The 438,293-nt window shown below is 61.4% G+C and carries 463 protein-coding genes, 2 tRNA genes, 4 pseudogenes and 1 riboswitch (2 of these 470 running past the window's edge); of the genes and pseudogenes, 262 read left to right on the top strand and 207 right to left on the bottom strand.

The window, feature by feature from the left end:
• The 11 genes from ACZ9IU_RS14100 to ACZ9IU_RS14150 form a co-directional block, all read right to left on the bottom strand.
• Nucleotides 1-176, bottom strand: the beginning of a protein-coding gene (locus ACZ9IU_RS14100; protein ID WP_038543937.1) for an L-aspartate oxidase. It extends 1,366 nt beyond the left edge of the window; only the first 176 of its 1,542 coding nucleotides appear in the window; its start codon is at nt 174-176; the stop codon falls past the left edge of the window.
• Complete coding sequence (gene nadA / locus ACZ9IU_RS14105) at nt 173-1,144, bottom strand: quinolinate synthase NadA (RefSeq protein ID WP_038543939.1); 972 nt, start codon at nt 1,142-1,144, stop codon at nt 173-175. The genes ACZ9IU_RS14100 and nadA overlap by 4 nt, the downstream gene beginning before the upstream one ends.
• A gap of 68 nt (nt 1,145-1,212) precedes the next feature.
• Nucleotides 1,213-2,115, bottom strand: a complete 903-nt coding sequence (locus ACZ9IU_RS14110) for an NUDIX hydrolase (RefSeq protein ID WP_038543940.1) — start codon at nt 2,113-2,115, stop codon at nt 1,213-1,215.
• A 97-nt stretch (nt 2,116-2,212) separates the two neighbouring features.
• Nucleotides 2,213-3,157 (bottom strand): ABC transporter substrate-binding protein, encoded by a 945-nt coding sequence (locus tag ACZ9IU_RS14115; RefSeq protein ID WP_038543942.1) that lies wholly within the window; start codon nt 3,155-3,157, stop codon nt 2,213-2,215.
• Complete coding sequence (locus ACZ9IU_RS14120) at nt 3,154-3,936, bottom strand: ABC transporter permease (protein ID WP_038543944.1); 783 nt, start codon at nt 3,934-3,936, stop codon at nt 3,154-3,156. Before ACZ9IU_RS14120 ends, ACZ9IU_RS14115 begins: the two co-directional genes overlap by 4 nt.
• A gap of 135 nt (nt 3,937-4,071) precedes the next feature.
• Nucleotides 4,072-4,175: riboswitch (TPP riboswitch) on the bottom strand.
• Nucleotides 4,176-4,338: 163 nt separating this feature from the next.
• Nucleotides 4,339-4,599, bottom strand: a complete 261-nt coding sequence (gene minE, locus ACZ9IU_RS14125) for a cell division topological specificity factor MinE (protein WP_038543946.1) — start codon at nt 4,597-4,599, stop codon at nt 4,339-4,341.
• Entirely contained in the window at nt 4,596-5,411 is an 816-nt protein-coding gene (minD, locus tag ACZ9IU_RS14130) for a septum site-determining protein MinD (protein WP_038543948.1), read from the bottom strand. Before minD ends, minE begins: the two co-directional genes overlap by 4 nt.
• A gap of 31 nt (nt 5,412-5,442) precedes the next feature.
• Nucleotides 5,443-6,171, bottom strand: coding sequence for a septum site-determining protein MinC (gene minC, locus ACZ9IU_RS14135; protein WP_038543950.1), 729 nt, complete (start codon nt 6,169-6,171; stop codon nt 5,443-5,445).
• A gap of 788 nt (nt 6,172-6,959) precedes the next feature.
• Nucleotides 6,960-7,106: a DUF1127 domain-containing protein gene (locus tag ACZ9IU_RS14140; protein WP_065814776.1), complete on the bottom strand. Its 147-nt coding sequence runs from the start codon at nt 7,104-7,106 to the stop codon at nt 6,960-6,962.
• Between the two features lie 157 nt (nt 7,107-7,263).
• On the bottom strand, nt 7,264-7,653 hold the full coding sequence (locus tag ACZ9IU_RS14145; RefSeq protein WP_038543952.1) for a RidA family protein: 390 nt from the start codon (nt 7,651-7,653) through the stop codon (nt 7,264-7,266).
• Between the two features lie 109 nt (nt 7,654-7,762).
• The gene (locus tag ACZ9IU_RS14150) at nt 7,763-8,281 is read right to left on the bottom strand and encodes a Dps family protein (RefSeq protein ID WP_038543954.1); all 519 of its coding nucleotides are present in this window, start codon (nt 8,279-8,281) and stop codon (nt 7,763-7,765) included.
• Nucleotides 8,282-8,644: 363 nt separating this feature from the next.
• On the opposite strand from ACZ9IU_RS14150, the gene ACZ9IU_RS14155 reads away from it, so the two are divergent.
• A complete protein-coding gene (locus ACZ9IU_RS14155) occupies nt 8,645-8,881 on the top strand; it encodes a BrnA antitoxin family protein (protein WP_038543956.1) in 237 nt (78 codons plus the stop codon).
• Nucleotides 8,882-8,891: 10 nt separating this feature from the next.
• Entirely contained in the window at nt 8,892-9,035 is a 144-nt protein-coding gene (locus ACZ9IU_RS14160; protein WP_157885146.1) for a hypothetical protein, read from the top strand.
• Nucleotides 9,036-9,063: 28 nt separating this feature from the next.
• Here the strand turns inward: ACZ9IU_RS14160 and ACZ9IU_RS14165 are convergent, their stop codons facing one another.
• Nucleotides 9,064-9,318, bottom strand: a complete 255-nt coding sequence (locus tag ACZ9IU_RS14165; protein ID WP_038543958.1) for a DUF982 domain-containing protein — start codon at nt 9,316-9,318, stop codon at nt 9,064-9,066.
• A gap of 255 nt (nt 9,319-9,573) precedes the next feature.
• Between ACZ9IU_RS14165 and ACZ9IU_RS14170 the strand changes: the two genes are divergently transcribed.
• The 6 genes from ACZ9IU_RS14170 (at nt 9,574) to rfbA (ending at nt 15,940) form a co-directional block, all read left to right on the top strand.
• Entirely contained in the window at nt 9,574-11,862 is a 2,289-nt protein-coding gene (locus tag ACZ9IU_RS14170) for a PBP1A family penicillin-binding protein (protein ID WP_437179023.1), read from the top strand.
• 170 nt (nt 11,863-12,032) lie between these two features.
• Nucleotides 12,033-12,106: transfer RNA gene (locus tag ACZ9IU_RS14175), tRNA-Gln, on the top strand.
• Between the two features lie 312 nt (nt 12,107-12,418).
• A complete protein-coding gene (gene rfbC, locus ACZ9IU_RS14180; RefSeq protein ID WP_038543959.1) occupies nt 12,419-13,015 on the top strand; it encodes a dTDP-4-dehydrorhamnose 3,5-epimerase in 597 nt (198 codons plus the stop codon).
• A 27-nt stretch (nt 13,016-13,042) separates the two neighbouring features.
• Complete coding sequence (gene rfbB / locus ACZ9IU_RS14185; RefSeq protein ID WP_038543961.1) at nt 13,043-14,101, top strand: dTDP-glucose 4,6-dehydratase; 1,059 nt, start codon at nt 13,043-13,045, stop codon at nt 14,099-14,101.
• Nucleotides 14,098-15,027 carry a dTDP-4-dehydrorhamnose reductase gene (gene rfbD, locus ACZ9IU_RS14190; protein WP_038543963.1) on the top strand — a complete coding sequence of 310 codons (930 nt, stop codon included), beginning with the start codon at nt 14,098-14,100 and terminating at the stop codon, nt 15,025-15,027. Before rfbB ends, rfbD begins: the two co-directional genes overlap by 4 nt.
• A 4-nt stretch (nt 15,028-15,031) precedes the next feature.
• The gene (gene rfbA, locus ACZ9IU_RS14195) at nt 15,032-15,940 is read left to right on the top strand and encodes a glucose-1-phosphate thymidylyltransferase RfbA (RefSeq protein WP_051900130.1); all 909 of its coding nucleotides are present in this window, start codon (nt 15,032-15,034) and stop codon (nt 15,938-15,940) included.
• A gap of 21 nt (nt 15,941-15,961) precedes the next feature.
• Here rfbA and ACZ9IU_RS14200 read toward each other — a convergent pair whose 3' ends face one another.
• The 5 genes and pseudogenes from ACZ9IU_RS14200 to coxB form a co-directional block, all read right to left on the bottom strand.
• Nucleotides 15,962-18,049 (bottom strand): response regulator, encoded by a 2,088-nt coding sequence (locus ACZ9IU_RS14200; protein WP_244447418.1) that lies wholly within the window; start codon nt 18,047-18,049, stop codon nt 15,962-15,964.
• Between the two features lie 274 nt (nt 18,050-18,323).
• Nucleotides 18,324-18,950 carry a cytochrome c oxidase assembly protein gene (locus ACZ9IU_RS14205; protein ID WP_038543967.1) on the bottom strand — a complete coding sequence of 209 codons (627 nt, stop codon included), beginning with the start codon at nt 18,948-18,950 and terminating at the stop codon, nt 18,324-18,326.
• The gene (locus tag ACZ9IU_RS14210; protein ID WP_038543969.1) at nt 18,947-19,330 is read right to left on the bottom strand and encodes a hypothetical protein; all 384 of its coding nucleotides are present in this window, start codon (nt 19,328-19,330) and stop codon (nt 18,947-18,949) included. The genes ACZ9IU_RS14205 and ACZ9IU_RS14210 overlap by 4 nt, the downstream gene beginning before the upstream one ends.
• A pseudogene (gene ctaD, locus ACZ9IU_RS14215) lies at nt 19,327-21,844 on the bottom strand (cytochrome c oxidase subunit I). The gene ACZ9IU_RS14210 and the pseudogene ctaD overlap by 4 nt, the downstream one beginning before the upstream one ends.
• On the bottom strand, nt 21,841-22,908 hold the full coding sequence (gene coxB, locus ACZ9IU_RS14220) for a cytochrome c oxidase subunit II (RefSeq protein ID WP_080719178.1): 1,068 nt from the start codon (nt 22,906-22,908) through the stop codon (nt 21,841-21,843). The pseudogene ctaD and the gene coxB overlap by 4 nt, the downstream one beginning before the upstream one ends.
• 328 nt (nt 22,909-23,236) lie before the next feature.
• On the opposite strand from coxB, the gene ACZ9IU_RS14225 reads away from it, so the two are divergent.
• Nucleotides 23,237-23,455 carry a hypothetical protein gene (locus ACZ9IU_RS14225; protein WP_309493821.1) on the top strand — a complete coding sequence of 73 codons (219 nt, stop codon included), beginning with the start codon at nt 23,237-23,239 and terminating at the stop codon, nt 23,453-23,455.
• A 165-nt stretch (nt 23,456-23,620) separates the two neighbouring features.
• On the opposite strand, the gene ACZ9IU_RS14230 is transcribed toward ACZ9IU_RS14225, so the two are convergent.
• The 7 genes from ACZ9IU_RS14230 to ACZ9IU_RS14260 are packed head-to-tail and all read right to left on the bottom strand — an operon-like array spanning nt 23,621 to nt 31,075.
• Nucleotides 23,621-24,154, bottom strand: a complete 534-nt coding sequence (locus ACZ9IU_RS14230; RefSeq protein WP_038543972.1) for an NADH-quinone oxidoreductase subunit B family protein — start codon at nt 24,152-24,154, stop codon at nt 23,621-23,623.
• A gap of 15 nt (nt 24,155-24,169) precedes the next feature.
• Nucleotides 24,170-25,681 (bottom strand): hydrogenase large subunit, encoded by a 1,512-nt coding sequence (locus tag ACZ9IU_RS14235; RefSeq protein WP_051899756.1) that lies wholly within the window; start codon nt 25,679-25,681, stop codon nt 24,170-24,172.
• Between the two features lie 13 nt (nt 25,682-25,694).
• Nucleotides 25,695-27,155 (bottom strand): hydrogenase 4 subunit F, encoded by a 1,461-nt coding sequence (locus ACZ9IU_RS14240; RefSeq protein WP_038543975.1) that lies wholly within the window; start codon nt 27,153-27,155, stop codon nt 25,695-25,697.
• Nucleotides 27,152-27,820, bottom strand: coding sequence for a hydrogenase-4 component E (locus ACZ9IU_RS14245; RefSeq protein ID WP_038543976.1), 669 nt, complete (start codon nt 27,818-27,820; stop codon nt 27,152-27,154). The genes ACZ9IU_RS14240 and ACZ9IU_RS14245 overlap by 4 nt, the downstream gene beginning before the upstream one ends.
• A complete protein-coding gene (locus ACZ9IU_RS14250; RefSeq protein WP_038543978.1) occupies nt 27,820-28,776 on the bottom strand; it encodes a respiratory chain complex I subunit 1 family protein in 957 nt (318 codons plus the stop codon). The genes ACZ9IU_RS14245 and ACZ9IU_RS14250 overlap by 1 nt, the downstream gene beginning before the upstream one ends.
• The gene (gene hyfB / locus ACZ9IU_RS14255; protein ID WP_038549392.1) at nt 28,767-30,782 is read right to left on the bottom strand and encodes a hydrogenase 4 subunit B; all 2,016 of its coding nucleotides are present in this window, start codon (nt 30,780-30,782) and stop codon (nt 28,767-28,769) included. The genes ACZ9IU_RS14250 and hyfB overlap by 10 nt, the downstream gene beginning before the upstream one ends.
• Entirely contained in the window at nt 30,779-31,075 is a 297-nt protein-coding gene (locus tag ACZ9IU_RS14260; RefSeq protein WP_498957796.1) for a helix-turn-helix domain-containing protein, read from the bottom strand. Before ACZ9IU_RS14260 ends, hyfB begins: the two co-directional genes overlap by 4 nt.
• Before the next feature lie 196 nt (nt 31,076-31,271).
• On the opposite strand from ACZ9IU_RS14260, the gene ACZ9IU_RS14265 reads away from it, so the two are divergent.
• From ACZ9IU_RS14265 to ACZ9IU_RS14285, 5 genes are all read left to right on the top strand, one after another.
• Complete coding sequence (locus tag ACZ9IU_RS14265) at nt 31,272-32,189, top strand: DNA adenine methylase (RefSeq protein ID WP_244447419.1); 918 nt, start codon at nt 31,272-31,274, stop codon at nt 32,187-32,189.
• 46 nt (nt 32,190-32,235) lie between these two features.
• A complete protein-coding gene (locus ACZ9IU_RS14270) occupies nt 32,236-33,060 on the top strand; it encodes a DUF5131 family protein (protein ID WP_038543980.1) in 825 nt (274 codons plus the stop codon).
• Nucleotides 33,061-33,090: 30 nt separating this feature from the next.
• Entirely contained in the window at nt 33,091-33,960 is an 870-nt protein-coding gene (gene tcmP / locus ACZ9IU_RS14275) for a three-Cys-motif partner protein TcmP (protein ID WP_038543982.1), read from the top strand.
• A gap of 406 nt (nt 33,961-34,366) precedes the next feature.
• Nucleotides 34,367-35,128 carry a helix-turn-helix domain-containing protein gene (locus ACZ9IU_RS14280; protein WP_038543983.1) on the top strand — a complete coding sequence of 254 codons (762 nt, stop codon included), beginning with the start codon at nt 34,367-34,369 and terminating at the stop codon, nt 35,126-35,128.
• Complete coding sequence (locus ACZ9IU_RS14285) at nt 35,125-35,607, top strand: MobC family plasmid mobilization relaxosome protein (protein WP_244447420.1); 483 nt, start codon at nt 35,125-35,127, stop codon at nt 35,605-35,607. Before ACZ9IU_RS14280 ends, ACZ9IU_RS14285 begins: the two co-directional genes overlap by 4 nt.
• Here the strand turns inward: ACZ9IU_RS14285 and ACZ9IU_RS14290 are convergent.
• A complete protein-coding gene (locus ACZ9IU_RS14290; protein WP_437179024.1) occupies nt 35,490-36,224 on the bottom strand; it encodes a hypothetical protein in 735 nt (244 codons plus the stop codon). The genes ACZ9IU_RS14285 and ACZ9IU_RS14290 overlap by 118 nt on opposite strands.
• A 127-nt stretch (nt 36,225-36,351) precedes the next feature.
• Between ACZ9IU_RS14290 and ACZ9IU_RS14295 the strand changes: the two genes are divergently transcribed.
• From ACZ9IU_RS14295 to ACZ9IU_RS14330, 8 genes are all read left to right on the top strand, one after another.
• Entirely contained in the window at nt 36,352-36,852 is a 501-nt protein-coding gene (locus ACZ9IU_RS14295; protein WP_244447551.1) for a hypothetical protein, read from the top strand.
• Between the two features lie 3 nt (nt 36,853-36,855).
• Nucleotides 36,856-37,188, top strand: a complete 333-nt coding sequence (locus ACZ9IU_RS14300) for a hypothetical protein (RefSeq protein ID WP_244447552.1) — start codon at nt 36,856-36,858, stop codon at nt 37,186-37,188.
• 66 nt (nt 37,189-37,254) lie between these two features.
• Nucleotides 37,255-39,105: a type IV secretory system conjugative DNA transfer family protein gene (locus tag ACZ9IU_RS14305; RefSeq protein WP_038543991.1), complete on the top strand. Its 1,851-nt coding sequence runs from the start codon at nt 37,255-37,257 to the stop codon at nt 39,103-39,105.
• A 185-nt stretch (nt 39,106-39,290) separates the two neighbouring features.
• A complete protein-coding gene (locus ACZ9IU_RS14310; RefSeq protein ID WP_080719180.1) occupies nt 39,291-39,521 on the top strand; it encodes a type II toxin-antitoxin system Y4mF family antitoxin in 231 nt (76 codons plus the stop codon).
• Nucleotides 39,522-39,806: 285 nt separating this feature from the next.
• Nucleotides 39,807-43,094 carry a helicase-related protein gene (locus tag ACZ9IU_RS14315; RefSeq protein ID WP_038543992.1) on the top strand — a complete coding sequence of 1,096 codons (3,288 nt, stop codon included), beginning with the start codon at nt 39,807-39,809 and terminating at the stop codon, nt 43,092-43,094.
• The gene (locus ACZ9IU_RS14320; protein WP_080719181.1) at nt 43,091-47,266 is read left to right on the top strand and encodes an Eco57I restriction-modification methylase domain-containing protein; all 4,176 of its coding nucleotides are present in this window, start codon (nt 43,091-43,093) and stop codon (nt 47,264-47,266) included. Before ACZ9IU_RS14315 ends, ACZ9IU_RS14320 begins: the two co-directional genes overlap by 4 nt.
• Nucleotides 47,263-48,834 (top strand): AAA family ATPase, encoded by a 1,572-nt coding sequence (locus ACZ9IU_RS14325; protein ID WP_038543994.1) that lies wholly within the window; start codon nt 47,263-47,265, stop codon nt 48,832-48,834. The genes ACZ9IU_RS14320 and ACZ9IU_RS14325 overlap by 4 nt, the downstream gene beginning before the upstream one ends.
• A gap of 4 nt (nt 48,835-48,838) precedes the next feature.
• Nucleotides 48,839-52,459, top strand: coding sequence for an ATP-dependent DNA helicase (locus ACZ9IU_RS14330; RefSeq protein ID WP_038543995.1), 3,621 nt, complete (start codon nt 48,839-48,841; stop codon nt 52,457-52,459).
• Between the two features lie 73 nt (nt 52,460-52,532).
• Here ACZ9IU_RS14330 and ACZ9IU_RS14335 read toward each other — a convergent pair whose 3' ends face one another.
• The 4 genes from ACZ9IU_RS14335 to ACZ9IU_RS14350 all read right to left on the bottom strand — a co-directional run bounded on the left by ACZ9IU_RS14335 (nt 52,533) and on the right by ACZ9IU_RS14350 (nt 54,984).
• Nucleotides 52,533-52,820: a helix-turn-helix transcriptional regulator gene (locus tag ACZ9IU_RS14335; protein WP_038543996.1), complete on the bottom strand. Its 288-nt coding sequence runs from the start codon at nt 52,818-52,820 to the stop codon at nt 52,533-52,535.
• Between the two features lie 17 nt (nt 52,821-52,837).
• Entirely contained in the window at nt 52,838-54,160 is a 1,323-nt protein-coding gene (locus ACZ9IU_RS14340; protein WP_038543997.1) for a type II toxin-antitoxin system HipA family toxin, read from the bottom strand.
• 78 nt (nt 54,161-54,238) lie between these two features.
• Entirely contained in the window at nt 54,239-54,592 is a 354-nt protein-coding gene (locus ACZ9IU_RS14345; RefSeq protein ID WP_038543998.1) for a hypothetical protein, read from the bottom strand.
• The gene (locus ACZ9IU_RS14350) at nt 54,589-54,984 is read right to left on the bottom strand and encodes a helix-turn-helix domain-containing protein (RefSeq protein WP_244447422.1); all 396 of its coding nucleotides are present in this window, start codon (nt 54,982-54,984) and stop codon (nt 54,589-54,591) included. Before ACZ9IU_RS14350 ends, ACZ9IU_RS14345 begins: the two co-directional genes overlap by 4 nt.
• 110 nt (nt 54,985-55,094) lie before the next feature.
• Between ACZ9IU_RS14350 and ACZ9IU_RS14355 the strand changes: the two genes are divergently transcribed.
• Genes ACZ9IU_RS14355 through ACZ9IU_RS14365 form a run of 3 tightly spaced genes read left to right on the top strand, consistent with a single transcriptional unit; the run spans nt 55,095 to nt 56,731 of the window.
• Entirely contained in the window at nt 55,095-55,313 is a 219-nt protein-coding gene (locus ACZ9IU_RS14355; RefSeq protein ID WP_038544001.1) for a helix-turn-helix domain-containing protein, read from the top strand.
• A gap of 10 nt (nt 55,314-55,323) precedes the next feature.
• Entirely contained in the window at nt 55,324-55,590 is a 267-nt protein-coding gene (locus tag ACZ9IU_RS14360) for a helix-turn-helix transcriptional regulator (protein ID WP_038544003.1), read from the top strand.
• Nucleotides 55,556-56,731: a site-specific integrase gene (locus ACZ9IU_RS14365; RefSeq protein WP_065814777.1), complete on the top strand. Its 1,176-nt coding sequence runs from the start codon at nt 55,556-55,558 to the stop codon at nt 56,729-56,731. The genes ACZ9IU_RS14360 and ACZ9IU_RS14365 overlap by 35 nt, the downstream gene beginning before the upstream one ends.
• 411 nt (nt 56,732-57,142) lie before the next feature.
• Here ACZ9IU_RS14365 and ACZ9IU_RS14370 read toward each other — a convergent pair whose 3' ends face one another.
• From ACZ9IU_RS14370 to ACZ9IU_RS14385, 4 genes are all read right to left on the bottom strand, one after another.
• The gene (locus ACZ9IU_RS14370) at nt 57,143-58,036 is read right to left on the bottom strand and encodes an anti-phage nucleotidyltransferase (protein ID WP_038544006.1); all 894 of its coding nucleotides are present in this window, start codon (nt 58,034-58,036) and stop codon (nt 57,143-57,145) included.
• A gap of 11 nt (nt 58,037-58,047) precedes the next feature.
• Nucleotides 58,048-58,974: an anti-phage phospholipase gene (locus tag ACZ9IU_RS14375; protein WP_038544008.1), complete on the bottom strand. Its 927-nt coding sequence runs from the start codon at nt 58,972-58,974 to the stop codon at nt 58,048-58,050.
• Between the two features lie 517 nt (nt 58,975-59,491).
• The gene (locus ACZ9IU_RS14380) at nt 59,492-59,728 is read right to left on the bottom strand and encodes a hypothetical protein (protein WP_038544012.1); all 237 of its coding nucleotides are present in this window, start codon (nt 59,726-59,728) and stop codon (nt 59,492-59,494) included.
• 162 nt (nt 59,729-59,890) lie between these two features.
• Nucleotides 59,891-60,520, bottom strand: coding sequence for an XRE family transcriptional regulator (locus tag ACZ9IU_RS14385; RefSeq protein WP_157885148.1), 630 nt, complete (start codon nt 60,518-60,520; stop codon nt 59,891-59,893).
• A gap of 182 nt (nt 60,521-60,702) precedes the next feature.
• On the opposite strand from ACZ9IU_RS14385, the gene ACZ9IU_RS14390 reads away from it, so the two are divergent.
• The 12 genes and pseudogenes from ACZ9IU_RS14390 (at nt 60,703) to ACZ9IU_RS14445 (ending at nt 67,444) form a co-directional block, all read left to right on the top strand.
• On the top strand, nt 60,703-61,035 hold the full coding sequence (locus tag ACZ9IU_RS14390; protein WP_038544013.1) for a helix-turn-helix domain-containing protein: 333 nt from the start codon (nt 60,703-60,705) through the stop codon (nt 61,033-61,035).
• 2 nt (nt 61,036-61,037) lie between these two features.
• Nucleotides 61,038-61,166, top strand: coding sequence for a hypothetical protein (locus tag ACZ9IU_RS14395; RefSeq protein ID WP_275452090.1), 129 nt, complete (start codon nt 61,038-61,040; stop codon nt 61,164-61,166).
• Nucleotides 61,163-61,525: a hypothetical protein gene (locus tag ACZ9IU_RS14400; RefSeq protein ID WP_038544015.1), complete on the top strand. Its 363-nt coding sequence runs from the start codon at nt 61,163-61,165 to the stop codon at nt 61,523-61,525. The genes ACZ9IU_RS14395 and ACZ9IU_RS14400 overlap by 4 nt, the downstream gene beginning before the upstream one ends.
• Nucleotides 61,525-61,752 (top strand): annotated as a pseudogene (locus ACZ9IU_RS14405) (ParB N-terminal domain-containing protein); the annotation flags it as partial. The gene ACZ9IU_RS14400 and the pseudogene ACZ9IU_RS14405, both read left to right, overlap by 1 nt.
• A gap of 301 nt (nt 61,753-62,053) precedes the next feature.
• Nucleotides 62,054-62,377, top strand: coding sequence for a hypothetical protein (locus ACZ9IU_RS14410; RefSeq protein WP_498957800.1), 324 nt, complete (start codon nt 62,054-62,056; stop codon nt 62,375-62,377).
• Nucleotides 62,370-62,828 carry a hypothetical protein gene (locus ACZ9IU_RS14415; RefSeq protein ID WP_038544019.1) on the top strand — a complete coding sequence of 153 codons (459 nt, stop codon included), beginning with the start codon at nt 62,370-62,372 and terminating at the stop codon, nt 62,826-62,828. Before ACZ9IU_RS14410 ends, ACZ9IU_RS14415 begins: the two co-directional genes overlap by 8 nt.
• A 3-nt stretch (nt 62,829-62,831) precedes the next feature.
• Nucleotides 62,832-64,787: a transposase domain-containing protein gene (locus ACZ9IU_RS14420; protein WP_038544021.1), complete on the top strand. Its 1,956-nt coding sequence runs from the start codon at nt 62,832-62,834 to the stop codon at nt 64,785-64,787.
• A 121-nt stretch (nt 64,788-64,908) separates the two neighbouring features.
• Nucleotides 64,909-65,928 (top strand): AAA family ATPase, encoded by a 1,020-nt coding sequence (locus ACZ9IU_RS14425; RefSeq protein ID WP_038544023.1) that lies wholly within the window; start codon nt 64,909-64,911, stop codon nt 65,926-65,928.
• Nucleotides 65,925-66,236, top strand: a complete 312-nt coding sequence (locus tag ACZ9IU_RS14430) for a hypothetical protein (protein WP_038544025.1) — start codon at nt 65,925-65,927, stop codon at nt 66,234-66,236. The genes ACZ9IU_RS14425 and ACZ9IU_RS14430 overlap by 4 nt, the downstream gene beginning before the upstream one ends.
• Complete coding sequence (locus ACZ9IU_RS14435; protein ID WP_038544027.1) at nt 66,236-66,511, top strand: hypothetical protein; 276 nt, start codon at nt 66,236-66,238, stop codon at nt 66,509-66,511. Before ACZ9IU_RS14430 ends, ACZ9IU_RS14435 begins: the two co-directional genes overlap by 1 nt.
• A complete protein-coding gene (locus tag ACZ9IU_RS14440) occupies nt 66,508-66,792 on the top strand; it encodes a hypothetical protein (RefSeq protein WP_038544028.1) in 285 nt (94 codons plus the stop codon). Before ACZ9IU_RS14435 ends, ACZ9IU_RS14440 begins: the two co-directional genes overlap by 4 nt.
• A gap of 1 nt (nt 66,793) precedes the next feature.
• Nucleotides 66,794-67,444: a DUF3164 family protein gene (locus tag ACZ9IU_RS14445; RefSeq protein WP_038544031.1), complete on the top strand. Its 651-nt coding sequence runs from the start codon at nt 66,794-66,796 to the stop codon at nt 67,442-67,444.
• Between the two features lie 710 nt (nt 67,445-68,154).
• Here the strand turns inward: ACZ9IU_RS14445 and ACZ9IU_RS14450 are convergent.
• Entirely contained in the window at nt 68,155-68,436 is a 282-nt protein-coding gene (locus ACZ9IU_RS14450; protein WP_157885149.1) for a DUF6894 family protein, read from the bottom strand.
• 110 nt (nt 68,437-68,546) lie between these two features.
• On the opposite strand from ACZ9IU_RS14450, the gene ACZ9IU_RS14455 reads away from it, so the two are divergent.
• The 14 genes from ACZ9IU_RS14455 to ACZ9IU_RS14520 all read left to right on the top strand — a co-directional run bounded on the left by ACZ9IU_RS14455 (nt 68,547) and on the right by ACZ9IU_RS14520 (nt 77,854).
• Complete coding sequence (locus tag ACZ9IU_RS14455; protein WP_038544035.1) at nt 68,547-69,206, top strand: gp16 family protein; 660 nt, start codon at nt 68,547-68,549, stop codon at nt 69,204-69,206.
• Entirely contained in the window at nt 69,206-69,475 is a 270-nt protein-coding gene (locus ACZ9IU_RS14460) for a hypothetical protein (RefSeq protein WP_038544038.1), read from the top strand. Before ACZ9IU_RS14455 ends, ACZ9IU_RS14460 begins: the two co-directional genes overlap by 1 nt.
• On the top strand, nt 69,475-69,681 hold the full coding sequence (locus ACZ9IU_RS14465) for a hypothetical protein (RefSeq protein WP_038544040.1): 207 nt from the start codon (nt 69,475-69,477) through the stop codon (nt 69,679-69,681). Before ACZ9IU_RS14460 ends, ACZ9IU_RS14465 begins: the two co-directional genes overlap by 1 nt.
• Complete coding sequence (locus ACZ9IU_RS14470; RefSeq protein ID WP_038544041.1) at nt 69,678-70,070, top strand: hypothetical protein; 393 nt, start codon at nt 69,678-69,680, stop codon at nt 70,068-70,070. The genes ACZ9IU_RS14465 and ACZ9IU_RS14470 overlap by 4 nt, the downstream gene beginning before the upstream one ends.
• A gap of 77 nt (nt 70,071-70,147) precedes the next feature.
• On the top strand, nt 70,148-70,876 hold the full coding sequence (locus ACZ9IU_RS14475; protein ID WP_051899760.1) for a TIGR02594 family protein: 729 nt from the start codon (nt 70,148-70,150) through the stop codon (nt 70,874-70,876).
• 1 nt (nt 70,877) lies between these two features.
• A complete protein-coding gene (locus ACZ9IU_RS14480) occupies nt 70,878-71,000 on the top strand; it encodes a hypothetical protein (protein WP_275452091.1) in 123 nt (40 codons plus the stop codon).
• Between the two features lie 292 nt (nt 71,001-71,292).
• Nucleotides 71,293-71,658 (top strand): hypothetical protein, encoded by a 366-nt coding sequence (locus ACZ9IU_RS14485; RefSeq protein ID WP_038544043.1) that lies wholly within the window; start codon nt 71,293-71,295, stop codon nt 71,656-71,658.
• A 216-nt stretch (nt 71,659-71,874) separates the two neighbouring features.
• Complete coding sequence (locus tag ACZ9IU_RS14490) at nt 71,875-72,096, top strand: TraR/DksA C4-type zinc finger protein (protein ID WP_038544045.1); 222 nt, start codon at nt 71,875-71,877, stop codon at nt 72,094-72,096.
• The gene (locus ACZ9IU_RS14495) at nt 72,093-72,467 is read left to right on the top strand and encodes a DUF2730 family protein (protein ID WP_038544047.1); all 375 of its coding nucleotides are present in this window, start codon (nt 72,093-72,095) and stop codon (nt 72,465-72,467) included. Before ACZ9IU_RS14490 ends, ACZ9IU_RS14495 begins: the two co-directional genes overlap by 4 nt.
• A complete protein-coding gene (locus ACZ9IU_RS14500; protein ID WP_038544050.1) occupies nt 72,464-72,781 on the top strand; it encodes a VpaChn25_0724 family phage protein in 318 nt (105 codons plus the stop codon). The genes ACZ9IU_RS14495 and ACZ9IU_RS14500 overlap by 4 nt, the downstream gene beginning before the upstream one ends.
• A 1-nt stretch (nt 72,782) precedes the next feature.
• Entirely contained in the window at nt 72,783-73,370 is a 588-nt protein-coding gene (locus ACZ9IU_RS14505; protein WP_038544052.1) for a DUF3486 family protein, read from the top strand.
• Nucleotides 73,367-74,986 (top strand): hypothetical protein, encoded by a 1,620-nt coding sequence (locus ACZ9IU_RS14510; protein ID WP_038544054.1) that lies wholly within the window; start codon nt 73,367-73,369, stop codon nt 74,984-74,986. The genes ACZ9IU_RS14505 and ACZ9IU_RS14510 overlap by 4 nt, the downstream gene beginning before the upstream one ends.
• The gene (locus tag ACZ9IU_RS14515) at nt 74,980-76,632 is read left to right on the top strand and encodes a DUF935 domain-containing protein (protein ID WP_038544056.1); all 1,653 of its coding nucleotides are present in this window, start codon (nt 74,980-74,982) and stop codon (nt 76,630-76,632) included. The genes ACZ9IU_RS14510 and ACZ9IU_RS14515 overlap by 7 nt, the downstream gene beginning before the upstream one ends.
• A 1-nt stretch (nt 76,633) precedes the next feature.
• A complete protein-coding gene (locus ACZ9IU_RS14520) occupies nt 76,634-77,854 on the top strand; it encodes a phage head morphogenesis protein (RefSeq protein WP_038544058.1) in 1,221 nt (406 codons plus the stop codon).
• 118 nt (nt 77,855-77,972) lie between these two features.
• Here ACZ9IU_RS14520 and ACZ9IU_RS14525 read toward each other — a convergent pair whose 3' ends face one another.
• Nucleotides 77,973-78,428 carry a hypothetical protein gene (locus ACZ9IU_RS14525; protein ID WP_157885150.1) on the bottom strand — a complete coding sequence of 152 codons (456 nt, stop codon included), beginning with the start codon at nt 78,426-78,428 and terminating at the stop codon, nt 77,973-77,975.
• Between the two features lie 247 nt (nt 78,429-78,675).
• On the opposite strand from ACZ9IU_RS14525, the gene ACZ9IU_RS14530 reads away from it, so the two are divergent.
• The 26 genes from ACZ9IU_RS14530 to ACZ9IU_RS14655 all read left to right on the top strand — a co-directional run bounded on the left by ACZ9IU_RS14530 (nt 78,676) and on the right by ACZ9IU_RS14655 (nt 101,266).
• Nucleotides 78,676-79,677, top strand: a complete 1,002-nt coding sequence (locus tag ACZ9IU_RS14530) for a phage protease (RefSeq protein WP_051899762.1) — start codon at nt 78,676-78,678, stop codon at nt 79,675-79,677.
• A gap of 31 nt (nt 79,678-79,708) precedes the next feature.
• Nucleotides 79,709-80,113, top strand: coding sequence for a hypothetical protein (locus tag ACZ9IU_RS14535; RefSeq protein WP_038544060.1), 405 nt, complete (start codon nt 79,709-79,711; stop codon nt 80,111-80,113).
• Between the two features lie 20 nt (nt 80,114-80,133).
• On the top strand, nt 80,134-81,030 hold the full coding sequence (locus ACZ9IU_RS14540) for a Mu-like prophage major head subunit gpT family protein (protein ID WP_038544062.1): 897 nt from the start codon (nt 80,134-80,136) through the stop codon (nt 81,028-81,030).
• A 117-nt stretch (nt 81,031-81,147) separates the two neighbouring features.
• Nucleotides 81,148-81,438, top strand: coding sequence for a hypothetical protein (locus ACZ9IU_RS14545; RefSeq protein WP_038544064.1), 291 nt, complete (start codon nt 81,148-81,150; stop codon nt 81,436-81,438).
• A 134-nt stretch (nt 81,439-81,572) separates the two neighbouring features.
• The gene (locus ACZ9IU_RS14550; RefSeq protein ID WP_038544067.1) at nt 81,573-82,034 is read left to right on the top strand and encodes a gp436 family protein; all 462 of its coding nucleotides are present in this window, start codon (nt 81,573-81,575) and stop codon (nt 82,032-82,034) included.
• Nucleotides 82,031-82,507: a phage virion morphogenesis protein gene (locus ACZ9IU_RS14555; RefSeq protein WP_038544069.1), complete on the top strand. Its 477-nt coding sequence runs from the start codon at nt 82,031-82,033 to the stop codon at nt 82,505-82,507. The genes ACZ9IU_RS14550 and ACZ9IU_RS14555 overlap by 4 nt, the downstream gene beginning before the upstream one ends.
• Nucleotides 82,504-83,127, top strand: coding sequence for a hypothetical protein (locus tag ACZ9IU_RS14560; RefSeq protein WP_051899763.1), 624 nt, complete (start codon nt 82,504-82,506; stop codon nt 83,125-83,127). The genes ACZ9IU_RS14555 and ACZ9IU_RS14560 overlap by 4 nt, the downstream gene beginning before the upstream one ends.
• Nucleotides 83,120-83,662, top strand: a complete 543-nt coding sequence (locus ACZ9IU_RS14565; RefSeq protein ID WP_038544071.1) for a phage baseplate assembly protein V — start codon at nt 83,120-83,122, stop codon at nt 83,660-83,662. The genes ACZ9IU_RS14560 and ACZ9IU_RS14565 overlap by 8 nt, the downstream gene beginning before the upstream one ends.
• 7 nt (nt 83,663-83,669) lie before the next feature.
• The gene (locus ACZ9IU_RS14570; RefSeq protein WP_038544073.1) at nt 83,670-83,873 is read left to right on the top strand and encodes a hypothetical protein; all 204 of its coding nucleotides are present in this window, start codon (nt 83,670-83,672) and stop codon (nt 83,871-83,873) included.
• Nucleotides 83,874-83,902: 29 nt separating this feature from the next.
• Nucleotides 83,903-84,307, top strand: coding sequence for a GPW/gp25 family protein (locus tag ACZ9IU_RS14575; RefSeq protein ID WP_038544075.1), 405 nt, complete (start codon nt 83,903-83,905; stop codon nt 84,305-84,307).
• Nucleotides 84,304-85,182, top strand: coding sequence for a baseplate assembly protein (locus ACZ9IU_RS14580; protein WP_038544077.1), 879 nt, complete (start codon nt 84,304-84,306; stop codon nt 85,180-85,182). Before ACZ9IU_RS14575 ends, ACZ9IU_RS14580 begins: the two co-directional genes overlap by 4 nt.
• Nucleotides 85,182-86,303: a phage tail protein gene (locus tag ACZ9IU_RS14585; protein ID WP_038544079.1), complete on the top strand. Its 1,122-nt coding sequence runs from the start codon at nt 85,182-85,184 to the stop codon at nt 86,301-86,303. Before ACZ9IU_RS14580 ends, ACZ9IU_RS14585 begins: the two co-directional genes overlap by 1 nt.
• The gene (locus ACZ9IU_RS14590) at nt 86,303-89,524 is read left to right on the top strand and encodes a DUF4815 domain-containing protein (protein WP_038544081.1); all 3,222 of its coding nucleotides are present in this window, start codon (nt 86,303-86,305) and stop codon (nt 89,522-89,524) included. Before ACZ9IU_RS14585 ends, ACZ9IU_RS14590 begins: the two co-directional genes overlap by 1 nt.
• Before the next feature lie 8 nt (nt 89,525-89,532).
• Complete coding sequence (locus tag ACZ9IU_RS14595) at nt 89,533-90,990, top strand: phage tail fiber repeat family protein (protein WP_051899764.1); 1,458 nt, start codon at nt 89,533-89,535, stop codon at nt 90,988-90,990.
• Entirely contained in the window at nt 90,987-91,526 is a 540-nt protein-coding gene (locus ACZ9IU_RS14600) for a DUF4376 domain-containing protein (protein WP_038544083.1), read from the top strand. The genes ACZ9IU_RS14595 and ACZ9IU_RS14600 overlap by 4 nt, the downstream gene beginning before the upstream one ends.
• A gap of 111 nt (nt 91,527-91,637) precedes the next feature.
• The gene (locus ACZ9IU_RS14605; protein WP_038544085.1) at nt 91,638-92,894 is read left to right on the top strand and encodes a phage tail sheath protein; all 1,257 of its coding nucleotides are present in this window, start codon (nt 91,638-91,640) and stop codon (nt 92,892-92,894) included.
• Nucleotides 92,895-92,904: 10 nt separating this feature from the next.
• Nucleotides 92,905-93,450: a phage major tail tube protein gene (locus ACZ9IU_RS14610; protein ID WP_038544086.1), complete on the top strand. Its 546-nt coding sequence runs from the start codon at nt 92,905-92,907 to the stop codon at nt 93,448-93,450.
• 74 nt (nt 93,451-93,524) lie between these two features.
• On the top strand, nt 93,525-94,058 hold the full coding sequence (locus ACZ9IU_RS14615) for a phage tail assembly protein (RefSeq protein WP_038544088.1): 534 nt from the start codon (nt 93,525-93,527) through the stop codon (nt 94,056-94,058).
• Between the two features lie 100 nt (nt 94,059-94,158).
• Entirely contained in the window at nt 94,159-96,258 is a 2,100-nt protein-coding gene (locus tag ACZ9IU_RS14620) for a phage tail tape measure protein (RefSeq protein WP_038544090.1), read from the top strand.
• Complete coding sequence (locus ACZ9IU_RS14625) at nt 96,255-96,719, top strand: phage tail protein (RefSeq protein ID WP_051899765.1); 465 nt, start codon at nt 96,255-96,257, stop codon at nt 96,717-96,719. Before ACZ9IU_RS14620 ends, ACZ9IU_RS14625 begins: the two co-directional genes overlap by 4 nt.
• Nucleotides 96,716-96,937, top strand: a complete 222-nt coding sequence (locus ACZ9IU_RS14630; RefSeq protein WP_038544092.1) for a tail protein X — start codon at nt 96,716-96,718, stop codon at nt 96,935-96,937. Before ACZ9IU_RS14625 ends, ACZ9IU_RS14630 begins: the two co-directional genes overlap by 4 nt.
• Nucleotides 96,938-96,941: 4 nt before the next feature.
• Entirely contained in the window at nt 96,942-97,961 is a 1,020-nt protein-coding gene (locus ACZ9IU_RS14635) for a phage late control D family protein (RefSeq protein WP_038544095.1), read from the top strand.
• A 156-nt stretch (nt 97,962-98,117) separates the two neighbouring features.
• On the top strand, nt 98,118-98,918 hold the full coding sequence (locus tag ACZ9IU_RS14640) for a DNA adenine methylase (RefSeq protein WP_038544096.1): 801 nt from the start codon (nt 98,118-98,120) through the stop codon (nt 98,916-98,918).
• A 76-nt stretch (nt 98,919-98,994) separates the two neighbouring features.
• Nucleotides 98,995-99,831, top strand: coding sequence for a DUF5131 family protein (locus ACZ9IU_RS14645; RefSeq protein ID WP_051899766.1), 837 nt, complete (start codon nt 98,995-98,997; stop codon nt 99,829-99,831).
• Between the two features lie 30 nt (nt 99,832-99,861).
• On the top strand, nt 99,862-100,746 hold the full coding sequence (tcmP, locus tag ACZ9IU_RS14650) for a three-Cys-motif partner protein TcmP (RefSeq protein WP_051899767.1): 885 nt from the start codon (nt 99,862-99,864) through the stop codon (nt 100,744-100,746).
• 64 nt (nt 100,747-100,810) lie between these two features.
• Entirely contained in the window at nt 100,811-101,266 is a 456-nt protein-coding gene (locus tag ACZ9IU_RS14655; RefSeq protein ID WP_162182335.1) for a hypothetical protein, read from the top strand.
• 154 nt (nt 101,267-101,420) lie between these two features.
• On the opposite strand, the gene ACZ9IU_RS14660 is transcribed toward ACZ9IU_RS14655, so the two are convergent.
• Nucleotides 101,421-101,496: transfer RNA gene (locus ACZ9IU_RS14660), tRNA-Ile, on the bottom strand.
• A 242-nt stretch (nt 101,497-101,738) separates the two neighbouring features.
• Between ACZ9IU_RS14660 and ACZ9IU_RS14665 the strand changes: the two genes are divergently transcribed.
• Complete coding sequence (locus tag ACZ9IU_RS14665) at nt 101,739-102,488, top strand: SIMPL domain-containing protein (protein WP_038544100.1); 750 nt, start codon at nt 101,739-101,741, stop codon at nt 102,486-102,488.
• Nucleotides 102,489-102,652: 164 nt separating this feature from the next.
• Here ACZ9IU_RS14665 and ACZ9IU_RS14670 read toward each other — a convergent pair whose 3' ends face one another.
• The 6 genes from ACZ9IU_RS14670 to ACZ9IU_RS14695 all read right to left on the bottom strand — a co-directional run bounded on the left by ACZ9IU_RS14670 (nt 102,653) and on the right by ACZ9IU_RS14695 (nt 106,977).
• On the bottom strand, nt 102,653-103,009 hold the full coding sequence (locus ACZ9IU_RS14670; RefSeq protein ID WP_038544102.1) for a hypothetical protein: 357 nt from the start codon (nt 103,007-103,009) through the stop codon (nt 102,653-102,655).
• Nucleotides 103,010-103,162: 153 nt separating this feature from the next.
• Nucleotides 103,163-103,585 (bottom strand): secondary thiamine-phosphate synthase enzyme YjbQ, encoded by a 423-nt coding sequence (locus ACZ9IU_RS14675; protein ID WP_038544104.1) that lies wholly within the window; start codon nt 103,583-103,585, stop codon nt 103,163-103,165.
• 81 nt (nt 103,586-103,666) lie between these two features.
• The gene (locus tag ACZ9IU_RS14680) at nt 103,667-104,020 is read right to left on the bottom strand and encodes a DUF1428 domain-containing protein (protein WP_038544106.1); all 354 of its coding nucleotides are present in this window, start codon (nt 104,018-104,020) and stop codon (nt 103,667-103,669) included.
• 148 nt (nt 104,021-104,168) lie between these two features.
• Nucleotides 104,169-104,567, bottom strand: coding sequence for a DUF427 domain-containing protein (locus ACZ9IU_RS14685; RefSeq protein ID WP_038544107.1), 399 nt, complete (start codon nt 104,565-104,567; stop codon nt 104,169-104,171).
• A gap of 116 nt (nt 104,568-104,683) precedes the next feature.
• On the bottom strand, nt 104,684-105,724 hold the full coding sequence (locus ACZ9IU_RS14690; protein ID WP_038544109.1) for a zinc-dependent alcohol dehydrogenase family protein: 1,041 nt from the start codon (nt 105,722-105,724) through the stop codon (nt 104,684-104,686).
• 125 nt (nt 105,725-105,849) lie between these two features.
• Nucleotides 105,850-106,977: a DUF930 domain-containing protein gene (locus tag ACZ9IU_RS14695; RefSeq protein WP_038544111.1), complete on the bottom strand. Its 1,128-nt coding sequence runs from the start codon at nt 106,975-106,977 to the stop codon at nt 105,850-105,852.
• Nucleotides 106,978-107,182: 205 nt separating this feature from the next.
• Here ACZ9IU_RS14695 and ACZ9IU_RS14700 point away from each other — a divergent pair, with 205 nt between their 5' ends.
• The 4 genes from ACZ9IU_RS14700 to ACZ9IU_RS14715 are packed head-to-tail and all read left to right on the top strand — an operon-like array spanning nt 107,183 to nt 108,777.
• Nucleotides 107,183-107,707 carry a TetR/AcrR family transcriptional regulator gene (locus ACZ9IU_RS14700; protein WP_244447423.1) on the top strand — a complete coding sequence of 175 codons (525 nt, stop codon included), beginning with the start codon at nt 107,183-107,185 and terminating at the stop codon, nt 107,705-107,707.
• 18 nt (nt 107,708-107,725) lie between these two features.
• On the top strand, nt 107,726-108,058 hold the full coding sequence (locus ACZ9IU_RS14705; protein ID WP_437179056.1) for a DMT family transporter: 333 nt from the start codon (nt 107,726-107,728) through the stop codon (nt 108,056-108,058).
• A gap of 54 nt (nt 108,059-108,112) precedes the next feature.
• On the top strand, nt 108,113-108,355 hold the full coding sequence (locus ACZ9IU_RS14710) for a type II toxin-antitoxin system Phd/YefM family antitoxin (RefSeq protein ID WP_038544116.1): 243 nt from the start codon (nt 108,113-108,115) through the stop codon (nt 108,353-108,355).
• Complete coding sequence (locus tag ACZ9IU_RS14715; protein WP_038544119.1) at nt 108,355-108,777, top strand: type II toxin-antitoxin system VapC family toxin; 423 nt, start codon at nt 108,355-108,357, stop codon at nt 108,775-108,777. Before ACZ9IU_RS14710 ends, ACZ9IU_RS14715 begins: the two co-directional genes overlap by 1 nt.
• 60 nt (nt 108,778-108,837) lie before the next feature.
• Here the strand turns inward: ACZ9IU_RS14715 and rpoD are convergent, their stop codons facing one another.
• The 4 genes from rpoD to ACZ9IU_RS14735 form a co-directional block, all read right to left on the bottom strand.
• Nucleotides 108,838-110,901 carry an RNA polymerase sigma factor RpoD gene (rpoD, locus tag ACZ9IU_RS14720; RefSeq protein ID WP_038544121.1) on the bottom strand — a complete coding sequence of 688 codons (2,064 nt, stop codon included), beginning with the start codon at nt 110,899-110,901 and terminating at the stop codon, nt 108,838-108,840.
• A gap of 415 nt (nt 110,902-111,316) precedes the next feature.
• Nucleotides 111,317-111,664, bottom strand: a complete 348-nt coding sequence (locus ACZ9IU_RS14725; RefSeq protein WP_038544123.1) for a GFA family protein — start codon at nt 111,662-111,664, stop codon at nt 111,317-111,319.
• 89 nt (nt 111,665-111,753) lie between these two features.
• A complete protein-coding gene (gene dnaG / locus ACZ9IU_RS14730) occupies nt 111,754-113,760 on the bottom strand; it encodes a DNA primase (protein WP_038544125.1) in 2,007 nt (668 codons plus the stop codon).
• Nucleotides 113,761-114,179: 419 nt separating this feature from the next.
• Nucleotides 114,180-114,632 carry a GatB/YqeY domain-containing protein gene (locus tag ACZ9IU_RS14735; RefSeq protein ID WP_038544126.1) on the bottom strand — a complete coding sequence of 151 codons (453 nt, stop codon included), beginning with the start codon at nt 114,630-114,632 and terminating at the stop codon, nt 114,180-114,182.
• 324 nt (nt 114,633-114,956) lie between these two features.
• Here ACZ9IU_RS14735 and carA point away from each other — a divergent pair, with 324 nt between their 5' ends.
• Together carA and ACZ9IU_RS14745 are read left to right on the top strand one after the other, a co-directional pair.
• The gene (carA, locus tag ACZ9IU_RS14740; protein WP_038544128.1) at nt 114,957-116,162 is read left to right on the top strand and encodes a glutamine-hydrolyzing carbamoyl-phosphate synthase small subunit; all 1,206 of its coding nucleotides are present in this window, start codon (nt 114,957-114,959) and stop codon (nt 116,160-116,162) included.
• A 99-nt stretch (nt 116,163-116,261) separates the two neighbouring features.
• Nucleotides 116,262-116,612, top strand: a complete 351-nt coding sequence (locus ACZ9IU_RS14745; protein WP_038544130.1) for a hypothetical protein — start codon at nt 116,262-116,264, stop codon at nt 116,610-116,612.
• 25 nt (nt 116,613-116,637) lie between these two features.
• Here the strand turns inward: ACZ9IU_RS14745 and ACZ9IU_RS14750 are convergent, their stop codons facing one another.
• On the bottom strand, nt 116,638-118,035 hold the full coding sequence (locus ACZ9IU_RS14750; RefSeq protein ID WP_051899768.1) for an MATE family efflux transporter: 1,398 nt from the start codon (nt 118,033-118,035) through the stop codon (nt 116,638-116,640).
• Between the two features lie 128 nt (nt 118,036-118,163).
• On the bottom strand, nt 118,164-119,423 hold the full coding sequence (locus tag ACZ9IU_RS14755) for a TCR/Tet family MFS transporter (protein ID WP_038544132.1): 1,260 nt from the start codon (nt 119,421-119,423) through the stop codon (nt 118,164-118,166).
• A 282-nt stretch (nt 119,424-119,705) separates the two neighbouring features.
• Between ACZ9IU_RS14755 and ACZ9IU_RS14760 the strand changes: the two genes are divergently transcribed.
• The gene (locus ACZ9IU_RS14760) at nt 119,706-120,077 is read left to right on the top strand and encodes a YbhB/YbcL family Raf kinase inhibitor-like protein (protein ID WP_038544134.1); all 372 of its coding nucleotides are present in this window, start codon (nt 119,706-119,708) and stop codon (nt 120,075-120,077) included.
• A gap of 83 nt (nt 120,078-120,160) precedes the next feature.
• Nucleotides 120,161-120,640, top strand: coding sequence for a DUF2938 domain-containing protein (locus ACZ9IU_RS14765; RefSeq protein ID WP_038544136.1), 480 nt, complete (start codon nt 120,161-120,163; stop codon nt 120,638-120,640).
• On the opposite strand, the gene ACZ9IU_RS14770 is transcribed toward ACZ9IU_RS14765, so the two are convergent.
• Nucleotides 120,637-120,960, bottom strand: coding sequence for an ArsR/SmtB family transcription factor (locus tag ACZ9IU_RS14770; protein WP_038544137.1), 324 nt, complete (start codon nt 120,958-120,960; stop codon nt 120,637-120,639). The two genes, ACZ9IU_RS14765 and ACZ9IU_RS14770, sit on opposite strands and share 4 nt — an antisense overlap.
• A gap of 47 nt (nt 120,961-121,007) precedes the next feature.
• On the opposite strand from ACZ9IU_RS14770, the gene ACZ9IU_RS14775 reads away from it, so the two are divergent.
• Nucleotides 121,008-121,490 (top strand): SRPBCC family protein, encoded by a 483-nt coding sequence (locus tag ACZ9IU_RS14775; protein WP_038544139.1) that lies wholly within the window; start codon nt 121,008-121,010, stop codon nt 121,488-121,490.
• Nucleotides 121,491-121,622: 132 nt separating this feature from the next.
• Here ACZ9IU_RS14775 and ypfJ read toward each other — a convergent pair whose 3' ends face one another.
• From ypfJ to ACZ9IU_RS14790, 3 genes are all read right to left on the bottom strand, one after another.
• Nucleotides 121,623-122,531, bottom strand: coding sequence for a KPN_02809 family neutral zinc metallopeptidase (gene ypfJ, locus ACZ9IU_RS14780; protein ID WP_038544141.1), 909 nt, complete (start codon nt 122,529-122,531; stop codon nt 121,623-121,625).
• Nucleotides 122,532-122,625: 94 nt separating this feature from the next.
• On the bottom strand, nt 122,626-123,837 hold the full coding sequence (locus ACZ9IU_RS14785) for an MFS transporter (RefSeq protein ID WP_038544143.1): 1,212 nt from the start codon (nt 123,835-123,837) through the stop codon (nt 122,626-122,628).
• A 145-nt stretch (nt 123,838-123,982) separates the two neighbouring features.
• Nucleotides 123,983-124,462: a DUF2306 domain-containing protein gene (locus ACZ9IU_RS14790; protein WP_038544145.1), complete on the bottom strand. Its 480-nt coding sequence runs from the start codon at nt 124,460-124,462 to the stop codon at nt 123,983-123,985.
• 111 nt (nt 124,463-124,573) lie between these two features.
• On the opposite strand from ACZ9IU_RS14790, the gene ACZ9IU_RS14795 reads away from it, so the two are divergent.
• Nucleotides 124,574-125,374 (top strand): LytTR family DNA-binding domain-containing protein, encoded by an 801-nt coding sequence (locus ACZ9IU_RS14795; protein WP_038544147.1) that lies wholly within the window; start codon nt 124,574-124,576, stop codon nt 125,372-125,374.
• A gap of 15 nt (nt 125,375-125,389) precedes the next feature.
• Here ACZ9IU_RS14795 and ACZ9IU_RS14800 read toward each other — a convergent pair whose 3' ends face one another.
• On the bottom strand, nt 125,390-126,463 hold the full coding sequence (locus ACZ9IU_RS14800) for a phosphatase PAP2 family protein (protein WP_157885151.1): 1,074 nt from the start codon (nt 126,461-126,463) through the stop codon (nt 125,390-125,392).
• Between the two features lie 280 nt (nt 126,464-126,743).
• On the opposite strand from ACZ9IU_RS14800, the gene carB reads away from it, so the two are divergent.
• Entirely contained in the window at nt 126,744-130,229 is a 3,486-nt protein-coding gene (gene carB / locus ACZ9IU_RS14805; protein WP_038544148.1) for a carbamoyl-phosphate synthase large subunit, read from the top strand.
• Nucleotides 130,230-130,235: 6 nt separating this feature from the next.
• Here the strand turns inward: carB and ACZ9IU_RS14810 are convergent, their stop codons facing one another.
• Both ACZ9IU_RS14810 and ACZ9IU_RS14815 read right to left on the bottom strand, forming a co-directional pair.
• Entirely contained in the window at nt 130,236-131,270 is a 1,035-nt protein-coding gene (locus ACZ9IU_RS14810; RefSeq protein ID WP_038544150.1) for an alpha/beta hydrolase, read from the bottom strand.
• A 150-nt stretch (nt 131,271-131,420) separates the two neighbouring features.
• Nucleotides 131,421-131,546, bottom strand: coding sequence for a hypothetical protein (locus ACZ9IU_RS14815; RefSeq protein WP_275452109.1), 126 nt, complete (start codon nt 131,544-131,546; stop codon nt 131,421-131,423).
• A gap of 318 nt (nt 131,547-131,864) precedes the next feature.
• Here ACZ9IU_RS14815 and greA point away from each other — a divergent pair, with 318 nt between their 5' ends.
• Together greA and ACZ9IU_RS14825 are read left to right on the top strand one after the other, a co-directional pair.
• On the top strand, nt 131,865-132,341 hold the full coding sequence (gene greA, locus ACZ9IU_RS14820; RefSeq protein WP_038544152.1) for a transcription elongation factor GreA: 477 nt from the start codon (nt 131,865-131,867) through the stop codon (nt 132,339-132,341).
• Nucleotides 132,342-132,372: 31 nt separating this feature from the next.
• Entirely contained in the window at nt 132,373-133,431 is a 1,059-nt protein-coding gene (locus ACZ9IU_RS14825; protein WP_038549429.1) for a glycosyltransferase family 4 protein, read from the top strand.
• Here the strand turns inward: ACZ9IU_RS14825 and ACZ9IU_RS14830 are convergent.
• Nucleotides 133,415-134,440, bottom strand: a complete 1,026-nt coding sequence (locus ACZ9IU_RS14830) for a glycosyltransferase (RefSeq protein WP_038544154.1) — start codon at nt 134,438-134,440, stop codon at nt 133,415-133,417. The genes ACZ9IU_RS14825 and ACZ9IU_RS14830 overlap by 17 nt on opposite strands.
• Before the next feature lie 345 nt (nt 134,441-134,785).
• Between ACZ9IU_RS14830 and ACZ9IU_RS14835 the strand changes: the two genes are divergently transcribed.
• Nucleotides 134,786-135,565: a glycosyltransferase family 25 protein gene (locus ACZ9IU_RS14835; RefSeq protein WP_051899770.1), complete on the top strand. Its 780-nt coding sequence runs from the start codon at nt 134,786-134,788 to the stop codon at nt 135,563-135,565.
• A gap of 27 nt (nt 135,566-135,592) precedes the next feature.
• On the opposite strand, the gene ACZ9IU_RS14840 is transcribed toward ACZ9IU_RS14835, so the two are convergent.
• Nucleotides 135,593-136,060 (bottom strand): Lrp/AsnC family transcriptional regulator, encoded by a 468-nt coding sequence (locus tag ACZ9IU_RS14840; RefSeq protein WP_038544156.1) that lies wholly within the window; start codon nt 136,058-136,060, stop codon nt 135,593-135,595.
• A gap of 235 nt (nt 136,061-136,295) precedes the next feature.
• Here ACZ9IU_RS14840 and trxB point away from each other — a divergent pair, with 235 nt between their 5' ends.
• The 4 genes from trxB (at nt 136,296) to ACZ9IU_RS14860 (ending at nt 140,257) form a co-directional block, all read left to right on the top strand.
• Entirely contained in the window at nt 136,296-137,270 is a 975-nt protein-coding gene (gene trxB, locus ACZ9IU_RS14845) for a thioredoxin-disulfide reductase (protein ID WP_038544158.1), read from the top strand.
• A 15-nt stretch (nt 137,271-137,285) separates the two neighbouring features.
• The gene (locus ACZ9IU_RS14850; protein ID WP_038549439.1) at nt 137,286-138,182 is read left to right on the top strand and encodes a LysR family transcriptional regulator VtlR; all 897 of its coding nucleotides are present in this window, start codon (nt 137,286-137,288) and stop codon (nt 138,180-138,182) included.
• Between the two features lie 617 nt (nt 138,183-138,799).
• Complete coding sequence (locus ACZ9IU_RS14855) at nt 138,800-139,096, top strand: ArsR/SmtB family transcription factor (protein ID WP_038544160.1); 297 nt, start codon at nt 138,800-138,802, stop codon at nt 139,094-139,096.
• A gap of 39 nt (nt 139,097-139,135) precedes the next feature.
• Nucleotides 139,136-140,257: an alkene reductase gene (locus tag ACZ9IU_RS14860; protein ID WP_038544162.1), complete on the top strand. Its 1,122-nt coding sequence runs from the start codon at nt 139,136-139,138 to the stop codon at nt 140,255-140,257.
• Nucleotides 140,258-140,311: 54 nt separating this feature from the next.
• Here ACZ9IU_RS14860 and ACZ9IU_RS14865 read toward each other — a convergent pair whose 3' ends face one another.
• Nucleotides 140,312-141,331, bottom strand: a complete 1,020-nt coding sequence (locus tag ACZ9IU_RS14865) for an SDR family oxidoreductase (RefSeq protein WP_038544164.1) — start codon at nt 141,329-141,331, stop codon at nt 140,312-140,314.
• 99 nt (nt 141,332-141,430) lie between these two features.
• Between ACZ9IU_RS14865 and ACZ9IU_RS14870 the strand changes: the two genes are divergently transcribed.
• Nucleotides 141,431-142,339, top strand: a complete 909-nt coding sequence (locus tag ACZ9IU_RS14870; protein ID WP_038544165.1) for a LysR family transcriptional regulator — start codon at nt 141,431-141,433, stop codon at nt 142,337-142,339.
• Nucleotides 142,340-142,344: 5 nt separating this feature from the next.
• Here the strand turns inward: ACZ9IU_RS14870 and ACZ9IU_RS14875 are convergent, their stop codons facing one another.
• Nucleotides 142,345-142,608 (bottom strand): DUF2188 domain-containing protein, encoded by a 264-nt coding sequence (locus tag ACZ9IU_RS14875; RefSeq protein ID WP_038544166.1) that lies wholly within the window; start codon nt 142,606-142,608, stop codon nt 142,345-142,347.
• 232 nt (nt 142,609-142,840) lie between these two features.
• Between ACZ9IU_RS14875 and ACZ9IU_RS14880 the strand changes: the two genes are divergently transcribed.
• The 4 genes from ACZ9IU_RS14880 to ACZ9IU_RS14895 all read left to right on the top strand — a co-directional run bounded on the left by ACZ9IU_RS14880 (nt 142,841) and on the right by ACZ9IU_RS14895 (nt 147,207).
• Entirely contained in the window at nt 142,841-143,947 is a 1,107-nt protein-coding gene (locus ACZ9IU_RS14880) for a calcium:cation antiporter (RefSeq protein WP_038544169.1), read from the top strand.
• Nucleotides 143,948-144,116: 169 nt separating this feature from the next.
• Nucleotides 144,117-145,235, top strand: a complete 1,119-nt coding sequence (locus ACZ9IU_RS14885) for a 5-methyltetrahydropteroyltriglutamate--homocysteine S-methyltransferase (RefSeq protein WP_038544171.1) — start codon at nt 144,117-144,119, stop codon at nt 145,233-145,235.
• A 105-nt stretch (nt 145,236-145,340) separates the two neighbouring features.
• The gene (locus tag ACZ9IU_RS14890) at nt 145,341-145,775 is read left to right on the top strand and encodes a DUF3597 domain-containing protein (protein ID WP_038544173.1); all 435 of its coding nucleotides are present in this window, start codon (nt 145,341-145,343) and stop codon (nt 145,773-145,775) included.
• A gap of 205 nt (nt 145,776-145,980) precedes the next feature.
• Entirely contained in the window at nt 145,981-147,207 is a 1,227-nt protein-coding gene (locus tag ACZ9IU_RS14895) for a PQQ-dependent sugar dehydrogenase (protein ID WP_038544174.1), read from the top strand.
• Nucleotides 147,208-147,246: 39 nt separating this feature from the next.
• Here the strand turns inward: ACZ9IU_RS14895 and ACZ9IU_RS14900 are convergent, their stop codons facing one another.
• The 3 genes from ACZ9IU_RS14900 to ACZ9IU_RS14910 form a co-directional block, all read right to left on the bottom strand.
• Entirely contained in the window at nt 147,247-147,633 is a 387-nt protein-coding gene (locus ACZ9IU_RS14900) for a type II toxin-antitoxin system VapC family toxin (RefSeq protein WP_038544176.1), read from the bottom strand.
• 2 nt (nt 147,634-147,635) lie between these two features.
• Complete coding sequence (locus tag ACZ9IU_RS14905) at nt 147,636-147,914, bottom strand: type II toxin-antitoxin system Phd/YefM family antitoxin (protein WP_038544178.1); 279 nt, start codon at nt 147,912-147,914, stop codon at nt 147,636-147,638.
• A gap of 98 nt (nt 147,915-148,012) precedes the next feature.
• On the bottom strand, nt 148,013-149,215 hold the full coding sequence (locus ACZ9IU_RS14910; protein ID WP_038544180.1) for a pyridoxal phosphate-dependent aminotransferase: 1,203 nt from the start codon (nt 149,213-149,215) through the stop codon (nt 148,013-148,015).
• Nucleotides 149,216-149,432: 217 nt separating this feature from the next.
• Here ACZ9IU_RS14910 and ACZ9IU_RS14915 point away from each other — a divergent pair, with 217 nt between their 5' ends.
• Nucleotides 149,433-150,383 carry an EAL domain-containing protein gene (locus tag ACZ9IU_RS14915; RefSeq protein WP_038544182.1) on the top strand — a complete coding sequence of 317 codons (951 nt, stop codon included), beginning with the start codon at nt 149,433-149,435 and terminating at the stop codon, nt 150,381-150,383.
• Nucleotides 150,384-150,912: 529 nt separating this feature from the next.
• Complete coding sequence (locus ACZ9IU_RS14920; RefSeq protein ID WP_003494703.1) at nt 150,913-151,128, top strand: cold-shock protein; 216 nt, start codon at nt 150,913-150,915, stop codon at nt 151,126-151,128.
• A gap of 56 nt (nt 151,129-151,184) precedes the next feature.
• Here ACZ9IU_RS14920 and ACZ9IU_RS14925 read toward each other — a convergent pair whose 3' ends face one another.
• A complete protein-coding gene (locus ACZ9IU_RS14925; protein WP_038544184.1) occupies nt 151,185-151,862 on the bottom strand; it encodes an MBL fold metallo-hydrolase in 678 nt (225 codons plus the stop codon).
• A gap of 71 nt (nt 151,863-151,933) precedes the next feature.
• Nucleotides 151,934-152,140, bottom strand: a complete 207-nt coding sequence (locus ACZ9IU_RS14930; protein WP_038544186.1) for a hypothetical protein — start codon at nt 152,138-152,140, stop codon at nt 151,934-151,936.
• Nucleotides 152,141-152,309: 169 nt separating this feature from the next.
• Here ACZ9IU_RS14930 and ACZ9IU_RS14935 point away from each other — a divergent pair, with 169 nt between their 5' ends.
• The 5 genes from ACZ9IU_RS14935 (at nt 152,310) to ACZ9IU_RS14955 (ending at nt 156,403) form a co-directional block, all read left to right on the top strand.
• Nucleotides 152,310-152,957, top strand: a complete 648-nt coding sequence (locus ACZ9IU_RS14935; protein ID WP_051899771.1) for a DUF1236 domain-containing protein — start codon at nt 152,310-152,312, stop codon at nt 152,955-152,957.
• Between the two features lie 255 nt (nt 152,958-153,212).
• Nucleotides 153,213-153,680, top strand: coding sequence for a MarR family winged helix-turn-helix transcriptional regulator (locus tag ACZ9IU_RS14940; protein ID WP_157885245.1), 468 nt, complete (start codon nt 153,213-153,215; stop codon nt 153,678-153,680).
• 14 nt (nt 153,681-153,694) lie between these two features.
• Nucleotides 153,695-154,393, top strand: a complete 699-nt coding sequence (locus tag ACZ9IU_RS14945; RefSeq protein WP_038544190.1) for a response regulator — start codon at nt 153,695-153,697, stop codon at nt 154,391-154,393.
• Nucleotides 154,394-154,424: 31 nt separating this feature from the next.
• On the top strand, nt 154,425-155,804 hold the full coding sequence (locus ACZ9IU_RS14950; RefSeq protein ID WP_038544192.1) for an ATP-binding protein: 1,380 nt from the start codon (nt 154,425-154,427) through the stop codon (nt 155,802-155,804).
• A gap of 17 nt (nt 155,805-155,821) precedes the next feature.
• Nucleotides 155,822-156,403 (top strand): DUF1349 domain-containing protein, encoded by a 582-nt coding sequence (locus ACZ9IU_RS14955; protein WP_038544194.1) that lies wholly within the window; start codon nt 155,822-155,824, stop codon nt 156,401-156,403.
• Nucleotides 156,404-156,430: 27 nt separating this feature from the next.
• Here ACZ9IU_RS14955 and ACZ9IU_RS14960 read toward each other — a convergent pair whose 3' ends face one another.
• The 4 genes from ACZ9IU_RS14960 to ACZ9IU_RS14975 form a co-directional block, all read right to left on the bottom strand.
• A complete protein-coding gene (locus ACZ9IU_RS14960; protein WP_038544196.1) occupies nt 156,431-156,796 on the bottom strand; it encodes a tRNA-binding protein in 366 nt (121 codons plus the stop codon).
• Between the two features lie 10 nt (nt 156,797-156,806).
• Nucleotides 156,807-157,625, bottom strand: coding sequence for a pyrroline-5-carboxylate reductase (gene proC, locus ACZ9IU_RS14965; protein WP_038544197.1), 819 nt, complete (start codon nt 157,623-157,625; stop codon nt 156,807-156,809).
• Nucleotides 157,625-158,125: a type III secretion system chaperone family protein gene (locus tag ACZ9IU_RS14970; protein ID WP_038544200.1), complete on the bottom strand. Its 501-nt coding sequence runs from the start codon at nt 158,123-158,125 to the stop codon at nt 157,625-157,627. The genes proC and ACZ9IU_RS14970 overlap by 1 nt, the downstream gene beginning before the upstream one ends.
• A gap of 865 nt (nt 158,126-158,990) precedes the next feature.
• Nucleotides 158,991-159,245 (bottom strand): accessory factor UbiK family protein, encoded by a 255-nt coding sequence (locus ACZ9IU_RS14975; protein ID WP_007758074.1) that lies wholly within the window; start codon nt 159,243-159,245, stop codon nt 158,991-158,993.
• A gap of 220 nt (nt 159,246-159,465) precedes the next feature.
• Between ACZ9IU_RS14975 and lgt the strand changes: the two genes are divergently transcribed.
• From lgt to ACZ9IU_RS15015, 8 genes are all read left to right on the top strand, one after another.
• Nucleotides 159,466-160,290: a prolipoprotein diacylglyceryl transferase gene (lgt, locus tag ACZ9IU_RS14980; protein WP_038549444.1), complete on the top strand. Its 825-nt coding sequence runs from the start codon at nt 159,466-159,468 to the stop codon at nt 160,288-160,290.
• Nucleotides 160,291-160,304: 14 nt separating this feature from the next.
• A complete protein-coding gene (locus ACZ9IU_RS14985; RefSeq protein ID WP_038544202.1) occupies nt 160,305-161,405 on the top strand; it encodes a class I SAM-dependent methyltransferase in 1,101 nt (366 codons plus the stop codon).
• 132 nt (nt 161,406-161,537) lie between these two features.
• A complete protein-coding gene (gene pgeF / locus ACZ9IU_RS14990; protein ID WP_038544204.1) occupies nt 161,538-162,332 on the top strand; it encodes a peptidoglycan editing factor PgeF in 795 nt (264 codons plus the stop codon).
• Between the two features lies 1 nt (nt 162,333).
• Nucleotides 162,334-163,485, top strand: coding sequence for a M24 family metallopeptidase (locus ACZ9IU_RS14995; RefSeq protein ID WP_038544206.1), 1,152 nt, complete (start codon nt 162,334-162,336; stop codon nt 163,483-163,485).
• A gap of 81 nt (nt 163,486-163,566) precedes the next feature.
• Nucleotides 163,567-164,346, top strand: a complete 780-nt coding sequence (locus tag ACZ9IU_RS15000) for a hypothetical protein (protein WP_038544207.1) — start codon at nt 163,567-163,569, stop codon at nt 164,344-164,346.
• Nucleotides 164,347-164,520: 174 nt separating this feature from the next.
• On the top strand, nt 164,521-165,453 hold the full coding sequence (locus tag ACZ9IU_RS15005) for a ribose-phosphate pyrophosphokinase (protein WP_038544209.1): 933 nt from the start codon (nt 164,521-164,523) through the stop codon (nt 165,451-165,453).
• Nucleotides 165,454-165,516: 63 nt separating this feature from the next.
• On the top strand, nt 165,517-165,945 hold the full coding sequence (locus tag ACZ9IU_RS15010; RefSeq protein ID WP_080719184.1) for a Kazal-type serine protease inhibitor family protein: 429 nt from the start codon (nt 165,517-165,519) through the stop codon (nt 165,943-165,945).
• Between the two features lie 115 nt (nt 165,946-166,060).
• Nucleotides 166,061-166,318: a hypothetical protein gene (locus tag ACZ9IU_RS15015; RefSeq protein ID WP_038544211.1), complete on the top strand. Its 258-nt coding sequence runs from the start codon at nt 166,061-166,063 to the stop codon at nt 166,316-166,318.
• Between the two features lie 6 nt (nt 166,319-166,324).
• Here the strand turns inward: ACZ9IU_RS15015 and ACZ9IU_RS15020 are convergent.
• A pseudogene (locus ACZ9IU_RS15020) lies at nt 166,325-168,390 on the bottom strand (putative bifunctional diguanylate cyclase/phosphodiesterase).
• Nucleotides 168,391-168,528: 138 nt separating this feature from the next.
• Nucleotides 168,529-169,977, bottom strand: coding sequence for a hypothetical protein (locus tag ACZ9IU_RS15025; RefSeq protein WP_498957396.1), 1,449 nt, complete (start codon nt 169,975-169,977; stop codon nt 168,529-168,531).
• Between the two features lie 246 nt (nt 169,978-170,223).
• On the opposite strand from ACZ9IU_RS15025, the gene ACZ9IU_RS15030 reads away from it, so the two are divergent.
• From ACZ9IU_RS15030 to prmB, 6 genes are all read left to right on the top strand, one after another.
• Nucleotides 170,224-170,829, top strand: coding sequence for a 50S ribosomal protein L25/general stress protein Ctc (locus tag ACZ9IU_RS15030; RefSeq protein WP_038544217.1), 606 nt, complete (start codon nt 170,224-170,226; stop codon nt 170,827-170,829).
• A 214-nt stretch (nt 170,830-171,043) separates the two neighbouring features.
• The gene (locus ACZ9IU_RS15035) at nt 171,044-173,422 is read left to right on the top strand and encodes an EAL domain-containing protein (RefSeq protein WP_038549446.1); all 2,379 of its coding nucleotides are present in this window, start codon (nt 171,044-171,046) and stop codon (nt 173,420-173,422) included.
• 67 nt (nt 173,423-173,489) lie between these two features.
• Nucleotides 173,490-174,215 carry a substrate-binding periplasmic protein gene (locus tag ACZ9IU_RS15040; RefSeq protein ID WP_038544219.1) on the top strand — a complete coding sequence of 242 codons (726 nt, stop codon included), beginning with the start codon at nt 173,490-173,492 and terminating at the stop codon, nt 174,213-174,215.
• A gap of 79 nt (nt 174,216-174,294) precedes the next feature.
• Nucleotides 174,295-175,023: an aminoacyl-tRNA hydrolase gene (gene pth / locus ACZ9IU_RS15045; RefSeq protein WP_038549449.1), complete on the top strand. Its 729-nt coding sequence runs from the start codon at nt 174,295-174,297 to the stop codon at nt 175,021-175,023.
• A 5-nt stretch (nt 175,024-175,028) separates the two neighbouring features.
• On the top strand, nt 175,029-175,478 hold the full coding sequence (locus tag ACZ9IU_RS15050) for a GNAT family N-acetyltransferase (protein ID WP_038549451.1): 450 nt from the start codon (nt 175,029-175,031) through the stop codon (nt 175,476-175,478).
• A gap of 81 nt (nt 175,479-175,559) precedes the next feature.
• Complete coding sequence (gene prmB, locus ACZ9IU_RS15055) at nt 175,560-176,504, top strand: 50S ribosomal protein L3 N(5)-glutamine methyltransferase (protein WP_038544221.1); 945 nt, start codon at nt 175,560-175,562, stop codon at nt 176,502-176,504.
• 6 nt (nt 176,505-176,510) lie between these two features.
• Here prmB and clpS read toward each other — a convergent pair whose 3' ends face one another.
• The 3 genes from clpS to ACZ9IU_RS15070 all read right to left on the bottom strand — a co-directional run bounded on the left by clpS (nt 176,511) and on the right by ACZ9IU_RS15070 (nt 177,661).
• A complete protein-coding gene (clpS, locus tag ACZ9IU_RS15060) occupies nt 176,511-176,819 on the bottom strand; it encodes an ATP-dependent Clp protease adapter ClpS (protein ID WP_038544222.1) in 309 nt (102 codons plus the stop codon).
• A 96-nt stretch (nt 176,820-176,915) separates the two neighbouring features.
• On the bottom strand, nt 176,916-177,317 hold the full coding sequence (locus ACZ9IU_RS15065; protein WP_051899772.1) for a type II toxin-antitoxin system VapC family toxin: 402 nt from the start codon (nt 177,315-177,317) through the stop codon (nt 176,916-176,918).
• Entirely contained in the window at nt 177,314-177,661 is a 348-nt protein-coding gene (locus tag ACZ9IU_RS15070) for an AbrB/MazE/SpoVT family DNA-binding domain-containing protein (protein WP_244447521.1), read from the bottom strand. The genes ACZ9IU_RS15065 and ACZ9IU_RS15070 overlap by 4 nt, the downstream gene beginning before the upstream one ends.
• A 42-nt stretch (nt 177,662-177,703) precedes the next feature.
• Between ACZ9IU_RS15070 and ychF the strand changes: the two genes are divergently transcribed.
• The gene (gene ychF, locus ACZ9IU_RS15075) at nt 177,704-178,807 is read left to right on the top strand and encodes a redox-regulated ATPase YchF (RefSeq protein WP_038544226.1); all 1,104 of its coding nucleotides are present in this window, start codon (nt 177,704-177,706) and stop codon (nt 178,805-178,807) included.
• Between the two features lie 37 nt (nt 178,808-178,844).
• Here the strand turns inward: ychF and ACZ9IU_RS15080 are convergent, their stop codons facing one another.
• The gene (locus tag ACZ9IU_RS15080) at nt 178,845-179,936 is read right to left on the bottom strand and encodes a hypothetical protein (RefSeq protein ID WP_038544228.1); all 1,092 of its coding nucleotides are present in this window, start codon (nt 179,934-179,936) and stop codon (nt 178,845-178,847) included.
• 173 nt (nt 179,937-180,109) lie between these two features.
• On the opposite strand from ACZ9IU_RS15080, the gene ACZ9IU_RS15085 reads away from it, so the two are divergent.
• The gene (locus tag ACZ9IU_RS15085) at nt 180,110-180,568 is read left to right on the top strand and encodes a MaoC family dehydratase (RefSeq protein WP_038544230.1); all 459 of its coding nucleotides are present in this window, start codon (nt 180,110-180,112) and stop codon (nt 180,566-180,568) included.
• Entirely contained in the window at nt 180,565-181,032 is a 468-nt protein-coding gene (locus tag ACZ9IU_RS15090; protein ID WP_038544232.1) for a MaoC family dehydratase, read from the top strand. Before ACZ9IU_RS15085 ends, ACZ9IU_RS15090 begins: the two co-directional genes overlap by 4 nt.
• 44 nt (nt 181,033-181,076) lie before the next feature.
• Here ACZ9IU_RS15090 and ACZ9IU_RS15095 read toward each other — a convergent pair whose 3' ends face one another.
• The 4 genes from ACZ9IU_RS15095 to petA all read right to left on the bottom strand — a co-directional run bounded on the left by ACZ9IU_RS15095 (nt 181,077) and on the right by petA (nt 184,496).
• Nucleotides 181,077-181,616: an adenine phosphoribosyltransferase gene (locus ACZ9IU_RS15095; protein WP_038544234.1), complete on the bottom strand. Its 540-nt coding sequence runs from the start codon at nt 181,614-181,616 to the stop codon at nt 181,077-181,079.
• A 112-nt stretch (nt 181,617-181,728) separates the two neighbouring features.
• Nucleotides 181,729-182,604, bottom strand: coding sequence for a cytochrome c1 (locus ACZ9IU_RS15100; protein WP_038544236.1), 876 nt, complete (start codon nt 182,602-182,604; stop codon nt 181,729-181,731).
• 27 nt (nt 182,605-182,631) lie between these two features.
• Complete coding sequence (locus tag ACZ9IU_RS15105) at nt 182,632-183,903, bottom strand: cytochrome b (RefSeq protein ID WP_038544238.1); 1,272 nt, start codon at nt 183,901-183,903, stop codon at nt 182,632-182,634.
• Between the two features lie 14 nt (nt 183,904-183,917).
• Complete coding sequence (gene petA, locus ACZ9IU_RS15110; protein WP_038544239.1) at nt 183,918-184,496, bottom strand: ubiquinol-cytochrome c reductase iron-sulfur subunit; 579 nt, start codon at nt 184,494-184,496, stop codon at nt 183,918-183,920.
• Nucleotides 184,497-184,887: 391 nt separating this feature from the next.
• Here petA and ACZ9IU_RS15115 point away from each other — a divergent pair, with 391 nt between their 5' ends.
• On the top strand, nt 184,888-185,826 hold the full coding sequence (locus ACZ9IU_RS15115) for an endonuclease/exonuclease/phosphatase family protein (protein WP_038544243.1): 939 nt from the start codon (nt 184,888-184,890) through the stop codon (nt 185,824-185,826).
• Between the two features lie 5 nt (nt 185,827-185,831).
• Here the strand turns inward: ACZ9IU_RS15115 and ACZ9IU_RS15120 are convergent, their stop codons facing one another.
• Complete coding sequence (locus ACZ9IU_RS15120) at nt 185,832-187,694, bottom strand: ABC transporter ATP-binding protein (RefSeq protein ID WP_038544244.1); 1,863 nt, start codon at nt 187,692-187,694, stop codon at nt 185,832-185,834.
• A 154-nt stretch (nt 187,695-187,848) separates the two neighbouring features.
• Here ACZ9IU_RS15120 and ACZ9IU_RS15125 point away from each other — a divergent pair, with 154 nt between their 5' ends.
• Together ACZ9IU_RS15125 and ACZ9IU_RS15130 are read left to right on the top strand one after the other, a co-directional pair.
• Nucleotides 187,849-188,109 (top strand): CopG family ribbon-helix-helix protein, encoded by a 261-nt coding sequence (locus ACZ9IU_RS15125; RefSeq protein WP_038544246.1) that lies wholly within the window; start codon nt 187,849-187,851, stop codon nt 188,107-188,109.
• Entirely contained in the window at nt 188,109-188,387 is a 279-nt protein-coding gene (locus ACZ9IU_RS15130; RefSeq protein WP_038544248.1) for a type II toxin-antitoxin system RelE/ParE family toxin, read from the top strand. The genes ACZ9IU_RS15125 and ACZ9IU_RS15130 overlap by 1 nt, the downstream gene beginning before the upstream one ends.
• 59 nt (nt 188,388-188,446) lie before the next feature.
• Here ACZ9IU_RS15130 and ACZ9IU_RS15135 read toward each other — a convergent pair whose 3' ends face one another.
• Nucleotides 188,447-190,303, bottom strand: a complete 1,857-nt coding sequence (locus ACZ9IU_RS15135; RefSeq protein WP_038544249.1) for an ABC transporter ATP-binding protein — start codon at nt 190,301-190,303, stop codon at nt 188,447-188,449.
• Between the two features lie 387 nt (nt 190,304-190,690).
• Between ACZ9IU_RS15135 and ACZ9IU_RS15140 the strand changes: the two genes are divergently transcribed.
• The 4 genes from ACZ9IU_RS15140 (at nt 190,691) to ACZ9IU_RS15155 (ending at nt 192,687) form a co-directional block, all read left to right on the top strand.
• The gene (locus ACZ9IU_RS15140) at nt 190,691-191,176 is read left to right on the top strand and encodes a tRNA (cytidine(34)-2'-O)-methyltransferase (RefSeq protein WP_038544251.1); all 486 of its coding nucleotides are present in this window, start codon (nt 190,691-190,693) and stop codon (nt 191,174-191,176) included.
• 66 nt (nt 191,177-191,242) lie between these two features.
• Nucleotides 191,243-191,722, top strand: coding sequence for a redox-sensitive transcriptional activator SoxR (gene soxR, locus ACZ9IU_RS15145; RefSeq protein ID WP_038549454.1), 480 nt, complete (start codon nt 191,243-191,245; stop codon nt 191,720-191,722).
• A 75-nt stretch (nt 191,723-191,797) separates the two neighbouring features.
• Nucleotides 191,798-192,100, top strand: coding sequence for an addiction module antidote protein (locus ACZ9IU_RS15150; protein ID WP_038544253.1), 303 nt, complete (start codon nt 191,798-191,800; stop codon nt 192,098-192,100).
• Nucleotides 192,101-192,258: 158 nt separating this feature from the next.
• The gene (locus ACZ9IU_RS15155) at nt 192,259-192,687 is read left to right on the top strand and encodes a hypothetical protein (protein ID WP_038544255.1); all 429 of its coding nucleotides are present in this window, start codon (nt 192,259-192,261) and stop codon (nt 192,685-192,687) included.
• Nucleotides 192,688-192,696: 9 nt separating this feature from the next.
• Here ACZ9IU_RS15155 and ACZ9IU_RS15160 read toward each other — a convergent pair whose 3' ends face one another.
• On the bottom strand, nt 192,697-192,954 hold the full coding sequence (locus ACZ9IU_RS15160; RefSeq protein ID WP_037076370.1) for a hypothetical protein: 258 nt from the start codon (nt 192,952-192,954) through the stop codon (nt 192,697-192,699).
• Nucleotides 192,955-193,129: 175 nt separating this feature from the next.
• On the opposite strand from ACZ9IU_RS15160, the gene hemF reads away from it, so the two are divergent.
• The 3 genes from hemF (at nt 193,130) to ACZ9IU_RS15175 (ending at nt 194,734) form a co-directional block, all read left to right on the top strand.
• Entirely contained in the window at nt 193,130-194,044 is a 915-nt protein-coding gene (gene hemF / locus ACZ9IU_RS15165) for an oxygen-dependent coproporphyrinogen oxidase (protein ID WP_038544257.1), read from the top strand.
• Nucleotides 194,045-194,171: 127 nt separating this feature from the next.
• Nucleotides 194,172-194,438 (top strand): hypothetical protein, encoded by a 267-nt coding sequence (locus ACZ9IU_RS15170; protein ID WP_038544260.1) that lies wholly within the window; start codon nt 194,172-194,174, stop codon nt 194,436-194,438.
• A gap of 104 nt (nt 194,439-194,542) precedes the next feature.
• A complete protein-coding gene (locus tag ACZ9IU_RS15175) occupies nt 194,543-194,734 on the top strand; it encodes a DUF1059 domain-containing protein (protein WP_037076377.1) in 192 nt (63 codons plus the stop codon).
• Nucleotides 194,735-194,824: 90 nt separating this feature from the next.
• Here the strand turns inward: ACZ9IU_RS15175 and ACZ9IU_RS15180 are convergent, their stop codons facing one another.
• Genes ACZ9IU_RS15180 through ACZ9IU_RS15190 form a run of 3 tightly spaced genes read right to left on the bottom strand, consistent with a single transcriptional unit; the run spans nt 194,825 to nt 197,339 of the window.
• Entirely contained in the window at nt 194,825-196,087 is a 1,263-nt protein-coding gene (locus ACZ9IU_RS15180) for a CCA tRNA nucleotidyltransferase (protein WP_038544262.1), read from the bottom strand.
• Nucleotides 196,084-196,719: a CoA pyrophosphatase gene (locus tag ACZ9IU_RS15185; protein ID WP_038544263.1), complete on the bottom strand. Its 636-nt coding sequence runs from the start codon at nt 196,717-196,719 to the stop codon at nt 196,084-196,086. Before ACZ9IU_RS15185 ends, ACZ9IU_RS15180 begins: the two co-directional genes overlap by 4 nt.
• Nucleotides 196,716-197,339, bottom strand: a complete 624-nt coding sequence (locus ACZ9IU_RS15190; protein ID WP_038544265.1) for a DUF1285 domain-containing protein — start codon at nt 197,337-197,339, stop codon at nt 196,716-196,718. Before ACZ9IU_RS15190 ends, ACZ9IU_RS15185 begins: the two co-directional genes overlap by 4 nt.
• Nucleotides 197,340-197,589: 250 nt before the next feature.
• On the opposite strand from ACZ9IU_RS15190, the gene ACZ9IU_RS15195 reads away from it, so the two are divergent.
• The 6 genes from ACZ9IU_RS15195 to ACZ9IU_RS15220 all read left to right on the top strand — a co-directional run bounded on the left by ACZ9IU_RS15195 (nt 197,590) and on the right by ACZ9IU_RS15220 (nt 205,653).
• Nucleotides 197,590-198,603 (top strand): AAA family ATPase, encoded by a 1,014-nt coding sequence (locus ACZ9IU_RS15195; RefSeq protein ID WP_038544267.1) that lies wholly within the window; start codon nt 197,590-197,592, stop codon nt 198,601-198,603.
• A 25-nt stretch (nt 198,604-198,628) separates the two neighbouring features.
• A complete protein-coding gene (locus ACZ9IU_RS15200; protein ID WP_038544269.1) occupies nt 198,629-199,552 on the top strand; it encodes a DUF58 domain-containing protein in 924 nt (307 codons plus the stop codon).
• Nucleotides 199,549-202,389, top strand: a complete 2,841-nt coding sequence (locus tag ACZ9IU_RS15205) for a DUF4159 domain-containing protein (protein WP_038544271.1) — start codon at nt 199,549-199,551, stop codon at nt 202,387-202,389. Before ACZ9IU_RS15200 ends, ACZ9IU_RS15205 begins: the two co-directional genes overlap by 4 nt.
• Nucleotides 202,390-202,704: 315 nt before the next feature.
• The gene (locus tag ACZ9IU_RS15210) at nt 202,705-204,771 is read left to right on the top strand and encodes a membrane protein (RefSeq protein WP_038544273.1); all 2,067 of its coding nucleotides are present in this window, start codon (nt 202,705-202,707) and stop codon (nt 204,769-204,771) included.
• 3 nt (nt 204,772-204,774) lie between these two features.
• The gene (locus tag ACZ9IU_RS15215) at nt 204,775-205,191 is read left to right on the top strand and encodes a GNAT family N-acetyltransferase (RefSeq protein ID WP_038544275.1); all 417 of its coding nucleotides are present in this window, start codon (nt 204,775-204,777) and stop codon (nt 205,189-205,191) included.
• Nucleotides 205,192-205,233: 42 nt separating this feature from the next.
• Nucleotides 205,234-205,653, top strand: coding sequence for a GNAT family N-acetyltransferase (locus ACZ9IU_RS15220; RefSeq protein ID WP_080719186.1), 420 nt, complete (start codon nt 205,234-205,236; stop codon nt 205,651-205,653).
• Nucleotides 205,654-205,665: 12 nt separating this feature from the next.
• On the opposite strand, the gene ACZ9IU_RS15225 is transcribed toward ACZ9IU_RS15220, so the two are convergent.
• Together ACZ9IU_RS15225 and ACZ9IU_RS15230 are read right to left on the bottom strand one after the other, a co-directional pair.
• Nucleotides 205,666-206,979 (bottom strand): MFS transporter, encoded by a 1,314-nt coding sequence (locus ACZ9IU_RS15225; RefSeq protein ID WP_038544277.1) that lies wholly within the window; start codon nt 206,977-206,979, stop codon nt 205,666-205,668.
• Between the two features lie 76 nt (nt 206,980-207,055).
• Nucleotides 207,056-207,574 carry a GNAT family N-acetyltransferase gene (locus ACZ9IU_RS15230; RefSeq protein WP_038544279.1) on the bottom strand — a complete coding sequence of 173 codons (519 nt, stop codon included), beginning with the start codon at nt 207,572-207,574 and terminating at the stop codon, nt 207,056-207,058.
• Between the two features lie 262 nt (nt 207,575-207,836).
• Between ACZ9IU_RS15230 and ACZ9IU_RS15235 the strand changes: the two genes are divergently transcribed.
• Nucleotides 207,837-208,826, top strand: coding sequence for a glutathione S-transferase family protein (locus ACZ9IU_RS15235; RefSeq protein ID WP_038544281.1), 990 nt, complete (start codon nt 207,837-207,839; stop codon nt 208,824-208,826).
• 195 nt (nt 208,827-209,021) lie between these two features.
• Here ACZ9IU_RS15235 and ACZ9IU_RS15240 read toward each other — a convergent pair whose 3' ends face one another.
• Nucleotides 209,022-209,510, bottom strand: a complete 489-nt coding sequence (locus tag ACZ9IU_RS15240) for an NUDIX domain-containing protein (protein WP_038544283.1) — start codon at nt 209,508-209,510, stop codon at nt 209,022-209,024.
• A gap of 65 nt (nt 209,511-209,575) precedes the next feature.
• Between ACZ9IU_RS15240 and ACZ9IU_RS15245 the strand changes: the two genes are divergently transcribed.
• The 4 genes from ACZ9IU_RS15245 to ACZ9IU_RS15260 all read left to right on the top strand — a co-directional run bounded on the left by ACZ9IU_RS15245 (nt 209,576) and on the right by ACZ9IU_RS15260 (nt 212,204).
• A complete protein-coding gene (locus ACZ9IU_RS15245; protein WP_038549459.1) occupies nt 209,576-210,529 on the top strand; it encodes a metallophosphoesterase family protein in 954 nt (317 codons plus the stop codon).
• A 98-nt stretch (nt 210,530-210,627) separates the two neighbouring features.
• Nucleotides 210,628-211,107, top strand: coding sequence for an RNA polymerase sigma factor (locus ACZ9IU_RS15250; protein ID WP_038544285.1), 480 nt, complete (start codon nt 210,628-210,630; stop codon nt 211,105-211,107).
• A gap of 2 nt (nt 211,108-211,109) precedes the next feature.
• On the top strand, nt 211,110-211,955 hold the full coding sequence (locus ACZ9IU_RS15255; RefSeq protein WP_038544288.1) for an anti-sigma factor family protein: 846 nt from the start codon (nt 211,110-211,112) through the stop codon (nt 211,953-211,955).
• 111 nt (nt 211,956-212,066) lie between these two features.
• Nucleotides 212,067-212,204 (top strand): hypothetical protein, encoded by a 138-nt coding sequence (locus ACZ9IU_RS15260; protein ID WP_157885153.1) that lies wholly within the window; start codon nt 212,067-212,069, stop codon nt 212,202-212,204.
• A 149-nt stretch (nt 212,205-212,353) separates the two neighbouring features.
• Here ACZ9IU_RS15260 and leuA read toward each other — a convergent pair whose 3' ends face one another.
• The 4 genes from leuA to ACZ9IU_RS15280 form a co-directional block, all read right to left on the bottom strand.
• A complete protein-coding gene (gene leuA, locus ACZ9IU_RS15265) occupies nt 212,354-214,075 on the bottom strand; it encodes a 2-isopropylmalate synthase (protein ID WP_038544291.1) in 1,722 nt (573 codons plus the stop codon).
• 326 nt (nt 214,076-214,401) lie between these two features.
• Nucleotides 214,402-214,644, bottom strand: a complete 243-nt coding sequence (gene brnA / locus ACZ9IU_RS15270; protein ID WP_197569336.1) for a type II toxin-antitoxin system BrnA family antitoxin — start codon at nt 214,642-214,644, stop codon at nt 214,402-214,404.
• Nucleotides 214,625-214,894: a BrnT family toxin gene (locus ACZ9IU_RS15275; protein ID WP_038549463.1), complete on the bottom strand. Its 270-nt coding sequence runs from the start codon at nt 214,892-214,894 to the stop codon at nt 214,625-214,627. Before ACZ9IU_RS15275 ends, brnA begins: the two co-directional genes overlap by 20 nt.
• Before the next feature lie 38 nt (nt 214,895-214,932).
• The gene (locus ACZ9IU_RS15280) at nt 214,933-216,111 is read right to left on the bottom strand and encodes a benzoate/H(+) symporter BenE family transporter (protein WP_038544293.1); all 1,179 of its coding nucleotides are present in this window, start codon (nt 216,109-216,111) and stop codon (nt 214,933-214,935) included.
• Between the two features lie 287 nt (nt 216,112-216,398).
• On the opposite strand from ACZ9IU_RS15280, the gene ACZ9IU_RS15285 reads away from it, so the two are divergent.
• The 3 genes from ACZ9IU_RS15285 (at nt 216,399) to ACZ9IU_RS15295 (ending at nt 221,317) form a co-directional block, all read left to right on the top strand.
• Nucleotides 216,399-217,343 (top strand): GGDEF domain-containing protein, encoded by a 945-nt coding sequence (locus tag ACZ9IU_RS15285; protein ID WP_051899774.1) that lies wholly within the window; start codon nt 216,399-216,401, stop codon nt 217,341-217,343.
• A gap of 136 nt (nt 217,344-217,479) precedes the next feature.
• On the top strand, nt 217,480-220,176 hold the full coding sequence (locus ACZ9IU_RS15290; protein ID WP_051899775.1) for a bifunctional diguanylate cyclase/phosphodiesterase: 2,697 nt from the start codon (nt 217,480-217,482) through the stop codon (nt 220,174-220,176).
• 106 nt (nt 220,177-220,282) lie between these two features.
• Nucleotides 220,283-221,317 carry a MerR family transcriptional regulator gene (locus ACZ9IU_RS15295; protein ID WP_038544295.1) on the top strand — a complete coding sequence of 345 codons (1,035 nt, stop codon included), beginning with the start codon at nt 220,283-220,285 and terminating at the stop codon, nt 221,315-221,317.
• A gap of 126 nt (nt 221,318-221,443) precedes the next feature.
• Here ACZ9IU_RS15295 and ACZ9IU_RS15300 read toward each other — a convergent pair whose 3' ends face one another.
• Nucleotides 221,444-222,034 (bottom strand): ATP-dependent Clp protease proteolytic subunit, encoded by a 591-nt coding sequence (locus ACZ9IU_RS15300; RefSeq protein WP_244446555.1) that lies wholly within the window; start codon nt 222,032-222,034, stop codon nt 221,444-221,446.
• Between the two features lie 214 nt (nt 222,035-222,248).
• On the opposite strand from ACZ9IU_RS15300, the gene ACZ9IU_RS15305 reads away from it, so the two are divergent.
• Together ACZ9IU_RS15305 and ACZ9IU_RS15310 are read left to right on the top strand one after the other, a co-directional pair.
• A complete protein-coding gene (locus ACZ9IU_RS15305) occupies nt 222,249-222,833 on the top strand; it encodes a HupE/UreJ family protein (protein ID WP_038544297.1) in 585 nt (194 codons plus the stop codon).
• A gap of 107 nt (nt 222,834-222,940) precedes the next feature.
• Complete coding sequence (locus ACZ9IU_RS15310; protein ID WP_038544299.1) at nt 222,941-223,819, top strand: DUF2076 domain-containing protein; 879 nt, start codon at nt 222,941-222,943, stop codon at nt 223,817-223,819.
• Nucleotides 223,820-224,222: 403 nt separating this feature from the next.
• Here ACZ9IU_RS15310 and queF read toward each other — a convergent pair whose 3' ends face one another.
• The 3 genes from queF to ACZ9IU_RS15325 form a co-directional block, all read right to left on the bottom strand.
• Nucleotides 224,223-224,687 carry a preQ(1) synthase gene (queF, locus tag ACZ9IU_RS15315; protein ID WP_038544303.1) on the bottom strand — a complete coding sequence of 155 codons (465 nt, stop codon included), beginning with the start codon at nt 224,685-224,687 and terminating at the stop codon, nt 224,223-224,225.
• Nucleotides 224,684-225,601: a cation diffusion facilitator family transporter gene (locus ACZ9IU_RS15320; RefSeq protein ID WP_038549471.1), complete on the bottom strand. Its 918-nt coding sequence runs from the start codon at nt 225,599-225,601 to the stop codon at nt 224,684-224,686. The genes queF and ACZ9IU_RS15320 overlap by 4 nt, the downstream gene beginning before the upstream one ends.
• 141 nt (nt 225,602-225,742) lie before the next feature.
• Nucleotides 225,743-227,323: an MFS transporter gene (locus ACZ9IU_RS15325; RefSeq protein ID WP_051899776.1), complete on the bottom strand. Its 1,581-nt coding sequence runs from the start codon at nt 227,321-227,323 to the stop codon at nt 225,743-225,745.
• Between the two features lie 183 nt (nt 227,324-227,506).
• Here ACZ9IU_RS15325 and ACZ9IU_RS15330 point away from each other — a divergent pair, with 183 nt between their 5' ends.
• Nucleotides 227,507-228,451 carry a LysR family transcriptional regulator gene (locus tag ACZ9IU_RS15330; protein ID WP_038544305.1) on the top strand — a complete coding sequence of 315 codons (945 nt, stop codon included), beginning with the start codon at nt 227,507-227,509 and terminating at the stop codon, nt 228,449-228,451.
• Between the two features lie 37 nt (nt 228,452-228,488).
• Here ACZ9IU_RS15330 and ACZ9IU_RS15335 read toward each other — a convergent pair whose 3' ends face one another.
• Nucleotides 228,489-228,992: a GNAT family N-acetyltransferase gene (locus ACZ9IU_RS15335; protein WP_038544307.1), complete on the bottom strand. Its 504-nt coding sequence runs from the start codon at nt 228,990-228,992 to the stop codon at nt 228,489-228,491.
• Between the two features lies 1 nt (nt 228,993).
• Complete coding sequence (locus ACZ9IU_RS15340) at nt 228,994-231,183, bottom strand: anthranilate synthase (protein WP_038544309.1); 2,190 nt, start codon at nt 231,181-231,183, stop codon at nt 228,994-228,996.
• On the opposite strand from ACZ9IU_RS15340, the gene ACZ9IU_RS15345 reads away from it, so the two are divergent.
• Together ACZ9IU_RS15345 and ACZ9IU_RS15350 are read left to right on the top strand one after the other, a co-directional pair.
• Nucleotides 231,183-231,536 carry a hypothetical protein gene (locus ACZ9IU_RS15345; protein WP_157885154.1) on the top strand — a complete coding sequence of 118 codons (354 nt, stop codon included), beginning with the start codon at nt 231,183-231,185 and terminating at the stop codon, nt 231,534-231,536. The two genes, ACZ9IU_RS15340 and ACZ9IU_RS15345, sit on opposite strands and share 1 nt — an antisense overlap.
• Nucleotides 231,494-232,693 carry an extensin family protein gene (locus ACZ9IU_RS15350; RefSeq protein WP_051899777.1) on the top strand — a complete coding sequence of 400 codons (1,200 nt, stop codon included), beginning with the start codon at nt 231,494-231,496 and terminating at the stop codon, nt 232,691-232,693. The genes ACZ9IU_RS15345 and ACZ9IU_RS15350 overlap by 43 nt, the downstream gene beginning before the upstream one ends.
• A gap of 257 nt (nt 232,694-232,950) precedes the next feature.
• On the opposite strand, the gene ACZ9IU_RS15355 is transcribed toward ACZ9IU_RS15350, so the two are convergent.
• The 4 genes from ACZ9IU_RS15355 to putA all read right to left on the bottom strand — a co-directional run bounded on the left by ACZ9IU_RS15355 (nt 232,951) and on the right by putA (nt 241,294).
• Nucleotides 232,951-233,328 (bottom strand): VOC family protein, encoded by a 378-nt coding sequence (locus ACZ9IU_RS15355; RefSeq protein WP_038544311.1) that lies wholly within the window; start codon nt 233,326-233,328, stop codon nt 232,951-232,953.
• 216 nt (nt 233,329-233,544) lie between these two features.
• Nucleotides 233,545-235,224 (bottom strand): formate--tetrahydrofolate ligase, encoded by a 1,680-nt coding sequence (locus ACZ9IU_RS15360; RefSeq protein WP_038544313.1) that lies wholly within the window; start codon nt 235,222-235,224, stop codon nt 233,545-233,547.
• Nucleotides 235,225-235,396: 172 nt separating this feature from the next.
• Nucleotides 235,397-237,685, bottom strand: coding sequence for a TonB-dependent hemoglobin/transferrin/lactoferrin family receptor (locus tag ACZ9IU_RS15365; protein ID WP_038544315.1), 2,289 nt, complete (start codon nt 237,683-237,685; stop codon nt 235,397-235,399).
• 486 nt (nt 237,686-238,171) lie between these two features.
• Nucleotides 238,172-241,294 (bottom strand): bifunctional proline dehydrogenase/L-glutamate gamma-semialdehyde dehydrogenase PutA, encoded by a 3,123-nt coding sequence (putA, locus tag ACZ9IU_RS15370; RefSeq protein WP_038549477.1) that lies wholly within the window; start codon nt 241,292-241,294, stop codon nt 238,172-238,174.
• A gap of 110 nt (nt 241,295-241,404) precedes the next feature.
• On the opposite strand from putA, the gene ACZ9IU_RS15375 reads away from it, so the two are divergent.
• From ACZ9IU_RS15375 to ACZ9IU_RS15385, 3 genes are all read left to right on the top strand, one after another.
• The gene (locus ACZ9IU_RS15375) at nt 241,405-241,866 is read left to right on the top strand and encodes an Lrp/AsnC ligand binding domain-containing protein (protein ID WP_038544317.1); all 462 of its coding nucleotides are present in this window, start codon (nt 241,405-241,407) and stop codon (nt 241,864-241,866) included.
• 157 nt (nt 241,867-242,023) lie between these two features.
• On the top strand, nt 242,024-242,749 hold the full coding sequence (locus ACZ9IU_RS15380; protein WP_038544319.1) for a helix-turn-helix transcriptional regulator: 726 nt from the start codon (nt 242,024-242,026) through the stop codon (nt 242,747-242,749).
• 38 nt (nt 242,750-242,787) lie between these two features.
• A complete protein-coding gene (locus tag ACZ9IU_RS15385; protein ID WP_038544321.1) occupies nt 242,788-243,258 on the top strand; it encodes a PAS domain-containing protein in 471 nt (156 codons plus the stop codon).
• Nucleotides 243,259-243,289: 31 nt separating this feature from the next.
• On the opposite strand, the gene ACZ9IU_RS15390 is transcribed toward ACZ9IU_RS15385, so the two are convergent.
• From ACZ9IU_RS15390 to ACZ9IU_RS15405, 4 genes are all read right to left on the bottom strand, one after another.
• Nucleotides 243,290-244,438, bottom strand: a complete 1,149-nt coding sequence (locus ACZ9IU_RS15390) for a DUF2333 family protein (protein WP_038544323.1) — start codon at nt 244,436-244,438, stop codon at nt 243,290-243,292.
• Nucleotides 244,439-244,575: 137 nt separating this feature from the next.
• On the bottom strand, nt 244,576-245,514 hold the full coding sequence (locus tag ACZ9IU_RS15395; RefSeq protein WP_038544325.1) for a hypothetical protein: 939 nt from the start codon (nt 245,512-245,514) through the stop codon (nt 244,576-244,578).
• 111 nt (nt 245,515-245,625) lie between these two features.
• The gene (locus tag ACZ9IU_RS15400) at nt 245,626-245,985 is read right to left on the bottom strand and encodes a pseudoazurin (protein ID WP_498957797.1); all 360 of its coding nucleotides are present in this window, start codon (nt 245,983-245,985) and stop codon (nt 245,626-245,628) included.
• A gap of 248 nt (nt 245,986-246,233) precedes the next feature.
• Nucleotides 246,234-246,815 (bottom strand): thymidine kinase, encoded by a 582-nt coding sequence (locus ACZ9IU_RS15405; RefSeq protein WP_038544328.1) that lies wholly within the window; start codon nt 246,813-246,815, stop codon nt 246,234-246,236.
• Between the two features lie 197 nt (nt 246,816-247,012).
• Here ACZ9IU_RS15405 and choX point away from each other — a divergent pair, with 197 nt between their 5' ends.
• The 5 genes from choX (at nt 247,013) to ACZ9IU_RS15430 (ending at nt 251,259) form a co-directional block, all read left to right on the top strand.
• Complete coding sequence (gene choX, locus ACZ9IU_RS15410; RefSeq protein ID WP_038544330.1) at nt 247,013-247,969, top strand: choline ABC transporter substrate-binding protein; 957 nt, start codon at nt 247,013-247,015, stop codon at nt 247,967-247,969.
• A gap of 81 nt (nt 247,970-248,050) precedes the next feature.
• On the top strand, nt 248,051-248,893 hold the full coding sequence (gene choW, locus ACZ9IU_RS15415) for a choline ABC transporter permease subunit (RefSeq protein ID WP_038549479.1): 843 nt from the start codon (nt 248,051-248,053) through the stop codon (nt 248,891-248,893).
• A complete protein-coding gene (gene choV, locus ACZ9IU_RS15420) occupies nt 248,890-249,954 on the top strand; it encodes a choline ABC transporter ATP-binding protein (RefSeq protein WP_038544332.1) in 1,065 nt (354 codons plus the stop codon). The genes choW and choV overlap by 4 nt, the downstream gene beginning before the upstream one ends.
• 102 nt (nt 249,955-250,056) lie before the next feature.
• Complete coding sequence (locus ACZ9IU_RS15425; RefSeq protein ID WP_038544334.1) at nt 250,057-250,815, top strand: HugZ family pyridoxamine 5'-phosphate oxidase; 759 nt, start codon at nt 250,057-250,059, stop codon at nt 250,813-250,815.
• Nucleotides 250,816-250,938: 123 nt separating this feature from the next.
• A complete protein-coding gene (locus ACZ9IU_RS15430) occupies nt 250,939-251,259 on the top strand; it encodes an ArsR/SmtB family transcription factor (protein ID WP_038544336.1) in 321 nt (106 codons plus the stop codon).
• 124 nt (nt 251,260-251,383) lie between these two features.
• Here the strand turns inward: ACZ9IU_RS15430 and ACZ9IU_RS15435 are convergent, their stop codons facing one another.
• Together ACZ9IU_RS15435 and ACZ9IU_RS15440 are read right to left on the bottom strand one after the other, a co-directional pair.
• Nucleotides 251,384-251,764, bottom strand: coding sequence for a response regulator (locus ACZ9IU_RS15435; RefSeq protein ID WP_038588450.1), 381 nt, complete (start codon nt 251,762-251,764; stop codon nt 251,384-251,386).
• A 4-nt stretch (nt 251,765-251,768) separates the two neighbouring features.
• The gene (locus ACZ9IU_RS15440) at nt 251,769-253,772 is read right to left on the bottom strand and encodes a GAF domain-containing protein (RefSeq protein ID WP_051899779.1); all 2,004 of its coding nucleotides are present in this window, start codon (nt 253,770-253,772) and stop codon (nt 251,769-251,771) included.
• A 318-nt stretch (nt 253,773-254,090) separates the two neighbouring features.
• Here ACZ9IU_RS15440 and aptA point away from each other — a divergent pair, with 318 nt between their 5' ends.
• Both aptA and ACZ9IU_RS15450 read left to right on the top strand, forming a co-directional pair.
• The gene (gene aptA, locus ACZ9IU_RS15445; RefSeq protein WP_038549485.1) at nt 254,091-255,419 is read left to right on the top strand and encodes an omega-aminotransferase AptA; all 1,329 of its coding nucleotides are present in this window, start codon (nt 254,091-254,093) and stop codon (nt 255,417-255,419) included.
• A 272-nt stretch (nt 255,420-255,691) separates the two neighbouring features.
• Entirely contained in the window at nt 255,692-257,062 is a 1,371-nt protein-coding gene (locus ACZ9IU_RS15450; protein WP_498957419.1) for an IS1182 family transposase, read from the top strand.
• Nucleotides 257,063-257,212: 150 nt separating this feature from the next.
• Here ACZ9IU_RS15450 and ACZ9IU_RS15455 read toward each other — a convergent pair whose 3' ends face one another.
• The gene (locus tag ACZ9IU_RS15455) at nt 257,213-258,052 is read right to left on the bottom strand and encodes an alpha/beta fold hydrolase (protein WP_038544340.1); all 840 of its coding nucleotides are present in this window, start codon (nt 258,050-258,052) and stop codon (nt 257,213-257,215) included.
• Nucleotides 258,053-258,326: 274 nt separating this feature from the next.
• Here ACZ9IU_RS15455 and ACZ9IU_RS15460 point away from each other — a divergent pair, with 274 nt between their 5' ends.
• On the top strand, nt 258,327-258,767 hold the full coding sequence (locus tag ACZ9IU_RS15460; RefSeq protein WP_038549487.1) for a MarR family winged helix-turn-helix transcriptional regulator: 441 nt from the start codon (nt 258,327-258,329) through the stop codon (nt 258,765-258,767).
• Nucleotides 258,768-258,779: 12 nt separating this feature from the next.
• Here the strand turns inward: ACZ9IU_RS15460 and ACZ9IU_RS15465 are convergent, their stop codons facing one another.
• Nucleotides 258,780-259,031 carry a hypothetical protein gene (locus ACZ9IU_RS15465; RefSeq protein WP_038544341.1) on the bottom strand — a complete coding sequence of 84 codons (252 nt, stop codon included), beginning with the start codon at nt 259,029-259,031 and terminating at the stop codon, nt 258,780-258,782.
• A gap of 14 nt (nt 259,032-259,045) precedes the next feature.
• On the opposite strand from ACZ9IU_RS15465, the gene ACZ9IU_RS15470 reads away from it, so the two are divergent.
• Nucleotides 259,046-260,152, top strand: coding sequence for a branched-chain amino acid ABC transporter substrate-binding protein (locus ACZ9IU_RS15470; RefSeq protein WP_038544344.1), 1,107 nt, complete (start codon nt 259,046-259,048; stop codon nt 260,150-260,152).
• Nucleotides 260,153-260,211: 59 nt separating this feature from the next.
• Here the strand turns inward: ACZ9IU_RS15470 and ACZ9IU_RS15475 are convergent, their stop codons facing one another.
• Entirely contained in the window at nt 260,212-260,673 is a 462-nt protein-coding gene (locus ACZ9IU_RS15475) for an Lrp/AsnC family transcriptional regulator (protein WP_038544345.1), read from the bottom strand.
• A 99-nt stretch (nt 260,674-260,772) separates the two neighbouring features.
• Between ACZ9IU_RS15475 and ACZ9IU_RS15480 the strand changes: the two genes are divergently transcribed.
• The 5 genes from ACZ9IU_RS15480 (at nt 260,773) to ACZ9IU_RS15500 (ending at nt 264,281) form a co-directional block, all read left to right on the top strand.
• On the top strand, nt 260,773-261,732 hold the full coding sequence (locus ACZ9IU_RS15480) for a threonine ammonia-lyase (protein ID WP_051899780.1): 960 nt from the start codon (nt 260,773-260,775) through the stop codon (nt 261,730-261,732).
• An 81-nt stretch (nt 261,733-261,813) separates the two neighbouring features.
• Nucleotides 261,814-263,511 carry an adenine deaminase gene (gene ade, locus ACZ9IU_RS15485; RefSeq protein WP_038544346.1) on the top strand — a complete coding sequence of 566 codons (1,698 nt, stop codon included), beginning with the start codon at nt 261,814-261,816 and terminating at the stop codon, nt 263,509-263,511.
• A gap of 79 nt (nt 263,512-263,590) precedes the next feature.
• Nucleotides 263,591-263,836, top strand: a complete 246-nt coding sequence (locus ACZ9IU_RS15490) for a DUF4160 domain-containing protein (RefSeq protein WP_038544349.1) — start codon at nt 263,591-263,593, stop codon at nt 263,834-263,836.
• Nucleotides 263,817-264,062, top strand: a complete 246-nt coding sequence (locus tag ACZ9IU_RS15495) for a DUF2442 domain-containing protein (RefSeq protein WP_038544351.1) — start codon at nt 263,817-263,819, stop codon at nt 264,060-264,062. The genes ACZ9IU_RS15490 and ACZ9IU_RS15495 overlap by 20 nt, the downstream gene beginning before the upstream one ends.
• Before the next feature lie 18 nt (nt 264,063-264,080).
• Nucleotides 264,081-264,281, top strand: a complete 201-nt coding sequence (locus ACZ9IU_RS15500) for a hypothetical protein (RefSeq protein WP_038544353.1) — start codon at nt 264,081-264,083, stop codon at nt 264,279-264,281.
• A 16-nt stretch (nt 264,282-264,297) separates the two neighbouring features.
• Here the strand turns inward: ACZ9IU_RS15500 and ACZ9IU_RS15505 are convergent, their stop codons facing one another.
• Both ACZ9IU_RS15505 and ACZ9IU_RS15510 read right to left on the bottom strand, forming a co-directional pair.
• On the bottom strand, nt 264,298-264,666 hold the full coding sequence (locus ACZ9IU_RS15505; protein WP_038544355.1) for an Atu4866 domain-containing protein: 369 nt from the start codon (nt 264,664-264,666) through the stop codon (nt 264,298-264,300).
• Nucleotides 264,659-264,796, bottom strand: coding sequence for a hypothetical protein (locus tag ACZ9IU_RS15510; protein WP_157885155.1), 138 nt, complete (start codon nt 264,794-264,796; stop codon nt 264,659-264,661). The genes ACZ9IU_RS15505 and ACZ9IU_RS15510 overlap by 8 nt, the downstream gene beginning before the upstream one ends.
• Nucleotides 264,797-265,005: 209 nt before the next feature.
• Between ACZ9IU_RS15510 and ACZ9IU_RS15515 the strand changes: the two genes are divergently transcribed.
• The 4 genes from ACZ9IU_RS15515 to ACZ9IU_RS15530 all read left to right on the top strand — a co-directional run bounded on the left by ACZ9IU_RS15515 (nt 265,006) and on the right by ACZ9IU_RS15530 (nt 267,465).
• Entirely contained in the window at nt 265,006-265,908 is a 903-nt protein-coding gene (locus ACZ9IU_RS15515; protein ID WP_038544357.1) for an AraC family transcriptional regulator, read from the top strand.
• Nucleotides 265,909-265,986: 78 nt separating this feature from the next.
• Nucleotides 265,987-266,412, top strand: coding sequence for an ArsR/SmtB family transcription factor (locus tag ACZ9IU_RS15520; protein ID WP_038544358.1), 426 nt, complete (start codon nt 265,987-265,989; stop codon nt 266,410-266,412).
• The gene (locus tag ACZ9IU_RS15525) at nt 266,409-266,942 is read left to right on the top strand and encodes an SRPBCC family protein (protein ID WP_038544360.1); all 534 of its coding nucleotides are present in this window, start codon (nt 266,409-266,411) and stop codon (nt 266,940-266,942) included. Before ACZ9IU_RS15520 ends, ACZ9IU_RS15525 begins: the two co-directional genes overlap by 4 nt.
• A gap of 109 nt (nt 266,943-267,051) precedes the next feature.
• Nucleotides 267,052-267,465, top strand: coding sequence for a GFA family protein (locus tag ACZ9IU_RS15530; RefSeq protein WP_038544362.1), 414 nt, complete (start codon nt 267,052-267,054; stop codon nt 267,463-267,465).
• A 6-nt stretch (nt 267,466-267,471) separates the two neighbouring features.
• On the opposite strand, the gene bglA is transcribed toward ACZ9IU_RS15530, so the two are convergent.
• On the bottom strand, nt 267,472-269,121 hold the full coding sequence (bglA, locus tag ACZ9IU_RS15535; RefSeq protein ID WP_038544365.1) for a beta-galactosidase BglA: 1,650 nt from the start codon (nt 269,119-269,121) through the stop codon (nt 267,472-267,474).
• 155 nt (nt 269,122-269,276) lie between these two features.
• Between bglA and ACZ9IU_RS15540 the strand changes: the two genes are divergently transcribed.
• Nucleotides 269,277-270,191, top strand: a complete 915-nt coding sequence (locus tag ACZ9IU_RS15540) for a sugar kinase (protein ID WP_038544367.1) — start codon at nt 269,277-269,279, stop codon at nt 270,189-270,191.
• 154 nt (nt 270,192-270,345) lie between these two features.
• Nucleotides 270,346-270,864 carry a hypothetical protein gene (locus tag ACZ9IU_RS15545; RefSeq protein WP_038544368.1) on the top strand — a complete coding sequence of 173 codons (519 nt, stop codon included), beginning with the start codon at nt 270,346-270,348 and terminating at the stop codon, nt 270,862-270,864.
• Nucleotides 270,865-271,462: 598 nt separating this feature from the next.
• Here ACZ9IU_RS15545 and ACZ9IU_RS15550 read toward each other — a convergent pair.
• The gene (locus ACZ9IU_RS15550) at nt 271,463-271,870 is read right to left on the bottom strand and encodes an OsmC family protein (RefSeq protein ID WP_038544372.1); all 408 of its coding nucleotides are present in this window, start codon (nt 271,868-271,870) and stop codon (nt 271,463-271,465) included.
• A gap of 167 nt (nt 271,871-272,037) precedes the next feature.
• On the opposite strand from ACZ9IU_RS15550, the gene ACZ9IU_RS15555 reads away from it, so the two are divergent.
• Entirely contained in the window at nt 272,038-273,099 is a 1,062-nt protein-coding gene (locus ACZ9IU_RS15555) for a glycosyltransferase family 4 protein (RefSeq protein ID WP_038544374.1), read from the top strand.
• 321 nt (nt 273,100-273,420) lie between these two features.
• Here the strand turns inward: ACZ9IU_RS15555 and der are convergent, their stop codons facing one another.
• The gene (der, locus tag ACZ9IU_RS15560) at nt 273,421-274,848 is read right to left on the bottom strand and encodes a ribosome biogenesis GTPase Der (RefSeq protein ID WP_038544376.1); all 1,428 of its coding nucleotides are present in this window, start codon (nt 274,846-274,848) and stop codon (nt 273,421-273,423) included.
• Nucleotides 274,849-274,879: 31 nt separating this feature from the next.
• Complete coding sequence (locus tag ACZ9IU_RS15565) at nt 274,880-275,551, bottom strand: tetratricopeptide repeat protein (RefSeq protein ID WP_038544378.1); 672 nt, start codon at nt 275,549-275,551, stop codon at nt 274,880-274,882.
• Nucleotides 275,552-275,820: 269 nt separating this feature from the next.
• On the opposite strand from ACZ9IU_RS15565, the gene ACZ9IU_RS15570 reads away from it, so the two are divergent.
• Entirely contained in the window at nt 275,821-276,819 is a 999-nt protein-coding gene (locus tag ACZ9IU_RS15570; protein WP_038544380.1) for a polysaccharide deacetylase family protein, read from the top strand.
• A 377-nt stretch (nt 276,820-277,196) separates the two neighbouring features.
• Here ACZ9IU_RS15570 and sbmA read toward each other — a convergent pair whose 3' ends face one another.
• The gene (gene sbmA, locus ACZ9IU_RS15575) at nt 277,197-278,468 is read right to left on the bottom strand and encodes a peptide antibiotic transporter SbmA (RefSeq protein WP_038544382.1); all 1,272 of its coding nucleotides are present in this window, start codon (nt 278,466-278,468) and stop codon (nt 277,197-277,199) included.
• Nucleotides 278,469-278,597: 129 nt separating this feature from the next.
• Complete coding sequence (locus ACZ9IU_RS15580; RefSeq protein ID WP_051900139.1) at nt 278,598-279,773, bottom strand: YbfB/YjiJ family MFS transporter; 1,176 nt, start codon at nt 279,771-279,773, stop codon at nt 278,598-278,600.
• A 202-nt stretch (nt 279,774-279,975) separates the two neighbouring features.
• Here ACZ9IU_RS15580 and ACZ9IU_RS15585 point away from each other — a divergent pair, with 202 nt between their 5' ends.
• Nucleotides 279,976-280,191 carry a hypothetical protein gene (locus ACZ9IU_RS15585; RefSeq protein ID WP_038544383.1) on the top strand — a complete coding sequence of 72 codons (216 nt, stop codon included), beginning with the start codon at nt 279,976-279,978 and terminating at the stop codon, nt 280,189-280,191.
• A gap of 28 nt (nt 280,192-280,219) precedes the next feature.
• Here ACZ9IU_RS15585 and map read toward each other — a convergent pair whose 3' ends face one another.
• Together map and ACZ9IU_RS15595 are read right to left on the bottom strand one after the other, a co-directional pair.
• Nucleotides 280,220-280,975, bottom strand: a complete 756-nt coding sequence (gene map, locus ACZ9IU_RS15590) for a type I methionyl aminopeptidase (protein WP_038544385.1) — start codon at nt 280,973-280,975, stop codon at nt 280,220-280,222.
• A 69-nt stretch (nt 280,976-281,044) separates the two neighbouring features.
• Entirely contained in the window at nt 281,045-282,088 is a 1,044-nt protein-coding gene (locus tag ACZ9IU_RS15595) for an LLM class flavin-dependent oxidoreductase (protein ID WP_038549494.1), read from the bottom strand.
• Nucleotides 282,089-282,341: 253 nt separating this feature from the next.
• On the opposite strand from ACZ9IU_RS15595, the gene ACZ9IU_RS15600 reads away from it, so the two are divergent.
• Nucleotides 282,342-283,715, top strand: a complete 1,374-nt coding sequence (locus ACZ9IU_RS15600; protein WP_051899782.1) for a GGDEF domain-containing response regulator — start codon at nt 282,342-282,344, stop codon at nt 283,713-283,715.
• Nucleotides 283,716-283,835: 120 nt separating this feature from the next.
• Here the strand turns inward: ACZ9IU_RS15600 and ACZ9IU_RS15605 are convergent, their stop codons facing one another.
• Nucleotides 283,836-284,306 (bottom strand): SRPBCC family protein, encoded by a 471-nt coding sequence (locus ACZ9IU_RS15605; RefSeq protein WP_038544387.1) that lies wholly within the window; start codon nt 284,304-284,306, stop codon nt 283,836-283,838.
• 149 nt (nt 284,307-284,455) lie between these two features.
• Between ACZ9IU_RS15605 and ACZ9IU_RS15610 the strand changes: the two genes are divergently transcribed.
• A complete protein-coding gene (locus ACZ9IU_RS15610) occupies nt 284,456-284,755 on the top strand; it encodes a DUF1905 domain-containing protein (protein ID WP_173426752.1) in 300 nt (99 codons plus the stop codon).
• A 29-nt stretch (nt 284,756-284,784) separates the two neighbouring features.
• On the opposite strand, the gene ACZ9IU_RS15615 is transcribed toward ACZ9IU_RS15610, so the two are convergent.
• From ACZ9IU_RS15615 to ACZ9IU_RS15625, 3 genes are all read right to left on the bottom strand, one after another.
• Nucleotides 284,785-286,038, bottom strand: a complete 1,254-nt coding sequence (locus tag ACZ9IU_RS15615) for an RNA polymerase sigma factor (protein ID WP_038544389.1) — start codon at nt 286,036-286,038, stop codon at nt 284,785-284,787.
• Nucleotides 286,035-286,424, bottom strand: coding sequence for a YciI family protein (locus ACZ9IU_RS15620; protein WP_038544391.1), 390 nt, complete (start codon nt 286,422-286,424; stop codon nt 286,035-286,037). Before ACZ9IU_RS15620 ends, ACZ9IU_RS15615 begins: the two co-directional genes overlap by 4 nt.
• Before the next feature lie 73 nt (nt 286,425-286,497).
• A complete protein-coding gene (locus ACZ9IU_RS15625; protein WP_038544393.1) occupies nt 286,498-287,361 on the bottom strand; it encodes an AraC family transcriptional regulator in 864 nt (287 codons plus the stop codon).
• 134 nt (nt 287,362-287,495) lie between these two features.
• On the opposite strand from ACZ9IU_RS15625, the gene ACZ9IU_RS15630 reads away from it, so the two are divergent.
• The 6 genes from ACZ9IU_RS15630 to ACZ9IU_RS15655 all read left to right on the top strand — a co-directional run bounded on the left by ACZ9IU_RS15630 (nt 287,496) and on the right by ACZ9IU_RS15655 (nt 290,817).
• Nucleotides 287,496-288,356, top strand: coding sequence for an N-acyl homoserine lactonase family protein (locus ACZ9IU_RS15630; protein WP_051899783.1), 861 nt, complete (start codon nt 287,496-287,498; stop codon nt 288,354-288,356).
• 85 nt (nt 288,357-288,441) lie between these two features.
• Entirely contained in the window at nt 288,442-289,149 is a 708-nt protein-coding gene (locus ACZ9IU_RS15635; RefSeq protein WP_038544394.1) for a glutathione S-transferase N-terminal domain-containing protein, read from the top strand.
• A gap of 46 nt (nt 289,150-289,195) precedes the next feature.
• Nucleotides 289,196-289,651, top strand: a complete 456-nt coding sequence (locus ACZ9IU_RS15640) for a GFA family protein (protein WP_038544396.1) — start codon at nt 289,196-289,198, stop codon at nt 289,649-289,651.
• A gap of 61 nt (nt 289,652-289,712) precedes the next feature.
• The gene (locus tag ACZ9IU_RS15645) at nt 289,713-289,967 is read left to right on the top strand and encodes a type II toxin-antitoxin system ParD family antitoxin (RefSeq protein WP_038544398.1); all 255 of its coding nucleotides are present in this window, start codon (nt 289,713-289,715) and stop codon (nt 289,965-289,967) included.
• 3 nt (nt 289,968-289,970) lie between these two features.
• A complete protein-coding gene (locus ACZ9IU_RS15650) occupies nt 289,971-290,273 on the top strand; it encodes a type II toxin-antitoxin system RelE/ParE family toxin (protein WP_038544399.1) in 303 nt (100 codons plus the stop codon).
• 115 nt (nt 290,274-290,388) lie between these two features.
• Nucleotides 290,389-290,817, top strand: a complete 429-nt coding sequence (locus ACZ9IU_RS15655) for a VOC family protein (protein ID WP_038544402.1) — start codon at nt 290,389-290,391, stop codon at nt 290,815-290,817.
• Between the two features lie 54 nt (nt 290,818-290,871).
• Here the strand turns inward: ACZ9IU_RS15655 and ACZ9IU_RS15660 are convergent, their stop codons facing one another.
• The 4 genes from ACZ9IU_RS15660 to ACZ9IU_RS15675 form a co-directional block, all read right to left on the bottom strand.
• Nucleotides 290,872-292,155: a D-alanyl-D-alanine carboxypeptidase gene (locus ACZ9IU_RS15660; protein ID WP_051899784.1), complete on the bottom strand. Its 1,284-nt coding sequence runs from the start codon at nt 292,153-292,155 to the stop codon at nt 290,872-290,874.
• 111 nt (nt 292,156-292,266) lie between these two features.
• A complete protein-coding gene (gene glpK / locus ACZ9IU_RS15665; protein ID WP_038544404.1) occupies nt 292,267-293,760 on the bottom strand; it encodes a glycerol kinase GlpK in 1,494 nt (497 codons plus the stop codon).
• A gap of 115 nt (nt 293,761-293,875) precedes the next feature.
• Nucleotides 293,876-294,331, bottom strand: a complete 456-nt coding sequence (locus ACZ9IU_RS15670) for a hypothetical protein (RefSeq protein WP_038544406.1) — start codon at nt 294,329-294,331, stop codon at nt 293,876-293,878.
• Nucleotides 294,332-294,379: 48 nt separating this feature from the next.
• Nucleotides 294,380-294,727 carry a YidB family protein gene (locus ACZ9IU_RS15675; RefSeq protein WP_038544407.1) on the bottom strand — a complete coding sequence of 116 codons (348 nt, stop codon included), beginning with the start codon at nt 294,725-294,727 and terminating at the stop codon, nt 294,380-294,382.
• A 268-nt stretch (nt 294,728-294,995) separates the two neighbouring features.
• Between ACZ9IU_RS15675 and ACZ9IU_RS15680 the strand changes: the two genes are divergently transcribed.
• The 5 genes from ACZ9IU_RS15680 to xdhC all read left to right on the top strand — a co-directional run bounded on the left by ACZ9IU_RS15680 (nt 294,996) and on the right by xdhC (nt 301,314).
• Entirely contained in the window at nt 294,996-295,772 is a 777-nt protein-coding gene (locus ACZ9IU_RS15680) for a 3-hydroxybutyrate dehydrogenase (protein ID WP_038544409.1), read from the top strand.
• A 71-nt stretch (nt 295,773-295,843) separates the two neighbouring features.
• Entirely contained in the window at nt 295,844-297,316 is a 1,473-nt protein-coding gene (gene xdhA, locus ACZ9IU_RS15685) for a xanthine dehydrogenase small subunit (protein WP_038544411.1), read from the top strand.
• Nucleotides 297,317-297,569: 253 nt separating this feature from the next.
• Nucleotides 297,570-299,906, top strand: coding sequence for a xanthine dehydrogenase molybdopterin binding subunit (gene xdhB / locus ACZ9IU_RS15690; protein WP_038544415.1), 2,337 nt, complete (start codon nt 297,570-297,572; stop codon nt 299,904-299,906).
• A gap of 10 nt (nt 299,907-299,916) precedes the next feature.
• Nucleotides 299,917-300,288: an endonuclease domain-containing protein gene (locus tag ACZ9IU_RS15695; protein ID WP_038544417.1), complete on the top strand. Its 372-nt coding sequence runs from the start codon at nt 299,917-299,919 to the stop codon at nt 300,286-300,288.
• 192 nt (nt 300,289-300,480) lie between these two features.
• Nucleotides 300,481-301,314, top strand: coding sequence for a xanthine dehydrogenase accessory protein XdhC (gene xdhC / locus ACZ9IU_RS15700; protein WP_038544420.1), 834 nt, complete (start codon nt 300,481-300,483; stop codon nt 301,312-301,314).
• Here xdhC and ACZ9IU_RS15705 read toward each other — a convergent pair.
• A complete protein-coding gene (locus tag ACZ9IU_RS15705; protein ID WP_038544422.1) occupies nt 301,288-301,521 on the bottom strand; it encodes a hypothetical protein in 234 nt (77 codons plus the stop codon). The two genes, xdhC and ACZ9IU_RS15705, sit on opposite strands and share 27 nt — an antisense overlap.
• 110 nt (nt 301,522-301,631) lie before the next feature.
• Between ACZ9IU_RS15705 and ACZ9IU_RS15710 the strand changes: the two genes are divergently transcribed.
• Entirely contained in the window at nt 301,632-302,564 is a 933-nt protein-coding gene (locus ACZ9IU_RS15710) for a LysR substrate-binding domain-containing protein (RefSeq protein WP_038544424.1), read from the top strand.
• Nucleotides 302,565-302,607: 43 nt separating this feature from the next.
• Here ACZ9IU_RS15710 and ACZ9IU_RS15715 read toward each other — a convergent pair whose 3' ends face one another.
• Nucleotides 302,608-302,835: a hypothetical protein gene (locus ACZ9IU_RS15715; protein ID WP_038544426.1), complete on the bottom strand. Its 228-nt coding sequence runs from the start codon at nt 302,833-302,835 to the stop codon at nt 302,608-302,610.
• 116 nt (nt 302,836-302,951) lie between these two features.
• Here ACZ9IU_RS15715 and ACZ9IU_RS15720 point away from each other — a divergent pair, with 116 nt between their 5' ends.
• Nucleotides 302,952-303,848, top strand: a complete 897-nt coding sequence (locus ACZ9IU_RS15720; protein ID WP_038544428.1) for a LysR substrate-binding domain-containing protein — start codon at nt 302,952-302,954, stop codon at nt 303,846-303,848.
• A gap of 87 nt (nt 303,849-303,935) precedes the next feature.
• Here ACZ9IU_RS15720 and ACZ9IU_RS15725 read toward each other — a convergent pair whose 3' ends face one another.
• On the bottom strand, nt 303,936-304,295 hold the full coding sequence (locus ACZ9IU_RS15725; protein ID WP_038544430.1) for a hypothetical protein: 360 nt from the start codon (nt 304,293-304,295) through the stop codon (nt 303,936-303,938).
• Nucleotides 304,296-304,599: 304 nt separating this feature from the next.
• On the opposite strand from ACZ9IU_RS15725, the gene puuD reads away from it, so the two are divergent.
• Both puuD and guaD read left to right on the top strand, forming a co-directional pair.
• Nucleotides 304,600-305,826 carry a urate hydroxylase PuuD gene (puuD, locus tag ACZ9IU_RS15730; RefSeq protein WP_038544432.1) on the top strand — a complete coding sequence of 409 codons (1,227 nt, stop codon included), beginning with the start codon at nt 304,600-304,602 and terminating at the stop codon, nt 305,824-305,826.
• Nucleotides 305,823-307,151 (top strand): guanine deaminase, encoded by a 1,329-nt coding sequence (gene guaD / locus ACZ9IU_RS15735; RefSeq protein WP_038544434.1) that lies wholly within the window; start codon nt 305,823-305,825, stop codon nt 307,149-307,151. The genes puuD and guaD overlap by 4 nt, the downstream gene beginning before the upstream one ends.
• On the opposite strand, the gene ACZ9IU_RS15740 is transcribed toward guaD, so the two are convergent.
• Entirely contained in the window at nt 307,148-308,005 is an 858-nt protein-coding gene (locus ACZ9IU_RS15740) for a LysR family transcriptional regulator (RefSeq protein WP_173426753.1), read from the bottom strand. The genes guaD and ACZ9IU_RS15740 overlap by 4 nt on opposite strands.
• 95 nt (nt 308,006-308,100) lie before the next feature.
• Between ACZ9IU_RS15740 and ACZ9IU_RS15745 the strand changes: the two genes are divergently transcribed.
• Together ACZ9IU_RS15745 and ACZ9IU_RS15750 are read left to right on the top strand one after the other, a co-directional pair.
• Nucleotides 308,101-309,075, top strand: a complete 975-nt coding sequence (locus tag ACZ9IU_RS15745; RefSeq protein ID WP_038544437.1) for a quinone oxidoreductase family protein — start codon at nt 308,101-308,103, stop codon at nt 309,073-309,075.
• 137 nt (nt 309,076-309,212) lie between these two features.
• Nucleotides 309,213-310,358 (top strand): alpha-hydroxy acid oxidase, encoded by a 1,146-nt coding sequence (locus tag ACZ9IU_RS15750; protein WP_038544439.1) that lies wholly within the window; start codon nt 309,213-309,215, stop codon nt 310,356-310,358.
• Between the two features lie 30 nt (nt 310,359-310,388).
• Here the strand turns inward: ACZ9IU_RS15750 and ACZ9IU_RS15755 are convergent, their stop codons facing one another.
• The 15 genes from ACZ9IU_RS15755 to ACZ9IU_RS15825 all read right to left on the bottom strand — a co-directional run bounded on the left by ACZ9IU_RS15755 (nt 310,389) and on the right by ACZ9IU_RS15825 (nt 319,830).
• Nucleotides 310,389-311,132, bottom strand: a complete 744-nt coding sequence (locus ACZ9IU_RS15755; RefSeq protein WP_038544441.1) for a hypothetical protein — start codon at nt 311,130-311,132, stop codon at nt 310,389-310,391.
• 70 nt (nt 311,133-311,202) lie between these two features.
• Nucleotides 311,203-311,487, bottom strand: a complete 285-nt coding sequence (locus tag ACZ9IU_RS15760) for a Txe/YoeB family addiction module toxin (protein ID WP_038544443.1) — start codon at nt 311,485-311,487, stop codon at nt 311,203-311,205.
• Entirely contained in the window at nt 311,487-311,774 is a 288-nt protein-coding gene (locus tag ACZ9IU_RS15765) for a type II toxin-antitoxin system Phd/YefM family antitoxin (protein WP_038544445.1), read from the bottom strand. Before ACZ9IU_RS15765 ends, ACZ9IU_RS15760 begins: the two co-directional genes overlap by 1 nt.
• Nucleotides 311,775-311,834: 60 nt before the next feature.
• Nucleotides 311,835-312,584 carry a metallophosphoesterase family protein gene (locus ACZ9IU_RS15770; RefSeq protein WP_038544447.1) on the bottom strand — a complete coding sequence of 250 codons (750 nt, stop codon included), beginning with the start codon at nt 312,582-312,584 and terminating at the stop codon, nt 311,835-311,837.
• Nucleotides 312,584-312,940 carry a hydroxyisourate hydrolase gene (gene uraH / locus ACZ9IU_RS15775; RefSeq protein ID WP_038544449.1) on the bottom strand — a complete coding sequence of 119 codons (357 nt, stop codon included), beginning with the start codon at nt 312,938-312,940 and terminating at the stop codon, nt 312,584-312,586. The genes ACZ9IU_RS15770 and uraH overlap by 1 nt, the downstream gene beginning before the upstream one ends.
• Complete coding sequence (locus ACZ9IU_RS15780) at nt 312,937-313,437, bottom strand: ureidoglycolate lyase (RefSeq protein ID WP_038544451.1); 501 nt, start codon at nt 313,435-313,437, stop codon at nt 312,937-312,939. Before ACZ9IU_RS15780 ends, uraH begins: the two co-directional genes overlap by 4 nt.
• Before the next feature lie 29 nt (nt 313,438-313,466).
• Nucleotides 313,467-313,829, bottom strand: a complete 363-nt coding sequence (locus ACZ9IU_RS15785; RefSeq protein ID WP_038544453.1) for a HepT-like ribonuclease domain-containing protein — start codon at nt 313,827-313,829, stop codon at nt 313,467-313,469.
• Nucleotides 313,826-314,116 carry a nucleotidyltransferase family protein gene (locus ACZ9IU_RS15790; RefSeq protein WP_038544454.1) on the bottom strand — a complete coding sequence of 97 codons (291 nt, stop codon included), beginning with the start codon at nt 314,114-314,116 and terminating at the stop codon, nt 313,826-313,828. The genes ACZ9IU_RS15785 and ACZ9IU_RS15790 overlap by 4 nt, the downstream gene beginning before the upstream one ends.
• Nucleotides 314,117-314,181: 65 nt before the next feature.
• The gene (gene uraD, locus ACZ9IU_RS15795) at nt 314,182-314,679 is read right to left on the bottom strand and encodes a 2-oxo-4-hydroxy-4-carboxy-5-ureidoimidazoline decarboxylase (protein ID WP_038544456.1); all 498 of its coding nucleotides are present in this window, start codon (nt 314,677-314,679) and stop codon (nt 314,182-314,184) included.
• Complete coding sequence (gene puuE, locus ACZ9IU_RS15800) at nt 314,676-315,602, bottom strand: allantoinase PuuE (protein WP_038544458.1); 927 nt, start codon at nt 315,600-315,602, stop codon at nt 314,676-314,678. The genes uraD and puuE overlap by 4 nt, the downstream gene beginning before the upstream one ends.
• A gap of 70 nt (nt 315,603-315,672) precedes the next feature.
• A complete protein-coding gene (locus tag ACZ9IU_RS15805) occupies nt 315,673-315,975 on the bottom strand; it encodes an AzlD family protein (RefSeq protein WP_038544459.1) in 303 nt (100 codons plus the stop codon).
• Entirely contained in the window at nt 315,972-316,679 is a 708-nt protein-coding gene (locus ACZ9IU_RS15810) for an AzlC family ABC transporter permease (protein ID WP_038544461.1), read from the bottom strand. Before ACZ9IU_RS15810 ends, ACZ9IU_RS15805 begins: the two co-directional genes overlap by 4 nt.
• A gap of 198 nt (nt 316,680-316,877) precedes the next feature.
• The gene (locus ACZ9IU_RS15815) at nt 316,878-317,735 is read right to left on the bottom strand and encodes an AraC family transcriptional regulator (RefSeq protein WP_038544463.1); all 858 of its coding nucleotides are present in this window, start codon (nt 317,733-317,735) and stop codon (nt 316,878-316,880) included.
• A 73-nt stretch (nt 317,736-317,808) separates the two neighbouring features.
• Nucleotides 317,809-318,516 (bottom strand): DUF1045 domain-containing protein, encoded by a 708-nt coding sequence (locus tag ACZ9IU_RS15820; RefSeq protein ID WP_038544465.1) that lies wholly within the window; start codon nt 318,514-318,516, stop codon nt 317,809-317,811.
• A gap of 123 nt (nt 318,517-318,639) precedes the next feature.
• Complete coding sequence (locus tag ACZ9IU_RS15825; RefSeq protein WP_038544467.1) at nt 318,640-319,830, bottom strand: NAD(P)/FAD-dependent oxidoreductase; 1,191 nt, start codon at nt 319,828-319,830, stop codon at nt 318,640-318,642.
• Between ACZ9IU_RS15825 and mnmC2 the strand changes: the two genes are divergently transcribed.
• Complete coding sequence (mnmC2, locus tag ACZ9IU_RS15830) at nt 319,829-320,569, top strand: tRNA (5-methylaminomethyl-2-thiouridine)(34)-methyltransferase MnmC2 (RefSeq protein ID WP_038544469.1); 741 nt, start codon at nt 319,829-319,831, stop codon at nt 320,567-320,569. The genes ACZ9IU_RS15825 and mnmC2 overlap by 2 nt on opposite strands.
• Nucleotides 320,570-320,647: 78 nt before the next feature.
• On the opposite strand, the gene ACZ9IU_RS15835 is transcribed toward mnmC2, so the two are convergent.
• Nucleotides 320,648-321,010, bottom strand: coding sequence for a hypothetical protein (locus ACZ9IU_RS15835; protein ID WP_038544470.1), 363 nt, complete (start codon nt 321,008-321,010; stop codon nt 320,648-320,650).
• Nucleotides 321,011-321,258: 248 nt separating this feature from the next.
• Between ACZ9IU_RS15835 and ACZ9IU_RS15840 the strand changes: the two genes are divergently transcribed.
• Complete coding sequence (locus tag ACZ9IU_RS15840) at nt 321,259-321,786, top strand: chemotaxis protein CheD (RefSeq protein WP_038544472.1); 528 nt, start codon at nt 321,259-321,261, stop codon at nt 321,784-321,786.
• Between the two features lie 107 nt (nt 321,787-321,893).
• On the opposite strand, the gene ACZ9IU_RS15845 is transcribed toward ACZ9IU_RS15840, so the two are convergent.
• Nucleotides 321,894-325,658 (bottom strand): response regulator, encoded by a 3,765-nt coding sequence (locus ACZ9IU_RS15845; protein WP_038544474.1) that lies wholly within the window; start codon nt 325,656-325,658, stop codon nt 321,894-321,896.
• Nucleotides 325,659-326,126: 468 nt separating this feature from the next.
• On the opposite strand from ACZ9IU_RS15845, the gene ACZ9IU_RS15850 reads away from it, so the two are divergent.
• The 3 genes from ACZ9IU_RS15850 to ACZ9IU_RS15860 all read left to right on the top strand — a co-directional run bounded on the left by ACZ9IU_RS15850 (nt 326,127) and on the right by ACZ9IU_RS15860 (nt 330,096).
• Nucleotides 326,127-326,480, top strand: coding sequence for a hypothetical protein (locus ACZ9IU_RS15850; RefSeq protein WP_038549508.1), 354 nt, complete (start codon nt 326,127-326,129; stop codon nt 326,478-326,480).
• Nucleotides 326,481-326,884: 404 nt separating this feature from the next.
• Complete coding sequence (locus tag ACZ9IU_RS15855; RefSeq protein ID WP_038544475.1) at nt 326,885-328,621, top strand: DEAD/DEAH box helicase; 1,737 nt, start codon at nt 326,885-326,887, stop codon at nt 328,619-328,621.
• Between the two features lie 103 nt (nt 328,622-328,724).
• A protein-coding gene (locus tag ACZ9IU_RS15860) for an IS1182 family transposase (protein WP_038544477.1) occupies nt 328,725-330,096 on the top strand; the annotation gives its coding sequence in 2 pieces (ribosomal slippage) (nt 328,725-329,021 and nt 329,023-330,096; 1,371 coding nt in all).
• A gap of 132 nt (nt 330,097-330,228) precedes the next feature.
• Here the strand turns inward: ACZ9IU_RS15860 and ACZ9IU_RS15865 are convergent.
• From ACZ9IU_RS15865 to ACZ9IU_RS15875, 3 genes are all read right to left on the bottom strand, one after another.
• Entirely contained in the window at nt 330,229-330,972 is a 744-nt protein-coding gene (locus ACZ9IU_RS15865) for an SDR family oxidoreductase (RefSeq protein WP_038544479.1), read from the bottom strand.
• Nucleotides 330,973-331,057: 85 nt separating this feature from the next.
• Nucleotides 331,058-331,933 (bottom strand): DMT family transporter, encoded by an 876-nt coding sequence (locus ACZ9IU_RS15870; protein WP_038549510.1) that lies wholly within the window; start codon nt 331,931-331,933, stop codon nt 331,058-331,060.
• Between the two features lie 130 nt (nt 331,934-332,063).
• Complete coding sequence (locus ACZ9IU_RS15875; protein WP_038544481.1) at nt 332,064-333,287, bottom strand: FAD-dependent oxidoreductase; 1,224 nt, start codon at nt 333,285-333,287, stop codon at nt 332,064-332,066.
• A 455-nt stretch (nt 333,288-333,742) separates the two neighbouring features.
• Here ACZ9IU_RS15875 and ACZ9IU_RS15880 point away from each other — a divergent pair, with 455 nt between their 5' ends.
• From ACZ9IU_RS15880 to ACZ9IU_RS15900, 5 genes are all read left to right on the top strand, one after another.
• Entirely contained in the window at nt 333,743-335,152 is a 1,410-nt protein-coding gene (locus ACZ9IU_RS15880) for a circularly permuted type 2 ATP-grasp protein (protein ID WP_038544483.1), read from the top strand.
• Between the two features lie 12 nt (nt 335,153-335,164).
• The gene (locus ACZ9IU_RS15885) at nt 335,165-336,106 is read left to right on the top strand and encodes an alpha-E domain-containing protein (RefSeq protein WP_038544485.1); all 942 of its coding nucleotides are present in this window, start codon (nt 335,165-335,167) and stop codon (nt 336,104-336,106) included.
• A 27-nt stretch (nt 336,107-336,133) separates the two neighbouring features.
• Nucleotides 336,134-336,970, top strand: a complete 837-nt coding sequence (locus ACZ9IU_RS15890) for a transglutaminase family protein (protein ID WP_038544487.1) — start codon at nt 336,134-336,136, stop codon at nt 336,968-336,970.
• A gap of 260 nt (nt 336,971-337,230) precedes the next feature.
• A complete protein-coding gene (locus ACZ9IU_RS15895) occupies nt 337,231-338,196 on the top strand; it encodes a hypothetical protein (protein ID WP_038544489.1) in 966 nt (321 codons plus the stop codon).
• A gap of 116 nt (nt 338,197-338,312) precedes the next feature.
• Nucleotides 338,313-338,795: a hypothetical protein gene (locus ACZ9IU_RS15900; RefSeq protein WP_038544492.1), complete on the top strand. Its 483-nt coding sequence runs from the start codon at nt 338,313-338,315 to the stop codon at nt 338,793-338,795.
• A 9-nt stretch (nt 338,796-338,804) separates the two neighbouring features.
• Here the strand turns inward: ACZ9IU_RS15900 and ACZ9IU_RS15905 are convergent, their stop codons facing one another.
• Nucleotides 338,805-339,017, bottom strand: a complete 213-nt coding sequence (locus ACZ9IU_RS15905; RefSeq protein ID WP_038544494.1) for a hypothetical protein — start codon at nt 339,015-339,017, stop codon at nt 338,805-338,807.
• 48 nt (nt 339,018-339,065) lie between these two features.
• On the bottom strand, nt 339,066-340,292 hold the full coding sequence (locus tag ACZ9IU_RS15910) for an ROK family transcriptional regulator (RefSeq protein WP_038544495.1): 1,227 nt from the start codon (nt 340,290-340,292) through the stop codon (nt 339,066-339,068).
• Between the two features lie 201 nt (nt 340,293-340,493).
• Between ACZ9IU_RS15910 and xylF the strand changes: the two genes are divergently transcribed.
• From xylF to ACZ9IU_RS15940, 6 genes are all read left to right on the top strand, one after another.
• A complete protein-coding gene (gene xylF / locus ACZ9IU_RS15915) occupies nt 340,494-341,534 on the top strand; it encodes a D-xylose ABC transporter substrate-binding protein (protein ID WP_038544498.1) in 1,041 nt (346 codons plus the stop codon).
• A gap of 183 nt (nt 341,535-341,717) precedes the next feature.
• Nucleotides 341,718-343,043: a sugar ABC transporter permease gene (locus tag ACZ9IU_RS15920; protein WP_038544499.1), complete on the top strand. Its 1,326-nt coding sequence runs from the start codon at nt 341,718-341,720 to the stop codon at nt 343,041-343,043.
• 14 nt (nt 343,044-343,057) lie between these two features.
• On the top strand, nt 343,058-343,843 hold the full coding sequence (locus ACZ9IU_RS15925; protein WP_038544501.1) for an ATP-binding cassette domain-containing protein: 786 nt from the start codon (nt 343,058-343,060) through the stop codon (nt 343,841-343,843).
• 210 nt (nt 343,844-344,053) lie between these two features.
• The gene (locus ACZ9IU_RS15930) at nt 344,054-344,233 is read left to right on the top strand and encodes a hypothetical protein (RefSeq protein WP_038544503.1); all 180 of its coding nucleotides are present in this window, start codon (nt 344,054-344,056) and stop codon (nt 344,231-344,233) included.
• A 145-nt stretch (nt 344,234-344,378) separates the two neighbouring features.
• A complete protein-coding gene (locus ACZ9IU_RS15935; protein ID WP_038544505.1) occupies nt 344,379-344,768 on the top strand; it encodes a group II truncated hemoglobin in 390 nt (129 codons plus the stop codon).
• A gap of 55 nt (nt 344,769-344,823) precedes the next feature.
• Complete coding sequence (locus tag ACZ9IU_RS15940; RefSeq protein ID WP_051900141.1) at nt 344,824-345,144, top strand: DUF423 domain-containing protein; 321 nt, start codon at nt 344,824-344,826, stop codon at nt 345,142-345,144.
• A 215-nt stretch (nt 345,145-345,359) separates the two neighbouring features.
• On the opposite strand, the gene ACZ9IU_RS15945 is transcribed toward ACZ9IU_RS15940, so the two are convergent.
• Nucleotides 345,360-345,581, bottom strand: a complete 222-nt coding sequence (locus ACZ9IU_RS15945; RefSeq protein ID WP_038544508.1) for a hypothetical protein — start codon at nt 345,579-345,581, stop codon at nt 345,360-345,362.
• A complete protein-coding gene (locus tag ACZ9IU_RS15950) occupies nt 345,562-345,966 on the bottom strand; it encodes a DUF2325 domain-containing protein (RefSeq protein WP_038549512.1) in 405 nt (134 codons plus the stop codon). The genes ACZ9IU_RS15945 and ACZ9IU_RS15950 overlap by 20 nt, the downstream gene beginning before the upstream one ends.
• Nucleotides 345,967-346,191: 225 nt before the next feature.
• On the opposite strand from ACZ9IU_RS15950, the pseudogene ACZ9IU_RS15955 reads away from it, so the two are divergent.
• Nucleotides 346,192-347,566: pseudogene (locus ACZ9IU_RS15955) on the top strand (NAD(P)-dependent oxidoreductase).
• 13 nt (nt 347,567-347,579) lie between these two features.
• Nucleotides 347,580-348,893, top strand: coding sequence for an NAD-dependent dihydropyrimidine dehydrogenase subunit PreA (gene preA, locus ACZ9IU_RS15960; RefSeq protein WP_038544512.1), 1,314 nt, complete (start codon nt 347,580-347,582; stop codon nt 348,891-348,893).
• Between the two features lie 41 nt (nt 348,894-348,934).
• Here the strand turns inward: preA and ACZ9IU_RS15965 are convergent, their stop codons facing one another.
• The gene (locus ACZ9IU_RS15965; RefSeq protein ID WP_038544514.1) at nt 348,935-349,282 is read right to left on the bottom strand and encodes a carboxymuconolactone decarboxylase family protein; all 348 of its coding nucleotides are present in this window, start codon (nt 349,280-349,282) and stop codon (nt 348,935-348,937) included.
• A gap of 71 nt (nt 349,283-349,353) precedes the next feature.
• Between ACZ9IU_RS15965 and ACZ9IU_RS15970 the strand changes: the two genes are divergently transcribed.
• Both ACZ9IU_RS15970 and ACZ9IU_RS15975 read left to right on the top strand, forming a co-directional pair.
• Nucleotides 349,354-349,656, top strand: a complete 303-nt coding sequence (locus ACZ9IU_RS15970) for an ArsR/SmtB family transcription factor (protein WP_038544516.1) — start codon at nt 349,354-349,356, stop codon at nt 349,654-349,656.
• Nucleotide 349,657: 1 nt separating this feature from the next.
• Nucleotides 349,658-350,203 (top strand): rhodanese-like domain-containing protein, encoded by a 546-nt coding sequence (locus ACZ9IU_RS15975; protein ID WP_038544517.1) that lies wholly within the window; start codon nt 349,658-349,660, stop codon nt 350,201-350,203.
• Here the strand turns inward: ACZ9IU_RS15975 and ACZ9IU_RS15980 are convergent.
• The 4 genes from ACZ9IU_RS15980 to ACZ9IU_RS15995 form a co-directional block, all read right to left on the bottom strand.
• Complete coding sequence (locus ACZ9IU_RS15980) at nt 350,200-350,703, bottom strand: hypothetical protein (protein ID WP_038544519.1); 504 nt, start codon at nt 350,701-350,703, stop codon at nt 350,200-350,202. The genes ACZ9IU_RS15975 and ACZ9IU_RS15980 overlap by 4 nt on opposite strands.
• A 153-nt stretch (nt 350,704-350,856) precedes the next feature.
• A complete protein-coding gene (locus ACZ9IU_RS15985) occupies nt 350,857-351,084 on the bottom strand; it encodes a hypothetical protein (protein WP_038544522.1) in 228 nt (75 codons plus the stop codon).
• Nucleotides 351,085-351,173: 89 nt separating this feature from the next.
• Nucleotides 351,174-351,398: a DUF680 domain-containing protein gene (locus tag ACZ9IU_RS15990; RefSeq protein ID WP_038544524.1), complete on the bottom strand. Its 225-nt coding sequence runs from the start codon at nt 351,396-351,398 to the stop codon at nt 351,174-351,176.
• Between the two features lie 222 nt (nt 351,399-351,620).
• Nucleotides 351,621-352,520, bottom strand: coding sequence for a LysR substrate-binding domain-containing protein (locus ACZ9IU_RS15995; protein WP_038549515.1), 900 nt, complete (start codon nt 352,518-352,520; stop codon nt 351,621-351,623).
• 113 nt (nt 352,521-352,633) lie between these two features.
• Between ACZ9IU_RS15995 and ACZ9IU_RS16000 the strand changes: the two genes are divergently transcribed.
• On the top strand, nt 352,634-353,674 hold the full coding sequence (locus ACZ9IU_RS16000; protein WP_038544526.1) for a YeiH family protein: 1,041 nt from the start codon (nt 352,634-352,636) through the stop codon (nt 353,672-353,674).
• 65 nt (nt 353,675-353,739) lie between these two features.
• Here the strand turns inward: ACZ9IU_RS16000 and ACZ9IU_RS16005 are convergent, their stop codons facing one another.
• Complete coding sequence (locus ACZ9IU_RS16005; protein ID WP_038549518.1) at nt 353,740-353,937, bottom strand: DUF2735 domain-containing protein; 198 nt, start codon at nt 353,935-353,937, stop codon at nt 353,740-353,742.
• A gap of 447 nt (nt 353,938-354,384) precedes the next feature.
• On the opposite strand from ACZ9IU_RS16005, the gene ACZ9IU_RS16010 reads away from it, so the two are divergent.
• Complete coding sequence (locus ACZ9IU_RS16010; RefSeq protein WP_038544528.1) at nt 354,385-355,422, top strand: glutamine synthetase beta-grasp domain-containing protein; 1,038 nt, start codon at nt 354,385-354,387, stop codon at nt 355,420-355,422.
• A 79-nt stretch (nt 355,423-355,501) separates the two neighbouring features.
• On the opposite strand, the gene rutR is transcribed toward ACZ9IU_RS16010, so the two are convergent.
• A complete protein-coding gene (gene rutR / locus ACZ9IU_RS16015) occupies nt 355,502-356,143 on the bottom strand; it encodes an HTH-type transcriptional regulator RutR (protein ID WP_038544530.1) in 642 nt (213 codons plus the stop codon).
• Nucleotides 356,144-356,382: 239 nt separating this feature from the next.
• Here rutR and ACZ9IU_RS16020 point away from each other — a divergent pair, with 239 nt between their 5' ends.
• Genes ACZ9IU_RS16020 through hydA form a run of 4 tightly spaced genes read left to right on the top strand, consistent with a single transcriptional unit; the run spans nt 356,383 to nt 359,713 of the window.
• The gene (locus tag ACZ9IU_RS16020; protein ID WP_038544531.1) at nt 356,383-357,636 is read left to right on the top strand and encodes a Zn-dependent hydrolase; all 1,254 of its coding nucleotides are present in this window, start codon (nt 356,383-356,385) and stop codon (nt 357,634-357,636) included.
• Nucleotides 357,637-357,672: 36 nt separating this feature from the next.
• Nucleotides 357,673-357,885, top strand: a complete 213-nt coding sequence (locus ACZ9IU_RS16025; RefSeq protein WP_038544534.1) for an antitoxin MazE-like protein — start codon at nt 357,673-357,675, stop codon at nt 357,883-357,885.
• The gene (locus ACZ9IU_RS16030) at nt 357,882-358,262 is read left to right on the top strand and encodes a type II toxin-antitoxin system PemK/MazF family toxin (protein ID WP_244447425.1); all 381 of its coding nucleotides are present in this window, start codon (nt 357,882-357,884) and stop codon (nt 358,260-358,262) included. The genes ACZ9IU_RS16025 and ACZ9IU_RS16030 overlap by 4 nt, the downstream gene beginning before the upstream one ends.
• A complete protein-coding gene (gene hydA, locus ACZ9IU_RS16035; RefSeq protein WP_038544536.1) occupies nt 358,259-359,713 on the top strand; it encodes a dihydropyrimidinase in 1,455 nt (484 codons plus the stop codon). The genes ACZ9IU_RS16030 and hydA overlap by 4 nt, the downstream gene beginning before the upstream one ends.
• 28 nt (nt 359,714-359,741) lie before the next feature.
• Here hydA and ACZ9IU_RS16040 read toward each other — a convergent pair whose 3' ends face one another.
• Nucleotides 359,742-360,155 carry a cupin domain-containing protein gene (locus ACZ9IU_RS16040; protein WP_038544538.1) on the bottom strand — a complete coding sequence of 138 codons (414 nt, stop codon included), beginning with the start codon at nt 360,153-360,155 and terminating at the stop codon, nt 359,742-359,744.
• Between the two features lie 168 nt (nt 360,156-360,323).
• Here ACZ9IU_RS16040 and ACZ9IU_RS16045 point away from each other — a divergent pair, with 168 nt between their 5' ends.
• The 8 genes from ACZ9IU_RS16045 (at nt 360,324) to ACZ9IU_RS16080 (ending at nt 370,526) form a co-directional block, all read left to right on the top strand.
• Complete coding sequence (locus ACZ9IU_RS16045) at nt 360,324-360,704, top strand: hypothetical protein (protein ID WP_038544540.1); 381 nt, start codon at nt 360,324-360,326, stop codon at nt 360,702-360,704.
• On the top strand, nt 360,701-361,492 hold the full coding sequence (locus ACZ9IU_RS16050) for an ABC transporter ATP-binding protein (protein ID WP_038544541.1): 792 nt from the start codon (nt 360,701-360,703) through the stop codon (nt 361,490-361,492). The genes ACZ9IU_RS16045 and ACZ9IU_RS16050 overlap by 4 nt, the downstream gene beginning before the upstream one ends.
• 231 nt (nt 361,493-361,723) lie before the next feature.
• Nucleotides 361,724-362,608 carry an ABC transporter permease gene (locus ACZ9IU_RS16055; RefSeq protein ID WP_038544543.1) on the top strand — a complete coding sequence of 295 codons (885 nt, stop codon included), beginning with the start codon at nt 361,724-361,726 and terminating at the stop codon, nt 362,606-362,608.
• On the top strand, nt 362,605-363,732 hold the full coding sequence (locus ACZ9IU_RS16060; protein WP_038544545.1) for an ABC transporter permease: 1,128 nt from the start codon (nt 362,605-362,607) through the stop codon (nt 363,730-363,732). Before ACZ9IU_RS16055 ends, ACZ9IU_RS16060 begins: the two co-directional genes overlap by 4 nt.
• Nucleotides 363,733-363,792: 60 nt before the next feature.
• Nucleotides 363,793-364,767 (top strand): ABC transporter substrate-binding protein, encoded by a 975-nt coding sequence (locus tag ACZ9IU_RS16065; RefSeq protein ID WP_038544547.1) that lies wholly within the window; start codon nt 363,793-363,795, stop codon nt 364,765-364,767.
• A gap of 293 nt (nt 364,768-365,060) precedes the next feature.
• Nucleotides 365,061-366,299, top strand: a complete 1,239-nt coding sequence (locus tag ACZ9IU_RS16070; protein ID WP_162182337.1) for an efflux RND transporter periplasmic adaptor subunit — start codon at nt 365,061-365,063, stop codon at nt 366,297-366,299.
• 11 nt (nt 366,300-366,310) lie between these two features.
• Nucleotides 366,311-369,646: an efflux RND transporter permease subunit gene (locus ACZ9IU_RS16075; protein ID WP_038549524.1), complete on the top strand. Its 3,336-nt coding sequence runs from the start codon at nt 366,311-366,313 to the stop codon at nt 369,644-369,646.
• Nucleotides 369,647-369,842: 196 nt separating this feature from the next.
• The gene (locus ACZ9IU_RS16080) at nt 369,843-370,526 is read left to right on the top strand and encodes a Crp/Fnr family transcriptional regulator (protein WP_038549526.1); all 684 of its coding nucleotides are present in this window, start codon (nt 369,843-369,845) and stop codon (nt 370,524-370,526) included.
• A 126-nt stretch (nt 370,527-370,652) separates the two neighbouring features.
• Here ACZ9IU_RS16080 and ureG read toward each other — a convergent pair whose 3' ends face one another.
• From ureG to urtA, 18 genes are all read right to left on the bottom strand, one after another.
• Nucleotides 370,653-371,264: an urease accessory protein UreG gene (ureG, locus tag ACZ9IU_RS16085; protein ID WP_038544550.1), complete on the bottom strand. Its 612-nt coding sequence runs from the start codon at nt 371,262-371,264 to the stop codon at nt 370,653-370,655.
• Nucleotides 371,265-371,307: 43 nt separating this feature from the next.
• Nucleotides 371,308-371,940 carry an urease accessory protein UreF gene (locus ACZ9IU_RS16090; protein WP_051900144.1) on the bottom strand — a complete coding sequence of 211 codons (633 nt, stop codon included), beginning with the start codon at nt 371,938-371,940 and terminating at the stop codon, nt 371,308-371,310.
• A gap of 42 nt (nt 371,941-371,982) precedes the next feature.
• Nucleotides 371,983-372,447 carry an urease accessory protein UreE gene (gene ureE, locus ACZ9IU_RS16095; protein ID WP_038544554.1) on the bottom strand — a complete coding sequence of 155 codons (465 nt, stop codon included), beginning with the start codon at nt 372,445-372,447 and terminating at the stop codon, nt 371,983-371,985.
• 14 nt (nt 372,448-372,461) lie between these two features.
• The gene (locus ACZ9IU_RS16100) at nt 372,462-373,133 is read right to left on the bottom strand and encodes a TIGR02117 family protein (protein WP_038544556.1); all 672 of its coding nucleotides are present in this window, start codon (nt 373,131-373,133) and stop codon (nt 372,462-372,464) included.
• 25 nt (nt 373,134-373,158) lie between these two features.
• Entirely contained in the window at nt 373,159-374,868 is a 1,710-nt protein-coding gene (gene ureC, locus ACZ9IU_RS16105) for an urease subunit alpha (RefSeq protein ID WP_038544559.1), read from the bottom strand.
• A gap of 7 nt (nt 374,869-374,875) precedes the next feature.
• On the bottom strand, nt 374,876-375,286 hold the full coding sequence (locus ACZ9IU_RS16110; RefSeq protein WP_038544561.1) for a type II toxin-antitoxin system VapC family toxin: 411 nt from the start codon (nt 375,284-375,286) through the stop codon (nt 374,876-374,878).
• Nucleotides 375,283-375,543: an AbrB/MazE/SpoVT family DNA-binding domain-containing protein gene (locus ACZ9IU_RS16115; protein WP_007773816.1), complete on the bottom strand. Its 261-nt coding sequence runs from the start codon at nt 375,541-375,543 to the stop codon at nt 375,283-375,285. Before ACZ9IU_RS16115 ends, ACZ9IU_RS16110 begins: the two co-directional genes overlap by 4 nt.
• Before the next feature lie 47 nt (nt 375,544-375,590).
• A complete protein-coding gene (locus ACZ9IU_RS16120; RefSeq protein ID WP_038549528.1) occupies nt 375,591-375,971 on the bottom strand; it encodes a lysozyme inhibitor LprI family protein in 381 nt (126 codons plus the stop codon).
• Between the two features lie 29 nt (nt 375,972-376,000).
• Nucleotides 376,001-376,306, bottom strand: coding sequence for an urease subunit beta (locus ACZ9IU_RS16125; protein WP_038544563.1), 306 nt, complete (start codon nt 376,304-376,306; stop codon nt 376,001-376,003).
• A gap of 11 nt (nt 376,307-376,317) precedes the next feature.
• Complete coding sequence (locus tag ACZ9IU_RS16130) at nt 376,318-376,569, bottom strand: DUF1272 domain-containing protein (protein ID WP_038544565.1); 252 nt, start codon at nt 376,567-376,569, stop codon at nt 376,318-376,320.
• 12 nt (nt 376,570-376,581) lie between these two features.
• Nucleotides 376,582-376,884, bottom strand: a complete 303-nt coding sequence (locus ACZ9IU_RS16135) for an urease subunit gamma (RefSeq protein WP_038544567.1) — start codon at nt 376,882-376,884, stop codon at nt 376,582-376,584.
• An 18-nt stretch (nt 376,885-376,902) separates the two neighbouring features.
• Entirely contained in the window at nt 376,903-377,748 is an 846-nt protein-coding gene (locus ACZ9IU_RS16140) for an urease accessory protein UreD (protein ID WP_038544569.1), read from the bottom strand.
• Nucleotides 377,685-378,842 (bottom strand): CE1 family esterase, encoded by a 1,158-nt coding sequence (locus ACZ9IU_RS16145; RefSeq protein WP_244447426.1) that lies wholly within the window; start codon nt 378,840-378,842, stop codon nt 377,685-377,687. The genes ACZ9IU_RS16140 and ACZ9IU_RS16145 overlap by 64 nt, the downstream gene beginning before the upstream one ends.
• A 220-nt stretch (nt 378,843-379,062) precedes the next feature.
• Entirely contained in the window at nt 379,063-379,758 is a 696-nt protein-coding gene (gene urtE, locus ACZ9IU_RS16150; RefSeq protein WP_007762131.1) for an urea ABC transporter ATP-binding subunit UrtE, read from the bottom strand.
• Nucleotide 379,759: 1 nt separating this feature from the next.
• Nucleotides 379,760-380,521, bottom strand: coding sequence for an urea ABC transporter ATP-binding protein UrtD (gene urtD, locus ACZ9IU_RS16155; RefSeq protein WP_157885157.1), 762 nt, complete (start codon nt 380,519-380,521; stop codon nt 379,760-379,762).
• Between the two features lie 12 nt (nt 380,522-380,533).
• A complete protein-coding gene (gene urtC, locus ACZ9IU_RS16160; protein WP_038544572.1) occupies nt 380,534-381,703 on the bottom strand; it encodes an urea ABC transporter permease subunit UrtC in 1,170 nt (389 codons plus the stop codon).
• A complete protein-coding gene (gene urtB / locus ACZ9IU_RS16165) occupies nt 381,700-383,331 on the bottom strand; it encodes an urea ABC transporter permease subunit UrtB (RefSeq protein ID WP_051899788.1) in 1,632 nt (543 codons plus the stop codon). The genes urtC and urtB overlap by 4 nt, the downstream gene beginning before the upstream one ends.
• A gap of 77 nt (nt 383,332-383,408) precedes the next feature.
• A complete protein-coding gene (urtA, locus tag ACZ9IU_RS16170) occupies nt 383,409-384,713 on the bottom strand; it encodes an urea ABC transporter substrate-binding protein (protein WP_038544573.1) in 1,305 nt (434 codons plus the stop codon).
• Between the two features lie 284 nt (nt 384,714-384,997).
• Here urtA and ACZ9IU_RS16175 point away from each other — a divergent pair, with 284 nt between their 5' ends.
• From ACZ9IU_RS16175 to ACZ9IU_RS16185, 3 genes are all read left to right on the top strand, one after another.
• Nucleotides 384,998-386,305 (top strand): flagellin N-terminal helical domain-containing protein, encoded by a 1,308-nt coding sequence (locus ACZ9IU_RS16175; protein WP_038544575.1) that lies wholly within the window; start codon nt 384,998-385,000, stop codon nt 386,303-386,305.
• 126 nt (nt 386,306-386,431) lie between these two features.
• Nucleotides 386,432-386,740, top strand: coding sequence for a putative quinol monooxygenase (locus tag ACZ9IU_RS16180; protein WP_038544577.1), 309 nt, complete (start codon nt 386,432-386,434; stop codon nt 386,738-386,740).
• Nucleotides 386,741-386,832: 92 nt separating this feature from the next.
• Nucleotides 386,833-388,494: an alpha-amylase family protein gene (locus tag ACZ9IU_RS16185; RefSeq protein WP_038544579.1), complete on the top strand. Its 1,662-nt coding sequence runs from the start codon at nt 386,833-386,835 to the stop codon at nt 388,492-388,494.
• A gap of 1 nt (nt 388,495) precedes the next feature.
• On the opposite strand, the gene ACZ9IU_RS16190 is transcribed toward ACZ9IU_RS16185, so the two are convergent.
• Nucleotides 388,496-389,458 (bottom strand): GlxA family transcriptional regulator, encoded by a 963-nt coding sequence (locus ACZ9IU_RS16190; protein ID WP_038544581.1) that lies wholly within the window; start codon nt 389,456-389,458, stop codon nt 388,496-388,498.
• A gap of 115 nt (nt 389,459-389,573) precedes the next feature.
• Here ACZ9IU_RS16190 and ACZ9IU_RS16195 point away from each other — a divergent pair, with 115 nt between their 5' ends.
• The 5 genes from ACZ9IU_RS16195 (at nt 389,574) to ACZ9IU_RS16215 (ending at nt 396,000) form a co-directional block, all read left to right on the top strand.
• Complete coding sequence (locus tag ACZ9IU_RS16195) at nt 389,574-390,017, top strand: DUF488 domain-containing protein (protein ID WP_437179025.1); 444 nt, start codon at nt 389,574-389,576, stop codon at nt 390,015-390,017.
• 87 nt (nt 390,018-390,104) lie between these two features.
• Nucleotides 390,105-390,701, top strand: coding sequence for a LysE family translocator (locus tag ACZ9IU_RS16200; protein WP_038544583.1), 597 nt, complete (start codon nt 390,105-390,107; stop codon nt 390,699-390,701).
• Between the two features lie 131 nt (nt 390,702-390,832).
• Nucleotides 390,833-391,564: an SDR family oxidoreductase gene (locus ACZ9IU_RS16205; protein ID WP_038544585.1), complete on the top strand. Its 732-nt coding sequence runs from the start codon at nt 390,833-390,835 to the stop codon at nt 391,562-391,564.
• A 121-nt stretch (nt 391,565-391,685) separates the two neighbouring features.
• Nucleotides 391,686-395,072, top strand: coding sequence for a hybrid sensor histidine kinase/response regulator (locus ACZ9IU_RS16210; protein WP_038544587.1), 3,387 nt, complete (start codon nt 391,686-391,688; stop codon nt 395,070-395,072).
• On the top strand, nt 395,065-396,000 hold the full coding sequence (locus ACZ9IU_RS16215; RefSeq protein WP_038544590.1) for a response regulator transcription factor: 936 nt from the start codon (nt 395,065-395,067) through the stop codon (nt 395,998-396,000). Before ACZ9IU_RS16210 ends, ACZ9IU_RS16215 begins: the two co-directional genes overlap by 8 nt.
• Nucleotides 396,001-396,076: 76 nt before the next feature.
• Here ACZ9IU_RS16215 and ACZ9IU_RS16220 read toward each other — a convergent pair whose 3' ends face one another.
• The 11 genes from ACZ9IU_RS16220 to ACZ9IU_RS16270 form a co-directional block, all read right to left on the bottom strand.
• Nucleotides 396,077-396,370 (bottom strand): hypothetical protein, encoded by a 294-nt coding sequence (locus ACZ9IU_RS16220; RefSeq protein ID WP_038544591.1) that lies wholly within the window; start codon nt 396,368-396,370, stop codon nt 396,077-396,079.
• Nucleotides 396,371-396,715: 345 nt separating this feature from the next.
• The gene (locus ACZ9IU_RS16225) at nt 396,716-397,840 is read right to left on the bottom strand and encodes a branched-chain amino acid ABC transporter substrate-binding protein (protein ID WP_038544593.1); all 1,125 of its coding nucleotides are present in this window, start codon (nt 397,838-397,840) and stop codon (nt 396,716-396,718) included.
• 139 nt (nt 397,841-397,979) lie between these two features.
• Nucleotides 397,980-398,333 carry a DUF6867 family protein gene (locus tag ACZ9IU_RS16230; protein ID WP_038544595.1) on the bottom strand — a complete coding sequence of 118 codons (354 nt, stop codon included), beginning with the start codon at nt 398,331-398,333 and terminating at the stop codon, nt 397,980-397,982.
• A gap of 39 nt (nt 398,334-398,372) precedes the next feature.
• Complete coding sequence (locus tag ACZ9IU_RS16235; protein WP_038544597.1) at nt 398,373-399,101, bottom strand: ABC transporter ATP-binding protein; 729 nt, start codon at nt 399,099-399,101, stop codon at nt 398,373-398,375.
• A complete protein-coding gene (locus ACZ9IU_RS16240; RefSeq protein ID WP_038544599.1) occupies nt 399,101-399,979 on the bottom strand; it encodes an ABC transporter ATP-binding protein in 879 nt (292 codons plus the stop codon). Before ACZ9IU_RS16240 ends, ACZ9IU_RS16235 begins: the two co-directional genes overlap by 1 nt.
• Entirely contained in the window at nt 399,979-401,367 is a 1,389-nt protein-coding gene (gene livM / locus ACZ9IU_RS16245; protein WP_038544602.1) for a high-affinity branched-chain amino acid ABC transporter permease LivM, read from the bottom strand. Before livM ends, ACZ9IU_RS16240 begins: the two co-directional genes overlap by 1 nt.
• A 1-nt stretch (nt 401,368) precedes the next feature.
• Nucleotides 401,369-402,271, bottom strand: a complete 903-nt coding sequence (locus ACZ9IU_RS16250; protein WP_038544603.1) for a branched-chain amino acid ABC transporter permease — start codon at nt 402,269-402,271, stop codon at nt 401,369-401,371.
• A gap of 297 nt (nt 402,272-402,568) precedes the next feature.
• A complete protein-coding gene (locus ACZ9IU_RS16255) occupies nt 402,569-403,117 on the bottom strand; it encodes a sarcosine oxidase subunit gamma (RefSeq protein ID WP_038544605.1) in 549 nt (182 codons plus the stop codon).
• A 10-nt stretch (nt 403,118-403,127) separates the two neighbouring features.
• Nucleotides 403,128-406,085, bottom strand: a complete 2,958-nt coding sequence (locus ACZ9IU_RS16260) for a sarcosine oxidase subunit alpha family protein (RefSeq protein WP_038544606.1) — start codon at nt 406,083-406,085, stop codon at nt 403,128-403,130.
• Nucleotides 406,082-406,363 carry a sarcosine oxidase subunit delta gene (locus tag ACZ9IU_RS16265; protein WP_038544608.1) on the bottom strand — a complete coding sequence of 94 codons (282 nt, stop codon included), beginning with the start codon at nt 406,361-406,363 and terminating at the stop codon, nt 406,082-406,084. The genes ACZ9IU_RS16260 and ACZ9IU_RS16265 overlap by 4 nt, the downstream gene beginning before the upstream one ends.
• 12 nt (nt 406,364-406,375) lie before the next feature.
• Nucleotides 406,376-407,626 carry a sarcosine oxidase subunit beta family protein gene (locus tag ACZ9IU_RS16270; RefSeq protein ID WP_038544610.1) on the bottom strand — a complete coding sequence of 417 codons (1,251 nt, stop codon included), beginning with the start codon at nt 407,624-407,626 and terminating at the stop codon, nt 406,376-406,378.
• Nucleotides 407,627-407,864: 238 nt separating this feature from the next.
• Between ACZ9IU_RS16270 and ACZ9IU_RS16275 the strand changes: the two genes are divergently transcribed.
• The 3 genes from ACZ9IU_RS16275 to sciP all read left to right on the top strand — a co-directional run bounded on the left by ACZ9IU_RS16275 (nt 407,865) and on the right by sciP (nt 410,258).
• The gene (locus ACZ9IU_RS16275) at nt 407,865-408,896 is read left to right on the top strand and encodes a DUF2793 domain-containing protein (protein WP_038544612.1); all 1,032 of its coding nucleotides are present in this window, start codon (nt 407,865-407,867) and stop codon (nt 408,894-408,896) included.
• Nucleotides 408,897-409,124: 228 nt separating this feature from the next.
• Nucleotides 409,125-409,787 carry a sugar transferase gene (locus ACZ9IU_RS16280; RefSeq protein ID WP_437179057.1) on the top strand — a complete coding sequence of 221 codons (663 nt, stop codon included), beginning with the start codon at nt 409,125-409,127 and terminating at the stop codon, nt 409,785-409,787.
• 195 nt (nt 409,788-409,982) lie between these two features.
• Entirely contained in the window at nt 409,983-410,258 is a 276-nt protein-coding gene (sciP, locus tag ACZ9IU_RS16285; protein ID WP_018327815.1) for a CtrA inhibitor SciP, read from the top strand.
• A 90-nt stretch (nt 410,259-410,348) separates the two neighbouring features.
• On the opposite strand, the gene ACZ9IU_RS16290 is transcribed toward sciP, so the two are convergent.
• The gene (locus ACZ9IU_RS16290; protein ID WP_038544618.1) at nt 410,349-410,801 is read right to left on the bottom strand and encodes a paraquat-inducible protein A; all 453 of its coding nucleotides are present in this window, start codon (nt 410,799-410,801) and stop codon (nt 410,349-410,351) included.
• Between the two features lie 106 nt (nt 410,802-410,907).
• Here ACZ9IU_RS16290 and ACZ9IU_RS16295 point away from each other — a divergent pair, with 106 nt between their 5' ends.
• Entirely contained in the window at nt 410,908-411,186 is a 279-nt protein-coding gene (locus tag ACZ9IU_RS16295) for a GNAT family N-acetyltransferase (protein WP_038544619.1), read from the top strand.
• Between the two features lie 119 nt (nt 411,187-411,305).
• On the opposite strand, the gene ACZ9IU_RS16300 is transcribed toward ACZ9IU_RS16295, so the two are convergent.
• Entirely contained in the window at nt 411,306-411,656 is a 351-nt protein-coding gene (locus ACZ9IU_RS16300) for a hypothetical protein (protein ID WP_007769465.1), read from the bottom strand.
• 423 nt (nt 411,657-412,079) lie between these two features.
• Between ACZ9IU_RS16300 and ctrA the strand changes: the two genes are divergently transcribed.
• The gene (gene ctrA / locus ACZ9IU_RS16305) at nt 412,080-412,778 is read left to right on the top strand and encodes a response regulator transcription factor CtrA (RefSeq protein ID WP_038544621.1); all 699 of its coding nucleotides are present in this window, start codon (nt 412,080-412,082) and stop codon (nt 412,776-412,778) included.
• A 146-nt stretch (nt 412,779-412,924) separates the two neighbouring features.
• Here ctrA and ACZ9IU_RS16310 read toward each other — a convergent pair whose 3' ends face one another.
• Both ACZ9IU_RS16310 and chpT read right to left on the bottom strand, forming a co-directional pair.
• Nucleotides 412,925-413,287, bottom strand: a complete 363-nt coding sequence (locus ACZ9IU_RS16310) for a response regulator (protein ID WP_038544623.1) — start codon at nt 413,285-413,287, stop codon at nt 412,925-412,927.
• A 104-nt stretch (nt 413,288-413,391) separates the two neighbouring features.
• Complete coding sequence (chpT, locus tag ACZ9IU_RS16315; protein WP_038544625.1) at nt 413,392-414,039, bottom strand: histidine phosphotransferase ChpT; 648 nt, start codon at nt 414,037-414,039, stop codon at nt 413,392-413,394.
• Nucleotides 414,040-414,224: 185 nt separating this feature from the next.
• On the opposite strand from chpT, the gene ACZ9IU_RS16320 reads away from it, so the two are divergent.
• Both ACZ9IU_RS16320 and ACZ9IU_RS16325 read left to right on the top strand, forming a co-directional pair.
• Nucleotides 414,225-414,818 (top strand): DUF1134 domain-containing protein, encoded by a 594-nt coding sequence (locus ACZ9IU_RS16320; protein ID WP_157885158.1) that lies wholly within the window; start codon nt 414,225-414,227, stop codon nt 414,816-414,818.
• Between the two features lie 158 nt (nt 414,819-414,976).
• Nucleotides 414,977-416,182 carry a coiled-coil domain-containing protein gene (locus ACZ9IU_RS16325; protein ID WP_038544627.1) on the top strand — a complete coding sequence of 402 codons (1,206 nt, stop codon included), beginning with the start codon at nt 414,977-414,979 and terminating at the stop codon, nt 416,180-416,182.
• Between the two features lie 5 nt (nt 416,183-416,187).
• On the opposite strand, the gene ACZ9IU_RS16330 is transcribed toward ACZ9IU_RS16325, so the two are convergent.
• Both ACZ9IU_RS16330 and ACZ9IU_RS16335 read right to left on the bottom strand, forming a co-directional pair.
• Nucleotides 416,188-417,009: a TrmH family RNA methyltransferase gene (locus tag ACZ9IU_RS16330; protein WP_038544629.1), complete on the bottom strand. Its 822-nt coding sequence runs from the start codon at nt 417,007-417,009 to the stop codon at nt 416,188-416,190.
• The gene (locus ACZ9IU_RS16335; RefSeq protein ID WP_038544630.1) at nt 417,009-417,395 is read right to left on the bottom strand and encodes a hypothetical protein; all 387 of its coding nucleotides are present in this window, start codon (nt 417,393-417,395) and stop codon (nt 417,009-417,011) included. The genes ACZ9IU_RS16330 and ACZ9IU_RS16335 overlap by 1 nt, the downstream gene beginning before the upstream one ends.
• A gap of 41 nt (nt 417,396-417,436) precedes the next feature.
• Between ACZ9IU_RS16335 and ACZ9IU_RS16340 the strand changes: the two genes are divergently transcribed.
• The 6 genes from ACZ9IU_RS16340 (at nt 417,437) to ACZ9IU_RS16365 (ending at nt 421,657) form a co-directional block, all read left to right on the top strand.
• Nucleotides 417,437-418,459: an RluA family pseudouridine synthase gene (locus tag ACZ9IU_RS16340; protein WP_038544631.1), complete on the top strand. Its 1,023-nt coding sequence runs from the start codon at nt 417,437-417,439 to the stop codon at nt 418,457-418,459.
• 70 nt (nt 418,460-418,529) lie between these two features.
• A complete protein-coding gene (locus ACZ9IU_RS16345) occupies nt 418,530-419,363 on the top strand; it encodes a helix-turn-helix domain-containing protein (RefSeq protein ID WP_038544633.1) in 834 nt (277 codons plus the stop codon).
• Between the two features lie 93 nt (nt 419,364-419,456).
• Complete coding sequence (locus tag ACZ9IU_RS16350) at nt 419,457-419,618, top strand: hypothetical protein (protein WP_173426754.1); 162 nt, start codon at nt 419,457-419,459, stop codon at nt 419,616-419,618.
• 106 nt (nt 419,619-419,724) lie between these two features.
• A complete protein-coding gene (locus tag ACZ9IU_RS16355; RefSeq protein ID WP_038544635.1) occupies nt 419,725-420,030 on the top strand; it encodes a DUF1127 domain-containing protein in 306 nt (101 codons plus the stop codon).
• Between the two features lie 248 nt (nt 420,031-420,278).
• Nucleotides 420,279-421,181 carry an RNA polymerase sigma factor RpoH gene (gene rpoH, locus ACZ9IU_RS16360; protein ID WP_038544637.1) on the top strand — a complete coding sequence of 301 codons (903 nt, stop codon included), beginning with the start codon at nt 420,279-420,281 and terminating at the stop codon, nt 421,179-421,181.
• Between the two features lie 92 nt (nt 421,182-421,273).
• Complete coding sequence (locus tag ACZ9IU_RS16365; RefSeq protein WP_038544639.1) at nt 421,274-421,657, top strand: ACT domain-containing protein; 384 nt, start codon at nt 421,274-421,276, stop codon at nt 421,655-421,657.
• 57 nt (nt 421,658-421,714) lie between these two features.
• Here ACZ9IU_RS16365 and ACZ9IU_RS16370 read toward each other — a convergent pair whose 3' ends face one another.
• From ACZ9IU_RS16370 to ACZ9IU_RS16385, 4 genes are all read right to left on the bottom strand, one after another.
• Nucleotides 421,715-421,999: a HigA family addiction module antitoxin gene (locus ACZ9IU_RS16370; protein ID WP_038588996.1), complete on the bottom strand. Its 285-nt coding sequence runs from the start codon at nt 421,997-421,999 to the stop codon at nt 421,715-421,717.
• Between the two features lie 13 nt (nt 422,000-422,012).
• Nucleotides 422,013-422,291 (bottom strand): type II toxin-antitoxin system RelE/ParE family toxin, encoded by a 279-nt coding sequence (locus ACZ9IU_RS16375; RefSeq protein ID WP_038544643.1) that lies wholly within the window; start codon nt 422,289-422,291, stop codon nt 422,013-422,015.
• A gap of 73 nt (nt 422,292-422,364) precedes the next feature.
• The gene (locus ACZ9IU_RS16380) at nt 422,365-425,058 is read right to left on the bottom strand and encodes a hypothetical protein (protein WP_038544644.1); all 2,694 of its coding nucleotides are present in this window, start codon (nt 425,056-425,058) and stop codon (nt 422,365-422,367) included.
• A 59-nt stretch (nt 425,059-425,117) separates the two neighbouring features.
• A complete protein-coding gene (locus ACZ9IU_RS16385; RefSeq protein WP_038544646.1) occupies nt 425,118-426,416 on the bottom strand; it encodes an adenylosuccinate synthase in 1,299 nt (432 codons plus the stop codon).
• Between the two features lie 289 nt (nt 426,417-426,705).
• Here ACZ9IU_RS16385 and ACZ9IU_RS16390 point away from each other — a divergent pair, with 289 nt between their 5' ends.
• A complete protein-coding gene (locus ACZ9IU_RS16390) occupies nt 426,706-427,596 on the top strand; it encodes a DMT family transporter (protein WP_038544648.1) in 891 nt (296 codons plus the stop codon).
• Nucleotides 427,597-427,716: 120 nt separating this feature from the next.
• Here the strand turns inward: ACZ9IU_RS16390 and ACZ9IU_RS16395 are convergent, their stop codons facing one another.
• Together ACZ9IU_RS16395 and ACZ9IU_RS16400 are read right to left on the bottom strand one after the other, a co-directional pair.
• Nucleotides 427,717-429,891 (bottom strand): methyl-accepting chemotaxis protein, encoded by a 2,175-nt coding sequence (locus tag ACZ9IU_RS16395; RefSeq protein ID WP_244447429.1) that lies wholly within the window; start codon nt 429,889-429,891, stop codon nt 427,717-427,719.
• Between the two features lie 338 nt (nt 429,892-430,229).
• A complete protein-coding gene (locus tag ACZ9IU_RS16400) occupies nt 430,230-430,451 on the bottom strand; it encodes a hypothetical protein (protein WP_038544650.1) in 222 nt (73 codons plus the stop codon).
• 249 nt (nt 430,452-430,700) lie between these two features.
• On the opposite strand from ACZ9IU_RS16400, the gene ACZ9IU_RS16405 reads away from it, so the two are divergent.
• Nucleotides 430,701-431,489, top strand: coding sequence for a creatininase family protein (locus ACZ9IU_RS16405; RefSeq protein ID WP_038544652.1), 789 nt, complete (start codon nt 430,701-430,703; stop codon nt 431,487-431,489).
• Here the strand turns inward: ACZ9IU_RS16405 and ACZ9IU_RS16410 are convergent.
• Nucleotides 431,486-432,457, bottom strand: a complete 972-nt coding sequence (locus ACZ9IU_RS16410) for a LysR family transcriptional regulator (protein WP_038544654.1) — start codon at nt 432,455-432,457, stop codon at nt 431,486-431,488. The two genes, ACZ9IU_RS16405 and ACZ9IU_RS16410, sit on opposite strands and share 4 nt — an antisense overlap.
• A 191-nt stretch (nt 432,458-432,648) precedes the next feature.
• Here ACZ9IU_RS16410 and ACZ9IU_RS16415 point away from each other — a divergent pair, with 191 nt between their 5' ends.
• The 6 genes from ACZ9IU_RS16415 to ACZ9IU_RS16440 all read left to right on the top strand — a co-directional run.
• Nucleotides 432,649-433,665, top strand: coding sequence for an ABC transporter substrate-binding protein (locus tag ACZ9IU_RS16415; protein ID WP_038544656.1), 1,017 nt, complete (start codon nt 432,649-432,651; stop codon nt 433,663-433,665).
• Nucleotides 433,666-433,760: 95 nt separating this feature from the next.
• Nucleotides 433,761-434,585, top strand: a complete 825-nt coding sequence (locus ACZ9IU_RS16420) for an ABC transporter ATP-binding protein (RefSeq protein ID WP_038544658.1) — start codon at nt 433,761-433,763, stop codon at nt 434,583-434,585.
• Nucleotides 434,585-435,424 carry an ABC transporter permease gene (locus ACZ9IU_RS16425; protein WP_038544660.1) on the top strand — a complete coding sequence of 280 codons (840 nt, stop codon included), beginning with the start codon at nt 434,585-434,587 and terminating at the stop codon, nt 435,422-435,424. Before ACZ9IU_RS16420 ends, ACZ9IU_RS16425 begins: the two co-directional genes overlap by 1 nt.
• Nucleotides 435,424-436,734 (top strand): cytosine deaminase, encoded by a 1,311-nt coding sequence (locus tag ACZ9IU_RS16430; RefSeq protein WP_038544662.1) that lies wholly within the window; start codon nt 435,424-435,426, stop codon nt 436,732-436,734. The genes ACZ9IU_RS16425 and ACZ9IU_RS16430 overlap by 1 nt, the downstream gene beginning before the upstream one ends.
• Before the next feature lie 2 nt (nt 436,735-436,736).
• Nucleotides 436,737-438,143 carry an FAD-binding oxidoreductase gene (locus ACZ9IU_RS16435; RefSeq protein ID WP_038544664.1) on the top strand — a complete coding sequence of 469 codons (1,407 nt, stop codon included), beginning with the start codon at nt 436,737-436,739 and terminating at the stop codon, nt 438,141-438,143.
• A protein-coding gene (locus ACZ9IU_RS16440; RefSeq protein WP_038544666.1) for an NAD(P)H-dependent oxidoreductase crosses the window boundary here: on the top strand, nt 438,143-438,293 show its start. The gene runs 428 nt beyond the window's last position; 151 of the gene's 579 nt are visible here — the first part of the coding sequence; the start codon lies at nt 438,143-438,145; the stop codon falls past the right edge of the window. The genes ACZ9IU_RS16435 and ACZ9IU_RS16440 overlap by 1 nt, the downstream gene beginning before the upstream one ends.

A 438,293-nucleotide genomic window follows, 5' to 3' on the forward strand; every position in this document is an offset into this window, starting at 1 on the left:
CCGAGGCTCGCGGCAATGCCGCCCTGCGCCCAGGCGCTCGACGTTTCCGCACCCAAGGCGGCGCGGGTGATCAGCACGACGGGCTGCGGCGCCAAGGTCAGCGCCGTCACCAGCCCCGCCAGACCGCTGCCGACGATCGCGATGCGGTCGGCGAGATGGTCGAGTATCTCGGTCATATGGCGAGCATCCTCTCGACCGCGCGGCGGGCGGCAACCGCGATCGACGGATCGACGGTCACCTCGTGCCGGTTTTCCTCCAGCGCCTTGCGGATGTTGGCGAGAGTGATCCGCTTCATGTGCGGGCAGAGGTTGCAGGGCCGCACGAATTCCACGTCCGGATGATGCACGGCGACATTGTCGCTCATCGAGCACTCGGTCAGGAGCACGACACGGGCCGGCTTCTTTTGGCCGACATAGTCCGACATGACGGCAGTCGATCCCGCAAAGTCGGCCTCGGCCACCACTTCCGGCGGGCATTCCGGATGCGCCAGCACCACCACGCCCGGATGCGCCTCGCGCAGATCGCGGACGTCCTGCGCATTGAACAGCTCGTGCACTTCGCAATGGCCGTGCCAGGCGATAATCTCCACATTGGTTTCCCGCGCCACGTTCTGCGCCAGGTACTCATCCGGGATCATCAGCACTTTCGGAACGCCGAGCGATTCCACCACCTGCTTGGCATTGCCGGAGGTGCAGCAGATATCGGACGCCGCCTTCACCGCTGCAGAGGTGTTCACATAGGTGATGATCGGCACGCCCGGATGCGCCTGCCGCAGCAGCGCGATGTCCTCGGGCGTGATCGAATCCGCCAGCGAACAGCCCGCCGCCATGTCCGGGATCAGTACCGTCTTCCCCGGGTTCAAGAGCTTTGCCGTCTCCGCCATGAAATGCACGCCGGCGAGCACGATCACATCCGCATCCACGTCGATCGCCTTGCGGGCGAGCGCCAGACTGTCGCCGACGATATCCGCGACGCCATGGAAGATTTCCGGCGCCTGATAGTTGTGAGCGAGGATGACGGCGTTGCGGGTGCGCTTGAGCTCCAGGATCGCGGCGACATCCGCCTCGTAGCTCATCCACTCGGCCTTCGGGATGACGCGGCTGACACGATCGTAAAGCTGGGAAACCGAAACCGGGGAATTCATGAGCGACTCCTTTTATACTCGAAGTGAGTATATCCGGCGCAGAGACATATTCTCGTTTAGAGTTTATGTCAATTGCGTGAAAGCGGAAGTTTCGAACCGGAAAGCGCGCGCTCTTCGAGGACCGCATGACGGTAGCGGAAGAGCTTGGCCGGCCGGCCGCCAGTCTCGCTGGTCGCCTCCCCGGTTTCCTCGATCAGCTCCTGCTGGTCGATCAGCCTGCGGAAGTTCGGCTTATGCAGCGTCAAGCCGGCCAGCGCTTCGACGGTGCGCTGCAATTGCGACAGCGTAAAACTCTCGGGCATCAATTCGAAGACTACCGGGCGATATTTGATCTTGGCGCGCAGCCGCGCGATCCCGGTCGCCAGGATACGGCGGTGATCGGCAAACATCGATCGACCGAAATTTTTGGCCGGCGGACAACCGGCCTCGGTCACAAGGCCTGCCTCATACATCAACTCGTAACGCTGCAGGCCGAGATCCTCGTTCCAGGCGGCACCGTCTAGCCCGAAGGCAAAATCGACGCGGCGCTGGCGGTGTTCGCGGCGCGCCGTTTCCGAAGTGACCCAATCCTGCAGGCGGTCGGTGATGGCCGCCTGTATCTCCGGCCTCCCCCCGCGATGGTCCTCCCAGGGGAAGTATTCGTACCAGCCGTGCCAGCCGGGTTTTCCGGCGCCGGGTGCGGCCTGTTCGCGGACGAGGCCGAGATAGCTGATCGAGATCGTCCGCCCCTCGGCATCCTCATGGGTCCGGTCGCGGTCGGCGAAGGTATAGAGCTGTTCGAGATAACCGAGCGGATGGCCCGTCTGGTCCCCCACCCATTCGCGAAGCCCGGCCTGCAGGCTGCGATGGCCGAGCTCGAAAGGGCCGGACGGCAGCGCATCTCCCGAGCGTACCGTCATCACGCGCGGCTCGTCGCCGGTGACGGCGGACAGAACCGCGATCAGTTCCGCATGGGCAAGTCCGATGGTCAAGCAAACTCCGGGTCACGTAACGTGGAAAGCCTGTCTGGCATGAAAATCACGTTACGCGAACCCCGGAGCTCAAATCAAACGATAACAGCAACTTGGCCTATTTGATTTCGACAGCAACGTCGGAGACCGGAGGCACTGCCTTGATCAGCCCGGTTTCCTTCATGAAGGTGGCGAAGCGCTGGTAACGGCCCTGGTCGAGTGCGGCCGGACGCTTGGCAAAACGCGGCAGCGTGTCGAAGAACGCGGTGCGGTTCAACTCGTCGTCGAGGCTCGGATAGGCCTTGATGAAAAGCTGCCAGGCCTCCTGCGGATGATTTGTGATGTAGATCGAGGCCTGTTCGACCGCATGCAGGAAACGCGGCAGCCGGTTGTCGCCAGTAGAATCGCGGCGGGTGACGAAGATCAGCTCGTCATAGGCCGGAACCCCATGCTCTTCCGGGAAAAACGCCCGCCCCGCATGGCCTTCCAGCTTCATCTGGGTCAGCTCGAAGTTGCGGAAACCGCCAAGCGTCGCATCCACCTTGCCCCCGATCAGCGACGGCGACAGCGAAAAGTTGACGTTGATCAGCTCCACGTCATCGTTGGAAAGCCCTTCCGAAGCCAGCATGCGCTTCAGCATCGCATCCTCGAAACCGGTCACGGAAAAGCCGACCTTTTTGCCCTTCAGGTCCTTGAGGCTCTTGATCGGACCGTCCGCCAGCACCGTGACGGTGTTGAGCGGCGTTTCGACCAGGGTACCGAACCGCACGAGCGGCAGACCCGCTTCGTGGTCGAGATAGAGGTTTGGCTGGTAGTGGATGCCGATATCCGCCTCGCCCGCCGAAACCAGCCGCGGCACCGCGGAGGCATCGGACGGCGGGATGAGCTCGACGTCGAGATTGGCATCGCCAAACAGCCCGCGCTCTTTGGCGATGACCATTGGCGCGTGGTCCGGATTGACGAACCATTCGAGCAGCACGCTGAGCTTGTCGGCCGCCTGCGCAGAAATCGGAGTGGCAAGGCTTGCCAGCACGATGAGGGACGCGGTGAGGATACGGATCATGATCGGACGGAACTCCTTGATGCGGATGAGGATTCAGGGTCGGCTTCGCTGGCCCAGGGGGCGAGACCGGATGTCAGCCGGTCGATGAGAAGCCGCAAAATGAGGGTGAGAATGGCGAGTATGACCATTGCTGCAAACACCGTGTCGGTCTGCATGCGGGCATTGGCCTGGACCATCACGAAGCCGAGCCCGCCGGATGCCCCGACCCACTCGCCGACGACCGCCCCGAGCGGCGCCAGGGGTGCCGCGACCCGAAGGCCGGAAACGAGGCTCGGGATCGCCAGCGGCACGCGCATCGACACCAGCGTCTGCCAATGGCTGCCGCCCTCCAGCGAGACGGCGTCGAGGATTTCCTGATCGGTGCGGCGAAGGCCGTCGGCAAAGGCGGAGGCGACCGGAAAGAAGATGATGATCGTCGTCATCGCCACTTTCGAGGCGAGGCCGAAGCCCAGCCAGAGAACCAGGATCGGCGCCAGTACGAAGACGGGAAAGGCCTGCAGGATCAGCACCATCGGCCAGACGAGACGGCCAAGCCGCGGCAGCGCCGCAACGCCGAAGGCCGTGGCAATGCCGAGGCCTGCGCCGATCGCAAGGCCTAGCGCGATTTCGATCAGCGTGACGGCGCTGTTCTGCAGCAGGAAACCAGGCTGCCGCAGGAAGGCGGACGCGACGGCTACAGGCGACGGCAGAATATAGTGGGGCGGAGCAAACAGCCAGACGCCCGCTTGCCAGAGCGTGACAAGCAGGACGAGGCCGATGACCGCATGGGACGCGCGCATGATGCTACGCGTCGAACCTGCACGCCAGGACCGGATATCCTCGCGGAACCACGGAAAGAATGGATGTCATCGGTCGATCTCCAGATCAGTCAATCACGGAGACCCAGGTGAAGCGGAGAAGAGAAAGTGCCGTCGGTCGACGCCTATTTCCGTTCCTACGCCGGCATAACCCGGATCAGGTTCAAGGGTCCGGCTCACCGCCATCTCAGCATCGTCAAGATGCCCCCCTCGGAATTACGACGATAACTGTCGGTTTTCAGCAATCCTGTCAAGCGGGCCGGATTGGCGGCCGTTTCCACTCAGCGCGTCGCCAGTCTTCCTTCGCGCGAGAAAGCGAAATACGAAACGCGGACAACCAGGTTGTCCGCGTTTCAAAATTCGAGTTTGCCGAATGCTGCCGGCTCAGGCAGCCTGGCTGACGGCATCCAGTGGGATCTCGACGTCGATCTCGAGGATCGTGACGTTCTCGTCGCGGTCCATCTTGACCTGCACCTTGTCGCTGTCGACCTGCACGTGCTTGGCGATCACCGCAAGGATTTCTTCGCGAAGCAAGGATACGAGGTCCGAGCCGTTCGATGAGCGTTCGTGGGCGAGAAGCACCTGCAGGCGTTCGCGGGCCGTGGGTGCGGAGCGCTGTTTGCGGAAAAGGTTGAATATGGTCATGCGGCCCTCCGTGCGAAGATCTTGCCGAATATCCCCCGCTTTTCCCCGGGGATCGTGATCGGCAGAACTTCTCCTGCAAGCCGGCGTGCGGCATCGAAATAGGCCATGGCCGGTGCGCTGCGTGCGTCCGCCAGGGTGACCGGCGCACCGATATTCGAGGCGCGCAGGACATCCATGCTTTCGGGGATGATGCCGATGAGCGGGATGGAGAGGATCTCCAGCACGTCCTCGACCTTCAGCATGTCCCCCCGTTCCGCACGGTTGGCGTCGTAACGCGTCAAAAGCAGGTGCTTTTCCATCCGCTCGCCGCGCTCGGCCTTCATCGTCTTCGAATCCAGCAGACCGATGATGCGGTCCGAGTCGCGGACGGACGAGACTTCCGGATTGGTGACCACCACAGCCATGTCGGCGTGGCGCATGGCGAGCGTGGCGCCGCTCTCGATACCGGCAGGGCTATCGCAGATGACCCAGTCGAAGACCCGCTTCAATTCGGTAATGACCCGCTCCACGCCCTCGGGCGTCAGGTTGTCCTTGTCGCGCGTCTGCGATGCCGGCAGCAGGAACAGCGTCTCCAGGCGCTTGTCGCGGATCAGTGCCTGCGAGAGCTTCGCCTCGCCCTGGATGACGTTGATCAGATCGTAAACGACCCGACGTTCGGCGCCCATCACGAGGTCGAGGTTGCGCAGCCCGACGTCAAAATCGACGACGACAACCCGTTCGTTTCGCTGGGCCAGAGCCGCTCCGAGTGCGGCAGTCGAGGTCGTCTTGCCAACCCCGCCCTTGCCTGAAGTGACTACGATGACTTTCCCCATCTTGCTCTCCTGTTTGCTGGCCGGTTGCGGCTCAAATAAGTTTCTCTGCCATGATCGAATCCCCTTCGAGCCAAAGCTGGACTGAATGTCCGCGAAGGCCTGGGGCCATGTCGTCCGCCATCTTGTAGATGCCGTCGATTGCCAAAAGCTCGGCTTCGAGCTTGCGGCAGAAAATGCGTGCCGATGCGTTTCCGAGCGATCCTGCCATGGCCCTGCCACGCAGGGTCCCGTAAATGTGGATCGAGCCACCAGCGATGATTTCAGCTCCCGAGGCGACCGATCCGATAATCGTCACGTCACCTTCGGGGAAGATCACCGACTGCCCCGACCGCACGGGATCGCGAATGACGATGGACTGCAAGGTCGGACGCATCTCCGGCACCGACGGTTTCGGCTCGCTGTTGTGCAGTTCGATGATCGGCTCCTTGGCGACGGCTTCGTCGGAGACCGGCCGACCACCCTTGAGTGCCGGAGGCATGCCTGGCCCAAGGATCGAAGGACGGCCGCCTTCGATGCCCATGATATTGACGCTGCGCCCGGCAAGCTCGGCGATGAGCTCTTTCAACTGAGCGCGATCGATCGGCAGATCGGTGACGTCGAGCACGACCGGCCGACCCAGAAAGAACCCGGCGGAACGCGCCGCGAGATCATCCAGCCTGACAAGCCAGTCGTCGAAGGGAAGGTCGGGAGCAAGCACGACCGCCAGAAAAGAACGGCCCTTGATACGGATAGCGCGAGCGTCTGTTAGCATTTTGGTCATCTGCGTAAAGAAATCGTGACCGTTTTTTAGCCCCGATATGGTTAACAATTGGTAAACAAGAGCCCCTTGGAAGGCCTGGTTTTAACCGATCGTTACGATCTTCCCTTGCACCAGGTCCACCTCGGCAACATAGGCTTCGCGACGAAGAGAAGACCGGGAGCGAGGAAGGGAAAAGCAGATCGACAGGGCGATGCGCCGGACGCGAATCATCTCCTCCGGCGCTTCGATGATGGCTGCGATTCTGGCTGTTATGGAGATTCGGTTGCCGTGAGAATCCGTAGAAGACCGTTTTCCGGCGAGTGCCCCTTCTCCGCGATGCGGCAACGGATCGCCTCGCCGCGTCTTCGACTTTCAGGCACGAATCGACATCGCCGGATGCCACCTGAGCGACCTCGGTTAAACGCGCGATTTTGAATTCTGAAAAACCCTCAGCCCCAAAACGAAAAAGCCTGCCGCGGGAGGAGGTGCGGCAGGCTTTCCGTAAAGAACCGAACAGCGGCTGGGAGGAGGAGTGCCGCCGTTCCTACAGACGTCCCTGGGAGGAGGAGTGGGCCGTCTGATAACACGAAGCTCTGCGGGAGGAGGTGCATCGCTTCGATAAGTATGACTATACAACGATCCTGCTCGATTGATAGTCATTATGTTGCAGTGCAGCTATACGAAAAATGCATACCGAAAAACGGGTAGTGAAAGTCTCAAAGAGGTCTGGCGCGCAGAACATCTTCTGACGCAGAAACGCCCGCGGCAATGGCGGGCGTCGTGCATGGTCCAGGCGGGCTATATCGCGATTAGCGACCGATGGCTGCGCGGGCGACGTTGCGGATGTCGGAGCGGTCGATGCCGAGGTCCTGCAGTTCTCGGCTGGTCATGCGGCCGAGTTCGGTGACGGTCTGACGATACTTGCGCCAGTTGTTGAAAGAGCGTGCTACGTTCATGATCGGGTCCCTTTCCTGAGACTGTCTGACGTCAGCAACCGTTCTTGGCTCCGGCGTCGTTCGATGACAGGGATATAATCCTTCCCACCTGCCTGTAAAAGCAACAAAGCCTCAGGGCACCCATGCAAAACCTGCATTGGTCTTGCGGGAACGCCTGCTATGCCGCCTTGGTCGATGCCGCAGCGCACACCATGATCATCTCCACCTTCAGATTGGGATTGGCAAGCCGCGCCTCGAAACAGGCCCGGGCGGGCGGAGCCATGCCCGAAACCCAGGCGTCCCAGACCTCGTTCATTTCGGCATAACCGTCCATGTCGGCCAATATGATCGCGCAGAAGATCAAGCCCTGCTTGGCACTGCCGATCTCGGCAAGCCGCGCTTCGGCTTTGGCGAGCAGTTGCCGGGTCTGTTCGGCGGTGCTCAAATCACCGTCATAGGGGGATTGAGGCGTCACGGCGAAATAGCCGGTGCCCTGATGCACGACAGCCGAGCTTCCGCGGCTGCCGATACCGAAGCGGTCGATGATGGAGGAGAAGTCTTGAATCATGAAATGCCTGTACTGGTTCTGAACGGTGGATGAGATGTCATCGCGACGATCGGCGGCAGCGATGCCGTTGCCGCTGGGGGTTCTTTATAGATTTCAATTGGTGACCGATTTATTCGGCGCCGCGTGTCGTCTCGAACAGGAACCAGGCGCGGCGTTCCGTCTCGTCGATCCAGACTTCCAGCAGGCTCGTTGTGGCTACGTCGTTATGTTCGGCGCAGACTTCGTGGGCCTGGCGCAGGAACGACACGAGTTGCTGGTTGTCGTCCTTCAGTTCTGCGAGCATGTCCCGCGGGGTGACGAAATCGGCGTCGTTGTCGAGAAGGCGCTGCAGCCGGCCGATATGGCCGATCGAGCGGATCGTCGTGCCGCCGATCTTGCGGGCACGTTCGGCGATCGCGTCGGTCATGGCAAAAATCTGCTCGCCTTGTTCGTCGAGCATCACGTGGTAATCGCGAAAATGCGGGCCGCTCATATGCCAGTGAAAATTCTTGGTCTTGAGATAGAGCGCGAACGTGTCCGCAAGCAGCGCCGCAAGCGCACCGGCAATATCGGCGGTGGCGTTGGAGGGCAGATCGGAGGGAGTGTTCAACGATGCCTTGCGGCGGTTTTCAACGGCGGTACGATCCATGGTCGTTCTCCTTGGGTGAGCCAGATGGGCTCCGGGACTTCGAAGGACTGACCGGAGGCCAGTCGAACGGGACTGATCCGAGGACGATCGGCGGAGACAGCGTGCGTCAACAGAAGTGCTCGGGAGAGCGTTCTCAGGATCGAGGACGGTTATACGACCAAGAGCAGAAATCCCATAGTGGGTTTCCGAGGTTTGCGGATGCCGGTACGGCCCACATGCCGGTTGGCAATGCCTCTTCCCGCTGACCGCCCTGCTCCGTGATTGCTATTTTGCAAAGCTTGCTGATAGTTCGGGAAAAGAGCCGCGTCTGCAGGCCAGAACTGCGACGGCGAATACCCTCCCCTTTTGACTACGGAGATCATCATGACACGTCCCCCGCGCCGGCCCGTCAATCCGCTCGAAGCTGCCGAGGCACTGTTCTCGCCGACCAAGAAGGCCGCCCCGGCTCCCGCCGTCGAGCGGCGGGCGCCACCCAATGTCAAGGAACTCGTGTCGCTGAAGCTCGACAGCGACGTGCTCGCCTATTTTCAGGAAGATGGCCCCGGCTGGCAGGATCGCATCAACGATACGCTCCGTGCGGCCATGAACGACAGGGATTGAACGACATGGCATGGTCACCACGCTATGGCAGGTGATCTTCGGCCTCGCTTCCGGCCGTACAAGCAGCGCCCAACCGACGCTGCTCGACAGCCACCGTCTTGCGGCCCGGGATTTTTCGGCGCTTCGCTATATCCATCCGCGAACAGGTCCATGAAGATTGGCTGTGTCGCAAAAGATCAGGCTTATTGGAGCATTCCCGCTTCGAGTGCGGCGGACAGAAACGTCTCACGTGCAGATGCGGCGTCTACCTGTCTGCGCAGCGCAGCCGAGCAGAACTCGGTTGCTGTTCTGTAGCGCTCGTTGCGCGCGCCAGGCCATTTGTTGGTAAGGTAGATCAAGGCCTCTGCGGGAGTTCGAATAATTTCCGGAGACCTTCGCCCGACCGTTACGATCACCGGCTCGGGCCAGTTCGGATCGCTCATCACCCGTTTTTTCATGCATTACCTCCGCTTGCAGATCAAACTTGCAGATCCGATAGTGACACGGCTTCCGCCGTCTATCTATTTGACCGCGCTTACTTCATTGGGAGTAGAGCATCACGGCTTCTGATCACCGATAGGCGCGGCAGCACCTTCCTTTTGTGCTGTCACGCACTATTTCATTTACGAGACCCAACCGCACCACAGTGAATGACCAGCCCTGAGGACAGCTCGAAGAAACCGGATGAACGTGCCCTCAGCGAGCCCGCGCGGATGACTGACACAGAGGCGGCACCAAAAAGCGTGCCGGAAACGGGCGAGCTTCACGAAGAAGGCTTGCATCCGGGCGAACCGGCAGATGAGCAGAAAGCCAGCGGCAATTCTGCCCCCGTCTTTGGGCAAAGCGGGCGTGCCGTCCGCGAATTGCTGACCGCGCTCCGCCAGGATCTCGGTACGTCGTGGCGATCTGGCTCTCTCTGGATAAGCAACGCCGCCGCCACGCTTCGGAAGAAATACGCAAGGCTGAAAAAGCGGGAACCCGACCCGACATCTAGGCCGGCAGCGGAACGCCTTTCAGGCCTCCGCAGCAAAGCCCTCTCCGCAATGGTCGCCTTGCGGCATTGGCGGCCAATTTCAAGGCAGAACCGGCCATCAACACGGTTGTCCTGGATAACCATAGCTGCACTCGCATCATTCGCCTGCGTCCTCGTCATGGCAGGCGTTCTAGCATGGGCCTTGAAGGACGTGCCGTGGCGGGAGATCGCCGCAGGCACGCTGAAGCCTGTTATCGTGCTTGAAACGGCGGATGGCGGGCCGCTTGTGCGGCAAGGCCCGTATCAGGGGCCATATACGACCTACAATCAGTTTCCGCAGTCCCTCGTCGACGCTGTCCTGTCGATCGAGGACAGGCGGTTCATGACCCATTACGGTGTCGATCCGCAGGGAATCGGCCGCGCATTCATCAGGAATTTTCAGGCAGGCTCGGTGGTCCAGGGCGGCAGCACGATCACCCAGCAATTGATCAAGCTGCAATATCTGCAAAGCGACCGGACGCTGAAGCGGAAGATCCAGGAAGTGGTCATTGCGTTCTGGCTGGAATGGAAACTGGGCAAGCAGGAAATCCTGACCCGCTATCTGAATGCCGCCTATCTCGGTTCGGGTGCGACCGGAATGCCGGCCGCCGCACGGATTTACTTCAACAAAGACATCCGAGACCTCAACGTCTCGGAATCAGCGCTACTCGCGGGCCTCTTGAAGGCGCCGAGCCAGTTGAACCCGATCGACAATATCGAGGGCGCCCGTCAACGGACAGCGACGGTGCTCGCCGCCATGGTTGACAACGCCAAGCTGACGCCAGACGAAGCAGCCGCCGCCAGGGCGGAATTTGGCAAGCTCCGCCCGACGACGCCGACACCCCGCTCGGGAAGCTGGTTCGCCGACTGGATTTCGCCACAGGCAAGCGAGATCGCAGGCGCCACCCCAGGCTCGACCACGGTACGCACGACCCTGGTTCCGCGTCTTCAGCGCATTGCCGAAAAGGTGGTAACGCAGGCTCTCGACGAAGAAGGAAAGTCGCTTGGCGCAAGCCAGGCGGCGCTTGTGGCGATGACGCCGGAGGGCGCCGTCGTCGCCATGGTCGGCGGGCACGACTACAAGACGAGCCAGTTCAACCGCGCCGTCACGGCGATGCGGCAGCCCGGCTCCACGTTCAAACTTTTCGTCTATTACGCCGCCCTGAAGAGAGGACTGACCCTTTTCGACCGCGTCCTCGACGCACCGATCGAAATCGACGGGTGGTCGCCTGAAAATTCCGGCGGTGCTTACCGCGGCTGGGTCACATTGGCGGAAGCTTTCGCCCGTTCACTGAACGCTGCAACGGTCGCCCTCGCCCAGGATGTCGGGCTAGACAACGTCGTCGCCGCCGCAAAGGAACTCGGCATCGACACGCCCCTGGCGCCGACCCCATCTCTGGCGCTCGGAACATCGGAGGTGAACCTGCTCGACCTCACCAGCGCCTATGCGTCGGTTCGCCTCGGCAAGGCGCCGGTCGAGCCATGGGGTATTGTTGATTTTCGAGCATCGGGGCAATCCCAGACTTTCAGGGTGGGCGAAAAGACGACGCCCTCCATCGATCTGTCGCCCTACGAGTCCGACCTGCTTGGCCTGCTGCAGCTCGTTATCGAACGCGGTACCGGCCGTGACGCAGACCCCGGCACATTCGCGGCCGGCAAGACGGGCACCAGCCAGAACAATCGCGATGCCTGGTTCGTCGGGTTCACCGAGCCCCTGGTCGTCGGCGTCTGGGTCGGGAATGATGACGACACGCCGATGAAAGGCGTGACGGGCGGCTCGCTTCCAGCCCGGATCTGGCGGGACTTCATCCGCGCGGCAATGGCCGAGCCCGCTCCCGATTTCGATCTGAACAAGGGTCTGGCAACCGGCGAGCCGGGCGCGGCGCCCTCCTGCAATATCACTGCCTGCTCCCGCAGCTACCGCTCTTTCCGGGCTTCCGACTGCACCTATCAACCTTTTCAGGGTGAGCGCAGGCTTTGCGAAAGGTGAACGCTGGCACTCGAAGCACGGAGTGGCCGCGCACCAGTTCCGAGCAAATTTCCCAAGCCGAATGAAAGTATGAGATTTAACAAAAAACGACCGCTCTGTGATTGCTCGCCGAATGAAGCTTTGCTAGAGCAAGCCGCATTGCCTGGGCGGTATCATCACCGCCGTCATGGTGGGGCGTCGCCAAGCGGTAAGGCAACGGTTTTTGGTACCGTCATCCCTGGTTCGAATCCAGGCGCCCCAGCCAGCTATTCCCGGGTCCGTTCTGGACACATGGGTTACGTTTTATTCCTGAGACATAGGACATAGGTAACACTTTCGTCCCGAACGGGTGATCTCGGTCGAGCACCCAGACGACGATTTACCGCGGCGTCGATCTGCCCGTATTCGTTCCCCCAACACTTTTGCCGTCGGAACGACGGAAGATAGCGGGCGTAGGCTTCACTACCGCTATTGGACGATCCATGGCCGATCTGATGAGCCGCGTCTGAATTGCGCTGCGAATATCCATGTGGCCTTATCACTAGACATTCCGCAGTTTCAGGATCATGGGGGCCCTGTGCGCTTCGATAAAACGATCATTGAGGGCGTTTTATTACTGGTTCCGAAGAAATTCGGAGATTCCCGGGGTTATTTCCTGGAGACATTTCGGAAAAGCCTTTTTGAATCCGAAGTCGGTCCTTTCACGTTCGTTCAGGACAACCGGTCTTATTCGGCAGAAGCAGGAACTGTCCGCGGTCTTCACTTTCAAACCAATCCTCGTGCACAAGGCAAGCTGGTCTCGTGTTCGAGCGGCGCATTCCTGGATGTGGCGGTTGATATCCGTACCGGATCGCCGACCTATGGCAAGTTCGTCTCGGTGGAACTATCGGCCGAAAATGCCCTTCAGCTTTGGCTGCCGCCGGGTTTCGCACATGGGTTCTGCACCCTGACGGCAGATACGGTCATCACCTACAAAGTGACTGACTATTACAGCGCGGAACACGAGCGTGGCCTGCTCTGGAACGATCCCGAGCTTGGGATCGAATGGCCTGTCGCGGCAGACAAGGCGATTCTCTCGGAAAAGGATCGGGGGCAGCCGACGCTCGCCGAGCTTCAGTCCAACTTCAGTTATGCCGTCAACGATCAATTCGGCAGACTCAGCCGCAGCGGTTGACGAGAGCTTTTGGGGGTAATCCAAGGCATGCGCGTGCTTGTGACCGGTGGGGCGGGGTTCATTGGATCGGCGGTCATCCGCTACCTCGTGCTCGAAAAGGGGTACGAGGTCCTGAACATCGATAAATTGACCTATGCCGGCACGCTGACATCGCTGAGGTCGGTTGAAGGCAAGCCGTCTTATCGGTTCTTCAAGATAGACATATGCGATGCTGCGGCGGTGAGTTCCGCGATTTCGACATTCGGGCCAGACCGCGTGATGCATCTGGCCGCCGAAAGCCATGTCGACCGTTCCATCCTCGGCGCACGTCAATTCGTCGAAACCAATATTCTCGGCTCCTTCACCATGCTCGAATGTGCCCGGGAGTACTGGGCATCGCTTGAGCATCGGAAAAAGGAGGTTTTCCGCTTCCTGCACGTTTCGACGGATGAGGTCTACGGCTCGCTGGGGCGAGATGGGCTGTTCTCGGAAACCACACCCTACGATCCGAGTTCACCCTATTCTGCATCGAAGGCCGCATCGGACCATCTCGCCAAGGCATGGGCACGCACCTACGAGATGCCGGTCATCGTCTCCAACTGCTCGAACAATTACGGCCCCTTCCACTTTCCGGAAAAGCTGATCCCGCTGACGATCCTCAATGCGCTCGAAGGCAAATCTCTGCCAGTCTATGGGAGCGGCGCGAATATTCGCGACTGGCTTTACGTCGAGGATCATGCCCGGGCGCTGGATCTCATCGCCGAGCGCGGCAGGGTCGGCGAAACCTACAACGTCGGAGGCCGCAATGAGCGCAGCAATATCGACGTAGTAAAGCACATCTGCGCGATCCTCGACGATTTGCGGCCGGGCGGAGGCCGCCATGAAAATCTGGTCCGGTTCGTGACCGACAGGCCGGGGCATGATGCACGTTACGCGATCGACGCGAGCAAACTGGAAACGGAACTGGGCTGGAAGGCGCAGGAGAGTTTCGAGACCGGGATCGAAAAGACGGTGCGCTGGTATCTCGACAATGAATGGTGGTGGGCGCCGCTTCGCCAGGGATATGACGGCAGTCGCCTCGGGCTTCTCAAGGCCGGGGCTGGATGATGGGCAATCCCAAGCGATACGTGGTCACCGGGCTCAAGGGACAGGTCGTTCAGTCTCTCCTCGAAAACACGAAGAAGCGAACCGATGTCGAGATCATTGCGCTCGGCCGCCCTGAACTCGATCTGGCGATGCCGGAGACGATCGCTGCAGCCGTCGAAGCCGCGCGTCCCGACCTGATCGTCTCCGCAGCCGCCTTCACCGGGGTGGATCAGGCCGAAATCGACAGGGAAGTGGCCTTCACCGTCAACGCAACAGGTCCTGCGGAACTGGCGCGCGTAGCGGCAGCACTCCAAGTGCCGATCGTCCACCTGTCCACAGACTATGTCTTCGACGGCAGCAAGTCCTCCCCCTATGTCGAATCCGATCCGGTCGCACCGCTTGGCGTCTATGGCCGCGACAAATTGGTAGGCGAGCGGAACGTGGCGGCCGCAACCGAAAACCATGCCATCCTCCGCACCGCCTGGGTCTACAGCCCGTTCAGCCGGAATTTCTTGCGCACCATGCTGAGGGTCGCCGAGGCAAGGGAAGAGGTGCAGGTCGTCGAGGATCAGATCGGAAACCCGACTTCGGCGATCGATATTGCCGATGCCATCATCGCCGTCGGGCAAAATCTGCTGGCTTCAAACGACCGTGCACTGCGCGGCATCTTTCATATGGCCGGAACGGGCGCGGCGAGCTGGGCAGACTTCGCAGACGAGATTTTCAAAATTTCGGCGGCAAATGGCGGGCCTTCCGCAAGGGTCGTCCGCATCCCCACCAGCGCCTACCCGACACCCGCCCGGCGACCCGCCAATTCGCAACTGGACTGTTCAAGACTCTACAGGCGCCACGGCATCGTCATGCCCGATTGGCGGGGTTCGACGGGATATGTCGTCAGGCGCCTGCTGGAGCCGGCCGATCTTGAAAACAGAAAGTTCGGGAGATGAAATGATGAAGGGGATTATTCTCGCCGGAGGCAGCGGTACGCGGCTACACCCGATGACCCAGGTGCTGTCCAAACAGTTGATGCCGATCTATGACAAGCCGATGATCTATTATCCCCTGTCGACGCTGATGCTGGCGGGGATCCGCGACATCCTGATCATATCGACGCCCAAGGATCTCCCGAATTTCCAGCTGCTGCTCGGCGACGGTTCCAAATGGGGTCTCTCGTTGTCCTATGCGGAACAGCCCTCTCCTGACGGCCTTGCGCAGGCCTATATCATCGGGGCGGACTTCATTGGCTCCAGCTCGTCCTGCCTCGTCCTCGGCGACAACATCTTTTTCGGCCATGGCATTACCGACCTCTTCAAAAGCGCCATGGCGCGGGAAAGCGGCGCCACGGTTTTTGCCTACCATGTCAACGATCCGCAGCGTTACGGCGTGGTCGAGTTCGACAAGCAGATGAAAGCGGCTTCGATTGAAGAAAAGCCGGAACGCCCTCGTTCGAACTGGGCCGTTACCGGCCTCTATTTCTATGACAAGGACGTCGTCGACATTGCTGCCAACCTGAGACCTTCCGCCCGAGGCGAGCTGGAGATCACCGACGTCAATCGGGCCTATCTCGATCGCGGCACGCTCCATGTCGAGATGATGGGACGCGGGTATGCCTGGCTCGACACAGGAACACCGGACAGCCTGTTGGAAGCGTCGGAATTCGTGTCGACGCTGGAACGCCGGCAGGGCGTCAAGATTTCCTGCCCCGAGGAGATTGCCTACCGCCTGAACTTTATCGACGCCGTTCAGCTCGAATGCCTCGCCAGGCAATATGGGAAGAGCGCCTATGGACGCTATCTGACGGGGCTTCTGGAGGTTCCCGAACCGCTGCAGGTCCACAAACCGCTTAGCCTGGTCGGGTAATTTGAAGCGCTCTCGAGCCGATCAGCTTTTCGCCGGGATCTCCAGGCGCACGACGTTTGTTGATTTCTCTGTCGAAATCTGGGCCGCCTCCAGTGAAGCAGTCAGGTCTTCGATCTTGAACGGCTTGGCCACAACCGGGCACCCGACCTCCGTGCCGGCCTCAAGCTTGTCGCTGTAGCCGGTCATCAGAACAACTGGCAGGCGCGAGTTCTTCCGACGTATTTCTTCGGCAAGCTCGATGCCGGACATGCCCGGCATCATGATGTCGCTGATCACGGCCTCGATCTCCGGGTGACGTTCGAGAACCTCGATTGCCTCGCTGCCGCTTGTCGCCACGAAAATCGTGGAAACCAGTCCTTCCAAAGCCAGGCGCACCGATTCCAGCGAAGACGGCGTGTCGTCCACTATCAACAGCTGGCCAGGAAGATCTACCCCTGGCTTTGCGGGTTCGCGTGGAATGCGCTGTTCGTTTGAGCGAGGAAGCAGCAACGTGAAGGCACTGCCGTGGCCAACCACGCTCGACACCTTGACGGCACCGCCGCTCCCCTTCGCAAAGCTATGAACCTGGGTCAGGCCGAGACCTGGGCCGCCGTTCTTCTTCGTGGAGAAAAACGGCTCGAACACCCGCCCCAGATGCTCGGATGCGACGCCTGTTCCGGTGTCTGCGATCGTCAAGGCAACAAATTGCCCTTGGAGGGTCGGATCTTCCACAGCGCCATCGAGGACGTTCCTTGCCGAAATCGTTACCTGACCACCGCTGCCCATCGCCTCGCGCGCATTGGTCAGGAAATTGATCAGCGCGATCTCGAGGCCCGCGGGATCCACGTGAACGGGCCAGATGTCATCCGGAACGTTGATGTCCATGACAATCGTGTCGTCGACGGCTTGTCGCAGCAGCGGTCTCAATTCGGCAAGCTTGATGTCCAGCTCCACATGTCCGGCACCTTGGTTGGAGCGCCTGGAGAAAGACAGCAGTCGTTGGGTGATCGTCTTTCCCCTCGTCACTCCGTCACTCATGTGCGAAAGGAGCTGCGTCACCCGCTGCTCATCGTTCCGCCTCCTCCTGATGCCCTCGACGCCCGACTGAAACACCATGAGCAGGTTGTTGAAATCATGCGCTGCCTGGCCCGTCAGCTTTCCAAGCGCATCCATTCGCTGCCAGTTTGCCATGCTTTCGCGTTCGCGGTTCCTGGCCCTAATCTCCCTGTGAAAGAGAAATGCAGCCGAACCTGAGAGCAGCAGCGTAAAGCAGCTGGCTGCGGCGAGCAGCAATGTCGCCTTGCGTGCCAGCCTGTCGTATTCGGCAACCGGCAGACCTACCCTCACCCGCCATGGGGTTTCCCCCAGCGCAACTTCGGCGACCCGCAACTCCTGCCCGTTTTTGAGCGTTGCCAGACCAAAATCCGTTCCGGAAAAGCTTGCGAACTCGCTTGCCGCGTTGCCGGCGAGAGCAGGAGCGCCGGTGGAAGCGACAAGGCGATCCTGACCGTCGACGATCCAGGCCGCCCAGTTTTCCGGCAGCCCATTGGCGTAGAGGAGGTTTGTCACGATCGTCGGACGGATGACGACCGACAGAATGGCTCGCAGCTTGTCATTCCTCTGGATCGGAACCCTTACGGCAAAGGCCGCCTGCCCCCGGGGCCCGATCGAAACATTGCCGATCACAGCGCCGCCCGTGCGAACCACGGCCTGGTGGCTCTCGATGTCGACGACCTGTTTTTCAACCGAACCCTCCAGCGGCGGCAGCGACAGCACCACCTCGCCCTTTTCGTCCGATATCCGGATCTGCTCCCATTCAGGCACTCGCTCCCGCAGGCGTCGAGCGGTCTCGGCGAAGGCGGAACGGGGAATCGGCGGATCGAGACGGGGCGAATCTGCAACGACGGTCAGAAGCTGAATCTGGCTTTTAAGCTCGCGCTGAAGCGTGGCGGCCATGGCCGTCGCTTTGCTGCGAATGTCGGCGTCGAGCGCGTTCTGCTGCTCCTGAATGAAGAACCTGCCCATCACTGCGGCGAGAATGATGAGCGGGATGAGCGACGCAGTAACGAGAAGCAGCGCTGGCCGGGTTTGATTCAACTGATACTCCGATATCCGTTGTTCACGTTCCATCAAATAAGCCAGAGCCTGAAACTTGCAACGCCAATTTGGGCAGGAAGGTCAGCGCCGCGCCGGATGGCTGGAGAGATTGCATCGATCAGCGTCATGCAAATGACGATGTCAACGGTCGACCGTTCTTTCCTCCGCCTTTTCCACGCCACAACGACACGTTCTCCGTAAGATCGGATTCTCCAATGACCGGAGGCGAGCTGTCCCGCAACCGCAGGCTTGTGGACCTGCTCTTCCAACCAACCGGAGCGGAGCATATCCACTTCTCCGCCGCGACTCAGCGATCCGGCACCGGCGCGTTCAGCGTACGGGCCAATAGCGCCACGCCGCCGGCCAAATAGACCGCAGCCCCGACCAGCAGCATGACAACGCCGCCGACCTGCTGATCCGCGGCCGCGCCGAGCGTAACGCCGAGGCAGGTCACATCTCCTTCTCCGTAAAGCGGACGCGGCGAAAGTGCCAGCAGCGCGCCAAGCAGGGTCATATGCATGGATGTGAAAAACAGCCCGAACGTGCCGGCAAGGCGCCGCTCCTCCCTTCCGGCCAGGCCGCTGCCGAGGCAAGCGAGCCAAAGCGCCAGCCCTGCCCCGAAAAAGATTGCCTGCTCGAGTGCCGCGAAAGCAATCGAGCTTTCGGAAAACGCTCGAAGTGCCGGGATATGCCAAATCCAGACCGCGAAAAGGTCGATGACAGAGGCAAGCAGCGGAGTGAACCACGCTCGGCCGGCGGTAAAGTCCCGCTCCGTCCCCGATATTCCGACAGCAACCAGCGGCGCGGCTCCCGCCACCACTCCCATATGCGCAATCATGTGGACGGAAAAGGAATTGCGGTCGGCAAAGGGCAGAAACATGCCCCATAACAACAGCAGCAGGACGAAGCCGGTTGTGAGCGCCGCCTTTGTCATGGCTGACACTCGGCGATGAAGATCAGCGGGATGGACGCGAAAACCACGGCGACGAAGCTGAGGCCAGACAGCAGCAGTGTCGCAAAGCCTTGGAACAGGGTACGGGCATCGCGGGTCGGCTCGTCATGCGGCGGATCGGCCGCTCCGAAACCCCATTGCCGCCAGGCGAGATACCCCGACAGCACGATCATCGCCAGCGCCAGCGCAGTCACGATGACAAGCGCGATCCGCACGCCGTCGAAAGTGAACGAGGATGGCAGCCGCTTGGCGCAGAACACCGCAACCGTGACGTAACAGGCGATGAAATGCAGCGCCCAGACGGTCGGCGCCGTAAATAGGGTCCAAAGCGTTTCGACTTCGCGCGGAATGATGCTTTTCATGACGCCACCAGCGGGAAAAGGCCGATGACCGCGAAAGTGACGACGGCGGTGAAGGCCATGAAATGCCAGTAGAGTGCGACGTTGCGGATATCCTGGTCATATTCCGCGGTCATCCTGCCGGCGACGCTGCGGGCGAGGCAATAGGCCTGCATGATCGCGCCGACCACGCCGTGCGTCACCGTCCAGATTGCGACGATCCAGACGATGGCCGGATAGACATTCGCGGTCGGATCCATGCCATGTAGATAGGGACCGGCAAGGCCCGCAAGCGAGGCGGCGACCGAAACGGCGAAGGCTGCGGTGAGCGCCAACCGCGCATCCGGCCGGCCCTTGTCGTTGAGTTGGCGCGCCAGCAGCGTCAGAGCCCAGGCGATGACGTAGAGCACCAGCGCCGCCATCGGCCACAGGACGCCTGGCCCATTGGCGATCGTGGTGAAGTTGTCATGGATGGTCCAGTAGAAGAAATAACCGAAAATCAGGCTCGCGAACGCCGTGCCGTCGCCGACCATGGTGATGAACATCGCCCACCAGCCGACGGAAGCCGGCCCGGAGACATAGATCGGCAATTTAAGGCCAAGCCCGACATCGATTTCCGGCGCTTCGGGGATTGGCGCAGTCCCCTTCCACAGTCAGTGAATGATGGCGATGAAGGTGATGATCGCGAAGACGATCGTGGTGATCCACAATTTGAAGGTCAGCGCGATGAACACGCCGCCGAGCGCGATCGCCGCGATGATCGTCACGTAGGAGACGCCGCCGACCCGCAGGCACTGGATCGGCTTCGCATCCAGGACAGAGGTCACCAGCGTCTCGCGCTTGCCGGACTTCGCATCCGGCAGATAGAAGCGCCCGGCCTCGATATCCGCCTGCAGGTTTGGCTGATCCCAGAGCGGATAACGGCTGTTGATGATCGGCACCGACCGCATGCCCCAGCTTTCCGATGGATCGTTGGTCCATTCGAGCGTCCCGGAATTCCAAGGGTTGAGATCGCGCCCTGCCGGTTGTTGCTTCGGGCGAAAAATGTCGATGACGAAGGTCGCAACACCGGCGGCGAAGACGAAGGCACCGATGGTCGAGATGAGGTTGAACCAGTCCCAGCCGATATCTTCCGGATAGGTGAAGACTCGCCGCGGCATGCCGCGCAGGCCGGAGAAGTGCATGGGGAAGAAGGCGACGTTGAACCCGGCAAACATCAGCCAGAAAGCGGCCCTGCCCCAGGCATCGCTGAGCTTCTTACCCGTCACGAACGGAAAATAATAATAGATGCCGGCGACGACCGGAAACAGCATGCCGCCGATCAGCACGTAGTGCAGGTGCGCGACGACGAAATACGTGTCATGCGCCTGCCAGTCGAACGGCACGAGCGCCACCATGACACCCGTCAGTCCGCCGATCACGAAGATCATCAGCCCGCCTGCCCCGAACAGCATCGGCACCGAAAAGATCACCCGGCCGGCGAGCATGGTGGCGATGAACACGAAGATCTGCACGCCGGTCGGGATCGCCACCGCCTCCGATGCCGCCGAGAAAAAGGCAAGCGAGATCTGCGGCAGGCCAGTCGCGAACATATGGTGCACCCAGAGCCCGAAACTTAGGAAACCCGTGCCGACGGCAGCCAGCACGATCCACGAATAACCAACGATCGGCCGCTGCGAGAAGGTCGGCACGATCATCGCCATCAAAGCGATTGCGGGCAGGAAGATGATGTAGACTTCCGGGTGGCCGAAGATCCAGAACAGGTGCTGCCAAAGCAGCGGATCGCCGCCTCGCCTCGCGTCGAAGAACGGCCAGTCGAACATCCGCTCCATCTCGAACAGAATGTCGCCCGCGATCAACGGCGGAAAGGCAAAAAGGATCATGCCCGCGACGATCAGCAGATACCAGGCGAACATCGGCATGATGTTGATACGCATGCCGGGCGCCCGGCATTTCATGATGCCGACGATGATCTCGACGGCTGCGGCAATCGACGCCACTTCGATGAAGGACGGGCCGAGCAGCCAGATATCCGCGCCGATGCCGGCATATTCGTCGTCGGTCGCAAGCGGCGGATACATGAACCAGCCGGCGTTCGGGGCGGCGTTGAAGAAGATCGAGCCACAGACGAAGACGCCGCCGATGAGAAAACTCCAGAAGCCGAAGGCGGACAGCCTCGGGAACGGCAATTCGCGGGCGCCGAGCATCGACGGGCAGCAGGAAGATCGCGACGGCTTCGAAGATCGGCACCGCGAACAGGAACATCATCACCGTCCCATGCAGCGTGAAGGCCTGGTTGAAGAGTTCGGCGGAGATGAGGTCGTTCTGCGGCACCGCCAGTTGCAGGCGCATCAGGAGCCCGAGCAGGCCTGCAAACAGCATGAAGGCAAAGGCGGTGACGCCATACCACAACCCGATCTCGCTGTTGTTGACAGACGTCCAGTAGCGGATACCCTTCGGCGTCTCCCATACTTTGCGGAGCCGTTCCTCTTGCGCCGCCCTCTCCTCCGGCGAAAAATTGCCGAGCTCCATGGTCATCTGAGCCCCTTCAGGTAGGCGGCGATCCGATCGATCTCGGCCTCCGGCAGCATGCTGAAATGAGGCATGCGGGCCTCCGGCTTCACGGCATCGGGATCGCGCAGAAATCGTGCAATTTGATCCTTCTCGTTGGCCAGGGTTCCGGCTCCGACCGAGCCACGCTCGCCGAAGGCAGTAAGGTCGGGGCCTATCGCTCCCCGTGCCTCCGTGCCGGAAATGCCATGGCAGGCACCACAGCCATGTCTGAGGAACAGCTCCAACCCCTGTGCGTCACGGGTGGCGGAGGATGCCTGCCTCGCCTTGTACCAGTCCTCGTACGCCTCCGGTTCCATCGCATGGACGGTGAAAGCCATCAGCGCGTGACTGGCGCCGCAGAACTCTGCGCAGACGCCCCGATAGGTACCGGGCTTTTCCGCCTCCAGTGTCAGGCGGTTCTCACGGCCGGGTATCATGTCCATCTTGCCGCCGAGCACGGGTATCCAGAAGGAATGGATAACGTCGGGCGATTTCAGCAGAAAGACGACGCGCTCTCCGGTCGGTACGCGCACTTCATTGGCCGTTTCGAAAACGACCGCGCCACCGTCATCGAGATAACGCACCCGCCACCAGAACTGCTCGCCCGTCACCTCGACGCGCCGCAGGCCGCGATCTTCTGCCAGGAACCAGGGCCGGACATTGGGCATCAGGCAGACGGCATAGGAAAGGAGGGCCGCAAGGATGATCGACGGCAAAACAGCCCCGCCCCAGAGGATGAGCTGCCCCGCGCCTTTTTCCGAATAGGTTCGACGCTTGCGCGCGGCATGGAACAGCAGCCCGACGACACCCGCCCAGATCACCGCGCCGCCGATCAGCATGACGAAAAAGAGGGTTGCGACCGCGCTTGCCTCGCTGCCTGCCGGATCGAGTGCCGACTGGACGCCGGAACATGACGCCAAAAGCGGAAACAGAAGAAGGATGACCGTGCCCCGGATTGCCGGCCGATGGCTGCCCGAAATGCCGTCCCGGCCGATGTCTCGTCCTGATCGAATTGGCCGGCCAACGCCGGTCAAGCGGTCATCATCCATTCGACAAGCACCCATCGTGCCATTCGGCCGTCAGCCGGACATGGAGCCGCAACGCACGACCTGAGGCTTTGTTCCAGGAAAGAAGACCGGACCAAGATGTTTAAAAACAGGTCGGCCTCCGAAGGGAAATCAGCACGAGCGAAGTAGTGACCGGTCGCCGCGCATCCGATCCCGTGAGCACTCGAAAATAGTGCCCGGATTGATCTCGATCACTGATGACGCTGCTGATGCGCGTAATTTCACCTTTTAACCCAAAAGGGAGGTTACCATGCCGCTGAAATTGAAGTCAGGATTCTTGACATCCTCCGGACAGGAGGGTCGCCTGTTGATGGATACAGGGATCGGCGACCAGGTCGTCGTGGTTACCCACAATGCGCTTGAGGCCATCGCCGATCCCCCACGCGCCGACGAATTCAGGCTGCAGGAACATATCGAAGTCTTCAGCCGGATTGCGAGCGACAAGTTCGACGGAAAACAATTCGATCCGACCGGCCATATTCGCGTGACGTCCGAGGACGTCCGCACGTGGCGCAATATCGGCCGATAGATGTCGGATACTCCAGGCCAATATAGCACCTGAAGACGTGGAGGCTGCTCAGGCCACAGCAGGTTCCGGACGCCGGCGAACCTGCAAGACAGCGCCGCGACCGGCCCCTTCCGGATACCTGTCATTCGCCCTGTGGTCTGAAGACGTCGAGCCATTGGAGTAGCCTCACGAAGCGCGGGCTCCCTTGTCCGCCTGATCGAGCAATGCAAGCAGGCCCTTCAGGATCTCCGTCGGGGGCGGCGGGCAGCCTGGAATATGAAGGTCCACCGGCACGACCTTCGAAACCCCGCCGATGACCGCATAGCTATCTGCGAAGCAGCCGCCGTCGCGGGCGCAACTGCCGAGCGCCACGACCCATTTGGGACCGGGCGTAGCGTTGTAGGTCCGTTCCAGCGCCTCGGCCATGTTCCGCGTCACCGGACCGGTGACCATCAGCACGTCGGCATGCCGCGGCGAGGCGACGAAGCGGATGCCGAAACGCTCGATGTCGTAGAAGACGTTGCTCAGCGCGTGCATTTCCAATTCGCAGCCGTTGCAGGAGCCTGCGTCGACGGCGCGGATCGACAGGCTGCGGCCAAGCCGGCGACGGGCCGACCTGTCGACGGCCGTGGCAAGCTCCTCTATCGCCGCATCGGATTGTCGCGGGGCCGCTTCTGTGAGCGGCGGCCGGATCAGACTTTCGAAAAGGAGCCTGCGCATGGCTATCTGCCTCCGTTAGAGATCGTGGCCGGAATAGGAGCAGTTGAAGGATTTGTTGCAGAGCGGGAAATCGGCAACGATGTTCCCTTCGATGGCGGCTTCCAGCAACGGCCACTGGAACCACGAAGGATCGCGCAGATGGCAGCGATCCACCCGGTTGCCGGCAAGCCTGAGCCAGACAAGGATGTCGCCGCGAAAACCTTCCACGACGGCCATGCCTTCGCGCACCTCCCCGTTGTCGGCTACGTCATGCCGTGTGGGGCCGGGCGGCAACTGGTCGAGAATCTGTTCGATGAGCGAGAGGCTCTGCTCGACCTCACGGATGCGGATCCAGATGCGCGCGTTGACGTCTCCTTGGTCGAGTACCGGCACATCGAAGCGGAGAACATCGTAGGGCGGATAGGGCAAAGCGCGCCGGACATCGAAGGCGCGCCCGGACGCACGCCCGACATAGCCCCCGGCGCCGTAAAGACGGGCGAGATCCGGCACGAGGATGCCTGTGCCCACCATCCGGTCCTGCAAAGACGCGGTATTGTCATAGAGATCCACCAATGCCGGAAACTTTCTGCGGATCTCGGCAAGCAGCGTGCGCAGGCCCGCCGCACCGGCCTCGTCGAGATCGGCGGCGACGCCGCCGGGCACGATGCAGTCGCGCATCAGGCGATGGCCGAAAGCGGCATCGGCAACCCTCAGCACACGCTCACGCAGCGCGCCGCAATGGGCAAGCATCAGCGGGAAGGCGGCGTCGTTGCAGATGGCGCCGATATCGCCGAGATGATTGGCGAGCCGTTCCAACTCCGCCATCAGCGCCCGGAGCCAGACTGCGCGCGGCGGGATGTCGAGCCCGAGCGCTGCCTCGGCCGCCCGCGAGAAGGCATAGGCATAGGCGACAGTGCTGTCGCCGGAGGTCCGGCCGGCAAGCTGGAGTGCCCTGCCGAGATCGGCCCCCGCCATCAGGCCTTCGATGCCCTTATGGACATAACCGAGGCGCTCTTCGAGGCGGACGACCGTCTCGCCATTGGCCGTGAAGCGGAAATGTCCCGGCTCGATGATGCCCGCATGCACCGGACCGACCGGGATCCGGTGCAGGCTTTCGCCTTCCGCCGGCAGGAATTCGTAAGGTGCAGCTTCCGCAAGCCCGATGGCCTTCTCACCCAGCGGGAAGCGCAGGTTCCAGCGGCCATGGTCGAGCCACGGCCGGCTGTCGGGCAGGCCCTCCGGTTCGAGACCGGTCAGGTCCCGGAGCGCTCGCTCCAGCCGAAGAGCGGGAGGATGACGGCGAGCCACCGAAGGATAGTAGCCTTCAAGCCCTTCCAGGCTGATGACGCCGACGGTGCCGTCGGCCTCGTCGAACACCGCCATGTGCACGGCATCCGCTTCTCCCCAGAGCCCGAGCAATGTCCTTTGCCTGTCTGCAAGGGTCTCGGTTACCGCAATCCAGCCCGCAGCATTGGCGACCGCGCGCGGCCATGGACGATGGTGCCCGACCAGACGGCTCTCCGGGGCGGTGGCGATCAAGGCCGGCATGACAAACAGTCCTTCATCGGAGCAGGTTGGCGATATGCTGGAACCAGGCGACCAGCGGCGGCGGCAGATAGATGCCGGCGATCAGGACCAGCACGAGATGCGAATACATCGGCAGATAAGAGGCATCGGCTGGTTTCCGGCTGCCGCGCGGCTGGCCAAAGGCGACGCCCGTCAGCCGCAGCAACAAGGCCCCGAACGCCACCAGCAGCCCGAACACCAACGGCACGGCCAGCAGGGGATGTCGCGCGAAGGTGGAGCTGACAAGCAGAAACTCGCTCATGAAGACGCCCATGGGTGGCAGGCCGGCAATGGCTGCAACGCTGATCACCAGACCCCAGCCGAGGACCGGATGGGTTTCGGTGAGGCCGCGGATCGCCGAAAGCCGCTGGGTTCCCTTGATCTGGGAGATGTGGCCGACGGCGAAGAAGATCGCCGACTTGGTCAGCGAATGCATGACCATATGCAGCAGCCCGGCGAAATTGGCGAGCGGGCCGCCGAGGCCGAAGGCGAAAACGATGATGCCCATATGCTCGATCGAGGAATAGGCGAACATACGCTTTATATCGCGGCGCCGGTAAAGCATGAACGCCGCGAAGATCAGCGACGCCAGCCCCATCGTCATCATCAGCGGCCCGGGGCTGATCGCTTCCGGACTGGCGGCGAGCAGGATCTTGAAGCGCAGTACGGCATAAAGCGCGACATTCAGGAGCAGTCCCGAGAGCACGGCGGAAATTGGCGTCGGCCCCTCGGCATGCGCATCCGGCAGCCAGGCGTGCAGCGGCGCGAGGCCGACCTTGGTGCCGTAACCGAGCAGCAGGAAGATGAAGGCGACGTTGAGCAGCGCCGGGTCGAAGTCAGCGACCCGCTCGACGAGAAGGGTCCAGACCATGGCGTCGTACCCTTCTCCGACCACCGGCTGTGCCGCCAGATAGACAAGAATGGTGCCGAACAGCGCGAAGGCGATACCGACGCTGCCCAGAATGAAGTATTTCCAAGCCGCTTCCAGCGCCTCATGGGTGCGATAGATTCCGACCATCAGCACGGTGGTCAGCGTCGCCAGTTCCACCGCCACCCACATCAGGCCGATATTGTTTGAGACGAACGCCAGGTTCATGCCGAACATCATGATCTGATACATGGCGTGGTAGAAACGCAGGTTCGCCGGCGTCAGCCGGCCGGTCTCCAGTTCGTGGGCGATATAGCTGGCGCTGAACAGGCTGGTCGTGAAGCCGACGAAGGTGTTGAGAACGATAAACACGATGTTGAGGTCGTCGACCAGCAGGTACCGGCCCGGCTCCGGCCGCTCGGTCACGAACAGGCAAAGGGCGGCGACGAGCGTCAGCAGACTGGCCGCCACGTTGACGCGCGCCGTCACCTTGTAGCCAGGCATGAGAGCGAGCAGCGTCGCAGCGACGACCGGGATCGCCAAAATAGCCGCGACCGCATCGAAGGCGAAGAGGGAGGATGCGTTCATTTCCGACGCCTTCCCCTGACGTCGTCGAGCGCCCTGACGTCGACGGTGTCGAACCGCTCGCGGATGCGGAACAGGAAGACGCCGATGACGATGAAGGCGATCAGGATCGAGAAGGCGACACTGATCTCGACCACCAGCGGCATGCCCTTGGCGCCGGTCGCGGCGAGCACCAGTCCGTTTTCGAGCGACATGAAGCCGACGACCTGGCTGACGGCATTGCGCCGCGTCACCATGATCAGCAGCCCGAGCAGCAGGACGGAGAGCGCGAAGGCGAGGTCCTCGCGGGTCAGCGGGTCGGCTTCGGGCGTCACCCGCAGCATCACCACGATCGACAGCGCCACGAGGCCGATGCCGGCCAGCATGGTGAGGCCTATGCCGACCACTGTCTCGATCTCCCGGTGGATGCCGAGCTTGCGGATCATATGATGGAGCGCGACCGGGATGACGACGACCTTAAAGACGAGCGCGATCGCCGCCGTGACATAGAGATGCGGGGCGCCCTGGATGAAGGCCTGCCAGGCGACCGAAAGGGTGAGCAGCAGCGAATGCAGGGCGAACACGTTGAGCAGCGCATAGAGCCGGTCCTGGTAGAGCATCATCATGCTGACCAGGACGAGGCCGCCAGCGAGCATGTGGGCGATGTCGAAATAGACCGGTCCCTGCATCACAGGCTCCTCGATACGAATCTGAGCAGCGTGGCAAGCAGGCCGAGCATCAGCGCTGCGCCGAGGAACTGCGGCACCCGGAAGACTCGCATCTTGGCCGTCGCAGTCTCAAACAGCGCAAGCATCGCGCCGCCGGCCGCAAGCTTGACGACGTAGGATGCAAAGCCGACGAGGTAGGCCGGATACCCCGCCTCCGGGCCCTTGATGTTCCAGGGCACGAAGATGCAGACGATCATGGAGAGATAGAGCAGCAGCTTGAGCATGGCCGCGAGCTCGATCATCGCCAGATGCCGGCCGGAATATTCGAGCACCATGGCCTCGTGCACCATGGTGAGTTCGAGGTGGGTCGCCGGATTGTCAATCGGGATGCGCGCGTTCTCGGCGATCGCGACCATGATGATGGCGATCAGCGCCACGGCCAGCGAAACGCGCAATCCCACTTGCGGGGACGTCATGAAGGCGGCGATCGTCGAAAGCTGGGTGGAACCGGCAATGAGTGCCACCGCGAAGATGATCAGCAACATCGCCGGTTCGGCGAGCGTGGCGATCAGCATTTCGCGGCTCGATCCTATCCCGCCGAAACTGGTGCCGACATCCATGCCCGCGAGCGCCAGGAAAAAACGGGCGCTGCCGAGCAGGCCAATGATGGCTATCAGATCGACCGTCCAGCTGAAGATGAGGCCTGTCGCGAAGGTGGGAATGACCGCGGCGGCAACCCAGGTCGCCGCGAAGATAAGGTAGGGCGCCATCCTGAACAGCCAGGATGCGTTTTCCGCCACCACAGCCTCCTTGCGCAGAAGTCTCGACAGGTCGCGATAGGGCTGAATGACCGATGCTCCCCGCCGGCGCAGGAGCCGCGCCTTCGCCTTGCGGACGAAGCCGGTCAGCAGCGGCGCAAGCGCCACGACGAACGCCATCTGGACGATCTGGACGAGAAGGTCGTGGATCAGGACCATAACGCCAGCACCAGAAGCAGGAGGACGAGCGCGAGGAAGACGAGGCTCAGATAGCGCCGGATGGTGAGGAATTGCAGATAGTTGAGCTTCTCGGCCACGTAACCCACGGCGCCGGCGATCGGCAGATAGAGACCTTCCCAGACGAGATCATGGGTCTCCAATGCAAAGCGTGCCGGGCTCAGCGTACCGGGCGGCGGCATGTCGACCCGCTCGCGGGCGCGGAAGACCAGCGTCCCGAAAACCCGCCGGACCGGCTGGGCGAAGCTGCCGGCCGAATATTGCATCGTGGCATCGATCTGCGCAAAGCCGCAGTCCCAGGCCGGCGCCCGGCGAAGGGCGCGCGAAGCGAAACGGTGGACGAGACCGGCGGCGAGCCAGGCCGAGAACCCGATGAACAGGAAGACGAGCAGGCCGTTATAGGAACTGCGGCTTTCCGTGACCGGCACGATCGACAGCCACGGCATGTCCGTTTGGACCGGCATCCGGCCGCCGACGAGAAGCTGCGTCACCGGCGCGAGGGCGTCGATGACGATCCCGGGCAGGATGCCGGCCAGCAGGCACAGAGCCGCCAGAATGGACATGGCCGCCAGCGAGAAGCGGTCCGCTTCCGAGGCATTCGCGGCCGGGTCGGTTCTCGGCCGACCGAGGAAGGCGATGCCGAACGCCCTGACGAAACAGGCCGCCGCCAGCGCCGCCGACAGGGCCAGCAATCCGCCGACGGCCGGCACGAGAATGGTCAGCGCCCATTGGGGCAGGTCGGGGCTTTGCAGGATCGCCTGGAAGGCCAGCCATTCCGACGCAAAGCCGTTGAACGGCGGCAGCGCCGAAATCGCCATGCAGCCGACCAGGAAAGTAAAGGCGGTCACCGGCATGCGATGGATCAGGCCGCCGAGCTTTTCCATGTCGCGTTCGCCCGTCCGGGTCAGGACGGCACCGGCGCCGAAGAAGAGGAGGCTCTTGAAGAAGGAATGGTTGAGGACGTGGAAAAGCGCGGCGGTCACGGCAAGCGCCGCCGCCAGTTCCATGCCGGCGTCCTTGAACGCGAGCGCCAGTCCGAGGCCGACAAAGACCACGCCGATATTCTCGATCGTGCTGTAGGCGAGCATGCGCTTGAGATCCCGCTCCATCAAGGCATGCAGGATGCCGAGCACGGCGGTGCCGCTGCCGATCAGCAGGACGAGGAGGCCCGACCACCAGGCCGGCGCGCCGACGAGATCGAAGAGGACGCGGATGAAGCAGTAGACGGCAACCTTGGTCATGACGCCGCTCATCAAGGCCGAGACATGGCTGGGTGCGGCCGGATGTGCCAGCGGCAACCAGACATGCAGCGGCACAAGACCGGCCTTCGAACCGGCGCCGACCAGCAGCAGGACAAGGACGAGGCCGGTCGCGAGTGGAGTGTGGTCCATGCCCCGCATGGCGGCGAAGCCATAGGCGCCGTCAGGCCCGGCCATGAGGCCGAAGGCGAGCAGCAGGGCGAGTGTACCGAAGCTCGCCATGACGATGTAGAGATAGCCCGCCCGGCGGTTCTCGGCGTCGCGGTGATGCGCCATCACCAGCGCCCACGAGGCCAGCGACATGAATTCCCAGGACAGCAGGAAAGTGAATGCGTCGTCCGCCAGGATCACAAGGTTCATGCCGGCAAGGAACGCGGGGAAGAAAGGCAGGACCCTGTGGGGCGCATGTTCGTGACGTCCGTAGCCGAGGCCATAGAGACTGGCGAAGGCACCGCCCAGATCGACGACGAGAAGAAAGAAGGCGGCCAGCGGGTCGAGCCTGAAATGCGCCCCGAGCCAGGGCAGGCTGAAGGGAAGCATGAGGATCGGAACCTCGGCGGGCGGCGAGACGAGCTGCACCAACCCGGTTGCAAAGGCGACAGCCGCAATGGAAAGGCTCAGTCCGTAGATGACAGCCGTTGCCTGCTTCGATCGAGCCATGAAAACCGCGAGCGCCGCTGTCGCCAGAAACGCGGCAACGCATAGCAGCATGACAAGTACCGACGTCATGGGCGCCTCCTCGCTCCATGCGTGCGTCCGGATGGTTCCGGCTTCTCGTTTCCGGAAGGTCCCGCTCCGGCCTTCAGTCGGACCCCCCGCCCCCCATTTTCGCTGGCCGCCCCCTCGCCGATCAGCTCGATCCCGGCCCTGTCGAGCGCCGCCAGCAGGCGCATCAGGGAATCGACGTTTCCCCGCACCACGTCGGCGCTCGCTTCCATGCGCTGGATCGTCGGCACCGAAATCCCCGCGAGCTCCGCCAGCTTCCGCTGGTCGATGCCGAGAAGAGCCCTCGCGGCGCGCATCTGAGCAGCAGTAATCACGATTCAACCATCGCTTTTATTATGCAGACCCGCATATTCGATGTTTATAATATACCTACTGATGTTTCAGATCAATATTTCGATGGGTGACGACGCATCTTTGAGGGCTGGCGGGTTATGTGCTCGTCAGGCAGACCGACGACATGATCTGGGATAAATCGACCTGGAGCAGTGGACATTGCAAACCATCCCTGCCAGCCCTGCGGAAGGCACTCGCTATCAGCTGTTCTACGGCTGGGAAGGCGGGTCGCTGCGAAACGGTGGGGAGTTCACCTATCAAAGCGACAACCTCACAGGTGATGCAGAGAGCGGCTATCTGATGAAGGTTGTCGCCCGATCGGCGGATTTCGTCGACGCGGACAAAGCCTCAGATACCGAACATTTCGAGAAGACCACGGTCGGCGAGATCGTCAACCAGATCGCGTCGAAGATGGAAGTGATCAACGACATCAACGGCGATGTTGCCAATCTCTTCCGGATCCTGCAACGGCACTATCCACAGTTCCTGGACACGCTCCGTTTCCAGATAACGTCCAGGCGTGAGTTCGATCGGCTAGCCCGCACCGACCCGTCAACGCTGACCGACTTGGAGCGCGCAGCGCGTTTCCTTTACCTCCAGCGCCTGGCCTTTGGCGGGAAGGTTTCGGGCCAGAATTTCGGCGTATCGATGCAGGGCGGCCGCTTCAATCTCATGAAGATGGCGCCGCAACTCGAAGAGATCCACGAGAGGATGGCCGGCGTGGTTATCGAGAACCTGCCGTGGCGAACCTTCATCGAGCGGTACGACCGTCCGGGCACCCTGTTCTATCTCGATCCGCCCTATTGGGGCAGCGAAGACGATTATGGGAAAGCGGCTTTCAGCCGGGCAGATTTCGCGGAGATAGCTGATGTCCTCGGTCAGCTAAAAGGTCGCTTCATATTGTCTTTGAACGCGGTTCAAGGGGTCTTCGAGACATTTTCAAAGTTCCAGATCGAAGAGGTCGACTGCACTTATTCGGTCGGCGGGGGCGCCAGCGCAAGACGCGTCAAAGAGGTGATCATCAGTAACCGCACCTCAGGCAGAGCCGCCGCATCTGAGGCGATCACGGTTGTTTAACTAAGGGGCAACTACAAATATACTCTCGAATAAGAGGTGATTTGCGATGGCCGAACTGACCAAGATCGAGTGGACCGACCGTACATTCAATCCCTGGACGGGTTGCACAAAGATTAGTCCCGGCTGCGACAATTGCTATGCCGAGGGATGGTCCAAGCGCTCCGGCCACGTGAAATGGGGAAACAATCCTCGAAAGCGGACCACGGATGCCTATTGGAAGGCGCCGTTGACGTGGCAATCGCAGGCCTCGGCATTCTTCCATGAGCATGGCCGCCGCCAGCGTGTGTTCTGCGCTTCACTCGCCGATGTGTTCGACAACCAAGTCGATGCACAATGGAGGCGCGATCTCTTCGACCTCATCCGTGAAACGCCGGATCTCGATTGGCAATTGCTAACCAAGCGCCCGCAGCAAATCAGAAAGATGCTGCCGGCAGATTGGGGGTCGGAGGGCTATGCCAACGTATGGCTGGGGTTTACGGCTGAGGACCAGCTGCGATTTGATCAGCGGAAGTCCTTCATAGCTTCTATTCCAGCCAAAGTATGGTTCGTCAGTTATGAGCCGGCGATCGGACCACTCCGAATCGCTGCCGACGACCCCAAGCCCAACTGGCTGATCATCGGTGGTGAAAGTGGTGGAGGAGCCAGACCAATGGACGCTCGTTGGGTTGATAATGCTCTTGAGGATTGTGAGGCCTACAAAATCGCGGCCTTCTTCAAGCAATGGGGGAACTACGCCAATAACCCTTTGACAGGCAGCCCTTCAATGAGCCGAGTGGAGCAGAAGCAGGCCGATCCTTTCGGCAAAGGCGGGGGTCTTGTCGATGGCGCTCTCGTGAGAGACTTCCCCTTGGGATTGCGCCGGTCCGGTTGACAACCAAGGGCATTGGGCGTGGCATAAGCCATGACCAATGATTCTCTCTTCCAAGATCTGCCAGACCAAATGGCGCCCGTCTCAATCATGCAGGCGGGCGTCGATCCGGTTTGGACGGAGCATAAAGCGAAGCTCATCGCGCGGTATCTCCGCTACTTTGTGTTTATCACAAAGCATGGCTGTTATGTCGACGGGTTCGCCGGACCGAAGAATCGAGAGTTACCCGACAGTTGGGCGGCCGAGTTAGTCGTAAACTCAGAACCACGGTTCCTAAAGCAGTTTTTTCTGTGTGATCAGGATGCCGAACAGGTCCGTGCGCTTCAATCACTAGTTTCCGGCCAACCTGTCTCGCCGAAGCGACACTTTCAAGTTCTGCATGGCGACTTCAACGCGACCGTAGACGAGGTGCTTAATAGCGGCGTCATTGGAGAAAAGACTGCCACTTTTTGTTTGCTGGACCAGTTTAGTTGCGAATGTCATTGGGAAACTGTCAGGAAGCTCGCTCGGCACAAAGGGGATAATGCGAACAAGATCGAGCAGTTCTACTTCCTCGCGACAGGATGGCTCGGAAGAGCGCTCTCAGGTTTCAAATCTGACAATCCTATGCCTGACAACTGGTGGGGAAGCAGTGATTGGTTGAAGCTGAAGGGCCTGGGCGGCGATCTGATTGCCATAAAGATGGCTGAACGTTTTCGGGATGAACTTGGCTATCGGTTCGTTCGACCCTGGCCAATCTACAAACGTGAAAAGGGAAAAGGTCGGGTCATGTTTCATATGATCCACGCGAGCGACCATCCAGAAGCACATAAGCTCATGAAGCGGGCTTATAAGCACGTGCTCGACGTCCCTGAGAGCGAAGAGCAGTTGAAGCTAGAACTTGCCGATCATCTGTCGACTTAATTGACGACCGCTCGGAAAAAGAAAAATTCCGGAACCTCGTGTCAAAATTCCGGAAATTCGCGTCCGACTACACCCAAGTCCGCTCCGGGATGTTTTAGGTCGGCGACGAATCTGGAGTTTGCAAAACCTAGTGTCAAAAATGCAGAACGTCGCGTCCGGCTACATTCGGCACGAGGTTGTCAACCATGTCTTAGGTACGTTTTGTTACCTATGTCTCCGGTCAGACAGACAGAGAAATGGTGGGCCCGGAGGGCCTGCCGAATTCCAAGAAAATCAGCAGCTTAACCCTGTGTGGGACGAAGACCCCATCTTATAAAAATCAATGGCTTAGTAAAGCCGCCGTCCCACTTTTTCCGGCCGTTTTCGGCCATTCTTTTCCGCTGGTGTTGCGCCCAGGGAGGCGCGCATGAGCGGGGCGCGGCCATTCCGGGACGTGAAGCTGCAATGGCTTCAGCAGTTGAGCTGCGACAAGGATGTGAGCGACAGCGCGCGGTCCGTGGCGCTTTACATCGTCACCACGCATTTGAACGGCCACACCGAAAAGGCGTGGCCGTCCTATCAAACGATTGCCGACGCGACCGGCAAGAGCGTCAAGACCATTCAGCGCGCCGTCCGTGAACTTGAGGTCAAAGGATGGTTCGAAGTCCAGCGCGGAAATGGCGTCGGGCACAACACAGAATATCGTCCCTCAGCGGCGTCGATTTTACGCGCATCGGATGCCCGCGAAAAGACGGACAAAGTTGTCACCCTTTACCCCAATGAAGGCGGTCAAAATCGTCCGGAAAGGCGGTCAGATCTGTCCAGCGAAGGGGGACAAATATGTCCACCAAACTTAGAGAAAGAAAAAATATATAAACCTAACCCGCGCGAGGACGCCCCGCCGCGCGTCGAGACGCGGCGAGCCGTCCCGCTCGTTTTCGTCGCCGAAACCAAAGCGGATCAGGTCGAGCAATGGCGCAATTGGTTGCGACGTCACGGCTTTCCTTCGATCGACGCCTTGGGCATGCGGACGGTGAAAACCGGAAAGCCCGGCTATGCCTTGCCCAGCTATTGGCCACCGGACGAGACGAGCCCGAGTGCGCTGGATTGGATTACTTTCTTCAGCCGACGCCGTGACCACATTGCCGATGAAACCGCCCGACAAACCGACCTTCGGAGGGCGTCATGACGGCTGGCGATTTGAAGGGAGCAAGGCGACCCCTGTCATACGGCGAGCCGTCCGACAGGGAGCCTTGTGAGGGGAGGCAAGCCTCCCCTTCAAACCCCACCAAGAGCACGCGGCGATCGCCCAAGGGCGACCTCAACGCCGTCGTGGTTTTCCGCTGCACGGCATCGGAAAAGCAGGCGCTGACCGCCCGCGCGGCGCGGGCCGGTCTGCCCTTCGCCACGCTGATGCGGGAAGCGCTTGGCCTCACCGAAGCGCGCCGCCGCCGTCCCGTCCCCAAAGTGGACCCGGAGCTGGTGCGCGCCGTCGCGCAGATCGGCGGCAACCTCAACCAGATCGCCCGATGGCTGAACACGGCCCAGGCTCAGGGCCAGGTGTCCGCCATCGACGCAATCACGGTTGCCGCGCGATTGGTCGCCATCGAGCGGGCGCTATCGGCAACACTTGAGCAGTTCACGGCCAAGGATGGCGCGCCGTGCTGATCAAGTTTTTCCGCAACGGCCAGGGCGGCGGGTCGGGACCGGTTGACTATCTGGTCGAGCGCGACGTCGTCGCTTACGACCAGAACCGCAACGCGATCCGCGACGAGCGTGGCGAGGTCATGCTGTTTGCCCGCGAGCCCCTGCCGGAGGTGCTGCGCAGTGATGCCGACAGAATGCGCTCGCTGATTGACGTCTGCCCGCACCAGTGGACCTATCGCGCCGGCGTCATCGCCTTCACGGCGGAAGACGCGCCAAGCCATGCCCTGCAACGGCAGGTGATGGACGCCTTCGAAAACCTTGCCTTTGCCGGCCTCGAAGCCGACCAGCGCGATATGCTTTGGGTGCGACACACCCATGAGGGCCGCGTCGAGCTTCATTTCGTGACACCGCGCATGGAGCTGGCGAGCGGGCGTAGCCTCAACATCGCGCCGCCCGGCTACCAGAAGCACTACGACGCCCTGCGGGATGTTCTGAACAAGGAACACGGCTGGAATGATCCGATGGCGCCGGAGCGCGCCCGCGAGACCGTCAGCCTTATCGAGAGCGTGCGGCGCGGCGATGCCCGCGAGCTGATCCATGACTGGATCGTCCAGCGCATCGAGACCGGCGAAATCCATGACCGCCCGAGCATGACCGAGGCTTTGGCGGCGGCAGGTTTCGACCTGCCGCGCGCCGGCAAAAACTACATCACCGTGCGCGACCCAGAGACGGACGAGCGCTGGCGCCTGAAAGGAGGCCTGTTCCGTGAAGACTGGACCCGAGAGAATACCCTTGAGCGAGCGCTTGAAAGATCGGCTGGCGAGCCCAGCCGCTCCGGAAGCCGGCTCGACGCCATCGCCCTCGACGAGCTTCGAGACAGATTGGAGAGAAGCCTTGAAGCGCGCGCAAGCTACAATCGAGACCGATATCCGCAACTTCACGGACGCGAACCGCCAGCACTTGAACGAGGCCCTGGCGATGACCGAGGCGGACGTGAGCCGGCTCCGGTCGATGGTACAGCCGTTCTTCCTGACCATGGGCGCGGTGACGTTGCTGATCGTCCTGTTGAGCTTCACGGCGAGCTGGTTTTGGGCCGGGCTGATGATCGACCGCGCCCAGAACGCCAGTCTCTGGCAGATGGGTTTGCAGATCAACCGGACCAGCAGCGGCAAAGTCCTGACCTGGGACGTCAACCGCCTTCGGCTGATCACCTGCCAGGCCGGGACCGACAAACCGCCATGCCTGAAGATCGTCCAGGGAGATTGACCGATGACCACACCCGCCAGACCACCGATGCCCGAGACCCTGTCGCCGCTGGAGCGCGAATTGCTGGGCTACGTCGAGACGTTGATGAACACCTTGCAGAGCGGAACCGCGCAATTCGAGGCGCTGGAGAAACGCTCGACCGACATGATCGAAAGCCGGCAAGCGGCTTTGGAAGGATCGCTGAAATCGCTCATCGCGTCACAGGCTACCTTCATGAACGCCTGGCTCGCCTCCGGCAATCATTCCAGCGGCACGGCCTCGACCGAGCTGGCGGAAGCGTTCGCCCTGCTGGAGCAAGCCGAAGCGATGCTGGGGGCGGTCGCGCCGCAGACGTGACAGGCCGACCGACCGAGCCCGATCGCGGCCGCAACTGATTTTCATTTCCGTCTGGAGTTTCGATTCATGAATTTCATCATTCAGCCCTATCGCTATGCCCTTTCCATTGCCGTCATTGCGGCGGGCTTCCTGCTGATGGAAACCGCGCCGTTGTTCTGGCCACCCATCTACCAAAATTCGCGCGCCGCGATCATGGTGACGTTTTGCGGGTTCGCGCTGCTGACCTTGGCGGGAGACACCCAGGGCCGCATCCGCAGCGCGTCGGGCTTAGCTGTGAGGGCTGCCCTCCTTGCCGCGTCTGCTCTCGCCCTTACCGACCCAACCATTGCGGCAGGCGTCCTGCTCGACAGCTTCAAGGCTTGGCGAGACGCCGGCTATTCCGGAATCGAGAGCATCCGAGGAATGGTGTCGACATGGGACCGGTTCACAGAGGCGCAGCGGCTCGGTGTGCAAACCAGCCTTGCCATCGGGCTTCCCGCGCCGCTGTTTTTCATTCTGCGGGCGATCTCGATTGCAGCGCCTGCATCATCCAGCCGGATTTCGAAACAAGGGCCGTGGCGCGCCCGATGGATGAATCGCCAGGAACTGCGCCAGCTCCAGCACAACGATAACGGCTTGCCGCTCGGCCTCTCCGGCGGCGTAATGCTGCGCTATCGCCCCAACCCGAAGACCGGATGGCGCGCCGGCCACCATGTCGCCATCGCCGGCACCCGCGCCGGGAAAGGCGTGTCCGTCGTCATTCCCGCCATCATCGACCATGACGGCCCGGTCGCGGTTCTCGACATCAAAGGCGAGAACTTCGCCGTCACCCGCCGCTATCGCCGATCGCTTGGGCGCCAGGTTGTGGTTCTCAATCCCTTCGGTGTCCTCGAGCCGTCGAAAGACCGCTTCAATCCGCTCGACTATATCCGGCAAGCTCATCTCGTCCGTGACATCGAGGTCATTGCCGAGGGACTTGTTCGATCGGAGAGTGGAAACGGTGCGCATTTCGCCGAGATAGCAAAATCCATGATTGCCGCCGTGATCGAGGTCATCATGACCAAGCGCGCCGACGCCGATCGCAACCTGGTCACCGTCATGGATCTGCTATTTTCCGCTGGCTTTGACAAGACGCTGGCGGAATGGGCAGGCGCGCCGGAGACATTCGGCACCCGCCCGGCCGCCGCCGCCGCGACTTTCCTCGCAGCCGGCGAGAATGAGCGCGGCGCAATCAAGACGACGATCAAGAAGGCTTTCGATTGGGCTCGTTCCGATGAACTGCGCGCCTTTCTCAGCACCTCCACATGCTCGCTCGAAAACCTGTTCGAGGGTCGTGCCGACTTCTTCATGGTCGTACCGCTCGACCAGGTGGACGGCCAGGCTGTCTTTCTCCGGCTGCTGACGAACATCATTCTCGGCATGGCCGTAAGGCTGGAAGGCGCGAAAAAGCCAAAAAAGAACGTGCTTTTGGTGCTGGACGAATTTGTTCGTCTCGGTCGCATGGAGAAGCTGATCAACATAGCCAACGTCGCCGCCGGCTGCGGCATTGAGGCGCTATTCATCACTCAAGACAAAGGCCAGATCGAAAGCGTCTATGGGAAGGGCGACACCGCCAGCATTCTCGGCTCCTGCGTCACCACCCGCATTTTCGGTCTTGGCCGCGCCGAATTCGAAACCGCCAATTGGGCCGCGAACGCCCTTGGCGACAAGACGGTGTTGACCCGTACGAAACAATCGTCCGCAAAGTTCGGCGAAAGCCGCAAGACCTCCACCGCCGAGCAGCGACAAAAACTCATGACCGCAGATCAGATCCTGGAAATGAAGACAGGTAAGATGTTGCTGCTGGCGGGGTCGAAACCTCCAGCGCTTGTCGATGCGATCGTGTCGCACCGGCATCCCGTGTATCGGGGGAAGCTGGATCGGAATCCGATGGTGTGAGCCGGGTGCGCAAAGGTTCTCGATTGGGATATGAACTGCTGCCATTGCCAATCAGCGGGCAGTCCGCTCCCACTCAGCCGCTCGGCGGGTGTCACGATAAGGGCGGCGTTAAATTTACCGATCGGGAAAATTGTGTTCAACATCGTGTCAATTAAGCTGTTACTTTCCCGAGCGGGAAAGTAACAATGTCTAAACAAGTCCGAACGTCAGCCGATATCGGCGCCCTGGTCCGAAGCACGCGTAAGGAGCAACGCCTGCGGCAGGACGAGCTCGCGGGCGTCTGTGGCGTCGGCGTCAGGTTCATTGTGGATCTCGAGGCAGGGAAGCCAACGGCTCAGGTTGGAAAAGTCCTGCAGGTTCTTCAAATGCTCGGCTGCTCGGTCGATATACTGCCCCCTGGCGAGCGTAAGCGGTGATAGTAAATGCTTTCAATCTCTGGTGGGATATTCGCGCTGTTGATCAAACTACCGAACGGGCGGGGCGATATCAGCGCCGCGAAAGCCCAGGCTTGACGTGAGCACGAAACCAGTTCTCCACTTCGGGTTTCACCACGAAACCGATCGGGATTCGGACGGTTTCTCATCGTTCGTTGCGCTCAGCGTAAGTGCCTCAATAAAATGAATTAATATTGAATCACCGTCGCTCAATTGGGAAACGTAATCTATGATTGATTCGATAGTGCGGTATTTTGGATTGCGGAAATGACGGTATCTGGTCTTAGGGACAACTACATTCGAAGCACAGCTTCAGAATTTCTTCAGCATAGATTGAGGAAGGGCAGCTCTCTTCGCGCCGTTTCGGCTTATTTTTCAATGTATGCATACTATTCCCTCCGGGAGAAGTTAGCTGATCTGCATGAAATGCGCTTTCTGTTCGGCGAGCCGCATTTGTCTCCGGAGAGCCTGGGCGGCGAAGGTGCTGCCTTCGCAATAACGACGGCGAATGAAAAACACACCCTGCAGTTGGGCCTCAAAAACCGGTTTGTTGCGCGGGATTGTGCAAATTGGCTCGACAGCACTGCGGAGATACGGTCTGTCCGTGAACGACTCGTTCATGGAAAACTCTACCATATTGATGATGGTTCGCGTGACCATGCAATGCTCGGCAGTTCTAACTTCACGCTCAGCGGCCTCGGAATATTCGGAAAATCGAACATCGAGCTAAATCTGGTCGTGGATAGTGATCGCGATCGTGACGATTTAAGAGCATGGTTTGATGAGCTATGGTCAGACCAACAGCTCACATACGACGTCAAACAGCAAGTAATATCAGCACTTAACGCGATTTTCCAGAATCATAGTCCTGAAGAGATCTACTTCAAGACACTATCGGAGATCTTTAACCACCTCGATGCCGACGATGACGTCGCCAGACTTCTAGACGACGCTGCAGTTACAACCAGTCAGATCTGGACAACGCTGTTTGATTTTCAAAAAGACGGCGCGAAGGCAGCAGTCCAAAAGTTGGATCGATATGGTGGTTGCATTGTCGCAGACAGTGTCGGCCTCGGGAAGACATTCACCGCTTTGGCTGTAATTAAGTACTACGAGTCAAAAAACAAATCCGTTTTGGTTCTGTGCCCAAAGAAATTACGCGACAACTGGACAGTATACAGGTCAGACAACAACAGCGACCTCAATCCGTTTCTGAGAGACAAGTTCGGTTATACTGTACTTTCTCACACCGATTTATCTCGGGAGAGTGGACATGTTGGTAACATTGATCTCTCTCGCATCAACTGGGGAAACTACGACCTCGTCGTGATCGATGAATCCCACAATTTCCGAAACAATTCTAAAGGTAAACGTGACGAAGACGGCAAACTGATCAGGAAGTCGCGATATGAGCGATTGATGACCGATATCATACAAGCGGGGGCAAAGACGCGCGTACTTCTGCTTTCAGCAACACCGGTCAACAACGACCTCAAGGATTTGCGAAGCCAGCTTTACTTCATTACAGAAAATCGAGACGGCGCGTTCTCGGAAACGCTCGGCATCGGCAATCTCAAAGATCTGCTCGCTAGCTCGCAAAAGGTGTTTGCCGACTGGGCAAGTCGCTCTAAAGAACGCGATGTCGCACGTCTGATGGAGCGCTTGCCGTCCGGGCTTTTTAAACTACTGGACGGTCTCTCAATCGCGCGCTCGCGTAAGCACATTCAGCGCTACTACAGCGCTTCACTGGAGCAGATCGGCCAGTTTCCCAAGCGAGCAAAGCCAATATCAGTCTTCCCGCAGATTGATACCAAGGACCAGTTCCTCTCCTATGACAGGTTGAACGAGCAGATCAGCAAGTACCAACTGGCTGTCTTCAACCCGGCCCGATTCCTCAAGCAGGAATTTGCACATCATTATGATGACGGCGTTGTCCGCAACTTCACTCAGGCGGATCGCGAAACATTCCTAATTGGAATGATGAAGGTCAATTTTCTGAAGCGCCTAGAGAGCTCTATCCATTCCTTTACAATCACCATGGATCGGACGATCGAACGAATTGAGGCGCTCGAACGCCGACTGCTGGACTACAAGCAGGCGCACAAAAATGCCGAGGTGGACGTCACGGAGTTTCAGGAAACACTCGACCTTTTCGAAGACGACGATCCCAATCCCTCGGAAGTCGGCGGAGCAAAGCGGTTCAGTCTTGACCATCTTAAGGTTGACGACTGGTTGAAGATGCTGAAAGAAGATCGTGTCAAGCTCAACGATATCCGGTTGCATGCAAAGGATGTCGGATCAGATCGCGATGCGAAGCTCTTGAAGCTTAAAGAGCTGATTTCCGAGAAGATGCGTAATCCGTCCATCAATCATGATGGAAATCCTATCCGAAAAGTCATCATTTTCACGGCCTTTGCCGACACCGCAGCTTACCTTTATACCCAGATCGAGAGATGGGCCCAGGAGGAATTCGGCACGAATTCCGGTCTCGTCACTGGTAGCGCAAGCGGCTGCAAGGCAACCTTTGGAAGGGCACGCTTCGACGAAATCCTCGTGAATTTCTCTCCCAAATCGAAAAAACGCGAAGGCATGCGCGGCATGCCCAAAGACCGCGAAATCGATATTCTGATTGCCACGGACTGCATTTCGGAAGGCCAGAACCTTCAGGATTGCGATCTGTTGATCAACTACGACATCCACTGGAATCCGGTCAGAATAATTCAACGCTTCGGCAGGATCGACCGTATTGGTAGTCGCAACAAAGAAATTCAGCTTGTCAACTTCTGGCCCACCGAGGACCTAAATAAGTACATCAACCTGAAGAGCCGCGTCGAAGCACGCATGGCTTTGGTCGATCTCTCTGCAACCAGCGATGATAATATCCTTGATGTGGCGGGCCTTGAGGAACTGATCAGCGAGGACATGCGATATCGAGACAAGCAGCTGCTGCGTTTGAAGGATGAAGTGGTCGATCTTGAGGACTTCACAGAAAGCGTCGCTCTAAGCAACTTCACCCTTGAGGATTTCAGGCGCGAACTCAGCAATTTCCACAAACAGCGGCGTGAACCGGAGCTGCCGAATGGCGTCTTCGGCATGGTGCCACCGCACCCCGGATATGCATCTGTCACACCGGGGGTCATCTATTGCTTGCGCGATCGCCGCGATCAGCAAAATGGTGCCTCGGTAAATCCTTTGCAGCCGTTCTATCTGGTGTACGTGCGGGATAACGGCGAAGTCGCATATGGCTTCGCGCAGGCCAAGCAGGTTCTGGACATTTATCGTGCGCTTTGCCTTGGGCAGAAAGATGCTTATCACGACCTGTACGCCATGTTCGATCGGCAGACGGAGGGCGGACAGAATATGGCTGTCTACGAAGCGCTTCTCGGAAAAGCTATTGATGGTATCACGTCCCAATTTTCATCGCGTAACATCGGAAACATGTTGTTAGACCGGGGTGGAAGATTGGTCGTTGAGCCAAACGCGAATAAAGCCGATACCGAGTTCGAGCTGATCACCTGGCTGGTCATCAAAGAAGGCGAAGCATATCGAAAATGATTGATCGGGCTGGGCAAAGGCAAACAGTCAAACAGGCTCTAGGCAGCTTCCAACACGCCGCACCACGGGAGGGCGCGCGCGCGCTTCTGAGTGCGCTTGGCTATACCAGTGGAAAGACCATCCGTCTGGACGGTAGCGTGTCGCAATTTTTGTCGATGGTTGACCGTGATGAAAAGCTGGCGGCAAGCGAGCACGCGCAGACACATCGCTGGAAGGGTGCGGATTTCGTTTTCCAGCTGACGAATGACGAACTTCCCATGCTCGCCGAGGGGCAAAAGGATCTGTTTCACGGTGAGAGCGATTATCATCGCAGCATTATCGAGTCATTCGTCTTCCTGACCATAAATCTAGAAGACCGGGATTGGACGCGCATAGAGCTTGCCGAGATTACCCGTGCGGTGAACCGCCTCTTCCCGATGCCTGCGATCATCTTCTTCCAATATGGCGGAAAGCTCACGCTCTCGGTAGTTCCACGACGTCCGAACAAAAAAGACAATTCGCGGGACGTAATTGAGCCGACGCGAAAAGTGGCGCTGATCAAGGATGTCAATCTCGAACACCCACATCGTGCCCATCTCGACATCCTGACGGACCTGCATATTCAGGCTGGTGTCACCGCCACGAAAGCGCCGAACAATTTCGACGACCTCTACAAGGCTTGGACGGAGATCCTCTCTGCCGAGGAGCTCAACAAGCGGTTTTATCGCCGTCTGTCCGATTGGTATCTATGGGCGGTCGGCACCAAGGACCATCCGCAGATAATGTTCCCGGTCGCACGGGAGGTGGAAGAAAAGGTTGGCGCCGATGAACGGCATAAGCTCAACCAGATTTCGGTCATCCGCCTGCTGACCCGTCTAATCTTTGTGTGGTTCATCAAGGAAAAGGAGCTGGTTCCAGACGCTCTATTCAACGCCGTTCATTTGCGGGAGATGCTGGTGCAGGACCCGGACAAAAACCGCGAGGACAGCACCTACTACAAGGCGATCCTGCAGAACCTTTTCTTCGCAACCCTCAATACACAGATGGAAGGTGATGATCGCAGATGGCGATCCGAAACGGCGGAGACCGGGCGGACGCCGGATTACCTGATCTCGACCCTTTATCGCTACAAGCAGGCCTTCCGTCACCCCGATCAAGCGCTGGAAATTTTCCGCAAGGTGCCCTTCCTCAACGGTGGTCTGTTCGAATGTCTGGACCGGGAAGTGTCAGATGCCGAGTTGGACCGAAATGATGATCTCAAAAAGTGGATCAGCATAGAAGGCAGTCAGAAGGTAATCCGCGCCGATGGCTTCTCAGAGCGAAAGTCCAATCCGCTCTACGTGCCAAACAAGATCTTTTTCGCGGTTGCCGAACAGGGCGGCGACGTTGACGCACCTTTGAACGAGGCCAACGGCACCAATAAAACTGGTCAGAAGGTCGACGGCCTCATCCGCATCTTTGAGAGCTACAAGTTCACCGTCGAGGAGAATACGCCCTTTGACGAGGAAGTCGCACTTGATCCCGAACTGCTCGGTAGGGTCTTCGAAAACCTAATTGCCAGCTACAACGAAGACACCTCAACCAATGCGCGCAAGAAGTCGGGCTCCTTTTACACGCCACGCGTTGTCGTGGATTACATGGTGGACGAGGCACTTGTTGGCTATCTGCAACCAGCTCTCGAAAAGTCAAAAAAGCTCCCGAACCTTGGCCTGCAAAGCCATAAGAATATCAACGAGGCTTTCGATCTGGGGCCAGTGCCCGGCGAGTTTGATCTCCAGCGGACCAATGACGTTAGGACTACGAATAACGAAACGCTGGACGGGCCAGCAACCGAAGTGCGGCTTCGCGCTCTGCTGAGCTATGAGGACACGGACTATGATTTTTCCGAGTCGGAAAAAGACCGGCTGATTGCGCGGATCGAAAGCGTCCGCGCCATTGACCCGGCTTGTGGTTCGGGCGCCTTCCCCATGGGTCTTTTGCAAAAACTGATCCATATTTTGAAGCGGCTCGATCCACACAATAGGCGCTGGAAGGCCGCGCTCCGCGAACCGCTGGTAAAACAGCTTACGCTTGCTGAAGCGAGCCGAGACATCGGTGCCAAGAGCGAACAGATCGAAGCTCTGAGGGATCAGCTCGAAAAGCTCGACAGAGATTTCTCCGAGACTAGCAACTTCCCAGACTACGCCCGCAAGCTTTATGTCATCGACAAATGCATTCACGGCGTCGATATCCAGCCGATCGCCGTCCAGATTGCCAAGCTGCGTTTTTTCATCTCGCTAGTGGTTAGCCAGAAGATCGACGAAAAGGCGGACAACCTCAACATCACGCCGCTGCCGAACCTGGAAACCCGGCTGGTGGCGGCCAATGCCTTGCGACCTATCGAACGTGCTAGGCAGCACGAACTCTTCCGCAACGAGGAGATCGAAGCGACGGAGAAAGCGCTTGCCGAAGCCAATGAGCGCTATTTTGGTGCGCGCAATCGCCGGACGAAAAACAAGGCGAGGGTTCAGATCGGTCAGTTGCGCGAGCAACTTTCAGACCTGCTGCAGGAATCCAATGACCTGCCAAAGGACACGGCGAGGCTAATCGCCCGTTGGGACCCGTTTGATCAGAATGCATCGGCGAAGTTCTTCGATCCGGAATGGATGTTTGGCCTCACTGAGAAATTCAACATTGTCATCGCCAATCCACCCTATGTCCGGCAGGAGAAGATCGGTGCCGACAAGGCTTGGCTGAAGGAGCGCCATGACGCGCTGAAGAAGAAGCAATCGAGGAGCGCAAAATTCTTGCCTGAGGGACTTTACCAGAGCTTTGCCGGCACGGCGGACTATCTGGTCTATTTCATGGAGCGCGGACTTGACCTCCTGGAGCCCGGCGGCTCCTTCGTCTTCATCACCTCGAACAAGTGGTACCGTGCCGCCTATGGCGAGAATACCCGCCGCTGGTTGGGGCGTGCGGCAAAGATTCGCTCGATCATCGATTTCGGCGATGCTGATGTCTTCGATGCCGTAGCCTATCCGACCATCATCGTGGCGCAACGCCGAGTCCAGGTGCTCGAACAGCCGCACGCGGACGATGTGTTGCTCGCCTGGAACTGGCCATCGGACATGGGCCGCAAGGACATTCCGGAATTTCCCGAGCTCTTTCGCAGCCATGCGTATCAGGTACCACAAAAGGCGCTGGACGATGCCAAAGGCTGGCAATTGGAACCGCAGGTCAAGCGCAACTTGTTGGATCGCATCCGCCGCGCTGGCTCACCATTGAAGGATTTTATTGGGAACCGTGTCTATCGCGGTATCACTACAGGTTTCAACAAAGCATTTGTCATTGATGGGGAGACGAAGGCGAAGTTGAACAACGGAAAACATGAAAATGAACTGATCAGGCCGTATCTGACCGGTGATGATATTGAGAAGTGGAAGGCTGAAAAACCTGATCGTTGGATCATCTTCACGCGTAGGGGTGTGGAAATAGCGAAGTATCCACTAATCCTTGAGCATCTATCCCGCTTTAGGGAGTCACTCGAACCCAAGCCGAGTGAGTGGGACGACGAGAATGACGGCAAATGGCCAGGTCGAAAAACGGGTTCGTATCAATGGTACGAAATACAGGATTCGGTTGCTTACTTCGGTGAATTCGAAAAGACAAAAGTAATTTCAACGAAAGTATCGGCGCGTCCATCTTTTGCCATCGATACCACCGGATCATACATTTCGAATACCGCATACTGCTTTTCGAAAGAGGGATTTAATGAATATCTATGTTTAATTTTGAATTCTCCGATATCTAACTTCTATTCGATGCAAGTATTTTCCACGAAGCAAGGCGGATTTTACGAGGTTCAGCCCGATGGATTGGAAGATTTCTCAATACCGACCTTGCCGATAGCCACGTGGCTCTACCAAATCTCTTTCTCAAGTCTGGCCTTGATTTCACCACGCTTCGAGCAACTTCTCAATGGACTGGTCTACGAACTGTTCTTTCCTAATGATCTCCACGAGAGCGATATCCGGTTGTTGGATGCCTGCGAGCGTGCAGGGTTCGACAACCTCTGCAGTCTTGAAGACGAAGCGCTGAGGGAGGCGGCGGAAGTACTCGCCGGCGAGATTTTCGTTCCGTCGCACGAGATAGCAAGCATGCTGAATGCGCTACGTTCCATTGATGTGGTGCGCATTATTGAGGGTGAGGAATGAGTTCGCCGGTAAAGCCCGTTCGGATTAACGAACTAACCATCTGCGACTTTCGCGGATTTCCCGGACCTGCGCCTTTCAAGCTTGAGCTAAAAGGTAAGAACTTGCTGATCTACGGCGAGAACGGAGCGGGCAAATCATCGATCTATCATGCATTTAACGAGTTCTTCTCGTTGGAGGACAACACGACCGCTGGAAAACGTGATCGGCTGTCTGACCTCAAAAACCGATTTTCCAAGGAGCCGTTCGGCAACTGTTTTGTAGAAGTGAAATTCGACGAAGGCTCGGAAGCTAAATGGACCGAAGTAAGCCATCCGGCTGTCTCACCCAACACCCAGGGCGATAAGCAGGTTGTTCAGGGCGCATTGCGCAAGGCGATGCTGGACTATCGCTCTTTGCTTGACACAAACTATAAGCATGGGAGTGGGGAAGTAAACCTGTTCGATGTCTTCATAGAGACGCTGCTACGCGATTATCCCGCAACGAAAGCTGGATCGTCGACCCAAACGGTCCACGAGATCTGGCAAGAGATCGAAGCGATTATGGCTCTGGATCGCATATCACCCGGAAAAGGCAAAGAGCGGGACAGCGCAATCGACGCGATAAACGACGCGATTTTAAGCGCTATAGATGAGCTTCTTCCTGCGCCGCCATCGACCGATGTTGGCCCCATCAACCAGATCCTTCAAGACCTCGGCTGGAAAGACGTCAAAGTGACCCTGCTGGCGTTTAGCAAATTTCGGTTCAACGGCAAAAATCCAAAGGACCTGCGCGGCTTTATTGGCAATGTTATCACCCCCAGTATCGAGCGTTTTGATGAAAAATTCGAAAGACCGCAGAATTATCTGAACGAAGCTCGCCTATCCGCCCTAGGGCTTGCGATTTACCTCGCGGCACGAAAAGTAAACACGCGATTCATGCCAGCGGATGCGCCAAGGCTACTGGTCTTGGACGATGTGTTGATCGGTTTAGATCAATCGAACCGGCTACCGGTCTTAGAGCTAATCTTCTCCAAATTCTCAGATTGGCAGGTTGTTCTCCTTACCCATGACCGCGTCTGGTACGATATGGCTAGAGCCTCCATAAAAGAAAAGGAGGCGACAAAAATACTCGCGTCCAATTCGTGGGAGTTTGTTGAGATTCGAAGTCCTGACGATGACCCGCGCGCAATGCCGCAGTCAATCACCCATGGGGATGGCGCGGCGACGCTAGCTTTGGCGCATTCGAAGGCCTTCCTCGCTCAAGGTCATCTTTCCGCCGCAGCAAACTATGCAAGGACGGCATTGGAAATCGCCTTGCACTATCTATGTGACAAGAAGAGCGTCAAAGTTCGATATAAGCAGGATAGACGGAAGCAAACGTCGGAAGAACTTCTTTCGGCTGCAAAAGAATGGGCAAAAAACGGAGGCAGTAACTCCAAATTTTTTGCAGCGCTTGAGAACGTAGAAATGTTCAAGTCGATAGTCCTAAACCCGAATTCCCACGCAGGCGCGCCAAACATAACTAAACACGAAATTGCAGGTGCAATCGCAGCAGTCGATGCCATTGTTCTCGCAACAAAAGTGACTTGAGAGCATGACCACTCATCTCACCGCGCGCATTGCCTGGCACGATGACGGATGGAATGGCCGCATCTGTTCGAAACCGGAGCAGAACACCTACTGTGTCGGCATGAAGTCCTTTCCCGGTGATTTGATCCACCGCGAGCGCAATCTGAAACGGGAGCAAGCCTGTTCCGGACAGGCGCTTTGCAATGTCAAAAGCGTTGATCTCCCGCCGTGTATATACAGCATCAACGCTTTCGGCCCCGATGCCATTCGAGGATACTCCAACCCGCCCGATTTTTTCTACGGCGGCGCTGAACGGGAAGAATGGGATATGCCCCCGTCAACTGTCTGCGTCTGGCCGTACGAAGCCATGTATGGCGATGAGGTCTATACCGATGGCCGCCTCGACAATGACAAGCGCCGGGCGGGGGCGGACGAGTTCTTTGCTGAGTTGGAGGAGGACGAGAGCCTTATCTTTTACTACGCCAACCATTCCAACCCGTTTACCGACGAGAACGATCCGAGGTATGTGATCGTCGGCGTCTCGCGCGTGAAGCAGATCGGAAAGCCGCTGTTTTATTCCAATCCCTCTGACTATGTTCGTCAGAATTATGCAAATGGGATGATATGGGCGCGAAACATTGCGTCCCATTATCCTGACGAAGGCTTCCGTATACCCTATCATGCTTATCGCGAGCGGCCGGAAATTCTCGACAGGCTTCTGGTCACGCCCGAAAATCCTGCCACCTGCAAATACGGCGCACGTCATCTCACCGACGATGTGACCATCGGCATGCTAGAGCAAATGCTCGACGTTATCGCGCGGTTGAAGGAGATCGGCGACACGAATGAGGATTGGGATGCCCGCGCCACATGGGTACAGGCGCAGATTGCCAAACTCTGGAAGCGTCGCGGTCTGTATCCCGGACTTTTGACCGTGATGGATTTCCTAGATGCAGGGGGCTCGATTAAAAACGGCAAGTGGTATTGTGACCGTGGTGAGGAGAAGAAGGCCTTTGAGCTATTCTTCGATGCCCTGGAAGCGGGCAAGAACTGCCCCGAACTGGAGCTTACCGGCCTTACCCTGAAGCGGGTGTCGCGTTCCTGGCAGTTGCTTGAGTATGATGTGCAGGCTTTTCTCAAGACGATTGCGGTTCGGATTGATCTCTACCTTGATCAGTTGGAAAGCGTCGTCGGGCAGAAACGCATCGCACATGGCCTTCCGGAGAGTTTGGAAGCGATCGTCGAGGACCCCTATCTGTTAAGCGAGTTTTTCGTTGGTGACGGGCCTGACGACATTATTCCCTGGAGCACGATTGATCGTGGGGTCTTTCCATCGCCGGAGTTGGGCGGCGAGGTGCTCTGCGATATGTTGAACGACGACCCCCGAAGACTGCGATCCCTTTGTGTTGAGCAGTTAAAGCGCGAGCCGAACCAGACTTTCCGCCCGGCAGACATTATCCTCAAAGAAATCAACGCGCGTATGGATCGTTTGCCGGAATGGAAACGGCACAATTTCAGCCTGCGCTATTTCGAAGTTGACAGGGAGCCGCTCGAAAAGGCCCTGGTGCTGAAAAAGGAAGACGATCGGCTTTACCTCTATCTGAAGCACGTTTTCCTGGACGAAAGGACTGTAGACAGGACGTTGACCGAACTTTTCGATCGACCGGCGATCACGCTTCCGCGCCCGGTTCCGGAAGGATTTTGGCTTCGAGCGGTATCCGACGATGAATCGACTTTGGCCAAGAAGGGCGGCGACGAATACCGGCTGGCAGTGGAAGCGCAGGCGAGCCAGTGCGCTCAGATTTTCAGGTTGCCGTTATCGGTCGTTTCCGGCCGCGCCGGAACCGGCAAGACCACCATCATCCGCGCCATCGTGAAAGCCATTCGGCAGGCCGAAGGGACCGGAGCACCGATCAATGTAATGACGCCGACCGGCAAGGCGACGGATCGTGTGCGCGCAGTGTTCGAGCGATATAATATTGGCGGGGTCAACGTCTCGACGATGCATTCATTCCTGGCATCAAATGGATGGCTCAACGACAACCTTACATTCAAACGATGGGGAGGAAAATGCGCTGATCTCGAAGGCACGATTGTTATCGACGAGACGTCCATGCTCGATCTGGCTCTCGCAGCGACTTTTTTCCGGTCTATCGAATGGCAGAATGTAAAACGACTGATCCTGGTAGGCGACCATAATCAGCTCCCACCCATCGGCCGAGGGCGCGTCTTTTCGGACATCATCGAATGGCTGCGAAAGGTCGGAGCACCCAACCTGGCGGTGCTGCAAACCAATATGCGCCAGATGGAGAATCGGCTCGATGCAAAAGGTCAGGGCATACTCGCTCTGGCCGAACTATTCCTGGTGGATTCTGCCGTTTACGGCGAGCAGACCTCGCCTGCGGCTGAACAACTCCTTCAGAAAGTGCATCAGGGCGGTAAGATCGATGAAGACTTGGACGTTGTCTATTGGAATTCAGCCGATGAGCTAATTGCGAGCTTGGTTGCTGATCTAGTCTCTGTTCTTCCGAGAGATGCCGAAGAAGAACAAATATACAAGCTTTGGCGAAATGAAGTCATGCAAAACAAGCCAGAAAGACTTCAAGTCTTGACGCCACATCGCGGGGAGCTCCACGGCGTCGACGCATTGAACATCGAGCTGCAATCAATCCTTACGAATGATCTGATTGATAGAGTGGGGGCTGTTGATGGGATTACCTTGAACGACAAGGTGATTCAGATCCAGAACAGGACATCCCGTCGGGGAATTTGGGCTTACGATTTTGCTCTAGGAAAATCTCGTCAAGTTGAGTTATTTAACGGCGAGATCGGGTATGTTGAGCCGCACAACTTCGATCGAGCCGATCTGAAGAAGGTCTTTTCCGGTTACAGCAAAAAGCGACTGAAGCGATTTCAGGTGAAATTTGCGCGGAAAGACAAGATCTGCGTTAATTACGGACGCGAGATTCCTACCTCGACGAGGGGAAAGTCTACCTCAGAGAGCGTCGAAAATAACCTCGAACTCGCTTACGCGATTTCGATACACAAATCGCAAGGAAGCGAGTTCTCTCATACATTCGTGATACTACCGGCTTCACGCAGGTCGCTTTCAGCAGAGTTGCTCTATACAGCATTAACGCGTGCGCAAGGACATTGTCAGCTTTATATACAGGGCAATCTCTCGCCATTGCTTGAAGCGCGAAGGAAGGAAAACGCACAAAGCTTGTTGGTTTCGTCTTCGCTATTCGGGCACTTTAGGACAGTCGACGACCGCCTTTTGGCAAGAAGTGATTGGTATCAAAGCGGAAAGGTCCATGAGGCGTTGAGCGGCGACATGGTTCGTTCGAAATCCGAGGTCATCATCGCAAATCTACTCCACCAGGCTGGAGTGCCTTTCACCTACGAGGAGCCGCTTTACGCCGAAGACGGAACGTTCTTCTTGCCTGATTTCACGCTTCGAATTGGTGGAGAAAAATACTACTGGGAGCATTGGGGCATGTTGTCCGACAAGGGCTACGCGGCGCATCGCGACCTTAAGAAACAGTGGTACACGACACATTTTCCAGGCCGCTTGATCGAGACGTTGGAAAGTGGGCAATTGAGCTCAGAAGCGAAAAGTCAGATCGACGAAATTCGGCTTAAATAATTGGTTGTTACCTCCTTGGAGTTCAATCAAGGTATCAGACTTTCTCGCAATCTGGTCCGCTATTCTGCTCGCGCTATCGAGGTTCCCTGATCCGCGGAACAAAGCCAACCCCGAAACCGAATAGCCGCCCGATTTTATCCAACGTTTCAAGCGTCGGATTTGCCGTGCCGGCTTCGATCTCCGCAACTTGGCGCCGAGTAAGTGCCAGCGTTTTGGCAAACTCTTCCTGGGTCATGCCGAAACCCTTTCGGATTTCTGCCACAGCACTAGGCAGCCTTAGATCACCGGTTCGAGCGAGCTCCGCCAGTGTTCGCCGGTTTTCAAGAATCTCTTCTTTCGTCGGTTTCTTCCAGCGAGCCATTTAGCTGTCCTCCTGCATCATTGGCACGCCACCAGAACGCTGTCCGCAATCTCGATGCAGCGACCCATCGCACGTTCCAGAATCTCAGGAGACGCCCCCATATCTTTCGCCATGGCCGGTGCCTGCCGCAAGCGTTCGGCAAACGCGGAAAGCGCAGCCGCGAGCGCTTTCTGCTCGTCAGGATCCGGCATCAGTTCGCCACAAATGCGCTTCCAATCGGGAAGATGATCGCGACCACCGTCACGCATCATCGCCCATCGGGTGGAGCGAACGATTCCCTCTTTGGCGAGCCGCATTGGTGCGAAATCAAAGAGCGGAGACAGCCGGATCGTGCCGTCCTGGTGCTTGCTGAGAGCGGAATTTCTGCCGTGATTGTCGGGATTGCCAAGCGCCAAGTTGGCGATGTCCCGCTTGAGATATTCAACAACGTCCGAGAACGGATCGGCCGAATATTGGCGCAGAACTTCGATATAGGCCTCGTGCGTGCCGACATGGCCGAAATCGGCAACGCCGATCGCGGATACGAGGCTTTCTTGGCCCAGCCGGACAGTTCCGCCGCCTTCTTTCTTTTTCCGATCGAAACGGGGAATTATCAGCACGCCTTCGGCATAGGTCGATGGTTCGCTGACATTCAGACCGATCTCGTGAGCTATCCGTGAATAGAGTGCTTCGCCTTCGAGAATCAGGCGGTCCACAGGCTCGTTGCTTCGCACCAGCTTGACGATGACGTGGCGCACAGCCTCATCATCGGTCACGAAGCTGTCAGGATAATAGAGCCCGTTGTTCGCCTGGGTCATCGAGACCTTCGGCCATTCGCCTTGCAAGCCGCTTGAGCCAGAGGCGAGCATTCCAAAGCGATCGGCGACTTCCATGAAGCGATCCGACCGCTCAAGGATTTCAACTTCTGTTACGCCTTGGCGCTGTACCCCATGCAGCCGTTCCGTTTCGGCCTCTGCTGCTTCCTTGATCCGAATATTGCCTATGCCGCCCGTTGCCGATCGCAGAAGCAGCGGGAGATCAGAAGCGCGCGAGCTTTCAGCAAGGCTGAGATGCTCGGCAAGCTTTCGCCTTGCATGTCCCTGCGGCATGAGATCCAAGAGGAACGGCGGCCAACTGCGGCTATATCGATTTTCAAGATCAACGGGATAGCGGACTGACAAGGCCCGATGGTCACGGACCGTCTTTCCGGCAGCAAACTCCGCCGAAGCCAAAGAGACGAAATAGTCGATATCGTAATCGACGATGGACGCGCCCTGGAAGCCGGCCGCGTCGTCCTTGAGTTCTAGCGTCGCGGCGTGATGCCACTGGCCGTCAAAATGGGTTTGGAGCGTTAGGCGCATTAATTGACCCTTTCAATGGTTCAAATAATGCATTTTTTCAATTTATTCAACCCATCAAAGTGGGTTGAATAACTGCCGTTAGAACTGCCAGCTACCGAAGCGGTCGTGGAAGCTTCTGATCCGGCTGACCATCTTCCGGCCACGCAACGCACTACCGCAAGCGAACAGCATGAGGGACAGGCTCAGCACAGGTGTCAACCAAGCATCGGAGTCGCTTCTCCCATCAAACACAATGAGCAAGACAGCTCCGATTGCTGCGAAGAAGACCATCCCGAAATCGTATTGCTTTGAAAGGCTCGTGAGGCGGGCCGAATGCTGGGCATAGCGCAACTGTCTTGCCAACTTTCGTTTTTCGAATGCCAGTTGATCGCGCTGGCGACCAAGCACGTATACGCCCTGCATTATCTGCTCTTCGAAGCTCGATTTACTCATATCGCTGACCTCAGATATTTTTCTGCAATTTCCTCTGTGAATTCGCCGTGTTGCTCGGCGTAGTCGATCAGGAACCGGATGAGCTTCAAGCGCTTGTCCGGTTCCACCTGACAGTTTTCCCTGGCGATGAAAGCGTCAACCGCCCCCGTGACCTGGTGATACAGATCGACGGTATCCCGATTGTAAGGGCTTCCTTCCCCCGTGAGCATCCACACGGGGTTCACATTGAATTTCACATGCAGAAGCCGGAGAAGTTTTGCCGGGATCTCGCGATTTCCCCGCTCGTAGGTGTTGTAAGCGCTTTGCGACACCTCAAGCGCTTCGGAAAAGGGCACCTGCTTTAACCCGGAATCCTTCCGGATTTTCCCCAGCCGCTGCCCCATCGCCTCCATGAATCCATCTTGCATAGAAATATCTCAAATGCGATAAAAGTGTTGTGTCCAGCGCGATTATATGATTCGTTCTGTCTCGTGTCGAATTATCTCTAAGGAGTTGAGCAGTTATGCAATCTCAGCTTTTATCACCGAAGCAATTGGCCGATCGCTCCGGATGGCCGGTTGCTCGCATCCGAAACCTGATCGCCAAGCAGGAAATCCGTCATGTCCGGATTGGCGGAAGCCTCTTCCTGCCAGAAAACGCCGTGGATGAGTATCTGGCGGCGAATATGGTCGAGCCCAAGCAGAAGGCTTTGGTGCTTGTTGATAGCGCCTCCAGAGTGTGAGGAGCGGCACATGAAGCAGCAAGATGAAGCGCTGGCCCCACGCCCCATTTACAAGGTCGCGGTCAGCCGCGTCCGTGCGGCGGAACTTCTCGACGTCTCGACGGGCACCTTTGACGACTGGGTTCGTCGTGGCCTTATGCCGAAAGGCGTGAAGATCGGTGCGTTGCGCCGTTGGGATGCCGAGGAAATCCGCGCGTCCTGGTACGACATCAAAGAACAGGGCTTGAGCGGAGACGAAGACGATGGCGAAAACCCGTTTGATTACGCGGTCGGGTAATCAGCGCGTTCCCTTCAAATATTGCTCACGGGATGTCGATCGGCACGGCAACGAGCGGTTCTATCTCCGCCTGCCAGGCATGCCGAAATATCGTATGACGTCTACCTATCTGGACCAGGCGGGCAGCGTCACCCAGGCGTTCACCGAGGAATATCATCGCGTGCTGGCTGGCGATCGTGGTGAAAAGACGGTCCCGATTTCAAGACTGGAGCCCGGCTCGGTTCGCTGGCTGGTCGAGACCTATTATCGCTCCAAGGCGTTTCAAAGTCAGTCGCCGGCCACGCAGAAAGACAAGAAGAGCGTCCTCAATCGCTACTGCAGCAATGTGGGCGAGCTCCCCTTCAAGAAGATCCGCAAATCAGACATTGAAGCCAGCCAGATGAAGCGCAGCGGCACGCCCGGCGCGGCTGACAAGCTGGTGAAATATCTGAAGGCGCTGTTCAATTGGGCTATCAGTGCCGAGTTGGCGACATTCAACCCCGCGAATGGCGTCACCAAAATTCATAAGTCGCCCGGCTTCCACACCTGGAGCGAAGCGGAGTTGGCGCGCTATCGCGCCGCCTATCCTTTCGGCTCGATGGCCCGGCTTGCAATGGAATTGATGCTAAATTTGGGCGTGAGGCGCTCCGATCTCGTCAAGCTCGGCTGGCGGAACCTGGTCGGCGACCGTATCGAATTCATGCCGGAGAAGGGTTCCGGCAAATATGCGCAGTCCCTCAGCCTGCCTGTCACAGACGAGCTGCGGGAGGCGCTGGACGCGATCACACATGATCAGCCGACCTTCCTTATCACCGAATACGGCAAGGCGTTCAGCGGGAACGGCTTCGGCAACAAGATGCGCCAGTGGTGCAACGATGCCGATTTGCCGGAATGCTCGTCGCACGGCCTCAGAAAGGCGTCCGCGACGATCCTCGCCGAGGCAGGTGCTACCGAACATCAGTTGATGGCGATCTTTGGCTGGTCTGATTCCAAGATGGCGCAGCACTACACCAAAGCCGCCCAATCCAAGCGCATCATTGATGCCGGTTTCGAGCGCCGCAAAACCTACGTGGCTCGCAAAAATGTCCCACTTTCATCGAACCGGAATTCCGGTTGTTGTCTGACACCGAGTTCTGACAAATGTGGGATTCTCCGGGATTAACAGGGAAGTGGCGGGAAGCCCTGACCTATAAGGGTTTCAGCGGACCGGATGGCGATTTCTTCGAATGGGGTTTGACACGAGAGGCGCCGAAAACCGGCACAAACGCTGTCCCGCTAGAGAAAACGCCCTCCCCTTCATGAACCCTTCGAAAAAGCTCGAACGGCCTTCAAGGCATCTTCAAAACCTTGAAAACTCGGCAATTTCAAACTTGCGCGCTTTGGCGAATAAGGGGGTCCGTATCCGTGTGCGGCCACCAATGCCAAATTAGATTTCCACATTAACGTGGAAATCCTGATGACTGCAATAAAGCTCGGAAATCGGGGTAAGGACCGCTGTCGCGGCCGGAAGAGATTTCCACGTCGCTGACCGCTTACCACTTGCCTATAGCGGAGCTCGCAGAGACGCTTCTACTCACCAGTTGTTCCAGTAGTCGATGGTGGCGTCCAAGAACGCCTTGCACTTCTCCTCTTGCCAGCACACCGGCGAGTTGGGCCTCAGCAAGTAGTATTGTTCATTGGCACACACCAGCTTGGTGCGGTCGGTTTTTACGAGCCAGTTCATGGAGTTGATGAAGGTTTGAGAGTACGAGGTGCCAAAGGAATTGTTCGGCACGTTATACATAAGGCCTTCGAGGTAATACGACGGCGCTAGGCCTTCTTCGAGCAGTCCCTCTTCGACCATGCGGTTGCGCATGTTCTTGATGATCCGAACCATCGCCTTAAAATAGCTGTTCGTCGCCTGGTGCTTTACCGTGCAGTTGTCTTTGTGAAGGATCGGATAGTTGATGATCTTCGTGCCGTCCGAGGCAAAGAAGCAAATGCCTTCAGCGTAGCTTTGTTCGCTGGCGCTCTTGAAATTGTAGTACCGTCGAAAGCGAATGCAGGGGAGCACGTCCGCATCTCGCCGATTGTTACGCCCCTTTATGCGTATCGCCTTCGTGCCAGGCTCAACGTCAACACCGAATTTCTGAAACATCCAGGCAGTAACATCGCGCTTGAAGTCGTCGTAGCCGTAATCGACGTTCGGAAACGCTTGGTGAAATGCGGTCGAGCCGGGCTCCCCAACCGCTTCCAGATCGTAGAGGAAGCGGTTGTCCAAGCGCATCACGACATCCACGTCGCTATCTCGGCCACGGACGTTAGTGTCGTTCCCGTATGAGCCCTGCAGGAACGAGCTGTGCTCGTGAGTTGCGTACGGCGCGTTGGCGTCTTCCAACGCCGCTTTTATGGTCGCATAAGTATCACGAGACTGCTGTGCAGCTCCTTGCGCCGACCAGGTATTAAGTTGCGCCTCTGGAATGCCCATTGCATGTCTCCCTACAGCAAATATTTTTTGAGTGTGGCCTCTCGCGACGCGAAGGATTCCATTCCTCGCAGGCGGAGAAGGTTCAGTTTCTTCATATCGTGTTCAAATATGTCGGTAGCCATCTCAGGCTTCTGGAACGTGTCGCTGATCCGCACTGTCTCGATCTGATTGAAGAGAATCTCCCTAAGCTGGTCCATCGACTCTGTATTGATGCCGAGCGTTTTCTGCAGAAGCCGCACGCTCAGAAGGCGATTTGCCCACCAGCCGACCTGCCACATCTTCGGCTTTGGCTCAGGGTAGCTTCCGACGCCCAGGCTCACTACGCGGAGCTTGTCCGCAGGCACCTTCATGGCGGCCATTGCGTCGGCTATAGCGTAAAGCGTTGGATTGTTTGCGCAGTATCCTCCATCGATGAGCTCAATCTCGACGCCCGCGCTTACAGTGACGGTCTTAGTTTCAAAGAAGGGAAAGGCCGAGCACGAAGCTTGCACAGCGTCGCTGATTTTCACGCCAAACCCAGGCGCCCAAGTCCCCTGTCGACCGTGCGCCTGGTTGATGTTCCCCTTGAAGATCATTGGCTTCTCGGTGGCCCACTTCGTGGTGACGATACCGACGTTAGTCTTCACGTCGGCGAACACTTTGTCGGTGAAGACCTCGTCGGCGAGCTTGGCCAGCGCCAGGGATTTCTCTGAAGCCTTCTTCTTCTCCATGATGGTGACCACGTGCGTCTTATAGAGCTCGTGTATCTCATCGACGCTGTGGCCAAGCGCGAGGAGCGCTGCAATTATCGAGCCAGTGCTCGTGCCAAATATCAGGTCGAACCGCTCGTGCAGGCGGCAACCGATCAGTCCCTCAATTTCATGGAGTATTCCGAGGGTGTAGAAGCCCTTCGCTCCCCCACCATCAAGGCTCAATACGCGGAAGTAGTCCTCGGGCATGTGACGCTTTCAAGGTGAGTCTTTCGTCTATTGTCACAGAGGGACGCCGCTACTTCCATCCTGGCCAAACTTATCCACATATCCAATCGGCTATCCCCACGGCGGAAATGCTTGGTTGGTGGTACAATTCGGGGATGTCCAAGACATCAAACCAAGTTGGATTTTCGACAGCGGGCAGCAGCGCCTTCCCACTGCCGGCAATAAACTAACCGAGTGGCTTGCTTTCGATCAGATCGTCGACAGGACCGCCAGTCCCCTTCCGGCCCCATAACTGACGTCCGCCCTATATTAGAAGCGGCTCAACCAACCGCAGCCTGTTGTTCTCGATCCGCCCGATGAACCGCTCATGCTCAAGCGAGAGCAAGAGAGCCAAAATTTCGTCCTGCGTATACCCTTGGTCTACCAGCGGGACGCCTATTTCATATAAATCGACGGGCTTCTCCGGACTTGCCTGAAGTGTCCGGAGAAGGTTGATGAGGGCCTGCCGCAGAGGGTCGAATTCTGCCACGACGACTGCCTACGCTGCCAGCTCCCCCACCTCGCCAAACTTGCACAGCTCGCGTGGCGAGGACATGTCTCCGCTTTCCAAATCTACCATCACCGAGTAGGCAGCTACACCAATAAACCTTCCCGCCATCGCTTCGGCAATCCTCTCTGCGGAGGCCGAGCTAGACGCCTGCCGCATCTCCCCGGGTGCCAGATTGCCACGAATTTTCTTGAATGGCATGACAATGAATTTCTCAGACAGCGACAATGGTAGCTCCTTGGGTTCAAATCGATGTTCTTATTTTGTTCCAGGCAGCTAAGGAGTCAATCGGTATTCGCTTCGCGCCGGTCACACATGTGGATGCGACCGCTGAGTGAGCATATGCTTTAGAGGGTGCGCGACGTATTCAGGTTGTGGATAACCTGTGGATTACCGCACTGGCATCGGAGCGTGGCCGGTAAACATTATGCGCCCGCCAACTCGAAGCTCGTCGATCCGATCGGCAGTGAATTCTTCTGGCGGGTAACCGGCCGCGACGTTGTCGGACGTTAAGAATAGCTTCCCGTCCATCGACCATCGCGCCCTTTTTACCAAGGCTCTGTCTACCACGTTGAAATGATAAATGCGGCCATCATCGACCTCGGTTTTAGAGGCATCAGCGATCAAAAGGGCGCCATCCGGAATGGTTGGCCACATTGAGTCGCCGCGAGCTTCCAGGATGTAACAGTAGTCGGGATTTGCTCCGAGGTTTCGCAAGAAGTCTTTTGCAAACGCCACTTCGCCAACTGGCATCTCGTTCACCGGAATTAAACCTCGTCCCGCCGATGCACGCGCATCAAAACGTGGGAGCCGAACGACCTGGTCGTTTGCAAGTGAACGAGAGTCGGATGTAGGCGAACCGTCACCCGACATCAGCCACGCTACCGATACCCCGGTGGCATCGGCAATCTCGATCACAGTCGAGGCCTTTGGTTCGCTTTTCTCAGCAACATAGTCCGAGAGCGTTCGCCGACTCACCCCTGTGAGTTTTGCCTCAAGCTTGTCCAAACCACCGATCAAGGCAGATGCCTCGCGGATCCGAGAGCCCAATGATGCCATCGCAAAAAGCAGATTTCTGCCGCAACTAGCAGATTACTGCTTGCGACGTGGCAGAAAATTGCTATCCTCTCCATAAATACGGACCAAATCACCAATGAAAAGGGAGACCGGCCAAGGCCTCCCTCATCACACGAGGATCCACTATGCACCGGCCCCAGCAGGCGGACAAGAAGACCCGTAAGCCAATCGACAAGATTGCAGAGATCGCGACGATCAAGAGCAAGTTGCTCGTCGCCGGTCTTTCCCTTCTTGATGTCGATCGGACCTATCAGCTGCCGCGCGGGACAGCCGGAACGACGCTCCGGGAGCCCAACGCGGCTGGGGAAAGGGCGATCGCTGCAGCTCTCGGTACAAAGCCACATCTTCTGTGGCGCTCGCGTTACCACGGCTCCGGTCTGCGGAAATCTCCTCAACCCCGCGAGAACTATGAGCGTCCGGCCACCATGGCACAACGCCAAAACGGAGCGGCTGCTTAGACATGCGCAATCCGTTCATCCCCTCTCGTTCCCGCATCTGCAGACTGGCCGATACGGTCCTGATCTTCGCCGTCTCCGCTGCCGGCCTTTCCGCTGCTGTCGTGTCGCTCCTCTTGCAGGTGACGCGATGACGATGAACCCGTTCGATCAAAATTCGCTCTACGAAGCGCACCTCCATGCCTGCTTTGCCGCTGTTCGTGAGGGCTTCCCCCACCTGACTGTCGGCGAGATCGTCGATCCGCCACATGAATGGTTTGATGCCGCGCTCGCCCGCCAGGTCGTCATGCACCTGATGATCGCCGAGTTGAAGTGGCCGAAGCGTCGGGTGGTCCAGATCGAAGACCGCTCGCGGGAGGCGATCAATCGTGCTTTGCGCACCATCGACGGCCGGCTGGAGAGCCTCCGGTTCGCAAGCCACTACCGCCTGATGGCTCAGCGCGCCCACTCTCTCATCTCCCTTCAGACCACCGCAGAAGAAGCAGTCGCATAATGGCCGAGTTCAAACGCATCCTGATTTCCGAAATCGTTATTCCCGAGCGCCTGCGCGCCGTAGAGGAAGAACATGCCTTGGCGATCGCCCAGAGCATCGTTGAGCACGGGCTGATCAACCCCATCACGGTCCGCAGCACGCCTGCTGCGAAGGGCGGGAAGTACACGCTGGTCGCTGGCGCTCACCGCATCCGTGCTGAGCAGATCAACGAGGAGCCCGAGATCGACGCCATGATCGTTCAAGGCGACAAGGTTGAAGCCCAGCTCATCGAGATCACCGAGAACTTATTTCGCAACGATCTATCCGTTATGGACCGCGCAATCTTCGTGCAGACCTATCGCGACGTCTGGGAGAAAGAGCACGGGACGATCAGCGCAGGCCGGCCGGGAAATCGCGCCAACTTGTCGCAATTATTCGCTGACGAAGCTGAGGCAGGTAGCTTCTCGCTCCATGTAGCCGACCGCATGGGCCTTTCCCGCCGGGCAGTAGAGCGCCCTGAACAAGATCGCGCAAAGCCTTCACCCAGACGTGCGCGCTGCCGTACGCGGCACTCCGGTCGCCGACAACCAGTCCGCCCTCCTCAAGATCGCCAAGATGGAGCCGCTGAAGCAGCGCCAGGCGGCTCTCGCCTTCCGCGCCGAGCCGGATCTGAAAAAGGCTCTCGCCTTGGTCGATCCTCCGCCGCAGCTGACAAAGGCGCAGGTCGAGCAGGCAACTTTGCTGTCACGCCTGGTCACCGCCTGGGAGGACGCCAGCGAGGAAACCCGCAGCCAGTTCCTCGATCATATTGGCTTGGGCGATACGCCCGACCAGCTGATGGCCGAGATCCGCAGCGAGGCCGGTGATGAGTAAGCACCCCGGCCAGCTGGACTTCTTCCTGGAGCCACTCTTTCCGGTTCGCCAGCGCGCGACCACAATCGATATTGAACGGTTCCGCGGAAAGCTTAAACGCGCAATGTCGCAAGCGGTTCGGGAGTGCCCCTATGGCCGCGAGGTCATTGCGGCCCGCATGGCGCAATATCTCGGTCTGCCCAACCTCTCAAAGACGACGCTGGACGCCTACACGGCCGAGAGCAAGACAACCCACGACATCAGCCTTGTCCGCTTCAAGGCCTTTGTTCGCGCGACCAATGCGCTCTGGCTTTGGGATCTGATCGTCTCCGAGGACGGGCTGACCATGCTCGAAGGCGATGAGGCCAGATTGGCGGAGATCGCTCGGCTCCAACAAGAGCAACGAGCGCTCGCCCAGGAGCTGAAATCGCTCCGCTCCATTCCGATCAACATCAAGAGACGGGGACGGTAAGACGTGAAGCAGTTCTACTCCATCGCAGAGCTGGTCGCCGCCAACCTCCCGGATCTGCCACGCACCGAAAAGAGCCTGGATAACCTCGCTCGCGCAAAATGGCGCGGCAATGATGCCACTGCTCGACGGGTGCCGGGTAAGACCAAGCCTGTCTGGGAGTATCACATTTCCCTGTTGCCGCAGGCCGCGCAGACACGGCTCCTTATCGTTCACTCAGCGCCTGCAAACGATGACCGCAACCTCAAGGCCGAAAAGAAGGCTGCACTTTGGAGGAGGTTTGAAGCTCTTTCGAAAGACCACAAAGCGGCTTGCGAGGGGCGTCTGAAGCTCCTCCTGGAAATCATCCGGCTGACCTCCGCAGGCATTCAGGTCGTGGCTGCAATCTCCATGGCTGCAAAGGGCCGGGCCGTCAGCCAGCGGACCTATTACAACTGGCTCAGCATGGTGGAAGGCATCGATCGCCAGGATTGGCTGGCGGCGCTTGCACCTAGCTTCTCGACCGAGCGCCCTAGGTCGGACTGCGACCCACGCGCCTGGGAATATCTCACCTCCGACTATCTACGGGCAGAGGCGCCCAAATTTTCCAGCTGCTACCGCCGAATGATGAAGGCCGCTGAGAAGGAGGGCTGGAAGCCGATCCCCCACGAGCGATCGCTTCGCCGCCGGCTCGATGCCGAGGTTTCGGAAGCGGTCCAGAAGCTGGCCCGCAACGGGAAAGAAAAGGCAAAGGGTCTCTACCCTGCGCAACGCCGCACCCGCTCGCACCTGCACGCAATGCAGATGGTCAATATGGACGGGCACAAACTCGATGTTTTCGTGCGCGTGCCCTGGTCGCTGCAACCGGTTCGCATGTTCCTGGTCGGCATCCAAGATCTATATTCCGGCAAGATCCTCGCGTGGCGCCTCTCAGACAGCGAAAACAAGGAAACGGTGCGCCTCGTGATCGGCGACATGGTTGAGCAGTTCGGCATCCCCGACCGCATCTACCTCGACAACGGCCGGTCATTCGCTTCGAAATGGATATCCGGCGGCGCTGCCACGCGCTACCGCTTCAAGGTGCGCGAGGAAGATCCGGAAGGCCTGCTGGTCACGCTCGGCATCGAGCCGCGCTGGACCAATCCCTACTCGGGCCAATCCAAGCCGATCGAGCGCGCCTGGGGCGATCTCGCCGAGAACATCTCGAAGCACCCTTTCTGCGCCGGCGCCTATACCGGCAACAAGCCAGACGCCAAGCCGGAAAACTACGGCAACCGCGCTGTACCGCTCGAAGATTTCCGAGCTCATGTGGGGCGCGAGATCGTCGAGCACAACGCTCGGACCGGCCGCAAGGCACAGACCTGCAAGGGCCGAAGCTTCGACGAAACTTTCCAGGCCAGCATCGACGCCGGCGCTATCGTTCGCTGGCCCACGGCTGCACAGCGTTCGCTCTGGCTTCTCGCGTCTGAAGTCATCCGTGCACAGAAGGGCAGCGGCGAGATCCACTACCATGGCAACCGCTACTGGAGCCGCGAACTTAACCAGTACGCGGGCCAGAAGGTCACAATCCGCTTCGACCCTGACAACCTGCACGGCTCGATCAAAGTCTATGACTTGAAGAACTCGCTGATCTGCGACGCGGCTTGCATCGCTGACGCTGGCTTCGACGACCAGGAAGCCGCTCGGCAGCATGCCCGCAAGCGGCGCGATTACCAGAAGGCAATCGCTGCGGAGAAAGCCGCTCAGACCGCCCTCTCCGCGTCCCAGCTCGCCGACATCCTCACAAGGGGCGAGACCGGGCGCGCCAAGCAGGATCCCATCCAGCCGAAAGTCACCCGCCTCGTCAGAGGCAATCTGGCGCTCCAGCAGCAGCCGGTCGCGGACGATGGAGCATTCGAAGACAGCTTTTCACGCGCCTTGTCCCGAGTGGCTGGAGAGAGCGCGGTCATCCAATTCCCGCAGGGGGATCGGTCGGGAAAGTAGTGCGTCCGACCGCAATAGCAGAGCCGAAATGTAATGCGTCCGGTTCCAACAAAAAAATTGGGCGAGGTCAAAACCTCGCCCGCCAAATCACCCCTTACGGGGACACAAAAGGAACCTTAGAATGAACAAGCATGTCGACACAAGTAGGCTAACCGGCTGGGAACAGCTCGAGCCCAATATCGACTTCCTGAACAAGCACGTCGACGACATCGACGATTGGCGCTCGATCCGTGAGCAGGTCGCGGAACTGGCGATCGCCAATTCCTGGAGCAAGGCAGAAGTCACCCGCCGCAGCGCCATGAAGGACGGCACCTTCAGCCAGTGGTTTTCCGGCACCTATCTGGGGCGCCTCGATAACCAGAACCGGCAGATGAAACAGTGGGTTGAGGCGGTAAAGGAAGCCGCAGCGATGCCGGCAATCCCAATGTCGCCGACTTTCGTCAAGACCCGCATCGCATCCGAGATCACCCAGACACTGCAGTGGGCACAGATGACGGCCGACCTGGTCATGATTACGGTCGGCGCGGGCTTCGGCAAGACGGCAACCTGCCGGCATTATCGGGCAACCCATCCGCACGTCTATCACGCCACCGTCAGCCCCCACACCAGGACCGTGCATGGCATGCTGGTCGAGCTTGCCGCCGAGCTTGAGGTTCACGAGAACAATCCCGCCAAGCTCACCCGCGCCATCGGCGCAAGGCTCCAGCGCATCGGCGGCGGTTCCCTTCTTATCATCGACGAGGCTCAGAACCTGGTCGACGACGCGATCAACCAGCTTCGGCACTTCTCCGACATCTATCAATGCGGGATCGCACTGGTTGGCAACGAGGAGGTCTATTCCCGCTTTGCCAAGCAGGCGAGCGGCAAATCCTACGCGCAGCTCAAGCGCCGGATCGGCAAGCACCTTAAGCGCCAGAAGCCATATGCCGAGGATATCTCGGCGTACATTGCAGCCTGGGGCGTCACTGACCACGACAGCGCAAAACTCCTGACCGGTATCGGTTTGAAGGGTGGTGCGCTCGGTCAGATCGACAAGACGATGAAGCTCGCCAGCATGGTCGCCCTGGCTGATGAGCGGTCTGTCACTGTCAGAGACATCCAGGATGCCTGGAGAAACCGCGACGTGGAGGATCTGGGATGAGCAGAGCCCTTCCAAGACTGAGCGACAATCTTGGCGCCCTCCTCCGTCAACTCTCGCCTTTCGAGCAGATGGGCGAAGGAGAGGTCGCAGAGATCGGTGCTGACAGCATCAAGGTTATCACCCGAAACCTGCGTCTGATGCGGACGATCGCGACCAACATGGAGACGGAACTGAACGTCTACCGCCTGATGGACGCCGGCCGGGTTTACACCGCAACGGTCGAGCAGCTCGCGCAGGATGCAGCCGTCGGTCTGGTTCTTGAAACCACCGGCAACGTCATCACGCCAAACTTCGGAAGGAAGCGCTGATGGGCCCTCAGCTTCCGTCCGAATATCTGTTCGAGATCTGCGAGGATCTGAAGCCGGCGGTGCATGGCGGCAGATTCATCTCCAGCGAGGACGTCACAAGCCTCGTCGAACGTCTCAACACCGCGATCGCTCTGGCCGTAGAGGTCGAAGAGGAAAAGCGCATCCTTGAGCGGCAGCAGCGGCTCCTGGGTGGCCGGCAGGTCGGGTTGGCGCTGGTTGGCAGCAATGTCGTCGCGTTCCCTTCACACGCTCCTCCGGGAGGCGGAAGGGCATGAACAATTCAGTCTTGATCAACGCCACGATCCAATTCCCGCTCGACCAGCTCGTCGAAGCGGTTGGGCCGGAAGTCAGCCGGGCGCTGGTCCACGGGTTCGTGAAGCCGGTGAAGAACCGGCCGCCGGACAAAGCTCTCGATGTTGCTGTCGCTCGCGTCGTCGACGCGCTCGATCACTGGGAAAGAACCACTCACACGGTCGGGGAAGCCAATGCCCGCGAGCAGCTGATCAGGGCTGTCCGGACACTTCGAGCCACCGTCATCAGAAATCGGAGAAAGTAGAATGGAAGCTGTCATCCTTGAAGAACGCGCCGATGGCGTCACGCTCATCAATGGCAAAGAATACATGACCGATGCGAAGGGCGGTTTCGTGCCGCTCTCACTGGTCAAGCCGCAGCATAAGCTGGAAGACGAGACTGTTCGCAAAATCATCGATTACGCGATCAACCTCAACGCCCAGATCGCCCGTTTCCGAGGTCACACGATGACCGATCTCGGGGGCCTCGATGCTCTGATCGCGCAGGAGTATGGCGCCAAGATCGGCGGCGCCAAGGGTAACCGCACTTATCAGACGATCGACGGACTGATGAAAGTCCAGGTCCAGGTTGCCGACCAAATCGACTTCGGCGCGGAACTCCAGGTGGCGAAATCGATCATCGACGAGTGCCTGACGGAATGGTCAGCGGATAGCCGCGCGGAGATCCAGTCCATTATCACCCGTGCCTTCAACACCGACCAGGAAGGCAAGATCAACCGCGCCGAGATCTTCATGCTGATGCGGCATCAGATCGACGACCCTCGCTGGCAGCGCGCCATGGATGCGATCCGTGACGCGATGCGGGTGACCGGCTCGAAGGAATACGTTCGGTTCTACACCAGGGCCGAGATCACCGACGCGTGGCAGGCGGTCACCATCGATCTGGCGAAAGCGTGAGGGGCGATATGAGCACCGAAAACGCAATCAAGCATCTGGATGCGGCGATCAAAGCCCTATGCCTCGAAGCATATCGGGCCGATGATCTGGCGGACCTAAGCGCGCTGGAGCATTTCACGATCGCTGAGGATCTGAAGCGGATCGACAGCGCAATCGGTCCGAAGGGTGCGAGCATCTTCGCCCGCATCGCCGACAGCATTCAGGAGGCCTACGTCGAGATCCTCGTCGCACGTGAGGCTTTGGCTAAGGCACCACCGCCCCAAACGCAAGTGCATGGAGCGCACGCGGGTCCGCCTTCGCGTGCGCTCCATGGCCTAAACAAAACATCCGGCTCCAACGGTTTGGGCGCCTCGGGGTATATTAGCAATTCACGAATGATATCCGGTGATGGCCACACGCCGCCCGAGATGTCTCAGCCTGCGTCTGGGACGGAAACTCTCGATCGGAATGCCCAGACCACCGTCGCTGAGACCAATACGAAGCAAATTATCAAAAGCAGTAAATATGTACCCATAATTGGCACCCCTAACGACGTACAACCAGCGGCTGGCCGAAAGGTTCCGCGGGTACATGATCAGGCATCAAGGGCTGGCCTTCCTGAGACATGCCAGCCCCTAGGCTCTGACAGGGAGCCCGCCCCATCAGTATCACAAGAATTGATTCCACCAGCCTCACATCTACAGATGGCGGGGGGCGAGCATCTGACAGTCTTAGAGGGTGCTCACGGTCGAGGCGGAAGGCACGGCAATCACCGGGATGATGCCCTCAAGCGCTTCTTGCACGAAAACCTCGTCCAGCATGTCACCGTCTGCATTGCAAACACGCACACTCCAAAGCTTGAACTCCTCTCCGCGACGGAGGCAGTCGGCCGCGAGGTCGCGGGTTCCTTGGAGTGCCTCGAACCTGGCGGTTTGAAGATCAGGATACTCGGAACCATCCGGGTCCGCGACGAAGTCGTGAAGGTAGTTCAGGTGAAGGTAGAACCTTTGCATGAGCCGCTCCTTTCCGAAGGCGCGAAAACAATTAGCACGGTTCTTTGTTCCTGTACGCCAGCGGACCAAAGTTCGGGCGCAACCCCAGCGCCCCAGATGAGGGACGCGCTATGAGTTCGTCGATCGCAGCCATCCATGTCGCTAAGACCCAGCTCGGCCTCGATGACGACACCTATCGGGCCAAGCTCAGCAACATCACCGGAAAAACCTCGGCAAAGGCAATGTCGGAGAGTGAGCGCCAAAGAGTGCTCACCGTCTTCCGCAATGAAGGGTTCGCGCCGATTGGCACCAGCAAGCGCACTGGAGCCCGTGCCAAACTATCGGGAAAATTCGCGAAGAAGCTCCAGGCGCTCTGGATCGCCGGCTACAACCTCGGCACCGTCCGCGATCGCGATGACGCCGCGCTTGAAGCCTTTGTCAGGCGACAGACCGGCATTGACCGGGAGCGCTGGCTTCACCACGCCGACGACGCCGAACGGGTAATAGAGGCCCTTAAGGGTTGGATAGCCCGCGAGGCCGGCGTCACCTGGTCGAATGCCGGCCTGCATCCTGACAGCTACATGCGCCATTTCGGCTACAAGATCGCCCACGCCCAATGGGCAATTGTCGCTCCTGACGCCGCGAAGGATTTCTGGCCGGTGGTCATCGACCTGGTGAACCACGACGTTCTGGATCGCCACCTCAGTGACCAGGAATGGATCACGGTCATGAACTATCTCGGCGACCGCATCCGAAAAGACCAGCCCAATATAATCGGAACGGAAAGCTGATGGCCCGCAGAAAAAAGCTTCGAACCAACTACAAGCTGCCGCTCGAAATGGACCTGCTGACCCGTCTCGCACCGCTGCTCGTTCATCCGGGTCTGATGACTATGGTCGGCGACGGCTACCAGCTGCGGCCGTCCTCGGGGATTTGGCGCAAGCTGGATGGCACCTTGACCGCCCGGTTCGTCTACCGCGCTCCGGATCATCATCGTGACAGCCTTGTGCTCTCGGTCCGCAACATCGACGGCGGCCTCCTCATCAGGGATCACGGCTGATGTCCGCACAGCTCCCACTTCTCGACGGGCCGAGACAGGCGGAGCACCTCCGGCTTCAGGAAAAGCGTGAGCAACTCCTGACCCGGATCGCGAAACTCCGGCCCCATGCGCACAAGCGCCTGGAGCTGGAAATCGAAGTACGGCAGATCACCCGCCGACAGATCGAGCTTGAGAACGAATTGTTCGGCAAAGGGAGACGGCAGTGACGGCTCTTCCTGGCATTCTTGCCGATATCGCCGATATCGCTGGCGTCGAACCAGCTCTGAAGATTGCTCAAAGCCACGGCGGCACACGGGTTGATTTACCGCCCCAGGCAAGACCCGGCCATTGGCTTGTTGAGCTGCTGGGCTTTGATGTAGCGGACAAGATCTGCCGTGGCCTAGCTGTCATTGACGCCGATGGCCGTCATCTCGGACTGCAGCGTTGCGTTATCCCACGGGGGGCTGCGTCCCTCTTGAAGACAGCTCGCAGAAAGGCCGCCGAGGCTCTTGACGCGGGACGGAGCGTGCGAGAGGCTGCGCGGATATCGGGCTTGCATGAGCGCACGATATTTCGCATGAAGGCGGAAGACCCCCGGCAGGGCCGGCTCTTCTAATCAGGGCTGACACCTGTCAGCCCCTCCCCCAAGCTAAGCCATCGCATATTCGCCCCTGACGGAATTGGGGGCAAATCATGACGTTTGAAGAGTGGCTTATCAGCCGGCTGCGCGCCCACGGGGCGTATGCTGGCGTCATGGATGGCGTGTATGGCCGGTCCCTGATCGATGCTCTCGCACGGTTCCAGCGGGCCGAGGGCCTGAAGATCAACGGCAAGGCCGATGAAGAGACCGTGAAGGCGTTGCGCCGGGCGGCAAACTCACTCGACGACAGCGCCGACACTGAAACGGTCCCGAGCATTCCGGCCGAACCGGTCTGGATGCGGGAGGCTCGCCGCTTTGTCGGACTTCGTGAAATTCCAGGTCCACAGTCAAACTCGACGATCCTCGGCTGGGCGAGCGCGCTCGGCGGCTGGGTCGCCGGATTTTACAAGAACGATGACACCGCCTGGTGCGGCCTCTTCATCGGGCACGTCATAGCAGCCACCCTTCCCCGTGAGCCCCTGCCAAAGAATCCGCTCGGCGCGCTTGAGTGGAACAAGCTTGGCCGTCGCCTCACCATTCCGGTCCTCGGCGCGATCCTGACCTTCACGAGGTCCGGCGGTGGGCACGTCGGGATCTATGTCGGCGAAGACGCCACCCACTATCATGTCCTTGGCGGCAATCAGTCCAACAGCGTCAGCATCACTCGGATCGAGAAGTCGCGCCTTTCCGCTGTTCGTTGGCCGGCCACGGGCGATGAGCCGCGCGGCGGAAAAGTTATTCTGACGGCGGCCGGCGTCCCTGCCTCGAAAAACGAGGCGTGAGATGCGAACGCCCGGCCTCGTCATCGACTTCACGATCTGCATCCTCTTGGCACTGATCAAGCAGGTCCACGTCAACAGTCGACCGCTTCCGGTGGCGGCGATTGCCGCGATTGGGGGCCGATGATGCAACGTCCCTCCTATGGAACATCAAAGCGGGCGCTTTGGGTTTCTTCAGCCCTCGCCTGGACAGTTGTCTTCCTGCTCATCATCGGCGGGCTGCGCGGCTCCGCTGAGGCCGTCGCGCTGGCTCCGACGGTGATCCCGTCGATGCTCCTATTGATCGCGGCCATGCTCGGCATCCACCGCTTTTCGGGTTCGATGGACTTTCGGACAGCGCAAGATCGAAGCCTCATTCCGCCTTCGACGTCCCCTTATCTTTCCAGGGACCAGCCGACCGATGACACGGGAGAGGTCCGATGATCGTGGCGTGGTTTCAGAAGGCGGCCACGCCGTTCATCGTCGCGGCGTTGATGCTGCTCGCTGCCTCCCTGCTTGGATGGCTGGCGCTGAGGACAGTCGACGGCCTGGTCGAGGAGGCAAGGTCTACCGCCATCGCCGAGCGCAACGCCTTCTGGGAAGGCAAGATCGACAAGGCAAATGCCGCCGCCAACAAGCAGATCGCCGATCAGGCTTCCGCCGCCCTGAAAATTCAATCGGACGCTACCGATCAGGTGCGCTCGGCCGAACAACTCCTTGCAGAACTGAAGGTGAAGAATGCGCAGCTTCCGCGCCGTGACGATTGCGGCCTTAGCGTTGAGCGGGGCCGGTTGCTCCCTGACTGAGCCGAGGCCCGCCCCGGTCGTGATCGTCAAGCATGCCCCGGTGGAGGTTCCGCCTGAAGCGCGAAAACCCTGTCCGGAGCTAACTCCGAAACCAACAGCCGACCTTCCGGACGAACAGGTGCTGGAAGATTGGGCGAGCGACCGAACCGCCCGCAATGTCTGCGAGACACGTCGCGCTGCGGCGGTTGCTGCTGCAGATGCTGCCGGAGTGGCGCGATGATCGGGGACGAACTCGCCTTCTATCTCGCGGACCTGCGGTCCTCGCAGGAACGCGACGCAGCGATCGCCAGCGCTTCCGCGAGCGTCTCCCGAGAGGGCACCGACGCCTGCATCGAGTGCAGCGGCCCAATCCCGGCGGAACGACGATCGGCAGCGCCCTTTGCCCGACGCTGCGTCGACTGCCAAACCTTTCATGAGGAAGTGAAGTACCACCGATGACACTCGATCTCACCGCCGTGGCCGCCGTCGTCGGTCTGCTTCTTGGCTTCATCAATCTGTTTACCGCCGTTCGCACCATGCTGTCTGCTGGTGAGAAGAAGCTCGATGAGCGCGTGACGAAGGGCGAAACAAAGCTGATCGACCACGACCGCCGTATCCAGGCGATCGAGAGCGACATGAAACATCTTCCCGACCGGGAAACCACCCACCGCATCGAGATGACAATGTCCGAGATCATGCGGCGCCTTGAGGTCCAGGACGCCACGCTGAGCGGTCGGTTCGAAGCGATGGATGAACGTCTCAAGCCCATTCAGGCAATCGGGGAGCGCCTTCAGGACGCGCTTATTGAGCAGGCGAGGAATGCAGCATGAACTTGGGAATTGACTACGCAAACCTCCAGCGCGAGGAAGCTCGGCTGATCATCCTGAAGGAGCTGGCAATCCAACCGAACGAGAGCCTGTCCTCCAGTATGATGGAACCGGCGCTCAATCGTTTCGCCATTTATCAGGAGCGCCCGTGGATCCACCAGCAGCTCGACTGGATGGCGAACATGGGTGCGGTCATCATCTTGGAAGCCGGGACGGTGAAGATCGCCAGCTTGACGCCCGCCGGATGGAGGCATTTGCGGCGCCAGCAGTTCATCGACGGGATCAAGCGCCCTTCCGCAACGCAGCCGGGGGTTTGATATGGCCAAGGGTCGCGGGCGGAAGTCCAACATCGAACTCCTTCCGCAGGAGTGCAGCCACATTGTCATCTGGGCTGCGGAGCAGCTGCAGGCGAACGACAGAACGCAGCTCGACATCTATCAGGAGTTTGTCGCGAAACTTGAGGAGATACTCCGGGATAGCCGTGGTGAGCTGGAGTTCGCTATTCCAAGCTTCTCGGCCTTCAACCGGCATTCGATCAAGCTGGATGCCTATACTCGCGACATGAACGAAACCCGGCAAATGGCTTCGGCGATTGCTGGCACCTACGACGCCGAGGAGTCGGACGATCTTACCCTGATCGCAGCCGAGGCGATCAAGGCCCTGATCTTCCAGATGATGACGGCCGGCAAGAAGCAGATCGATCCGAAGGCCGTCAACGAGCTGTCCAGCGCGCTGCATAAGGCGACCCAAGCCCAGAACGTATCGACGGCTCGGCGCCAGAAGGTCGAGAAAGAGTTTAGCGCCAAGGCCTCGGAGGCCGTTAAAACCGTCGCCAAGGCCAAGGGCCTCTCCGCAGATACCGCGCAGGAGATCCTGTCGCAGATCCTCGGGGTTAAAACCGGATGAGCGCCCCAATCACAGAGGCACAATGGGCCGAGGCCCGGCGGACCGCAACGGAGGTTCTGCCGGGCCTCGTCGACAAGGTCGGCCTGCCGAAGGCGCTGATCTCCTATCAGGCCCGCACGCTTGAGCTGCTCGAAGACACGGCTTGCCGCGTCCTGTTCATCGAGAAATCGCGCCGTATCGGCCTGACCTTCGGTTTCGCATCCTATGCCGCGTTGCGGGCCGGCCGCGCCAAGGAAGCCGGCGGCATGGACGTGATGTACATCTCCTACAGCCAGGAGATGACGCGCGAGTTCATCGACGCCTGCGCCATGTGGGCTCGGGCATTCTCCAATGCCGCCCTGGCGGTCAGCGAGTTCCTGTTCGACGACAGCGACAAGGAAGGCGAGCGGTCTATCCAGGCGTTCCGCATCCGCTTCGCGTCGGGCTTCGAGATCCTCGCGCTTTCATCGGCGCCACGCACCCTTCGCGGCAAGCAGGGCGTCGTCATGATCGACGAGGCCGCGTTCGTCGACAGCCTGCCGGAGCTGCTGAAAGCCGCGCTCGCGTTTCTGATGTGGGGCGGCCAGGTCGTCGTCTGCTCGACCCACAACGGCACCGAAAACGAGTTCAACAAGCAGATCCAGAACATCCTGGCCGGCAGGTCGAAATACAGCCATATCAGGATCGACTTCGACCAGGCGCTGAAGGAAGGGCTTTACGAGCGCATCTGCCTCGTCAACGGAAACAGGTGGACGGCCGAGGGCGAAGCCAAATGGCGCCAGGAGATCATCGACTTCTACGGCGACGGCGCCGACGAGGAACTGTTTTGCATTCCGACCGCCGGCACCGGCGCCTGGTTGCCGGCGCCGCTGATCGAAGCCCGGATGACGATCGAAGCGCCGATCATCCGCATCGAGCTACCGCGCGACTTCCTCCACCGCACCCGCCTGGAGCGCGCCATGCTGATCGCGCCGACGATCCGCGAACTGGCGGCCGCCATTGCCCGCCTCGATCGAGACCGCACCCATGCATTCGGTTTCGACTTTGCCCGCGTGGCCGACCTTTCGGTTGGCACCCTGCTTGCCACCTCGCGGCTCCTGAAGCGCGAGGAGGCGTTGACGCTGGAAATGCGCAACGTTCCGGGTGACGAGCAGAAGCTGTTCACCCGCATGATCCTGAAGGGTGCGCCGCGCCTGGTCGGCGCTGCCTTCGACGCGACCGGCATGGGCTGGACCGTCGCCGAAGACATGGGCCGCGAGTTCGGCTTCCGTGATGCCGACCATCCCGGCGGCCTGATCGAGGCCATCAAGTTCTCGACCGACTGGTATCGCTTCAACATGCCGCCGTTAAAGGCGGCATTCGAGGACGATGCGATCGCACTGGCCAAGGACGACGAACACCTTGCCGATCTGCGCCTCGTCCGCGTCGTTGCCGGTGTCCCCAAGGTTCCGGATGTCCGCACGGGCGAAGCGTCGAAGAAGCGCCACGGCGACTTTGCAGTTGCCCTCGCGCTTGCCCACTACGCCAGCCGCCAGCGATGGCACGAATATGATTATCAGTCCGTCCGTGACCTGGCCGCCGCTGCTGCGGCCGGGGACGATGACGACGACAGCGACTTCGGGAGACGACATTGGTAACCCGCACTTCCTCGATCCTCGGGCCGGACGGCAGGCCGATCGTCATCCAGACGCTCTCGGAAGAGATCGCCACGCCGACCGTGGCCGGCGTTCGTCGCACCCACGAAGAGCGCGTCGCTTCCGGCCTGACGCCTGAGCGCCTCGGCACGATCCTGCGTGACGCCGCGATCGGCGAGGCCAGATCCTACCTGACCCTCGCCGAGGAGATGGAAGAGCGATACCTGCATTATGCTTCCCAGCTGCAGACGCGCCGGCTGGCGATCGAGGGCATCGAGGTCACCGTCGAAGCCGGCAAGGCTAAGACCAACATCGTCGACGCGGTGACTGAGTTGGTCAACGATACCGAATTCGGCGAGGCGCTCGGCAATCTGACCGATGGCATTTCGAAGGGTTATGCCGCTGTCGAGATGATGTGGGAATATGAGCGTAAGACGCTGCGGCCGGTGAACTTCATCGCCCGTGACCCGCGTTTCTTCCAGGTCGATCGGCTGACGCTTTCGGAGATGCGGCTGGCCGTGGACGGCTCGATCGAGGGCGTGGAGCTGCCGCAGGCTAAGTTCCTACGCCACATGCCGCGCACCAAGATGGGCCTGCCGCTGCGCCGAGGCATGGCGCGGCCGGCCGCCTGGGGTTATCTGATCCAGCAGTTCACCCTGCAGGATTGGGCGGCCTTCTCCGAGGTCTACGGCATGCCGCTGCGGGTCGGCAAATACAATGCCGCCGCCAGCCCGGCAGACAAGCGCACGCTCCTGAAGGCGGTCGCCTCGATCGCCAATGATGCGGCGGCGATCATCCCAGCCGGCATGGATATCGAGTTTCATGAGGTCAACGGCGCCAATGGCGCGGCCGTCTTCGGCGGGCTCCTGGAGTATGTCGACAAGCAGATTTCCAAGCTTGTCGTCGGCCAGACGATGACCAGCGACGACGGTTCCTCGCTTGGCCAGGCCAAGATCCACAACGAGGTGCGGCTCGATATCCTGCGGGCCGACTGCAAGCAGCTCGCCCGCACCGCCAACCGCGACCTCGTTCACCCGTTCGTGGATCTCAACTTCGGCCCGCAGGATCATTATCCGCAGGTCCAGCTGCTGGTTGCCGATCCCGAAGATATCGACGCGCTGACAAACGCCGTCGCCCGCATGGTGCCGTTCGGCCTTCGGGTGAAGCAGACCGAGATCCGCGAAAAGATTGGCCTTTCGGATCCCGGTGACGAAGATGAGCTGCTGATGCCGACTGCCGCAGCTGCGGGGCCAGCGCCAGAGCAGCCCGCAGCCAAAACGCCGAAGCCCGCGAACGACAGCAAGAAACCCGCCGAAGACGTCAAGGCGAAGGTCGCGGCGCTGTCGGCGATCGTCCTCGACCATCGTCGCGCCTGCCGGTGCGGCGCCTGCGTTTCGCTGCTCGCGGCCGAGGCCGGCGAGCCGGACGCCCTCGACCAGGTCGAAGCACTCTTTGCCGTCGCGATGGACGATTGGGAGGAGATGGCAAAGCCGATCGTGCAGCCGATCGCCGACATCATCACCAGCGCGGCAAGCTTCGAAGAGGCTTTGAAGCTGATTGAAACGGCCGGCCCGGACGCTTCAAAGATGGCCGAGCGTCTCGGCCGGCTGACGGCGATCGCGCGTGGCGTCGGCGACATCGCGGACTGACATGGCAAAGATCGAGAAGAATTTCGCGGTCCCGCCCGAGGTCACGTCCTACTTCGACGGCAAGTCGGCTGCGCCGGCCTTCTCCTATCTCGACGTCTGGGCGGAGGAGCATGCCTACAAATTCACGGTTGCCAAGGCGACCGAGCTGGACGTGCTCAATTCCTTCCGCTCGACGATCTCGCAGGCGATCGCCGAGGGCAAAGGTTTCGATGCCTGGAAGCCGCTGATCGGGAAGGAGCTTTCCAAGCTCGGCTGGTGGGGACCACGCATGGTCTCCGATCCGACCGGCGAGCAGCCCGATCGCATGGTCAACTTCGCCAGCGATCGGCGCCTGAAAACCATCTTCTGGTCGAATGCCAATAGCGCCCGATCGGCAGGCCAGTGGGAACGGGTGCAGCGGTCCAAGAAGGCGCTTCCGTATATCCTCTATATCCGCACCACGTCGGGCGATCCGCGTCCGGAGCATCTCACATGGGTCGGGATCATCCTTCCAGTCGATCATCCGTTCTGGCAGACACATTGGCCGCCGAACGGCTGGCTGTGCAAATGCCAGGTGCGCCAGATCTCCAGTCGCGAGGCCGAGCAGCTCCTCGGCCGCGAGCCGAAGGAAGGCGGCGTGCTCTATCGTGACACCGTCCCCGATCTCGGGCCCGACATCCAGCATCGCAATCGCCGCACCGGTGAAATCACGATGGTCCCTCAGGGGATCGATGCCGGCTGGCAGACCAACCCCGGCTTGGCTCGGGCCTCGACGCTGATCCGCAATCTTGAGACCAAGCTGGAAGCGGCGGCGCCCCAGGACGCACAAAAGGTTCTCGGCGAGCTTTGGGAAGATCCTTATCTGCGGCTCGCGCCGCGCCTGCCTCAGAAGGTCTGGTTGCCTGCCGGACACAACCAGGCGCTCGCCGACGAGTTGGGCGCAAAGTCGCCGGTGATCTCGGTCACCAGCGAGACGATCGCCGAGCGCATGGAGAAGCACAAGCTGCCGGTGGGAGATTTCGCAGTGCTGCCGCAGATCCTCAGTGAAGGCCTGGTGCTGCCTGATCCACGCGGGAAAGGAAACGTCCGATCGCTCCTGGCGAAGATCGGCAAGGCATTCTGGAGGAGCTTTGTGACCGTTTCAGACAACGGGTACCTGCGGGCCACGTCGCTGCATCAGCGCAACGAAAAGGAGATGCGCAACGAAGTGCAGCGGTCAGATGGGAAATGGCCTTGGGAATGAAGCGCGGCAGGGAGGGGCCGCGTCCCGGTCTAACCGGGCTCCCTCCATGGGCAATCGAGGCCAACGGACTTCGCTGCCGCGCAATGCCAATTATAGCCCCGAAGCCGACGGATGGCAATTATTGAGTGGCGAGGAACCTGATGAGCCGTTGAGCTTGTGCCGTGGCAGCGTCTTTCTCGATCGAAGTCTTTAGCGCACCGCAGTAGGTTCGCTCGCGCTGAAAATCTTCTTCCACGATTTCGGAATGCCCAGCGAGCAGTACGAGCCGGGACCAACCACAGGCGAGGACGGGATTCGTTTTCACCTCTCCGTCGCAACCTTCGAAGAGGCAGATCGCCACGTTGCGCTGTCCGACATAAAGGCTCTTCCAATGCGGGTCAGTGGCCCACATAAAGTCACGTCTCCAGAGATCCAGAACCTTAATGCACGCGTCGACGTCGGGTGCTATCCCACATGCAGGTGTCTTCAAAAACTGGCGATACACGGACCACTCTTTTGCCCACGTCTCGCTATCGACCGCTGCGGCCGCTGTTGCTCCGATCATTGCGACGAAGGCCGCGACCATCATTCTCATGTTGGCTTTCCCTAGCTCACCTGAGCTAGACCATAAAGGCCCCACAGACGCGCGCAAGAGCCCTCGGACGCCCCGATACTCGTGCCATCTATAGAAAACGCGCCTACGGGCTTCAAAACCCCTTCAATTTTGAAGCAGGTGCGGTATGTTCGGGCGCATGTGAGGAACGCGGCGGAGCTGAGCTAAACTTCTGGGGCTGACAGCTGTCAGCCCCAGTTGCCGCAAGTGATCTGGCAAACATTGCCGCATGATCAAGCGCCTCGCAACCACCGCCCTGATTTCCTGCCTTGCTGCCTCGGCTGAAGCCGAAGCGCTGGCCATGACGACCGTCACCGCGATCGACGTTTTCGCTGCTGAGCCGACCGCTTCTGGCGCAGCTACCGCTCCTGCCTGGATCAAGCTGGCGCCGCGAGGCACGTTCGTTTCCCGCGACGGCCGGCCCTTCGAGATCTCCCCTGAATTGCTCGTCGAGCGTTTCAATGCCGACAAGGTTTCCGTTCCGCTCGATCTCGATCATGCCACGGTCAAAAAGGCCATGTTCGGCGATGCCGCGCCAGCAGTCGCCTGGATCGAGGAGCTGGCCGCACGCCCCGATGGCCTTTATGGGCGTGTTGAATGGCTTCAACCAGGCATCGACACGCTCGCCGCCCGATCCCACCGCTACATTTCCCCCGCGCTGAAGACTGATGACGCCGGCCGCGCCACCTGGCTGCACTCGGCTGCGCTCGTCGCTGCGCCTGGAATTTCCATGCCGGCCGTTGCGTCGGCCGATCCCACTCACAAGGAGACGAACATGCTGAAGGCAATCGCCAAGGCTCTCAATCTGCAGGATGACGCTTCGGAGGCATCCTGCCTGTCGGCTATCGCCAACCTGGGCAACCGGATCGATCCGACAACTCACCAGAGGACGCTCGAAACTCTGTCGGCAACACAGACCGAACTGAACACCCTGAAGGCCGAGGGCCGCAAGGCGAAGATCGATGCGCTGCTGGAAGGCGCGCTTACGGCCAAGAAGATCAGCCCGGCCCAGCGTGCGTCCTACGAGGCGCTTTGCGCGACCGACGAAGGCTTGGCGCAGGTGACCGCTCTGATCGAAACCTTCGGCGCCGGCCTGCAGGCGACTGGCCTCGATAAGATCCCGAACCCCGGCAACCTTGCAACGCTGTCCGCCGAAGACCGCGCCGTCATGAAGATGATGGGCCTCTCCGAAGAGGACTATCGCAAGGCCAATGGCCTCACCGCCGCCTGATCAACCTTTTTCGCCATCGGAGAGCTTCCACATGACCGCAATGACCCAGGCCCGCCAGCCGGTGGAGATGGAGGGGATTTATTCCTCCGCTCCGGTTAAGGGCGCTACCACCATCCTTCAGGGCGCCCTGACCGTCATGGAGGCGGGTCTCGCCATTCCCGGCAAGACGGGCTTGAACCTGATCGTCCTCGGTATCTCCGATCGCACGGTGAAGAACGCCGGTGCCGATGGCGCCGAGAAGGTGCTGGCCAAGCGGACGGTTGCCAAGCTCTTCAATCTTGGCGCGGACGCGATCCTGCCCGGCGACGTCGGCAAGGATTGCTACATCGTCGACGATCAGACCGTCGCCAAGACGAACGGCACAAACACCCGCTCCGTGGCGGGGAAGATCATCCAGGTCGACAGCGACGGCGTCTTCGTCCGCGTCGGCTACTGACAACAACAGGGGACACTTTCATGACGCGCGTTATCACGCCTGACCTGCTCGCCGCCGCACAGCGCGGCTTCAAGACCGCTTTTCAGCTCGGTCTCGCCAGCACCGCCACCCTCTACAATTCGGTCGCTACTGTCATCACCTCGTCGGCTTCGGAAGAAACCTACGGCTGGCTCGGTGATGTGCCCAAACTTCGGGAATGGATTGGCGATCGCCATATCAAAGGCCTCGAAAGCAAGGGCTACCAGATCAAGAACCGCAAGTTCGAATCGACGATCGGCGTTGAGCGCGACGACATCGAGGACGACAAGCTCGGCCTTTACGCCCCTCGTTTCCAGATGATGGGCAATTCCGCCGCCATGCATCCCGACGAAATCACCTTCGAGCTGATGAGCGCCGGTGCCACTTCCCCCTGCTACGACGGCCAGAACTTCTTCGACGTGGACCATCCGGTCGGCAAACCCGGCGCCGTCACCTCGGTCGCCAATTTCGCGGCCGGCTCGTCCGATCTCTGGATCCTCGCTGATCTGTCGAAGCCCCTGAAGCCTTGGATCTTCCAGAAACGCCGGGACTACAATTTCACCACCAAGGAAGACGGCAAGACCTCCGACCTGGTCTTCATGCGCGACAAGTACTTCTACGGCGTCGATGCGCGGGTCGCGGCTGGCTACGGCTTCTGGCAGATGGCGTTCGGCTCGACCGACACCCTCGACGCGGCGAACCTCAAGGAAGCCTACGAGGCAATGGCGAAGTTCACCGATGACGAAGGTCGCAAGCTCAATATCCGGCCGACCCACCTGATTGTCGGCAGCACCAACCTGTTCGCGGCTCGCGAAATCCTGCTGGCCGAGCAGATTGGCGGCACCACGAACACAATCCGCAATCTTGTCCAGGTCATGGAAGCTCCGCTTCTCAACTAACCCGGGAGGGGCCGCGTTGGCCCCCTGCCGCCGGCCGCGCTCCTCCTCCCAGCGGCCGGCGGTTTTCCGAAAAGCGGCGGTGGCGCCGTTTTCCCGAAAACCGCCCAGGAGACAGCAATGCCCCCCAGAACCAAAGCGACTGCCAAGCCGATCGACGAAGAAGACTTCAGCAAGATGATCGCCGCGCGCCAGGTGCTGATTGTCAGCGCCCCGGCTGGCCCGCGCCGCCGCGCCAATCTCGCCTTCGGGCCAGAGCCTCGCGAACTGACCGAAGAGGATCTCGGTCCTGATCCGGAAGCAATCATCAACGCCTTGCGCGCCGACCCGATGCTGAAGATCGACGGTCGCCGGGAGGAGATCGAGCTTCCGGATGAACCGCAGGCCGGCGAAGGCGCCGGGCAGGAATAACCTGAATACCTGAGGGGAGCGCTGCGAGGATCGGGCCCGGCAACTTTAGCCGGCGCACCGGCCCGAAGCCCACCGGCCGGATGAAGGGCGTGAATGCCCCGGCGGAAACAGCAGCATCAACTTGAGGGGAGAGCATGACCGTTTACGCCACTATCGCCGATCTGGAAGCCCGCTTCCCCAACGAGCTGGCGCTGGTGGCGGCCGACGAGACCACCGGCCTTCGCGACGACACCCGCATCGAGCGTGGCATTCTCGACGCCTCGATCGAGGTGCGCGGCATTCTGGCCGGTCGTTATTCGCCGGCCGAGCTGGCCGGCCTCGACCAGGACAGCCTCGATCTCCTGCGCGTCTATACGACCGACATCGCCTTCTACCGGATCGCGCTGTCCTTCACGCGCTCAACCGAAAACATCAAGGAACGTTACGACCAGGCCATCAAGCGCCTGGAAGCGATCGCATCCGGCAAGGGCGCCCTGACCGGCGGCAACACCGGTGGCGGCGGCCCGACCGATCCAACCGAGGACGTCGGCCAGAATGAAGTCGTCCTTCAGGCGCCCGAGCGCGTCTTCACCCGCGAGAGGCTCAGCCGGATATGAGCGTTTCACTCACCCTCGATGTCAGCGATCTCGATGCCGCTCTCAAGCGGCTTCGTCCGCTCTTCGACTTCGACGCTTCGGAGCTGATGACCACGCTCGGCGCGCTTGGCGAAAGCCAGACCCGTCGCCGTATCAGCGAGGAAAAGACGGCGCCGGACGGCACGCCCTGGAAACCTAACGTCGCCGGCACCTCGATCCTGGTCGATAGCGGCCAGCACCTGCTTTATTCGATCGCCTGGACTGCCTCGGCCGAGGAAGCCGAGTGGGGCGCCACCTGGGAACATGCTCACGTCCACCAGGACGGCATGACGATCGTGCCGAAGGAGTCCGACCGGCTGGTCTTTCAGCTCGGCGGCCGAACCGTCTTCGCCAAGGAAGTCACCATTCCGGCGCGTCCGTTCGTCGGTCTTTCGGAAGATAACCGCCGCGAGATCCTCGACGTCATCACCGACCATTTCGGGATAATGCAATGATCCAGCCAGCCACTCTCGATCAGTTGCTGGCGCGTGATCCGCTGGCGCCGACCCAGATCGCCATCGTCAACACGCTCTCTTCGCAGATGCCGGGCGTGACGATCGTTCGCCATCCTGGCAAGGTCGATCTCTCAGAGCTGGTCGCTAACACGATCGTCAAGTCCCCGGGCGTTGGGATCGGCTGGAGCCGTATCCGCGAGACCTTCATCACCGATGGTGCGACCTGCTTCGTGGTCGAATGGGTCGCATACGTCGTCGCCGAGGCAAAGGCCGTTGCCAATCGCCGCGTGGAAAAGGAAGAGATCGGGCTGGCGATCGGCTCCCGCATCCTTGCAATCCTCGCCGACCCGATCCTTTCGCTATGGAACCGCACTGGCGTCATGCCTGTCGAAGACAAGCCGCAGGCGGAGCTGAAGCCGTTCTTCACCCTGAAGGATGCCAAGCAGGGTACCGCTTATTACGTGGTGACCTGGTCGCAGATCATCGCTGATATCGGCCCCTCGGTATTCCCGCAGCCGGAAGGCCATGTCGATATCGACGCCGGGCTTATCCAGTTCCAGGACGGCGCTGCCGTTTCCTCGATCGAGCCTTGGGCTCCGGTGGAGGAAGAGGATGCGTGACACGGCACCTTTCGAGTTTCGCCGGCTTTACACGCGCATCGAGCGCGCCGAGCGCCGCATCGCCATGACGACGCTGTCGGGTAAGGTTGCGGTGGTCGATCCCGAGCAGCGCCTCCTGCGGCTGAAGCTTGGCACGAGCAGCGATGGACGTGATGTCCTCTCGCCGTGGGTGCGGTGGCAGGAAGCCGGCGCCGGCGGCCTCAAGATCCATTCGGAACCGGCGGTAAACGAGCAGATGAACATCATCTCGTCTTCCGGGACGGTCGGCGCCGGCTCGATCGCGGTTCCGGCAACCTATGACCGGGACCATCAGGCCCCGTCGCAGTCGTCCGACACTGCCGTCTTCGAACGCGGTACCGGCCGCATCGAGGTCGGGCCGAACGGTCTCAAATTCATCGGCGACACGATCGAGCTGGTCGGAAACGTCCGCGCCCGCGACGGCGTCTTTGAACACGAGGACGTCGATGTCGGCGTCAACCACAAACACACCAAGGTCGTAAGGGGCGAACAACTGACCGGCCCCCCAGAGGAATAAGAGCACCATGACCAAAGCCACGACCGTCAAAACCCGCATCGAAGCCCCAGACGGCAAGAACGCTTATGTCGTCACAGACAAGGCACCGCCGCGCGTTGCCGGCCGCCGCGTCGAGGCTGGCGACCAAATCCGCCTGAGCGAGACGGAAGCGCTCTCGGAAGAGATGGCCGGGCACATCCTGCCGGCGACCGACGCGCCTTCGAAAGACTGACGAACCTCCTTTAAAGAGCCTTTGAAACCATGGTGGGACAGATCCGATATCGCAGCGGCCTCGACGCCAGGAGCGGCAAACCCCTGGCGGGGGCGCAGCACCTGATGCAGTCGCTTGGCAAGATCTGGGGAACCCGGATCGATACCCGCGTCATGCTGCTCGACTTCGGCTCGAACCTCCGATCGCTGCTTTCGGAGGATCTGTCGCCGTCGATCGCGCTGCTGATCTACAACGAGCTGGTCGCCTCGGCCGCCCGGTGGGAGCCCGAATACGCGATTACTCAGATCCAGCTCGTGACCCTCACCGAACATGGCCGGCTCGGCCTGCGGCACGGCGGGCTCTATTATCCCGAAGGCCGGTTCGGCAATTTCGAGATGGCCATCCCGCTCACCCTGCAGGCGACCCCGCTGAACCGCCTGGGGAACGCCGCATGACGATCAACCTGACTGCGCTCCCGAAGCCCCAGATCATCGACGAGCCCAACTATGATGTGATCCTGGCGCGGGTCGTTTCGGAGTTTGTCACTCTCTGGGAAACGCTGCGGACAGACAATCCGTCGCTGAACCTGCCGCCCTACGACGTCACGATGCTGGAGACCGATCCGGCCGTGATCGGCATGGAAGCGGAGAGCTTCCGCGAATCGCTGCTTCGTGCCCGCATCAACGATGCGATCCGCGCCAACCTCCTGGCATTCGCTAGGGGCAGCGACCTCGACCATCTCGCCGCCTTCTATGACGTCTCGCGGATGATCGGCGAGCTTGACGATCGGCTGGTCACCCGCGTCATTCTCGCCATCCAGGGCCGATCGACCGGCGGTACCGAGCCGCGCTACAAGTTCATCGCCATGTCGGCCGACCTGCGCGTCCAGGACGCCATTGTCTACACGGTCGGCCGCAGCCCGCTCATCCACGTCGCAGTCTTCTCGACCGCTCCGGACGGCGTGGCCCCCGCGGATCTCCTGGCGATCGTCAACGCGGCTCTGCAGAACCCTGCAGTCCGAATGGTCAACGATACGATTGAGGTAGCCTCGGCCGTTCAGCAAGTCGTCAATCTTGCCGCCGATCTCTGGCTGTTGCCTGACGCTGATGTGGCGACGGTTGCCCGCGCTGAAGCGAACCTGCGCACTGCCTGGGCCTTGGCCCGCGCGCTCGGCCGGGATCTGACGGCGAGCTGGTGGACGGCGCAGCTGATGATTTCAGGCGTCCACAAGGTGGTGCCCACCGCGCCGATCGGCGACATCATCGCGCCGCCGGCCTCCGCAGTTTCGCTCGGCACCATCACGCTGACGAACAGAGGGCGGGCCTTCTAATGGCGTCACTTCTGCCGGACAAGTCGGACCACTTCGAAAAGGCCTTGGAAGCTTCGCTCGCCAGCCGCTGGAACGCCCTCGGCGTGGCGGCCGAGGCCATTCGCACCGCGAAGCTTGTCGCACCGCCCCCGTCTTTCCTGCCGTTCCTGGTCTACGAATACGGGCTCGGCGAGCTGACGCCCTACGTGCCGAACCTGTACACGCTTGTCGTCGATCGCGAGGGCGTCAACTGGCAGCGCATTCGCGGCACGCCAGCTGCAGTCAGCAAAGGCCTCGGCTGGCTCGGCTATTCCGCCACCATGGAAGATGCCTGGCACGGCAGGGCCTACTGGAACAGCACGCAACTGCGGTTTCCGGACCTGCCGGCGAACGACAATCCCGATCTGGAGCGGATCGAAGGCGTCACCCGCCTTTCTATGCCGCTGCGCTCCCGCCTTCGCCGTGGCGTCCACCAGTATGACGTTGGCGCGCTCGAGGCGGACGGAAGCCGGCTCGACGACAGCATGCTCGACCGCGAAAGCGGCGTTGCCGTTACCGCCGCCGGCACGCTCTGGTCGTTCGGTCGCGCCACGGAGATCGACCATCTGTTAACCGAGGCCGAGGGTACCGCGATCGGCAACTGGATCGCGGTACCGGGCAACGGCGGGCTCAAATGGATCGACATGCAATATCCGTGGGTGACCGCAAACTTCCCGTGGGCCGACAATCCGGCGGCACAGCGTCGGACACTGATGGCAGCATGGTTTGCCGCTCGGGTCCATCACGTCACGTTTCGGGACCAGGACGGCGTTGTCATCGGTCATCGCCGCTGCAGAGCCGACCAGGCGGTCCGTCCCGAAGTCGACGGCGTCTATGAGATCGGCGGCGTCCGCTACCAACCGCGACCAGGTGCGACCCGTGTCTATCTCGAAGCGATGACCGATTTCGCAGATGCCGTCGATGTCGAGGCGAAGTCGGTCGAGCTGACGGTTGGCGCCACCCTTGCTCCCGATATCAAGCCCGGCCGGCTCTGGCTGCGGCCCGGCGAACTCATTGGCGGTCATCCGATCGCCGTCACATCCGTTTCCCTGCCGCTGCGCAAGACCGTGCGCGAGCAGATCAAAATCCTGATGAGGTTCTGATGTACGAACACGAAAGCGGCCTGCCGTTCGCCTATGATCGAGCATCCGGTAAACCGGAGCAGCAGGGTGTCGTCTTCTATGGCGAGCGTCCGCTCATTCAGGGCGCCGAGCTGAACGAACTTCAGACGATCATCCGTGGGCGTCATGATCGTCTTGGTCAGCTGGTCGCCCGCGAGGGCAACCGCATCGAGCGCGCCGACGCCATCGTCGATCTCGAAGTCGGAACTGTCCTGCTCGCGTCCGGTAGCATCTATGTTTCCGGTGATGTGTTCCCGGTGGGTGAGGCGGTGCTGGAAGACGTGCCGATGTCCGGCCGCGTCGAGATCGGCGTACGGCTGGTGCGTTCCTACCTGACGCACGAGGACGATCCTGCTCTTCTGGGGATAAGCCCCGGTTCTCTGGCCGAAGGTGAGCCAGGTGCTGCCCGTGAGACCGCAAGCATTTCCTGGGCGCTTGAAGGGGATGGCGGAGAAGGCGCCTTTTATTCCGTCTATACCCTGCTCGACGGAACCATTCTCGACCAGACCGGCCCATCCATTCTGGAGCCCGCCCTTCAGGCGATCGCCGCCTATGACCGGCCGAACGGAAACTATATCGTCTCGGGCTGCCGCGTAACGGCAATCAGTGTCACCGGCGGCTTCCAGAATTTCTCGATCGAGCAAGGCGAAGCCAACATCAATGGCTACAAGCGCACCCGTCTTGCCGCTCTCAGGCATGCGCAATCCGTAGCCTGGGAAGAACTCGCCATCCCCGGTGAAACCCACACCTATACCGGCGGGGCCTCCTTCACTTTCCCGGTCGACCAGGCGCCGATCGGCGTCATCAACTCGATCCTGTTGACCAAGGAAAAGACGGTCACCCTGACGCGTGGAGCTATTGCCAATGGCTCCGATGGTCTGCCGGATAGCAGCGTGATTTCGGTTTCGGCTGTCGTCCAGGGCGGAACCACGTATGTTGCCGCGACCAGCTATAACCTGGTTGCGAATGCGATCGATTGGGCGCCGGCTGGCGCCGAACCGGCCGCCGGCTCCACTTACAACGTGACCTATCGTTACCGGGCTGCGGTGGCCGCGACCGCCAATACCGATACAACGGTCACCGTCTCGGGCGGCGTGGCAGGCGGTGACATCATCATCTCCTATACGCAGAAGCTGCCGCGCATCGACCGCCTTTGCCTCGGCCAGGATGGTTCGCCGATCTACATCAAAGGCCTGCCGGCGCTCCGTAACCCGTTGCCGCCGGGCGTGCCGAGCGATGTCCTGAAGCTTTGCCAGATCTCCAATGATTGGATGTCCCCGCCCGTCGTCATCAATGACGGCGTCCGGTCGATGACCTTTGAGGAGCAGTGGCGTTACAATAACCGGATCATCGATTTTGAGCGCCTCCTCCAGCTGGAGCGCCTCAAAAACAATATCGACTTCCGGGAGCCGGTCGCCAAGAAAGGTATCTTTGTCGATCCGTTCATCGACGACAGCTATCGCGATGCCGGCGAGGCGCAGACAGGCGCCATCGGCAATGGCATGCTGCAGCTCGCCATCACGCCGACCTTCTTCACGGCAACGCTCACCGCGCCGGTCATGCTGGATTGGATTGAGGAAGTCCTGGTCACTCAGGACCTGAAGACGGGCTGCGAAAAGATCAACCCGTATCAGAATTTCAATCCCCTGCCAGGGACGCTGCGCCTGACGCCGGCCGCCGACTTCTGGACCGAGGATCGTACCGACTGGCTTTCGGCGCAGACCATCGAGTTCAATCGTGGCACCCGCACCGATGGTGGGCCGCTTCAGACGGTCAATTCCGAAAATCAACTGGTCGACCATCGCGTCGAGCAGCTGGAATTCCTTCGGCAGATTCCCGTCGCCTTCACCATCAGCGGCTTTGGCGTCGGAGAGATCCTGCAGACCCTAACCTTTGATGGCACCAGCGTGAAACCCGGCGGCATACAGACGGCCAACGCACAGGGGCAGATCACCGGCACGTCCAATATTCCCGTGAACGTGACGGCCGGCACCAAAATCGTCACCGCAAAAGGCGTCGGCGGAACTGACGCCAACGCCATGTTCACCGGCCAGGGTACCATCGAGATCGATACGATGCGGCGGGTGACCACGGTCCAGAACTGGTCCGCGCCCCAGCTCGTCCAGTGGGTGCAGGATCGGGGAAACCCGGGCTGGGAAAACAGCACGTCCGATGGCGTTGGCGGCTCTTCCGATCCGCAGGCACAGATGTTTGCGGTACCGGAGATGCGGCAGCTCGTCGGTGTCGATTTCCACATCTGCCATGTCGGCAACCAAGCCAACCACTTGCTGGTCGACCAGGTCTCGATCAGCAACGGTTATCCGACCAGCAATGTCGCTGCGGAGGTGGTCGTGCCGATGGCCGGGGCTGTCGTCGGCTGGAAGTCGGCTCGCTACAATCTGCCCCTGACGACGCCGGCCGACCGGGCGCACGCGTTCGTCATCAAGACGGATGACGCCGATCATTCGGTTTCGTTTGCAAAGCTTGGCGGGTTCGACGCCACGCTGCAGAAGTTCGTCACCTCGCACCCTTACGTGACGGGTCCGCGCTTCTCGTCGGTAAACGCCCGCACCTGGACGGCTCACCAGGACGAGGCGCTTGCCTTCCGGATCGTCGCCGCCCGATATCCCGTTACCACTAAGACGGTGGAGCTGGGCAGCTTTGATCTGGTGGAGACATCCGACCTGCAGGTCCGTGCGGCGGTGGAACTTCCCGGACCTGGTTGCTCGGTTGTCTTCGAGATCGAGCGTACCAACGGCACGATCTATCGCCTCCTGCCGTACCAGGTGCTGCAGCTCACCGAGTTCATCACCGAAACGGTGGAGCTGCGCGCCATCCTGACCGGCACTGAAAAGCTCTCGCCGATCCTGTTCGCGCCAGTTCAGCTGGTTGCGGGCAAGATCGGTACGACGCTGACCTACATCACCCGTGCCTTCACGCTTGGCGCGGCCGTCCGGCTCACAAGCTACTTCAAGGCTTTCCTCCCAGGCGGAGCGTCGGTCGCGATGCACTATCGCAAGGATGGCGGCGCCTGGACGAGCCTTCCCTTCGTCAACGCCGAGGCCTTGGCCTTCCCACTCTGGACCGAGCGGAAACATGAGGTCGCCGGTCAGACCGGGACGCTTGTGCAGCTCCGCATCACCGGAACCGGAGGGCCAGCGGCGCGGCTCATCATCGGCGATCTTGGCGCCGGCATCTTCTGAGGATCAACATGGTTGCGACCTTTACAGAGAACTACCAGATCCCGCTTCCAGACCCGGAAGCCGAAGTCGACGATGAATTCTACCGCCTGCAGCAGGCGTGGACCATCGTCGACACGGTGATCTGGCTTTTGGCGGAAGCGGTCGCCCAGAAGGCGAACGTCAGCCACACACACGCCATGTCCGCGATCGGCGGCCTGGTGGAGGCGCTCGCTGCCAAGATGCCGGCCGACCGGACGTTTTCGCTCGATGATCTGACGGACGTGAGCGGTGCTGACGGCGCGGCGAACAATTACGTCCTGGTCAAGAACGCCAGCGGTCAATGGGTGCCGTCCTCGGCGATCGCCGCGCTTGGACCGCATCAGCATGCCACCGGCGACATCGTCGGCCTGGCGGCTGTAGTCAACGCGGCAGTCGCGGCAGTGGTCGGCGCGGCTCCAACGACGCTCGATACCGTTGCCGAGGTGGCCACCGCTCTCGGCAATGATCCGAACTTCGCCACTACTATCATGACCCTTCTGGGTCAGAAGGCGGCAAAGACCGACGTCTACACAAAAGCGGAAGTCGACGCGCTCACCGCTATCCCGATCGGCACGGTCATCGACGTCTATGGCAATGGTACAACGGCCATTCCGGGCTTTCTGAAAGTCGTGGCGGGTCTCGAAGTGACCAACGCCTATCCTCAATTGCGCGCCTTTGGCCTTGCCAACGGCTGGGCCGTGAACGGCTCCGGCAACCCTGTCATGCCGAGCGGTGATGCGCTTTTCAAGCGCGGATGGACAGCGGGGCAGACGCGCGATCCAGGGCGAACCTTTGGCTCTGTGCAGACGGACGCCTTTCAAGGGCACAACTTCGGTGATCCGACAGCCCCGAGCACCGCTAAGCTCGGTACTTTCTTGCTGAACGTTACCGGTGGCGCCGTGTCTGTCGCAGGCCTTCGCGCAGACACCTCACCAAGAGCGATCCCGGTTGATGACGGGACGAATGGTGCGCCGCGCACGGCATCTGAAACCCGCGTGGCCAACATGACGGTCACCTACTACATCAAGGCCTATGGCGCGTCCGTTGATGCGGGGACACTAGCGGCAGCGCAGGTGCTCAACGATCTCACCGACGCGCGGGCGAGGATTGCGGCACTTGAGCGGAAGTTCTCAAGTACCCCACTCACTCCTACGCTCGGCGGGCTTATTCAAGCTCCTCATAATCTTGGTGTGAAGCCAACGTACTACGAAGCTTACGCCGTGTGCACGTCCCAAGAGTTCAACTTCCAAGTTGATAATGAGATCCGCGTCACGACAAACCACATCGGCTCCACTGCCGGGTATGGCGTGATGGTATGGGCAGATGCCACGAACATATATGGCAGGATCGGCAATACTGCGATCGGATTGACGTTCAACCTCAGTACCGGTGCGGCAATAACGTTGACACTGACAAGCTGGAAGATCGTGCTGAGGGCTAAGCCATGAGCGAGAAATTCTACGTAACGTTTGACGGCGAGTGGATTGGAGCTTTTGAGGGACCTGCGCCAGGGAATGCTATCGCAGTTCCGGTTGCTCCGCTTTCCGCTTCGCAGCGGTGGAGCTTCGACCAGGCGCGGTTCCTCGACCCCTCTCCAGCCAGCGCAGACGTCGACGCCGAGCGCGACCGGCGTATCACCGCCGGTTTCGTCTTCGACGGTGTTCTGTACCAGTCCGACAAAGAGGCACGCGAAAACATCATGGGCGCGCACAAGGCCGCGTCGGATGCGATGATGTTGTTTGGCGCTCAGGCCGGAAATTTCGCTTGGCGGAAGCTTCTCGATCCCGCTGGGCCGGAAGTATTCGAATGGATCGCGTCGGACAATTCCCGCGTTCCGATGGATGCCCAGACCGTGCTTCGTTTCGGCTACGCGGCCTTGGCTCACAAAGCGAGCCATATCTTCGCTACCAGCGATCTGAAGAGCATGGACCCTATCCCTGCCGACTTCGCCACCAATCCGGTTTACTGGCCAGCCGCCACCTGATACCGTGATGGCAGATCAAAAGCCGGGGCTGACAGCTGTCAGCCCCGGCTTTTTTGCGCGCGCATGTAGCTTGACCCCGGAATATGCACTTGCCCAGGGGATGGCTCTTTCATGGCTGGCACTACTGATTTCGTCGGCGTTCGCGTCTTCTCGGATCTGCGATCGACCGTCGCCAAAATCGATACGCGCGACAGCACCGTCATCGGCATGGTGCTTCCTGCGCCGCTTGCCGACAATACCGCGTTTCCGCTCAACGAGCCGGTCCGGCTTTCGACCGAGGACACCGACCAGCTGACGAAGCTCGGTGCCGGTCTCGCCCTCGACACGGTCTCGCAGATCAAATCCGAAGGCATCGTTGCTGATCTCGCCTTCGTCCGCGTGGCGCATTCGGCGGCCTCCGTGCCGGCCGACAAGCTGGCGGCCGAGATCAACAATATCGTCGGCTCGGCCGGCGCCAAGACGGGCATTTACGCGCTCCTGGAATCGAAAGCGCATATCGGCCTTGAACTCGGCAGCATCATCGCACCTGGCTATATGGCCGACCGCACGGGCAACGTCGCGAATGCCGTCGCCACGGCCGCTTCTGTCGTCGCCGGCAAGCTGATCGACTGCATTGTCTTTGCCGACACTCCCGTCACCAACCGGGAAGCCGCTGCGACCTGGGCGGATGACTTCGCGACCGCGCTAAACGTCGTCGCCTGCTATCCGCAAGCAGTTGTCAACCTCGGCGCTGGCAATGTCACGCGGCCGATCTCGGCTCACTTCGCCGCAGCCATGGTCCGCCGCGACAAGGAAGTCGGCAACCCTTACAAGGCGTTCTGGAACCGTCCCCTGCAGGGCATTCTCGGACCCTCGGTTCCGGTCGGCTATACCGATGGCGAGATCACGTCCGACGCCAACTTCCTCAACCAGGCAGGCGTCGGCACCGTCATTGAAGGCAAGCTGCTCTGGGCGCCGTTCACCACGGCGACCGACCCGACCGTTGCCAGCTGGCGGTCGATCAAGAAGATCCGCACCCGCCGCGCCATCGAAAAGGCCATGCTTCGCCCGTTGCGCCAGTATCTCTCCGAGGACATCCATCCGGACGTCGTCTCGCTGATTTATCGCGCCTGCGACCAGTTCCTCTCGGATCTGAAGACACTGAAGGCTTTGATCGATTACGAGCTGGTGTGGTCGAAGTCGATGAACCCGGCCTCGATCCTCGAAGCCGGCGCCCTGCGGGTGAAAGCCCGCTTCGCCGAAACCCCGGATCTCGTCGATCTGCAGATCTACGACGAGCCAATGCCGGAAGCCTTCGACGTCCTTGCTGCGGCGATCGCCGCTTCGCTTTCCCAGCTCGGCCTCAACGGCGTCCGTGTAACGGCCTAAGGAGAACAACATGGACCGCATCATTCGAGGTGCCAACTGGTACTGCCAGCAGACCAACCAGCGCCAGCGCGTCGACGAAACCACGCTGCCGGCGCTTTCCCGCGAAATGATCTCCATGGTCATGGGCGGCGGCTACTTCGGCATCGAGCTGCCGGCTGAGATCCAGCCTCTGACGGCCGAGATGACCGTCAACGGTGTGCATGAGGATCTGAAGAGCCGGTTCGGCCGCGAGCCGGGCGACTGGACCGAACTGCGCTACTACGAGAGCCTGCTCAACGTCTTCCCGGCAAGCACCACCGGCGAAGTTGCGGCGGCCGGCGCGCCGCAGCTGACGGGCCGCATCGTCTTCATTAAGGGCCTGCTCAACGGCTTCGAACAGGGCGGCGTCAAGGGCATGAAAAGCTCCGGCGCAACCCGCCTGCGCTGGTCCTCGATCGTCCTCTACCACGACCTGTTCAACGGCCGGACGGTCCACAAGTTCGACGTCCAGAACAACGAGCTGATCATCGACGGCGTGAACTACACCGCCGAACATAATCGCATCATCGCGGCCTGATCCGCATCCAGGAGCGCGGCGAAGGCCGGTCGTCACGAGGGCGGCCGGCCATTTCTTTGAGGAGGCTTTGAAGCATGATTACTGCCCAGGTTAAGACACCGATGTCCAAGGACGATCCAACCGACATGAAGGTCGAGGTGATCCCGCTGCCCCCGCCTGAATTGTGGGGCGAGCTGAACAATGCGCCGGCAGTCCCGGCAGTTGCCCCGGCTGCAGCGCCAGAAGTGGAAGCAAAAGCTGGACGGCCAGAACAGGTACTCCAGTTTTCGGCGGAGACGCGGGAAAAGATCGTTCCCCTGCAGTTTTCATTTCATCTCGACGGTGCCGAGGTCGAGCGGGTTCGCGTTCGTCGCCTGACGCTTGGGGACGTCGACCGCGTGTTCGCATCGGCAGATTTCACGCTGTTCGACATCTACGGAATGATGACCGGCCTTTCGCCGGCCGTCCTTAGAGGCATGGACGATGACGACGCGGTGGCCGTGACGGGAGCCTGCTACGATTTTTTGCCCCGCAGGCTGAAGGTGGTTCCCGCATCAGGGGAGACCTCCGCAGGTGGCGAAGCTACGTCGCCAACATCAAGGCCTACCTCCACTACCGACCAGAGATGAGCATGTGGTGGGACGAGCTTCTGCTTGAGAACGAAGAAGCGCGCCGCATCCATGCTGAAACCTACGGCATGCTGTATGCCGGCCTGACCAGGGGCGCTAAATGAGCAATTTCGATGTCGGCCTCCGGCTCCGCCTGGACTACCAGAAGCGCAATGCCGAACAGGCCGAACGCGACCTGAAGGACATCAAGAAAGCCGCTGACCAGCTTGGCCACACCAACGCCGGCAGCCTCGACCGGAAGCTCGCGGACGTCCGGCGCGAGGCAGGCCGCGGCGAACAGGCGATCAGCCGGCTGGGCCGGGAGGCGCGGCAGCTCAATTCCGCCAGCACGGGCCATCTCGATCGGGAGATCAAGCAGCTCGGCGCCACAAGCAGAACCGCCCATCGAGATCTGTCTGCGCTTCGCCGTGAAGCCTCCAACCTTAGCCGTCTCAAAACGTCGCCTCTGAAAGAGATGGAGAGGCCGGCGGGTGCCCTCAACGCGACGATGGGGCTGCTCCAATCGAGCGCGGCGGGCGCATTCGGGGCGCTTGTCGCTTTCGCATCCGTCGACAATATCGTGCGCGGCCTGGAGCGCGCGAGCGACAAGTTCCGCGAGCTGAACCGAGCGGCAACTGACGTCGCGATCACCTTGGAGATGGCAAGTCCCGAAACTGTTGCCAAGATCTCGGAGTCGAACGAACGGCTCGGCATCCGCTATGGAAAGCCACAAGCCGAGGTCAATTCAGCCCGACAGCGTTACGCCGCCTCCGGTATCGGCCTGCAGAGCCAGGAGGCGATCCTCGATCCGACGATGAAAGCGGCGATGACCTACCGCACCGAGGGTGAAACCATCGCAGACGCGATGATTGCGGCGAAACAGAACCTGAAGATCCGTGACAACGAGGTTCCGGCGGCACTCGACATGATGGCGAAGGGCGCCAAGTTGGGAAGCTTCGAAGTCGGCGCAATGGCCAAGAACTTTCCCTCACTCGGCGCATATATGGCCGGTGCTGGGCGAACGGGCTTGAACGGCTGGGCCGAATTGATCGCCATGAGCCAGGTGGCTCGGACTACTTCCGGGAGCGAGGATGAGGCCGCGACCAACCTCAGAAACTGGCTTTCGAAGCTCTCTGCACGGGAGACCGTTCAGAACTTCGACAAAAAAGGCATCGATCTGGAGAAGGTTAAAAAGCAGGCCGAAAAGGAGGGCAAGTCTTACCCCATGGCTGTCCTCGACGAGGTGATGAAATCGACCAAGGGAGACGAGTTCCGGATCAATGAGCTGTTTGGCGATCAGCAGGCATTCCAAGCATTGAAGCCACTCCTGGATAACCGGCCGATGTTCGAGGAGTTCCTGTCTAAGATCCTTCACGAAAGCGCGGGCGGCGTCGACGCGGACGCAAAGAATGCGGCGAAGACGCCATATGAGCAGGCCGCCCGGCGAGGTGCCGCATTGGAGGCAACCGGCGTCAAGGCCGGCGAGGTATACGATCGCGTAACGTCGCCCTACGCCGACCGTGCGGTCCGGCTGATCAGCCCTGAATTCGATCGGCAACGGACGATCGAGGAGGAGCCCGAGCGCCTGAGGGAAGCGGCCGCACAGCGCCTGCAGATGGAAAATGAGGTTCTGCGCCTGCAGGGTAGCCAGAAGGACTCTGCCGATGGTGGGGCCGCTCTCGGTCCGGCGATTGCACGTCTGAAAGCCGAGATCCAAACGCTCCTGGAGGAGGAGGCGGCAATCATCGAGAACGCCCGCGCCGCCCGGGCCAAAGACGTCCAGCCCGAGACCGACAGCGGTGACCTGGGCAAAAGTACGGGCAAGATACCCATTCCGACTTCACGGCCGATCGAGCAGCAGCTCGGCAAGGACATGTCCGGAGCGGCCGCCACATCAATGGACGGTTATATCGAACAGCTGAAGGTCGAAGGTGGGAAGGCTGAAGCGGAGGCACAGGGCATCGCTGAGCGCATCAAGGCCTGGCTCGGCTTCACGGTCAGCCCGACGATATCGCCCAATTTCGTGCCGCCGTCCGCCACGCCAACAGCCGGGGGCGAAAAGCAATCGTCGATCGCGCCGGTCTCCAACAGCAAAGTGACCCAATACATCAGCTCGCCGAACTCGAAGATGGCGGCCATCAGGGCACGGCGCGAACAGGGCCGAGCAATCCGCCTCGCTATGGCCGGCGCCTACGACGATCTGGGGAGCAGGCCAGCATGAGCGTCTTTCAGCCCAATGGCGCCTTGCTGTCGATCGGCGGCGCCATTCTCTACACGATCGGCCTTAACCCGCAGCGGCTTTCCTATTCGAGCGAAGTCCGTTTCCCCGCTCACCCGATTGCCGCCGGCATGACCTACCAGAAGACCGGCGCCGGCGCCGAGACGGTGACGATTGAGGCGAAGACCCTGCCACATGTGTTCGGCGGCCTGGACGCTTACGCGATCCTGAAGGCTCACCATCGATCGCAGGCGGCCGTTCCCTTCATCCGGTTGCGTGGAAACTACCTCGGCGAAGCCAGCGGGCTTTGCGTCATCGAGAGCCTCGAAAGTGACGAGGAGCGCCTGCATCCGTTCGACGGCGTCGGCCGCGAGGTCGAGGTCACGATCGGGCTGATCATGCTGCCCGCGTCCCTGGGCGGCTTTGCCCGAAACCTGATCACCGGCATTGGAGGGCTGCTTTGACCGCCTATACCGTCTCCTATGGCGGCGAGCGCCTCGATCGCATCGCCCGCAAGACACTCCAGACAGAGCAGCAGGGCGCGGTTGATGCCATCCTGCAAGCAAACCCCGGTCTGGCGGCGATCGCTTTCTCCGGTGTGGTGGAAGCTGACACCGTGATCCAGATCCCCGAGGATTTCGCACCGGCGCCGGCCGAGACGTTCACGCTGGCTTGGGAGTGACATCGTGAAGAAGCCGGCCGTCCGCATCATCGGGCAAGGTGGAACCGACCTTATTCCAGGTTGGCTTCAATCCTTGACCCAAGTCTCTTTCACCGACAACGACGGCGGTGACGCTGATGATCTCGAAATTGAGTTCGCGGTGTCCGCTCCGTTCCCTGCCAGCCCTGCAGAAGGCACTCGCTATCAGCTGTTCTATGGCTGGGAGGGCGGGCCGCTGCGAAACGGCGGGCAGTTCACCTATCAAAGCGACAGCCTCACAGGTGATGCAGAGAGCGGCTATCTGATGAAGATCATCGCCCGATCGGCGGACTTTGTCGATGCGGACAAGGCCTCCGATACCGAACATTTCGAGAAGACGACGGTCGGTGAGATCGTCAACCAGGTCGCGTCGAAGACGGGAAAGACCGCGATCGTAGACCCGGAGATCGCGTCGATCGAGATCCCGTACCGGCTTCGGTACAATCAATCGGCCGTCGGCTTCGTCAAAGAGATGGCCGAGGAGTTTGGCGGAACGCTCAAGCTGGCGGGCGGAAAGATGCTGATGCCCAAGCGGAGCGGCGGAAAGAGCGCTTCTGGTCTGGAACTGCCGGCGATCGCTGTCACCTTCGACCAGGTCATCTCGTTCGAGATCTCGTCGGAAGGTCGCGGCAAGTTCAAGGATGTCGAGGCACCGTATTTCGATCCGATGGATGGCGTTCAGAAGCTCTCAAAGGCGGCCAGCATTGGCGACCTGTCTCGCTTCCTCGGGTTACATCCAGCACGCTCGGCCGAGGAAGCCGGTCACGCCAGCAAAGCCCAGGCCGGCGAACTCGGACGAGGCACGATCTCGGGCAGCGTCACGATGGAGGGCAGCGACGGGGCGATGGCAGGAGCGCCTGTGAACCTGTCAGGGTTTGGCGCCAGCCGGGACGGCCTCGACCTGGTCGCGTCGTCGATCCAGCACGAATGGAGCTTCGACGAGGCAGGCGGCTGGTTGATGACGATCGAACTGGCGAACAAGAAGCAGGGGTCCAATAGCATGTAATTCCCGCCCGGTTAAACCGGGCGGCCAGGGTGCAGAAACACCCAAGCGACGGGCCTCAGTTTGGCGACCAGACCCGTCCGACAGCAAGTTTGCACAACCGTCGCACCCGTACCCTGCAGGGCCGGGCTTGTGTGACTGAGTCGTGAGCTTTTTGACATGGTGAATTTCCGGCCGATCGAGCCGACCAATCCCGCCGCGCCATACATAGGCGGCAAACGCATCCTCTCTAAGAAGGTCATCCGGCGGATCAATCAGATCCCGCACGACGCCTACGCAGAACCCTTTGTCGGCATGGGCGGCGTTTTCCTGCGCCGTGACCAGCAGCCGAGGATGGAAGTGATCAACGACATCAACGGCGATGTCGCCAACCTCTTCCGCATCCTGCAGCGGCACTATCCGCAGTTCCTGGACACGCTCCGTTTCCAGATCACCTCCAGACGCGAGTTCGATCGGCTGGCACGCACTGATGCCTCAACGCTCACCGACCTGGAGCGCGCCGCGCGCTTCCTCTACCTTCAGCGTCTGACCTTCGGAGGTAAGGTGCGAGGTCAGACCTTCGGCGTTTCGATGCTCGGCGGACGCTTCAATCTGATGAAACTTGCACCGCAGCTCGAAGAGATCCACGAGCGCATGGCAGGTGTCGTCATTGAGAACCTGCCGTGGCGAGCCTTCATCGAGCGCTACGATCGGCCGAGCACGCTCTTCTACCTCGATCCACCCTACTGGGGCAGCGAGGACGACTATGGAAAAGCGGTATTCAGCCAGGCAGACTTCGCTGAGATGGCTGAGGTGCTCCGCCGGATCAAAGGTCGTTTCATCCTGTCTTTGAACGCCGTCCAGGGTGTCTTCGAAACCTTCTCAGGGTTTGAGATCGAGGAGGTCGACTGCACCTATTCTATTGCCGGCGGCGGCCATGGCAAAGAAGTGAAGGAGGTAATTATCTGCGGTTCCTTTTGAGCGAAAGGTTTACCGTTTGGTGAGAACAAAGGATGATTGTACCTTACGAGCAGGTGATTTGCGGAGGCAGCAACCAATGGCAATGAATTCCGCGATCGAGTGGACAGACCACACTTTCAACCCTTGGACAGGTTGCACGAACATCAGTCCCGGCTGCGACAATTGTTACGCTGAAGCATGGTCCAAGCGATCGGGACACGTTAAATGGGGCAACTCGCCACGAAAGAGGACGACCGAGAGTTATTGGAAGGCTCCTCATATCTGGCAAGCGAAAGCCGCTCAGTTCGCTGCTCTGAATGGCAGACGCCAGCGGGTGTTCTGCGCTTCACTCGCTGATGTTTTCGACAACCAGGCCGATCCCGCGTGGCGAACAGATCTCTTCGACGTGATACGGCAGACGCCCGCTTTGGATTGGCAACTCCTCACAAAGAGACCTCAGAACATCCGAAAAATGCTTCCCCCGGATTGGGGGAACCAAGGATACCATAATGTCTGGCTGGGTTTCACAGCAGAGGATCAGGTTCGCTTCGATCAGCGCAAGCGGTTCATCAGAGAGATCCCAGCTACCGTCTGGTTTGTTTCATATGAGCCTGCAATTGGACCGCTTCGTCTCAGCGAAGCGGACCCAAAGCCAAACTGGTTGATCAGCGGCGGCGAGAGCGGGCATGGTTCACGGCCGATGATCAGCCAGTGGGCCAGGGACATTATCACCGACTGCAGACGTCATGGCATTCCAATTCTGCACAAGCAGTGGGGAGCGTATGGAAACAACCCGCTCGTCCAGGAGCTTGGCCTGGACATCGCTTCAGCCAAAGTACAGGATCCTTACGGCAAGGGCGGTGGTTTGGTAGACGGCGAACTTATCCGGGAATTCCCGGTTAACCGCTCCGTTTCCGCATCCAATGCCGCTTGACGAATCGGTCCCTATGCCATGCCATGAAGCATGGCCAAACATCCCGAACTATTCTCGAACCTAGGCGAGCAACGTTCCCCTCTGAAGATGAGGCGGGACGCCGAACATAAAGTCTGGACCGAGAATAAGGCCCAGCTAATAGCAAGATATCTCCGGTATTTCGTTTTTATTACCAAACACGGCGCATACATCGACGGGTTCGCAGCCCCAAAAGATCCCGACAACCCTGATAGCTGGGCTGCCAAACTTGTTGTTGAGAGCGAGCCCAAATTCCTCCGACAGTTTTTCTGGTGCGAATTGGAGGTAGATCGCGCCAAGTATCTCACAGACCTCCAGAGTCAGCAGCCTCCTTCCAAACCGGCCCGAAAATATCAGGTGCTGATCGGTGACTTCAATCAAAGCATCGATGGTATTTTATCGAGCGGGATCATCACAGATAAGACTGCCACCTTCTGTCTTGTTGACCAGTACATGTGTGAATGTGAATGGGCGACGCTTCAGAAGCTCGCTCGGCACAAAGGTCCAGGGCACAACAAAATCGAGATCTTTTACTTCCTTGGAGTTGGCTGGCTAGCTCGTGGGCTCTCAGGTTTCACTCGTAACACCGACATTCCGGAGAAATGGTGGGGCCGGAAGGACTGGACGAAGCTGCAGAAGCTCGGCGCAACTCCGCTTCAAATGGCTTTCGAAGACCGTTTCAAGAATGAACTTGGGTATCGGAACGTTTACTCATTTCCCATCTACGAGCATGAGGGCCAGAGCGGCAAACATATGTTCACAATGATCCACGCATCTGATCATGACGAAGCGCCTCGGTTGATGCAGAGAGCCTACCGGAACGTTATGAAGCCGCTGGAACCGGAGGAGCAGCTAGAAATGGAACTAGCGCACCAACTCGACAACGGGGCGCGATAGCGTGGCGCAGGTCGACTACGATTCTCTAGCGGGCATCCTACGGCTTGCGGAGGCAGGAAACGCGTTGAACACCTTCGCGGTCGAGGTGCTCACCTATCACGCCGCTCTGGAGTTGGAAGTAGATGCGGTGCTGAAGAAGCTACTTCCGTTTGCCGAAAAAATCACTGAGGGCAGAGGGCGACTGGGCTTCCAGCATAAGGTTTCTGTGCTGGGCGCCGCATGGCTAGGCAAGCCCGCAAGTGCTGATAAGCTCACGGTAGCACTCATCCGCTTTAATGATCTCAGGAACGCCGTCGCCCACAATGATGGCAAACAAGTGCGCGCCTGTATGGAGGGCCTGCGGAAGGCATGTCGATCGATTGATAAGGACCTACCGGCTGACGCATCAATATTAGCCCTGTCTCAAGCCATTTGCGCCTACATGGGAGACGAAAATCTGGCGAAGATGCTGAAGCTCTTAGAGATCTTGGACGAGATTGTGAATGTCAGAATGCCAAAGGCTCTAGGCGGTAAAAAATAAATCCACTGAAGCGTGAGGTCGGCAAACAACCGTCGCGCCCGGCTACAGCGATTTTGCAAAACCAAGTGTCAAAACTGCAGAATCTCGCGTCCGGCTACACCGGTGAGACAAATCGAGGAAAAAACGATGGAAAAACAACGTCCGAAGACAAAAATGGTGGGCCCGGAGGGACTCGAACCCCCAACCAAGCGGTTATGAGCCGCCGGCTCTAACCATTGAGCTACAGGCCCGCCGATCCGGCAGAAGTGGGGCGCAATGGTCCGCCCTCACCCGGAGGTTCGCTCTAACGTAATTCATCGGAAGCCACAAGCCGTTGCCGCAATAGCTTCACAATCAACCGGCAGGTAGGCTCGTCTGGCGCGAATATGCCGAGCCGATTCCCGGTTGGATCTGTTCGCGGGGTAGATGCAACATGACGGGCGGGTCGAGGGAGAAACGTCCCTTCCGCCCGGACAGATCGGGGAGAACATCCATGCGCGCTGCGCTTTCGTCGTCACGTATCGTCCTTGCAGCCACATTTGCCGGTGCGATCGCCATTTCTTCTGCGGGTCAGGGTTTTGCCCAGGATGTCCGTCCCCGCGAACCGGTCATCAATGTGCTCGGCGAAGGTCAGGCCTCCGTGGCGCCCGACATGGCCATCCTGACGCTTGCGGTGGTTCGCAACGGCCAGACGGCGCAAGCCGCGCTTTCGGCCAGCAGCGGCGCCATGAAGGATGTGCTGTCGGCCCTCAAGAGCGACGGCATCGCCGATCGCGATATCCAGACCAGCAATTTCTCGATCTACCCGCAATACCGCCAGCCCGAGGCGAAGAACGGCGTCATGCAGCCGCCGCAGGTCATCGGTTACGAGGTTTCCAACACTTTGACCCTCAAGGTCCGCGATCTCGAGAAGCTCGGCGGCCTGATCGACCGTTCGGTGAAGCTCGGCGTCAACCAGGGCGGTCAGATCACCTTCACCAACGACAAGCCGGACGACACGATGACGGAGGCCCGCAAGAAGGCGGTCGCTGAGGCGCTTGCCAAGGCAAAGACGCTGACGGAAGCGGCCGGCGTCAAGCTCGGGCGGATCCTGGAAATTAGCGAGAATTCCATGCGCCCCGCACCCCAGCCGATGATGCGCATGGCGATGGCCAAGGACATGGCCGCCGAGGCAGTTCCGGTCGCCGGCGGCGAAAACACCTATACGGTGACCGTCAACGTCACCTTTGCCCTCGAGCAATAATGACGGGTTGTCGAACAGAGCCGGACGCCCTTCCCAATGGCGCCCGCCCCCGTCCGGCAGATAAGGCGAAAAATAAAACGCCCCCACCAGATCGTCAGACCTGGTGGGGGCGCTTGTCCTCCGTCAACGGGCGATGGAGACGGAAGGGCTCTTTGGGTTAAAGCCTAGCGGCGGATGACCGGGCAGCCGCGCTCGTTGGCGAACAGAATGCGCTCCGGACCCCGATAACCGAAGCCGGCGACGACCACGACGCGGCGGCCGGCATCCACGACGCGGGCGCGGCGCAGGCCCATGCGGCTTGCCTTTTCTTCTGCCAGCCCCGGAGCGCAACCGCGCGGACCGCGATCCGGACGCCAGTCGCGATCACCGCCGCGATCCTGACGCCAATCGCGGTCACGGTCGCGATACTGCACCCGGATGGCGAAGTCCGGGCCGGCGGCAGCAGCCACCGGGGCCGTTGCGGAAAGGCCGGTGAAGGCGATGAGAGCGGCCGCGCCGGCTTTGACAATCATGCTGGTCATAAAATGGTTCTCCGAAATCCGGGCCGGGTTTCGCGGCCCCCAAGGTAATTGTTCTCGCCTTCCCCAGCGATTGGCGCGACCCTAGCCCAAGGGATCTGAACAACATCCTAACCGGTCATTCAGCCGGTATTCATATCCTGCTTAAAGCCGGAATCATGGTGAAAGATGCAGCACGACCTGGCGGACATGCGGCTGGTCGCGATGCTCGAAGAGGTAGATGCCCTGCCAGGTACCGAGCATCAACCGGCCGTCCTGGACGGGAACGCCGAGCGAGGTGGCGGTCAACGCCGCCTTGATATGCGCCGGCATGTCGTCCGGCCCTTCGGTCGTGTGGGTGACCCAGCGCATTTGGGGATCGGTGGTCGGCGGCACCAGACGGGAGAAGAAGGTCTTCAGGTCTCGTCGGACATCCGGGTCGGCATTTTCCTGAATGATCAGGGAGCAGGACGTATGACGCACGAACACCGTAAGCAACCCCTCGCCCACTTGCGTGCGGCGCAAGAAATCCTGCGCCGTATCGGTGAATTCGTAGAGCCCCTGGCCGCTTGTGGAGATCGAAATCATGGTCTGGGACATGGAGGGATCCTTTATCGGCGAAGGCGCCAGCAGCAGAAATAGAAGCGCCGACAGTGAGACGGCACTCCTATCACCGGCGGTCTACAATGTCAGGAAGGGCTCGAAGCCGCCGAAGATCATCCGTTTGCCGTCGAAGACCTGCGTCCACTCGTTTCCGGAGAACCGCTCGTCCTTCATCACCCTGGCATTGATCTCGTCCCGGCGGGCCCGGCTTTCATAGGTGATCCAGGAGAAGATGACCGTCTCGTCCTCCTTGGCCTGCACGGCCCGCGGAAACGAGGTGAGTTCCCCATAAGGCACGTCGTCGGCTAAGCATTCCACATAGGACAACGCGCCGTTTTCCATCCACACGGCGCCGGCTACGCGCGCCATGTCCTTGTAGCGTTCGAGATTGGCCTTGGGCACGGCAAGAATAAACCCGTCGACATAAGGCATGGTTTTCCTCCTTGGTTGGGTCACACCCCAAGGACGTGGGAATAACAGCGTAGTCGACAAGGGCAGAGGATTTTTCTTCACCCTTCAGGTTTTCTCCCGCACAAGCTCCGAAGGGCGGCAAGCGCGCGCTCGACCGCCCATCCGCCTGTCAGAACTGACCTGCTTCAGGCGCGCCAAGCTCCTCGAGGGAATCGACCCGGTCCGGATAGAAGGCGACATGTTCCTTGATCCCGGAGACGGCTTCGTAAGGGTTCTCATAGGACCAGATGGCATTCTTCGAACGTTCGCCGCCAGCCGGAATGCTGAAATAGGAAGCCTCTCCCTTATACGGGCAATAACTCTGGTGGTCGGTCCGCTCAAGGAGCGACATATCCACATCTTTCCGCGGGATATAGTGGACCGGCGGATAGGAGGACTCGCGCAAGGTCAGCGAATTGACGCTGTCGGCGATCACCCTGCCGCCGAGCTTCACGACCACCCGCGAGGGGTTATGCTCGACGGTGATCGGATGATCCGGCCCTGGAATTTTCTGTGCCCTGACATTCATGGTTCGTCCTTTCGGGTTCGACGCATGTGTTCGATATAGGGCGCCCCAAACCGTCACCCAAGCGGCCGAAGCGGAATGCTCCGGCCATCGACGGCGAACAATCGCCGCGTCGCCCGTCAGAACGTGGTGATCACGCTGATGCCCGGCGTTTCGGATCTGTCCAACGTCATCAGGCCGGGCACTGCCTCTTCCAGGCTGATCCGCTTGGCGATCAGCTGCTGCGGCTTCATCTTGCCGGCCTTCAGCATGGCAAGCATCGCGTCGTAACGCCAGGCCTGCATGCCGTGGCTGCCATAGATTTCCAACTCGTGGCCGATCACCTGTGCCATCGGGATCGAGGGTGCGGCGTGCTCGCCGAGCATCAGCCCGACCTGCACATGCCGGCCGCGGCGGCGGAGATTCTTGATCGAATTGAAGCAGGTGACCGGATGGCCGAGCGCGTCGATCGACACATGCGCGCCACCCCCGGTGATCTCGCGAACCGCCTCAACGACATCGGCGACCGTGCTCGCATTGATGGTTGCGACCGCACCGCATTGGCGGGCGAACGCCAGCTTGTCTTCGGAAAGATCGATGCCGATCGCGTTCGCTCCAAGCGCCGTGGCGATCATGATCGCCGACAGGCCGACGCCGCCGCAGCCATGCACCGCGACCCAGTCGCCAGGCCCGGTGCGGGCCTGGTCGGCAACCGCTCGAAAAGAGGTCGCGAACCGGCAGCCGAGGCTCGCCGCCGTCGCATCGTCGATTTCTTCGGGCAGGTGCACGAGATTGGTGTCGGCATAGTCGATCGCCACATATTCGGCGAACGAGCCCCAATGGGTAAAGCCCGGCTGGAACTGGTTGGGGCAAACCTGCTGGTTGCCGGAATGGCATTCAGAACAATGGCCGCAGCCCGACACAAACGGCACCGTCACCCGATCGCCGATCTTGAAGCGCATGACGCCCTTGCCGGTCGCCATCACCTTGCCGGCCAGCTCATGGCCCGGCACGTGCGGCAGCTTTATATCCGGATCGTGCCCCATCCAGCCATGCCAGTCGCTGCGGCAGAGCCCGCTCGCGCCGACCTTGACCACGACACCGTCAAATGTCGGCTCCGGATCGGGAACATTGCGGATTTCCGGCGCCTTTTCAAAGGCATCGTAGAACATGGCTTTCATGGCAGGCCTCATCTTGAATGTGGCCGCAGCATAGTCGACGCGGATCGAGGGTCAATCAACCCAAGCGGAGCCTTTTGTGATACCTGCGTCGGCTATATCACGATTAGGCGGTGCCGGGACGTTCCTCACAATTCCGGAAAACCGCGCTTGCGCCACTCGCTTTGCGGCACCGGCGCGCCGATGTCGAATGCAAAGGACACGATCTTGGTTGCGTTGTCGTCGACCTCGCAGCGGAAACTCAGGTCGTACCACTGCGCATTGGCCCGGAACGCACCCCGCCTGACTTCGAGAACAGTGCCGCTCGGCAGACGATAGGCCGGCAGCATTTCCGGTCTGTAGGATTGAGCGGAATGTCGCAGCTGCTCGCGAAGTTCCGTCGCGCAGAGCTGGCCGGCGCGCACCCCTCGCGGCACATCGCCCATCGCCGTCGTGGCAATAGCATCGCCCGTTTCGCTCTGCGAAAACAGCGTCTTCGCCTCGGTCAGTTCGACCGGCTTGCCGGGGGTCGGCGTCTTGGACGGGTCGCTCTTGGGCGACGCGGTTGGCGGCGCCGTCACGATCTCGGTCTTGGTCGCATCCGGCGAGGTGCCGGCAATGGGACCGTTCTGCAATCCGTTGGCTGCCGCAATGCCGACCTCAGGCAGATGGATATCGTCCGGCACCGGATTGGCCGGTGGTGCCTCCACGACGGTAGGCGTTTCCTTCGCCTGCTTTACCGGTTCGACGGATTTCGCTTCCGCCTTGCTCTCGGCAGGTGGGTTGGTCGTTTCCTTCGATGCATTACCGGTCAGAGACTTCTTCGGCCCGGCATCCTTCTCACCGAATTCAACGACGGGGCGCAGAACCGGCAAAGGCTGCTTCTTGGCCTCCTCGGCGGGCTTTTCCTCAGGCGTCGGCGGAGGCGGCGGTGGCTCCTGCTTTTTCGCCTCCTCCTGCTTTGGCGGCGGGGGCGGCGGGGGTGGAGGCTCCGCCTTCTTAGCCTCTTCCTGTTTTGCAGGTTCCGGAGGTTTCTTCTCCTCCGGTTTCGCCTCCTCGGCCTTCTTTTCCTCGGGCTTCTTCTTCTCTTCCGGTTTCTTCTCGGGCTCTTCCGGCGGAGGCACGATTTCGACCTGGACGGTCTCCTCCTTCTGCGGCTCGGAGGAATCGGCCGGCAGGTGCAAGAACAGGGCCGCCACGAAAACGACATGCACTAGGATGGAGGCAGGAATGCCCCATCTTATGTCGCCGCGCGGCTTTCCAGATAAATCCGTCATGGCAGCGGATGTAAGATGGAAAGCCGGCCGGATCGAGTCCCCGAATGATCAAAACAACGCAAAATCCAGCTTTCCGGGAGCGAGTTGCGCTGCCGCCCCTCTCCGCCATGGGATTTGGAAGGAATTTGCCGTTGCAAACAAACCGACCATACGGTATGTTTAATTCATGTCGAAAGCTCACAGACGCGAAAAACAACCCGAACAAGTGCGGCGATCCCTCCTGGATCATGCGGCGCGATGCGCCGTTTCCGAAGGTCTCGCCAGCCTCACCCTGCAGGCGGTCGCCGATGCGGCCTCCATCACCAAGGGCGGGTTGCTGCATCATTTTCCGAGCAAGCAGGCTTTGATCGAAGCCGTCTTCGAAGACCTCCTCGGCAAGCTCGATATGGAAATCGACCGGCTGATGAGCGAGGACGAAACCGATCGGGGCCGGTTCACGCGCGCCTATGTCGACGCCTTTTTCCAGGTGACCCGCGACGGACCTGAAAGCCCCTGGGCGGCGCTGTCGATCTCCTGCATGACCGATCCGCGGCTCAGGCAAATCTGGTCGGAATGGATGCGCGATCGGCTCGCGCAACATGCGCAGACCGACAGTCATCCGACCTTCAAGCTCGCGCGTTACGCCGCCGACGGCATCTGGCTTGCCAATCTCATGGAGGCGGACGGTTTACCGGCAAAAGAACTCGCCGAACTCCGCGACCAGTTGCATAACCTCACGAAACAAGAGTAACGAAAAATGAACCCGGCAATCCTCACCTACGGCTCGCTTGCCGGTGCAATCGTGCTGGAAGTCATCGGCACGACCTTCCTGCAGCAGAGCCAGCAGTTCACCCGCGCATTGCCGACCATCCTGATGGGGCTGTGCTACGGGACCGCCTTCTATCTCCTGTCGATCGCATTGCGCACCCTGCCGGTCGGCATCGCCTACGCGATCTGGAGCGGCCTCGGCATCGTGCTGATCTCGGCCGTCGGCCTGATCCTGTTCCGCCAGACCCTGGATACTGCCGCCATGATCGGCCTCGGCCTGATCATCTCCGGCGTCGTGGTGGTCAACGTGTTTTCGAGCTCGGTCGGGCATTGATTGCGGAAACGACGCTTCGGACGTATATTTGCAGGGATTGATCAGGAGATCACCATGACTGCGATCACTCTGGCGGAAGCAAAAGAAAAACTCGGCGAATTGATTGACCGCGTCGCCCAAGGCGAAACGGTTGAGATTACACGCGACGGACTGGCAGTCGCGCAGCTTGCGCCTCCGCGGTTGAGAAAGCAGCCGATCGACTTCGAGATGCTCAAGGCGATCCGAGAGAAAATGCCTCCGCAAAGTGAAGACGCCGGAACATTCATGCGACGTTTCAGGGACGACGAGCGCTACTGATGTTCTACATCGATACATCAGCCCTGATTGCTTTGCTGGTGGGAGAGACATCCGTCGAAAGAGTGCTCGACTGGTTTGCGAAGAACGGAGACCGGCGAACTCTCGTCAGCGAGTGGACAATCACCGAGTTTTCGTCCGCACTCTCGGTGAAAGCGAGACACGAACGAATGCCCCAGGAACTGCGGCAACTGGCACTGGCGGGATTCAATCGCATGGCCTCTCAATCCCTCGAAATACTCCCGATATTCTCTCGCCATTTCGTCGCGGCCGCGCGGCTCGCCGACGATATCGACGTTGGCCTCCGCTCGGGCGACGCACTGCATCTCGCCGTCGCAATGGAAGCCGGCGCGGAAATCATTACGCTGGACAAGCGGTTCGCTTCCGCGGCAAACGCCCTCGGCGGGCGCAGCATCCTCCTGTAACGGAAAAACCCAGCCTGCTCTCGCAAACCGGGTCTCTGATTTTCCAACCGCTGAAACCGCTCAGCTATCCAGGAAGCTCCGCAGCTTGCGGCTGCGGCTCGGATGCTTGAGCTTGCGCAGCGCCTTGGCTTCGATCTGACGGATACGTTCGCGGGTAACCGAGAACTGCTGGCCGACTTCTTCGAGCGTGTGGTCGGTGTTCATGCCGATGCCGAAGCGCATGCGCAGCACGCGTTCTTCACGCGGGGTGAGCGAGGCGAGAACACGGGTCGTGGTTTCGCGCAGGTTCGCCTGGATGGCGGCGTCGATCGGCAGAAGGGCGTTCTTGTCCTCGATGAAATCGCCGAGATGGCTATCCTCTTCGTCACCCACCGGGGTTTCGAGCGAGATCGGCTCCTTGGCGATCTTCAGGACCTTGCGGACCTTTTCGAGCGGCATGGCGAGCTTTTCGGCCAGTTCTTCCGGGGTCGGCTCGCGGCCGATCTCGTGCAGCATCTGGCGCGATGTGCGGACGATCTTGTTGATCGTCTCGATCATGTGCACCGGAATACGGATCGTGCGGGCCTGGTCGGCGATCGAACGGGTGATCGCCTGACGAATCCACCACGTCGCATAGGTCGAGAACTTGTAACCGCGACGGTATTCGAACTTGTCGACCGCCTTCATCAGGCCGATATTGCCTTCCTGAATGAGGTCGAGGAACTGCAGACCGCGGTTCGTGTACTTCTTGGCGATCGAGATGACGAGGCGAAGGTTCGCTTCGACCATTTCCTTCTTGGCGATACGCGCTTCACGCTCGCCCTTCTGCACCATCGAGACGATCCGGCGGAATTCGGCGATCGAGATGCCGGTTTCCGTCGCAAGGTTCTGGATCTCCTGGCGGATATCGCGGATCGTCGTGTTCTCGGCGCGCGCGAACTCCTTCCAGCCGCGGGCGGCCAGATTGGCGATCGACTTCATCCAGTTCGGATCGAGTTCCGCACCCTGGTACTGTTCGAGGAAACTATCACGCTTGACGCCGTAGGATTCGGCGAGACGCAACAGGCGGCCCTCGTTCTGCATCAGGCGCTTGGAGATGTCGTAGAGTTGCTCGACCAGAGAATCGACGCGGTTCTGGTTGAGCGACAGCGACTTCACCGCGGTGATCAGCTCGTCCTTGAGTTCCTTGTAACGGCGCTCCTGGGCGGACGACAGCGTACCGGTTGCCGCCAGACGCTGCTCGACCTGCTGGTCCTGCAGCTTGCGCAGCTTCTTGTAGGTGTCGGCGATCGTGTCGAGCGTCTCCATGACCTGCGGACGCAGCTCGGCTTCCATCGCGGCAAGAGAAAGGCTCGACTCGTCGTCGTCCTCTTCCTCTTCCTCGAGGTTCATGCCTTCGCCGCCGACGGCGGTGATGTCGTCGTCATTGGCCGCGGAGAACCGAGCCTTGCGGGTCTTTTCCTTTTCTTCGGCAGCCTTGCGGTCGGCCTCGATCTTTTCCGGGCTCTGGAACTGCGGCGCAGCCTTGGCTTCGGGACCAGAATAGGTCGTTTCGAGATCGATGATCTCGCGAAGCAGCGTCGTGCCTTCGTTCAGTTCGTCACGCCAGATGATCAACGCCTGGAAGGTCAGCGGGCTCTCACAGAGCCCCGCGATCATCGTTTCGCGGCCGGCCTCGATGCGCTTGGCGATCGCAATTTCGCCTTCGCGCGACAGAAGCTCGACGGAGCCCATTTCGCGCAGATACATGCGCACCGGGTCGTCGGTACGGTCGGTCGGCTCTTTCTTCTTCGCAGTCGCGAGCGCGGTGCTGGAGGTGGTGGCGATTTCGCCGCCTTCGCTCTCGTTATCGTCGCTGTCGCCGTCAGCATCATCGTCGCTGGCGGTGGCTTCTTCTGCCTCTTCGTCTTCGACGACGTTGATGCCCATGTCCGACAGCATCGCCATCGTGTCTTCGATCTGCTCGGAGGTGACTTCCTCCGACGGAAGGACCGAATTCAGCTCGTCCATGGTCACATAGCCGCGCTTCTTGGCGGCTTTGATCATCTTCTTGACGGCGTCGTCAGAAAGGTCGAGAAGCGGACCGTCGTGCGAGCCTTCGCGTTCGTTCTCAGCTTCTTCGTTTTCTTTGACTTTTGTTGCCATGTATTTAGTCACTTTCCCTGAACGCCACTTTCGCCGCGCTTCGTGGCCACCGGCTGAAGACGGGTTTGACCGCCTTTGCCGCGAATCACTGTCCAACACGTAACGGAATGACCTTTAATTCCCGATTACCATTCGGCGGCCGTTTTTGACTCAGGACCGTCCTACTAGAGGATCACCGGTCATGTTCGGTGCTATTGACCCACTCCGCCTATTTTGCCTGAAATGGTGATTCCCACAAATTAACGTTCCGTCAAGCTTTTCCATAGGTCATACCCAGGAAAAGTCGAAAATATGCCCTTTGAGGGGGTCTAATAGGGGTACGCTCACCAGATTTAACCGATATGTAGGCGGCAGGCCCTGAAAGACAAGGGTTTGCCTAGACATAAAGGTTTATGCTTTTGGTCCGGCATATTCCTTAGCGGGAAGCGCCGTCATACTGGGTTACCGTCAGTGTAGCAATGTCGATTTCCGGCACGCATCTCAGATTGATCGCCGCCATCTCCGTACCATTCGGCATCGTCGCCTCACTGAACGGCGCGATGCCGCAATAGGCGCAGAAGTAATGCGTGATCACATGCTTGTTGAACTGGTAGGAAGATAGTTTCTCCTGCGAGGTAGCGAGCTGGAACTGACTGCGCGGAACGAAAGCCAGCAACACCCCTTTGCGCCGGCAGAAAGAACAGTTGCACTCCATCGCCGTATCGAACTCGCCCTCCGCGTCGAAGGCGATATTGCCGCAATGACAGCTTCCGGTAATCCGCATCAAGCTCCCCGCTCAAGCGACTCGATGCCGCATAGGATAGAGCCACGTCATCATTCGGCAAGGGCAGGATTTCACCAGCCGCAGGTCCCTCAGCCGTGGCTAACGGCCGCCCCCTTTACCCGGCCGGAAAGCACGCCGAACCCGTCGATGATCGCTTCCTGGTTTTCCATGCGGAGAATTTCGAGCTGGACTTCCGACAGCGCACGTAGCAGCGGCTCGATCTCGCCGGCATCGCCCGCTTCCGTCGTTTCGGCGATTTCTCGCTCCAGATCGATCTTCTGGAGCCTGAGCGCCTTGGTGCGTTTGTGCAGCGACAGCGCCTGGCGATACCCCTCGCGGGCATCCTCCAGCGCGGCGATCTCGGTCGCAGTCCAGAGCCGCGCGTTGCGCACCTGCTGGTCCAGCGACTTCAGGATGACATCAAACCCCTCGCCGGCAAGCCGCTGCATCAGGTATTCGCGCGACAGGTTGGCGCCCGCAGTCGCGGCTGCCGGCAACATCGCCGACCAGAAGCGCTGCAGGTCGCGGTTCTCGAAATCGATCGCGGCGATCTCGTCATATTCCTCCAGCAGCAACTGGGGATGATTGACGATGGTCAGCGCCAGCACGCTTTCCCGCAGCGCTGGCAGGTCGCGGTAACCACGCACGAGACCAGAGCGCGCAAGCCGGTCGGAAACGCCGGCGGCCCTTCCCGCAGCACGCGGCCCCTGCGGCGGGCCACCCTGCCCCGGCCTGCCACCAGCACCGCCGCCGCGCTGAAAATTCTGGCGCCGATCATTGCCGCCGCGCTGAGCCGGCGCGAAGAAGCTGTTCAGCCGGTCGCGGATGGCCTGTTGGTAATGCCGGCGCACATTTTCGTCGGCGATGACGGAAACGATCTGCTTCAGCCGCGCTTCGAGTTCGGCACGCTTTTCCGGCGTATCGAAACTTGCCGATGCCGCTTCGCGCTGCCAGATCATCTCCACCAGCGGCTTTGCTTCGTTGAGCACCTTGTCGAAGGGCGCGCGGCCTTCATGGCGAACGAGATCGTCCGGATCCTTGCCATCGGGAAGCAGGGCGAAACGCACAGATTTTCCCGGTTTCAGGAACGGTAGCGCCAGATCCGCGGCACGGCTTGCTGCCCTGAGGCCGGCGCCGTCGCCGTCAAAGCAGAGCACCGGCTGGGGGGTCATCCGCCAGAGAAGCTCGAGCTGGTTTTCGGTAAGCGCCGTGCCGAGCGGCGCCACGGCATTTTCGACGCCCGCCTGGTGCAGCGCGATCACGTCCATATAACCTTCGACGGCGATGATCGTGCCTTCGCCCTGTCCGGGTTTGCCGACACCCTGAGCCCGTCGTGCCCGTGAAAAATTGTAGAGCACCTGCCCCTTGTGGAAGAGTTCGGTCTCGTTGGAATTCAGATATTTCGCCGGCGCATCCGGCGCCATGGCACGGCCGCCGAACGCGATCACCTTTTCCCGCGACGACAGGATCGGGAACATTATACGATCGCGAAAGCGGTCGTAGGAGACGGCGATCCCCTCCCCATGCACGACAAGGCCGCAAGCCTCGATCTGGTCCTTCGGCACGCCTTTGCCGGCCAGATGTTCTTTGAGCGCATTGCGGCTTTCCGGCGCATAGCCGAGGCGGAAGGTCTCGATGGTGCGGCCGGTCAGCCCGCGGTCGCGCAAATAGGCGCGCGCTTTCGCCCCGACGGCGCTCTGGAGCTGATCCTGGAAAAATTGCGTCGCCAGCTCCATGACGTCGAGCAGCGTCGTGCGTTCCTTCTCGCGCTTTTCGGCCTGGGGGTCCGGCTGCGGCATGGCGATGCCGGCCATGTCTGCGACAGTCTGCACCGCTTCGGGAAAACTCTGCCCTTCGAGATCGGTCAGGAACCGGAAATGGTCGCCTGTGACACCGCAGCCGAAGCAGTGGTATCGGCCCTTGCGGTCCTCGCAATGGAAGCTGGGGCTCTTCTCGCCATGGAAGGGGCAGCAGGCCCAGTAGTCGCCGCGCGAGACGTTGGTTTTCTTGCGATCCCACGTCACCCGCCGGCCGATCACGCCAGATATCGGCACGCGGTCGCGAATCTCGTCGAGAAAACTGTTGGAAAAGCGCATTTCTACCTCTTGGGGCCAGTTTCCATATAAGCGCAGGCTTTCAGGAAAGCCACCAACAAGGAAATTGCTGCCCGCTATTCACAGGCTGCTCCCGGACAGAGTCGCCACATCTTTCAGCGCCGACATTCGGCAAATTTTAGGCAAATCGCGAGCACGCAAAATTATCTTTTTGTAATTTGCAAGACAGCCGCGGCGGGACTTAGCTCTCCTTGAATTCGCAAGTGTCGGCGGTGTGTCCGGGGCGCTGCGAATCCAGCTCCTTCGCTCTTCGGACGGGGGTGTCGCAGTGTATCGCCGCGCCCCGGACCATCTCGCCGGCGGCAAGTCCGCAGTCGGCCGGCAAGATCCGAAAGAGCAAAAAGGCGGGAATCCGGTGACCGGATTCCCGCCTTTCGTTTACCGGCCTTAAAAAGGGCCGCCTACTTCAAAAGCTCTTTCACCACGCCGGAAGCCTTGGCGAAATCCATCTGGCCCGGATGCTTTTCCTTCAGCACCGCCATGACCTTGCCCATGTCGCGCAGGCCTTGGGCGCCGGACTCGGCAATCGCCGCCTTGATCAATTCCTGCACCGTCTCGTCCGAAAGCTGCTCGGGCATGAAACCCTTGATGACGTCGATTTCCTCGCGCTCCTGCGTTGCAAGTTCGGCACGGCCGGCGTCTTCGTAGATCTTCGCCGATTCCTCGCGCTGCTTCACCATCTTCTGCAGAATCTGCAGGATATCGTCGTCGCTGACCGGGTCCTTGCCGAGACCGCGATTGGCGATATCGCGATCCTTGATCGCAGTCTGGATCAGCCGCACGGTCGAAAGCCGGCGGGTTTCCCTGGCCCTCATGGCGTCCTTGAGCGCATCCGAAAGCTTGTCGCGCAACATCATTTTTCTCCTTGGGAAAAGCCTGGGCGCAGGCGTCGTGAATTGTGGCTTTTCCTTGGCATTCACACCGCTGTCATAGACGACGGGCCGGAGGCGATCAAATCAATTCGCCCAAATCCTTGAATCCGATGGCTTATAATCCCCATGGAATTCTTCGGCGCCGAGATTGACCACCTCGCCTGCTTTGTCTATTTTCCGGCACCTGCACGAGATTTAGAGGTTAGGGCTTGCGCCGGGATTCCGCGCGCCCGTCTCTCACGACCATAAATGGCCCTCGCAGCCTGTCTCTTCAAGGGACCGGACCGGTGAGGCAGAAGGATGGATATGACCGCGACCGCTCCCTGGACCACCAAGAAACCCACCGCATTGCTCGTTCTGGCCGATGGCACCGTGATCGAAGGAACCGGGATCGGCGCAACCGGCAAGGTGCCGGCCGAAGTGGTGTTCAACACCGCGCTGACCGGTTACCAGGAGATCCTGACTGACCCTTCCTATCTCGGCCAGATCGTCACCTTCACCTTCCCGCATATCGGCAATATCGGCACCAACGAAGAAGACGTCGAGGACCTGACGCCGGCAGCTCGCCGTGGCGCGGTCGGCACGATCTTCAAGGCCGACATCACCGAGCCTTCCAACTACCGCGCCTCTAAGGATCTCGACGGCTGGCTGAAAGCCCGCGGCATCATCGGCCTTTCGGGCATCGACACCCGCGCGCTCACCGCCTGGATCCGCCAGAACGGCGCACCGAACGCCGTCATCGCCCATGACCCCAACGGCGTCTTCGATATCGAGGCTCTGAAGGCCGAAGCCAGGGCATGGAGCGGGCTCGAAGGCCTCGACCTCGCCAAGGAAGCCACCTCCGGCCAGTCCTCGCAATGGAACCAGAAGCCCTGGGTCTGGAACGAAGGGTATGAAGACCTGAAGCCGGAAGACGCGAAATACCATATCGTCTGCGTCGACTACGGCGTAAAGCGCAACATCCTGCGCCTTTTCGCTGGCCTCGACTGCAAGGTGACGGTGGTGCCCGCCCAGACCTCTGCGGAAGACATCATGGCTCTGAAGCCGGATGGCATCTTCCTGTCGAACGGCCCGGGCGACCCGGCCGCGACCGGCGAATACGCCGTGCCGGTCATCAGGGACGTCATCAAGACGGATATCCCGACCTTCGGCATCTGCCTCGGCCACCAGATGCTCGGCCTGGCGCTCGGCGCCAAGACCGAAAAGATGCATCAGGGCCATCACGGCGCCAACCATCCGGTCAAGGACCACACCACCGGCAAGGTCGAGATCGTCTCGATGAATCACGGCTTCGCGGTGGATTCGAAGTCTCTGCCGCAAGGCGTTGAGGAGACTCACATTTCCCTCTTCGACGGCAGCAATTGCGGCCTGCGCGTCACTGGCAAGCAGGTGTTCTCGGTCCAGCACCATCCGGAAGCCTCGCCCGGCCCGCAGGACAGCCACTATCTCTTCCGTCGCTTCATCAACATGGTGCGCGAGAAGAAGGGCGAACCTGCCCTCGCCGAGCGCTGAATTCCGGCGCGCTTAAAAAATCCGCAGCCGCCTATTGACCTCAACATTGGTTGAGGTCCCATAAACGCCCCTGTTCAAGATCGAGCAGGGGTTTTTCATATGAGCGAAATACAGAATCGACGCATTTTTCGCGTCAACAGGTTTGCGGTCCCGGTCGAAGGGCGCGAAGAATTCATGGCGTTGGTTCACAGGACGCATAAGGTTATCCGCGCCCAGCCGGGCTTCGTCGACGACCTGATCCTGGAACAGGCTTCCAGCGCCGGACCGTTCAACGTCATCACCATCCTCCAGTTCGAAGGCGAGCACGCTCTTCAGCCGGTCATTGCCGCAGTCGCAAAATCCGATGAGGAGGCAGGCATCGATAGGCAGGCGTTGAGCCGACGCCTCGGCGTAGAGACCAATGTCGGCTTCTACCACAGGGCGGTTTTACAAGAGCTCCAACCGGCCTGACCAACAAAGACGGTCCGCTGGCTCTTCAGCGGGTCGTTCTGGCCTGGCGTCTCACCAGCAGCCAGAAGCGGCCGCAAAGCAGAACCGCGGCCGCTGCGAGGCCGGTGACGAAGCCAAACCAGACGCCCTCGCCGCGAAACCCGAGCGGGAACGCGAAGACCCAGGCGCAGGCGAAACCGATCGGCCAATAAGCGATCAGCGCCAGCACCATCGGCACCCTGGTGTCCTTGAGGCCACGCAGCAGGCTGGCCCCGACCACCTGCAGCCCGTCGACCAGCTGGAAAGCCCCGGCGATGACGATCAGCGGCACCGCCAATTTCAGCACGGTCGCGGCGTCCTCCTTGCGTGTATCCAGGAAGAGATTGCCGAAGAAGTGCGGGATCGTCGCATACAGCACGCTGCCGATTGTGGTGAACAGGACGCTGACCGCAAGCACGGCAAGCGCCGCCCGCTTGACGCCGAGAAGATCACCGCGGCCATTGGCCAGCCCGACGCGCACCGTCGCCACCTGCGACAGGCCGAGCGGGATCATGAAGGCGATCGCTGCGAGCTGCAGCGCGATGCCGTGGGCTGCGAGTTCCAGCTTGCCGATGATGCCCATCAGCAGGGAGGCAGCCGAAAACAGGCTGGTTTCCGCCAGAATGGTGAAGCTGATCGGCAGGCCGAGCACGACAATCTCGCGCACCATGCTCCAGTCCGGCCGCCAGAAGCGCACGAAGATCTCGTAAGCGCGCATCTTCGGCTGGCTTTCCACATAAAGGAGAGCGGCCACGAAACCGAACAGGTTGGCGGCGACGGAAGCGATTGCCGCCCCGTGCAGGCCCATTTCCGGTGCACCGAAATGACCGAAGATCAGCAGATAGGCAAGGCTGGCATTGATGAGGAACATCACGATCGTGACGTAAAGCACGATGCCGCCCTTCTCGAGCCCGGTGACGAAGCTTCGAAGCGCCATCAGCCCCAGCGCCGGGAAAATGCCCCATTGGGCGATGCGCAAATAGCTCTGTGCATTTGCCGCGACATCCGGCTGCTGCCCGAGCGCCAGAAGGATGGGTGCCGAGAACCACAGAATCGGCGCCGTCAGCACCCCGAACGCAAGCACGATCCACAGCCCCATGCGAACCGACCGACGCACCGAGCGGCTATCGCCATGCCCGAGCGCCTGCGCCACCATCGGCACCACGGCGCTGGTGAACCCGGTGCCGAAGATGAAGACCAGGAAGAACATCTGCGTGGCGAGCACCACGGAAGCGAGCTCGGTGGTGCCGAGCCAGCCGACCAGGATGACGTCGGTTGTATTGATCGCCATCTGCGCCAGCTGCGCCCCGACCAGCGGCACGCCGAGCGCAAGGGTCGCGCGCATATGTGCGGACCAGGAATTGTCCGTCACCGTCACAGCCATGGTGGTGGAAAGGCTCGACATGACACTCCTCCGCAGACGAAAAAAGCCGCTTCCAGAAACTGGCGAGCGGCGGATGACACAGCCTATAGAGGAGCATCATCCGTGCGGCAACACTTACAGGCGATCCAGCAGTATTTTTGGACGTTTCTTCAAGAAATCTGATGCGTGAGCTCGGTTTCGCGCCCAACCACCTGTGTTTTCCGTGAAATCCGGCTCAGGAACACCAAAATGGCACAAGCCATGAAAATCGCCGCCATCATGTATGGCGCACCCGCGAACTCCATTTTCGCATGCTCCCCCGTGAACGCGCTGAACAGCTGCGTGAAGATCGCCGGACCGACGATCGTCGTCAGGCTGGTGAGGCTCGTCATCGCGCCCTGCAGCTCCCCTTGGGCCGACGGCGGCACCTTGGCCGAAGCAATGCTGCGCAGCGCCGGATCGGCGACGTTCTCGATCGTCGTCACAAGGATGACGGCATAGACCATCCACCCCTGCCACGCGAAGGCATAACCGCTAAGGCCGAGGCAGCAGAAACAAAGCCCGAGCACCGCAGTCTTCCATTCGCCGAGCACAGGTACCAGTTTCGGCAGGATGAAGCCCATGACAAACGCGGCGCAGATACCGAACAGACCGAGCGACAGGCCGATCTGCCCCTCGCTCCAGCCGTAACGATAGGTGGACACAAAGGACCAGACGGACGGATAGACCGCGTGTGCCAACCAATAGAGGAACATCACCAGCATGATCCAGCCGATGCCCGGATAGTGGCGCATCTGGCGCAGCGCACCGAGCGGATTGGCGCGCTTCAACTCGAACTTGCGGCGGTTCGCCTTGTCGAGCGTCTCCGGCAGCAGGAACCAGGAAGCGACGAAATTGGCAAGCGACAAGAGCCCGGCGCCAAGGAACGGCACACGCGGCCCGAGTTCGCCGAGCAGCCCTCCGATCACCGGCCCGACCGTGAAACCGACGCCGAAGGCGATCCCGATCAGGCCAAAGTTCTTGGCGCGATTTTTCTCATTGCTGATATCGGCAATATAGGCCGAGCAGGTGGCAAAACTGCCGCCGGAAATACCGGCCAACACACGACCGACGAACAGCATCCAGAAACTGGTGGCGGCCGCGCAGATCAGGTTGTCGAGGGCGAAGGTGAGGACCGAGGCGAGCAGGATTGGCCGCCGGCCGAAACGGTCGCTGAGGTTGCCGAGCAGCGGCGCAAACAGGAACTGCATGCCGGAATAGATAAGCAGCAGCCAGCCGCCGTCCACGGCCGCCGCACTCATGTCGTCGCCGGTCAGCTCGCGCAGGAAGGTCGGCAGCACCGGCATGATGATTGCGATCCCGATGATATCCAGAAACAGGATCATGAAGACGAGGAAAAGGCCTCGGCGGACAAATTTCGGGTCGAGCATTAAATGTCTCTCTAGCAATGGTGTTTTCTTGAAAGACGATCAATTCGCCGGGCTGCCTACATAGCGGCAAAGGAAAACCGAAACAATACGTGAACATTTCAAAGTTTTTGATGAAAGGCACAACCGCAACGCTTGGTCATGCAACCCGGCGCTCTTCTGCTTCCAGAACGTTAGTTCCTCAGCCCGGCCATCCACCATTTATGCGCGACCTCCGTTGACAGATGCACGCGAAAGCCTAGTCTGCCTCCTGTTGCTTCGACCGTGATCGATTGGGGGATTGTCATGCGCGGATTGATGGTGATCGCATTTCTCTTGGCATCGTGTACCGCCGCGATGGCGGATATGAAGGTCTCCTTCGACTGGGGACCGACGAAGAAATGTTTCGATTCGAAATCGCCGCCGATCTCGCTGTCGGGCGTGCCGGCCGGCACCAAGGCGCTCGATATCCGCATGAAGGATATGAACGTGCCGGAGTATAACCACGGCGGCGGCAAGGTGGATTTTTCCGGCCAGAAATCGCTCGCCTACGGCGCCTTCAGCTATACCGGACCCTGCCCGCCGTCCGGTAAGCACAAATACCGATTCACGGTGAATGCTCTGGACGCCGGAGGCAAGACGCTCGCGACCGCCACCGCCGACAAGATGTTTCCCTAGTCTGGAAGCCTGCAGGATCTCGACAGCCCAAACCGGACCTCATAGAGATTGGAATTGAACTTCCCTCTCTCCGGCGGCCTCTCATGATCGAACTTCTCTGGCGCGGCATTCTCATCGGGCTCGGCGCCACCATCCTGATGGACCTCTGGGCGATCGTGCTGAACAGGGTCTTCGGCCAGCCCAAGGCCAACTGGGCTCCGGCCGGGCGCTGGTTCTGGCACCTGCACCGCGGAAAGCTGTTTCACGACAGCATCGCGGCAGCCGAACCCTACGAACATGAACTGGCTCTCGGCTGGGCCGGCCATTATGCCATCGGTGTTCTCTACGGTCTGATCCTCGCCCTGGTCATGGGGCAGAACTGGTTCGCCGCCCCCACCTTCATTCCCGCCTGGATCCTCGGCATCGTCACCATCGGCGCCGGCTGGTTCCTGATGCAGCCGGGCCTCGGCCTCGGCTGGGCCGCCTCGAAGACGCCGAGGCCGAACAAGGTTCGCTTTCTCAACTTCGCCGCCCACACCGTTTTCGCGCTCGGGCTTTACGGCACTGCACTGCTGATCCGCTAGTCTTCCAGATCCCGCTTCATCTGGTCGAGCATATCCACGGCATGCGCCGCATAGGCGCCGATCCAGCGGTCGTGGATCGCCTTGATCGGCAGCGGGTTCAAATGGTTCCAGCGCTCCCGGCCCTCGCGCTTCACCAGCACCAGGTCGGCCCCCTCCAGAACTTTCAGATGCTGCATGACGGTGCAGCGGTCGAGCTTCGGAAACCGGGCACAGAGATCGCCCGTCGTCTGTGGCCGGTCCTTCAGCTCGTCCAGAATCTCCCTGCGAACCGGAGCTGCTAGAGCCTTGAAAATACGGTCGTTTTTTTCACTGCTTGACATGTTATATTTTTATAACATAATGCAGGGAGAAACAAGGGAGAAAGATCATGGAACTGAAATTCAAGGTATCCGGCCGGATTTCAAAACCGGTCGAGGAAGTGTTCGAGGCCGTCGCCGATCCCAAGAAGCTTTCGGGTTATTTCACCACTGGCGGTGCCAAGGGGCGGCTGGAGACCGGCACCATCGTCACGTGGGATTTCGCCGATTTTCCCGGGGCGTTTCCGGTGGAGGTCGTCGAGGTGGAGAAGAACAGCAAGATCGTGCTGCGCTGGGACGCGACGGAGGGCAATGCGGCCGAACAGGGACCGGAAAACGTCACCCCCGCCCACTACAAGACGACGGTCACCATGACCTTCGAGCCACTGGAGGATGATCGCACACTGGTGACGATCGCCGAGGAAGGCTGGCGCGAAACACCCGGCGGACTTTCTGCCTCCTACGGCAACTGCCAGGGCTGGTCGCAGATGCTCTGCGCCTTGAAGGCCTATGTGGAATACGGCATCAACCTGCGTGACGGCATGTATAAGTGATTTGGCTCTTGAGGGTGCCGCTTATTTGGAAGCGGGGATCGTGCCTGTTGTGATCTCCCCACCTGTGGGGGAGATGCCCGGCAGGGCAGAGGGGGGGCGATCTGGCTCCGCCCTCTCCTACAGGTCTGGAAGCTAAACATTCCCCGAGAACGTATCGCAGGCCTTCATGTCGCCCGTATCAAAGCCGCGCTTGAACCAGCGCGCGCGCTGCGCCGAAGTGCCGTGGTTGAAACTTTCCGGCACGACATAGCCCTGGCTGCGCTTCTGCAGCGTATCGTCGCCAATCTGCTGGGCGGCGTTCAGCGCCTCTTCGAGATCGCCGGTATCGAGAATGCCCTTCTGCTGGGTGAACTTGCCCCAGACGCCGGCAAAGCAGTCGGCCTGCAGCTCGACGCGCACCGACATGCGGTTGGCATCGGCCTCGCTCATCCGCTGGCGGGCCTGGTTGAATTTCGGCAGGATGCCGAGAAGGTTCTGTACGTGATGGCCGACCTCGTGGGCAATCACATAGGCTTCGGCAAAATCACCGGCAGCATCGAAGCGCTGTTCAAGCTCCTTGAAGAAATTGGTGTCGAGATAAAGCTTATGGTCGCCGGGGCAATAGAAGGGTCCCGTTGCGGAAGACGCAAATCCGCAGGCGGAGTTCACCTTGCCGGAAAACAGCACCAATGTCGGCTCCTGATACTGCTGACCGTTGGCCTGGAAAATGCCGTTCCAGGTATCTTCCGTCTCCGCCAGCACGGTGCGCACGAACGCGGTCGTCTCGTCATTGGCCGGCGTGCGGTTGCCGGTCGTCTGCTGCTGTTCGAAACCCGAACCGTCCATGCCGAGCTCGCCTGACAGCAGCGAGAGCGGGTTGATGCCGGTAATCCAGCAGATGATCAGGATGACGATGATCCCGCCGATGCCGAGCCCTCCGCCACGGCGGCCACCGCCACCGATCGGGATGCGCAGGCCGCCGCGACCCAGCGGACTGCCGTCCATGGAAGCGCCGCGCTGGTCCTCGACATTGTCCGATTGCCGGCGCCCTCTCCATTCCATGTCGTGCTCTCCTGTTCGACCGAATCCTGGCCGATATAACGCTGGCGGCCGCAAAAGCGATCCGTCCCCGCATCACATAGCCGAAGATTCGTCTTCAGGCGACCCGCAGCGCCTTTTTGCCCGGCAGGAAAACCGTCAGCAATCCAAATACCGGCAGGAAGGCGCAGACATTGTAGACGAAGGTGATGCCGTAACGGTCGGCAAAGATGCCGAGCACCGCCGCGGCGATGCCGCCGATCCCGAAGGCGATCCCGAAAAAGATGCCGGCGATCATCCCCACCCGGCCTGGCACCAGTTCCTGCGCCATCACCACGATCGCCGGGAAGGACGATGCCATGATGAAACCGATGATCGCCGAAAGCGCGATCGTCACCGGCAGGTTGGCAAATGGCATGGCGAGCGTGAACGGCAGCACGCCGAGGATCGAGAACCAGATCACCACCTTGGAGCCGAACTTGTCGCCGACCAGCCCGCCGATGACCGTGCCGAGCGCGACGGCGCCGAGGAAGATGAACAGCATGATCTGCGACTGCTGCACCGTCACCTGGAAGCGCTCGATGACGAAGAATGTATAATAACTGCTGATCGACGCCATGTATGCGTTCTTGGAGAAGGTCAGGATGGTCAGCACGATGAGCGAGATGGTCACCGTCCGCTTTGAAAGGTTATGGGCCTTCAGCACCCGCTTGCGGCCCTGGTTGGCGAGCATATGCGCCTTGTACCAGCGCGCCACCCACGACAGGACGACAATGCCGAGCAGCGCGATTCCCGAGAACCAGGCAACGCTGCCCTGACCGTTCGGCACGATGATGAAGGCTGCGAGCAGCGGGCCGATCGACTGGCCGAAATTGCCGCCGACCTGGAAGACCGACTGCGCCATCCCGTAACGGCCGCCGGAAGCGAGCCGCGCCACACGCGAGGATTCCGGATGGAAGACGGCCGAGCCGATGCCGATCAGCGAGGCGGAGATCACCAGCACCCCATAGGAATGCGCGTTCGCCAGCATGAACAGGCCGATGAAGGTCGAGCCCATGCCGACCGGCAGCGAATAGGGGAACGGCTTCTTGTCGGTGATGATGCCTATCACCGGTTGTAGCAGCGAGGCCGTGCACTGGAAGGCAAGCGTCAATATGCCGATCTGCCAGAAATCGAGCGCATAATCCGTTTTGAGCATCGGATAGATCGCCGAGATCATCGACTGCATGATGTCGTTGATCATATGGCAGAAGCTGACCGCCAGGATGATCGGCAGGATCGTCACTTCGGCGGCAGTTGCGGAAACGGGTTTGGATGTTGCATCGGCCATTGAATTTCCTCCGCGCAAGCGGTCGTCATCGCGGATGGCCGTTGCTGCAAGTGTCTTGGTTGCAGCTCTAATCCCGCAAGCCGGGCCTGTCCATGACAGGAAGGCGCCGAACGGTACGCTTCGAGGAAATTCTTGATACAAGCTCCTAAATTCGCCGCGACGCCAGCCTCTGCTGAAGAAGAATCCCGGCGATCGCGATGAGCGTCAGAAGCAAAATCCAGCTCGGTCCGCCGGAAAACACCACGGTGTTCATGATCCGGCCCGGGATCAGCGTGAACAGGCCGGCGATGACGATGCCGCCGAAATACATGCCGATAACGGTCGCCTTGTGCGCTCTCATATTATGAGCGCGCGCCGCACTGATTGACCGCCACGCCCCGACGAGCACGAAGACCGACAGGAGATGGATCGGGCTGAAGCCGTAGACGAGGTTGATCTGGTGGATGAAGAAGCTGGAGAGCGAGGTGATGACCATCAGCGCCATCCAGATCTTGCCGAGCAGGCGGTGGACCGGCGTGCCCTTGCGATTGAGAAGGATATAGGCGCCGAGCACCGACGCCGGCAGAACGGCCCCGACATGGACCTGCACGGCAAGCGGGGCGTCAAGAAGCGGTTGAAGGTTCATGGGAAGTCCCTGTCGAAATCAGCGAGAACGGGAGGCGATTGAATTGATCGCCTGTTTCCGCCATGACTGGCTTGCCCTCAATCGGAATGGCGCAAACGACGGACAAACTTCGTGAATCACCCGTTTTTGAGCTCCACGCTTCGTGAATTGCAGATCTTCACCCGCTCCTGGCGCTTCTGGACGACCTTTACGCTCGTCATCCTGATCTTCGTCGTCACCGGCCCCTACGGCACGCTGGAGCGGATGACGCTCGGCGTCCGGCTCGGTTACTGGCTGATCGTCCATGCCGTCACCTGGACGATCGCCATCTGTCTGTCGATCATCGCGGAAATCCTGTTGCGCAACCGCGTCAACCATGCGCTCGCCCGCATGATGATCGGTTCGCTGGTTGCAGCCCTGCCGATCGGCTTTGCACTCGGCGCCATCGATTTCGCCTTCTTCGGCCACTGGACCGGGATGAGTGATGGTTTGCACCGGGCGCTGTTCGCGCTGCCGCTCTGCGCCCTCTTCTGTCTTCTGACCTATACGGCGATGCACCGGCAGATCGCCGAAGCTTCCGCCCCGCCCACGCTTGTACCGGCGCCGGCGGCCTCCTCCGCATCGGAACCTGAAATCCTCGCTCGCTTGAAACCCCAGAACCGCGGCGCGCTCCTGCGACTTTCCGTCGAAGACCATTATACCGACGTGGTCACCAGCCGCGGCCACGAACTGATCCTGCTGCGTTTTGCCGACGCCCTGAAGGAACTTGGGGTCACGCCTGGCCTGCAGGTGCACCGCTCGCACTGGGTGGCGGATGCCCATGTCGAGACATTGAAACGCGACGGCGGCAAGCTCGTGCTGATCATGAAGGACGGCACGGAAATCCCCGTGAGCCGCACCTATATGGACGCGGTGCGGTCGCGGTTCGACTAGATTACCACCCGTTGGCTATGACGCTGCGGCTGCGTCCGAACGCCGGATGAACACGAAAGGCGCTCGCCAGAACACCGATGCGAAGAAATAGGCCAGCGTCACGATCATGAACGAGACATATCCGTCGATGGCATAGTGCCAGCCGAGATAGACGGAGCTCAGTTGGACAAAGCCTACATAGGTAAAGCCTAGGATGCCGAGGCTGCGGGAACGTTCGGCCATAAAGTAGGCATTGAGGGTGATCAGGCCGACATGGACGCTCGGAAAGGCGGAAATACCGCTTGCCAAACCAGGGGTGCCCTGTTCGTAGAGACTCCAGAGATAGGACTGGTAATGCGCCGCGGAATTCGCCCACTGGCTCGAAGCAAGAAACGCCGTCAGCGCAGCAAACCGGGCGTGGTCGCCGGTCACGGCACCGTAAAAGGCCGGACCAGCCGACAGGAACATACCCGCAAGCACATTGCCGCATATGACCCAGACAAACAGAAAAAGCAGCATGTAACGTTGGCGAATACCATCGGCGGCTGGTGACGTCAGGACGAAGAAGAGCGCGCCGAAGCAGATGATGAACCACGCCACGCTGTAGTTGAATTCGACGATGGCAAGAACCACGTCGTAACCGGCCACCGCATGCAGCAGCCGCCAAGGATCCAAGCCGAAATATATCCAGGCGTCGATATCCGCCTGTATCTTGTCGTAACGGAAACCACCTTCCAGCGTCGGCAAGGCGTTTTTGATCGAGGTGAACGTGCCCTGGAAAACCATCAGGCCCATCATCAACAGCACGCCGGAGACCAGAGAGGCGACACGCCGGGCGGAAAAAACGCGGCGATAGGCAAGCGGCCGCCGCCTGTCGAAACGCAGTATCAGCATGGACAGATCGATAATGACCGCCATCAGCGGCAGAAAAACAGCAAACACTGCTGGCCATTTATCGAAGTAAAATTGATAGGAAATCATCTCCGTCGTGCTGGTAAGGCCGAGGAATATCAGGCCTCCGAGCGAATAGAAGCCGATAAGTGCGTAAAGCAGCGCATCCTTGCGCAGGCGAACCCGGCATTCGCGGGCGACACATATCAAAAATCGCACCGCCTGCTCTGTGCATGCCACGCGCTGCTGCATCTGTTCACGTCTCGATAGGAAGCCCCCGATTTCTTGACACTATGCAAATCTGATTAAGGTTTCGCTATCTGAACACCTCAAGACCGGACCTCGATTTCTGTCGATTTGGCGATTTATGGGGTTCCGTTCGCTAGAACATTTGCCTATAAGCCGCGTCTAGCCTGAAAAGACATGCTCGCGCGACCCGACCGGTGGTATTCCACGCCGTGCCGGTTTTCTGCGCAGGCAAAAAGCGGAAAGATACCCCATGCCCAAGCGCCAAGATTTGAAATCGATCCTCATCATCGGCGCGGGTCCGATCGTCATCGGCCAGGCATGCGAGTTCGACTATTCCGGCACCCAGGCCTGCAAGGCGCTGAAGGAAGAAGGTTACCGGGTCATTCTGGTCAATTCCAATCCGGCGACGATCATGACCGATCCGGGCCTTGCCGACGCGACCTATGTCGAACCGATCACCCCGGAAGTTGTCGCCAAGATCATTGCCAAGGAACGTCCAGACGCGCTGCTGCCGACCATGGGCGGCCAGACCGCGCTGAATACCGCGCTCTCCCTGAAGCGGATGGGCGTGCTCGACCGCTACAATGTCGAGATGATCGGCGCCAAGCCGGCCGCCATCGACATGGCCGAGGACCGTGCCCTCTTCCGGGAAGCCATGTCCCGCATCGGGCTCGAAACCCCGAAGTCGATGCTGGCCAATGCCACCGACATCAAGGATGCCGACCGCAAGACCCATGAGATCGAGCGCAATCGGGTCAAGGAAAGCCTGACGGGTGCCGAACTCGACACGGCACTCGACGAGCTCGAAAACCAGTGGAACCTCGGCGAGACCGACCGCAAGCAGCGTTATATCAGCCACGCCATGGCGATCGCCGCCCAGGCGATCGACGTGGTCGGCTTGCCCGCCATCATCCGTCCCTCCTTCACCATGGGCGGCACCGGCGGCGGCATCGCCTATAACCGCTCGGAATTTTTCGAGATCGTCTCCGGCGGCCTCGATGCCTCGCCGACCACGGAAGTGCTGATCGAAGAGTCGGTGCTCGGCTGGAAGGAATACGAGATGGAGGTGATCCGCGACAAGGCGGACAACTGCATCATCATCTGCTCGATCGAGAACATCGACCCGATGGGCGTCCACACGGGCGATTCGATCACCGTCGCGCCGGCGCTGACGCTGACCGACAAGGAATACCAGATGATGCGCAACGCCTCGATCGCGGTTCTGCGCGAGATCGGCGTCGAGACCGGCGGCTCGAACGTGCAGTTCGCCGTCAACCCCAAGGACGGCCGCCTCGTCGTCATCGAAATGAACCCGCGCGTCTCGCGCTCGTCCGCTCTGGCTTCGAAGGCCACCGGCTTTCCGATCGCCAAGGTCGCCGCCAAGCTCGCGATCGGCTACACGCTCGACGAACTCGACAACGACATCACCGGCGGCGCCACCCCTGCCTCGTTCGAACCGTCGATCGACTACGTCGTGACGAAAATCCCGCGTTTCGCCTTCGAAAAATTCCCGGGCGCCTCGCCGGTCCTGACGACTGCGATGAAATCGGTCGGCGAAGTCATGGCGATCGGCCGCACATTCGCGGAATCGCTGCAGAAGGCGTTGCGCGGCCTTGAAACCGGCCTGACCGGCCTCGACGAGATCGAAATCCCCGGCTTCGAGGACGGTGAGAACTCCAGGAACGCCATCCGCGCCGCGATCGGTACGCCGACCCCGGACCGCCTGCGCATGGTTGCCCAGGCGCTGCGCCTCGGCCTCACCGAAGGCGAAGTCCATGAGGCCTGCAAGATCGACCCGTGGTTCATCGCCCAGCTCAAGGGCATCACCGACATGGAAGCCCGCGTCCGCGAGCACGGCTTGCCGGAGGATGCCGAGAACCTGCGCATGCTGAAGGCCATGGGCTTCTCCGATGCTCGCCTCGCAAGCCTTACCAAAAAGCGGCCGAAGGAAGTGGCGGAACTGCGCAACAGCCTGAATGTCCGCCCCGTCTTCAAGCGCATCGACACCTGCGCCGCCGAATTCGCCTCGCCGACCGCCTACATGTATTCGACCTACGAGACGCCCTTCGTCGGCAGCCTGCGCTCAGAAGCGGAAGTCTCAGCCGCCAAAAAGGTCGTCATCCTCGGCGGCGGTCCGAACCGCATCGGCCAGGGCATCGAGTTCGACTACTGCTGCTGCCACGCCGCCTTCGCACTGAAGGATGCCGGTTATGAAGCGATCATGATCAACTGCAACCCGGAAACCGTATCGACGGACTACGACACGTCGGACCGCCTCTATTTCGAGCCGCTGACCGCTGAAGACGTCATCGAAATCCTGCGCGCCGAGCAGGAAAAGGGCGAAGTGGTCGGCGTCATCGTTCAGTTCGGCGGCCAGACGCCGCTGAAGCTTGCCGAGGCGCTCGAAAAGAACGGCATCCCAATCCTCGGCACCGCGCCCGACATGATCGACCTTGCCGAAGACCGCGACCGTTTCCAGAAGCTTCTGATGAAGCTCGATTTGAACCAGCCGAACAACGGCATCGCCTATTCCGTCGAACAGGCCCGCCTCGTCGCCGCCGAAATCGGCTTCCCGCTGGTCGTGCGTCCGTCTTACGTTCTCGGCGGCCGCGCCATGCAGATCATCCATTCGGAATCGATGCTGCAGACCTACCTGCTCGACACCGTGCCGGGCCTGGTGCCGGAAGACATCAAGCAGCGTTACCCGAACGACAAGACCGGCCAAATCAACACCCTGCTCGGCAAGAACCCGCTTCTGTTCGACAGCTACCTGAGCAACGCCATCGAAGTCGACGTCGATTGTGTCTGCGACGGCACCGACGTTTATGTCGCCGGCATCATGGAGCATATCGAGGAAGCCGGCATCCATTCGGGTGATAGCGCCTGCTCGCTGCCGCCGCGCACGCTTTCCAACGAGATGATCGACGAGTTGGAACGCCAGGCGAAAGCCATGGCCAAGGCGCTGCATGTCGTCGGCCTGATGAACGTCCAGTTCGCCATCAAGGACGGCACGGTCTACGTTCTCGAAGTCAACCCCCGCGCCTCGCGCACGGTGCCGTTCGTGGCCAAGACCATCGGCGCGCCGATCGCCAAGATCGCTGCCCGCGTCATGGCCGGCGAAAAGCTCGACGCGACCTTTGCTGCCTACGGTACCAAGCCGGATCCGCGCGCGCTGAAGCATATCGCCGTCAAGGAAGCAGTCTTCCCGTTCGCCCGCTTCCCCGGCGTCGACACGCTGCTTGGCCCGGAAATGCGCTCGACCGGCGAGGTCATCGGCCTCGACACGGATTTCGCACTGGCCTTCGCCAAGTCGCAGCTCGGCGCCAGCGTCGAACTGCCGCGCGACGGCACGGTATTCGTCTCCGTGCGCGACGAGGACAAGGCCCGCGTGCTCCCGGCGATCCGCATCCTGACCGACATCGGCTTCAAGGTGCTTGCAACCGGCGGCACCGCCCGCTTCCTTGCCGAACAGGGCATTGCCTCCACCCGCATCAACAAGGTGCTCGAAGGCCGTCCCCATATCGAGGACGCGATCCGCAACCGCCAGGTCCAGCTTGTCATCAACACCACGGACGGCAACAAGGCGATCTCGGATTCCAAATCGCTGCGCCGCGCGACGCTGATGCAAAAGGTGCCTTACTACACCACCATGGCCGGCGCCGAAGCCGCGGCACTCGCGATCAAGGCGCTGAAAGCCGGCAATCTGGAAGTCCGGCCGCTGCAGAGCTATTTCTGAGCCATATCAGGCGATGCGAGCGGACGCCGTCTTCGCATCGTCCTTGATATGCCAGTCGCCCTGGAACTTTGGCCGTGTTCCCTCTTGAAGGGTCAAGCGGCCATTTTTCATTTTCCGGGTTGGAATGGCCTGGCGGTCAATTGCACCTTCTAGTGTCATGGAGAGGTCTCGGGCAAACAGCCGATTGCCAATATGCCAGGAATGCGTCCAGGAGCCGAGACTCGGCTGCGACTTCGGATCGACACCCTCGAAATAATCACCACAATCGACGTCCACCGCTTTCGAATTGACGACGGCCGGCAAGCCAACACGCCCCGCGCGCGGAGCAACGCCGAGTCTCTTCGCATTGGAGACAGCGAGCACTGAATCAAACGGATTGGAATAATTAGTAAAGCGCATGATCCGCTTAAACATGGGCTGGCTCCAATCGCTTGACAGAGCAAGACTATCGCTGGAGACGTCACCCGCGATAAAAGCTACCTGGCCCATGCGCCAATCGCTCTTGAAGAGCTCACCTTTCTTCTCGGCCTGCGCAAAAGCCTCAAGGGTGACATAGCACCCTGCGGAATGGGCTATCAGGTGCACGTTAGTCTGACAGCCGGCCTTCTGTGCCTGGCTGAGCAAAAGGATGCCCTTGGTCACAAGCTCGGCAGCGACGGCCGCACCATCCCATCGGTCCTCAAGATAGTTCAGTGTCTGATTGTCGCTAGGCCAGTCGAACGCGACGATTTCACCGCGCCAACCTTCAGCCTTCATATCTTCCTTTAGCTGCCTGACACGCTCGATCACATTGGGAATGGCGTTGTTATAGCCATGAATGAATATGAGCACGTCGCCACTCGGGCCAATCGAATTTGGATTCTCGTCTCCATCCGCAAGCCCCTGTACTTCGGAGACCCAATCCTTGCTGCTGGAAATGACATGCCTGGCATCGTAATGATTGACGCCGCTCGGAACCTTGAGAAACCTTATCGGCCCTGGCTCTTCGGTGAAGTTGGTGCCCTCACGCTTTCTCGCAGAAATTATATATGTGCTGGTCATTGTCGCCCCCGGAACCACCCCTCACATCGCAGTTAAGTTAGAACAACATCCACAAAAGGCACAACCTTTAATTTAATATTTCCAAAAACACCCGCACGGATCCAAGCCTCGATTGTACAGCAGAATTCCCGCCTGAATCAGTCTCTCCGTTCACGCCGCCAAGCGCTTGATCCCGCTCATGTCCTGCCTGAATCGGGCAAGCTCCTCCGCCTTCCTGCCCTCGTCGGGAATGCGCAGCAGATAGGACGGATGCACCGTAACGAAGATCCGAACCATCTCCTCCATCGTGTGGTCGGAAGAGCGGATGATGCCAGAGGAAAGGAAAAGACCTTCGTTCTTTCAGCGACTTCTTCATTGGAGCGTTCGCCAAATGTTCCTTTTTCGCCCGTCAAGTCATTGACAAATGGTGCCGCTTGTACCCACATGCGGAGGTAGGGGCACACGGACAAGGTTTCGAAATTCCTAGCGCTCGCTGTCGAAATCCTGTTATAGTGACCTACATTCTGATTTTACGATGGTTCCGAAGTTTCGCTCCGGAACCTGTTTCTTTTTGTGTCCGCGGCATCCGCGGGCATACGCCTGAAGGACAAGGAAATGGTTGAAAAGGTACCGATGACGCAGAGTGGCTTTTCCAAGCTGCAGGAGGAGCTGCGCTGGCGCCAGCAGGAGGAGCGCCCCCGTATCATCGAGGCAATCGCGGAAGCGCGCGCCCATGGCGACCTTTCGGAAAATGCAGAATACCATGCCGCCAAGGAGGCCCAGAGCCATAACGAAGGCCGCGTCACCGAGCTTGAAGACCTGACCGCGCGTGCGGAAGTCATCGACCTGTCGAAAATGTCCGGCTCGAAGATCAAGTTCGGCGCCACCGTCAAGCTGGTCGACGAGGACACCGACGAGGAAAAGATCTACCAGATCGTCGGCGACCAGGAAGCCGACGTGAAGGCCGGCCGCATCTCCATCTCTTCGCCGATTGCGCGCGCGCTGATCGGCAAGGAAAAGGGTGATTCCATCGAAGTGGTCGCTCCCGGCGGCTCCAAGGCCTACGCCATCCTCGCCATTTCCTGGGGCTGATACGCCCGTGGGCAAAAACGGCGATCCCGCCATCATCGATATCCGTGACGTCGAAGTCATCGCGCCGAATTTCAAGCGGCGCCTCTCCGGCGTCACGTCGACGATCATCCAGCTCGTCCCCGTCCAGAGATCGCTTGGCCAGAAGGTCGCAGCGCTTGGCCCCGGCCTGCCCGCTGATCTGCCGCATATCCGCTACCGCGACCTCTTCCGCCTCTGGTCGCCGCCGCGCGGCAGGCGGTGCCGGATCTGGCATGCACGCCGTAATATCGAGATGCTGCCGGCAATTTTCATGCGTGACGTGTTGCGCATGCCGATGAAGATCGTCTTCACCTCAGCCTCGCAGCGCCGCCATACCGGCTGGACGAAATGGCTGGTCTCGAAAATGGACGGCGTGATCGCCACCAGCGGCAAGACGGCCGATTATCTGACGGTCAGGAACACCGTCGTGCTGCACGGCATCGACACCAACCGCTTCTCACCACCATCGGACAAGGCCGAGGCCAAGCGCGCCCGCGGTCTCGATCCCGCACAGAAGATTGTCGGCTGTTTCGGCCGCGTGCGCCGCCAGAAGGGCACCGATCTTTTCGTCGATTCGATGATCAAGGTGCTTGCCGAGCGCAAGGACTGGTCGGCGATCGTCGCCGGCCGCGCCACCGGCCCGCATGTGGATTTCGAGGATGGGTTGAAGAAGAAGGTCGCCGCCGCCGGCCTCGCCGACCGCATCCTGTTTGTCGGCGAGCATACCGATATCAACGAATGGTATCGCGCCCTCGACCTCTTCATCGCGCCGCAGCGCTGGGAAGGTTTCGGGCTGACGCCACTGGAAGCCATGGCGACCGCGGTCCCGGTGATCGCCACCGATGTCGGCGCATTCCCGGAACTGCTGGTGACCGGCGAGGAAGAAACCGGCCTGATCATCGCCCGCGACAGCGTCGATGCGATGGCCGAAGCGGCCGCCGCCCTCATGGACGACGAGCACCGCCGCAAGGCTGCCTCGATCCGCTCCCGCGCCCACGCGCTTGAAAATTTCAGCATCGAGGGCGAAGCAAAGCTGCTCGGCAATATCTACCGGATCACGGCTTCCGCTTGAAAAGCTCGATATAGGCGTTCGCCACAGCCTCTTCCGAAAACTGCCCGACCAGCGTCGCCCTGCCCTGTTCGCCAAGGCTCGCGGCCAACTGCGGGTCGGCGATCACCTGGTTGATGGCGCGCGAATACCCGGCCACGTCATCGATATCGACGAGCAGGCCGTTTTCACCATCGCGCACGAACCAGGACGGACCTTCCGAGCGCGACGAAATCACCGGCTTGCTCTGCGCCCATGCCTCGAAAATGACATTGCCGAGCGGCTCATGGCTGGATGGCATGATAAAGATGTCGGCGGCGGCCAGATACGGCCGCGTATCCTTGTGCCAGCCGAGGAACCGCACCCGGTTCTCCATCTTGTGCTCGCGCATGACCGCTTCCAGAGCTTCCCGCTCCTCGCCGTCGCCGGCGATCCACAGATAGGCGTCCGGCACCGCCGTCATCGCCTCGATCAGCAGGTGGAAACGCTTGCGTTTGACGAAACGGCCCATCGTCATGATCAGCGGCACACCGTCCGGCGTATCGGCAACCGACCTCGCGATCGGCGCCACGACCGACGTGTCCGTGAAGTTCGAAATCACCTCGACGCCGCGGGTCCAGCCGAGATTGTTGCGCACATGGTCGGCAATGCCCGGCGTATTGCAGACGAGAATGTCGGAATTCTTGAAATAGCCGAGATGGGTGGGGTAGTCGCCGAGACGAGAGAGCTTGATACCGCCCTTATAGTCCGGCATCAGGCGAGCACCGCGGGTGGACCAGGAAATAATCGCGTCGGCCTTGTCCCGCTTTGCCATGGAGAGCACCTTCATCGGCAGCAGGATGCGATCGATCGACAGGTTGCGGAAATTGCTCTCGATGACACGTGCATGGGCCTCGACATCCGGCTTCCAGCGGCGGTTCCAGCGCATCACGGCCGTCTGCTCCACGCCACGCCGCGCAAGCGCGCCGACCAGATGCACGAAGAACTTCTCCGCTCCGCCGTCCTTGCCGAAAATATACTGGTGAACCCGCATCGATGTCGCCTCGCCTGTCCGTTTTCCGCCGCTTTGTACCGGAAACCAGCATCTATAGGCAGCGCCGCCTATATGTTACGGTTGAAAAACCTGCGCAAGGGGTAGGCGAATGGTTGTCCCTGAAATGTTGGGCCTGCTGCGTATGCGCTGCCGAAGAACTTCAGCCCGCAAGTCGACGATGTTATCAGGCATAAACGCGCCGCTGTTCCAAAAACGAGACGGCCACGATATAGCAACGTCTGAACAGTTTCGACCACATCGTTACATCATCACAAGTCTACCGGCGACGGAAGCGGAAGTGGCGGACCCAAAAGTCGCTGCGCCTCCTTGGCGGAAAAGGGAAAAATGCAATCGCTTGAGACCTATGTCATCAATCTGGATGGCAGCAATGACCGCCTGCAGACCATCAGCGACCGTCTTTCAACCTTCGGCATCGCCTTCGAGCGGATCTCCGCCGTCGACGGCCGCAAGTTCGATCTGGCGACGATCCCGGATTATGACGCGGAACGCGCTGAGAGCTATATGGGCCGCACCCTCGTCGGCGGCGAGATCGGCTGCTACCGCAGCCACCTGAAGGTTGCCGAACATTTCCTGAAATCGGACGCCCGTTATGCGCTGGTGCTGGAAGACGATGCGCTGCCGCTCTGCAACCCGGTCGAACTGCTCGAAGCGGCGCTCCCGGATCTTGAAAAGGTCGATCCCGACTGGCGGCTGATCAATATCGGCAACAACAAGCTGAAGATCGCCACTCCCCTTTCCCGCTACGGCATCGGGGGCCACGACTGCGAACTGGTGGCGGCGCATTACTTCCCGATGACGACGAGTGCAATCGTCTGGTCGCGCGAAGGCGCCCGGCTCTTCATCGAGGAACACAGCAAGATGTTCGCGCCTGTCGACAATTATTTCCGCCACTGGCTGACCCGCACCGGCCACGGTTATTCCTTCTGGCCCTCGCCCGTCACCACGACGGATGCCGCAAGCGAAATCCTGGCGAGCTCCGGCCGGGCCAGGAAAACCAACAAGCGGAAATGGTTCTACGCGTTTGCCAAGCAGCGGCGCTTGATGGAAGACAAGCTGATTGCCTTCATCCACAAGAAGCGGTTTCGGTCAGCCGGGTGCAAGTGACGAAGCGATTCGCCGTGCCGGTGCGCCTCAGATCTCGACCAGCCCCAGATGCTTCACCTGCCGAATGGTCAGCATGGTGCGCACCGTGTCGACATGCTGGTCGGCGGTCAGCACCTCGATGACGAAGTCCTGGAAGACGGTGAGGTTCTGGGCCGCGCAGCGCAGCAGAAAGTCGCTGTCGCCATTGACCATCCAGGCCTCGCGCACCATCGGCCATTGCTGCACCTTCGCGGCGAAGGCCTTCAAGTCCGCGTCCGACTGCCGTTTCAGCCCGACCATGCAGAAGGCAACGAGATCCACGCCCAGTTTCGGTGCGTTGAGAAGCGCGTGATAGCCTTCGATGATACCCGCTTCCTCGAGCTTGCGCACGCGGCGCAGGCAGGGCGGCGCGGAAATGCCGACGCGCTCGGCGAGCTCGACATTGGTCATACGCCCGTCGCGTTGCAATTCCCGCAGGATTTTTATGTCGATGGCATCAAGATCGGCGCGAAGCACAGAAGTCCCCTTCGTTCTGCAGTGCTTTTATCGCAAGACGAATTTTACGCAAGAATATGTCTCGAGGCGCCTGGCATTCGTGTTCCATGCCAACTGATCTGTTGTTAGTGCAAGGCTGCCCTTGCATTGCTGCATGGATCGATCTTACATGGCGCTTCTACAGCGGCAGACCGGACATCGACCACCTATATGAGGGGCAAAGAAACGTCGACCGGTCTTTGAAAGGAAATAATCCATGTCCTCCCGTCATACCGAGGTCCTGATCATCGGCTCCGGCCCGGCTGGCTATACGGCCGCCATCTATGCAGCGCGCGCCATGCTGAAACCGGTTCTGATCGCCGGCATGGAACAGGGCGGCCAGCTGATGATCACCACGGATGTCGAAAACTATCCCGGTTTCGGCGATCCGATCCAGGGCCCCTGGCTGATGGAGCAGATGCTAAAGCAGGCGACCCATGTGGGCGCCGAGATCGTCAACGACCTCGTCACCGAAGTCGAGCTCAACCATCGCCCATTCACGGTGCGCACCGATTCCGGCCAGGTCTGGACCGCCGAGACGATCATCATCTCGACCGGCGCCAAGGCAAAATGGCTCGGCATCGAAACCGAACAGCAGTTCCAGGGTTTCGGCGTCTCCGCCTGCGCCACCTGCGACGGCTTCTTCTATCGCAACAAGGACGTGATCGTGGTCGGCGGCGGCAATTCTGCCGTCGAGGAAGCGCTCTACCTGTCGAATATCGCCAAGTCGGTGACGGTGGTGCATCGCCGCGACAGTTTCCGTTCGGAAAAGATTCTGACCGAACGCCTGTCCCAGCGCGTCAATGTCAATGTGCTGTGGAACACCGAAATTGCCGAAATCACCGGCAAGCCGGCCAAGGCGCCGATGCCGCCCTCCGTCGAGGGCGTCAAGCTGCGCAATACCCAGACGGGTGCCGTCACGGACTTCCCGATCCACGGCGTCTTTGTGGCGATCGGCCATGCGCCGGCAACCGAACTCTTCAAGGGCAAGCTGAAGATGAAGCCGAACGGCTATCTCTGGACGGCTCCCGATTCGACCGCCACCGATGTGCCCGGCGTATTTGCCGCCGGCGACGTGACGGACGACACTTTCCGCCAGGCGATCACCGCCGCCGGCATGGGCTGCATGGCAGCGCTCGAGGCCGAACGCTACCTCTCCGGCATCCAGCCGGTTGCCATAGCCGCGGAGTGACGTTGAACGATGGGTGTGCCGCTCGACTGGGATAAACTGCGCATTTTCCACGCGGCGGCGGAGGCGGGATCCTTCACCCATGCGGCCGACAAGCTGCATCTTTCCCAGTCGGCGATCAGCCGTCAGGTCAGCGCACTGGAACAGGATGTCGGCGTAAAGCTCTTCCACCGCCATGCGCGCGGCCTGATTCTCACCGAGCAGGGCGAACTGCTCTACCGCACCGCCCACGACGTGCTGCTGAAGCTCGAAACCGTGAAGATGCAGCTCACCGAGACGACGGAAAAGCCGTCCGGCAAGCTGCGCGTGACAACGACCGTCGGTCTCGGCCAAGGCTGGCTCACCGACAAGGTGCAGGAATTCCTGCAGCTCTATCCGGAAATGTCGATCCAGTTGATCCTCGACAACGAGGAAGTGGACGTCAACATGCGCCATGCGGATTGCGCCATCCGGCTTCGCCAGCCGGTGCAGTCCGACCTGATCCAGCGAAAGCTCTTCACCGTGCACATGCACGTCTATGCGGCGCCCTCCTACATCAACCGTTATGGCGAGCCGCAATCGGTCGAGGATCTCGACCACCATCGCATCATCACCTTCGGGGAACCGGCGCCAAACTACCTGCTCGACGTCAACTGGCTGGAATATGCCGGCCGGTCGTCGGACAATACCCGCACCCCGCACCTGCAGATCAACAGTCAGACGTCGATCAAGCGCGCCTGCCTGTTGGGGATAGGAATCGCCTGCCTGCCGGATTATATCGTCGGCCGCGACCCGGGCCTTATTCAGCTGGCGATCAATGCCGACATCCCGTCCTTCGATACCTATTTCTGCTATCCGGATGAAATGAAGAACGCCGCGAAGCTGAAAGTCTTCCGCGACTTCGTGGTCGGCAAGGCTCGCAACTGGAATTTCTGAGGCTCGCGCGTGGGCTGCGTTCGGCGAAAAAATCCCTAAAATCCAGAGAGTTTCACGCTTCTGCGGCCGCCTGATATGTAACCATTGAGCGCGTGAAATAAAAGCATTGCAGCTTGCGCATGGCTGGCCTGCACAAAAGACTATTGTTCACTGCACAAAAAACCACCATATCGCACATAGCTGATGCATATGGCGGCTTTTCCTCCCAGTTCCGCCGCAGCAGCTGTTCCCCTCTGGAGGTTTTTTTTGACCTTCACACTTATAGGGCCCTGGAGCGATCCAGTGGCCCTCTTTTTTTGCCCAAAATCCTGAATTGGCTCATCCCGCTGGTTACTCATAACCATCCTTGCCAAAAACTTCTGTTCAATATCCCATCCGCACCCTTGTCGAGCGAAACTCGGCTCCCCATATTGAGTTGAGCCGGCGCGCTCTGACGACCTCCTGGTTGTCTGTGCTGGCTGTTCCCCTCTGGAGGTTTTGACCTTCACAATTATTGGGCCTCGGAGCGATCCGGCGGCCCATTTTTTTTACAATCCTTCGCTTCTCCGCAAATCGCTTCCTTTAAATCGGCTCAAGACGATCTATATATCGGAAAACTCCGATGTTGGATCCTGACGATGGACAAGACGGAAATTCTGAAAGCGCTGGCGCATCCGACCCGGGTCGAATTCCTGGAATGGATGAAGGAGCCGGAACGTCATTTTTGCGATCAGGCGCATCCGCTCGAAATGGGCATCTGCGCCAGCCAGTTCGAAAAACGCTGCGGCCTCTCCCAATCCACGGTCTCGGCGCATCTTTCGACGCTCGAAAAGGCCGGTCTGGTCAAAATCGACCGTGTCGGCCAATGGGCATTCTACCACCGCGACGAGAACACCATCGCGGCCTTCCTCGACGATCTCAGATCGACCCTCTGATCCCTCCGCCCTTCCTCCCAACCGCATAAGGAATTTCCGATGACAAGCATTTTTGATCCGACCAGGTTCGGCGATATCGAACTCGCCAATCGCGTCGTCATGGCTCCCCTGACGCGCAACCGTTCGCCGAAAGCGATCCCCAACAACCTCAACGTCACCTATTACGAACAGCGCGCCAGCGCGGGTCTGATCGTCACCGAAGGCACTCCGGTCAGCCAGCAGGGCCAGGGTTATGCGGACGTGCCGGGCCTTTATCTGCCGCAGGCGATCGAAGGCTGGAAGAAGGTGACCGATGCCGTCCACCGCAGGGGCGGCAAGATCGTCACCCAGATCTGGCATGTCGGCCGTGTCTCGCACACCTCCCTGCAGCCCAACGGCGGCGCACCAGTTGCACCTTCGGCCATTCCCGCCGGCGGCAAGACCTACATCATCAATCCGGATGGCAACGGCGCCTTTGTCGATACCTCCGCTCCCCGCGCGCTGGAACATGCGGAAATCGCCGGCATCGTCGCTGATTTCGCCAAGGGCGCCCGCGCCGCGATCGACGCCGGCTTCGACGGCATCGAAATCCACGGCGCCAACGGCTACCTGATCGACCAGTTCCTGAGGTCGGGCGCCAACCAGCGCACGGACGAATACGGCGGCTCGATCGAGAACCGCGCCCGCTTCCTGCTCGAAGTCGTCGACGCGGTCACCAAGGAAATCGGCGCCGGTCGCGTCGGCATCCGCCTGTCGCCGGTGACACCCGCCAATGGCGTCAGCGACCCCGATCCGCAAGCCGTCTTCAACTATGTCGTCAAGCAGCTCGGTCCTCGCGGCCTCTCCTTCATTCACGTGATCGAAGGGGCGACCGGCGGCGACCGCGCCTTCTTCCAGGGCGACAAGCCCTTCGATTACCAGGAACTCAAGGATATCTACCGCAAGGCCGGCGGCAAGGGCGGCTGGCTGGTCAACAACGGTTATGACGGCGAAAGCGCCTCCAAGGCCGTCGAAAGCGGTTATGCGGACGCGGTCGCCTTCGGCAAGCTCTTCCTCGCCAACCCGGATCTCGTCCAGCGTCTCAAGGATAATGCGCCGCTCAACGAGGCAGACAAGTCCACCTTCTACGGCGGCGGCGCCAAGGGCTATACCGACTACCCGGTGCTCGAAGCGGTCGCGTGATCTGACTGAGAAGGCGCCGCCCAAAAGCGGCGCCTTTCCTTTTGAGAATACCGCTCAGGCTAAAAGCGCCACCGGCTTTGCAGCCTTGGTCGGCTTGGACTCGATACAGCCGAGATCGACAAGCGTCGTCCGAACGGCCTCGTCGATCGGCGTCGAAGGCTCCTCGCCGAGGAAAGCCCGCAGCTTGTCGTTGCCCATCCGCACCGGCGTCTTCCAGAGGTAACGCATCTCACCCAGCTCGCGGAAGATCGGCACGAAGGGCGAGCCGAGCTTCAACAACCACCACGGGAACGCCCTCACCTTAATCGGATGCCCGACGACCCGGCCGATCGCCGCGATCATCTCGCGCCCATCCCGGTCCCAGAAGCCGCGCATCTGGAAACGCGCGAAACGCGGTAGTTCACCCTCCCGGTCGATCAGCCGCAGCATGGTTTCGGCGACATCCGGCAAATAGGCCCATTGATGCCCGATGCCCTGGGCATTCGGCCGGCTGACCGAGGTCACCGGCTTGCCGGGTTTCACCAGGCCTTGGGCGAACCAGCTGTTTGCTGCACCGGGGCCGAAATAATCACCAGCCCGCACGATCAGCACCGGCACACCCTCGCTCGACGCAACCTCCAGCCGGCGTTCCAGCTCGACCCGGATCGCGCCCTTGCGCGTTACCGGGTTCTGCGGGCTCTCCTCGGTGATCTCAGGAAAGGCATCCTGCCCGTAATTATAGACCGTGCCGGGCAGCAGGATGCGGGCGCCGACGGCGCGGGCCGCTGCGATCGTGTTGTCTAGCATCGGCAGGACCAGCTTTTCCCAATCCTTGTAGCCGGGCGGATTGACCGCGTGGACGATCAGCTTGGCATCCTGGGCGGCGCGGCGGACATCGGCGGCATTCATCGCGTCGCCCTGGAGCCAGTGAAAGCGAGGTTCGCGCTTCGCCGCTCCCCCGGCCTTGCGGTTAAGGGCGCGGACGGTCCAGCCACGCGCGGCAAGGCCGCGCGCCATATGGCCGCCGATCCCGCCGGTGGCACCGAGAACCAGTGCGATAGGCTTTACGGGGTTTGAGTTCGATAGTTCCGACATGGCGGCAATCCTTCCAGCTGCATGCGTTTCGTTGGCTGGACTATCGCGCCATTCGCCCCTATACGGAATTGGCAGAATTTCTTTGGCATCCATACAAAAATGAATGACATCAGCTGGGACTTTTACCGCACCTTCCTCGCCGTCCTGCGGCTCGGCTCGCTGTCTGCCGCCGCGCGCGAACTCGGCCTGACCCAGCCGACTGTCGGTCGCCATATCGATGCGCTGGAAGAGGCGGTGGGCTACCAACTCTTCACCCGTTCGCAGCGGGGCCTGCTGCCAACCGAACCGGCGCTGGCGATGAAACCCTATGCGGAAAACCTCGCCATCACGGCCGCTGCCATGCAGCGGCTGGCCTCGGGCGAGATCGGAACCGTCAGGGGAACGGTGAGGATCAGCGCCAGCGAAGTGATCGGCGTTGAGGTTCTCCCGCCAATCCTGGCGGCTCTCCAGGACGAATATCCCGGGCTGGAGCTGGAACTGTCATTGTCGGACGAGCTGGAAGACCTTTTAAGGCGCGAGTCGGATATTGCCGTGCGTATGACCAGCCCGGCCCAGGACGCGCTCGTCACCCGCCATATCGGCGAAATCCCTCTCGGACTTTTTGCTCATCGCCGTTATCTGGACCGACATGGCGTTCCGCAAAGCCCTGAAGACCTGGCCACCCACCGGCTGGTCGGCTTCGATCGCCCCACCGCCTTCGTTCGCGCCGCTGCGGACCGTATCCGCATGACCTCCCCGGCCTTTCCCGATATAGAAAATATCCGCTGGAGCTACCGGGCGGACAACAATCTCGCGCAACTGGCGGCGATCCGCGGCGGTGTCGGCATCGGCATCTGTCAGGTCGGCATCGCCCGGCGTGACCCGGATCTGATCCGGGTGTTGCCCGGCGTCTTCGAACTGCCGCTCGATACCTGGGTCGCCATGCACGAAAACCTGAAATCGTCGCCCCGCTGGCGCGTCACCTTCGACGCGCTGACCAAAGGCTTGCTAGACTATGTCCGCGGCTGACGTTTTCAGTGGGTGGTCGGCGCCTCGTCGCCATCCATGACCTCGGCCTCGGGCCGGTCGCCACCCTCGCTGTATTCGGTGTGCCAGATGCCCTTTTCGTCCTGCCAGCTGATTTCTTCCGGCTCTCCGCCGACCTGCTGTTCGGCCGCTACGATGCGGGCCGCCTGCAAAGCGTCTGAATGGCTAGGAAAGGTTTCCGAATAGACGTCGCCTTGCCGATAGGCCCAGCCGCCATCATGCGGCACGACTTTATAGGTAACCTTGGTCATACTCCCTCCTGTCTTTCATGGCTGCCTTGATCCATTCGGATCCTTGTCCTGTCGCGGCATCGGCGTGAAAAATTGAAAAGGTGCCACGAAGTTCCAAGCCACATCGCAAATCACGTCATAAATTATGGCATCAAAGACCGCCGACCGCAAATCTTCGAGGCGAAAGCGGAACCGTGCTTGATGCCGCAGGTTGCCGCATTAGATTGTCATCGGCCAAGGTCAGGAGCGGAACGTGGGTTTGTTGTCCCTGCTGAAGCAGGAAAGGTTTCTCATCGTCGCGCTGGCGGCTGGTTTCGTCGCTTATTCCATTGAGCATTCCGTGCTCGAGGCCGGCAAAACGGCGTCGTTGATCACCGCAGCCGTCCTGATCGGCATCATCATCCTCGCCTCCACCCGCGTCGCCCACCATGCCGAAATACTCGCCCACAAGGTCGGCGATCCCTATGGCACGATGATCCTGACGCTGTCGGCGGTAGCGGTCGAGGTGCTGATCCTCGCCATCATGATGGGAAACACCAGTTCCCCTACCCTGGTGCGCGACACGATCTATGCGGCCGTCATGCTCGACATCAACGGCATCCTCGGCCTCGCCGCCCTGCTCGGCGGCCTACGCCATGGCGAGCAGCCCTATAACGACGATTCCAGCCGCACCTACAGCGTGATGATCCTGACGGCCATGGGCATTTCCATGATCGTTCCGGAATTCATCCCCGGCGACCGCTGGCACTATTATTCCGCCTTCACGATCTGCGCGATGATCGCACTCTATGCGGTCTTCCTGAAGATGCAGGTCGGGCCGCACAGCTATTTCTTCAGCTACACCTATCCGCGCGCTGCGAAGCCGGCAACCAGCACCCGGACGCCGCGGGCGGAAACCGAGCATGAATCCGCGGCGATCTCCATCGGCGTCATTCTTGTCGGCGTCCTGATCATCGGCTTCCTTGCCGAATTCATGTCCACGCTCATGAATGCCGGGCTGGAGGGCAGCGGCGCGCCGCTGACATTGATGGCTGTCGTGGTTGCGGCGATTTCCGCAGCGCCCGAAATTCTGACCGCACTGCGCGCAGCGCTTCGCAACCGCATGCAGTCGGTCGTCAACATCGCCATGGGCGCGTCGCTGTCGACCGTCATCCTCACCGTGCCTGTCATGGAGAGCATCGCGCTCTACAGTGGCCAGCCGTTCGTCATGGCGATGACGCCGGTCCAGACCGTCATGGTCACCGTCACCCTGATCGCCGCCGCGATCAACCTCAACGACGGGCAGACGAACGCCATCGAGGGCATGACCCACTTCGTTCTCTTTGCGACATTCGTGATGCTGACGGCACTGGGCCTCTAAGCGAAAAAGATTCCGCATCAAAGGCTTGCGCGCGGGAACGGAATCGGGTCGTGAAGAGGTTGAATCAATGTCTGAAATATGGTCGTGTCCGCCGCGGCGAAGGCCGGCTTCACAGCCGGCCGTCCAGCAATGGGCGCGATCACCATGTTGCGCATGAAGGAGATTTCAAATGTCTACACCTCCCTACAGAGCCGATCATGTCGGTTCGCTGCTGCGTCCCGCGTCCGTCAAGGACGCCCGCAAGAAGTTCTATGAAGACAAGAGCATTTCCGCGGACGAGTTGAAGGCCGTCGAAGACGACGGCATCCGGGAACTCGTCAAGCTGCAGGAAAGCGTCGGCCTGAAGGTCGTGACCGACGGCGAAGCCCGTCGCCACTTCTGGCACTACGACTTCCTCGGCCTGCTCGACGGCATGGAATTCGTCACCCGCGAAGCCCACAAGGGCGTCACCTTCCACGGCGTCAAACTGCCGCCGACCTTCCCGACCATCAACGGCAAGCTCGACTTTCCGGACGATCACCCGCATCTGGAACACTTCAAGTTCCTCGCCGCCAACACCAAGGTGACGCCGAAAATCTCCATCCCCGGCCCGAGCGTCGCCCATTACCGCACCGCTCGTGCTGACGTCACCTATCCGGAATACCAGGATCAGGAAGCGCTGTTCGCAGCTCTCGCCCGCACCTATGCCAAGGCCGTGCAGAAGTTCTACGACGCCGGCTGCCGTTATCTGCAGATGGACGACATCTACTTCGCCTATCTCGGCGACGAGAAGCAGCGCGCCATGAAGCGTGAGGAAGGCTACGATCCGGACTGGCTGATCGAGAAATACGCATTGACCATGCATGAGGCGATCAAGGACCGTCCGAAGGACATGCTGATCGGCATGCATATGTGCCGCGGCAACTTCCGCTCCACCTGGGCTGCCGAAGGCGGCTATGATGCGGCGGCCGACGCGATCTTCAACAAGACCGGCGTCGACATGTTCTTCATGGAATACGACACCGAGCGCGCCGGCGGCCTACAGCCGCTGAGCCTTCTCCAGAAGGGTTCGAAGCAGCGCGTCTATCCGGGCTTCATCACCACCAAAACCGGTGAACTGGAAACGCTCGACTCGCTGCGCCGCCACTTCGACGAAGCCTCCAAGTTCGTTGACATCGACCAGCTCGGCATTGCGCCGCAATGCGGTTTCGCCTCGACCGAAGAAGGCAATTCGATCACCGAGGACGACCAGAAGCGCAAGCTGGAACTCGTCGTCCAGACCGCCGAAGCCATCTGGGGCACGGCCTGATCCACTCCTCCGGCCGCAGGTATCGATTTAACTGCGGCCGGCTCTTGAGAATTCGCGTCACCGCCCGACGTTCTCCTGACAAATAAACTCAGGGAGACTTTTAAAATGGGTATATTCGACAAGATCAAGAACGCGATTTGGGGCGGTCATGCCGAAGCGGCGCAGTCCGCCACGCCCGCCGAACCTCTGAAACCCGCCGCTCCGGTTTCCGCATCCGCTGCACCGATGGCCAATCCGACGCCGATCCCATCGGCAGCGCCCGCAGCCCCCTCCTCGTCGGCTCCGGTCGACATCACGCCCATACTCGACGCCGCCGTCAAGAAGAGCGGCCAGAAGCTCGATTGGCGCAAGTCGATCGTCGACCTGATGAAGGCGCTCGATCTCGATTCCAGCCTTACGGCCCGCAAGGAACTGGCCGCCGAGCTGCACTATACCGGCGACACCAACGACTCCGCGACAATGAACGTCTGGCTCCACAAGGCGCTGATGAAAAAACTCGCCGAAAACGGTGGCAAGGTCCCGGCTGAACTCGCCGACTGATCCTCGACCTCCCCCGAACGCATCGAGCCCGCTTTCACCGGCGGGCTTTTGTTCACGGCACGTCAATAAAATAATCTTGAACGAACTGTGTTCGGCGCTTGCCGATGAACGCCCTAGATGAAGGCCATTGCCGATGCTCCTTCGCCGCGTGCGGGGTGTCATTGCAGGCCTCGGCGGTAATCCGCCCATTGAAAGGGAGTCTATAATGAAACGCCTCAGTCTTCTCCTGACCGGTTCGGCCCTCTCGCTTGCCTTGGTCGCCGGCCCCGTTTTTGCTCAAAACGCCGGCCAGCCCGCGGAAACCAAAGCGCCAAACGCTCGCGACCAGAAACCCGCCTTCGCCAACCAGACGCGTGCTCCGCAGCCGGCCCGGATGCCGAAGATCACCCAGGAAGTGATCGCCGACGGCCTGCCGCATCTCTGGGCGATGGAATTCCTGCCCGACGGCCGCATGCTGGTAACCGCCAAGCAGGGTGCCATGCACATCATCTCGGAGGAAGGCGAAGCGGGACCGAAGATCGAAGGTGTGCCGAAAGTGCTTTCCGGCGGCCAGGGCGGCCTGCTCGACGTGGCGCTTGTCCCGGATTTTGCGACCTCGGGCATGATCTTCTTCTCCTTCTCCGAACAGCGCGACGACGGCAACGGCACGTCGGTCGCCTCGGCCAAGCTCGTTCCTGACGATCGCGGCGGCGGCAGGCTGGAAAATCTCAAAGTCATCTTCCGCCAGATGCCGAGCTACGACGGCAACAAGCATTTCGGCTCACGCCTCGTCTTCGGGCCCAAGAACGAGCTCTACGTGACGGTCGGCGAGCGTTCCGATCCGCAACCGCGCGTACAGGCCCAGGATATCGCGAGCGGCCTCGGCAAGATCTTTCGCATCGACATGAACGGCAAGGCGCTGCCCGACAATCCGTTCGTCGACCGCCAGGGCGCCCGGCCGGAAATCTGGTCGCTCGGGCACCGCAACCTGCAGTCCGCCACCCTCGACGGCCAGGGCCGTCTCTGGACAGTAGAACACGGTCCACGCGGCGGCGACGAACTGAACCGCCCGGAAGCCGGCAAGAATTACGGCTGGCCGGAAGTCACCTACGGCATCGACTATAGCGGCAGGCCGATCGGCAAGGGCATCACCGCCATGAAGGAGACGGAACAGCCGGTCTATTTCTGGGACCCGGTGATCGCTCCGTCCGGCATGGCCTATTATGACGGCGACGCTATCCCCGAATGGAAAAATTCCTTCCTGATCGGCGGCCTCGTCGCCCAGGGCATCGTGGTCGTCCACATGGACGGCGACAAGGTGGCCTATGAGGAACGCGTACCGCTCGGCGCCCGTATCCGCGACGTCAAGGTCGGCTCCGACGGCGCCGTTTATGCGGTGACCGAACAGCGCGGCGGCGGGGAATCGACGATCGTGAAGCTGACCAAGAGCTGATGAGCATTCGGCAGGCGGCGCCCTCGGATGCCGCCTCACCTAGAATTTGAATGCCAGACGATGCCCGACAAGCGCCCGGTGGATCGTCACGAGCTGCAGCCCTTCGACCTGGCATTGCGCCAACAGAAGCCGGTCGAAGGGATCGCGCGTATCAGGCTCCGGCTCGGCGGCGGTGATAACATGCGGGATGTCGATGGGCAGGATGGTGAGGCCCGTATCATTCACGGCTCCCGGCATGGCATCCAACTCCATTCCGGGATCCAGCTTTCCCAATCGGGATTTAATTGCGATTTCCCAAAGGCTGGCGACGCTGACGAATCCGGAAAAGCCTTGCGAAATAACCAGACTGCCCGCTTCAGGAAAACGTTGATGGATGTCGTTCCGCAGAACGGCAATGACCATATGTGTGTCGAGCAGACATCGCATCACTAAGGCAGCGGCCTCAGCAGGAAATCTTCCGGCAGCGGATCGTCGAAGTCGTCGGCGATATACGGGAAGGGATTGGTAATACCCCTGGCGCGCAGATAGGCTTGCGCCGCCTCAAGATTGATGCCGCCCTTCTTTTCCGGTTCCACTGCCTCGATATGCGGCACGATATCGAACACCGGCTTGCCGTCCCGCGTCACCGTCACGGTCTCGCCCTGCTCCACATCCTGGGCAAGTTCGTCGAGGCGGTCCTGAGCTTCGCGAAGAGAAACGGTTTTCATAACCGAAATGTATGTCCGGTCGCCCCCGTGGTCAACGGACGCCTGAAAGCGACGAAGCCCGCCGTCGCCGGCGGGCTTCTTAATTGAATGAGGCCAGCTTACTTGCAGTTTGCGCAGAAGCGCTGGATCCGCTTGCAGGCTTCTTCGAGCTGTTCTTCCGAAGCCGCATAGGAAATGCGGAAATTGGGGCCGAGGCCGAAGGCCGAACCGTGGACGACGGCCACGCCTTCGGTTTCCAGAAGCTCGGTGACGAAATCCTCGTCGGTCTCCATGACCTTGCCCGACGGCGAAGTCTTGCCGATCAGACCGGCACAGGACGGGTAGACGTAGAAGGCGCCTTCCGGAGACGGGCAGACGATGCCCTTCGCCTGGTTCAGCATCGATACCACTAGGTCGCGGCGGCCTTCGAAGATCTTCTTGTTCTGCGGGATGAAATCCTGCGGACCGTTGAGCGCCTCGACGGAAGCCCACTGGGCGATCGTGCAGGCGCCTGATGTCTGCTGGCCTTGGATCATATCCATCGCCTTGATCAGTTCGAGCGGGCCGGCCGCATAACCGATACGCCAGCCGGTCATCGCATAGGCCTTGGAAACGCCGTTCATCGTCAGCGTGCGGTTGTAGAGCTTCGGCTCCACTTCCGCCGGCGAGACGAACTTGAAGTCGCCGTAGGTCAGGTGCTCGTACATGTCGTCGGTCAGCACCCAGACATGCTCGTGCTTGAGGAGCACGTCGGTCAACGCCTTGAGTTCGTCATGGCTATAGGCCGCGCCCGACGGGTTGGACGGCGAATTGAACAGGAACCACTTGGTCTTCGGCGTGATCGCCTTTTCAAGATCGGCGGCTGTCACCTTGAAGTTGTTTTCCTGGCTCGCCTTGATGATCACCGAGGTACCACCGCAGATGGCAACCATCTCCGGATAGGAAACCCAGTAGGGTGCGGTGATGATGACTTCATCGCCAGGGTTCAAGGTCGCCATGAAGGCGTTGAAAAGAATCTGCTTTCCGCCAGTGCCGACGATCGTCTGGGCCGGCGTGTAGTCGAGATTGTTTTCGCGCTTGAACTTCTTGGCGATCGCCTCGCGAAGCTGCGGAATGCCGGAGACCGGCGGATATTTGGTCTCGCCGCGATTGATCGCGTCGATGGCGGCTCTCTTGATGTTTTCCGGCGTATCGAAATCCGGCTCGCCGGCGCCAAGCCCGATTACGTCGCGGCCCTTTGCTTTGAGGTCACGGGCTTTCTGGGAAACGGCGATGGTGGCAGAGGGCTTTACGCGGGAAAGTGCGTCGGCAAGAAAGGCCATAATCTTCGTCCTGAAGAGCTGTTGGAACAAGGCGGCATCGCGCGCCGAAAACCGCCCGTACGCTCTATGTCTAAACTATGACGCCGTTTCAAGCACAAAGCTTGAATGAGAACCATGAAAGAAGCTGATTAAAACCTTCGAAACCTTGTTTACAGCCGCGTAACCCTTGGCTGCTACAATCAGAAGGGATGGATAACGGAAATCGACGGGCACGGGCATGACGCCGAGAAGCATCTTCGCCAATCTGGTTCGCAGCGACAACGGGTCGTTTTCCACCGTCTACGGCCCTTTCCTGCTGCAATCCGCGCTGCAGCCGATCCTTCGCTCCGGTCCGGAAACCGGCCTTGAAATCGAAGCTTTCGAGGGTCTGCTGCGCGCCTCCCGCGACAACGAACCGGTGTCGCCGGCCGAGTTCTTTCCGCTCGTGTCCCCGGTCGACATGGCCGATGTCGACAGCATCCTGCGCACCATTCACATCTTGAACACCGGCCGGCTGAACCGGTCCCGCGCCGGGATCTTCGTCAAGTTCCATCCCGGCCTCTTCCGCACGTCCCAGGAAATGCGCCAGGAAGTCGATCGCATCAAGGTCGCCAGCCACGAGGCTGGCCTGGCGCCCGATCGGATCGTCTGCGAGATCTCCGAAAGATCCGGTGCGTCGGATGACATTGTCGTCGCCTTCACCGAGCACATGCAGGCGGTCGGCTTTCGCATCGCCATCGACGACTACGGCGCCCGCGATTCCGATCTCGACCGTCTGAAGCGCATCAAGCCGGACTACGTGAAATTCGAGGCCGCCTGGGTGCGCGACTTCCTCGACAATTCTGCCGGTTACGCGTTGCTGCGCGTCATCGTCCGGCAGATGCTCGACGATGGTATCGACCCCATCTTCGAAGGGCTCGAAGAGCTCTGGCAGGTGGATCTGTGCGAGGAACTCGGCGTGCCGCTGATGCAGGGTTATGCCCTTGCCCGGCCCGAACTGGCACCGACGACATTCAACGAGAACTTTCCGGAAAGTTTTGCCGACTTCGCGCCGCCCCAGGCAGGCGGCAACGACATCACACTCGGCATCGGCCGGGCCGCAGTCGTTGCCCCTCCTCCGGTTCTCGCAAAGCCGGTATTCGCAAGACCTGCCCGCGCCTTCGGCCGCCGGCAATCCAGCGGCGAATGATGCGGCAAACGGCAATTTTCACGCCCTGGACGGCTGCCGCCGTGGCGGCGATCATCGATACCTAAGCAGCCTTCGCGCCGCCTGAAACCTTTGAATGGCGAAATTTTTTCTTTTCGCGCCCTTAGCGCCAAAATGGCACAGAACAGGGTTAAGGAAGCATTGCCGGCGATGGATTTGCGTTCCCGGGGCGCAAAGAAACGCGCAAAGCCCGCATTTTCAGGGGTTCTGGCGATCTGCAATTTCTCATTGTGGCAACAGTTCAAAAAACTTTTTCTTGCCAATTTTCGATAAACACAGCACTCTGTGCAAGTTCGGGCAATTTACGAGCATGGGAAGACCTATAATGACGCGCTCCGAAGGCGCTAAGACTTCGGGCGGTAGACCGGGGGCGGAGATTTCAAAGCAATTCCTTCCGGTCATCGCGGTAAAGACAGGGACCCTTTCTTAAAGCTGCCTGCCGCCGCCCTTCGGGGCTACACTGTGATGCTGTCCGCCGCTGAACACGGACAGAGAGAAAAGGACCTGCTGCATGGCCGAGACTGGCACTGTAAAATTCTTCAATACCGACAAAGGCTTCGGCTTTATCAAGCCTGACAATGGTGGCGCCGATATCTTTGTTCATATCTCTGCCGTACAGGCTTCCGGCCTGTCCGGATTGTCGGAAAACCAGAAAGTAAGCTTCGACACGGAACCGGATCGTCGCGGCAAAGGCCCCAAGGCCGTCAATCTGCAGATCGCCGGCTAAGCCTTCCGAGGCTTGCCATTTCGAGTTGAAGCCCGGCAGAAGATGCCGGGTTTTTTTTAAACCGACGTGTGTTGCGGCTTCGGTCCACCGAGGCCGCGCAGGAATGGATTGGTGCGCCGTTCGTCGCCGATCCTGCTGCCCGGCCCGTGGCCGCAGATGAATCCGACCTCGTCGCCGAGCGGTAGAACCTTGTCGCGGATCGAGGCGAGTAGCGTATCGTGGTCTCCGCCCGGCAGATCCGTGCGCCCGATCGAGCCGTTGAACAACACGTCGCCGAGATGTGCAAAACCCTGGGCCCGGTTGTAGTAGATCACGTGCCCGGGCGCATGTCCGGGGCAATGGAAGATCTCGAACACATGCTCGCCGAACGAAACCTTGTCTCCTTCGTTCAGCCAGCGGTCCGGCACGACGTTGCGCACCGCCATCTTCACCCCGAATTTTTCCGCCTGCGTCTCAAGGCGCTGCAGCAACGGCAGGTCCGCCTCGTGGGGACCGATCACCTGGATGCCGAGCGCTTCGCGCAATTCGTCCGCGCCGCCCGCATGGTCGATATGCCCGTGCGTCAACCAGATCTCCTTGAGGGTGACGCCGTTTTCCTCGATGACCTGAAGGATGGTCGGTACATCGCCGCCCGGATCGACGACCACGCCCTCTTTAGTCTCGTCGTCGAAGAGGATCGTGCAGTTCTGCTGGAATGGCGTAACCGGAATGATACCGGCCTGTAACTTGCCCATGGTGCCTCGGCCTAAACGATGATGCTCGCCGGGGGTATACCGATAAACGCAGGGCATTTCAGCCGAAAAGATCAATTCGAGGCAAGGGTCGTGTAATGCGCGTCAGGGGAAACCGGCGGCGCGAGCGATACGGTGGCGATCAGGAAAGCCGCAACCAAGATCTTCAGCACGAAAACAGTCATCAGCAAGCTCTTGAGCGGATGGGAGGGGCTCGATGTTTCCATGCGGATCGGGGGCAGCGCGGCAAAGGTCTGGGCGGTCATCGTCTGGGTCGTCATGAGGTCTCTCCGGTGTTTATGGCGGGATCAATGGACTGGCGGCATAAAGGTTCCGTGCCTCTTTATAGCTGTGGCACCCCCGCCACAGCTTGCAGAATCCACCCGCATTCGGCGGAACCACCGGGACACGCGGGGTGTTACCCTGCCAGTCAACATGAGGAGAAAATCCATGACGACTTGGTTGAAATGCCCGGAATTGAAGTGGCGGGACCTGACATGGCTGGGCCTCGGCGCGGTCCTTTCGGCGCTCGCCCTGCCCGCCCAGGCGCAGATGACCGCCACGACCGCCTCGGACATCATCGTCCGCTCCGGTCCCGGCCAGAACTATCCCGAAATCGGGATGGCCACCCGCGGCAGCCCGGCGATGATGGACGGTTGCCTCAAGGGTAGCAAATGGTGCCGCATCGACGTCAACGGCATGCGCGGCTGGGTCTACGCGGAATATCTGACAATCCGCCACAACGGCTCGGCGGTTGCTGTCGAGGAATACCGCACCCAGTACGAAGTGCCGTCCGTCACCTATGAGACGACCGCAAGCGTCGCTCCGCCGGCCCCCGTCCCCGGTCCGGGCGATATCCTGCTCGGCCCGGTCGGCGCCGTCGAACCTGTCGACCCGCCGGAAACCGTGATCAGCTATATAGAAGAGCACCCGGCCGAGCCGGTCTATGTCCGCAACGAAGTGGCGATCGGCGCGACGTTGCCGCCCGGCGTCGTGGTCCGGCAAGTGCCCGATTACGACTATGATTATGTCGTGGTCAACGACCGCCCGGTTCTTGTCGATCCCGGCACCCGCCGCATCGTCCACATCTACGAGTGAGCTTTATCGCAAGGGGCGCTGTCTGGCAGCGCCCTTGTCCCATGGCCCGCGGCCACTCGCCTTCCCCAACAAATGCTGTTGATTGTTCAGCCTGTTCGCGCTTTATGACATGCGTCAGGTTACACTGTGAAATCAGCAAATAAGAGCTTCGGCTCCACGGGCATCTGAGCGTGGGGCACAAGAGCCATAAAGGGAAAGGAAACGCGAGTGTCGCGCGCATCGACGGGAAAAGCCGTCAAGAAGGTCCTGCCGACAATGCCGGCAGTCGACGAAGCCCAGATCGACTTCGAGACCATCGAACTGCTTTTCTTCGCCTACCGTGATTTCGTGTCCGATCCGGATGCGATCCTCGCCAAGATCGGCATGGGCCGCGCCCACCACCGCGTCGTCTATTTCGTATCCCGCCAACCGGGCATGATGGTCACCGACCTTCTCGATACGCTGCAGATCACCAAGCAGAGCCTCGCGCGCGTCCTCAAGCAATTGATCGAATCGGGTTATATTCGCCAGATGGCCGGCGCCAAGGATCGCCGCCAGCGCAGGCTCTACCCGACCCTTGCAGGCCGTGAACTGGCGCTCGCCCTTTCCGAGCCGCAATCGCGCCGTATCGCTCGCGCCATGGAGGAACTGACCCCGGACACGCGGGCCTCGGTCAAGGAATTCCTGCGCCGCATGCGCGGCCGCGACGAAAGCCTCGAGCCTGTCGACAGCGATATGGATTAAGTGGGACCTTTGAGATGACGAAACTGCAGCCTTCCGACGATGCGCCTCATCTTCTCGTGGTCGACGACGACACGCGTATCCGCGATCTCCTGAACCGCTACCTGATGGAACAGGGGTTTCGCATCACCGTCGCCGGCGATGCAGCCGAGGCTCGCCGCAAGCTCGAAGGCCTGCATTTCGATCTGATCATCCTCGACGTGATGATGCCCGGCGAATCCGGCATTTCCCTCACCCAATCGCTCTACCAGAAGAAGACGGTGCCGGTGATCCTGCTGACGGCCCGCGCCGAATCGGAATCCCGCATCGCCGGTCTCGAAGCGGGCGCCGACGATTATCTGTCGAAACCCTTCGATCCGCGCGAACTGGTCCTGCGCATCAACAATATCCTGCGCCGCAGCACTTTGCCCGATACGCCGAAGATCGAGCAGATCATGTTCGGCCCCTTCACCTTCTCGATCCCGCGCAAGGAATTGCGCAGGGCCGCCGAAACCATCCGGCTGACCGATCGCGAACAGGAGATCATGCTTCTTTTCGCGCTGCGCGCCGGCGATACCATTCCCCGCCACGAGCTGATCGGAGATGACGCGGAGGTCGGCGAGCGCACGATCGACGTGCAGATCAATCGTTTGCGGCGTAAGATCGAGGAGGATCCGGCCAACCCCGTCTATCTCCAGACGGTGCGCGGCATCGGATACAGGCTGAGTATCGATTAGCCGAAGAGACCCGGCACAGGCTGAAGGCAGGATGGCATTTTTCGACTCTCTGAAGCGCGACATGGACCGGCTCACTTTGCCGGGCTGGCGGCCGATGACCCGCTGGCTGCGCCGCCGCCTGCCGACCGGGCTCTACACCCGCTCGCTTTTGATCGTCATCCTGCCGATGCTGCTTCTGCAGGGCGTCGTCGCCTCCGTCTTCATGGAACGGCACTGGCGCATGGTCACCGAACGCCTGTCGGAAAGCACCGTCCGCGATATCGCCGGCATTATCGAGGTGATCCAGGCCTATCCCCAGGATAGCAACTATGATGCCATCAGCCGCATCGCCAGCGACGCGCTGAACCTCACCATTGCGGTCGAGGAAAACGGCCAGCTGCCGCCGCCCCGCTCCCGCCCCTTCTTCGCCATCCTCGACGACATCCTCGCCGAGCAGATCACCCGCCAGATACAGATGCCCTTCTGGATCGATACGGTGGGCGACAGCCGACTCGTCGAAATCCGCATCAAGTTCGACACCAGGGTGCTGCGCGTTTTCGTCCGCCGCGGCTCAACCTATGCCTCGAACACACATATCTTCCTCGTCTGGATGATCGGCGCCGCTTTCGTACTGGTCATCATCTCTATCCTTTTCCTGCGCGGCCAGATCCGGCCGATCCTGACGCTTGCGAGCGCTGCCGAAAGCTTCGGCAAGGGGCAGAAGACCGATGGCTTTTCGCCGCGCGGCGCCGAAGAAATCCGCCGCGCCGGCCTTGCCTTCATCCAGATGCGCGAACGCATCGAGCGGCAGATGGAACAGCGCACCGCCATGCTCGCCGGCATCAGCCACGATTTGAGGACCATCCTCACCCGCTTCAAGCTGCAGCTGGCGCTCGCCGGCAACAAGCCGGAACTCGCCGGCATGGGCCAGGACGTCGACGATATGCAGTCGATGCTGGAAGGCTATCTCGCCTTCGCCAAGGGCGAAGCTGAAGAGGACTTCGGCGAGTTGCGCCTGAGCGAGCTGCTGCAAAAGCTGTGCCTGGAATTTACCCTGCATGGCAAGACCATGACCTACGAGATCGACGGCGAAGACGAGATCGCCGTGCGCCCCAACGCCTTCACCCGGCTGGTCGCCAACCTCGTGTCCAACAGCGAGCGTTACGCCCAATCGCTGCATGTGGACGCGCGGCACAGCGCCAAATGGCTGACGCTGACACTCGACGACGACGGCCCCGGTATTCCGGCAGGGTCGCGCGAGGACGTCTTCAAGCCGTTCTACCGCCTCGACGAAGCCCGCAACCTCAACGCGTCCGGCACCGGCCTTGGCCTGGCGATCGCCCGCGACATCGCCCGCGCCCATGGCGGCAACGTCACCCTAGCCGACAGCCCCCGCGGCGGCTTGCGCGCCGTCGTGCGTGTCCCCGCCTGATCGTTGACGAGGAACCGATGCCGATCGACCTTTCCGAGATGTCCTGGCTGAACCCGCCGCCCCAAAGCCGCAAGCAGGATGGCCGATTGATTACCCGCTCCGGCCTGGAAACCGATTTCTGGCAGGGCACCTATTACGGCTTTCATCGCGACAGCGGTCACTTCCTTCACCGGAGCCGAAAGGGCGACTTCACCGCCGAAACCTCCTTCGTCGGGAGGTACGAGGCGCTCTACGACCAGGCCGGGCTGATGATCCGTCATGACGAAAAACACTGGATGAAATGCGGCATCGAATTCACCGATGACGCCCGCCATTTCAGCGTCGTGGTAACCAATGGCCACTCCGACTGGTCCGCCTTCCGGCTCACCGGCGATTTCGAGGAGATCTTCGTCCGGGTCACCCGCATGGGCGACGCCCTCTTCGTCCAGTACCGAACCGACACACAGCCGGACTGGCGCATGGCGCGGCTTGCTTATTTCCCGCCTGCATTCACCGAACTCTCTGTCGGCATGACCTTCTGCTCGCCGCAACGCGAAGGTTTCGAAGTGGAGTTCCGGTCGTTCAGCCTCGGCGACGTCGAGAGCCGCGATATCCACTGACGATATGCCCTGCGCATCAGCGCTCGGTTACATCAGCTTGCGCCCGTTCGGCACCGGCTGCCCGACGGCGGCAAGCACGATCGCGCCGTTCTCGTCCTCGAAGCCGAGGGTCAGCACTTCCGAGCGGAACGGCCCGATCTGCCGCGGCGGGAAGTTGACGACGCCGAGCACCTGTCGGCCGACGAGCGTTTCCGGGGTATAATGCACGGTGATCTGCGCCGACGATTTCTTGATGCCGATCTCCGGGCCGAAATCGATCTTCAGCTTGAAGGCCGGCTTGCGGGCTTCCGGAAAAGCCTCGACCTCGACGATCGTGCCAACCCGGATATCGACTTTTTCGAAGTCACTGAAAGTGATCTTCTCGAAGTCGCCATAGGTGATGTCCTCAGCCATTCGAACTCACTCACGCGCCGAGTTCTTCGGCTCTGTCGCGGGCAGCCGCGATCGCCTTGTCGAACAGCGGCTGCATGCCGTCGTCCGCCATCAGCACGGCAAGTGCCGCGGCCGTCGTGCCGTTCGGCGAGGTGACGTTCTGGCGAAGTCTGGAAGCGTCGTCCGGGGACTGGTGGAGGAGCTCGCCAGCCCCCGAGACAGTTTCCCGCGCAAGCCGCATGGCGAGGTCCGCCGGCAGGCCTGCTTTCCGGCCCGCTTCCGCCATGCACTCCACGAGATAGAACACATAGGCCGGGCCGCTGCCTGAAACGGCGGTCACCGCATCGATATCCGCTTCGCTTGAAACCCATTCCACCGGCCCGCTGACCTTGAGCAGCGATTGCACCGCTTCGCGCTGGGCTTCAGTGACCTTGGGATTGGCATAGGCGCCGGTGACGCCGCGGCCGATCATGGCTGGCGTATTCGGCATGGCACGCACCATGGCGGCTTCGCCGAGATGCTTTTCGAGATAAGCGAGCGTCTTGCCGGCCGCAACCGAAACGACGACGGTGTCGGAACCGACAACTGGCTTCAAGGGCGGCAGAACGGCATCCATCAACTGCGGTTTGACCGCGAGAAACAGGATATCCGCGGACGCACCGTCGGGCAGCGCGGTAAAGTGATGCGCACCGGCCTCGGACATCATCGTTTTCATCGCATCGGAAGGCGATGGGTCGATGACCGTCACGGACGCGCCGGGCACGCCCTTTTTCAGCCAGCCGGACAGCATGGCGCCGCCCATATTGCCGGCGCCGACCAGAATGATGGATCCCAACTGACCAGAGGCCATCAGCACTCGCCCACGGTTTCGAACAGAACGGCTTCCATGGCGGCCTTCGCCTCCATGCCCGACCATACGACAAACTGGAACGCCTGATAATAGGATTCGCAGGCATCGAGCGCACTCGAAAGCAGCACTTCGACCTGCTGGTTGTTGGGTTCGGCGCCGCCGGCCAACAGCAGCGACTGCCGGAAGATGACCACGTCTTCCTGACGCCATACGTCGAAATGGCCCATCAGCACCTGGCCGTTGACGTGGCTCAGCAGGCGGATGACCTCGTTGACCCGGGCGTCGGGAATCTTGATGTCGAAAGCGCAGGCGAGATGCAGCGCTTCGAACTCCTCCATCCAGGAGAAGGAAACATGGTAGTCCGTCCAGCGGCCTTCCACGGTCATGGCGATCTCGTCTTCACCCGACCGTTCGAACGTCCAGTCGTTCGAGGCAGCAACGAATTCGATCATATCGACCGGATTCGACTGGCGTTCGATTTCCATTTCCATAAGCGTCATGCGGCACCTTCTTGACCGGAATGAATGCGAATTCGTGCGGTAAAACGCCAAAAACACGCGAACACTAACCGGGAACAACACTGTCGATGATCGTCCGACGCTTCCAGAATAACGCAGTCACCCTGTCTGGAGCTTACCAAGCCGTTTCGAATCATCCTTTAAAATCAGTGTACCTAGACGGAGTCCGGCTGCCAGCCCCTTCATCGGTTTTTACATGGGCAAAACTCGAAACATGTTCGCAGCGGAGATCAGAACGGAGTCATAAGCGACTCTGGACACTGGCTTTTTTCAATGTGTCCACAGGGCGTCATTTTTTCGCTTCAACACCTGCGCCCGCGCCGAAAATCTGTTCGGCACGGTTCGATCGGAGAGCCCACGCGAATGCGGAACCTCGAATGATTTATGAATAGTGGCTCCGCATTCGCGTGGCCTTCGGCGTTCTTTCGAGGCTTCCGGCCCCTACAGGTGATCATCTCGCCTCGCTGCGTGGCTTCATTCGCGCCCATCCTTTCGGGACAGGCTTGCCACTTGCACGGCTCAACCGAACCGGACATGGCTGTCCGGGGGAGGCTTGATAGGAATGGTCGTCTTGCAACGAGCACTCCATGGCTTTCACCTCTTCCACCATCGCCGCACGTTACGGTTCTGATGAAAGCGCCGGCCCCCGCCTGCCCGCGAACGTCTCGCGAAACACTCCGGCGACGGAAGCGAGCGGATTGTAGGCGTGGGTTGGGAGGGCGGGGAAGGTATTGGGTACGCCCTTTTTCTCTCCCCATGGGAGGAGAAAAGAAAAACAGCATCTTAGCTGACGAGCTAAGTGCTAGATTTTACGCAAGAGAGGCAGATCGTCCCCGGGAAACGCAGATCACTGCCCCGAAAGCTTGGCTTCCAGCGCCTCGATCCGCGCCTTCAGCGCTTCGTTTTCGTCGCGGGCGCGGGCTGCCATTTCGCGGACGGCCTCGAATTCCTCGCGCTTGACGATATCCATGCTGTTGAGGAACCGCTCGGCCTGGGCGTGAAATGCGGTTTCGACCTCCTTGCGCACCCCTTGGGCGGCACCGGCGGCATCGGTCATCAGCCGCGCGAAATCGTCGAGAATGCGGTTCGTACCGGTTGCCATGGTTCTGAACTCCCATATCGTCTGGCCGGCAATCCGGGCCGGCGAATGTCCATAGGGTTCAAGTAGGGCCTGTGCGGGCCGCTTGCAAGCATCATCCACCGTTCGCATGAGCACTCGCTTAGATTCACCTTGACCGTCGATGGCCGCAACGCCATGTTCCGCGCAATGCCGTTAGGTTGGACCCTGTAATTTGTACGAAGCGCTTCATCTTTTCGCTCTGATGCCGTTCCCGAACATCGATCCGGTGGCCTTCTCCATCGGCCCGCTCGCCATCCATTGGTATGGGCTCGCCTATGTCGCCGGCATCATGCTCGGCTGGTTTTATGCGCGTCGGCTGGCTGCCAACGCTTCCCTGTGGAGAGACGGCCAGTCGCCGATTACGGCTGCCCAGCTCGACGACTTTCTCGTCTGGGTCGCGGCCGGCATCGTGCTTGGCGGCCGCATCGGTTATATCCTCTTCTACGACATGGCGGCGGTGGCCGCGAATCCCATCCGCGCGATCGAGATCTGGAACGGCGGCATGTCCTTCCATGGCGGCTTCATCGGCGCAACGATCGCGATGATCATCTTCGCCCGCCGCAATACCATTCCGGTCTGGAGCATGTTCGACACGGTCGCAGCCGTCGTACCCTTCGGCCTGTTCTTCGGCCGCATCGCCAATTTCATCAACGGCGAACTCTGGGGACGTCTCAGCAGCGCGCCCTGGGCAGTCGTCTTCCCGACCGGCGGCCCGTTCGCGCGCCATCCGAGCCAGCTCTATGAAGCAGGCCTCGAAGGCATCGTGCTGGTACTCGTCCTCGCTCTGCTGATCTTCCGTTTCAAGGCGCTGAAAGTCCCTGGCACCATCGCCGGCACCTTCGTCGTCGGTTACGCGCTCTGCCGCATTTTTGTGGAATTTTTCCGCGAGCCGGATGCGCAGCTCGGTTATCTGCTCGGCACCAATTGGCTGACCATGGGCATGGTGTTGTCGCTGCCGATGATCGCAGCAGGCCTGTGGGCCATTGTTCGGGCCCGCGCGGCGGCGACGTCCGCGGCGAAAGCTTGAGGGAGGCACACCCGGTGAGCACTCCCCTCACAGAGAAGATCAAGACCCTGATCCGCACCAACGGCCCGATCAGCGTCACCGACTATTTCGCGCTGTGCCTCGCCGATCCGGAATACGGCTATTATCGCACCCGCGAGCCTTTCGGCCGCCATGGTGATTTCATCACAGCGCCGGAGATCAGCCAGTTGTTCGGCGAGATGATCGGCGTCTTCATGGTGCACGCCTGGCAACAGCACGGAACGCCCACGGGCGTCCGGCTGGTGGAGATCGGCCCCGGCCGCGGCACGATGATGACCGACATGCTGCGGGTGATCAAACGCATCGCGCCGCGCTTTTTCGAAGACCTGCACGTGCATCTGGTCGAGACCAGCGAGCGTTTGCGCGGCGTCCAGCGCATCACGCTCGAGGCTTTCTCGACCAAGATTTCCTGGCATGACAGTTTCGAGGAAGTCCCCGAAGGTTTCACGCTGATCGCCGCCAACGAATTGTTCGACGCGATCCCGATCCGCCAGTTCGTCAAGACGCCGACCGGTTTTCGCGAACGTCTCGTCGGCCTCAACGCCGAAGATGAACTCGGCTTTGCCGCCGGCGTCGCGACGCTCGACCCGCAGCTCCTTCCCTCGCCCCTCGCCGGCATTCCCGACGGCACGATCTTCGAACTGTCTCCGGCCCGCCAGGCGGTGATGCTGACGCTGTGCGAACGCTTGAGGACCTTCGGTGGCACGGCCCTGATCATCGACTACGGCCATCTGGTCACCGGTTTCGGCGATACGCTGCAAGCCATCCGCCACCATGACTACGATCCGCCGCTCGAAAATCCCGGCGAAGCGGATCTCACCAGCCATGTCGACTTCGAGGACCTCGCACGCATTGCCGTTTCCACGGGCGTGCACTTGAACGGCGGCTTGCACCAGGGTGATTTCCTGTTCGGCCTCGGCCTTGCCGAGCGGGCGACCGCGCTTGCCAAGGACAAGGAGCCGACCGAACAGCGCCTGATCGCCGCCGCCGTCGATCGGCTTGCCGGCGAAGGTGCCGGCAAGATGGGCGAACTCTTCAAAGTCATCGCGGTATCGAGCCCGGCATTGAAGCTGATGCCGTTCCGCGCGGTGGAGTGAACAGCGACCGTCAATTCATCAACCGATTGACATCCGCCCTTTTCTTGCGCCACTCTCGCCCTAAATCGAAGCAGCGGGCATGCCTTGAGAGAAGCCCAAAACCTCTTCAAATCAACGGGATAGATAACACCGATGCGGGACAGACCCTTGCCGGAGCCGATCGAGAGCCCCCTGTTGAACGACAGGGCCGGCGCTCGTGTTCGTCACGGTTTCTTCACCCGCAAGGGCGGCGTTTCGCAAGGACTTTATGCCGGCCTCAACGTCGGCATCGGCTCGGACGACGACCGCGAAAAAGTGATCGAGAACCGCACCCGCGTCGCTGCCTGGTTCGGCCTGCCCGTCGAAAAGCTGGCGACCGTCCACCAGGTCCATTCGCCAGACGTCTTCGTCGTCGACGAGACCTATGCCGGCGAACGGCCGAAGGTCGACGCGATGGTGACGAGTGTGCCGGGCGTGGCACTCGGCGTGCTTGCTGCCGACTGCGGCCCGATCCTGTTTGCCGACGGCGCGAACGGCGTGATCGGTGCCGCCCATGCCGGCTGGAAGGGTGCGCTGACCGGCGTGCTCGAAAACACCATCGAGGCAATGATCTCGCTGGGCGCCGCGCGGGAAAACATCACCGCGGTCCTCGGCCCCTCGATCGGCCCGGCAAGCTACGAGGTCGGCCCGGAATTTGTCGAGCGGTTCCTGGGCTACGACCCGTCCTATGAGGCCTTCTTCACATCGTCATCGAATACGGGGCATTCTATGTTCGACCTGCCCTCGCTGACCATAAGGCGGCTGAGGGCTGCCGGGGTGCGGGCAGAAAGCCTCGGCCTCGATACCTATCCGGATGCGGAACGGTTCTATTCCTACCGCCGCACCACCCACGCCAAAGAGCCGGATTACGGCCGTCAGATTTCAGCAATCGCACTTCAGGAGAATTGATATGGCCCTGCATTTCGAGAGGAGCGAATACGCCGACCGGCTGACGCGGCTGACGGAGAAGATGCGCGCCGACAAGCTGGATGCGCTTTTGATCTTCGCCCAGGAAAGCATGTACTGGCTAACCGGCTACGACACGTTCGGCTACTGCTTTTTCCAGACCCTGATCGTCAAGGCGGACGGCAGCATGACGTTGCTCACCCGCTCCGCCGACCTGCGCCAGGCCCGCCACACCTCGATCGTCGAGAACATCGTCGTCTGGGTCGACCGGGTGAATGCCGATCCGACCCTCGACCTCAAGAACCTGTTGAGCGACATGGACCTGCTCGGCGCCAGGATCGGCGTCGAATACGATACCCACGGCATGACCGGCCGCATCGCCCGCCTCCTCGATAACCAACTCGCCACCTTCGGCCAGATCAGCGACGCCTCCTACTTGGTCAGCGCTCTGCGCCTGGTCAAAAGCCCGGCGGAAATCGCCTTTGCACGCCGCGCTGCCGAACTTGCCGACGACGCGCTCGATGCGGCGCTGCCGCTGATCAGGGCCGGCGGCGACGAGGCGGAAATCCTCGCGGCCATGCAGGGCGCCGTCTTTCTCGGCGGCGGTGACTACCCCGCCAACGAGTTCATCATCGGCTCCGGCGCCGACGCCCTGCTCTGCCGCTACAAGGCCGGGCGCCGCAAGCTCGACGCGACCGACCAGCTGACGCTCGAATGGGCGGGAACAGCTGCGCATTACCATGCGGCGATGATGCGCACGGTCATCGTCGGCGAACCGTCGCCTCGCCACCGCGAGCTCTACAAGGCCTGCCTCGAAACCATCAAGGCGATCGAGGAAGTGCTGCGCCCAGGTCAGACATTCGGCGACGTCTTCGACACCCATGCCCGCATCCTCGACGAACGCGGCCTGTCGCGCCACCGCCTCAACGCCTGCGGTTATTCGCTCGGCGCGCGCTTCTCGCCCTCCTGGATGGAGCACCAGATGTTCCATTTCGGCAATCCTCAGGAGATTTTGCCGGACATGACGCTGTTCGTGCACATGATCATCATGGATTCCGACAGCGGCGCGGCGATGACCCTCGGCCACACCTACCTGACGACCGAAGGCGATCCGCAGCCACTTTCCCGCCATGCTTTGGAGCTCATTCAACGCTGAATGCTCAAAAAATCAGGCAATTGACAGTTTGGGAAAGCAAACCCTAAGCTCCTGCCGAGGAATCTGTGGCGGGAGACGGGTATGCGGCCTTTCGGAACACTGCTGTCCGCTGCCCTGCTGGCGGTTGCGCTTGCCTCCTGCAACACCACGGAAGCGCTGACGCCACAGACGAATGTCGGCGGCGGGGGAGCCCGAACCTCCTCGCCCGTCACCCAGGCCGAAACCGACCGCATGGCCCGCTCGGCACAGCCGGAAACCTATAACAGCAGCGGCGGCTATCAATCCGGCCCCCAGAGCACGCTTGAAGCGCAGGCCCGGGCGCTGGAATCCGGCAGCGCCGTCTCGCCCTCCTCCTCCGGCCAGCCGCCGCAATGGGAGGGCCAGGGGAGCCAGGGCCAGCAGCAGACCATGCAGCAGCCTCAGGCGCAGCAGCCGACCGCGGCACCCCAGCAACAACAATCCCGTCAGCAGCAGAGCGCCTCATTGCCGCCCGCATCCGGTCCGACGGTCCGCTTCCTGCCGATTATCGGCGCTCCGGTCCAGGCGGTCACCCCGCTGTCCCGCCAGCTCGGCGCTCAGGCCCGCGCCAACGGACTGACGATCCGGCCGTCGAGCGACAACAGTACCGAGCATATCCTGAAAGGTTATTTCTCCGCCTTTTCCGACAGCGGCAAGGTCACCATCGTTTATGTCTGGGACATCCTTGACAGTTCCGGCGCCCGGCTGCACCGCATGCAGGGCCAGGAGAGCGTGCCCGGCAGCGGCCAGGATCCCTGGGCCGCGGTTCCGGCTTCGACCATGGAGACCATCGCCGCCAAGACGATCCAGGACTATGTGGCCTGGCGCCAATCCCAAGGCTGATCGATCCGGCTTTGGCTATCTTGGGGCAATCGCGGCGGCCGATTCTTACTGAACCTCAAAAGCCACTGGTCACAGTTTCTTCATAAAAAAGGGTGAGCGGGCGCGAAACGCACTTGCATTCGAAGGCGGCGGCGGTAAAAGGCCCGCATCCAGCTTCAAAACAGGCGGACCGCAATGAAGGTTTTCGCAGGCAATTCGAACCGGCATCTCGCCGACGCGATCTGCAGCTATCTTAATGTTCCAGTCGGAAAAGCCAGCGTAAGGCGATTTGCAGACCAGGAAATCTTCGTTGAAATTCAGGAAAACGTGCGTGGCGAAGATGTCTTCATCATCCAGTCCACGTCCTTCCCGACCAACGATCACCTGATGGAACTGCTGATCATGATCGATGCGTTCCGCCGGTCGTCGGCCAAGCGCATCACGGCGGTCCTGCCGTATTTCGGTTACGCCCGTCAGGACCGCAAGGCCGGCCCGCGCACCCCGATCTCGGCAAAGCTGGTCGCCAACCTGATCACCGAGGCCGGCGCCGACCGTGTCCTGACGCTCGACCTGCATGCCGGGCAGATCCAGGGCTTTTTCGACATCCCGACCGACAATCTCTTCGCGGTGCCGGTGCTCGCACGCGACGTCAAGGAACATTACGACCTCAACAACGTCATGGTCGTCTCGCCCGATGTCGGCGGCGTTGTTCGCGCCCGGGCGCTCGCCAAGCGCATCGACTGTCAGCTGGCAATCGTCGACAAGCGCCGCGAACGGGCTGGCGAATCCGAGGTGATGAACGTCATCGGCGAAGTCGACGGCAAGGACTGCCTGCTGATCGACGATATCGTCGATTCCGGCGGCACGCTCTGCAATGCGGCTGAAGCACTTCTCAAGAACGGCGCCACCAGCGTCACCGCCTACATCACCCACGGCGTGCTGTCGGGCGGCGCGGTTGCGCGTATCGGCGCCTCCAAACTCAAGGAACTGGTGATCACCGACTCGATCCAGCCGACCACGGCGGTCCAGTCGGCGCACAACATCCGGGTCATCACCACCGCCAACCTGCTCGGCGAGGCGATCAACCGCACGGCAATGGAATCCTCCGTCTCCAGCCTTTTCGACTGACCTTCTTCTGTCACAAGTATTTGGATAGACTCGCCCTCGAACGCAAACAGAGGGTGAGTCGCGATGTTTTCCTTTATCGGCCTCTCGAAGAGACTGGCCATTTTCCTTCTAATTCCGTTGCTGTCGGCCTGCGTCGACGGCGGTAGCAGGCCGGGCGGCTACTATCCGCCGGAACGGCCGCGGCCGGACTGGAACCGTCCTCAGAGGCCTGATCGTCCTGACTGGGATCGTCCGCAGCGGCCCGACCGTCCGGATTGGAACCAACCCGGCAGGCCCGGTCGTCCGGACCGGCCGGATCGCCCGGACTGGAACCAGCCAGGCCGTCCTGGTCGCCCCGATCGCCCTGGAAGGCCCGAGCAGCCCGGCTTCTGCACGCGCGAATACCGTCCCGTCTGCGGCCAGCAGGGCGGACGCACCCAGACTTTCCCGAACGCCTGCGAGGCGGCAAATGCCGGCTTCAGCGTCGTGGCTTCCGGTGAGTGCCGTCGTTAAAAGGCCGGCTTGAGGTAACGACAAGTCATCAGCGGAAAACGCCGGAACCAGGGTTCCGGCGTTTTGCTTTGTGCCAAAGCTTCGGTTAGAAGGCGCTCCGAAGAAGGAGACAAGCATGGCCGCACGCGACCGCTATTCCCGAAAACTCGAATGTTCCCAATGCGGCAATGTCGGTTTCGCCGAGGTTTCCGAGACCGACGACAGGCGGCAGGGCAATCGCGATTTCCGCATCGATGAACTGCCGAAAGGCTTCATCACCGAATTCGCGTCGACCGATCCACGCAAATACATGATCCGTTGCGGCCAATGCGGCCACAAGTTCCGTTTCGAGCAGAAGACGGTCTATGCACCGGGGGGCGAACCCCGACGCTGACGCAAGTCAGGCGACCTTGGCAACCACCGGGGTGCTCTCGTCCCGGGCTTCACCATTGACGATATGTTCGATCCCGGCCCGCGGACCGGGCTTGCCAAACAGATAGCCCTGGACCTGCATGCAGCCTTCTTTGCGCAGGAAGGCGATATGCGCATCGGTCTCCACCCCTTCGGCCAGCACCGGGATGTGGAGGCTGGAGGCAAGGATCAACGTCGAGCGCACGATCGCCGCCGACTGTTCGTTGTTGGAAAGCCCGTCGACGAAGGTTCGGTCGATCTTGATCTTGTCGAACGGGAAGGACATCAGCGTCGAAAGCGACGAATAACCGGTGCCGTAGTCGTCCATGGCGATCTTGACGCCGAGGCTCTTCAGATGGCGAACGATCTGAAGCGCCCGCTGATGGTCGCCGATGATGCCGGATTCGGTGATCTCAAGCTCCAGCCGGTCGGCACTGAGCCCCGTCTCGTTGAGGATATCGCGAACCTTGGTCGGAAATCTCGGATCGGCGAGCTGCTGGGCAGCGACGTTGACGGCAATGCCGAACGGATTCTTCCACGTCGCCGCCTCCAGGCAGGCGCTCCGGAGCACCCATTCGCCAAGCTCGACGATGAAGCCGGTGCGCTCTGCGATCGGGATGAATTCGCCGGGATTGACCAGGCCGCGTGTCGGGTGGTTCCAACGCAGCAGAACCTCGAAACCGACCCCACCTCTTCGGAGAACGTATCGTTTTGCCGCTGATAATAGAGTTCGAACTGCCCGGCCACGAGACCAGAACGCATGTCCATGGCAAGTAAGTTGCGTTCGCGGGCGGCCTGGTCCATCGACGAATCGTAGAAGCACACCATGCTGTCGCCGGATTGCTTGGCGCGATACATGGCCACATCCGCCTGCGCCACGAGATCGTCGATCGTCTTTGCTTCTTCGGGATAGAGCGCGATACCGACGCTTGAGCCGACTGTGAGCGTATTCCCGTTCCATTCGATCGGCTTGCAGATTTCGGCAAGCAGCCGATTGGCAAGCGTCATCGCGTCGGAGCGCTTGTAGTACAGATGCTTCAGCGCGACGAACTCGTCGCCGCCGACACGGGCGATGAATTCGCCCTCGCCGACCGCCTGAGCAAGCCTGCCGCCGATCCTGCGCAAGACCTCGTCGCCGGCCGCATGGCCGTGGACGTCGTTGACCTCCTTGAAGCGATTGAGATCGAAGGAAAGTACCGCGATGCGGGACGCGAGGTCGGCCGGACGCATGGCGATATCGGCGAGTTGCTCGTTGAAGGCGGCGCGATTGGCAAGCCCCGTCAGCGCATCGTGCAGGGAAAGGCGGCGATACTGTTCGACGGCGGCCTGGGTCGTGCGGGCGTCGATCAGGTAGGTTGCCGCCGTCAGCGCCAGCAGAATCAGCATCAGCGACAGCACGCCGAAACCGAGCACGACCGGCGGAACGACTTCGTTCTGCATCACGGCGCGGGGGTCGAGGACGACATCGATCGCGCCCATGGCGGTGAAATGGGTCGTGGCGATCGCCAGGATCATCGCCAGCACTGAGCTGTATTGGCAGAAATGCGTCACCGGACGCACGACGCGATTGGTCGTCAACACGCCGAATAGACCTGCAAAGATCAGCGATGCTATGACGTAGCGGCGATCCCAGTCGATGCTACCCTGCACCTCATAAGCGGCCATGCCCGTGTAATGCATCGCAGCGATGCCGAGCCCCATCACCATCCCGCCGGCCTCGGCAAGCAGGGACCGGCCGCCATAACTTGCAATGCTCAGCCCGATCGTGGCCGTGGCGACCGCGATCATGAAAGAAAGAAGGGTTTGAGCCGGTTCATATCCCGCCTGCCCGCCGGATAGATAACCGAGCATAGCCAGAAAATGCGTTGTCCAGGTGGTCGATCCGCCCATGAAGCCCGCGAGGAAAAGCCAGATGACCTTCTCGATCCCGCTCCCCCTCCGGGCGCGGGAAAAAAGACGGATGGTCAGGAAGGAGCCGATCACGCAGATCAACACTGCGGAAGCGATATACCGAAGATCGTGCTCTATGAAGATGCAGGAGAAAACGCGAAACATGGATGCCTGTCACTTTTCAACGAGTTTGGTCGAGAAGTTTTAGCATTGAAACATGTCTGAAGCGTTCCTTTGGATGGTAAATGCCGGCTGACTGGCAAAAGCACAGCCGGCACCAAAAGGCATGGGCAGGTCGTCAGATCATTGGATCGGCTGCCCGTTGACGCTGAAGCTCTTGCCGTCCTCGAACTTGACGTCCCAGCGCAGGCGGCCGTCCGGTTCAGTCTTCGCCATGCCCTTCGCCATCATTATCGCGAATGAAACCTGGTTGAATTCGGGGTCGCTCTTAGCGGCGGCCTGGAAATACTGGATCAGCTTGTCGATGTCGCGGGCAAGGATCGAGGTTTCCAGCGTGTAGCGGTCCTTCTCGTCCGGATAACCCTTGACCTTGCCGGAGGCTTCGACGTCGTAAAGCGCGGATTTCGCGGCGACGCGTGGGAAATCGACCGTCAGCTGGCCGTTGTCGAGAAAGGCTTTGCCGAGACGCTCGCCCTCCGCGTCCGGCAGCTGACCCGGCTTGGAAAAGTCGATCTCCATGAAGGTGTCGATGAACCGCTGGAAGTTGAGGTCAGCGACACCGACCTCCATTTCCGCCATGTCCGGCACCAGCTGGGCGTAGAGCGGGGGAATGATGCGTCCGTCCGGCGTAGAGATGTTCTCGATGCGCGCACCGAAGCCGATCCGGGTTGCCGCGGCGGGCTCGCTCATCGTGAACGTATAATCGAGCTTGTGAATACCAAAATCGCCGATCGGGCTTGCCACGGTGAACTGGTTGAAGCTGAACTTTTCGGAAAGCGCCGTGAAGAACGGCATCGCGCCGCGGATGAGATCCTTGAGCCTGGTGATCTCGGCCTGCGACGGCTTTTCATCCTTGACTAGTTCGAGCATGAAGGCGACGAGATTGCGGATCTTTTCGGCCATTACGCCCTGGACACCGACGTCGAAATCGAGGCTTTCGGCGCGGACCTGTATGGGTGGAGTTTCGGGCGTCGCAATCCGTTCGTAGAAGCGCAGGAACGAGCCCTTGCCGGTGAAATCGGTGCCCCCGGCAGCCGCACTCGCCGCGGACGCCAGTGAATAGTTCATGCCGGCGACACTCGCCTCGACCTCCTCCGGACCGCTCTTCGAGACCATTCGGAGCGGGCCTGACGTCACCTCGCCCGAGCGGAAGTAACTGATCGCCGGATCGAAAATGCCGGAAAACACCATGTCGGTGACGGAGTAGCTGAGGTTCGTCGGCTTGCCGTCGGGCCTCTTGCCCTTGACGGTGAAATTCATGTCGCTGTCGCTATTGAACTTCCATTGGCCGTTGTCGAGGGGCGCGGCGAAGACCGAATACGGCTTCAGGCCGGAAACAGTGAAGTCTTTCTTGTTGATGGATTTCAGCAGCTTGGCGAAATCGTAGCTGATCTCGTAGCGTTCGCCGGCCGGCTTGACGGTCAGGAAACCCGTGGACTTGACCGTATCCGGCAGGAAGTGGATGAGGCTTTCCTTGAGGGTGCGGGCACCCTTGTCGTTGATCTCAGCCGCCGCAACCGGATATACGCAGGACGCAGCCATCAGTCCGGTCGCGATCAAAGTACGTTTCATGAATCAAACCCTTCCCTCATTCAACGGGCACCAATTTGGAAGACGGCCCCGCCGAAGTCAAGCGCAAGCCCTTTGTTTCCAGGCCGAAAAGCTTGCACATCCTCGATCGTTGTATTATAGCCCGCCGGTCCGCGTAGACACCCTTGGAGGCAACGCGGATGAAGCGCATCGGATGGTGCCCTTCAGTTTGACGCGAGCCGACAACGCTTGCGGAAAACTCTCCAAACAACCTCGAAAGGATATGCCATGAGCCACGCATCATACGAGCTCAAGGCCGAGGCGCGCGAACGGGTAGGTAAGGGGTCCTCCCGTGAACTTCGCCGCAACGGTTTCATTCCTGCTGTCATCTATGGTGACAAGCAGTCCCCCATCGCGATCGCTCTGTCGACCAACGAAGTGACGAAGCGCATCCATGCCGGCGGTTTCATGACCACGGTTGCCACGATCGACGTCAACGGCGAGAAGATCCAGGTCCTCCCGAAGGACTATCAGCTCGATCCGGTCCGCGACTTCACCATGCACGTGGACTTCCTGCGCGTCTCGGGCAACACGGAAGTTTCCGTTGAAGTTCCGGTTCACTTCGTCAACGAAGAGAAGTCCCCGGGCATCAAGATCGGCGGCGTTCTCAACATCGTCCGTCATGAAGTCGAGCTGCTTTGCCCGGCCAACGACATTCCGGAATTCCTGACCCTCGACCTGACGGGCGCGAAGATCGGCGACAGCCTCCACATCTCCGCCGTCAAGCTGCCGGCTGGCGTACGTCCGGTCATCTCCGACCGCGACTTCACCATCGCGACAATCGTCGCCCCGGCTGCAGGCGTTACCGAGGAAGAACCGGCTTCTGCTGAATAACCAGGCCGAAATTCTTGAAATGGGACCCGCTTTCGCAAGAAAGCGGGTTTTTTATTGTCTACCGAATACAGTTTAGTAACGCTGCTTCCGTAATTCGTTCGAATCTTGGCATCGTCGTTTCAGTGAAGTTTAATGAATAGGTGAAACGATGCACGCTACTTCAGCATGACGGGGAAAGTCCGGCGGCAGCCAGACGATGAATGCGGGGAAGACGGTGACTCATTCCGTTGAGAGTCGTTTTATTGCGATTATTTCGGGCGCCCTTCTGGTCGTCGTCGCACCGCTGTTCACGCTGTTTCTGGCGCTTTCCTCCCAGCAGGCCGCCAAAAACCTCAGCGAACACGTCAATGTCGTGCTGGTGACCAACTCCCAGGCGCTCGGAAAGCCGCTCTGGGATCTCGACACCGACAGCATCCACCAGGTCGCGTCGATGCTCGTCGCCGACCCGGCCATCAGCGGCGTGCAGATCAGCGACAATACGGGCAAGCTGAATATTTCCGAAGTCGACGTCAATCCGGCCGATTTCCGCGGGCTTGAAGCCATCTCCGAGCCGATCTTCTACAAATCACAGCAGGGCACCCGCAATGTCGGCAGCATTACCGTCTATGTCCCGAAGCTCGGTTGGTTCTCCGCCTTGCACCAGATGGAAATGGCCTTCATCTCCATCTTCATCATCACCATCCTGACCGTCTTCGGCGCAGCGATCCTCGGCAACCGCGTCATGGTCATCAAGCCGCTGATGCGGCTGACCGCAGCCATCGAAGCAACCCGCAGGCTGGGTTCGCGCCACCATGTCGACTGGCGCTCGAACGACGAAATGGGGCGGCTGGCGAAGAGCTTCAACGAAATGCAGACGCTGCTGGAGCGCGAGGAGCGCGAACTGAAGCGTGCCCACCAGCAGACCACGGAAATCTACAACCTGACGCCGGCCATGCTGTTTTCGCTGACCTCGGGCGATCAGATCGCCGCCGTCAGCGACTATTGGCTGCTCGCGACGGGCTATCGCCGTGACGACGTCATCGGCCATCCCTTTTCCGAGCTCGTCGCGCCTGCTGACCGCCAGATCTACGCAAGGCGCAAGCAGCAGGCGAAATCGACCGGCCTGGCGATCGAAGCCACCGTCCGCTTCCTCTGCGCCGACGGCCGTCTGATGGACGTGCTGATCGTCGAAATCGAACTCGGCACGGCCGGTGGCGGCATTCCCGGCTCGCTGAGCGTCATGACGGACGTCACGGAACTGAGACAGTCGGAACTGCGCAACCATCAGCAGGCCATCTCCGACCACCTGACCGGGCTTCTCAACCGCCAAGGTTTCGAAGCGACGCTCGACCAGAAGATCGCCGAGGCCGACAGGACACGGACGGAGGTCGCCTGTCTGTTCGTCGATCTCGACCGCTTCAAGGCGATCAACGACAATCTCGGCCATGCCGCCGGCGACGCGGTGCTCTGCCAGTTCGTCGAGCGGACGAAGCCGATGCTCGACGACGACGACACCGCCTCCCGCCTCGGCGGCGACGAATTCGCCATCCTGATCACCGGGGAAGGTGCCGAGCGCCGTGCCACCGAACTCAGCCAGAAGATCGTCGACATGTTCGAGGTTCCCTTCCGGATCCAGGGCACCGGCGTGCGGCTGAGCGCCAGTATCGGGCTTGCCTTCTACCCGAGCCATGCCGCCAGTGCGGCCGAACTGCTGCAGAAGTCGGACATGGCGATGTATGCCCGCAAACGCGACGGCAAGAACGGTGCGCAGGTCTACGATCCCGCCATTCTCGACCAGACGCGGGAACGGGCCGAGATCGAGAGCGACATCGAAGTCGCCATTGCCGCAAGCTGGTTCGAGGCGCATTTCCAGCCGATCGTCGACATCGAGACCGGCGTTCCGTCGGGCTTCGAAGCCCTGATGCGCATGCGCCACCCCCGCAAGGGGCTGATGTCGCCGGCCGGCATCATCAGCGTTGCCGAGGAGACAGGCACGATCGGCCAGATCGGCAACCTCATCCTGGAAGACGCGATGGCGAACCTTGCCCGCGTCTCACGCCTGCCGGGCATGGGCGAGGCCTATGTCGCGGTCAATTTCTCGCCGCTGCAATTCGAGCCCGGCCTGCCGGCCCGCCTTGCCGGTCTGCTCGGCCGCTACGGCATCGATCCGTCGCGCCTGGTAGTGGAAATCACCGAAGCCGTGCTGATGCACGACAACCCGGAAATCCGCACCATCCTCAACGAGATCCATCGCTTCGGCTGCCGTATTGCGCTTGACGATTTCGGCACCGGCTATTCGTCGCTGAGCTACATGAGCCGTTTCCCCGTCGATATCGTCAAGATCGACCAGTCCTTCATCCGTTCGCTCACCGAACAGACGGGTGACATAGGCAGTAAGAACAGGATGCTTGTCGAAGGCATCAGTGCTATTTCTCACAAGATGAACTGCAAGGTCGTCGCCGAAGGCGTCGAGACGGAAGAGCAGCGCTTATTGCTGCAGCAAATGGGCATCGACTACGCCCAAGGCTACCTCTTCTCGAAGCCCCGCGAAATCTCCGAACTGCTCTCGGCCCTATCCGCCCGGCAGGCCGAAATCGAGTCCATGGCGAGCTGACAAGCCCTCACCACCGGACCAGATGCTGGGTCAGAAATGACAACATGTGCGTTTGGAAGGTGGACAGATGAAAATCGCAGTGCCGCTTCTTGCCAGCCTCTGCCTCACGGCGGGCGCCCATGCCCAGCAGCCGATCGTCTTTTCGACGGAGTCCTACCCGCCCTTCAGCTACCAGGAGCCGGGCGGCAGCTATCGCGGCGTCGGTATCGACCAGGTCGAGATCATCATGCGCGACGTGGGCACGCCTTACACCCTGGAGATCATGCCCTGGGCTCGCGCCATTGCGGTGGCCGAGACCCAACCCATGCACTGCGTCTTCGCCGCCGCCCGCACGGCCGAACGCGAGCCGCGCTTCAAATGGGTCGTGCCTCTTTTCATCGACCGCAGCATCCTCGTCCGCCATGCCGGTTCGAAGGTCAAGGCGGCCACCCTGGACGAGGCCAAGCAATATACGACCGGTACCCATCGCGCCGACTATACCGAGGCGCTTCTGAAGAGTTTGGGGTTCCCGAAGATCGATCTCAGCGCCGACGTCGACACGACGCTCAGAAAGCTGCTCCAGGACCGTATCGACATGATGCCCATGTCGGAAGGCGTCTATCAAAAGCTGAAGGCGGATGGAACACCGATCGAAAAGGTCATGCTGTTTTCCGAGCAGCATCTCGGCATTGCCTGCAACCTCGATGTGCCCGACGAACTGATCGTCAGGATGCAGGCAGGCCTCGACCGCCTCATCAAGGACGGCGTCCAGAATGCAATTCTGAGGCGCTACGGCATTGATGAGCTTCAATAAAGGCTCAAGCGTCGAAACCGGTTGACTTTGACGGCGTTTCGCGGTGGTGAAAAGCCAGCAGTCAAGGATGGACGTCTCCATGCTCATCATCGCCGGCCTCGGCAACCCCGGTTCCCAATATGCGGGCAACCGCCACAATATCGGCTTCATGGCGGTGGACGCGATCCAGCGTCGTCCCGGTTTTTCGCCCTGGTCGAAGAAGTTCAAGGCGCTGATCTCTGAAGGCGAACTCGCCGGCGAAAAGGTGCTGCTGATCAAGCCGCAGACCTTCATGAACCTCTCGGGCGAAGCAGTCGGCGAGGCCATGCGCTTTTACAAGCTCGGGCCGGAAAACCTCATCGCCATCTATGACGAACTCGACCTGCCGGCCGCCAAGGCCCGCATCAAGACCGGCGGCGGCCACGGCGGCCATAATGGCGTCAAATCCCTCGATGCCCATTGCGGCCGCGAATACCGCAGGCTTCGCCTCGGCATCGGCCATCCGGGAGCAAAGGAACTCGTCCACAACCACGTGCTCGGCGATTTCGCCAAGGTCGACCAGACCTGGCTCTCCCCTCTCCTCGACGCCCTCGCCGACAACGCCGAAATGCTGGTGAAGGGAGAGGATTCGCAGCTGATGAACAAGCTGGCGCTCGCCGTCGGCGGTAAGCCGGACGAGGAAAAGCCTAAGCCGGAAAAAAAGCCGGTCGCCAAGCCGACCGGGCAATCGCATATCCATCAGGCCCGCAGCGGCGGCAAACCGAACCTGCCGACCTCGGGCCCGATGGCCGAGATGCTGAAGAAAATGTTCGGCGGCAAGGGCGAATAGTGTCGATGCCCCCTGCCGACTTCGTCATTCGCCCGGCCCGCGACGGCGATCTTGCCGACCTGATCGAACTCTATCACCACCTGAACCACGACCCGGACCCGGAGCCGGCGCTGGCCGAGCAGCGTTTCGCCGCCATTCTCGCCCAGCCCGGCATGACGGTGTTGATCGGCTTCGCAGACGGGCGCGCGGCAGCCACGGTGACACTGATCGTCGTGCCGAACCTCACCCGCAAAGGCGCGCCCTATGCGCTGATCGAAAACGTCGTCACTCATGCCGACCACCGCAAGCGCGGTTATGCCGGCGTCCTCATCCGCAGGGCCATCGATCAGGCCTGGAGTGACGGCTGCTACAAAGTGATGTTGCTGACGGGTTCGCAGGACCCGGCAACGCTGCGCTTTTATGAAAACTGCGGCTTTCTGCAGAACAAGACCGGCTTCCAGATTCGCCGCCCATAAGGAGCCGTAGCACTCGTTCAAAGGGGTGGCGCGCCGCTTTCGGAGCGGCTATGGGAGGCCGATCGAAAATGGAAGCGCGACATGACCCAGGCCCCGAACATGGATGACATCACCGGCGAACTCGTCACCCTTCGCGACTATTGGCGTTATGCCATCTCCCGCTTCAGCGCCGCCAACCTCAGCTACGGCCACGGGACGACAACGGCAAGCGACGACGCTGCGTTCCTGATCCTCGACTCACTCGACCTGCCGATCGACGTGCTCGATCCCTTCCTCGACGCCCGCCTTCTGCCGGCCGAACGGCTGCTGCTGGCCGAGCGGATCGTCGCCCGCGTCACCACCCGCAAGCCCACGTCCTACCTGACCGGGCATGCCTATATCCAGGGCGTGCGCTTTCTCGTCGACGAGCGGGTGATCGTTCCCCGCTCCCATATCGGCGAAATCCTGTTCAGCGAATATCTGAGCGAGAACGGCTCAACCTTCCTGCCCGATCCGCTGAGCGTCGAAAGCGCCGTCGATATCTGCACCGGTTCCGGCTGCCTTGCGATCCTCGCGGCAAAATTCTTCCCGAATGCGGAGGTCGATGCAGTGGACCTCTCAGCCGATGCACTCGAAGTGGCCAAGCTGAACGTTGCAGAACACGCCGTCGAAGATCAGCTCACGCTTTTCAACGGCGACCTCTTCGCGCCGCTCGGAAACAAGAAATACGACCTGATCATCACCAACCCGCCCTATGTGGATCACGAAGCGATGGACGGTTTTCCGGCGGAATTCCGCTCCGAACCGGCAATGGCCTTCGACGGCGGCGTCGACGGTCTCGACCTCGTCCGCCGGCTGCTGGCGGAAGCGCCGGCGCATCTCAACGTCGGCGGCGGGATGATCTGCGAAATCGGCTCGGGCCGCGAAATCCTCGAAGAGGAATTCCCCGACCTCGAACTCCTATGGCTGGAAACGGCCGAATCGCAGGACGCGGTGTTCTGGATCAGCGCCGAAGCGCTCGGCGTGAAGGCGGGAAAAAAGAGGTAACCCTCTCTATTCCTCGGGCTCGGTGATGAACATCAGCGGGAAACCCGCCTCCTTGGCAAGGTCGACCGCTTCCTTCGCCTTGGTTTCGGCGATGTCCTTGGTACAGACGACGACGACCGCCAGCCCCATCCGGTGCGCGGTCAGCATCACCCGGTAGCCGGTTTCCTCGCTCATCCGGAACACGGCTTTCAGCACCATGGTCACGAATTCGCGCGGCGTGTAGTCGTCGTTGACGAGCAGGACCTTGTAGAGCTTCGGCCGCTCCAGCTTGGTCTTGGTTTTCGTCCTTGGTTTTAGGGTGGTATCTTCGGCCATCGGCCTCTCCTGACGATGCAATCCTATCGGGAGAACATGCCGGCTATATCGCACCGCAACCGGAAAATTTCAAGCAACCGGATGGTGAACGGTGGATCAATTGGCGTCCAGTAAAAGGCAATCGCGACCCTTTGCGCGGATGATCGAGGCGGCCTCCTTGTCGAAGGTCGCGAACGTATCGCCGCCGAGCTTGCGCCCCTCGAATTCGATCACGCCGTCGGCGAAATCGCCGCCTTCCGCAAAGAACGCCAGTCCCGCCTCGACTGCCTCTTCGTTGCAGATAACGTTACCGGCGTTGGTGAGTCTGAGAACCGAGGAGACGACTGTCTCCCTTCGGAGCTTGTAGCTTCGCGACATCACCCATACGAACTCGCAAAACGCGTAAAGCGGAATTACGATCTGGTCAGCCTCGGCGAGATATTTTTGGGCGATGCGTGACTGTCTGGAATCATCGTCCAAGGACGCGCGCAGCAGTACATTGGTGTCAAAGATGATCACTTTTCACCTGCCCAGGCCTTTTCGATCTCCTCCTTGATCTCGTCCAGAGTCAGGTGGATATTATGTTCGTTCTTGAGGCTGCCGAAAAAATCTTCGATTTTTCCTGCCTTCTTCTTCACGGGCCTCAATTCCAGCGTGCCATCCGCACGCTGACTGACGTCGAGATGATCTCCCGGCTTGATGCCCAGACGATCGAGAACATCTTTCTTCAAGGTTATCTGCCGTTTTGCGGTAACTTTGAGCCTTGTCATTCGCTGTCTCCTCGCTTGAAAGTAAGGCACATTTACCTTACTTTCAAGCCGGCGCGTCAGCCAAGCCTTGACCGCCCGGGCACTTTCCCCCATAGCCACAGCAACGAAATTTCTTCAGATACAGGGTCCGGACCCATGGGTTTCAAATGCGGTATCGTGGGCCTGCCGAATGTCGGCAAGTCTACTCTCTTCAATGCACTCACCAAGACGGCTGCCGCCCAGGCGGCCAACTATCCGTTCTGCACGATCGAACCGAATACCGGCGAAGTGGCCGTGCCCGATCCGCGCATGCAGAAGCTGGCCGCGGTCGCCGGCTCCAAGGAAATCATCCCCACCCGCATTTCCTTCGTCGATATCGCCGGCCTGGTGCGCGGCGCCTCGAAGGGTGAAGGCCTTGGCAACAAGTTCCTCGCCAATATCCGCGAAGTCGATGCGGTGGTGCATGTGCTGCGCTGCTTCGAGGACGACGATATCACCCATGTCGAAGGCCGCATCAATCCGGTCGGCGACGCCGACACGATCGAGACCGAGCTGATGCTCGCCGACCTCGAAAGCCTGGAGCGCCGTGTCGAGCAGACCCGCAAGCGCGCCGCCAGCAAGGACAAGGATTCCGTCGCGCAGCTGCCGGTCATGGATGCCGTCATCAAGCTCCTGAACGACGGCAAGCCGGCACGTCTGCTCCTGAAGACGCTGGCGCCCGAAGAGATCGAAATCCTGAAGGACCTCAACCTTCTGACCTCGCACCCGGTTCTTTATGTCTGCAACGTCGCGGAAGCCGATGCCTCGACCGGCAACGAGCACACAAAAGCCGTCGCCGCCATGGCCAAGGAACAAGGCGCCGAATGCGTGATCATCTCGGCCGCGATCGAGTCCGAAGTGGCCCAGCTTCCCGAGGAAGAGTCCAAGGAATTCCTGTCGGCCCTCGGCCTCGAGGAAGCCGGCCTCGACCGGCTGATCCGCGCCGGTTACCACCTGCTCGACCTGATCACCTATTTCACCGTCGGCCCGAAGGAAACCCGCGCCTGGACGATCGTGCGCGGCACCAAGGCACCGGCAGCCGCCGGCGTCATTCATACCGACTTCGAACGCGGCTTCATCCGTGCCTTCACCATCGCCTATGACGACTACATCGCCTTCAAGGGCGAAGTCGGCGCCAAGGAAGCCGGCAAGGGCCGCGACGAAGGCAAGGAATATGTCGTCCAGGACGGCGACGTGATCCACTTCCGCTTCAACACCTGATCGCAGCGCCCGCTTGCGGAACCTTTAGCTGCCGCCCTCACCTGAGTGGCGGCAGTTTTGTTTTCAGCGTGTCCGGAAGAATGCCGACCGCCAGCCGCCGCAATTGCGGCCAGCCGACACCGATCACCAGCACCACCGAGCCGACCACCAGCAGCGCGACGAAGACGGCGCTGCCGCCGCCGAGATCGCCCTTTGCAAGAATGCTGACAACCGCGGCGATCAGCGAGACCAGACCCGAGGTCACGAAAGCGCGGCGGTCGATGATCAGGCCGATCGTCATCAGCAAGATGACGATCACCAGAACCTGCCCGGCACTGTCATAGGCGCCGAAGCGGTCGGGCGATAGAAGCCCGGTTCCCTTCCGCAGGAAAACGAAGGAGAGCATCGCGTAAAGCAGCGCCGGCGCCGCGGCGAGATGGATCCAGAACGCGATATCCGACCGCCGCGTCACCCGCAACGGATCGGAAAGGTCGTAGCCCATCGCCACCGAAAACAGCCCGACCGCCGACAGGAAGAAGATGGCCGACGATAGCAGCGGGAAGCTCTCGACAAAGTCGCCGGTGCCGGAGGCCCGGCCGAGAAGATAGATGACAACAGTCAGAGCGAGGGCAAAGGCCGAAAGCAGCAGAGCCGCAAGGGCGATCGGAATGCGGTAGCGCCAGTAGAACAGGCCCATGACCGCCGGAAGGGGCAACAGGACCAGCAGGATCGAGCCGACGCCGGTCGGGTGAATATCCAGCCCGTCGAGCACCGCCATCGTCGTGAACACGGTCCAGACAACTGTGGCAAGGCTCAGCACCACCGCCGGCAGCGCCAGCCGCTGGCGCACCACCAGGATTTCCGCCAGCACGATGATCAGCGGCAGCAGCGCGAGGACCGAGCCGATCCCCCAGATGCCGGCCATGACGATCAGCACGCCGATGGTGATCAGCACATCGTGAAAACCGCGGATGAAACGCGGCACCTCCGTATCGACGATATCGCTCTCGATGACACCTTGTGGCTCCGGGACAGCGATATCCGCCCGCACGCCATGCTGCGCGAGATGAGCCTCGAGGCCCCGCACCTGGCTCGCCGCGATCAGGCCCGCGGCGGCGGCCTTGTCCAATATCTGCCTGAGAGTGGCCATGCATCCGTCCCGATTAAGCGTCCATCACTCCGGCACATGAGCATGATTTCCCTGAAAACACAGTAGCGTTTCGCCGTTTTGCCGGCCTTAAAAATCATGCTGAAAAGAGATTGTTACACCGCCCATCATTTTCTAATGTGGCGCCGCTTTCAGAACGACCAAAGGCAGTGCCAATGCTTTATTTCGAGGACTTTCCTCCGGGCCGATCCTTGCCCCTGGCCTCCAAGCTGGTGACGGCTGACGAGATCGTCGAATTCGCCGCGGAGTTCGATCCGCAGCCAATGCACATCGACGAAGCCGCCGGCAAAGCGAGCATACTCGGCGGTTTGTCTGCGTCGGGCTGGCATACGGCGAGCATGTTCATGCGGATGATGTACGACGGCTGGCTGTCCAGCTCGTCGTCGGAGGGTTCACCCGGCATCGAGTTCATGGAATGGAAACGGCCGGTTCTGGCCGGCGACATGCTGTCCGGCCGCTCGACGGTGCTTGAATCCCGCACCCTTCGCTCCCGCCCGGGCATCGGCATGGTGAAATTCCTGCACGAGGTGGAGAACCAGCGCGGCGAGATCGTCATGCGCGGCGAGAACCCGATCATGATGCGGCTGCGCGACGCCGAGGAGAATGCCGCATGAGGCTGATCGAACTTTCCCCGCCCGGCAGGAAGGTCATCACCGGAACGCTTCTCTTCACCGCCGAGGACATCGTCCGCTACGCCCGTAAATTCGATCCGCAGCCATTTCACGTGGATGCGGAGGCCGCCAAGAACTACGTTTTCGGCGCTCTCTGCGCTTCCGGCTGGCACACCTGCGCCGGCTGGATGAAGACTTATGTCGCCTATTGGAAAGCGGAAGTAGCGCGGCTCGAAAGCGAGGGTATCACAGCCCCGAAGCTCGGGCCTTCGGCCGGCTTCAGGAAGCTGCAATGGCTGAAACCGGTCTATGCCGGCGACAGCATCACCTATTCCGTCGCGCTGACCGAGAGCCGCTCGCTCGCCTCGCGTCCCGGCACCTGGATCAACATGACAGTCTGTGACGGCGTGAACCAGCATGGCGACGTGGTGATGCGCTACGAAGGCACGGTGCTGGAATTCGCGTGAGGGATTTGCCCCTCACCCGGATCAGTCTTCGCGGCGGCGGCCTATCAATGGCCTGAAAACTCGACCAGCGTTCTGACCTCGACACCGAGTTCTTCGAGCTTCCTGCGTCCGCCGAGATCCGGCAGGTCGATGACAAAGCAGGCCGAGACGATCTCGGCCCCAAGCTGGCGCAGCAGCTTCACGGCACCTTCCGCGGTGCCGCCTGTCGCAATCAGGTCGTCGGTGAGGATCACTTTCTCGCCGGCCTTTACCGCATCCACATGGATCTCCATCTCGTCGGTTCCGTATTCGAGGCTGTAGGCCATCCGCACCGTCTGGTGCGGCAGCTTGCCCTTCTTGCGGATCGGCACGAAACCAGCCTTCAGCTGATGCGCCAGCGCGCCGCCGAGGATGAAGCCGCGGGCCTCGATGCCGGCGATCTTGTCGATGCCAAGGCCCGCATAGGGCGCCACCAGCTCATCCACTGCCTGCCTGAAGGCGACGGCGTCGCCGAGCAGCGTGGTGATGTCGCGGAAGATGATGCCCGGTTTCGGATAATCCGGGATGGAGCGGATGGCAGCGGTGAGAGCGTTTTTGGAAGACATGTGACCCACATATTTGGCGGCAGAAGGAGGACGAGCCTATCAACGGATGACTCTCCTCCCAACAAAAAAGGCAGCCCGGAGGCCGCCTTTTTCAGATCACGAGGTGAAAACCTCAGTGTTCCTTGCTGGCATAGACCGACTTCTTGGTCAGGTAGATCAGGCCGGTGAAGATCAGGAGGAAGATCATCACCATGAAGCCGGTGCGCTTGCGTTCTTCGAGGTGCGGCTCGGCGGCCCACATCAGGAAGGCGGCGACATCCTTGGCATACTGGTCGACCGTCTGCGGCGTACCGTCCTCGTAGGTCACCTGGTCGGCGCTGAGCGGCGGCGCCATGGCGAGCGAAGCCGCGGCGGAGAAATACGGATTGTAGTGGCCGCCCGGAGGAACCTGGACGCCGGCCGGCGGCTCCTGGTAACCGGTCAGCAGCGAATGGATATAGTCAGGGCCGCCCTGCTGGTACTGAGTGAACATGTCCCAGATGAACTGCGGGAAGCCGCGGGTCACGCCGCGCGCCTTGGCGAGCAGCGACATGTCCGGCGGTGCGGCGCCGTTGTTGGCGGCAGCAGCAGCCTGGGTGTTCGGGAATGGCGACGGAAAGTAGTCGGACGGAACGGCGGTGCGTTCGAACATCTCGCCCTCGTCGTTCGGGCCGTCCTGGACCTTGTAGTTGGCCGCGAACGCCTTCACCTGCGCTTCCGAGTAACCGAGACCTTCCAGCGTGCGGAAGGAAACGAGGCGCATCGAATGGCAGGCGGAACAGACTTCCGTGTAGATCTTCAGGCCGCGCTGCAACTGGCCCTTGTCGTAGTGACCGAAAGGACCGGCAAAGCTCCAATCGGTTTCCTTGGGATGGTTGATCGGAAAATGCGGCGTTTCCGAATGTTCTGCGGCCGGGGCCGCAGCGTGATTTTCCTGCGCCACGGCCGAGGCAACGCCCATTCCCGCCAGGAAGGCCAGCGAGACGAGGCTCGTAACAAGCTTTTTCATATTTCTAATCCCTCTCGGTCGCAGGCGTCAGGCGCGGGCTTCGGCGGATTTGCCGTTCTTTTTTTCAAGAACTGCTTCCGTGATGGAGTTCGGAATGCGCCTCGGCGTTTCGAACAGGCCGAGCAGCGGCATGATCACGAGGAAGAAGCCGAAGTAGTAGACCGTGCCGAGCTGCGAGAGCGTCGTGAAGATGCCTTCCGCCGGCTGCGAGCCAAGCCAGCCGAGCATGATGGCATTGGCGACGAACAGCCAGAAGAACACCTGGTACCAGGGACGGTAGACGGCGGAGCGAACCTTCGAGGTGTCGAGCCAGGGCAGGAAGAACAGGATGATGATCGAACCGAACATCACCAGAACGCCGCCGAGCTTGGAGTCGATCGGACCGACATTGAAGGTGATTGCGCGCAGCATTGCGTAGAAGGGCAGATAATACCATTCCGGAACGATGTGAGCCGGCGTCTTCAGGGCGTCAGCCGGAATGTAGTTGTCCGGATGGCCGAGGAAGTTCGGCATATAGAAGATGAACCATGCGTAGACGATCAGGAACACGGAGACGCCGAGCGCATCCTTCATCGTCGCATAGGGCGTGAAGGCGACGGTATCGGTCTTGGTCTTGACTTCGACGCCGGTCGGATTGGTCTGGCCGGTGACATGCAGCGCCCAGATGTGCAGCACGACGACGCCGGCGATCATGAAGGGCAGCAGGTAGTGCAGCGAGAAGAAGCGGTTCAGCGTCGGCTGATCGACGGCAAAACCGCCGAGCAGGAACTGCTGGATCCATTCGCCGACCAGCGGGAAGGCCGAGAAGAAGCCGGTGATGACGGTCGCGCCCCAGAACGACATCTGACCCCAGGGCAGAACGTAGCCCATGAAGCCGGTCGCCATCATCAGCAGGTAGATCACCACGCCGAGGATCCAGAGGATTTCACGGGGCGCCTTGTACGACCCGTAATAGAGGCCGCGGGCGATGTGGAGATAGACGGCAACGAAGAAGAACGATGCGCCGTTGGCATGCATGTAACGCAGCAGCCAGCCGTGGTTGACGTCGCGCATGATCTTTTCGACCGAGTCGAAGGCAGCGCCGGTCGACGCCACATAGTGCATGGCGAGCACGACGCCGGTGATGATCTGGACGATCAGCATCACCGCCAGCATGGCGCCGAAGGTATAGGCATAGTTCAGATTGCGCGGAACGGGGTAGGAGATGAAGCTGTCATGGATCATGCGCGGCAGCGGAAGCCGCGAATCGATCCACTTCTCGATGCCGGTCGATGGCTGGTATGTGGAATGACCGCTCATAGGTATTTATCCCCTCACCCGATCTGGATAACTGTATCGGACTTAAAACTGAAAGTCGGAATGGCGAGGTTCTCCGGAGCCGGACCTTTGCGGATACGGCCAGCCGTATCGTAGACCGACCCGTGGCACGGACAGAACCATCCATTGTATTCGCCGGACTGGCCGAGCGGCACGCAGCCGAGATGGGTGCAGGAGCCGATCATCACGATCCAGTTTTCCTTGCCGGCGCCGCCCGAGCGGTCGATGCCGGTCGCCTTCGCATCTGGCGCCAGGTTGGCGTTGCGGGCGACCGGATCCTTGAGCGCGGCCATCGGCACGTCGGCGGCAGCCTTGATTTCTTCCGGGGTGCGGTTGCGGATGAACACCGGCTTGCCGCGCCACTTGACGGTCAGCGACATGCCCGGCTGGAGAGCGGCGACATTGACCTCGATCGAGGCGAGCGCCAGCGTCGAAGCATCCGGACGCATCTGGTCGATGAAGGGCCATGCCACGGAAACAGCGCCGACGGCGCCGGCCATACCGGTCGTCAGGTAAAGGAAATCACGGCGAGTGGGCTCGCCCGGTATTTCGCTATGTGTGTCGTGCTCGCTCACGGCTCAATCATCCTTCTCACGCAATTCGCGGAAACCGCCCTGCCCCCGTCCCGGCGAATCTCGGTTGAACACAATTCGACCATAGATTCCCCAGCAATCCGGCGCGTTCTATGCTTGATCGCAAAATATGTCCAGCCTTGGCAAGGGGCTGCGACCAGTTTGTCGCGGGAAAACCCGAAGGGTTCCGGGGCGGCGTGTCGGGCAGAACACAGGGCCGCCGAACATGGCGCGGCAAGGCCTGCTCGGCCCGGAAAAATCAGGCCTTTTTCAAGAAAATGGCGGAAGATGCGCGCTTCCCGTTAACTCCCTTGCCGCGTGCCGCATTGCAACAAAACCGGCCTCATGTTAGTCCAACCGCACGACAGAAGGCGGCCGTCCCGGACATACCCGAATGAGACAAACACTATCGGTTGCCATCTGCGTCATCGTGTCGCTCGTACTGATGGCGATCGGGACGCGTTACGTACACCCTCACTGGATTTTGGGAACGCTTTACAGCCTGCAGCTGCACGCGGCGGCGGTCTGCGTGGCGGCCGTGGCCGTTGCGCTGCTCATCAAGCGCCACTTCGTCGTTTGGCTGCTGTTCGCAGTCTCGCTGCTCTTCGCCGGCCACGCCGTGCTGATGAGCCGCGGTTTCGCGGCCCCGATGACGTCGGCGGATGCCAATGCGCCGACCTTCAAGCTGATGTCCTTCAACATCCTCAACGACAACTTCGACCAAGCCGAAGACATCGTCGAGACCATCCGATCTTCCGGCGCCGACCTCGTCAACATCATGGAAGCAGCACCGCTCAGGGTCTATATGAATGAGCTGGCGAAGACCTATCCCTACCGGGTCGGCTGTGGAGTGCTGATCGAAGATTGCGACCAGCTGATGCTTTCCAAGGTGCCGATCGAGGCGCCGATGGTCCAGTCTCTAAGCGACATCTTCCCGGATCGCTTCATCCTTGCGAAAGTGACCGTCGCCGGCCGGCCGATCAATTTCGTCGGCATGCATACGACCAAGCCCTATTTCGACAATTTCCACTCGCTGGAACTCGACCGCGCCGCACTGGCGATCTCGGAAACAAGCGGCCCCCTGCTCCTCTCCGGCGATTTCAATGCCTCGAGCCTCGCGCCCAACATGCGCCGGTTCCTGAACAATACCGATCTGGCCACCGCCCCATTCGAACCCGCCACCTGGCCGATCCGGGCAGGCGCGTTCGGCCTGCCGATCGACCACGTCTATGCGCGGGCGCCGCTCAAGATAAAGTCCCTGACCCGCATTGCCGATGCACACGGCTCGAACCACTACGGGCTGATCGCCGAGATCGCCATCACCGGACAGTGAGCCTATTACTGGGCGGCATCCGCCGCCAGGAAGCCGCCGGATTGGCGCGCCCAGAGCTCCGAATAGAGCCCTCGCCGCGCGATCAGTTCGTTGTGTGTGCCGTCCTCGATGATCCGGCCCTTGTCCATGACGATGAGGCGGTCGAGCGCTGCGATCGTCGAGAGCCGGTGGGCGATGGCGAGCACGGTCTTGCCCTGCATCAGCCGCTCCAGGTTCGACTGGATCGCCGCTTCCACCTCAGAATCAAGCGCCGAGGTCGCCTCGTCGAGCACCAGGATCGGCGCATCCTTGATCATCACGCGGGCGATCGCGACACGCTGGCGCTGGCCGCCGGAAAGCTTGACGCCGCGTTCGCCCACATGCGCGTCGAACCCCTTGCGGCCGCGCTGGTCTTCGAGAGCCGCGATGAACGTGTCGGCTTCAGCCTTGCGCGCCGCCTCGACAAGCTGTGCCTCGGTCGCATCCGGCCGGCCGAACAGGATATTGTCGCGGATCGACCGGTGCAGCAGCGAGGTATCCTGGGTCACCATGCCGATCTGGCCCCGCAATGATTCTTGCGTCGCCTTGGCGATATCCTGCCCATCGATCAGGATCCGGCCGCCTTCGAGATCGTAAAACCGCAGGAGCAGGTTGACGAGGGTCGACTTGCCGGCGCCGGAGCGCCCGACGATGCCGAGCTTCTCGCCCGGACGGATGGTGAGCGACAGATTGTCGATGACGCCCTTCGCCTTGCCATAATGGAAGCTGACATTCTCGAAACGGATTTCCGGGCGTTTTACCACCAGCTGCGTTGCATCCGGCGCATCCACCAGCCCGATCGGCTGCGAGATCAGCTCGGCCGAATTCTGGATCGTGCCGATATTGCGCATGATGCCGTTGAGCTGCGTCATCAGCCGGCCGAGCAGGAAATTCAGCCGCAGCATCAGCGCCATGGTGAAGGCGACCGCACCCGATGAGATCAGGCCGGAGAGCCAGAGATGCACGCTCATCGCCGCCATGGTGACGATCATCGTGCCTGAGAGGAAGGCCATCGAGGCGCGCACGCTGGTGAGCAGTCGGGTGAACGCGATGATCGTCGCCTGGAAGCTCTCGAAACCGGAGAGCATATAGCGGTCGTTCGCCTCGTCGCGGCCGAACAGCCGGAGCGTCTGGATGTTCGAATAGGCGTCGACCATGCGGCCGCTGATCATCGACCCGGCCTCGGCCGAGGCCTTGGAGTGTTCGCGGATGCGCGGCACGTAATGGCGGGCGAGCAGCGCGAAGATCGCAAGCCATGCGACGACGACCACGGCGAGCCGCCAGTCGAGCCCTGCGACCAGCGCGATGGTCGAAACGGAATAGATGCCGACGAACCAGACGCTTTCCATGAAGGAGGTCAGCACGTCGCCTGTCGCCTGCCCCGCCGACCAGACTTTCGTGACGATCCGGCCGGAGAAATCGTTCTGGAAAAAGGATAGCGACTGGCGCGACACATGGATGTACGACTGCCAGCGCACCAGGTTGTAGAAACCGGGCGTGATGATCTGCTGGTCGACCAGCGCCGTCATCAGCCCGATCAGGAAGCGGCCAATGCCGACCACCAGCGCCATGACCACCAGTTCGGTGCCATGGTTGGCCAAAAGTCCCGACCATCCGTCGGCGGGCTTCGTCGTGTCGAGGATATCGACCAGGCGACCGACATACCAGAACATCGCCGCCTCGACGCCGGCGGCAAGACCGCCAAGCACCAGCATGGCGAAGAAGGGAAGCTTGGCCTGGCTGACATAGAACCAGACGAAGCCGATCAGGCCCACAGGCGGTTTCAGGTCGTCCCGCCTCGCAAACGGCTTGATAAAGCTTTCGAAGATGCGGAAGACCGGTTTCAACATGGACCGGATATAGGCGGATTCTGATCGGCGGCAAAGCGAAAGCCGCCAGGCGGCGGCTTACATTTTCTTAATGTGGAAGGCCTGCCGGGCGGACCTTGGCGCCCATTGGACATAATCAGGATCAATCATTATGATTTGTCCCAAAGGAGTTCCTATGGAAACCCGCGTTCTGACGACACATGTGCCGGTTCAGCTGGCTGAGAAAGTGGACGAACTGGCAACCCGCCTGGAGCGTTCAAGGGGCTGGATCGTCAAGCAGGCACTCGCCAGCTGGATCGAGCTCGAAGAGGAGCGGCGGCGGCTGACGCTGGAGGCAATGGCGGACGTCGATGCGGGAAACGTGGTCGATCAGGAAGAGGTCGAAAAATGGGTTTCCAGTCTGGGAACTGACAAACCTCTGCCCCGTCCCCTCTGATGGAATTGAAGTGGTCGTCAAAGGCGGTGTCCGATCTCAACCGCCTTCATGATTTTCTGGCCGCGGTGAACGCACCCGCGGCGGCGCGCACGGCTCAAAACCTGGCTGCAGCACCCAAGAAACTCATCCAGCATCCGCGGCTTGGCGAAAGGCTGGATGAGTTCGCACCGCGCGAAATCCGACGACTTTTGATTGGTGACTACGAATTGCGATACGAGATACAGGGCGAGATGATTTTTCTTCTTCGTATCTGGCACACCCGCGAAAACCGAATCTGAATTCTGCCGAAGCATGCCCTGGAATATCTACCCCCGAGCAAGAGGGACGACGGCGGAGATTACTCCGCCGCCTCTTCCTCGATCACGTCGTCATGGCCGATGAAGCCGCCAGACTGGCGATTCCAGAGGTCGGCGTAGATGCCTCCGCTCTGAGCGAGTTCGCGGTGAGTGCCGGCCTCGACGATCCGGCCGCGATCGAGCACGATCAGCCGGTCCATTTCGGTGAGCGTCGACAGGCGGTGCGCAATCGCAATCACCGTCTTGCCCTCCATCAGCGCGAACAGGTTCTCCTGGATTGCCGCTTCGACTTCACTGTCGAGCGCCGAGGTCGCCTCGTCGAGCACCAAGATCGGCGCGTCCTTGAGGAAGACGCGGGCGATCGCGATGCGCTGCCGCTGCCCGCCGGAAAGCTTCACGCCGCGTTCGCCCACATGCGCGTCGAGACCCTTGCGTCCCTGCATGTCGGCAAGTCCGTCGATGAACTCCCAGGCGTTTGCCCGCTTTGCCGCCTCGATGATGTCCGCATCGGTCGCGTCCGGCTTGCCGTAGGCGATGTTGTCGCGGATCGAGCGGTGCAGCAGCGAGGTATCCTGGGTGACCACGCCGATCAGCGAACGCAGGCTGTCCTGCGTCACGGTCGATATGTCCTGGCCATCGATGGTGATGCGGCCGCCCTCCAGATCGTAGAAGCGCAACAGCAGGTTCATCAGCGTCGTCTTGCCGGCGCCGGAGCGGCCGACCAGACCGATCTTCTGCCCGGCCGGGATATCGAGCGTCAGGCCTTCGATGACGCCCTTGCCCTTGCCATAGTGGAAGTGGACGTTGTCGTAGCGGATATGGCCTTTTTTCGCCGTCAGCGCCGAAGCGCCATTCCGGTCCACCACGTCATGCGCCTTTGTCATCATCGACATGCCGTCATAGACGGTGCCGATGTTTTCAAAGAGCGCAGAGACTTCCCACATCACCCATTGCGACATGCCGTTGATACGCATCGCAAGGCCGATGGCGATGGCGATCGCCCCGATCGAGATGACGCCATCGAGCCAGAACCAGATCGACAACGCGCCGACGGTAAACAGCGCCACGCAGTTGTAGAAATAGACCAGCGCCTGGAAACCCGTCACCTTGCGCATCTGCGCATGGACGGTTTTCAGGAAGATATCCATCGCGTCCTGCGCATAGGCCTCTTCCCTTCCCGCATGCGAGAAAAGCTTGACGGTGGCGATGTTCGTATAGCTGTCCACCACGCGACCGGTCATCATCGAACGCGCATCCGCCTGTTCCGCCGAAATCTTCCTCAGACGCGGCACGTAATAGGCGACTGTCATCGAGTAGCAGACGATCCAGAGGACGAGCGGCACCGCAAGGCGCAGATCCGCCGCCGCGACGATCGCGATCATCGAGATGAAATAGGTGAAGACGTAGACGAACACGTCGAGCACCTTCATCACCGTTTCACGGATGGCGAGCGAGGTCTGCATCACCTTGGTCGAGACGCGGCCGGCAAACTCGTTGGCGAAGAACGTCATCGAGTGCCTGAGCAGGAACCGATGCATCTGCCAGCGGGCGATCATCGGGAAATTACCCATCAGGATCTGATGCATGATCAGCGAATTGAGCGTCGCGACCGCCGGCAATCCGATCAGCACCACGAAGGCCATGAAGAACAGTTTCGGCCCCTCGCTTTGAAGGAAGGTCGCCCGATCGGCATTTGACAGCCAATCGACGATGTCGCCGAGGAACTGGAACAGCGCCACTTCGCCGACCGCGATCAGCATCGTGCAGGTCGACATGATGACGACCCACGGCCAGACCGGCTTGGTATAGTGCCACAGGAAGGCCGCAAGGCCGGCGGGCGGCAGTGAGGGCGCTTCGTCCGGATAAGGATCAACACGCCGTTCGAACCACGAGAACATGAAAATAGCTCCGCAAGTCGGATTTGCCGTCCCCTTTGCCGCGCATGGTGCGAGCCAAGGGCCTGACGGCGAAAATTCAGTATGGCGCGGCCGCATGCCGGCCGCGTAACGGATCAGAGAGGGAAAGGTTTGCGTGAAACCGCGAAACGCCTAGGCCAGAAAAATGGAAATCCGGCAGCGGAGGCGCGTGAGCACGGTCATATCCATGTGGGCCTCCTTGTGTTGGCGTTGAGTTACGCTCGCCTTTTAGCCGCTCGCGCAGGAATTGAAAAGGGCAAATCGATGCCGGCCACTCATCCCGGAATTTCCTGTTGCGAGATCGTCACAGCCCTGCCTTGCACCGAATGGGGCTTGAGATCAGGCACCGGCTTCGCTTAAGGACGATATATGAGCGACATCTTCCCCAGCCTCCGCATCGCCCTTTACCAGCCGGATATTCCCGGCAATACCGGCACGATCCTCCGGCTCGCCGCCTGCCTCGGCCTGTCGGTCGACATCATCGAGCCGGCCGGCTTCGACATTTCCGACCGGAACCTGAAGCGCTCCGGCATGGACTATCTGGCGGACGTCACGCTTGCCCGCCACGTCAACTGGCAGCGCTTCGACGAATGGCGCAAGGCGAACAGCCGGCGCGTCGTGCTTGCCTCCACCAAGGCCGCCCTGCCCTATACCCGCTTCGAATTCCGGCCGGACGACATCCTCTTCTTCGGCCGCGAAAGCGCCGGCGTGCCTGATCATGTGCATGAGGCGGCCGACGCCCGTATCCTCATCCCCATGGTCGAAGGACAGCGCTCCATCAACGTCGCCATGTCGGCGGCGATGATATCAGGCGAGGCGCTGCGGCAGACGGGTTTTTCTTCTTCATTGACCTAGGCTCCGGTTTTCTTTCAGGAAGCCTCTGCTATAAAACCTCAAGTAATATTGAGGTCAACAGCAATGATGAAGAAAAATCCGGGCGCCAGGCTGGAGCTGGAACTGACGGTGGGCGAAGTGGCGACACGCAGCGGCGTGGCGGTCTCGACCCTGCATTTCTACGAGACCAAGGGACTGATCCAGAGCCGCCGCAACCGTGGCAACCAGCGCCGTTATCCGCGCGTCGTGCTGCGCCGGGTCGCGGTCATCAAGGTGGCCCAGAAGACCGGCATACCGCTTGCCGATATCGCCGAAGCGCTCTCTGTCCTGCCGCACGACCGGCCGCTAACGGCAAAGGACTGGCAGCGTCTATCGGAAACCTGGAAACGCCAGCTCGACGACAGGATCGCCAGCCTCACGGCGCTCCGCGACCACCTGACCGGCTGCATCGGCTGCGGCTGCCTGTCGATGGAGGACTGCCCGCTCAGGAACCCACTGGACATGCTCGGCGAAAAGGGTGCGGGACCGATCTTGCTGGGAGCGGATGAAGCCGAGAATCCTGATTGATTGCACGGATAGGCCTATTCTAAACTGAGCGTCACACCCTGCTGAACAACGCCTCCGGAAATGGAAGGACGACCGATGGCTTTGGAAACGCATCCGTTCGACATCGCTGAACATTTGGATACCGAAGAGGGCATCGAAGAGTTCATGAAGGCAGCATTCGAAGAGGGCGACGCCGCCTTCATCGCGAGATCTCTCGGCATCGTCGCGCGGGCGCGGGGCATGACCAAACTCGCCCGCGATGTCGGAGTGAACCGAAAGGCGCTCTATACTGCCCTGAGCGGCGAAGGAAATCCGGAATTCGCGACGATCCTGAAGGTGATGAAAGCCCTCGGCCTCGAACTCACCCCGGTTCTCGTCAAGGCGGAGGATGCCGCCTAAGCGCTATCGGCATCTGACGGATGGTCCGCCTCCCCCCGTTTAGCATCTTTTGAAAAACACATGTCAAACCGATCGAAGCCCATGGGCCAAACATCGGGGATCGCATATGTTTCCGCAATCGAGCTTCTTCTTCCCAGCCCAAGCCATCAAGGACCGAGATGCGCAATCTGCTTTGCTACAAGATGACCGTTGCCGCTCTTGCCCTGATGGCTTCGTCCGTCCGCGCCCAGGAGGCCGAGCATTATACCGCGGTCAGCAAGACGGCGATGAGCGTCACCGGCGACGTCTGGCTGGACGATTTCAGCATCACCTTCGAGAACGAAGAATCCCTCGAATTCTCCGACCTCGTTGCCGATAATTTCCGGGTGGATGGCAGGCGGGTGCCAGCATCGGTCTATCGCGTCGCAAAACCGGCCGATCCGGAACTTGAAAACGGCAACCAGCTCTGCGGATCGGGGGACGTCACCTATGTCGCCAACTGGGCATCCGGCAAGGGAATGTCGGCGATTGCCGTGTTTACGGGGCGAAATCCACCGAAGAGCAGCGCCGAAATGTGCGCGCTCTACACCTACGAAGATCCGCAATAATGGATCGGATCAATCCGCAGTCGGCAGCCGTCGCATCGTGAATTCGATCTGGTCGCCTTCGAGCTGGCGCCAGCTTTCCACTTCGGTCCAGTAGGCGGCCTTCGGAAATTCATGAAACCACTCGCGCGCCTTTTCGCGCGCTTCTTCCCGTGAGAGCTGAAATGTCTGCCGCACGAACATGCCCTGGCGCTCGCCGGCTTTTTCCTGCCGGTGGCGGTCGATCCTGCGTTTCAGCCCGTCGAGCGGCGGGGGTGTGAACTTTGCCATGAAAGCCCCTGATCAGCACCTGTTTATGCGGTAAAGATAGTGCCGGGCGACACGCTTTGCGAGTCTCATTTTCCACCCGCGACAATCGATGGAATGGTTCGCGAAAGCCAGAAATGCTAATTCCCGATCGGAAAAATGCGAGTCGCGCCAAGGGGATGGCGAGAGGAATAGAGATATGGAACGGCCGGTACTGCCCAAGGGGCTGCCCGAGGACATCGAAGACAAGAAGGTGGCTGCGAAAGCCTGGTTCGAGAGCCTGCGCGACACGATCTGCGCGTCGCTGGAAGGCCTCGAGGCCGAGCTGACCGGCCCCCTCTCCGATCAGGAGCCCGGCCGCTTCAAACCCAAGGACTGGCTGCGCGATGGTGGTGCGGGCGGCGGCGGACGAATGTCGATGATGGAAGGCCGCGTCTTCGAGAAGGTCGGCGTCCACACCTCGACCGTCCACGGCGAATTTTCCGCTGATTTCCGCAGCCAGATGCCGGGTGCCGAGGAAGACCCACGCTTCTGGGCGTCGGGCATTTCGCTGATCGCCCATCCGGTCAATCCCAACGTGCCGACCGTGCACATGAATACCCGCATGGTGGTGACGTCGAGCCAGTGGTTCGGCGGCGGCGCGGATCTTACCCCGGTCCTCGACCGGCGCCGCACCCAGGACGATCCGGACACCACCCTCTTCCACCGGGTCATGGAAATCACCTGCAAACGCCACGAGGCGGTCGCCGACTACGATCGCTACAAGGCTTGGTGCGACGATTATTTTTTCCTGAAGCATCGCAATGAACCGCGCGGCGTCGGCGGCATTTTCTTCGACTGGCTGCATCCGGTCGCGGAAAAAGGCGGCTGGGAGGCGGATTTCGCGTTTGTGCAGGATGTCGGACGCGCCTTCAACCTCGTCTATCCGCGGATCGTCCGGGCCAACTTCAACAAGCCCTGGACGGAACATGATCGCGACGAACAGCTGATCCGTCGCGGCCGCTATGTCGAGTTCAACCTGCTCTACGACCGTGGCACTATTTTCGGGTTAAAGACCGGCGGCAATGTCGAGTCCATCCTCTCGTCACTGCCTCCGGTTGTAAGGTGGCCTTAGATCGAGAACCACAAAGTTAACGATATCGGGTATAAACCGGCCCTAATATCTCATCCTTAACAAATGCGATATCGGAATCAGCGCGATGGTGGTAGCGTCCCTTTGGTTGTACCGGAGGAGGATCGCCATGATGGCACCGAATAGCATGCCCATGCCGGAAGCGTCTAAGGACAAGGACTTCCGTTCCCTTGATACCGCTGAAATGATCGACCGCCTCGCGACGGAGATGCGCGCGAGAACTGGCGGAGAACTCCCCCATTCCTTTTATGTGGACCAGGTAAGGCGCCAGCTTGCCGGCAAGTCGGTTGCCATGTCGGCCGCCAACACCGAGACGGCGCGGGAAAAGGGTAAGGAAGAGGCTTCCGTTTTCCACGCCTGGGCGTTTTCCGAATAGGCATCGGGAACAGCGTCGTCGCTTTCGAGTTATCGGGATTGGGGCCGGCGGATATGAGGAGCTGTCCGCCCGCCGCCAGTCCGACGACAATAGGAGGAAGTATCATGCGACTGTTCGAATGCGGTACGCTCGTCCCCGGTTGCCAATGGCATACCCGGGCCGATGAAGACGCCGAAGTGGTTCGCCGCGCCGTGGAACATCTTCGCACTGTCCATGGCGAAGAGATCATCCGCGAAAACATGGTCGAGAACATCAAGGCACGCATTCGCGACGAAAACGGAGCGGCGGCGGCCTGACGCCCGGCGCGACCGAAGTCGGTCATCCGCATCGGAGTGGCTGTATCTGATTTCGAAACACCCGATGTCAGAGCGGCGATACGCCTGATGTCAGAGTGATCTGCGGATCATATCCTCCAGCCGGGCGGTCAGCGCCGCCCGGTCGGGAGCGAAATTGCGCTCGACCCAGAAATCTTCCAATTCCTTCAGGATTTCGCCGACACGTTTTCCGGCCGGCACGCCGGCTGCGACGATATCGGCACCACTGAGCGGAAAGACCGGCTTCTCGTAGTCCTCAGCCCTCTTCAGCAAGACCGACAGCCGCGCGGATCTGCGCATCGCCGCCGGATCGCCTTCGGCCGCAGTTCGCGCCGACGCCAGGGCCAGCCTCAGCCGGATGACCAGCCCCTCCGCACCATGGCGGTAGAGCAGCCGGTCAAACCCGACATCCGTCACTTCGTCCGGCAGCACCGGCGCATTTGCCCAGGCCGCAAGCTTGGCAGCCTCTGCATTCGACATCTTCAGCCGCTTAGCAAGCGCATCCAGCCTCTCGGCATCCGGCGGCACGATCGCCGCCAGCCGCAGGATCGGATCGGCCGTCCAGCCGAGCGACTTCTCGGCCGCCACGAGGCCGTGGATGCCGTCGATACCCCACTTTTCCGTCTCCGGCAGGATTTCGGTGAGCACGCCCGCCTGCCGCATCCACAGCAACGCGCGGGAAGGATCGGCAGCCGACAGCAGCTTCTTGGTTTCCGCCCAGATGCGCTCGGCCGAAAGCGTCGAAAGCTTGTCCTTGGCGCGGGCGCAGGCCCTCAGGCCATCCGCATCCGGCCGGCCGGAACCGTAATGGGCGAAGAAGCGGAAGAAGCGCAGGATGCGCAAATAGTCCTCGGCAATCCGCTCGGCCGCATCGCCGATGAAGCGGACGGTGCGCGTCTCGATATCCGGTAGACCGTTGACAAGGTCGATCACCTCGCCTTGAGCGTCCGCATAAAGTGCGTTGATCGTCAGGTCCCGTCGTTCGGCATCCGTCTGCCAATCGGTGCCGAAGGCGACCTTGGCCCGCCGACCGTCGGTCTCGACGTCGCGGCGCAACGTGGTGACCTCGAACCCGTGGCCTCCGATGACCAGCGTCACCGTGCCGTGCTCGAAACCGGTCGGCACGGCCTTGATACCGGCCGTCACCGCCCGCCCGACCACCTTTTCCGGGACAAGCGTGGTGGCGACGTCGACATCGGCGACGGGAAGCCCCATCAGTGCATTACGCACCGCGCCGCCCGCCACCCGCGCCTCACCGCCGTCGGCATTGAGCAGGGTCAGGATGCGCTGCAGCGCCGGGTCCCGGAACCAGGCCTCGTCGGCTACACTCGTCATGCATAAAGCCTTTCGTAGAGCGTGCGCAGGATGCCCGCGGTAATGCCCCAGATGTTTCGTTCCTCGTAGGGCATCACATAGAAATGCCGCTCCGTGCCGTCCCATTCCCTGCTGCCGCGCTGGTGGTTGGCCGCGTTCATCAGGAAGGACAGCGGCACCTCGAAGACGTCGTCCACCTCGGCCGGATTGGGCGTGATCTCGAAGCCGCGCCTGACTACCGAGAGCACCGGCGTGATCCGAAAACCGGTCGCGGCATAATAGGTCGGCAGTCGCGACAGCGTTTCGACGAAGGAACGGTCGAGGCCGATTTCCTCTTCCGCCTCGCGCAACGCCGCCTGTTCCGGCGAGCGGTCCTCCGGATCGATCCCGCCGCCCGGAAAGGCGATCTGGCCGGAATGCTTGCGCATCGTCGATGTCCGCTGCGTCAGGATCACCTTGGCTTCGTCGCCGTCGTCGACCACAGGCACCAGCACCGCCGCGTCCTTCAGCTTCAGCCCCGCGGCGAAATCCACCAGCGTCGGATTGAGCAGATGGTCGCCGTGATCGCGCCAGGCATGATCTATAGGGCCACCGTTCTGGTTCAGCGCCCGGCGGCGGAAATCGCCGGCCGAAAAAAGGGGAAAGTCACTCATTGCGATAAGGCGTCCAATTCGGCCTCGGGCATCACGGGAAACACCTCCGTTCCGGAGCGGACGGAGAACATCGGCACTTCGTCTATCACGATCGCCTCGCCGAGTTCCACGAGATCGTACATGACAGCACGGGAGACCAGGGCCTCCAACCGGCCGCGCACCAGGAGATAGGGTTTAAGCTCGCGGTTTTCGCCCGAAATCTCGAAGCGCAAGGGATGTTCCGGCCCCGCCTCCACCACATCACCGACATTTGTCCTGAACGTGAGCACCTGATGGCCCTCACGCTGCGTCACCTGCATCTCGACCGCAAGGAAGGGAGCGTCGGCGATGCGGATGCCGACCTTTTCCACAGGTGTTACGAGATAGGTCCGACCGTCCTCATCCTTGCGCAGCACCGTCGAAAACAGCCTCACGAGCGGTGCGCGGCCGATCGGGGTGCCCATATAGAACCATGTCCCGTCGGCAAGGATTTCCATGTCGATGTCGCCGCAAAAGGGCGGATTCCACCGCTCGACAGGCGGTAAACCACGCTTTCCGTCGCCGCTCTGCTCGGAAGCACGCGAGATCAGCGCCGCAAGCCCTGCGGCATCGGATGCCGAATTTATCGTTTGCGCTGCCATCTTTCAGTCCCGGTTCGACCGTAAGCATCGAACAAAGCAATTGTTCCTCACGAGATAGTCATTCAATACGCGCTTGTCAGCCATATTTCGGGGAATAAGTTTGATCGGATAAGCCGGATGCTGCGACGCAGCGATTCGCCGCCGGGATATCGATGAACCCGGCCTGGAAAAGCCAGCCGGTTTCTAAGTGCCAGCAGGTTCTGGATGCCAGCCAGTTTGGATGCCGCCAGTTTGGATGATGGAGAGCGACATGGGCCTGATGAATTCCACCGATACCGTCCTCGATGAGAAAGCCATCATCGCCTCCGCGGAAATGGCCCTTTCCGACATCGCCGCCATTCGCGCCGAAGTCGCCAAAGTGATTTTCGGTCAGGAAAAGGTGGTCGAGAACACGCTGCTGGCGGTCCTGTCCGGCGGCCATGCGCTGCTCGTCGGCGTCCCTGGCCTCGCCAAGACCAAGCTCGTCACCACACTCGGCACCGTGCTCGGCCTCGGCGGCAACCGCATCCAGTTCACGCCCGACCTGATGCCTTCGGATATTCTCGGCTCCGAAGTCATGGATACCGACGATAGCGGCCGCCGCTCCTTCCGCTTCATCAAGGGGCCGGTGTTCGCTCAACTGCTGATGGCCGACGAAATCAACCGCGCCTCGCCGCGCACCCAGTCGGCATTGCTGCAGTCCATGCAGGAATACCACATCACGGTGGCCGGCCAGCGCTACGATCTGCCCGCCCCCTTCCACGTGCTCGCGACCCAGAACCCGCTGGAGCAGGAAGGCACCTATCCGCTGCCGGAAGCCCAGCTCGACCGCTTCCTGCTGCAGGTCGACGTGCTTTATCCGGAACTCGCCGCCGAGCGGCAGATCCTGCTCGAAACCACCGGCCTTTCGGAAGCCAAGGCGCGCGGCGTCATCGATGCTGCCCGGCTCCAGGAAATCCAGGTGCTGATCCGCCAGATGCCGGTCAGCGACAAGGTGGTCGATGCGATCCTGTCGCTGGTGCGCTCTGCTCGCCCCGGCCACGGCAATGCCCATACGGACAAACACGTCGCCTGGGGTCCCGGCCCGCGCGCCGGCCAGTCGCTGATGCTGACGGCCCGCGCCCGCGCCCTTTACGAAGGCCGTCTGGCCCCGTCGCTCGACGACGTTTACGCGCTTGCGGAACCGGTGCTCGAACACCGCATGGCGCTGACGTTTGCGGCCCGCGCCGAAGGCATGTCGGTGCGCGATGTCATCGCCGGCCTGGTGAAGCAGGCCCGCGGCTAAGTCCGCCGGCTAGAAAGGATAATGCGTGGCTTCCACCATTGGCCAGATCGTAGAGCAGACACCGAGTAGCGAACTCCTCTCCCGAGCCCAGGCCCGCGCGACGCTTGTGCCGGATTGCATGGTGGAAGCAAAGCGCATCGCCAACACGGTGATCGCCGGTTGGCATGGTCGCCGCAAGCGCGGCGTCGGCGAAAATTTCTGGCAGTTCCGCCCTTATGCCGAGGGTGAAAGCCTGTCTCGCATCGACTGGCGCCGCTCCGCCCGCGACGACCATACCTATGTCCGCGAGCGCGAATGGGAAGCCGCCCACACCGTCTGGCTCTGGGCCGACATGTCGCCGTCGATGATGTACAAGTCGACGCTTGCCATCGCTTCCAAGGAAAGCCGGGCGCTGGTGCTGATGCTGGCGCTGGCCGAAATCCTTGCCCGGTCCGGCGAGCGCATCGGCTGCCCCGGCATCATGGAACCGGTATCGGCCCGCAACGCCGCCGAGCGGCTCGCCGCCGCGATCATGCACGCGCCGCTGACAACTGGCTTGCCGGAAACCGCGATGATCCGCGGCCATAGCGACATCGTGCTGATCGGCGATTTCCTCGACGACGCCGATCGGGTGATGGAGCGCATCGCCCCGCTCGGCCGCCGCGGCCTGCGCGGCCACGTGGTCGAGATCGCCGATCCGGCCGAGGAAACTTTTCCCTATACCGGCCGCACCGAGTTTACCGATCCCGAAACCGGCGAAAAGCTCGTCTCCGGCCGCGCCGAGATGATCCGCGAGGATTATCAGCGCGCCTATTTCGCCCGCCGTGATGCGTTGGGTGAATCGCTGCGCCGCCTCGGCTGGAGCTTCGTTTTCCATCGGACCGATCATCTCGCCTCCGAGGCGCTGGTCGCCGTGCATAGCTATCTTTCCGGCATGCCGTCACCGAAACCGGTCGGAGACAGGTCATGAGCGCGCTGATTTTCGCCAATCCCGCCATTCTCTTCGGTCTGATCGCGTTGCCGGTTATCTGGTGGCTGCTGCGGCTCACCCCGCCGCGCCCGAAGGCGGAAGTCTTTCCGCCGCTCCGGATCCTTGCGACGGTCCTGAAGCGCGAGGAAACGCCCTCGAAGAGCCCCTGGTGGCTGACGCTGCTGCGCATGCTTCTCGCCGCCGCCGTGATCCTGGCGATCGCCGATCCGGTGATGAACCCGCGCGCCAATTCCCTGAATGCAGGCGGCCCGCTGGTGCTCGTCGTCGACAACGGCTGGGCGACCGCTGCCGACTGGGAACGCCGCGTCCAGACCGCCAACCTTTTGATCGACGACGCCGAAAGCGCCGACGTGCCGGTCTCGATCACGTTTACCGCCGATGCCAGCCATGAGGCAGTACCCGGAACCGCCGCCGCCGCCCGCGACAAGCTCACGGCGGCCAACCCCAAGCCGCTGGTTCCCGATCGCGCCCGCGCTGCCCAGGCGGTCAGGGAGGCCATGAACACCACCCGTCCCGGCACGCTCGCCATCCTTTCCGACGGCATGGCGGCCGCCAGCGACAACGAGGCCATGTCGACATTCGCCGCCCTGTCGCCCGCAGAAATGCGCCTGATCGAAGGCGACGGCCATAGCGCCGTGGCGCTGACCGACGCGGTCAATAACGCCGCCGCCATGTCGGTGACCGCAACACGCCTTTCGACCGCGGCGGCACAGCAGATGAACGTCAACGCGCTCGACGCACAGGGCCGCGCGCTTGCCTCAGGCACGCTGCAGTTTGCAGCCGGTGCTGCGACGGCCACGGCCGAGATCACCTCGCCGTTCGAGCTTCGCAACGATTTCGCGCGCCTCAGCATCGACGGGCTGGCCACCGCCGGCGCGGCACACCTGCTCGACGATGGCTTCAAGCGCCGCCGCATCGCGCTGCTTGCCGGCGAAAGCGGCAGCGACTTCCAGCCGCTGCTGCAGCCGCTCTATTACATCAGCCGGGCGCTGTTGCCTTATGCCGACGTCATCCAGCCGAACACCGCCGATCTTTCGGTTGCCATCCCGCAGATCCTGCAGGGCAACCCCTCCGCCATCATCCTTGCCGATGTCGGCCGCCTGCCGGCCGAGACCTACGCACCGCTGCAGCGATGGATCGCTCAAGGCGGGACGCTGATCCGCTTCGCCGGCCCGCGGCTTGCCGCCGCCCCCGCCGACGATCCGCTGGTGCCGGTGATCCTGCGCCAGGGTGAACGCGCGCTCGGCGGCGCCATGTCCTGGTCGGAGCCGCAGTCGCTCGCCGATTTCCCGAGCTTCGGCCCCTTCGCCGGTATGCCGCGCGCCACAGACATCACCGTCACCCGCCAGGTTCTTGCCGAACCGACGCCGGACCTTGCCGAACGCACCTGGGCAAGCCTCTCAGACGGCACGCCTCTCGTCACCGAAAAGGAAGTCGAGGCCGGCCGCATCGTGCTGTTCCATACGAGCGCCGAGGCGACCTGGTCGAACCTGCCGCTGTCAGGCAATTTCGTCGAGATGCTCCGCCGCCTGGTCCAACTCGCCCGCGCAGGAGGTGCCGCGTCCGGCGCCGCAGCGGAGGGAGCCGCTGCGACACTCGCGCCCTACCGGCTTTTGACCGCCGATGGGGTCCTCACCACCGAAACCGGCACGGCTCGCCCGATCGCGATCGCCGCCAACCAGGTGCCGGTCGCGAGTTTCGACCATCCGCCGGGTCTCTACGGTACCGAGGACGGTTTCACCGCCGTCAACCTGCTGGCACCGAAAACAGTCATCGCCCGCTTCGACCCGACCACGGCAGGCCGGCCGCTGGTACGCGAAGGCTTGGCTGGCGGCGAAGCCGTGTCGCTGCGCCCCGCCCTCTTCGCCGCCGCCTTCGCGCTGCTGATCCTCGACAGCCTTGTGGTGCTCTTCATGAACGGCGCATTCTCCCTTGGTTCCGACGGACGCCGCAGGCCGAGCAGTGCTGCCGCAGCGGCTATCGCCGCCCTCGCCTTCGGCCTCTTCGCCTTGACGCCCGGTCAATCCAAAGCGCAAGAAATGGCGCCCGGTGCCGGCGCCAAGCCGGGTGACGAGCAGATCCTCGAACGGCTCGACACGACCCACCTCGCCTATGTCGTGACAGGCGAGCGGGAGGTCGACAGCATTTCCGAGCAGGGCCTCGAGGGCCTCAGCCAGTTCCTCACCTACCGCACCACGCTGGAACCGGGCGCTCCGGTCGGCCTCGACATCACCAAGGACGAGCTTGCCTTCTACCCGATCATCTACTGGCCGATCTCCGCCACGGCACCGATGCCAAGCCAAGCGGCGATCTCCCGCATCGACGCCTATATGCGCAACGGCGGCACTGTCCTCTTCGACACCCGCGATCAATATTCGTCGCTCGGCGGAGGTGGCACCACGCCGAATGGCGAGCGCCTGCAGGCGATCCTCGCCAATATCGACATCCCGCCGCTGGAGCCGACGCCGACCGATCACGTGCTGACCCGTTCCTTCTACCTGCTCACCAACTTTCCCGGCCGTTATACCGGCAGCCCGCTCTGGGTCGAGGCACGGCAGGAAGCGAAAAACACCGGCGCCCAGCTCTCCTCCAGCGGCGACGGCGTGACCCCATTGCTGATCACCGGAAATGATTTCGCCGGCGCCTGGGCTGTCGACAGCCAGGGTGCTCCGGTTCTGCCGACAGTGCCCCCGGACGAGATGCAGCGCGAATATGCCTATCGCTCCGGCGTCAACATCATGATGTACATGCTGACCGGCAATTACAAAGCCGACCAGGTGCACGTCCCGGCTCTGCTTGAGCGGCTTGGGCAGTGAGGGAGGGGAACAGATGACCACCCACTCCTCCTCCGCTACTGTTCTTCGTTCCTGTTTTCCTGCAGCCGACACGCATGTCCGGGTTATGTGGCAAAGCGGTGCCTCTGGCCAATCTCCCTCCTTGAGGGGGAGATGCCCGGCAGGGCAGAGGGGGGTATCCAGGAACTCAACCTCTACCCTCTTCCCTCGCCGTGACGCCCGCATACCCCCCTCTGTCACTTTCGTGACATCTCCCCCTCAAGGGGGGAGATCATTGGGAGTCCGTCGCTCTGTCCGGCCAAATGTAATTTCCCTCCCCGATGAAGGGAAATCCTCATGACCATCGAATTCGCCCCCTTCTTCTCCTGGCCGATCCTGGCCGCACTCGGCGTCTTCGCGCTGATCCTCGCGGGCCTCTCCTTCTGGCGCGGCATTCGCGGCGCCGCCTTGCGCACGCTGGCGCTCGCCGCCCTGCTCTTGGCGCTCGCCAACCCGACGCTGCTGCAGGAGGACCGCGACCAGCTTTCGACCGTCGTGCCAGTCATCGTCGACCGCTCGCAGAGCCAGGATACCGCCCAGCGCAAGCAACAGACCGACGAGGCGCTCGCAAGCCTCAAGGACCGCTTCTCCCGTTACCCGCGCATCGAGACGCGTATCGTCGAGGTCGATGACGACGGCGATACCGACACGCCCTCGACAAAGCTCTTCACTGCCCTGCGTTCGGCGATATCAGACGTGCCGCCGGCCCGTATCGGCGGGGCGGTTTTCCTGACCGATGGCCAGATCCATGACCTGCCGGGCATCAACCAGGACCTCGGCTTCAACGCCCCCGTCCACGGCCTGATCACCGGCAAGCCGGACGAGTTCGACCGTCGCGTCGAGGTGGTCCGGGCCCCGCGCTTCGGCATTGTCGGCGAGGAACAGGAACTGACGCTGCGGGTCTTCGACGACGGTCGCACCGGCGGCGGACCGGCACAGGTGACCGTGCGCATGAACGGCCAGCAGACGGCGACGCTGCGCGCCACGCCGGGCCAGGAGACACCCTTCTCCTTCACGGTTCCGCGCGGCGGCAACAACGTCATGGAATTTTCGGTCGCCGAGCTTCCGGGCGAAGTGACGACCGCCAACAACCGCGCCGTCCATGTGATCGACGGTATCCGCCAGAACCTGCGCGTCCTGCTCGTCTCCGGCGAACCGCATGCCGGCGAGCGCGCCTGGCGTAACCTGTTGAAGTCCGATGCCTCGGTCGACCTCGTCCACTTCACTATTCTGCGCCCGCCGGAAAAGCAGGACGGCACGCCGATCAACGAACTGTCGCTGATCGCCTTCCCGACCCGCGAACTGTTCGTCGAGAAGATCAAGGATTTCGACCTGATCATCTTCGACCGTTACAAGCATCGCGGCGTGCTGCCGATCCTCTATTACGATTACATCGCCCAGTACGTGAACAATGGCGGCGCGCTACTGATCGCCGCCGGCCCCGAACATGCCGGCGAGGATTCGATCGCGTCCACGCCGCTCGAACAGGTCTTGCCGGCCGCCCCTACCGGCCAAATCCACAGCGCCGCCTTCTATCCGCATCTGTCGCCAGAGGGTGAAAAGCACCCCGTGACCCGTGGGCTTGACGGCTCCAACTCGAATCCGCCCGCCTGGGGTCGCTGGTTCCGCACTATCGACGTCGACACGCCGCACGGCCAGACCGTCATGGAAGGCGACGGCGACCGCCCGCTGCTCGTCCTCAACCGGCAGGGCGAAGGCCGCGTCGCCATGCTGCTCTCCGACCAGGGCTGGCTCTGGGCCCGCGGTTTCGAAGGCGGCGGCCCACATGTGTCGCTCTATCGCCGCATCGCCCATTGGCTGATGAAGGAACCGGAGCTGGAAGAAGAAGCGCTGACCGCCCGCGCCGTCGGCCGCACGCTCGAAGCGACCCGCCAGACGATCGGCGACGATCCTGGCCCGGCGACGATCAAATATCCATCCGGCCGCACCGAGACGGTGCCGATGACGGCTGCCGGGCCCGGCCAGTACCGGCTGGAACGCCGCATGGAAGAGACCGGCCTTTTCGAAGTCACCAACGGCCAGTTCTCGACGCTCGTGCATGTCGGCACCGTGGACGCGCCGGAATTCAAGGCGATGATCTCGACCGAAAGCACGTTGAAGCCCTATGCCGACAAGACCCGTGGCCTCGTGACCCGCGTCGCCTCAGGCGATGGCATCTCGCTGCCGGACATCCTGCCGGTTCGCGGCGAAGTGCGCGTCAACGATCCCAACCGCATGGTCATCCGCATGACCGACGAGACGGTGCTGCGCGGCATCAACACGCTGCCGCTGTTTGCAGGTTTCGCGGGCCTCTCCGCCCTGCTCTTCGCGGTCGCGGCGATGTGGTGGCGCGAGGGTCGCTGACATATGACGCAGCTTGATGTGACCGCCTCGCCCTCGCCTGAGGAACTGGCCGTGATCGGCGAAGGACTGACCGCCTTCAACGACGCCGATGTCGGCCCATCCGAGCGGAAGCCGCTCGCCGTGCTGATCCGCAATGTCGACGACAAGGTGATCGGCGGGCTTTCCGGTTACACCGCCTGGGGCTGGCTCTTCACCCAATGGCTTTTCGTCCCGGAAACATTGCGGGGTGAAGGCATGGCCGGCAAGCTGCTGAGCCAAGCCGAAGAGGAAGCCCGCGCCCGCGGCTGCCATGGCGCCTGGATCGACACGTTCAGCCCGCTCGCCCGCAAGGCCTATATGCGGCAGGGCTACGAAATCTTCGGGGAACTGCCGGAATTTCCGAAGGGCCGCACCCGCACCTTCCTCAGGAAAGCTCTGTAGGTTATCCATTCGCTCCGAAAAATGGGGACGAAGAATCGCCGCATGGATATCGACCTGAAACTCACCGAAGGCATGAACGCCGACGAGGAGGATTTCATCCTCGAACGGCTGATGACCCACAATGCCGCAACGTTCGGCCCCAGCAACCGCCGCGAACTGGCGGTGCCGCTGCATGACGGGGACGGCAATCTGATCGGCGGGCTGACAGGTTATACCGGCCGCGGCTGGCTTTATATCTCGATGCTCTATGTGCCGGACGAGTTGCGCGGCCAGGGCCTCGGCGCCCGCATGCTCGACATGGCAGAAGCCGAAGCCAAAGCTCGCGGCGCGATCGGCGCCTATATCGACACGATGAACCCGGAAGCGCTCAAGCTATACCTGAAACAGGGTTATACCGAGATCGGCACGCTGAAAGGCCTCGAAGGAGGCCATTCGGTGACGTGGCTGCAAAAGCGGTTCTGAGCTTCCCTGTGTTCAGGCGAGAGAGGCCTGTCGCGTCTCCGCATTGATCATCGTGGCGGCAATCGCCGCGATCACCAGCAGGCCGGCGAAAATACCGATCGTCAGGCCGAGACCCTGGACCACGACATAACCCACCAGCGACGGCGCCAGCAGGCCACCGAGACGTGCCATGGCACCGGCTGCCCCCATGCCGGTCGCCCGCGACGCGGTCGGGTAAAGTTCCGGCGTATAGGCGTAGAGCGCACCCCAGGTGCCGAGCAGCGCAAAGCTCATGATCAGCAGCGCGGCCCCGACCAGGAGGGCACTTGGTGCAACGACAAATATCAGGCAGCCAATCGCCGAGAGCAGGCAGAAGCCGATCAGCGTCGGCTTGCGGCCCCATTTTTCCACACCATGGGCGGCAAGCGCATAACCCGGAAGCTGGGCAAGTGCGACCAGTACCAGAAAGCCGTAACCGCGCACGAAACCGAAACCCTCGCCAGCAAGCTTCGCGGGCATCCAGGTGAAGACGCCGTAATAGGAGACGGAGACAAGGAACCAGATCGCCAGGATCATGACGCTGCGCTGACGCAGTTCGCCGGAAAAGATGCCGGTCGTCTTGACCGGCGGCGGCGAGACCAGGCTGGTGCCTGCCCCGAGGGGCGTGTGTCCGTTGACGGCGAGCATCCGGTCGACGATTACCCTCGCTTCGTCGTGGCGCCCGGAGCGCATCAGGTAGAGCGGCGATTCCGGCACCAGGAAGCGCAGGCCGATGCCGGCGATCGCCGGAATGGCGGTGACCGCAAAGATATAACGCCAGGCATCGGCGACGCCGGCAAGGCTTGCGGCCCAGGCGGCCAGCGCCACGATCAGCGTTCCAATCGCCCAGAACCCTTCGAGCAGGACCAGCCAGCGACCGCGGTTCCTGGCAGGCAAGAATTCCGCCATCATCGCGTAGTCGACCGGCAGCGTGCCGCCGACGGCAGCGCCGGTCAGGAAGCGCAGCAGAAGCAGGATGGTGAAATCCGGGGCAAAGATGGAGAGCGTGCCGAACAGCGCGTCGCAGCCAACCGTGACGATCAGCACCCGGCGCCTACCGATCCGGTCGGCGAGCCTGCCGAAACCGAGCGCGCCGAGCAGCATGCCGAGGAAGAAGGCGGTGCCGGTCTGCAGGGCCTGCGGCACGGTCAGCCCGAAACTTGCCGCGATCGAGGCAGCGGTGAAACCGACCGCCAGAACCTGCATGGCATCGGCCGTCCAGACGAGCCCGAAAATGCCCATCAGCCGTCGCTGATAGGTCCCCGCTCCGGCGCGGTCGAGCGCCTCGTCCATCGTGATCGCAGCCATCCGCTTGTCCTTCGCTTCGACGACACCTCCAGCCGGCTTTCACCGACCGATCCATCATCTGCTTAAAGGAAATGGCCTATCCGCGCCAGCCGATGACGCCCTTGAGCCGCGCATGCACGTCGGCTGCGATCGGCACGACCAGAACCCGGCCGGGATCGACAGGTCCCGGAAATTCCAGTGCGCCATAGGCAACCTTCTCGAACCCGAGCGGGCCGTAATAGGGCGGGTCGCCGACCAGGATCACCGCTTCCGAACCCTTGCGTTTCGCCGCCTCGATGGCGATCCGCACCAGTTCGCGGCCGATGCCCCGGTTCTTGTGCGACGGCCGGACCGCGAGCGGCCCGAGCAGGTGGCCCTTCACCGAACCCGCATGGACCGGCGTCATCCTGACCGAAGCGATCGTTTCGCCGTCGTCGGCGCAGACGAAGGAGAGGGTCCGGTCATGCGGCCCCTGCTCGCGGATGCGGGCGGCGGCGCGGGTATGCCGGCCGGGGCCGAAGGCTTCCGCGTTGATGAGTTCGATGACCTCATCGTGAGACGTATCTTCCGTGAGGTAAACGAGGTCGTGCTTGTAGAGAACGTTGTGCTGAGACATGGATGGACCGAAGCCGTAGGATAAGGAGCGGACAGGACAAGGGATATCGATGACGCTTGTTCTAGCGTCGTGGTCGATGATCAGCGTCGTCGCAGTGTCCGCATTTCGGTCATAGAGGAAAGTATCCTTAAAATCCGGAAAGCGAATTAGCAGGAAAAATTTCCCGCGTCCAACGCAAAAACACACCGTTCATAAAATCCTGCCTCGTATTCGGCAGCCGGTGCCGTATCTATCACCTCAAGGAAAATCCAAGGAGATAACCATGGGCAGGCTCGTCGAAGGAAAATGGCAGGACGTCTGGTACGACACCAAGGAAAACAAGGGCCATTTCAAGCGCGCCGAATCGCAGTTCCGCAACTGGGTGACCGCCGATGGTTCCGCCGGCCCCACCGGCAAGCAAGGCTTCAAGGCTGAGGCCGGGCGTTATCACCTATACGTCTCTTATGCCTGTCCCTGGGCGCACCGCACCCTGATCTTCCGCAAGCTGAAGAAACTCGAAGACCTGATCTCGGTCTCGGTCGTCGACTACCTGATGCTGGAGAACGGCTGGGAGTTCAAGAAACGCGACGGCGCCACCGGCGACGACCTGTTCGGCTCGGACTATCTCTACCAGGTCTACCTGAAGGCCGATCCGAACTATTCCGGCCGCGTCACCGTGCCCGTCCTCTGGGACAAGCTTGAGAACACCATCGTCTCGAACGAGAGTTCGGAAATCATCCGCATGTTCAACGGCGCCTTCGACGGCCTGACCGGCTCGACGGCGGATTTCTATCCGCAGGCGCTGCGCGGCGAGATCGATGAACTCAATGCGGTCATCTACGACACCGTCAACAACGGTGTCTACAAGGCCGGTTTCGCAACTGCCCAGGACGCCTATGAGAGTGCCGTCACCCGCCTGTTCGAGACGCTCGACATGCTGGAAAAGCGCCTCTCGGGCAGCCGTTACCTGTTCGGCGAGACGACGACCGAAGCCGATTGGCGCTTGTTCACCACGCTCTTACGCTTCGATCCGGTCTATGTCGGGCACTTCAAGTGCAACATCCGCCGCATCGCGGACTACCCGAACCTGTCCGGCTATCTCGCTGATCTCTATCAGCAACCCGGCATCGCCGAGACCTGCAATCTGTTCCACATCAAGCACCACTATTATGAGAGCCACAAGACCATCAACCCGACCGGCATCGTCCCCGTCGGCCCGGTAGTGGATCTCGACGCGTCGCATGGGCGGGAGAAGGTGACGCGGCTGGCTTGATCGAGACGCATCTGCCCCTCATCCGCCTGCCGAAACCTTCTCCCCGCAAGCGGGGCGAAGGACGCAAGCGGCAAGCTTCCGTTCCTCTTTAAACCAACGCGTTGCGGATAGGGCGAGACGGTGCGGCATCTGTCCTTCTCCCCGTCAGAACGGGGAGAAGGTGCCGGCACGCGGATGAGGGGCAGTCGACCCCGCTCACCAGTAATCCGCCCGCTCCACCTCGCCCTTCAGCTCCCGCAACCGCCGCAGTGTCGCCGCGGTCGTCTCCTCCGGCAGCGCATCGAGCGTAAAGAAGCCGCTCTCGGCAATCTCCCGATCCGGCGCACGCGGCTTCGTCTGCTCGACGGTCACCCGATAGAACAGCACATGGTCGCGCCTGCTGGCATTGCGGTTGTAGTAGGCGTGGAAAAGCGCGATCTCTCCGCGGATTTCCAGATTGCCCTCCTCGCGCAATTCCTTGCGCAGCGCGTCGAGCACCGTCTCTCCTCGCTCGACGCCGCCGCCCGGCATGTACCAGCCGGGTACATAGGTATGGCGGACCAAGAAGATGCGGCCTTCTGCGTCGAAACAGGCGGCGCGTACGCCAAGCGTCATGCCGCGCGTCAGCATGAAGACGCGGTGCAGCAGCCAGACCACGATCCGGGTGCGCCAACTGCGGATTTCCGGCACCCCTTCGCTGCTCATTCATAACTCCGGGAGCGCCCAGAAAATCGATAACGATTTCTGCGCTCATGCGTTATGTGTGCGCCATGTTCAAATTCGCGCATATTTCCGACATCCATCTGGGGCCGCTTCCAAACCTGACGCTTCGCGAGCTTTTCTCGAAGCGGATCACCGGTTTTGTGAACTGGCACCGCAATCGGCGCAAGCACCTTTTCGTCAACACGCTCGACCTGCTTTTGAGCGATTTGAAGACACGCGAGCCGGACCAGTTGGTCATCACCGGCGATCTCGTCAACCTGGCGACGAAGATCGAGACGCGGCTTGCCGGCGAGTGGCTGCGCACGATCGGCGACCCCTATGATACGACTGTGGTGCCCGGCAACCACGACGCCTATGTACCCGGCGCGCACGACAAGTCGGTCAACGAATGGTATCCGTTCATCAAGAGCGACGACGACCCGGCTGAATGGCCGGAAGAGGATCATATCTTCCCGACGCTGCGCCGGCGCGGTCCGCTTGCCATCATCGGCTGCTCGACCTCCAATGCCACCCTGCCCTTTTCGGCGTCCGGTTATTACGGCTCGCGGCAGGCGCGCGAAACGGTCAACCTGTTGAAGAAAGCGGGAGACGAGGGTCTCTTCAGGGTCGTGCTGATCCACCACCCCCCGATCCGCGGCGCCGCCTCTTCGCACAAACGCATGCTCGGCATCCGCCGTTTCGCAGCCGCGATCTCCACCGGCGGCGCCGAACTGGTGCTGCACGGGCATACGCATCTCAACACGCTCTACTGGCTGCGAAGCCATAGCGGCAACGTGCCGGTGGTCGGCATCGCATCGGCATCCCAGGGCCCCGGCGGGCATAAGCCGCGCGCCGCCTACAACCTCTTCACGCTTTCCGGTGAAGCCGGCGCCTGGAACCTGCTCTGCGAACGTTACGGCCTGACGGAATGGGGCGACGGCGTCGCGCTCGACAACAGCCGCCTCCTCTATGGCGAAGAGCCGGCGACGATGTCGATTCCGCAAGTCGCGAGAATGTTGTAGAATCAATGGCGCGATTGTTGCGGAATCGCCACAATCTCGTCATAGCTATTACTTCGTTCCGGTTATTGCAGTAGATTACAGGTAAGCCGCTCCTATCCATGACCCAACCGAGCCCATCGACCGACATTCGGCGCGATCTCGTAGCGCTCCTGCCGCGCCTGCGCCGTTTTGCGCTGACGCTGACGGGAAGTGCCGTCGAGGCCGATGACCTGGTGCGCGAAGCGGCTGGCCGGGCGATCCAGAAAAGCCATCACTGGAAGGGCGAAGGCCGGCTGGAAAGCTGGCTTTTCAGCATGATCCGCGGCACCTTCGTCGACGAGGCCAAGAAGCGCCGGCGTGCCGATATCCATGCTGCCGACGATGCATCCCCGGCCGAAAACTCCCGTCCGTCGACCGCCCTCGTCTGCCTGCCGGACGGCTTGGCAAGCGTTTTCCTGCTCGCCGACGTGGAGGGGTTCGCCTATGCCGAGGCGGCCGCCATCCTCGGCATCCAGCCGGATCTCTTCGCCACCCGTCTTTGCGCTGCACGTCTCAGCCTGGCCACCGCCGCCGCCCAGACGAGCGAGCGGAGAGCGTGAGGATGAACATCCCCCATCCGTCGTCGCTCGAACTGCGGCTTTCCGCCCATATCGATGGCCAGATCGACGAGCAGGACCGGCACGATGTCGAGGAACTGCTGGTCAACGATCCGCAGGCACGGTCCCTGCAAGATGCCCTGAAGCGCGGCGCCGATCTCGGCCGGCGCGCGTTTGACGACATGCTGAAGGAACCGGTGCCGCTCAATCTGGTGCGCACCATCAAGAATGCTCCGTTGCCGCGCCGGGCCATACGCCTGCCGCAGGGGCCGCGCCCGACGCTTTCCTTCAAGCCGTCCGGCCTGCAGGCGGTCGCCGCCTGTGCCCTGCTTTTCGTGCTCGGCGGCGGTATCGGCTATATGATCGGCGGCAACCCGGCGGCTCCGCAGTTTTCGATGATTTCCATTCCCGGCACCAGCAGCCGCGACTGGCTGGACGATATCATCGCCCACTACCGCCTCTATGCGCGCCAGACCAATCATCTCGCCGAAATCCCCGCCGAAAGGCCAGCCGATATCCTCGAATGGCTGACGACCAACACCGGCGTCGGTTTTCGGATCCCCGATCTTAGCGACAGCGGCCTGACCTTCCAGGGTGCCCGCCTGTTTGCCGCCGGCGGCGCGCCGGTCGGCCAGCTTCTCTACCGACGCACCGACGGCGATGGGGACGGCGACGTGATCGCCATTTCCTTCACCAAGGCCCGGCCCGAGGGCAACCGCTCGATCGAGGAAATCCGCAACGACACCGGTCTCGTCTCCTGGGTCACGCCACTCGCCACCTACATGGTCGTCGGCCCCTCGTCTGCGGCGGATCTGGATGATATCGCGGCCAAGGCGGCGGGGCTGATTTAGGGGCGTAGCCGAAATCCTGTCGCGGATCGTCAGGCCTCCTACGACAGAATTTGCCGTGCAGACCTGCGTAGGCGGGTAACGGGTTGATATTGCTCAAACGCAAGTGGATGGATGCGACGTAACCTCCCATCAAACCAACGGAGGTTCATCATCCCAGCCGATACCATCATCGTCGTCAGCCTTGTCGTCGCAGCCTTTGGCGTATTTGCGGTCGCTCTCGCCTTCGCAAGCGCGACGTCCGGCAAGTAAACTGCAACAGAACAATCTGAACCAAAACGGCCATCAAGCGGTCCTGCGGCCTTTTGCTGCGCGCCATCCACCGTCTCGCACGATCGAAAAAGCCGCCCGAAATTCCGGGCGGCTTTTCATGCTATTCGGCATTCAGCGAGTTTGACGTATCACCCCCTGGCCGCCAGCACCCTATTCGCCGCCGAGACGATCGCTTCGAGCGAAGCCGCGACGATGTTCTTGTTGATGCCGGCGCCGAACAGTTTTCCGTTCGGATGTTCCATCTCCACATAGGCGATGGCGGACGCGTTCGAGCCGTGCTGCAGCGAATGTTCGGAATAATCGGCGACCGACAGCTCGATGCCGAGATAGGTCGAGAGTGCGTTGATGAACCCGTCGATCGGCCCCGTGCCCTTGCCTTCGATCCGCTTCACCTCGCCGCCGTCGATGATCTCGGCAGCGACGACGCGGATGCCTTTATGGTCGGTGCCTGCCGGATAGGTGTGGTGGTCGACGAATTTCAGCCGTGCGCCGGGTTGTTCCACGTAGCGCTCGATGAAGCTCTCATAGATGCGCCTGGCGGGAAGCTCCACGCCCTCTTCGTCGGTGATCCGCTGGATTTCCTCGCGAAACTCGACCTGCAGGTTGCGCGGCAGGTTCAGGCCGTAATCCTCCGAGAGGATGTAGGCGATGCCGCCCTTGCCCGATTGCGAGTTGATGCGAATGATCGCCTCGTAGGAACGGCCGACATCGCGCGGGTCGATCGGCAGGTAGGGCACTTCCCAGACGGGGTGATTGGCGACCTTGATCGCTTTCATGCCCTTGTTGATCGCATCCTGGTGCGAGCCGGAAAAGGCCGTGTAGACCAGTTCGCCGACATAAGGATGCCTTTCGGGAATGACCATCTGGTTGGAATATTCGTAGACCGCCTTGATCCGCTCGATATCGGAGCAATCCAGTTCCGGATCGATACCCTGCGTGTACATGTTCAGGGCGAGCGTCACCACGTCGACATTGCCGGTGCGTTCGCCATTGCCGAACAACGTGCCCTCGACACGATCCGCACCCGCCATCAGGCCGAGTTCGGTCGCGGCGATACCGGTGCCGCGGTCGTTATGGGGATGCAGCGAGATGATGATGTTTTCGCGGTTGTCGAGATTGCGGCACATCCATTCGATCTGGTCCGCATAGATGTTCGGGGTCGCCATCTCCACCGTCGAGGGCAGGTTGAGGATCAGCTTGTCCTCGGCGGTCGGCTTGATCACCTCGGTGACCGCATTGCAGATCTCCAACGCCACTTCCAGTTCGGTGCCGGTAAAGCTTTCCGGCGAATACTGGAAACGAAAACCGCCACCCGCCTTCGCTGCCATGTCGGTGATCATCTTCGCGGCATCGACGGCGATCTGCTTGATGCCGGCGACGTCCTTGGCAAACACCACGCGGCGCTGCAGCTCGGAGGTCGAGTTGTAGAAGTGGATGATCGGCTTGTGGGCGCCCTCCAGAGATTCGAAGGTGCGGGTGATCAGTTCCGGCCGGCACTGGACCAGGACCTGCATGGACACATCTTCCGGCACGCCGCCCTCTTCCACGCACCAGCGGGCAAAATCGAAATCGGTCTGCGAGGCGGACGGGAAACCGATCTCGATCTCCTTGAAGCCCATGTCGAGCAGCATGCGGAACATGCGGGCCTTGCGGTCATGGCCCATCGGGTTGACCAGCGACTGGTTGCCATCGCGCAGGTCGACCGAACACCAGATCGGCGCCTTGTCGATGACCTTCGAAGGCCAGGTGCGGTCGGGAATGTTGATGGTCGGGTAGGCGCGATATTTCACTGCCGCGTCGGGCATGCCGGATTTCGGGCCGGAAACAGGGGAATTGGTCTTGGCGTCCATTGTCGTCGTCTCTTCTCGCTTCACGCGTCGCTCGGCATCCGTCTGGGGAATTGGCCGTCGTCGATGCGGACCTTTAGCGGTCTTTTGTGGCTCGGTCTTGAATGTTCGTGAGAGGAGCTCTTATGCCGGGCGGGCCTTCGGCCGCCGGGCGCTCCTCAACGGACCCGGCAACCGCGCGTAAGGTCGAGGCTAAGAAGCGAGGAAAGCGCAAAGACCATCGTCCCGGCCGCGGTGCGGCGGGTAGACGAACGGTCGGACATGATTGCGCCTGTCATGGTCATGGGCAGGATGTATAGCCGCAGAGTGGAAGAGAGGCAAGTGGGCTTTCACTTGCCTTGGCGTCTTGCCTCAAGCCGTTCGGCGATCCAGAGTTTCACCAGCGACTGCCGCGTAACACCAAGACGCCGCGCCTCCTGATCCAGCCCGTTCACGACCCAGGTCGGAAAATCGATATTGACGCGCTTGGGCTCGAGACCAGGGCGTGTGGCCTTAGACCAGTCCACATATTCGCTGATGTCCTCGCCATCGTCGAATTTCTTGTCAAACTCTTCAGCGGTTATTGTCTTCATAGGTCTGCTTCTCTTTGTCACGTGCGCGCCTGACCGATATAATTCGCAGCCAGTCTCCTCGCCATGTATAGACCGCGGTCCAATGCTTCTCCGCAATCTTTCCGGTAAGGATATATCGCGACTCCGTATCCGACTGGACCGGAGCGACGGTCCGCCTCTCATCCGCCCATAGCGCTTGCGCCTCCACGAAATCGATTCCGTGCTTATCCTTGTTCGTGGCGCTCTTGTCAGGATCGAATTCGAACTTCATAACCAATATAATATAGAAATTATACCATTTCCAGTCATTCAAGCACGCTTGACGAGGCTCTGCAATCCCATCATCACGCCGCCGGCGACGAGCCCCCAGAAAGGCCCGGAAATCCCCGCAAACGAAAGACCCGATGCCGTCACGAGGAAGGTGATCGCCGCGGCTTCGCGCGTTTCCGGGTCGCGATAGGCCGCAAAGGCTGCATTGGCAAAGGCGCCGATGAGGCCGAGACCCGCCACCGCCTGCAGCAGGATCGGCGGCGCCAGCGACACGAAGGCGATGATGCCGCCGGCGATCAGGCCGAACACGATGTAACCGAAGCCGGCAAGGATCGCCGCCCAGTAGCGTTTGGTGGGGTCGGGGTGGGCATCCTCGCTGGCGCACATCGCCGCCGTGATCGCCGCCATGTTGACCGGCACGCCGCCGACCAGCCCGCCGAGGATCGAGAAGATGCCGGTGCCGACAAACATCACGCCCGCCGGTGGCTCGTAGTGATGCACTTTCAGGATCGCCATGCCAGGAATGTTCTGCGAGGCCATGGTGACGATGAACAGAGGCAGCGCCACCGAGATCACCCCATGCAGGGTGAAGACCGGCGTGACGAAGGTGAGGCTCGGATGGATCGCCTGACCAATCTGCGCCATCGCGTCCGGGGGAAGATCGACACCGAAGATCAGCACCAGGATCAGCGCGCCGAGCGACGCCGGCACCGCCCAGAGACGCCATCTCGAAACCACGACCATCCAGGTCAGCACGATCGGCAGGCCGAGCGCCGCATTGAAGGCGACAGCTTTCACCGGCGCGAGGCAAAGGCTGAGGAGAATGCCGGCCAGCATGGCATTGGCGAGCGGCGCCGGGATCAGCCGGATCGCCCGGCTGAGCGGCCGGAACAGGCCGGAGAGAATGATCAGTACGCCACAGACCACGAAGGCGCCGACAACGGCCGGAAATCCGCCTTCGATCACGCTGATGCCGGATAGAAGCGCCGCCCCCGGTGTCGACCAGGCGATGCTGATCGGCATCCGGTACCAGCTCGAGAACACGATCGCCAGCAAGCCCATCGAGATCGATTGCGCCAGGAGCGCCGAGGCGATTTCCGGTGCGGTCGCACCCATCGTCTGCAGCCCCTGCATAATGACCGCAAACGAGCTGATGAACCCGACAAAGGCAGTGAGCAACCCCATCATCAGGGCTGAAACGGAAAAATCCTTGAACATGCGGGCGGGGACTCATGAATTTGAAAGTCCGCAATCGAACATAGGCCCGCCGGCAAAGGCAAGGTGCGTTTGCCGCAAAAGGGTACGGCCGAGATGGAAAGCCATGGCTGCAGCCAGCCATTCGGCTTTGCCGGGCCGCGAGCAACCGCCCTTTGTTCGTGCATGCGAATATTCGCATCTGTTGATAATTTGGAAGGAGTTTGGCGGTAGTCTCCGGACCGTGCGCCCGTTGCTCCAGGTCGGTCCGGCCATGCAGCCCGGATTGCATCAACGCCCCGGAAAAAGCAATGACGGCAGCTCACCTTGCGCCAGAGATCGAGATCGGACAGGAAACCGCCTTTTCCCGCGATCAGCTTTATTTCATCCTGTCGGCGCTCCCGGATCCCTGCTTCGTCCTCACCCGCAGCGGCCGTTATGCCGCGCTCTTCGGCGGCAAGGACACCCGGTATTATCACGAGGGCAGCTATCTCGTCGGCAAGAGCCTCTACGACGTCCTCGTGGTCGAGAAGGCGGAACGGTTTGTGCGGGAGATCGAAAAGGCGCTCGCTTCGCGTGCCCTGCATATCATCGAATACAGCCTCTCCGGCAGCGACGTGAAGGGGCTGCAGAACGACGGTCCCGAACATCCGATCTGGTTCGAGGGTCGCCTGCAGGCGCTTGATTTCCAGGTCGACGGTGAGGATGCGATCGTCTGGGTCGCCAGCAACATCACCGAAAAGAACGCCGTCGAAAACCAGTTGCGTCATCAGAGCGAGACCGATGCGCTGACCGGCTTCTTCAACCGCCGCAAGCTGATGGACGTGCTCGCCCTGAAGTTCGAGCTTTTCCGCGACGACCATATCCCGACATCCGTTTTCATGTTCGACATCGACCACTTCAAGACCGTCAACGACGAGCTTGGACATGCGATGGGCGACGCTGTTCTGAAAGCGATTGCCGGCGTCTGTCGCCTGGAATTGCGCAAGACCGACTTTCTCGCCCGCCTCGGCGGCGACGAGTTCGTCGTGGTCATGCCCGCCACCCGGCAGGAGCACGGCATCGTCATCGCCAACCGGCTGCGCCAGCGCGTCGCAACCGAGGTCCGGGAGACGCTCGGCCACCACGCCACGATCAGCGGCGGCTTGAGCGAATTTCTGTCGGCGGATGCCTCCTCCGAGGACATTCTGAAACGGGCCGACGATGGCCTCTACCGTTCCAAGCGTGCCGGCAGGAACCGGATCAGCCCCGCATAGGCACGGCCGAGGTCCCATTTCCGTACAAACGAAAAATTTGTGCCTCTTCCGCACATAGTTGCGTAGTTGATACGCAGGTAAATTAGACAATCTTAAATTTTGTCGGCGACAGTGGGGGACACCATCGGAAATCTCCATGACCTCGCTGCCATTTCTCTCGAAATCGAAATCGTCTCGTCTTCAGTTCTTCGGCCTCGGCTATTTTTTCCCGGCCATCCTTGCGGTCGCCGGCCTGCTGGTCGGCGTGGTCCGCGCCGATATCGAGAAGCGCGAGCAGTACCATGTGGCACAGCAGGTCAAGGCGGCTGAACAGCTCGCCAGAGTGGCCGCAAGTCTCGAGACCAATATTCATGGCAACGTCAATCTGATCTACGGACTGGTCGCCGCCATTGCCGCCAATCCGAACATCAACCAACCCCAATTCACGGCGCTTTCGGAGCGGGTTTTCGACGTTCCGTCACAGCTGCGCAATGTTGTCGCCGCCAAGGACCTGGTGGTCGGCCTGGTCTATCCCGAAGAGGCGAACAAGAAGGCCCTCGGCCTCGACTACCGCACCAACGAGCTGCAGCGGGATGCCGTGATGAGAGCGGTCGAGCGGCGGACGCTCGTCATCACCGGCCCGGTCAATCTGGTGCAGGGCGGCCAGGGGCTGATTGCGCGCTATCCGGTCTTCTCGCTTGCCAACGGCCGGTTCTGGGGTGTCGTTTCGGCGGTCATCGATCTCGATCGGCTCTATACGGACAGCAACGTCAATACCCAGCGGCAGACGCTGAACATCGCAATCTCGCAGCGGCCCATCCCCGCCGAGCGCGACATCTTCCTCGGAAACGGTGCGATATTTTCGCAAGACCCGGTCAAATCAAGGATCGAGCTCGGTTACGACACCTGGTATCTCGCAGCAGTCCCGAAGGGCGGATGGGAGGGCGCGCCGCTGGACATGTTCGGCTTCCGGGTCACCGCCCTTCTAATCGCCTTCTGCATCGCCGCGCCGCTCCTCTGGGCGGGCCTCTTGATGAAGCAACGCCACGGCAACATCCTCACCCTGCAGCAGCGCGAGGAACAGCTGGAAACGCTGTCCCAGCGCCTCGAACTGGCGCTCCAGGCCTCGGGCGTCGGCGTCTGGGAATATGAACCTTCGACCGATACGCTGATCTGGGATCGGCGCATGCGCGAGCTCTACGACTCTTCCCCGGACCGCACGGTTCGCGAATACGCGGACTGGCGCAATGCGCTGCATCCCGACGACGTGGAAGCCGCCGAAGCATACTTCCGCGACGCGCTCAAGAACGAAACAAGCTACCGCACCGAGTTCCGCGTCGTGTCCGGCAACGGCGAGATCCGTCACATCCGTGCACACGGCGCCACCTACCGGACCGCGGGAGGCGTCAAGCGGGTCGTCGGCGCCAATTGGGACGTTACCAGGGACGTTACGCTGCATTCCGAACTGCGGCAGGCGCAGACGAAGGCCGAGCTGCAGAACGACGAATTGCGTTCGGCAAGGCGCACGCTCGAACATCAGTCGCTGCACGACGCCTTGACGGGCCTGCCGAACCGGCGCTTCCTCGACCAGTTCATGACTGCCGGGGAGAAACAGGCTGCAGGTCACCGGCTGGCATTCATCCACATCGATCTCGATCGCTTCAAGGAAGTCAACGACACGCTCGGCCACGCGGCGGGCGACGCGGTCCTGAAGGCCACCACGTCCCGCCTGCTCGAATTGATCGACCACGACGAGTTCGCCTCGCGCATCGGCGGTGACGAATTCGTCGTCGTGACCGGGGGCGCGGAGCCGCAACGCCGGGCCGAATATCTCGCCCAGTCGATCGTCAGCACGCTTGCCCGCCCCATCGATATCGACGGGCATCAATGTCGCATCGGCTGCAGCGCCGGCATCGCATGCCAGACCGCAGCCGGCGAGGAACTGAGCCAGTTGCTGATCAATGCCGATATCGCGCTTTATGAAGCCAAGAAGCGCGGCCGCAACCGCGTCGAGCTGTTCTCCAAGGAACTGCGTTCGGCAGTGGTGCTGCGCAAGCGCATGTCCGACGAATTCTTGACCGCGCTCGAAGGCGACCAGATCATCCCTTTCTTCCAGCCGCAATTCGACGCGCATTCGCTCGCTATCGTCGGCGTCGAGGCGCTGGCGCGCTGGCAGCATCCCAAACGCGGCCTGCTGGCGCCGGACAGTTTCCTGGCGATCGCCGAGAGCTTGCACCGGTCGGCCGATATCGATGCGATCATCCTTGAAAAGGCGCTCTTCCAGTCGGTGAGATGGCGTGCGCTCGGGCTCGACATCCCGCATCTCTCTGTCAACATCTCGGCGCAGCGCCTGAAGGACGAAAGGCTGTTCAAACGACTGGCCGAACTGCCGATCATTCCTGGGACCCTGTCGTTCGAACTTCTCGAATCGATTTCCTTCGAAGATCAGGACAAGGAGCTGAGGTCGGCCATCCTCAGCCTCAAGGCGCTCGGTATCGATATCGAGATCGACGATTTCGGCACCGGCCACGCTTCGATCGTCAGCCTTATCGAACTCGGGCCCAAGCGGCTGAAAATCGACCGCAAGCTGATTGCCCCGCTCGAAGCTGCCGGCTCTCAACGCCGGCTGGTCGCCTCGATTATCGAGATAGGTCGCTCACAGGGCATTGAGATCGTTGCCGAAGGGGTGGAGACGGCAGCCCATGTGGACATCCTGCGCAGCCTCGGCTGCCAGACCCTGCAGGGTTACGTCTTCGCAAAGCCGATGCCGGCCAACGAGTTCATCACATTCGCGATCGATTGGGAGGCCGGCAACCATTCACGGTTCGCGTCATCGACGGCGCTGGTCGACTGAGCGGGGCCGCCGCCGGAAAAAATTGAAACCTCGCAAAACACCTGTTGACCCGGCCCCTGGGGTTGCCCCGATAGGAGGAGCGGTCAACAACCGACGAGGTGATTCCTTGAGTTCTTCCGCACATTACCTGAGCCCGTCCGACGCCGCCGAACGGCTCGGCATATCGCCAAAGGCGCTGCGCCTTTATGAACAGCGGGGCCTGATCGCCCCTGTCCGCACCGCCGCCGGATGGCGGACCTACGGCCCGGTCGAAATGACCCGCGCCGGCGAGATCGCTGCATTGCGAGCCCTCGGCCTCAGCCTCGCGCAGGTGGCGCGCGTGCTGAAAGGCGAGGCACAGGAACTCGCTCCAGCACTTGCCGCCCATCAGGCGAAGCTCGAAGCGGAGGCCCGAAGGATCGCCGAAACGGTCGAAAAAGTCCGCAATCTGCGCGCGGGCCTTGCCGGCGGCGAACCGCCGGGGCTGCACGAGTTGACGCGGCTGGCGCGGCCGGCGGCCGAGATCGCCGCGGCTTTCGACCTTCCCTGGCCCTGGGGCGGCGAACGCTTCGAGCTCAGGGATATAAGACCGCTCAACTACGTCATCGGCCCGCTCGGCAGCGGCAAGACCCGGTTCGCCCGGGCGATCGCCGGACATCTGCCGGGCGCGGTCTTCGTCGACCTTGATCGCGCCGCCAACGATGCCGCCGAGGCCCGGGCACGGATGGAAACCGATCCGGCGCTGAAGCAGCGCGTCGAGCAGGCGCTCGCCTGGCTCGTTGAGGAAGGCGCAGCCGTCACGCCCGCGCTCACCGCCCTCCTCGTCGCGATCGAAGCCGATGCGGCCCGCATCCCGGTCATCGACATGATCGAGCAGGGTCTGGACCAGCCATCGCAGGAGGCGGTGTTGGCCTATCTGCGCAACCGCGGTCCCGGCGCCCGTCCGCTCTTCATCATGACCCGCTCCTCGGCGATCCTCGATCTCGGCGCCGTCGGACCGGACGAGGCGATCATCCTCTGCCCCGCCAACCACAGCCCGCCGAGCCGCGTTGCACCCATTCCGGGCGCGCCGGGTTACGAGGCCGTCGCCACCTGCCTTGCCACGCCCGACGTCCGCGCCCGCACCGAAGGCGTCATTGCCTGGCGTCCGCAGGTCGCCTGAACACACAGGTGGAAAAGTCTGCCGGTCGTCCGGCAGGCGCCATCCTTGGTAACGCGAGCCGCAAACAACAAAAAGCCCCGCGGCGGCAGCCGGCGGGGCTTTTCAAATTCAAATGGCAGAGAGCGATCAGATTTCGCTCTGCGACGTCACGATCCTCGAAACCAGGCCGTAGACCTTGGCTTCTTCGGCTGACAGCCAATAATCGCGGTCCGTGTCGGCGGCGATCTTCTCGACCGACTGGCCAGTGGCTTCAGCCATGATCCTGTTCAGCCGCTCGTTCATCTTGATGATTTCGCGGGCCTGGATCTCGATATCGGATGCCATGCCGCGGGTGCCGCCGGACGGTTGATGAAGCAGGAAGCGGGTGTTCGGCAAGCAGATGCGGCGTTCCTTCGGAACGGACACATAGATCAGCGCGCCGGCCGATGCGACCCAGCCCGTACCGATCATCCAGACCTTCGGCTTGATGAACTTGATCATGTCATGGATCGAATCGCCCGATTCCACGTGGCCGCCGGGCGAGCTCACATAGACGCGGATGTCTTCGTCGCTGGCGGCGGCAAGCGCCACGAGCTGCGTGTTGACCTTCTGCGCCAGTTCCTGGGTAATCGTTCCATAGATGAAGATCGAACGCGACTTGAAAAGATTCGCTTCCGTTTCCTTGCCGAGCGGCAGTTCCTTGGTCTTGTCGTCCTTGTCGTCTTCGTCGTCGAGCACGCTGAGAGTCTCCTGCATCAGATTCATATACCGGACATAATGTGTTCGCCGCCGTAAAACAATGGAGCGTAGAGTCTAAGACGGCACCTTCCACGGACTAAGGTGAATGACGTAGTACCGAGCCTTCCGTCGCGGCAATTGCCGATGGACAGCCACAAGGCGCTTGCCTATCTTCGCAGTCATTCCGCATGCACATAATTTCCAGGGGACCCAAATGCTGAAACGCCTTTCGCTCGCCGCCGCCATTCTTGCCGCCGCCACCGCACCTGCCTTCGCGCATCTCAATCCGGCAGAACACGGATCGCTCCTCTCAGGTTTCTCCCATCCGCTGTTCGGCGCCGACCATATCCTAGTCATGGTCGCAGTCGGCCTCTGGGCGGCGCAGATCGGAGCCGGCAGCAGCCGCAATGCGCTGTGGATCGTCCCCGCAGCTTTCGTCGGCACCATGGCCGCCGGCTTCCTGCTCGCGCTCGGCGGCATAAGCCTTCCGTTCGTCGAACCGGCGATCCTCGCCTCGGTCATCGGGCTTGGCCTGCTTGTCGCAACGGCGGTGAAACTGCCGGTTCCGGCGGCGGCTGCCGTGGTCGGCGTCTTCGCGCTGTTCCACGGTCACGCCCATGGCGGCGAACTCGGCTCGGCAGGCGCCTTGCAGTTCGGCATCGGCTTCATGATCGCCACCGCCCTCCTGCATGCCGCCGGCATCGCGCTCGGCTTCGGCATTGCCCGGCTCAGCCCTTACATCGCCCGTATCCTCGGCGCCGCGACCGCGCTTCTCGGTATGTCGCTGGCATTCGCGTGAGCCCCGGTCACGCGCCAAGATTACCGAAATGTAAGGGATCCCGGCTTTGAAATGCCGGAATCCCTGCCTACCTTGTTGTTCACGGCAACGCCCCCAAGGAGGCAAGCATGTCACCCGAAGAACGCCAGCTCCTCACCGCCCTTTTCGACCGCGTCCGCACCGCCGCAGCCACCCCGCGCGACCGCGACGCCGAAACCCTCATCGACCAGGCCACCCGCGAACAGCCCTACGCCACCTACTACCTGGCACAGGCCGTGATCGTGCAGGAAAAGGGCCTCGAAGCCGCCGCCAACCACATCAAGGAACTGGAAGACCGCGTCCGCCAGCTCGAAGCGGAGACGAGCGATCATCACCGTGCCGAACAGAGCGGCGGGTTCCTGAGCTCGATCTTCGGCACCGGCCAGGCCCAGCAATCCCCCGCCCCGCAGCCCGGTCTTCGAACCGGCCCCGGTCCGCTGCAAGCGCCCCAGGCAGGCCCTCAGTCGGGCCCATGGGGCAGCGCCCCACGCCAGAACTACCGCACCGGCAGCGACTATGATGACGGTTATCGTGCGCCTCCGCCGCCTGCCGCACCCTGGAGCGGCCAGACATCGGTTCCCTCAGCCGGTGGCAGCTTCCTGCGCGGCGCGCTCGGCACCGCAGCCGGCGTCGCGGGCGGCATGCTGCTCGCCAATTCGCTCTCCGGCATCTTCGGCAGCCACATGAACTCCCTCGGCTGGGGCTCGCCGCTCGCCGGCAGCAACCCGTTCGGCAGCGGCAGCGGTCCTGTCGAGGAAACCGTCATCAACAACAACTATTTCGGGGATGACGCGGTCCGCCAGGCCTCGGGTAACGACAGCACCGCCGCCAACACCAACGATGGGCCCGACAATTCTGGCTCGAATGCCGGCCTGCAGCAGGCCGATTACGGCAACGACGACTTTTCCGACGACCAGCCGGATTTCGACAACAGCGACATGGGCAGCGACGATTCGATGGATGTGTGAGTGAGAGGCTCTGCGGTGGCTGAAGCGCCGGGTCCCTTGATGTAAGGACGGAAGGCCTACCTTCGACGTTGGAGTGCGTCCGCCCCCCTCTGCCTTGCCGGGCATCTCCCCCACAGGTGGGGAGATCGGCTGGGCGCTTGCTCACCGCCTCAAGTTTCACGCCTCATTCTGCGTGGTCTGGCTGTTCGAGGTCTGTCGGGGAACGGCGGTCGCGCCACTTGTGATCTCCCCACCCGTGGGGGAGATGCCCGGCAGGGCAGAGGGGGGCTGGCGGATTCCAACATCAATGTCGATCGCACGCCACACTCGCTCGGTTTTGAAGTGACGGGATGAAAGAGCCTGCCGCACCATCCCGGCGCTTAAAACGCTCCACTGGAGCGTTTTGCCGGCAAGCCGTTGCGCCTCACCCACGCCCGCGATACGTCGCGACCCCCTGCTCCGGCAGCCACACCCCTGCCGGCGCCTCGCCCGTCTGCCAGAACACGTCGATCGGAATGCCGCCGCGCGGATACCAGTAGGCGCCGATCCTCAGCCACTTCGGGGCGAGCAGATCCACGATCCGCTTGGCGATGTAGATCGAGCAGTCCTCATGGAACGCGCCGTGGTTCCGGAACGAATGCAGGAACAGCTTCAGCGACTTCGATTCCACCAGGAACCCGTCCGGAATATAGTCGATGACGATATGCGCGAAATCCGGCTGGCCGGTCATCGGGCAGAGGGAGGTGAATTCCGGTGCCGTGAAGCGCACCACGTAATCGGTGCCCTGGTTGCCGTTCGGCACCTTTTCCAGCACTGCGGTCTCGGGGCTCCGCGGAGCCTCCACCTGGGATCCGAGCTGCGAGAGCCCGGTGACATCGGTCATCGTCATTTGCCTGTTCCTTCAACGTCTACTTTCTGTCCATGGGCACGCTCGCCTTCGGGCTCCACATGGATTGCCAATGTGGCGCCGGCAATACTCGCTTTGATCGCATCTTCCAAGCGGTCACAGATCGCATGCGCTTCTGCGACGCTCATGCCAGCCGGTACGACCAGATGGAAATCGATGAAGACAGCCGCCCCCGCCCGGCGCGATTTCAAGTCGTGGACACCGAGGGCGCCGACCGAATGGGTAGCGATCGCCTCGCGCACCGCCGCCTCCTCGTCCGGCTCCAGCGCCCGGTCCATCAGCCCGCCGATGGAGTGGGCGATCACCTTGTAGCCCTGCCAGAGGATGTTGATCGCGACCAGGATGGCGAGCACCGGGTCGAGGATCGCGTATCCAGTGACAACGGCGAGGACGAGGCCGACGAAGACCCCGGCCGAAGTCACCACGTCGGACATGATGTGCCGGCCATCGGCTGCCATTGCAGGCGAATAATGGGCGGTGCCGACCCGGATCAGCGTCGTCGCCCAGGCAGCGTTGATGACCGCCGCCAGTCCGTTGATCGCCAGGCCCAGCACCGGCGCATCCGGCAGTTTCGGCGAGAACAGTCCGTCCCAAGCCTCGCTGAGGATCAGGAACGCCGCGACGATGATCAACCCGCCTTCGACGACCGCAGAAATGTATTCCGCCTTGTGATGGCCGAACTGATGGTCGTGGTCTGCCGGTCGCTGTGCATAGCGGATGACGAAATAGGCGATGAAGGCGGCGGCGACATTGACGAAGGATTCGAGCCCGTCCGACAGCAGCGCGACGGAGCCCGTCATCCACCAGGCCAGCATCTTCAAGAACATGACGCCGAGCGACAGCGGCATGCCCCAGAAGGCCAGCCGCTCGACGATTTTGACTTCCCTCGCCACCATGTCTTCCTTTTTGCGCGTGCGAATGATTTGCAGGACCGAAGGCCCAAAACGGCGAAACCGCCGCAGCGAGATCGTCTCGCTGCGGCGGTTCCGGATAGCCTGCATATGGCTCAGATGAGCCGGTTTGTCAAAGGCCCTTTGTCAAAGGGCCGGCTGGCGTAATCGGTTCTCGTCGGATCGCGTCGCGGCAGCGGCGGCCAGTTCCGCCTCCTCCGCGATATCCTCCGCCGTCTCGCCTCCCCGCCCGAGGAAAAGGAACACCACGACCGCTGTCAGTGCCGTGATCGCGGTCAGCAGCCACAGGAGCGAGGAGAACCCGTGGCTGTAACCCTGCAGCAGGGCCACCTGTCCCATCGACGGCAGCAGTCCCGCCGCATCCCGCAGGTCGCCGGTCACCAGCCGCTGGGCAATCGCGCCCGCCTGGTCGCCGGCGCCGCTGCCGAGGTTCGCGCTGGTGAGCGCCGAAAGCACCGCCGTCACCACCGCAAGCGCCACACCTTCGCCGGCAACCCGCGTGGTGCTGAAAATGCCGGTCGCCATGCCGGCTCTTTCCTTCGGGACGACGCTGACGGCGAGACCGTCCATCAGGCCCCAGGGCAGGCTGATGCCGACGCCGATCGTCACGAGCGGCGCAATCAGCGCCACTGGCGCGGAGCCCACCGGAAACTGGCTGAGCCAGAACAGGCCGGCCGCCGAAATCGCCAGGCCGGCGCCACAAATCGTCGCCGGCGCGAACCAGCGCGTCAGCAGCCCGGCGGCGATCGGCAGGACGAGGAGCGGCCCGGACAGCGCGATCATCATCCGCCCGCCGGCGATCTCGTCCATGCCCTCGATGCCGATGAACCGCACCGGCAGGAGGATGAGCAGCACCACGAATGCATAGGCCGGCGCCGCTGCCAGCAATTGCACGCCGACGAAACGCGGATAACGAAACAACGTGAGGTCGAGCATCGGCCGCGCCACGGTCCGTTCGATCAGCACGAAGGCGAGGAAAACCAAGACGGCTACCAGAAGCATGACGATGACAAGCGGGTCGCCCCAGCCGCTTTCCGGCGCCTGGAGCACGCCGAAAGTCAGAGCGGTCAGCGCCGCGGTGAAACTGAGCGCTCCCTTCCAGTCGAGACCGGAAGCATCGGGATCGCGCGATTCCCGCATGAAGATTGCGCCGAGCATCAGTGCGACGGCCGCCAGTGCGACGACCAGCATGAAGATTGCCGGCCAGCCGAACATGGCGATCATCCATCCCGATGCGATCGGCCCGAAGGCGAGCCCGATGCCGAAACTGGCGCCGACGATGCTGAAAGCCCTGAGCCGTGCCGCGCCGTCGAATTCCTGCGCGAGCGACGCCATGCCGCCAGAAAAGGCGGCTGCCGCGCCGATGCCCTGCAGCGCCCGCAGCACATCGAACCAGACGATATCGCCCGCGAAGGCGAGACCGATCGAAAACAGCGCGAAGATACCGAGGCCGCTCAGGAAAATTCGCTTGCGCCCATAACTGTCAGCGAGCGCGCCGGCGGCCATCAGGGTGCTGCCGAAGGAAAGCATGAAGGCATTGGTGGCCCAGTTGAGGGCAATCGGGCTGCCGCCGAGCGCACGGCTGATGGCGGGCAGGCCGACGGCCGTGCCGGTGAAGGTGAGCGGCATAGCGGCCGCCGCGCAGCAGACTGCGAACAGAACGAACAGCCGTCCGGCCGCCGTTGCAGCATGTGTGTTGTCTCTCATATCCGAGATTCCGCTGTGTTGGAGCAAAAAGAAAGGCTGGCGGCCTGGGAGAAGCCGTCACCCAAACCGATCCGGCCGGAAGGGTATCAATTGACCAACACAAGATAGTTTTGACACAATGATTAGAAAATCCTCCGTCTGTTCCTTATATGACGGAAGAAAACGCTCGAATGGGAGAGGGTTATGGATCGCCTGGGTGGACTGACGGCCTTCGTGCGCACCGCTGATCTCGGCAGTTTCGTCGCAGCCGGCCGAGTGCTCGGCCTTTCGGCTTCGGCGGTCGGCAAGGCCGTCACCAATCTCGAAAAGGATGTCGGCGTCCGGCTTTTCCAGCGCTCGACGCGCAGCTTGCGCCTGACCGAAGAAGGCCGGCTGTTCCACGAACGCTGCCGTCGCGTGCTGGACGACCTCAACGATGCCGAAGCCTCGCTTGCAAGCGCCATCGCCGTGCCGCGCGGAAAACTCAGGGTCAGCGTGCCGATCGTCACCTATCATCTTCTGCTGCCGGTGCTGCCGGAATTCGTCGAGCGTTACCCCGAGATCGAACTCGATCTCGATTTCAACGACCGGGTCGTCGACCTGATCGACGAAGAGGTCGACGTGGCGATCCGCAGCGGCAACCTGCCGGACTCGCGGCTGATGTCACGGACACTCAGGCCTTTCCAGATGCTTCTCTGCGCCGCGCCTTCCTACCTGGAACGCCACGGCACTCCCGAATGCCCGCGCGAGCTCGACGGCCATCTGGCGATCCGTTTCCGCTATCCGAACAGCCGCAAGATCCAGGATTTGCCGATCACCCTGCCGCCCGAAGGTGCCGAGCCGCACCTGCGCACGGCGCTCACCTGCAACAACATGGAGGCGCTGCGCCACACGGTCATCGCCGGCCTCGGCATCGGCTGCATGCCGGACTTTCTGGCAAGGGAACCGGTCGCCGACGGCCGACTGCGGACGATCCTCGACGAACACCTCAACGCCCCCGGCCAGTTCCACCTCCTCTGGCCCTCCAGTCGACACCTGTCGCCGAAAGTGCGGGTGCTGGTCGATTTTTTGAGCGAGAAACTGTTTGCAGAGAGGTGCGAGAGGTTGCCGGCGGCGGAGGCTTCGCTGTTGGCGGATGCCGCTGAATAACGACTGACAGATCGCTCCGCCAGTCTTTGGGCCAACCCTACCCGAACACCACCGCCATCCCGATGCTGTCGATATACCGCCCGTCGATCCTCACCGCGTCGCGCGCCACGCCCTCGCGCACGAAGCCGACCTTTTCATAGAGCGCGATGGCGCGCAGGTTGTCGGCGTGCACATGCAGCTCGACGCGGTGGAAGCCGCGGTCTCGGGCCTGCCCGACCGCGGCGCGGATCAGCCGCGTGCCGAGCCCCTTTTCGCGATAGCCGGGGATGATGCCCATGCCGAGCGTGCCGCAATGGGCATGTGTCGGCTGGGGATACCGGCGGATGTCGCACCAGCCGACCACGTCGCCGCCGGCAACGGCGACGACCTGCGGATGGCCGTTCTCGATCATGTCGAGCACGAATGTCCGCACGCTTTCGAGCGGCGGCGCCTCCAGGAAGGTCAGATATTTCCGCTCGCGCGAGACCGTGTCGAGCGCCTTGTGGAAGCTCTCGATATGGTCCTCGCGGATAGAGTCGATCGCGATGGCTTCGGCCGACACCTTACGCCGCCTTGGTCTTTGCCCGCCGCGACAGATGTGCCACGACGTTTTCGATCATCCGCATGCCGGCATCGCCGCCGAGCGTCATGATCGATTCCGGGTGGAACTGCACCGCCGCCACCGGCTCCTTGACGTGCTCGATGCCCATGATCGTGCCGTCTTCGCTTTCGGCGGTGATCATGAAATCCGGATGCAGCGTCTTCGGATCGGCGAAGATCGAGTGGTAGCGCCCGACAGTGACTTCCTTGGCGAGCCCGGAGAAGACGATGCCCGGCTCCAGCACTCGGATGCGCGACGGCTTGCCGTGCATCGGCAGCGCCAGGTGTCTCAGTTCCCCACCATAGGCTTCGGCCAGCGCCTGCAGGCCGAGGCAGACGCCAAAGATCGGCAAGCCTTTCGAGCGCGCCATCTTGATGGTCGCCTTGCAGTCGAAATCCTTCGGATTGCCGGGCCCGGGCGAAAGCACGACGAGGTCCGGATCGAAGCGGTCGAACACCTCTTCCGGCACCGGCGTGCGCACGGTCGAGACAGTCGCACCCGTCTGACGGAAGTAATTGGCGAGCGTATGGACAAAACTGTCCTCGTGATCGACGAGCAGGATTTTTACCCCCTGCCCCACCCGCGCCACGTCGCGGCCGGCTTTCGCCGCATTGCCGGCCTTTGCATCACGGATCGCTGTCAGCATAGCGGACGCCTTCAGTTCGGTTTCGGCTTCTTCCTCATTCGGATCGCTGTCGTTGAGCAGCGTCGCGCCGGCGCGCACCTCGGCAATGCCGTCCTTGATGCGGATGGTGCGCAGCGTAAGCCCGGTATTCATATCACCGTTAAAACCGACCATACCGATCGCCCCGCCATACCAGGCGCGCGGGCTCTTTTCGTGGTTCTCGATGAACCTCATCGCCCAAAGCTTCGGCGCACCCGTTACGGTGACGGCCCAGGCGTGGCTGAGAAAACCGTCGAACGCGTCCATGTCGGGCCTGAGACGCCCTTCGATATGGTCGACGGTGTGGATGAGCCGCGAATACATCTCGATCTGCCGGCGGCCGATCACCTTCACCGAACCCGGCTCGCAGACGCGGGATTTGTCGTTGCGGTCGACATCCGAGCACATGGTGAGTTCGGACTCGTCCTTCTTGGAATTCAGGAGCTTGAGGATCTGTTCCGAGTCGGCGATCGGATCTTCGCCACGCTTGATCGTGCCCGAAATCGGGCAGGTCTCGATGCGCCGGCCCGACACTCGCACGAACATTTCCGGCGAGGCGCCGACCAGATATTCCTGATGGCCGAGATTGATGAAGAAGGAATAGGGCGATGGATTGATCGCCTTCAGCCGGTTGGAGATTTCCGAAGGCTTCGAGTCGCAGCGCTCCATGAACTTCTGCCCCGGCACCACTTCGAACAGGTCGCCGCGGCGGAAACTTTCCTTCGCCTTGGTGACGAGGGCCGCATATTCGCCGGGCCGATGGTCGCCCTTCGGCGGTATCGTATCATTGCGCTGGAAGGGATCGGGTGCGATCTCCTGGTCCTTGCCCTCGGTGGTCACGCCATCCTTGGAAAAGTCGTAGCGATCGATCCAGGCCTTGGCCGCATGATGGTCGACGACGAGGATTTCATCCGGCAGGAATAGGACCATGTCGCGCTGGTCTTCCGGACGCTGCATCGAAAGCTTGATCGCATCGAACTGGAAGGCGATGTCGTAACCAAAGGCGCCGAACAGGCCGATCGCCGAATCCGCTTCCGAATGGAACAGGTCGACGATTGCCCGCAGCACGGAAAACACCGTCGGCATCTTCGAGCGCTCTTCCTCGGTGAACACGCGCGTCGGCTCGTTGACGGTGAGGTCGAGGCGCCGGTCCGTCCGTTCCCCGAGCGTCAGCTCGGCCACCGTCTTCAGCTTGTCCGCGACAAAACCGAGCAGCACCTCGCCGCGGCCGTTAAAGGCCTCGATCCACACCCGGCGGCCATTCGAAGAGATGCCGAGCGGGGGATCGGCGATCGCCGTATCCCAGCGGGTATAACGGCCCGGATATTCGTAGTTGGAAGAAAATACCGCGCCGCGCCGCTCGTCGAGCCTGTCGACATAGGAGGAGATCGCATCCGCATAGGGTGCGGCGCGCCGCTGGCGGCTGACCGCAATCCCGCCCCTTGTCTCGTAGACTTCCGAACCGTCATCCCGAATGATCGTTACCATTGTCCTGCCTCTCCAATGTCTTTGCCCGGGTGCCTGCGGCGGATAACAAAAAAGCCGCCTCGGGTTCCGGGCGGCTTGTGGTCTTGTCGATGGACATGACTGGTCAAGGCCGCGTTGAGCGTGCCGGCCACCAGTTAGCAATGGTCATCGAGTTCATCATGGGCCGAATTGTTAGCTGGGGTTTTCGAGCCGCGCAAGCGAATTTCCACGAGCCGGAAACAGAATTCTGGCGCTGCGATGCGACCAAAACCGGAGAGACGCGTTTAGCGTCCCGCAAGGATCGAAGAAACGCAGCCGAGAAGGATACGGCATGCAGCATCCGTGGATCGCAATTCTCGCAGGCCTGCCCCTGATCATCGGAGCCGGGCTGCCGCCCGAAAGACCGATATCCCAACACTCCAACGTCCCGCCCGGCGTCGTGGAAGTGAACTTCCTGACCCGCCTTCTGCAGGACGGATCGCATGATCGCGCACCGCGCCGCCGCGCGTCCCCGCGATCACAGGGACGCACTGCAATTCCCGAACCGCCGGCGCTGGCAAACGTTCCCCTGCCAATCCCGAAGCCCGTCGAAGAGGTGCAGAAACCGACCGAGGCGCCTCAGCAGGCGGAGCGCCCCGCCGAAAAACCCGCCGTTCCCGAGACACCGGCACCGGTGGCGCAGAACCGGCCCAACGGAAATCCGGCCGAAAATCCTGAAAAGCCGCCCGTTGTCGAGCAACCCGGCACGGCTTCCGAGCCGGCCCATGAGGCCGAAGTTCCGAAGCCCCTGCCAAAGCCGGGCGCCACGGCCGCCGAGGCGCAGCCGATTGACAAACCTGGCCAGGCGGCGACGCCCGAAACGGATGCGGCAAAGCCGGAGACCAAGCAGAGCGAAACCAAGCCGGACGGCAAGCAACCGGACGAGCAGAAGGCAGAAGCCCCTCCGCCACCTCCGCCGCCACCGCTTGTCAAGGAAGACCCCGAAGAGCTGAAGGCTTGCCTTGCCGAGCTCACCTCGCTCGGCGCGAAATTCGAAGCCACCGATCCGATCGACGAGGGCAATGGCTGCGGCATAGAGAGCCCTATCGACGTTGCCACAGTCCTGCCGGGGGTCGAGGTCGGCGGTGCGACGATGCGCTGCAAGACGGCGGTCAGTCTGGCGCACTGGCTGAAGGACACCGTCCAGCCGGCGCTCAATATCGCCATGCCTGGCCGCAGGATCACCGGCCTCGTGCCCGGCTCCACCTATGCCTGCCGCCTGCGCAACAGCGCCTCGACGGGCAAGATTTCCGAACATGCCCGCGGCAACGCCTTCGACGTCGCCGCGTTCAAGCTCGATAACGGCGAGAAGCTGGAGATGAAGCCTAGGGCCGAGGACTCGACCATGGAAGGCGCCTTCCAGCGCACCGCCACCGCCGGCGCCTGCCTCCACTTCACCACCGTCCTGTCACCAGGCAGCGACGCCGCCCACCAAAACCATCTCCATCTCGACGTGCTGGAGCGGAAGGACGGGTACCGGTATTGCCGGTAGGCCGTCTGCCGCCCGCCACAACGCACGCATAGCGCGCATTCCGGCCACGCAGATGTTGAGATTGAGACGGCGGCGCGGCAGGTTGAATGAGCCTGAGGATGCGCCGGATCTGAAATTCATGCCGGCAGCCGAGGGATAGCGGCCCCTCATCCGCCTGCCGGCACCTTCTCCCCGCAAGCGGGGAGAAGGACATATGCCGCGCTGTCTCCGCTCCTCCCAATACCGCCCTGGACGCGGCCGAGGAACAAGCCAAACCTCTAACCCCGCCAGCCTACCTCGATCATTACCCGGCCAGGCGCCAGGCAGTAGAAGAGATACCCGCCGCGCATCTCTCGCGGCTCCCCCACCAGTTCGGCATCGCCATCCTTGAGTTCCCGATAAAGCCTGTCGACCTCGGCTCTCTCCGGCTGGATGAATCCGAGATGGTAGGTGACGACCCCAAGCGCCTGCTGCTCGGCCCCGCCGAATTTTTCGACCGGGTGGCTGACGACGATTTCGAGGCCTGAATCGTCGTTGAGGATGGCCAGGCCGTTCGCGCCGCGCATCTCACGCAGAGTCAGGCCGAAATGCCGGACGAGGAAGGCGCTGGTTACCGTAACGTCGGGCACGTGGATATCGATATGGTTCATACGCATCGTTTTCTCGCAAAGTTGCCCCGACGGAACGCGACGCGGAAAAGGCCACGAGAATCCGCCGAGAGCGGCACGGGATGTGCCGTTTCTCGTCGCGGGTTCTCAACGGTGGACCGAAGGATCAGAGCTTCCTTGCGGAAGGGGCCGTGCTTACCATATCCGGCCCTGCCTTTTTCGACGGACGAGCTTTAACACAAGGCGGCTCGAGCGCTCAAGCCCTCAGAACAACCCCTCCACGAAACCATCCTCGTTCAGAAAGATGCGTTCCGCGGACGGCACGCGCGGCAGACCGGGCATGGTCATGATCTCGCCGGTGATCGCGACGACAAAACCGGCGCCGGCCGAAAGCCGCACTTCGCGCACATGCACGATGTGACCCTCCGGCGCACCGCGCAAGGCGGGGTCGGTCGAGAAGGAATATTGCGTCTTGGCGATGCAGATCGGCAGGTCGCCGTAACCCTGCTCCTCCCAGGCCTTCAACTGGTCGCGCACGCCCCGGTCGGTAGTGACTTCGCCGGCATGATAGATCTTCGAGGCGATGATCTCGATCTTTTCGAGGAGCGGCAGGTGATCGGGATAGAGCGGCTGGAATTTCGCCTGGCCGCCCTCGGCAAGCTCGACCACCTTGAGGGCAAGCTCCTCGATGCCGGCGGACCCTTCCGCCCAATGCCGGCAGACGATGCCGTCCGCACCGTGCCGCGCTGCGTAGTCCTTGACGGCGGCGATCTCATCCTCCGTATCCGAGGTGAAATGGTTGATGGCGACGACCACCGGCACGCCGAATTTCCGCACATTGGCGATATGGCGGCCGAGGTTGGCCGCGCCGCGCTTCAGCGCCTCGACATTCTCCTGGCCTAGATCCTCTTTTTTCACCCCGCCGTTCATCTTCAATGCCCGCACGGTGGCGACGATGACGGCCGCATTCGGCTTCAGCCCTGCCTTGCGGCACTTGATGTCGAAGAACTTTTCGGCGCCGAGATCGGCCCCGAAACCCGCTTCCGTCACCACATAGTCGCCGAGCTTCAGCGCCGTGCGCGTGGCGATCACCGAATTGCAGCCATGGGCGATATTGGCGAACGGCCCGCCATGCACGAAGGCCGGATTGTTTTCGAGCGTCTGCACCAGGTTCGGCTGCATCGCATCCTTCAGAAGCACGGTCATCGCCTTGTCGGCCTTGAGGTCGCGGGCAAAGACGGGCGAGCGGTCGAACCGGTAACCGATGACGATGTCGCCGAGCCGTCTTTGGAGGTCCTTGAGGTCGGCCGCCAGGCACAAGATCGCCATCACTTCCGAGGCGACGGTGATATCGAAGCCGCTCTCGCGCGGAAAACCGTTGGCGACGCCGCCGAGCGATACGACCGTCTGGCGCAGCGCCCGGTCGTTCATGTCCATCACCCGCCGCCAGCTGATCCGCCTTGTATCGATGTTCTCGGCATTGCCCCAGTAGATATGGTTGTCGATCATCGTCGACAGCAGGTTATGGGCAGACGTGATGGCGTGGAAATCGCCGGTGAAATGCAGATTGATGTCTTCCATCGGAATAACCTGCGCATAACCACCGCCGGCCGCTCCACCCTTGACCCCGAAACAGGGGCCGAGCGAAGGCTCGCGCACGCAGATGACGGCTCGTCTGCCGATCCGGTTCAGCCCGTCGCCGAGCCCTACGGTCGTCGTCGTCTTCCCCTCGCCCGCCGGCGTCGGATTGATGGCGGTCACGAGGATCAGCTTCCCGTCCTTCTTTCCCGAAAGCGACGCGATGAACTCCGCCCCGACCTTCGCCTTGTCGTGGCCATAGGGGGCGAGTGCCTCGACGGGAATCCCGAGCTTCGCGCCGATCTCCGTGATCGGCTTCTTTTTCGCGGCGCGTGCGATTTCGATGTCGGATCTGACCTCTGCCATAGCTTCGCTCCCCCAAGTGCTTTCGGATCAAACATGTCCTTGCGGTTATGGTTAGCGAAGGAAAGGCTATGTGAATAGCCGCAACCGGATAGCCGCCAGGAGCGTGCACAAGGAAAAGGGCGGCACGATCGCTCGCACCACCCTTCTCAGGCGCCGGCGCCGATGTATTGGTTCAGAACCGCTGGGTTAGAGAGAGTTTGAACGACCGGCCTGGTTCGGAGAAATATGGTGCTGGCTGGTAAGCGTTTCCCGCAGCTGGCGCCACGCTCATGTTCGTGTCGCGAAGCGCAACCGCGTTGTAGTAAGTCTTGTCGAACAGGTTGTAGATGCCCGCTTGGATCCGCAGCCCCTTGGTCTGCTCCGGCTCCCACCAACCAGTCAGGTCGGCGAGGCCGTAGCTAGGCGCTTCGAACGTAGCGGGGTTGCCTTCGTGCCGCATGCCGCCTGCAAAGATCCCGGTAAGGTCGACGCCCCAGGTTTCCTGCTCGTAGCCAACACCCACAACGGCCTTAAGAGGCGCGATGGTACGGATATATTCGTTAGTTTCAGTGTCCCGGCCATATGCAAACGCAAGAGCGCCGTGAACGTTGAAACCGTTGTCGAAGCGTTTGATACCGCTGACCTCTATACCGGAGATTTGCACCTTGCTGCGGTTGAAATTCTGGGTAATGCCTGCGGCAAAGCCTGGAGCCGGAGCCGACGTGCTATCGATGAAGTTCTTGTAGCGGTTATGGAAGAGCCTAACGCGGCCGCCGAAATTCTCGTCGCCGAGATTGGCACCGATCTCGAAGCCGTTGGCGGTTTCAGGCTCCAAGTCGGCATTGCCGATGACGGCATACCCCTGCGCCGGGTTAGCGAAGTTTAGGTAGAGTTCGCTGACCGTCGGCGCGCGATAGGCCATCGACCACTGTGCGAAAAGTTGCACATCCGGGCGCACGTCGTAGGTCGCCAACAGCTTCGGCGAGACGCCATGGCCGTTGGTGCCGTCCGGCAGGCCGAAGCTGGTGAAACCGGAATTGTCGGTGTAGGCGCCGGAGCTTTTCGGTCGGTACTCGAAAAGATCGAACCGCACGCCGGGAGTGAGGGCGAAGCCGTTGCCGAACTCCATCTTGTCGTCGAGATAGATGCCGAGCCGGGTTCCGTCGACATCCGGCATATCGGACTGATCCGCATGCAGCGCCGGGCAAGAGAAGGCGAGAGCGATCGGGCTTGCTGTGCCCAGAATGCAGGCGTCGACGCCGTCGAGGAAGGAGCGAGCCTTGAAGATTTCGACATTGCCGCCGAGCGTCACCGTGTGGCTGACGCCGCCGGTCTCAAACTGCGATTCCAGCGAGCCGGTCGCGCCGATCGTGCTCTCCTGCAGTTCGTTGTCGCGATACCAGGGGCCTGCCACGGTGCCGACGCGAGTGCCTTCGTTGCCAGCGTTCTTCGTCAGCCGTTGCCAGTAGACTGTCAGGTTTGCCAAGTTGATGAGGCTGTCCGGGTCCGGGGCCTCGAACTGGTAGTCCAGAGAAACGCGCTCGCGGCGAGTGTCGTCGTGGCCCCAGAAGTCGCCCGGCGCATAGACGCGCGATGAGCCGGTCGTGGCGCCCTGGGAGGTTTTTAGATCGTTTTCGAACTGACGGTCGAAGCGCTCGGCCGTTAAACCGACGCGATGTCCACCTTCAAGATCCTGGCGCAGCTTGAACAGCAGGTTATTCTGGTCGAGATCACCTGGATTGGCTTCCGTCCGGGTCGGGCCGATGCCGCCGACGTCGCCATTGCTCTTGCGCTCATGCCCCTTCTTGTAGCCGCCCTGGAAGAGAATTGAAGTATTCTGGATCTTCTTAGCGACGGCAACCGAAGAGTCGAAACTGTTGTCCTGGCTGTCATAGGTTAGCTTCCCGATGCCGCTCCAGTCGCGACCTTCGCCGATCAAATCCTCGGGCTCAAGCGTCCTGAGCACCAGAGCGCCGCCGAGGGCGCCGTTGCCGGCGCGGCTCGAATCCGCCCCGCGCAATACATCGAGGGTCGACAGCGAGCTGAAATCGAAGCTATCCCCGCCGCCTTGGGCGTTCGTTGCGGTGGTCGGAGCACCGCCCGCCCCGCTGCGGCCATCGTTGGACAGGAATGGGATCGGGATGCCATCGATGAGCGTCGTGACGCGCGCGCCGCCGAGGCCGCGGATGAACAGGCCGCCGTCGTTCTTGCTGAAGTCGACACCGGGCTCCGTCGAGCGGCCGAGATCTTGGATGCTGCCGATGTCCTTCTTGGCAATCTCTTCCGCCGTCGTCGTGCTCGCAAGCGGCGTGTCCGCCGCCACATCCCCCGCCTTCACCCGTTTCCCCTTGAGCACGATCGGCTTCAGCGTCGTGTCCGCCTGCGGCTGTGCGGCCTGTTGGGCGGAGGCGCCGCAGGCGAGGGAAAACACCGCAAGCGCGGTGCAGGTGGCAAGGGTGGATCGCAGACGTCGGGTGAGCATGACTGTCCTTTCAACAGGGCACACGAAACCGCCGGCGCGCGTCAACGCACCGGAAAGGCGGCGGCCCTTTTCAATTCTGGCAAGAATGTGGCGGGAGGCAGGAAATGCCTTATTCATGCCATTAGAAAACATGAGTATTATTGTCAATTATTAAAACATGACTCTAATCATCATATTTATGCGAGGCTGGTCCGATGGCAAAAATACAACAGGACCGAATGCAAGAAGGCCCGGATCGCTCCGAGCCTTTTGGTTCTTGGTAGTCGCGCCGTCCGCGGGGGGCAAGAGATGGTCTGCCGCATCTGGCTCCAAAACGCCCCCGGCGCTTCGCTTTCGCTCGGCGCGTTCGTCACCGCAATCAATTCACCGGGGTCGATTGCTCCGGCTGCGCCGGACCGTTCCTGCTCCCGGCGCCTCGCTTGGGCTCGGCGCGTTCGACGCTCAAAACGCTCCACTGGAGCGTTTTGCCGGCTGCGCCGTCGCGTCTTACCCCTCCCCGATCGCGATCAAGCTGGCGTTGCCGCCGGCGGCAGCGGTGTTGACGGAGATCACCTGCTCTTCGGCAAACCGCATCAGATAGGCAGGGCCGCCCGCCTTGAAGCCGGTGCCGGAAAGGCCGGAGCCGCCGAAGGGTTGGGTGCCGACCACGGCGCCGATCATGTTGCGGTTGACATAGACGTTGCCGGTATCGAGCGCCTCCGTCACCTTGCGGATCGTCGCCTCGATGCGGCTGTGGATGCCGAGTGTCAGGCCGTAGCCTGTCGCGTCGATCGCCGAAAGCACCTTGTCGAACTCCTTCGCTTTCCAGCGCACCACGTGCAGAACCGGGCCAAACACTTCCTTGGTCAGCACCGCGGCGCTGTCGAGTTCGATGATGTGGGGGGCGAAGAAGTTGCCGGTCGCCGGCGCGCTTCCGGCGTAACGTATCTTCTGTTTTCTGGCCCGCATGTCCGAGATGTGGTCGGCCAGCATTTGTCTCTGGTTCTCGTCGATGATCGGCCCGACATCGGTAGTCTGTTTAGCCGGATCGCCGAGATTGAGTTCGGCCGCCGCCCCCTCAATCATCTTCAGCATGCCGTCGGCGATATCCTCCTGCAGAAAAAGGATGCGCAGCGCCGAGCAGCGCTGGCCGGCCGAGCGGAAGGCGGAAACGACCACGTCGTCCGCCACCTGTTCCGAAAGTGCCGTCGCATCGACGATCATCGCGTTGATGCCGCCGGTCTCGGCGATAAAGGGCACGATCGGCCCGTCCTTGGCGGCCAGCGCCCGGTTGATTGCATGCGCAGTTTTCGTCGAACCGGTGAAGGCGATACCGGCGAGCTTGCGATGCGCGGTGATCGCCGAGCCGACATCCGGGCCGCCCGGCACCAGCGCAAGCACTTCGGCCGGAATGCCGGCCTGATGGAACAGCCGGATTGCCTCAAACGCGATCAGCGGCGTCTGCGGCGCCGGTTTTGCGACGACCGTATTGCCGGCCACCAGCGCGGCGGAAATCTGCCCGAGGAAGATCGCCAGCGGAAAATTCCACGGCGAAATGCACCCGAACACCCCGCGTCCGCGCCAAAAATGGCGGTTGTCCTCGCCGGTCGGTCCCGGCATCGTCGTGGGCATGGCGAACAGTTCGCGGCCCTTGTCGGCATAGTAGCGGCAGAAATCCACCGCCTCGCGGATTTCGGCAATCCCGTCGTCCAGCGTCTTGCCGGCCTCGGCGGCAAGCAGCGCCAGCAGCCGGTCGCGGTTTTCCTCCATAAGCCCGGCGGCCCGTTCGAGGCATGCAGCGCGGATTTCCACCGGCTGGCGCGACCAGGCCCGAAAAGCCTTGGCCGCAGCCGTGAAGGCTGCATCCACATCTGCCGGCGTCGCATCGCGCACGGTGCCGACGATCTTCGAACGATCTGAGGGAGACCGAACCGGCTTTTCCTCCGCCTTGGAGGTGACGCCTGCTACCAACGGCCCCGCCGTCACCTCGCCCCACGGCTTGGAAACGCTGGCCATCAGCCTTTCGAGCTCGACCCGGTGGCCGAATTCGAAACCAGCGCTGTTCTTGCGGCGGCCGTAGATGTCCGAGGGCAGCGGGATCTGCTTGTGCCGCGCGCTGATGCCGTCATCGAGACCGAGCCTTGCGGCCGGTCGTTCGAGCAGCTTTTCCACCGGCACCTGCTTATCGCCGGCAACTGCCACGAAGGACGAGTTGGCACCGTTTTCGAGAAGCCGGCGCACCAGATAGGCGAGCAGGTCGCGATAACCGCCAACCGGCGCATAGATGCGGCAGGCGATCCGGTCGTTGCTGTCGAGAAGATCGTCGTAGAGGGCCTCGCCCATGCCGTGCAGTCGCTGGAATTCGAAGCCGGTGCGGTCAGGGCCGGCAAGCTCCAGAATGGTCGAGACGGTCAGCGCGTTATGGGTCGCAAATTGCGGAAAGATTCGCGCCCGCTTGGCGAGAAGCTGCTGGGCGCAGGCGAGATAGGCAAGATCCGTCGCCGGCTTGCGGGTCCAGACCGGATAGTCCTCGATCCCCCGCTCCTGCGCCCGCTTCACCTCGGTGTCCCAATAGGCGCCCTTGACGAGCCGCACCATCATCCGCCGGCCATGCGTGGTGCAGAGCTGGTCGATATAGTCGATCACCTGGGGCGCCCGCTTCTGATAGGCCTGGATCGCCAGGCCGAACCCGTCCCAGCCGGAAAGCGACGGATCGGAGAAGGTGGCGGCGATCACGTCGAGCGACAGTTCCAGCCGGTCGGCCTCCTCTGCATCGACGGTGAAATTGAGCTGGTGTTCCTTGGCCATCCGGGCGAGATCCAGAAGGTCGGGTACCAGTTCAGCCATCACCCGGTCATGGTGGGTGGCGAGGTAGCGCGGATGCAGCGCCGAGAGTTTGACGGAAATGCCCATCCGGTCGGGAAGCTGCCTGCCCTTGCCGTGTTTTTTCATATGCGCGCCGATCGACTGGATCGCATCGGCATAGGAGCGGAAATAACGCTTCGCGTCTTCCGCCGTGCGGGCGCCCTCGCCCAGCATATCGAAGGAATGGCGGTAGCCTTTCTCCTCGCTCTTGGCGGCACGGACAAGCGCATCCTTCATCGTCTCGCCGAGCACGAAATGGTGGCCGAGAAAACGCATCGCCTGCTTGGTGGCGGTGCGCACGGTCGGCAGGCCGACGCGCTTGACGAGGCCGCGCAGGATTCCCTCCGGCGTCTCGCCGGGGCCAATGACGCGCGCCGAAACCGCAAGCGCCCAGGCAGATGCCGACACGAACCAGCTTTCGCCGGAGGCCTCATGGGTGCTCCAGCCACCTTCGCGCAGCTTGTCCTCGATCAACCGGTCCTGGGTCAGGGCATCGGGCACGCGCAGCAGCGCCTCGGCAAGCACCATCAGCGCCAGCCCTTCCCGCGTCGAAAGCCCATACTCGCGCAAAAAATCCTCGACACCGCCGACCTTGCCGGCCCCGTCGCGGATGGCATTGATCATCCGCCGCGCCCGCTGGTCGATCGCCGCATCCTGCGCCGAGGTGAGGCTGGTGCGGGCGGCGAACTGCCGGATCAGCCGGTCGTCATCACCGGCATAAGGCGCGTTAAAGGGAATGAAGGGCTCGGTCAGAATCTGGCTCATATGCATCTCCGTTTCATTCTCTCCATAGCGGGAATTTCCTGGTGATTTCGGCGGATCTTTATGGCATTAACGAAATATCTCACGGCAACTCTGGCAAAATGTAGCGAAACATGAAGGACATCGACCGTCTCGACCGAAAAATCCTCCGGGCGCTCCAGAAAGAGGGGCGCCTGAGCAATCTCGAACTCGCCGATCGCGTCTCGCTTTCTCCCACGGCGACCGCCGAACGGGTCAAGCGGCTGACCCGCGAAGGATACATCACCGGTTATAGCGCTTTGCTGTCGCCGGAAAAGCTCGGGCGCAATCTGCTCGTCTTCGTACAGGTCAAGCTCGACCGCACCACGCCCGACGTTTTCGACGCATTCGCCGCCGCGGTGAAACGCAGCGACGACGTGATGGAATGCCACATGGTGGCAGGCGGTTTCGATTATCTGGTGAAGGCGCGGGTCGCCGGAATGGAGGCCTACCGGCAGTTCCTCTCGGAGGTGATTCTCCCGCTTCCGGGGGTCAGGGAAACCCACACCTATGCCGTCATGGAGGAAATTAAGGGAACCGGATATATCCCCGTATAAATCTTGACCCCGTAACTCCATGAATTCATGGAAATAAAGTGAGCCTATATCGGAAAACATAGCGGTTTCTGTTGCAACGCAGGAAATTTCGCTGGCTATTCAAACCGATTTGTATATTTGTTAACGATTACATAAACCATCTGTCAGCTTCGCCCGCATGATCACTTTGGAACGGCAATCGATTCTGAACAGCGAGATTTCCGCCGCGGATTCGCGGCTGGAAATATTTGCTGCCATGAAGCGCGTTGCCCACGAGTTCGGGTTTCGGCATATTACGCTTTTCACCGCCACCAGGGCGGATGAGACGCTTTTGTCGCGGATGATCGTCGAGACGACGCTGCCCGCAAGCTATGTCCAGGAATTTGACCGCCGCCGCCTTTTGAAGCTTTGTCCGGTCGCGCCGATCATCTCGAAATCGGCCCTTCCCTATTGTTGGTCGATCGACGATCCCGAAAGCGTGCGCGGTTTTCCGGTGCCGGTCGAGATGGACGAGTTGCAGCGCCGCTACGACATCATCACCAGCGTCGCGATGGCGGTGCATTCGATCGATGGCGGCCGCTTCATGCTGCGCTTCGACGGCGTCCGGCATCGGCTGAGCCAGGTGGAGCTCAACGAGATCGGCATGATCGTGCTGCATGCCTTCGATGTCTTCGACAAGATCCGCCGCAGTGCCAAGACCGGCACCGCCGGGCCCCTCACCACCCGCGAACTGGAGGTGGTCCGCTGGACGGCACAGGGCAAGACATCTTCCGAAATCGGACGGATTCTCTCGCTCTCGGACCACACCGTTAACGCATATATGACCAATGCCATAAAGAAACTGGATTGCGTCAACCGCACCCAGTTGGTAGCTAAGGCTCTGAGATTGAGACTCATAGTGTGAGGTTGGGGCGTTATCTCCCGGCCTATGGGAGAAAAAGATTGACGTTTTGGGTCGAACACACCGAAAAACGCGTCAATACTCAATACAAGGAAGTGGGGCTCTCGGCTGACGAGGTGGTGGAACTCGCCTCGGCCTTCCGTTTTTACGGTTATTGGCGGATCGACCTGGACACCGGCCATTTCTTCGCGACGGAGGATGTCTGTCGCATCCTGGGCCTGGAGCCCAAGGACGGCCCCATGAACATGGTCGCCATCACCGCGCGGATCCATCCTGACGACATGCCGCAGCTGATGGAGACCTTCGAGCGCGCCAGCGGCGAACGCCTGACCTATCACAACATCTACCGCGTCAAGGCCGATGCCGAGCACTACAAATATGTTCGCAGCGTCGGCAAGTTCCGCGACAAGCCCGGCACGAGCGGCGAGGTCGTCGGCATGACCTACGAGTTCTTTGCCGAACGTCCAGGCGTGACGTTCTTTCTCGACGAACCAAGTCTCCCGAAAACCTGAACCCCTAAAAACCCAACCGGCGCCAGCCGGCTTACCGGTCGAGCACCGAGCGCAATTCTACCAGGTTCGAGCGAACCCTGAGCGTGTAGAAACCCATCACCGCCAGATGGCTCGGCATGATCCAGCCGTCCTCGCGGCCGTTGGAGATGATCGCCGGCTGGATGCGCAGGGCCGACTTGAACTGCGACAGCGTGTCGGTCCACAGCGGCCCGATATTGCGCTCGCGGATCACCTGGGAAAAATCCGCTCCTGCCGCAGCAAGCACCGCATAATAGCCGTAGAGCTGGCCGTAGGCGAACCAGAAGCGATCGTCGGCGCGCGTATCGAACCAGCCGGCATTGTAGTTCTCCGAGCGCTCCCGCAGGATCGCCGACGTGCCGCCGAGATCGTTGGCGATCCGGTCGATGAACTGGATCAGGTTGTCGGCGCGGCCGTCGAAGGTCGCGTTGCAGGAGGTCAGATCGGTATTGAACGCCCTCAGCTTGCTGATCGCCGCGCGATAATAGCTTGGGGTCGGGGTCTTCGGCCCAAAGGGGCTAAGCCCGAAATACCAGGAAAATTCGTCGAACTGCAGGTTGCCGCGGGCGTCCTGGAGGTTGTTGTTGATGCTCGACGTGCCGCGCACGCGCCCAAGCGAATCGACGAGTTCCGTCGAGGTGCGGCGCACCGCCTGGTTGACGCCGCGCTGGAAGGAGGCCTTGTTGTCGAGGAAAGGCGTGTGATCCCAGTCGATGCCGAAGAACCCGAGCCGGTAGAGCAGCATCGAGGAGATCCAGGCATTCTGGTTGACGTTCATGTCGGTGAGATCGGCGGCCGCGTCGACGATCGCCGACGACTGGCATTGTTTCGCGCCGGTCGCCGGAGCGGTCGCATTGGCGCTTGCAGGGGCCGTTGCGGGCAATTCCTGGCCGGCCGGCACGTTGCGCTCCGACCAGCGGTAGCTGTCGACGAAATTCGGGTTGAAATTGGTCCAGACCTGCGTCTGCCAGAAGAAATAGCCGTAGAGCCCGATCATCAGCACCAGGAAGGCGAGGATCGGGCCCTTCACCATCCAGTGACGCTGACGGTACCACCCATGTGCGGCCATGAACGGCCAGACGATCCAGGCGATAAACAGCCCTATGCCTCGCCCGACGGCCTGGCCGATTCCTTGAAAGAAGGCGGTAATCCGGTCGAGCATCGCTGTCTCCTCGTGAGGCGGGGTGCATCCGATTGGGCTTGGCTCACACATATGTGCTCGGCGTCACAAGCACAACGGGGCGCAGCGTTTCGTCGCAACCGCAAGAAACGAATGCCTAGCCGGCTTCTCGACGGGACCTATCGGGACCGGACGAGCTTGAAGCCGGCAATCGTCGGCAGTCGAAAGCCGCCTTGCCCGACACCGGCTTTTGCCGCCTCCCCGGGGACCTCGGCGGGAAATCGCTCGGCAAAGGCCTGGTCGGCGCGATGCCGCCGCTGGTCGAGCCCGTGCAATGTCAGCATGCCGTTTGCGAAACGCCCGACCTCGGGCACGAGATGCGGAAAAAGTTCGGGCTTCAGGCCGGCATCGCCATGCCCCCCGGCATCGGCAACCACCCGGTAGAGGATGAGCAGGTTTTCCGTATCGCCGATCAGCTTGTGCAGGAGGATGTTGCAGGTGCCTATCCGCGCGTTCAATCCTGCGACAAAGTCCTGAAAGACCTGGATCGCCGGCTCCGTGCGGCCGACCAGGTCCGTACCTGTCATCGCAACACCGTCCTCGCCGCGCAGCTTTTCGGTGATCTCCGGGCGGTGGTCGATGAAGGTCACCAGGTCGCCTTCGCTCTCCCTGCGTTGTCCAATCAGGAAATCCCGCTCCTGCCGCACCAGACCGGCAAGCAGGTCGGCGCGCCGCAGGAGCTCGCCCAGCCGGTTGAGCGGCGCCGGGCTGCGCCAGCGCGCCCGCTGCCGGCGGTGTCTGGCAGCGCCGGAAATGTAGCCGATCAGCGTTTCGAAGCGCGTCGGCACCTCCCGATCGTCGAATTCCTGGGCGCAGACGCCGATCTCCGCTGCCAGATCTGCGACCAGCCGGGCCGTTGCCGACTCGATCGCCTGCCGCTCGGACAGCTCGGCTGTCAGCCGCTCGGCTTCCGCCGCCAGCTTCTCCTCGTCCGGCAGGGCGAGATCCCGCGCGGTTTCGGCAAGCAGCGTTGAAATCGGCCCGAGCGCATCGCCCATTGCAGCCAGAACGTTGCCGATCCGCTCGATCTCGCTGTCGAAATTCCCAGGTGCCGCCACGCCCATTCTCCCGCCGTCTGAGGACCAAGATAACGCCGCCGCAGAATTATGCCACGCCGTCCCGGCTCGATTGCCGGAAAAATCGGAAGGCGGCAAAAAGTCCTGGAAGGATCAGAGCTTCAGCTTGGCGATCTCCGCATCAAGCCGGTCTTTTGCCTTTTTCGGCATCTTGGCAGCCTTCACCGCGTCGAGATTGGCCGGGGCGTCGCCGACGACGATCACCGCGACCATGCCCATGCCGAAATGCGGCGTGCATTTGAAGACATAGACGCCCGGCTTGTCTGCGGTGAAGGAAACTTCCTGGCTGATCTTGCCTTTGATTTCGGCAACCCCTTCCGGCACTAGGCCGGGCATCGAAACCACGTCATGCCCCTTGTCGACCGGCACGAACTTGATCGTATCGCCCGGCTGCGCCTTCACGGCCGCCGGCTCGAACACCATGGCCTCGCCGTCACTGCCCTTGTTGAGCATCTTCACCTCGATTTCGGCGCTGAAGGCCGGCAGGGCGAAACAGGGCGAGGCTGGTGGCAAGGGTAAAGGTTTTGGTGGTCTTGCGCATGCGGGGAACTCCTGCTTGGAACCACCGCCCCGTCAGGCCGGGACGTTTCGGATGTGATACATAAATATGTTTCCGGCCGCAGACTTTGACCAGCATCAATTTTGCCGCGCCGCCGCCGTCTTCCGTTCCGTACGGTGAACGGAGGTTTAAATTCCGAGCATCAATCGCAATGCATCTGATCTTCCCAATGCCGCCGGCAGAGCGAAACATATTTTTCGCTGCCGCCAACATCGACCTGGGCACCTTCGCGCACCAGCTTGCCGTCCTCGTCGAGCCTCACCACCATGGTCGCCTTGCGCCCGCAATGGCAGATGGTGCGCACCTCGCGCAGCTCGTCGGCGATCGCCAGCAGCTCCAGCGAGCCGGGAAACAGCTTGCCCTGGAAATCGGTCCTCAAGCCATAGGTCATTACCGGGATGCCGACCCGGTCGGAAATCCGGGCGAGCTGCCAGACCTGCTCGGGCGAGAGGAACTGCGCCTCGTCGACGAACACGCAGGCGATCGGCTCCTCCCGGTGCATCGCCTCGATGCCCATAAAGAGATCGTCGGACGGCTCGAAGGGAATGGCGTCGGAGGAGAGCCCGATCCGCGAGGCCACTCGGCCCCGGCCGGCGCGGTCGTCCAGCGACGCCGTGAAGATCGCCGTGCGCATGCCGCGCTCTCGGTAGTTATAGGAAGCCTGCAGCAGCATGGTCGACTTGCCGGCGTTCATCGTCGCGTAGTGGAAATAAAGCTTGGCCATATCTGCCTTCTGATCGCGATCGGGATTCGAAAAAAGCGGGTTTTGCCGAAAACCACAGGAAACTGTAGACTGCGCAACGCTGGGCGAGAAAGTCACAAATGTCGCAAATGCACCCCATTGTCCGCCGCGAATGCGCGCGCTTGCCTCGTCGCAGCATATATTGATAATGGCGGGAACCAAAAAAACGGGAGCAGCCCATGCGCATGACTACCACACTGAAGACCACGCTCGTCGCTGCCGCATCGATCCTCGCGATCGTCGGCACGGCATCTGCCGCCGAACCGGAAGCCTGCAAGACCGTCCGAATCTCGGATGTGGGCTGGACCGACCTTGCCTCGACCAACGCATCCTTCATCCAGGTCCTCGAGGCCCTCGGCTACAAGGCCGACGTCAAGACCCTCGGCGTCCCGGTCACCTATTCTTCGATGAAGAACAAGGATATCGACCTCTTCCTCGGCAACTGGATGCCAGCGCAGAAGGACGCGCTGCAGCCTTATCTCGACGACAAGTCGATCGAGAGCATCGCCGTCAATCTTGAAGGCGCCAAGTACACGCTCGGCACCAATGCCGCCGGCGCTAAGCTCGGCATCAAGGACTTCAAGGATATCGCCACCCACAAGAAAGAACTCGACGGCAAGATCTACGGCATCGAGCCGGGCAACGAAGGCAATGGCATGATCGTTTCGCTGATCGATGCCAACACATTCGGCCTCAAGGGTTTCCAGGTCGTCGAATCCTCCGAGCAGGGCATGCTGACCCAGGTCACCCGCGCCGACAAGGACAGCAAGCCGGTCGTCTTCCTCGCCTGGGCGCCGCATCCGATGAACGTCGCCCATGAGATCACCTATCTCGCCGGCGGCGACGCCACCGTCTTCGGTCCGAACTACGGCGGCGCGACGGTCTATACCGTGGCGCGCGGCGGTTTTGTCGCCCAATGCCCGAATCTCGGCAAGCTCCTCAAGAACGTGAAGTTCTCGCTCGACATGGAAAACACCATCATGGGCAAGATCCTCAACGACAGCGAGGATGCCAACGCCGCGGCCAAGACTTGGCTGAAAGCCAATCCGAAGGTCATCGAGCCGTGGGTTGCCGGCGTCACCACCTATGACGGCAAGGACGGCCTTGCCGCCGTCAAGAAGGCGCTCGGCCTCTAACAGTCCCGAAAATGTTTCCGGGGCGGCGCACCGCCTGCCCCGGAGCCCGCCCTTTCTCTCCTTATGGACGGCAGTTTTCTCGTGGATTGGATCGCAGACCATCGAATACCTATAGGTTCCTGGGCGAAGGCGGTCGTTGACTGGTTGACGGCGAATGCCGACTGGTTTTTCGACTGGCTTTCTTCCGTTCTCCTGGCCGTGATCGACGGGCTTTTGTGGTGTCTTGCGACACCGCATCCGCTGTTCGTCATGGCCGCCATGACCGGGCTTTCCTGGTGGCTGCGCCGTTCCCTCGTGCTCGCAGCCTTCACCTTCTTCGGTCTGCTCCTGATCTTCAACCAGGGTTACTGGAAAGAGACGACCGAAACGCTGGCTCTGGTGCTCGCATCGACCGCCGTCAGCATGGTGGTCGGCGTGCCGCTTGGCATTGCCGCTGCCCGACGCCAATGGTTCTACGAAGCCATGCGGCCGGTCCTCGACCTGATGCAGACGCTGCCGAGCTTCGTTTACCTGATCCCGGCGCTGATCCTCTTCGGCCTCGGCATGGTTCCGGGCCTGATCGCCACCGTCATCTTCGCGATCCCGGCGCCTATCCGCCTCACCCGCCTCGGCATCGTCTCGACCCCAAGCTCGCTTCGGGAAGCGGCGGTCGCCTTCGGCGCCACTCCGTCGCAGATCCTGCGCAAGGTGGAACTGCCCTACGCGATGCCGCAGATCATGGCCGGCCTCACCCAGACGATCATGCTTTCGCTCTCCATGGTCGTCATCGCCGCCCTGGTCGGCGCCAACGGCCTCGGCGTGCCGGTGCTGCGGGCACTGAATACCGTCAACGTCGCCCGCGGCTTCGATTCAGGCCTGTGCATCGTCATCCTGGCGATCATCCTCGACCGCATGTTCCGCACATCGACGGGAGATGGCCAATGACAGCCCAGAAAACCGATTGCGTCGTTTTCGACAATGTCGACATCGTCTTCGGCGACAAGCCGGAACGGGCGCTGGCGATGGTCGACCAGGGCAAGACCCGCGACGAGATCAGTGCCGCGACCGGCATCGTCCTGGGCGTCGCCAATGCGTCGCTGACTATCCATGAGGGCGAAATCCTCGTCCTGATGGGCCTGTCCGGCTCGGGCAAATCAACGCTGCTGCGCGCCGTCAACGGGCTGGCCCCAGTCGTGCGCGGCAATGTCAGCGTCGCCACGTCCTCGGGTCCGGTCGATCCCTACAAGTCGAGCCCCAAAGTGCTGCGCGATCTGCGCATGCACACGGTCTCGATGGTCTTCCAGCAGTTCGGCCTTCTCCCCTGGCGCACGGTCGCTGAAAATGTCGGCTTTGGGCTGGAACTTGCTGGCGTTCCGGATGCCGAGCGTGCCAAGCAGGTCAACGAACAGCTCGAACTGGTCAACCTGACGAAATGGGCGGGCCGCAAGGTGGGCGAACTCTCCGGCGGCATGCAGCAGCGCGTCGGCCTTGCCCGCGCCTTTGCCACCGGTGCGCCGATCCTGCTCATGGACGAGCCCTTCTCGGCGCTCGATCCGCTGATCCGCACCCGCCTGCAGGACGAGCTTCTCGAATTCCAGCGCCGGCTGAAGAAGACTATCCTCTTCGTCAGCCACGATCTCGACGAAGCCTTCCGGATCGGCAATCGCATCGCCATCATGGAGGGCGGGCACATCATCCAATGCGGTACGCCGCAGGAGATCGTCCGGGCGCCGGCCGACCAGTATGTCGCCGATTTCGTGCAGCACCTCAACCCGATCAGCATGCTGACCGCAGGCGACGTGATGCGGGCCGGCGTAAGCACCACGGCAGGCACCACGACTGTCGCTGGCACCGCGCTGTCGACAACGCCGCTCGTCGATATCCTCGATGCTCTGTCGCGTCAGCCGGGCGCCATCGGGGTGGTCGACAACGGCACGATCATCGGCACCATTTCGTCCGATGACGTGATTGCCGGCCTGACCCGCCATCGCCGACGCGACGGCTGATAAGCTGAGCCGCAAAATCACCTTTCGTTTAGTGCCGCCGGATGGTATGCCGACGGCTGAGCCGGGTCGCTTTCCCGGCAACTGAACAAGGAGAGGGACGCGTTGGCGGACGAACAGCAGACCGGGAAGACCGACAGGCCGCAGGTGCTGCGTGACACCGACGACGAGGCCCGCCGGCTTGCCCGCACGCTGGTCCGTGGAGCGCGTCACATGGCGCTGGCGGTCCTCGATCCGGAAACCGGTTTCCCCTCAGCCAGCCGAGCCCTCACTGGCACCGACGTCGACGGCGTGCCGGTCATTCTCGTCTCCGGCCTCTCCGGCCATACGAAAGGCCTCATCGCCGACCCACGCTGCTCGCTTCTGGCCGGCGAGCCCGGCAAGGGCGATCCGCTCGCCCATCCGCGGATCACCGTTCAATGTCTCGCCGAGGACGTCGCCCGCGACACGCCCGAACATGCACGCATACGCCAGCGTTTTCTGGATCGTCATCCCAAGGCTGCATTGTATGCAGATTTCGGTGATTTCCGCTTTTTCCGAATCACTCCACAGGCAGCATCCCTGAATGGAGGATTCGGCCGTGCATACATGCTGCCTGGATCTGACCTCGTGATTCCCGAGCCGGGAATCACGGCGGAGTGGCTGGACCTCCAGGAAAATGTAAAAAATATGACCGAGCAGGCTCAGAAATTTGCTGCCCATATCGGCACGGAAAACGGGAAACTCTGGCGCTTCGGAGGCGTCGATCGAGCGGGAATCGACCTTATTGCGGGGGATTTTCAACTCAGGCACGAATTCGAAGTTCTTGCAAAGACTCCCGAAGCCGTTCTTGATTATGTTTTTGAGATCACTAAAATACGATAACTGGTTACCTGAAATTTAGGGATATACAATCCCTTTTGCTCCTTGCTAATTTTCACCCATAGGACGATGGGCCGGATTTTGAAGCCGGGGGCCGCTTTGGAATACGAGGGGAATTTAAAACGTATGGATACGATGGCACTATCTGAGCATTCCAACGCGGCCGCAGGCCTGCTGTCGGCCATGGCCAACCCGAAGCGGTTGATGATCCTGTGCTGCCTAGTGAAGGGCGAAGTCGCCGTGGGTGCGCTCGCGTCGCAGGTTGGCCTCAGCCAATCTGCGCTGTCTCAGCACCTCTCCAAGCTGCGGGCTCAGAAGCTGGTGAAGACCCGCCGCGATGCGCAGACCATTTATTACTCCAGCTCGTCCGAGTCGGTTCTCAAGGTCCTTGAAACGCTGGAAGAAATCTACTGTGCTCCGGTGCAGAAGAAATCCGCAGCCGCGTAGGAATGACAGCGCTGACATAACATCACGCTGACCCGCCTCAGCGGCCGGCATAACGCCGGCGGCTGGGGCATTTCCGTGCCCGCCTGCCGACCGGATATGACGCTCCGTATCCGCGCGACCACGCCTAATGCGAGGCCATGCGACGCAGCGTTGCGGTCACCTTCTGCCAATCGTAGGGTTTGGAAAAGAACACGCTGCGATCGGGCAGGTCTTCCTCGCTCAAGCGGACCTGTCCCGAAACGATGATGATCTCGATCGGCGGCCAGCGGTCGCGCACGGCAGCCGCCAGCTTCATGCCGTTCATGCTGCCCGGCATGTCGATATCGGTAAAAACGATTCGGATATCCGTGCGCGTTTCCAGGATCGTCACCGCCTCATCGGCGTCGGCTGCCTCGACCGCCTCGAATCCTGCATCCTCCACGAGGTCGATTGCCATCATGCGCAGGATGGGCTCGTCCTCGACAACGAGGACAGCCTGTTTTTTTGGCGGTGCGGATCGTCCCATCCGGTCAGTCTGCCTGTGCTAGCTGAAGGAGCACAGCTGTCATCTCAGCGCTGAACCCCGGTTGATCATAACTAACGAGAACACCGCCGGTTCCGATCAATCCCATGCGAATAAGTTTTGAGCCGAAACCCGTGCGCTCCGGCTGGCGTGGGGGCGGCCCGCCGGTTTCCCGCCAGGAGAGATAGAAGGTCGCGCCGTCTCCCGCGCCTTCAATGCGCCAGTCGATCGCAACCCTCCCCGTATCGTTCGAGAGCGCTCCGTATTTCACCGCGTTGGTCGTCAACTCGTGCAGCAGCAGGGAAAGCGAAAGCGAGCCCTTCGGCCCGAACCGAACGTTCGGACCCTGCGCGTCGATCCGGTCCCGCATGCCGATCCCGTTCATCGTTCGGTCGACGACGGCATAGACCGAGGCGCTCGTCCAGTTCTGCTCGAACAGGATGTCATGGGCAGTGCTCAGCGCATGCAGCCGCTTCTCGAAAGCCTCCACATGGTCGCGCTCGGTCACCGGCCGTAGCGTCTGGGTGGCGATCGCCTGCACCATCGACAGAGTGTTCTTCAGCCGATGGCTCATTTCCCTGCTGAGCATCTGCTGCTCCAGCTCGGCCTGAACCCGCGACATCGCGATCTGGATGCGGTTGCCGAAGCTGCGGACGAAGGAAATCTCTTCCTCCATCCAGGGGTAAGGCTGGTCGTGATGGATGAAGGCGACCAGCCTGAAGCGCCCGAGTTCGAAGATCGGCACGTTGACGAGCACGCGGATGCCAAGCGCCAGAAGCTTTTCGGCGTGGTCGCGGGTGCGCGGATCGGTGGCGACGTCGGCGACGACCACGGTTTCCCCTCGCTTCAGGTCGTCGACGAACGATCCGTAGTCTCGGAAGTGGTGCAGTCCCGCAAGGCTTTTCACGCCCGGCGCGCACCATTCGGGCGGCACCGACACCGTCTCGTCGGCCGCGTTGACGATGCCGAAACCGGCGCGCGTCGCGTCAAGTGCCCTGGCCATCAGGTCACCGGCGGCGATCGCCATCGATTCCATGTCGCTGAGGTCGCGCAGCCGGTCGCCAAGATCGAGCAGGGCCTGCACGCGGGCAGCCTCCCGCTTGGCGGCGGTCACATCCCGGACGGTGCCGATCATCTTGACCGGCCGGCCTCTCTCATCATGGCGAAAGCTGGCATTGCGGGCGATCCAGCGCACGCCATAGCCCGGCACGCGAATGCGATATTCAACGTCGAGCGGGGCACTCCCCTTCCGTCTGGTCGCATCGTTGGACTGCAGGTCCTTGTCCTGCGCCAGGACCATCTCCTCGACCACTCGAGTGGGATAGGTATCGGCGATAGGCAGGTGGAAAATGCGGCAGAACTCCCGCGACACCCGCATCATCGAGGTCCCGATATCAATTTCGAATGTGCCGACCCTTCCAGCCTCCTGCGCCGCCAGGCTCGCATTGACGCTGGAGCGAATATTGGCGCTGATCGACTTCTGGCGCCGGAACAGGTCGTCCTTGCGCTGCGAGATGCGCCGCATTTCGAGGAGCGCGATGACCTGCCTGGCAAGAGCCTGCAGCGCCGCCTTCTGCCCCTCCTCCAGCCCCTGCGGCCGCGGCTCGATATCGATGACGCAGAGCGTGCCGATCACCACCTCGTCGGGCGTGATCAGCGGCGCGCCGGCGTAGAAGCGGATGTGCGGTTCATCGGTAACCAGCATATTGGCGCGGGTGCGCCGATCAAGCTGCAGGTCTGGGATGACGAGCACGTCGGAACTGCCGAGCGCATGGGCGCAGACCGACTGCTCGATCGGCGTCTCGCATGCCTCGAAACCGACGCGCGCCTTGAACCACTGCCGGTCCTTCTCGACCAGGCTGACGAGCGCCACGGGCGTGCCGCAGAGCGTGGAAGCGACAAGCACGATATCGTCGAACTCCGGCTCCGGCTCGGTGTCCATGATATTATAGGCATCAAGTGCTTCCAGCCGCTCAAGATGGATTTGTTCGTTCGGATCGGAATCGGCCAATGAGGGTCTCGGAATTGAAGTTTCAGGCGATATTGGCAGCTTTCGCCAAAAGACCAGAGAGACGCAATCAAATTTCACGACCGGTGGAAACCGCGTTGAAATCTTGAGCCTTTATCGAAATCCGTATCGATTGCCCCACCCAGCAACGCCAGTCCGAATCGATTTCGCTCCAACGCAGGAATTCGCAGCGGCCCTTTGTTCGAAGGCGGTTGACGCCTCCGATCCCCCTGATAATTTGACCATGCAGTCAAAACTTGGTGCAATGACGCCGACCGGGAAATGGCCACCCGAAGAAACCGAATGGCCATGGAGAATGTCATGTCCAACCGCCTGAATACCACGCCCAACGACCTGCGGGCGTTCTGGATGCCATTTACGGCAAACCGCCAGTTCAAGCAGGAACCCCGCCTTTTCGTCGCTGCCAAGGATATGCACTATACGACCCATGACGGCCGCCAGGTGCTCGATGCCACCGCCGGCCTCTGGTGCGTCAATGCCGGCCACTGCCGGCCGAAGATCACCGAAGCGATCCGCGAACAGGCCGGCGAGCTGGATTATGCGCCCGCCTTCCAGCTGGGCCATCCGAAGGCGTTCGAACTCGCCAACCGCCTGGTCGACATCGCGCCAGAAGGCATGAACCACGTTCTCTATACCAATTCCGGCTCGGAATCGGTCGAGACGGCGCTGAAGGTGGCGCTCGCCTACCACCGCGTGAAGGGCAACGGCTCGCGCTTCCGCCTGATCGGCCGCGAGCGCGGTTATCACGGCGTCAATTTCGGCGGCATCTCGGTCGGCGGCATCGTCTCCAACCGAAAGATGTTCGGCACGCTTCTGACCGGCGTCGACCACATGCCGCATACCCACCTGCCCGGCAAGAACGCCTTCACCAAGGGTGAGCCGGAACATGGCGGCGACCTTGCGACCGAACTGGAACGTATCGTCACGCTGCATGACGCCTCGACCGTCGCCGCCGTCATCGTCGAGCCGGTCGCCGGCTCCACCGGCGTGCTGATCCCGCCGAAGGGCTACCTCCAGAAGCTGCGCGAAATCTGCACCAAGCACGGCATCCTGCTGATCTTCGACGAAGTCATCACCGGTTTCGGCCGCCTGGGCGCCCCGTTCGCGGCCCAGTATTTCGACGTCAAGCCGGACATCATCACCACCGCCAAGGGCCTCACCAACGGCGTGATCCCGATGGGTGCCGTGTTCGTCACCTCCGAGATCCACGATGCGTTCATGACCGGCCCGGAGCACATGATCGAGTTCATGCACGGCTATACCTATTCCGGCAACCCGATCGCCTCCGCCGCCGGACTTGCAACGCTCGAAACCTATAAGGAAGAAGGCCTGTTCGACCGCGCCCGCGACATCGCTCCCTATTGGGAAGCGGGCCTGCATTCGCTCAAAGACCTGCCGAACGTCATCGACATCCGCAACCTCGGCCTGATCGGCGCGATCGAACTCGATCCGATCGCCGGCGAACCCACCAAACGCGCCTTCACCGCTTTCCTCAAGGCCTACGAAAACGGCCTGCTGATCCGCACCACCGGCGACACGATCGCCATGTCCCCGCCACTGATTGTCGAAAAGCACCATATCGACGAGATTTTCGGGAAGTTGCGCGAGATCCTGACGAGCAATATCTGAGGCGAGGTCGAAGCGGACGGAATCTGCCCCTCACCCTAACCCTCTCCCCGCGCGCGGGGCGAGGGGACGTGCCCGTTCCAGGCCGCTGCGATTGGGGCAGACCGGTGCGGCATATCCCTTCTCCCCGTCAGAACGGGGAGAAGGTGGCGGCAGCCGGATGAGGGGCAAGCCTCGATTCGACACCCCTACGAAACAACAGAGGCGGCCCTGCGGCCGCCTCAGACTGCTGACAAACCCCTGGCGTGGTCCGGGGGTTTGTGATTCAGTGGGACATGTTGAAGAAACCTGCCCCCACCCAGACGGCTCTTGAGATGGTGACGCTCGACAGCCTGGTGCCGAAGGATCACCTGCTTCGCAAGATTGATGCGGTGATCGACTTCTCGTTCATCCATGATCGCGTTGCCGGGCTTTATTGCGCCGACAACGGCCGGCCGCCGCTCGATCCGACCTTGATGTTCAAGGCGCTGTTCATCGGTTACCTGTTCGGCATCCGCTCGGAGCGCCAATTGGTGCGCGAGATCGAGGTCAACGTCGCCGATCGCTGGTTTCTGCGGATGAAGCTGACGGATGGGGTGTTTGACGCCTCGACGCTGTCGCAGAACCGCCGCCGGCGCTTCAACGACACCTCGGTTTCCCAGGACATCTTTGATCATATCGTTGAGCAGGCGATCGGTCATGGCCTGGTCGACGGTACGGTGCTCTATACGGATTCGACGCATCTGAAGGCGAACGCCAACAAGGGCAGATACGACCTTGCGATGATCGAGAAGTCGCGCGCCGATTATTGGGCCGACCTCGACCGGGCAATCGAGGTCGAGCGGGCGCTGCATGGCCAGAAGCCGTTGAAGGAGAAAGAGCGTCAGCCGGAGGTGAAGGAAACCAAGGTGTCGCGCACCGACCCCGAGAGCGGCTATATGGTGCGCGACGGCAAACCGAAAGGCTTCTTCTACCTCGACCACCGCACGGTGGACGGCCGCCATGCGATCATCACCGACACCCATGTGACACCTGCCAATGTGCATGACAGCATCGTCTATCTCGAGCGGCTGGACCGTCAGCGTGAGCGGTTCGGCTTCGAGGTCGGCGCGGTTGGCCTGGATGCCGGCTATGCGACCTCCGGCATCGCCAAGGGGCTTGAAGACCGCACCATCCTCGGTGTCACCGGCTACCGCAATCCGACACCGCCCAAAGCCGGCATGATGCGCAAATCGAAGTTCGTCCACGAGCCTCAGACAGACGGCTATCGCTGCCCCGAAGGACAGTTGCTCGCCTATGCCACCACCGACCGCAACGGCTATAAACATTACGCATCCGATCCGGCCATCTGCCGCACCTGCCCGTTGCTGGCCTCCTGCACCCATAACGCCACCGCGACACGCACCATCACCCGCCATGTCTGGGCCGATGCCCGCGAGCGCACCGATGCCAACCGCCTGACCGCTTGGGGCAAGGCGATCTACAAACGCCGCAAGGAAACGGTCGAGCGCTCCTTTGCCGATGCCAAGCAGCTGCATGGCCACCGCTATGCCCGCTTCCGAAGTCTCACCCGTGTCGCCTGCCAATGCCTGCTGGCTGCAGCCGCCCAGAACATCAAGAAGATCGCAATGGCGCTCATCAAAACACCAAAACCAGCCGCGGCATGAGCCAGCCCATCCTTCTGCGCCTCCCGCCAAGACCTCCCGGCGGAAAACAAATCCACAAAAACAAAACCCGCCGAAAATATCGACGGGTTTGTCAGCGGTCTGAGGCGGCCCTGCGGCCGCCTCTCCATTTTCACATGAGACCTGGCCTGCTCAGCCCTTGAAAAACGCCAGAAGATCCGCATTGATCACGTCCGCATGCGTGGTCGCCATGCCGTGCGGAAAACCTTCATAGACCTTCAGCGTGCCCTTCTTGAGAAGCTTGACCGCAAGCAGGGCCGAGTCGGCGATCGGGACGATCTGGTCGTCGTCGCCATGCATGACGAGAACCGGCACGTCGATCGCCTTCAGGTCTTCGGTGAAGTCGGTTTCCGAAAAAGCCTTGATGCAATCGTAATGGGCCTTGGTGCCGCCCATCATGCCCTGCCGCCACCAATTGGCGATGACGCCTTCCGAAACGGTCGCGCCCTCACGGTTGAAGCCGTAGAACGGGCCGGCTGGTACGTCGCGGAAGAACTGCGCCCGGTTGGCAGCAAGCGCTGCACGAAAACCGTCGAAGACTTCGAGAGGCAGGCCACCCGGGTTATTTTCCGTCTTCAGCATGATCGGCGGCACGGCGCCCATCAGCACGGCCTTGGCCACCCGGCCGCCACCGCCATATTGGGCAACATAGCGGGCTACTTCGCCGCCGCCGGTCGAATGGCCGACATGGATGGCGTTTTTCAGGTCGAGATGGGCCGCAAGCTCGGCGACATCGGCAGCATAAGTGTCCATTTCATTGCCGGTCTCGGTCTGGCTCGAACGGCCGTGGCCGCGGCGGTCATGGGCGACGACGCGAAAACCCTGGTGCAGGAAAAACAGCATCTGGGCGTCCCAATCGTCGGCCGAGAGCGGCCAACCGTGATGGAAGACGACCGGCTGGGCGTCCTTCGAACCCCAGTCCTTATAAAATATCTGCGTGCCGTCCTTGGTGGTGATGAAATTGCTGGTCATGGTTCTCGTGTCCTTTCGAAACTGATTTTTCAATGACTGCGACATGAATGGCGGGCGCGGCAGCAAAAATGGCCGACCAGACATTCATAGTACCGTTGCGTGTCGTTCCTTTGAACCGCACCCTTCGGATTACCGCGATCTTTATACCTCGATATTTGTTATCGCGATAAACACATGGGTAGCGGCATTCTGCGATCATGTCTACAAAAATATTTATCGCGATATCGAAATCATGCTATATGTCGCGAAAACCTGGAACAGCACCGGAGCAAGCATGCCCGCCTCCCCCCTTCCGCCGCTCGACGAGCAGCTCTGCTTCTCGCTCTATACGGCCCACATCGCCATCAATCGCGTCTATAAGCCAATGCTCGACGATATGGGCATCACCTATCCGCAATACCTCGTCATGAGCGTGCTCGGCGAACAGGACGGCTCGACGATCGGCACGATCGCGGAAAGGCTGGGCCTGGAATCGAGCACGATCACCCCACCCGTCAAGCGGCTCGAACAGGCCGGACTGCTGGAGCGCCGCCGCAGCAAGACCGACGAGCGCCAGGTGCATGTCTGGTTGACCGACGCCGGCCGCGCCCTGATCGCGAAGAGCACATGCCTCGGCGAAACGTTGATCGAACGGTCCGGCATGACTCCGAAGGAATTCCAGGCCTTCAACCGTCAGGTCCGCACCTTCCTCGGCGCTCTGGAGCGCAACGCCTAGCTTCACCGGGAGTCAAGAAAACCGGCAAACATCCGCAATTTCCGGGCAATCCTTGACGAAAACCACAAAATTCGCGGCCGTTTTGTTATCTTCTTGCGGAAATCTGGCGGAATTCATACAGAATTGGTGGCCGGTCGCCGAAAGCCAAACATGGCTCGGCACGGTATCGACCGCATCGCTTTCCGTCCTTGGCACGACCGCGCCCGGCGCGACATCGAAGACGGAAGGCAGGGATGCGGCGTTCACCGCGGGCTTGAGCCCCATCCAAGGAGACCAAAATGAACCTCAAGACGTTTCTGGGAGCGACAGCACTCGCCTCGCTGACCTTCGCACCGCTTGCTCATGCCGATATCGTTATCGGCCTGATCGCCCCGCTCACCGGCCCTGTCGCGGCCTACGGTGACCAGGTCAAGAACGGCGCCGAAACCGCCATTGCGGAAATCAACAAGAAGGGCGGCATTCTCGGCGAAAAGGTTGTCCTGAAGGCGGCCGACGACGCAGCGGAACCCAAGCAGGGCGTTTCCGCCGCCAACCAGCTGGTCGGCGAAGGCATCCGTTTCGTGGTCGGTCCGGTGACGTCAGGCGTCGCCATGCCGGCTTCCGATGCGCTTGCCGAAAACGGCGTGCTGATGGTCACACCCACCGCCACCACACCGGCCCTCACCACGCGCGGCCTCACCAACGTGTTCCGCACCTGCGGCCGCGACGACCAGCAGGCCGTGGTCGCCGCCAATTACGTCTTGAAGACCTTCAAGGATAAAAAGGTCGCGATCATCAACGACAAGGGCGCCTATGGCAAAGGCCTCGCCGATGCCTTCAAGGCGGCGCTGAATGCCGGCGGTGTCAAGGAAGTGCTCGATGACGCCGTCACTCCGGGCGACAAGGATTTCAGCGCGCTGACAACCCGCCTGAAATCGCAGAATGTCGACGTGATCTATTTCGGCGGTTACCACCCGGAAGGCGGCCTGCTCGCCCGCCAGCTCGCCGATCTCGGCGTCAAAGCGACGATCGTCGGCGGTGACGGCCTGTCGAACAGCGAGTTCTGGAACATCGGCACCAAGGCCGCGGCCGGCACGGTGTTCACCAACGCGTCCGACGCCACCAAGAGCCCGGATTCCAAGGCTGCCGCCGAAGCGCTCGCCGCCCGCAAGATCCCCGCAGAAGCCTTCACGTTGAACGCCTATGCCGCCGTCGAAGTGATCAAGGCCGGCATCGAAAAGGCAAAGAGCGCCGAGGATACGGAAGCGGTGGCCGCGGCCATCAAGTCCGGCGAACCGATCGCCACCGCCATCGGCAAGCTCACCTATGGCAAGACGGGCGACCTCACCTCGCAGAGCTTCTCCCTCTTCAAATGGGAAGACGGCAAGATCGTCGCCGCTGAGTGACATCTTTCAAATCGCATGACCGGCGGGCGCCTTCGGGCGCCCGTTTGTTTTGAGCCGCGTCACTCGACATGCACCGCCAGCGTCCGCTTCAATGTCTTCAGCACGACGCTCGTCGTGAATTTGCGGATATTCGGGTTCATCTCCATCATCCGGTCCGCCAGCACATCAAAATGCTCGACGGACTGGACGAGGATCACCAGGGTGAAATCGCCCCTGCCCGATGTTCCCCAGGCCTCTTGCACCTCCGGCGTATCCGCCACCCAGCGCAGGAAAGGCGGCATGAGCTCCGGCCGGTCGCGCTCCAGTTCCACCTCGACCAGCATGGAAACCGCCATCCCGACCTTTTTCGGATCGACGATCGAAACATCCCGCAGGATCACCTTGTCCTCCCGAAGCTTCTGCAGCCGCCGCTGTGCCGAGGACGGCGACAGACCCGCATGCTCGGCCAGCTCGTTCAAGGTGATGGTCGCATCCCGCTGCATGAGCTTGAGGATTTCGCGATCGGCTTTCGTCAATGCCATGAGAGAATTTCCCGGCTTCAAAGCAAACTCCGGGAGATATTCCTGATCCTAACCACCACTTCGGGAATCCTGCCGGCTTTTCGTTGGCATCTTAACGCCATGACACAGAACCAGCCACACCCTTCCGCCGACGGTATTCTCGCTGCGTCGAAAAGCATCGATCCCGTCTTCACCAACAGCCCGTTGATCGAGCAGCAGACGGCCAATACGGCTCTCGGCCTTCGCCTCCTTGCGAAGGTGGAGACGCTCAATCCGATCCGTTCCTTCAAGGGACGCGGCACCGACTGGTGGATGCAGAACGAACCGGCCGGCGACCAGCCCGTCGTCTCCGCCTCCGCCGGCAATTTCGGCCAGGGGCTCGCCTATGCCGGCCGGGCGCGCGGACGCAAGGTGGTGATCTTTTCCGCCACCACCGCCAATCCCGGCAAGATCGAGGCGATGCGCCGCCTCGGCGCCGACGTGCGGCTGGAAGGCAGTGATTTCGACGCCGCCAAAGCCGCCGCGCGTGCCTATGCGCAGGCGAATGGCTGCTCCTTTGTCGAGGACGGCGCGCTGCGGACCATCGCCGAAGGTGCAGGCACGATCGCGCTTGAGATCACCGAACACCTCTCCCTGCAAGCCGTCGAACTCGACGCCATCCTCGTGCCGCTCGGCAATGGCGCGCTGCTGACCGGGATCGGTGCCTGGATCCGTGCCAAGGCCCCGAACTGCCAAGTCATCGGTGTGGTCGCCGCCAATGCGCCAGCCATGAAGCAATCTCATGAAACCGGCCGGCTCGTCTCCACGGAGACTGCAGCAACCGCAGCCGATGGCATCGCGGTTCGCGAATGTGTTCCTTACGCATTGGACTGCATGAGGACGACCGTCGACGAAGTCTGGGAAGCGAGCGAAGCGGCCATCCGCGAGGCGCGGCAATTCTGCCGCATCCATTACGGCCTCGTCGTCGAGGAAGCCGGCGCCGCCGGCATTGCCGGTCTTCTGGAAAACGGCGCGGACCTCAAAGGCCGAACCGTTGCCACCATCCTCTGCGGCGGCAATGTCCGCACCGATATCGCATGACGTCCCGCCTGCATCGATCACCTCTCCCCGTTTCCTCATGGAACGGCTAGGTTAGGCGACCGATTCAGCGAGGAGCCCGCCATGACCACCCGTCTCGAAACCCTCATCGACCAGGGCACCGGCCGCGAACCCGCCGATATCGTGCTAAAGGGCGGACGCTTCTTCGATCTCGTCACCGGCGAACTCGTCGCCTCCGACATCGCCATCAGCAGTGACCGCATCGTCGGCACCTGCGGCAACTACACCGGCAAGACCGAGATTGACATTTCCGGCAGGATCGTCGTCCCCGGCTTCATCGACACACATCTGCACATCGAGAGCTCGCTGGTCACCCCACACGAATTCGACCGCTGCGTCCTGCCCTATGGGGTGACGACGGCGATCTGCGACCCCCACGAGATCGCCAACGTTCTCGGCACCGAGGGCATTCAGTTTTTCCTGGATTCCTCGCTGGAAACGATCATGGACATCCGCGTCCAGCTCTCCTCCTGCGTGCCGGCCACCCATCTGGAGACGGCCGGCGCGGACCTGCCGATCGAAAAGCTGCTGCCCTTCCGCGATCACCCCAAGGTCATCGGCCTTGCCGAATTCATGAATTTCCCAGGCGTCATTTATAAGGACCCGATCTGCCTCGCCAAGCTCGACGCCTTCTACGGCGACCATATCGATGGCCACGCACCGCTGCTGCGCGGCAATGATCTGAACGGCTACCTGTCCGCCGGCATCCGCACCGAGCACGAATGCACGACCGCCGAGGAGGCGCTCGAAAAGATCCGCAAGGGCATGCATATCCTGGTGCGCGAAGGCTCGGTGTCGAAAGACCTCCACGCCCTGATGCCCCTCTTAACCGAGCGGCTGTCACCCTATCTCGCGCTCTGCACCGACGACCGCAACCCGCTCGACATCGCCGAACAGGGCCATCTCGACTATATGATCCGCACCGCGATCGCCCACGGCGTCGAACCACTCGCCGTCTACCGCGCCGCCTCGATCTCCGCGGCAAAGGCCTTTGCGCTACGCGACCGCGGCCTCGTCGCCCCCGGCTGGCGGGCCGATCTCGTCGTCGTCGATAGCCTCGAAAACTGCAAGGCCGAGATGGTCTTCTCCGCCAGCCGCAAGGTCACCGACGAACTTTTCGCCACCCGCAGGCCCGTCGCCCCGGTCGGCCTCGACAGCGTCAAGGCGCGCCCGGTGCAGGCGATGCATTTCGGCGTGCCGGTGACGGAAGGCGAAACGCCGGTCATCGGCGTGATGCCCGGAAAAATCATCACCGAACATCGCCGCTACCGCCTGCCATCGGCGGGCAACCAGACCGGCGTCGATCTCGACCGCGACATCATCAAGGTCGCGGTCATCGAGCGGCATGGCAAGAACGGCAACCATGCCAATGGTTTCGTTCAGGGTTTCGGATTGAAGAAGGGGGCGATCGCCTCAACTGTCGGGCACGACAGCCACAACATCTGCGTCGTCGGCGTCAGCGAGGACGACATGGCAATGGCCGCCAACCGCCTCGGCGAAATCCACGGCGGCTTCGTGGTGGTCGAGGACGGCAAGGTCACCGGCGAGATCGCCCTGCCCATCGCGGGCCTGATGAGCCTCGAGCCCTACGAAGTGGTGCGCGACACCCTCCACCACCTCCGCCAGGCCGCCTACGCGCTCGGCACGACGCTCCAGGAACCCTTCCTCCAGGTCGCCTTCCTGCCGTTGCCCGTCATCCCCCACCTGAAGATCTCGGACAAGGGCATGGTGGATGTCGACAAGTTCGCGCTGATCGGGTGACTTCGAAGGCCACGCGTTGGTGGTAACAACCATTGGCGAATTATTCTGTCCTCAAGAAAATTAGTTGAAAGAGGACCCAATGCCCATCGTCTTCCGTTCTGGCGCCCTGAAATTCTATTTCTATTCCAATGAAGGCGACCCGCGGGAGCCCGTACATATTCACGTCCGGGGCGGTGGCGCAAATGCGAAGATCTGGTTGGAGCCGACCATAGGAGTGGCGGAAAGCGACGGCTTCAACAGCCGTGACCTGTCTGCTATTATCCGGCTCGTTATCGACAATCGTTCTCTGATCAAGCGGGCATGGCATGAGCATTTCGGCAACTGAGGTGAAATTCGACGACGACACCATGTGGGTCTCGCTCAACGACGGCCGCACATTGGGCGTGCCGCTTGCCTGGTTTCCTCGTCTGCTTCTTGCGAAGCCGGCCGATCGCCAAAAATTCGAACTGAGCCCGGGTGGCATTCACTGGGATGATCTCGACGAAGACATCTCCATCGCCGGCCTTCTGGAAGGGCGCGGCGACAGGACGGTGAAACGTCCTGCCGCATAAATCCTGTTAGGATCGTCCATGAGCAAGCTGGAGCAGATCGAGAAAGCCGTTGCCCAACTGGACCGACAAGAGCTGGAAGCATTCTCGCTCTGGTTCGAAGAATTTCAGGCTGAACGCTGGGATCGCCAGATCGAGAAAGACGATGCGGAAAGCGAATTCGACCGTCTCACAGAGGATGCCTTGACCGAATTCCGTGCGGGAAAGACAAGGTCGCTTTGATGCGCGCCGCCTCCCCTCACCTCCGCCTCAACACCATCCCCGCATGATAAAGCACGCCATCGCGAAAATCCCCGTCCGCGGTGAACCCGGTGTCGTCCTTGTAGTCGATATGGTCGCCGGTCACCCAGTAGCGGCCCTCATAGGCCTTTTCGCGGGTGCCGCGTGCTTCCACGTAGCGGCCATTCCGTAGCAGTTCGTGGCGGATGTGGTTGTCCTCGGTCACCCACATGCCGGTATAGGGATGTTCAGCCATGGTTTTTTCCTGTTTCGTGATGTCGTGTGCAAGCGCCGTAAACGTCGCGATAAAGGTGAAGGCCGCGGCAAAGGCGGCAAACGCGAGCGGAGCTCGGAAACCCGAGTGGGCGCGAAAAAGTCGTTCAGCCATTGAGATATTCCCTCCTGAGCATCCGTTCGCGGCGGCGTCTTTGCGTGCCGCGGGAACGTTTGAGGAAGCCGCTGGCAAAATCGGCGGCCCAATGGAAGGGGCTTTCAAGTAAGCGCTGAAAATTGCTCATCACCATCTCCATTTGCATCCGGGCTGGTTCGATCGGACGAGCCGAATATGGTGGAAAGCAGCGGGCGAGCGGTAGACCAGTCCTCCGGCATGATTGCACGATCCTCCGAAGCTCAATTGAAATGGCCACCGGCGCCACCATATGATGCCCACACCAAACCGCGGACATCCTGTATTCCGCGGCATTCACACCTCCGCACGAGGCCCAGGATGGAAAAACTCGATCAACTCGCCCGACTGATTGCACAAAACACCGATGGCGACGGCGTGTTCGAAACGGCGATCCCGCGCCTGTCGGTGATCCGCATGTCGAAGCCGACCGAGCCACTGCACGCCATCCATCAGCCGGCGGTGTGCATCATCGCGCAAGGGGCGAAACAGGTCATGCTGGCCGACGAGATCTTTCGCTACAGCCCCGGCCAGTATCTGGTCGTCTCGGTCGATATGCCGGTCACCGGCCAGGTCATCGAGGCGACGCAGGACAAGCCCTATCTCTGCCTGCGCCTCGATCTCGACCTGAAGCTGCTAAGCGAGATGCTGGTGGACATGCCGGCTACGCCAGGTCTGCCGAGCATGCGCAAAAAATGCATCGGCCTCAGCCACACAACCCCGGAATTCCTGGATGCCGCACTCCGCCTCGCCCAGCTTCTCGATAAGCCCGACGAGATCGCCTATCTCGCACCACTGATCGAGCGAGAACTGATGTTCCGGCTGCTGCGTGGCGATCAGGCCGAGATGATCCGTCAAATCCTCGCCCCTGAAAACCGGCTGCAGCAGGTCAACCGGGCGATTTCCTGGATCCGCCAGAACTTTTCCGCCCCCTTTTCGATCGAGCAGGTGGCGATCGAAGCACGCATGAGCACGTCCTCTCTGCACCAGCATTTTCGCGAGGTGACGGCGATGAGCCCGCTGCAATACCAGAAGCAACTGCGCCTGCAGGAGGCCCGCCGCCTCATCCTCGGCAAGGCCATGGATGCCGCCACCGCCGCCCACGAGGTCGGTTATGACAGCCCTTCGCAGTTCAGCCGCGAATACCGCCGACTGTTCGGCGCCCCGCCGATCCAGGATATCACCCGGCTCAGAAGCGAACCTGCCCGTTACGCCGAGGCCTGATCTGCCCGATTCCCTCTTCCTGACAATTATTCAACCAATCGGTTGACAATAAAATCGCATGCGCGCATATTCAACCACATGGTTGAATTAAGCACATATCCGATCGATACGGTCTTTCACGCCCTCAGCGACGGCACGCGCCGCCGCATGCTCCGCGAGTTGGCGCAGGGCGAGCGCACCGTCAGCCAGTTGGCCGAGCCGCACGACATGTCGCTCGCGGCGGCCTCGAAACACATCAAGGTGCTGGAAGGCGCCGGGCTGATCCGCCGCGAAATTCACGGCCGTACCCATCTCTGCCGCCTCGAACCCGGCCCGCTTGCGACCGCCCATGAGTGGCTCACCTTCTATGAGCGCTTCTGGACCAACAGGCTCGATATCCTGGAACGCCTTCTCAGGGAGGAGGACGCTCAAAAGAGCGCCCGGGACGAGGTTGGGAAGAGCCCGCTGAAATCCCCTGCCCCACGGAAATCTGAAACTGCACCTGAAACGGGAGAAGACCAATGAACGACATGACATCGTTGAACAAATATGGCGCTGTGGCCGAACCTTTCGCCTTCAGCATCCAGCGCCGGTTGCCCGGCCCCATCGAACGAATCTGGGACTATCTCACCGACAGCGACCTTCGCCGCCAGTGGCTCGCATCGGGCATCATACCGGCTCAGGCAGGCAGTTCCTTCGAACTCACCTGGCGCAACGACGAACTGGCCGGCTCGGCCGAAGGCAGGCCGGAAGGCTTTCCCGCCGAACACAGCATTCAGAGCGAAGTGATCGCCTTCGAGCCTCCGCATCGCCTCGTCTTCTCCTGGCCACCGCGCGGCGAGGTCAGCTTTGAACTCCAGCCGGCCGGCAGCGAAATCCTGCTCACCGTCACGCATCGGCGGATCTCCGATCGCCGCAACATGGTCATGGTCGGCGCCGGCTGGCACATGCACCTCGACATCCTGGTCGCCCGGGCGACCGGCGCCAAGCCTGAACCGTTCTGGGAAGGCTGGAGCCGCCTCAAGGAAGAATACGACAGCCGCATCCCGGCCTGAAGCACGGTCGTCGCCTCCGCCCCATGATCCACGACGCCTCGGGAGACTCGGGGCGGAGGTTTCGCCAACGCCCACCGCCCGCGATCGGGCTATCTCAGGGAGAAAAAAGATGAGCACCCGTTTTACCGGCGGATGCGCCTGCGGCGCACTTCGTTATGAAATCTCCGCCGAACCGGCGGTCATGGTCGATTGCCAGTGCCGCCAGTGCCAGCGCGAAAGCGGCACCGGCCACGCTTCCCACCTCACCTTCCCAAGCGCTGCCGTCAAGGTCGAGGGCAATGCGACCCATTGGGAGGCGACCGGCGACGGCGGAACCGTCAAAAGGCGGGCCTTCTGCCCCACCTGCGGGTCGCCGGTCTACATGACGTTCCCGGCCATGCCGGATTATTTCGTCGTCCGCGCCGGCAGCCTCGACGATCCGAGCCTATACAAGCCGCAATTCGTGACCTGGCACGCCGCCGGCCACGCCTGGGACCATCTCGATCCGGCCCTGCCGAAATTCGAGAATATGCCACCGACGTAAAAGCCTTCACACCCGGGCGCAGAACACGTCGAGGGCGTCGAGCTGCACCACGCCCTTGTCGAGCCGCGATACGAAGCCCGGCAGGTTGACCGGCAGGATTTCGTTCAGCCGTTTCGGCAGGGTGAAATCCTGGGCCCTGCGGGTCAGGTTGAAGACGAACAGCAGCTTTTCGCCACCTTTCTCGCGCACGAAGGCGAGCAGGTCCTGATTGGTATCGAGGAAGGTCATGTCGCCGTCGACAAGCGGCGGATGCGCCTTGCGGAAGGCAAGTGCCGCCCGGTAATGGTGCAGCACCGAATCCGAAAGCGCTTCCTGCGCGTCAACCGCTCGGGCCGCATGTTCGCCCGGAACTGGCAGCCAGGTTTTCGAACCCGTGGTGAAGCCGGCATGCGGTTCGCTCGTCTCCCACACCATCGGCGTGCGGCATCCGTCGCGCCCCTTGAAGGCCGGCCAGAAGCGGATGCCGTAGGGATCGCGCAGATCCTCGAAGGAAAGCTCCGCCTCGGTCAGCCCCAATTCTTCGCCCTGATAGAGGCAGATCGAGCCGCGCAGAACCGAGATCAGTGTGATCGACAATTTGGCGACCCCGTCCTGTTCTTCCGGAGCCTCGATGAAGCGGGTCACATGCCGCACCACGTCGTGGTTGGAAAAGGCCCAGCACACCCAGCCGTTGGTCACTGTGTCCTGCACGGTCGTCATTACCTTGCGGATATAGGCCGCGTTGAAGGCCGGGCCGAGCAGGTCGAACGTATAGCACATATGCAGCTTGTCGTTGCCGCTGGTGTAGATCGCAAGCGTCGTCAGCGAGCGCGGGCCGTCGCCGACCTCGCCGACCGTCGCGCGCCCCTCATAGGTGTCGAGCAGCGCCCGAAGCCGCTTCAGGAAGTCGATATTCTCCGGCTGGCTCTTGTCGTAGAGGTGGTTCTGCATCGAATAGGGGTTGGTATCGGTCTCCATGCCGGCACCGTCCGTGTCGTAGACCATCGGCGGGTTGTTGCGCAGCTGCTTGTCGTGGAAATAGTAGTTGACCGTATCGAGCCGGAACCCGTGCACCCCGCGGTCGAGCCAGAAACGCACCGTGTCCAGCATGGCGCTCTGGACATCGGGATTGTGGAAATTGAGGTCCGGCTGGGCGATCAGGAAGTTGTGCATGTAATATTGCTTGCGCACGCCGTCCCATTCCCATCCCGGCCCGCCGAAGATCGACAGCCAGTTGTTGGGCGCCGTGCCGTCCGGCTTCGGATCGGCCCAGACATACCAGTCCGCCTTCGGATTGGTGCGGCTCGATCGGCTCTCGACGAACCACGGATGCCGGTCGGAGGTGTGCGAAATCACCTGGTCGATAATCACCTTCAGCCCAAGGCGATCGGCTTCCGCCATCATCTCGTCGAAATCGGCAAGCGCGCCGAACATCGGATCGACATTGCGGTAATCCGAGACGTCGTAGCCCATATCGGCCATCGGCGAGGTGAAGAAGGGCGAAAGCCAGATCGCATCGACGCCGAGCGAGGCGACATGCGGCAGGCGGGCGGTGATACCCTTGATATCGCCGATCCCGTCGCCGGTCGTATCCTGAAAGGAGCGCGGATAGATCTGGTAGATCACCGCGCCGCGCCACCAGTTTGCATCGACCGCCTTCACCGCCTGTGTCGCCATCGTCCGACTCTCCTTCCTCAAATGTTCCAGCCCAACCTAGTGCCCCCCGTTCAAAAGACAACGCATAAGCAAGGCTCTGCGAAGTTCCAGAACCACTCTCTTGCCACGGCTGAAACTTCGGCCTATGCGAGTTTCAAAATACGGGAGGAATGCAATTGGGCGGACGGCTTCTTTCGATCGGCGAATGCATGGTGGAGCTGTCGCAGGCGGGCGAAGGCCTGCTGCGCAAAGGCTTTGCCGGCGACACCTTCAACACTGCCTGGTACGCGCGCGCCTGCCTGCCCGCCGAATGGTCGGTCGACTATTTCACCGCCGTCGGCGACGATCCCCTGTCGACCGAAATGCTGTCGATGATGCGGGATGCCGGCATCGGCACCGGCTTCGTCCGCCGCATCGAAGGCAAGACGCCGGGCCTCTACCTGATCACGCTGAAGAACGGCGAACGCACCTTCAGCTACTGGCGCGACACCGCCGCCGCCAAGAAGCTCGCCGACGATGCCGACCACCTGCGCAGCGCCATTGAAGCTGCCGACATCCTCTATTTCTCCGGTATCACGCTGGGTATCCTTAGCCCCGAAGCGGTCGAGACGCTGCTGTCGGAACTGCGTCGCGCCAAGGCTTCCGGCAAGACCGTCGCATTCGACCCCAACATCCGCCCCCGTCTCTGGCCGAACAGGGACTATATGCTGAGAACGATTGAAGCAGGTGCCCGCGCGGCCTCGCTGGTCCTGCCGAGCTTCGACGACGAGACCACCCATTTCGGCGACGCCACGGTGGCCGACACCATCGCCCGTTATCATGCGCTCGGCGTCGAGAACGTCGTGGTCAAGAATGGTGCGGATGGCGCGACGCTGAGCTTCGCAGGCACCGCCCCCGTCCACGTGCCTTCGGTCAAGGCGGCCCAGCTCGTCGACACCACCAGCGCCGGCGACAGTTTTAACGGCGCCTTCCTCTCCCGTCTCGTCCGCGGCATCCCGCCGGCGCAGGCCGCCGCCTACGGCGCCTCGGTCGCCTCGGTGGTCATCGGCCACCACGGGGCGCTGATCAGCCCGGCGCTGCTGCCGGGCTGAAACGCCGACGGACATGACCGGCAGCGACCGACGACAGAGGCCGAGATCGGCGCCAGATCTCCGTTGTTTTCCGTCCCATGTCATAAATCAATTTTCAGTCATTCTGTGAAAGGGTTGGCGTGATTAAACGATCGCTCCCAATGAGGAAATGAAAATGCGTATCGCCCTTGCCTTCCTGACCGTCCTGGCCCTGTCCCCCGCAGCACACTCCGCCCCGATCGACGCCCTGACCAAGGCCGAAACGAAGACCTATGAGGCATGGGGAAAGCTCGGCCTGACGGAACGGCTGGTGACTTTCGTCACCGCGCCCTCGACCGGCTACGGCATCTACCAGGAAAAGCAGTCCAGCATTTTCAAGCCGGGTGAAAAGGTCATCACCTATGTCGAGCCGATCGGCTACGGCTGGAAAGAGCTTCCCCACGACATGTACGAACTCAACTTCGTATCGGACCTGAAGATCAAGGCGGCGAACGGCGAGGTCATGCTCGACCAGAAGGCCTTCTCCACCAATGTCCTCCAGAGCCACAACGCCAACATGGAATTCTCGATGGATTTCACCCTGACGCTGACGGGCGCGCCGGCGGGCAAATACACGCTGACCTACACGATCCACGACATGAGCGGTGACCAGACCTCGACTTTCGACCAGGAATTCACCATCGCCGCCAACTAACCGCCCCGGCGCCGGCTGCCTCGCTCAGAGGTCAGCCGGCGACCCGGAACGATACCGGCCCCCCCCGCATCACCGAATTGGCGACCGTGCAGACGCTTTTGGCGCGTTCGATCAGGGCCTCGGGTGCATTGCGCGGTTTTCAACTTTATCGTCCCTGCAGGACCTTGACGATATTCGGCGTCAGATCGCCTGCATAAACGGCGGAAACATCCGCGAATGTAATCCTGCGTTTGACAAGACCGTCAAGCGCCCGTTGACAGAACACAGCCGGGGCTTTCGCCTCCGAGACGTTCATGAAGACGGAGGCCTCCTTCTTCCAGGCCGTCGTGCGTTCTTTCTTAAGGCAATTTGCATAGACGGCATTCCGCGCCCGGGAGCTCCCCTCCAAAGCGGTTACAACCACTTCATATTGATTTCGTGTCGGCCCGCATGATGCGAGGCACGCGGCCGCAACCGCTAACGCAACTACTTGAGAAAGCTTCATAATATCCCCCGAAATGAACGGTTGTATGGGTAGTATGCGATGGGGAATTTTGCAACTGAAAAAACAGAGAAAACGGACTGTCACAACCCTGACATGATCATCGCGTCTAGGACGTCAGCCGGCAACCCGGAACGACACCGGAAAGCCCTGCATCACCGAATTGGCGACCGTGCAGACGCTTCTGGCGCGTTCGATCAGGGCCTTGGTGTCGGCACCATCGCCCGAGGTACAGATGACGTCGAGTTCAGCACCGACGGCGATCAGCGGCGCGCCCTCGAGCTGAAGGGTGACGCTGACCGCGATATCCTCGGTATCGATGTTCATCTCGTGCGCCGCGTATCGGAGGTCGTTGCAGAAACACCCGCCGATCGCCAGCGCCAGAAGCTGCGCACCGTTGAACCCGAGATTGCGCCCGCCGGCCTTGCCCTCCGGCCGGTCGACGACGATCGTATGGCTGCCGGCCCAGCCGAGCGCCGCCTCGGTTCCGGCCACGTTGCGAAGCTCGACGGTCGACGTAATCATGAGCAATCCTCCTCAGCTGATCTGATGACGCTACCTATCTGAAATCCGTTCAACCTGTGCCCGCCACGCCCCCTTCATCAGCCTGTAACAAACTTTCCCGATAGAAGGCTGAAAACGTGTCCGTTGGCGCGAGTCGTGGACGGATCGGCAACCGGGTTCGGCCTTCCATGACAAGAATAACCATCGTGACGGATGCCTGGTACCCGCAGGTGAACGGCGTCGTCCGTTCGATCGAGAATACCAACCGGGAACTCGCCCAGATGGGTGTCGACGTGACGATGGTGACGCCGCAGGACTTTACCAGCGTTCCCTGCCCCACCTATCCGGAAATCCGCCTTTCGGTCGCCACCTACTGGCAGATCGCCAGCGCCATTCAGGCCTCGATGCCGACCGCCGTGCACATTGCCACCGAAGGTCCGCTCGGGCTGCTGGCGCGCCGCTGGTGCCTGAAGAACAACATACCCTTCTCGACCAGCTACCATACCCGTTTTCCGGAATATGTAGCTGCGCGCTTCCCCATCCCGGTCCGCTGGCTGCACGGCTTCGTGCGCTGGTTCCACAATGCCGGCAATGGCTGCATGGTGGCGACCGCCAGCCTTGAGCGCGAACTCGCCAAGCTCGGCCTCAAAAACCTGCTGCGCTGGAGCCGCGGCATCGACCAGACGATGTTCCACCCGATGGATCTCGACGAGCGTCCCTTCGACCTGCCGCGCCCGATCTTCATGACCGTCGGCCGCGTTGCGGTGGAAAAGAACCTGCCCGCCTTCCTCGATCTCGACCTGCCCGGCTCCAAGGTCGTGGTCGGCGACGGCCCGGCCCGCGCTGACCTGCAAAAGCGGTATCCGAACGTGCTGTTCACCGGCATGAAGACCGGCGAGGATCTCGCCCGCGCCTATGCCCAGGCCGATGTCTTCGTCTTCCCGTCGAAGACCGACACGTTCGGCAACACGATCCTTGAGGCGCTGGCAAGTGGCGTGCCGGTCGCCGCCTACCCGGTCACCGGCCCGATCGATATCATCGAGGAAGGCTCGGGCGCCGGGGCGCTCAACGAAGATCTCCGCTTGGCCTGCCTTGCGGCGCTTGGCTGCTCGCGCGAAAACGCAAGGCAGCTCGCCCGCAAATTCACCTGGGAAGCGGCATCGAAACAGTTCCTGAACAACGTGCTGATTGCCCAAGGGCGGCCGAAACTGCCGGCCCCACGGGGTGGAATTAGGCCTTCGACGGTATAACGCCAATCCCCATCCGCTCGCCGCGCAAGGCGCGCTCTCCCTGCATACGACGATATTCGCCCGGAGGAAAAGAGACGGTGCGGCAGTCTCCCAATGATCTCCCCCCTTGAGGGGGAGATGTCACGAAAGTGACAGAGGGGGGTGACGACGGTTCGGCAAATACAGCGGCAGAAGAGTGTGCCGCGACACCCCCCTCTGCCCTGCCGGGCATCTCCCCCTCAAGGGGGGAGATCGGCAGGATGCACCGCCCCGTTCCTCACAGGCGATGACCTCCCGCCTCGCGGGAGAGCCAAAAACGCCAGATAAAAACCCAGAAACCCCTCACCGCTTCTTCTTGCGTCCCTCGAAGGGATTTTCACCCGCCTTGAAATGCATGCGGATCGGCACGCCTGGAATGTCGAAGTCGGCGCGCAACCCGTTGATCAGGTAGCGGATATAACTTTCCGGCAGCGCGTCGGGCCTGGTGCAGGACACCATGAAGGCCGGCGGGCGGGCCTTGACCTGGGTCATGTACTTGAGCTTCAGGCGGCGGCCGGAGACGGCCGGTGGCGGATGCTGGGTCTGCACGCCATCGAGCCAGCGGTTGAGCCTGGCGGTCGAGATGCGCTTGTTCCACACCTTGTCGGTGTCGATGATGCTCTGCATCAGCTTGTCGAGCCCGTAGCCCGTCTGGCCGGAAATCGGCACGGCGCGAAGCCCCCGCGCCTGCGGCAGCAGCCGCTCGGTCTTTTCTCGGAGATCCGCGAGCACCGCCTGCGTATCCTCGACAAGATCCCACTTGTTGAAGGCAAGCACGGCGGCCCGGCCTTCGCGCAACACCAGGTCGACGAGCTGCAGGTCCTGCTTCTCGAACGGAATGGTGGCGTCGAAAACGATGACCACCGTTTCGGCGAACCGGATCGAGCGCAGCGCATCCGCAACAGACAGCTTCTCGAGCTTCTCCTGGACGCGCGCCTTCTTGCGCATGCCCGCGGTGTCGAACATCTTGATCGTGCGGTCGCGCCATTCCCATTCGACCGAGATCGAGTCGCGGGTGATGCCCGCTTCCGGGCCGGTCAGCAGCCGGTCTTCACCGAGGAAGCGGTTGATCAGCGTCGACTTGCCGGCATTCGGGCGGCCGATGATGGCGACGCGCAGCGGCTTGGTCTCGTCGTATTCCGGCTCGGCCTCATCCTCGCCCTCGTCCGCAAAATCGGAATCCCGGATGTCGATATTGGTCTCCGCCTCGTCATCGTCTTCCGGAAACGCCCGCTCCTCGCCGAGCGCCTCGACGATCGCGTCGCGCAGGTCGATCATGCCCTGGCCGTGCTCTGCCGAGATCGGCACCGGCTCACCGAGACCCAGCGTATAGGCATCGTAGAAACCGGCGTCGGAACCGCGCGCTTCCGACTTGTTGGCGACCAGCACGACCGGCTTGCCGCTGCGGCGCAGCAACTCGCCGAAGGTCTTGTCGAGCGGCGTCAGGCCGGACTTGGCATCGACCACGAACAGCGTCAGGTCGGCGTCGTCGACCGCGGCCTCGGTCTGGGCACGCATACGACCTTCGAGCGTCTCAGGGCCGGCCTCTTCGAGACCGGCGGTATCGATGATCGTGAATTTGAGATCGATGAGCTTCGCGTCGCCGGGACGGCGGTCGCGGGTGACGCCCGGCGTGTCGTCGACAAGTGCCAGCTTCTTTCCAACCAGGCGATTGAAAAGCGTGGACTTGCCGACGTTCGGGCGTCCGACGATGGCGACGGTGAAGCTCATTCTGTATCCTTAAAGCCCTGGGCGAAAACCGTCAGGGCGCCTTGCCTGAAGAGGCGATGTTGTCGAGCATGATCTGCGCGCGGTTGGCAACATTGCGCGGCGCAGAGGCGTCATTGGCGATCTGCTGGAACCATTCCTTGGCCTGCGCGACCTTGCCGGCCTTGTAGGCGGCAAGACCAAGCGCCTCGCGGGCGGAATTGGCAAGCGGATTGGCAGGCACGGCCATGGCCTGCACTTCGGCGGCCACCTGTTCATAGGTGCCGTTGTCGATCAGCAGCCAGGCGGCGCGCATCCGGGCGAGGTCGCGCATCGCCTGCGGCGCCTTGGCATCCTTGCCGACCGCCGAGAAGGTGGCGATTGCGCCAGCGGCATCGCCCTTGGACTGCTGCACCGAGCCGGCGCGCAGCTTGGCGAGCACGGGATAGGCGCCGCTGCCGTCCTTTTCGAGCGCGCCGAAGGCGGCCAGTGCCTCGTCGTTCTTGTTTTCCGAAGCAAGCTTCAGGGCCGCCAGGAAACGGTCGCCCGATTGCGAAGAATTATGTGTGTTCCAGTATTCATAGCCACGATAACCAGCCGTACCGACGACGATCAGCACGGCGACCGCGATCACAATCCTGCCGTAACGCTGCCATGCACCCCTGAACTGATCGGAACGAAGCTCCTCGTTCACTTCGCGAATAAAACTGTCGTCGTCCTGCGCCATCAAAGTCTCCGGCCCAACCGGCCCATCATGCGGAAAAGCGCCTTCTAGCCTATTTTCCCGGAGATGTAAGGCCCCCCTTAACTCCCGTCGCGCAAAAGTGGTCACCGGTTTTGCAAAGTCGGCGAGCGCAAAGCCGAAAACATCCGCCAGGAAGCCCGTTGGTGGCCTTTCGGACGGAATCGAATCCACACTTAAAGCTGCCCGCTCAAAGCTTCGCCTTATTCTGCGGCCACAAAGCCCGCTGCCCTTCGCCATGATTCAGGTATCTTATGCGTTCGCTTGCCCTTCCCCTCGCCCTCTGTCTTTTCGCAGCGCCCTTCGCAGCCAGCGCCGCCGACAATACCGCTGGCAAGCCGAAACAGCTGGTGATGGTCTCGTTCGACGGTGCCGGCGCCAACAACCTCTGGCAGCGCAGCCGTGATCTCGCCAGGCGCACCAATGCCCATTTCACTTACTTTCTCTCCTGCACACTGGTGATCGAGCGCGCCAATGCCAAAAGCTATCAGGGGCCGAACGAGAAGCCCGGCAAGTCGAATATCGGCTTTGCCCAAACGGCCACAGAGGCTCGCGAACGGCTCGGCCACGTCTGGCAGGCGCATCTCGAAGGCCACGACATTTCCAGCCATACCTGCGGCCATTTCGACGGCAAGGACTGGACGGCGGCAGATTGGAGCGCCGAATTCAACACCTTTCACGACGTGCTGACCAATGCCTGGAAGACGGCCGGCGCCGGATCGGAGGAGCCCGCCGGCTGGAAGGATTTCGTCGCGACCGGGATCAATGGTTTCCGCGCGCCCTATTTTTCTACCAGCCCCGGCCTGGTCGAAGCCGAAAGACGGGCCGGCATCCGCTATGACGCCAGCCTCGTCACCAAGGGACCGGTGATGCCGGAGGAAAAGGGCGGACTTATCCGCTTCGGCCTGCCGCTCATTCCGGAAGGCCCGTCCAATCGGCCGATCATTGCCATGGACTACAACCTCTTCATCCGCCATTCCGGTGGCATCGACAATCCGAGCAGTACCGTCGAATTCGAGGAACGCGCCTATTCCGCCTTCAAGGCCGCCTTCGACAAGGAATATGACGGCGACCGCATCCCCCTCCAGATTGGCCTGCATTTCGTCGAAATGAACGGCGGCGCCTATTGGCGGGCGATGGAACGGCTGGTCGGCGACGTCTGCGGCAAGCAAGACGTCGCCTGCGTCAGTTATTCGGAGGCGATCAGGCTGATCCGTGAGCGGGAGAAGCCACGGGTGGCATCGGGGTTGTAACTCGGCTGCCTACGAGACGGAGCAAAAGACCCGCCCCGGGGACGATTCCACTTGCCCGCCAAACCTCATCAACCCTTTAACCACATTCACATCCCCGCCTCCCGAACCCGCGCCATAATCACCCCGTCATCGGATGGGAAACCGGGTTCGCGAACCGGCATTCTCCTCAAGGGTTTTCGGACCCCGGTTTCCGGTGATGGCCGTCGAATGTGGTGGAACGGGAACTGACAACTCCCAAAAAGCTTCAGGAAACGGTCGGGGCAGGCGGAAAGCCTGATACCCAATAGCCTGAAATACCCCGCCTGCCTCATCCCAAAACAAAACCGCGCCGGGCAAGACGTCCGGCGCGGCCAAAACTGCTTGCGTTCAGATGGCGATCAATACGGCCGGTCGGCCGCGATCTCGCCGGCTTCGGCTTCCCGCTCCAGATAATGCCGGTCGATGGTCGGCAGCGGCTGGTCGTCGATCGCTGCCTCAAAGGCCTTGAGGCGTTTGTGGATGGAGAGCAGTTCGATGATCGTCGTCCAGGATGTGACGAGGTACTGGAACGAGTTGCTCACCTGGCCGAAGGCGGTGGCAATCTGCTGGTAGATACCATAGGTGATCTTGCCCGCGACGATCGTCGGCACCAGCATCAACAGCAGGAACACGGCGTCGGCCTGAATGTAGAAATACCGTGCCACGTTGAAATAGAGGTAATGGAAGTACATGCGGAAATAGTTCCTCCGCACGTTGCTGTAGAGCTCGTTGATGGTCGCCGGCCGTGCGCGGTCGGCATGGTCCTCGCCATAGACCAGCTCCTTGCGATAGGCCGCCTCGACGCGCTGGTTGCGGAAATTCAGCCCCGGCAGCTTGATGCCGACCGTCGCCAGAAGAACGGTGCCGAACGCCGACCAGAAGATGGCGAGCCAGAACAGCGCATGCGGCACCTCGCCGATGAACGGAAGCTCGGAGACGTAACCGGACAGCGCGAACAGGATCGGCAGGAAGACGACCAGCGTCATCACCGCATTGATGAGGTTGATGCCGAGGCCCTCGAGCGTTGCGGAAAACCGCATCGTATCTTCCTGGACGCGCTGGGAGGCGCCTTCGATGTGGCGCAGCTTTTCCCATTTCGACATGTAGAAGTCGTTCATCGCCGTGCGCCAGCGGAAGATGTAGTGGCTGGTGAAAAAGTCCGTCAGGATCGAGACCGCCATGCTGAGGAAGACGATCTGGGCGAAGACGATCTGAAGATCGTAGAAATTCCAGGCGGTAATGCCGGGCTGTTTCGAAAGGGCATTCTGCAGCAGATCGCCGAACGGCCGGCGCCAATTGTTGATCACCACCGAAACCTGCACCCCGAAATAGGTCACCGCGATGATCAGCAGCGAGCCCCAGACCGACCAGCGCTTCCAGGGATGGTCATGGGCAATCACGCTCCAAGTACCCCCGAACAGCAATAGGCAGACTGCGAAATACGCATAGAACCAAAGGTTCGCAGGCACCAGGAAATAGGAAAGATCGTAAGGTTCCCGCTCCGGCATCACATATCCGAAGGATGCGCCAAGACCGTCGAAGACGAAATACCAGGCCAGGATGGTAACAATGGCCCAAACGACGCCCGAAAGTGCGAACAGTTTCGGCCGGGGAAAGAAGGAGTGGAACACGGAGCTTTGGCTTTCCTGAGTTCGAGTCGGCGGGATGTCGGAAACGACTGTTGAGCCGGAAACTAAGGCAGTTCCAAGGGAGCGGCAATGGCCCCGTCATTTTGTTACGCAATTGTAACCACGGGATTATTAGGAAGCGCTGCGCGCAACCGGGAGTGCGAGGAGAACGCACACGACAAGGGCGGCCGCCGCAAGAAGCGTCGGGGCGACGAAACTGCCGCTCCCTTGAGCGATCCAGCCGGCGACCAGCGGGCCGATGATCTGGCCGGTGCCGAAGGCGGCGGTGGCGGAGGCGAGTGCCCGGCGCGGGCTTTCCGGCGAGAGCTTCCGGCCGATCTGCAGCCCGTAGGCGGTGATCACCATGAAGGTGACGCCGAGCAGCAACCCGCCGACAAGCGCACCCGCCGTCGGCGGCAGCATGACCGAACCGAGCACCCCGACCATCTGCAGGCCGAGCGCCGTGGCATAGGTTTTGCCGAGCCCGAAGCGGTTGACCACCGGCCTCCAGAGCAGGAGTGAGACGGCAGCCGCCGAGCCGGTCAGGAACCAGGCGAGGAATTCGACGACCGGGCCGGCATTCCCCATCCGCGCGATGGTGACGAGGAAGGTCGCGGTGATCACGTAGCCGAAGCCGAAAAGTCCGTAGGAGGCAGTGAGCAGCACGAGCGGCCTGCGCCATTTAAGCGGCGGTTCGACCGCCGAGCCGGTGCCGATCGCCTGTTTCGGCAGGATCCACGCGACAACGGCGAGCACGACGAGCACGATCGCCGCGCCGGCGAGCCAGTTCGTCCGCCAGCCGTGCGCGCCATCACCGACCATCGTATTGACGACGAAGACCAGCGCCGAGGAGAGCGCGATGCCAAGCCCGACGCCGCCGAAATGCAGGACGTTCACATTGTCGCGGCCGACCGCATAGGGCAGCACGATCGACGAGGTGAAGATCATCGCAAGCGCGCTCGCAAGGCCTGCCAGAAACCGGATGACGATGAAGGCGACGACGGAGTCGGTCGCGGCCATGGCGGCAAGCAGGATCGCGGTCGCCAGAAGCCCGCCGAGCGCCACATTGCGCTCGCGCCCCGCCGCCCAGCCATAGGCGGAGAGAATGGCGCCGGCGAGATAACCGGCGAAATTGCCCGCCGCGATATACCCCGCATCGGCCGCCGAAAGCGGAATGCCGGTCATCATGCCGGGCAGGATCGGCGTGTAGAAGAAACGCCCGAAACCCATCGCCGCCGCCATGGCGATGGCGCCGGCAAAGCCGATCAACAGGGGGCGGTGCGAATAACTCGTATTGATCTGCAGCATGGCACGGTTATCGCAGCCGCGCCCGGTCGCGGCAAATAAGGAATTTTCATTGCAGCGATGCACCGGAATGATGGATCGGTACACAAGCGATCGTGCATGTGCCGCGACGATTTGGTGCAGTGCATGACCGAAACCGTCTTGCTGCTGACATGAAAGCAAGCCAATCTCTGAGCCATCGCCATCGGGGCGCGGAGGCATGCGCATGGAACATGACCTGACCCTATCCGAAGTGCTCGTCGATCCGTTGATCGCCCAGCTTCGCCAGGCCGACGCTGTCGGTTACGCCGCTTTCGCGCAATTGCTGCAGAGTGCGTCCCGCGTCTATGCGCGCCAGATGCTGGGAAACCTTCAGACGGAGCGTACCGACGCCTTCTATCGTCGCGTCGATGCCGTGTCGGGCGCCAACAAGCACAACTGACCGACCTGCCGCGACGGCAGGTCTTCCCTCAATCTGCAAGCGTCAGGATCAGCGGTCCGTTACGGGTCGCGACGATCGTATGCTCATATTGCACGGTGGGTGCCTTGGGGTCGCTGTAGAGCGTCCAGGGATCGCCATTGCTGCCATCCTCGGCCCAGTTGGCGCCGAGTGACAGGAACGGCTCGATGGTAAACACCAGCCCGTCTTCCATCGAGCGCGTCTCGTGGCGATCCGGCCAGGTGGGGATTTCCTTCGGCTCGTCATGCAGCGTCAGGCCGATGCCGTGGCTCGAAAGATTGGTGATCAGCGTATAGCGGTTCTTCTTGGCGAAGTTTCCGATTGCATTGCCGATACCGGAAAGCGGCTTGCCGGCCTTGACCTGCTGCAGCCCGGTCCAGAGCGCCCGGCGGCCGTCGCGGCAGAGTTTTTCGATCTCGCGCTTCACCGGCGGCACGGCGTAGGAGGAACCCGTATCGCCGAAAAAACCGTCCTTGACCGCCGAGACGTCGATATTGACGAGGTCGCCCGCCTGGATCACCCGGTCGCCCGGAATGCCATGGGCGACTTCCTCGTTGACGCTGATGCAGGTGGCGCCCGGAAACTGGTAGCAGGTCTCCGGCGCCGATTGTGCACCATTGTCCTCCAGGAACTTGCGGCCGATCGCGTCGAGTTCGCGGGTAGTGATCCCCGGTTCCAGCGCCTTTGCCATGGTCTCCATCGCCTGCGCGCAAAGCCTGCCGATATCCTTCAGCTTGGCCAGTTCGTCTTCGGTGGAGATAACCATGGTCTGCCTAACGTCCTAACGTGTTCAAACTCGATCAGGCGGCCGGTTTCGCGCCATCGGCCGAGCCCGTCAATTCTTTTCTGACGACCCCAGTTCTTTTCTGACCAGCGGCGCGACTTTCGTGCCGTAGAGCTCGATGCCGCGCATCACCTGGTCATGCGGCATCGGACCGATCGCCATCTGCAGCAGGAACCGGTCCATGCCGAACACTTTGTGGGCGGCGATGATCTTTTCGGCCACCAGTTCCGGCTCGCCGAGGAAGAGATTGCCGAGCGTCGAGCGCGCCTCGTCGAAATGCGCCCGGTTGGTCGGCCCCCAGCCGCGCTCGCGGCCGATGCGGTTCATCACCTCCGCCTGCGGGCCGTAGAACTGGTCGGCGGCGGCCTCGGTCGTATCGGCGATGAAACCATGCACGTTGATGCTGGTCTTCAGCTTGGCCGGATCCTGACCGGCGCGGCGGGCAGCCTCGCGGTAGAGGTTGAAGAAGGGTGCGAAGCGCGGATATTCGCCTCCGATGATGGCGACCGCGAGCGGCAGGCCCATGGCCCCTGCCCGCGCCACCGATTGCGGCGTGCCGCCGACGGCGATCCAGATCGGCAGTTGCCTCTGCAGCGGGCGTGGATAGACGCCGCGGCCGTTGATCGGCGCGCGCTTCTCACCCTGCCAGGTGACGATCTCCTGATCGCGGATGGCGAGCAGCAGGTCGAGCTTTTCGGAAAACAGCTCGTCATAGTCGCCGAGATCGTAGCCGAACAGCGGATAGGATTCGATGAACGAGCCGCGGCCCGCCATGATCTCCGCCCGACCATTCGAAATCAGATCGACGGTCGAAAACTGCTGGAAGACCCGCACCGGATCGTCGGACGAGAGCACCGAGACGGCGCTGGTCAGCCGGATATTCTTGGTGATCGCGGCAGCCGCGGCAAGCACGGTCGAGGGCGACGAGATTACATAGTCCGGGCGGTGATGTTCGCCGAGCCCGAACACATCGAGCCCCACCTGGTCGGCAAGTGCGATCTCCTCCAGCAGATCCTTGATCCGCCTTGCGCCTTCCGCGCCCTTGTCCAGTGCTGCGGCATCGACATCGCCAAAAGTATGAAGTCCGAGTTCCATCTTGAAGAAATCCATTCGTTGATGCCCGTCAGATAGTTATCGGGCACCTTTGGCGCAAATGCTATTCTTTCGAAGGCATCGTTCGATGGAATGGATAGGTGCAGGGGCGACCGGCAGCACCTGTGTCATAATTTGACAACTCGCACGGGACTGTAAGATTTCGGGTACAAATATAGGTTTAGCATCTAAGGGAATGGTAATCGATCGGGCATAGACTCCCCGGCCAGCAGAGGTAATAGTTTAGGTAAATCGAATGAATGACAGCACCGGAAATCGGCCGGACTCGGACGTTCCGAACCTGCAATCGTCGAATGACATCCTTATCGTCGAGGATTCCGCCGCCCTTTCGGCATTGCTGCGACAGCGGCTCGAGCGGGAGACGGCCGGCAGGACCTTTTGCTGTGCGAGCCTGGCTCAAGCTCGCATGCTGCTGGCGGGGCAGAAATTCACCCTGGCCGTGACCGGCCTCAACCTGCCCGATGCGCCAAACGGCGAGATCCTTGCCCTGCTGGCCGAATACGCGGTTCCGACAATCGTCTTCACGGCAACCTCCGAGACGGAGGGCACCATCCGCTACACCGAGCGGAAGATCATCGACTATATCGTCAAGAGCGACAACAGAACGGTCGATACGGTCGTCAGGACCGTGAACCGCATCCTGACCAACAACGCCTTTTCCGTTCTTGTCGTCGATGACGCGAGATGGGCCCGTTCCGGTCTGGTCGAGATCATGCAGCGGCAGAATTTTCGTGTCCTCGAAGCCCTTTCCGGCAAGGAGGCCCTGGATATGCTTGCCGACAATCCATCGATCGAACTGGTCATCACCGACTACAACATGCCCGACATGGACGGACACGAGCTGACGAGGCGCATTCGCGCAACCCGGCCATCGGACGAGCTGCGCATTATCGGGGTTTCGTCTTCGACCGACCGCGGCCTCTCCGCAAGCTTCCTGAAAGCCGGAGCGTCGGATTTCATCTACCGTCCCTTCGTCCCGGAAGAGCTGCAATGCCGCATCGACAACAATGTCGAAACGCTGACCCAGCTGAAGCGGCTGCGTTATCTGGCGGAACGAGACCATCTGACGGGTCTCGCAAACCGCCGCTTCTTCTTCGAAAAGAACCCGCCCCTGGAACCTGCACCGCCAAACGACGCGGTTGCCATCCTCGACATCGACCATTTCAAGTCGGTCAACGACACCTATGGCCACGAGGCCGGCGACCAGGTGCTGAAGCGTCTTGCCAGCACCCTCAGGGAGATGACCATCGACAAGCGATACCTCGCTGCCCGCCTCGGCGGCGAAGAGTTCGCAATCTACATGAAGGACACCAACGCCTTCCAGGCTCATTCCTTCTGCGAACAGGTACGCAGCCGCGTCCAAACCACCACCATCCCGCTGCAGGACAAGGACATATCGGTGACCATCTCCATCGGCGTCATGGAAATGGAGGAGCGCGAGACCTTCGGCAACCAGCTCAACGCCGCCGATCAGCTTCTCTACATGGCAAAAAAGAACGGCCGCAACCGCGTCTATTCGAGCCTGACGATACCGGAAGCGCTGATCCCCCAGGCGCAGGAACCGGAGGAACCCCGTACCCGAGTGACCCGGCGCCCCGGCACCCGGTGAATTGCCAAACGAAGTTCGAATCCGTTTTCAAAGACTTACGGCGGCCTTCTGAATCAATCCCGAAAGCGCCTTGAGGCCGGCGAAGCCGCCCGAGCCTCACCCGGGCGGCAACTCTCTGCTTCAGAACGTCTTGGCGATCTCTTCGAGCTGTCTGGCAACGATGCCCCAGCCTTCCTCGAAGCCCATCTGCTGATGGGCATTCTTGTCTTCCTCCGTCCAGTGATAGGCCGTCGCGATATATTTCGTGCGGCCGTCGCCGAGGTCCTCGAATTCGACGACTGCAGTCATGAACGGCTTTTCCGACGGCACCCAGGCGCTGGTATAGGCGTCGGTGAAGACCAGTTTCTTGTTCGGCACCACTTCCAGATAGATCCCATAATTGGGGATCTTCTCACCGTTCGGCCCTTCCATCAGGATGAAGCTCGATCCGCCGGCACGGACGTCCATCCGGGCTTCGGTCACCTTCCAGGGCTGCGGGCAGAACCATTCGCCCATGCGTTCCGGCGTGGTCCAGGCCTTGTAGAGCTTGTCGGCCGGCACGTCCATTTCGCGGACGATCTGCAGGGCGTATTTGGCGGTATTCTCGGTCATCGTCTGTCTCCCTCAGGTTTTACAAAACATCTCATCCGATGTTGAACCTAGGACGTGTAACGAGAACGATATCCGACAAGTGTCATGGATTTTTTTAAGGGTCTGCAGCAAATATTTTCGGAACCGGGTGACAGGCATCGGGAGGGGCAATGGTCCAGTTCATATTTGAGGCGACGGTCATCCACTGGCGCGGCCCGTCCCCTTTCTTCTTCGCGCCGCTCCCGCCGAACCATGCAGAGGAGATCAGGCGGCTATCGAAGCTCGTGAGCTACGGCTGGGGCGTGATCCCGGTCGACGCCACGATCGGCGGCGTCTCCTTCTACACGTCGCTCTTCCCGAAGGACGAAACCTATCTGCTGCCATTGAAGGACGCGGTGCGGAAAAAGACCGGAATTACCGCAGGCGACACGATTGCCGTGGAGATGACGTTACGGCAGCCGAGGCGGTAGCGGGGGCATTGTATCTGCGGTTGCCCGCCCTATTCCACCAGCGGCGTCACCGCGCCGAGCTTGTCGATCTGCTGGCGGATATGGGCGCATTCGGCGGCGGAATTGGCAAGCGCGATCGCCCGGTCGAAGGCCTCGCGGGCTTCGGGTTTGCGGCCGGCCTGCATCATCAGTCCGCCCTTGACCCCGTGAAAATAGAAATAGCCGTCGAGCTTGTCGGCAAGCGGCGCGATCATGTCGAGCGCCGCCTCCGGCCCTTCGAGCTTCGAGACCGCGACGGCCTTGTTGAGCGTCACCACCGGCGACGGCTGGATGCGCTCCAGCAGTCCGTAGAGCATGGTGATCTCTTTCCAGTCCGTATCCTTCGGGGTCGGGGCGCGGGCATGCAGCGCCGAGATCGCCGCCTGCACCTGATAGGGGCCTGGCTTGCGGTGCCGGATCGCCTTGTCGAGCAGCGCCAGGGCCTCGTTGATCAGCTTGCTGTCCCAGCGGCCGCGGTCCTGGTCCTCGAGCAGCACGATCTGGCCATCCTTGTCGATGCGCGTTCTGGCGCGCGAATGCTGCAGCAACATCAGCGCCAAAAGGCCCATGATCTCCGGTTCGGCCGGGAAGATCCGCAGCAGGAGGCGCGCAAGCCGGATCGCCTCGTCGCAGAATGCGGCGCTGTCGAGATTGGTAATGCCGGCGGAATACCCCTCGTTGAAGACCAGATAGATCATCGACGAGACGATGCCGAGCCGCTCGGCCCGTTCCGAAGGCCCCGGCGTCTCGAACGGCACGCCGGCCTTGGCGACGCGCGCCTTGGCGCGGGTGATGCGCTGCTCCATGGCGCTGTCGCCGACGAGGAAGGCGCGGGCGATCTGGGCGACGCTGAGGCCGGAAACGATCCTGAGCGCCAGCGCGATCTGCTGGGTCGCCGGCAGGTCCGGATGACAGCAGATGAACATCAGCCGCAGGATATCGTCGCGGTAATGGGAATTGTCGAGCCGGTCGGCCATGTCGCCTTCGGCATCGGACAGATCGGAGAAGGCTTCCTCCTCCGGCAATGGATCGTTCTTGGAGCGCTTGCGGACCACGTCGATGCCGCTGTTGCGGCCAACGAAGATCAGCCAGGCGGCCGGATCGCGCGGCGGGCCCTTGTCCGGCCAGGTCTTGATGGCGCGCAGGCACGCCTCCTGGAAGGCCTCTTCCGCGATATCGAGATCGCGGAAGTACCGAAGGAGCGCGCCGAGCGCCTGCGGCCGGGCGGCCGTCAGGGCAAGATCGATCCAGGCAATATCTGTCATGTCTTGGTCTCGCTATTTTTGATTTCGCCGGGATGGAAGACGTAGAAGGGCCGGATTTCGTAGGAACTGGATCCGGGATTGACGACCGAAAGCGCCTTCGAGAATGTGACCGCCTCTTCCAGCGTCTCGACATCGAGCGTGTAGAAACCGAGCAGCACTTCCTTGGTTTCCGCAAACGGCCCGTCGAGCACCAGCGGTTCTTCCTTGCCTTTTCGCACGGTCGTCGCAGCGGTCGTCGGCATCAGCCGTCCGACCGGGCCGAGCTTGCCGGCCTGCGCGTAAGGCGCCTGCACCTCGATGAGCCTTGCCATGACGGCATCCTCTTCCTCCTTGGACCAGGCGAAGACGGTTTCCTCATGGGCGTAGCAAAGGATGGCGTAAAGCATGCGTAGCTCCTTCTCTCAATGAAGACGAAGGATTAGCGCGGCTGCCGACAGGGTGCAGCAATTTTTTGATGGATCAGGGCCGACCGGTCGGACTGGTGCCGAAAGTCTCGCGGAAACGGCGGGAGAAATGCGACCGCGAGGCATAACCGGCCGCCTCCGCCGCAGCGATGCTGGAGGCGCCCGAGGATATGGCGTTCTGGCCCGCCTTCAGCCGCTCCCGGCGCAGGATTGCTCGGAACGAGCCACCCTCCAGCGAAAGACGACGCCGCAGCGTCGAGGCCCCGATGCCGATCTGTTCGGCGACCTCGGTTATGCTCCACTGTTCGGAAGGGGCAGTGGCGATAAGCCAGGCGATCTCGTCCGAAAGGCTCTGGCGGAACAGCAGCCGCGCTTCCGGCAACGGGCGGAGCAATGCCAGCACCTCGGCCATCCGCAGCCGCTTGATCGTTTCGCCGATGGCCCCGTCGGCAATCGTGGTGGCCGCATGACAGAGCGCCTCCACCAGACCCTCGCTGAGCGGCACGCCGAAATTGCCGAGTTCGCCGCCCTTCAGCCGCTCCGCCGTCGAGAGCGGCGGTATCCCTTCCGGCAGCGACGGAACGTCGAGGCGCAGTGCGACGTAGAATCCGTTCGTCTCGTCGGGAATGTTGACGACATCCATCGGCACCTTGCGCGGCAGGACGAAAACGGAGCCCGGGGAAAAGGCATGCGTCCGGTCGCCGAACCAGATTTCCTTCTGCCCGTAGAGCACGATGCCGATCATCGGATCTTCGAGCTCCAGCGCCTTCACCTTCTCCCGGTCGAAACAGCAATAGATGAACAGCTGCTCCGTATAAGCGTTCATGCCGGGCTTGAGACGCCCCGCCACCATCGGGCGCAGACGGTCGAGCAGGCGGCGGGAAAGATCGGGAAGACGCTGGGTGACGATCAGGTTCATCGCCGCAGTATAGCGCAGGACCGACGATGAAAAACACTTCAGGTGAGCGTTTCGGGCTCAAGCGGTTAAAAATCCGGCCCTGACGGGATCTCGAAAGCAGGCAGAAGGCGTGGCTTCAACGCAGGAGACTTTTGATGAAGACCTTAGCCACCCTTTCCACCCTTGGCGCTTCCGTTCTGGCCGCGGGCATCGCCCTCTTCACCCTGTCGGGCTCCGCTCGCGCCGCAGCCGATATCGAACTGTGGCGGCTCGATTGCGGCTCGATCGTGGTCAAGGACCTGTCGAGCTTTTCCGATACGTTCGCCTATAAAGGTGAAAGCCGCACCCTGACCGACAGCTGCTATGCGATCCGCCACGGCGCCGATTACCTGCTCTGGGATACCGGCCTGCCGGCGGCCCTGATCGGCAAGGCGCCGGACCTCACCCAGCCGCTCGCGCCATCGCTTTCCGTCGACATCCCGACCCAGCTCGCAAAGATCGGTATCAAGCCGGATCAGATCGGCATCGTCGGCATCAGCCACAACCATTTCGACCATCTCGGCCAGGCCTCGACCTTTGCAAAGGCGACGCTGATGATCGGCGCCGGCGACTGGGAAAGCCTGCACGAAAATCCCCTGCCCTTCGGGGTCATGCCGGCGCTCGTCCAGCCCTGGATGGACGGCAAGGCAAAGATCGACCCGGTCTCGGGCGATCGCGACGTGTTCGGCGACGGTTCCGTCACGATGCTCGCCATGCCCGGCCACACCAAGGGCGAGACGGCGCTGCTCGTCAAACTGCCGCAGAGCGGACCGGTCCTGCTCTCCGGTGACGTCGTGCATTTCGAAGAGCAGATCGGAAACAACGGCGTGCCGCCCTTCAACATCGACCGGGCCGAAAGCCTCGCCTCGATGGAGCGCATGAACCGGATCGCCAAGCAGCTGAACGCAAAGCTGGTCGTCCAGCACGACGCAGGCGATATCGGCAAGCTGCCGGCTTTCCCGGCCAGCGCCCGCTGACTTCGATGAGATCGCCACTGGCGCATCGCGCGCCGGTGGCTATATTCCGCGGAAACAAAAACTCTGCCTCCCAAGGAACCCCGACATGGCCGACCTTTCCGCCTTCCCGATCACCTCCAGATGGCCCGCTCAGAACCCGGACGTTCTGCAGCTCTATTCGACGCCGACGCCGAACGGCGTGAAGGTTTCGATCATGCTGGAAGAGATCGGCCTGCCCTACGAGCCGCATTTCATCAATATCGGCGCCGACGAGACATGGGGTCCGGAATACCTGTCGCTCAATCCGAACGGCAAGATCCCGGCGATCCTCGATCCGCACGGCCCCGGCGGCAAACCGCTGGCGCTGTTCGAAAGCGGCGCGATCCTGATCTATCTCGCCGAAAAGACCGGCAAGCTGATGTCGTCGGATCCGGCCAAGCGCTACGAGACCATCGAGTGGGTGATGTTCCAGATGGCCGGTCTCGGGCCGATGTTCGGCCAGCTGGGTTTCTTCCACAAGTTTGCCGGCAAGGACATCGAGGACAAGCGCCCGCGCGACCGTTATGCCAAGGAATCGCACCGCATCATCCGCGTGCTGGAGACCCGTCTCGAAGGCCGCGACTGGGTGATGGGCGACGAATATTCGATCGCCGACATCGCCATGCTCGGCTGGGTACGCAACCTGATCGGCTTCTACGGCGCCGGCGAATTCGTGGAATACGATCAGCTGAAACGCGTGCCGGAATGGCTGGAACGCGGCCTCGCAAGGCCCGCCGTCCAGCGGGGCCTCGACATTCCGAAGCGTCCGGCCTGATCAAACAGCATAGCCGCCCTAATTCATGGGGAGATGGAGGTAAGACATGCCGAAACCCACGCTCCCCATGGAAGGTTCATGCCGCTGCGGACAGGTGCGCCTGAAGATCAGCGCGCCGCCGATCCTGACCATGGCCTGCCACTGCACCGGCTGCCAGAAGATGAGCGCCAGCGCCTTCTCGCTCTCCGCCGCGATCCCGTCTGAAGGGTTCGAGGTGACGCAAGGGGATCCGGTGATCGGCGGCCTGCATGGCGACGACGCCCACCACTATCACTGCCCGCATTGCAAGAGCTGGATGTTTACGAGGCCGGTCGGCATGGACTGGTTCGTCAACCTGCGTCCGACCATGCTCGACGACCCGCAATGGTTCGTGCCCTTCATCGAGACATATATGTCCGAAAAGCTGCCCTGGGCGACGACACCGGCCGTGCATTCCTACGAAACCTTCCCGCCGATGGAGGACTATGAGGGCCTGGTGAAGGAATTTGCGGGACGGGTTTGAAGTTCGAAATCGCTTGTAAAAATCCCTGACTGCTTCCATCATTGGGGGGAAGGAGCTGTCGATGGACATCCATGTTTCGCTGACGGACGATCTGGCCGAGTTTGTCAAATCCAAGGTCGAATCGGGACACTATCGCTCTTCGAGCGAAGTCGTCGAGGAGGCCTTGCGCCTGCTGGAGGAACAGGACCACGCAGCCGATAATCTGACGCGCCTGAAAATAGCGTGGAGCGAAGGTGTCGAGAGCGGCGATTATCGCCCTCTGGATTTGAAAGCGATCAAGGCCGAAGGCCGCAGCAGACGTGCGGGCAAGCCTTGATCCATGGCCAAGATGGTCGTTTATTCCAGCCGGGCTCGTGACGACATGTTGGACATCTGGTCCTGGATCGCCGACAAAAGCGGAGTGGCCATGGCCGATGCGGTTGCCGAGCGCCTGGAGGCCCGCATATCGCGATTGTCGGATCATCCCGAGATGGGACCGGGGCGGCCCGATATTGCGCAATCCGCCCGCATGCTTCTGGTGGAAAGGTGGCTCGCCCTCTACGCGATCGCCGACGACACGGTTCGCGTTGTCCGCATCGTCGATGGTGCCGCCGATCTTCGGCGGGTCAAATGGGACACCTAACTCCATCCGGCGAAACTGCGTAAAAAAATCGCCGCCCCATGTCGGCGTCTCCTCCTCTCGTTCGTCTTTGTATTGTCCGGCATGGACGAGAACGACCCGAACAGGAGGGAAAATCATGGATACGAGTGCTCAGACGAACGACAAGCAGGTGGCATCGCCCGTCCGCGGCGGTGTGGTCGCCTATCTTCAGCTCGACGGGGCGATGAAGGCTGCCGAGTATTACAAAAACGCCCTCGGCGCCGAGATCGCGTCCTTTCATCCGGTGGATGACCAGGGCCGCACGATGCACATCCATCTCTATATCAACGGCAGTTCGGTGATGCTCGGCGATCCCTATCCGGATTATGGCCACCCGCTCGAAAAGCCGCAGGCCTTCACCATGATGCTGCCGGTCGACGACATTGATTTCTGGTGGAAACGCGCCGTCGATGCCGGCATGACGGTGGAGATCGAACTGCAGGTGATGTTCTGGGGCGACCGCTACGGCCAGGTCCGAGATCCCTTCGGCGTCGCCTGGGCGATGAACGCGCCGGTCAAGGGCTGAGATCCGTCGGGGAAGCAACGTGCCGCCGGTGATCCGGCGGCGCGTTCTATCCGTTTATCGTACCACGAAACAGGTGATCGCCTTGGCCTGCAGGACCGAGCAGGCGCGCGTGGCGGCATCGCCGTCGGCAAAACCGACGAAGCGAGCACGGAAGATTTCCTTGCCGCTATCGGCATAACTTTCGACGCTCGGCGCGACGCGGCCATACCCTTGGGCGAGCAGCGGCATTGCCTTTTCCAGCAGCGCGGATGCCTGGTCGCGGCTGGCGGCGGCGGCGATCTGGATGCGCCAGAGCGACCCGACCGGCTGCTGGGGCGTCATTGTCTGAGACGACGCCATCCGGGATGGGGCCGTCGGGACTGGCGTGGTCTGGGGAACGGCGTTCGGAGGCGCGGCATAGAGATTGGCGAGCGCCGTCTTGGGCGCAACGCCCAGCGCGATCTCCTTGCGCGGCGAAGGCGTCGCGAAGGCGAGCGGCGCGGTGTCTTCGGCCGGCCGCTTCTGCGCCTGGAATGCCACGAGACCGCCGGGTGCCGCAGTGTTGCCAGGCACGTAGCGGTCGAGCAGCGCCGCCATCTGGTCGTCGCGCTGGCGGGCGGTCTTGCCGCCCATGACGACGCCGATCACCCGGCGGCCGTCGATGTTGACGGCGCTGGCGATATTGTAGCCGGAAGCGTTGATAAAGCCGGTCTTGACACCGTCCATGCCGGGATAGCGATACATCAGGTTGTTGTGGCCGCGCAGGCGCTTGCCGCGGAACTCCATGTTCTTCAAAGAAAAGAGCTGATATTCCTTGGGAAAGTCGCGGATCAGCGCCAGCGCCAGCTGGGCCATGTCGCGCGCCGTCGTCACCTGTTCGTCGTCCGGCAGGCCGGAGGCATTGCGGAACACGGTGCGGCTCATGCCGAGCGCCCGCGCCTTCTTGGTCATCATCACCCCGAAACGGTCTTCCGAGCCGCCGAGATAATCACCCATCGTCGCGGCGGCATCATTGGCCGAGCGCACGACCATGCCAAGCACGGCCTCGCGTACTGTGATCGTTCGACCCGCCGGCACGCCGAGCTTGGAGGGAATTTTCGACGCCGCATTCGGCGTCACGACGATATCCTGGTCCCACTTGAGGCGGCCCTCGCGCAGCGCCTCGAAGGTCATGTAGAGCGTCATCATCTTGGTAAGCGATGCCGGGTGGTTGATCTCGTCGGCATTTTCCGACGCCAGGACCTTGCCGCTCTTCGCGTCATAGATGAAGTGGGAATAGCCGGCCTCTGCCGAACGGCTGATGGCCAGAGAGGCGCCAAGCACCCACAGGAATGCCAAAATCTGCGGAATTCGATACATGCCTACCCTCTTACCGTCCTCAGTGAGGATAAGGCAACGAACATGGTGCGAAAATGACGCGTTTCGCATTTGATTCTAATTCTCGATAAATGGTTAATTGAAAATAAGTACTTACGCATTTGTTAATGTTCTCCTGACGGCATCCTTCCAGCCGCGAATCTTCGCAGAACGGGTCTTTTCATCCATCTGTGGCTCGAATCGGCGCTGCCGCGCCCAGCTTTTCGCGAAGGCCTTTTGGTCTGGCCAGACGCCCGCCTTGGAGCCGGCGAGCCAGGCGGCCCCGAGCGCCGTCGTCTCGAGAATGGTCGGCCGGTCGACCGGCGCGTCGATCAGATCCGAGAGCCGCTGCATCGTCCAGTCCGACGCGACCATGCCGCCGTCGACGCGCAGCACCGTGCTGCCGTTGGCGTTGCGCCAGTCCTTCTGCATCGCGTCGTAGAGGTCGCGGGTCTGGTAGCAGACCGCCTCCAGCGCGGCGCGGCAGATTTCCGCAGGACCGGTCGCACGCGTCAGGCCGAACATCGCGCCGCGCGCTTCCGCATCCCAATGGGGCGCGCCGAGGCCGGTAAAGGCGGGTACCAGGTAGACTTCCTGTTGAGGATCGGCTTCTTGCGCCAACTCCCCGGATTGGGAAGCTCTTTCGATGATGCCGAGCCCGTCGCGCAGCCATTGCACTGCGGCACCGGCGATGAAAATCGACCCTTCCAGCGCATAGGTCGTCTCGCCGTTCAGGCGATAGGCGATGGTGGTAAGCAGCCGGTTCTTGGAGCGCACCATGTCGGCGCCGGTATTCAGCACGGCAAAGCAGCCGGTGCCGTAGGTGGATTTCATCATGCCCGGTTCGAAACAGGCCTGGCCGATGACCGCCGCCTGCTGATCGCCGGCGACGCCGAGGATCGGGATCGCTGCACCGAACAGGCTTTCGTCGGTGATGCCGAATTCGTCGGCGCAATCCTTGACCTCCGGTAGCATGGCGGCGGGGATGCGCAGGATTTCGAGGAGGTCCTCGTCCCAATGGTTATCGGCGATGTTGTAGATCAGCGTGCGCGAGGCATTGGTCGCATCGGTGACGAAGCTTTTTCCACCGGTCAGGCGCCAGATCAGGAAGGTGTCGATCGTGCCGAAGCAAAGTTCGCCCTTGGCCGCCCTCGCCCGCGCACCCTTCACGTTGGCGAGCATCCAGGAAAGCTTGGTGCCGGAAAAATAGGGATCGAGCAGCAGGCCGGTACGGCGGGTGAAGAGCTTTTCGAGATCCTGGCGTTTCAGCTTCTCGCAATAGCTGGCGGTGCGGCGATCCTGCCAGACGATGGCATTGTGGATCGGTTTGCCGCTCTCGCGCTCCCAGACGACGACGGTCTCGCGCTGGTTGGTGATGCCGATCGCGGCAATCTCGGAGGCCTTCAGCTTGGCTTCCTTGAGCGCCTGCTCGACCGCCCAGAGCACAGTTTCCCAGATCTCCTCCGGATCATGCTCGACCCAGCCGGATTTCGGGAAGATCTGGGTGAATTCCTTCTGGCCGATGCCGGCAATACGCATGTCGCCGTCGAACACGATCGCCCGCGTCGACGTCGTTCCCTGATCGATCGCCAGAACATAACCACCCATGCCGTCCCTCCCAGTTCATGCAATGCTTTGGAACTGGTTTGAACAGAAACGGCAAAAGCCTGTCAAACGGAAAAGGAAAGGCGCGATGCGCCTTTCCCTGTCCGTCGGCATCCAATCAGCCTGCAGCCTTGAGGGCCGTGTTGCACAGGCTCCAGTAACCGCCGCCCTTCTGGATCCATTTCAGATCGTTGAGCGTGCCGGCATCCTTGTTGGCATGGTAGGCGTCGACGCAGGTGTGCAGACGTCCCTTGGCAGGCGTCTCGGTTGCGTATTTCTTGTCGACCGCCTTGGGGAACTTGGTGCCCTTCGGAGCAACCATGGTCGGCTTTTCCGGCTCCTTCTCGGCGGTCTTTGCGACTTCGTCCTCGTCGGCCTTGTCCGCGACCGCGGCTTCAGCGCCGCAGAACTTGGCGCGGTAGTCGTTCCACTTCATCGTGGCGGCGGAGCCGTCAGCCTTTGCGGCCTGATATTTCGTGCTGCACTCCTTCATCGTCAGCGCACTGGCGGGCGATGAGAATGTCAGGGCAGCAAGGATCGTACCGGCAGCAGCAAGAATCAATTTCCCAGACATGATCTTTCCTACATTTCTGATTTAAGGAGAAAGTTTACGGAGCCCCCGTCAGGACGGGAGAACCCCGTTCGGGCTCGCCTTGTCGACTGCCGTCGGCAAGTGATCTGCAAGAAGCTGGGGCAGTTGATCGACATTGATGCCGAAGGCATTTGCCAGGCTGCGCACCTGCTCGGAAGAAAGCGCCGACCTGATCTGGTCGGCGGAAACCGGAAGATTGGAGCCGGTACCGATCCACGAAGACACCTGCTCGCCAAGCCCCGCCTGGTTGAGCTGGGCAATGATCCCGTTGAAGCCGCCGGCATTTTGAAAGATGTTTTCGGCGACCGCCAGTATATTGACCGGCTTGCCGCCCAAGGCATCGCTGATCACGCTCCCAAGACCATCAAACAGTCCCATGTGACCCTCCCAGGTCTTTCGCTACGCCTTCCGGAACTCATAGCAGTTCGAAGTTTTGGTGTCATCACCAATGTGTCCGGCGCGCTGCTCCGGCGGTGTTCAGCCTGCTGCGCCACCGCCATCCATGGTCGCCAACGGCCAGCATCTCGCCGACGACCAGGATCGGCGATCCCGATTGCCATCGCACGGAATTTGGGCATAACCTGCCCGGATCGTCGCGGCGCAACAGAACGCCGCCCGGAAGGCTGGATCACAGGGAGATTTGGGCATGAGCAGAACCGTCGTCGTCACCGGCTCCACGAGCGGCATCGGGCTCGGTGTTGCAAAGGCATTTGCGGCCGAGGGCGCCAATGTGGTGATCAACGGTTTCGGGCCGGCTGACGCGATCGAGGCTACCCGCCGCGAACTCGATGCGCTTGGGCCCGGCACGGTGCTTTATCACGGCGCCGACATGACCAAGCCCGCCGGCATCGAGGACCTCATCGCCACCGCGGTCAAGTCCTTCGGCACGGTCGACGTCCTGGTAAACAATGCCGGCATCCAGCATGTGGCGAAGATCGAGGAATTCCCGCCGGAAAAGTGGGACCAGCTGATCGCCATCCTGCTGACCTCGGCCTTCCACACGATGCGCCATACCATTCCCTTGATGAAGGCGACCGGCAAGGGTCGCATCATCAACGTGGCGTCGGCCCACGCGCTGGTCGCCTCGCCGTTCAAATCCGCCTATGTGGCTGCCAAACATGGTATTTTAGGACTAACCAAAACAGCGGCCTTGGAACTTGCGGAATTCGGTATTACCGTGAATGCGATATGCCCGGGCTATGTGCTGACGCCGCTGGTCGAAAGGCAGATCCCCGATACCGCCCGCGAGCGCGGTATTTCGGAAGCCGAGGTGAAGAGCGAAGTGATGCTGAGGCTGCAGGCGACCAAGGAATTCGTGGCGATCGACGAGGTCGCGCAGGCGGCGATCTATCTCGCAAGCGATGCGGCGAAGAGCATTACCGGCACGCATATCTCGATAGACGGCGGTTGGACCGCCCAATAACTGAACAAAGCAGTAACCGGACCGACCGGTAACGGAATACAAGAGCCGGCAACGGCGGACGAAGGAGAGACATGAGCGAAGCCATCCGCTTCATCGTGAATGGAGAAGAGATAACCCTTGGAGATTTTGGTCCGACGGAAACCCTTCTCGATTATCTTCGCCTGAGGCGGCGGCTGACAGGTACCAAGGAAGGCTGTGCGGAAGGCGACTGCGGCGCCTGCACGGTGCTGATCGGGCGGTTGACGGAACACGGCCTGCGCTACGAAAGCGTCAATGCCTGCATCCGGTTCCTAGGCTCCCTGCACGGCACCCATGTGGTGACCGTCGAGCACCTGGCCGGCCGTGACGGCGCGCTGCATCCGGTGCAGCAGGCGATGGTCGATTTCCACGGCTCGCAATGCGGCTTCTGCACTCCCGGCTTCATCATGTCCCTTTACGGCCTGTGGCTCTCGAACGGCACGCCGACGCGCGCCGATATCGAAAGCGCACTGCAGGGCAATCTCTGTCGCTGCACCGGCTATGAGCCGATCGTCAAGGCGGCCGAACACATCTCCGTCAACCGGCCGAGCTCGCTCTTCGATCCGCTGGAGCGCGACCGTATCCAGATCATGGCGAAACTCTGGGGCATCCATTCCGGCAACGACACGACCATCATCACCAAGGATGGGGCCCGCTCGATCGTGCCGGCCTCCGTCGCCGCCTTTGCCGATATCCTCGCCGACGAACCCGAGGCGACGATCGTCGCCGGGGCGACCGATGTCGGCCTGTGGGTCACCAAGCAGATGCGGCTCCTCGACCCGGTTATCTTCATCAACCACCTGACCGAACTGCAGTCGATAAGCGCGGACGAGACCGGCATCACTATCGGCGCCGGCGTCAGTTACACCCAGGCTTTCGACGTACTGTCTGACGAAATCCCCTCGCTTGGCCGGCTGATCGACCGGATCGGCGGCCAACAGGTGCGCAACATGGGTACGATCGGCGGCAATATCGCCAACGGTTCGCCGATCGGCGACACTCCGCCGCCTCTGATCGCGCTCGGTGCCGAGCTGACGCTGCGCTCCCATTCCGGCCGCCGCACGATCGCGCTCGAGGATTATTTCCTGAGCTACGGCAAGCAGGACCGGCTGCCGACCGAATTCGTCGAGAAGGTTTTCGTCCCCCGCCCGGCCGAGGGCAGTCATTTCGCCGTCTACAAGATCTCCAAGCGCCGCGATGAGGACATCTCGGCGCTCTGCGGCGCCTTCCATCTCGTGCTCGATGCTGACGGCAAGGTCGAGACCATCCGCATCGCCTTCGGCGGCATGGCCGCAACCCCGAAACGGGCGAAACACGTCGAGGACGCACTCCTCGGCGAGGTCTGGAGCTGGGGTGCCATCTCGGCCGTGCGCGACGCGTTCGTGGAGGATTACCAGCCCCTCACCGACTGGCGGGCAACCGCGGAATACCGCAGCCTCACCGCCCGCAACCTGCTCACCCGCTTTTTCCTCGAAACCGCCGGAGCGCCTGCGGAACTCCGCCGGTTCGAGCTGGAGGAGGCGTGATGGTGAATAGAACTATGAACATATTCTCCAGCCGGAAGCCCGACATGTATGCGGAAACGAGACGGCGCGGCACGCTCCCAATGATCTCCCCCCTTGAGGGGGAGATGTCACCGAAGGTGACAGAGGGGGGTAGCGACCTCACGGCACGTCAAACCGCCTCCGTAGCATTCCGAGCCACCCCCCTCTGCCCTGCCGGGCATCTCCCCCTCAAGGGGGGAGATCGGCATGCTGCAACGGTCGGGGGCCCCCGCTGATGGACAAGACCACGTTCAACACCAAACCGATCATCAACGGCCGCATGCATGTGTCGCTGAAACATGATTCAGCACATAAGCACGTCACCGGAACCGCCGAATATATCGACGATATTCCCGAACCCTCGGGTACCCTGCACGGCGGCCTCGGGCTTGCCGACCGGGCGCATGCGGAAATCGTCTCGGTCGATCTTTCGGCGGTGAAGAGCGCACCCGGCGTCGTCTGGGTGATCACCGCGGAGGACATTCCGGGCTTCAACGACGTCGCCTCGACCGGCCAGCACGACGAACCGCTGCTGGCGACCACCAACGTCCAGTTCCATGGCCAGATCATCTTCGCCGTCATTGCCGAGACCCGCGACCAGGCCCGCCGGGCGGCAAAGCTCGCAAAGATCGAATACCGCGACCTGCCTCACTGGACCGATATCGACAGCGCCCGCGAAAACGACGCGCCTTATGTCGTCGAACCGATGACGTTGAAGCGCGGCGAGCCGGAAACCGAGATCGAGAACGCGCCCCTGCGGGTCCAGAACCACATGTATATCGGCGGCCAGGAGCATTTTTACCTGGAAAGCCACATCGCGCTCGCCATCCCCGGCGAGGACGACGAAGTCATCGTCTGGTCTTCCACCCAGCATCCGAGCGAAGCGCAGCACATGGTGGCGCATGTGCTCGGGGTGGCCAACAATGCGGTGACCGTCCAGACCCGCCGCATGGGCGGCGGTTTCGGCGGCAAGGAAACGCAGGGCAACCAGTTTGCGGCACTCGCGGCAATCGCCGCCAAGAAGCTGAAGCGGGCGGTAAAATTCCGCCCCGACCGCGACGAGGATATGTCGATCACCGGCAAGCGGCACGATTTCCGCGTCGACTACGACGTCGCCTTCGACCAGGAAGGCCGTATCCACGCAGTCGACGCGATCTATGCGGCGCGCTGCGGTTTTTCCGCCGACCTCTCCGGCCCGGTCACCGACCGCGCCCTCTTCCATGCGGATTCCAGCTATTTCTATCCGCATGTGCGCCTGACCTCGCAGCCGCTGAAAACCCATACGGTCTCCAACACCGCCTTCCGCGGTTTCGGTGGACCGCAGGGCATGCTCGGCGGCGAACGGATCATCGAGGAGATCGCCTATGCGGTCGGCAAGGATCCACTTGAGATCCGCAAGCTGAATTTCTACGGCCAGCGCGGTTCGAACCGGACGATGACGCCCTATCACCAGGACGTCGAGGACAACATCATCGCGAAGATTGTCGACGAGCTGGAAACCTCGTCCGAATACCAGGCCCGCCGGCAGGCGATCCTGGAGTTCAACTCGCACAGCCCGGTGATCCGCAAGGGCATCGCCCTGACGCCGGTGAAATTCGGCATCTCGTTCACCATGACCGCCTACAACCAGGCGGGGGCGCTGGTCCATATCTACAATGACGGTTCGATCCACCTGAACCATGGCGGCACCGAAATGGGCCAGGGCCTCTATACCAAGGTGGCGCAGGTGGTGGCCGATACGTTCCAGGTCGATATCGACCGGGTGAAGATCACCGCGACGACGACCGGCAAGGTGCCGAACACCTCGGCGACCGCCGCCTCGTCCGGCACCGACCTCAACGGCATGGCCGCATATGATGCCGCCCGCCAGATCAAGGAACGGTTGATCGATTTCGCCATGCGCCAATGGAAGGTCGGCCGCGACAAGGTCGAGTTCCTGCCCAACCGGCTGCGCATCGGCGGCGAGATCATACCCTTCGACACGTTCATCCGCGCCGCCTATTACGACCGCGTGCAGCTGTCCGCCGCCGGTTTCTACAAGACGCCGCGCATCCACTGGGACCGCAAGGCGGGCCGCGGCCGGCCGTTCTACTACTTCGCCTATGGCGCCGCGGTGTCGGAAGTCTCGATCGATACCCTGACCGGCGAATACATGGTCGAGCGCACCGACATCCTCCACGACGTCGGCAAGTCGCTGAACCCGGCGATCGACATCGGCCAGGTGGAAGGCGCATTCGTGCAGGGCATGGGCTGGCTGACCACCGAGGAACTGTGGTGGGACGACAAGGGGCGGCTCCGCACCCACGCGCCCTCCACCTACAAGATCCCGCTCGCCTCCGACCGGCCGAAAGTGTTCAACGTCAAGCTCGCCGAGTGGGCGGAGAATGCCGAGCCGACCATCGGCCGCTCCAAGGCCGTCGGCGAACCGCCCTTCATGCTGGCGGTCTCGGTGCTGGAAGCGCTGTCGATGGCGGTGGCAAGCGTCGCGGACTATTCGGCCTGCCCGAGACTCGACGCACCGGCGACGCCGGAACGGGTGCTGATGGCGGTCGAGCGGCTGAAGGCGATGTGATGGAGCGCGTATGCCGCATTTCCATGTCCGCGACGCCAATCGGAAAAACGCCCGGAACATGCGCCGGGCGCTGACCGAGGCAGAGTTGAAGTTTTGGAATGCGGTCCGCGCTCATCGCCTCATGGGAATTGGCTTCCGGCGGCAGATGCCGATCGCCGGCTACATCGTGGATTTTGCCTGCCCGGAGCATAAGTTGATCATCGAAATTGACGGTGTGAGCCATTCCTACGACCAGAACATAAGGCGGGATTTAACGAGAGATCAGCAACTGGCCTCGCTTGGCTGGCAGGTGGTAAGGTTCACCAATGACGAGGTGCACGGCCATATCGACGACGTGTGCATGCACCTCCTGCGGATTATCGGGATCGACCGCTTTGAGTAGATGTTGCTACCCCCCTCTGCCCTGCCGGGCATCTCCCCCTCAAGGGGGGAGATCGGATGTGGCCAGGCCCCACTCCCTCTCGGTGCGGCGGGCTCACGTCACAGATGAGGCTGAGGACCGGGCAAGACACCACGTCTTGCCGATCTCCCCCCTTGTGGGGGAGATGTCCGGCAGGACAGAGGGGGGTGCCTAGTGCGCGAACTCACTCTTCCTGCATTCATCACCACCCATCCAAAATCTGTCCTCGTCGAAATCCGCGAGGCGAAGGGCTCCACGCCCCGCGAAGCCGGCACCTTCATGCTTGTCGCCGATAAGGCGATCTGGGGGACGATCGGCGGCGGGCAGTTCGAATATATGGCGATCGACAATGCCCGGGCGATGCTGGCTGGCGGCGGCGAGGCGGTGATGGACATTCCGCTTGGGCCGGAGATCGGCCAGTGCTGCGGCGGCCATACCCGGCTTGCGTTCCGGCCGCTGACACCTGAACTCGCCGAGATGCTGGAAAGGCGCCTGCGCGACGAGGAAGACGATCGCCCGGCGGTGACCCTGTTCGGATCGGGTCATGTCGGCCAGGCGCTCGCAAGGGCGCTGGTTCCCCTGCCCTTCGCGGTGTCAGTCGTCGAAACCCGTGCCGAGGCGCTGGAGGATCTGCCGGCCGAAACGGAAAAACACCTGACCGCCATGCCGGAAGCGTTTGTGGACAAGATCCCGGCTGGCGGCGCGGCGATCATCCTCACCCACGACCATGCGCTGGATTTCCTGATCGCCCAGCGCGCGTTGGCACGCGCCGATCTTGCCTATGTCGGCATGATCGGCTCGCGAACCAAACGTGCCACCTTCGCCAACTGGCTGAAGCGCGAGGGCGGCGGTGATGACCAGCTCCCCCGCCTCGTGCTGCCGATCGGCGGCACGGCGGTCAGGGACAAGCGCCCGGCCGTGATCGCAGCACTTGTCGCGGCCGAGCTGCTGGAAATCTATGCCGCCCGGCAGGCACAGACCTCAAAGCGGCAGATCCCGACTGCCTGAGCGCCGTTTTCCGTCCCAGAATGCCGCCTCGCGGCTCTCCGGCCGGTTCGGCGGCAGGGCGACATCCCCGCGCAGATCATCCGGCAGCGCCGGGATGCCCAGACCCGAGGGCTGCAGGAGCCGACGGAAAAAGCGCCGAAGCTGCCGCCAGGCCGAGATCGGACGCGAGGGTTTCAAAGGCAAGGCATGGGCGTTTGCGGACGGCATGGTTGCTCCACATCGACAAGAATGGCTTGATTGGTTGCGACCATGAATGGAGCCGATTGCCGGAAAATTCCAATTCAAATACAGTCGGTCGCGATCAAGAGAACTTATCGATGAAATTATCACGCCGGTTTCCGCTGAATGCACTTCGGGTCTTCGAGGCCGTCGCGCGCCTGGAAAATTTCACCCGCGCCGCGGAAGAACTCGGCATGACCCAGACGGCGGTGACCTACCAGATCAAGCTCCTGGAGGATTTTCTCGGCGACACCGTTTTTCTGCGCCGCCCACGGGCGCTGAAACTCACCGAAACGGGTGAAAAACTGCTTCCGAAGGTGGCGGAGGCTTTCACGCTGCTGACCGAAGCGGTGCAATCGACGCGCAACGGCATCGAGGAAACGCTGGAAATCCACTCGCCCCCATCGTTTGCCGCGCAATGGCTGTCGCCGCATCTCCACATTTTCAAGGCCCTGCACCCGCAAATCGAGGTCCGCCTGCTGCGCCAGCTGGATAACAACGACCACCGCCATAGCTCGGCCGATATCACGATCTGTATCAGCACCCGGCCATCCGACGGGTTGATCAGCCATCCTCTCTTTCGGCTCAACTATGCGCCCATGCTGTCTCCGCGACTGGCGGAAAGCGTGGGTGGCATACGGCAGCCTTCCGATCTTTTGAAACTACCCTGGATTACCGACACCCGTGACGGGTGGCACGAATGGTTCGAGGCGGCCCACATCGACCCGCATCAGATCCGGCACACCAGCCTCAACGCCCTTGGCGCGCTCGATCTGGAGGCAAGGGCTGCGATATCCGGCCATGGCGTGGCGATGCTGAGCCCCTTCCTCTTTCAGGAAGATCTGGCATCCGGCCGCCTCCTGCAGCCCTTCGATATCTGCGTCGGCGAGGGCAAGACCTATTGGCTGTGTTACGCGCCGGCGCGGCGAAATACGGCGAAGGTCACGGCCTTTGCAACCTGGATCCAGGCGGCGCTCGCCGATGACCTCGCGGCCATAGGAGCAAATCGAAGCGAGGCGGCCGCTCAATAGGGGCTGCCCGTCAAGCAGACCGGCCCTCCCGCCAGCTGCGCAATCAAAAATTCCGCTGCGAATAGAGGAGCCTTGCGGCGCGGAAGGCACCCTCCTCTTGAGGTCCGCGCCTGTCGCGGCCGTCGAGCAGGCCGAGGTCGCGTTGCCAGGATTGCGGCATTTCCTCGAGATCGAGACTGTTGCGGCGGACAGCCAGGCGGCGGCGTATGGCGGCGGCAATGCCGAGCTTCGGGAGAAACTGCTCGAACGGCCGGTTGAGGATCGAAAACATCTCTTGCCTCCAACGGGATACCCCGTTTTCATTTGATGATTGTGGGGGTAGATTGCGCGCCAAAGCCTCGGTAATCCAATCGAATTACCGTCTGCACGGATCAAGAGACCTTATTCATGAAGATGTCGAAACAGTTTCCTCTGAATGCGCTTCGGGTGTTCGAGGCCGCCGCGCGGCTGATGAGCTTCACCCGGGCCGGAGAGGAGCTCGGGCTGACCCAGACGGCCGTGAGCTACCAGATCAAGCTGCTCGAGGACACCATCGGTGAGCAGCTCTTCCTGCGCCGGCCGCGGCAGGTTTCGTTGACGGAGGCAGGCGAGCGGCTGGCGCCGAGGATCGCGGAAGCCTTCGCGATCATGGGCGATGCGCTTTCGACTCTGCACGACGCATCGGAGGGCACGCTGATCATCCATTCGACGGCGACCTTCGCCTCGCGCTGGCTGGCGCGCCATCTCGGCACCTTCCAGCTCGAAAATCCCGGCATTGCCGTCAGGCTGGAGACATCGCAGGAGATGATCGATTTTTCGCGCTCCCAGGCGGACATCGCGATCCGCAGCGGCAAGGGCGAATGGCCGGGCTTGCGCCGGCATTTTCTGATGCGAAATCATTTCACGCCGATGCTGAGCCCGGATCTGGCCGCCACGATCGGCGGCGTAAAGACGCCTGAAGACATCCTGAAGCTCAGAATCATCGATCCCGGCGATCCATGGTGGCCGTTTTGGTTTGCCGCAGCCGGGGTGCCGGATGTCGACCTCAGCGGCCGGCCGGTGAGCAGAATGGGCGCGCAGGCATTCGAAGCCGCCGCCGCGATCGCCAGCCAGGGGGTCGGAATTCTGCAGCCGGAATTTTATGCGGACGACATCGCGCTCGGGCGGCTGGTCCAGCCATTCGACATCCTCGGCTATGACAAGAGCGACTATTGGCTGGTCTATCCGGAGGCTCGCAGGAATTCCAAGAAGATCCGTGCCTTCCGCGACTTCATGCGGAAAACCATGCCGACATTCAGGGACTAGGGTCAGGACCCTTCAGTCGGTTTTCTATCCGCCGCTTTGCTGGACGGAAAACCGGCTGGACATGTTACTTCTGGCCGCTGGCGGCCTCTAGTAGCTCATATCCGGCGCGTAGAAGCAGCGCAGCGTATCTTCGGTCGGATAGAGACAGAGATGGTATTCCTCGTCCTGGCTTCTCCTCGCCTGGCTCTGCGGCAGTTTGAAATCATGCGGGCGCGTGATCAGCCGATGATCGCCCGGACCCAGAATGATCTCGTAGCCGCCATCGATGATCTTGACGTTCTTGGTCGCGATCATCTGGCAGTCGCCTGTATGGTTGTCGCCGTTGCAGCAGAAACCGTCATATTTCCAGGTCACGCCGGTCGAACTGTGCGCCTCGTGGGCACTGGCCGAACCGATCTGGATGCAGGACGCGTACGCAATCATCACACCTGTCAGAATACCACGCATGAGCTTAGTCTCCGTTGATGAATGCCCCCATCACCGGCTCGAACCGCACGCATTACCAAGCTTTCGCCGGCTGACTTGCAACTGTCACAATACGTGAGTCGATCTGACCAATTAACCCTTACTTATCGCGATGCACAATTAAGAACATTCTACTATTGCCAATCCGGGGATCGCGCGAAGGGAACTCGAAGCTGCCGGTCCCGGTTCCGTGGCGGAACAAAAAGTGTTCGCCGCAGCGCCCTCTTCCCTTGGCCAGGTTTTTTCCCCAAAGTGACGAGTCGGGGGGCAAAAAGGGGAAGTCTGAATGTATGAATATGCCGTCGCCTGGGAATGGCTGAGTTTCGCCGCCCGCTGGTTCCATGTCATCACGGCGATCGCCTGGATCGGCTCGTCGTTCTATTTCATCGCGCTCGATCTGGGGCTGACGAAGCGCCCGAACATGCCCGCCGGCGTTTATGGCGAGGAATGGCAGGTGCATGGCGGCGGTTTCTACCACGTCCAGAAATACCTGGTGGCGCCGGCACAGATGCCCGAACACCTGACCTGGTTCAAATACGAGAGCTATTTCACCTGGCTCTCCGGTTTTCTGATGCTCTGCATCGTCTATTACGGCGGCGCCGACCTGTTCCTGATCGATCGCACGGTGATGGCGCTCGCGCCCTGGCAAGCAATCCTGTTATCGCTCGCATCGCTGTCGATCGGCTGGATCATCTACGATCTGCTCTGCAAATCACCACTCGGAAAGAACACCTGGGGGCTGATGGCGCTGCTCTTCCTGGTGCTGATCGCCATGGCCTGGGGGTATACGCAGATATTCTCCGGCCGCGCCGCCTTCCTGCATCTCGGCGCGTTCACCGCGACGATCATGTCCGCCAACGTCTTCTTCATCATCATCCCCAACCAGAAGATCGTCGTCGCCGACCTGATCGCGGGGCGCACGCCCGACCCGAAATACGGCATGATCGCCAAGCAGCGTTCGCTGCACAACAACTACCTGACGCTGCCCGTCATCTTCTTCATGCTCTCCAACCACTATCCGCTGGCGTTTGCGACCCATTTCAACTGGGTGATCGCCGCACTCGTCTTCCTGATGGGCGTGACGATCAGGCACTGGTTCAACACCACCCACGCCCGCAAGGGCAAGCCGACCTGGACCTGGCTGGTGACGGTTCTGCTCTTCATCGTCATCATGTGGCTCTCGACCGTGCCGAAGGTTCTGACCGGCGAGACCGAGACCTCGATGACCCCGATCGCCCAGAAATTCGCGGCCAATGCCCATTTCGGCGCAGCGAGGGATGTCGTGCAGGCGCGCTGTTCCATGTGCCACGCGGCTGAACCCGTTTATGAAGGCGTCAATTTCACCCCGAAATCCGTCAGACTGGAGACCGACGCGGAGATTGCCGCCCACGCGCGGGAGATCTATATCCAGGCGGGCCGCAGTCATGCCATGCCGCCCGGCAACGTCACCGCCATCTCGCCGGATGAACGCCGGCTGCTGACGGCCTGGTACGAAAGCACGATATCCCAATGACACAGATGCTGATCCGCGGACGGCTGCTCTCCTTCAAGCGCGCTCCGCACTCGCTGACCGACACGGACAGTTACGCCTATGAGAGCGACGGCGCGCTGCTGATCGACGGGAACACGATTTCGGTTGCCGGCAGCTACGGAACGGTCAAGGCGATTGCGCCGGAGGGCGTCGAGGAAATCGACCATCGGCCGCATCTGATCCTGCCGGGCTTCATCGACACGCACCTGCATTTCCCGCAGATGCAGGTGATCGCCTCCTATGCCGCCAATCTGCTCGAATGGCTGAACACCTACACCTTCCCTGAGGAATGCCGGTTCGTCGAAAGCGAACACGCGGCGCGCATCGCCACACATTTCTATGACGAGTTGCTGCGCCACGGCACCACCACGGCGGTCGCCTACTGCTCCGTTCACAAGACCTCGGCCGACGCTTTCTTTGCCGAAGCCCTGAAGCGCGGCATGTGCATGGTCGGCGGCAAGGTGATGATGGACCGCAACGCCCCGCAGGGTCTGCTCGACACGCCGCAGATGGGTTATGACGAAACCCGCGCGGTAATTGCCGACTGGCACGGCAAGGGCCGCTGCCACGTCGCCATCACCCCGCGCTTCGCGATCACCTCGACGCCCGCCCAGATGAAGGCAGCCCAGGCGCTGGCGCAGGAGTTTCCCGACCTGCATATCCAGACGCATCTCTCCGAGAACCACGAGGAGATCCGCTACACGGGCGAGCTTTATCCGGACGCCAGGGACTATACCGACATCTACGCCCATTACGGCCTTCTCGGGCCCAAGACCCTGCTCGGCCACGCGATCCATCTTTCCGACCGCGAAGCCGATGTGTTGTCGGAGGCAGGCGCCGTCGCAGTCCACTGCCCGACCTCCAACCTCTTCCTCGGCTCCGGCCTGTTTCCGATGAAATCGCTGATGCGGCGGGAAAAGCCGGTCAGGGTGGCAGTCGCCACCGATATCGGCGGCGGATCGAGCTATTCGATGCTGCGGACGATGGACGAGGCCTACAAGATCCAGCAGCTCCTCGGCGAGCGTCTGAACCCGCTCGAAAGCTTCTACCTGATGACCAGAGGCAATGCCGAGGCGCTGTCGATGGCGGAACGTATCGGCACCCTGGAGCCCGGCACCGATGCCGACCTCGTGGTGCTGAACGCCGCCCCGACGCCGGCCATGCGGCTGCGGATGGAAACGGTGAAGACGCTGGCCGAGGAACTCTTCCTGCTCCAGACCATGGGCGACGACCGCGCCGTGGTCGAGACCTATGTGGCGGGCAAGGCGATGAAGGGCGAGTTCGACGTAAGCCAGGTCAGGGCCTAGCCGCCCGCCTTCCGCCGAGCGCCCTCCTTGATCGCGTCCATGACAGCGCGGACAATCGGCACGTCGCGGATATCCGAATGGACGACGAGCCAGATGTCGCGCGTCACGGGTTCGTCCTCCACCAGCGCGACGGCGAGCCCGTCGCCGGCGCTGACGAAGAAATCGGGCAGGATGGCGACCCCGCCGCCCGCCCGGGCCATTGCGCGCTGGAATTCCAGCGTCGAGGCCCTCAGGCCGACACGCCGTCCTCTCGCGATATCGAGAAGCCGCCGATGCTGCGGCGAAGTCTCCATGTCCTCGCCGTAAGCGATAAAGCTCCATTCCTCTTGTGGCGTCTCGGCAAGGTAGGACGGCGACGCATAGAAATCGAACCGAACGCTGCCGATCCGCATGACTGTAAGATCCCCCTGTTCGGGACGGGCCAGACGCACCGCAATGTCCGCCTCTCGACGGTTGAGGGAAGCGTAGCGCTTTTCGCCGGCAACGACGATCTCGATCTCGGGGTTACGTCGGCGAAGCATAGCGATTGGCTCCGGCAACAGCAGGTCCGAAAGGGCCGGAGGTGCGCTGATGCGCACCGTGCCGGCCAGCCGATCCTGTTTGAGCCTCGCCTGATCGGTGGCGAGAGCCTGTTCCTCCATCCGCCGTGCCAGTTCGGCAATGCGTTCGCCTTCGACAGTCAGTGTGACCTTCCGGCCGCGGCGATCGACCAATCTTGCCTGCAACTGCTCCTCCAGAAGCGCCACGCGGCGGCTGACGGTCGCGTGTTCCACGCCGAGTATCCGGGCGGCGCCGAGCAACGTTCCGCTGTTCGAGAGCGCCAGAAAGTAACGGAGGTTTTCCCAGTCGAGCATTGTCAAATTTTTCCCATCGATTGTCCACGAATAGGGAATTTTCAAACAATAAGCAAAGGCCCATCCTGACCCCGCCTCAAACATGGAGAATGACGATGGCGAATATCCTGGTGAGCCTGACCTCCCCCGGCGGGTTGGAAAACCTGCAGATTCTGGAACAGCCTCAACTAACGCCCAAGGAGGACGAAATTATCGTGCGGCACGACGCGATCGGCATGAACTTCGTCGATATCTATCACCGCAGGGGGATCTACGCGCTGCCATCCTATCCCGCCGTGATCGGTGTCGAGGCGGCCGGCACGGTGGAAGCCGTCGGCTCCGCGATCGCCGGTCTGAAGATCGGCGATCGGATCGCCTATTGTGGCGTCCCGGCCGGAGCCTATGCGACGCGCCGGGCGCTGGCGGCACAGCGGGCCATCCTTCTTCCGCCGCAGATCGACGCGGCGACGGCGGCCTCCTCGCTGCTGAAAGCGATGACGGCCTATATGCTGCTTTACAAGACTTATCCGGTCGGCACCGGCACCACCGTCCTGGTTCACGCGGCCGCAGGCGGTCTCGGTGCGATCCTGGTCAAATGGGCCAAGGAACTCGGTGCGACGGTGATCGGAACCGTAAGCTCGGAGGAAAAGGCGGAACTGGCCCGCAGCTACGGCGCCGATCACTTGATCGTCGGGCGCGATGCGGATCTGGTGGGTGAGGTCAAGTTCCGGACGAACGGACGCGGCGTCGATGTCGGCTATGACGGAATTGGCGGTTCGGTGCTTGCCAAGACGATCGACAGCGTCCGACCGTTCGGCACCGTGGCGACCATAGGCCAGGCCGCCGGCCCGATCCCGCCGGTCAGCGTCGATCAGCTAAGGCCGGGCAAGGCCCTGTCGCATCCCAGCATCCTTGCCTTCATCATCGACCAGGCCAATTATCGCGAGGCGGCGAACGCGGCGATTGCCGCAATGGAGAACGGCATCACCGCGGTCGTCGCGGGAAAGTATCCGCTAGAAGAGGCAGCCAGGGCGCAGGAATTCCTGGAAAGCGGCCGTGCAGCCGGCAGCCTGCTGCTTATCCCCGAGTGACGGCAGGCGATATCGCGCAGGACCCCACGCCCAGGAGATAAACTGGGGAGAAACAGCGCGCGATATCGCTCGACATTCCTCTGGCAGTGCGGCGAAGATATGCTACTCGTCTGCTAGCATCCGGAGGAAGAATATCGATGTCCAAACCGCTGACCATCGCAGACCTGAAAATCCTTGCCCGCCGTCGGGTGCCGAAGATGTTCTTCGACTATGCCGACAGCGGCGCCTGGACAGAGGGAACGTATCGGGCGAACGAGGAAGACTATTCCAGGATCAAGCTGCGCCAGCGCGTCCTGGTCGACATGACCAACCGCACGCTCGAAACCACGATGATCGGCGAAAAGGCCGCGATGCCCGTGGCGCTGGCGCCGACCGGCATGACCGGCATGCAGCATGCGGATGGCGAAATGCTGGCCGCCAAGGCGGCGGAAGAATTCGGCGTGCCCTTCACGCTCTCGACCATGAGCATCTGCTCGATCGAGGACGTCGCCTCGGTGACCACCAAACCCTTCTGGTTCCAGCTCTACGTGATGAAGGACCGCGGCTTCGTCGAACGGCTGATCGGCCGCGCCAAGGCGGCGAACTGCTCGGCGCTGGTCGTCACCGCCGACCTGCAGATCCTCGGCCAGCGCCACAAGGACCTGCGCAACGGCCTTGCTGCTCCGCCGAAGCCGACGCTCAACGCGGCCCTGCAGCTCGTGACGCGCCCGCGATGGTGCCTGGAAATGCTCGGCACCAAGCGCCGCGGTTTCGGCAATATCGTCGGCCATGCGAGCAATGTTTCCGACCTCTCCTCGCTCGGCGCCTGGACGGCCGAACAGTTCGACCCGCGGCTGTCTTGGGACGACATCCGCTGGATCAAGGACCTCTGGGGCGGCAAGATGATCATCAAGGGCATTCTCGACGAAGAGGACGCGCGCGCCGCCGCCGACACCGGCGCGGACGCGATCATCGTCTCCAACCACGGCGGTCGCCAGCTCGATGGGGCTCCATCCTCGATCAGCATGCTGCCGAGGATCGTCGATGCGGTCGGCGACCGGATCGAGGTGCATGTAGACGGTGGCATCCGCTCAGGCCAGGACGTGCTGAAGGCCGTGGCCCTCGGCGCCCGCGGCACCCATATCGGCCGGCCCTTCCTCTACGGCCTCGGCGCCATGGGCAAGGAAGGCGTCACCACGACGCTCGAGATCATCCGCAAGGAGCTCGATATCACCATGGCGCTTTGCGGCAAGCGGGATATCCAGCATATCGACCGCAACATCCTCGCCAACATGCCGTTCTGACGACCGGGCGAAGGCGGAGGATCTGCTATCTCAGCACCAGCCGCCCTTGCCAACGCCCGGCCGCTTGGCCAGGCCCTCGTTGACGAGGACATCGGCGAGCGAGCGGCCGTTGCGGGTGACTTCGCGTAGCTTGTGGCCTTCGACCTCGTCCTCGTTGCCCTGCCAGGTGACGAGTTCGAACGGACCGGAATCGAGGAAGGCCCGCACCCGCAGCTCCGCATCGCTCGCCTTGATCCGCTCCGCCTCGCAACGCGGCTTCTTGATGTCGGGCACCTCGATGCCGACGAGGCGGATTTTCTGGCCGTGGAATACGAAACGGTCGGCGGCGGTGACGCAGTCGTCCTGCTTGGCCGATCCGCACAGATAGAATTTCGCCTCATAGGCGCCGGCAAGGTTCTCGTTGCTCTTCGGCGCCTCGGCAGCCTTCTGGATCTCCTCGAGAATCGGCTTGCCGATCGGCGCCGGCGGGATGATCGCGGCAGTGTGGCTCTGGTCGGGAGCGACCGCAGGCTTTGGCGTGACCGGTCGGTGCGACGGGCCGGAACTTGCCTCGACGGATTTCGCCGGCACAGGTTTTGCCGCGACCTGGAGCGGTTTTCCCGAAGTCAGGCCAGCAACAAAACGCCTCGTTGCCGCGGAATTCTCGTAAAGCGCAATCCCGCCGGCCACCAGCGCTAGCACTCCGAGCCAAGGCCAGAGCGACGAACCGGAGCTCGACGACCGCTTGGGCGCGCTCCTGCGCCGAGAACCGGATTTGCCGCGCGTTTGAGCCATGACGATCTCTCCTGTCGAATCGGAGAAAGTATCGTGGGGAAGGATTGCCGAAAGGTTTCGGAAAGAGCGGTCAGTAGTGGAAACGGCATTGGAGGATGATCAGCCGCGGCTGATCGCTGCTGTTCTCCACTCGGTAAACGAGGCGGTGTTCCTGAGTAATCCGGCGCGACCACTGCCCTTTGAGCTGATTGCGCAAAGGCTCAGGCTTACCGATGCCCTCGAAGGGGTGACGCAATGTGTCCCTGATCAACTCGTTGATCCGACCGACCATTTTGGGATCGGTCTCCTGCCAGGAAACATACTCGCGCCAGCCCTCCGGCTCCCAGACGAGCAGGTAGGCTTTCCCTGGAGGCATCAATCGGCCTTCTTGTTGGGAATATAGTCTTCAGGTTCAATCAAGTCGTGCGCGATCAGCTTGGAGCCGTCGTTGACGTTGGCGATCGCCTCCATCAGCCGCGTCGCATTGGCGGGCGTCGACATCAGATGCAGCGTCTCCAGCATCCCCTCGTATTCGTCCTTATCGATCAGGATGGCCGATGGCTTGTCGCGGCGCATGATTTCGATCGGAGCGCGGTCGTTCGATACCTCGTCGAGGAGGCTAGCAAGCTCTTGGCGGGCTTGGGAAAACATGACGGTGCGCATGGGCGGCTCCTCATTACCTGTACAATAAATAGTACAAGTCTCTAGCGAAGTCAATTTGGACTACCCCGCCCGGCCCGTCGCCAGTGCCACCGCCCAGTCGGCGCGGCCGTTTTCGGCGGCGAGGCGCGACATTGCCAGGTGGTCGTAGGTCACGTTGCGGAATTGCGGTATCCAGCCGGCGGAGGTCTTTTCCAGGATCGCGTAGGATGCCATGGCGTGGCCGGTTTCCACCTTGTGGAAATGCGGCGTGTCGTCGTCATAGGCCGGACAGCCGACGCTGCCGGGATTGACGATCAACCGGCCGTCGGACAGTTGCACCGCCCGCGGAATATGGCTGTGGCCGCAAAGGATCAGCGGTTGTTCGATGCCGTCAGCCAGCGCCTCGATCTCCTCCAGCGGCTTCAGAAAGACATGGCCTTGGCTCGATACCTGCTCCAGCCAGTAAACGTTGTCCGACTGCGGCGTCGCGTGGCAAAGATAGGCCTCGTCCCGATAGACGGCGCTGAACGGCAGCTTGCGCAGCCATTGCAGGTGGCGCGGCGCCAATTGCGAAAAGGCGTGCACTTCCCAGGAGGGCATTGCATTCGCCGGGTTTTCGATCAGGTAGCGATCGTGATTGCCGCGCACCGTCAGCGTCGCCATCGTATCGAGAAGGAGCAGCAGGTCGGCGGTGCGCCCGGCTTCGAGGGGGCCGCTCAGGCAATCGCCGAGATTGACGATCTCGGTGATGCCTTGCCCGTGAATATCGGCAAGCACCGCTTCGAGCGCTGCGCAATTCCCGTGGATGTCGGCGATCGCGGCAAAGCGCATCAGCTCCCCCGATAGGTGGAATAACCGTAGGGCGAAAGCAGCAGCGGCACGTGATAGTGCGCCGTCGTGTCGGAAATGCCGAAACGGATCGGGATCACGTCGAGAAAGGGCGGCTCGGTCAAGGCAACGCCGCGGGCTCGAAGGTAGGCGCCGGCATGGAAAACCAGTTCGTATTCGCCGGCAAGAAAGGTCTCGCCGATCAGGATCGGCCCGCCATCGACGCGGCCGTCGCTATTGGTGACGACAGTCTGCAGTTTTTCGCGAGCCTCACCGTTCAGCCGGTAGAGATCGATCGAAAGCCCCTCCGCAGGCGTACCGCTGGCGGTGTCGAGCACATGGGTGGTGAGGCCCGTCATAGGCTTGGCTCCGCGATGAGATACGGGGTCTCGAAGAACGCTTCCTCGTAGTTCGCGGAGGTATTATCCCTGTCCACCACCAGGAAATCGCTGACGACCCCGATCGCGATCAGGGGATGATGCCACGAATTGGGGAAATAATTGACGCCCTGATGCGGCTGCACGAGAAAGACTTGCGGTTTGCCCGGCCGACCGCCTTCGTCATCCGAAACGGCGATCAGGAACGGTTGGCCGGAGATCGGCGAAAAGCTCTGGCTGGCGAAAGGATGCCGCTCCATCATGGTGATCGCGTAAGGGAACTGCCGCGGCTTGCTGCGGAAAATGCTGAAGATCAGCCGCTCCGGCTCGCCGATCACGACTGGCTCGGCGAGCGCATGATAGCGTTCGGTCGTCCCCCCGTTGATCAGCCGCATGGTCGCCGGATCGGCCTCGATGACATCGCCGAAAGGCGCGAAGGCTTGCTTGGTAAGGGGCAGGATTTCCAGATATTCGGTCAATTCATTCGCCTTCGATCATTCTGCTTCAGTCATTCACCCTGAGCACGCCAGTTGCGCAGGGAGTCGAGCTGGGAGAGAAGTTCCGGGATCATCCGATCGACGGTCAACCAGACCGTGCCGATATCCAGGTGAAAATACTGATGTGCGATGCGGTTGCGCATGTCGCGGATGTCTCTCCACGGGATCTCCGGATGCTCGACGACGAAATCCGGAAAACGCTCCATGATCTTGGTCGCGCATTCGCCGATCGCCATGATGTTGGCGATCACCGCATCCTGCTTGATTTCATCAAGCCGAAAGGCCTCGCGATCCAGGCCAGAGACATATCTGACGGCCTTGTTTCCAGTGACGACCATCCGATCAAGATAGGCTTCGAGACGCTCTGCACTCATATCGCCAACGCTTCCGCGACGATGCGTTCGCGGATCTTGGGCGGAAAATCCCCCGGAACCTTGACATCCACCGGAACGCCCAACGCTTCTTCGAGATCTCCCTGAAGTCCGCCGAGCGTGAACAGGGACGTGGTCGGCGACGGGTCGACCAGGATATCGAGATCGCTGTCGGGTCGGTCTTCGCCGCGCAGCACTGAGCCATAGACGCGAGGATTGGAGACCTGCCGGCGGGCAACGATCTCCCGGATGACATCCCGGTTCTTCTCCAGCACTTCCGACGGTCTCATGGCGTCACTCCTGATATCGCCAATATAAGCGACGGAAAGGATCGAGGAAAGAAGCGTCCAAGGCCTCAATGTCCCGGAAGCAGCGATTGCAGACGCAGGAGCGCGATCTTTTCCACCTGGGCGGCGGCGGTATCGAACTCCTCTTCGGCCGAGTTGTGGATGCGCTTCTCAAAGGCGGCCAGGATGTCATCCTTGGTGAGACCCTTGACCGCGATGATGAAAGGGAAGCCGAATTTTTGCGTATAGGCGGTATTGAGCTCGGTGAAGCGGGCGTGTTCGGCAGCGCTCAGGCGGTCCAGCCCGGCGCCGGCCTGTTCTTTTTTGCTGTCCTCGGTCAGTTCGCCGGCGATCGCCAGCTTGCCCGCAAGGTCGGGATGGGCGCGCAGCACGCCGAGGCGTTCCTCGCGGCTTGCCCGGCGGAAGATCGAGGTCAGCGCGTCATGCACACTCTTGGAGGTCAGGGGCACCAGCATCAGACCGGCGTCATAGGCGCGTTCGGCGATGAAGGGCGAATGTTCGAACACGCCGCCGAACATCTGGATGAAATCGCCGCGGGCGGTCATAGCGTGCCCGCCGGCTTGTGATGCTCGTGCCAGTGCCTGGCAATCTCGATGCGCTGCGGGATCCAGACCTTGTCGTGGCTGAGCACATATTCGATGAAACGCTTCAACGCGGCGGCGCGGCCGGGCCGCCCGACGAGGCGGCAGTGGAGGCCGACCGACATCATCTTCGGCGCGCCTTCCCTGCCCTCCTGGTAAAGCACGTCGAAGGCATCCTTGAGATAGGTGAAGAACTGGTCGCCGGTGTTGAACCCCTGCGGCGTCGCAAACCGCATGTCGTTGGTTTCCAGCGTATAGGGGATGATCAGGAAGGGCTTCTGGTCGAGCCCGTTGACCCAGTAAGGCAGATCGTCTGCGTAACTGTCGGAGGAATAGAGGAAGCCGCCCTCTTCCATGACCAGTTTCAGCGTGTTGTCGGAAGGCTTGCCCTGGTACATGCCGTAGGGCCGCTCGCCGACGAGCTCGGTGTGCAGCCGCACGGCCTCGAGGATGTGCTCGCGCTCCTTTGCCTCCGGGAAATCCTTGTATTCCAGCCAACGGTAGCCGTGGCTGGCGATCTCCCAGCCGGCTTCCTTCATGGCGGAGACCGCTTCCGGATTGCGGGCCATGGCGAGCGTCACGCCGTAGACGGTGGTCTGGACCTTGAGTTCGGTAAACATCCGAAACAGACGCCAGAAGCCGGCGCGCGAGCCGTATTCGTAGATCGATTCCATGTTGAGGTTGCGCTGGCCCGGCCAGGGCGCGGCACCGACGATTTCCGACAGCAGGTTCTCCGAGGCCGGATCGCCGTCCATGATCGAGCTCTCGCCACCCTCCTCGTAATTGATCACGAACTGCACGGCGACGTGAGCGCCGCCCGGCCATTTCGGATCGGGGGTGGAACGGCCGTAGCCGACGAGTTCGCGCGGATAGTCTTTTGCCTGCATGGATCACCTTCGACGAATGAGGCCGGACGGTAGCGCACCCTTTCCGGCCATGTCGAGATGGAAATGACGCTTAGAGGCCGAGCGCCCGAAGGATCGCGACTGAGGCGACCCCGAGTGCCACGGAAACGAGCATCGGCAGGCGAAGTGCCGCAAAAGTAGTCACGGCGCAGGCCAAGGTTTCGGCAATCCCGGTCGCAAAAGCGGTCGGCGCGACGACAGCCATCAGAACTGCCGGCGGGATCGATTCGATCGCCTTGCGGCGGCCGCCTTCGAGCGAGACGTGGCGGATGAGCACGAGGCCGCTCAACCGGGTAAGTGCGGTCGCAGCCGCCATGGCGAGGATGGCAATGAGCGTGGCGAGATCAACAGTCATGGCGTCACCTCGATATCCCGGGACTTGCCGGTCACCAGGGCGGCGGCAAGGCCGGCGATAGCACCGGCAGCGATATACCAGACGCCCGGCACGAAATGTTGGGTGGCGACGGCGGCCGCGCCGCTCGCGAGCAGCACGGCGCCGGTTTCCGGTCCCTTCCAGAAGCCCATGACCAGCACGATGAAGACGGCTGGAAAGGCAAAGTCGAGCCCGAGCACCACCGGGTCGCCGAGAAAGGCACCGAGGGCGGCACCAGCCAGCCCCGAGAGTACCCAGGCGAGATAGAAGGGCATGGCGAGGCCGGCGAACCAGGCGGGCGTCAGCCGCGCCACCTTGGCCCGGAACTCCGCCATCGCCCAAATCTCGTCGGCGAGGAACAGCATCGAGAGATGGCGCGCCGGTTGGCCGAAACCATCCATTCTGATACCGAGCGAGGCGCTCATCAGCACGTGGCGGATATTGACCAAAAGCGCGGCAAAACCGACCCCGGTCCAGGAGGCCGGATGGGTCCAGATATCCATCGCTACGAACTGCGACCCACCGGCGAATACCAGCGCGCTCATCAACCCCGCTTCGGCCGGCGACAGGCCTTTCGTGGCAGCAACCGCGCCAAAAACGAGGCCGATCGGGATGACCGCGGCGATCAGCGGCGAGATCGCCCGCATGCCGCCGAGGAAGTCTTGCAGTTTTGTATCGTTGTTCATCCAATAACCTTGATCTGCTGTCGGCGTACGTCGTCCCCTCACCCGGCCTCCGCTTCGCTCGGCCACCCTCTCTCCAAGGGGAGAGGGTGATCGGAGTCGTTGCGGCAATCCCTCTTCTCCCCTCGGGGAGAAGGTGCCGGCAGGCGGATGAGGGGGAGGCTTAAGGCGCCCGACATCTATCGTCTTGAACGAAAGTGATCAGCGAGCCCGGTATTGCCCCGGCGTCAGCCCGGTGCGGGCCTTGAAGTGCCGGGTGAAATGGGCCTGGTCGGCAAAACCGCATTCGAGCGCGATCTCGGCCGGCTGGCCGCCTTCCCTCAAGCGCTTGCGGGCCGCTCGGATGCGGATGTCGGTGAGGAAGGAATGCGGCGTGATGTGGAATTCCTTGCGGAACGCGCGGATAAGGTGAGCGCGGCTGAGACCCGCGACGGTCGCAAGTTCCTCCAGCCCGACATCGCAAGCAAAATTCTCGGTGAGGTAGTCCCGGGCCTGGCGCACGGCGGTGCGCTCCGTCGTATCGGCCGGTACGATGATCGAACTGCCGTGACGGCGAAACATCGCGTCGAGCACCAGGAACATCGCCTGGCTGGTTTCGAGCGCGCCGGAGCCTTCTTCCAGCGTCCGGTGCGCCTGGTGGAAAGCGTCGGCAAGTGCTTGATCGTGGAGGAGCTGGATGCCGAAGGCGGGCGTGCCCTCAAAAGGTTTGCCGGTGACGTCTTCGAGTATCTCGCGCAGCAGTGCGACATCCGGATAGATCATCCGGTAGCGATACCCGCCGCCCCGCGGCGCACCGTCATGTGTCTCGCCCGGATTGATCAGGTAGAGCCCGCCCGGCCCGGCGCTTTCGCGGCTGCCCTTGATGGTGCAAACCTGCATGCCCTGCTCGATCGCACCTATACTGAACGTATCATGCGCATGCGGCGCGAATTCGTGGGTGAGAAACGTCGCGCGCAGGCATTCCATGCCGCCAAAGCGATCGTCCCGCCAGAAACGGGTCACCTCTGCCGGCATCAGCGGCATGTGGTCGGTGGCCTGTTCCTGCGAGATATTCTCCATGGAAAAAGTATAGCAGATCGGCGACCATCGCTCTTGAACAAAAGTGACGCCGGAAGCCAGAGGCACCTGAATGTCAGGCGATCTTGCGCGCCGCCACGCGGCCCATCGGATGCAGCGAATGCACCAGGAAGGGCGCGCCGGGCTCCTCCTCGATGAAGAGCGCCAGATTGGCGATCTCGACCGGCTTTTTCAGATAGGGTTCGAAATAATCGCGCAGCGCCAGGTCGAAACGCGGCATCTCGACCAGCGACAGCGGGCCGGTCAGGGTCATGTGGAAACGGAACTCGTCCATCACATAAGGGTGGCCCCAGCGATGCAGGTTGGCGAATTGCGGCGCCGAGAGATCGCCAGAATCGCTGCGCTCCAGCTCAGCTTCCGACAATGGCGTGCGGAAATTGTCGAACTCCTGGACCACGGAAGCAGCCAGGAACCGGACGGTATCGCAAGGAACGACCGGCGCCAGGCCGAAGAAGTTGCCGAGCCGCACGACTTCGAGCTTCGGCAATTCGAAAGGGCTGTGGGTGCCGGCAAACCGCATCAGATGGCGCAGCAGCATCGGTTCGGTCACGTCGGGTGCCAAGCGGAACGGCGCCTTCAGCGTCGCGTGGAAACCGTAGCGGCGTGGCAGCGCGGTGTTGAAAGCAATGTCGTGAATGCCGATGCCACGGATTGCCGGCGGCTCCGTCGCTTCGCCTGAAAAGGCGTTGCGGCCGAGCCACTGCGCTGCAGCGACCGTCAGCGGATCATGCGCCGGAGGCGTGAAATGAATGGCATAGCGCATGCGTCACCTTCTGAACGTCCTTTTCAGCAACCCCGTGTTTTACGCATTGCTCAACAATCCCTGCCGTGGGGGTTAAGTGATTTGCGTGACAGAATAACGACGCGGAGGACCGAAAACTCGCGTTTAACGCGAGGCGACGGCAAGATGACTGGTGAGCGTAAATGACGCCGGAAGCCGCATTTCCCGGCCATTCACGGCATTGAGCGCCGCATCCGCCAACCTATGCGCGATACCGAAACTCACCTTAAAACCACCTGTGAGCGCGATCACTCGGGCGTGATCGGGATGCGCGCCGACCATCGGATCGCGGCCGATCGCCTTCGGCCGCAATCCCGCCCAGCGCTCGACGACGGGGGCCTGCGCCAGGGCCGGCACGAGCGACCGGGCGCGCAAGACGAGGTCGTCGAGCTGCCTGTCGGTCGACGACGGGTCTTCGAACACATCCTCGCTGGTGCTGCCGACCGCCACGTGACCGCCCTCATGGGCGACCAGATAGAGGCCGTTCAGGAAGATCACCGGCAGAGACGGATCGATATTGGCCTTGAGCAGCGCCGCCTGCCCCTTGACCGGCTGGCCGATCGGATGTTTCAGCGGCGGCGAGACGCCTTGAAGCAGAGAAAAGGATCGGTGGCCGGCCGAGACGATGCAGTGTCCGAAGGCGACGCTTTCGCCGCCGCGGAATATAATCCTATTAGCGGCTGGATCTACCGTTTCGGCCTCCAGGCCTTCGACGATTCGGACATTGCCGGCCCTACGCAGGAAGGCCGCGAGAGCCGATACGAGACCCCGCGGCGAAACCCGGGCGGCAAACGTGTCATGCACCAGTCCGGCAGCTGCGAAGGAGGCATCCGGCCAGCCTTTTTGCGGCGGGCGGTCGAGCACATGCCAAAGGAAACGACGGTCACCGCGCCGCCAGCAGGCTTCCGCATCGGCCGAATGGCCGAGCGCGATCTTGCGTAAGTGCGGCTTCGGCAGCGGAATCAGCCGGCCGGAGCGGCGGTAGCCACAGGCCATGCCCGTCTCGGCTTCGAGCTCAGCGATTTCGTCTTCCAGCGACAGAAGCGCATCGAACTGGAACTGCTTCTTGTCGTCCCACTTATCGGGCATATACGGCATCAGGGCGCCCAAGAGCCCGCCGCTTGTCCCCTGCCCCAACGAGCCGGCATCGACAAGCAGGGTGCGGATGCCGAGTCGCTCGGCCTTGACCGCCGCCCAGAGGCCCATGATGCCGCCGCCCAGGATGACGAGATCGGCGGATGCGGGAAGGACATGAGATTGACCGCCGAAGCCGGCAGGATTATCCGCATCTCCCATGAGCGACCGTGATCCTGAAATTCGTGTGACCGAAAGCCAGACGCTGGACTGGCATGACGGCGATATGCCCTATTCGCAAAAGTTTGGCGATCACTTTTATTGCCGCACCGACGGCCGGCTGGAGTGTGGCCACACGTTTCTGGCCGGCAATGGCCTGCCGGAGCGCTGGGGCCTGCCGGAGCGCTGGAAAAGTCACCGGACTTTCCGGATCGGCGAACTCGGGTTCGGCACCGGCCTGAATTTCTGCGAGACCTGGCGGCAATGGAAGCTTTTTCGCCCCGCAGGCGCGAAGCTTCATTTCACCTCTTTCGAACTCTATCCGATGCAGCGCGACGAAATCGACCGGGCGCTCACCCGCTGGCCGGAGATCGCGGCGGAACGGCAGGCAGTGGTCAAAGCTTGGCCGGACGAGCCTGCCGGGCATATCGTGATCGACGCCGACGCCCAGACACGTCTGACAGTCGTCTGCGGCCCGGCACTCGAAGGCGTCTCCGCGGCCAGCGCGGATTTCGACGCGTGGTTCCTCGACGGCTTTGCGCCGTCGCGCAATCCGGACATGTGGTCGCCGGATATCATGCAGGCGCTCCATGACAAAACCTTACCTGGCGGCACGTTCGGCACTTATGCGGCAGCCGGCTTCGTACGGCGAAACCTGCAGGCGGCCGGTTTTACCGTCGAACGGCGGCCGGGATTTGCTGGCAAACGCGAGATGTTGTGCGGCATCAAACCGGCGCCCTGATCCAGGGTCGCGCCAAGACCGCCCAACATAAAACAGCCGGCCCTGAGACCGGCTGCCATCCATCACATCGCATGCCACCTACTGGCAGACGCGCAGGCTTTCCATGTGCCATCCGCCGTCATAGGCGTTGCGGACGCGGCGGTCCTCGAACCAGCAGCGCGGCCGCGGCGGCGGTGGCGGATCGATGTAACGCGGCCCGCTGTCACTGGCGAGAGCCCCGCCGATCAGACCGCCGATGACGCCCGCGGCCAAACCTCCGGCAATCAGCGCGCCATCGTTGTTATGATGCCTGCGCGGCGGGTCACGGCGATCGTATCGATCATATCGATCGTATCGGTCGTAGTGTCTGTCCCACTGTTGGGCCGAGGCTTCACCGGCCGGCAACAGGACGCTGGTGCAGGTAGCGGCCAGAATCAGCGCCGAGACAATCATCTTCTTCATCACAAGCGTCTCCGTTTCCACCGAGCTGCGCCTGAAAGCGGCAAAAGGGGCTCGGGTATTGCCGGACAATGCCGGTGCCGAGCTTAACGGTCCCTGAACGGAAAACCGGTCGCTCGCACCCTGCCGAAATTACGAAAAACGTATAAGACCGTATTTCTCGCCACTCATTGTTGGTCCCTCCCGCTCGCGTCCCGCTTTCATACTTTTGCGTGAAAATAATTTTCACATACACGGGATCAGAGCATCAGATGAACTTCACGGGCTCCCACCATATCCATGTCATTGGCGGCCAATATGCGGTGTCGGCCGATCCCGATACCGTGCTGATGACCGTTCTCGGGTCCTGCGTCTCGGCCTGCATCTACGACACCACCACCAACATCGGGGGGATGAACCATTTCATCCTGCCTGCGAGCGGCGGACTGGAGATCACCCAGCACCCGGAACGCTACGGCGATCTGGCCATGCGTGCGCTTGTCGACGACCTGTGCAGTCTCGGCGCGGAACGCCGGAACCTTCGGGCCAAGCTGTTTGGCGGCCGCACGCGCAAATGCAGCGGCTACGATCCCGGATTGCTGAACGCCGCGTTCGCCAGGCGCTTCCTTCAGGCGGAAGGCATCAAGCTTGTCGATTCCAGCCTCGGCGATGACCTGGCGCGCTGGATCGCGTTTCACCCGACGACAGGCAGCGTACAGATGCGGATCACTGCGGCCACGGCGCCCGCTCCGTCAACTTCCCGCATCGCCGACGCAACCGCCAAGGCAGCGCGATACTGACCGCCCGCTACGTTCTGCCGCCGCGTCAGCAGTATTGCCAGTTCTTCGGAGCAGGGATGTGCGCCGACATTGCCGAGGTGAGAGCGTTGAGAGCCGGAAACGCCGGCTCAGTTCGACACCGAACTCACGATCGCACCGCCAAGCCAGTTGCGGACTTTGGTTTCCAATGCCTCCGGACTGATCGGCTTGGAGAGGTAATCGTCCATGCCGACCTGGAAGCAGAGTTCGCGGTCGCTTTCGAGCGCATGCGCCGTGACGCCGATGATCGGCGTATGGGTGCCGGTCTCCTGTTCGAGCTCGCGGATTTTCTGGGTCGCCTGATGGCCGTTCATGACCGGCATCGAAACGTCCATGATGATGACCGCCGGATCGTGCTTTTTCCACGCTTCGACCGCTTCCGCACCGTTCTTGACGATCTGGAACAGCCAGCCGGTGGTCTGCAGGATCTGGGTAAAGACGATCTGATTGACTTCGTTGTCCTCGGCGACCAGCACGTCGAGCGTCGGCGCCGCCTGCATGGGCGGCGTGGAGACCGGGACCACCGGCTGTTCGGCAATCACTGGCGCCGAAGCAACCAGCTTGGGCGCGGCAACCGGCGCCAGGGGCCGCACGGCCGTCTGAGTCCGACCGGCCGCTTGCTCCGCTTCGACTGCCCGGCGCTTGGTGCGGATCGAGCGGACGACGTCGATGATCGTGCTGCGCAGCAGGTTGGCGCGTGCCGGCTTCATCAGATGCGCCTGGATGTTGAGGGCGGCGAACATGCTGTCGTCGCCGGCCATGTCCATCGAGGTCAGGAAAACCACGCCGGTTCCGTCGAAGCGCGGATCACGCCGGAGCTGCTTGGCGAAATCCAGGCCGTTCATCTCCGGCATGTGGTAGTCGAGCACGATAGCATCGACAGTGACGCCGATACGGGCGGCCTCGCTGAGGATCGCCAGACCCTCGGCGCCGCCGTCGGCTGCAACCGTGTCGAACCCCCACATGGTGAGCTGTTCGGTGAGGATGCGGCGGTTGACGGCATTGTCGTCGACGACGAGGATGCGTGCGCCGCTAGTGTTGATCGGCAAGGCCGTCAGGACGTTGCGTTCGCTGACCACCTGGAACGGCAGGTGCACGGTGAAGACCGAGCCGCGACCGACTTCGCTCGTCACGTCGATATAACCGCCGAAGAGTTCGGTGAGGCCGGCGGTGATCGCCAGCCCCAGGCCGGTGCCTTCGTGGCGGCGCGTCGAGGACGTGTCGACCTGCGAGAATTTCTCGAACACCGATTTCAGTTTCTCTTCCGGAATGCCGAGCCCGGTATCCTCGATGCGGATCGACAGCAACATCTCGCCGGGGCCCCTCGCCTCCGATCTCAGATCGATGAAGACGTGCCCCTTTTCGGTGAATTTCACCGCATTGCCGACCAGATTCGTTATGATCTGACGGAAACGCCCAGCGTCGCCCATCACCGTCTCGCGGATCGAGACGTCGCCGCGCACGATGAGTTCGATATCCTTCTCGGCAGCGGACGAGGATAAAAGCGTCGCCACGTCCTCGATCGCCTCGACCGGGTCGAACGGCGCCTTGCGCAGCGTCATCTGCCCGGCATCGATCTTGGAAAAGTCGAGGATGTCGTTGATGATCGTCAGAAGCGCATTGCCCGATTTGACGATGATGTCGATGAAGGTCTTCTGGCGGGTGTCGAGATTGGACTTGGCCAGCAGTTCGGCCATGCCGAGCACGCCGTTCATCGGCGTGCGGATCTCGTGGCTCATATTGGCGAGGAATTCCGACTTCGCCCGGTCGGCAGCCTCGGCGCGCTGCAGCAGGCGGGTCAGTTCTTCCTCGCGGCTCTTCATCTCCGTGACGTCTGTGAAGACGGCCAGCCAATGGTCGCTGCCGGTCAGCTTTGCCTCAACCTGGATCCACTTGCGGCCCTCGACGCGGAAGGCGGCAAACACCGGCTTGCCGGCTGCGACATTGTCTTCCCAGGCCTGGAGCGTCGCCGCCGCTTCCTCGGACGTGCCGAGATCGCCGCGCTCGACGCAATAGCGGAAGAGATCGCGCCACAGGCCTCCGGCGCCCACCATCTCGGCCGGCATGTCGAGCATGGCCGGCAGCGCATCATTGGAGAAGATGATCTCGCCGTCATGCAGGATGAGCAGCCCTTGCGACATGGCGCTCGTCGCGTCGCGCATCAGCGCGCCGTGGGTTTCGAGCGCCGCACGGGCCTCCTGGATCTCCTGCTCGCGCTTGCGGACAGCCGTGATGTCCATGTAGCTCAGCAGGATCTTGCCGCCGGAAAGCTGAGTGCCGGAAATGACAATCACCAGGCCGCTGCGGCTTTTCACCTCGATCGGCGGCCGCTCCTGACCGTCGGTCAAGGCGGCAATGCGCTCCCGGTAGATCTCCTCGAAGCTTTGCGGCGAGCCGCTATAGATGCCGTGGTCGAAATTGACCTTGAGGAAATCCCGATAGGAACGCCCAGGCAGATCGAACTGCTCACCGGCATCCCAGAAGGAATAGAAGGCCGGGTTGGCGTATTCGAACAGGAACTGCTCGTCGAGGATCGCCACGCCGACGGGCATGGTGTGCAGGATCGTCTGCAGATCCTTGCCCATCTTCTCCGCCTTGTTCTGCGCCTCCTTGATGCGGGAGACGTCCATGCGCGAACCGACGAGGTTGTGCGCGCCGTCATTGGTAGTCACCCGGCGCAGATGCGTGATGACCGGGACAACCGATCCGTCGGGAAAGGTAATATCCTCCGATTTCTCGATGTCCTCGCCTGTCATTACCTGGTCGTTTTCAATCCGGAAGCGATCGGCCGCGTCAGGGAACATTTCCGTTTCGGTCTTGCCGAGGAAATGGCTTCTCGGCTTGCCGAGCATCGCCTCGTAGGCGGCATTGGCATAGGTGAGCTGGCGGTCGCTGTTGCGCACGAACACGGGCACCGGCAGGTCTTCGAGGACGGCGCGGAACAGGTCCGTCTCCGAGACATGGGTGCGCAGGAGCATTTCCTGCTCCTTGAAATCGGTCACGTCGTGACGGATGGCGATCAGCAGGCCGTTTTCGAGACGCTTGTTGATGCTCCGCAGCCAGCGTCCGTCGGAAAGCTGGTCGATGCTTTCGGAATAGGGAAGATCGAACGGTTTCATCCGCTCGGCTATCCAAGCGTCCTTGTTCGGCACATCGGAACCAAAGCTCGCCGGCGACACGCGCTGACGGCGATCATAGGCAAATCCGAGAATATCGTTGAGCGTGATCCCCGGCTGGATATCGATCGAGATCGATGAAAAATGATTGATGAGCTGTGAATTGCAGTAGAGCAGAACGTTGTGCTTGTCATAGATGCCGATACCCATTTCGAGCATGTCGAGGGCATCGTCGAGAAGCGCGTTGTTGAAAGGCGAAAACGGCGCGATCGGCTTTGCAGCGTTGGCCGTAGCACCACTGGCCGGGGCACCGGGGGGCGGGACGACGGCGCGTGATGCAACGGCAAGCGGGGCAACGTTGTTCGGCTCTGAAATGGCGGCAACGCCCGGTACCGCCGCAAACGTGCCGAACAGATAGGTATGGTCGTCTTCCGTCAGGAAACGCTCGATATGGATCTCATGGCGGACAACGCCGGAGCGGTCGAAACAGAGTGCCGTCTCGTCGGTGCCGAAAACGATCGCCCGGCATTCCTTTTCCTTGCGGTCGGCATCGTCCAGCGCGCCTGCAAGGCCACGGCTGGTATTGCCGGCGAATTCGCTCGGATGCATGCCGAAAAGGCGTGCATAGGCAGCATTCACCGCCACGTAGCTAAGGGCGCTGTCCTTGATGAACGCGGGTTCGGCAAGATCGTTGATCCGCTCGCACGCCGTTTTCAAGAGTTCGCTTTCCGTGTCCACCTTCCCCGCTCCTCGTGCCGGCCGATATCCGGCTCGATTCGTTTGTCTCCCAATCGACTGATAACACCATAGCGAGTGTTAACATCGTGTTGTTGAAACAGTACGACTTATCATTTCTGGCATTTGTCAACCGGAAGCGCCTATATATGGGCGCCAATACAGCCTGTGATTGATCGTGACGGGCATCGACATCCGCAGACATCCAACCGCATGGCGTAAGTGATCCGAGCTAATCCGAAAGCAACCCGGAGAAGGCCCAATTTCCGCCGCCAAATCTTCTCCATGTTATAGCCACGATCCGGCCACAATCGACATTGGCAATTGCTGAGGCTTGATAAAAATCAACCGCAGGCGGCATGAAGCTAGAACGTCCGTTCAGACTATCGAGGAATCGTCTTCATCAATCCGCCGCCTTTGGGCGCGACCATTTCTTCACCCCTTGAGGACAAAAAGGGAAAGGAAAAGAACATGTCGGCACTGAAAAAGACGATCTCACTCGGCCTCGCCGCACTGTCCGTAGCGGGCGCCCTGACGGCGACGACTCCGGCGGCAGAAGCCCGCGACCGCCATCGCAATGTCTGGCCGGGCGTGGCCGCAGGCCTTGCCGGCGGCATCATCGGCGGCGCAATCATCGCAGGATCGCAGCGGCCGGCTTATGCCGAGCCCGAATATGTGGAGCCGGAATACGACTACGCTCCCCCGCCCCCGCCGCCTGTCTATTACCGCCGCGCCTATTATCGCGATTATCCACCGGTCTGCGAACTCGAATGGCGCCGCAACCGCTATGGCGAGCCTTATCGCGTCGAAGTCTGCTCGCGCTGATCGGCAGAGCAATCGCATTGAAGAGCCTGTTTCCGCCGCCGGCGGATGCAGGCTTTTTGTTGTCCTGCAGACGCACAGAGCGCCGTTATGGACACCGCTGGGAAGCCACGCCATTTCGCGAGTGCGAAACATCTGCTTGACTTTTGCCCGGAAAACCACCAAATGCGCTTCAGCTTTCACCTTCCGGCCGCCGCGTGAGTTGGCCCCGCGTCATTAAAGACACCGCGAAGAAGGAACAAGGCGCAAAGATAGATCGCCCTCGATCCCGGAGGGTTTAAGCGCTGGAGAGCAATTTCCAACTTGCAAGTTCCCACTTCACGCGGGGTTCTTGACGCCAAAGGCAGACCGGACGGCATGGTGCCAGTCCGGCGATACGCTTTTGGCGCCCCGAAAAGGTATTCGACTTGACGAATTTCCACGAGCTTGGTCTGTCCAAGCAGACCGTAGCCACTCTTTTTGCGCTCGGTTACGAAACGCCGACCCCGATCCAGGCCCAGGCGATCCCCCAGCTTCTCGAAGGCCGCGACATGATCGGCCTTGCCCAGACCGGCACCGGCAAGACCGCTGCATTCGGTCTCCCGATCATCGAAATGCTTGCCAAGGACCCGAAGCGTCCTGACAACCGCACCACCCGTACGCTCATCCTCGCTCCGACCCGCGAACTGGTCAACCAGATTGCGGCCAGCCTGAAGAGCTACGTGCGCGGTACCCCGATGAAGATCAACGCCGTCGTCGGCGGCGCCTCGATCAACAAGCAGCAGCTGCAGCTCGAAAAGGGTACCGACATTCTCGTCGCGACCCCGGGCCGCCTGCTCGACCTGATCGCCCGCCGTGCCATCGGCCTGACCGCAGTTCGCTACCTCGTCCTCGACGAAGCCGACCAGATGCTCGATCTCGGCTTCATCCACGATCTGCGCAAGATTTCCAAAATGGTGCCGAACAAGCGCCAAACCCTGCTCTTCTCGGCCACCATGCCGAAGGCGATCGCCGATCTTGCCTCCGACTTCCTCAAGGATCCGGTCCAGGTTTCGGTCACGCCTCCGGGCAAGGCCGCCGACAAGGTCGAACAGTTCGTCCACTTCGTGGTCGGCAAGAACGACAAGACGGACCTTCTCAAGAAGTCGCTCGAAGAAAACCCGACCGGCCGCGCCATGGTTTTCCTGCGCACCAAGCACGGCGCCGAGAAGCTCTCCAAGCATCTCGAGCATATCGGCTTCAAGGTTGCCTCGATCCACGGCAACAAGAGCCAGGGCCAGCGCGAACGCGCCCTCAAGGCCTTCCGTGACAACGAGATCCGTGTTCTGGTCGCCACCGACGTTGCTGCTCGCGGCATCGACATCCCTGGCGTCACTCACGTCTTCAACTACGACCTACCGGAAGTACCGGACGCCTACGTTCACCGCATCGGCCGCACCGCGCGTGCCGGCCGCGACGGCATTGCGATCGCCTTCTGCGCCCCCGATGAAGCCCGCCTGCTACGCGACATCGAGCGCCTGATGAACATCGAAATCACCACCGCATCCGGCGAACGCCCCGAAGGCGGCCGCCAGCCACGCGGCGGTGCCGGCAACAACAACCGTGGCGGCGCGGCCAAAAGCGGCCGGGGCGGCAACGGCCAGGCACGCGGCAACGGCGAAGGCCGTCCCGAGCGCCGCGAACGTCCGGCCCGCAAGCCGTTCTTCGCAGCGGAAGGCGCCGAGGGCGGTGATCGTCCCCAGCGTCCGGCCCGCGCCAACGGCGATCGTCCCCATGGTGACCGCCCACAGCGCGACAATCGTCGCAACGACGATTTCCGCGGCCAGCGTCGCGGCGAGAACACTCCGCGCCCGGACGTCGACAACGACCTCTCGACCACGTCGGATTTCCGCCCGGCCAAAAAGCAGTTCGGTCCCCAGGATGGGATGAAGAACGGCGAAGGCCGTCCGGCGCGCACCGAGCCCCGCAAGGAACACCGCAAGGGCGGCAATGGGGCTCCGAACCCGCATGCTGCACACGGCGCCCATGAACCCGCTGCCCAGCGCAACAACCGCGGCCCGCGCGTCGAAGCCGCCCGGCCCGCCGCTGGCGGCAACGCAGGTCCGGTAAAGTTCGGCAACGATAACCGCTCCGGCCAGCAGGGCCGCACACGCCGCCCGGCGTAAGGACGCCCTGCGTAAGAAAACAAAGCCAAGAGGCCGCTCGCGCGGCCTCTCAGACTGCTGACAAACCCCTGGCGTGGTCCGGGGGTTTGTGATTCATTGGGACATGTTGAAGAAACCTACCCCTTGCCAGACGGCTCTTGAGATGGTGACGCTCGAGGGTCTGGTGCCGAAGGATCACCTGCTTCGCAAGATTGATGCGGTGATCGACTTCTCGTTCATCCATGATCGCGTTGCCGGGCTTTATTGCGCCGACAACGGCCGGCCGCCGCTCGATCCGACCTTGATGTTCAAGGCGCTGTTCATCGGTTACCTGTTCGGCATCCGCTCGGAGCGCCAATTGGTGCGCGAGATCGAGGTCAACGTCGCCGATCGCTGGTTTCTGCGGATGAAGCTGACGGATGGGGGTGTTTGACGCCTCGACGCTGTCGCAGAACCGCCGCCGGCGCTTCAACGACACCTCGGTTTCCCAGGACATCTTTGATCATATCGTTGAGCAGGCGATCGGTCATGGCCTGGTCGACGGTACGGTGCTCTATACGGATTCGACGCATCTGAAGGCGAACGCCAACAAGGGCAGATACGACCTTGCGATGATCGAGAAGTCGCGCGCCGATTATTGGGCCGACCTCGACCGGGCAATCGAGGTCGAGCGGGCGCTGCATGGCCAGAAGCCGTTGAAGGAGAAAGAGCGTCAGCCGGAGGTGAAGGAAACCAAGGTGTCGCGCACCGACCCCGAGAGCGGCTATATGGTGCGCGACGGCAAACCGAAAGGCTTCTTCTACCTCGACCACCGCACGGTGGACGGCCGCCATGCGATCATCACCGACACCCATGTGACACCTGCCAATGTGCATGACAGCATCGTCTATCTCGAGCGGCTGGACCGTCAGCGTGAGCGGTTCGGCTTCGAGGTCGGCGCGGTTGGCCTGGATGCCGGCTATGCGACCTCCGGCATCGCCAAGGGGCTTGAAGACCGCACCATCCTCGGTGTCACCGGCTATCGCAATCCGACACCGCCCAAAGCCGGCATGATGCGCAAATCGAAGTTCGTCCACGAGCCTCAGACAGACGGCTATCGCTGCCCCGAAGGACAGTTGCTCGCCTATGCCACCACCGACCGCAACGGCTATAAACATTACGCATCCGATCCGGCCATCTGCCGCACCTGCCCGTTGCTGGCCTCCTGCACCCATAACGCCACCGCGACACGCACCATCACCCGCCATGTCTGGGCCGATGCCCGCGAGCGCACCGATGCCAACCGCCTGACCGCTTGGGGCAAGGCGATCTACAAACGCCGCAAGGAAACGGTCGAGCGCTCCTTTGCCGATGCCAAGCAGCTGCATGGCCACCGCTATGCCCGCTTCCGAAGTCTCACCCGTGTCGCCTGCCAATGCCTGCTGGCTGCAGCCGCCCAGAACATCAAGAAGATCGCAATGGCGCTCATCAAAACACCAAAACCAGCCGCGGCATGAGCCAGCCCATCCTTCTGCGCCTCCCGCCAAGACCTCCCGGCGGAAAAACAAATCCACAAAAACAAAACCCGCCGAAAATATCGACGGGTTTGTCAGCAGTCTGAGAGGCCGCTCGCGCGGCCTCTTTTTTTGTCATTTGACCGCAGCGTTCCCGCCGTCCGCATAGAGCGCAGACCCTGCCACGAAGCTCGCCATTGGGCTCGCCAGGAAAAGTGCGGCCCGGGCGATTTCTTCAGGCTGGGCGATGCGCTTGAGGGCATGCAGGCCCGCCGCCCATTCCTTTTGCGCCGCGTCGCCCGCCATCGGGGTGTCGGTGCCGCCCGGCAGCAGCGCATTGGCGCGTATGCCGCGCGCTCCGTAATCGGCGGTGATCCCTTTCACCAGACCCATGATCCCGGCCTTCGATGCGCCATAGGTCCCCATGCCGGGGATGCCGACGCTGGTGCCGACGAAGGTGGAGGTGAAGATGATCGACCCGCCGCCGCGCTCGAGCATGGCCGGGATCTGCAAACGGGCGCCGAGGAAGGCGCTCGTGAGGTTCATGGCCAGGGTATTCTGCCACTCCTCCAGCGTCACCTCGCATAGCGGCTTGTAGGGTCCGACCGTGCCGGCATTGTTCAGGGCGATATCGAGACCGCCGAACCGGCCAAGCGCCGCTTCGAGCAATGCCCGGTGGGTTTCCTCGTCCGCGACATCGCCTGCCACGGCGACCGCACGTCCGCCGGCCGCCTCGATCTCGGAAACAAGCGTCTGCAATTCCGCCTCGCCTCGTGCGTTGGCAACGACGGCAGCCCCTTCCCGGGCGAAGAGAAGGGCGGCGGCCCGGCCGATGCCGCTTGATGCGCCGGTAACGATGGCCACTTTGTCGGTTAGCATGATGTACCTCCTGTTGGTTACATCCGCTGTCTAAGGCCGCCCGTTTCGCATCGACACCCGATTCCTGACCGGATGAAAAACTCGCTCAGGCCTTTCGGTTCACCATGTAGACGCCCGCCACCACGATCACCGTGCCGACGATCATCGGCAGGGTCAGCGGCTCCCCAAAAAGGATGGCCGCCTCGATCGCCACCACCGGCGGCATCAGGTAGATGAGCGAGGCGGCGCGGGACACCTGGCCGCGGCGGATGAGGTAGAGCAGCAAGCCGACCGCGCCCATGGACAGGCCGAGGACAGACCAGGCCATGGCGAAGATCGCCTCATGCGTCCAGTCGAAACGCAGGTTTTCAAGGCTGAGCGCCAGCGGGATCGTCACGATCAGCGCGCCGACGAATTGCAGCGCGGCGATCGAGAACAGGTCGCCCTCCTGCAGGTGCCGCTTCTGGTAGAGCGTGCCGTAGGTGACCGACGCCATGGCGACGAGGTTGATCAGCACCGGAACCGCGAGTCCCGCCAGCCCGCGCTCGAAGAGGTCGAGAAGCTGCGGCGAGATCGCGATCAGAATGCCGGCAAAACCAAGCGCCAGGCCGACCTTCTGCAAGGGCTTGAGGCGCTCTCCGAGGAAGAGCGGCGCGACGAGCGCGGTCAGCAGCGGCTGCAGCCCGGCGATAATGCCGGAAAGACCGGCCGGCACGCCCTGCGCAATCGCATACCAGACGCCCGCAAGATAAAGTCCGTGCAGGAAGACGCCCGAGAACATCGCATGGCCGACCTGGGCACGGCTCTTCGGCCATTTTGCCTTGGTGACCAGGCAGACCACGAAAAACGCCGCGGCGGCGAGTGCGTGTCGCCCGGCCAGAAACGTCAAGGGATCGGCGTGTTTCGCCGCGTATTTCGCGACGAGCCAGCCCGTGGACCAGAGGAGGACAAAAAGGGCCGGAGCCAGGCGGTCGAGCATGATGGGGATGTCCGGCGGAGATTTCGGCAGCGGCCGCTTTCGTGGAAGCCGCCTGCTTATTCCCACCTCGTTTCATCGTCAAAGCAGAAAAACTGATGATTGCGATGAACGCCGATTGAGAGAAGGGAAATCGTCACGCGGCAAGCGAATCCTGTCCCATCAGCCCTTGTCCGATGAAGGCCGACTCTCGCACCACGCCGAAACCGTAACTGGCCATCTCCCGCTCATAGGCAGTAAGCGCCAGGGCAAGGCCGACCTCGCCGCGTTCCACGGCAATAATTGCGTGTCCGAGCAGCGCCGCGTCGCGCATCGCGACGTTGGCCCCACGTCCGAGCGTCGGCGTCATCGCATGGATGGCGTCGCCGAGAAGCGTCACCCGAAAAGTCTCTCCGAGATCGCAGGGAACGCTCGTATGCATCTCGATCGAGAAAAAGGAGGAAGGGTCTCCCTGAGCCGGAATGGCCCCGGCAGCCGCCGGCCACTCCTCCAGCATCCTGATCGCAAGGGCCTGAAGCGCCGGGCCGCCGGCCTGTCGCAGCATCGCATCCTCGCCGGGGAAATATTCACGGCGACCGCCGACGATGCAGACGACATAGTCGTCCTGGCCGAAAAGCCCTGCCTCCGGCGCGATCCTGTCGGAAGCTGCGTCCGGACGGGCCGGAAAAATCACCGGTCCCAGTCCGAGGAACACCCGCCGGTCGTCGGAGGCGACGGTGAAGACGTCGGCAAGAACGTGTTCGGGCAGGTGGTGGCGAGCTTTTTCGATCGGAATACGGCCGTAGATGGCGCGCACTCCGGTATCCATAATGCGCGCCTCGGGCAGTCGCTGCCGGCGCACCGCGGAGCGGATCCCGTCGGCACCGACCAGAATGTCGCCTCGTGCGGTGCTGCCGTCGGCAAACACCGCGGTTACCCCTTCGGCATCCGTTTCATAGCGCAGCATTCGGGCGCCGAATCGGCAGAAATCCTGCAGGCCGGTCAGAAGGATATGCCGCAAGGTGGCGCGATTGACGTTGATATGCTGCGGACCGCCATCAGCAAGCCAATGCCGCGGCGTCCTGTCGTGCCCGCCGCTCGATATCCGCCGCAATTCCTTGAGGGTCGTATCGACAATCGTGGTGTACGGCAGTGGCCGCATCGCGGTCGCTTCGAAAAGCCGGTACAGATTTGCAGGCAGGACTTCCCTGAGGGCGTTTACCCCATCCCGGTCGATATGCAGGCGATAGCCCTGAGGGCGATCCCAGGGACTGGAATCGCTTTCGAAGATTTCCACCCCGACATCGGCGCGACGCAGTATTTGCGCAAGGCAAAGCCCGCCGAGACCGGCACCGGCAATAATAACTTTAAGCTTAGACATAGGACGCTCCTCTTCCGTGATCGGAAAAGGACGTACAGGATGTGCCCGCTCCCCATGAGCGAACCCTTATACGAACGCAAAGCGTCACCCGGACTACCGACCGGGCCGTGACTTTTGCACGTCCGGCTTCCTTATGCGAAATGGCCGAAACTCTGTCAACCGGCAGAATTGGGGGAAACCGACCTCGCGATCACTCGCAAACTTGAGCTCAATCGACGCAAGCTGGACAGCATTTGATCAGCGCTTAGGCAGCTGATGTTTTTCAAGGCAGGAGATTTATTCACCTCCTTCTAAAGTAGGGAGCTTGCCGAGCACCGGAATCAGCGCATTTACTGGTCGGGGAGCATCGAAACTGTATTTTTCTGATGCGCGGAATTCTTTTCCCGCCAATTGCGCACAGTTCTTGCATTGCCCTCACCGTTGTATTCTTATGGCCAAAAAAGGGGAATGCGCCTTTGGCATTTGATGAAATGTTGACTGCGGAAAACCTTCCGCGACCGCCATACAAGACCTATCACGAATGGTATGCCAGTCAGGATGCTGCACACCTGATCCGCAAGACCCAGGATGCGGAAAACATATTCAGAAGGACGGGCATCACATTCGCGGTCTACGGACACGCGGACAGTTCCGAAAAGCTCATCCCCTTCGACATCATTCCCCGCATCATCTCCGCCCGTGAATGGCGCAAGCTGGCTCAGGGCATCGAGCAGCGGGTTCTGGCGCTCAACGCCTTCCTCGACGACATCTACCACAAGCAGGAGATCATCAAGGCCGGCCGCATTCCCCGCGCGCTGATCGAGAGGAACGTCACCTTCCTCCCCGAAATGATCGGCTTCAAGCCGCCCGGCGGCGTCTACACCCACATCGTCGGCACCGATATCGTGCGTACCGGCGAGGACCAGTTCTACGTGTTGGAGGACAATGCCCGCACGCCGTCCGGGGTTTCCTACATGCTGGAAAACCGGGAAACCATGATGCAGATGTTCCCGGAACTGTTTGCGCTGAACAAGGTGCAGCGGGTCGAGGACTATCCGCGGCTGCTTCGCCAGTCGCTCGCCTCGCTTGCCCCTCCCGGCTGCAACGGCCGGCCCCGCGTCGCGGTACTGACGCCCGGCATCTTCAACTCGGCCTATTACGAACACTCGTTCCTTGCCGACCAGATGGGCGTCGAACTCGTCGAGGGCGGCGACCTGCGCGTCATCGACGGCCGCGTCAAGATGCGCACCACCCGCGGCTACGAGGCCATCGACGTCCTCTACCGCCGCGTCGACGACGATTTCCTCGATCCGATGACTTTTCGCGCGGATTCGGCGCTCGGCATTCCCGGCATCATGGACGTGTACCGTGCCGGCAACATCACCATCGCCAATGCACCCGGCACCGGCATCTGCGACGACAAGGCGATCTATTCCTACATGCCCGAGATCGTCGAATTTTATACGGGCCGCAAGGCGCTGCTCGAAAACGTGCCAACCTGGCGCTGTTCCGAGCCTGACAGCCTCAGATACGTGCTGGAGCACATCGAGGAACTGGTCATCAAGGAGGTGCACGGGTCCGGCGGCTACGGCATGCTGGTCGGCCCGACGGCAAGCAAGAAGGAGCGCACCGACTTCGCCGAGAAGCTGGCGGCCAGGCCCGATAACTACATCGCCCAGCCGACGCTGGCGCTGTCCACCGTGCCGATCTTCGTCAACAAGGGGATTGCTCCCCGCCACGTCGACCTGCGTCCCTATGTGCTCGTTTCCGACAAGGTGAAGATCATCCCCGGCGGCTTGACCCGCGTGGCCCTGAAACAGGGGTCGCTGGTGGTCAATTCCAGCCAGGGCGGCGGCACCAAGGACACCTGGGTACTGGAAGATTGAGGTCGTAGAGACATGCTCGGAAGAACTGCAAACGGCCTTTACTGGATGTTCCGTTACATCGAGCGGGCAGAAAATATCGCCCGCCTCGTCGATGCCGGCCTGCGCGTGTCGCTGACCCGCGCCGGCTCCTCCGACGAGGACTGGCACGGCGTGCTCGAAAGTGCGGGCGTGCGCGAAGCCTATTCGGAAGTGCACACCGAACTGACGGCGGCCGACGCCATCGATTACCTGCTGCGCGACCAGGCCAACCCGTCGAGCGTCATGTCCTGCATCGAATTCGGACGCAACAATGCCCGCATGGTGCGCACGGCGCTGACCCGCGAGACCTGGGAGGCGACCAACGAATGCTGGATCGACCTCAAAGCCCGGCTCGCCCGCAAGCAGAAGGCGACCGACCTGCCCGAACTGATCGATGTCATCAAGCACCGCTGCGGCCTGATCCGCGGCGCCTTCCACGGTTCGATGCTGAGAAACGACCTCTACAATTTCTCGCGCATCGGCACCTTCATCGAACGCGCCGACAACACCAGCCGCATCCTCGACGTGAAATATTACGTGCTGCTGCCGGCCATCAGCCAGGTCGGCTCGAAGCTCGACAACTACCAATGGGAATCGATACTGCGCTCGGTCTCGGCCCATCGTTCCTACGGCTGGGTCTATGACGGCGAATATCAATCTGCCAACATCGCCGATTTCCTGATCCTGAAAGTCCAGATGCCGCGCTCGCTGGCTTACTGCTACGAGAAGATCACCAACAATCTCGATTATCTGGCGCAAACCTACGATGAACGACTGAAGGCGCATGAGACCGCGGCGGCGATCCGCTCGACGCTGAAGCGCGGCTCCATTTCCGACATCATGGACCAGGGCCTGCACGAATTCCTGGAGGATTTCGTCAGCCGCAACAACCAGCTCAGCGCCGAAATCTCCGACGGCTACCGCTTTTACCAGTAAAGCCAACAGGCACAGGATTTACCGCACATGCGGCTGAAGATTTCCCATACGACCGAATATCTCTACGACGAGCCGGTACCCTATTCGCTGCAGCGGCTCAGGCTGACCCCAACCGACGGCCCCGGCCAGAAAGTCATCAACTGGTCGATCACAGTCGACGGCGCCAAGATCGAGGCGGGTTATGCCGACCAGTTCGGCAACCGCGTCGAGCTGGTCTCCACCGAAGGCACCGAGCACACGATCCGCATCACCGCGTCCGGCGAGGTAGAGACCCAGGACCGCGCCGGCGTCTTCGGTCCGCACCAGGGTTTCTGTCCGCTCTGGCTGTTCCTGCGCGAGACGGCGCTGACCAAACCCGGCAAGCTCATCCGCGAGCTTACCAAAAGCCTCGAGGGCGACAGCGAGCTTGCCGGGATGCACGCGCTGATGGAGAAGATCCACGAGACCGTTGCCTATGTTCCGGGCGCGACCGGCACCGAGACGACCGCCGAACAGGCTCTGGAGGCAAGGACCGGCGTCTGCCAGGACCACACTCATATATTCATCGCTGCCGCCCGGCTGCTGGATATCCCGGCGCGCTACATTTCCGGCTACCTGCTGATGGAAGGCGAGACCGAACAGGCCGCTACCCACGCCTGGGCGGAAGTGCATCTGCCGGGCCTCGGCTGGGTCGGTTTCGACACGTCGAACAAGATCTGCCCGAACGACAGCTACGTGCGGGTCGCATCCGGCCTCTGCTACCGCGACTGCGCGCCCGTCTCCGGCATGCGCCTTGGTCCGGCCAGCGAAAACCTCAAGGTTTCGCTGACGGTGGCGCAAAGCCAAAGCCAAAGCCAGCAGGGCCAGACGCAATCCCAGGAGTGACAAACGCGCCAAGCCGAGGACGCCGTCCGGCATGGCAGGCGTTCTCGGCAGGCCGTAAGATCATCGATTCAGCCCGTCCTGCGGCACAACGGTTTGTTAACCGTGGACGGCGTTCCCGATTTCACAAGCAGTTCAAGGGTTGAAGATCCGGAAGGCGGCAATCTATGCTGCATTGCGGCATGGACTATTGCTGCCTACATTGCGCGGGGCTGCGGGTTACCGAAACGCATGGCAATGCCATGCCTGAATGAGGATACCAGATGCTTGAGACGTCCAAAACCAAGCCGCAGGATCTCGAATCCATCGCGCGCCATGGCGGAACTTTCCGGCGAATGGCCGCACGCCTGCCCACCTATTTCACCGACCTGCGGGAAAACCCGGCTTGGCTCCCCATGTTCCTTTTGGCCCGGACAATTCCGTTCAGGCGAGCCCATTGGCTGACTGCCCGGCGCGTCTCGAAGTCTGCGCCGATGGCAACATCGATGTTCGGCGATATCGAAGCCGATAAGGTTGCGGACGAACTCAGACGGAACGGGATCTTCACCGGCCTCATCCTTCCCGATCCGATTCGGCAGGAGATCGCCCGTTTTGCATCCGAAACCCCTTGCTTCGGCAACTTCGAGCGGAAACTCGAATTCCGGGCGGACGAACACGCGGAAGCGGAACGCCGATTCGGTCGAGCGATCCTGAGCGGCCACCATTTCGAAAGGATCGCCAGTTGCGAGGCGGCGGTCGCGGTGCAGCAGGATCCTCTTCTTCTGGATATTGCACGGCACTACCTGGGCGGTGAAGCCAAGCTGATCACCACGCGGACGTGGTGGAGCTTTCCCACTCAATCCGCTTCGGAGGCCGACCTCAGCCGTGCGTCGTTCAAGTTTCATTTCGATCTCGACGACTGGCGGATGCTGAAATTCTTTTTCTATCTGTCGAATGTCGATGAGGATGCGGGACCGCATGTCTATATGCGCGGCAGCCACAACAAGCGGCGTCTCAAGCATCAGTTGACCCTGCTCGTTGGACATCCGGCGGAAGAAGTGCTCGAATTTTACGGAGAGGAGAGCGCCGTCACCCTGACCGGCAAGGCGGGCTACGGGTTCGTCGAAGATCCCTTCGGCTTCCACATGGGGACGGTCGCAAAATATCACCCTCGGCTCATGATGGAAGTCGGGTTCGGCGTATCGAAACCCTCGAAGCGCAGATATCACGGCGAACCCGTCGTGCGCTGAGCGACCCTTCCGGCTCGATGAGCCCCGACGGGGCTCATCCCATCACACATCAATATGGCCGCAAGCTCGACGCCATCTCCGCATGGTCTAGTCCCGCCCCATAAAAGAGGTGGCGCATGCTGTTTGGGCAATCGGTCTTCCAGTCGGTGCTGACGCGGCTGAAGCAGGAGCACGGCGAAGACGACAGCGAAGAGGCAGGCACGGGCTTCCGCATCAAGGGGCTCGGCATGGGTTTCGTCGCGCCGACGGATGACGGTCCAGTGGCGACAGCAACCGGGACCGAAGCCTATTTCGCCTTCCTTCCCGATGTCGCCGAGATCGAAATCGAATCGATGCGGGCGGAAGATGAACCGCAAGAGCAGCCGGCGCCGCCGATCATTCCCGCCCATCTGCTGCGGCTGACGACCGAGGAGATCGCTGCGGAGCTTGCCATCACGGCTGCCGATACCGAGGCGACGCTTGCCGAGAAACGGCGGCATTTCGCCAAGGCCAACCATCCGGATGGCGTCGCCCCGGAATTCCGGGAAAATGCCAATACCCGCATGAAGACCGCCAACTTCCTGATCGACACGGCGATCAAGGGGCTCTTCTGGCGCTAGGAAAAAAGCTTAGTCCTGCGGGTCGTCGGCGGGCTTCTCGACCGGCGGCTTTTTCTTTTCGATGAACAGCTTGTAGCCGGCGTAAACACCCATGGCGCCGACGATGATCGCCCAGAAGGGTTCTCCGGCGACCAGTTCGAAAATCGCCCAGGCGGCACAGACCGCCGGGATCAATACCCGGCGCCAAAGCGGCTCGTAAAAGGGATGGTTCGGATCGATCATGGTCTTCACTCCCGGCCAGTCGTTTTGCCACCAGTCACTCGCAATCGGTCATTCCCCGGCGGCCTGCATGCTCTGGCGCGAACCGATGATATCCTGGTCGACGATCGAAAATGCAAGATTGAGATGCCCCTCGAACACCAGCGAGGGTTCGTCCGGCACGATGGTCAGGCCCGGCATGCCGCCGAGCCGCACCACATGCGTCTGCGCCAGTCCCTCCTCTATGCCCGCCTGCAGCAGATCCTGGTAGCGGGTGCCCGGACCGGTGATGAAGACCGGCATATGGCCATGCAGGCTGAGCAGCCGCGAGAGACCGTAGCCCAACGCGGCACCCGCATTGCGGAAGGCGAGCTGCGCCATGCGATTGCCTTGCCGGGCGCGGACGGCGATCTTGTCGATTTCGCTGACGGGCACGAATTTCGCAGGGATCGTATCCACCGGCACCTCGAAGGCGGCGCGCAGGATGGCGTAGAAACCGGCATAGGCCTCGACGCAGCCGCGCGCACCGCAGCGACAAAGCCCGCCGTTCGGCATGTGCAGCATGTGCCCGAAATTGGGCGCCGAGATTTCCGGAACCCCGCCGGCGACGCGGCGTGCGATCCCGAGCCCGATGCTGTGCCCGAGCGAAAGCGCCGCGAGAACCGGCTCACCGCCGCCTTGCGTCTTCACCTGGCGTTCGAGCAGTGCACTCGCCACCAGCAGCGTCTCGTTGTTGAGAATGACCTTGGCCTGCCAACCGTCTTTGAGCGCCGCAGCAAAATCGACGGGCTGGGAACCGAAGACGGGCGACCAGACAAGCACCGGATCGCTCGGATGCGCCAGTCCCTTGCTGCTGACCGAAACGAGCAGAACGCTGCCGCGATCGATGCGGGAACGTTCGACGGCCCGTTCGAGCCCCGCCGAGATGGCCGCGAGAAAGGCCGCCGTGCCGCCCTCCCCGCGCGGTTCGCTGAACCGGTCGAGCAACGTTCCGGCATAATCGACCAGCGAATACTGGATCATGTCCGACGAGATGATGACGGTGATGAGATAGCCGCAATTGCGCCGCTGGCTGAACAGCACGCGCGGCCGCCCACGGCCGACGGTCGCCTGCTGTTCGCTCTTTTCGATGATGCGGGCGCGTTCCAGATCCGCGGTGATCGAGGAGATCGTCGCCGACGCCAGCCCGGTGGCATCCGAGATTTCCGTATGCGCGAGCCGGCCATGGCGACGCAGCGCAGACAGCACGAGCGCGCTGTTCTGCTGCCGGACCAATTCCGTGCTCGATTTCGCCAGCATTCCGCCTGCCGCCTCCCTCACTCCATCTGTCGATACGGCAGTGCCTCTCCCTCCACAAGTGCCGATTGACAGCCCACGGAATCTCTGACATCTAATTTCTCGACTGTCGAGAAAAAAGCTTGGACGCTTTCTCCGGCAGATTATCTGGCGGGGGGAGAGCACGGAGGCTAGCGCCCATCCGCCGTCACTCGGGAGGACATTATGAGATCATTCGTAAAGCTGATGGCCGGCGCGGCCATCCTCGTTTCCATGCATTCCGCCACCATGGCGGCCAATCTCGTCGTCGGCGTTTCCTGGTCGAACTTCCAGGAAGAACGCTGGAAGACCGACGAAGCCGCGATCAAGAAGGCTCTTGAAGCCGCCGGCGCAAAATACATCTCGGCCGACGCCCAGTCGTCTGCCGCAAAGCAGCTTACCGACGTCGAATCGCTGATCTCCCAGGGTGCCAATGCCCTGATCGTTCTGGCGCAGGATTCGAGCGCCATCGGCCCTGCCGTCGAAAAGGCTGCAGCCGAAGGCATTCCGGTCGTCGGTTACGACCGCCTGATCGAAAACCCGGCCGCGTTCTACATCACCTTCGACAACAAGGAAGTCGGCCGCCTGCAGGCGCAGGGCGTCTTCAAGGCAAAGCCTGAAGGCAACTACGTCTTCATCAAGGGCTCTTCTTCCGATCCGAACGCCGACTTCCTGTTTGCCGGCCAGATGGAAGTGCTGAAGGCTGCAGTCGACGGCGGCAAGATCAAGAATGTCGGCGAAGCCTATACCGACGGCTGGAAGCCCGAAAACGCCCAGAAGAACATGGAACAGTTCCTGACCAAGAACAACAACAAGGTCGACGCGGTCGTCGCATCCAACGACGGCACTGCCGGCGGTGCGATCGCAGCGCTCGACGCCCAGGGGTTGGCAGGTTCGGTTCCGGTCTCCGGCCAGGACGCCGACAAGGCAGCCCTGAACCGCGTGGCTCTCGGCACCCAGACGGTTTCCGTCTGGAAGGACAGCCGAGAACTCGGCAAGAACGCCGCTGAAATCGCTCTGGCACTTGCCGGCGGCAAGAAGCTGACCGAGATCAAGGGCGTCCAGACCTTCGAAGGCGGTCCGAAGAAGGTGAAGATGCAGTCGGTCTTCCTGAAGCCGCAGGCAATCACCAAGGACAACCTCAACGTCGTCATCGAAGCAGGCTGGATCAGCAAGGCTGAAGCCTGCCAGGGCGTCAAGGCCGGCGCAGTGGCTGCCTGCAAGTAACGCATGGCTGTCCGCAGACGATAAACTCACCGACGCCGCAGCACTTCTGCCGCGGCGTCGGTTTTCGGCGTAAGATGGCGCGGCCGCACGAAGGATTACCCGGCGGCTGAACGTCGCGCAGGCGCGGTCCGGCTCGATTTTTGTCGAACCGCAGCGCCTCGCAAAAGTGGGGAACGGCAAAAAATGGCCGAGACGATACAGTCCACAACGAATTCCAAGACATCGGGAGCGGCAGGACAGGCGGAAGGCAGTTTCGTTGCCCGCTTCTTCCGCGCGACCGAGATCGACACACGCATGCTCGGCATGATTGGCGCGCTGCTGATCATCTGGGTCGGGTTCCATATCCTGACGGGCGGCCTTTTCCTGACGCCGCGCAACCTCTGGAACCTCTCGGTGCAGACCGCCTCGGTCGCCGTCATGGCGACCGGCATGGTGCTTGTCATCGTCACCCGCAACATCGACCTTTCGGTCGGCTCGATCCTCGGTTTCACCGGCATGGTCATGGGGGTGCTACAGGCAAGGCTTCTGCCGGAGCTGTTCGGCTTCAACCATCCGGCGATCTGGATCATCACCCTGGCCGGCGGCATCGCCATCGGAGCGCTGATCGGTACGCTGCAGGGCTCCATCATCGCCTTTCTCGGCGTGCCCTCGTTCATCGTGACGCTCGGCGGCCTGCTGATCTGGCGTGGCGCCACCTGGTTCGTGACGAGCGGCCAGACCGTTGCGCCGATGGACGTCAACTTCCGCCTGATGGGCGGCGGCACCGAAGGCTCGATCGGCGCCACCTGGAGCTGGATCGTCGGCATCATCGCCTGTCTCGCCATCATCGCGGCGATCATCAACGCCCGTCGCCAGCGCAAGCGCTTCTCCTTCCCGCGCCGGCCGATCTGGGCCGAATACGTGCTGGTCGCGCTCGGCTGCATCGTCGTGCTTGGCGCGGTCTCGATCGCCAATGATTATTACTGGCCGATCGCCATCGCCCGCCGTTACGCCGAGGCAAACAACATTGCCTGGCCGGAAGGTGGCCTGCTGATCTCCCAAGGCATCGCCATCCCGGTGCTGATGGCAATCGCGGTCGGCATCGTCATGACCTTCATTGCCACCCGCCTGCGCTTCGGCCGCTATGTCTTCGCGATCGGCGGCAATCCCGAAGCCGCGGAACTTGCGGGCATCAAAACCCGCTGGGTGACGGTCAAGATCTTCGCACTGATGGGTGTGCTCTGCGCCATCGCCGCGGCGATCTCCACCGCCCGCCTCAACGCCGCAACCAATGCGCAAGGGGAACTCGACGAACTCTACACGATCGCCGCAGCCGTGATCGGCGGCACCTCGCTTGCCGGTGGCATGGGCTCGATCGCCGGCGCCATGCTCGGCGCGCTCGTCATGCAGTCGCTTCAATCCGGCATGGTGCTGCTCGGTATCGACTCGCCGTTCCAGCGCATCGTCGTCGGCATGGTGCTCGTCACCGCCGTCTGGCTCGACACCGTCTATCGCTCTCGCGCCAAATAACAGGAGTTTTCATCGTGACGGAACAAACCACTCCGCTCGTGGAAATGAAGAACATTTCCATCTCCTTCGGCGGGATCCATGCTGTCGAGAATGCCTCGGTCGATCTTTTCCCCGGCGAGGTCGTGGCCCTGCTCGGCCATAACGGCGCCGGCAAGTCGACGCTGATCAAGATCCTATCGGGCGCCTACAAGCGCGACAACGGTGACATCATGATCAACGGCGAGACCGTTGACATCCGCAACCCGCGCGACGCCAAGAAATACGGCATCGAGACGATCTACCAGACGCTCGCCGTCGCCGACAATGTCGATGCCGCCGCCAACCTCTATCTCGGCCGCGAGCTGCAGACAAAATGGGGCACGCTCGACGATGTCGCCATGGAGGCCAGCGCCCGTGAGGTGATGGGCCGCCTCAACCCCAATTTCAAGCGGTTCAAGGAGCCTGTGAAAGCGCTTTCCGGCGGCCAACGGCAATCGGTGGCGATCGCCCGCGCGATCCTGTTCGACGCCCGCATCCTGATCATGGACGAGCCGACTGCAGCGCTCGGACCCCAGGAGACCGCGCAGGTGGGCGACCTCATCAAGCAGCTGAAGCGGGAAGGCATCGGCATCTTCCTGATCAGCCACGACATCCACGACGTCTTCGACCTCGCCGACCGCGTCTTCGTGATGAAGAACGGCAAGGTGGTCGGCCATGCCCGCACCGGGGACGTCACCAAGGACGAGGTGCTTGGCATGATCATCCTCGGCAAGGTGCCGCCCGGCGCCACGCCCGGCCCCGGCGCCATGAAGGTGGTGTGACTGCCAGACAGAATTGCGCCCGCCCTTTGAAGCCCGCCGCTGATCAGGGGTAGCGCAGAGGCGGAGCCGGGCTCTCTCCCGGTTCCGCCTTATCTCCTTCAAAAACAGATCGCGTCGCATCGATCGGCAGGCAGTCGACAGCCCTCTCCCCTGGAACTCCTCTCCTCCCCTGACGTTGGCTTTTGAAACCCCAACGTCGGAGGATCAAGAATGGCAGAAGAGCGCACTGCACAGGAAATTATCGAACATAGAGAACGACCGGCGAAGACAGCCAAACATCCGCCGGCCGGGCCGCATGACACGGAACACCTGATCGACAGGGAGAAGACGCCCGGCACCGGCTCGCTGGCTGAGCCCAATTCGAAAGAGGTGGATACCGGATCGGAGTGACCGGCTGCATTTTCAGGCTGATCGCGCCGCGGCGCACCCGCTGGATCCCGAGACACCCTGTTCTGCGACGCCTTGGCGCTTGCCCGCTACGGTACGGATCCGCTAACACCGCTTGAGACGATCAGAGCGAGCGAGCCGAGCGGGCATGGCGGACGAAACCATCACACTTTATGACGCGATCGGCGGGGACGCGACGGTCCGGGCGCTGGTGAAGCGCTTCTACGAGCTGATGGACACGCTGCCGGAAGCGGCCCATTGCCGCGCCGTTCATCCGCCGAGCCTCGAAGGCAGCGAGGCGAAACTCTACGATTATCTGACTGGCTATCTCGGCGGCCCGCCGGTCTATGTGGAAAAACACGGCCACCCGCGGCTGCGCTCGCGCCATTTCGGCGCAGCGATCGGGCCTCTCGAACGCGACGAATGGATGCTTTGTTTCCGCCGCGCCATGGACGAGACGATCGAAAATCCGAAACTGCGCGAGATCATCTGGCCTCCGATCGAGCGGCTTGCCTTCCATATGCAGAACAAGGAATAGGCCGTTGCAAAGACTCGACAATGTCAGGCCGTTGATTCTGTTTGTGAGCGGCCTGATGGGGGCTGCCGGCGTGGCGCTGGCGGCAGCCGCAAGCCACGGCGGCGACACGGCCTTCCTCGGCTCCGCCTCGACCATGTGCCTGGCGCATGCGCCGGTTCTGCTCGCGCTCTATCTCGGCCACCGGCATTTTCGCACGGCAACGCTTGCCGCACTGGTGCTGGGTCTCGGCACGATCATCTTTGCGGGCGACCTCGTCTCGCGCCACTACCTCGGCGACCGGCTGTTTCCGATTGCCGCGCCAGTGGGCGGATCGGGGATGATGTTGGGCTGGCTGATCGTGGCGTCCGGGGCGTTTTTCAGGGTGCGAGAGGTTTAGCACGCCCTTGTGCCGACTCGCCGACTCCCAACTAGGGGAGAAAAAGGAGGCGCGCTACCCGCGTACTCCCTCTTCTCCCCAGCGGGGAGAAGTGCCGAGCATAGCGAGGCGATGAGGGGGCCACGCGTTCGGCGTATCATATAGCTGCGCCCCCTCATCCGACCCTTCGGGCCACCTTCTCCCCGCTGGGGAGAAGAGGGAGTTCCTGATTGGTCCTACCGCTTGAACACCAGGACCTTTGCGCTTTCCACTTCGGCAACATCCATCGAGCGCGTCCGATCGACTTTCGGCAGCACCACCACATTGGTCATGTCCGCAGCCGCTTCGGCTCGCCTCGTCAGCAGCGCGTAAAGTTCCGGCACCAACCCGTCGCCGTTCTGTTCGGCGAGCTTGTGCAGGCCGATGAAAAGGCTGGTGTCACGACGTTCTTCGTTCATCATTGCGTTCCTTCATGGTCTGAAGCGCCCGCTCCAGACTGGATTTGGAGCCGTTGCGAAGCGGCACGAAGGCAACACCGAACTTCTTGCAGCCGGTCTTCACCCTCAGACACGCATCGTGGCTGATACAGTCGATGGGGCAGAAGACGCAGTCGACCGAGGGCAGCACGGTATCGATGCGGGAAACCGCCTCGCGCAAACCGCCGTCGTGGTGGATCAGTTCCGCGCCGAAATTGCTGGCGATCTCCCGCAGGTGAGCCACCTGACAATCACGGCCGCCGACATAGAGAAAGCTGCGGACGTCGGTGACAGCCGGTCCCCGCGTTTCCGCGCCTTTCGGTGCCGCGCCGGAATTGCTGCTCTTATGCTTCTGCTTCTTGGCCATATGCCCCTCGCCGCCGATTCTGCTGAACCGCAGTTCCTCGATGGCCGGCACCATATTAAAGTTGATTTTCAGAGTAAAGATTAAAGTGGACTATTTTTATCATGATATATCGGGCGCCCTGATATGGCCCCGCCATTTCCAAAAATTTACCGTTTGATAAATTTTTACGCTGTGGTACCTTTTGCTCAATAGTTGTCCATGAATCCATAAAAGAGGGAACTTAGGATGGAACGACTGGGAAACGGTCCGAAGGCCGGAATCGAGGCTGGCCGCCTCGCCGCTGCCGACTATGAGGCGAATTTTGCCGATCTCCACCCGCGTCTCGACAGGCACGAGGCGCTGGTCGAATCCGATCGCTGTTATTTCTGCTACGACGCGCCGTGCATGACGGCCTGTCCCACCTCCATCGATATTCCGCTGTTCATAAGGCAGATACAGACGGGCAATCCGATCGGTTCGGCAAAGACCATCTTCGACCAGAATATTCTGGGCGGCATGTGCGCCCGGGTCTGTCCCACCGAAACGCTCTGCGAACAGGCCTGCGTGCGCAACACGGCCGAGGACAAGCCGGTCGAGATCGGCAAGCTGCAGCGTTATTCCACCGACATCGCCATGGAACAGGGCCGGCAGTTTTATAGCCGCAAGGCTCCGACCGGCAAGACGATCGCCGTGGTCGGCGCAGGCCCCGCCGGCCTTGCCGCCGCGCACCGGCTTGCCATGCACGGCCATTCCGTCACCGTTCTCGAAGCACGAGAAAAGGCCGGCGGCCTCAACGAATACGGCATCGCCACCTATAAGGCTGTCGATGATTTCGCCGCCCGCGAAGTCGATTACGTCACTGCGATCGGCGGCATTGAGATTGTCAATGGTCAGGCGCTCGGCCGGGATTTCTCGCTGTCCGACCTCTCCGCCAAATATGACGCGGTCTTCCTCGGCATGGGTCTTGCCGGCGTCAACGGCCTCGGCATCGAGGGCGAGGCGCTCGCGGGCGTCGAGGACGCGGTTGATTTCATCGCCGCGCTTCGCCAGGCAAAGGACAAGAGCGTGCTGCCGATCGGGCCGGCGCGTCGTCGTCCTCGGCGGCGGCATGACCGCCATCGACGCCGCCATCCAGTCAAAACTGCTCGGCGCCGAGGAGGTGACGATCTGCTATCGCCGCGGCAAGGAGAACATGAACGCCTCCCCTTACGAGCAGGATCTGGCGACCGCCAACGGCGTCATCATCCGCCACTGGCTGGCACCAAAATCGATCATCGGCAAGGACGGCAAGGTCGCCGGCATCGAGGTGGAATATACCGCAATGCGTGATGGCAAGCTGATCGGCACCGGTGAGACCGGCGTCATCGCCGCCGACCAGATTTTTAAGGCGATCGGCCAGACCTTCTCCGCCTCGGGCCTCGGCGCGCTGCAGTTCGAAAAGGGCAAGATCGTCGTCGATCCGGAAGGCCGCACTTCGATCGAGGGCGTCTGGGCCGGCGGCGACTGCATCGGCACCGGCGAGGACCTGACCGTCTCGGCGGTCGCGCAAGGACGCGACGCCGCAGAAAGCATCGTAGAAGCCCTGGCCGCCGCAGCGCAGCCGGCAACCGCAGTGGCTTGAGGGGAGAACTAATATGGCTGATATCCGCAACAATTTCGTCGGCATCAAATCCCCCAACCCGTTCTGGCTGGCGTCCGCGCCGCCGACCGACAAAGCCTACAATGTCGAGCGCGCCTTCAAGGCAGGCTGGGGCGGCGTGGTGTGGAAGACGCTCGGCGAGGAAGGTCCGCCGGTCGTCAACGTCAACGGGCCGCGCTACGGCGCGATCTGGGGCGCCGACCGCCGCCTGCTCGGCCTGAACAATATCGAACTGATCACCGACCGCGACCTCTACACCAACCTTCGTGAAATGAAGGAAGTGAAGAAGAACTGGCCGGACCGGGCGATTGTCGCCTCGATCATGGTTCCTTGCGAGGAACAGGCCTGGAAGGCGATCCTGCCGCTGGTGGAAGAGACTGAAGTGGACGGCATCGAGCTCAATTTCGGCTGTCCGCACGGCATGTCCGAGCGCGGCATGGGCTCCGCGGTCGGCCAGGTGCCGGAATATATCGAAATGGTAGTGCGCTGGTGCAAGCAGTATACCCGCATGCCAGTCATCACCAAGTTGACGCCTAACATCAGCGATATCCGCCACCCTGCCCGCGCCGCCAAGCGCGGCGGCACGGACGCGGTGTCGCTGATCAACACGATCTCGTCGATCATCTCCGTCGATCTCGACACCTTCTCGCCCAACCCGTCGGTCGGCGGCAAGGGCAGCCATGGCGGTTATTGCGGCCCGGCGGTCAAGCCGATCGCGCTCAACATGGTCGCCGAAATCGCCCGCGATCCGGAGACCTACGGCCTGCCGATCTCCGGCATCGGCGGCATCACCACCTGGCGGGACGCGGCGGAGTTTCTGGCGCTCGGGGCCGGCAATGTGCAGGTCTGCACTGCGGCGATGACCTACGGCTTCAAGATCGTTGAGGAAATGATCACCGGCCTTTCCGACTGGATGGACGAGAAGGGCCACCAGTCGCTTGACGACATCATCTGTCGCGCGGTCCCCAACGTCACCGACTGGCAGTATCTCAACCTCAACTACATCGCCAAGGCGCATATCGACCAGGACGCCTGCATCAAGTGCGGCCGCTGCCACATCGCCTGCGAGGACACCTCCCACCAGGCGATCACCAGCATGGTCGACGGCGTGCGCCATTTCGAGGTGATGGAAGAGGAATGCGTCGGCTGCAATCTCTGCGTCAACGTCTGTCCCGTCGAGAACTGCATCACCATGGAAGCCCTGCCCGCCGGCGATCTCGACAAGCGCACCGGCAAGGTGGTCGATCCGACTTACGCCAACTGGACGCAGCATCCCAACAACCCGATGGCAAGGCAGGCCGCGGAGTAAGATGGCAGGGAGACAGGAGGGCGGCCCGGCCGCCTTCCCTTTTACGCCACTTCTGAAAACTGATCCCAGGCGCGCAACGTGTCGGCTGCATACATCAGCGCGGGCCCGCCGCCCATATAGGCGCCCATCGCCGCCACTTCGGCAATCTCCTGCCGCGTAGCACCGAGTCCGTGTAACGCCTTGGTATGGAAGCCGATACAGCCATCGCACCGCTGGGTGATACCGATCGCGAGCGCAATCAGTTCCTTCGTCTTCCTGTCCAGCGCGCCATCGGCACCGGCCCCCTTCGACAAAGCGTAGAACCCTTGCATCGCGTCGGGCGTCAGCTTCCGCATCTCGGCGGTGTAAGCGGATATGTCCCTGGTGATCTGGCGATAGTCTTTCGTCATTCAGGTCTCCTGCAATCTTTACAGTTCATGTTTTTATGATATAAGAAAAACATGAACTGTAAAGGCCACCCATGGACCTGACTGACGAAATGCCCGTGAAGGCCGAGGAGGTGGCGAACTTCCTCAAGGGCCTGGCCAATTCCCACCGGCTGCTGGTGCTCTGTGCGCTGGCGGAGGGCGAGCGCAATGTCGCTCAGCTGATCGAGGCGACCGGCATCGCGCCAACCTCGATGTCACAGCATCTGGCCAAGCTGAAGGAAGAAGGCATCGTCGACTTCCGGCGGGAACACCGCACGCTTTTCTATTTCATCGTCCATCCGGCCGTCAGCGAACTGATGGGCATCCTCTACCGGCATTTCTGCAAGGGAAAATAAGATGAACACCGAAACCACGAGGACCGTATCCGCAACGCAGGCCGCCGACTGGCTTGCCGCGGGCGATGCGATCCTGATCGACGTACGCGAGCCGGACGAGTTCCGGGCCGAGCATATTGCCGCGGCCGCCTCGCTGCCTCTTGGTACCGTGGGCGACCTGCGGCAGAACCTGAAGGTCCCGGAAAACCGAAGGATCGTTGTGCATTGCCTGAAAGGCGGCCGCGGCGAACAGGCCTGCCGTAAACTCGAGGATATCTTGCCGGCTCACCGGATCTACAATCTCGAAGGCGGCATCACCGCATGGAAACAGGCAGGTTTGCCCGTCGTCGGGCTCGCCACAGGTAAAGGTGGGCCATCGATCTTTCTCCAGGTGCAGATGATCGTCGGCAGCCTCGTGCTGCTTTCCGTGGCTCTTGGCTTTCTTGGCCTGACACCTGCCTTTGCGCTGGCCGGATTTTTCGGCTTCATGCTTGCCTTTGCGGGCTTCAGCGGCTGGTGCGGCCTCGCTCTCCTGCTTCAGCGCATGCCTTGGAACCGGGCGGCCTAGCGCGAACCGGGAAGAGGCGGGGTGTTTCTCGGCGTTCTGGTTCTGGCGCTCCTGATCAGCAAGGCCATGCGATCGCGTGCGAGGGCGGCTTTGTCCAGTTTGAGGTGCTCGCTGAATTCCACCGGGCCGTGTTCCGGCGTCTTCAGAAGGCAGCGGTAGTGCATGCCTCCCTCGCCGTCGCTTTCCGCGTCGATGGTCGGAGCCGGCAGGCGATCGGGATCGATTCGCTCCTCGTCATGGGTCCAGGGCCAGCGGCGAATGACGATCCAGCTGCCGTCGCTCTTCTGCCGGACCGAGACGATCGGCCGTGTGAGTGCTCCGAATGCCAGCCAGCAGCCGAGGCCCCAGAAAAAAGCGATAGTGAGAGCCCTGAACGGTTCCTGGGAGATGCCGCTGTCACGGAGGAAAACCCAGGTCATCAGCACAAGAATGGCGAACCAGGCGACAATGAAGAGCCAGCCATACAGTGGTCGCAGGTTCCTAAAAAGCAGTCTCTCCATGGGTTTCACCTCCCAAGACTTCTTTCGGTCCACAATCATAACACAACGCCTGCAATATGCGAATTATCTAAAGAATGAGTACGGAAACAAAGAGGCCCGGCGGGTTGGCCGGGCCTTCTTCGTACTGGATGCCTGCAATGAGTTCAGGGGCGATCAGTTCGGGCGGTTTGCGCCGTCGAAATAGTCGCCGCTGTTGACGTCGGCCTGAATGTTGGCCTTCCGGGCTTCGACCTTCTGGCCGATGCTTCCGGTCTGGACCTGATCGACGGTGGCGGAAGCCTTGGAAACGCCTTCGTAATAGTCGCCTTCAGCGAGGGCGACGGAAGCGAACGAGGCCGAAGCGATGAGAGCTGCAGCGATAGCGGAAGTGATCCTGGTCATTGTGGTAGTCCTTTCAGAGTGTTCCGCGGCTCACGAGTTTGCGACCTGGCCTGCGGATTGTTTGTTTCGGTATCTTGAGTGAGCTGCAGTTAGTTCGGGCGGTTGGCGCCGTCGAAATAGTCGCCGTTGTTGATGTCGGCCTGAAGCTTTTCGTTCTGGCCGATGCTGCCGGTGCTGATGCGGTCAACGGTAGCGGAGGCGGCGGGAGCGTTCTTCTGGACGCCCTGGTAATAGTCGCCTTCGGCAAGAGCGGCAGAAGCGAACGAAGCCGAAGCGATCAGGGCTGCGGCGATGGCGGAGGAAATTCTGTTCATTGTCTTCTTCCTTGATGTGGTGGAGCCGAGTTTCTCGAAGCCCCTATCCGTGTTTGATCTTGTCTTTCGAAGCTCGTTGCCGCGCTTCTGATGCTGAAGATGGTGCAAGTCGGTCGCCGGGAATAGACAGCAAGTTGCAGACGTATTGTTCGCAAATACTGAACGATTTAAATTTTATCGTTCACACAAACCGCGCACTTACGTGGGGGATATGGCCGGGGATCAGCGGGAGCTGTCTTCAGCCGGCTCGTTCAATAGGTCGAGCATGGCGCGCAGCGCCCGGGTGACGTGCCGCTCGCCATGAAAGATCGCCGAGAACTGACGGAGCGGCATCGGGAAATCGGCAATGTGAAGCCGGCCGGAGAACGAGTGGGACGATGCTGCCCGGCTTGAAAGCACCGTGGCGCTCAACCCCGCCTCCACCGCCGCCATCGCCGCTTCGTTCGACGGCATTTCAAGGACGACTGACAATGACTGCGGCTCGATGCCGAGATTGGTCAGTTGCGCCTCAAATGCCGAGCGCGTGCCGGATCCCTGTTCGCGCATGATCCAGTTGGTTTCGAGAAGATCGCTCGAGCGGATCTTGCGGCCGTCCGCCCAGGGGTGGCGGCTGCCGACCACCAGGACCAGCCGGTCCTCCGCCACCTTGCGGCGTTTGAGCCCCGCCAGAAACACCTCGCCTTCAACAACGGCAAGCTCCGCCGCCCCGGTCAGCACGGCTTCGGCCGCACTCTGGGTGTTGCCGACGGTAAGCCTCACGTCAACGCGCGGGAACCGCTCGTGATAACTGACGAGGCGAGCCGGCAGCCAGTAGCTCGCCACCGTCTGGCTGGCATGCACACGCAGGATGCCCGACGCGGACCCGCCGAGATCGGCAAGCATGTGCTCGGCGGTATGCGCCCGCTCCAGAACGGCGCGCGCTTCCGGCACGAAAAGTTTTCCGGCTTCGGTGAGCTCGATGCGTCGCCCGACCCGGTTGAACAGGATCACGGCATGGCGCGCCTCCAGCGCCGAGATCGCCGCGCTCACCGCCGACTGGGTGAGGTTCAGCGCCTCCGCCGCACGGGTCACATGTTCGCGGGCGGCGACTTCCAGAAAAATTCGGAGTTGATCAAGGGTCATTGTCCAAAACCATTCGCTTTTATCGAACGATATCAGAAAACTTATCAATTGGATTTGTGTTTCTGCAGAAGAGAGAATGTTTTTCGACGAATAGAGACACTCGTGGAAAAATCATGAAGCCGATCCAGCCGACCGCAGAACAGCGCGCCCTTCCCGCCTCGCCCCACTGGCCGGCACTTCTTCAGCTTCTTCCCGGACTTCTTCTGACCGCCGCGATCGCCACGGCCGCCCTCACCGTCCGCAACCTGACCGGATGGATGGCGCTGAGCCCGCTCATCCTGTCGATCGTTTTCGGCATGCTGATCCGTAATCTGGCCCCTGTCCCGGTGGCCGTCGAGCCCGGCATCGGCTTTTCGCTGAAGCGCATCCTGCGCTTCGGCATCGTGTTGCTCGGCTTGCAGGTGACGGCAGGTCAGATCCTCTCGCTCGGCGGGGCCGGCCTTGCAATGGTGGCGCTGACGCTGGTGACCACCTTCGTGGCGATCCGGCTGGTCGGCCGGGCCATGGGTGTCGACAGGTCGCTGACCGATCTGATCGCCGCCGGGACTTCGGTCTGCGGCGCCTCGGCCGTCATCGCCGCCAATACGGTGGTCCGCGGCAAGCAGGAGCATGTCGCCTATGCGGTCGCCTGCGTGACATTGTTCGGGTCGCTGTCGATGCTTGTCTATCCGCTGCTCGCCGCCCCGCTCGGGCTCGACGCCCGTGGTTACGGCCTGTGGACCGGCTCGACCATCCACGAAGTCGCGCAGGTTGTGGCCGCCGCCTTCCAGGGCGGCGATGTCGCCGGGCAGTTCGGCACCATTTCCAAGCTCGCCCGCGTCGTCATGCTGGCGCCGCTGATCATGACGCTGGCGCTCGCCATGCGCTCCGGCGCGGAAGGCCCCTCGAAGGCTTCGGCGCCGATGCCGTGGTTCGTCCTCGGTTTTATCGGGATGATGCTCTTCAACAGCGCAGTCGCCATTCCGGCAGGCGTGAGCCAGACGCTCGTGACCTCGACCAGCTTCCTTCTGTCCATGGCGCTGGCGGCCATGGGACTGCAGACCGATATCCGCAAGCTGAAGGCGGAAGGCTGGCGGCCGCTCGCGCTCGGCGCATTCGGCTGGCTATTCATCGCGGTTTTCGGCTACGCAATGCTGAAGCTGTTCGCGTTCTAAGAAAATCAGATCGAAGGGATGGGGGCCGCGTCATCCAATGGCGCGGCCTTTTCGTCATCTAGGGGTCAGCAGGGCTTCGGCTGGTCGTTCTTGGGCTCGGAATCCCGCACCGCTTCGTCGTGATACCAGCAATTGGTATCGACAACACTCAACGCAACCTCATGGATCCCGGTCGGCACAGTCCGGCCATCCTCCAGCCGCCGTCTTGGGCGGACCGGAAACTGATAGATCGTTGCTGACTTACGATGGATGTGAATTGCCATCCTATCGTCTCCTAACTTCAAAAGTGCATCCAAACCCGCACAGAGCACAAATCTGCACATTTTTTGTGCTTATTGCATGATTTTATATCATTTTTCCGACTCGCGCTAGGCGCTAATTTAGCGGCAGCGCGGTTCCGGCGATCTATTTTGCTCGCAGGAACCTCCAGCGGGGAAACGTGTGCCAACCGGACCCGGTTCCGGGCAATCTTGATAGAACCTTTAAAACTCGGAGATTTCATGAGACCGTGCTGATCTACCGGACCTTTAGTCCCTCTCAGCGCTCCGCCTGCGCCCCTTCGTTCACACTTTTTTAATCCAAAACCGTCGCTCCGATGCAAACTGGCACGGGAAATGCGTTCTTCTGGTTACCCCGGAGGCGCGGTATCGTCGCGATGCCGCTTCCTCAGGATGGCTCAACCATGAACGTCACGGCCTGAGAGATAAAATATGACCAAGTATAAGCTCGAGTACATCTGGCTCGACGGGTACACCCCGGTACCGAACCTGCGTGGCAAGACGCAGATCAAGGAATTCGACACCTTCCCGACGCTCGAACAGCTGCCGCTGTGGGGCTTCGACGGTTCGTCGACCATGCAGGCCGAAGGCCGCTCGTCCGATTGCGTGTTGAAGCCGGTCGCGCTTTATCCCGATCCGGCCCGCACCAACGGCGCGCTCGTCATGTGCGAAGTCATGATGCCTGATGGCGTCACGCCGCATGCGACCAACGCCCGCGCGACCATTCTCGACGACGAGGATGCCTGGTTCGGCTTCGAGCAGGAATACTTCTTCTACCAGAACGGCCGCCCGCTCGGTTTCCCGGAACAGGGTTACCCGGCTCCGCAGGGTCCGTATTACACCGGCGTCGGTTACTCGAACGTTGGTGACGTCGCCCGCGAAATCGTCGAAGAACATCTCGACCTCTGCCTGGAAGCCGGCATCAACCACGAAGGCATCAATGCCGAAGTGGCCAAGGGCCAGTGGGAATTCCAGGTTTTCGGCAAGGGCTCCAAGAAGGCCGCCGACCAGATCTGGATGGCACGCTACCTGCTGCAGCGCCTGACTGAAAAGTACGGCATCGACATCGAATACCATTGCAAGCCGCTCGGCGACACCGACTGGAACGGCTCGGGCATGCACTGCAACTTCTCCACCAAGTACATGCGCGAAGTTGGCGGCAAGGACTATTTCGAAGCGCTCATGGCTGCTTTCGACAAGAACCTGATGGACCACATCGCCGTCTACGGTCCGGACAACGACAAGCGCCTGACCGGCAAGCACGAAACGGCTCCGTGGAACAAGTTCTCCTACGGCGTTGCCGACCGCGGTGCTTCGATCCGCGTGCCGCACTCGTTCGTCAAGAACGACTACAAGGGCTATCTGGAAGACCGCCGTCCGAACTCCCAGGGCGACCCCTACCAGATCGCTTCCCAGGTTCTGAAGACGATCGCCGAGGTCCCGACCAACCGGGCTTCCGCCGCCGCCTGATAGAAGGCTCGGCAATCGGTAGATGAGAAGACGCCGGCCTCAGTGCCGGCGTTTTTCGTTTTCGGATTAGGAAGGAAGTTCAGGCGCGCGCCCGCAGCCCGTCTATGAAGAGCTGTTCCAAGAATCGCGCCGCATCCTCGAAACGCCCTTCACCCGCATAGTCCTGGCCGAGCACGGCGCGCACCTGCACGTCGAAGTCGGCATAATGCTGGGTCGTCGACCAGATCGAGAAGATCAGGTGATAGGGATCGCATTTGGCGATCTTGCCCGACCGCGCCCAGGCCCGGATCACCTCCGCTTTTTCATCGACCAGCGCCTTCAAAGGGCCTTTCAGCTCATCCTCGATATGCGGCGCGCCCTGCAGCACCTCATTGGCGAAAAGCCGGCTTTCACGGGGGAAATCGCGGGCCATTTCGAGCTTACGGCGGATATAGGAGCGGATCTCGGATTCCGGATTGCCTTCGGCATCGAAGGCGCGCAGCGGCTCCAGCCAGGTGAACAGGACCCGGTCGATCAGGTGGCGGTGGATCGCCTCCTTGGTGCGGAAATAATAAAGCAGATTGGGTTTCGACATGCCGGCCGCCTCGGCGATCTGGTCGATCGTGGCGCCGCGGAAACCGTTCTGGGAAAATACGTCGAGCGCCGCTTCAAGGATGCGCTCCTCCTTCTCTTCCTGGATGCGGGTGCGTCTCTGCGTCTTCGCCGCCCTCGGGATGGCCATGCGTGTCCCTGCCCTCTTCCGCGTCCACCCGCGCTCTAGAAATTCCGCTGGATTTTTCTTGATTTTCGTCTTGAGTGGCGCGGCGGAAATAGTAATGTTTTACCAAGCGGTCAAATTATCGGCGACAAGCGGAATAAACGCAATGCCGATCTTCAAGTGCTATGGCGCGCGAAGGACCGACGGGAACGAAAAGCATGCCGCCCGCTCCGGGTGGACGTAAAACAGGCGAGGACTAAAAAATGGTGGCAGCACCCGGCGAGAACTTGCGCATCAACGGCGATCGTCTCTGGGACATGCTCATGGACATGGCGAAGATCGGCCCCGGCATTGCCGGCGGCAACAATCGCCAGACGCTGACGGATGCGGACGGCGAAGGCCGCCATCTCTTCAAGACATGGTGCGAGGCCGAGGGCATGACCGTCGGCGTCGACAGGATGGGCACGATGTTTGCCACCCGCGCCGGCACCGATCCGGATGCGCTGCCGGTCTATGTCGGCAGCCATCTCGACACCCAGCCGACCGGCGGCAAATATGACGGCGTTCTCGGTGTGCTCGGCGCGCTGGAAGTGGTCCGCACCATGAACGACCTCGGCATCAGGACGAAACATCCGATCGTCGTCACCAACTGGGCGAACGAGGAAGGCGCGCGCTTCGCCCCCGCCATGCTGGCATCGGGCGTGTTCGCCGGCGTTCACTCGATCGAATACGCCTATGGCCGCAAGGATCCGGACGGCAAGACCTACGGCGACGAGCTGAAGCGCATCGGCTGGCTCGGCGACGAAGAGGTCGGCGCCAGAAAGATGCACGCCTATTTCGAATATCATATCGAACAGGGGCCTATCCTCGAGGCGGAGAACAGGCAGATCGGCGTCGTCACCCACTGTCAGGGCCTGTGGTGGCTGGAATTCACGCTGACCGGCCGCGAAGCGCATACGGGCTCGACGCCGATGAACCTGCGCGTCAATGCCGGGCTCGCCTTCGGCCGCATCCTCGAAATGGTGCAGGCGGTGGCGATGTCCGAACAGCCGGGCGCCGTGGGTGGCGTCGGCCAGGTGTTCTTCTCGCCCAACTCCCGCAACGTGCTGCCGGGCAAGGTGGTCTTCACCGTCGACATCCGCACGCCGTCCCAGGAAAAGCTCGACCGCATGCGGGCGACGATCGAGAAACAGGCCACTGAAATCTGCGAGCCGCTCGGCGTCGGCTGTTCGGTCGAGGCGGTCGGCCATTTCGATCCGGTAACCTTCGATCCGGTTCTGGTCGGCCGGGTCCGCGAAGCGGCCGAAAAGCTCGGCTACAGCCACATGAACATCATCTCCGGCGCCGGCCACGACGCGTGCTGGGCCGCCAAGGTGGCGCCCGCGACGATGATCATGTGCCCCTGCGTCGGCGGACTTTCGCACAACGAGGCGGAGGAGATTTCCAGGGAGTGGGCGGCAGCCGGCGCGGATGTTCTGTTCCATGCCGTGCTGGAGACGGCGGAGATTGTGGAGTAGCATTGCAACCGCCAACCTTGAGACAGGAAACGGACAATGGGACGACCGAGGGAAATATCACCCGAAGAACGGGCCGAACTGATCCGCCAGGGATATCGGCCGATCGAGATCTGGGTACCGGACACGACGAGCAAAGCCTACCGGCAGGAAGCGGCGCGCCAAGCACGCGCCGCCGTGGAGGCCGATCGGCAGGCCGGCATCCTCGAACTGGTTGACGAGGACGCTCATCGGGACTGGGACAAAGCGTGACTTTCAAGCGCGGCGACATGGTGACGGCGGCGTTCCAGGGTGACCTCGGAAAACCTCGACCCGCGGCCATTCTCCACGCCGACGAGTATATCGACGCTCATGAAACGCTGATTCTCTGTCCGCTGACGACCTATCTTGCCGATTCACCGAATTTTCGACCTACAATTGCTCCCTCCGCCGAAAACGGCCTGCAGGCCGTCTCGCAGATTATGGTCGATAAGGTGACGCACCTGCGCAAAACCGCGATCTCTCAGGTGATTGGTCGGCTGAGCGACCAAGACATGTGGAGGCTCGAAGCGGCCTTGATCAACATCACAGGCTTGAGGCAGGCGATCCTGCCCCTTCCGATGAACGAACGAACAGAGGAACAACAATGACCACAGTCATCAAGGGTGGAACCATCGTCACGGCCGACCTGACCTACAAGGCGGACGTGAAGATCGACGGCGGCAAAATCATCGAGATCGGCCCGAACCTTGTGGGCGATACCACGCTGGATGCGACGGGCTGTTATGTCATGCCGGGGGGCATCGATCCGCATGTGCATCTCGAAATGCCGTTCATGGGCACCTATTCCGCCGACGACTTCGAGAGCGGCACGCGGGCAGCACTTGCCGGCGGCACGACCATGGTGGTCGATTTCTGCCTGCCCGAGCCCGGCCAGTCGCTGCTCGACGCGCTGAAGCGCTGGGACAACAAGGCGACCCGCGCCAATTGCGACTATTCCTTCCATATGTCGGTCACCTGGTGGGGCGAGCAGGTCTTCAACGAGATGAAGGCGGTCGTCGCGCATCACGGCATCAACACCTTCAAGCATTTCATGGCCTACAAAGGCGCGCTGATGGTGAACGACGACGAGATGTTCGCCTCGTTCTCGCGTTGCGCCGAGCTCGGCGCCCTGCCGCTGGTCCATGCCGAAAACGGCGACGTGGTCGCCGCCATGCAGACCAAGCTGATGGACGAGGGCAATAACGGCCCCGAGGCACACGCCTATTCCCGTCCCGCCTCCGTCGAGGGCGAGGCGACCAACCGCGCCATCATCATTGCCGACATGGCAGGCGTGCCCCTCTATGTCGTCCACACATCCTGCGAACAGGCCCATGAAGCGATCCGCCGCGCCCGACAGAACGGCATGCGCGTTTATGGCGAACCGCTGATCCAGCACCTGACGCTCGACGAGAGCGAATATTTCAACAAGGACTGGGACCATTCGGCCCGCCGGGTAATGTCGCCGCCGTTCCGCAGCAAGCAGCATCAGGACAGCCTCTGGGCGGGCCTCGCCTCCGGCTCGCTGCAGGTGGTAGCAACCGACCACTGCGCATTCACGACCGACCAGAAGCGCACCGGTCTCGGCGATTTCAGAAAGATCCCGAATGGCACCGGCGGCCTCGAAGACCGGCTGCCGATGCTGTGGACGCATGGCGTCGCAACCGGCCGCATCACCATGAACGAGTTCGTGGCGGTGACCTCCACCAACATCGCGAAAATCCTCAATATCTATCCAAGGAAGGGCGCGATGCTGGTCGGAGCCGACGCGGATATCGTCGTTCTCGATCCGAACAAATCGAAGACCATTTCGGCCAAGAGCCAGCAGTCGGCGATCGACTACAACGTCTTCGAAGGCAAGGAAGTGACCGGTCTGCCGCGCTACACGTTGACCCGCGGCGTGGTCGCAATCGAGGACGGGGCGATCAAGACGCAGGAAGGCCACGGCCAATTCGTCAAGCGCGAGCCTTATCCTGCGGTGAACAAGGCGCTGTCGACCTGGAAGGAACTGACCTCGCCGCGCAAGGTGGAACGCACGGGCATTCCGGCCAGCGGGGTTTGAACGGGAAACGATGTCCTTTCCGCAGAGGTCACCCCTTCACCAACCCGTCCAGCTCCGGCAGCAGCACGACGCTTTCCTGTTCGTTCGGGTCGGTGCGGGCGATCACCGCCGAACAGGGCGCGTCGGAAATGTTCGCCGGCAGGTGCGGCACGCCGGCGGGGATATACATCATCTCGCCGGCCGAAAGTTCGGCACATCCCTCCAACCGGTCGCCATACCAGGTGACGGCGGAGCCGGAGAGTACGTAGATCGCCGTCTCGTGGGTTTCATGCAGATGGGCCTTCGCCCGTGCGCCCGGCGGAATGGTGAGGAGGTGCATGCAAATGCCCTTGGAGCCGACCGTTTCCGCCGCGATCCCCTCGAAATAGCTCAGGCCCTGCTTGCCGTCGTAGGCCGCACCGGGTTTGACGACACGGCAGGTGGGCTTTGATGCATTGTCCATTGCCAATTTCCTCTGTCGAACGGGATCTGCCGCCAGCATATCATGACGGTTCGGGAGCGGGAGCCAACGAAAAGAAGATCAGCACATCGCAATGATCGATATCCTGCGCAACGATGGCGTCTATACTGTACGCTTCGCCGACGGACTTGAATGGGGGCCTTTCGAGACATGTCATTGAATAACATCCGCTTCACCATCGCATCCGCGATGCTTGCCGCAATCTCGGTTGCCGTTCCCGCCGGGGCCGCGACCTTTCTCGACGGCGCCTATGGCAGCAAGGAAGGCTGCACTTACGCCGAGACCGGAGAATCGTCCGGCGCCGACGATTTCCTGCTGCTCAACGACGAGGGCGTGACGACATCCGTTTCTGCCTGCGAATTCAAGGGTGCTCCCAAGAAGACGGCAAACGGTTTTACCATCAAGGCACAATGCGATGCCGAAGGGGAAGTCGGGCCGGAAGATGTTGCGACGCTCACCAAATCCGCCAAAGGCTACACCGTCAGCTTCCCGGGCGGCACCAAACTGGGACCCATGCCGAAATGCCGATGAACAATGCTCCATCCTCCGTCGTCTCGGCCAGCAAGCTCGGCCTCACCTTCGAGACCAGTGACGGGCCAGTCCATGCGCTGTCGAATGTCGATCTCACCGTGAACAAGGGCGATTTCGTCTCCTTCATCGGCCCGTCCGGCTGCGGCAAGACCACCTTCCTGCGCGTCATCGCCGACCTCGAAAAGGCGACCGCCGGCGAGATCACCGTCAACGGCATGACGCCGGAAGAGGCGCGCAAGTCGCGCTCCTACGGTTACGTCTTTCAGGCGCCGGCGCTTTATCCCTGGCGGACGATCGAGAAGAACATCGCACTGCCGCTGGAAATCATGGGCTATTCGGCAGCCGACCGCAAAGCCCGCATCGAGCGCACCCTCGATCTCGTCAACCTTGCCGGCTTCGGCAAGAAATACCCCTGGCAGCTGTCCGGCGGCATGCAGCAGCGCGCCTCGATCGCCCGCGCACTCGCCTTCGACGCCGACCTGCTGTTGATGGACGAACCCTTCGGCGCGCTCGACGAGATCGTCCGCGATCACCTGAACGAACAGCTGCTGAAACTGTGGGCGCGCACCGAAAAGACCATCTGTTTTGTCACCCACTCGATACCGGAGGCGGTCTACCTCTCGACCCGCATCGTCGTCATGTCGCCGCGTCCGGGCCGTGTGACCGACGTGATCGAATCGACCCTGCCCAGGGAACGCCCGCTCGAAATCCGCGAGACGCCGGAGTTCCTGGAGATCGCCCATCGGGTGCGCGAGGGATTGAGGGCGGGGCATAGTTATGAGGAGTGAGAGTTTGCATTCCAGGAATACCCCCCTCTGTCCTGCCGGACATCTCCCCCTCAAGGGGGGAGATCGAATAGTAGCTTGGGTTCGCCCTCAATTCGGCGCGGAGATTGCCGCATCGGTGGTGCTCAATGCTTTGCGAAGCCGACACGTCTGGCTGATCTCCCCCCTTGAGGGGGAGATGTCCGGCAGGACAGAGGGGGGTGGCTCCGGGCTGAGACGTGAGAGGGCCACGGCATGAAACCCGACTCCCTCAAATCCCGCATCATCCCCGTCCTCGCCATCCTCATCGCCATCGTCGCCATCTGGTACGTCGCCGCCTATTTCATGAACGCGCCGTTCCAGCGGGATCTCGATCGGCGCGCCAACGTCACCTCCACGGCGATGGAATTCATCGGCAAGACCATGGCGCAGCCGAAGCCTATCCTGCCGGCGCCGCATCAGGTGGTGAGCAACGTCTTCGAGAACACGTTTCTGCGCAGCGTCACGTCGAACCGCAGCCTCGTCTACCATTCCTGGGTGACGCTCTCCTCAACGGTCCTCGGCTTCACCATGGGCACGCTGACCGGCATCCTGATCGCGGTCGGCATCGTGCATCTGAAAGCACTCGACCGTAGCCTGATGCCGTGGATCATCGCCTCGCAGACCGTGCCGATCCTGGCTGTCGCGCCGATGGTGATCGTCGTGCTCGGGGCCCTCAACATCACCGGCCTTCTCCCCAAGGCGCTGATCTCGACATATCTCTCCTTCTTCCCCGTCGCGGTCGGCATGGTGAAGGGTCTGCGCTCGCCCGAAATCATTCAGCTCGACCTGATGCGCACCTATTATGCCAGCGGCGCCCAGACCTTCTGGAAACTCCGGGTACCCGCGTCCATCCCCTTCCTGTTCACCTCGATGAAGGTGGCGATCGCCGCGAGCCTGGTTGGCGCGATCGTCGGCGAGCTTCCGACCGGTGCCGTCGCCGGCATCGGCTCGAAATTGCTGGCCGGGGCCTATTACAGCCAGACGATCGACATCTGGGCGGCACTGATTGCCGGCTCAGTACTGGCGGCGTTTCTCGTTGCCATCGTCGGGATCATCGCCAAGATCGTCGATCGCTCCATGGGCGGGAGGCCGGCATGACTGCGGTTCTTCGTTCCTGGCAGGGCACCTTTGCCCTGCTCCTCTGTCTCGCCGCCCTCACCTCGCTGCCGCTGATGGCGCCCGACGCCCCCTCGCCGTTCGGCACCGGCAGCGTCACCGTCATCTTCCTGCTCGTCGCCGGTGCGGCGCTCGCCTCGTTCACCAGGCTCTCTCCGCCTCTCCTTGCAACGACCCTGTTCGTCGCCCCCCATCTCGCCGTCTGGCTGCTGCTCGCGGGCATTGCTGGCAACGAGGGCAAGGCGACGTTTGCCTTCTTCCTGATGGTCGCGGCCTGCTGGCTGATTGCCTGGCGCTGCGTCACGGTCCTGTCCGGCATCCGCGCCAAATCCAAAACCGGAGATACGTTCCTGCGCCTTTTGATCCCCGCGATCTTCGGCGCCTGGATCCTGATCCTCTGGGAGGCGGCGACACGTGGCGCCGGCATTCCCTTCATCATCCTGCCGCCGCCATCCTCGATCGGCGCAAGGCTCGCAAGCTCGGTGCCGATCCTTTGGGCCGACGTGCAGCAGACGATCTTCAAGGCGGTGCTCTTCGGATATGTGGTCGGCTGTGCCTCCGGCTTCGTCGTCGCCATCCTGGCCGACCGCATCGCCTTCCTGCGCCGCGGGCTGCTGCCGATCGGCAACATGGTCTCGGCGCTGCCGATCATCGGCGTCGCGCCGATCATGGTCATGTGGTTCGGTTTCGACTGGCAGTCGAAGGCCGCCGTCGTCATCATCATGACCTTCTTTCCGATGCTGGTGAACACTGTGGCAGGGCTTGGGGCTTCGGGCGCCATGGAGCGCGACCTGATGCGCTCCTACGCTTCCGATTACTGGCAGACGCTGATGAAACTGCGCCTGCCGGCCGCCATGCCGTTCATCTTCAATGCGCTGAAGATCAACTCGACGCTGGCGCTGATCGGCGCGATCGTCGCGGAATTCTTCGGCACGCCGATCGTCGGCATGGGCTTCCGGATCTCGACCGAGATCGGCCGCATGAATGTCGACATGGTCTGGGCCGAAATCGCTGTTGCAGCGCTGATCGGTTCGGTTTTTTATGGCGTCGTGGCGCTTGGCGAAAGAGCGACGACGTTCTGGCATCCGTCTAACCGCGGTGGTTAGGCGCTTAAAATCCGGCCCGTTTCGGCGGAACCGGCAACCTCAGAGGGAAGGATAAAAAACATGAGAAAAATTCTCGTTGCGCTGATGGCGGGCGCCATGTCGCTCGCAGCAGCCCAGGCGGCGATGGCCGCCGACAAGGTGACCCTGCAGCTGAAATGGGTCGCTCAAGGCCAGTTCGGCGGTTACTACGTCGCCAAGGACAAGGGCTTCTACAAGGAAGAAGGCCTCGACGTCACGATCAAGCCGGGCGGCCCGGACATCGCCCCCGAACAGGTGATCGCCGGCGGCGGCGCCGACGTCATCGTCGACTGGATGGGCGGAGCGCTGGTCGCCCGTGAAAAGGGCGTGCCGCTCACCAACATCGCCCAGCCCTATCAGAAATCCGGCCTGCAGATGATCTGCCCGAAGGACGGCCCGATCAAGACCGAAGCCGACTTCAAGGGCCACACGCTCGGCGTCTGGTTCTTCGGCAACGAATATCCGTTCTTCGCCTGGATGAACAAGCTCGGTCTCAAGACCGACGGCGGCAAGGACGGCGTCACGGTGCTGAAGCAGAGCTTTGACGTGCAGCCGCTCATCCAGAAGCAGGCGGACTGCATTTCGGTCATGACCTATAACGAATATTGGCAGGCGATCGATGCCGGCTTCAAGCCGGACCAGCTCGTCGTCTTCAACTTCTCTGCCATGGGCAACGACCTGCTCGAGGACGGCCTCTACGTGATGGACACCAAGCTCAAGGATCCGAAGTTCAAGGAGACCATGGTGAAGTTCGTCCGTGCGTCGATGAAGGGCTGGAAATACGCCATCGCCAATCCTGCCGAAGCAGCCGGGATCGTCATGGACAATGGCGGCCAGGACGAGAACCACCAGAAGCGGATGATGGGCGAAGTGGCAAAGTTGATCGGCACCGGTACCGGCAAGCTTGACACCGCCACCTACGACCGCACGGTCAAGGCGCTGCTCGACCAGAAGATCATCACCAAGAAGCCGGAAGGCGCCTATACGAGCGAGATCACCGACGCGGCATTGAAATAATAATCGCCAGTCGCCCGGTGAGGGAGAACGCGCGGCTATCGGTTGCGCGTTTTCTAAATTTTTCTCACTCAAATCATAACTAAAACTCATTCGTCTCATAACGGCAGCGGATTGATTTGTGCAACGCAAACACGTAGAAGTGGGGCGCTGATGAATCTTTCGCTGCCGGTCTTGTAACTGTTTTATGCGGTTACCACCTTGATCCGGGTTGCTGAGCGCTGAGGGGGCGTAAGGTGGCCGGAGCGGTTCCCAGCGGAATATTTGCCCCTTACCTTCAATTTGAAAGTAGTCGCATGTTTCGCAAGTTCACCCAGTCTGCCGGGAACCCGGCTCTCAAGCTTGCCCTCGGCGCAAGCATCGCCCTTGCCGCAACCTCTGCACTGAGTCCCAGTTCCGCGTTTGCGCAGGAAGCGGCGGCCAAGCCCGCCCCGGCGCAGACGGAAATCAAGCTGCCTTCCATCGTCGTAACCGAGGCAATCGAGAAGCCGCTGGTTGACCGCGTCATTGCCACCGGCACGGTCAGGCCCGTCGAGGAAGTCTATGTCCAGCCGCTCGTCGACGCCCTGTCGATCAAGACGCTGAATGCCGACGTCGGCGACGAAGTGAAGGCCGACAGCGTGCTTGCGATGCTGAACGACGACGCGCTGCTTCTCCAGAAGAGCCAGCTCCAGGCCAATAAGGCGAAGGCTCAAGCTGCGGTTGCGCAATATCAGGCGCAGGTTATCGAGGCTCAGGCCAACGTCGCCGACACGACGCGCCAGCGCGACCGCCTCCAGAAGCTCAGCCAGAGCGGCACCGGCACGGTGTCGCAGCTCGAACAGGCATCCGCCGCCGTCGAGGTCGCTCAGGCGCGCCTGAATGCTGCCAAGCAGGCGGTAGCCGTCGGCGAATCCGACACCAAGGTGGTCGAGGCCCAGATCGAGGATATCAACCTGAAGCTCGCCCGCACGGGCGTGAAGGCACCGGTGGCCGGTGTCATTTCCGCCCGCACCGCCAAGGTCGGAGCGATCGCCAGCGGCACCGGAAATCCGCTCTTCACGATCATCAAGGACGGGGCGATCGAACTCGTCGCCGACTTGTCCGAGACCGATATCCAGAAGATCAAGGCCGGCCAGAAGGCGATCGTCACAGTCGCCGGCGGCAAGGTGAAGATCGAGGGCAAGGTTCGGCTCGTTTCCCCGACGGTCGATGCGGTCACCCGCCTCGGCGCGGTGCATATCGTCATCGACGATGAAACCGGCGCACGCTCGGGCATGTATGGCAGCGCCGAGATCGTCATCACCGAGACCAATGCCCTGGCGCTGCCGCTCTCGGCCGTCACCACTGGGCGGAACGGTTCCACCGCCCGCAAGGTCGAGGACAATGTGGTCAAGCAGGTGAAGATTGAAACCGGCATCCAGGATGGCGGTTTCGTGCAGGTCGTCAGCGGTCTTACGGCCGGTGACATTGTCGTTGCGAAGGCCGGCGCCTTCGTCCGGGACGGCGACAAGATCGCTCCGGTCCCGGCCGAACCCGCCGCTATTGCGAACTGAGGTTGAGCCGCATGAACTTCTCTGCTTGGTCGATCCGCAATCCGATAGCGCCGATGCTCGGTTTTGCCCTGCTGCTTATTGTCGGCATTCAGTCGTTCTACGCGCTGCCGATCACCCGTTTCCCGAACATCGACGTTCCGGTTGTGTCGATCACCGTCACCCAGAGCGGCGCCGCCCCTGCCGAACTGGAAATGCAGGTGACGAAGGAAATCGAGGACGCTGTCGCCTCGATCAGCGGCATCGATGAAATCCAGTCGACGGTGACCGACGGCCAGTCGCAGACGGTCGTCGTCTTCCGCATCGAAAAGCCGACGGCCGAAGCCGTGCAGGATACCAAGGACGCGATCGACAAGATCCGCAGCGACCTTCCCGCCGGCATCGAGGAGCCTGTCGTCACCAAGGTCGACGTCGAAGGCCAGGCGATCCAGACATTCGCCGTCTCCTCCCCGAACATGACGCTCGAAGAGCTCTCCTGGTTCGTCGACGACACGGTCAAGCGCGCCCTGCAGGGCCAGCCCGGCGTCGGCCGTATCGACCGTTACGGCGGCTCCGACCGTGAAGTCCGGGTGTCGCTGAACCCCGCCAAGCTTGACGCCTATGGCATTACCGCTGCCGATGTCAGCACCCAGATGCGCGGCACCAACGTCGATCTCGGCTCCGGCCGCGGCCAGGTGGCCGGCAACGAACAGACGATCCGCACGCTCGGCGATGCCCGCAGCGTCGCTCAGCTTGCCGACACGACGATCACGCTGCCCAACGGCCAGTTCGTCAAGCTGACCGAGCTCGGCACCATCACCGACACCTACGAGGAGCCGAAATCCTTCTCGCGCTTCAACGGCACGCCATCCGTCACTTTCGCCGTGTTCCGCGCCAAGGGCGCAAGCGAGGTCTCGGTCGCCGAAACCGTCGCGACCAGCCTCGATGGAGTGCGCAAGACCAATCCGAACGTCGCGATCGAAATGGTCGACGACTCCGTCTACTTCACCTACGGCAATTACGAAGCTGCCCTCCATACGCTGGTGGAAGGCTCGGTCCTCGCCGTCATCGTGGTGTTCCTGTTCCTGCGGAACTGGCGCGCGACGCTGATCGCGGCGGTCGCCCTGCCGCTTTCGGCGGTGCCGACCTTCTGGATCATGGATCTCATGGGGTTCTCGCTGAACCTCGTCAGCTTCCTGGCGCTGACGCTTGCGACGGGTATTCTCGTCGACGACGCGATCGTCGAGATCGAGAATATTGCGCGGCATATCAAGATGGGCAAGACGCCCTATCGAGCGGCGCTCGAGGCGGCGGACGAAATCGGTCTCGCCGTCATCGCCACCAGCTTCACGATCATTGCGGTGTTCGTGCCTGTATCCTTCATGCCGGGCGTCCCGGGCCAATACTTTATCCAGTTCGGCCTGACCGTTGCTTTCTCGGTGTTCTTCTCGCTTGCTGTGGCGCGACTGATCACGCCGCTGATGGCTGCCTATCTGATGAGCCCCGAAGACGGGATGGAAGACCATCACGACAACGACGGTTGGATCATGAAGGCCTATACGCGCCTCGTCACCGGCACGACCCGTCGCTGGTACTGGCGATATACGACGATGCTGGCCGCGATCGGCTTCCTGATCGGCTCGGTCATGCTGCTCTCCCAGGTCCCCGGCAGCTTCCTGCCGCCGGACGACTCTTCGCGTGTCGTGCTGTCGGTGGAACTCCCGCCGAATGCGACGCTCGACGAAACGGCCACCAGCACCGACGTCGTCTATGATGCGATACGCCACATCGACGGGGTCGAGAGCGTCTTCATCCTCGGCGGTGCTTCGCCGAAGGGAGACCTCGAACTGCGACGCGCAACCGTGCGCGTCATCCTGCAGAACATCGACCATTCGCTGGTAAAGACCCTCGTCAACAAGGGCCTGGGATCGATCCCCCTCATCCGCGACTTTGTCCCGAAGATGAAGGAAAACGGCCGCACGCGTCCGCAATGGGATGTCGAAAAGGATATCTTTGCAGCTGTCCGATCCATTCCGGATGTGCGGATCTCCAAGGTCAACGATCGCGCAGAGCGTGACCTTTCGTTCAACTTCCTCTCCACCAGCGAGGCGGACCTGACCGAAGCCGTCAGCATGCTGGAATCGAAGCTGCGGGCCTCGCCGGTCCTCGCCAACGTTTCTTCGGAAGGCGCCCTGCCCCGTCCGGAACTGCAGATCCGGCCGCGCATGGCGGAGGCCTCGCGCCTCGGCATCACGCCGCAGCAGATCGCCCAGACCGTCCGCGTCGCGACGATCGGCGATGTCGATGCCAACCTTGCCAAGATCTCGCTCGACGACCGGCAGATCCCGATCCGCGTCCAGGCCTCGCTCGACGTCCGCCGCGATCTCGCCTCGATCCGCGCCTTGAAGATCAAGACCGCGGCCGGTGCCAGCGTGCCGCTCTACAGCGTCGCCGACATCGACTATTCGGAAGGCCCGAGCTCGATCAAGCGCAACGACCGCAACCGCGTGGTCGCAATCGGCTCCGACGTGCCTTTTGGCACGGCGCTCGATACCGCATCTGCCGAGTTCAAGCGCATCGTCGCCGAGACCGAATTGCCAAAGACCGTTCGTTTGGCCGAAAGCGGCGACGCCAAGGTGCAGGGAGAAATGCAGCAGAGCTTCGGTAATGCCATGCTGATGGGCCTGATGCTGGTGCTCGTGGTGCTGATCCTGCTCTTCAAGGACGTCATCCAGCCCTTCACCATCCTGTTCTCGCTGCCGCTTGCGATCGGTGGCGTGGCGGTGGCGCTGATCATCACCCAGAACGCGCTGTCGATGCCGGTCCTGATCGGTATCCTGATGCTGATGGGTATCGTCACCAAGAACGCCATCCTTCTGGTGGACTTCGCGATCGAGATGAAGCGTCAGGGTCTGGAACGGGTCCATGCCATGGTGGAAGCCGGCCGCAAGCGCGCCCGCCCGATCATCATGACTTCGATTGCCATGTCGGCAGGCATGCTGCCCTCGGCGCTCGGCGTCGGCGAAGGCGGCTCCTTCCGCGCACCAATGGCAATCGCCGTGATGGGGGGCATTATCGTCTCGACGGTGCTCTCGCTTCTCGTCGTGCCGTCCTTCTTCCTGATCATGGATGACCTGTCGCGCCTGCTCGGCAAGATCTTCGGCCGCATGGTCGGCAAGAAGGAACAGGAGGACTTCGGTCTTTCCAACGAGGAACTCAGCCAGGAGGCACGCAAATACGCTCAGTCGATCGCGGCCCTGGAAGAACGCCTCAACCAGATGGAACGGCAGACGAGCGCCAACGACGATCGTTCTCCCGGCGCCCAAGCCAGCAGCAAGGTGCTACGCCTGCCGCCTCTGGCTGCGGAATAAGTATCATCTCCAGACTATATTTCGGCGACGCCGGGCCTGTTGGCCCGGCGTTTTTCGTTGGAAATAACCGGCTCGCGGAGATTGCAGAAAAATTGCACGGATTTGATCGATGTCAAAATCAGATTTCATGAACCTGTTATTTTAGCAGTATCGGGAATGCGCGGCGGTTCGGGTTATGGAAGAGACGACGGATATGATGAACAGTAATTTGAAGCTCAACAACAGGGATCGGGCCGTCCTCATGAAGACGCCCTTCCTGACCAGCCTGAGCGGCAATTCGCTCGTTCGGATGATGTCGGCCATGAGCGTCGTCAGCTTGACGAACCGCAAATCGATCTTCCGCGAAGGCGAGAATGCTGACGCTTTTTTCTGCGTTCTCAGCGGCTATGTGCGACTTTACCAGCTCAATCGGGACGGCCGCGAGGCGGATATCCGGATCTGCAGCCCGGGCGACACGTTCGCTGAATGTCTTCTTTATGGCGGTACGAAATACCGCTACCACGCCCAGACGGCCGAAGCCACGACGCTTGCCCGTTTCGACATGCAGGCGGTACGGGATCTGGCCGAACAGGAGCGGGATATCGCCAAGGCGGTGATCACTTCGCTGTCGAAACACCTCATCACCACGATGGACTGCGTCGCCAACGACAGGTTGCATACGGCGCCGCAGCGGGTCGCCGACTACATACTGAAAAGATGCCCTGTGGATGGCGGCCCAGCCTCCATCCGCCTGCCTTTCCAGAAGAACCTGCTCGCGGGCATGTTGGGATTGGCTCCCGAGGCGCTCTCCCGCGCATTCTCCACTCTCCGGCGGACCGGAGTGACGGTGCGCGGGCGAGTGATCCAGGTCGTCGACGTGCAGGCCCTGCGCGAAATCTGAAGTTCAAGAAGCGAGATCGGGCGGGCGGGCCCGAGCTCTCTTTGGATGCATGCAGCGATACTGGCGGTGGGACCGCAGCATGCAGATAAGGCCGGTGGCTTCGAGGGGCCGCCGGCCTCAATCTTTTCAAAGCCCCCCCTGCTCCTTCAGGAAGCGGACCACATGGTCCACGCCGACGCCGCGCTTCAGATCGGTGAACAGATGCGGCTTGGCCTCGCGCATGCGGTACGCGTCGCGGTCCATCACGTCGAGATCGACGTCGACATAGGGAGCCAGATCCTTCTTGTTGATGATCAGCAGGTCGGAGCGGGTAATCCCCGGACCGCCCTTGCGCGGGATTTCCTCGCCCTGGCAGGTGGAGATCACATAGATGGTGATGTCGGCAAGATCGGGCGAAAAGGTCGCCGCGAGATTGTCGCCGCCCGATTCGATGAACACCACGTCGAGATCCGGGAAACGCTCGTTCAAACCCGCGATCGCCTGCAGATTGATCGTCGCGTCCTCGCGGATGGCGGTATGCGGGCAACCGCCGGTCTCGACGCCGACGATGCGGTCCGAGGACAGCGCTTGGCAGCGCACCAGCGCTTCGGCATCCTCCTTGGTATAGATATCGTTGGTGACGACCGCGACGGAATAATCCTCCCGCATCGCCTTGCAGAGCTTTTCGGTCAGTGCCGTCTTGCCGGAGCCGACAGGCCCGCCGATACCGACGCGCAAAGGTCCGTTCGCCGATTTCATGTGTCGTCCTTTCATTCTTCCAGACTTCAGCTTAGGCCCGCTTTCAGGAGCGGAAAAGCCGCGAATGTTGCGTTTCATGCCGAAGCGAAGCTATTTCCGCCTGCACTGCCGCACCGCCGAGATCGTCGAGCGTGGCAAGGCTTGCCTTATCCGCAATGTCGGCGACCAGACCCTCGATCTCGGCGAGGATGGCTACTCCTTCCACCTGCCCGGAAACCCCAAGCCTGATACCGGTAGACACCGATTGCGAGACGGCGGCATGCAGATAGGCGGCAAGCGCTTGCGCTGCCGCTACGCCATGCGCCGCCGCAATCGCACCGACTGCGACCGGGAAAGGCACGGCTCGCGGCAGGCGATCGAGGACAGGATGCGGCCAGGCGGAGGCGGCTGAAGCGAACGCCTGGCCAAGCGACAATGTCTCCACGTGGCGCTCTGCGGAGCCTGCAAGCGCCAACCCCAGTTCGGCCACCTCCTTCAACGCGGCCTCGTCCTCGAACTGCCGCCAGGCTTCACCGAACAGCACGGCGTCGTTCCACAAGGTGCCTTGCCGCAGCAGGCTCGTCAGCCAGGCGATCAGGCCTGCCGCATCCTTGACGAGGCCATCGTGCACCGCCCGTTCGAGCCCGCCCGAATAGGCGAAACCGCCGATCGGAAAGGCCGGAGAAAGCCAGGCCATCAGCTTCAGAAGCACCTTGGTGTCGAGATTGGTCACTAAGGCTCAATGTCCATGATGGTCGTGGCCGTGGGAACCATGCGAATGGTAGGCGCCACGGGCCGGCTGGAACCCTTCCTCGACCTCGGCAACCCTCGCACCCAGCCCTTCCAGCATGGCACGGATCACATGGTCGCGCAGGATGAGGATACGCCCCTCCTCGATCTGCGCCGGCAGATGCCGGTTGCCGAGATGCCAGGCGAGTTCGATCAGGTGCAGCGTATCTCGACCCTTGATCTCGAAGAGTTTTTCCGGGGCCGCGTGTACTTCGATCGTATCGCCGTTCTCAAGCACCAGCCGATCGCCGTGATGGAAAAGCACAGCCTCCTTGAGGTCGAGCATCACCATCTCGCCATCGGAGAGATGCAGCAGCTTGCGGCGCAGATGCCGCAGGTCATGTGGCAGCGTGACGATATCGATCGGCGGATCTGTGACCACGCCGGCCGGATGATAAGAATGGACGTGCTGCATGGAATGCTCCGAGGTCAATTGAAAAGCTTGAGTGAGAGGGTAAGCGTCTGCGGCAGCGGATTCCAGAGGCCGGTTCGTATTCCGGCTGTGCGAAGTGCGGCGGCGGTCCAGGTATTGCAGCCAACAAATGCGTTGAAATAGCCGTTTGCCTCGAAGAACCGGTCATTATCGCCATAGCCCGGCTCCGGCACCACAGCCACCTCGCCTGCCTGACGGATGAAACTCGTCTGGATGAACGCCAAAAGCCGCTGGAATTCCGCCGCCCCCAGGTCGAGCGGCATCACCGCCGGATGACGTTCGTCGATACCGCCGGCAACGTCCACATGCATGACTGAACTGTCGACCGTCAGTGCCCGCAACACCGGAAGCGGCTTCAAATCAGCCCAGGTCGGCGTTTCAAGATAGAAGGCCCGCCCACCCCAGCCGAGCACCAGCCATTCCGCACCGGGGTCGGCAACCGGGATTCCGGACCGCTCCAGAAAAGCGAAGGCGGTGCGGGTGTCCTCAGCCAGCGGAATGGCAATGTCCGTGTGGATCGGGTTGGACAGAACCAAGATGCGCCTTCGCGCCGCCGGTTCCGCCGCTCGGCTCGGCGCAAACAATGGTCGCGGGATGAACGTCCCGACGGCCACCGCGACAACCACGAACAGAACCGCAGCGAGGAGCCAGCGCAAAAACGTCTTCATTCAGAGGCTCCGAGGTGCAATCTCCTCAGAACAGGAAATAGCGCTGCGCCATCGGCAGCACCGTCGCGGGCTCGCAGGTCAGCAGCTCGCCGTCGGCCCGTACCTCGTAGGTCTCCGAGTTGACCTCCACATGCGGCGTCAGCGAATTGTGGATCATCGAGGCCTTGGAGATGCCGCCGCGGGTGTTCTTGACTGCCACCAGCCTCTTGGCGACCCCGAGGCGCTGGGCAAGACCGCCATCCAGCGAAGCCTGGCTGACGAAGGTGACGGAGGAATTGGTGCGCAGCTTGCCGTAGGCCGCAAACATCGGCCGGTAATGCATCGGCTGCGGCGTAGGGATCGAGGCGTTCGGATCGCCCATCGGTGCGGCCGCAATCGAGCCGCCGAGCAGCACCATTTCCGGCTTCACGCCGAAGAAGGCCGGGCTCCAGAGCACGAGATCCGCTCGCTTGCCGACTTCGACCGAACCGATCTCATGGGAAACGCCCTGGGCGATTGCCGGATTGATCGTGTATTTGGCGATGTAGCGCTTGACGCGGAAATTGTCGTTATTGCCGGTTTCTTCCTTCAGGCTGCCGCGCTGGCGCTTCATCTTGTCGGCGGTCTGCCAGGTGCGGATCGCCACTTCCCCGACACGGCCCATGGCCTGGCTGTCGGAGGAGATGATCGAGAAGGCGCCGAGATCGTGGAGGATGTCTTCGGCAGCGATGGTTTCCTTGCGGATGCGGCTTTCGGCAAAGGCGATGTCTTCCGGGATCGACGGCGACAGGTGATGGCAGACCATCAGCATGTCGAGATGTTCGGCAAGCGTATTGATCGTGTAGGGCCGGGTCGGGTTGGTCGACGACGGGATGACGTTCGGGTTGCCGCAGATCTTGATGATGTCGGGCGCGTGGCCGCCGCCGGCACCTTCCGTATGAAAGGCGTGGATGGTGCGGCCCTTGATAGCCGCGACCGTATCCTCCACGAAACCGCTTTCGTTCAGCGTGTCGGTGTGGATCATCACCTGCACGTCGAAGGCATCGGCGACCGTCAGGCAGTTGTCGATCGCCGCCGGCGTCGTGCCCCAGTCCTCGTGAAGCTTCAGCGACGAGGCACCGGCGAGGATCATTTCCTCCAGTGGTGCGGGAAGCGACGCATTGCCCTTGCCGGCGAGCGCGAGGTTCATCGGGAAGGCGTCGAAGCTCTCGATCATCCGCTCGATATGCCAGGCGCCGGTGCAGGTGGTGGCAAGCGTGCCATGTGCCGGGCCGGAGCCGCCGCCGAGCATGGTCGTGACGCCGCTCATCAGCGCCTCCTCGATCTGCTGCGGGCAGATGAAATGGATATGCGCATCCATGCCGCCGGCCGTCAGGATCTTGCCCTCGCCGGCGATCGCCTCGGTGGACGGGCCGACGATGATCGTCACGCCCGGCTGGGTATCCGGATTGCCGGCTTTGCCGATCGCGTGGATGCGGCCGTTCTTCAAACCGACGTCGGCCTTGTAGATGCCCGAATGATCGACAATTAACGCATTGGTAATGACCGTATCGACCGCCCCTTCGGCACGCGTCGCCTGGCTCTGTCCCATACCGTCGCGAATGACCTTGCCGCCGCCGAACTTCACCTCTTCGCCATAGACGGTGAAATCCTTCTCCACCTCGATGAACAATTCGGTATCGGCAAGCCGCACCCTGTCGCCCGTGGTCGGACCGAACATGCTGGCATAGGAGGCGCGGGACATCTTGTGGGGCATGGACGGTCTACCTTGTAAGCTCGGTAAAATGGGAGGATTTCGATGCGGCTTTGTCGAACGTCATTGTGGTGCGGCAACCGTTGCGGCTGTTGATTTCTCCAATCAAATGATCGGAGAAGTCGCCGGGAAACTCGGAATAGGCTTGAAGCGCAGCGCTCAATATGTCTCGGTCCTTCACGACCGCATTTTCCAAATTCAGCAGACCCCAGATGATCTCGGCGATCTGGGTCTTTGGTAGGCGGGCGCGCTGTTTCAGGACCCAGGCAATTTCGACGACAACAATCTCGTTGATGAAGAATGCTTCCTCGCTCTTATCGAAGAGCGCAGACAGCGCCTCACTCTGCGCCAATGCCGGCTCCCCGATCAGCTGATCGCGCACGAGCCAACGAAGGAGGACATTCGTGTCGATCCCGATCATAGGTCGTTGCCGCCTTCAGGAATCCGGCCACGTGCTTCGGCAACCCATTCATCCAGTTCGCCCGCGGTAATCGGCCTATCCAGCTTTACGATCCCTTTCAGGTCCGCGAATGTCCAACGTTTCGGCCGGATCTCCAGATGGCCGTCCTGACTCGGTACGATATCCACCTGGTCTCCGGCCTTGACGCCAAGCAAAGCGAGCGCTTCGGCAGATAGGGTTATCTGGTTTTCAGGGCTGATCTTGACTGTTTCGGTCATGTCGCTCTCCTTCCCGCTCCCATAACTACCACGAACACGCTCAACGTTCAGTTCCCCATCGCCTCGGTCAGCTCTTTGAGCTCCGCAATGCGCTTGCGTGTCAGGTCCGCCTGGCATCCGGAAATCAGCATCGGCTCCATCGAGCCGCCATGGGCCTGGAAGCCGGAGGAGATGCATTGCGCGTCGCGATAGGCGACCCAGGCCCGTTGCGCCTTGACGAGCGCATCCTCGGCGCCTTTGAGATCCGCGGAACTATCCGCATCCCATTTTTTCATCGCCTTGCGGGTCGTCTGGTACTGGGCATTAAGCGCCTTGTCGGCGGCTTCGTAGTCGCGCTGCGAGCAGATGTTCATCTCCAGCTGCGTCTGCGGGTTCTTGCAATTTGCCTTCGGCTCCTGCCCCGCCGCCGGCAGGGCAAGAAGCGGCATGAACGCGGCGGAAAACGCCAATGCGGGCTTCACAGCGCACCCATGATCTTCTGCTGGAAACCATAGACTTCGCGCTTGCCCGAAAGCGGGATCAGCGTCACTTCCCGCATCTGGCCGGGTTCGAAACGGACGGCCGTACCGGCCGGGATATCGAGCCGCATGCCGCGCGCCTTGTCCCGGTCGAAGGAGAGCCCGTTATTGGTCTCGAAGAAATGGTAGTGGCTGCCCACCTGCACCGGTCGGTCGCCGGTGTTGGCGACCTTTATGGTCACCGTCGGAAGACCTGCGTTGAGCTCGATTTCGCCTTCTGCGGCAATCACTTCACCGGGAATCATGGCATTCTCCTTCAAGCCGCCTTGGGCGCGCAACCCTCGGCCTTCAGTACGCGTTTGGTGGAGGCCGGATGGCGGGCGAGCGCGGCCGCCGGACGCACGGGCCGGCGCACCAGTTCGCCCGCGCAATTGGGGCAAATGCCCTTCAGCACGTCGGAGGCGCAGGTGGCGCAGAACGTGCACTCGAAAGTGCAGATCATCGCCTCCCGGCTTTCCGGTACAAGGTCCTTGTCGCAGCACTCGCAATTGGGGCGCAGTTCCAGCATCTTGGGGCCTCCTCAGCGGATCGGTTCGTGGACGGTGACAAGTTTGGTGCCGTCCGGAAAAGTCGCCTCCACCTGCACGTCGTGGATCATCTCGGCAATGCCGTCCATCACCTGGTCGCGGGTGACGACATGAGCTCCGGCCTCCATCAGGTCGGAGACCGCGCGGCCGTCGCGCGCACCTTCCACCACGTAATCGGTAATCAGGGCGATCGCTTCCGGATAGTTGAGCTTGACCCCGCGATCCAACCGGCGTCGGGCGACGATCGCCGCCATGGAAATCAGCAGTTTGTCTTTTTCTCGTGGGCTCAGGTTCATGGGAATCCCGCTGTAAGATCAGATGTTCCAGACTTTCGGCACTGGCGCGCCGTTACGCAATACGGAAATTGCCGGTGTCAGGATTTTTCTCAAGTCAAATCCGGTCGGGGCCACCAGCCGGGCGATCAGCTTGCCGTTCCAGTGGCTGGCTCCGCCGCTCCACAGGCTGGCTCCGCCGGGCGTGCCGTCGACAATCTGGCGGAGTTTCGGGAAGAGCATTTCGGCGAGCGGGCCGGTGTAAAACAGCGTCGCGAAGGCGACCTGGCCGGAGAGCACGGCAGCAGCTTGAGAGAGCTGTTCGATCTCGCCCTCGAACTTCATCTCTTCCGCATGGATCAGCTGACCTGACCGGCGCACCCGCCAGCGGTCGCGGAAGAAACCATTCGCGACCGCTTCGCCCATCGCCTTGCGGCCGAGCAGGACCGCCTCGACGGCCAGAAATTCGGACCTTTCGGAAAGATCGACGTCAAGCCGGCGGGTCAGCGAGGACTGGTCGAAAAGGATGGTTTCCTGGGGAAGCCAGTGGACCGATGCGTCCTCGCCGACGGTGACATGGGTGGAGACGGAGGCCGTGCCGGACGAGGCCTTGTAGATCTTCTCATTCGCCTGGGTGGTAACCGACAGTCTTGTGGAAGCGGCAGCGGCGACGGACCATTCGATCACGTCGCCGCCCGTCAGTCCCCCCGACGTATTGATTAAAATCGCCTCCATTTCAGGCGAAAATGTTTCCGGAAGGCGAATTTTTGCGCAGCCTTCCTGGTAGAATTCGGCGAGCCGTGTCCGCCCGCCGAAAGCCTTGGTTACAAGGCGTCCTGCACCCCTTGCCCGCTGCGGCGCATATCGATCGGCTGGTTGCTGTTGCACGTCGTCCCCTGAAGATCGGCTTCGGTTCCGCAACCCGATGCAACGCCCGTGCCAGACTTGGCCGTCGAACCGATCTTGGCCGGCGTTGCAGTGGCGATCACGTCGGTGCTGTCGGCCTTGCCGAAGAACTCCCACATCCGCGAAGCCGGATCAACATTGGCGTCGAATGCCGGCTTGGAGACGGTCACCGCAGCCACCTTGGTGACGCTCGCTGCCCCGTCCTTGGCGGCGGCGATCACGGCTTCCGTAGCGGCAACCGGCTTCGGCCAATCATGCGTGCCGTTGGCGAAGACGTAGGATGCGACGCGTGCACCGTTCTTGCAGGTGCCGTAGAGACTGAAGGTCACACCGTCGACGGTCTTTACGTCGCCATTGCCCTTGCAGCCGTCGAGTTCCGTCCAGCGTTGGATCGCGGTCTTGAAGCCGTATTGCCAATAGGCGCTGCCGCCGCCAGCGTAAGGATTTGCCGCATCCTTGACGCCGGCAAAGGCCATGATCGAGATGGGCCTGGCCGGATTGCAGCCCTGCGCATCGGGGCCCCATTTCCCGTCGGCCTCGACCGGACGTCCGGCGCGCAGCGAATGCACGAAGCCGGCTGCTGCGAAATCGTCATGCCCCGAGCAGAGATAGGCCGACAACATGCGGCCGCCACCCGAATAACCCGAGGCATAGATACGGGCCGGATCAACGCAGAATTGCTGCTTGGCGGTCGCGATAGCCTGCCGGATATAGGCGATCTCGTCGAGGCCGCCCTGCTGCACGGTGACGAAAGGCACGTTCCAGGCATAGGTCCCCGCGGAGCTTCCGGGCAGGCTCCCCTGCAGCGCCAAAACGATGAAGCCGTTTTTCTCGGCAACCTTGTCCCAGGAGCTTCTGTTCAGCTGCCCTTGAGGGTTGCTGTGGCTGCCATGGAGATCGAAAACCAGCGGAACCTTGTCCTTGCCGGTATAGGACGAGGGAATGAAATAGACTGCCGAACGGGCAACACCGTCGGTTTCGATGGTGATTGGGTGGCGACCCGCTTCCATCGGCTGGCCGCAGCCTGCGGCAAGGGCGCTGCCGGTCATCGACCCCAGGAAAGTCGTGGCGCCCAAAAAAACCGCTCCTACCGTAACCATGCGTGTAAGAGCGGACCGAGAGAAGAAACCGGCAACGCGTGCAAAGACCATCAGCGCCTCATCATGGGGTGCGGGGGTTGTCAACAATTATGCGGAATGCCCTGAAAACGCAGTGTTGTTAACATATATTAGCGGCCTTTGAAACGCACGAAGTGCTGCGAAACGATACAAACATTCACCAGTAAAAATACTAGTCTCAGACGGTCAGATGCCGCCTTGCTTCTGCCGTATCCAGAGTCTCTGCCGCCCCTTCGTGCACAATCTCGCCACGATCCATGATGTAGACCTGGTCGGCCAGCTCCCGGCAGAAGTCCAGATACTGTTCCACCAGCAGAATGGCCATGCCGGTTGAATCCCGCAGGTAGCGGATCGCCCTGCCGATATCCTTGATGATAGACGGCTGGATGCCTTCGGTCGGCTCGTCGAGGACGAGGATCTTCGGACGGGTGACCATGGCACGGCCGATTGCAAGCTGCTGCTGCTGACCGCCGGAGAGATCGCCGCCGCGCCGGCCGAGCATCGATTTCAGCACCGGAAACAGCGAAAATATCTCGTCGGGAATGAACTTGTCCTTGCGGGCGAGCGGCGCGTAACCGCTTTCGAGATTTTCCTGAACTGTCAGGAGCGGAAAGATTTCCCGGCCCTGCGGCACGTAGCCGATGCCGTGCTTGGCGCGGTTATAGGGCGCGAGACCGTTCAGCACTTCCCCCTGAAAGCTGATCGTGCCGGCGCTGACCGGATGCTGGCCGGTGACGGCGCGGAGAAGAGAACTCTTCCCCACGCCGTTCCGCCCCAGCACGCAAGTGATCTTGCCCATATCCGCGTGAATGGAGACGCCGCGCAGCGCCTGCGCTGCGCCGTAGTGAAGGTTGACGTTGTTGACTGTCAGCATGTTAGCGCCCCAGATAATTCTCGATCACCTTGGGATCGTTCGAAACGAAATCGATCGAGCCTTCAGCAAGTACCGAACCTTCCGCAAGGCAGGTTACCTTGACGCCGAGTTCGCGGATGAAACCCATGTCGTGCTCGACGACGACCACCGACCTGGTCTTGGCGATTTCCTTGAGCAGCACCGCCGTCTCCGCCGTTTCCGCGTCCGTCATGCCGGCGACGGGTTCGTCGACCAGCAGAAGTTTCGGCTCCTGGGCGAGCAGCATGCCGATTTCCAGCCACTGTTTCTGGCCGTGGCTGAGATTGGCGGCATACTCGTTCTTGCGATGCGTCATGCGGATCGTCTCGAGGATCTCCTCGATGCGGGCCTTGTCCTCCGCTGAAAGCGTATAGAACAAGGTGGCGAACACGCCGCGCGACCGGTTGAGCGCCAGTTCCAAATTGTCCCACACGGTGTGGCTTTCGAACACCGTCGGCTTCTGGAATTTCCGGCCGATGCCGAGCTGGGCGATATCAGCCTCGTCCTTTTTGGTGAGGTCGATCGTATCCTCGAACAGCACCGTGCCGGTATCGGGCCTTGTCTTGCCGGTGATGATATCCATCATCGTCGTCTTGCCGGCGCCGTTCGGGCCGATGATCGCCCTCAGTTCCCCGGGCTCAACGACGAAGGACAGCGAGTTGAGCGCCTTGAAGCCGTCGAAGGAGACCGAGACGTTTTCGAGATAGAGCAGGCTTTTCTGTCGTGTTTCGGAAATCATGTTCATGGTTGCGTGCCCCTATTCCGCCGCGTGGGCTTGCGCCACCGTGGTGGCGTCACCCCTGCCCTTTTCGGCATCCGCCGCCGCCTTCAACGCATGCCGAGCCTTCAAGCCGTGCTGGATCGTTCCGACGATGCCCTTCGGCAGGAAGAGCGTCACGGCGATGAACAGACCACCGAGCGCAAACAGCCATATTTCCGGGAAGGCGCCGGTGAAGAAGCTCTTGCCGCCATTGACCAGGATCGCGCCGATGATCGGGCCGATCAGCGTGCCGCGCCCGCCGACCGCCGTCCAGACGACCACTTCGATCGAGTTGGCGGGCGCGAATTCGCCCGGATTGATGATGCCGACCTGCGGCACGAACAGCGCGCCGGCAATCCCCGCCATCATGGCGGAAACGACGAAGGTGAAGAGCTTGATGTTCTCGACCCGGAAGCCGAGGAAGCGCACCCGGCTTTCCGCATCACGCACCCCGACCAGCACCTTGCCGAACTTCGAGCGGACGATGGCCGAGGCAAGGATCAGGCAGAGCGACAGCATCAGCGCCGACATGAAGAACAGGACCGCACGCGTGCCGTCCGCCTGAACAGAAAAGCCGAGAATGTCCTTGAAGTCGGTGAGGCCGTTATTGCCACCGAAACCCATGTCGTTGCGGAAGAAGGCGAGCAGCAGCGCGTAGGTCATCGCCTGGGTGATGATCGACAGATAGACGCCGTTGACGCGGGAGCGGAAGGCGAACCAGCCGAAGATGAAGGCGAGCAGGCCGGGCACGACGATCACCATCGCCATGGCGAAGATGAACCAGTCGAAGCCGTGCCAGAACCACGGCAGTTCCTTGTAGTTCAGGAACACCATGAAGTCCGGCAGGATCGGGTTGCCGTAGACGCCGCGCGGGCCGATCTGGCGCATCAGGTACATGCCCATCGCATAACCGCCGAGCGCGAAGAAGGCGCCATGGCCAAGCGAGAGGATGCCGCAATAGCCCCAGACGAGATCGAGCGCCAGCGCCAGCAACGCATAGCAGAGATATTTGCCGAACAGCGACATGGCATAGGTCGGGATATGGATGGCGCTGTCGGGCGGGGTCAGAAGGTTGAGTGCGGGCACCAGGATGCCGATGCCGAGAAGGATGCCGACGGCAGCGACAATGCGGCCCTCGAGGGCGCGGAAGACAAAGCCGGAAATCATGCTTCCACCGCCCTTCCCTTGAGCGCGAAGAGACCGCGCGGACGTTTCTGGATGAACAGGATGATCAGCACCAGAACCAGGATCTTGCCGAGCACGGCGCCGACCGATGGTTCGAGGAACTTGTTGAGCACCCCGAGCGACAGCGCGCCGACCAGCGTGCCCCAGAGATTGCCGACGCCGCCGAACACCACGACCATGAAACTGTCGATGATGTAGCTCTGGCCGAGATTCGGCGAGACGTTGTCGATCTGGGAGAGTGCGACACCGGCAATGCCGGCGATGCCGGAGCCGAGGGCGAAGGTGAAAGCGTCGACCCAGGGCGTCTTGATGCCCATTGACGAGGCCATGCGGCGGTTCTGGGTGACGGCGCGCATGTTGAGGCCGAAGGAGGATTTTTTCATCACCACCAAAAGCGCCACGAAGATCGACAGCGAGAAGGCGATGATCCACATGCGGTTCCAGGTGATCGTCATGCCGCCGACCGGGAAGGAACCGGACATCCACGACGGATTGCCGACTTCCTGGTTGGTGGGGCCGAAGATCGAGCGGATCGTCTGCTGCAGGATCAGCGAGACGCCCCAGGTGGCGAGCAGGGTTTCGAGCGGCCGGCCGTAGAGGAAGCGGATGACGCCGCGCTCGACAACCAGGCCGACGGCGCCGGTGACGAGGAAGGCAACCGGAAGCGCGATCGCCAGCGACCAGTCGAACAGGCCGGGCGCATGATCGCGGATGAGCTGCTGCACCACGAAGGTGGAATAGGCGCCAAGCATGACCATTTCGCCATGCGCCATGTTGATGATGCCCATGACGCCGAAGGTGATCGCAAGCCCGATCGCCGCAAGAAGCAGGACCGAGCCGAGAGAGACGCCATACCAGACGTTCTGGCCGATATCCCAGAGCCTCTGGCCGCTTTCGATACTGGCGATGGCCGCATCGACATCGCCCTTGAGGCTCGGATCGAGCCCCGCGGAAGCGCCCATCAGGATGCCGATCGCGTTGCGGCCGCCATAGTTCTTGATCGTCTGGATCGCGGTGCGCTTTTCATCGATGGAGCGATCGGAGGAGAGCAGCGACACGGCGCGCGCCTCTACCATGCGGGCCTTGACCTCGCCGTCCGTCTCCTTGGAGATCGCGGTTTCGAGGAGTTCGAGGTTTTCGGCGCTCGGCGAGCGAAGCACCGCATCGGCCGCCTGCAGCCGGACCTCGCGATCCGGGCTCATCAGCGTCAGGCCGCCCATGGCCGAGCGGATGACACGGCGAAGGCTGTTGTTGATCTTGATCTTCGTGACGGCGTTCTTGGCGGCCTGGCCGGCAGAGGCGCCGGTGACCGGATCAGTCAGTTCGTAGCTGGAGCCGACCGCCTTGCCGATGAACACCAGGCCGTCCGACTTGCGGAAATAGAGATCGCCCTCGGAAAAGGCATTCAGCGCCGGCACGAGCCGCGCATCGCCTGTGGCGGCAAGCTGGCCGATCAGTTTTTCAGCTTCGCCGAAATCCGCCTTGGAGAGCGCGTCGATCAGCGGCTTGGGATCGGTCTGCTGCGCGAACGACGGCGCGGCGAGAGAAAAGATCAGGCAGAGCAGAAGACCAAGGCTCTGCAGAACGCGGAAAGCAACTTTGCTCGTCATTGGAACCCCCTTGCGAGATCGCGGGCGACTGAACGCCGCCCGCGATGATGTCGATGAACATCTAGAAGGCAATCGGATCAGCTGCCCTTGCCGCCGCACTTGCCGGAAGCAACGTTGAAGTTGCCGCAGGACATCGGCTTGCGCCAATCGGAGATCAGGTTCTTGCTGTCCGGCAGGTAATCGGACCACTCGTCGCCGACCACAGGCGCGGTTTCCTGAACGATGTCGAACTGGCCGTCAGCCTGGATTTCACCGATCAGCACCGGCTTGGTGATGTGGTGGTTCGGCATGACGGTGGACGTGCCGCCCGACAGGTTCGGAACGGAGACGCCGATAATGCTGTCCAGCACGGCATCGGTATTGGTGGTGCCGGCGGCTTCGACGGCCTTCACCCAGGCGTTGAAGCCGATATAGGCGGCTTCCATCGGGTCGTTGGTGACGCGCTTGTCGTTCTTGGTGAACGCATGCCATTCCTTGATGAATTCGGCATTGACGTCCGCATCGACGGACTGGAAGTAGTTCCAGGCGGCCAGATGCCCGACCAGCGGCTTGGTGTCGAGACCGGCGAGTTCTTCTTCGCCGACCGAGAACGCGACGACCGGGATGTCTTCAGCCTTGATGCCCTGGTTGCCGAGTTCCTTGTAGAACGGCACGTTGGCATCGCCGTTGATGGTCGAGACGACGGCGGTCTTCTTGCCGGCCGAGCCGAACTTCTTGATGTCCGAGACGATCGTCTGCCAGTCGGAATGACCGAACGGCGTGTAGTTGACCATGATGTCGGATTCGGCAACGCCCTTCGACATCAGATAGGCCTTGAGGATCTTGTTGGTCGTCTGCGGATAGACGTAGTCGGTACCGGCGAGAACCCAGCGCTTGACGCCTTCTTTCTTCGCCAGATAATCGACCGCCGGAATGGCCTGCTGGTTGGGGGCAGCGCCTGTGTAGAAGATGTTGCGCGAGGATTCCTCACCCTCGTACTGGACCGGGTAGAACAGGATCGAGTTCAGCTCTTCGAAGACCGGCAGAACCGACTTGCGCGACGACGAGGTCCAGCAACCGAAAACGGCGGCAACCTTGTCCTGCGAAATCAGCTGGCGGGCCTTTTCGGCAAACAGCGGCCAGTCGGACGCCGGGTCGACGACGACGGCTTCGAGCTTCTTGCCGAGCACGCCGCCCTTCTTGTTCTGCTCGGCGACGAGCATCAGCATGACATCCTTGAGGGTGGTCTCAGAGATGGCCATGGTGCCCGAAAGCGAGTGCAGAACACCGATCTTGATGGTGTCGTCAGCGGCGAAAGCACCCTGCAGCGCCGTCGCTGACATTACGGCGGCGAGCAGCGCGCCACCCAGTTTGGATTTGCCCGATTTGGACTTGAATGTCATTGGTTCGAACCCCTCTTCTCGTTCGTCCGCAACGAAGAACTTAACCGTTGCTTAAGCGACTATCGGTTGCTGCATCGCAAAACCGTATACGTCGAATGACGTACCGGTGGGGGAGAAGGGGGAAGAGGGATGCCGGGGGTAGAAATCCCACGCCCAGCTGGCATCTTCAGCCAAGCAGGTCGGCGTGGCCACCATCGAGCGTACTTATTGATATATTAACCATATTTGGATTTTATAATCCGACGCTCATGTAGGGCGGGGGGAGTTGTTTCGGTGTAGATCCCATGAGTAGCATCCTCACGAATGCTGGAGCTGCCTCCGCGCTCCAAATGCTTCGCTCCCTTGACAGCCAGATGTTTGGCACGCAGCGGCAGGTCTCGACCGGCTTGCGTATCGAACAGGCCTCCGACAATCCCGCTTACTGGTCGATCGCCACCACCATGCGGTCGGACAATGGTGCCCTCTCGACCGTGCACGACGCCCTTGGCCTCGGAGCAGCAAAAGTCGATACGGCCTATGAAGGCATAGCTGCGACGACCGATATCCTGGCGGCGTTCATGGCCAAGGTCGTTTCCGCCCAGCAGGACGGAATAGACAAGAACAAGATCCAGGAAGAACTGGAGCAGTTGAAGCAGCAGATCGTCTCGATATCCAACTCCGCGACTTTCGCCGGCCAGAACTGGTTGCGGTCGGACATGTTGGGCCAGGCCAGCGAAGCAGGCGCCAAGACTTCTGTCGTATCGTCGTTCGATCGCAGCGAGGACGGAACCGTCTCCGTCAAGACCATCGACGTCGATCTGTCGAAACTCGTACTGTTCAAGAATGGCGGCGGCGGAATTTTGCAGAAAGAACCTGATCCGGATCTGGGTTATGGCCTCGGCACGATCGGTGGATTGCTCGGATTTTCGACATCCGGTTATGGCGACGTACCGGGTCCGGTATTCGACCAACCCTTCACGATTACGAAATTCGACGTCGTCACGGTCCCCTTCTCAGTGGGTACGTCCAACGATACGTTCGTCATCACCAAAAGTGTCGTCGACCAGGCGCTCGGAGGCCAGATAGGATACGGCTTCGACGGAGATATCGAAAGCACGGCCGATTGGGCGAAAGTCTTGCTGCAGGCAACGTTTCTCAACAAGGCGCCCCCAGACATCCTGTTTGCGGCTCAGGGTGGAGCGCCGAATATCTTCTTTCGCGCCACCATTCCTCTCGCCGCGGAGCTGATCACGGTACAGCCGCCAGTTCACACCCGGACGCTGCCGCCGGAGGGTATCGATATTCTCGATATCGACGTCACCGATCCCGACATCGACTTTCCGACAATAACCTTGGTTCTCGACGAGATGCAGCAGAAGGTCATATCGGCCGGTGCTTACCTTGGCTCGATCAGGTCGAGGATCGAGATGCAGGAAGCATTTGGAAACAGTCTCGCCGACAGTCTCGACAGAGGCATTGGGCGCCTCGTCGATGCCAATATGACCGAGGCGTCGAGCAGGCTCAAGGCACTGCAAGTCCAGCAGCAACTCGCGACCCAGTCGCTTTCCATCGCCAATTCGGACGCGCGAAACATCCTGTCTCTCTTCCAGTAACGAGACCGTCGTCCTTACCGGCAGGCGCGCATTGCGCACGCGATATATGACCTCCGAGGTAATCGACCCGGCGACGGATGGCATCTATCCCAGGATCCAGCTTTGCAGCGCGAAAGGATCAGCCCCATGCCAGTCACTTACGTCATTCGTTTCGATATCCTCCCAGGCCAGCGCGACCGCTTCCTGACGCTTCTGAACGGCGTGCTCAATGCCATGCGGCGCGAGCCGATGTTCCACAATGCCATGCTGCACGCCGATCCCGGGAACGAGAACCGCATGATGCTCTATGAGACATGGGAGGATCATGGCGACGTGCTGGAGGTCCAGTTGAAGCGCCGCTATCGCGAGGAATGGCACGCGGCCCTGCCGGACCTGCTCGCCAGCCCGCGCGACATTTCAGTCTGGCATCCGCTGCGGGAAGACCGCGCCGCGTAAATCTTCGGCCAGGCCGTTCCCCCGTGGGAACATTTCTGCGCCTCACGCGCTTGCCTCCCCGGATCCGCCAACCGCCCGAGGAGCTCGAACCCGTGATCAACGACCTCTGGTACAAGAACGCCGTCGTCTATTGCCTCTCCGTCGAGACCTTCATGGATTCCAATGGCGACGGGATCGGGGATTTCCAGGGCTTGCAACGGCGGCTGGACTATATCTCCGGTCTCGGCGTCAATGCCATCTGGCTGATGCCGTTCCAGACCTCGCCCGGCCGGGACGACGGTTACGACGTCTCCGACTACTACAATGTCGACCCGCGCTACGGCACGCTCGGCGATTTCGTCGAATTCACCCATGGCGCCCGGCAGCGCGGCATTCGGGTGCTGATCGATCTCGTAGTCAACCACACGTCCACCCAGCATCCCTGGTTCCAGAACGCCCGCAGCGACCCGGAATCCTACTATCGCGACTGGTATATCTGGTCCGACAAGAAGCCGGCGAATGCCAATGAGGGCATGGTGTTTCCGGGCGTGCAGAAGACGACCTGGACCTATGACGAAAAGGCCAGGCAATATTACTTTCACCGCTTCTACGAGTTCCAGCCGGATCTCAACACCTCCAACCCGCATGTGCAGGCGGAAATCCTCAAGATCATGGGTTTCTGGATCCAGCTCGGTGTTTCCGGTTTTCGCATGGATGCCGTGCCATTCGTGATCGCCGAAAAGGGTGCCGACGTGAAAAAGCCGAGGGAGCAGTTCGCCATGCTCCGGGTTTTTCGCGAATTCCTGCAATGGCGGCTCGGAGATTCGATCATCCTTGCCGAAGCCAATGTCGTGCCGAAGGAGAACCTCGCGTATTTCGGCGATGACGGCGATCGCATGCAGATGATGTTCAACTTTCACGTCAACCAGGCCCTGTTTTATGCGCTCGCCTCCGGAGACGCCCGGCCGCTGGCAAAAGCAATCGTCAATACCAGCGATCGGCCTGAAACGGGACAATGGGGCATGTTCCTGCGCAATCACGATGAACTCGATCTTGGTCGCCTGACCGAAAAACAGCGCCAGAAAGTGTTTTCGGAATTCGGGCCGGACAAGAACATGCAGCTCTACGACCGCGGCATCCGACGGCGGCTGGCGCCGATGCTGGAGAACGACCGGAGGCGCCTGGAACTCGCCTACAGCCTGCTGTTTTCGCTGCCCGGCACGCCGGTGCTACGTTATGGCGACGAGATTGGCATGGGTGACGACCTGTCGCTGCCAGAGCGCAACTGCGCCCGCACGCCGATGCAATGGTCGGCCGAGCCGCATGGAGGCTTCACCAAGAACGACAAGCCGGTCCTGCCGGTTATCAGCGGCGGACTATTCGGTTTTGAGCACATCAACGTCGCTGAGCAACGGCGCGACCCGAACTCGATGTTGAACTGGACGGAGCGCCTGATCCGGATGCGCAAGGAAGCCCCGGAGATCGGCTGGGGCGCCTGCACCGTCCTCAACACCGGGGATACCGGCGTGCTGGCACTCCGTTACGATTGGCGCGACAATTCCGTGCTGATAGTCCACAACCTGAATTCGAAACCGGTCGAAGTAACCTTCGTGGTCGGTATCGGAGAGCATGGCGATCTTCTCATCGATATCGCAGACGGTGGCAACAGCGAGGCGGATGCCAACGGCCGGCACCGGCTCCTGCTCGATGCCTATGCCTATCGCTGGTTCCGGGTCGGCGGTCTCGATTACCTGCTGCGGCGCAAGGAAGTATAGGCTAACCGCCCGCCCTCACCTCGCGTACACCGCGGCCAGTCTTTTGCCGCAGCAATGCCCGCAGCGTAACCCCATCCGCATAACCGACGAGTGCGGCGATTTCGTTGGGGCTCTTGTCGCTGGTCTTCAGGAGATGCACCGCGCGTTCGACACGGAGATCCTGGAAATAGGAGAGCGGCGTCTTGCCGAGCACCTGCTGCATGCGCCGGGCCAGCGTTCGCTTGCTGGCGCCGACCGCATCGGCCGCGTTGTCCAGCGAAAACCCCTCCCCGAGACGGCCGCGTGCCCAGCGCTCGAAACGCTGCACCAGGGGATCGGCATGCGAAAGATGGTCGGTGATCACGTAGGCCGACTGCGACGGCCGATTGTCGACGATGAGGTAGCGCGCCACAAGGCCGGCAAGCTCCGGGCTCACCTGCCGCACCAGCCAGAGCGCCATGTCCATATGGCCGAGTGCGGCGCCCGCCGTCACCAGCGAGCCGGATTTCACCAGCATCTGGCCATCCTCCAGCTGCACGGAGGGGTAACGCTGGCGGAAGAGCGGCGCGAGCCACCAGCTGGTCGTCGATTTCTCTCCGTCGAGCAGGCCGGATTCGGCCAGAACGAACGTGCCGATACAGGCGGCGGCGACATTCATGCCCGCCGCCTTGGCCTCTCGCAGCACCGCCCCCGCATCGCGGATGTCGGGACGGTCGAGGGCGGGCACCAGCACGTCCGGCATCTTGCAGGCAATCGCTGGCACCACCAGCCAGCCACCGGCCTTCGCATCGAAGCTTCCGGAGATCGGCACGGCAAGCCCATGCGCCGTCTTCACCTGTTTGCGCACGCCGACGACCGACACGTCGAAGGCCGGCACATCGAGCGACAGCATCGCCGCAAGCTCGTTTGCCATGGTGAACACGTCGAGCATGGTCGACAGGCCGGTATCAAAGACGGGATCGAGGACAAGGATCTGCAGCTTCATGGCAAGAACACTATCAACAATGTCAATATTGACAATAGGCAAACGGGCCGGCGTGGCGGAATATCAGGCCCGGAAAACGTCGCATGACTGAGCCTGTTGCGACAAAAAGAGACGCATGAGCATGGATGTCACCACGATCGGTTTCACCAAGACGACCGCCGAGGATTTCTTCGGCCGCATCAGGGCGGCCGGCGTCAAGCGGGTCCTGGATGTGCGCCTCCACAACACCTCGCAACTCGCCGGTTTTGCCAAATCCGACGACCTCGCCTTCTTCCTGAAGACGATCTGCGGCGCCGGTTATGTGCATGAACCGCTGCTGGCGCCGACCGAGGAGATCATGACTGCCTTCAAGAAGGAGAAAGGCGACTGGAATGTTTTCCAGAATGATTTCCTTGGCTTGATGGCTGAACGCAAGGTGGAAGATCACTTCAAGGCAGAAGAGTTCGATGGCTCCTGCCTGCTCTGCTCGGAAGACAAGCCGCACCATTGCCATCGCCGGCTCGTCTGTGACTACCTGAATGGCAAATGGGGCGGCAAGCTCAGCATCCGCCATCTCTAGAATACAACCACCTCCAGAATCTCGACTGAACAACCAGACGCCCTAACGCCGCCGGGAGCAGCCTCCCCGCGTGGGAGACCCTTTGCCATGGCCTATGAAACCATCCTTGCAATCGCCCTTTTTTCGCTTGTCGGCTCGGTCTCGCCGGGGCCGAGCAATTTCATGCTGCTTGCTTCGGGCACCAATTTCGGTTTCCGGCGCACCGTGCCGCAGATCCTCGGTATTACCATCGGTTTTTCGTCGGTGCTGCTGGCGGTCGGCTTCGGTCTCGGCGCGCTTCTGACGGCCTATCCGCCGCTTGGATTGATGCTGAAGATCGCCGGCGGCGCCTACCTGCTCTACCTCGCCTGGCGCATTGCCATGTCCCGTTCCGTCTCCAGCGATAGCGCGAGCGCCGCCCGTCCCCTCACCTTCCTCGAATCCGCCGCCTTCCAGTGGGTCAACCCGAAAGCCTGGGTCGCCGCGCTCACCGCCATGGCGGCCTATGCCAGCGCCGAAAACCCCTTCGTCTCCGTCGTGTTGATCACGCTCGTCGTCGCCATCGTCAACCTGCCGAGCGTCGCCGTCTGGGCCGGCTTCGGCGTGGCGCTTCGGCAGTTCCTGTCCGATCCGGCCCGACTGAAATGGTTCAACATCGTCATGGCGCTGCTGCTGGTGGCAACGCTCTGGCCGCTTTTGAAATAGCCGCAGATGCAGGCTCGGACGATCGTGCAAGAACTGCGGAGGACCTTGATACCGGTCGGCCGCGCATCCGGCGCATAGATCCCGTGCCTGCAGCGGCATGCCGCCGCTGCCTCGCACAGAGGATCAGCAACATGACTCAAATCACTGAAAAGGTGGTTCTTATCAGCGGCGCCAGCAGCGGCATCGGCGAAGGCACGGCGCGCATTCTGGCCGCCGCCGGTGCCAAGGTCGTGCTCGGCGCCCGCCGCACCGACCGGCTGGAAGCATTGGCCGAAGAGATCGCTGCAACCGGCGGCACCGTTCGCAGCCGCCGGCTCGACGTCACCGACCACCAGGACTTTCAGGCCTTCGCCGAATTCGCGCTGGCCGAATTCGGCCGCATCGACGTCATCATCAACAATGCCGGCCTGATGCCGCTGTCGCTGATGTCATCGCTGAAGGTCGAGGAATGGGATCGGATGATCGACGTGAACATCCGCGGCGTGCTCTACGGCATCGCCTCGGTTCTGCCGATCATGAACGGCCAGGGGTACGGCCAGATCATCAACATTTCGTCGATAGGCGGCCTCGGCGTGGTGCCGACCGCGGCGGTCTATTGCGCCACCAAATACGCGGTGCGGGCAATTTCCGACGGACTGCGCCAGGAGAACGACAGGATCCGCGTCACCTGCGTCTATCCGGGCGTCGTGGAATCCGAGCTTGCCGGCACGATCACCGACCCGGTCGCGGCGGATGCGATGAAGACCTATCGCAGCGTCGCCCTGACGCCCGATGCGATCGGCCGCGCCATCCTGCATGTCATCGACCAGCCGGAAGATGTGGATACCAACGAGATCGTCGTGCGCCCGACCCGCACCCTGTAACCAGGCTCCAGGATGCGGTGGGGATTTACCGCATCGCATCATACTTTGCTTGCAAAACGCCGCGCCTCAGCCGAAAGTGCACAATTGACGGTCTCTCCTCAAAAGGTGCTAGAAATTAGGCATGGCAGCGCGGCAACGCATCATTCCCGTTCGGCGTGAATACAATCGTTGGGTCGCCAACCAGACGCTGGAGGACTACGCCCTCCGTTTCACCGCCAAGAGCGCCCGCCGGTTTTCCTCCAGCCGCATTTCCCAGACCGCCATCGGCGCCATCTCCTTTCTGGCGCTGGAGGCGATCGGCGGCACGATCACCCTCTCCTACGGCACCACCAACGCAATTTTCGCGATCATCGCGGCTGCCGTCGCCATGCTGGCGATCGGCTGGCCGATCAGCCGTTACGCGATCCGCCACGGCGTCGATATCGACCTCCTGACCCGTGGCGCAAGCTTCGGTTATATCGGCTCGACCATCACCTCGCTGATCTATGCGAGCTTCACGTTCATGCTGTTTGCGATCGAGGCGTCGATCATGACCGGCGCCCTGGATCTCGCCTTCGGCATTCCGCCCTGGATCGGCTACATCATCAGCGCCGTGGTGGTCATCCCGCTGGTCATCTACGGCGTGCAGCTCATCTCTCGCTTCCAGCTGATCACCCAGCCGTTCTGGATCGTGCTGAACATCCTGCCCTTCGTGTTCATCGCCTTCATGGACTGGCAGAAGTTCGATCTCTGGCGCTCCTTTGCCGGCATCGGCCATTCAAACGCTCAAGTTGGCGGCCCAGCCCCGTTCAATCTGGTCGAGTTCGGCGCGGCCTCCGCCGTTATCCTGGCATTGATGCCGCAGATCGGCGAACAGGTCGACTTCCTGCGCTTCCTGCCGCCGGAGGGCCTCGACAAGTGGCGTCACCGGTTCGCCGTCTTCCTCGCCGGCCCCGGCTGGGTGGTGGTCGGCGTGCCGAAGCTCCTGGCAGGCTCGTTCCTCGCTGTCCTGACGCTCTCGACCGCCGTGCCGATACGCGAGGCGGCAGACCCGGCGCACATGTATTTCGCCGCCTTCGGCTACATGATCCCGAACGATACGGCCGCCCTGCTGCTGATGGCGGCCTTCGTGGTCGTCTCGCAGCTGAAGATCAACGTGATGAACGCCTATGCGGGCTCGCTCGCCTGGTCGAACTTCTTCTCGCGCCTCACCCACAGCCATCCAGGCCGTGTCGTCTGGCTGGTGTTCAACGTGGTGATCGCGCTGCTTTTGATGGAGCTCGGCATCTACCGGCTGCTCGAAGCGACGCTCGGCATCTTCTCGATCGTCGCCATGGCCTGGCTCTGCACCATCTCGGCCGATCTGATGATCAACAAGCCGCTGGGCCTGTCGCCCGAAGGCATCGAGTTCAAGCGCGCCCATCTCTACGACATCAATCCGGTGGGCTTGGGCTCGATGTTCGGCTCGGCGGCGATAGCGCTCGCCGCCCATTTCGGCCTGTTCGGCCCGTTGATGACCTCGCTCGCCACCTATGTGACGCTGATTGCCTTCCTGCTGTCGCCGGCGCTCGCCTTTGCGACCAAGGGCAAATTTTACCTCGCCCGAAAACCGCGCCAGAGCTGGAAGACGGTCGGCTCGATCACCTGCTCGATCTGCGAACATCCGTTCGAGCACGAGGACATGGCCTGGTGTCCCGCTTATGCTGCGCCGATCTGCTCGCTCTGCTGCTCGCTCGACAGCCGCTGCCACGATATGTGCAAGCCGCATGCGCGGCTGAACACCCAGGTTGGCGCGGTCGCTCGCTCCTTCCTGCCGGAAAGCGTCATCACCCGGCTGACGACGCGCCTCGGGCGTTATGCCACCACGGCGGTATTTTCGATCTCGATGATCGGCGCGATCCTCGGCATGATCGCCTACCAGGTCAGCCATGCAACCCCCGTCAACGCCGAGGTCATCTATGGCACGGTGCTGATCGTCTTTTTCGTCTTCGCGATCATCGCCGGCATCGTTTCCTGGTTCTATGTGCTCGCCCATGACAGCCGGGTGGTGGCGGAAGAGGAATCCTCCCGCCAGAACACGCTGCTCCTCAAGGAAATCGCCGCCCACAAGAAGACCGACGCGGCACTTCAAGACGCCAAGGAAACCGCCGAGGCCGCCAATCGCGCCAAGAGCCGTTACGTCGTCGGCCTTTCCCACGAGCTGCGCACACCGCTCAACGCCGTGCTCGGTTACGCCCAGATCCTCGAGCGCGACGAGACCATCCCCGCCCCGCGCCAGTCGGCAATCAAGGTCATCAAGCGCTCCGCCGACCATCTGTCGGGCCTGATCGACGGGCTGCTCGACATTTCCAAGATCGAGGCGGGCCGGCTGCAGGTCTATTCCAACGAGATCAACATCCAGGATTTTCTCGACCAGATCGTCGAGATGTTCGGCCTGCAGGCACAGGCCAAGGGCCTAGCCTTCGAGCACGAGCGCGCCCGCGCCCTGCCGCAATATGTCCGCACCGACGAGAAGCGGCTGCGCCAGATCCTCGTCAATCTTCTCTCGAACGCGATCAAGTTTACCGACGAAGGCACGGTGAAATTCGACATCGCCTATCGCAGCCAGGTCGCTACCTTCACCGTCTCAGATACCGGTCGGGGCATTGCGGAAAAGGATCTCGGCCGCATCTACGAACCCTTCCAGCGCGGCGAGGCGGAAAGCATCAGGCCGATGCCCGGCCTCGGTCTCGGCCTCACCATCACCCAGTTGCTGACCAATACGCTCGGCGGCGAGATCGCGGTCGCCAGCACCAGGGGCGAAGGCTCGATCTTCAAGGTGCGACTGATGCTGTCCGCCATCGAGCGGCCCAACACGACACCGGCGGCGGAAAAGAAGATCGTCTCCTATACCGGCCCGCGCCGCACAATCGTGATCGTCGACGACAACGAGGACCATCGTGACCTGATGCGCGAAGTGTTGGTGCCGATGGATTTCGTTGTGCTGACCGCCAATAGCGGGCCGGATTGCCTGACATTGATCGAGGGCGTGACGCCGGACCTGTTCCTGGTCGATATCTCCATGCCCGGCATGAGCGGCTGGCAGCTCGTTTCGCGGCTGCGCGAGATCGGCCAGGTGGCGCCGATCGTCATGCTCTCGGCCAATATCGGCGACGGTATCGCGACGCATTCCGGCGACGAGGGCCATAACGACGCCATCGCCAAACCGGTCGACATCCGCAGGCTTGCCGATAAGCTCGCCGCCCATCTCGGCCTCGTCTGGATCTACGAGAACGAAACGGTTATCCCGGCGGTCGTCGGCCCGAAAAAGCCGATCAAAAGTCCGGGGACGAACCATGTTCAGGACCTTTTGCGGCTCGGCGAAATCGGCTACGTCCGCGGTATCGAAGCGAAACTCGCCGATCTCGCCCGGGAGGAGGAACACCGCCCCTTCACGGAAGAACTCGGTGCCTACGTACAGGCCTTCGACCTCGCCGGTTATATGAAATTCCTGAGCCGCCTTGAGGCAGAAAGGACGAGTGATGGCTGAAACTGCTCTGCCGCGCGATATCGTCCTTCTCGTGGACGACAGCCCCGAAACGCTGGGCTTCCTCACCGAGGCGCTGGAAAAGTCCGGGTTCTCGGTGCTGATCGCCACGGCCGGCCAGTCGGCGCTCAACATCGTCGAGCGCATCACCCCGGACCTCATCCTGCTCGACGCGGTGATGCCCGGCATGGACGGTTTCGAGACCTGCCGCAAGCTGAAGACCAATGGCGCCGTTGCGCAAGTACCGGTCATCTTCATGACGGGCCTCACCGAGACCGAACATGTGGTCAACGCGCTCGATTCCGGCGGCGTCGACTATCTGACCAAACCGATCAACATCGACGAACTGCGCGCCCGCATCCGGGTGCACCTTTCCAATGCCCGTTCGGCCCAGAGCGCCCGCGTGGCGCTCGACGCCGCCGGCCGCCATCTGCTGGCGGTCAAGGCGAGTGGAGCGATCCACTGGTCGACCCCCCAGGCGACACGGCTGATCAACGCGGCCACCAACAGCGACGATGGGCTCGACATCGTTTCCCGCCGGATTTCCACCTGGATGGCCGAGCGTGACAAGCCCGGTTTTGCCCGCGACGTCGCCTTCGCCCTCGTCCAGAACGGCCAGGCGAGCCTACAGTTCTCCTTCCTCGGCGCGATCGGCGCCGACGAACATCTCTTCCGCCTGACGGCCGCCAACAAACGCCCCGACGACGAAGTGCTGCGCCAGCATTTCCCGGTGACCCAGCGCGAATCCGAAGTGCTGCTGTGGATCGCCAAGGGCAAATCGAACCGCGACATCGGCGACATCCTCGGCCTCTCGGCACGCACGGTGAACAAGCATCTGGAACAGATCTATGTGAAGCTCGGCGTCGAAAACCGCGCATCGGCCGCCGTTAAGGCCGCTCATGTGCTGCATGGCGAGGAGCGGTCAGCGTAGCCGACAACGATCCGGCGAACCGTTTCGAGCGACGAACAAGCTTCTCTGCGTGGCGACGACAGACGCTTCGCTGCAGTCAGGCTTTTTTGAAAAACTTGTTGATGACCAGACCAACGACGATCTGAACAACAAGCCCGGAAATACCGCCCCCGACCAGCTGACCAGCGAGCGCCGCAAAATCGACGCCTCCAGCCGCCGCGCCGCCGGCTCCAAGAAGCGAGCCGAGGATTGAACCACCGCCAACTCCACCGACCGCGCCGGCTATGATATTTCCGATCTGACCGAGATCGGCATCCTTCAGGATTTTCCCACCCGCGGCCCCGCCGACGGCACCGCCAATGACCTGGGCAATAATGGCACTCAGATCCATAACATCACCTCTCCTCAAATTGGATTATCCAGGCTTAGGACCTGTTGAATTCATCCAATCCAAGTGACGGATTTCGTACCCGGTTAGGAGGGAAAATGCAGGAAATGCTCGCACATTTTCAAATCTTCCCGACGCAGTCCAGGCGCGAAACCCGTCTCGTCCTTCGGGTTCGGCTGAATTTAACAGGCCCTGACCCTTGATATGCCAGATAGTGGAGATTTCCAAGTCCGGAATTCAGCTGCCAGTTTAGTGAGACTCCGGCGTGCCGCCTATAAGTGCTCCCAAACGCAAAGAAGCCCGGCTTTTGACCGGGCTCCCTTCTAAGATACGGTTGCCGATAACGGCTCAGCCTTGCGGGAAGTAGCTGTACTTGCCGTCCGGACCCTTCTTCCATTCGTACATGATATAGCCCGGAATCTTCGGGTCGCCCTTTGCGTCGAAGGCAATGTCGCCGAGAACGGTCTTGAACGGACCCTTTGCATGCAGCGTCTTGGCAACGGCTTCGGCGTCGTCGGCCTTGCCGGTTGCCTTGATGCCGGCAGCGATGACCTGCACGGCTGCGTAGGAATACAGCGTGTAGGCTTCCGGGTTGAAGCCGGCTGCCTTGAACTTGGCAACCAGGTCCTTGTTGGCCGGGTTCAGCGTCGGATCGGGGCCGAAGGTGTTGAGCGTGCCTGCGACGGCGTCGCCGGCGATCGAAGCCAGTTCGTTGGAGACGATACCGTCACCTGAAACGAGCGTGGCCTTGAGGCCTTGGTCCTTGGCCTGGCGGATGATCAGGCCGGCTTCGGTGTGGAGACCGCCCCAGTAGATGATCGAGACGCCGGCTTCCTTCATCTTGGAGATGAGAGCCGAGAAGTCCTTGTCGCCGACGTTGACGCCTTCGCGGATGACTTCCTTGAGGCCCTTGGCGTTCATTGCCTTCTTGGTCTCATCGGCAAGGCCCTGGCCGTAAGGCGTCTTGTCGTCGATGATGGCGATCTTCGCGCCCTTGAACTTGTCGGCGAGATAAGCGCCGGCAACACCGCCCTGCTGGTCGTCACGACCGCAGGTACGGAAGACGTTCCACAGGCCACGCTCGGTGAAGACCGGGTTGGTCGCAGCCGGGGTGATTTCCAGCATGCCGTTTTCGGCATAGACTTCCTTGGAAGCCGGAATGGACACGCCGGAGTTGAAGTGGCCAACCACGTACTTGACGCCGTCGGATGCAAACTTGTTGGCAACCGAGATGCCCTGCTTGGGGTCCGATACGTCGTCGCCGAGGACGATCTTGATCTTTTCGCCGTTGATGCCGCCGGCGGCATTGATGTCGGCTGCTGCCTGTTCGGCACCCTTCTGAAGCTGCGCACCGAAGGCGGCGTTCGGACCCGTGAGCGGACCGCCGACGCCAATAACGATGTCGGCCCATGCGCTACCGCTGAAGGCGACCATGGCCGTCAGCGCAACCGCGGAAAGAAGAGACTTCTTCATCGAGTTACTCCCAATTTTTTAGGTGAGCTGATTTTTCGAGACCGGACGCAATACCCACCATCACTGCGCCGGAAATGTTCCACTCTAGGTTACTTATGATTTCAACCCGAGCTAATCTGAGGACAGAAAAGTGCGGCTGTCAATCTTTCTTCTTGAAGGAGAAAGCCGAAGTCGGCTCGTAGAGCCAATAGTAATTCTGCACCATCTGGCGTGTCCGGCGAATGCGGAATCCGGCGCCCGAAAAGACGAGCAGGACGATCACGTCGAGGACGTAGTAGAACGGGCTGATGAACGGCCCCTGGAACAGCGCATAGTGCAGAAAACGCATCGCCACGCCGAGTAGCAGCGTATAGACCACCACCGTCGGATAGCCGTTCCAGCCCTCGGCGGCGGCCTTGCCCGACCGCCAGGCAGTCCAGAAACCGATCATCAGCACGAGGAAACGCAAGAGGTAACGCACGCCGCTGTCGCTTTCGAAAAACAGTCCCTGCATCCTAAATTCCTCCGGTCGTCAAAATCACAACCTTTGCGATCAATGCCGTCCACCTTCAAGGTAAGCGGCGCGCACTTCCGGATTGGCGAGAAGTTCTTTTCCGGAACCGCTCATCGTCACCTTGCCGTTGACCATCACATAACCGCGGTCGGAGAGCTTCAAAGCCGCGAACGCGTTCTGCTCGACGAGGAAGACGGTCAGGCCCTCTTCCTGGTTCAGCTTCTTGATCGCCTCGAAAATGCCCTTGACGATCAGCGGCGCCAGGCCCAGCGAAGGTTCGTCGAGCAGGAGCAGCTTCGGCCGGGCCATCAGCGCGCGCCCGATCGACAGCATCTGCTGTTCACCGCCCGAAAGCGTCCCTCCGCGCTGGCTCTGGCGTTCCTTGAGGCGCGGGAAGAGCGTGAAGATCTTCTCGACGTCCTCGTTGAAATATTTGAGGTTGTCGAGGCCGGCCCCCATCTGCAGGTTCTCGTAGACGGTCATGCGCGGAAAGATGCGCCGGCCTTCGGGAGACTGGGCGATGCGGCGCCGCGCGATCAAATGCGTCGGCAGCTTGGTGATGTCCTCGCCGTCGAAGATGATCGAGCCGGCTCGGGCCTGCGGGCTGCCGCAGATGGTCATCATCAGCGTCGACTTGCCGGCACCGTTGGCACCGATAAGGCTGACGATCTCGCCCTTGTTGACTTCGACATCGACGCCTGCGAGTGCACGGATATTGCCGTAATAAGTCTCGACAGCCTCGACTTTCAGAAGGTTCTCGGCCGCCATCAGTGATTGCCCCCCTCGAGTTCTACCGCAATCACCTCTTCCACCTCGTCATCCTCGACGCCGAGATACGCGGCGATCACTCGTGGGTCGTTCTTCACATGGTCCGGCGAGCCGTCGGAAATCTTCTGCCCATATTCCAGCACCACGACATGGTCGGAAATCTCCATGACCACCGACATGTCGTGCTCGATCAGCAGGATCGAAGCGCCCTCGTCACGGATCTGGTGCAGGAGCGTGTTGAGAGCCGCCGATTCGCGCGGGTTGAGGCCGGCCGCCGGCTCGTCGAGGCATAGCAGTTCCGGATTGGTGCACATCGCGCGAGCGATTTCGAGCCGCCGCTGAGCGCCATAGGGAAGATCGCCGGCGGGATCGTCGGCGCGATCGGTCAGATCGGCCTTGTCGAGCCAGTACTTCGCCTTCTCGATCGAGGCATCGACGGCCCTGCTATAGGCCGGCAGGCCGAGAAGCCCGAGGATCGTGTAGCCCGATGCCTTCATCAAGGCATTGTGCTGCGCGACCAGCAGGTTTTCGAGCACCGTCAGGCCCGAGAACAGGCGGATGTTCTGGAACGTGCGGGCGACGCCGGCCAGCTTGGGGATCTCGAAGTCGCGCAGGCGTTCCAGCAGGAATTCCTTGCCGTCCCTGCGCTGCAGGGTGAGCATGCCCATGGTCGGTTTGTAGAAGCCGGTGATGCAGTTGAACACCGTCGTCTTGCCGGCGCCGTTCGGGCCGATCAGCGCGGTGATCTCGCCGCGCCGCACTTCCAGCGACAGATCGTTGATGGCCATCAGGCCGCCAAACTTCATCGACAGATGCTCGACCTTGAGGATCGTATCGCCAGCAATGCCACTCGTCATAGTCGTCGTTCCGGGAGCCATCAGCCGTGGCCCTCCTTGGTAAAGCTTCCTGAAACCGCCCGGCGCTCCTTGAGGAAGGCAGTCGGTTCTCGCGATCCGACGAAGCCGCGCGGCTTGAACAGCATGACGATGATCATCGCCAGACCGAAGAGCAGCATGCGGTAGAGTTCAGGGGTGAAGTCCGGTCCGAACACGGCCTTGAGGAAGGACATTTCGCGCAGCACCTCGGTACCGCCCACCATCACCACCGCGGCGATGGCAATGCCGGTCAGCGAGCCCATGCCGCCGAGAACGACGATTGCCAGGATCACGGCCGATTCCAGGAAGACGAAGCTTTCCGGCGACACGAAGCCCTGGCGGGTGGCGAAGAAGGAGCCAGCCACCCCTCCGAACATCGCGCCGGTCGCAAAGGCGGTCAGCTTGGTGGTGACGGTATTGATGCCGAGCGAACGGCAGGCGATCTCGTCCTCGCGCAACGCTTCCCAGGCTCGGCCGATCGGCATGCGCCGAAGCCGGATGGTGACGTAGGCGGTGAGCATGCAGAGCGCCAGGATGATGTAGAACAGGAATATCTTGTAATAGACCGAGGAAGCCGACAGGCCCCAGGCCTTGACGAAACTGTTCGCGCTGCCGGTATCGAAGGACCAGATGCCGAAGAACGAAGCCTTGGCGATACCCGAAATCCCGAATGTTCCCTTGGTCACGTCGGTCCAGTTGATCAGCACAAGGCGGATGATTTCACCGAAGGCGAGCGTCACGATGGCGAGATAGTCGCCCCTCAGCCTCAGAACCGGGAAGCCGAGAATGATCCCCCAGAGTGCTGCAAGAATACCCGACATCGGCAAGAGCAGCCAGAAGGACAGGCCAAAATAGGAGGACAGCAGCGCATAAGAATAGGCGCCGACCGCATAGAAGGCGACATAACCGAGGTCGAGCAGTCCGGCGAGGCCGACGACGATGTTCAGGCCCCAGGCGAGCATCACGTAGATGAGGATCTGGATGCCGAAATTGTCGACATATTTCAGCGAGCCCTGCTTGCCGACGATCAGCAGCGACAGGAAGGGATAGACCAGCAGGAAAACCAGCGCGATCTTGAGGAAATGCCGGTGGAAGAAGCTCTTGTTCTCGGAAATTTCCAGAACGCCGCTCTTCGCCTTGGCGAGCTTGCGACGGTCGACATGCGGCTTGATGACACCGACCGTCAGGAAGCGACCGACCGCCGCAACAACCACGAAGATCGCCAGCAGGCCCCAGCGGGTGCGCCAGACGAGGGCGTTGTTGATGTCCTGGTAGGTCTCGATGCCGACGAACAGCAGGAACATGAAAAAGGCGATGACGCCGGCAAACAGTCCTTCCCGTACCGCCTTGGCAAGCACGTTCGGGTGACCGGTTTCGGTGGAAGCTGTCATGTTACACCTTCTCCACTTCCGGCCGACCGAGAATGCCGGTCGGCTTGAAGATCAGCACGAAAGCGAGGATCGCAAACGTGGCGACGTCCTTGTAGGCGATGGAGAAATAGGCCGACCACAGCGACTCGATGAGGCCGATCAGAAGCCCGCCGAGAACAGCACCCGGCAACGACCCGATGCCGCCGAGAACCGCTGCGGTGAACGCCTTGACGCCTGGGATGAAGCCGTCGTTGAACGAGGCGACGCCATAATACATCAGATACATGCCACCGGCGACCGCCGCGAGCGCTGCACCCATGATGAAGGTGATCGAGATCGTCCGGTCGACATCAACGCCGAGCAGCGCCGCCATCTTGCGGTCCTGCTCGGTCGCCCGCTGGGCGCGGCCGAGCGGCGTCTTGTTGACGATGTACCAGAAGGCGAACAGCAGCACCGCCGTGATGATGACGATGAGCACCTGCTTCAGCGATATGGTGATGCCGCCGATATGGAAGACGTCGGTCACCATCGGCGGGATCGGCTTGTTGCGCGGGCCCTGCGTCACCTGGATGAAGTTGGACAGCACGATCGACATGCCGATCGCGGTGATCAGCGGCGCAAGCCGGAAGGATCCCCGCAACGGCCGGTAAGCGACCCGCTCGATCGTCCAGTTCCACAACCCCGTCATCAGCATGCCGACGAGTAACATCAGCAGCAGAAGCAACGCCACCGGAATGCCGGCGAAGAAGGAGGTTGCGATCAGGAAGACGATGAGAGCGGCAAAGCCGCCAAGCATGAAAATATCGCCATGGGCGAAGTTGATCATGCCGATGATGCCATAAACCATCGTATAGCCGATTGCGACAAGGCCATAGATGGATCCAAGAGTCAGCCCGTTGATGAGCTGCTGGATAAAATACTCCATATATTTTCCCCTGGATGCGATCCCGGAAGGGTCGCATCTCGTTTATTTGCCCCTTGCGGGTTCTTACGTTCTTTGGCGCATTCCATAACGTTTTCGTAAGGAATGGGAAGACAAAAAGCCGCGAGACCGACAAAATCGCAGCACTTCTCAACAATCTGGCAACACAAAGATCAGAAATTCCAAAAAACCGGCAGCTTCTGTCGAAAAATTAGCCAAGGCGCCCGGTTTTCGAAATTAAAGATCGTCCCGCGGTTAACGTTAAATTCAGATTCGACCCTCGCCCTGCAGGCTCGGCGCTCAGTCCACGAAGCCGCGGGTCAGTGCATGCTCGCGGCCCATCTCCATCAGCTCCTCGAAAACTGATCCGGCAAGCGAGCGCGGCACGATGATCTCGAACGTGTCGGCACCGGTGCGCGCGACATTTACCTCAGCGTGGCAGCACAACATCGCGGCGGAATGACCCTCCTCGAACACCTCCGGATGCAGATCGATCGCCACGCATTTGGCCAGTATCTTTCGCACGCTCGGGCCGGAGATCTCCATCAAGACCCGGCCGTCGCTCTGGTCGACCACGGATGCGCCCGCGATTTCGGACAGCATGCCGGCGACCGTCTCGGCCCCGACCGTCCGCGACACGGCAAGCCATTCGGACGGGCTGCAGAAGCGCGGCGCCACATCCGGAGCATTCCACAGGGCCTCGGCGACGGCGGCCTCCTGGCCTGTATGGGCGAGAACGGTGAAGATCACCGGCCGGCGAATGATGGCGAGGTGGTTCGGATTGGGATCCGTCTCGAAACCGGAAATATGATCCTCGAGGACATGCCGGTGGAGAAGGTTGATCGACATCAGGCAGCCCTCAGAGATGCAGTTTGCTGTTTTCGGGATCGACGAAGACCGGCGGACAGACTTGCGCGAGCACTTCCGAACCGCGCAACCCGTCCCAGACCATGATCCGTTCGCCGATCCGCTCGCGCCCGGATTTCAGCATGGCGAGCGCGATGAAATGCCCGAGCGTTGGCGAAAAACAAGCCGACGAGACAAAGCCCTGGTCGTTGGCGAGGGAGGGCTTTGCACCATCCTTCAGGAGATGCGCACCGGCCTTGATCTCCTTGTCGGCCTCGACCGGCTTCAGACCCACGAGCTGCAGCCGGTCGGCGGCCGTCAACCCGAATCGCGTGGAGAGCCGCTTGCCGATGAAATCCGGCTTCTGCATCGCCATCATCCGGCCGAGCCCGACATCGTCCGCCGTGGTGCGGCCATCGAGCTCGCTATGGGTGACATGCCCCTTCTCGACGCGCAGCACGTTGAGCGCCTCGACGCCATAAGCGCAGATCCCTTCCTCATGCCCTGCATCCATGACCGCATCGGCAACGGCCTCGCCGTAGCCGGCCGGAACCGCAAGCTCGTAGGCGAGCTCGCCCGAGAAGGAGATGCGGAAAAGGCGGGCCTTCAGGCCGCCGCGGAGCGTCACGTCCCGGGCAGCCAGGAAGGGGAAGGCCGCGTCGGAAATATCGTCCTGCACCACGCGGCTCATGATGATTCGCGCCTTCGGCCCGGCAAGCGACATCTGCGCCCATTGATCCGTCGAGGAGGCGAAGCGCACGTCGAGTTCCGGCCAGAAGGTCTGCGCCGAGAATTCCAGATGTGCGAGCACGTCCGCGGCATAGGCCGTCGTCGTGGTCATGACATAGTGGTTTTCGGAAAGCCGGCTCGCTGTTCCGTCGTCGAAGACGATACCGTCCTCGCGCAGCATCAGCCCGTAGCGGGCCCTTCCGACAGGCAGCTTGAGAAAGCCGTTCGAATAGATGCGGTCGAGGAATTCCGCCGCCCCTGCGCCAAAGATCTCGATCTTGCCGAGGGTGGAGACGTCGCAGAGCCCCGCGTTGGAGCGGACGTTCAGGACCTCGCGATCGACGCTCTCCCGCCAGGTCTTTTCGCCCTCCCGCGGGAACCAGGCGGAACGGTACCAGAGGCCTGAGTCCACGAAGGTCGCACCATTCTTCCGCGCCCAGTTATGCAGCGGCGAGGTGCGCACCGGAGCCGCATGTTCGGCCCGCGCAGTGCCGGCGAGAGCGCCGAACGAGACCGGTGTGTAGAACGGCCGGAATGTGGTGGTGCCGATCTCGGCAGGCGACACCCCGCGCATGCCGGCGACGATTCCGGCCGCGTTGACGTTGCCGAGCTTGCCCTGGTCGGTCGCCATGCCGGCGGTCGTGTAACGCTTGGTGTGCTCGATATGGCGAAAACCTTCCCGCTGGGCGAGGCCGAGATCGCCGACATGCACATCGTTCTGGAAATCGACGAAGGCCTTGTCCCGGGCACCCGGCACGTACCAGAGCGGCACGAAGGACGGATCGTATTCGCCCTCGACCTCGGGCGTTTCAAGCGCGCCCACCAGCCTGCCCAGCGCCTCGAGTGCGGCATGCGCCTTGGCCGAACCGTCCTTCAGGCAATCCCCGATCAACGCATGGCCGGCAGCCGAACCAGCCGCCACGAAAGCGCCGCCGACGCCGGGCGCCAGAAACGCCTGCTTCTCGTCCGACCACACCGGCTTGGCGCCGCGCTGGCACATCAGATGCACGATCGGCGACCAGCCGCCGGACATCGCCAGCGCATCACAGTCGATCGCCTCCTCGAACCCGGAGCGCTCGACGATCAGCCCCTCGATCCGGTGGCGTCCCCTGGTCGCGATCACCGAGCCGCTGCGGATGACGCGGACACTCTCCGGCACCGGGTCGGCCGATTGCGGCCGCGCATCGATGATCGCGGTGACGTCGATACCCTGAGCGAGGAGGTCGGCGGCGGTGCGGTACCCGGAGCCGCCATTGGTGAAGACCGCGACCTTGCCGCCGACGGCAACGCCGTAGCGGTTGAGATAGGTGCGCGCAGCCCCGGCCGTCATCACGCCCGGCTTGTCGTTGCCGCCGAAGACCAGCGGCCTCTCTTCGGCACCAGTGGCAAGGATCGCCTGCTTGGCGACGACGCGCCACAGCCGCTCCATCGGCAGGTCCGGCGATGGCGAGGCCACGTGTTTCTGTACCCGCTCGACGGCGCCGAACACCATGTCGTCATACCAGCCGAACACGGTCGTGCGCGGCATCAGCGTCACATTCGGCAGCGACGCCAGTTCCGCGACGACGTCAGCCGTAAATTCCGCAGCCGGCCGACCGCCGACCGTGGCGCTTTCCGACAGCAGCGAACCTCCGAACCTGAAGCCTTCGTCCGCCAGGATGACCCGCGCCCCAGCCCTGCCCGCCGCAAGCGCCGCCATCAGACCGGTCGGCCCTGCGCCGATCACCAGCAAGTCGCAATGCGCCCAGGATTTTTCGTAGCGGTCGGGATCCGCCAGCATCGTGGCCTTGCCAAGCCCCGCGGCTCGGCGGATCAGCGGCTCGTAGAGTTTTTCCCAGAGCACGCCCGGCCACATGAAGGTCTTGTAGTAGAAACCTGCACCGAGGAACGGCGACAAGAGATCATTCACGGCGCCAAAATCGTGTTTCAGCGATGGCCAGCGGTTCTGACTTGCAGCGGCAAGACCATTGTAGAGCTCGACCGTCGTCGCACGGGCGTTTGGCTCGGCCCGCGCGCCGGACCCGATCGTCATCAGCGCGTTGGGCTCGGCGGAGCCTGCCGTCACCACGCCGCGCGGGCGATGGTACTTGAAGCTGCGGGCGATCAGCATCTGATCGTTGGCAAGCAGCGCCGAGGCGAGCGTATCGCCCTCGAACCCCTTGTAGGTCTGGCCGTCGAAGGTGAAGCTGAGCGATTGGCCGCGATTGATCGCGCCGCCGGACCCGAGACGATAGGAGGTCATTCGGCAGCTCCCGCCCACTTGAATTCCGAAGCGTCGGTCACGCCGAAAACCTCATGAGTGAGGTTGTCGCGCTCGACCACCAGAAAGCGGCGGCAGCCGGCGACATGGTGCCAATACTCCTGATAGCGCCCTTTCGGATTGTCCCGGATATAGACGTAACGGTGCCAGGCCTCGTCCTTGGCGGTCGGCGAAGGGCGTTTCGGCGCGGCGGCACCGCGGATCGAAAACTCTTCCTTGGGTCTGGTGCCGCAATGCGGACAGGTGATCAGGCTTGCCATGGGGGATCTTGCTCAGTGGAGGTTCGGCTGGGGGCCGCGGCCCGCTTCGTCGATCGTGTAGCCGCGCTCGAACCGGTCGAGCCGCATGAAGCGGGTGACGTGGTGCGTCTCGTTCTTGGCGATCAGGTGGGCGAAACAGAAACCGGAGGCCGGCGTCGCCTTGAAGCCGCCGTAACACCAGCCGCAATTCAGATAGAGATTGTCGATCGGCGTACGGTCGATGATCGGCGATCCGTCCATCGACATGTCCATGATGCCGCCCCAGCTTCTCAAGACCTTGGCGCGCGACAGGCCGGGGATCAGCGACACCCCCTCCTCCATCGTGTGCTCGACCGTCTGCAGATTGCCACGCTGCGCATAGGAGGAATAGAAGTCGATCTCGGCGCCGAACACCAGCCCGCCCTTGTCCGACTGCGATATGTAGAAATGGCCGGCACCATAGGTGATGACGTGGTCGACGACGGGCTTCAGCCCTTCCGAGACGAAGGCCTGCAGCACATGCGACTCGATCGGCAGCTCAAGATCGGCCATCCGCCCGACGGTGGTCGTGTTGCCGGCTGCTGCGAGCGCCAGTTTGTTGCAGCCGATGAAGCCCCTGGTCGTCTCGACACCGGTGACGAGACCGTTCTCGCGGCGGATACCCGTCACCTCGCAATGCTGGATCAGGTCGACGCCGCGGGCGTCCGCTCCCCGACCATAACCCCAAGCGACCGCATCGTGCCGCACCGTACCGGCGCGCTTCTGGTAGAGAGCGCCCATGATCGGGAAACGGGCGTGGTCGAAATTGAGATAGGGCGCTTTTCTGCGCACCTGCTCGCGGTCGAGCAGTTCGGCGTCGACGCCATGGATGCGCATGCCGTTGCCCTTGCGGGCATAGGCGTCCCGCTGGCCGTCGGAATGGAAGAGGTTGAGCATGCCGCGCTGCGAGACCATGGCATTGTAGTTGAAATCCCGCTCCAGCCCTTCCCAGAGCTTCAGCGAGAACTCGTAGAACGGGTTGTTGCCTTCGAGCAGGTAGTTGGAGCGGATGATCGTCGTGTTGCGCCCGACATTGCCGGAGCCGAGATAGCCCTTTTCAAGCACCGCTACATTGGTGATGCCGAATTCCTTGGCGAGATAGTAGGCGGTCGCAAGCCCGTGCCCGCCGCCGCCGACGATGATGACGTCGTAATGCGGTTTCGGCTGCGGTTCGCGCCAGGCCGGCTTCCACATCCGATTGCCGGACAGCGCTTCCTTGAAGATCGAATAGGCCGAATAACGCATGCTTTTCCCTGTCTCTCGCCGCGCTCACATTCGCATATGCGAGACAAAGGACAAGCGCAATCAGGACATAGAAAAGCCCGCATGCGACGAAACGCGCAGGCGTTGCGCCAAAGGCACGCCGCGTCGAAGCGGGCATGTTTCCGCAGGCCCACGTCATACTTTTCAAAGGCTTGGCCGCTTCCGCCTCCCCGCCTCCGCCATCCGCCTTAGACTCCCGGACGACCCAACGGAGACAGCCATGGCCGACACGACCGCGAACCTGAACATGCCTTTCATCCTGCCCTCGCAGGCCCAGAAACACGTGACGCACAACGAGTCGCTGCTGCGGCTCGACGCGCTGGTGCATCTGACGATCACCGAGGAACTCGAGAACCCGCCCGGCGCACCCGCCGAGGGCGCCTGTTATCTGGTCGCGACCGCGCCGACCGGCGCCTGGGCCGGCAAGACGGGACACATTGCCTCCTGGCAGGATGGCTATTGGGCATTTACAGAGCCACGTGTCGGCTGGCGCGCCTGGTTTGCCGCTTCCGAAAGGCTGAAAGTATTTTCCGGCACGCTCTGGCAGGACATCCCTCTGCCCGCGACCGGCCGCCTCGACGAACTCGGCATCAATGCGACGCCCGACAGCACCAACCGGCTCGTCCTCGCCTCGCCGGCGAGCCTGTTCAACCACGCCGGCAACGGTCACCAGATCAAGGTCAACAAGGCCGCCTCGACCGACACGGCCTCGCTGCTCTTCCAGTCGGACTGGACGGGTTATGCGGAAATGGGCCTGGCCGGCGACACCGAGTTCTCCGTCAAGGTCAGCGACGGGACGACCTGGAAAACGGGCCTATCGATCTCGCCCGGCGGCCATGTTTCGCAACCGAACCAGCCGGCCGCCCGCGCTTACCGCACCGGCACCAGTTTCGCCCCGACCGCCGGCCAGCAGAGCGGCTTCACCACCTTCGCCCTCGCACACGGCGGCCTTTCGCTGGGCACCGCGGTTGCCGGGGGCGGCAACCGGGTCGTCGTGCCAGCCGACGGCCTGTACATCGTCGCCCTCAATGTCGCGGTCCTGTCGTCGTCCGGCCATGCGACCAGCCTGATACAGAATGCAACGCAGCCGCTTATTCTGTTGAACGGCATCGCCGGTGGAGCACAGATACAGTCCGCAACGGGAATTTTTTCCTTTTCCGCCGGAGATTACCTGACACTCGGGCATGCAGGAACCGCACAACTGGAATTGGGCGCCGGAAAAACAGAGCTATCCTTGGCAATGTTGTCATAACAGCAACATCTAAAGTTCTTTTCATTCTTAATGCCAGGTTAACTTGGCTGATGACTCATCTCGGGAGGTGTTCTATTAAAGGCCACCGCTGCCTCGAGGCTTCGAGGGGTTTCGGGGGGTAGAGTACGGGTGGCTGGTTTGAGTGTTCCTGATCTGCATGACGACGCCGCCGACAGGTCGAGCGCCAGGCGGCGTGGCGAGCTGCCGCCAACTCGCATCTGGCAATCCATCGCACCCCCTAAATCCTGCCCTGGATCCACCCGCCTTGCATCCAGCGGCAGCCATCGCGTGCAGCTCGGGGCAAAGCGCGCGATCGACATCGGCGTCTCCCTTTCGGCACTGATCCTGCTCCTGCCGCTGATGCTGGTCGTCGCGCTGGCGATCCGCATCGACAGCGACGGCCCGGTGCTCTTCACCCAGACGCGCTGGGGCAAGGACGGCTGCAGGTTCCGGGTCTACAAGTTCCGTTCGATGCGCACCGACCTCGGCGACGCGAAGGGGATCGCCCAGACGGTGCGCGACGACCCGCGCATCACCCGCGTCGGCGCTCTCATCCGCAAGGCCAATATCGACGAACTGCCCCAGCTTCTGAACGTCCTGAAAGGCGACATGTCGCTGGTCGGACCGCGTTGTCACGCGATCGACATGCTCGCTGCCGGCATTCCTTACGAGAACCTGGTTGCAGATTATCATCGCCGCCATTCGATGCGACCCGGCATGACCGGCCTTGCACAGATGCGCGGTCTTCGCGGACCGACGGATCGCCCCGGCAAGGCGCGCGCCCGTATCGCATGCGACCTCTATTACATCGACAATTTCTCTATTTTGCTCGACCTGCGTATCATGTTCGGCACGCTGCTCGCCGAATTTCGTGGCGGCGAAGGCTTCTGATCGCCGCCTTCGCCGAGGCTGCCCAACCATCGAAACACCGCCTTTTCAGCGGCCGGGAAGCCTTTTTCGTCCTGCCTTGGGACACGCAATGCGATTGTTGCCACAGTGGGAACAAATGCTGCGGCCTGTTTAGTCAAATATTAAAACTGGGCGGCTAGGCTCACCGACGTGGTCTTGCGTTGTGTAGAGAGTCCAATGACCGAAATGATACGTCCCCGAGTAAAATATGTCATCGGCCCCGATGGCAGCCCCTTGACGATCGCCGATCTTCCGCCGGCCAATACGCGCCGCTGGGTCATCCGGCGAAAGGCAGAGGTGGTAGCCGCGGTTCGCGGCGGCCTGTTGAGCTTGGAAGAAGCCTGCGAGCGTTACACGCTCACCGTCGAGGAATTCCTGTCCTGGCAGTCCTCCATCAACGATCATGGCCTCGCCGGCCTGCGCACCACGCGCATTCAGCAATATCGTCACTGACGCCGAATTCGCGGGCGCCATGCCCGCACCGGAAAACAAAAGGTGCCGCTGCAACGGATGCAACGGCACCTTTCGGTTTCTAAAATTCGGTCAGCTCTGCCCCGATCCGATCCGGGACAGTGACGGCAGCAGTCCGGCGATGATGGCCGAGGCGGCGTAGAACCAGAGGCCAGGCTGCGAGACCGCAACAGCCAGGCCGCTGCTCTTCGCGGCGAAGACGACGATCGCCACCAGCATCACGTCCATCATCGACCATTTCGAAAGATGCGGCATCGCGCGGCGGAAAAATCCCGCCTCCACCGCCCGTCCGGAAAGCTGCACCGCCAGCCCAGCCAGCTTGCCAATCGGGAAAACGATCGAAAACAACCCGACCACCATCGACAGTGCCACATCTCCCTCCCGGAACAGCGCCGCGACGAGTTCCAGCAGAGACGGAGTCTCGGTGAAGAAATAGAGCCGCTCGAAACGGATGATCGGCAGGAAGAGCCCGAGCGCCAGGAAGATTGTGGCCAGCGCGAGAAGAAGCGGCCGCAGCCAGTTCATCGCTTTCTCCGTTGACGATGTGTCACCCTTGGGAGGCCGTTTAAGCTATTTCCCTCCGGCCCTCCCCGTATTACACCATTGGCGAACGGACAAAAGCGGGACAATCATGAATATCACCGATGAAGAGACGCGGTCGGGCGGGCGCTACGTAGCCGAGGTCGAAGGTCATTATGCGGAAATGACCTATTCGCGCGCCTCCCCGGAACTTATCATCGTCGATCATACCGGAGTTCCCGACGAGCTTCGCGGCAAAGGGGTCGGCCAGGCGCTGGCATTGCATGCGGTGGAAGAAGCCCGCAAGGGCGGCTGGAAGATCATCCCGCTCTGCCCATTCTTCAAGGCCCAGACGGAACGCCATCCCGACTGGCAGGATATTCTTCGTTAACGCGGGATGCGGAGCCCGAATCACAAACGTTAACGGAAGACTAAAAACGGAAATGGGGCCCGGCACCGCGGCACCGCCCCAGATTATGACATTCCGTCGTTGATGCCGCCCGGCTTTTGTTAAGCGCGGGCGCGCATTCCGCCATCGCGCTCTTCGAGCGCCGAAGCCTTGGCAAATTCTGCTTCCGCTTCCTCGAGCGCCAGTTCGGCACTCTCCTCCTGGACCTTCAGTTCGCGAATCGAGACCTGAAGGTTGTCCGCGCGCTGGCGGGCTGCCTTTGCGAAGGTCGGATAAGCGAAGTGATTCCGGTCGGTAATCCCGGATTTCTTCTCTTCCAGAGTGATCTGATGCTCGAGTTCTTTAGACATTCTCTCGAATTCGGCCATCATCATCTGCAGCTGCTGCAGTTGACGACGCTTTTCGGTGACCTGAAAACTTTTCAGGCGAACCAGGCTGTCACGCGACTTCATACGCAATACTCCGTGGATAGCGAGACCCAGGCCCGTGTATCCGGATTGGTACACTCCGGATCAAAAAATTCCCGCGACGTTAATAAATTAAGCTTCGCGTTAACCTTTCGTTTACGGGCATCATTAATGATAAACCGGATCGTTTAAGGGTCGGTAAATGCCAGGGCCTAAATTGGCCGCGACAATGTATGAGTCGAATGAATCACTTAGCGGAATTTCCTCATCCGCCGATTCAGTCTTGGTGATGACCAATCTTAAAGGGAAATCAGGTTGCTACTAATTTTGCTTAACGAAATCATGAACCTTGCCAGGTTGAATCATAATTTGTTAACCATTTAGTGGCAGCTTCCAAATCAGGCTCAGTCTGGATCCGTATCGAGTAAGGGGGCAAAGATACCTTACGCGGCGGTAAAGGGGAAAAATATGCGGGTTCTACTCATCGAAGATGACAGCGCGACTGCCCAGAGCATCGAGCTGATGCTGAAATCGGAAAGCTTTAACGTCTATACGACCGACCTCGGTGAGGAAGGTGTCGATCTCGGCAAGCTTTACGACTATGATATCATTCTCCTCGACCTCAATCTGCCCGACATGTCGGGCTACGAAGTGCTTCGCACTCTGAGGCTTTCGAAGGTCAAAACACCGATCCTCATCCTGTCCGGCATGGCCGGGATCGAAGACAAGGTCCGTGGTCTCGGTTTCGGCGCCGATGACTATATGACCAAGCCCTTCCATAAGGATGAACTGGTCGCTCGCATCCACGCGATCGTCCGCCGTTCCAAGGGTCATGCACAGTCGATCATCATCACCGGCGAACTGATCGTCAATCTCGACGCCAAGACCGTCGAAGTCGGCGGCCAGCGCGTTCACCTGACGGGCAAGGAATACCAGATGCTGGAGCTCCTTTCGCTCCGCAAGGGTACCACGCTCACCAAGGAAATGTTCCTGAACCACCTTTACGGCGGCATGGACGAGCCGGAACTGAAGATCATCGACGTTTTCATCTGCAAGCTGCGCAAGAAGCTTGCCAATGCCGCCGGCGGCGCAAATTACATCGAAACCGTCTGGGGCCGCGGCTACGTGCTGCGTGAACCTGAGGCGGAATACGCCGAAACCGCCTGAGCTGCCTTGAAGATCCCCTTTCGAAACGTCCGCCTGGCTTGCCCGGCGGACGTTTTGTTTTGAACCTGCTTGCGGACTTCAAACGAAAAGCGGCGGCCATGCGGGCTGCCCTGGGTCGAGCGGATGTAGACGTATCGGCTTGTGGATCAGGCCGCCTGTGCCAGGGCCGAGAAGACCGACGTCAGGATCTTGCGATCGAAAGGCTTCAGCAGGAAATCGTCCGCACCGGCGCGCTTGCCGGCCATCATCTTCTTCAGGTCCGCCTCTATGACGCAATAGAAGATGCGGATGCTCTTGCCGTTCGGCATCGCCCGGATGGTGCCGATGAGTTCGAGCGCGCCCTCCAGGCCAGCGTCGACGATCAGGAAATTGGGAAGCTCGGCATTGCAGCGCGTCACCGCCGCGCGCGCGGTGTCGGCTTCGACGACCAGAAAGCCCAGTTCCGACAGGATCCGCTTGCCGACCGTCCGTACGATGTCCGATCCGTCGGCGATCATTAAACGCTGCATCGTGTCCCCCTGACGCTGAACCCGCTCTGGTTCCAAGCGTCTATCATTAGGAGGATGGCACTAATGAATGGTTACCCTTGGGCAGCAATCAACCGGAGATCGTCTCAGGCAGCCACAGTTTCGGCGATGAAGACGATCTTGTCTTCCGAAACCACGTGCCTCAGCTCCATGCCGGACTCTTCCGCGAGCAGTACCGTGTAATAGGGCTGGATCGAATGGGCATCGATCGGCTCTTCAAGCGTGCCGCTGGCGATTTCGACGAACTTGGCCGGCACGCGCATCATCCGTCCCTTGATGGTGAGGATGAATTTCGCGTCGTATTCCGGATTTTCAAGCGTCACGTCCATCGAGCCGCCGCGAGGAATGCCCGCATAGGCGACAAGGAAGAGGTTGAGGAGCAGCTTGACCCGGTTCTTGGCGATGATAGCCCGCGGGCCGTTCCAGGTGACCTCGGTCTTCTTTTCGGCGATCGCGAAATCCTTGGCAGCCTTTTCGGCCTCGCCGGTGTCGATCGAGGCGCCGACCGAGCCGGAAGCACCGAATGCGAGGCGGGCAAACTTGAGGCGCACAGAGGCGTTGAGGGCCGAGGTGCGGATGAGGTCGAGCGCGTCGCCGTCGGCGGCACCTTCGTCGAGAAGCTCAAGGCCGTTGTTGATCGCGCCGACCGGGGAGATCACGTCATGGCAGACACGGCTGCACAGAAGTGCCGCGAGATCTGGCCCGGCAAGGGTAAGATTCGGATTCTTCGGCATGTAGGTCTCCTGTTTGGGAAATGCTCCCCCCGCGTTCGCCTTGCCATCTGAAGGTTGCGCGGGGATGAAGCAATGTTCCTGGTCATAATGACACCATATTTGGTAAACCGATTGTTAAGATCATGGCCTCAAAATGGCTGGGCCTTAAGCATGATGCAAAAGGCATGCCCCTGGATGATACAATCATGGATCTGACAATGCGCATCCACACCCCTTCGGCCCTCGCACGTTTCGCAGCGACGGTGTTTGCCGTGATCGCGATCTTCGCAGGCCCGGCATCAGCCCAGCAGGGCGCCAACCAATATTCTGCCCAGGAAATCGTCGATGCCGGCCACGGCTTCTTCGGCTCCACCAGCGGCGGGCTTGCCAAGGTCGTCGAGAAGGCCTTTTCGCAATACGGCCTGCCGAACGGCTATATCCTCGGCCAGGAAGGGTCGGGCGCCTTCATCGCCGGTCTGACCTATGGCGAAGGTGAACTCTACACCAAGAACGCCGGCCAGCACCCAGTGTTCTGGCAAGGGCCTTCGCTCGGCATCGATTACGGCGGCCAAGGCACACGAGCGATGATGCTCGTCTACGACCTTCCCTCGGTCAACAGCCTTTATGCGCGCTTCGGCGGCGTGTCCGGCTCCGCCTTTGTGGTCGCCGGCGTCGGCATGACAGTGCTGCGCAACAACAATGTGATCCTGGTACCGATTCGCACCGGCCTCGGCGCTCGCCTCGGCATCAACGTCGGTTATCTGAAGCTCACCCAGTCGCCGACCTGGAACCCTTTCTGAAATTTGCCATTATCCTCCCCGGACACCGGAGAGGATTTGATGTTTTTCACCGCAGCGCCCCATAATCCCGCCTTCTGCCTGAAGGGCGCTTGCCGGTTGAATACGGCCATGCTTAAACAGCCAGCGCATTTCCATCCAGACCGCGAAACGGCCGCATCGTGATTCAGTTTGCTCTTCTGTTCGGCTTGGGTTTCCTGAGCGCCGCACTTGCAGTGATGCTGATTGCCCCGGCGGTCCATAATCGCATCGTGCGCTACACCGAAAACCGTATCAAGGCGACGCTGCCGATCAGCCCGCAGGAAGTCCGCGCCCAGCGAGATATGGCCCGCGCCGTCTATGCCGCGGAGAACGCGCGTACCAAGCAGGAACTCGTCCAGGAAAGAGACAAGGCGGTCGCGCTGCAGATCAGGAGCGAAAGCCTTGCCGAGGAAACCAGGCAGCTGCTGTCCGAAATCACCGACCTGCGTACCCAGATCGACACCATGGATGTCGAGGCCGCCGACGCCCGCTCGCGCCTGCGTCAGGAGGACAGCTATATTCAGCAGTTGAAGGCAGCGCTCGAAACCGCCGAGCAGAGCGTCGCCGCCAAGGATCAGGAGATCGAGAAGCTGCAGCAGCGCCAGCTTTTGATGATAGCCGACGCCGACAACTTCCGGATCGACCTTTCCACCCGCGACACCGAGGTGGAGAACCTGAAATTCCGGATCACCGCCTTGCGCGACGAACGGGACACGTTGCGCAACGACGTCCGGCTGCAGACCTCCCGCGCCAAGGACGCCGAGGCTCGGCTCGCCCAGGAAGAGCATCGCGTCCAGCGACTTGAGGACAAGCTTGCCAAGGAAATTGCCGACCGTGCCGACAGGGAGACGACGCTGGAGCGCCGGCTTGCAGAAATCGGTCGGTTGCGGGACAAGCTGAAAGGCGCCAATGCCGAAGCGCGGGATTCCAGTCGCGCCCTTCGCGATTCGGCCGTCGTCCGCCCGGTGATAAAGGCGGGGCCGAAAAAGAAGATTACTCCGGAGGACATCAACCTGCGTGAAATTCCGCATGCTCCGCCTCCGCGACAAGCCCGGATTTCCGGACAACCCGACGTCGATCCCGTCGTGGCCAGAATGGCTGAGGATGCCCGCAGTAGAGCAATGGCGCTCTCCGAGCGCCTGCAGAACGACAGCGGCAGCGACGAAGCGATTCGCCAGGAGCTCGCCGCGATCGCCGCCAGCATGGTGGCGATGACGGCGGCGTCCGAAGGTTCGTCCTCACCGATCCACAAGATCCTCTCCGGCAAATCCGGAAACGGCAACCGGGAAAGTCTGGCAGCGAAGTCGAAGAAGACGCTCGCTACCGCCCAGGACGCGAATACCTGAGACTTCTATAACCTGCCCTGAGCCATGGCGATCTCGTAGAGCGCGATCCCCGTCGCCGTCGCGGCATTGAGACTGTCGAGGCCTGGTGCCTGGGCGATGCGCGCCGATCGGATGCGGGCAAGCACCTCTGCCGGCAGCCCCTCGCCCTCCGTGCCAGTGATCAGCACCATCCGATCCGACGCCGGCACATCGCGGATTTCCACGAAGCCCGTCGGAGAAAGCCCCCAAACGGCAAAACCGTTCTCCATCAGCACCGCCAGGATATCGGACATCGTGCCGTGCCGCGTATAAGGCACCGAAAGCACCGACCCCACCGAGACGCGCAGCGCCTTGCGATAGAGCGGATCGCAGCAACTCTCATCGAGCAGCACTGCATCGGCGCCGAAAGCTGCAGCATTGCGAAAGATCGAGCCGATATTGTCGTGATTGGAGATGCCGAAGGCGGCGACTACCAACGCCTTCTCCGGCAGCCTCGCAATCAGTTCGGAAGCGCTCCTCTCCTGCCGGCGGCGGCCAAGCGCCAGCACCCCGCGATGGAGGTGGAAACCGGCGATCTGATCGAGCACTGCGGCGGACGCCACATAGACCGGAATATCTGCCGGAAAACCTTCAAGGATCTCGGAAAGCCCCGCAACCCGGTTTTCAAGCAGCAGGATCTTCTCGGTCAGAAAATCGCCACCCGAACCATGCGCGGCGGCGAGCATCCTGAGCACCACCGTGCCCTCGGCTATGAACCGCCCTTCGCGTCCGGTCAGGTCCCGCTCGCGGATCGACCGGAATTCGGCGATCCGCGGGTCGTCCGCGTCTTCGATGCGAACCGGCGCCATTATTGCGGAACGGCCACCGTCACATCGGCAACGATGCGGCCGGCGGCGATATCGTAGATGAAAATCTTCTGGTCGCCGGTCAGCAGGCCGTAGAACAGGATCTGGCTGCCGGAGAGCGATACGCCCTGCACCACGAAGCCGGCAGGCAGTTCCGCGGTGGCAGCAAGCGGCTGGCCGGCCGGCACCGAGAACCCGCCTGTCGAGGCGATCGTCTCTGGCTTTGCAGGCCGCTGCGCGACCTTGTAGACAATGGCGCCAAGGACCGCCATAAAGCAGACGAACAAGATCCCGCCCGAAACGAGTATCAGAAGCACCATTTTCCGGCGGATTCTCTCCATTGCCGGATCAAGCGGCTCTTCCTTTTCCTCGATCTCGGGTTGGGGCATGGGACGTCCTTGTTCTTGTCGAATGCTATCGGAATGATTGAATGAACGATCCCTTTAAAGAAGCCGAGCGCCCAAGGAAAGTCCTCACCGCCTCCGACGAGGCCGAAGGACGGCTGGACGCCTGGCTGACTTCGGTGCTCGAAGGTGAGTTTTCGCGAAACCGCATCAAGGCCCTGATCGAGCAGGGCGCCGTCAGCCTGAACGGCAAACCGGTTCTCGAGCCGAAGAAGAAGATCAATGCCGGCGACACCGTCGAGATCGACCTTCCGGAACCCGAGGACCCTGAGCCCAAGGGCGAGGATATCCCGCTCGAAGTGCTCTACGAGGATGCCGACCTGATCGTCATCGCCAAGCCCGCCGGCCTCGTCGTCCATCCGGGCGCCGGCAACTGGACCGGCACGCTCGTCAATGCGCTGATCCATCATTGCGGTGCAAGCCTCTCGGGCATCGGCGGCGTCAAGCGTCCCGGCATCGTCCACCGGCTCGACAAGGACACGAGCGGCGTGATGGTCGCCGCCAAGAACGATATCGCCCACCGCCACCTTGCCGACCAGTTCGCCGACCACGGCCGCTCGGGTCCCCTGGAGCGCGCCTATCAGGCCGTCGTATGGGGCCGTCCGCGCGGCCTGAAGGGCACGATCGACGCACCCCTCGGCCGCGCCGGAGACCGCACCAAGCGCGCCGTGCAGAAGGAAGACGCAAGCGACGCCCGCGAGGCCATCACCCATTACCAGGTGATCGAACGGTTCCACGAGAAGCCGGATGCGACCGCGCTCGCCGCGCTGATCGAGTGCCGGCTGGAAACCGGCCGCACCCATCAGATACGCGTGCACATGGCCCATATCGGCCACCCGTTGATCGGCGACCAGGATTATTCCGCCGGCTTCAAGACCAAGGCCAACCTGCTGCCGGATTTCGCCAAGAGCGTCGTCAACCGCTTTCCACGTCAGGCGCTGCACGCCTTTCTGCTCGCCTTCGAACACCCCCGCACCGGCGAGGTGATGGAATTCGAAGCACCGATGCCGGACGACATGGCTGAACTTATCGAGGCGCTGAAGGCATGAAACGGGTGGCCTGACGGGCTGCCGGAGAGTATATAGCTGACGACATCCACGAGGCATCCCAAGGTCCTCCATGAGCCAGCTCGCCGTCACAAAGCTCCTCGATACCGACCTGATCAAGGTCCGCGACGTCGTGTGCGGCGGCGAATGCCGGCACCGGAGCGACGAGGAATGCTCGCATGCGACCAGCCTCGTCTTTCCCTATCGCGGCGTGTTCATGCGCCATGTCGGCCGCGACGATACGGTCGCCGAGGCCAACCAGGTGCTGTTCTTCAACTGCGACGAGGCCTACCAGATCAGCCATCCGGTCGAAGGCGGCGATTCCTGCCTCAGCATGGACGTGCCCGAGGCGATGCTGGAGGAACTGGTCCCGGCCGAGCACCGCAATCCCAAGGGATCGCGCATCGTCTTCAACAAGCAGCGGCTCAGGATCGACGAGCGCGCCCAGGCGCTGGTGGCGCTGCTGCGCCACAGCCTGATGCGCGGCGCCGCCGAGACGCTGGAAGCCGAAACGCTGGCCATGACGCTCGTGCGCCGCTCCGTCGGCGTGCGCACCGCCCGCGCCGCGACCGCCAGCGCCGGCCGTCAGAAGCTGGTGGATCGCGCCAAGCTCGCCCTCTCCTCCGATCTCGCCCGCCGCTGGACGCTTGCCGAGATCGCCCGGGAGGCCGGCGTCTCGCCAGTCTACCTGACCCAGGTTTTCCAGCAGGTGGAGGGCACGCCGCTCTACCGCTATCAGCTGCGTCTCCGGCTCGCCCGCGCACTCGACCTGCTCGGCACCTATGACGACCTGACGGAGCTCGGGCTGGACCTCGGCTTTTCGAGCCACAGCCATTTCTCCTCGGCTTTCCGGCAGGCCTATAGCCGGACGCCGGCTGAATTCCAGCGTTTTGCGGGCCTGAGATAACGCGGGCGCAAAGTCGCTAAAGATTCTGACAGCGCAACACCGGCCAAAAGTGCTTTTCTTCTTCCCGTAAGGTCAACATCGGGAGATGCCATCATGAAAGAGAATACCTGCGCCGCCTGCGACTGCGAACTCGATTCGACGCGGATTGCGGTGAAGATCGGCGGCAAGACGGTCGAGGTCTGCTGCGAGGAATGCGCCGAAGCATTGCGCGAAGCGGAAGCTGCGACCCGCACGGCCCAGGCAGCCAATAAGTAGAACGGCAGCCAACACGACACGTAGACGACCGACATCGAGGCGGGCGCCAGCCGCCCGCCTCCCAAACACCGGCCGCGCATCGGCCACACCCTTCTGGAGAAAGATCATGAAAAACGAGAACCGGGCGGTCTTCGACCGCGCATCGGAACGCTATCACCTTGTCCTGGAACTGCCGCCCGCAGCGGAGCACCAGCCGCCGGCAGCGGACGTTACGCCGACCAAACCGTCGCACCTGCGCCGCCTGGTCGCCGGCATCGTCAGTACATTCCGCCGGCACCGAAACCGGCTGGCATTGCTCGAGTTGACCGATGATCAGCTGAAAGATATCGGCGTCTCCCGCAGCCAGGCTTATGGCGATATCAGCCGCTACCGCCGCAGCAGCGCGCACAGTCTGGAACGCAAATGCCTCTGACCCGGCAGAAATAGGTGAAGCAAAGAAACGCCAAAATCCCGCTTCCCAGCGGTTCCACCAGAGCGTCCTATATTACGACATTGTAATGATATAACGCTTCTGTGATGACTTGAATCACTGTTCTGCCGTACTTATCTGTCACTTGGGTCGGTGCGGGGTCGAAAATGACCTGCGCCGCTTGGCTCGCCTTCAGCATGTACAGCAAGATCAAAAAGGGAGCCGATACATAGATCGGAAAGGGGTGCTTTATGGCCCGCAATACTCTGCCTTCCATTACTGCCGGTGAAGCCGGCCTCAACCGCTATCTCGACGAAATCCGTAAGTTTCCCATGCTGGAACCCCAGCAGGAATACATGCTGGCGAAACGGTATGCCGAACATGCCGACCGAGATGCGGCCCACAAGCTGGTCACCAGCCATCTTCGTCTCGTAGCGAAGATCGCCATGGGTTACCGCGGTTATGGCCTGCCGATCGGCGAAGTCGTTTCCGAGGGCAATGTCGGCCTGATGCAGGCCGTCAAGAAGTTCGACCCGGAACGCGGATTCCGCCTGGCAACATACGCAATGTGGTGGATCAAGGCCTCGATCCAGGAATACATCCTGCGCTCGTGGTCCCTCGTGAAAATGGGCACCACCGCCAACCAGAAGCGGCTGTTCTTCAACCTGCGCCGGTTGAAGGGCAAGATCCAGGCGATCGACGAAGGTGATCTGAAGCCCGACCAGGTGGCCGAAATCGCCACCAAGCTGAACGTCTCCGAGGAGGAGGTGGTTTCCATGAACCGCCGCCTGTCCGGCGACGCCTCGCTGAATGCGCCGATCCGCGCCACCGAAGGTGAATCCGGCCAGTGGCAGGATTGGCTGGTGGACGACCACGAAAGCCAGGAAGCCGTACTGATCGAGCAGGACGAGCTCGACACGCGCCGTCGCATGCTGGCCAAAGCTCTGAGCGTGCTGAACGACCGCGAACGCCGCATCTTCGAGGCCCGTCGTCTTGCCGACGATCCGGTAACCCTTGAGGAACTGTCGGCCGAGTTCGATATCAGCCGCGAACGCGTCCGCCAGATCGAAGTCCGTGCCTTTGAAAAGGTGCAGGAAGCGGTTCAGAAGGAAGCGCTCGCCCAGGCGAACGCTCTGCGCGTCGTCGACGCGTAGTCCGCCGCGACGCTGACGATATGAAAGGGGCTGCTTCGGCGGCCCCTTTTCTTTATCTTAAGCATCCATCTACTGGAAAGGGAGAAGCAGGGATGGCACCGCGCATCACACTCAGGGAGCTTGCCGGCAGCTACGCCATTGCCAGGCTTGAAGCTGCCGACCGTATTCCCGCATGGGCCGACGGCGACGGTTTCGTCAGCATCAACCGCACCGACGACGAACTTTCGATCGCCTGCCGCGAGGAGCGCGTGCCTTCCGACATCAAACAGGATGGCAGCTGGACCTGCTATAAATTGCAGGGGCCTTTCGCATTCGGAGAAACCGGCATCGTGCTCTCGGTGATCCAACCGCTTTCGGAAAACGACATCGGCATTTTCGTCGTCTCCACCTTCGACGGCGACCATCTGCTGATCAAGACGACCGACAGACCGAAGGTCCGCGAGCTGCTGCAGGCGGCCGGTCACACGCTTGTTTAGGAAAATCGCCGTTTGGCATCTACTGGCAAAAAGCGGGTGGCTACACCGGCTGGAACGTCAGGCAGCTTCGGCCGGTTTGACCTCTTCCGCGATCCGTTCGCCATTTTCTCGTTCGGCAAGAGCGAGTTCATATGCGGTCTGCAGATCAAGCCAAAAGCGGGCACTGTTTCCAAAATACCGCGCCAATCTCAGGGCTGTATCGGGCGAGATGCCGCGCTTTGCATTGAGAATGTCGGTGATGCGGCCTGACGGCAGGCGAAGTGAAAGAGCGAGCTGATTGGCCGACAGGCTGCGTGCGGTGAGTTCGCGCTTCAAAATGCGACCCGGATGAACTGCTATCATCTGCATACCCTTCCTAATGATAGTCGACGATTTCCACGTCCCAGGCATCTCCATCCCTGAACGTGAAACAGATCCGCCACGGCCCGTTGATCGTCATTGCCCACTGTCCTGAGCGATTTCCGGAAAGCTTGTGAAGGCCAACCGATTTCAATGGACTGAGATCGTTCAGGGACGAGGCCGCGTGGAGCGCCGCCAACAACTCGATCGCGGCCTCTTCGTCCATCCCCGAAAACTTGGATTTGCCTTCCTCGGCAAAGCGACGGGTTGAACTATTAACCCAAGATTTGATCATGAAGAAGCGTACTACGCTCGGCGTAGTACGTCAATCGTCCACCACCACTAGGCTTCAAGGTGCCGTGTCTCGGTCACTGTCCGCTGGCGGTCGCTCCGAGCGTGCCCCATTCGCGGATCGCATCGTTGAAAGCGCGTTCGCCGTCCGGCCCCTTCTGGAGCGTCAGCAGCGCACGGCGCCCATTGCGATAGGCTATCGGAATGTCGATCCAGTTGCGGTTGCGCAGGAGTTCCAGATTGGTCGAGCGTGCGTCCGGGAAATCGTTGAGTGCGATCATGTGGAAGTCGTCGGTAATCTTGGCGGGCACCGCGATCAGCGCGTTGCCGCGATCCTGCTCGCTGGACTTCATGGCGATGCGCTGCACGCTTTCGATCGCACCGCCTTCGAAATCCGGCGGCACGGCGAAGACGATCTCGATCAAGTGACTTGCCGGCAGCGACGGGTCGCTATTGCGCTTGAAGGTCATCAGCGCCGTCAGGCCCCTGCCCGGCACGTTGATCCGTCCCTGAACGACAGGCTCCTGCCGGCCGTTCGCACCGGCTTCGCGTTGAAGCGACCAGGACACCGTGCCGTCGATGGCCGTCGGCGCCGTCTGGCCGATCCGCTCCTCGTAGAGGAACATTTTTTGGCCTGCGAGCGCCGGAGCCTCCGCCGGGTTCGCCGGCGGGGTGCTGGCGGGCGGGGCGACGTTATTCGGCGTGGGCACCGCCGGTGGCGTTTGAGCCGGTGCCGCGCTGGTGCTGCCATTCGGAGTCCGCGGAGCCGCGGCCGGCGCACTCGGAGTGGGCGCTGGCTGCGCCGGAGGATTGGCGGGCGGCGCGTTGAGCTGGGCTACCGACTGCCCTTCGGCATTCTGCGCCAGGCCGGCGGTGACACCCGGTCCCGCATCGACCTCGCTGCCGTCGGCCATCAGCCGCTGCGTGAATTTGGTCCCGGCCGCCGATCCGTCCGCGGCGCGGGGAGTGGCAGGCGGCGTATTGGCCGCACCGTTCGGGGACGGCGTTGCCGGGGTGGAAGGTGTCGAAGGGGTGCTGCGGTTGGGCTGCGGCGCGGCGGGCGCGGGTGAAGGCGCCGGCGTCTGCTGCGCCGTCTGGCTACCGGGCAGGCTCGACTGGATCAGGCCGTCGACCATGTCGTTCAGCGAGTCGCGGTTCAGCCAGATCGCATAACCCCCGCCGCCGACAAGCGCCAGGCCAACGATCGCCAGCACGATCCCGGCGTAGTTGCGCTTGCGCACCGGGGTGACCCGATAAGGCCTTGCCGGCGCATGCATCAGGTCGTCCGCATCTGCATCGGTGTGAAGCGTACTGCGCGCGCCGCCGCCTGAAGAGGACGACGTGTCCTTGTTGAAGCCGATCAGTTCCTCGAGATCACCCCACGGATCGTTTTCGACCGGTTTCGCGGGCGCGGCAGTGGCCTTCTGGGGCTGCTGCTGGTCAAGATATTCGGCGAATGGATCGATCCCGGCAGCCTCGTCCCCCTCTGCTGACGCTGCCGCACCCTTTTGCTGCGCGAGTTCGGGCACATCGGCGACCGACGGCATGCGGACATAAGCGGCCGCCACGTGGGTCTCCGGATCGAAATGGGCCGCGGCCGGGGCTGCGGTTCCGTGACCATGGCCAATCGGTTCGACAGGACCGGCCGTGACCAGTTCGGGCACATCGTTCCATGCCGCGGCAGCGACCGTTTGCGGGCTCGGCGCCGGCGGCTCGGCCGGAGCCGGCACCTCCCAGCCCCAATCCTCGTCTACCGGCTTGGCCGGTTCCGGCGGCTGATGCGCCTCGGCTGGCTGCTCGACCTCCATCCGGTCCTCGACCGGATGCTGATCTTCGAACGGATGCGGTTCGCTGTGCCATGACTCCACGAACTCGGGAGCGCCCTGCTGAACGGTCTGGTCGCCACGCGTCGGATAGGGGAAATCGTCCTCGGGCGTCTCATTCCCAGCGGTATCGACTGGTTCGGCGGCTACCGATTCGGCATTGACCGGTTCCGGCACAACCGGCTCGGACGCCGGCAGCGGTGCCGCCGTCGGAAACTCGATCGTGCTCTCGTCGAAAGCCTGCGCAGCCTCGGGCGCCTGTTCGGTATGATCGTAAGGGTGAGTTTCGGATGACGGCGCTTCCGACGGTACGTCGTCCCGCCAATCGCCATATTGCTGTGCGGCGGGCTCCTGCTGATCGGCAACTGGCGCTGCCTCTTCTTCCTCGTGGAGGACGGCCGGCTCGGAGACCGGAGGCTCAACGTAGGCGGGTTCTTGCGCAACCGGCTCCGGCTCGGCGGGCTCGGCCTGAACGACGGCTTGTCCCGGTTCTTCATAACCGTCTTCGTAAAAGACGGGCCGTTCTGCGCGAACGACGGGGGCTGATTCGGATGCGGCCGGCGTCTCTGCCGGCTCATGGCTTTCCGGCACCTGAGCCGGTTCGGCAGCGGACAACTGGTCGTCCTGGTATTCGGAAACCCGCTCCGCTGGCTGTTCTGCGCCATCGCGCTCGACCGAAGCAGCCTCATCGACTGTCTGGGCATCTGCGGCACTTGCGTCAGCTATCGGTCCCAGCGCTTCGGCATGTTCGCTCTCGACGTCGACAATGGCGGCTTCGAGCTTGTCGAGCTGCCGCCGCAGCATGTCTTCAGGCGGACGCGGCTTCATGTTCTCGAGTTGCCGCTGGACGGCGCCACGAGCCTTTTCATAAACCTTCGCACGCATCTCCGGCGTATTGTTCGCCAGACCGTCAACGGCGCGGCGGATCACCGCTACAAAATCAGCCATCAGCACTTTCTCATGTAAGCCGGCCCGAAGGCCGGCCGAATGGTAATCAATTCTTGACTTTAATCTTCAAACGGGTCGGTCACAAGTATGGTGTCGTCCCGCTCCGGGCTGGTGGAAAGTAGGGCAACCGGCGCACCGATCAATTCCTCGACCTGGCGGACATATTTGATCGCCTGGGCTGGCAGATCCGCCCAGGAGCGTGCCCCGACCGTCGATTCCTTCCAGCCTTCGAGGGTGACATAGATCGGCTCGACGCGAGCCTGGGCGCCCTGGCTTGCCGGAAGATGGTCGATCTGCTCGCCGTCGAGCATGTAGCCGACGCAGATCTTCAGCTCGTCGAGGCCATCGAGCACGTCGAGCTTGGTGAGCGCGATGCCGGTGATGCCATTGGTGGCGACTGACTGGCGCACCAGCGCTGCGTCGAACCAGCCGCAGCGGCGCTTGCGGCCGGTCACGGTGCCGAATTCATGGCCCTTCTCGCCGAGGAACTGGCCGATCTCGTCCTTCAGCTCGGTCGGGAACGGGCCTTCGCCGACGCGAGTCGTGTAGGCCTTGGTGATGCCTAGGATGTAGCCGAGCGAGCCCGGCCCCATGCCGGAACCGGCAGACGCCTGGCCGGCAACCGTGTTCGACGAAGTGACGAACGGATAGGTTCCGTGGTCGATATCGAGCAACGAGCCCTGGGCACCTTCGAAGAGGATGCGCGCGCCCTTGCGGCGCTGCTTGTCGAGCAGTTCCCAGACGGTTTCCCGGAAGGGAAGCACACGGTCGGCGATCGAGGTCAATTCCTGCATGATCGCCTCGTGCGAAACTTCCTTCTCTCCGAGACCCCGGCGCAACGCGTTATGGTGGGTGAGAATACGATCGACCTTGCCCGGCAGCGTCTCCATGTCGGCAAGGTCCATGACGCGGATCGCGCGGCGGCCGACCTTGTCTTCATATGCCGGGCCGATGCCGCGGCGGGTCGTGCCGATCTTGGTGCCGCTGTTGGAGGCGGCATCTTCGCGCATGCCGTCGAGCTCGCGGTGCAGCGACAGAATCAGCGTGGCGTTATCGGCGACGCGCAGGTTCTCAGGCGTGACCTTCACGCCCTGCGCGCCCAGCTTTTCGATTTCGGCCAGGAGCGCATGCGGGTCGAGGACAACGCCATTGCCGATCACGGCGATCTTGCCGGGACGGACGATACCCGAGGGCAGCAGCGAAAGCTTATAGCTGATACCGTCGATGACGAGCGTATGGCCCGCATTGTGACCGCCCTGGAAACGCACCACGATATCGGCACGTTCAGAAAGCCAATCGACGATCTTGCCCTTGCCTTCGTCACCCCATTGCGAACCAACCACGACTACGTTCGTCATCTGCGTTTCCTGTATTGCGGGCAAAGCCCCACGCGACCACACGCGCACCTTCCGTAGATCAATATTGATATACGGTCGATGCGCCAATTTGATTTTGCATGCACTGCCTTTGGCGGATGGAACCTGCTCAGAGGCATTGCAAACGGCCGCATCTATAAAGCCTCGTCAGACGGAAAGCGACCTGTTTGTCACTCGGCCGTGGTTTTTACGTGACAAAAGCGTGGACTGCACGCTATTTCCCGGGCCGTTACCCCTGAAACCACCGTCATTTTCGGCGCCGGAGACCAACTTGCATAAAAAGGCCTATCTCTCGCTCGTCATTGCAACCCTGGCCTGGGGCGGCAATGCGGTAGCGGGCAAGCTCGCCGTCGGCCATGTGAGCCCGATGATGCTGACCTTCTGGCGCTGGTTTTTCGCCGTCGCCATCATCTTCGCTATCTCTGTGCCGCAGCTCATCAAGGACTGGCCGGTCGTCAGGAAGAACCTGCCGATTCTCCTCTTCCTCGGCGTCGTGGGTTATGTCGTCTTCAACGGCGCGCTCTATACCGCCGTCAACTACACAACGGCGATCAACGTGACGGTCGAGCAGGCGGTCATCCCGATGCTGATCTTCGTTATCAACTTCGCCCTCTTCCGGATGAAGGTCTCCTGGGCGCAGATCCTTGGCTTCACCCTGACGCTCCTCGGCGGCATCATCACCGCCATCCACGGCGACTTGAGCGCGCTGGTAACGCTGACCGTCAACTTCGGCGACGCGATCATGATGATCGCCGTCGTCGCTTATGCAATCTACACGGTGGCGCTCAGATGGCGCCCGAAGATCGACTGGCGAACGCTGATGGCGGTCCCGGCTTTCTTCGCAATGGTCTTCTCGCTGCCGCTGGTATTCTGGGAATATTCGGCCGATCGCGTGATCTGGCCGGATGCGAAAGGCTGGGTCGTGGTGCTCTATACGGGCATCTTCGCCTCGCTGATCGCGCAGGTGCTCTACATCAAGGGCGTCGAGGAGATCGGCGGCAACCGGGCCGGGCTGTTCATCAATCTCGTGCCGGTGTTCGGCACATTGCTCTCGGTCGCCATCATCGGCGAGAGCCTGCAGCTTTTCCATATCGTCGCGCTGGCGCTCGCACTCGGCGGCATCGCCATCGCGGAATGGGGAAAACCTCATATAAACCGGTAGTCTTGCTGAAAATGAAAACCGCCGGCCCTTGCAAAGGAGCCGGCGGTTTTCAAATCCCCGACGAGGAAATCCCGCCACCTGCAAAGGCATTAGGCAGGGTTCGGTTGGTCGCGGTGCTCCTTAGCTGGCCATGGCCAGCCGTCCGGGAGCGAATGATCGCTGATCGCGCCCGTTGTTTCGGCTCACTTCGAAGCGCGCCAGCAGTTCGGAAAGGCGGCTGCTTTCCTGCGCCAGGGTAGCGCCGGCCGCATTCATTTCTTCGACCATGGCGGCGTTCTGCTGGGTCATCTGGTCCATGTGGTTCACGGACGTGTTGATTTCCGAAAGGCCTAACGCCTGCTCGTTTGCCGCGATGGCGATCGCCTCCATATGCTGGTTGACCGCTGCGACAAGCTTGGCGATCTCCTTGAGGCCGTCGCCGGTATCATTGACGAGAACCACGCCCTGATTGACGGCGGCTTCGGAATTGCCGATCAGCGTCTTGATCTCCTTGGCGGCCTTGGCCGAGCGCTGCGCCAGTTCGCGGACTTCCTGGGCAACGACTGCAAATCCCTTGCCCGCCTCGCCCGCGCGGGCGGCTTCCACGCCTGCGTTGAGGGCCAGCAGGTTTGTCTGGAACGCGATCTCGTCGATGACGCCGATGATCTGGCTGATCTGGTTCGACGCCATCTCGATCTTCTGCATCGCATTGACCGCATTGGAAACGACCGTGCTGGAGTTCTGGGCGCGGGAGCTCGCATCGCGGACGATTTCCCGTGCTTCGCTCGCCCTTTCGGAGGTCTGCTTCACGTTGGTTGTCACCTCTTCCAGCGCTGCCGCTGTCTGTTCCAGCGATGCGGCCTGCTGTTCCGTGCGCTTCGAAAGCTGGTCGGAAGCAGTCGAGATCTCGTCGCTGCCGCTGCGAACACCCTGGGCGGTCAGGTTCACGCCTTCGAGCGCGGTGCGCAACTGGCGGACCGAGCTGTTGAAGTCATGACGCAAGGATTCGAACTGCGCGGAAAATTGCCTGTCGATCTCACACAACAGATCGCCAGCGGCAAGACGCTGCAGGCCGGAGGCGAGTTCTGATGTGGCCTGGGTCAGCCGCTCCTCGGCTTCGGACTCTGCCCTGCGCTGGAATTCGGCGCGTTCGGCTTCCGCCGCCTTGCGTGAGCTTTCCGCATCCGCCTCGAGCTGGCGGTTCTGCTGCGCTGCCTCGCGGAAGATTTCCACCGCGCGTGCCATGTCGCCGATCTCGTCGGTGCGAGCAGCACCCGGGATTTCGACGGAAAGGTCGCCGCCGGCGAGCGTGCGCATCACACCCGTCAACCGGCTGATCGGGTTGGCGATCCGCACGATGACCGTGTAGATGCCGAGAAGCGAAAGCGCAAAAGCGATGAGGGTCGCAACGCTGTAGATGGTGATGGACTGCTTTGCGGAAGCAACCTCCTCCGCCGTCAGCCTCGTCATCTCGTCGAGCGCGGCGGAGGCCATATCGGCAATCGAAGCCTGTGCGGGCGCGGCGGGCTTGCGCCAGTCGTCGACCGCCATATCGAAGGGCTTGCCGGCTTGAAACGCCTTGAGGGCGCCATTGCGCTGTTCGGCATAAGGTCCGGCGAAATAGGTCGTTTGTGCCGTCCGGTAGAGCGTCTTGATTTTTTCAGGCGTCGTCTCCGCGTTGGAGAGCTGGGTGATGACATCCCATGCCGTTGCCACGCGTGCATCCTGAACCGCGATTTCCGTCAGCTTGTCAGCGGCAAGCGGCTGCTTGGCAATCAGAGCACTGACGAAGGTGGAGTTGGCGGTGCCGAGCTGCGTGCGCGCCGTCCAGGCAAGGGAGCGGATCTGTGTGAACATGATCATCCCCGGCCCGCGCGCATTGATGGTGGCCTCGACCTGATTGGCGGCCTTTTCGAGATCGGCCAGCATCGTATCGGCAAGTCCGAGCACGGCCTTGCCGAGTGCCGGATCGCGATCCTTGACTGCCTGCATCAGCGCGGTGTCGACAGTCGCACGATAACCCGCCCACTGCGTGTAGGCGTTGAGGACGGGAGAGATCGTGTTGCGCAGGCTCACCTGTTCGACGTTGGCGGTCAGGGTCTTTACCGCCGAGAAGGCCTTGTCCATCGACTCGCGGCCGGTATCCATGTTCTTGCGGCTGGACGCGACCTCGGCAGGTTCCATCTTGATGGCCGAAGATATGCCGCCGCGCTCGCCGCGTAGTCCGATCAACGCATTGAAAAGTGCTTCGTCGAGCTGTGCTAGTTCCGAGAGCCGGGTGGAGTTCCGGTAGCGGTCTATCTCCTGAGACAGCATTTTGCCCACGAGACCCAAAATGCCGAGGCTCAAGACAACAAAAGCCAATATCAAAGTATGCTTGATCGAAATCCGCACCTGCATCGCTCCTTATTTCAACAACCGCCGCGGGGTTGGCTGGTTCGGCGGCTTCCCGGACTTGGACGGGAAAGATGGCCTAACCTCGCGTAGAACGTTAAATATTCAATTAAATACAACGCGTTCCGGAAGCCTGCGGAATCATTTTGCAAACCTGAAGCATCGCAATTGCCGAATGGCGAAAACCCGCCTCCCCATGGAAGGAAGGCGGGCCGGTCCGTCGTGCTGCAACGGACGGGAGCGAGGAGAGTCGCTCCGGATCAGATATGATGATAGGTCGGAAGGATCGGACGACGCTCGCGGGTCGGGCTCTGCGCCTGATTGCCGGATAGCAATCTATCTTTCATCGCGCCTTCATGGCGTTCGGTTGCCACATTTTCGGACAGCACGCGAGCGAAACCGCCGACACCCGCTGCCCGCGATTCCTTGCCGACAATAAGCGCCGTCAGGACGATTGCGGAGATAATGAGCTTCTTGATCATGGCTCTGCACCCTTTTCTTCGGACGGCTTGGATGCCGTTTCTTGAATGGCTTCATCCTATCCAGACGCTATTTCGGGCCGCTTAAACCGAAAGATGCAATTTTAGTGAAATCAGCTTTTTTCCCGACTTGGCACAGAAGGCTCGAAACAGCGCACTCAAAAAGGCAGCAGACTAGGCGGAAATTGATGCTTTTCGAGATGTGCCCGATCTCCTACCCCTCAAAAACAAGATGCAGAAAGGCAGGATAACATGGGCAAGCCATTTTACTGGAACGAACTCAACACACTCGATTTCGCCGGCCTTTCGCCCGACAAGACCATCGCCATCCTGCCGATCGCTTCCACCGAGCAGCACGGTCCTCACCTACCAATCGCAACCGATGTGGCAATCGCCAACGGCATGCTGGCCGAATTGAAGACGCAGCGCCCCGAAGACCTCGATTTCCTCGTTCTGCCAACCCAGGAAATCGGCAAGGCGAACGAACACGTCTACGGTCCCGGCTCGCTATCCTTCGGGCCGGAAATCCTGATCCCCGCCTGGACCGCGATCGGCGCCAAGGTGGCGGAAGCAGGCGTGAAGAAGCTCGTCTTCGTCAATTCGCATGGTGGCAATGTCGATATCATGAGCATCGTCGGCCGCGAGCTGCGTGTCCGCTACAAGATGGCGGTAATCGGCACGCAATGGGGCCGCTTCGGCAATCCGCCCGGCCTGATCAGCGAGCACGAGCAAAAATACGGTATCCACGGCGGCGAAGTCGAAACCTCGCTGATGTTGCATTTCCGACCAGAATTGGTGCGGATGGAGAACGCGCAGAACTTCGTCTCCAAGGCGGAAAGCCGCTCGAAATACATGCAGCCTGCCCCGCCGCACGTGCTGTCCTGGGTGGCCCATGACCTGAACCCCCACGGCGTCGTCGGCGACGCCTCGAAGGGCACCGCCGAAAAAGGCGCGGCTATCTGCCGCCATCAGGTCGCGGGCTTCATCGAGATGCTGCGGGAATTCGAAACATTCCCGCTCGACGAACTTTATTCCCGCTAACCCTCGTCGCGCTGCGCGTCCCGGCCATGCGGCTGGAGCGGCAGATGGCCCTTGGCCTGCAGCTCGGCGACCATCGCGGCAAGCTCCGATAGCAGGAATTCCACGAACAGGCTGGTCGCCGTATCGAGCGTCGTGCGCGCACGGGCGAAAAGCTTCATCGGCTGATGGCGCGCGTGCGGGTTGGCGATCGGCCGGAAGATCAGCTCGCCGCGACGGCACTCCGACAGCACGTCGAGCGGATTGAGCAGTGTCAGGCCGGTGCCCGCCTTGACCAGCTTCTTCAGCATTTCGGAGGCATTGCTTTCCACCAGCGGCTCCACCGCGATCGAAAGCGGTGATAGCGCCAGGTTGATGATGTTGCGCAAACTGGTGCCCGACTGTGCAAGCACCAGCGGTTCCTGCACGACATCCGCAAGATCGACCGGCCCCTCTTCCACCGCCAGCCGATGCCCCGGCGGCATCACCACGCCGATCGGTATGTCGAAATTGGCAAGTGTCCGAATGCCGGGCGTCGCCGGGATGTTGAAGCCAAGCCCGAAATCCACCTCCCCCGTAATCACCGGCTGCATCGTGTTCGACGGCCCGTCATTGCGCAGATGAACCCGCACGCGCGGATGCTGCGCGACGAAGCGGGCTATGATCTCGGGGAGCGGCCCTGCGGCGAGCCCGACGGTCGAGACCAGCGTCACCTTGCCGGCCTGCGGCATCTTGAGACCGCGGATCCGCGCTTCCATCCGCTCATAGGTCTTCAGCACCTCCCGGATGTGCTCGATACAGAGCTCGCCGGCCGCCGTCAGCTTCAGCCCGCGCGGCATCCGCTCGAAGAGCGGCGCCCCGAACTCTTCTTCCAGGGCCAGAATCTGCCGGTTGATCGCCGACGACGCGACGTTCAGCCGGGCGGCCGCCTTGCGGATCGACCCGCAACGGGCGATCTCGTCGATATATTGAAGTTTTCGCGAGTGCAGCATTTTCTCCGAAGCCCCTCATTGCATGTTTTTTGATCATGCACCACAATTTGGCAGGTTAAAATTCGAGCGCTGCCCTAAAGGCATCAATGTGAACGAATTTTGATGCTTTTCAAAGAGCAACGCAACCGTACAAATGTCCATCATAAGCTGCTCTCACGATGCCGCACGGTTTAACAGGGGAACAAAGCGACATGTCCAAATCATTGATGATGAAGAGTTTTCTGGCCGCGCTCGGCCTTTCGGCGATGGCGCTCGCCGCTCAGCCGGCTGCAGCTCTCGACGAAGTCTCCTACGGCACCAACTGGCTCGCTCAGGCCGAGCATGGCGGCTTCTACCAGGCCGTCGCCGACGGCACCTATGAAAAGCATGGCCTGAAGGTGAAGATCGTGCAGGGTGGCCCGAATGCCGCCAACCGCGCGCTTCTGATCGCCGGCAAGGTGGATTTCTACATGGGCGGTCCGCTCGGCGATATGGACGCCGTCAAGCAGGGCATCCCGCTGGTCAGTGTCGCCTCGATCTTCCAGAAGGACCCGCAGGTCCTGCTCGCCCATCCCGATGCCGGCGTCGAGACCTTCGCGGACTTGGCCAAGATGAAGACCATCTTCATGGGCAAGGAAGGCTACACCACCTATTTCGAGTGGATGAAGAAGAACTTCAAAGGCTTCAAGGACGAGCAGTTCAAGCCCTACACGTTCAACCCTGCCCCCTTCATCGCCGACAAGGCTTCCGCACAGCAGGGTTACCTGACCTCCGAACCCTATGAGATCGGAAAGCAGGCCGGCTGGACGCCGAAAGTGTTCCTGATCGCCGATGCCGGTTACGGCCCCTATTCGACGATGATCACCACCACGCAGACGATGATCGACAAGAAGTCGGATGTCGTGCAGCGTTTCGTCGACGCTTCGCTCGAAGGCTGGTACACTTATCTCTATGGTGACAACAAAGCCGCCAACGACTTGATCAAGAAGGACAATCCGGAAATGACGGATGGCCAGATCGCCTATTCCATCGCCAAGATGAAGGAATACGGCATCGTGGTTTCCGGCGACGCCGAAACCAAGGGCATCGGCTGCATTACCGACGAGCGCTACAAGAAGTTCTTCGAGTCCATGGTCTCGATCGGCGTCGAACCGGCCGACCTTGATTACAAGAAGGCCTATTCGACCAAGTTCGTCTGCAAGGGCGTAGGCATGGCGCTGAAAAAATAGTCTCGGAAGAGCGCAATGGTTCATTCCCTCTTTGCTGTGCCTGCCACGGGAAAGAGGGAATTGCCGCCCTGTCCCGACTAAGTTCAAGGCCCACAATGAGCATGTCCCAAGCCCCGCTGGTACCCGCCCCCGGGGAGACACGCAGACGCCCGCTGGTCGTCATGCGCTCCGTCTCGAAAATGTTCTCCAGCGGCACGCTGGCGCTCTCCGACATGTCGCTGACGGTCGAGGGCGGCGAGTTCGTCAGCCTGCTCGGGCCGTCCGGCTGCGGCAAATCGACGGCACTGCGCATCATTGCCGGCCTCGGCGACGTCTCGACCGGCACGATCGACTGGCCGAGCTCCCGCATCAATTCCAAGGGCCTGCCGGAAGGCGACATCTCCTTCGTCTTCCAGGAGCCGACGCTGATGCCGTGGCAGACGGTGTTCGGCAACGTCTACCTGCCGCTGAAATTGCGCGGTGTTTCCAAATCCGCCGCCCGCGCCGAAATCATGAAGACGCTCGCGACCGTCGGCCTCCAGGACTTCGCCGACGCCTATCCGCGCGAACTGTCCGGCGGCATGAAGATGCGTGTCTCGATCGCCCGTGCGCTGGTGACCAAACCGAAGCTGCTCTTGATGGACGAGCCCTTTGCGGCGCTCGACGAAATCACCCGCCAGAAACTCAACGACGACGTGCTGCGGCTGTGGCGCGAGACAGGTATCACGGTGATCTTCGTCACCCATTCCGTATTCGAGTCCGCCTATCTTTCCAACCGCATCGTGGTGATGAAGGCGCGACCCGGCCGGGTGCACGCGGATTTCCCGCTGGTGACGAGCCTTGAGCGCGATGCACGTTACCGCACCTCGGAAGAGTACCGCCAGGCCTGCGAAAAGGTCTCGACCATGCTCATCGAAGCAATCGGCGGGGAGGAACATTGATGGCCGACACCGATACCGCCCTGATGCCGCCAAAGCCGGGCTTACTCAGCCGCAACCGCGATACGCTGCTGCGCACCCTGATCCCGATCTGCGTGGTGGTCTGCCTCGTCCTCCTCTGGCAGTTTATCATCACCGTCAACAGCATCCCGCAATATATCCTGCCGGGGCCGTTGGCGGTCGCGAACTCGCTCTACAACGACTGGGGCACGCTCTCGCCCGCTCTCTGGGTGACGACGCAGATCACCATGCAGGCGCTGGCGCTGGCGCTGATCGGCGGCGTCGGCATCGCCGTCTTTCTCATTCAGTCGAAATGGATCGAGACGGCCTTCTATCCGATCACCGTCATCCTGCAGGTAACCCCGATCGTGGCGATCGCCCCGCTGATCCTGATCTATGCCCCGACGACGCAAATCGCGCTTTTGATCTGCGCCTTCCTCGTCGCCTTCTTCCCGATCCTCTCGAACATGGTGCAGGGCCTGAAGAGCGTCGATCATAACCTGCTCAACCTCTTCGATCTCTACGGCGCCTCGCGCTGGCAGACGCTGCTCTACCTGAAACTCCCCTCCTCGCTGCCTTATTTTATGACGGGATTGAGGATCGGCGGCGGCCTGGCACTGATCGCGGCGGTCGTTGCGGAGTTCGCGGCAGGCTCGGCAGGCGCCGGTTCGGGCCTTGCCTTCCGGCTGCTGGAATCCCAGTATCGCCTCAACATTCCGCGCCTGTTTGCGGCATTGATTTTGTTGTCGCTGCTCGGCGTGGTGATTTTTGCGATCACCTCCTTCATCTCCTGGTTTTTCCTGCATCGCTGGCATGAAAGCAGCCTGAAAAGAGAAAACTGATGACTGCCTTCATGACGCTTCCCGACGCCCGCCGTTTCGCGCTCACCAATGCGACGCTGCCGGCGGTTCTGGTCAAGGGCCTGCCGGCTGTCGCAAAAGACGGCCTCATGGAGGCCGATCTCGTCATCGCGGACGGGAAGATCGAAGCGATCCTGCCAAGGGGTTTCGCACCCGCCGATCTGGTCTCCGCCGATATGCGCGGCGGCATGATCTGGCCCTGCTTTGTCGACATGCACACCCATCTCGATAAGGGCCATTTCTGGGACCGACGCCCCAACCCGGACGGCACGTTCGAAGGCGCATTGATGAATGTGCGCGAGGACCGGATCGCCAACTGGACGGCCGAAGACATCCGCGCCCGCTTCGAATTCTCGTTGAAAAGCGCCTATGCCCACGGCACCAAGCTCATCCGCACCCATCTGGATTCGATCCCGCCGCAGCCGGATATCTCCTTCCCGCTATTCGATGAGCTTCGCGCCGAATGGAAGGATAGGATTGCGCTGCAGGCAGTCGCCCTGCTGCCGCTGGAATGCGTGCTCGACGAAAGCGTCTTCGGCGGCATCGTCGCGACGGCGAGGCGTTATGGCGGACTACTCGGCGGCGCCACCCGCATTCTGCCGGATTTCGAACGGATCCTCGACACGCTCTTCGAGGCGGCCGCCGACAACGGCCTCGACATCGACCTGCATGTGGACGAGACGGAAGACAAGCAGGTCCTCACCCTGGAGGCCATTGCCGAGGCAAAACTCCGCAACCGTTTCGAAGGCTCGGTGACCGTCGGCCATTGCTGCTCACTGGCCCGGCAGGACGACGAGACCGCAAGCCGCGTCATCGACAAGGTGGCCAAAGCCGACATCTCGGTCGTCTCGCTGCCGATGTGCAACATGTACCTGCAGGACCGCCATGCCGGCCGCACGCCCCGTTGGCGCGGCGTCACGCTGTTCCACGAACTCGCCGCCGCCGGCGTCAAGACTGGCGTCTCCTCCGACAATACCCGCGATCCGTTCTACGCCTATGGCGACATGGACCCGGTCGAGGTGTTCCGCGAAGCGGTGCGTATCCTGCATCTCGACCATCCGCTCGACACCTCCGCCCGGGTCGTCACTTCGACGCCCGCCGAAATCCTTGGGCGACCGGATATCGGCGTGATTGCCGAAGGCGGCCCCGCCGATCTCGTGATGTTCAGCGCAAGGCGCTGGAGCGAATTCCTTTCCCGTCCGCAGGCCGACCGCATCGTGATGCGGAATGGCATGGGCATCGACCGTCGCCTGCCGGATTACCGTGACCTGGACCCGATTTTGGACAAGTGAACATGCCGGATTACGCACAGATCAGACAAGAACTCGAAGGCCTCGCGGTCGAGGACAATCCGGCGTTGGTGCGCCAGAAGAGCCGCGATTTTTACTGGTATTCGCCGATCCTCAAAGAAGAACTCGAGAGCGTTACCGCCGATCTCGTCGTCTCGCCGAAGAGCGAGGAAGAGGTGATCCGGGTGCTGAAGGTCGCCTACGCGCATGGCGTGCCGGTCACCCCGCGCGGTGCCGGCACCGGCAATTACGGCCAGGCCATGCCGCTCTCCGGCGGCATCGTGCTGAACCTCATCAACATGAATAAGGTCAAGGAAATCCATCCGGGCCGCGTTATCGCCGAGCCCGGCATCGTGATTGCCGAACTCGACCGCCAGACAAAAGCGCATTCCGGCCAGGAGCTGCGCTTCCACCCCTCCACCGCCCAGACCGCAACCATCGGCGGCTTCGTTGCCGGCGGTTCCGGTGGCGTCGGCTCGATCCACTGGGGCGGCTTGCGCGACCTCGGCAACATCCTGCGGCTGCGCGTCGTCACCATGGAGGCCGAACCTCGCGTGCTCGACCTGACCGCCTGGGACCTGCAGAAGGTCACCCATGCCTATGGCACCAACGGCATCATCGTCGAGGTCGAGATGCCACTGGCCCCCGCATACGACTGGGTGGACGTGCTGGTCGGTTACGACGACTTCATGGACGCAGTGCGCTTCGGCGATGCGCTCGCTCACAAGAACGGCCTGCTGATCAAGGAAATCGCCCCGATCGCCGCACCGATCCCCTACGACTATTTCCCGCGACACAAGCCGTTCCTGCGCGACCGCAACCAGTCGATCGTCGTGCTGATGATCGCGCCGCATTCGATCGACGCATTCACCGCCTTTGCCGAGCGCCAGAAGGGCGAAATCCTGTTCCGCTCCGACAAGGTGGAAAGCATGAAAGGCATTCCGCATGCCTACGAGCTTGCCTGGAACCACACGACGCTGCGTGCCCTGAAAGTTGATCCCGGCTTCACCTATCTGCAGGTCCAGTATCCGGGACCGGATCATGTCGCCAAGGTCGAGAAGATGACGAAACTGTTCGGCGACGAGGTGCCGGGCCATCTGGAATTCATCAAGTTCGACGGCCGCATGCAGTGCTCCGGCCTTCCTCTCGTCCGTTACACGACCAGGGAGCGGCTGGAGGAGATCATGCAGATCCACCGCGACAACGGCTGCCCGATTTTCAACCCACACCGCTATACGCTGGAAGAAGGTGGCATGAAGCAGACGGACACCGTCCAGCTTGCCTTCAAGAAGGAGACCGACCCGAAGGGCCTCCTCAACCCCGGCAAGATGATCGCCTGGGACAATCCCGACTTCGATTTCTCGGCCGGCAAGAACTACCTCTTCCCGGGCCTTGCCGCAGCAGGTGGCTGATGCGTGTCCTGCTCGTCCACTCGCATCCGGTCGAGGAAAGTTATGGCGCAGCGCTGCACAGGCAGGCACGCGAAAGCCTTCTGAAGGCCGGCCATGAGGTGGATGACTGCAACCTCTATGCCGAAGGTTTCGATCCGGTCATGTCGCGCC

Source organism: Mesorhizobium sp. USDA 4132 (assembly GCF_056279545.1).

What these genes read in the sequence shown, in the direction of transcription:
- nadA (WP_038543939.1), bottom strand. Translation starts at nt 1,144, where the DNA reads ATGAATTCCCCGGTTTCGGTTTCCCAGCTTTACGATCGTGTCAGCCGC.
- ACZ9IU_RS14115 (WP_038543942.1), bottom strand. Translation starts at nt 3,157, where the DNA reads ATGATCCGTATCCTCACCGCGTCCCTCATCGTGCTGGCAAGCCTTGCC.
- ACZ9IU_RS14120 (WP_038543944.1), bottom strand. Translation starts at nt 3,936, where the DNA reads ATGCGCGCGTCCCATGCGGTCATCGGCCTCGTCCTGCTTGTCACGCTC.
- minE (WP_038543946.1), bottom strand. Translation starts at nt 4,599, where the DNA reads ATGACCATATTCAACCTTTTCCGCAAACAGCGCTCCGCACCCACGGCC.
- minD (WP_038543948.1), bottom strand. Translation starts at nt 5,411, where the DNA reads ATGGGGAAAGTCATCGTAGTCACTTCAGGCAAGGGCGGGGTTGGCAAG.
- minC (WP_038543950.1), bottom strand. Translation starts at nt 6,171, where the DNA reads ATGACCAAAATGCTAACAGACGCTCGCGCTATCCGTATCAAGGGCCGT.
- ACZ9IU_RS14140 (WP_065814776.1), bottom strand. Translation starts at nt 7,106, where the DNA reads ATGAACGTAGCACGCTCTTTCAACAACTGGCGCAAGTATCGTCAGACC.
- ACZ9IU_RS14145 (WP_038543952.1), bottom strand. Translation starts at nt 7,653, where the DNA reads ATGATTCAAGACTTCTCCTCCATCATCGACCGCTTCGGTATCGGCAGC.
- ACZ9IU_RS14150 (WP_038543954.1), bottom strand. Translation starts at nt 8,281, where the DNA reads ATGGATCGTACCGCCGTTGAAAACCGCCGCAAGGCATCGTTGAACACT.
- ACZ9IU_RS14155 (WP_038543956.1), top strand. Translation starts at nt 8,645, where the DNA reads ATGACACGTCCCCCGCGCCGGCCCGTCAATCCGCTCGAAGCTGCCGAG.
- ACZ9IU_RS14160 (WP_157885146.1), top strand. Translation starts at nt 8,892, where the DNA reads ATGGTCACCACGCTATGGCAGGTGATCTTCGGCCTCGCTTCCGGCCGT.
- ACZ9IU_RS14165 (WP_038543958.1), bottom strand. Translation starts at nt 9,318, where the DNA reads ATGAAAAAACGGGTGATGAGCGATCCGAACTGGCCCGAGCCGGTGATC.
- ACZ9IU_RS14170 (WP_437179023.1), top strand. Translation starts at nt 9,574, where the DNA reads ATGACTGACACAGAGGCGGCACCAAAAAGCGTGCCGGAAACGGGCGAG.
- rfbB (WP_038543961.1), top strand. Translation starts at nt 13,043, where the DNA reads ATGCGCGTGCTTGTGACCGGTGGGGCGGGGTTCATTGGATCGGCGGTC.
- rfbD (WP_038543963.1), top strand. Translation starts at nt 14,098, where the DNA reads ATGATGGGCAATCCCAAGCGATACGTGGTCACCGGGCTCAAGGGACAG.
- rfbA (WP_051900130.1), top strand. Translation starts at nt 15,032, where the DNA reads ATGAAGGGGATTATTCTCGCCGGAGGCAGCGGTACGCGGCTACACCCG.
- ACZ9IU_RS14200 (WP_244447418.1), bottom strand. Translation starts at nt 18,049, where the DNA reads ATGGAACGTGAACAACGGATATCGGAGTATCAGTTGAATCAAACCCGG.
- ACZ9IU_RS14205 (WP_038543967.1), bottom strand. Translation starts at nt 18,950, where the DNA reads ATGACAAAGGCGGCGCTCACAACCGGCTTCGTCCTGCTGCTGTTGTTA.
- ACZ9IU_RS14210 (WP_038543969.1), bottom strand. Translation starts at nt 19,330, where the DNA reads ATGAAAAGCATCATTCCGCGCGAAGTCGAAACGCTTTGGACCCTATTT.
- coxB (WP_080719178.1), bottom strand. Translation starts at nt 22,908, where the DNA reads ATGGATGATGACCGCTTGACCGGCGTTGGCCGGCCAATTCGATCAGGA.
- ACZ9IU_RS14225 (WP_309493821.1), top strand. Translation starts at nt 23,237, where the DNA reads ATGGATACAGGGATCGGCGACCAGGTCGTCGTGGTTACCCACAATGCG.
- ACZ9IU_RS14230 (WP_038543972.1), bottom strand. Translation starts at nt 24,154, where the DNA reads ATGCGCAGGCTCCTTTTCGAAAGTCTGATCCGGCCGCCGCTCACAGAA.
- ACZ9IU_RS14235 (WP_051899756.1), bottom strand. Translation starts at nt 25,681, where the DNA reads ATGCCGGCCTTGATCGCCACCGCCCCGGAGAGCCGTCTGGTCGGGCAC.
- ACZ9IU_RS14240 (WP_038543975.1), bottom strand. Translation starts at nt 27,155, where the DNA reads ATGAACGCATCCTCCCTCTTCGCCTTCGATGCGGTCGCGGCTATTTTG.
- ACZ9IU_RS14245 (WP_038543976.1), bottom strand. Translation starts at nt 27,820, where the DNA reads ATGCAGGGACCGGTCTATTTCGACATCGCCCACATGCTCGCTGGCGGC.
- ACZ9IU_RS14250 (WP_038543978.1), bottom strand. Translation starts at nt 28,776, where the DNA reads ATGGTCCTGATCCACGACCTTCTCGTCCAGATCGTCCAGATGGCGTTC.
- hyfB (WP_038549392.1), bottom strand. Translation starts at nt 30,782, where the DNA reads ATGACGTCGGTACTTGTCATGCTGCTATGCGTTGCCGCGTTTCTGGCG.
- ACZ9IU_RS14260 (WP_498957796.1), bottom strand. Translation starts at nt 31,075, where the DNA reads ATGCGCGCCGCGAGGGCTCTTCTCGGCATCGACCAGCGGAAGCTGGCG.
- ACZ9IU_RS14270 (WP_038543980.1), top strand. Translation starts at nt 32,236, where the DNA reads ATGGCCGAACTGACCAAGATCGAGTGGACCGACCGTACATTCAATCCC.
- tcmP (WP_038543982.1), top strand. Translation starts at nt 33,091, where the DNA reads ATGACCAATGATTCTCTCTTCCAAGATCTGCCAGACCAAATGGCGCCC.
- ACZ9IU_RS14280 (WP_038543983.1), top strand. Translation starts at nt 34,367, where the DNA reads ATGAGCGGGGCGCGGCCATTCCGGGACGTGAAGCTGCAATGGCTTCAG.
- ACZ9IU_RS14285 (WP_244447420.1), top strand. Translation starts at nt 35,125, where the DNA reads ATGACGGCTGGCGATTTGAAGGGAGCAAGGCGACCCCTGTCATACGGC.
- ACZ9IU_RS14290 (WP_437179024.1), bottom strand. Translation starts at nt 36,224, where the DNA reads ATGGATTTCGCCGGTCTCGATGCGCTGGACGATCCAGTCATGGATCAG.
- ACZ9IU_RS14300 (WP_244447552.1), top strand. Translation starts at nt 36,856, where the DNA reads ATGACCACACCCGCCAGACCACCGATGCCCGAGACCCTGTCGCCGCTG.
- ACZ9IU_RS14305 (WP_038543991.1), top strand. Translation starts at nt 37,255, where the DNA reads ATGAATTTCATCATTCAGCCCTATCGCTATGCCCTTTCCATTGCCGTC.
- ACZ9IU_RS14310 (WP_080719180.1), top strand. Translation starts at nt 39,291, where the DNA reads ATGTCTAAACAAGTCCGAACGTCAGCCGATATCGGCGCCCTGGTCCGA.
- ACZ9IU_RS14315 (WP_038543992.1), top strand. Translation starts at nt 39,807, where the DNA reads ATGACGGTATCTGGTCTTAGGGACAACTACATTCGAAGCACAGCTTCA.
- ACZ9IU_RS14320 (WP_080719181.1), top strand. Translation starts at nt 43,091, where the DNA reads ATGATTGATCGGGCTGGGCAAAGGCAAACAGTCAAACAGGCTCTAGGC.
- ACZ9IU_RS14325 (WP_038543994.1), top strand. Translation starts at nt 47,263, where the DNA reads ATGAGTTCGCCGGTAAAGCCCGTTCGGATTAACGAACTAACCATCTGC.
- ACZ9IU_RS14330 (WP_038543995.1), top strand. Translation starts at nt 48,839, where the DNA reads ATGACCACTCATCTCACCGCGCGCATTGCCTGGCACGATGACGGATGG.
- ACZ9IU_RS14335 (WP_038543996.1), bottom strand. Translation starts at nt 52,820, where the DNA reads ATGGCTCGCTGGAAGAAACCGACGAAAGAAGAGATTCTTGAAAACCGG.
- ACZ9IU_RS14340 (WP_038543997.1), bottom strand. Translation starts at nt 54,160, where the DNA reads ATGCGCCTAACGCTCCAAACCCATTTTGACGGCCAGTGGCATCACGCC.
- ACZ9IU_RS14345 (WP_038543998.1), bottom strand. Translation starts at nt 54,592, where the DNA reads ATGAGTAAATCGAGCTTCGAAGAGCAGATAATGCAGGGCGTATACGTG.
- ACZ9IU_RS14350 (WP_244447422.1), bottom strand. Translation starts at nt 54,984, where the DNA reads ATGGAGGCGATGGGGCAGCGGCTGGGGAAAATCCGGAAGGATTCCGGG.
- ACZ9IU_RS14355 (WP_038544001.1), top strand. Translation starts at nt 55,095, where the DNA reads ATGCAATCTCAGCTTTTATCACCGAAGCAATTGGCCGATCGCTCCGGA.
- ACZ9IU_RS14360 (WP_038544003.1), top strand. Translation starts at nt 55,324, where the DNA reads ATGAAGCAGCAAGATGAAGCGCTGGCCCCACGCCCCATTTACAAGGTC.
- ACZ9IU_RS14365 (WP_065814777.1), top strand. Translation starts at nt 55,556, where the DNA reads ATGGCGAAAACCCGTTTGATTACGCGGTCGGGTAATCAGCGCGTTCCC.
- ACZ9IU_RS14370 (WP_038544006.1), bottom strand. Translation starts at nt 58,036, where the DNA reads ATGGGCATTCCAGAGGCGCAACTTAATACCTGGTCGGCGCAAGGAGCT.
- ACZ9IU_RS14375 (WP_038544008.1), bottom strand. Translation starts at nt 58,974, where the DNA reads ATGCCCGAGGACTACTTCCGCGTATTGAGCCTTGATGGTGGGGGAGCG.
- ACZ9IU_RS14390 (WP_038544013.1), top strand. Translation starts at nt 60,703, where the DNA reads ATGCACCGGCCCCAGCAGGCGGACAAGAAGACCCGTAAGCCAATCGAC.
- ACZ9IU_RS14395 (WP_275452090.1), top strand. Translation starts at nt 61,038, where the DNA reads ATGCGCAATCCGTTCATCCCCTCTCGTTCCCGCATCTGCAGACTGGCC.
- ACZ9IU_RS14400 (WP_038544015.1), top strand. Translation starts at nt 61,163, where the DNA reads ATGACGATGAACCCGTTCGATCAAAATTCGCTCTACGAAGCGCACCTC.
- ACZ9IU_RS14415 (WP_038544019.1), top strand. Translation starts at nt 62,370, where the DNA reads ATGAGTAAGCACCCCGGCCAGCTGGACTTCTTCCTGGAGCCACTCTTT.
- ACZ9IU_RS14425 (WP_038544023.1), top strand. Translation starts at nt 64,909, where the DNA reads ATGAACAAGCATGTCGACACAAGTAGGCTAACCGGCTGGGAACAGCTC.
- ACZ9IU_RS14430 (WP_038544025.1), top strand. Translation starts at nt 65,925, where the DNA reads ATGAGCAGAGCCCTTCCAAGACTGAGCGACAATCTTGGCGCCCTCCTC.
- ACZ9IU_RS14435 (WP_038544027.1), top strand. Translation starts at nt 66,236, where the DNA reads ATGGGCCCTCAGCTTCCGTCCGAATATCTGTTCGAGATCTGCGAGGAT.
- ACZ9IU_RS14440 (WP_038544028.1), top strand. Translation starts at nt 66,508, where the DNA reads ATGAACAATTCAGTCTTGATCAACGCCACGATCCAATTCCCGCTCGAC.
- ACZ9IU_RS14445 (WP_038544031.1), top strand. Translation starts at nt 66,794, where the DNA reads ATGGAAGCTGTCATCCTTGAAGAACGCGCCGATGGCGTCACGCTCATC.
- ACZ9IU_RS14450 (WP_157885149.1), bottom strand. Translation starts at nt 68,436, where the DNA reads ATGCAAAGGTTCTACCTTCACCTGAACTACCTTCACGACTTCGTCGCG.
- ACZ9IU_RS14455 (WP_038544035.1), top strand. Translation starts at nt 68,547, where the DNA reads ATGAGTTCGTCGATCGCAGCCATCCATGTCGCTAAGACCCAGCTCGGC.
- ACZ9IU_RS14460 (WP_038544038.1), top strand. Translation starts at nt 69,206, where the DNA reads ATGGCCCGCAGAAAAAAGCTTCGAACCAACTACAAGCTGCCGCTCGAA.
- ACZ9IU_RS14465 (WP_038544040.1), top strand. Translation starts at nt 69,475, where the DNA reads ATGTCCGCACAGCTCCCACTTCTCGACGGGCCGAGACAGGCGGAGCAC.
- ACZ9IU_RS14475 (WP_051899760.1), top strand. Translation starts at nt 70,148, where the DNA reads ATGACGTTTGAAGAGTGGCTTATCAGCCGGCTGCGCGCCCACGGGGCG.
- ACZ9IU_RS14480 (WP_275452091.1), top strand. Translation starts at nt 70,878, where the DNA reads ATGCGAACGCCCGGCCTCGTCATCGACTTCACGATCTGCATCCTCTTG.
- ACZ9IU_RS14485 (WP_038544043.1), top strand. Translation starts at nt 71,293, where the DNA reads ATGATCGTGGCGTGGTTTCAGAAGGCGGCCACGCCGTTCATCGTCGCG.
- ACZ9IU_RS14490 (WP_038544045.1), top strand. Translation starts at nt 71,875, where the DNA reads ATGATCGGGGACGAACTCGCCTTCTATCTCGCGGACCTGCGGTCCTCG.
- ACZ9IU_RS14495 (WP_038544047.1), top strand. Translation starts at nt 72,093, where the DNA reads ATGACACTCGATCTCACCGCCGTGGCCGCCGTCGTCGGTCTGCTTCTT.
- ACZ9IU_RS14500 (WP_038544050.1), top strand. Translation starts at nt 72,464, where the DNA reads ATGAACTTGGGAATTGACTACGCAAACCTCCAGCGCGAGGAAGCTCGG.
- ACZ9IU_RS14505 (WP_038544052.1), top strand. Translation starts at nt 72,783, where the DNA reads ATGGCCAAGGGTCGCGGGCGGAAGTCCAACATCGAACTCCTTCCGCAG.
- ACZ9IU_RS14510 (WP_038544054.1), top strand. Translation starts at nt 73,367, where the DNA reads ATGAGCGCCCCAATCACAGAGGCACAATGGGCCGAGGCCCGGCGGACC.
- ACZ9IU_RS14520 (WP_038544058.1), top strand. Translation starts at nt 76,634, where the DNA reads ATGGCAAAGATCGAGAAGAATTTCGCGGTCCCGCCCGAGGTCACGTCC.
- ACZ9IU_RS14525 (WP_157885150.1), bottom strand. Translation starts at nt 78,428, where the DNA reads ATGAGAATGATGGTCGCGGCCTTCGTCGCAATGATCGGAGCAACAGCG.
- ACZ9IU_RS14530 (WP_051899762.1), top strand. Translation starts at nt 78,676, where the DNA reads ATGATCAAGCGCCTCGCAACCACCGCCCTGATTTCCTGCCTTGCTGCC.
- ACZ9IU_RS14535 (WP_038544060.1), top strand. Translation starts at nt 79,709, where the DNA reads ATGACCGCAATGACCCAGGCCCGCCAGCCGGTGGAGATGGAGGGGATT.
- ACZ9IU_RS14540 (WP_038544062.1), top strand. Translation starts at nt 80,134, where the DNA reads ATGACGCGCGTTATCACGCCTGACCTGCTCGCCGCCGCACAGCGCGGC.
- ACZ9IU_RS14545 (WP_038544064.1), top strand. Translation starts at nt 81,148, where the DNA reads ATGCCCCCCAGAACCAAAGCGACTGCCAAGCCGATCGACGAAGAAGAC.
- ACZ9IU_RS14550 (WP_038544067.1), top strand. Translation starts at nt 81,573, where the DNA reads ATGACCGTTTACGCCACTATCGCCGATCTGGAAGCCCGCTTCCCCAAC.
- ACZ9IU_RS14555 (WP_038544069.1), top strand. Translation starts at nt 82,031, where the DNA reads ATGAGCGTTTCACTCACCCTCGATGTCAGCGATCTCGATGCCGCTCTC.
- ACZ9IU_RS14560 (WP_051899763.1), top strand. Translation starts at nt 82,504, where the DNA reads ATGATCCAGCCAGCCACTCTCGATCAGTTGCTGGCGCGTGATCCGCTG.
- ACZ9IU_RS14565 (WP_038544071.1), top strand. Translation starts at nt 83,120, where the DNA reads ATGCGTGACACGGCACCTTTCGAGTTTCGCCGGCTTTACACGCGCATC.
- ACZ9IU_RS14570 (WP_038544073.1), top strand. Translation starts at nt 83,670, where the DNA reads ATGACCAAAGCCACGACCGTCAAAACCCGCATCGAAGCCCCAGACGGC.
- ACZ9IU_RS14575 (WP_038544075.1), top strand. Translation starts at nt 83,903, where the DNA reads ATGGTGGGACAGATCCGATATCGCAGCGGCCTCGACGCCAGGAGCGGC.
- ACZ9IU_RS14580 (WP_038544077.1), top strand. Translation starts at nt 84,304, where the DNA reads ATGACGATCAACCTGACTGCGCTCCCGAAGCCCCAGATCATCGACGAG.
- ACZ9IU_RS14585 (WP_038544079.1), top strand. Translation starts at nt 85,182, where the DNA reads ATGGCGTCACTTCTGCCGGACAAGTCGGACCACTTCGAAAAGGCCTTG.
- ACZ9IU_RS14590 (WP_038544081.1), top strand. Translation starts at nt 86,303, where the DNA reads ATGTACGAACACGAAAGCGGCCTGCCGTTCGCCTATGATCGAGCATCC.
- ACZ9IU_RS14595 (WP_051899764.1), top strand. Translation starts at nt 89,533, where the DNA reads ATGGTTGCGACCTTTACAGAGAACTACCAGATCCCGCTTCCAGACCCG.
- ACZ9IU_RS14600 (WP_038544083.1), top strand. Translation starts at nt 90,987, where the DNA reads ATGAGCGAGAAATTCTACGTAACGTTTGACGGCGAGTGGATTGGAGCT.
- ACZ9IU_RS14605 (WP_038544085.1), top strand. Translation starts at nt 91,638, where the DNA reads ATGGCTGGCACTACTGATTTCGTCGGCGTTCGCGTCTTCTCGGATCTG.
- ACZ9IU_RS14610 (WP_038544086.1), top strand. Translation starts at nt 92,905, where the DNA reads ATGGACCGCATCATTCGAGGTGCCAACTGGTACTGCCAGCAGACCAAC.
- ACZ9IU_RS14615 (WP_038544088.1), top strand. Translation starts at nt 93,525, where the DNA reads ATGATTACTGCCCAGGTTAAGACACCGATGTCCAAGGACGATCCAACC.
- ACZ9IU_RS14620 (WP_038544090.1), top strand. Translation starts at nt 94,159, where the DNA reads ATGAGCAATTTCGATGTCGGCCTCCGGCTCCGCCTGGACTACCAGAAG.
- ACZ9IU_RS14625 (WP_051899765.1), top strand. Translation starts at nt 96,255, where the DNA reads ATGAGCGTCTTTCAGCCCAATGGCGCCTTGCTGTCGATCGGCGGCGCC.
- ACZ9IU_RS14640 (WP_038544096.1), top strand. Translation starts at nt 98,118, where the DNA reads ATGGTGAATTTCCGGCCGATCGAGCCGACCAATCCCGCCGCGCCATAC.
- ACZ9IU_RS14645 (WP_051899766.1), top strand. Translation starts at nt 98,995, where the DNA reads ATGGCAATGAATTCCGCGATCGAGTGGACAGACCACACTTTCAACCCT.
- tcmP (WP_051899767.1), top strand. Translation starts at nt 99,862, where the DNA reads ATGGCCAAACATCCCGAACTATTCTCGAACCTAGGCGAGCAACGTTCC.
- ACZ9IU_RS14665 (WP_038544100.1), top strand. Translation starts at nt 101,739, where the DNA reads ATGCGCGCTGCGCTTTCGTCGTCACGTATCGTCCTTGCAGCCACATTT.
- ACZ9IU_RS14670 (WP_038544102.1), bottom strand. Translation starts at nt 103,009, where the DNA reads ATGACCAGCATGATTGTCAAAGCCGGCGCGGCCGCTCTCATCGCCTTC.
- ACZ9IU_RS14675 (WP_038544104.1), bottom strand. Translation starts at nt 103,585, where the DNA reads ATGTCCCAGACCATGATTTCGATCTCCACAAGCGGCCAGGGGCTCTAC.
- ACZ9IU_RS14680 (WP_038544106.1), bottom strand. Translation starts at nt 104,020, where the DNA reads ATGCCTTATGTCGACGGGTTTATTCTTGCCGTGCCCAAGGCCAATCTC.
- ACZ9IU_RS14685 (WP_038544107.1), bottom strand. Translation starts at nt 104,567, where the DNA reads ATGAATGTCAGGGCACAGAAAATTCCAGGGCCGGATCATCCGATCACC.
- ACZ9IU_RS14690 (WP_038544109.1), bottom strand. Translation starts at nt 105,724, where the DNA reads ATGAAAGCCATGTTCTACGATGCCTTTGAAAAGGCGCCGGAAATCCGC.
- ACZ9IU_RS14695 (WP_038544111.1), bottom strand. Translation starts at nt 106,977, where the DNA reads ATGACGGATTTATCTGGAAAGCCGCGCGGCGACATAAGATGGGGCATT.
- ACZ9IU_RS14710 (WP_038544116.1), top strand. Translation starts at nt 108,113, where the DNA reads ATGACTGCGATCACTCTGGCGGAAGCAAAAGAAAAACTCGGCGAATTG.
- ACZ9IU_RS14715 (WP_038544119.1), top strand. Translation starts at nt 108,355, where the DNA reads ATGTTCTACATCGATACATCAGCCCTGATTGCTTTGCTGGTGGGAGAG.
- rpoD (WP_038544121.1), bottom strand. Translation starts at nt 110,901, where the DNA reads ATGGCAACAAAAGTCAAAGAAAACGAAGAAGCTGAGAACGAACGCGAA.
- ACZ9IU_RS14725 (WP_038544123.1), bottom strand. Translation starts at nt 111,664, where the DNA reads ATGCGGATTACCGGAAGCTGTCATTGCGGCAATATCGCCTTCGACGCG.
- dnaG (WP_038544125.1), bottom strand. Translation starts at nt 113,760, where the DNA reads ATGCGCTTTTCCAACAGTTTTCTCGACGAGATTCGCGACCGCGTGCCG.
- ACZ9IU_RS14735 (WP_038544126.1), bottom strand. Translation starts at nt 114,632, where the DNA reads ATGTTGCGCGACAAGCTTTCGGATGCGCTCAAGGACGCCATGAGGGCC.
- carA (WP_038544128.1), top strand. Translation starts at nt 114,957, where the DNA reads ATGACCGCGACCGCTCCCTGGACCACCAAGAAACCCACCGCATTGCTC.
- ACZ9IU_RS14745 (WP_038544130.1), top strand. Translation starts at nt 116,262, where the DNA reads ATGAGCGAAATACAGAATCGACGCATTTTTCGCGTCAACAGGTTTGCG.
- ACZ9IU_RS14750 (WP_051899768.1), bottom strand. Translation starts at nt 118,035, where the DNA reads ATGTCGAGCCTTTCCACCACCATGGCTGTGACGGTGACGGACAATTCC.
- ACZ9IU_RS14755 (WP_038544132.1), bottom strand. Translation starts at nt 119,423, where the DNA reads ATGCTCGACCCGAAATTTGTCCGCCGAGGCCTTTTCCTCGTCTTCATG.
- ACZ9IU_RS14760 (WP_038544134.1), top strand. Translation starts at nt 119,706, where the DNA reads ATGCGCGGATTGATGGTGATCGCATTTCTCTTGGCATCGTGTACCGCC.
- ACZ9IU_RS14765 (WP_038544136.1), top strand. Translation starts at nt 120,161, where the DNA reads ATGATCGAACTTCTCTGGCGCGGCATTCTCATCGGGCTCGGCGCCACC.
- ACZ9IU_RS14770 (WP_038544137.1), bottom strand. Translation starts at nt 120,960, where the DNA reads ATGTCAAGCAGTGAAAAAAACGACCGTATTTTCAAGGCTCTAGCAGCT.
- ACZ9IU_RS14775 (WP_038544139.1), top strand. Translation starts at nt 121,008, where the DNA reads ATGGAACTGAAATTCAAGGTATCCGGCCGGATTTCAAAACCGGTCGAG.
- ypfJ (WP_038544141.1), bottom strand. Translation starts at nt 122,531, where the DNA reads ATGGAATGGAGAGGGCGCCGGCAATCGGACAATGTCGAGGACCAGCGC.
- ACZ9IU_RS14785 (WP_038544143.1), bottom strand. Translation starts at nt 123,837, where the DNA reads ATGGCCGATGCAACATCCAAACCCGTTTCCGCAACTGCCGCCGAAGTG.
- ACZ9IU_RS14790 (WP_038544145.1), bottom strand. Translation starts at nt 124,462, where the DNA reads ATGAACCTTCAACCGCTTCTTGACGCCCCGCTTGCCGTGCAGGTCCAT.
- carB (WP_038544148.1), top strand. Translation starts at nt 126,744, where the DNA reads ATGCCCAAGCGCCAAGATTTGAAATCGATCCTCATCATCGGCGCGGGT.
- ACZ9IU_RS14810 (WP_038544150.1), bottom strand. Translation starts at nt 131,270, where the DNA reads ATGACCAGCACATATATAATTTCTGCGAGAAAGCGTGAGGGCACCAAC.
- ACZ9IU_RS14815 (WP_275452109.1), bottom strand. Translation starts at nt 131,546, where the DNA reads ATGGTTCGGATCTTCGTTACGGTGCATCCGTCCTATCTGCTGCGCATT.
- greA (WP_038544152.1), top strand. Translation starts at nt 131,865, where the DNA reads ATGGTTGAAAAGGTACCGATGACGCAGAGTGGCTTTTCCAAGCTGCAG.
- ACZ9IU_RS14830 (WP_038544154.1), bottom strand. Translation starts at nt 134,440, where the DNA reads ATGCGGGTTCACCAGTATATTTTCGGCAAGGACGGCGGAGCGGAGAAG.
- ACZ9IU_RS14835 (WP_051899770.1), top strand. Translation starts at nt 134,786, where the DNA reads ATGCAATCGCTTGAGACCTATGTCATCAATCTGGATGGCAGCAATGAC.
- trxB (WP_038544158.1), top strand. Translation starts at nt 136,296, where the DNA reads ATGTCCTCCCGTCATACCGAGGTCCTGATCATCGGCTCCGGCCCGGCT.
- ACZ9IU_RS14855 (WP_038544160.1), top strand. Translation starts at nt 138,800, where the DNA reads ATGGACAAGACGGAAATTCTGAAAGCGCTGGCGCATCCGACCCGGGTC.
- ACZ9IU_RS14860 (WP_038544162.1), top strand. Translation starts at nt 139,136, where the DNA reads ATGACAAGCATTTTTGATCCGACCAGGTTCGGCGATATCGAACTCGCC.
- ACZ9IU_RS14865 (WP_038544164.1), bottom strand. Translation starts at nt 141,331, where the DNA reads ATGTCGGAACTATCGAACTCAAACCCCGTAAAGCCTATCGCACTGGTT.
- ACZ9IU_RS14870 (WP_038544165.1), top strand. Translation starts at nt 141,431, where the DNA reads ATGAATGACATCAGCTGGGACTTTTACCGCACCTTCCTCGCCGTCCTG.
- ACZ9IU_RS14875 (WP_038544166.1), bottom strand. Translation starts at nt 142,608, where the DNA reads ATGACCAAGGTTACCTATAAAGTCGTGCCGCATGATGGCGGCTGGGCC.
- ACZ9IU_RS14885 (WP_038544171.1), top strand. Translation starts at nt 144,117, where the DNA reads ATGTCTACACCTCCCTACAGAGCCGATCATGTCGGTTCGCTGCTGCGT.
- ACZ9IU_RS14890 (WP_038544173.1), top strand. Translation starts at nt 145,341, where the DNA reads ATGGGTATATTCGACAAGATCAAGAACGCGATTTGGGGCGGTCATGCC.
- ACZ9IU_RS14895 (WP_038544174.1), top strand. Translation starts at nt 145,981, where the DNA reads ATGAAACGCCTCAGTCTTCTCCTGACCGGTTCGGCCCTCTCGCTTGCC.
- ACZ9IU_RS14900 (WP_038544176.1), bottom strand. Translation starts at nt 147,633, where the DNA reads ATGCGATGTCTGCTCGACACACATATGGTCATTGCCGTTCTGCGGAAC.
- ACZ9IU_RS14905 (WP_038544178.1), bottom strand. Translation starts at nt 147,914, where the DNA reads ATGAAAACCGTTTCTCTTCGCGAAGCTCAGGACCGCCTCGACGAACTT.
- ACZ9IU_RS14910 (WP_038544180.1), bottom strand. Translation starts at nt 149,215, where the DNA reads ATGGCCTTTCTTGCCGACGCACTTTCCCGCGTAAAGCCCTCTGCCACC.
- ACZ9IU_RS14915 (WP_038544182.1), top strand. Translation starts at nt 149,433, where the DNA reads ATGACGCCGAGAAGCATCTTCGCCAATCTGGTTCGCAGCGACAACGGG.
- ACZ9IU_RS14920 (WP_003494703.1), top strand. Translation starts at nt 150,913, where the DNA reads ATGGCCGAGACTGGCACTGTAAAATTCTTCAATACCGACAAAGGCTTC.
- ACZ9IU_RS14925 (WP_038544184.1), bottom strand. Translation starts at nt 151,862, where the DNA reads ATGGGCAAGTTACAGGCCGGTATCATTCCGGTTACGCCATTCCAGCAG.
- ACZ9IU_RS14930 (WP_038544186.1), bottom strand. Translation starts at nt 152,140, where the DNA reads ATGACGACCCAGACGATGACCGCCCAGACCTTTGCCGCGCTGCCCCCG.
- ACZ9IU_RS14935 (WP_051899771.1), top strand. Translation starts at nt 152,310, where the DNA reads ATGACGACTTGGTTGAAATGCCCGGAATTGAAGTGGCGGGACCTGACA.
- ACZ9IU_RS14940 (WP_157885245.1), top strand. Translation starts at nt 153,213, where the DNA reads ATGCCGGCAGTCGACGAAGCCCAGATCGACTTCGAGACCATCGAACTG.
- ACZ9IU_RS14945 (WP_038544190.1), top strand. Translation starts at nt 153,695, where the DNA reads ATGACGAAACTGCAGCCTTCCGACGATGCGCCTCATCTTCTCGTGGTC.
- ACZ9IU_RS14950 (WP_038544192.1), top strand. Translation starts at nt 154,425, where the DNA reads ATGGCATTTTTCGACTCTCTGAAGCGCGACATGGACCGGCTCACTTTG.
- ACZ9IU_RS14955 (WP_038544194.1), top strand. Translation starts at nt 155,822, where the DNA reads ATGCCGATCGACCTTTCCGAGATGTCCTGGCTGAACCCGCCGCCCCAA.
- ACZ9IU_RS14960 (WP_038544196.1), bottom strand. Translation starts at nt 156,796, where the DNA reads ATGGCTGAGGACATCACCTATGGCGACTTCGAGAAGATCACTTTCAGT.
- proC (WP_038544197.1), bottom strand. Translation starts at nt 157,625, where the DNA reads ATGGCCTCTGGTCAGTTGGGATCCATCATTCTGGTCGGCGCCGGCAAT.
- ACZ9IU_RS14970 (WP_038544200.1), bottom strand. Translation starts at nt 158,125, where the DNA reads ATGACGCTTATGGAAATGGAAATCGAACGCCAGTCGAATCCGGTCGAT.
- ACZ9IU_RS14975 (WP_007758074.1), bottom strand. Translation starts at nt 159,245, where the DNA reads ATGGCAACCGGTACGAACCGCATTCTCGACGATTTCGCGCGGCTGATG.
- lgt (WP_038549444.1), top strand. Translation starts at nt 159,466, where the DNA reads ATGCCGTTCCCGAACATCGATCCGGTGGCCTTCTCCATCGGCCCGCTC.
- pgeF (WP_038544204.1), top strand. Translation starts at nt 161,538, where the DNA reads ATGCGGGACAGACCCTTGCCGGAGCCGATCGAGAGCCCCCTGTTGAAC.
- ACZ9IU_RS14995 (WP_038544206.1), top strand. Translation starts at nt 162,334, where the DNA reads ATGGCCCTGCATTTCGAGAGGAGCGAATACGCCGACCGGCTGACGCGG.
- ACZ9IU_RS15000 (WP_038544207.1), top strand. Translation starts at nt 163,567, where the DNA reads ATGCGGCCTTTCGGAACACTGCTGTCCGCTGCCCTGCTGGCGGTTGCG.
- ACZ9IU_RS15005 (WP_038544209.1), top strand. Translation starts at nt 164,521, where the DNA reads ATGAAGGTTTTCGCAGGCAATTCGAACCGGCATCTCGCCGACGCGATC.
- ACZ9IU_RS15010 (WP_080719184.1), top strand. Translation starts at nt 165,517, where the DNA reads ATGTTTTCCTTTATCGGCCTCTCGAAGAGACTGGCCATTTTCCTTCTA.
- ACZ9IU_RS15015 (WP_038544211.1), top strand. Translation starts at nt 166,061, where the DNA reads ATGGCCGCACGCGACCGCTATTCCCGAAAACTCGAATGTTCCCAATGC.
- ACZ9IU_RS15025 (WP_498957396.1), bottom strand. Translation starts at nt 169,977, where the DNA reads ATGAAACGTACTTTGATCGCGACCGGACTGATGGCTGCGTCCTGCGTA.
- ACZ9IU_RS15030 (WP_038544217.1), top strand. Translation starts at nt 170,224, where the DNA reads ATGAGCCACGCATCATACGAGCTCAAGGCCGAGGCGCGCGAACGGGTA.
- ACZ9IU_RS15040 (WP_038544219.1), top strand. Translation starts at nt 173,490, where the DNA reads ATGAAAATCGCAGTGCCGCTTCTTGCCAGCCTCTGCCTCACGGCGGGC.
- pth (WP_038549449.1), top strand. Translation starts at nt 174,295, where the DNA reads ATGCTCATCATCGCCGGCCTCGGCAACCCCGGTTCCCAATATGCGGGC.
- ACZ9IU_RS15050 (WP_038549451.1), top strand. Translation starts at nt 175,029, where the DNA reads ATGCCCCCTGCCGACTTCGTCATTCGCCCGGCCCGCGACGGCGATCTT.
- prmB (WP_038544221.1), top strand. Translation starts at nt 175,560, where the DNA reads ATGACCCAGGCCCCGAACATGGATGACATCACCGGCGAACTCGTCACC.
- clpS (WP_038544222.1), bottom strand. Translation starts at nt 176,819, where the DNA reads ATGGCCGAAGATACCACCCTAAAACCAAGGACGAAAACCAAGACCAAG.
- ACZ9IU_RS15070 (WP_244447521.1), bottom strand. Translation starts at nt 177,661, where the DNA reads ATGGGGGAAAGTGCCCGGGCGGTCAAGGCTTGGCTGACGCGCCGGCTT.
- ychF (WP_038544226.1), top strand. Translation starts at nt 177,704, where the DNA reads ATGGGTTTCAAATGCGGTATCGTGGGCCTGCCGAATGTCGGCAAGTCT.
- ACZ9IU_RS15080 (WP_038544228.1), bottom strand. Translation starts at nt 179,936, where the DNA reads ATGGCCACTCTCAGGCAGATATTGGACAAGGCCGCCGCCGCGGGCCTG.
- ACZ9IU_RS15085 (WP_038544230.1), top strand. Translation starts at nt 180,110, where the DNA reads ATGCTTTATTTCGAGGACTTTCCTCCGGGCCGATCCTTGCCCCTGGCC.
- ACZ9IU_RS15090 (WP_038544232.1), top strand. Translation starts at nt 180,565, where the DNA reads ATGAGGCTGATCGAACTTTCCCCGCCCGGCAGGAAGGTCATCACCGGA.
- ACZ9IU_RS15095 (WP_038544234.1), bottom strand. Translation starts at nt 181,616, where the DNA reads ATGTCTTCCAAAAACGCTCTCACCGCTGCCATCCGCTCCATCCCGGAT.
- ACZ9IU_RS15100 (WP_038544236.1), bottom strand. Translation starts at nt 182,604, where the DNA reads ATGAAAAAGCTTGTTACGAGCCTCGTCTCGCTGGCCTTCCTGGCGGGA.
- ACZ9IU_RS15105 (WP_038544238.1), bottom strand. Translation starts at nt 183,903, where the DNA reads ATGAGCGGTCATTCCACATACCAGCCATCGACCGGCATCGAGAAGTGG.
- ACZ9IU_RS15115 (WP_038544243.1), top strand. Translation starts at nt 184,888, where the DNA reads ATGAGACAAACACTATCGGTTGCCATCTGCGTCATCGTGTCGCTCGTA.
- ACZ9IU_RS15120 (WP_038544244.1), bottom strand. Translation starts at nt 187,694, where the DNA reads ATGTTGAAACCGGTCTTCCGCATCTTCGAAAGCTTTATCAAGCCGTTT.
- ACZ9IU_RS15125 (WP_038544246.1), top strand. Translation starts at nt 187,849, where the DNA reads ATGGAAACCCGCGTTCTGACGACACATGTGCCGGTTCAGCTGGCTGAG.
- ACZ9IU_RS15130 (WP_038544248.1), top strand. Translation starts at nt 188,109, where the DNA reads ATGGAATTGAAGTGGTCGTCAAAGGCGGTGTCCGATCTCAACCGCCTT.
- ACZ9IU_RS15135 (WP_038544249.1), bottom strand. Translation starts at nt 190,303, where the DNA reads ATGTTCTCGTGGTTCGAACGGCGTGTTGATCCTTATCCGGACGAAGCG.
- ACZ9IU_RS15140 (WP_038544251.1), top strand. Translation starts at nt 190,691, where the DNA reads ATGAGCGACATCTTCCCCAGCCTCCGCATCGCCCTTTACCAGCCGGAT.
- soxR (WP_038549454.1), top strand. Translation starts at nt 191,243, where the DNA reads ATGAAGAAAAATCCGGGCGCCAGGCTGGAGCTGGAACTGACGGTGGGC.
- ACZ9IU_RS15150 (WP_038544253.1), top strand. Translation starts at nt 191,798, where the DNA reads ATGGCTTTGGAAACGCATCCGTTCGACATCGCTGAACATTTGGATACC.
- ACZ9IU_RS15155 (WP_038544255.1), top strand. Translation starts at nt 192,259, where the DNA reads ATGCGCAATCTGCTTTGCTACAAGATGACCGTTGCCGCTCTTGCCCTG.
- ACZ9IU_RS15160 (WP_037076370.1), bottom strand. Translation starts at nt 192,954, where the DNA reads ATGGCAAAGTTCACACCCCCGCCGCTCGACGGGCTGAAACGCAGGATC.
- hemF (WP_038544257.1), top strand. Translation starts at nt 193,130, where the DNA reads ATGGAACGGCCGGTACTGCCCAAGGGGCTGCCCGAGGACATCGAAGAC.
- ACZ9IU_RS15170 (WP_038544260.1), top strand. Translation starts at nt 194,172, where the DNA reads ATGATGGCACCGAATAGCATGCCCATGCCGGAAGCGTCTAAGGACAAG.
- ACZ9IU_RS15175 (WP_037076377.1), top strand. Translation starts at nt 194,543, where the DNA reads ATGCGACTGTTCGAATGCGGTACGCTCGTCCCCGGTTGCCAATGGCAT.
- ACZ9IU_RS15180 (WP_038544262.1), bottom strand. Translation starts at nt 196,087, where the DNA reads ATGACGAGTGTAGCCGACGAGGCCTGGTTCCGGGACCCGGCGCTGCAG.
- ACZ9IU_RS15185 (WP_038544263.1), bottom strand. Translation starts at nt 196,719, where the DNA reads ATGAGTGACTTTCCCCTTTTTTCGGCCGGCGATTTCCGCCGCCGGGCG.
- ACZ9IU_RS15190 (WP_038544265.1), bottom strand. Translation starts at nt 197,339, where the DNA reads ATGGCAGCGCAAACGATAAATTCGGCATCCGATGCCGCAGGGCTTGCG.
- ACZ9IU_RS15195 (WP_038544267.1), top strand. Translation starts at nt 197,590, where the DNA reads ATGGGCCTGATGAATTCCACCGATACCGTCCTCGATGAGAAAGCCATC.
- ACZ9IU_RS15205 (WP_038544271.1), top strand. Translation starts at nt 199,549, where the DNA reads ATGAGCGCGCTGATTTTCGCCAATCCCGCCATTCTCTTCGGTCTGATC.
- ACZ9IU_RS15210 (WP_038544273.1), top strand. Translation starts at nt 202,705, where the DNA reads ATGACCATCGAATTCGCCCCCTTCTTCTCCTGGCCGATCCTGGCCGCA.
- ACZ9IU_RS15215 (WP_038544275.1), top strand. Translation starts at nt 204,775, where the DNA reads ATGACGCAGCTTGATGTGACCGCCTCGCCCTCGCCTGAGGAACTGGCC.
- ACZ9IU_RS15220 (WP_080719186.1), top strand. Translation starts at nt 205,234, where the DNA reads ATGGATATCGACCTGAAACTCACCGAAGGCATGAACGCCGACGAGGAG.
- ACZ9IU_RS15225 (WP_038544277.1), bottom strand. Translation starts at nt 206,979, where the DNA reads ATGGCTGCGATCACGATGGACGAGGCGCTCGACCGCGCCGGAGCGGGG.
- ACZ9IU_RS15230 (WP_038544279.1), bottom strand. Translation starts at nt 207,574, where the DNA reads ATGTCTCAGCACAACGTTCTCTACAAGCACGACCTCGTTTACCTCACG.
- ACZ9IU_RS15235 (WP_038544281.1), top strand. Translation starts at nt 207,837, where the DNA reads ATGGGCAGGCTCGTCGAAGGAAAATGGCAGGACGTCTGGTACGACACC.
- ACZ9IU_RS15240 (WP_038544283.1), bottom strand. Translation starts at nt 209,510, where the DNA reads ATGAGCAGCGAAGGGGTGCCGGAAATCCGCAGTTGGCGCACCCGGATC.
- ACZ9IU_RS15245 (WP_038549459.1), top strand. Translation starts at nt 209,576, where the DNA reads ATGTTCAAATTCGCGCATATTTCCGACATCCATCTGGGGCCGCTTCCA.
- ACZ9IU_RS15250 (WP_038544285.1), top strand. Translation starts at nt 210,628, where the DNA reads ATGACCCAACCGAGCCCATCGACCGACATTCGGCGCGATCTCGTAGCG.
- ACZ9IU_RS15255 (WP_038544288.1), top strand. Translation starts at nt 211,110, where the DNA reads ATGAACATCCCCCATCCGTCGTCGCTCGAACTGCGGCTTTCCGCCCAT.
- ACZ9IU_RS15260 (WP_157885153.1), top strand. Translation starts at nt 212,067, where the DNA reads ATGCGACGTAACCTCCCATCAAACCAACGGAGGTTCATCATCCCAGCC.
- leuA (WP_038544291.1), bottom strand. Translation starts at nt 214,075, where the DNA reads ATGGACGCCAAGACCAATTCCCCTGTTTCCGGCCCGAAATCCGGCATG.
- brnA (WP_197569336.1), bottom strand. Translation starts at nt 214,644, where the DNA reads ATGAAGACAATAACCGCTGAAGAGTTTGACAAGAAATTCGACGATGGC.
- ACZ9IU_RS15275 (WP_038549463.1), bottom strand. Translation starts at nt 214,894, where the DNA reads ATGAAGTTCGAATTCGATCCTGACAAGAGCGCCACGAACAAGGATAAG.
- ACZ9IU_RS15280 (WP_038544293.1), bottom strand. Translation starts at nt 216,111, where the DNA reads ATGTTCAAGGATTTTTCCGTTTCAGCCCTGATGATGGGGTTGCTCACT.
- ACZ9IU_RS15285 (WP_051899774.1), top strand. Translation starts at nt 216,399, where the DNA reads ATGACGGCAGCTCACCTTGCGCCAGAGATCGAGATCGGACAGGAAACC.
- ACZ9IU_RS15290 (WP_051899775.1), top strand. Translation starts at nt 217,480, where the DNA reads ATGACCTCGCTGCCATTTCTCTCGAAATCGAAATCGTCTCGTCTTCAG.
- ACZ9IU_RS15305 (WP_038544297.1), top strand. Translation starts at nt 222,249, where the DNA reads ATGCTGAAACGCCTTTCGCTCGCCGCCGCCATTCTTGCCGCCGCCACC.
- ACZ9IU_RS15310 (WP_038544299.1), top strand. Translation starts at nt 222,941, where the DNA reads ATGTCACCCGAAGAACGCCAGCTCCTCACCGCCCTTTTCGACCGCGTC.
- queF (WP_038544303.1), bottom strand. Translation starts at nt 224,687, where the DNA reads ATGACGATGACCGATGTCACCGGGCTCTCGCAGCTCGGATCCCAGGTG.
- ACZ9IU_RS15320 (WP_038549471.1), bottom strand. Translation starts at nt 225,601, where the DNA reads ATGGTGGCGAGGGAAGTCAAAATCGTCGAGCGGCTGGCCTTCTGGGGC.
- ACZ9IU_RS15325 (WP_051899776.1), bottom strand. Translation starts at nt 227,323, where the DNA reads ATGAGAGACAACACACATGCTGCAACGGCGGCCGGACGGCTGTTCGTT.
- ACZ9IU_RS15330 (WP_038544305.1), top strand. Translation starts at nt 227,507, where the DNA reads ATGGATCGCCTGGGTGGACTGACGGCCTTCGTGCGCACCGCTGATCTC.
- ACZ9IU_RS15340 (WP_038544309.1), bottom strand. Translation starts at nt 231,183, where the DNA reads ATGGTAACGATCATTCGGGATGACGGTTCGGAAGTCTACGAGACAAGG.
- ACZ9IU_RS15350 (WP_051899777.1), top strand. Translation starts at nt 231,494, where the DNA reads ATGCAGCATCCGTGGATCGCAATTCTCGCAGGCCTGCCCCTGATCATC.
- ACZ9IU_RS15355 (WP_038544311.1), bottom strand. Translation starts at nt 233,328, where the DNA reads ATGCGTATGAACCATATCGATATCCACGTGCCCGACGTTACGGTAACC.
- ACZ9IU_RS15360 (WP_038544313.1), bottom strand. Translation starts at nt 235,224, where the DNA reads ATGGCAGAGGTCAGATCCGACATCGAAATCGCACGCGCCGCGAAAAAG.
- ACZ9IU_RS15365 (WP_038544315.1), bottom strand. Translation starts at nt 237,685, where the DNA reads ATGCTCACCCGACGTCTGCGATCCACCCTTGCCACCTGCACCGCGCTT.
- putA (WP_038549477.1), bottom strand. Translation starts at nt 241,294, where the DNA reads ATGAGCCAGATTCTGACCGAGCCCTTCATTCCCTTTAACGCGCCTTAT.
- ACZ9IU_RS15375 (WP_038544317.1), top strand. Translation starts at nt 241,405, where the DNA reads ATGAAGGACATCGACCGTCTCGACCGAAAAATCCTCCGGGCGCTCCAG.
- ACZ9IU_RS15380 (WP_038544319.1), top strand. Translation starts at nt 242,024, where the DNA reads ATGATCACTTTGGAACGGCAATCGATTCTGAACAGCGAGATTTCCGCC.
- ACZ9IU_RS15390 (WP_038544323.1), bottom strand. Translation starts at nt 244,438, where the DNA reads ATGCTCGACCGGATTACCGCCTTCTTTCAAGGAATCGGCCAGGCCGTC.
- ACZ9IU_RS15400 (WP_498957797.1), bottom strand. Translation starts at nt 245,985, where the DNA reads ATGCTCAACAAGGGCAGTGACGGCGAGGCCATGGTGTTCGAGCCGGCG.
- ACZ9IU_RS15405 (WP_038544328.1), bottom strand. Translation starts at nt 246,815, where the DNA reads ATGGCCAAGCTTTATTTCCACTACGCGACGATGAACGCCGGCAAGTCG.
- choX (WP_038544330.1), top strand. Translation starts at nt 247,013, where the DNA reads ATGCGCATGACTACCACACTGAAGACCACGCTCGTCGCTGCCGCATCG.
- choV (WP_038544332.1), top strand. Translation starts at nt 248,890, where the DNA reads ATGACAGCCCAGAAAACCGATTGCGTCGTTTTCGACAATGTCGACATC.
- ACZ9IU_RS15430 (WP_038544336.1), top strand. Translation starts at nt 250,939, where the DNA reads ATGGATACGATGGCACTATCTGAGCATTCCAACGCGGCCGCAGGCCTG.
- ACZ9IU_RS15435 (WP_038588450.1), bottom strand. Translation starts at nt 251,764, where the DNA reads ATGGGACGATCCGCACCGCCAAAAAAACAGGCTGTCCTCGTTGTCGAG.
- aptA (WP_038549485.1), top strand. Translation starts at nt 254,091, where the DNA reads ATGTCCAACCGCCTGAATACCACGCCCAACGACCTGCGGGCGTTCTGG.
- ACZ9IU_RS15450 (WP_498957419.1), top strand. Translation starts at nt 255,692, where the DNA reads ATGTTGAAGAAACCTGCCCCCACCCAGACGGCTCTTGAGATGGTGACG.
- ACZ9IU_RS15455 (WP_038544340.1), bottom strand. Translation starts at nt 258,052, where the DNA reads ATGACCAGCAATTTCATCACCACCAAGGACGGCACGCAGATATTTTAT.
- ACZ9IU_RS15460 (WP_038549487.1), top strand. Translation starts at nt 258,327, where the DNA reads ATGCCCGCCTCCCCCCTTCCGCCGCTCGACGAGCAGCTCTGCTTCTCG.
- ACZ9IU_RS15465 (WP_038544341.1), bottom strand. Translation starts at nt 259,031, where the DNA reads ATGGGGCTCAAGCCCGCGGTGAACGCCGCATCCCTGCCTTCCGTCTTC.
- ACZ9IU_RS15470 (WP_038544344.1), top strand. Translation starts at nt 259,046, where the DNA reads ATGAACCTCAAGACGTTTCTGGGAGCGACAGCACTCGCCTCGCTGACC.
- ACZ9IU_RS15475 (WP_038544345.1), bottom strand. Translation starts at nt 260,673, where the DNA reads ATGGCATTGACGAAAGCCGATCGCGAAATCCTCAAGCTCATGCAGCGG.
- ACZ9IU_RS15480 (WP_051899780.1), top strand. Translation starts at nt 260,773, where the DNA reads ATGACACAGAACCAGCCACACCCTTCCGCCGACGGTATTCTCGCTGCG.
- ade (WP_038544346.1), top strand. Translation starts at nt 261,814, where the DNA reads ATGACCACCCGTCTCGAAACCCTCATCGACCAGGGCACCGGCCGCGAA.
- ACZ9IU_RS15490 (WP_038544349.1), top strand. Translation starts at nt 263,591, where the DNA reads ATGCCCATCGTCTTCCGTTCTGGCGCCCTGAAATTCTATTTCTATTCC.
- ACZ9IU_RS15495 (WP_038544351.1), top strand. Translation starts at nt 263,817, where the DNA reads ATGAGCATTTCGGCAACTGAGGTGAAATTCGACGACGACACCATGTGG.
- ACZ9IU_RS15500 (WP_038544353.1), top strand. Translation starts at nt 264,081, where the DNA reads ATGAGCAAGCTGGAGCAGATCGAGAAAGCCGTTGCCCAACTGGACCGA.
- ACZ9IU_RS15505 (WP_038544355.1), bottom strand. Translation starts at nt 264,666, where the DNA reads ATGGCTGAACGACTTTTTCGCGCCCACTCGGGTTTCCGAGCTCCGCTC.
- ACZ9IU_RS15510 (WP_157885155.1), bottom strand. Translation starts at nt 264,796, where the DNA reads ATGAGCAATTTTCAGCGCTTACTTGAAAGCCCCTTCCATTGGGCCGCC.
- ACZ9IU_RS15515 (WP_038544357.1), top strand. Translation starts at nt 265,006, where the DNA reads ATGGAAAAACTCGATCAACTCGCCCGACTGATTGCACAAAACACCGAT.
- ACZ9IU_RS15520 (WP_038544358.1), top strand. Translation starts at nt 265,987, where the DNA reads ATGGTTGAATTAAGCACATATCCGATCGATACGGTCTTTCACGCCCTC.
- ACZ9IU_RS15525 (WP_038544360.1), top strand. Translation starts at nt 266,409, where the DNA reads ATGAACGACATGACATCGTTGAACAAATATGGCGCTGTGGCCGAACCT.
- ACZ9IU_RS15530 (WP_038544362.1), top strand. Translation starts at nt 267,052, where the DNA reads ATGAGCACCCGTTTTACCGGCGGATGCGCCTGCGGCGCACTTCGTTAT.
- bglA (WP_038544365.1), bottom strand. Translation starts at nt 269,121, where the DNA reads ATGGCGACACAGGCGGTGAAGGCGGTCGATGCAAACTGGTGGCGCGGC.
- ACZ9IU_RS15545 (WP_038544368.1), top strand. Translation starts at nt 270,346, where the DNA reads ATGCGTATCGCCCTTGCCTTCCTGACCGTCCTGGCCCTGTCCCCCGCA.
- ACZ9IU_RS15550 (WP_038544372.1), bottom strand. Translation starts at nt 271,870, where the DNA reads ATGATTACGTCGACCGTCGAGCTTCGCAACGTGGCCGGAACCGAGGCG.
- ACZ9IU_RS15555 (WP_038544374.1), top strand. Translation starts at nt 272,038, where the DNA reads ATGACAAGAATAACCATCGTGACGGATGCCTGGTACCCGCAGGTGAAC.
- der (WP_038544376.1), bottom strand. Translation starts at nt 274,848, where the DNA reads ATGAGCTTCACCGTCGCCATCGTCGGACGCCCGAACGTCGGCAAGTCC.
- ACZ9IU_RS15565 (WP_038544378.1), bottom strand. Translation starts at nt 275,551, where the DNA reads ATGGCGCAGGACGACGACAGTTTTATTCGCGAAGTGAACGAGGAGCTT.
- ACZ9IU_RS15570 (WP_038544380.1), top strand. Translation starts at nt 275,821, where the DNA reads ATGCGTTCGCTTGCCCTTCCCCTCGCCCTCTGTCTTTTCGCAGCGCCC.
- ACZ9IU_RS15580 (WP_051900139.1), bottom strand. Translation starts at nt 279,773, where the DNA reads ATGCTGCAGATCAATACGAGTTATTCGCACCGCCCCCTGTTGATCGGC.
- ACZ9IU_RS15585 (WP_038544383.1), top strand. Translation starts at nt 279,976, where the DNA reads ATGGAACATGACCTGACCCTATCCGAAGTGCTCGTCGATCCGTTGATC.
- map (WP_038544385.1), bottom strand. Translation starts at nt 280,975, where the DNA reads ATGGTTATCTCCACCGAAGACGAACTGGCCAAGCTGAAGGATATCGGC.
- ACZ9IU_RS15595 (WP_038549494.1), bottom strand. Translation starts at nt 282,088, where the DNA reads ATGGAACTCGGACTTCATACTTTTGGCGATGTCGATGCCGCAGCACTG.
- ACZ9IU_RS15600 (WP_051899782.1), top strand. Translation starts at nt 282,342, where the DNA reads ATGAATGACAGCACCGGAAATCGGCCGGACTCGGACGTTCCGAACCTG.
- ACZ9IU_RS15605 (WP_038544387.1), bottom strand. Translation starts at nt 284,306, where the DNA reads ATGACCGAGAATACCGCCAAATACGCCCTGCAGATCGTCCGCGAAATG.
- ACZ9IU_RS15610 (WP_173426752.1), top strand. Translation starts at nt 284,456, where the DNA reads ATGGTCCAGTTCATATTTGAGGCGACGGTCATCCACTGGCGCGGCCCG.
- ACZ9IU_RS15615 (WP_038544389.1), bottom strand. Translation starts at nt 286,038, where the DNA reads ATGACAGATATTGCCTGGATCGATCTTGCCCTGACGGCCGCCCGGCCG.
- ACZ9IU_RS15620 (WP_038544391.1), bottom strand. Translation starts at nt 286,424, where the DNA reads ATGCTTTACGCCATCCTTTGCTACGCCCATGAGGAAACCGTCTTCGCC.
- ACZ9IU_RS15625 (WP_038544393.1), bottom strand. Translation starts at nt 287,361, where the DNA reads ATGAACCTGATCGTCACCCAGCGTCTTCCCGATCTTTCCCGCCGCCTG.
- ACZ9IU_RS15630 (WP_051899783.1), top strand. Translation starts at nt 287,496, where the DNA reads ATGAAGACCTTAGCCACCCTTTCCACCCTTGGCGCTTCCGTTCTGGCC.
- ACZ9IU_RS15635 (WP_038544394.1), top strand. Translation starts at nt 288,442, where the DNA reads ATGGCCGACCTTTCCGCCTTCCCGATCACCTCCAGATGGCCCGCTCAG.
- ACZ9IU_RS15640 (WP_038544396.1), top strand. Translation starts at nt 289,196, where the DNA reads ATGCCGAAACCCACGCTCCCCATGGAAGGTTCATGCCGCTGCGGACAG.
- ACZ9IU_RS15645 (WP_038544398.1), top strand. Translation starts at nt 289,713, where the DNA reads ATGGACATCCATGTTTCGCTGACGGACGATCTGGCCGAGTTTGTCAAA.
- ACZ9IU_RS15650 (WP_038544399.1), top strand. Translation starts at nt 289,971, where the DNA reads ATGGCCAAGATGGTCGTTTATTCCAGCCGGGCTCGTGACGACATGTTG.
- ACZ9IU_RS15655 (WP_038544402.1), top strand. Translation starts at nt 290,389, where the DNA reads ATGGATACGAGTGCTCAGACGAACGACAAGCAGGTGGCATCGCCCGTC.
- ACZ9IU_RS15660 (WP_051899784.1), bottom strand. Translation starts at nt 292,155, where the DNA reads ATGTATCGAATTCCGCAGATTTTGGCATTCCTGTGGGTGCTTGGCGCC.
- glpK (WP_038544404.1), bottom strand. Translation starts at nt 293,760, where the DNA reads ATGGGTGGTTATGTTCTGGCGATCGATCAGGGAACGACGTCGACGCGG.
- ACZ9IU_RS15670 (WP_038544406.1), bottom strand. Translation starts at nt 294,331, where the DNA reads ATGTCTGGGAAATTGATTCTTGCTGCTGCCGGTACGATCCTTGCTGCC.
- ACZ9IU_RS15675 (WP_038544407.1), bottom strand. Translation starts at nt 294,727, where the DNA reads ATGGGACTGTTTGATGGTCTTGGGAGCGTGATCAGCGATGCCTTGGGC.
- ACZ9IU_RS15680 (WP_038544409.1), top strand. Translation starts at nt 294,996, where the DNA reads ATGAGCAGAACCGTCGTCGTCACCGGCTCCACGAGCGGCATCGGGCTC.
- xdhA (WP_038544411.1), top strand. Translation starts at nt 295,844, where the DNA reads ATGAGCGAAGCCATCCGCTTCATCGTGAATGGAGAAGAGATAACCCTT.
- xdhB (WP_038544415.1), top strand. Translation starts at nt 297,570, where the DNA reads ATGGACAAGACCACGTTCAACACCAAACCGATCATCAACGGCCGCATG.
- ACZ9IU_RS15695 (WP_038544417.1), top strand. Translation starts at nt 299,917, where the DNA reads ATGCCGCATTTCCATGTCCGCGACGCCAATCGGAAAAACGCCCGGAAC.
- ACZ9IU_RS15705 (WP_038544422.1), bottom strand. Translation starts at nt 301,521, where the DNA reads ATGCCGTCCGCAAACGCCCATGCCTTGCCTTTGAAACCCTCGCGTCCG.
- ACZ9IU_RS15710 (WP_038544424.1), top strand. Translation starts at nt 301,632, where the DNA reads ATGAAATTATCACGCCGGTTTCCGCTGAATGCACTTCGGGTCTTCGAG.
- ACZ9IU_RS15715 (WP_038544426.1), bottom strand. Translation starts at nt 302,835, where the DNA reads ATGTTTTCGATCCTCAACCGGCCGTTCGAGCAGTTTCTCCCGAAGCTC.
- ACZ9IU_RS15720 (WP_038544428.1), top strand. Translation starts at nt 302,952, where the DNA reads ATGAAGATGTCGAAACAGTTTCCTCTGAATGCGCTTCGGGTGTTCGAG.
- ACZ9IU_RS15725 (WP_038544430.1), bottom strand. Translation starts at nt 304,295, where the DNA reads ATGCGTGGTATTCTGACAGGTGTGATGATTGCGTACGCGTCCTGCATC.
- puuD (WP_038544432.1), top strand. Translation starts at nt 304,600, where the DNA reads ATGTATGAATATGCCGTCGCCTGGGAATGGCTGAGTTTCGCCGCCCGC.
- guaD (WP_038544434.1), top strand. Translation starts at nt 305,823, where the DNA reads ATGACACAGATGCTGATCCGCGGACGGCTGCTCTCCTTCAAGCGCGCT.
- ACZ9IU_RS15740 (WP_173426753.1), bottom strand. Translation starts at nt 308,005, where the DNA reads ATGCTCGACTGGGAAAACCTCCGTTACTTTCTGGCGCTCTCGAACAGC.
- ACZ9IU_RS15745 (WP_038544437.1), top strand. Translation starts at nt 308,101, where the DNA reads ATGGCGAATATCCTGGTGAGCCTGACCTCCCCCGGCGGGTTGGAAAAC.
- ACZ9IU_RS15750 (WP_038544439.1), top strand. Translation starts at nt 309,213, where the DNA reads ATGTCCAAACCGCTGACCATCGCAGACCTGAAAATCCTTGCCCGCCGT.
- ACZ9IU_RS15755 (WP_038544441.1), bottom strand. Translation starts at nt 311,132, where the DNA reads ATGGCTCAAACGCGCGGCAAATCCGGTTCTCGGCGCAGGAGCGCGCCC.
- ACZ9IU_RS15760 (WP_038544443.1), bottom strand. Translation starts at nt 311,487, where the DNA reads ATGCCTCCAGGGAAAGCCTACCTGCTCGTCTGGGAGCCGGAGGGCTGG.
- ACZ9IU_RS15765 (WP_038544445.1), bottom strand. Translation starts at nt 311,774, where the DNA reads ATGCGCACCGTCATGTTTTCCCAAGCCCGCCAAGAGCTTGCTAGCCTC.
- ACZ9IU_RS15770 (WP_038544447.1), bottom strand. Translation starts at nt 312,584, where the DNA reads ATGCGCTTTGCCGCGATCGCCGACATCCACGGGAATTGCGCAGCGCTC.
- uraH (WP_038544449.1), bottom strand. Translation starts at nt 312,940, where the DNA reads ATGACGGGCCTCACCACCCATGTGCTCGACACCGCCAGCGGTACGCCT.
- ACZ9IU_RS15785 (WP_038544453.1), bottom strand. Translation starts at nt 313,829, where the DNA reads ATGAGTGCAGAGCGTCTCGAAGCCTATCTTGATCGGATGGTCGTCACT.
- ACZ9IU_RS15790 (WP_038544454.1), bottom strand. Translation starts at nt 314,116, where the DNA reads ATGAGACCGTCGGAAGTGCTGGAGAAGAACCGGGATGTCATCCGGGAG.
- uraD (WP_038544456.1), bottom strand. Translation starts at nt 314,679, where the DNA reads ATGACCGCCCGCGGCGATTTCATCCAGATGTTCGGCGGCGTGTTCGAA.
- puuE (WP_038544458.1), bottom strand. Translation starts at nt 315,602, where the DNA reads ATGCAGGCAAAAGACTATCCGCGCGAACTCGTCGGCTACGGCCGTTCC.
- ACZ9IU_RS15805 (WP_038544459.1), bottom strand. Translation starts at nt 315,975, where the DNA reads ATGACTGTTGATCTCGCCACGCTCATTGCCATCCTCGCCATGGCGGCT.
- ACZ9IU_RS15810 (WP_038544461.1), bottom strand. Translation starts at nt 316,679, where the DNA reads ATGAACAACGATACAAAACTGCAAGACTTCCTCGGCGGCATGCGGGCG.
- ACZ9IU_RS15815 (WP_038544463.1), bottom strand. Translation starts at nt 317,735, where the DNA reads ATGGAGAATATCTCGCAGGAACAGGCCACCGACCACATGCCGCTGATG.
- ACZ9IU_RS15820 (WP_038544465.1), bottom strand. Translation starts at nt 318,516, where the DNA reads ATGCGCTATGCCATTCATTTCACGCCTCCGGCGCATGATCCGCTGACG.
- mnmC2 (WP_038544469.1), top strand. Translation starts at nt 319,829, where the DNA reads ATGAGCGACCGTGATCCTGAAATTCGTGTGACCGAAAGCCAGACGCTG.
- ACZ9IU_RS15825 (WP_038544467.1), bottom strand. Translation starts at nt 319,830, where the DNA reads ATGGGAGATGCGGATAATCCTGCCGGCTTCGGCGGTCAATCTCATGTC.
- ACZ9IU_RS15835 (WP_038544470.1), bottom strand. Translation starts at nt 321,010, where the DNA reads ATGAAGAAGATGATTGTCTCGGCGCTGATTCTGGCCGCTACCTGCACC.
- ACZ9IU_RS15840 (WP_038544472.1), top strand. Translation starts at nt 321,259, where the DNA reads ATGAACTTCACGGGCTCCCACCATATCCATGTCATTGGCGGCCAATAT.
- ACZ9IU_RS15850 (WP_038549508.1), top strand. Translation starts at nt 326,127, where the DNA reads ATGTCGGCACTGAAAAAGACGATCTCACTCGGCCTCGCCGCACTGTCC.
- ACZ9IU_RS15865 (WP_038544479.1), bottom strand. Translation starts at nt 330,972, where the DNA reads ATGCTAACCGACAAAGTGGCCATCGTTACCGGCGCATCAAGCGGCATC.
- ACZ9IU_RS15875 (WP_038544481.1), bottom strand. Translation starts at nt 333,287, where the DNA reads ATGTCTAAGCTTAAAGTTATTATTGCCGGTGCCGGTCTCGGCGGGCTT.
- ACZ9IU_RS15885 (WP_038544485.1), top strand. Translation starts at nt 335,165, where the DNA reads ATGCTCGGAAGAACTGCAAACGGCCTTTACTGGATGTTCCGTTACATC.
- ACZ9IU_RS15890 (WP_038544487.1), top strand. Translation starts at nt 336,134, where the DNA reads ATGCGGCTGAAGATTTCCCATACGACCGAATATCTCTACGACGAGCCG.
- ACZ9IU_RS15895 (WP_038544489.1), top strand. Translation starts at nt 337,231, where the DNA reads ATGCTTGAGACGTCCAAAACCAAGCCGCAGGATCTCGAATCCATCGCG.
- ACZ9IU_RS15900 (WP_038544492.1), top strand. Translation starts at nt 338,313, where the DNA reads ATGCTGTTTGGGCAATCGGTCTTCCAGTCGGTGCTGACGCGGCTGAAG.
- ACZ9IU_RS15905 (WP_038544494.1), bottom strand. Translation starts at nt 339,017, where the DNA reads ATGATCGATCCGAACCATCCCTTTTACGAGCCGCTTTGGCGCCGGGTA.
- ACZ9IU_RS15910 (WP_038544495.1), bottom strand. Translation starts at nt 340,292, where the DNA reads ATGCTGGCGAAATCGAGCACGGAATTGGTCCGGCAGCAGAACAGCGCG.
- xylF (WP_038544498.1), top strand. Translation starts at nt 340,494, where the DNA reads ATGAGATCATTCGTAAAGCTGATGGCCGGCGCGGCCATCCTCGTTTCC.
- ACZ9IU_RS15920 (WP_038544499.1), top strand. Translation starts at nt 341,718, where the DNA reads ATGGCCGAGACGATACAGTCCACAACGAATTCCAAGACATCGGGAGCG.
- ACZ9IU_RS15930 (WP_038544503.1), top strand. Translation starts at nt 344,054, where the DNA reads ATGGCAGAAGAGCGCACTGCACAGGAAATTATCGAACATAGAGAACGA.
- ACZ9IU_RS15935 (WP_038544505.1), top strand. Translation starts at nt 344,379, where the DNA reads ATGGCGGACGAAACCATCACACTTTATGACGCGATCGGCGGGGACGCG.
- ACZ9IU_RS15940 (WP_051900141.1), top strand. Translation starts at nt 344,824, where the DNA reads ATGGGGGCTGCCGGCGTGGCGCTGGCGGCAGCCGCAAGCCACGGCGGC.
- ACZ9IU_RS15945 (WP_038544508.1), bottom strand. Translation starts at nt 345,581, where the DNA reads ATGAACGAAGAACGTCGTGACACCAGCCTTTTCATCGGCCTGCACAAG.
- ACZ9IU_RS15950 (WP_038549512.1), bottom strand. Translation starts at nt 345,966, where the DNA reads ATGGCCAAGAAGCAGAAGCATAAGAGCAGCAATTCCGGCGCGGCACCG.
- preA (WP_038544512.1), top strand. Translation starts at nt 347,580, where the DNA reads ATGGCTGATATCCGCAACAATTTCGTCGGCATCAAATCCCCCAACCCG.
- ACZ9IU_RS15965 (WP_038544514.1), bottom strand. Translation starts at nt 349,282, where the DNA reads ATGACGAAAGACTATCGCCAGATCACCAGGGACATATCCGCTTACACC.
- ACZ9IU_RS15970 (WP_038544516.1), top strand. Translation starts at nt 349,354, where the DNA reads ATGGACCTGACTGACGAAATGCCCGTGAAGGCCGAGGAGGTGGCGAAC.
- ACZ9IU_RS15975 (WP_038544517.1), top strand. Translation starts at nt 349,658, where the DNA reads ATGAACACCGAAACCACGAGGACCGTATCCGCAACGCAGGCCGCCGAC.
- ACZ9IU_RS15980 (WP_038544519.1), bottom strand. Translation starts at nt 350,703, where the DNA reads ATGGAGAGACTGCTTTTTAGGAACCTGCGACCACTGTATGGCTGGCTC.
- ACZ9IU_RS15985 (WP_038544522.1), bottom strand. Translation starts at nt 351,084, where the DNA reads ATGACCAGGATCACTTCCGCTATCGCTGCAGCTCTCATCGCTTCGGCC.
- ACZ9IU_RS15990 (WP_038544524.1), bottom strand. Translation starts at nt 351,398, where the DNA reads ATGAACAGAATTTCCTCCGCCATCGCCGCAGCCCTGATCGCTTCGGCT.
- ACZ9IU_RS15995 (WP_038549515.1), bottom strand. Translation starts at nt 352,520, where the DNA reads ATGACCCTTGATCAACTCCGAATTTTTCTGGAAGTCGCCGCCCGCGAA.
- ACZ9IU_RS16000 (WP_038544526.1), top strand. Translation starts at nt 352,634, where the DNA reads ATGAAGCCGATCCAGCCGACCGCAGAACAGCGCGCCCTTCCCGCCTCG.
- ACZ9IU_RS16005 (WP_038549518.1), bottom strand. Translation starts at nt 353,937, where the DNA reads ATGGCAATTCACATCCATCGTAAGTCAGCAACGATCTATCAGTTTCCG.
- ACZ9IU_RS16010 (WP_038544528.1), top strand. Translation starts at nt 354,385, where the DNA reads ATGACCAAGTATAAGCTCGAGTACATCTGGCTCGACGGGTACACCCCG.
- rutR (WP_038544530.1), bottom strand. Translation starts at nt 356,143, where the DNA reads ATGGCCATCCCGAGGGCGGCGAAGACGCAGAGACGCACCCGCATCCAG.
- ACZ9IU_RS16020 (WP_038544531.1), top strand. Translation starts at nt 356,383, where the DNA reads ATGGTGGCAGCACCCGGCGAGAACTTGCGCATCAACGGCGATCGTCTC.
- ACZ9IU_RS16025 (WP_038544534.1), top strand. Translation starts at nt 357,673, where the DNA reads ATGGGACGACCGAGGGAAATATCACCCGAAGAACGGGCCGAACTGATC.
- hydA (WP_038544536.1), top strand. Translation starts at nt 358,259, where the DNA reads ATGACCACAGTCATCAAGGGTGGAACCATCGTCACGGCCGACCTGACC.
- ACZ9IU_RS16040 (WP_038544538.1), bottom strand. Translation starts at nt 360,155, where the DNA reads ATGGACAATGCATCAAAGCCCACCTGCCGTGTCGTCAAACCCGGTGCG.
- ACZ9IU_RS16045 (WP_038544540.1), top strand. Translation starts at nt 360,324, where the DNA reads ATGTCATTGAATAACATCCGCTTCACCATCGCATCCGCGATGCTTGCC.
- ACZ9IU_RS16050 (WP_038544541.1), top strand. Translation starts at nt 360,701, where the DNA reads ATGAACAATGCTCCATCCTCCGTCGTCTCGGCCAGCAAGCTCGGCCTC.
- ACZ9IU_RS16055 (WP_038544543.1), top strand. Translation starts at nt 361,724, where the DNA reads ATGAAACCCGACTCCCTCAAATCCCGCATCATCCCCGTCCTCGCCATC.
- ACZ9IU_RS16060 (WP_038544545.1), top strand. Translation starts at nt 362,605, where the DNA reads ATGACTGCGGTTCTTCGTTCCTGGCAGGGCACCTTTGCCCTGCTCCTC.
- ACZ9IU_RS16065 (WP_038544547.1), top strand. Translation starts at nt 363,793, where the DNA reads ATGAGAAAAATTCTCGTTGCGCTGATGGCGGGCGCCATGTCGCTCGCA.
- ACZ9IU_RS16070 (WP_162182337.1), top strand. Translation starts at nt 365,061, where the DNA reads ATGTTTCGCAAGTTCACCCAGTCTGCCGGGAACCCGGCTCTCAAGCTT.
- ACZ9IU_RS16075 (WP_038549524.1), top strand. Translation starts at nt 366,311, where the DNA reads ATGAACTTCTCTGCTTGGTCGATCCGCAATCCGATAGCGCCGATGCTC.
- ACZ9IU_RS16080 (WP_038549526.1), top strand. Translation starts at nt 369,843, where the DNA reads ATGAACAGTAATTTGAAGCTCAACAACAGGGATCGGGCCGTCCTCATG.
- ureG (WP_038544550.1), bottom strand. Translation starts at nt 371,264, where the DNA reads ATGAAATCGGCGAACGGACCTTTGCGCGTCGGTATCGGCGGGCCTGTC.
- ACZ9IU_RS16090 (WP_051900144.1), bottom strand. Translation starts at nt 371,940, where the DNA reads ATGGCCTGGCTTTCTCCGGCCTTTCCGATCGGCGGTTTCGCCTATTCG.
- ureE (WP_038544554.1), bottom strand. Translation starts at nt 372,447, where the DNA reads ATGCAGCACGTCCATTCTTATCATCCGGCCGGCGTGGTCACAGATCCG.
- ACZ9IU_RS16100 (WP_038544556.1), bottom strand. Translation starts at nt 373,133, where the DNA reads ATGAAGACGTTTTTGCGCTGGCTCCTCGCTGCGGTTCTGTTCGTGGTT.
- ureC (WP_038544559.1), bottom strand. Translation starts at nt 374,868, where the DNA reads ATGCCCCACAAGATGTCCCGCGCCTCCTATGCCAGCATGTTCGGTCCG.
- ACZ9IU_RS16110 (WP_038544561.1), bottom strand. Translation starts at nt 375,286, where the DNA reads ATGATCGGGATCGACACGAATGTCCTCCTTCGTTGGCTCGTGCGCGAT.
- ACZ9IU_RS16115 (WP_007773816.1), bottom strand. Translation starts at nt 375,543, where the DNA reads ATGACCGAAACAGTCAAGATCAGCCCTGAAAACCAGATAACCCTATCT.
- ACZ9IU_RS16120 (WP_038549528.1), bottom strand. Translation starts at nt 375,971, where the DNA reads ATGCCGCTTCTTGCCCTGCCGGCGGCGGGGCAGGAGCCGAAGGCAAAT.
- ACZ9IU_RS16125 (WP_038544563.1), bottom strand. Translation starts at nt 376,306, where the DNA reads ATGATTCCCGGTGAAGTGATTGCCGCAGAAGGCGAAATCGAGCTCAAC.
- ACZ9IU_RS16130 (WP_038544565.1), bottom strand. Translation starts at nt 376,569, where the DNA reads ATGCTGGAACTGCGCCCCAATTGCGAGTGCTGCGACAAGGACCTTGTA.
- ACZ9IU_RS16135 (WP_038544567.1), bottom strand. Translation starts at nt 376,884, where the DNA reads ATGAACCTGAGCCCACGAGAAAAAGACAAACTGCTGATTTCCATGGCG.
- urtE (WP_007762131.1), bottom strand. Translation starts at nt 379,758, where the DNA reads ATGCTGACAGTCAACAACGTCAACCTTCACTACGGCGCAGCGCAGGCG.
- urtD (WP_157885157.1), bottom strand. Translation starts at nt 380,521, where the DNA reads ATGAACATGATTTCCGAAACACGACAGAAAAGCCTGCTCTATCTCGAA.
- urtC (WP_038544572.1), bottom strand. Translation starts at nt 381,703, where the DNA reads ATGATTTCCGGCTTTGTCTTCCGCGCCCTCGAGGGCCGCATTGTCGCT.
- urtB (WP_051899788.1), bottom strand. Translation starts at nt 383,331, where the DNA reads ATGACGAGCAAAGTTGCTTTCCGCGTTCTGCAGAGCCTTGGTCTTCTG.
- urtA (WP_038544573.1), bottom strand. Translation starts at nt 384,713, where the DNA reads ATGACATTCAAGTCCAAATCGGGCAAATCCAAACTGGGTGGCGCGCTG.
- ACZ9IU_RS16175 (WP_038544575.1), top strand. Translation starts at nt 384,998, where the DNA reads ATGAGTAGCATCCTCACGAATGCTGGAGCTGCCTCCGCGCTCCAAATG.
- ACZ9IU_RS16180 (WP_038544577.1), top strand. Translation starts at nt 386,432, where the DNA reads ATGCCAGTCACTTACGTCATTCGTTTCGATATCCTCCCAGGCCAGCGC.
- ACZ9IU_RS16190 (WP_038544581.1), bottom strand. Translation starts at nt 389,458, where the DNA reads ATGAAGCTGCAGATCCTTGTCCTCGATCCCGTCTTTGATACCGGCCTG.
- ACZ9IU_RS16195 (WP_437179025.1), top strand. Translation starts at nt 389,574, where the DNA reads ATGAGCATGGATGTCACCACGATCGGTTTCACCAAGACGACCGCCGAG.
- ACZ9IU_RS16200 (WP_038544583.1), top strand. Translation starts at nt 390,105, where the DNA reads ATGGCCTATGAAACCATCCTTGCAATCGCCCTTTTTTCGCTTGTCGGC.
- ACZ9IU_RS16205 (WP_038544585.1), top strand. Translation starts at nt 390,833, where the DNA reads ATGACTCAAATCACTGAAAAGGTGGTTCTTATCAGCGGCGCCAGCAGC.
- ACZ9IU_RS16210 (WP_038544587.1), top strand. Translation starts at nt 391,686, where the DNA reads ATGGCAGCGCGGCAACGCATCATTCCCGTTCGGCGTGAATACAATCGT.
- ACZ9IU_RS16215 (WP_038544590.1), top strand. Translation starts at nt 395,065, where the DNA reads ATGGCTGAAACTGCTCTGCCGCGCGATATCGTCCTTCTCGTGGACGAC.
- ACZ9IU_RS16220 (WP_038544591.1), bottom strand. Translation starts at nt 396,370, where the DNA reads ATGGATCTGAGTGCCATTATTGCCCAGGTCATTGGCGGTGCCGTCGGC.
- ACZ9IU_RS16225 (WP_038544593.1), bottom strand. Translation starts at nt 397,840, where the DNA reads ATGAAGAAGTCTCTTCTTTCCGCGGTTGCGCTGACGGCCATGGTCGCC.
- ACZ9IU_RS16230 (WP_038544595.1), bottom strand. Translation starts at nt 398,333, where the DNA reads ATGCAGGGACTGTTTTTCGAAAGCGACAGCGGCGTGCGTTACCTCTTG.
- ACZ9IU_RS16235 (WP_038544597.1), bottom strand. Translation starts at nt 399,101, where the DNA reads ATGGCGGCCGAGAACCTTCTGAAAGTCGAGGCTGTCGAGACTTATTAC.
- ACZ9IU_RS16240 (WP_038544599.1), bottom strand. Translation starts at nt 399,979, where the DNA reads ATGGCTCCCGGAACGACGACTATGACGAGTGGCATTGCTGGCGATACG.
- livM (WP_038544602.1), bottom strand. Translation starts at nt 401,367, where the DNA reads ATGACAGCTTCCACCGAAACCGGTCACCCGAACGTGCTTGCCAAGGCG.
- ACZ9IU_RS16250 (WP_038544603.1), bottom strand. Translation starts at nt 402,271, where the DNA reads ATGGAGTATTTTATCCAGCAGCTCATCAACGGGCTGACTCTTGGATCC.
- ACZ9IU_RS16255 (WP_038544605.1), bottom strand. Translation starts at nt 403,117, where the DNA reads ATGTCGATCAACCTTCTCCACCGGCATGTCCTCGAGGATCATATTTCC.
- ACZ9IU_RS16260 (WP_038544606.1), bottom strand. Translation starts at nt 406,085, where the DNA reads ATGACCTCCTATCGTCTCGGGTCCGGCGGCGCGATCAATCGCGGCCAA.
- ACZ9IU_RS16265 (WP_038544608.1), bottom strand. Translation starts at nt 406,363, where the DNA reads ATGGCAAGCCTGATCACCTGTCCGCATTGCGGCACCAGACCCAAGGAA.
- ACZ9IU_RS16270 (WP_038544610.1), bottom strand. Translation starts at nt 407,626, where the DNA reads ATGCGTTATTCGGCCTATTCGATCTTCAAGGAAGCGCTGTCCGGCAAT.
- ACZ9IU_RS16275 (WP_038544612.1), top strand. Translation starts at nt 407,865, where the DNA reads ATGGCCGACACGACCGCGAACCTGAACATGCCTTTCATCCTGCCCTCG.
- sciP (WP_018327815.1), top strand. Translation starts at nt 409,983, where the DNA reads ATGACCGAAATGATACGTCCCCGAGTAAAATATGTCATCGGCCCCGAT.
- ACZ9IU_RS16290 (WP_038544618.1), bottom strand. Translation starts at nt 410,801, where the DNA reads ATGAACTGGCTGCGGCCGCTTCTTCTCGCGCTGGCCACAATCTTCCTG.
- ACZ9IU_RS16295 (WP_038544619.1), top strand. Translation starts at nt 410,908, where the DNA reads ATGAATATCACCGATGAAGAGACGCGGTCGGGCGGGCGCTACGTAGCC.
- ACZ9IU_RS16300 (WP_007769465.1), bottom strand. Translation starts at nt 411,656, where the DNA reads ATGAAGTCGCGTGACAGCCTGGTTCGCCTGAAAAGTTTTCAGGTCACC.
- ctrA (WP_038544621.1), top strand. Translation starts at nt 412,080, where the DNA reads ATGCGGGTTCTACTCATCGAAGATGACAGCGCGACTGCCCAGAGCATC.
- ACZ9IU_RS16310 (WP_038544623.1), bottom strand. Translation starts at nt 413,287, where the DNA reads ATGCAGCGTTTAATGATCGCCGACGGATCGGACATCGTACGGACGGTC.
- chpT (WP_038544625.1), bottom strand. Translation starts at nt 414,039, where the DNA reads ATGCCGAAGAATCCGAATCTTACCCTTGCCGGGCCAGATCTCGCGGCA.
- ACZ9IU_RS16320 (WP_157885158.1), top strand. Translation starts at nt 414,225, where the DNA reads ATGGATCTGACAATGCGCATCCACACCCCTTCGGCCCTCGCACGTTTC.
- ACZ9IU_RS16330 (WP_038544629.1), bottom strand. Translation starts at nt 417,009, where the DNA reads ATGGCGCCGGTTCGCATCGAAGACGCGGACGACCCGCGGATCGCCGAA.
- ACZ9IU_RS16335 (WP_038544630.1), bottom strand. Translation starts at nt 417,395, where the DNA reads ATGCCCCAACCCGAGATCGAGGAAAAGGAAGAGCCGCTTGATCCGGCA.
- ACZ9IU_RS16340 (WP_038544631.1), top strand. Translation starts at nt 417,437, where the DNA reads ATGAACGATCCCTTTAAAGAAGCCGAGCGCCCAAGGAAAGTCCTCACC.
- ACZ9IU_RS16345 (WP_038544633.1), top strand. Translation starts at nt 418,530, where the DNA reads ATGAGCCAGCTCGCCGTCACAAAGCTCCTCGATACCGACCTGATCAAG.
- ACZ9IU_RS16350 (WP_173426754.1), top strand. Translation starts at nt 419,457, where the DNA reads ATGAAAGAGAATACCTGCGCCGCCTGCGACTGCGAACTCGATTCGACG.
- ACZ9IU_RS16355 (WP_038544635.1), top strand. Translation starts at nt 419,725, where the DNA reads ATGAAAAACGAGAACCGGGCGGTCTTCGACCGCGCATCGGAACGCTAT.
- rpoH (WP_038544637.1), top strand. Translation starts at nt 420,279, where the DNA reads ATGGCCCGCAATACTCTGCCTTCCATTACTGCCGGTGAAGCCGGCCTC.
- ACZ9IU_RS16365 (WP_038544639.1), top strand. Translation starts at nt 421,274, where the DNA reads ATGGCACCGCGCATCACACTCAGGGAGCTTGCCGGCAGCTACGCCATT.
- ACZ9IU_RS16370 (WP_038588996.1), bottom strand. Translation starts at nt 421,999, where the DNA reads ATGATAGCAGTTCATCCGGGTCGCATTTTGAAGCGCGAACTCACCGCA.
- ACZ9IU_RS16375 (WP_038544643.1), bottom strand. Translation starts at nt 422,291, where the DNA reads ATGATCAAATCTTGGGTTAATAGTTCAACCCGTCGCTTTGCCGAGGAA.
- ACZ9IU_RS16380 (WP_038544644.1), bottom strand. Translation starts at nt 425,058, where the DNA reads ATGGCTGATTTTGTAGCGGTGATCCGCCGCGCCGTTGACGGTCTGGCG.
- ACZ9IU_RS16385 (WP_038544646.1), bottom strand. Translation starts at nt 426,416, where the DNA reads ATGACGAACGTAGTCGTGGTTGGTTCGCAATGGGGTGACGAAGGCAAG.
- ACZ9IU_RS16395 (WP_244447429.1), bottom strand. Translation starts at nt 429,891, where the DNA reads ATGCTGTCTCAGGAGATAGACCGCTACCGGAACTCCACCCGGCTCTCG.
- ACZ9IU_RS16400 (WP_038544650.1), bottom strand. Translation starts at nt 430,451, where the DNA reads ATGATCAAGAAGCTCATTATCTCCGCAATCGTCCTGACGGCGCTTATT.
- ACZ9IU_RS16405 (WP_038544652.1), top strand. Translation starts at nt 430,701, where the DNA reads ATGGGCAAGCCATTTTACTGGAACGAACTCAACACACTCGATTTCGCC.
- ACZ9IU_RS16410 (WP_038544654.1), bottom strand. Translation starts at nt 432,457, where the DNA reads ATGCTGCACTCGCGAAAACTTCAATATATCGACGAGATCGCCCGTTGC.
- ACZ9IU_RS16415 (WP_038544656.1), top strand. Translation starts at nt 432,649, where the DNA reads ATGTCCAAATCATTGATGATGAAGAGTTTTCTGGCCGCGCTCGGCCTT.
- ACZ9IU_RS16420 (WP_038544658.1), top strand. Translation starts at nt 433,761, where the DNA reads ATGAGCATGTCCCAAGCCCCGCTGGTACCCGCCCCCGGGGAGACACGC.
- ACZ9IU_RS16425 (WP_038544660.1), top strand. Translation starts at nt 434,585, where the DNA reads ATGGCCGACACCGATACCGCCCTGATGCCGCCAAAGCCGGGCTTACTC.
- ACZ9IU_RS16430 (WP_038544662.1), top strand. Translation starts at nt 435,424, where the DNA reads ATGACTGCCTTCATGACGCTTCCCGACGCCCGCCGTTTCGCGCTCACC.
- ACZ9IU_RS16435 (WP_038544664.1), top strand. Translation starts at nt 436,737, where the DNA reads ATGCCGGATTACGCACAGATCAGACAAGAACTCGAAGGCCTCGCGGTC.